This window comes from Desulfitibacter alkalitolerans DSM 16504, from assembly GCF_000620305.1.
GTDB classification, from domain to species: Bacteria; Bacillota; DSM-16504; order Desulfitibacterales; family Desulfitibacteraceae; genus Desulfitibacter; species Desulfitibacter alkalitolerans.
In genome coordinates this window covers 52,467-483,597 of the sequence record NZ_KK211100.1, presented here as the reverse complement: position 1 = coordinate 483,597, position 431,131 = coordinate 52,467, and the positions used below count along the sequence as shown (strand labels likewise).

Here is a 431,131-nt window from a genome sequence, read left to right as displayed (position 1 = left end):
CCCAGGCAAATTAGTGGTAACCTGCAAAGTCCCATTTGCCCGGGAGTACACCCTCCTTTACCAAAGGCAAAGGTTAGGTTTGATATTATTTTAAATCTTCCCCAGCCTGAAGTAAAGAAGAGATTACAGGTTAGGGGAGTGATGCTTATGAGGGTAAATATCTATTTAAGTTTTAAATTAGATATTTTGACATTAAATTAAATGAAAGGAGCATTAAAAATGAGAAGAATTAATTTTTTTTTAGTATATTTTGTTGCAGCTTTTATTGTTTCAACAAGTTTTATGGTAACTTTTGCTTCAGGAACAGAAGGACCCAAAAGATATTTTACTGTCTATAGTATAGACTACCATAACCAATCTTCTTTACGCCTTACTTGGAATAATGGTTTGCAAGCAAGAACAATTATAATGCACGTAGATAACGTCAACCTACCTTCTGGCTATATGGGAGTATTCCCACGATTATATAATGATAACGGAGTTGTTGTATCTGAGCCCTTAGCTTGGGTATATAATAACAGTCCTGCAGTTGGATTAGAGGCCCCGGCACCTACATATACACAAAAAGGTGCTTATTACAGTCATGGATTAACCAGGGCATACAACGGAAATGGGTACACTCAACATTCAACTTATAGAAGTCCAAGTTTAAACATTAACTAGAGGTGAAAAAATAATGAATAAAAGAATAAACATTGCGTTGATAGCTTTTGCTATTTTTTTAGGTACCATGTTAGGTTTTTTTAGCATTGGCTATGCTATGGAACATGATGTGTTTTTTCAAAAAAACTACGAAATAAACGAAAAAGGCCAGCTTATCTGTGCCAAATCTAAAGAGATAATAACTGAAGAAAACTTTGATCCTTCTAAAGTATACAAGGTTAATAAGTATGGACAGACTTATGGTTCCTCTCTTTTTGCAGTTTCTTTTGAAACTGAGCCAGACTTAATTCTTGCAAAAGGCGTTGATGGTACAATAGGTTATATTTATGCTACCGATTCATATGGAGAAGTACCCAAAAATCCTGAAGAGGCACTTGCCATGCAGAAAGCAAATGCTGGTAAAGATCATCGAGTAATTCCGCTATATGCTTCTGATGGCAAAACTATAATAGGAAAATTCATAAAGTATGCAATCGATATAGAAGAGATTAATTTAATTACAGCAGATGAAGTTAACTAAGTATGAGGTTTAAAAAATAGCGGTAATGTGAATTTCGCATCCAAAAAGTGGCTAAATAGACACGTAAAACGGCTAAATAGACATTACCCGTTGAAAAATATAAAATATAGTAACATAATCCAGTTAACCCAAATAGAGTAGCAAAAATAATTCCCAGGCAAATTAGTGGTAACCTGCAAAGTCCCATTTGCCCGGGAGTACACCCTCCTTTACCAAAGGCAAAGGTTAGGTTTGATAAAATCTTCCCCGGCCTGAAGTAAAGGAGAGATTAAAGGTTAGGGGAGTGGTGTTCATGAGTTTAGCATGAAATGGTTATTTTGAATTCCGTGTTGGATACTATATTTTTTTATAAGGGGGATATTTATAATGAAAAAAACAATATGCTTAACCATTATTATAGTATTATGCTTTACTGCTACTGTGCTTGGTGAATCTACAGATATTGACGAACTTCTTATCTATCACAAACAACTTCAAGAAGAATATCGTCTAGCTATAGAAAACAATGATATAGATGCACAAATTAAGTTGATTGAAGAAGGTGTCAATTTTCAAATTAAAGCAGCTTAAAATATCAGATTAATTCAGGAGTAATTACCAGAATTAGGGTGTCTTTTTCAAATTATCATAGGATAGACACCAACATATTATCAAATTGCATTAGGATTACGTTTAATTTGCTTACAAAATATGGTTTGTACAAGCAAATTACTTATGATAATCTTACCACAAAAGGTATAGAAAAAGAGCAGGAATACCTGCCCTTGTTACAAATCGTATGGTTTGAAAAGATGCTCAAACTTAGAATATGCTTCGTAGCCATAAAACACCTGATAAATGTTACTATGAAGTTCTGGATAAGGTTTGGGCTGATTATTGGGAGTTAAACGATTTACCCTGCAGCGTAGATTAACAACCTGTTTTTCCAGCCTTACGCAATACTTAATAAGGGCTGTAATTAACTCTTCAACCTGCTGTGTGTCAATTAACTCAAGGGTCCAATCATCATACATTGGTTCTTTATCAATAGGAATATTGTGCATTAATTATCCTCCTGGGTTTTCATCTAAAAGTTAAAACATAGAGGGCTGATAACCCTCAAGCATTAACTCCACAAGACCGCACCGTTTGCTGCCGATGCGGTTTTTGACTGTGGGATTTAAACTACCACTTGCATAAAATAGTTTCTTACCATGAAACTTAGCAAAATAGAGGATTAGCTCACGGTAGTGTTTTTCATCTAACTGTTTAGCAATATAGAGATCACTAGCAAGAATAAGTTCCTTGGCTAGTAATTTAACAGTAGTAGGGTTTTTAAGAATACCAATATCGTACTTATGAGCTTGTTTTTGTACCATTATTGATCCTCCTCCTACATATCAAAATCCTTTTGACCCTGATAAACAGTTTCCTCATCTATCTGGTGTGTTTTCTTAGAACATGCATACATCAGACTAGCAGTAGCAAGGTTATTCACTAAACGTGGTATGCCTTTAGAAATAGAATAAATAGCCTCAAGGGCTGAGGATGTAAAAATATTATCAGATAGCCCAGCAATCTTAAGTCTGCTTGTAAGATACTGTTCTAATTCCTCCTTCTTAAGACCCTGCATAATATGTTTAATGGTTATCCTTTGTTTAAGAGGAGCATTGACAGAAAGACTAAGCTTGCTTCTAATCTGCGGTTGTCCTGACAGTATCAGCATGAAAGGGTTCTGGGAGTCCATCTTAAAACTAAACAGGAGCCTAAGATCCTCAAGTATACTATTTGACACTAACTGTACTTCATCTAACATAATTACAGGAGTAATCTTTTGATCATAGTAGTAAGAACAAATAGCCTCTTGTATTTGATGAAACATTGTCACCTTCTTATGCGAAGGAGTTTCACCTAAAGCAATTAAAAGGCCTCTGTAAAAATCCATTACAGTAACAGTAGATAAAGTAAAATAACAGGGCTTGTACAACCCAGGATTAAGATTAGAAGTAAATCTTCTTAAAGCAGTAGACTTACCAGTACCAGGTTCTCCTATGAGCAAAAATATGCCCCTGGAAGATTGCATATATTTAAGCCTTGAGTTTAGTTCCAAAATATCGCTGCTTTCATAAGCATCATTAATATCAAGCTCCTTGCTAAAAGGATTATACTTTAAGCCAAAAAACTGGGTAAACATCACTCTACCTCCTTCATCATCCAGGCAAAAGAAATTGTCTGAGAAGGTTTTTCCTCAGAAGGCGAAAGTGTAATGTTAGCAGCTACATCATTAGAATTAGCAGGAGATCTGCCTCTGCGTCTCATATGAGCATTATCATGGAAATTAACCTGTAAGGCCTCACCAACCTTTTTGTCATCAATATATATGAGAATTGGCGTAAAAGGTATTGTAAGCCATGCTGGGTCGTATCGTACTTCAACAGTTAAGCCTGCAAATTTTGTTTTAGTCTCGTACAACAACCTATCTATACTAAAGGTTCCATCATGGCCAATTTTTCTTTTCTGTTTGACTAGAAACTTCTCCTCAATCTCTTTTGGGTTTAAATTTAGATTAAGCCTGTGGACTTGCCCCATAAAGTAATCTAGAGGTGCTATTCCATCTAAGGAAGCATGGGGCTTTTTCTGATAATCCTCATCTAGCCACTTAAAAAACATACTGTTAAACTCATCAATACTCTTAACAGCAGTAGGATCTATTGCTGATAGAAACCTTTTTCTTACTGTTAAAAAGAACCTCTCAATTTTGCCTCGACCATTTGGCTCATAAGGCTTTGAGTGGATGAGGGTACAACCAAGGCCTGCACAAATAAGTTCAAATTGCTGAGATCTATAGATCTTGCCGTTATCTGTGTATATGAGGTTGGGGATACCCCTTTTTAAGACGGCTTCCTTAAAAGAGTGCCTAAGCACATCAAAGTTTTGGGCAAAGTAGAACTGGGCATGACTAATGAGTCTAGATGCATCATCTAAGTATGCAAAAAGGTAGGTTTTATACTTTTTATTCCCATCCTTGATGTATGGGCCATACATAACATCTGTCTGCCATAATTCATTTATGTACTGATGAGAGAATCTTTTCATATCCTTTTCTTCTTCACCAGGTAGGAGTGCATTTTTAACCCGTGTTTTTTTCAGGTATCTGTATACTGTAGTAAGAGAAATACTAGCTGCATCTATTACACCTTCTTTAATGAGCATCTCATAAATAACAGTAACAGGGGCTTTCGGATACATCCTTTTCTTTTCAAGAACCATTTCTCCTAGTTGTTCATCAATTACACGGCTGCTGCCTTTATCTCCCCGAGGCTTTGGTTTTAATGCATCAAGCCCACCACGCATATACTCACAGTACCAGGTTTCTATGGTTTTAGGTGCATATTTTCTAAATCCATAGTAGGGCATTTCAATGGGCTTTTGGGTAATCTCACAATAATACGCTGTATTGTTTCTTACTTGTCCATTTAGTATTGGGCTAATTAATGAAAATCTTTTTAAAGCTATTGCATTTCTAGTGTTCTCATCAAACATATTCTTTTTGGCCTCCTTAAATTAGTCTTAGGAAGCCGTGACCGGTCAAGGCTTTTTCTTAAGATTAATAGTATCAGCTAGAAACTCTTAGGCATAGGAAAATGAAGTGTTGGAAGGTATTTTAATCTAACTATCTTAAATTTTTCTTTGTTTAATGCTATAATAATTTGCATAGAGTAAGGATTGTTTTATTGGTTTTCTCATGAAAATTTCGTGAGAATGAATGGAAGCCGCCAAGCTCATTCTTTATTAAACCCAATAACATCTTTACTCTTTTTATTTTAGGCAGCTTATACTCTGGCAAGGTAATACCTGAATTTATTTGCCTCAGCCCCATTTGTATTAGCTGTATGTTATCCATAAGTCTTTTCTTGTAATGATATATTAGCTGCCTTGAGATACTTAAGTCCCCTCTATCATTTAGCTTCTCTAGGCAAGCCTTAAGTGTTTCTTTGCTGCAGAGGGTTTTATACATATATGTAAAAATATCTTTTAGGGTATGGATAAATCTCGGAAGGCAAAAGTCTGGCAGGTAAGATATTGTATATCCACAAAGTGGACAGATACATCGTCTAATGCTGATCTTATCTTTGAAGAATGCTGTAATTAAATGCCTTTCATAAAACCCATGTTTCTTATACTGGACTATCTTACTACACTTATGGTTATGGCATCTTCTAAGGGGTGGCTCTGGAAAAGGATAGGCTCGCCCTTTTTCTATATATTCTTTGATACTTACTTTTACTGTAAAATATATCTGCATAGTTATCACACTCCCTATGCAAATTATTTTACAAATATTAATCCTACTGTAAAGTGAAAATATCTTTGCACATTCCAGTAGGATTATGATTCCTTGTCATCTATTCTAATGTGATAATTTTAGGCGGTTTCACCTTTATTAATTTGCTCATCTACAAGAAGGGGAACGCGTATTACAAAAGATTGTAGATACAGATATAAAATTTACTCGTTCAACGGGTGGCACTAGTTATTACGACTATTTCTCAAAATCATATTGGATAACAAGATCGGATGGCGTCTCTCTAAGTATTTACCCAGTAAATTTACCTTGGCCAAGAGGAGGAGTTGACATTGAATATGCATGGCAACATATACTAATTTGGCATGAATGTAATGATGAATGGGATAATACAAGTTCAATGAGAGGTCAGTTTTGGTGTCATGCTAATCTAGCTGGTTCAATAAAAACCCCATGGAATATTGAACCATGGAAAACAAGTTATAATCCTTTCACATGTAACTAACTAGTCAAAATATCTTTTAATAAAGATCCAAATATTTTTATAAAGTCTAATTATAGAATCTTTTTTTTAAAAAATTAACAGAGGTATGATGTCAAGTAGGTAATTGGAAATTTTTCAAAGAATTCGCTGCACAAAAGGGTGTTTGCCTAAAAAAAGCAACACTAAACAAGCTCAACTCTATTACGAGAATATTTATTACAAATATTACAATAAATGGGCGGAAGAGTTCAAAGCTTTGTTTTAATATAAATTAATTGTTGATATCCCCCCTTTTAAGTTGGTAGAGTTGGTTAGACTTCAGCAGAAAAAAGACTAACCGTACCAGTTTACGGGCAGTAAGAGCAAGGGCACGCTTATGAGCATACTGCTTAGGTTCCGCTTTTTTCATAGCATAATACTCGGCAAAAACAGGGTCGTGCACCCGAACACTGCTTGCCGCTACAATGATCCTCAATAGCCTTTTTCAAAGACTGCAATTGTTCCTGGATTGTTCTAATAACCCCCGAGTAAGCCTTTGTAGAATGGAACATTCCCTTGGTAGACACCTTTGGCTATATTTTCCCAAAGACGATATGCCGCTCATGTGGACTTGCGGACATATGCATAGCAGCTGTCCACAAGTCCACATGAGCTTGGCAATGCTAAAGCATTGCCCACATACCCACAAGCCCTGCTGCGACTAATAATTGTTGTTGTAGTTGTTAAAGAACAAAAACTAAAAAATGAGCAACTCTCAATTGGAAATTAACGTCCAAATCGGGTGCTGCTCATAGTATACAAGGATGAATTACTATGAAAAAAGCTAGTATAATTTTTCTTATTTTGTTATTAATTATATTATTATCTTTAGTTATTTATGGGTTTATAAAATATAATAAAATAATAGAAAATTTCAGCATAACAAATTATGGAAATGAAGAAGAAATAGATAAAGTTACCCTTTATGAGATCTATGTGCGAGATTTTGAAGTAGTTGATATCAACTCAATTTATACTAAAATGCGTAATAATGAAATTTTTTATTTATATGTGGGAAGAATTACATGCCCTTGGTGTGTAAAATTTGTACCAATTTTGCATGAATTTTCTGAAGCGAATGGTATAACAATACTTTATTTGGATAGTACTGACACAGAAACCAATTTGAAACTTAAGAATTTTAGAGAATGTTATAATATAGATACAGTTCCAGCTTTATTGATATATGATAAAAATCAAAAACTTAATAAAGTAAATTTAAATAGTTTAAATGAACATTTTAATGTCGAAACCTTAACTGAGATTATTAACTCAATAATTATAAACAAGGATTAAATTTAAACATTTTTGAATATTGAATTTAATCGATTATAAGGAGATTAAAAATGTATTCTTTATTAGATGGCGTATATGATTCTTTTTCAGAGTTAATGTATTACTTTTATTTTGAATATACTATATATTGTATACTACTTATAATTATGTTATTGCTCTGTATTAAAACGATTTCTAATTATTTAGCTATAAAGAATAATCCTTCTTTAAACATAACAGTTCATCCTTTAGACATAGTTATTAGTATACTTATTGGGATAGCATTCTTAAGTGCAATGATGTTTCAGGGCGTTTTATCTGATATATCAACAGAACAAAGTAAAATTTGGCTTCCTAGAGTTGTAGCATTATGTTTAATTTATATTATATTGTTCATATTGCAATGTATACTTCTAAATCGTATCATTAAATATAAGAATGAAGATAAAGATGAGTAAGGCTGTGATTAAGAAGAAAATTTGAATAGTGACTAGAAAAGGTACTTCAGGTCGGCAACGAGCATGTGGAAATGTCAAATGGACGTCAGACCATGTCCTAAAGCTTAACTCACAGAATATTACATGGAACTTTTTTTATTAACCGGGTATTTATTTTTCCTCGAAGGCTATCTTCGAGGAAATTTCTGTTATTAGCAATGAGATTTGGAACAAGACTCCTGCCCGCTTTGACGTATTCCAGAACGTGACAGGTAATCAAATCATGAAATGGTATTGTTATTATTGTAGCGTTGACTGACCAAAAACAGATGGTTTAAACTGTCCACAAACTGCATTAAAAGAATATGAAATAAGAAGGTGAGTGTTGTAGTGCGACAGGCTAATCTGCAGTGACTTCGACAAGCTAGCCTGCAGGAGAAAGCATAAACCATCATAGCTATATGTATGACAAAATAAACTGCAGGACAAGAAAAAGTGCAGTACAACAAGTAAAATAACAGGCCCAGCCAGTGGGCCCCAATATTAAATTCTAATCTGAAAACCTTCAAGCATGATATTAACAAGCTCAAGTCTCTTTTTGCCTATCCGGCTAGTAACTGTTGAATTAATCCCATTTGTACTAAAAAGCTTCTTCCCATGACAAGAAGCATAATGAACAATTAATTCTTTGAACTGCTTTTCAGGCAGTCTTTTTGCTATATACTCATCACAAGCTAATATTATCTGGGCAGCAAGCAGCTTAACCGTAGTAGGGTTTCTTAATATAGTCACAGCTTTCACCTCGTTTTCATACCTTTACTGTTGGAACTGTACTGTAGTTGTATCAGCATCAGCAAGTATAGCCTTATCAAAAATATGAGGAGCCTTACCACATAAAGTGGTTATGTCATCTGCAGTAATAATTGACTTTTTATCAATATATGCCTGAATTAAAGCCCTATAGCATAACTGGTTCATGCGCCTAGGTAGTCCTGAGCTTAACTGATGAATAACAGGATAGCACTTATCATCAAATATGGGGTTTCTCGCTTTTGCAGCATCTAACTGATACAATATATACTCCATGGACTCTGCCGGGGTCATAGGCAAAGGCTCAACCCACAGATTAATCCTTTGCTTCATGGGTTGATTTACAGAAAGGTTCATGGTTTTAGATAAAAGAGGCGGCAGTCCTACTAAAACAAGAGAGAAATTAGCACCCTCATCATAAAAGCTTCTAAGTTCATCAATCATGGGTATAGAAAGAGTATGTGTCTCATCAATTATGACGCAGTTAAACTTACCCTGCTCATTCTCTTCGTTAAAGAAGCTGATAATCTGCAGCTTAATATCATCACCATTAAAAGCAGGGGTAAGACCCATCTTCACGGCAATAGCCTTGTAAAGAGCCTTTTTGTTGGGATTTGACAGTTCCACATGACAAACTCTAAAAGAAGATGGATCTAATTGATTTAGCGCATAAAACAAAAGAGAGCTTTTACCTGAACCGGCCATACCAGTAACAACAACTAAATGCCTTGAGAAAAACGCTGCTGAAATAAGAGCCATGTTTTTTAAAAAACTATCACTTTCAAAAGGAGTCTTTGTTCTTTGTAAAAACGGCATAGACCCCAGGCTAAAATGTTCACACACTGACTTTAAAATATTGTTCATGAGTTTCTCCTTTCATTTGCAGCTAGTTTCTCAAGATAGTTAGAACGAATACTAGCAATGTAATACAAAAAATTCCTGTTAAAATCATTAGTCTTTTTCGATAAATCATCAAGTATAGAGATAAGTATCTCTTTATTAAACTCTTTAAAAGTATCCCAAAGCTCATTAAGTTTCCCCTTTTCAGCAAATGTAAGCTCAGTCATACCAATAGCATTTTTGACAACATCAATAAACTCATCTCTGTTAAGAGTGATTTTTACTTCCTTTTGGGGCCTTATAGGGTGAGCTTCGAGGCTGCCGGCGGCTTCTTTGTTTTCACCTACAACATCCTTATCAATATCAAACTCTAGCTGTTTTTCTAGATACCTTTGGTAATTGCTTTTAATGTTTTCAAAATACATCTTTGATATCTTGCTTTCATAGCCAGATTCTTCAGGTATTGTCCCAACGCTTTTATGCCTTTTGGTCTGTAAATCAATAATCTTAGCAGCACCAAAGTATTTATCCCTGTAATATACATGCAGATAATCAAGGTGGAAGGGGTTATACCTTACAAGCACCTCTTTACTGACAAGCTCAACTGGAGCTTCATAGGTATTACCTTCAAAGGAAATAACGCCATACTTGTTTACAACACGCTTAGATGCATGTAAAAAAATCTCTTCAAGCTCTACAGGTGAAAAGAACCTAAGCTTAGTGCCTGCACTTAATGACTCATCCCACCTTTTTTTAGGTGACATACCAATAGACGAGTGGAGCTTATCATCATACTCAACCTTCATCCAGGCAAAATACAGATCATTAAGCTCTGATAGAGACTTAACAGGCTGCTTTTTGACTTCTGGTATAAAACAATCTTGTACAGTTTTCCAGTATCTTTCAATTTTCCCACGACCAGCTGCGTGGTATGGGGTTCCAAACTTTAACTTAATGCCAAGCCTTGCACATATTAGCTTAAACTGTTCTGATATAAATATTTTTCCATTGTCCACATAAAGAGAATCACTAGAACCATACTTTGTCACTGCTTTTTTCAATGTGTCTTCAAGTCTTGGTAATTTGGAGTCTAAGTAAAACTCAGAGTGCATGATCCTTCTACTATGATCATCAATTATGCCAATAAGATAAGCGAGCTTTCTGCCATTGTTACCATCTGGTATATAAAATGCTGTCATGACATCTGACTGCCACATGGCGCAAATACATCTATCCTTTTCATGCTTTATGTATAACCTTTTGTCTTTAGTTAGACTGTCTCTGGTATACCCATACTGATTAAGAATCCTGTTTACTGTTCTTACATGTAGAGAGTTTTCTTCTAATTTACCTGCTAGGGTAAGCATGGTGATAATCTTTGCTGCAGATCTGCTGGGAAGCTCCTTTTTTAATTCAAGGATATCTGTGATTACTTTTTCATCAATCCCAGGGTGAGTACCCTTATCACTTCTAATCTTGGGCTTTAGGCCATCAAATCCATGCTTTTTGTAATTTGAGTAATACTTAAAAATCGTTCTTTCGCAAAAGGTAACTATGCGTTTGTTTAAAGCATCATGAAACTGCTGCTTTGCAAGTTTTTTAGCAGTGGCTTCTATAAATCCAGGCTTTGCATCTAGCATCTCAGATATTACCTGGTATCTAAAAAAGGCAACTGCATCTTCACGCTTAATTGGTAGTTCCCCCATTTGTAACACCTCCAGGTTTTGTTCTGAGTGTATGATATCTTACATCAATACAGGAGCGTGATACGTGAAATTCTTGCTGGGCTAAATAATTAAGAAAAAGTACTAAAACAGTGGGGAATTAATCTAGATAAGGGACAAAAAGAGCAAGTTTGGGATGGGTTTAGAACAGTCTTACAAGGAAAATATGAATGGTTTTGCAAACTAACCTACTATTACATTACATTATTGTTGTTAACTGGAAGTTAAGAAGCATTCTTTACCTCTGCTGGTATTACAGGACAATTACAGTATTTACAAGTTTAAGTAGCCCATGCTGTTTTCCGAAGAATTGCCTTGCTGTTGATACAAGGCTAAACAATGTACTAAATCTTCTTGTTTCTGTATACTCCTTATCTGATACCAAAAGTGGTCTGTTATAGACGGATACATATCTAGAGTTAAGTAATGCCGGGTAGTTATACTCTCTGCATTCTTTTTCTATCCGTCTTATTGACCTTACTATACGATCTTCGCAGTCAAGGATTTCTTCCGGGTCATCAATGTGCCTAAAAATATTCTCACCCTCGCCTACCTGGCAGCTAATGTACTCAAGTAAATTAAGGCTTGGCTGACAGTACTTCTTGATGAAACTAGGAAATATGCTGACATAGTGCCATTTGTCCGACTCGTTGTTAAACCATACCGCTGTCTGTACTACAAATCTAACCTTGTATATACAGTCATTTTCATCAAGAAGAAAAAGCCATCTTTCAAACCCACCATTAAACTTAAGCCTGACACTATCCGGAAGTCCCAAACTTTCACGAATAAACGTATGCGATATTGTACCTTGATAATGCTCCTGATAGATTCTATTAAAATCCTCAGCGGAACACTTGAAAGGCAGCTCAATGTCTAATACAATGGATGTGGTTGGTTTTTGTGTGTTGATAATGATATTAATATATCATAAAAAAGGGTACGGGTGGTTCCGTGCCCTTTCCAACCACCTAAACTTCTTACTGAATATGAAAGTGTCCTAATATTTAGATATTACTGTAGGGGAGATTGTCCCCTTACATGAGTGTCTGAAAATGCTTAAAACTACTTTGAGCATATAGTATGCATATTTTCTGTTTTGGGAATTGTTATTAGCGCAATTTTAATATATGAATATTATTGCTAGATTATCTTCTATAGCTGGTGCATTTCTGCTATTTGTAGCTCAAACAGGAGTTGGCACCAACAGCATGTGGTTTTTATATGAGCCAGAGGTTCCTAAAAGTTTGAGAAAATAGAGGGTGGATTTTAGTGATTAAAGTTTTATTGCTGGAAGATGAACCTTATACTAGAAGGTTTTTCAAAATGAACTTGGGGCAGATGAGTAAGTAAGAAGAATTAAAAGACAATTTTAAAGGCCCATAATGAAAATCTCATCCTAAAAGTGGCTAAATAGACACGTAAAACGGCTAAATAGACATTACCTATTGAAAAATATAAAATATAGTAATATTATCCAGTTAACTCAAATAGAGAGCAAAAATAATTCCCAGGCAAATTTGTGGTAACCTGCAAAGTCCCATTTGCCCGGGAGTACACCCTCCTTTACCAAAGGCAAAGGCTAGGTTTGATAAAATCTTCCCCAGCTTGAAGTAAAGGAGAGATTAAAGGGTGGAGAATATTTAATGATAGTTATTTGTATTATTAAGTAAAAAGTTAGCAATGGGCTGTTCAAAGCGGGCAGCCCTTTCTCAATACGATAAAGATATAAGTTTATTTACTATCAATTTCCAAAATATAAGTGTCAAATTTGAGATAGTATTATGTTATGTTCACTATGCCTAATGTTTCTTAATAATGTCGGCTACCAATGGCATTATATGAAAATAAGAGCATCGGTATTATGTCAGGTAGGCAACTGGAGACTTTTTAACGAATTCGCTACTAATAGGGGTGAAACAATTGGAGCTAATATATTTTCTTTTGTTTATAATGTATTTCTTTTTCTTAGGTTGGGTTTTAAACGATGCTGCCCAAAGGGGACTTAATGGAGCATTATGGATGATTATTTGTATTTTTCTCAATATTCCCGGTATTTTTCTTTATTTGGTGTTAAGAAAATATAAATTTAAAAGTTAATTTGACTCGTTAATAAAATTTAGGGCATGACATAAATCAATTCCATCAATTTTATTCGTTGCTCAGCTGAAACATCTGGCATGCGAATTATACTAAACTTTCTACCATTTGCAACATATATCTCACCGAAATCTTTATCTAAGGTGATAATAATGCGGTTGCCTTTTTCTGCCCTATGTTAATTTCTTCTAAAGTTTCATTTGCGACTAAATGCTTTGCATAAGCAATGCATGCTTTAATATCTTCCACTTCTAGATCAGGGTAATCAGTTAATATTTTTTCTATCGTTATCCCTTTCTCAAGCAAAGCAAGAATTGTCTCAACTTTAACTCAAACAGGAGTTGGCACCAACAGCATATGGTTTTTATATAAGCCAGAGGTTCCTAAAAGTTTGAGAAAATAGAGGGTGGATTTTAGTGATTATAGTTTTATTGCTGGAAGATGAACCTTATACTAGAAGATTTTTCAAAATTGAACTCGGGGCAGATGGTAAGTATGAAGAATTAAAAGACAATTTTAAAGGCCCATTGAAAATTTCATCCAAAAAGTGGCTAAATAGACATTACCCGTTGAAAAATATAAAATATAGTAATATAATCCATTTAACCCAAATAGAGTAGCAAAAATAATTCCCAGGCAAATTAGTGGTAACCTGCAAAGTCCCATTTGCCCGGGAGTACACCCTCCTTTACCAAAGGCAAAGGTTAGGTTTGATATTATTTTAAATCTTCCCCAGCCTGAAGTAAAGGAGAGATTACAGGCTGGGGGAGTGTAAAAATTGCAAGAAACATGAATTGTCCAATTAAATCTAACAGGATATTTATATAAATACAAATAGTTAATAAAATGCCATTGGGTATAACTTAAAAGAATATGAAAAAGAAGGTGAGTGTCTGAAAATGCTTAAAACTACTTTGAACATATTAGTATGCATATTTTCTGCTTTGGGAATTGTTATTAACGCAATTTTAATATATGCAAGTATATCTTCAGATATTATTTTGACAGGGATACGCCTTAACCTTATTTATTTGATTATTCCAGTAATACTTTTTTTTAGTACGATTTATTATTGGAAATTAAATAAAAAACGTATGTTTTATATTACTTTAATGGGATTAATAGTACATATTGGAAATTACTATTTTTTATTATTACTAGTAAAAGATTTATAGGAATAATTTAATGGGTTAATTTGTATATAATGATTTTTATAATGCAGTAAATTTTGATTTGGTGTGCAGACATTTAACATATTTATATATTAGATGATGTTGATTCCTTAAAACCCCTGCTGCCCAAAGGGGACTTAATGGAGCATTATGGATGATCCCAATGCTTTTTTTAAGGAAAATTCTGATATCCCATAAGAGATATTCTTGTCAATATCTTAGTGTTTTTGGTGATTTTGCCTGTTCCAAGGGCAACACAATCCTCTGGCTCTGGCGGGATTACTACCGCTAGCTTAACCTTGGATGATATATATTTGTCAAGGTTTTTTAAATTAGCCCCACCCCCTGTGAGGACAATCCCCTTTTCAATTATATCTGAAGCCAGCTGGGGAGGTGTATTTTCAAAAACCTTGCGAATTGCCAGTATTAAATCCCTTAAAGTATCCTGGATGACGCTATTAATTTCTCTTAAAGATACCTCCTTTGCAATAGGCAGGCCGGTTTTCAAGTCTATGCCGCGTATATGTGCAGTTTCTTCTGATGCATTATAGGCATCACCAAACTGAATTTTAAAGTTTTCTGCTGTTATCAAACCAATTTCAACCCTGTAGGTTTTCTTTAAATGGTTATAAATTGCCATGTCAAGGGCATCACCAGCTGCCTTGAGAGAAGCTGCTGTAACAATCCCACCAAGAGAAATAACAGCTATTTCACTAGTCCCTGCACCAATATTTACTATCATATGCCCTGATGGCTCTTCCACTGAAAGACCTGCACCAATTGCTGCAGCAAGGGGCTCTTCAATAAGCAGGGTCTTTTTTGCTCCTGACTGCTGGGCAGCTTCCATTACTGCCCTTCTTTCAATATCTGTGATTCCATACGGTATACTAATAATAACCCAGGGGCTTCTAATGGAAAAATTGTTAAGTACAGACCTGAGAAAATGCTTGATCATAATGCGTGTTATATCAAAGTCAGCTATTACACCATCACGTAGAGGCCTAATCACCTGAATATTTTTAGGGTTTTTCCCAATCATGGCTTTAGCTTCCTTGCCTACTGCTACTAGAGATCCGTCATTGGTATCAATGGAAACTACAGATGGCTCACGCAGTACTATGCCCTTATTCTGTACATATATGAGAGTATTGGCAGACCCTAGATCTATGCCAACAGTTTTAACTCCACCAGTAACCATATAATTCACCTCATAACTATTATTTCTTAATAGAAACTTTTAGATACTGGTAAGCTAGACCAAAAACAAATATAATAGTACACAAATACCGAGAAACATTTCATTTATAATCTAAAGAGGATTTTGATTTTACTCTAATTATCAAATTCCAATTATATGCTTTAAGTATAATTTTGAAAGGCGGCAAATGATGTGGCAGACTTAAACAATGCCTTAAAGGAGCTAAAAAGTGGAAATGTCCTGCCTGTATATCTTGTAATAGGTGACAACGATTTTCTAAAGGACAGCCTCATTGAAAACTTTAAAAAAATTTTGCTTCAAGGGGACAATGGTGATTTTAATTACCAAAAATATGACAAGGTTGAAGCTTTAAAGGAAATTATAGATGCAGCAAATTCCATGCCCTTTTTTTCTGAAAAAAAGCTGCTTGTTGTTAAGGATGAAGGTGTTTTTAAGCCTGGTGCCTTTAATGACAATGAATATAAGTATTTCATAGAATATCTAGCTGATCCCAATCCTGCGACTTGCCTGATGTTTGTAGCTGGAAATGAAGTGGACAAAAGAGGCAAGCTGTATAAAAGGCTTTCTGAAAGCGGGAAAATTCTTGACTGTGAAACTCCTAAAGGTGTCCAGCTTTTAAAATGGATAAACAGAGAGTTTGCATTTTATGATAAAAAACCTGATGCTGATCTAGTAAACCTTTTAGCATCAGCTGCCAAGGGGGATTTATACTTTCTTGTAAATGAAATAAAGAAAATTTGTTCGTATGCCGGCAGCAAGCAAAACTTAAAGCTGGAGGATGTTCAAGAGGTGCTGGCAAAAACCTTAGATGCGGGAATTTTTCAAATGATTGACCACCTGGCAGAGAAGAAGCTTAATAAAGCCCTCAAGGGATTAAATGACCTTTTAGAGCTTGGGGAATCCCCAATACTCATAAACTACATGCTGGCAAGGCATTACAGACAGCTGCTGCAGTATTTAACATATAGTAAAAGGGGGTTATCAGAAAAACAGCTAAGTCAAAAGCTGGGTGTCCCCTTTTTTGTGCTGGGAAAGCTAGGCAAGCAGGCCGGGAGTTTTAGTATTCAGAGCTTAACAGATATTTTGAATGGTTTATATGAGCTTGATTTAAGGTTTAAAACCTCTTCTTCAGACAGTAAAAGGATGCTGGAGCTGACTATAATTAAACTGGCTACTAAGCCCCGTAAGGATAAAAGTAAAGCCAATTAATTAAAAGACATCAAAAGACCTGCATTTAATGGGCAGGTCCTTTGTATTTTCTGCATTTACTTTTGTTGAGGTTGCATTTCCTTGGCTAGTTCATAATTATCCTGATTAGGATACTGTTTGGCGCGTTTTTTCGCTTTTTTGTTTTCTACCTTCTTAGGTGCCAAGTGTAATTTAACCTCCCTTCTAGGAACTTAAACATATCTTGTCCAAATTGGAAAAAATTATACAAACAAAAAGACCTCATTGAGGTCTTAATTAGCTAATTAGTGCTTTTAAATTTTTACTAAGTCTAGATTTTTTTCTTGCTGCGGTATTTTTATGCAAAAATCCTTTAGTAACTGCTTTGTCCAATGTTTTTACCATGTTTTTATATGCAGCCTGGGCTTGTTCGCTTTCTCTACCTGCTACAGCACTTTCAAATCTTTTAATTGCAGTTTTAATAGCGGATTTTGCAGCAGAGTTTCTTAGGTTATTGCGGCGAGAAACCTCAAGCCTCTTTTTTGCGGATTTGATGTTAGGCACTATGTACACCTCCTTATTAACCGATCCATATTGCTTATATAGCCTATACTACTATAACAAAAAATATTTTATCATGTATATAAATAAAATGCAAGAAAACAAACTCCATAGCAAGCAAATTTCCGAATAATTTTCCAGAAAAATTTATTGATGAAAACCATCAGGTATAAAACTCATTGTTTAAGGGAATTAATAGGAATAAATTCTTGAAGGGAGGTGAAATCATGCTTGGTTTTGTCATAAGGTTTATTGTTTCGGCCCTTGTGCTTATGCTTGTAAGCTGGCTGCTGCCTGGAATACAAGTTGCCGGGTTTATTGGCGCATTAGTTGCAGCACTGGTCATTGCAGGTTTAGGTTATTTAGTTGAAAATTTTATAGGCGGCAAGAAGATATCTCCTCAAAATAGGGGTATTATAGGATTTTTAACAGCTGCTGTTGTCATTTACCTGGCCAGCTTCATTATACCTGCTTATTTAAATGTTACAATAATTGGTGCATTATTAGCTGCTTTTGTAATTGGAATAATTGATGCTTTTGTTCCTACAGAATTGCGATAATTATAATACAATATTATGTAAAAGATTCTTAATAATTACCCAGGCATTTTTGTGATTAATGAGAATCTTTTTTTTGTAATATTTATGGATCCAGTCACATAGGTATTTATAGTCATTATTTATGGTTTTGGTATGGTAAATTGCATCTCGGCTGTAGAATGGAGGGGATTATTATAAGAGGGTATAGAAGAAGAGTGGGTTATAAATCATGGATTGCTGCAATTTTTTTGGTTGTAGTTTTTTTTGCACTAGGTGTTTTAATAGGAGCGGGGGGTGACAGCAAGCAAAATGAGCATGCTCACAATTTGTCCGGTTCAATCAATTTACTTGGCTTTTTTACAGATTCTCACAGAAGCATACTTAATCTGGCCATACCCATCCTTGGACTTACACCTGAATATCCCCAAGCCACCTATAGCTCTGGGGACAAGTTGGTCCAAAAAATTATTTCAAGTGTTACAAGTATAGACCTCACCAATCCTAAAAGCTTTTTGGGATCAGAAATTGCATTTATCAAGACCTCTGAAATGGAAGGTAAGGATGTCATTATCAGTGAATCGCCAGGTATAACAGAGGATGAGAAAAAATTTTTTGAGGAATTAGAAAGAAGAAGCAGGGAAGCTATTTTAAATAATTCTCAGGCAGGGGAGCTGGCCTTTGGAGATAAGCCTTTGGTTCTCATATACAATACTCACAACTCAGAAACCTATGAACCTACAGATGGTGTAAAAAAGATTGAAGGGGAAAATGCTGGGGTAGAAAAGGTTGCAGCTTTCCTGGAAGAAATTCTTTTGGAAAGGCATGGGATTAAATCTGTGCGTTCAACAAAAATCCATGATTATCCAAGTTGGGAAAGATCCTATGTTAATTCGGAGCAAACAGTAAAGAGTATGCTGAAAGACAATCCATCTGTGCAAATAGTCCTTGATATTCATCGTGATGCCGGTTTACCTGAAAAGGGCGTTATTGCCACCTCTACAGGTCATAACATGGCGAAAATTCTATTGATAGTAGGCAGCGACAGCCGACTGCCCCATCCCAACTGGCAGAAAAACTGGCAATTTGCCAAGATGGTAGGTTATAAAATGGATAAAATATACCCTGGGCTTCTTAAAGCTGTAAGGGTCCAAAGTGGAAGATACAATCAGCATTTACATGAAAGGTCCCTTTTAGTTGAGGTAGGATGCACTCAAAATACATTAGAGGAAGCTCTGCTATCTGCAGAGGCATTAGCAGACATCATAAAAGAAGTTTTAATTGATTTAAGACAAGAAAATACCTTTTAGATACCGGTTGGGAACCGGTATTTTTTTTTGAAGAAACGGCAATGGTATAGTTAAAATAAAATGAAACTTCTAAAGAGTGAGGTGTTGTTCCATGACCATGAAAACCAGGCATTATTTATTAGCAATATTTTTTGCTGCATTTCTATTAATTGGGGGATTAAATAAGGTGTCCTATGAACTGTATCAAGCATTGGAACTTCAAAAACCATTAGCTGTTGAAATTGGGCTTGGTGAGGGAAAAATTGAATTATATTTATTTGATCAAACAAAGGTAATTGACCTTAACTATATTGCAGAGACTTACCGTGAAAGGCTTCAAAGTATATTATCCTGGAATAATTAAAGGAGTTAAAGGATTAATGACTGAAATGTCAATAGATTATTAAAAAAGCGACAGGCATGTCAGGAGATATTGAGGTATTTTATGAAACAAGGAAATAAAGTTGCAAAAGCTGCAGGAATTATTATGATTTCCATGATGCTTTCCAGGGTTTTAGGCTATTTGCGGGATGTGGTTATTTATGCCCAGTTTGGGCAAAACAGGGTTACTGATGCCTACAATGCTGCTTTTTCAATACCAGACTTTTTATATATGATACTGGTAGGCGGAGCCTTAAGTGCTGCATTCATACCTGTTTTTTCCAGTTACCTGACCAATGACAAAGAGCAAGAAGCGTGGCAGGCAGCAAGTATTCTTTTTAATTCAATAATGCTTTTATTAGTTGTAGGGGTTACACTTGGATTGATCTATACTCCCTTTTTAATAAAAATCCTGGTTCCAGGTTTTGATAAGGAAACAACTGACCTGACAGTTATGCTTACTAGAATAATGTTTGCCCAAACATTTTTTATGGTCCTAAGTGGAATTTCAGTTGGAATTTTAAACTCCTATCAGCATTTCCTGGCTCCAGCCATTGGCTCTATCTTATATAACCTGTCAATAATTCTAGTTGGCTGGCTTTTATCATTAAAGTATGGCATTGCAGGATTTTCTGTTGGGGTGGTTGTTGGCGCCATGTTGAACTTTGCTATACAGCTGCCATTTATCTTAAAAAGGGGGTTTAAATATCACCTTAGCTTTAACTTAAAACATCCAGGTGTTCAAAAAATTATTATTTTAATCCTGCCTGTTTTTATAGGGCTGTCTGTTAACCAGATAAACCTTTTTGTAAATCAGTTCCTGGCATCTACTCTAGAAGGTGGACTGGTAGCAGCCCTGAGGACAGGCCAGAGGCTCATGCAAATGCCAATTGCTGTCTTTGCCATTGCCATAGCAGTGGCTGTTTTTCCAACCCTTACGAATTATGCAGCCAAAGGGGATATGATTAACTTCAAGAAGACTACATCCCTGGGGCTGCGCTCGGTATTTTTTATAACCCTTCCATCTGCCGCAGGACTCATGGCACTTAAGGTTCCCCTGGTAAGATTTTTGTTTGAGCAGGGCAAATTTACCCAGGAGGCTACCATGGCAACAGCAACGGCAGTTTTCTTTTATTCACTGGGTATTTTTGCCTATTCGGGCATTCAAATTTTAAATAGGACCTTCTATGCCATACAGGATACTAGAACACCTGTAAGCATAGGGATTTGTACCATATTAATGAATATTGGATTAAACATAGCATTAATAGGAACCATGGGACATGGGGGCCTTGCCCTTGCTTACTCAATAGCTGGAGCCTTTAACCTGCTGCTATTAATGGTTGTATTGAAGTATAAAATTTCCGGATATGGCGGCCGCAGTATTGCCTGTTCATTTCTAAAAAGTATGTTTGCAGCAGTAGTCATGGGCATAACGGTTTATATGATCATAAGCTATTTTGAAACCCTGGTGGATATTTCTACTAAAACAATGCAGGGGCTTCAGGTTTTAATAGGGGCACTTATAGGAACCCTGGTATACGGAATCATAACATACCTTTTAAAAATGGATGAGTTGAAGATGGTACTTGAAATACTCTTGAAAAAACTGCCGGCTCGCATCATGAGAAAAGGTATAAAAAACAACTAAACATTGCTAGCAGCCATAAATAAATGATATAATGTGTTTTAGTCAGTTTGCCAGCAGATTATTAATTATTAGCAGGCTTTTTCTTTGTAAACTAAAAAGACCTGCAGTTTTTCATATTATGAGGTGATGGTTTTGAATATCCCGCAAGAAAGAATTAGAAATTTTTGTATAATAGCCCATATTGACCACGGGAAATCTACCCTTGCAGACCGTATCCTACAATATACGGGTGCTGTAAGTGAAAGAGACATGTCTGAACAGCTGTTGGACCAGATGGATCTAGAACGAGAAAGGGGCATTACAATCAAGCTCCAGGCTGTTAGAATGGTCTACAAGGCCAAGGATGGTAACGAATACCTGCTTAACCTGATAGATACACCTGGGCATGTTGACTTTACCTATGAAGTTTCTAGAAGTCTGGCAGCCTGTGAGGGAGCGCTGCTTGTGGTTGATGCTGCTCAAGGCATAGAAGCGCAGACACTGGCCAATGTTTATCTGGCCCTAGAGCATGACCTGGAAATCATTCCAGTTATAAATAAGATTGACCTGCCAAGTGCAGAGCCTGAAAGGGTAAAGGAAGAAATTGAAGAGTTTATAGGTTTGGATACTTCAGAAGCCATACTTGCCTCAGCAAAAACAGGTCAGGGAACTGAAGAAGTTTTAGAGGCAATTGTTAAGAAGGTCCCACCACCCCAGGGTAGTATGGATAACCCCCTGCAGGCCTTGATTTTTGATTCTCTTTATGACTCTTACAAGGGTGCTATCCCCTTTATTAGAATCATGGAGGGCACTGTAAAAAAAGGCATGGAAATACAGATGATGTCTACAAATAAGAAGTTCGAGATAAATGAGGTTGGTGTTTTTACACCTGCCATGAGAATTATTGATAAACTGGGTCCAGGAGAGGTTGGTTTTGTTACAGCCAGCATTAAAAATGTTAAGGATACACAGGTGGGAGATACTATTACCAGTGTTGTAAAGCCGGCTGACAAGCCCCTGCCAGGCTACAGAAAGGTAACCAGTATGGTGTATTGCGGCTTGTATCCTGTGGACAGTGCTGATTATGAAGATTTAAAAGAAGCCCTGGAAAAGCTCCAGTTAAATGATGCTTCGTTAAAATTTGAGCCGGAGACCTCAGTTGCCCTGGGGTTTGGTTTTAGATGCGGTTTTTTAGGCCTGCTCCACATGGAAATAATCCAGGAAAGACTTGAAAGGGAATTTGATTTAAGCCTTATTACTACCGCACCAAGTGTAATTTATGAGGTTCATAAAACAGATAAGACAGTTGTAAAAATAGATAACCCGGCAAATTTGCCTCCCATTAATGACATTGATGAAATCAGAGAGCCCTTTGTCAAGGCTACAATAATGGTGCCAAATGACTATGTTGGTGCTGTGATGGAGTTATGTCAGGAAAAAAGGGGAGAATATCAGACAATGGAATATTTGTCTCCAAGCAGGGTTATTTTAACCTACCACCTTCCCCTGGCAGAGATTATTTATGACTTTTTTGACCAGCTTAAATCAAGGACCAGGGGCTATGCATCCCTGGATTACGAGATACATTCTTACCTGGCAACAGATCTGGTAAAAATGGATGTTTTAGTAAATGGACAGATTGTAGATGCCCTATCCTTTATAGTCCATAAAGATAAATCATATTACAGAGGTCAGAATATTACCAGAAGACTAAAAGACTTAATTCCCAGACAGATGTTTGAGGTTCCCATTCAAGCAGCCATTGGCAGCAAGGTTATAGCAAGAACAAATGTAAAGGCTCTAAGAAAAAATGTTATTGATAAATGCTATGGCGGGGACATTACAAGGAAAAGAAAGCTTCTTGAAAAACAAAAAGAAGGCAAAAAACGCATGAAGCAGATTGGAAATGTGGAGATCCCCCAGGAAGCTTTCATGGCGGTGTTAAGTCTGGATGATGATTAGAGCTCTATATATCCATATACCCTTTTGTTTAGCAAAATGCAAATACTGTGACTTTAATTCTTATCCGCTAGCCGTCTTTGAAAGGACCAGGAAAAGGCGGGCAGAAAATTATCTGGCAGCCTTGAGGCAGGAAATCCTCTTACTATTAAAGGACATATCTTTAGATGAAATTGAAACAATATACATGGGGGGCGGAACGCCTACAATCCTTGATACAGACCAGTTGGTTTCATTTATGGAATTTCTCAAATCCCAACTGAATTTTTCTCGGATACAAGAGGCTACAATAGAGGCCAATCCCGGTACAGTAAGCCTTGAAAAGCTTTTAGCCTTAAAAGGAGCAGGCTTTAACAGAATTTCTATTGGCATTCAATCCCTAGATAACTGGATGCTAGGGTTCATGGGCCGGACCCACAATGCAGAGGAAGCTGCAGCAGCAGTTTCTATGGCCAGGGAAACTGGCTGGGAGAATATAAATGTTGACCTGATCTATGGGCTGCCAAACCAATCAACTGGCATCTGGGAGGATACCCTTAGAAGGGTAATACAATTAGACCCTGAGCATGTATCCAGCTATGGGTTAAAGATTGAGAGCAACACGCCATGGGGCAGGGATTATTCTAATAACCAGCTTTCTCTGCCGGAAGATGAAGTGGTTTTTTATATGTATGAAACTCTTCAATCCACCCTAATCCAAAATGGCTATCTACATTATGAAATATCAAATTACTGTAAATCACAAAAAGAAAGCAAGCATAATAGTATTTATTGGCATAATGAATATTATCTAGGAATAGGCAGTGGAGCAGCTTCCTTTTATAATGGTAAAAGATTTTACAATATAAAAGATATAGATTTATACATGGATAGCCTGGCAAAAGGCTTTAGACCTCATGAGGAAGCAATTGACCTCACCTTGGAAGACCAGATGTCTGAAACAATGTTTATGAAGCTTCGACTTATATCAGCAGGTGTTAATATCCCGGATTTTAAAAAAAGGTTTGGAATATCTCCAATTGATAAATACTATAATGAAATTAAAAAATTAATAGATCTAGGACTAATCCATATCCAGGGTGATGCTATTAGGCTTACACAAAAGGGGATACCTCTAGCTAACTTAGTTTTTATGGAATTTGTATAAAATTTCTTAAGAATTTGTGGAGTTTGCTATTTGTGGTGAGCTAATACCTTGACAAGAACAGGCATTCAGTGGTATTTTTTAATTATAGCTTAGCACTCATCAAGTGAGAGTGCTAACAGAAGAGGTGGTAATAATGGTAATGGATGAAAGAAAAAAGAATATATTACATGCAATCATCCAGGACTATGTGGCTACAGCTGAGCCTGTTGGATCCCGTATCATTGCTCGAAAGTATAACTTGGGTGTTAGTTCTGCAACCATCAGAAATGAAATGGCTGACTTAGAAGAAATGGGGTTTATTGAACAGCCCCATACCTCAAGTGGAAGGGTACCCTCTGATAAGGGGTATAGATTCTATGTTGATTTCCTCATGAAAAAAATGGAAATCTCTCCTCCAGAGGAACAATTCATATATGGCCAGCTGAAGGAAAACATTCAGCATATGGAGGATCTCTTTAAAAAGACCAGTGACACCCTGTCCCAGCTTACCAATTATATAGCCCTGGCCATGGGTCCCCTGGTATCAGAAACCACGGTACAGCAAATACAATTGCTGCCCATGCAGAATAACAAGGTTTTATTGATGATCATATCAGATAAGGGAATTGTAGATAATGGAGTAATTAACTTCTCTGGCAATTATGACAAAGAGACCCTGGCAATTGTTTCTGAGATACTCAGCTGCAAATTAAAGGGATATAGACTAAGAGATATAAGTAAAACAGTTTTGCAGGAAATCTATTATGAACTTGCAGATTATAAAAAGCTTGTGTCATTAGTCCTTGAATTTATGGATGAAGCCTTAAAAGTATCAGATAAAGCCAAGGTGTACATTGGCGGAATGCTTAATATCCTTAATCAGCCCGAATTCAAAGATATAGAAACACTACGCAGCTTATTGTCGTTAATGGAAGAGCAAACAATTTTAAGACAGTTATTAAAGGAAACCAGCAGCGAATCAGGATTAACCATATCAATTGGAGGAGAGAATAAGTACAGGGGCATCCATAACTGCAGCATTATAACTGCGACCTATAAAATGGGGGGCAAGGTAATAGGAACTGTGGGGATACTGGGTCCCACCAGGATGGTATATCCTAAAGCTGCTACAACACTAGAATTTGTCTCGAAATGTCTTTCAGATATCCTGGAAGGACACAATAAATAACAATTTACTCCAAGGTACAGGAGGAGAAATATGAGTATTAAGCAGGTTAGTAAGGATACTGAGGTAGATGAGAGGTTGGCAGCCCTTTCTACCAATGCAAATGCCATTAGGGCAATTGCATCTGCAGTTGAGGGTACTTTAGGGCCAAAGGGCCTGGATACAATGCTGGTGGATAAGTTTGGTGATGTGGTAATAACCAATGATGGAGTAACTATTCTGGAGATGATGGAGGTTAACCATCCGGCAGCCAGAATGATGATAAATACAGCCAAGGCCCAGCAGGATGAAATAGGTGATGGTACTACCACAGCATCAATCATGGCTGGAACACTAGTAACAGAAGGTCTGGAACAAATCAAAAGGGGTGTTCCGGTAACACGGGTTATTGAAGGGATCAAGGCAGGAATAAAGATGGCTGTACAGTATTTTAAGGATAGTGCTGCAGCTATTGAAAAATTAGATGATCCTGTACTCAAGGAAGTATCCTGGGTAGCAGGCAGGGGAAACGATGATATTGCTGAGCTTGTTTTTGATGCAGCTAATATGATTGGAAGGGAAAAGCTTCTGGATACAAATTTTAAGTTATCTGATTGTATATTTGCCCAGCATGGTGCAGATAACCAGTTAATTAAAGGGTGCATTATTAATAAAGAAAGAGTATCATCTGATATGCCCAGGGAGCTAGGGGATTGCAATGTTTTATTTATAGATGATGCCTTGGAGCCAGAACAGCTTGATGAAGAAGCTTTAAGCAATGAGGCTGGTTTTAACAGGTTTATCAGGCTTCAGGAGGAATTCCAGGAAAACCTTAAAAAACTGTCCAAACTTGGTGTAGGGTTGGTGTTGGTTGACAGGGGTATTCATGATATTGCAGAAGAGTTTTTTATAGATGCAGGCATCATGGCAGTTCAAAGGGTTAGCCATAAGGAACTAAAAAAAGCAGCCGAGTTTACAGGGGCCAGAATGATTAAGAGAACTGGTTTAAAAAAATCTGTGGAAGAATTAAGAACATATCTTGGGCACATTGATAAGGTTTATGAGGATGAACACCTGGAGCAGATCAGGATTTTAGGTGGTGCAGGTAAACCAATGGCTACCATTTTAGTAGGTGCAGCTACTGAAGAGGTTGTAGGAGAAAGGGAGAGAATTGCCAGGGATGCCGCTGCAGCCCTGCAGGCTGCAATAAAGGGTGGGATTGTACCAGGCGGCGGCTCAATAGAACTAGCAGCAGCCTCCTTCCTGGAGAGTAATCGTGAACAGGTAAGGGGCATGGCTGTGTATGGTATTAACTGTGTAGTAGAAGCTTTGAAAAAGCCTTTTTCCCAGATTGTGTTTAATGCAGGATTTAACCCCCTTGAAAAACAAGGTGATGTACTGGCAATCCAAAAGCAGGAGAATAATATTGGATATGCTATTGATTGTGATACTGGTCAGGTCATTGACATGAGAAAGCTGGGAGTTGTGGACCCTGTTCTGGTAAAAATCTATGCCCTGCGTGCAGCAGGTGAAATTGCTGAAGCTATCTTAAGGATTGATACAATAATTAAAAAAAGACCTGATAAAACAGCTGACAATAGGGTAAAAGATGAATTCGAGTTTTGAAATGGGGTGAATATAAAATGAATAATGAGATGAATACAAAAAGGGACCATATGGACAATGCTGAAAACCAAAACCAGGAAACCCAAGAACAGGAAAAAAACAATGAAGAACTTAAAGAAATGACAAAAGAGGAGCTTTTTTTAGAATACGTTAAGCTCCAGGAGTATTTAAGGAACAGGGAAGAAAGTGAAAAACAGCTGCAGCAGCAGTTTTTAAGACTGCAGGCCGATTTTGAAAACTTTCGCAAAAGAACCTCAAGAGAAAAGGAAGAACTAAACAGGCAGGCAGCCAAAAGCATTATTAAAGACATGCTTCCTGTACTTGACAACTTGCATAGGGCCCTTGAGGCTGGAAAACAAAAGGGTGACCTGGATAAGTTCATTGAGGGAATTGATATGATTTATTCCCAATTCTGGGATGTGCTCCAGAGCAAGGGTGTAGAATGTATTGACTGCAAGGGCAAAGAGTTTGACCCAGAAATTCATCAAGCAGTAATTCAAAAAGAAGTAAAAGACGAAAAAGATAACATAGTTTTAGATGAAATTCAAAAGGGATACTTATTAAATGGAAAACTAATTAGACCATCTATGGTATCAGTATCAAAAAAAAGTTAGGAGGTATATTATGGGTAAAGTAATCGGTATTGACTTGGGAACTACAAACTCCTGCGTTGCAGTTATGGAAGGTGGGGAAGCTGTAGTTATACCAAATGCAGAAGGCAATAGAACTACTCCATCAGTCGTGGCTTTTACAAAGGATGGAGAGAGGTTAGTTGGAGAAGTTGCAAAACGACAGGCAATTACAAATCCTGATAGGACAGTATTGTCAATTAAAAGACATATGGGTACAGACTATAAAGTAACAATTGATGGTAAATCCTATACTCCCCAGGAAATATCTGCCATGATCCTGCAGAAACTTAAAACAGATGCAGAAAATTATCTTGGAGAAAAGGTAACCCAGGCAGTTATTACTGTTCCTGCGTATTTCTCAGACAGCCAGCGCCAGGCTACCAAGGATGCTGGTAAAATTGCCGGCCTGGAAGTTTTAAGGATTATCAATGAGCCGACAGCTGCTGCTCTTGCCTACGGCCTTGATAAAGGTGAAGATCATACAATCCTGGTCTATGACCTTGGTGGAGGTACCTTTGACGTTTCTATCCTTGAGTTGGGTGAGGGGGTTTTTGAAGTTAAAGCCACCAGTGGAAACAACCGCCTGGGTGGAGATGACTTTGATGATAAAGTAATTGAATACCTTGTTGCAGAGTTTAAAAAGCAATCAGGTATTGATTTAAGCAAGGATAAAATGGCAATGCAAAGATTAAAAGAGGCAGCAGAAAAGGCTAAAAAAGAGCTTTCAAGTGTGATGCAGAGCAATATTAATTTACCGTTTATTACAGCAACTGCTGAAGGGCCACAGCACCTGGATATTACACTGACCCGTGCAAAGTTCAATGAACTAACAGCTGACCTGGTTGAAAAAACCATGGGTCCAACCAAGCAGGCCCTATCTGATGCAGGATTATCAGCCAAGGATATTGACAAGGTGCTTTTAGTTGGTGGATCTACAAGAATCCCAGCAGTACAGGATGCTATTAAAAACCTTCTTGGTAAAGAACCCCACAAGGGGATTAACCCTGATGAATGTGTAGCCCTGGGTGCTGCAATTCAAGCTGGAGTATTAGCTGGAGAGGTTAAGGATGTTTTATTGCTGGATGTAACTCCCTTGTCCTTGGGCATAGAAACCCTGGGAGGGGTGTTTACCAAGCTAATTGAAAGAAACACAACCATTCCCACATCCAAGAGCCAGATTTTCTCCACTGCAGCAGATGGTCAGACAAGTGTTGATATTCATGTACTCCAGGGAGAAAGAGAAATGGCGGCATACAATAAGACCCTGGGCAGATTCCAGCTAACCGGTATTCCAGCAGCTCCAAGGGGTGTGCCCCAAATTGAAGTTAAATTTGACATAGATGCCAATGGTATAGTTCAGGTTTCTGCAAAGGATCTAGGTACAGGAAAACAGCAGGAAATTACAATTAAATCAAGCAGTGGTCTATCTGAAACTGATATTAATAAAATGGTAGAGGATGCAGAAAAATATGCTGAAGAGGATAAGAAGTTTAAGGAAAAGGTAGAAGCTAAAAACCAGGCTGATGCAGCAATCTATCAGGCAGAAAAGACAATAAAGGAATCAGAAGGAAAGATTGATCAGGAGGACCTTTACAGCATAGAAAAAGCTAAAAATGATTTACAAGAGGCAGTAAAATCGGATAATATAGAAGAGATGAAGAAAAAAACTGAAGCACTTTCACAAGCCATATATGCAGCCTCAACAAAAATGTATGAAAAAGCTTCCCAGGAAACCCAACAGCAGGAAGGCCCTGCTGAAGGGACACAAGGAGCAAAGGATGATGTAGTTGATGCAGATTATGAGGTCGTAGACGATAAGGATGAGAAGGATAAGTAATACTTGCAACAAAAATTCTAGGGGGCACAAGCTTATATGCCCCCTGGTCTTATTTTACACCATCAAAAGTGTAAGTTTTGTTTTATACTTAATTATGTTAATGTTGGTAGATTAGGGGGTTGGCTTTAAAAAGTGAGCAAAAGGGACTATTATGAGGTATTGGGGTTATCACGTAATGCTTCAGAAGAGGAAATAAAAAAGTCTTATAGAAGATTAGCAAGACAGTATCATCCAGATGTTAATCCAGGTAATAGTGAAGCTGAGGCTAAATTTAAAGAGATTTCCGAGGCCTATGAAGTATTAAGAGATCCTCAAACCAGGGCAAGGTATGATCAATTTGGTCATGCTGGTACCCAAAACGGGGGATTTGGTGGCGCTGGTTTTGGAGGAGCAGGCGGCTTTGAAGACATATTTGACATGTTTTTTGGTGGAGGATTTGGTGGCCAGGGCACTAGAAGAGGTCCTCAAAAGGGGGCCGATTTAAGACTTGATTTGGATATTACCTTAGAGGAAGCAGCCTTTGGAGTGGAGAAGGAAATTGAGCTTCCAAAGCTGCAAACATGCTCTGAATGTGAAGGTACTGGCTCTGCTCCCGGTACATTTCCCAGCAGCTGTAAGGTTTGTAAAGGTACTGGTCAGGTGAAAACAACTCAAAAGACTGTACTTGGTCATTTTCAAACCATTAAAACCTGTCATAATTGCCATGGAACAGGAAAGGTTGTTGAGACTCCATGTGATAGCTGTTATGGACAGGGAAGGGTTAAGCAAAAGAAAAAAATTGCAATTACAATACCGGCTGGAATTGACACGGGAGCAAGGCTTAGGGTCTCAGGTGAAGGTGAGCCTGGTGCAAATGGTGGACCTGAAGGGGATTTATATGTATATATTAACGTTAAACCCCACAAGATGTTTGAGCGTCATGGTGATGATATCTGGTGCAATTACTCTCTTTCAATTGTTCAAGCCATGCTTGGAGATGAGATAAAAGTACCAACTTTAGATGGTGATGTTAAACTGAAGATTCCAGAGGGAACCCAAAGTGGAACATCTTTTAGATTAAAAGGTAAGGGAGTACAAAAGCTCAGGGGCTATGGAAGAGGCGATCAACATGTTAGGGTAAAGGTAACTGTACCAACTAACCTAAATGAAAAACAGAAAGAATTAATTAGACAGTTTGCAAAGACGCTGACAAGTAAAAATGATGCTGGAAAAGAAAAGGGATTTTTTGAAAAGGTCAAGGATGCTTTCATGGGATAGGCTAAATCATTTGGAAAAGGGGTATGTTAATGCACTGGCAGGAAATCTCCGTTACTACCAATGAAATTATGGAGGAAGCGGTTACCAATTTATTTTATGAAATTGGGGCTGCCGGGGTTGTAATTGAAGATCCCAACTTAATCAACCGTTATGTGCAGGAAGACGTTTGGGATGCCTATGAGTTTCCCAAGGAAATAATGGATGCAGAGCATGTCATTGTAAAAGGTTACCTACCGGTAGATGATAAACTGCCCCTGATCCTGGAACAGTTTAACGGGGCATTGGCAGCTCTTAGCGGCTTTTTTAAAGATTCCTATGTCTCTGTTCAGCTTAGCAGGTTACAGGAAGAGGATTGGGCCAACTCATGGAAGGAGTATTATAAACCTAAAAAGGTAAGCGAAAGAATAGTAGTTGTTCCAGGGTGGGAAGAATATAATCCAGAAGAGGGCGAAATTATTGTTAAACTGGATCCTGGTATGGCTTTCGGGACTGGTAATCATCCAACTACCATGATATGTATAAAAGCTTTGGAGAAGTACATTGAACCTGGCTGGCGAATAGCTGATATTGGTACTGGTTCGGGAATAATAGCCATCTCTGCTGCAAAATTAGGTGCAGAAAGTGTCTGTGCTGTTGATTTAGATACCCTGGCAGTTCGTGTTGCACGGCTAAATGTAAAGAGAAATATGGTTGAAGAGCTGGTTGAGGTCCGTCAGGGCAACTTGCTTCAGGGTATTGACAAGACCTTTAATATAATAGTAGCAAATATAATAGCAGATGTAATAATTGAAATGTCCGAATATGCCTATGAGAGGCTGGAACCATCAGGAATATTTATTGCGTCAGGGATAATTGAAGACAGGCAGGATGAGGTAATAAACAAGCTCCAGGAAGAAGGTTTTAAACTGGTTGAAGTAATGACGGATAATGCCTGGAGAGGCATTGTGGTAACTAAAGGGTGATGATTACTTGTATCAATTTCGTATTCCTAAAGGGATTAAAATTACAAATGGGGATTTATGTGGAAGTAAACTGGAAATATTAGGAGAAGAAGCACACCATATTGCCAATGTTTTACGCCTTAAAGAGGGCTCTCTCGTAGGCCTCTTCGATGGTTTTGGTTATAAAGCAGCAGGAATCCTATTAGATGTAACAAATGAGAGAGTGCTGGTGGAATTAACTCATGACAAGGTGGCAAATACAGAACCTCCTGTAGAGATTACTTTATATCAGTCCCTGCCAAAAAAGGACAAGCTTGAATTAATAATTCAAAAGGCAACAGAGCTTGGTGTAAAGAACATTGTTCCCATAATAACCAAAAGAACCATAGTACATATTGATAATGAAAAGGCCAAAAAAAAGGTGGAGCGATGGAATAAAATTGCCCAGGAAGCATGCAAACAATCTGGCAGGGCATATGTTCCGCAAATTAGTGAGCCCATAAGTTTTAAAGCCATGCTTTCTGAAATAAAGGCTGAAATTAACATCATACCCTATGAAGCAGAAGATAAAAAAGGTTTAAAACAGGTATTGAGGTCATTTAAGGAATCAATGCCTAAAAGTATTGGCATATTCATTGGACCAGAGGGGGGCTGGGACAAGGATGAAGTGCAGATGGCTGTTAACCATGGTATTATTCCAGTAACCCTAGGGCCCAGGATTCTTAGAACAGAAACTGCCAGCCTTGCAGTTTTGACTATGATACTTTATGAGCTAGGTGATTTGGGAGGTTAAAAAAATAGTGAAAAAGGTAGCAGTACATGTTCTTGGATGCAAGGTTAACCAGTATGAAATTGAAGGCATTAAAGAGTTATTTAGAGAAAGACATTACAAAATAGTTGATTTTGATGAAAAAGCTGATGTATATGTTATACACACCTGTACGGTCACTCACCTGGGGGACAGGAAATCACGACAATACATTCGCAAGGCTGTCAAAAATAACCCCCATGCAATAGTTGCCGTTACAGGTTGTTATGCTCAGGTGTCCCCTCAGGAGGTCGAGAAAATAGAGGGTGTAGATATTGTTTTAGGTACCAGGGATAGAAAAGAGATAGTTGATGTGGTTGAAAAATGCCAAAAGGGCCGGCAGATCAAGCGCATATCAGATAGTATGCTTAATAAAGAATTTGAAGAGCTGCCTGTTTTTAAGCCATCTAGAGCCAGGGCTTTTTTGAAGATCCAGGAGGGCTGTGACAGGTTTTGTACATATTGCATTGTGCCCTATGCCAGGGGGCCGATAAAAAGCAGAGATTTCCATAATACTATTTTAGAGATTGAGAACCTTGTAAATAATGGCTTCCAGGAGATCGTTCTAACAGGTGTGCATTTGGGCACCTATGGCAAGGACCTGGGAAAGGGGATAAATTTATTTTATCTGCTTAGTGAGTTAGTAAAAATTAGCGGATTAAAGCGGCTTAGAATAAGCAGTCTAGATCCAGATGAGATTGATACTGATTTATTGGAGCTGATGACCGAAAATGAAAAAATATGCCCTCACTATCATATACCGCTGCAAAGTGGGGATGATTTAATACTGCAAAAAATGGGAAGAAAGTATACCCTGGATGATTACAGAAGGCTTGTAACAGATATAAGAAACAAAAGACCAGAGGCGGCTTTCACTACAGACGTTATAGTTGGCTTTCCTGGAGAAACAGAAGAGCTTTTTGCAAATACAAAAGAGTTCATTAAGGAAATAGGCTTTGCAGATCTTCATGTTTTCAAGTATTCACCCAGGAAGGGAACCCCTGCTGCGAAGTACCCCAATCAAGTATCAACAGAAGCCAAGACACAAAGGAGCAATGAATTAATAGAGTTGTCCAATGTGCTCTGGGCCAATTATGCCCAGGGGTTTTTAGGCAGAAAGGCTCAGGTCCTTGTTGAGACCAAAATAAATACATTATGTGAAGGTCATACTGGTAATTATCTAAAGGTAAGATTTGAAGCAAATCAAGAGGATTTGATAGGCAAAATCATTTCTGTCAAGTTAGAGAAAATAGGCCAGGCTAAGGAGCTGTTAGGAACAGTAATACTATAAGCTATGGGATGAAGAAAACCCCAATGATAAAAGTTTCACTTTATAACCATTGGCCCTTGAATTTTTGATTTGCGACTTTGGCTAAGGGAGGTGATAGTTGATGTCCAACTGTATTTTTTGTAAAATAATTAACAAGGAAATACCTAGCACAATAGTTTATGAAGATGATGAAGTTTTAGCTTTTAACGACATAAATCCTCAGGCGCCAATACATATTCTAATTATCCCTAAAAAACACATCTCTGATATGACCGAGGTTACAGAGGAAGACATTGGCTTAATTGGGAAAATACATCTGGCTGCAGTAAAAATTGCTAAACAAAAGGGCTTTGCAGAAAAGGGATTTAGATTGGTGAATAACTGCAAAGCGGATGGAGGACAAATAGTTTTTCATCTTCATTATCATTTAATGGCTGGTAAAAAGCTTCCTGTGTGTACCTAGGGTTGACGTTGGCAAAAATAGTATAGTATAATTGCTATGTTAGTCTGCTTTGTCATTCTCTTTTTATTACGTTAATGGTTAGTTGTGGAGGGAGGGATATGGAGATTGAGCGAAGTAAAAGTTGGTAAAAATGAAACTCTAGATAGTGCACTCCGCCGTTTTAAAAGAAACTGCCAGAAGGCAGGGGTTCTGTCAGAGGTGCGTAAAAGAGAGCACTACGAAAAGCCAAGTGTGAAGCGTAAGAAGAAATCCGAAGCTGCCAGAAAAAGAAAGTTCAGGTAGTAAATCTGTATGTTCTTCGACCCTCCTCGACATCTTAGCGACTCGTAACACACATATTAGATTGGTTACTCGCAAGTACGGGAAAGGGAATTTTTTTGAAGGCTTAAAATGAATCAAGCTAATCAGAGTTTTATGGTAAAGCAGAAAAATCTATTTCAGCAAAGTTAGGAATAGCCTGGTAATAATTATACCGGGCTATTTTTTCAAGAAGAGTGGAATAATAGTACCGGAGGGATATTGTATATGAAAAATGTATTCAGAGTTTTTTGGCTGCTTTGCTTAATTATTTTTGGTTTTTCAACTATGCCTGTACATACGCAAGAACCATCTCCGGTATATATTGTACCAGTAAAAGGGACAATAGATGGAGGAATGCAGACATTTATTAATAGAGCATATGCTGAAGCTGAAGAAAATAATGCTGCTGTAGTTTTGCTTGAAATAGATACACCAGGTGGTCTTGTATGGTCGGCGGTCCAAATAAGAAATACCATACACAGATCGGAAATTCCTACAATAGCCTTTGTTGAAGAAGGTGCGATTTCAGCTGGAGCCTTAATAGCATTAGTATCAGAAACCCTTGTAATGGCACCTGGAAGCACCATGGGTGCGGCAGAACCCCAACTGGGAGGACAGCTGGCTGATGCCAAGACCCTGTCCTATTGGGTTGGTCAGCTGGAGGCAGCGGCGGAGGAAAATGGAAGAGACCCTCTCATTGCCAGGGCCATGGCAGATGCTGCCCTGGAGATACCAGGGGTAGTCCAAGAAGGAGAACTTCTTACATTAACCCCTCAAAGGGCCCTTGAACTAGGAATGATAGACAGCATTCTGCCTGACCGCCAGGCGGTTTTAGAGGAGTATGGATTTGATGAAAATCCCAGAGTAGAGCTAGAACCTGAATTTGCCGAGTTTTTTGTTCGTTGGATTACTGATCCATATGTCAGCACCATTTTGCTCACTGTGGGTCTTGCAGGCCTTGTGCTGGAAATATTTACAGTTGGCTTTGGGATAGCAGGCACAATAGGATTAGCTTCATTAAGTCTATACTTTGCAGGTCACATTATTGCCGGTTTAACTGGATTTGAGGCAATTCTATTATTTATTCTTGGTGTTATTCTTCTAGCAGTGGAGACATTAGTTCTTCCCGGATTTGGTGTAGCTGGCATAGGAGGAGTTGCAGCACTTATTGCCGGTATTATCATGGCTTCCCCAACGGTAAATCATGGAGTGTCATCCCTTGTCATTGCCATTATAGGGACAGGAGTTTTACTTGCCATTAGCGTAAAGTTTTTGCCGACTAGAAAGGTGTGGAAAAGGTTAATACTAGGGGATAGACAGGTGAGTGAAGAAGGCTATAATGCTCCTTCCACTGAGCTTAGAGAGCTTGTAGGGCTAGAGGGTGTTTCTATAACCCCCTTACGACCATCAGGAGCTGTGAAAATAGGTGATAAAAGAGTGGATGTGGTCACCCAGGGTGGATTTATTTCTTCAGGATCAAAAGTTAAAGTAGTTAAGGTAGAAGGAACCAGAGTAGTAGTGGAAAGGCTGAATGATTAATTAAAGGTTTAGTATTGATATTAGGAGGTATTTTTTATGTTTGATTTGTTTGCATTAAGTAGTCTAATAATTTTTGTCTTGGTTTTTGTGTTTGTTGCTTTTATATTTACCTTTATTCCAGTTGGGCTGTGGATTTCAGCCCTGGCCGCTGGGGTAAGGGTAGGCATCATGACCCTGGTTGGTATGAGGCTGAGACGTGTTGTCCCCATTAGAATAGTAGGGCCCCTTATCAAGGCTGAAAAGGCCGGTATTCAGCCTGGTGTAAACAAGCTTGAGGCTCATTATCTGGCAGGTGGTAATGTTGATAGGGTAATTGATGCATTAATTGCAGCTGAAAGGGCCAATATTCCACTGCCCTTTGAGAGAGCAGCCGCCATTGACCTGGCAGGCAGAAATGTATTAGAAGCAGTACAAATGAGCGTTAACCCAAAGGTTATTGAGACTCCATCTATTGCAGCAGTAGCCAAGGATGGTATTGAAGTTAAGGTTAAAGCAAGGGTAACAGTTAGGGCTAACATAGAACGACTTGTTGGTGGTGCCGGTGAAGAAACCATTATAGCCCGTGTTGGTGAAGGTATTGTTACCACAGTTGGTTCAGCTGTCAGCCATAAAGCAGTTTTAGAAAACCCAGATTTAATATCCCATACAGTTTTAGAAAAGGGTCTTGATGCAGGGACTGCTTATGAAATATTGTCAATTGATATAGCTGATGTTGATGTAGGTAGAAACATTGGTGCTACCCTGCAGACAGATCAAGCTGAGGCTGATAAAGAAATTGCCCAGGCAAAAGCAGAAGAAAGAAGGGCAATGGCTGTGGCTAGAGAGCAAGAAATGAAGGCTGCTGTGCAGGAAATGAGGGCCAAGGTTGTTGAAGCAGAAGCCGAGGTTCCAAAGGCTCTTGCCCAGGCTTTAAGAGAAGGCAAATTAGGTGTAATGGATTATTTTAACATGAAGAATATTGTTGCAGATACTGAAATGAGAGAATCCATTTCCAAGGGCTCAAGTAATGACAAGACAAAGGATCTAACTAAAAAGTCCTAGGAGGTGACTCTTTTTGGATATATTGTGGATTATAATTTTTATTCTATACATGGCATACCGTGCTTTTTCAGAAACCCAGAAAAAACAGCAACAAGCACAAAGACGAAAAGTGGCTACAAGAGAGGATCCTGGTACAAGGCACTACCGATATGAAGATGTTGAGCCTAAGCAGGAGGTGCCCTGGGACTTTGACCCAGATGAGTATCAACAGCAAAGGAAAAGGTCATACCAGGCTAACGTGGAGGAAGCTCCCCAGGAGGAAAGTATTTATCAAAAGAAGCTCAAGACAATGGGAGATAAAAAAAGGGACAGAACTAAAAAGGTTGTTGAACCCTCAACAATAGCTGAACCAGGAGAACCTGTATCTACAGGATTCTCCATACAATTAGATAATAAATCCCTTGTCAATGCTGTTGTCATGTCAGAAATACTACAGCCACCAAGGGCTAAAAGACCTCTAAGATACTAAGATAAATTAAAACAAAAGCTGCCTTATAAAAAAGGCAGCTTTTTGTATTTACTCTCCTTGAAAGTGCATAGATTTATAAGAGGAGGGATGCTACTGTGGGGAAAAAAACAAGTATCAAGAAAACACGAAATAGAGTAGGGGAAACCTTGGCAGATGCCTTTGATTTACCAAAAGAACTCATTATTGACATACCGAAAATAACCATTATTGGAAACCAAGAGATGGCTGTAGAAAGTCATAAGGGCATAATTCAATATACAAGTGAAAGAATTCGGATAAGCATTGCTGGAGGAGAATTAATTATAGCTGGCAAAAAATTACTCATTAACTCCATTTTGCCAGAGGAAATTGTCATTTATGGGGAATTTTACCAGATATCCTTTGAATAAGATACAGGCAGGGAGTGCAAATGCATTAAAAGTAAAGGGGGACAGGAAATGAAGTTAAAAAAGCTGCTATTATTTATGTTAGGCTATGTAGTAGTCATGATAGAAGGTCCTGTTGAAAGATTTATTAATTTAAGTATCACTAGAGGAATAAATTTAAAAGACCTAAGAAGCCTATCTTCAACAAAAATTCAATTTAAAATACCGCTGCACGATTTTTGGACAATACGCTCTATTGTTAGGCAGACAGGCTGCAGGGTAAAGATACTTGATAAGAGAGGATTTCCCTTTTTTTGGAGTAAAGCAAAAAAAAGAAAACTACTAATTGTTGGGTTAATTACCTTTGTAGTATCCATGTACGTCTTATCAAGCTTTGTTTGGTTTATTGATGTGTATAGTCATGAAGATTTGGTATATTTAAAAAAACATGAGATTATTGAAATTGCTAAGAAATCAGGATTAGGAACTGGTGTTTATAAAAACAGTATCAATGTGGAAGAGATTGAACGTAAAATGGTATCTCAAATTCCTGAGATATCTTGGGTTGGGTTAAAATTTCAAGGAACCAGGGTAATAATTGAAGTTGTCGAAAGAAAATTACCTAGTGAAGAGCACATGGATAAAGAGCCCAAGCATTTAATTGCAGCTAAAGACGGTATAATTCACGAAATTCTTGTAATGATGGGTCAGCCCCTTGTACAAGTTGGAGATACTGTTGAAGCAGGACAAATACTTATTTCTGGAATTATAGTTCCCCCACTGCCTGATGAGGGGCTGCAGCAGGAGTTTATTCCTCAAGAACTTAAACGAGTGAGAGCAAGGGGAATAGTTAGGGCCAGGGTATGGTATGAAGGTCAAGGAACAGCTGAGTTAATGGAGACAGTAAAGCATAGAACAGGAGCAACACAAAGGGCGTACTACCTAAACTTGCCTGATAAAAAAATTGTTTTCAAGGGATCTCTGGATAGTAAATTTAAAAATTATGAAACTGAGATTAACATATCTAAACCTCCAAAATTACCCTATATTCAAATCCCAGGGGAGATAGTAAGGGTTACCTACCATGAAGTAAATGTAGAAACTAGAACCTATGAAAAGGAAGAGGCTCTTTCCCTGATAAGGAGTAAGCTCATTGAAGGCTTTAATCTTCCTGCAGAAGCTAAAATTGTCGATCAAGAAATCAAGCTTTTGGTGGAAACAGACCAAAGGGTTGTGATAAAATTAATAATTGAAACTATTGAAGATATTGCCCGATTATCCCCTGTAGAATAGGCAGAACAAAACTTAATGTTGAAGGTTAAAAATAAAGCGTATATAATATAATATGATATATAAGATTATATATATCATTGTATTGAAGCATTTATTTTTTTAGTAGGAGGAGTTAGATACTTGTCACAAACAACAGAAATTAGAATAACACTGCCTGGAAATGGTGAGGAAATAAATGTACTTGGAAGAAATGACGAAAATCTAAGGTTTATAGCAAAGCATTCTCCTGTAAAGATTGTTGCAAGGGGTAATGAATTAAGTGTCACAGGCCAGGAACAGGATGTTATTAACACAGAAAAACTATTTAACCAATTGATTAAGCTTGCTTCAAAGGGTAATCAAATCAATATTCCCACCATAAATTATGCCATGAAACAATTAGCTGTCTTGGCAAACAATGATAGAGAAATAAGTGATATTCTTTCTGAAGTAGTATCTATTACAGCAAGGGGAAAACAAATCAAAGCAAAAACCATTGGTCAATACGACTATATCAAGGTGATAAAGAATTACGATATAGTTTTTGGAATTGGACCAGCCGGTACAGGTAAGACCTATTTAGCAGTGGTCATGGCTGTAGAGGCTTTAAGAAATAAGCTGGTTCAAAGGATTATCCTTGTAAGACCTGCTGTGGAGGCAGGAGAAAAGCTGGGTTTTTTGCCCGGGGATCTGCAGGACAAGGTTAATCCATATTTGCGTCCCCTATATGATGGTTTATATGATATATTAGGTTTAGAAACTGCAGCTAAATATATGGAGAAGGAAATTATTGAGGTAGCTCCCCTTGCGTACATGAGGGGGAGGACATTAGAGGATTCATTTATTATATTGGATGAGGCGCAAAACACTACCCCTGATCAAATGAAAATGTTTTTAACAAGAATGGGGTTTGGATCTAAAGCAGTAATTACTGGAGATATAACTCAAGTGGACTTGCCCAAGGGCAATATATCAGGATTAATAAATGCACAACGCATATTGAAAAATGTTGATGGCATATGCTTTAAATACTTTACCGAGCAGGATGTGGTCAGGCATCCCCTTGTTCAAAAAATTATTTTAGCATATGAGAGGGAAAAGAAAGAAATGGATTAAGTGGGTGGACAAATGTTAAAAACAAAGGTTATTAAAGAATATATAAGGGACAGCTATAATAAATTATTAAAGGATATTTCCCATAAAAGAATCTTTTGGGGGATAGTCTTTTGTGTTGCTCTTATGTTTGTTGTAGGGCTGTCTGTTATGCCTGACCAGGTGAATGTTCAGCTAGGGCAGCCTAGTCCCAAGGATTTTGAAGCCCCAAGAAACATTACCTTTGAAAGTCAGGTTCTCACTTTCATAAAAAGACAAGAGGCGGCAGACAGAGTAGAGCCCGTTTATCGTACAGACGAAAACGTTATCTTACAGCTTCAGGAGAGCATAAATGGTCATTTTACTATAATAAGAAATGTTAGAAATGATGATGCTATTGATAAGGAAGATAAAGCAGAAGAGTTAAAAAACCGGCTTGACTTTGGTTTAGAGGATGAAATATATAACGAATTGCTTTCAATGAGTGATGCACAGCTTGAAAGAATTCACAACGAAGTGATCCAAATAGTAAGGCAATACATGCTTCCAGGGGTCCTGCCGGCAGATGTAGAGCTTACTAAACGGAATATTCTTGGTGCAATTACTCTTTTAAATCTTGATAATGGATCAAAGAGCTTTTTAAGGGCACTTATAGAAGAGATTGAATTTAGAGGTAACCGAATTTATGACCCTATTTCTACAAATGAGCTGAAGGAAAAGGCAATTGAGAGGGTAGAGCCTGTTATAGTCAAATTGACTAAAAATCAAAAAATAGTTGGCAAGGGTGAGATTATAACACAGGAGCATATAGAAGCCCTGGAAAAATTGGGAGTTTTGACCACAACCAACCCAGCAATACCTTTATTTGGTGTAGTGCTCCTTGTGTTAATTTTCCTAGGGGCTATAACCATGTATCTTTATCAATATCGTCCAGGTATATTAGAAAAAGAACCATTGCTCATTCTCCTTGGCCTGTTGATAATAAGCACACTTTTAGTATCAAATGCAGTAACATCTATTAATATTGGTCTTGGTGCCGAGTATTCCACATTGGTGGCTTATGCTGTACCTATAGCAGCTGGTTCCATGCTTATAGCTATTTTATTTGATGGAAAATTTTCCATGTTCATTACTACCCTTATTGCTATCCTTATTGGGATAATGAATAATGTGGAGCTTCAGTTTGCATTAGTAGCTTTTGTTGGAGGAGTGGCCGGAATTTATAGTGTATCCAAGTTAAGCCAGAGATCTGACCTGGTGAAGGCTAGTCTCTATATAGTAGGGGCAAATGTTGTTACAATATTAGCCCTGGGTTTGATATTAAACTATTCACTCCCAATGCTTTCCGTTGCCATGCTTCTTGGAATAATTAACGGAGTTCTTTCTTCAGTTCTGACTATTGGGACCCTTCCCTTTTGGGAAACTGCCTTTGGAGTTACAACTTCAGTTAAGCTGCTGGAGCTTTCTAATCCTAACCAGCCATTATTGAGAAGACTGCTCCTGGAAGCCCCTGGCACATACCATCATAGTGTGGTGGTGGGAAATATGGCTGAGGCAGCAGCAGATGCCGTGGGAGCTGACGCACTTTTAACAAGGGTAGGAGCCAATTACCACGATATTGGCAAGGTGAAAAGGCCATACTTTTTTATCGAGAATCAGTTTACAAGTGAAAACCCACATGATAAACTAGCTCCAACCTTGAGCACCTTGATAATAACATCTCATATCAAAGATGGAATGGAGCTTGCCAGGGAGCAGGGACTTCCTGATAGTATAATAGATATAATCTCCCAGCACCATGGCAATTCTCTAATATCCTTTTTCTACCACAAGGCCAAGGAAGGTAGTTTGGGTGATGTTTGCCAGGAGGACGATTTTAGATATGACAATCCAAAACCCAAGACAAAGGAAGCAGCTATTGTTATGCTTGCTGACGCCATTGAGGCCGGGGTAAGATCAATTCAAAAGCCTACTCCAAATAAGTTAGAAACCTTTGTGAGAAAAATCATCAAGGATAAGTTAGAAGATGGACAGCTGGAGGAATGTGATTTAACTTTTAAGGAATTGGATATTATTGCCCAATCCTTTGTTAAAATATTAACTGGTATTTTCCATTCCAGAATTGAATATCCGGAGAATGTCCTGAAGGAAATGGAAAGGGGAAAGATTAATGGAGGCGTATGTAAACAATCAACAGGATAAAAAATCCATAGACCCATCCTTAACGGCAGTTTTAGAGGATGCAATAAAATTTGTCCTTCATAAAGAAGGCATTAATAATTATGAAATAGGTGTCACATTGGTGGATGATGACTATATTTTAAAATTAAACAGTCAATACCGAGGAAAAGATGTGCCTACAGATGTTCTGTCGTTTCCCCTTTCAGATGAAGATGACGTAAATGGAGATACCTTTGTAGTTGGAGATGTGGTTATTTCTGTTGAGGCTGCTGAGAGGCAGGCTTACGAATATGGCCATTCCTTTGAAAGGGAAATGGTATATTTATTAGTGCATGGAATATACCATATTCTGGGTTATACTCATGATAATGATAAAAACAAGGAAGCAATGAGACAAAAAGAGGAAGAGATAATGAATAAATATAATCTAAGCAGGTAGAAAGATTAAAAATCACGTCAGTATTTGAGGTAGAATATGCATAAAAAACTTATAAAGAGTTTCTATTTTGCGGTATCAGGAATAGCATATGCTGTCAGGACTCAAAGAAACATGAAAATACACACTTTAGCCCTTATGCTGGTTCTAATTATTGGCTCTTGGCTGGAATTATCGGGGCTTGAATGGTCAATAGTATTAATAATGGCCGGAATTGTAATTATTTGTGAGATGCTAAATACTGCCATGGAGGCCCTGGTTGATCTGGAAACCCAGGACTATCATCCCCTGGCAAAGACAGCCAAGGATGTTGCAGCAGGTGCAGTTTTAATAGCAAGTGCCTTGTCTATAATAATTGGCCTGTTGATTTTTGGCCCCAAGGTATTAATTAAATTAAATATATTTTAGGAGTAAGTAGTTATGAGCAACTTTAAGAAGTATTTAATAACAGGTACGTTAACTTTACTGCCTGCTGCAGCATCGGCTTATGTGTTGTGGGCTGTTATTCAATTTCTAGATGGAATTTTTGCCGATCTTTTAGCTCTCTTATTGGGAAAAAGAATTCTAGGCCTGGGCATGATTCTCACACTTTTAGTTATTCTTTTATCAGGATTTTTGGCAAGTAATTTTATAGGAAAAAGCATTATAAAAATTAGTGACCAGATTATCTGTAAAATCCCCATAGCCAACAGCATTTATAAAACAGTAAAGCAGATAGTTGACGCTTTTTATTCAGGAGACAAGAAAAGCTTTAAACAGGTAGTACTCATTGAGTATCCTCGAAAAGGGCTTTATGTACTAGCCTTTTTGACAGGTGAATCCATGGGAGAGGTTCAGGTCAAAACAGATCAGGAAGTAATAAATGTATTTTTACCCACAACTCCTAATCCAACTTCAGGCTTCCTCCTTTTTGTGCCAAGAGAGGATGTAATCTTTTTAGATATGTCAGTTGAAGATGGCTTGAAAATGATAATTTCTGGTGGCGTGGTTGTTCCTCCATATCCGGCAGTAAAGGAGTTTACCAGGGAGGTGGAACAGGGTGAAACAGTCATTTAAACAAATTGGAATAACCCATATACTAGGTATAATAATATTATTAGTACTTTTATTTAACCCATTCATCCTTGCAAGAACTGTTGGATATGTTCAGCTGCCTGGTGAAATGTCAAGGATTGATATAGCCCGGGAAGCTGCCAGGATGGCAGTAGATTTAAATGAACAACTAGCTAGAGACATGGATGTTTTTGAAACAAGTGCTGTGCGTGATGTTATAGCCCAGTTTAAATATGAGGTTGACAGGGCAAATACAGCTGAAGATATTGTAACCTATATAACTGATTACAGCCTTAAGGTTCAGGAAGTAATAACCAGGGAACAGGAAAGCAAAAGGCGTGATACAGTATTATCTATTATAAACCAGGACCCCAGGCTTTCAGCTCATAAGGGTGAGGATATTATATCAGTTTGGAAGGGTGAAGATGGGATAAGAATAGTTGACCCCACTAACCTGCTCACTGATGAAACAAAGGCTAGACTCCATGAACATCCTATTTTGCAGGGGCCAAGCTGGTCTCTTATTGAGTTATCGGTAAAGAACGGACAGGTATCTTTAATGACATCCCGCAGCATGCTGGATAAGCTTAGAATGTTAGAAAATGATAAAGTTAACTTAGAAAGAAGACTTAAACAAATAAAAAGCCAGGCTGGGTATTCAGACATTAGTGGAACAGGAATAATAGTTGAAATGTATGATTCTGATATAGGATTTAGCTCCATAGACATTGTTCATGACAGGGATGTAAGAGATGTTGTAAATGAACTTTTTGCCGCAGGTGCCAGGGGCATTAGTGTTGGAGGACAGAGGTTAATTGCTACCTCCTCCATCCGTTGTGCCGGCCCAATAATACTGGTCAATCAAAAGCCTATTGCAGTTGACCCAATCGTTATTCATGCAGTTGGTGATGCTCAGATTTTAAAGAGCAGCCTGGAGCTTATTAAGGGAGAGCTAAGGGAATTCGGCATTCGCATTGAAGTAAGAGTTGAGGAAATTATTACCCTGCCAGCATATTCTGAGTGATTTCAAGAGAAATTCGAAAACAGAATACAGAATTCAGAATAAAGGACTAGCTCTTCAAGATATTATTCTGACGCCTGACTACTGTATTCTGCATTTTATAATTTTAGGTGGTGTATAAAGATGGATTTAAACCAATTGCTGGAAAGGGCTATAGAGGCCAGGAAAAACTCATATTCTCCCTATTCTAAATTTCCCGTTGGAGCTGCAGTGTTAACTAATGATGGGAAACTCTATACAGGCTGTAATGTGGAAAATGCGGCCTACGGAATAACCGTTTGTGCAGAGACAGTTGCAGTTGCAAAGGCTGTTTCAGAAGGCAGCCGGAATATTGCTGCTGTAGCAGTTGCAGCTGACACAGCAGGTGTCTGCAGGCCATGCGGCTCCTGCAGACAGTTTATATTAGAATTTGGGGATGAAATAGTTATTATTATGGGAAATCTAAAGGGTGACAGGGAGACAAGAAGCATAAAAGAACTTATACCCTTTAGCTTTAGCAGCAGAGACCTTGATTAAAGCAGGATTTGATATGGGATTGAGGAATTCTTTGAGCAAATTTTATTCTAAATTGTGAGGTATAGTAATGCACCATAAAAAAATGAAGTCGGGCTTTGTTGCCATTGTTGGCAGGCCAAATGTGGGAAAATCAACCCTGATGAATGCCCTTATCGGCAAAAAAGTAGCAATAATGTCGGACAAGCCCCAAACCACAAGAAATAAGATTACAGGTGTAATGACCAGGCCTGAGCTTCAGGTGATTTTTATCGATACCCCTGGAATACATAAGCCAAAAACTAAACTAGGTGAAGTCATGGTTGGGCTAACTGAAAGAAGTCTTAAGGAGGTTGACCTTATACTATATATTGTGGATGCTGGAGCAGAAATTGGCAGGGGAGATGACTTCATAAATCAAATCCTTATTAACTCTAAGCTGCCCATAATCATAGCATTAAATAAAATAGATAACCTCAAGGAAGAGGAAATTTTGGGGAAAATACTAAACTGGCAGTCTACAGGTGTAAGTGACCTAATAATACCCATTTCAGCACTAAAAAGCATCAATCTAGAGAGGCTTGTTGAGGTGCTGGGAAACCATTTGGAGGAAGGGCCTCAATACTACCCGGAGGACATGGTTACTGACCAGCCTGAGAACATGGTGGTGGCCGAAATTATAAGAGAAAAGGTTCTGCATTTAACCAGAGATGAAATACCCCATTCTACTGCAGTGGTTTTAGATGCAATGGAAGAACGGGATAATAATATGATATATATTGACGCCATAATTTATCTGGAAAGAGATTCTCAGAAGGGCATTGTCATTGGTAAAGGTGGCGCAATGCTTAAGCAAATAGGGCAAAGTGCCCGGGAAGAGATAGAAGGACTTCTAAATGCCAAGATATATCTAGACATTAGGGTCAAGGTGAAAAAAAACTGGCGAAAAGAGGCAAGTCATTTAAAGAATATGGGATATGATATAAGCTTACTGCAGAATAAAAGATAGAGGTTTTCCATGGCAACTCCTATTCAAACCAATGGCATTATAATTAAAGAATATAACTTTGATGAAGCAGATAAGATATTTGTAATCTTTACAGCTGATAAGGGCAAAATATCATGTCTTGCAAAGGGTGTCCGCAAAAGCAGAAGCAAAATGAGGGGTTTTCTGCAGCTTTTTACCTATTCCAAGCTCCATCTGCATAAGGGAAAGTCCATGTATACAATTATTGGTGGGGAGGCCATAAATAGCTTTCCCCAGGTTAAAAATGATCTGCTTCTATTTGGCTATGCAAACTATATAACAGAGGTTTTAGAAAACATTCTGCCCACAGAAGAAAAAAACAATGCTATTTTCTCAAACACAGTATCCCTGTTTCATCTTATGGGAAGCATACCAATAAGTCAGCTTTCATCCTATTACATGTTGAGGCTCATAAAATATGCAGGCTTCCTGCCAGAACTGTCCCGTTGTGTATTATGCGGGGAGAGAATAGATGCCAATGCTTTGTTTCATAATATTGAGGGTGGCTGCGTGTGTGTGCAGTGTGGAAAGGAATTTGATAATAAAGCATATATTCCTTTATACATTATAAGGATTATGGAACAGCTCCTGTCCATGGATATAAACATGCTGGGAAGATTAAAAGTAAAGGATAGGGATCAATTCTTTATTGAGGACCTGCTTTGTGAATATTTGAAGTCTGTTCTGGAGAGGCCTATAAATTCAATTAAATTTATAAGGGAAATTCGTGATGCATGATCTAAAGAAGATTGACAAACTATCTTAGATTTGCTAAATTTAACAATGATATCAATAGCAGGGCAGCAATGATGAAAAGTAGTAAGCTTAAATAAACCTTTTAAACCCATTTTTAAGGGCGTAAGAGAGCCGGACATGGTGGAAACCGGTAAAGGCCTTAAGCTGAAGGCATTTCTGAGCTGTGGGGATGCACTTAATCCCAAACTAATAAGGTGGAGTACCTATGGGTGCTCAAGCAGGGTGGAACCGCGGCTAATCCCGTCCCTGTAGTCTTTAAAGGACTGCAGTGGATGGGTTTTTTAATATCTTTTTTATAAAAGGGAGGATTATAACAGTTTATGAATTTTCAAGAGATTATAATGTCTTTAGACCAATTTTGGGCAAAAAAGGGATGTATCTTGATACAGCCCTATGACATGGAAAAGGGTGCAGGAACCATGCAGCCAGGAACATTTTTGAAGGCACTTGGGCCTGAGCCCTGGAATGCAGCTTATGTAGAACCATCCAGAAGACCAACAGATGGTCGCTATGGGGACAACCCCAACAGGCTGCAGCATTACTATCAATACCAGGTTCTTCTCAAGCCGTCTCCAGATGATGTCCAGGACTTGTATTTAGACAGTTTAAGGGCAATAGGTATTGAGATAGAAAAGCATGATATCAGATTTGTGGAGGACAACTGGGAATCCCCAACCCTGGGTGCCTGGGGTCTTGGTTGGGAGGTCTGGCTTGATGGCATGGAGGTAACACAGTTTACTTATTTTCAGCAGTGCGGCGGCATTGACTGTCACCCAGTGAGTGCCGAGCTTACCTATGGTATTGAACGTCTGGCAATGTTCATCCAAAAAAAGAACAGCGTATTTGATATAAAATGGATTGGTGATATATCCTATGGTGATATACATCATCAAACAGAAATGGACTACTCCTATTATAATTTTGAATATGCAGACACCAAGATGCTTTTTGACATGTTTAATCAATATGAAAGAGAATGCAGAAGAATCATAGCCCTGGGCCTGGTGCAGCCTGCTTATGATTATACTTTAAAATGTTCTCACACCTTTAACCTATTAGATGCCAGGGGGGCAATTAGTGTTACAGAAAGAACTGGCTATATCCATAGGGTTAGAGATCTAGCCAGGGAGGTAGCTCATGGCTATGTAAAACAAAGGGAAAGGTTAGGCTATCCATTAATTAAGGATCCAGTAGTCCGTGAGGAATTGGGTCTTGAACCCCTTAAGGAAAAGAGTTTTGCAGTAAAACCATTACCCCTTGCAGAAGAGGCAAATAAAATCCAGGAAAAGGAGGGGAAATAAATAATGGTTAAGGATTTTCTTTTTGAGATAGGAACTGAGGAAATACCCGCCCGATTTATGGCAGGAGCACTAAAAGAATTAAAAATTAAAACACAAAAGCTCCTGGAGAAAGAAAGGCTTGCATATAAAGAGATTAACACCTATGGAACACCTAGAAGGCTTACAGTATATATTAAAGACCTGGTAGAGGTTGGAGAAGGCCTTGTGGAGGAAAAGAAGGGTCCGTCTGTTAAAGCAGCCTTTGATAGCCAGGGAAATTACACCAAGGCAGCTCAAGGCTTTGCCAGAGGCCAGCAAATTGCCGTTGAAGACCTTATCATAAGGGACACACCTGGGGGGCAATACCTATACGCCATAGTTGAGAAAAAGGGAGAAAACATAAAAGACCTCTTCCCTAAGATCCTTCCAGAGCTTATTTTAAGTCTGGAATTTCCAAAGCCAATGCGCTGGGGATATCTTAATATACGCTTTGTAAGGCCTATCAGGTGGCTGGTTTGCCTTTATGGTAATGAAATTATTCCCATTGAGGTGGAGGGTGTTGTATCAGGCAGAGCAACACAGGGTCATCGTTTCCTCGGCAAGAAGCATATAGAGCTGCCAGATGCGTTCAGCTATTTTTCCAGGCTGGAGGAAAACTATGTAATAGTGGATCAAGATAAAAGACAGGACATTATCTGGAAGCAGATCCAAGACCTGGCACGAAAAGAAGGGGGTAGGGTAAAGCCTGATCCAGAGCTCTTAGAAGAAATAAACTTTTTACTGGAATATCCCACAGCCCTTTGCGGAAAGTTTGCCCAATCTTATTTGAAACTGCCAAAGGAAGGCTTAATAACAGTAATGAAGGAGCATCAGAAGTACTTTCCCGTGTGGGATGATAATGACAACCTCCTGAATAAGTTTATTACAGTTCGTAATGGAGATGACAAAAACCTTGATATTGTTGTTCAAGGAAATGAAAAGGTCTTAGAAGCCAGGCTAAATGACGGCAAGTTTTTCTATGAAGAAGATGTAAAAACTCCCTTGGATCAAGAAGTAGATAAACTAAAAGCCGTGGTTTTTCAGGAAAAGCTTGGAACTTTATACCAGAAAATCATTAGAAACCAGGATGTTGCCAATTATATTGCAGATGTGCTGTCCTTATCTCCTGCTGCCAGGGTCAATATATTACGGGCAAATTACCTTGCAAAGGCGGATCTGGTATCAAATATGGTTTATGAATTTCCAGAACTCCAGGGTATCATGGGATATTATTATGCTTTACATCATGGAGAAAAGAAAGAGGTAGCTGTAGCTATCAAAGAGCATTATAAACCAAGGTTTTCAGGTGATTCCCTTCCTGAAACAACAGTTGGTACCGTTATAGCCATGGCAGATAAAATTGACACAATTTGTGGTTGTTTTGCTGCAGGGCTAAGACCAACAGGGGCAGGAGATCCCTATGCATTAAGGCGCCAGGCCCAGGGCATCTGCTATATGATGTTTGAAGGCCGACTTGACCTTGATCTTTTCGCATTGATAGAGGCTTCTCTAGAAACTTATGAGAAGCAGGGCCTTAACATGGATAAAGAGGAAACCCTGGCGGCTCTAAAAGAATTCTTCAAACAAAGGGTAGCAAGTCTCCTTGAAGAGCATGGAGCGAGCTATGATGTAGTTAATTGTGTATTAGAAAGCAATTGGAATAATATCTTTGAAACAGTTAGCAAAGGTAGAGCCTTAATGGAGTTCAAGGATAATCCCCAGTATGACGAGCTTATTACTGCCTTTACAAGGGCTGGAAACCTGGCAAAAAATGCGGCAACCTTCAATGTTAATGAGGATTTTTTTAAGGACAGTTCTGAAGAGATGCTCTGGAATAAGTTCAAGGAAATGTCAAGAGATGCATTGCCATTATGGGAATTTCAGGAATATACAGAGATTCTGGAAAAGTTTTCTGCAATAAGGCCATATATAGATGAATTCTTTGAAAAGGTAATGGTAATGGACAAGGATGAGGATGTTAAAAACAACAGGCTAGCCTTACTTAAAACAATAGTGGATTATCTTAGTCCCTTAGGAGACCTCTCAAAGCTGTTGTAAAAAGAAAATTATTGATAATACAGATAGAAATAGAACGAAAGTATCTATATTAGGAATTGTTTTTACATATTCCCTTGAGTATTATTACATTAACTATGCTTAAAGGGAGTGTGTGCTGGTGAGAAAGGAATTGATCCAGGAATTTGAAAGTTTAAGAGAAATAAATCAGATTAACATGCAAAAGGCTTTGGATGATGGTAAAAAGGTAGTGGGAATGTACTGCACCTTTGCTCCACAGGAACTGGTTCTAGCTGCTGGTGCAATACCTGTGGGACTTTGTGGTACTAATGAAAAACCAATTCCTGCTGCAGAAAAAGACCTGCCAAGAAACCTATGTGCCTTGATTAAATCCTCCTATGGATTTGGAATTACTGATACATGCCCATACTTTAATTCAGCAAGCATGATTATTGGGGAAACCACCTGTGATGGTAAGAAAAAGATGTTTGAACTAATGAAAGAGCTCAAGCCAGTCCATGTAATGAGTTTACCTCCGGAAGCCAAGACCAGGGCAGCTTTAGAAATGTGGAAATCTGAAATGATCAGGGTAAAAGAAGCCATTGAAAAAGAGTTAGAGGTGGAGATAACTGAAGAAAAAGTCAGGGATGCAATAAAGCTTATTAATAAGGAAAAAAGAACAAGAAAGGCTCTATATGATATAAACCAAAACAAACCAGCTCTTTTAGCAGGTACTGATATGTTAAAAGCAGCCTGGCTGACTACCTTTGCTTCAGATAAAAATAGTGTTATAGAAATGCTTGACAATCTAAGGGTTAAGCTTGAAAAACTGGCAGAGCAGGGTGATTATTATGGTGATGAAAAAACCCCACGAATTCTCTTGACTGGTACACCTGTTGGCCTTGGAAGTGAGAAAGTAGTTAGATTAGTTGAAGAATGCGGCGGAAATGTTGTTTGCCTGGAAAACTGTACGGGGTATAAAGTGGTAGATGTTATAGTTCCTGAAGACCCTGACAGGGATGTTTATGAATTATTAGCGGAAACCTATATACAAATGCCTTGTTCAGTAATGTCAGACAATGATGGAAGAATTAATCTGCTTACCGAACTGGCCAGTAAGTTCCAGGTGGACGGCATTATCGACCTGTCGTGGCAGGCTTGTCATACCTACAATATTGAGGCCCATAGAATTGAAAAACTGGCCAAAGAAGAGCTTAGCCTTCCTTATCTGCACATTGAGACTGATTACTCGACTTCAGATGTAGAAAACCTCAAGGTAAGAATAGCAGCCTTCCTTGAAATGATGCAGTAGGATAGTTAAAAGCATGATTACAATTGGGATTGATATTGGCTCAACAGCTACCAAGGCAGTACTATTAAATGGCACAAAAGAATTATATGAAATAATGCCCACTGGTTGGAGTCCCAAAGAGACCGGCAAAGCTATAGTATCAAGGTTGCTGGAAAAGGGACATTTGAGAAGGGACCAGGTGTCTAAAATAGTTGCTACCGGCTATGGGAGGGATCTCATTAGCATAGCTCATAAGGCCGTTACAGAGATAACATGTCATGGAAGGGGTGCGGCATTTCTGGTAGAGGATGCAGATATGGTTATTGACATTGGCGGCCAGGACAGTAAAGTTATAAAAATTCACAGGTCAGGGAGAGTTGTTGATTTTATTATGAATGACAAATGTGCAGCAGGAACAGGCAGGTTCCTGGAGGTTACTGCAGTTTCCCTGGGACTCGACGTTAGTGAACTTGAAAAGTATCATGATAGTAGGAACATGGTGTCTATTAACAGTATGTGTACGGTCTTTGCAGAAACTGAGGTAATAAGTCTTTTGGCTGCCGGAATTGAAAAGGAAAAAATAGTAGCTGGGCTGCACAGCTCGGTAGCCGGCAGGGTCGCAAATATGGCAAAAAAACTGGGTGTAGGCTCCAAAATAGTTTTTACCGGGGGAGTATCTTTAAATGGAGCAATTAGAGAAATGTTAAAGCTGCACCTTGAGGCAAATGTGCTTACACCTGCATTATCACAATATGCTGGAGCCATGGGAGCAGCCTTAATAGCAAGAGATATGAATGGCTAAACAGTTTAAATTGAAAAGAGATTATCATGAGTTAAAAAAGACGGGGCTTATTCATATGGAAAAGCCCTGGTCTTTTTTTTACAATATTACTTGTAAGAATTCTTGTATAATAACAGCTTTTTCCAGTACTATTTTGTTTCAATACCTCTTAAATTAAAAAATAAGAAGGAAAAAAGATAAAACTATCGTATATAATATAACATGTTTAGGAAATAGTATAACACATTTATATTTTGCTAAAACAATGTCTAGTCCCAAAAGAGAGAGGAAGGTGATGTTTTATTCAATTAAGTGAGCGCCAGGAGAGCATCCTCTCCATAGTAAAAAGGTTTGAACCTATAACCAGTGATCAGATCGCAGCTTACCTGGGTCTTACAAGGGCCGCCTTGAGGCCTGATCTAGCAATTTTAACAATGTCAGGAATATTAGATGCCAAGCCTAGAGTAGGATATTTCTACAATGAAAAGGGTGGCAAAACATTGAGGATAGCCCAGTTTGAAAACCTCCTTGTGAAAGATGTAAAATCAGTCCCTGTGGTAGTCAAAGAAAATGATTCAATTTATGATGCTATAGTCTCCATGTTCATTAATAATGATGTAGGCACCTTAATAGTTGTAAGTGAAGGGGGGAAGTTGGAGGGAGTAGTTTCTCAAAAGGATTTGTTAAAAACTATTCTAGGAAAGCCTGATTTGGATAAGATACCTGTAAGTGTTGTTATGACTAGAGTGCCTAATATTATAACAGTTGAAGGTTCAGATACGGTTCTAACTGCCGCAAGAAAAATGTTAGAGCATGAAATTGATTGTATTCCAGTTGTAAAAATAATTGAAGAGCAGGGAAAAGAAAGGATTTTAGAAGTGATGGGTAGAATTACTAAATCAAACATTACCAGGGTATTTGTAGAAATGATTGAAGGAAAATAAGGAGGGAATGAGCATTTTAGATAAGAATAGACCAAAGGTATTTGTTGTATCAGATTCTCTTGGTGAAACTGCAGAAATAGTAGCAAAGGCTGTAGCAAGTCAGTTTAACTTAAGTGATATAGAAATCCGACGCTTTCCATATGTAAACAATAAAAAGCAGGTAAAGGAAATAATTTCTCAATCTGAAGGATATAATTGTCTGATAGCCTATACTTTAGTAATTCCTGAGTTAAAGGAATATCTTGAAGAGCTAGTTGTTGAGATGGGGCTAGAAGCAGTAGATATATTGAGTCCCATGCTAAGAGCCATGGAAAGACTTCTTGACAGACCTCCGAAATTAGAACCTGGATTATTAAGAAAACTGGATGAACAGTATTTCAAACGGGTAGAGGCAATAGAGTTTGCAGTAAGGTATGATGATGGAAAAGACCCCAAGGGACTAGTCAAGGCGGATATTGTCCTGGTTGGTATTTCAAGGACCTCTAAAACACCCTTGAGTATGTATCTAGCCCATAAACGAATTAAATGTGCCAATGTACCCTTAGTGCCTGAGGTATCTCCACCTGAAGAGCTCTATCAGGTGAAAAATAAGGTCGTGGGTTTAATAATTGATCCTAATCATCTGTATGAGATTAGAAAGGAAAGGCTCAAAAGTCTTGGCCTGACTTCAAATGCCAATTATGCAGCCGTAGAAAGAATTATTAAGGAGCTTGAATACTCAGATACTGTTATGAAAAAAATTGGCTGCCCTGTTATAAATGTCACTAATAAAGCAGTGGAAGAAACCGCTGGTACAATTATGGAAATATTTTATGGGGGTAAATTTAATGAGTAAAAAATACCTGTACAAATTTCATGAAGGTGACAAGGAAATGAAATCCCTGCTAGGGGGTAAAGGAGCAAACCTTGCGGAAATGACAAAAATAGGCCTGCCTGTTCCTCCAGGGGTCATTATCAGCACCCAGGCATGTAAGGACTATTATAGGGATGGTCAAAAACTTCCAGAGGGCCTAAAAGACCAGATACTAGAGCATATTGCTTATCTAGAGAGTGTAACCGGTAAAGGCTTTGGTGATAGCAAGAATCCACTCTTAGTTTCCGTTCGTTCTGGTGCAGCTGTATCAATGCCCGGTATGATGGATACCATACTTAATCTTGGTCTAAACGATGAGACAGTTAAAGGACTTGCAAGAATCACTAATGATGAGAGATTCGCCTTTGACTGCTATAGAAGATTTATTACCATGTATTCTGATGTGGTAATGGGTATAGAGCATGTTGCCTTTGAAAGCATTTTGAGGACGTACAAGAAAAAACTAGAAATTGAGCATGACCATGAACTAACCCCTGATGACCTTAAAATGATAATCCAAGAGTTTAAGTCAATGCTGCGTATCAAGCATGGCAGTGAATTTCCACAGGATCCAAAGGAACAATTAATTAATGCTGTGGAAGCAGTATTTAAGTCATGGCAAAACAGCAGGGCAATATTATATAGGAAGCTGCACAAAATACCTGACTCCCTGGGAACTGCTGTAAATATTCAATCAATGGTCTTTGGAAACATGGGTGTTAAAAGTGGTACTGGTGTTGCCTTTACTAGAAATCCATCTACAGGTGTAAAGGAACTATATGGAGAGTATCTAGTAAATGCCCAGGGGGAAGATGTTGTTGCAGGTATAAGAACACCTCAGCCCATTGAAAAGCTTAAAGAAGAAATGCCAGATGCATACAAGCAGTTCATAGATACATCCAAACTCCTGGAAAAGCATTATAAAGACATGCAGGATATAGAGTTTACTATAGAAAACAGCAAGCTGTATATCCTTCAAACCCGTAACGGCAAAAAGACTGCAGCAGCTGCAATTAGGATAGCAGTTGACCTGGTAAGAGAAGGTCTTATTACCAAGGAGGAGGCTGTTGGCAGAATTGATATTACCCAGCTGGATCAGCTGCTGCACCCAACAATAGATATTACTACTAACTATGAAGTCATAGCCAGGGGACTTCCTGCATCACCAGGAGCCGCTGTGGGTGAAATAGTGTTTGATGCCGATGAGGCTGAAAGTATGGGCAAGGAGGGAATAAATGTAATCCTGGTTAGAAATGAAACTACTCCTGACGACCTTAATGGAATAGTAGGAGCCCAGGGCATTCTAACCTCCAGGGGTGGGATGACCAGTCATGCCGCTGTTGTTGCCCGTGGTATGGGTAAGCCGTGTGTTTGCGGTTGTGATGAACTGGATATTGATATGGAAAGGGAGAAGCTAAGAATAGGCAATAAGATATTTTCCAGGGGTGACATTATTACAATTGATGGCTCTACAGGTAACGTAATAGAGGGGGAAGTACCCCTGCTTGTTCCAACCCTCAGCAAGGAATTTCAAACTATTCTTGAATGGGCAGATGAAATTCGAACACTGGGCGTTAGAGCCAATGCAGATAACCCTGAGGATGCAGCAAAGGCCAGGGAATTTGGTGCCAAGGGAATTGGACTTTGCAGGACTGAGCATATGTTTATGGGGCCAGAAAGGCTTCCAATTGTTCAAAAGATGATCTTATCCTCCAATGATGATGAAAGGAAAGCTGCTTTGGAAAAGCTGCTGCCTATTCAGCAGGAGGATTTCTATGGAATATTAAAGGCTATGCAGGGATATCCAGTAACCATCCGTTTATTGGATCCACCATTACATGAGTTTTTACCAAACAGGGAAGAATTGATTGAAGAAATTGTCAAATTGAGATGCCTTGGTGGTTCAGAAGAAGAACTCAGGGAAAAGGAAGCTTTATTTGCCAAGGTCAAGGCATTATCAGAGTCTAACCCCATGTTGGGCCATAGAGGCTGCAGGTTAGGAATTACCTTCCCAGAAATATATGCAACTCAGGTAGAGGCTGTATTTAGGGCAGCAGTACAGCTTGCAAAAGAGGGAGTAAAGACAGTACCTGAAATAGAAATACCCCTTGTCATGGATGTTAATGAACTTTCTACCTTGAAGGAAGTTGTGGATCAGGTGGCAGTTAGTGTATTTGCTGAGGAAGGGGTATCAGTTGAGTATACTGTAGGTACCATGATAGAAGTCCCCAGGGCATGCGCCACTGCTGGAGAAATAGCTCAAATTGCTGACTTCTTTTCCTTTGGAACAAATGACCTGACCCAGACATGCTTTGGTTTTAGCCGTGATGATGCTGAGGGTAAATTCCTGCACAGTTACCTGGAAAAGAAAATAATTAACGAAAATCCCTTTGTAGTTTTAGACAGGGCTGGTGTTGGACGCTTGATGGAAATGGCAGTTACCAAGGGGAGGGCCAGCAGGGAAGACTTATTAATTGGTATATGCGGTGAGCATGGGGGAGACCCAAGCTCTATAGAATATTGTTACCAGATTGGTCTTGACTTTGTCAGCTGCTCCCCTTACAGGGTGCCGGTAGCAAGGCTGGCAGCAGCCCAGGCAGCACTACGTCATTCAAACTAATTGACAAAGTCCTCCTATTTAATTGGAGACGTATGCACATGGACTTAGACGTATAACGAAAAACGATTGCTCTATAGCAGTGGTATAAGATAACAGGGTGTGTTGTAATTACGAAGGCGTTGAAGTAAAAATAAAAGGTACTGCTACTTGATTTCATTTTGATTTTGAGAGCAGTACCTCTTTTATTCAATATACTAAATCATTTTTTCAAGATTGGTGGAAACCGTTATTGATTCAAGTCTTGTACATAAACGCTGTAAATTAACATGTTAATTTACTTTGTTGTTTTTGGCGATTTAGCTTATAATATTTATAAGGAGTGATGAAAATGCCAAATATTAAACCAATATCAGATTTGAGAAATTATACAGAAGTATTAAAAGAGGTATCCTACAACAATCCGGTATACCTTACCAGAAATGGAAGAGGTGAATATGCAATTATTAAAGTTGAAGAACTTGATAAGCTCCGTGCAATGGTAAGGCTTATGGCACAGCTTGAGGAAGGGGAAAAATCAGCTAGGGAGAAAGGGTGGCTTTCTGCTGATGAAGTAGAAGCTTCATTAGGATTATAGTATGAGAAAAGTGGAATACTCACCGAAGGCTCTAGAGGATTTACAGAGAATCAAGGCATATATTATTGGGAATTTTGGGGTTGATCCTGCCCAAAAGGCTCTAGGTAAGATTACAACCAGCGTTAGGAGATTAGAGGAATATCCCGTATTAGGGGTGTCTTTGGGAAGAATGATTGATATTTCTACAGATTATATGTATTTCTTCATTGAAAAGAATTATGTATTTTATAGAATTGAAGGTGACATAGTGAAGATCATCAGAGTTCTAAATGAACGTCAGGATTTTATGAGGATACTTTTTGAAGTTCATACAAGTCTTGAAGAAGATGAAGTTTGCTGATACATGAAATGTTCCATAATAGTAAAAAATTGTGATTGGTCCATTATGATAGCGGCAGCCCAGGCAGTATTTAAGCAATTTGCTGTAACGCTACCGAGAGCACCGGTTTCTGTAAATGCCGATTTGATGACAACGGGCAAATGCAGTCAAATGAACTATTGAGTGCTTAGTCATATTATGATATGATATGACTATGAAAAGTGTTAGAAAGAAGGTGTATATATGGAATCTGAGATTAGACCATCCTCTGATTTAAGAAATCATTATAGCGAAATTTCAAAGCAATGCAGGGAGACACAGAGACCAATTATTATTACTGTAAATGGACGTGGAGATACAGTGGTAATGGGATTGCAAAAGTATTATCAGATGGAATCTGAACTTGAGTTGTTACGTACACTGGCAGAAGCTGAAGATGATGTAAAAAATGGAAGAGTTGCACCTATGCAGAATACGTTTGATGACATTCGGAAATCTTTAATGGAGAGGAAGAATGGATGAAATACAAAATTATGAGGACGGATAAAGCAGAGGAGCAGCTTCGTGAAATCATCTTTTATATTGCTGATGATTCGGGAAGTGTAGATATTGCGATAAATTATCTGGATAAAATAGAAACAGCAATAAATAGATTAAAGGATTTTCCAAGGTCGGGAAATACACCAAGATATTCAATTTTGAGAAAACAGGGATATCTAGTACTCATTGTGGAAAAACATCTTGTCTTTTATAAATTAGATGATGAAAAAAAGACTGTAACGATTTATGCTGTTGTAGATGGAAGACGGGAATACAGAAATTTGATTTAGTTGTAGGTTGTTAGGGTCAGGCCTTGATCTTATTGAATCTCTTGATGTAGAAAGAGGGTACTGCCACTTAATATTTTTAAGGAGCAGTACCTTGTTTTTTAGGAAATAGATATTTATCTGAAGCAGATTTCAATGACAGGCGGATTACCTTTTGCTGTAACGCTACCGAAAGCACCGGTTTCCGTAAATGCCGATTTGATGACAACGGATGAATACTCCTTCAACTTATTTCCATAATGTAGCAGGAAATGTATATTTTATGGAGAATTTGTCACCAATTGGTGTTTTGAAAATGGCAGAACAACTTTTAAAGATTAAAGCATTTTTGCAGTTTAATGAATACAATAGATAAGTCTTAAGAGAAGTGGTGTAACCATGAGCAGAAAAAAACAAAGAGTCAGATATGAACTTGACAGCGGTGGCATACGCTATCTAGCAGATGAAGAAATAAAAGCAATTCTTCGTGCCGCTGACGAAATTATTGCAACCGGGGGAAGGAGCATGCTTTCCAAGATCCTTAAAGGTTCAAAGGACAAAAAGGTTCTTAAACATGGCCTGGATCAATGCCCTGTCTACGGATACTACCGGGAGTTTACCCTGCAGGAAATAACCTGCCGGATAGATTGGATGATAAAGAAGGGATACCTTGAAATAGAATATAGAGATAGGCTTCCCATGCTTATTTTCTCAGAAATTGGCTGGGAGATAGAGCGGGAAACTTATGCGGAGGAACTGCTTCAAAAGCTTGAGAAGCTGTTGGAAGGAAAAGACTACAGTTTTGTTCAGGAGTTGAAGGATAGAAACCGGGGAATGATATTGCTATTAATTGAGAAAATCAAGCTGACCGGTAATGCACGGTTTATACCAATTCTGAAAGCCTGGAAGGAAATTGAGTATAAGAAGGTACAGACTGAAATTCAGAGGGTTATTGATTATCTTGTGAAAGAAGGAACAATATATTGATGAAACTTAATAACTTTGAAAGCTATATACTATAAGTACTTTATCCCTGAATTCAAGGAAGAAGTATATAAATAGCCGTTTCCAATTTATCAGTCTATTATTCAATAGAATATGATAAAATATATTTAAAGTATTTATGAAGGAGGTGATTGCGATGGCTAAACGTATTAGAGCAAATGTGAATCCTGGTATTCTAGTCTGGGCCAGACAAACTGCTGGTTACAGTTTGGAAGAAGCTGCTCATAAAATAGGAACGTCTATTGAGAGACTTCAGGCTTGGGAATCTGGAGATGCAAAGCCAACTTTAAGACAACTTAGAGAAGCAGGTCGAGTTTACCGAAGACCTTCTGCTTTATTTTACCGTCATACAACCCCTGAACAGCCTCAAACTTTGCCGGACTTTCGTTTGCTTTCCGATGCTAATGTTGAAATTAGACCGGATTTACGTTTTGAGATTCGGCGTGCTTTTGCAAGAAGAGCCATTGCATTAGAAATTAGTGAGCAGTTGGGTGAACAGCCTCCACAATTTCATTTTGAGACTGAAATGTCTGAACCTCCTGATAGTTTAGCAGGTAGAATTAGAGAATTACTTCAGATAACAATTGAGGAACAGCACTCTTGGTCTGATCATTATGAAGCCCTTAGGGCATGGACAACTGCCATAGAAAGGACTGGAGTATTAGTATTCCAAACTGGAAATGTTGATGTTAACCAGATGAGAGGATTTTCTATTAGCCGGAAGCCTTTCCCAGTAGTTGCTGTTAATGGCAAAGATTCTCCACGGGGTAGAATTTTTACACTTATTCATGAGTTTGTTCATATTGCATTAGACAAAAGTGGAATTTGCGATTTGCATGATAACGATCTTGATGTTGATCATACAGTAGAGACCTATTGTAATCGAGTAGCAGGAGAGGTCTTAGTTCCTAAAGAAGCACTATTAAGTGAAACCATTGTGAGACAAAACTATAACAATAATTGGGATGATTATCAAATTAGTCACCTATCTAATCGTTATATGGTTAGTAAAGAGGTGATCTTAAGAAGACTACTTATATTAGGTAAAACATCCGAAGCAGAGTATCGGAGAAAACGCTGTGAATTTATAGAAGCATATAAACAGCAACAGACTGGGAAAAGTGGTTATGTTCCTTATTTTAGAAAAGTACTCCGTAATAATGGAGCGGCTTATACTAACCTTGTTCTTTCTGCTTATTACAATGAAGCAATTAGCTCTCGTGATCTTTCTAATTTTCTTGGAGGAATCAAACTAGAGCATATTCCAGCTATTGAGCAAGCTTTATTGACAAGTGTAGAAAGGGGCGAAGAATTCTGATTTTTTGTATAGATACAAGTGCCCTACTACATGCGTGGAGAAGAGATTATCCTCCTGATATTTTTAATTCTTTGTGGACTCATTTGATTGACTTAGCTCAGAATGAGCGACTCTTTGCACCTGATGAAGTATTACTTGAGCTAGAAAGAGGAGGAGATGAGCTTTATCAATGGGCTTTAGAATTAGATTTTATGTTCCTAGAGCCTAGTGAGGAAATGCAGCAAGTAGTTTCAGAAATTGTTGAAACGTACCCTTCATTTATACCCGATGAGAGTAGTGATGGCATATGGGCTGACCCTTATGTGATAGCTTTAGCAAAGGTGAATAGTGCTGTTGTGGTTACTGGAGAAAAGGCAGTTGGACTTGGTGCTAAAAGGCCTAAGATTCCTAATATATGCCAATATCTGCAAATTGAGTGTATAGATTTTTTGCAACTTGTTCGTTTGGAAGGTTGGAAATTTTAATACAATCTGGATGTTTTGGCTAGTATAATTTTATTGTGCTAGCCTATTTTATAAGTTTGGAGGGGAAAAAATCTGGCAAAATGGAATATGGCCCCATACTCGTTGCCGTAGAAAACATAATTTTGCCTGAAGATAGCGGTCGGCTAAAACGCAGCGTCTTACTTCATAGCTGATATATAACGTCTAAGTTCGTTATTCACCAGACTAAGGCTTCCCTCTGCGTTCTAAAAGACTTGGCGCAAGCCAAGTTTTGTTTTATACTATCATAAAGAATAACTATTCAAAAGGTTACACTGCCAAGGGGGCAAATTCATGTCAGACACATCAATGACCTTAATAGACCATTTAGAAGAATTACGAAAAGTAATTATCAGAATTGTGATAGCAGTATTAGTTGGCACTGTGGTAAGCTTTGCCCTGTTCGAAGATGTTTTATTTATAATAATCAATGCTCCCATAGCTGGGAAAGATATTCAATTAGCACAGCTTGCCGTAACAGAGGTTTTTATTACAAGATTAAAAATAAGTCTCCTGTCTGGATTTATAATTACTATACCTTTTACTGCATGGCAGATATGGAGCTTTATTCTGCCAGCATTATATGCCCATGAAAGAAAATATGTTTATATGATAGCCCCCATGTCTGCCATATTATTTGCAGCAGGGGTTGTTTTTGGGTATTATGTAGTACTGCCCCTTGCACTACTTTTCTTTATTGGGCAGGGTGCTGACCTGTTACCCATGCTGTCATTTGCTAGATATGTTGCTTTTGTTTTAGGATTTCTGCTGCCATTTGGGTTAGTATTTCAGCTGCCCCTGGCAGTGGTGTTTCTAGTTAAAATTGGTGCTGCAGACTATAAGTTTTTTAAAGCCAAAAGAAAGTACGCTATATTTATTATATTTATAATTTCCGCAGTTTTAACCCCTGCAGATGTAGTTTCCCAGCTGCTTATGGCAGGTCCTGTAATACTGCTTTATGAAATTAGTATTTTGATTGCCTGGCTAATAAGAAAAAAAGTTAAAGAAGAGGATGAGGAGACAGATGTCATCTCTTAGAGAGCTTTTTGAAAAAAGAGAAGAGGATTGGCTTTCCCCTTATGCTGTTAAATCAAAATCTACACTGGGGAGAATAGTTCAGGAAAAACCATGTGATGTGCGTACAGCATTTCAAAGAGACAGGGATAGAGTTATTCACTCAAAGGCATTTAGAAGGCTTAAGCACAAAACACAGGTTTTCATATCACCGGAAGGAGATCATTTTCGCACAAGGCTAACCCATACTTTAGAGGTAAGTCAGATAGCAAGGACTGCAGCAAGGGCCTTAAGGCTTAATGAAGATTTAGCAGAAGCTATCTCTTTAAGCCATGATTTAGGCCACACTCCCTTTGGCCATGCAGGTGAAACGGCCCTTAACCAGGTGCACCCCGGGGGATTTAAGCATAACATCCAAAGCTTAAGAGTAGTTGATAAACTGGAGTTAGGTACTGGATTGAATTTAACCTGGGAAGTAAGAGACGGCATAGTAAATCATACTGGAGATGTAACCCCTAGTTCACTGGAGGGACAGATTGTAAAAATAGCTGACAGAATAGCATATATTAACCATGATATTGATGATGCCATTAGGGGAAGAGTGATGTCACTAGAAAGCCTGCCAAAGGAATGCCTTAAGGTTCTTGGTTTTAAGCATAGTGAAAGAATTAATAAAATGGTTAGAGATATGATTGATGCAAGCTGGGATAAACCTTATATAACAATGAGCAAGGAAGTATCTGCTGCAATGGATGAATTGCGACAATTTTTGTTTAGAAATGTTTATATAGGTTCTCTGGCCAAAACTGAAGAAAAAAAAGCCATGAGATTGGTGCAGGAGATTTACCATTACTATTGCAATCATCCACAGGAAATATCCAATGAATATAAAGCACATAATGATGCTGAAACAAATGAGGATATTCTGGTTATAGATTATATAGCTGGTATGACAGATAGATATGCTATAGCCATCTATCAAAAGCTTTTTGTGCCATCAGGTTTTTCTATTATTTAGTAATATTATAGATGTATATTCTAGATTAATTATGTTAATAATACTACCAAGAAGCAAGCATCCTGTTAGGTATCTAGTCAATGCCTAAATAGTCTGACCGACGAAGAGATGCTTGCTTCTTTTTATGTTCATTTTTCTATACAATATACAATACAAAAAAAGCCTCCCAAAGCCCTGGGAGGTTAATAAAAAACAAAAGGGAAAATAATAAGATATGAAGGGATATTACTCTCTTCAACTATTAGTATAGCATATGATATATACTCATACACTAGGAAAGTATTGGCTTGCATGATGGATTAACAGTCAGCATATAGGGATAATATTTTACAAATTTTTATTTTTTATCTAATTTTGCTACATATATTACTTTTATTGCTTTTAAATAGAAGGAAAACAGCTATATATATAGAATATGTATAACCATTGCTCAGCAAATCCTATAGGAGGACTTAATGGTTTTATGACGAAATAATATATAAACTCATTAATCAGGTGATTTAAGGTGAAAAATTTTATTCCTGAGGAAAAGGTTCAGGAAATTTTAGAAAGGGTTTCCATAGAGCAAATTGTATCCAGATATGTATCATTAAAGCAGCAAGGACAAAATTATATTGGTCTATGCCCCTTTCATAGTGAAAAAACACCATCCTTTTCAGTTAACCCTTCCAAAGGCCTTTTTTATTGCTTTGGCTGTGGTGCTGGAGGCAATGTCTTCACCTTTCTTATGAAAGCAGAGAATTATACTTTTGTTGAAGCTGCAGAATTTTTAGCATCACAAGCAGGAATTTTGCTAACAGATAACAAATTAATCAAGAAGGTAGATAAGGAAAAAAATTTTTTAATAGAAATAAACTCTCTAGCACAAAAATATTATCATTATATGCTTATGGAGAGCTCAAAAGGCAAAAAAGCCCTTGAATATTTAAAAAACCGTGGCATTTCATCTGACATCATTATGGAGTTTGGCATAGGCTACTCATTAGATGATTGGGATTCATTAATAAGTTTTATGAAAAAAAGGAATGTGCCACCATCTGAATTAGAGAAGGTAGGTTTGATAAGTCCAAGTACCGGGAATAATTCAGGATATTATGACCGTTTTAGAGGTAGGATTATTTTCCCTATATATAACCTCAATGGCTTGATTATAGGCTTTGGGGGTCGCATAATAGATGATACAATAAAGGCTCCAAAATATCTTAATAGTCCTGAGACAAAAATATTTCAAAAAAGCAAGCTTCTTTATGGCATGAACATTGCGAGAGATGAAGTAAGAAGAAAAGACCTGGTTATATTGGTAGAAGGATACATGGATGTTATTGCAGCCCATCAAAAGGGAATAAAAAATACAGTAGCATCATTAGGTACTGCATTTACAGCAGAACAAGCAAGAATGCTAAAAAGGTATACTGATAATGTAGTAATTGCCTATGATGCTGATGAAGCTGGCCAAGAGGCAGCTTTAAGAGGACTATCTGTCCTGCACGAAAATGGCTGCAAGGTTAAAATCCTTACTTTACCTGATAAAAGTGATCCAGATGATTATATAAGAAAACATGGCCCTGAAAGATTTGTTCATTGTATAAAAAACGATGCAGTCCATTTACTTGAATATAAGTTAAGAATTGCCGCACAAAAAAACAACCTAGACACTATAGAAGGTAAGAAAAAGGTACTTGATTTTATCATTAGAGATCTCACAGAGATTGACAGTCTTGTAGAAAGAGAATACTATATAAGGTTAATTTCCAGCAAACTAGGTGTTACTGAACAAGTAATAGCTGCAGAGATTGGAAAATACTCCAAAAGTCTGCAAAATATTGGTGCCAATAGGGATAAAAAGGCAACACTAAGGAATAATAGCAAAGAAAAGTATCTATTGGGGAACAGTATACAATACAGGGTGGAAAGATTTATTGTAAGGTATATAATGGAAAATCCCCAAAAGATAGATTGGTTTCAGGAAGTTGTGGGTTTACACTTATTTCAGATTTCCAAGTTTAGATTAATAATAAGAAGTTTGATAAAATATATTGAAACTAATAAGGTTAGTGATGGGTTTAATTTTAAAGCTTTTATACTTACACTACCTGAGGAATTGCAGAGTTTCTTACCAGAAATACTCAACACTAGTGAAGACACTTATTCAATAAATGATTGTGTTTATATAATAAAGAACAACTGGTATAAAACCCAAATAGAAAGCCTTAAAAAAGAGATTTCAGCAGCAGAGGAATGTGAGCAAAGGGAAGTTGTAGACTCATTGGTGTTAAATTTAATTGAGCTCCAACGAGAATGGAAAAAATAAAGTCATAAGCTCAAGCATGATGACCCTAATGGAAGGGGGGACAATGGTGAAAGAAGATGATAAGAAAACAGAAAATATAAAGCAGCTCATAGAAATAGGGAAAAAACGTGGAATATTAACCTACAAAGAAATAATGGATACTTTACAAGGTATAGAATTAAGCCCAGATCAAATAGATGAAATATATGAGCATTTAGCTAGTATGGGAATTGAGGTTATACCTGAAAGTGGTCAGTTAGAAGCGGAAGACGACAAGGAAGATCTTGAAATAGATATAGATTTGTCTATTCCAGAGGGAATAGGAATAGATGATCCTGTACGAATGTATTTAAAGGAAATAGGGAGAGTTCCTTTGCTGTCGGCAGATGAAGAAATAGAGCTAGCAATAAGAATAGAGCAGGGAGACATTGAAGCAAAACGCAAGTTGGCTGAAGCAAACCTTCGATTGGTTGTCAGTATAGCCAAACGTTATGTTGGAAGAGGCATGTTGTTCCTTGATTTAATACAGGAGGGAAATTTAGGATTAATTAAGGCTGTTGAGAAATTTGACTATCGCAAAGGATTCAAGTTTAGCACCTATGCTACGTGGTGGATTCGTCAGGCAATAACCAGGTCAATTGCTGATCAGGCCAGAACAATCAGAATTCCTGTGCATATGGTTGAAACCATTAATAAACTGATTAGGGTATCCAGGCAGCTGCTGCAAGAGTTAGGAAGAGAGCCAAGCCCAGAAGAGATAGCAGTAGAAATGGATATTCCAGAGGAAAGGGTTAGAGAGATAATAAAAATTGCTCAAGAACCAGTTTCTTTGGAAACTCCCATTGGTGAAGAAGAGGATAGTCATTTGGGTGATTTTATTGAGGATCAGGATGCACTGGCACCTGCAGAAGCAGCCTCTTTTACCCTGCTTAGAGAGCAATTAGAGGATGTATTAGACACATTAACACCTAGAGAAGAAAAGGTATTAAGGCTTCGCTTTGGCTTGGATGATGGCAGAACTAGAACATTAGAAGAGGTAGGGCAAGAATTTGGAGTTACTAGAGAAAGAATTAGGCAAATAGAAGCTAAAGCATTACGAAAGCTTCGCCATCCAAGTAGAAGTAAAAAGCTTAAGGATTATCTAGAGTAATATAGAGTAGTAATATAGAGTAGTAATATAGAGTAGTAACAAAAATTACTATTGACAACGTATTTGGAATGTTTTATACTATACTTTGTCAGTATTGAGGGGCGTTCCTCGGTAGCTCAATGGTAGAGCACTCGGCTGTTAACCGAGTGGTTGCTGGTTCGAGCCCAGCCCGGGGAGCCATTTTATTGGGCCCATAGCTCAGCGGTAGAGCCACCGGCTCATAACCGGTCGGTCCCTGGTTCGATCCCAGGTGGGCCCACCAATAATAGGTAAATAATGCAAATTAATTAATTCGGCCCGTTGGTCAAGGGGTCTAAGACACCGGCCTTTCACGCCGGTAACAGGGGTTCGAATCCCCTACGGGTCACCAATTTAAACATCTAAAAAAATGGGTGATTAGCTCAGTTGGGAGAGCGCCTGCCTTACAAGCAGGATGTCGGCGGTTCAAGCCCGTCATCGCCCACCATATTGAAATTAAACCTTGCAATGCAAGGTTTTTTGCTTTCTAATTAACCATTAATTGTATATTTTTTCATATAATTAGATATTATTAAAGAAGAGAATTGTTTTTGTAAAAAAACCAAGGAATTCTGAAAGTTTTGGTGAATTTAAATAGAATACCAATTTTGTATAAATGGGAGGCAAAATATGTTAAACAATAGGCTTGCCACAATTGCAAAATATATAACACCCAATTCTCATGTTGTAGACGTTGGAACAGACCATGCTTTACTGCCAATATTCTTGATTCAAAATAGTTTATCCTGGCAAGTAATAGGTGTTGAATTAAATCGTGGTCCATATCTAAAGGCCAAGAATAATGTTGCCACACTTGGGCTGGATAAGTACATAGATCTACGATTGGGTGATGGTTTAGAGCCTGTGTTAAATGATAAGGTTGATATTGTAGTCATAGCCGGTATGGGAGGCAAGACTATTATTGAAATCTTAAAAAGAGGAGCAAGCCTACTGAAAAATGTCAATAGAGTAATTTTGCAGCCCATGAATGGGTGTGAATTAGTAAGGAACTATTTACACTATACTAAAGGCTTAACAATAGCTGATGAGGACCTTGTTATGGAAAATGACAGGCTTTATGAAATTATTATTGCTGAGCCTGGTGTTTCTCAGGATTTTGATGATATACTCATTGAAATTGGCCCAATATTATATAGAAAAAAACATCCCCTATTTCCCATGCTTTTAGAAGGAAAAATTCAACGATATAGAGAAATAGCTAATAACCTTGATAAGAGTAATAAGATAACAGCCAAGGATAGAATGAAGTACTATAATGCAAAGGCAAAAATGTTAGAAAAGGTGTTGGTATCGTGTCTGTAAAGGTTGCCACTATTGTCCAGACAATTGAAAAGATAGCCCCAAAAAAACTAGCCTATGACTGGGATAACGTTGGTCTTTTAGTGGGGAATCCCAAAGGAGAAACAGATAAAATATTGGTTTCCCTTGATGTCAACGAACAGGTAGTGGATGAGGCTATTGAGCTTAGAGCAGGAATGATTATTTCCCATCACCCATTAATATTCAAACCTATAAAGAATATACTTTGGGACAATCCCATGGGGGCAGTTTTAAAGAAACTCATACAAAATGAGATCAGCGTCTATGCTGCCCACACCAATCTAGACTTGTGTAGGGGTGGAGTTAATCAAGCGCTCTTTGAAAAGCTGGGTTTAGGGCATGGAGAAATTTTAAAGGTAGAGAGTATTGAAAAGCTTTTTAAATTTGTAGTTTTTGTGCCAATGTCCCATGTGGAACAGGTTAAACTATCCATGGGCAATGCCGGTGCAGGGTGGATAGGGAATTATTCACATTGCTCCTTTGGAACAACTGGAATAGGATCTTTTAAGCCACTTGAGGGCAGCAGTCCATATGTAGGCAGGACTGGAGAAATAGAGGAAGTGGAGGAAATGCGCCTGGAGACTATTGTTCCTGAAAAACTGCTGAATAAAGTGCTAAAAGCAGTAATAAAGGCACATCCCTACGAAGAGGTAGCATATGATCTTTATCCACTTGCCAATTCTGGTGAGGAATACGGCCTGGGTTTAATTGGAATTTATACTAATCCTCTTTCAAAAAATGAATTTTTAAAGATGTTAAAGGAGTGCTTACAAGCCCCAGTATTAAAGATAGCCGGTTCACTTCCGGAAAAGATTGAAAAAGTTGGAGTATGTGGCGGTTCTGGTGGCACTATAATAAACAATGCTGCCATTAAAGGTGCTCAGGTATTTGTAACTGGAGATGTAAGCTATCATCAGGCACAGGAGGCGGAAAATCTGGGTGTTTGTGTTATTGATGCAGGTCATGGTATCACTGAAAGGTTGATAGTACCCATTTTTGCTTCCAATCTGGATAATGAGCTTCAGAACCAAAAAGCCAATGTGGAAGTTATTGTGTCAAAAGTAAATAATGAACCATGGACTTATATATAGGATAGGGGTTTTCCCTATCCTTTTAGTTATTTATTATCCTATGGAGGTGCTTTTAGTGAATATGAAAAAACTTTACGAATATCAAAACCTACGAGGTGAATATTTTAAACTAAAAGAAAAGGTTAACTCTACTGCCAAAAAAGAAGAACTGCTTGAGTGGAAAGGAAGGATCGAACAAATTAATAGAGAAAAAGAAGAACTGAAAGGTTTAATGGATGAAAAGAATAAGCTTGTAAAAAAAATAAATGCTTTAATAAAAGATATTGAAGCAAAGGAAAAGGACTTGGAAAAACAGCTTTATGAGGGAAATGTTCTAAATCCAAAGGAACTGTTATCAATGCAAAAAAAGCTGGATGAGCTAGGTGGTCATAAAAAACATACGGAAGAGACATATCTTAGGGAAAATGAAGAGTTTTCTTCAATACAAAGGGAATTAGAGGACAAAAAGCAAGAGCTGATGAAAGAATATAGACCTTATCAAGATGAGATCAATAAATACAAGCAAAGCAAGGAGATAGATAAGGTTAATCTTAATGAATTAGCTAAACAAATAAAGGAAATGGAAAAAGAAATAGATAATAGTCTGTTGGAAATCTATTTAAAACATGCAAAAAAGCTTGGCAACAATGTGCTGGCCCTTGTAAAAGGGGGTAAATGTGGGGGCTGCAACATTGATATCTCTAAGGTTGATTTGGGGGAAGTCAAGACTGGAAATAAGTTGGTGATTTGTGAAAACTGTGGTAGAATATTAGTTATTAATTTGTGATGTGTTGGGGTGGAATAATGGAAATAAAAATCTATACAGATGGTGCATCCAGGGGTAACCCTGGTAAAGCAGCAGTTGGTGTGATAATTTATGATTTAGATGGTCAAATTTTAAAGAAAGATAACGAATATATTGGTGTAACTACAAATAATGTTGCAGAGTATAAGGCTGTAATTAGGGGGTTGGAGTTAGCAGTAGGTCTAGGGGCTTCCGGGGTAAAGCTATATGCTGATAGTCAGCTCCTTGTAAAACAGCTTTCAGGAGAATATAGAGTAAAAAATGAAGGCTTAAAACCCCTATACGAGAATGTAAAAGCATTAACCAGGAACTTTAAAAATTTTGCAGCAATTCACATTCCCAGAGAACAGAACAAGGAAGCAGATAAACTAGCCAATATGGCACTTGACAGTCAGTAGTAGATTTCGGGAGTGAGGCTAATGATTGAGTCTGGAATAATAGATAAGATTCTCAAGGATGTTATTTCAAGGATAGAAACAGGCAAGAACCAGCTTTATGAAATAGCTGAAGAAGCTAGACAGGAGTGCGTTAGGGCAGAGGCGGCCATGCTCAAAATAAAAAATGACACCCTTGAAATTGTTGAACAAGTTGACTGGTGGGAAAAAAAAGAAAAAAAGGCCAGATTAAGGCTTGCCGAGGTTAGTAAGAACTTTCATAAGTTCGGAGAAAGTGATATAAGGTCTGCTTATGAAACAGCCAAGGACATACAGGTGCAGCTGGCCTTGCTAAGAGAAAAAGAAGAACATTTCAAACTAAAAAGATTCGAGCTTGAGCAGCAGTATAAAAGAATGAAGCAAACAGTTGAGAAGGCCGAGTCCCTTGTTTCCCAGGTTGGGGTGGCAATGAAGTTTCTAAGCTCCAACTTAAAATCCATCCAGGAGGAAATTGGTAAGATTCAAGACTGGCAGGAATTAGGACTTGCTGTTATTAAGGCTCAAGAGGAAGAAAGAAGACGGGTAGCAAGGGGAATCCATGATGGTCCCGCCCAGTCCCTGGCAAATATAGTGCTGCGGATAGAGTTTTGTGAAAAGATTTTGGAGAAGAGGCCGGAGGTTCTTCCAGAAGAACTGTCACAATTAAAAAGCTTTGCTCGAAAGACCCTTGAAGAAATTCGTAAAATACTCTTTGACTTAAGGCCCATGGATCTAGATGATCTTGGATTAATATCTGCACTAAAACGTTTCCTCATGGACTTCCAGGATAAGAATGGTATTCAAGTTGATTTTCAGTTTTCTGGAAATGAGCAGATTTATGCACCAGAAATAGAAGTGGCAATCTTTAGAATTATTCAGGAATGTATAAATAATGTTAAGAAACATTCAAAGGCATCCATGGTAAGAGTTAATATGGAAAGGGCTCCCCTTAAAATTAATGCAGTAATATCAGATGACGGTGTTGGTTTCAATGTTGAAGAAGGTCTGCAATCAAATAGATTTGGATTAAAGGGAATGAGAGAATGGGCTAGACTCCTTGGAGGGGATGTAAAAATAGTTTCCTCGCCAAATAGTGGAACTAGGATTTCAGCTGTTATTCCGTTGAAGGAGAGGTGATATTCATTGAAAACTATAAAGGTTTTGCTGGTTGATGATCATCCATTAATAACTGAAGGCTTGGAGAAAATTCTTTCCTTTGATGATGCAATACAGGTTGTAGGGAAGGCAAATGACGGAGACCAGGCTATTGAAATTGCTAAAGATGTTAAACCAGATGTGGTTGTAATGGATATTAACATGCCAGGAATAGATGGCATAGAGGCATGTATGAGGATTCGGGACATGCTTCCAGGCACAGAAGTAATAGCCCTTACTGTATGTGAGGAAGAGGATAGAATTTTACAAATCCTCAAAGCGGGTGCCAAGGGTTATTTTTTGAAGGATGTGGAAACTGAAAGATTAATAGATGCCATTAAAAATGTACAAAAGGGTCAATCCTTCATACATCCCCAGATAGCTGCCAAGGTCCTAAATAGCTACACAACCCTGGCAAGCAGGCAGAACAGAGATTTTAAAGGCAACGAATTAACTGATAGAGAACTAGAACTGGTCAAGCTTATGGCCAAAGGCTTGAGCAACAAGGAAATTGCATCAGCCCTGTATATTAGTGAAAAAACTGTCAAAAATCATATAACAAATATACTTCGAAAGCTTGATTTAAGAGACAGGGTCCAAGTGGCAATCTGGGCCATAAAGGAAAAGCTAATATAGGACTATAGTCTTTAATTTTAGGACTTACATTTACAGGAAAATGGGTACCTTGCCGGATACTCATTTTTTTGATTCCCATGTAGAATATGGTTAAGAAAATTTTAAGGAGGTATATATATAATGTTAAATCTAGTGAAGAAGTTCTGGAAGGAAGAAGATGGACAGGGTCTAACTGAGTATGGCTTGATTTTAGGGCTAATTGCAGTAGTGGTTGTAGGTCTTTTGGCTACCATGGGTACACAGATTAGAGATGTCTTCCAAGCAATAGTTGATCAATTACCTGCCGGAGGAAGCTAAATTAATAGTTAGCTATTCTAAAAAAGTATTTTTTTTAATTAAACCGACTATAATCCCCCACCCAACAAAACCCCCTACTAAAGTAGGGTTTCTTTTTAAGAAACTATTTTGGACACAAACGGCCCTAAGAAAGGAAGGTTATTATGGAAGCCCCATATATAACAAATATAACAAATGCAATACTTATAATTGTTCTTAGCCTTTGCCTGATAACAGACATAAGACAGAGGAAAATCTACAACTTAATAACCTTCCCGGCCCTGGTAATAGGGTTAGTCTTAAACAGCACCCTATACGGTGTAGAAGGGTTAGTGGACTCACTTAAGGGTATTGGCATAGTTCTGGCAGTACTGATACTGCCCTTTATCATGGGGGGGATAGGTGCAGGGGATGTTAAGCTTCTTATGACTGTAGGTGCTTTAATGGGATTTACCTTCGCCTTTGAGGCCCTGCTGGCAACCTTTTTAACAGGGGGTGTAATAGCTGTAGCCCTTATTATCAAAAGGGGCATGTGGAGAGAGGTCCTTGGCAGATTAACAGCCAACCTGTATTTGTTCATAGCAGAACCTGTTTTTAGGAGACAGGTGAATGAAAATAACACATTTCAAGGGCAGGAGAAATATGCATTTCCCTATGGGATTGCCATCTTTGTTGGAGCTATCCTTGTACTACTATTTCGGTAAAGTGTCAGGTGATGAAAGATGAAGTGGATCAGAAACAAAAGGGGACAGGCCCTGGTTGAATTAGCCTTAGTTCTGCCAGTTTTCCTGCTGCTCCTTGGGGGAGTGGTTGAAACCTCCAGGGTGTTCTTTACGTACCTTACTGTCAACCATGCAGCTAGAGAGGGAGCCAGGCTTGGTGCAGTTGGCAATGATGCTAACAGCATTATAGCCAGGGTAAAAGACTCTGCGGGTGTGTTGAGTGAGGAAAATATACAAATTGAAGTAAGCCCACTAAACCCTACCAGGGGCAGTCAGCTAACGGTAAAGGTATCTTACCCCGTACAGATTTACATGCCGGTAATATCACAAATATTTGGGAATCCTCAATGGGTATCTGGTGATGCCACCATGAGGGTTGAATAAAGGGGAAGGCAAATGATAAACAAAAAGCTGTTACTAATAACTCTTATAATCAGTATTATCACTGCAACAGTTGCTTATTTGTATCTGGAAAACATTAAAGCTGAGCTTGATACAACAGAATATACTGAAGTAGTGGTGGCCGCTGTAAATATACCACAGGATACGGTGTTAACTAAGGATCTTCTGGTAATGAAAAAGATTCCCGCAGAATATGCCCATCCCAATTCCACATTGCAGATGGATATGGCTGCAGGTAAAATTAACAAGGTGCCCCTGACCAAAGGTGAGGGAATCCTAAGCACCCATATCATGGATCAATTCTCTACTGAGGAAGGCCTGGCCTATGCCCTTGCCCCGGGCATGAGGGCACTGACCCTGGGTATTAATCAGGTCTCTGCGCTAAACTATTTAATCCTACCAGGGGACAGGGTTGACATTCTGGTTACAATAAATACTAATGAAACCACCCAGACCAGTTATGTTTTGGAAAATATTGAAGTTTTAGCACTTGGAACCCAGATGGTAAGAAATATTCAGGATCAGGGCAGGGAACAACAGACAATAACCCTACAGGTAAATCCTGCCCATGCTCCCAAGCTTGTGTTAGCCTCAGAGGCAGGTAACATTAGAATGCTCCTCAGATCACCTCGAGAAGAGGGAAGAGTTGGCGAGGGCCATATAAACCTGCAAGAATTACTTGGAAGGTAGGTATTAATATGACCATTAGAGTAATGATAGTTGATGATATCCAGGAAACCCGTGATAATGTTAAGCGATTACTGTCTCTTGACCATGAGATTACGGTAGTAGGTGAGGCTGCAAGTGGAAAGGAAGCCCTGAAAACAATAAAAAGCAGACAGCCAGATATAGTCCTTATGGATATAAACATGCCGGATATTAATGGTCTAGAGGCTACTGAACAGCTAACCATCCTTTATCCGGAAATATCGGTAATTATGATGACTGTACAGGCTGAAATGGAGTACATGAAAAAGGCCATGAGGGCAGGTGCCAAGGACTATATTACAAAGCCTTTTACTGAAGAGGAACTTGTACAGGCAATAAAAAAGGTATGGCGGATGGAACACCGCAAGAAGAATAAAACCCTCCTTGAGCAAACCTATACAAAAAATGACCCCAAGATTATCACAGTCTTTAGCACCAAGGGAGGAGTAGGCAAGACCACCCTTGCTGTAAATCTTGCCATTAGCCTGCAGACATTAACGTCTAAAAAGGTTGCCCTGCTGGATCTGGATGTACAGTTTGGTGATGTTTCGGCAATGCTTAATTTGATGCCCAAGAGGACCATTAGTCACCTGGTACAGGAAAAGGGTGAGTTTGACTTAGAACTGATTCAAAATTACATGATGAAACACCCGGGTTCAGAAGTGGATATATTGCCAGCCCCTGCAAGGCCTGAGTATTCAGAGCTAATTACAGGTGACCATATTGAAACCATTTTAAAAATCCTCAAGGAAGGTTATGATTTCATAATCATTGATACTGCTTCTTCCTTTAGCGATCTCAATCTTACAGTGATGGATTTTTCCCAGACAGTATATCTAATGCTCTCCCTGGATTTGCTTTCCATAAAAAATACCAGGTTGTCACTAGAGGTACTGGAATCCCTTCAGCATTTGGACAAGGTAAAGCTCGTTTTAAACAAGGCAAGCAGCGACTGGGGGCTTAATGTGCCGGACGTGGAAAGAACCTTAGATAAGCATATGGATTTTGAAATTCCCCATTCAGAAAAGCTAGTTGTAGATTCCATAAACAAGGGTATTCCCTTCATGATCAGTAACCCTGCATCAAAGATAGCCCAGTCAATAGAAGCTTTGAGCTGGTCAGTTTTGAAAAAGCCCAAAATGGTTCCTCAAAAGAAAGGGCTGTTAAATAGAATATTATCCATACAAGGGGTGTAACATATGTCCTTGATGCAAAGGCTGGAGAATAGTCCAACAGCAACTAAACGAAAAGACTTTGGCAGTATAATAAATACTGGGCCTTCAGAGAGAGAAGCCTACCAGGAATTAAAAAGGGAGCTCCATTTAAAAATTATTAAGGAGTTTGGAAAAGTAGAAACTGATAAGGAAAAAACAGATAAGGATATTCAAGAAAAAATAAGTGAGCTAATTGATGAGCAGAAGGTATATTTGCCCAGGGCAGAAAAGCAGCAGCTAATAAAGGACATGCTTGATGAAATAAATGGTCTAGGACCTATAACAAAACTCATGGAGGATGAAACCATTACAGAAATAATGGTTAATGGACCAGATAATGTTTATATTGAGCGAAGGGGCAAGCTTGAATTAACCAATGTGAGGTTTCGTGATAACGATCATGTGATGCATATAATAGAAAAAATTGTCTCACCAATTGGCAGAAGAATAGATGAAAGCATGCCCATGGTTGATGCAAGGCTGTCTGATGGCTCCAGGGTTAACTGTATTATTCCACCCCTTGCCCTTACTGGGCCCACAATTACCATTAGAAAGTTTTCCAAGGAGCCCTTTACAATTGTAGATTTAATCAGGTTTGGAACCTTAACCCCTGAGATGGCCAAGTTTATAGAGGCATGTGTCAGGGCAAGGCTTAACATTATAGTTTCAGGGGGTACTGGCTCAGGCAAGACTACACTCCTAAACTGCCTTTCGAGCTTTATTGGGAAGGATGAGAGAATAGTTACCATTGAGGATGCTGCGGAGCTGCAGCTTTCCCAGCCACATGTCATCTCTTTAGAAACCAGGCCTCCTAATATAGAGGGTACAGGAGCAATAACCATTCGTGACCTTGTAAGAAACTCATTACGTATGAGACCAAACAGAGTGGTTGTAGGTGAGGTTAGAAGCGGTGAGGCTCTGGATATGCTCCAGGCAATGAATACAGGCCATGACGGATCTCTAACTACAGCCCATGCCAACACTCCCAGGGATATGCTGGCAAGGCTTGAGACAATGGTGCTCATGGCCGGAATGGATTTGCCAATACGGGCCATTAGAGAGCAGATTGTCTCAGCTGTTGACCTGATAATACAGCAGTCCAGGATGAAGGATGGGAGCAGAAAAATCACACATATTACAGAAGTCCTTGGGTTAGAGGGTGATATACCTGTTTTACAGGATATTTTCATATACAAACAGGATGGTATGATGAGAGAAGGCAAGGTCATGGGCCAGCACAAAGCTACAGGTATCAGGCCCAAGTTTGCTGATAAGCTAAAGGGTACTGGTGTAAATCTGTCGGAAAGCATCTTTGAACCTTTTAGCGGCTTCAGGGATGGGGTGGAGTTATGATCCATGTGCCAGTTTTATTAGCTATAAATGCTGCCCTGGTAGTTTTCTTGATTCATCACTTTTTAACCAGGGAGCAGCGCTTCTTAAATAAGAGACTTAAAGAGGTGGCAGGCAGCCAACAGGAAAAGAAAAGGTTTTTGACCGGACTAAGTTTGATGGAACTGCTGAGGGCTTTAAGCAGATTTTGGGTTGCCAAAAACAGGGTCAAAAAGGTGGAAAAAAAGCTCTTGCAGGCTGGCATCCCCCTGAAGGGAGAAGAGTTCTTAACTGCTATTTCATTAACAATTATAGCAGCCATTATCTTAGGGCTTGTTCTGTTTCAAAATATAGGGCTGACCATTATCCTTGTACTAGTCTCCTCCATAATGCCCAAACTCATAGTAGAATCTGCCATCAAAAAACGTTTAAAGCTGTTTGACAAACAAATTGGAGATGCCCTTGTGATTATATCAAATTCCATGAGGGCCGGTTTCAGCTTCATTCAAGCCATGGACATGGTGAGCAAGGAGATGCCAAATCCTATTTCGGGAGAATTTAGCAGAACCTTAAGAGAGATATCCATGGGCACGCCTACACAAAATGCCCTTAATAATCTTTCTGAAAGGGTAGGCAGCGATGACTTGGATCTAGTTATTACAGCCATACTAATCCAAAGACAGGTTGGTGGCAATCTAGCAGAGGTTTTAGACAATATTTCCAGCACCATCAGGGAGCGAATTAGAATTGCTGGTGAGATAAGGACCCTTACAGCCCAGGGGAGAATTTCAGGAATGGTAATCGGTTCACTGCCCATAGGTTTAGCACTTATGATTTTTATGATAGATCAAAACTATATACTCACACTTTTTAGAGACCCATGGGGTTTAATAATGATAGGCCTGGGGATTGGGGCACAGATAATAGGCTTTTTGCTGATTAAGAAGGTTATTCAAATAGAAGTATAAAAGTACAAAGGGGAAATAACCATGTTATATGTACTACTTATCCTGGTGTTTTTAACTACAAGCTTGTTAATTGCTACAGCAGTAGAGCTGTTAACTAGAAAAAAACGACTTCTTAAATCACGCCTTGAAAAGGTGGCTGAAAACACCAGGGAAGATGAAATAAATGAACTTAATAAGCCGCTAAAGGATAGGATCTTAAAGCCTCTAATGGAAGTCACATCCTCCAAAATGAGCAGGCTATTACCTCAAAAGGGCATTGATAATATAGAAAAAAGACTTATCATTGCAGGCAGCCCAGAAGATTTGGGACCATATGAGTTCATCTCTATACAACTTGCATTATGTGTGATCTTTGCACTTGGTGGGGCATTTCTTGCCCATTTATTAGATTTTGGATATATAATGGCAGCCTTTTGGGGGGCACTGTTTGCCCTGTTAGGCTATAATCTGCCCAGGCTGTATTTAAAAAACAAGACTCAACAAAGGCAAAAAGACATTCAAAGAAACCTGCCTGATGTAATTGATTTGCTAACAGTAAGTGTGGAAGCAGGTCTGGGGTTTGATTCAGCCATAGCCAAGGTAACTACAAAGGTCAAGGGGGAAATTGCCAGGGAGTTTACCATAGTATTGAAAGAAATTAAAATGGGGAAAGCCAGGCGGGATGCTCTAAAGGATATGGTAAGCCGAACCCAGGTGGATGATCTATCTAACTTTATAGGTGCAGTTGTCCAGGCAGATCAGTTGGGAGTAAGCATGGGCAACATGTTGAGAATCCAATCTGGGCAGATGAGGGTTAATCGTCGGCAAAGGGCGGAAGAAAAGGCAATGAAAGCTCCTATTAAGATGCTTTTCCCAATGGTATTTTTTATATTTCCTTGCATCTTCATTGTTCTATTAGGTCCTGCTCTTATACAGCTTATCAAGATGTTCATGAGTATGTAAGAGGTAAACAGATTATATAGTGGGAGGGTTAAGATGTTCAAATATACTGATGGAAATCAAGAAATCAAAATCCAGGTTGCAAGTACCTTTTTCAGCAGGTTCAAGGGTCTAATGGGCAGAAGAGAATTACAGGATGATGAAGCTCTTTTGTTATGGCCTTGCAGCTCCATCCATACTTTTTTCATGAAATTTCACATAGATGTTGTTTTTTTATCAAAGGATAATTATATAGTTAATATAGTAAAAGATATTCCTCCCTGGAGTATATGGCCTCCTGTAAAGGGAAGCAGCAAGGTATTGGAATTTAAAGGAGGAACCCTGGATAGGCTGTCAATTAAGAAGGGAGAAAAATTAGAATTTATTCCTTGCACAAACCATAATATGGAGTAAAATAATAATAACGCATAATATTAGCAAGGGGAAATTTTTCAATGGACTTTTCAAAGAAGTGGATTATATATATTCTATTATTGCTGGCCACCATCTCATGGGGGGCTTCTTTTGTTGCTGGAAGATATGCAGTTGGGGAGCTTCATCCCCTGGTAGCGGCAAGCTCTAGATTTATACTGGCTTTTTTAGTACTGCTGCCTATTCTGATTCTTAAAGAAGGCAGGAACATCCTTGTCAGTTTAAGGGATTTGCCATTATTATTTGCTGCGGGGCTTACTGGCATTGTCATATATAACATATGTTTTTTTACAGGCTTGAAATATACTTATGCATTAAATGGCTCCTTGATTGTAGCTGCAGGACCTGTGTTTACTGCACTCCTTTCTTCATGGATATTAAAAGAGGAGGTTACCATAAGGCACTGGTTGGGTGTTCTGCTATCCATTGCCGGAGTGTTGTTTATTATTTCTTCAGGTTCCATAGAGGTTTTATTGAAGCTTAACTTTAATCCAGGGGACATTCTGATTACTTTTGCTATTTTCAACTGGTCCATATACACCATAGTAGGTAAGTTCACCGGTAAAAAATTTAGCTCCCTGTTAACCATAACCTATGCATGTGGTATAGGTGCAATAATCCTGACCCTATTAGCAATTCCACACTATAGGGTGCTGGAAGTTAATGAAATAAGTGGAGGTACTATTTTTTCCATTATATTTTTAGCTGTGGCTGCTAGTGCCATGGCGTTTGTTTTTTGGTATCATGGGGTAAAATACTTAAATGCCAGTAAAGTAGCAGTATTTCAAAATGTGGTTCCACTGGCGGCAGCTGTTTTCTCAATTCTGATCCTTGGAGAACAGTTAAAGTATTTTCACCTGGCAGGAGGGCTGTTAATTTTCCTGGGTGTGTATACTGCCAACAGGAAGAAGTCAGAAGTCCTTGACAAGCCAGCAAATGTAAGATTAAAGGAAAGTGGTTAATATGAGTATCTTCTTAATAGCTGTAACATCTATACTATTGCTGAATTTATCATGGTATCTGGTAAGTGATTATTGGCTGCGCAGCGATCTGGCACAATACCCTAGAGCTCGTAATGTGACTAGATTAGCTCTTTTGATATGGATATCTATTATATTTATACCAGTAATAGGGATGACCATTCCTTACTTTGACAATCCACTTGGCAGGGGACCCTGGGGATGGCTGGCTCTTTTCTATTTGTGGATGGGCTCCATTTTTTTCTGGATGATTGGAATGGGTATTCTAGGTGTGCCTATCTCTGTTTATAATTATTTTACCAAAAAGTCCAGGGCTAGTAAGCATGGTTTACAAACAAAAATAGATCAAAATAACTCTAGCTCTTTAAGTAGAAGAAAACTCTTGCGTTTAGCATTGGTAGCAGCGCCTCCCTTAATAGTCAGTGGAAGCACTATAGCTGCAGTAGCTACAAAGGATAGATTAAATATATACACAAAGGACCTGCCAGTAGCAGGCCTTCCGGATGACTTGGATAAGCTAACAATTACCCATTTGTCTGATTTACATATTGGCATGGTTACAGGAAGAGATAGAATAGAGAGGATAGTCGCTGAGGCTAATTCCTTAAAAAGTGACATTATAGCAGTAACAGGTGATATACTAGACCAGGATCTCCAATATATGCCTGATCTCCTTGAAACAGTTGGAGAATTAAAGGCTCCCATGGGGGTATATCTATGTCTGGGAAACCATGATAAAATCCAGGATCCCTATAGATGGATTAACAAGGTGCGTGGTGCGGAGTTGGACCTTTTACTAAATGAATCAGTCATAATAGATACCGGCAGGACACCTTTAAAAATTATGGGCATAGATTTTACCCATAGGGATAACAATAATTTCTCCTTCATACAAAAGGCTGAAGAAGACAGTAGTGCAGACAATGCTTTGAGAATACTATTGGCTCACCATCCCCATGCCTTTGATGCTGCTGCAGTCATGGGAATACCCCTTACCCTTGCAGGTCATACCCATGGTGGTCAGTTGGTATTGAAAGATTTAAGGGGCAATGAATTATTCAACCCCGGAAATAGATTATTTCGTTATGTAAAGGGAATTTATCACAGCCCTCAGGGCCATACCTTATTTGTTCATGTAGGATCTGGTGACTGGTTTCCACTAAGGATGGGAGTACCCTGTGAGATTGTTCAATTAAGGCTGGTCCCGGCCCAAATTATATAACACAATATAAGACACAGGGATTTCCTTGCGTCTTATTTGCTTAGTAGGAGGTATCTCTTTGACCATACCTTTTCCAATTAAACCAATGGAGCCAATAGTATTAAACAAACCCTTTGATTCCAAAGAGCATCTATTCCAGGTTAAATGGGATGGTGTTCGCTGTCTTGCTTATACCCTTGAAGCTGGAACACGTCTATTTAACAGAAGAATGAATGAAAGGACCAGGCAATATCCTGAAATAGTAGAATTTCTTGATAAACTTCCCAGGGGGATAATCCTGGACGGAGAAATTATTACCCTTAATCAGGATATGAAGCCTAATTTCAGGCGCGTGTTAAAGAGGGACCTGGCTAAGAATAGCATGAAAATATCTCAGTTAATAGAAATAATTCCTGTTTACTACATGGTTTTTGACATAGTCTACTATGCTAATAATTGCATTGCTCATAGGCCTTTGACTGGAAGACAGGAAATCCTAGAAAAAGTATTACCTGAAAATCCATTTATAAAAAGTGTGGATAGCATCTTGGATAAAGGGGTGGAACTCTTTAAAGCAGTAGAGGGTGAAAAACTTGAGGGTATAATAGCTAAAAGGTTGGACAGTCCATATATTTTTGGTGAAAGGACCAGTTACTGGCAAAAGATCAAGGTATGGCAGGAGCTAACTGCTGTAATCGGAGGATATTCAACAAAAATGGGAGAAATACGTTCTCTGTTAGTAGGTTTGTTTAACGAGAGTGACAATTTGCTGTACTACATAGGAAATGCCAGCTCTGGGGTAAGCCACAATCAGTGGTTAGTGCTGCAGCAATATTTTGAAGGATCTGCAGATAAACCTGTCAAAACACCCTTTGCAAATCCACCAAGAAAATCAAAGGGTGAGGAATACCACTGGGTAAAACCTGAACTCTGCATAAAGCTGGAGTATACTGAATGGACTGAAGACTTTAAACTGCGTAATCCCAAGGTAATAGCTTTTAACCAGGGGGACGGTTCTTCTGGCTGGTTTTTTAAAAATAAATAGGTGGGTAGAATTTTTAATATAACAATAGAGCTATAGTCTGTTAAGCATAATATAAATACAGTTATTGAACTGGTTAAAAAATGCTTCATCCCTTATAGAGGAAGTGCTGTTCTTGAATGTATTAACTATTGAAGGTAAAGAAATAAAACTGACAAATTTAGATAAAGTATTCTGGCCTGATTTAAACATAACTAAAGGTGATATGATAAATTATTATATTAAAGCAGCTCAATACCTGCTGCCCCATATCAAGAATAGACCTTTTTCAATGAAGCCTTATCCAGATGGCATTAATGGGAAAAGCTTTTATCAAAAACAATGCCCCAGGGAGGCTCCTGACTGGCTTACGACTACTCCTATATATTCGTCTAAGAAGGGCTATGTTCAATGGTGTTTAATAAATGACCTTCCAAGTTTGATATGGATAGCCAACAGGGCATGTATTGAGATGCATACATGGTTTTCCCGTGTTCCAAATTTGGATAAGCCCGATATTGCAGTATTGGATATAGATCCATCTGGAAATACAGGTTTTAAAGAGGCTCAAACTATAGCCAGGCTGTTTAAAGTCATAATTGATGAATTCAAACTGACTGCCGTACCTAAAACCTCTGGAGCAACAGGTGTTCATATCTATATTCCTATTGAGCCCAGATATAACTTTAGTCAGGTTCGGGATTTTCTACTAAAGCTTTGTCATTTTGTTGAGGAAGCTAATCCAGGGCTTGCCACAACTGAACGCAATGTAAAAAAACGAGGTAGCAAGGTCTACCTAGACGCAGTTCAAAATGCAAGGGGCAAGACAATCCCAGCAGTGTATAGTTTAAGGCCAACACCTGAGGCCACAGTCTCCACACCTTTATTGTGGGAGGAATTAGATGATGAAAGTCTTGTGCCAACCAGATTTACAATAAACAATACACTTTCCAGGATCAAGGATATGGGAGAGCTTTTTCAAGAGGTGTTGACCAAGAGACAAATGCTCCCCAAAATTTGATATTTGTAAAATATAATGCAAACACAATACTTGGATTTTAGACGGTTTTTCTTTTTTTTCTGGGCGTAGGTGCCTTTTTTGCTGCCTTGTCTTCTTTTTTTGTAGCCTCTACACTGGCCCGGAGCTTTTCCATGAGGTCTAAAACCTGGGGCCTGGGCTCTGGAGCTGCAACTTCTTTAATTTCCTCGCCGTCAATTTTTTGTCTAATCATCTTTAAAAGCTCTTCCCTATAATCATCAGTATACTTTTGGGGATTAAACTCAGTAGTAAGGTTTTCCACAAGCTTCACTGCCATTTCACTTTCTTCGTTACGGATTTGTATTTTGCCCTCAAGCTTATCAATGCCTAATTCCTCCACATTTCTAACTTCATGAGGAAAAAACATTGTTTCTACAGCCAGGGCATTACCAATAATTCTAACTAATGCCAGATGCTCTTTTTGCCTTATGGTTACCTTGGCCACAGCTACCCTGCCGGTTTCGCGCATTGCATTACGTAAAATGAGATATGGTTTTTCTCCTCCATCACCTGGACGCAGGTAATAGGTCTTGTCATAATATACCGGATCAACCTCTTCAAGCTTAATGAAATCAACTATTTCAATTGTTTTCGTAGTGGCAACTGGAATGGTTTCCAGGTCCTCATCGGAGATGATAACAAATTTGTTGTCTTCATATTCATAACCCCTTACCGTATCCTCATATTCTACTTCCTTATTACAATGTGGGCAAAACTTTTTCTGCATTAAAGGTGTATGGCACTCCTTATGAAGGGTGCGAAACCTGACATTCTCCCTTGCTGTTGCCACGCTCATTCTCACCGGTACATTTAATAAACCAAAGCTTATAGAGCCCTTCCAAACAGTCTGCATAATTATTCAACTCCCTCTTTAAATTACGACTCATTAGTATATTTTCCCCACTTAAAGTTTAAATAACAAAAAATCAAACCTCTGGTGTTTTTGGATTCTACCTACACTTGTTCCACAACTTGCATAAAGGTAATTAACTTAAATTCTAGAATAGTATTGCTTATCTAGACATATGCAAATTTGTCTATGTGTATTTAATATATGAAAGGGGGTAGAGCCTAATGAAAATGTTTTTAAGAGTACTACTTTTGGCCTTTATATTTGCATTAGTGTTTAATAGCACTTCAGTAGAGTCAGCACAGTCAGCACAGGTCCATCGAGTCCAGCCTGGTGAAACATTATACACCATTGCAAAGCAATATGGGATAACTGTAGATGAGCTAGAGGCTAATAACGGCTATCTACGCAATCCTAATGTACTTTTTGTAAAACAGGTGTTAATAGTTCCAGCTCCAAAGGTGAAGCAAAAGATTTCTGAACAAAACACCTACACAGTTATACCAGGTGATTCGCTATATAAGATTTCACAGAAGCTGGGTATTACAATGAGTTTACTAATAGCACAAAACCAATTAAATGAGAAAGATTTTTTAAGAGTTGGCCAGGTATTGATAGTGCCACCAAAAGCTCAAGCAAAAACTCAGGTTCAGCAAAATGCTGCTAATACCTATCAAGTAAAACCAGGGGACTCATTATATTTAATAGCCCAAAGACTAGGAGTTACTGTTGCTAAAATTGCAGAGGAGAACAAACTGCAAAACTGGGATTATCTTTATGTAGGGCAGATTCTTAAACTACCTGCACAGGAGGCTCCCAAGGAAGCAATGGCCAAGCAGCCGACCCAGCAGCCAGCTCCACAGCCATCATTTCAGTATACTATAGCCCAGCTTGCAAGAATGTTTAGCGATACCTTCTATTTAAGGGGGCCAGCTGGGGGTGCTAAAGTAGCCCTGACCTTTGATGATGGTCCTGATGCCCAATATACAGGACAGGTTCTAGATGTATTAAAAGAGCATGAAGCACAAGCAACCTTTTTCTTAATTGGTGAGAGTTCCCAAAAGTACTCCCATGTGGTTCAAAGAATTGATCATGAGGGACATGTTATTGGCAATCACTCCTGGTCACATCCAAATCTAGCTAAGGTGGAAAAGGAACGCCTGCATTCAGAAATTATACAGACTGAAATTATTCTAGAAAAGATAACTGGCAAAAATCCTGCCCTTATAAGACCTCCCTATGGTGCAGTCTCAAAGGAATCTATAGAGCATATGAGGGATTTGGGGTACAAAGTTGTGAACTGGTCTGTAGATTCTATTGATTGGAGAGATAGAGACATTGATCAAATATTGATCAACACCCTTCCAGGTGTAAAGGATGGAGGCATTATTCTGTTTCACACAGCTGGAGGAGGGCAGAGCTTTGCTGCAACTGTAAGTGCCCTATCTGAAATAATCTATACACTTAAAGCTCAGGGTTATGAATTTGTTACTGTTGACACATTGTTATCAGTTCCAGCCTATAAATAGCTTATAAAAGACTTAGTTTACTGATGCAGTTTTTAATTCTTGATTGCTTTAGTTTTGGGGCACTCCTGTTCCGGATGTGCCTCTTTTAATTATTTTAAAACTTTTTTAAGATAAAATTTTTTAGGATAAAGCTTTTAGAGATCCCCTTTGTCTTTTCTGTCAGACTTTGATATTTGGATAGCTATTGGAAGGAGGATTCCCTGACATTAGCAAGAAATATATACAGCTAAAAGAAGCAGCAGAAAATAATCTAAAGGGCAAGGTAGTTTTTATTGACTGGACCCACTAGAACATACTCTTTTTAACGTATTTAAAAGGTATGATAGTTGAAAAAACCATCTTAAACAATTGGAGGAAGCCATGAGAAGAATTTCAGTACTTGTTACTGTCTTAGTAGTTATGATGCTTTTTAGTTTCGGCAGTGCTGCCCAGGTGCCAGAATTTAAGCTTGGAAATGAAGTCCTGTTGGAAAAGCATCTAGATCTGTTAAAAGGTAAAAGAATAGGACTTATTACTAACCAAAGTGGGGTAAATAGTGAGGGTGTCAGCCTAATTGATGTTTTTTCCAAGCATCCTGGTATAAACTTAGTTGCACTATACAGTCCTGAACACGGAATAGATGGTATTGCAAAGGCCGGAGAATGGGTAGAATCTCAAATTCATCCTATTTTGAAGATCCCTGTATACAGTTTATATGGAAAAACTAGAATGCCTAGTGAAAGCATGCTGAAGAATGTGGATATCCTGGTTTTTGATATGCAGGATGTAGGATCAAGAACATATACTTACATGTCTACCTTAAACTATTGCATGGCAGCTGCCAAGAATTATGGCAAATCTATTTTGGTATTAGACAGACCAAACCCAGTAGGCGGGGTAATAGTTGACGGGCCCATGATGGAAAAACCTTATATATCCTTTGTAGGTGTGGATAATCTACCAATGGCCCATGGAATGACTGCAGGAGAATTGGCACTTTTTTTCAACCGTAAAATTAATGCTGATCTTTTGGTTGTTACCATGGAGGGCTGGACACGGAACATGCTATGGCAGGATACTGGCCTCAAATGGGTGCAGACATCTCCCAATATTCCAGACCTTGAGTCACTATTTGGATATATGGCCACAGGAATTGGTGAAGGTACAGGAGTTTTTCAGGCTGACAAATTTAAATGGATTGGTGGAAGGGGAATAAATGCTGAACAGTATGCTGCATTATTAAATAGTGCAGGTCTTACAGGGGTTACCTTTATTCCTGAAACCAGGGGTGAGGCAGGTGGCGTCAGGTTAAGAATTACCGACTATTACAGTTTTAATCCCGCTAAGACAGGATTTTATGCCCTTGGATATGCTTTTTCACTTGGGAATTTCAATGTTCCTAAAAGCACACCAAACAATGTTGTAATGTTTGATAAAATAATGGGCACCAATAAGATTGGGCAGTATCTAGAACAGAAGTTATCTCCCCAGGAGATAGAAAAGAGGTATCAGCCTGAGCTGAATACCTTTAAGGCAGAGAGGGAGAAATACCTAATTTATGACTATCAGTCCAGGAGGGGTTTCCTCTTAAATACAAGAGATATAGCAGTAATAGTTAGGGGAGTTCCAGTGATATTTGACACACCTCCCCATGTTGATAGCAACAACCGCCTTATGGTGCCTGTGAGAGCTATAACAGAGGCCATGGGAGCCAATGTCCATTGGAATCCTGTGGCTAGAGACATCATAATAAGCAGAAATAGTGATGTTATTAAATTGACCATTAATAGTAATAAAGTTTATGTTAACGGAGAAGAGAAGTTCATGGATACTAAACCGGTTATCAATAATCAACGCACCCTGGTGCCCGCACGCTATGTAGGTGAATATTTTGGAGCATTTGTACAATGGGATCCTATACAAAAGAAGGTTACCATTGACTAAAAAGCTATATCATACCATTTAAGTCAAAATATACTTACAAGAATAGGAATATAGGATTATCAAAATATAGAGGACAGTAACAGAAAAATAGAAAGCACATGCTTTTGCAGCATGTGCTTTCATCATTCAACCTTATTCAGCCTTTAAACCATTAGTTACCTTTAAAAAGATTTCCTCCAGGGGTTTAGCTATTAAACCTAAGGATGAAACTACAGCTAAAGCTATGAATCCAAGTATTAAGCTGTATTCAACCAACCCTTGTCCATTCTCATTTAAAAAAAGTTCTTTGGCAGGGGTCATAAGTAAATCCTCCCCCTTTATAAACTGTTACTATAATTTTATACCTCAAAGCAATTATGAAACATCCAACCCAATTCCTATTTTAATAATATATTAGTCCCACTTAACGGTCTAAAGTCCTGGGACAAAAAAAGGACCAACATTAAGTGGCCCTTTAATCATTTCGCTGCATTTGTTTTGCTAAAAAATTTGCTGCAGTATAGGCAAGGTTTTTTTCTGTTTCCCCAAGAACTTGCCCATCCTTCTTTGGTGCAAGGATAACGCTTCCTATTACCTCATTAGTTAGAATGGGAGATACAATTAAAGTAGAAAACTCTCTGCCGTTTTCTGTAATTGTACCGCTGGTTATTTGACTTTTACCATTTGTAAGTGCATCTCCTATTGAACCCAATTTTTGACCCATAAACTCTTTTTTAGGTCCACCTGCAACTGCAATTATACTTATGTCGTCACTAACTGCGGCAATTACTGACAAGGTGTCTGCCAGTACATCACAGTATTCCTGAGCATAAATACTCAGATCATTGATGGGCGCATATTTCTTAAGTATTACCTCGCCGTTTCTATCTGTGAAGATTTCTAGAGGCTCACCTTCTCTGATTTTCAAAGTTCTTCTAATTTCCTTTGGAATAACTACTCTTCCTAAATCATCAATTCTTCTCACTATTCCAGTTGCTTTCATATAGTCATCTCCTTTTATAAATAGTTTTACCTTTTTTTTAGCATCTATGTAAAAGTTATATAAAATATCATTAATGAATCTCATTATTCATTAATAGTGATTAATCATTAATAAATAGTTGACACTAGGAAATGTATAGAGTAAACTACTACAAGTAAATTCTTAAAAGCAGGGGTGATTTCACATGCCAATTAAAATTCCAGATGATCTACCAGCAAAGGAAATACTTACTAAAGAAAACATATTTGTGATGTGTGAAAAACGAGCATACCATCAGGATATACGTCCTCTTAGGATAGCTATTTTAAACCTGATGCCAAATAAAATCGTTACAGAGACGCAGATTTTACGATTGCTAGGTAACACACCCCTTCAGGTAGATATTGTGCTGCTCCATCCAAAGACTCACAAATCAAAAAATACTCCTGGGGAACATTTATTTAGGTTTTACAACACCTTTGATGAAGTCTGCCATGAAAAGTTTGATGGTTTAATTATCACAGGTGCACCGGTTGAACAGCTTGAATTTGAAGAGGTTACCTATTGGAACGAACTAAAGGATATTATGGATTGGTCCAAGACAAACGTTTTTTCAACGTTCCATATATGCTGGGGAGCACAGGCCGGATTATACCATCACTATGGAATACCCAAATATTCCCTCAAAGCTAAAGTGTTTGGCGTATTTCCACATAAAATTTGCAAGAAACATGTTAGATTATTATGGGGCTTTGATGATGAGTTTTATGTACCTCAATCAAGATACACAGAGGTTAGAAGGGAAGATATAGAAAAGGTATCAGAGCTTGATATACTTGCAGAATCGGATGAATCTGGTATATATATAGTAGCAAATAAAAGTGGCAGGCAAATATTTGTTACTGGACATTCAGAATATGATGCTGTTACCTTGAAAAATGAGTATGATAGAGATATGGGTAAAGGTCTTGATATACACATTCCCAAAAATTACTTTCCCAATGATGACCCTGAAGTTTTTCCTAGAGTTAAATGGAGAAGTCATGCTCACCTGCTCTTTGCCAATTGGTTAAACTACTACGTATATCAGGAAACACCTTATGTGTTAGAAGAGATCGGCAAAACAAAATAGGATGGAAAATGGACATTCCAGAAAGAGCACCAAACCAGTATACAGTAAGAGCACCCGTTTTAAAAAGGGTGCTTTTTTATAAAATCCAGGTTTATATAAACAGGATGGGTGAAAATGACTAGTTTGATTTTTACAGATATTGAAATTAAATATGAGATATCAATGTCCAATAAAGCAAAAAAACTAAGAATTACAGTGAAAAATGGTAATGTGACTGTTACTGTTCCAAGAGGGGTTTCCCATGAGCAGGCTAGACAGTTTGTAGAAACCAAAAGAGATTGGATAAAAAAGCATGTCCAAAGACACAGCACTCAAAGCCAAGCTCCTAAAAGAAAATATGCAGGTGGTGAGAAATTTCCATATATGGGAAGGCCCTTAGATTTAATAACAGAGAGTACACTAGCAAGAAAGGTTGAAATAAGCATTGATGGTGACACTATCAAAGTTTTAATTCCAACCTTCTTAGAGAAAGAAAAATGGTCGGAAATAGTAAAACAGTCACTAATACTCTGGTATAAAAATCAGGCTAGAGTAATCTTTAAAGAAAAGTTAGACTATTTTTCAAAGATCATGGGAGTGGAATACAAGGGATTTCGGGTTAAAGATCAAAAAACAAGATGGGGCAGCTGTTCATCTAGGAAAAATATTAATTTAAACTGGAAAGTTATATTGGCACCTGTCAAAGCAATAGATTATGTCATAGTACATGAACTTGCTCACCTAACGTATATGAACCATTCCAAAGAATTTTGGCAGCTAGTAGCCATGTATGTGCCAGATTATGAGCTTCAAAAACTGTGGCTTAAACAAAATGGGAAATTCCTAACCATTGAATAGTGATTAGGGATGAATAGAGTGCTTAGGAAGTCCCTCTTCTTATTACTGTAGTGGTTGGCAAGTATCTATCAGTTGATACTATCTCTCTATGGATTAACTGGCCAGCTTCATATGTTTCCTTGATTAATCTTGATGTATATCCTGGCTGCCCTTTAGTAATTATTACTTCCCTGTCAGCCTGGAGCGAGGCATCATATATATACCTTCTATTTGGCGGAATTGTGGAAAGCTTTTCAGATTTTAAAACTACAGTTTTACCATACTTTGAACCGTGCAGCTCAACTGCAAGCTTATTCTTTTCAATTGAACCATGTATATATATATAACTATCTGTAGTGTTTTTAAATTTAAAGTCAATTGACCCCCATGCTACTGTTGCATCCCGGCTTAGCTCTACGTATGGGACTGTAAGGCTGTGGTTTCTTCTTTCTATAATCTGAAGATCTGCTAATAAAACAGCATTGTATAAGGTGGATGAAACCTGACATATTCCTCCCCCTACTCCATCCAAGATGTTATCTCCAACATAAATTGGTGAAGGTCTATAACCCCTTTCAGTCGTTCTTGGCCCTACGGTTTCATTAAAAGAAAATACTTCTCCAGGAGCTACTATGGTGCCGTTTAAGGCTTCTGTAGCTATCCTCAAATTATTTGTTCTATCTGCAAGATTAGCATTAAATTCTGTTGAGTATTGAGCCATTAAAGCATTTATGCCCATTTGACTAAGCTTTTGGCTAGTGATTTCCGGGGTTATGTATTTCACAGGTACTTCCAGCATCACATGCTCATTATCAATGTCCTTAATCTGTATTAATTCAATTAATTTTTCTTTATCAAACCTTACACCATTAATCCCGTCAATGATTGTAACCTTTCCCTCTACATATTTAAAATGTGCATTAACTGGGTCAGGTAAAGATATGCTGTCAAGTTCATGGATTGAAGAAAAGAATAATTCTTCATTTATTTCATAGGCAAAATAGAACTCCAAGGGATTAAAATAAATGTCTTTAAAATTGTGGATGGCAGTTAAAAAATTATCATTATATAGAGAGAGTATCTTCTTTTCAAGCTGTTCCTTATTAGAATAAATTCCAACTTCATTAAGGTTGTATATAAAAATATGTTCTTCATGGACAAGAATTAGTTTTTTGCCACTTAACAGGGAGCCTTCAAGTTGAGTAAGGGTTTCCCTTAGATCCTCTATTTTAATTCCACTCAAGCTTTGGCCCTGAACAAATATGTTGTATGGCAAATAAGCACTTATTAGTATGCAAATCATAGAAAATATTGTGTAGACGAAAGTAATACAAATAATAAAAGCCTTTTGGCTTTTAGTTAAAATATGCATGGCAACAACCCTTATTCTTAAACAATATACTTTAAATATATTAGAAGGTTTATTATCTATGCATATTTTTTAAAAGAAGCAAAGTGTATTTTAAATGGATGGTTTGGATAAATTATTCTGTGCATGTGTTGAATTGAAGTCAAAAATGATTAGATGCATGCAATTTTTCTATAATACTTGCCTATAAAATTTCCAGGGCTTTAAACAGCACCATAGAAGAAGTATTTATCTTTGAGGAGCTAAAGGCATAAAAAAACGATGAATAGCGTATAAAAATTCATCGTAATTAATGCTTCGAGTAAGCCATAAGCCGAGTTCTGTCTAGGATGATCATCTATCTAGGCCTACTGTTGCCAGCAGGCTCAAGCGACCTTACCCGGGAACGGAACGGGCCGTTCCAATGTTCCCCTATTCGGTCTTGCTCCAAGTGGGGTTTACCGAGCCAACCGAGTCACCCCGGTTGCTGGTGAGCTCTTACCTCACCTTTCCACCCTTACCATAACAGATGTCGGAAGTCGGAAATCAGATGTCTGACCTATTCGGACTTCTGACCTCGGATCTCCGACATCTGAATATGGCGGTCTGTTTCTGTGGCACTTTCCTTAGAGTCGCCTCCACTGGGTATTACCCAGCACCCTGCCCTATGGAGCTCGGACTTTCCTCATGCTAATGCATGCGATCATCTAGCTTACTCAAAGCATATATATTGTTATCTTTACCGGATAATAATCTTAACATACTTCTGAGTGGTTTGTCAAAAGCATATAACTGGAATTTGTTATGCATATGAAAATTAAGACTATCAATCATAATTTCTTATGCGTAAGATTATTACTATAATTCAAAGATTTAAAAAATTATAAATCTTATTAAAAAATATCTTGTCATTTAGGAAATTAAAGGTTATTCTAATAGGTAACAATATAAATAAATAGAGAAATATAAAAGTGTGGAGTGAAGCCCCATGAAAAATTTTTCCAAATTTAGTGAGTTAGAGCAAGTGTTTAAAGCTTTAGCAGATGTTACAAGACTAAGAATTGTTCAAATGGTTTCAGAAAAGGAAATGTGTGTATATGACATTTTTCAAGAATTAAATATCAGTCAACCTGCCGTATCACATCACTTAAAAATCCTTAAGCAGGCCGGTTTGATAGTGGGGCGCAAAAAGGGCAAATGGGTACTATATTCCATTGATGATAACCGTAGAGATTTTTTAAAGCTAATAGACTGGTACTACGATAATCAAGAATTAAAAAACAAGAGTTCATAAATTAAAAAACTGAGCTTATTAACGGCTCAGTTTTTAAAATCTATTACCGCATTTATGACAAAATAGGGAGTCTGCACTGGCACTTGGAGTTTCACATACAGGGCACTGATCCAGGTGCAGAGGAACAATCTTATATTTATAATCCTCCATTGTTAACTCAGTGTGATCGCATATTGTTTTAAAAAATCTAAAAGGTAGAGGTTTATTGTTTTGCTTGATCTGTTCCCCTATGTCTTCGCTTAATCCATAAATGTCTCCCAATTCGTCAACCCTTACATTTAAAACCCTTAAGACATCGTCTAAAAACTTACTGGCTTCTTCTTTACTTTCAAATAGGATTCCCTTTGTACCTGAATGTGGCATTTCTTCCCTCCTGAATTTTAACAATATGAATGAGTTCCTGGTGAAGCTAAAAAGTGAATAAACCTTTTGGCGATTTTGCTTTTGGAATTTTGTTTTTTATAAATCATCTTACAGTAATATACCATTTTATCTTCCTTTAATTCCAGGGCAGTAAGCACACCTCTTCTCACCTCTTTTTCTACTGCTTTAAGAGGTATTACAGAAAGACCCAAACCTAATTCTACTGCAGTTTTTATGGCATCCATGCTGCCCATTTCAGTAGTGTTTTGAAAATCACTAAATTTTAAAGATAGTTTATCCAAAACGGCTTTAAAGTTATTCCTTACTCCAGAGCCAGTTTCTCGAATTATAAAGGGTAATTTAATTAATTCGCTTATTGATATTACATCCAAATCAACCCATGGTTCCTTAGCAGGTGCTATAATTACCATTTTATCTTCAATTATCTCTTTAACAAAAATATCTGATGGTGAACCCCTAATAGGACCGTCAATTAACCCTAGCTCAATATTATTTTCATATACATGTTCAAGTATTTCCTGGCTGTTGGCAACTATAAGCTTAATTTTAGAGTTAGCAAAGGTTTCATTAAACTTCCAAATGCTGCAGGGCATAAGATGATTTCCAACAGCAGAGCTTGCACCAACTGTGAGCATATGGTTTTCTACTTCTGCCATAATAGCAAGGTGGCGTTCCATGTCATCTTGTATTTTAAGGATCTTTTGAGCGTACTCATAGACGATCTTGCCAGCTTCTGTTAAGGTTACTCCCTGGTTGCTTCTATTAAATAATAGGATATTATAGTGATTTTCTAAATATTGAATATGACTGCTAATTGTTGGCTGAGATAAGTGCAGTAATTTTGCAGCTTTTGAAAAACTGTTCACCTTTGCAACGGCACAGAAAGTCTCTAGTTGAGTAAAATGCATTTTTTAACCAGGCCCTTCTGAAGAAAATGACTTTAACCATTTATATATAAATATTTTAAACTATTCATGGGAGTAATACAATAAAATTACGACCATATCACAAAAATTTCTGAAAATTAAGTAGCCTGGGCTCGTTATAATGGGTATAGGGAAATCTTCACTAGCTATTTAAAAAAGGAATAACAAACTTACAGGGTTTTTAAATAAAACAACTAAATTTAATTGTAATTTATTTTATTTTTGTGTATTGGTGGAGAAGAATTATGGCTTCTGATTGCAGCATTAGGCTTTGTATATATAATAAAACTTATAGCTGCCATTAGTAATTGCTATTACTGGATTGCAGGAGTTTTAAAGAAATTAATCAAATGATTTACTGATAAAAATAACTCGGATTGTGTCTGATAATAGCTGTGACAAATAGCACAAGATGCAATACTGAAACTATTATTTAATATATACAATTAAGGCCTAATGATATATACTATTATGTGCTATTATCTACTGTATACTGTGACAGGCTGCTGTTAATATAAAGCATATTACTCCAGGAAGGAATGGCTGCAATGATTAAGTTTTTATCTTCAATTAAACTGGCAGTGATTTTAATTGCAGCTTTGGTGGTTACATCTATAATTGCAACCTTAAATCCAAATGTGAACATTTACAAGTCTATCTGGTTTAGGGGCTTGATTCTGATTTTTACTTTCAATTTATTGATATGTTCTGTTCAAAGGATACCTGTAATGTTAGGCAAGCTTTTTAAAAAGCTTGACAGTCAAACCGAATTTAAGCAGTATGAACGGGAGATCTCAATCCAGGATGTAACAGTTAGTGAAATTCAATTAAGAAAATTACTTGGGGAAAAGGGGTATAGAGTAAAAGAGGAAAACACCACAGACAAGTTAATCCTCCTGGCTAATAAGGGTTTTTTGAATTTGCTTGCACCTCACTTACTTCACATCTCTCTAATTATAGTGTTATTAGGAGCATTCCTGGGTTCTTTTGGAGCTAATGACAGGGTAATGGCCTTTGTGGGAAACCAGGCAGATATTCCTTCTCACGTGGCCAAGGGAATGGCTATTCAGGTGAATAACTTTCAGACCCTATATGACAGCAATGGTGCCATTGATAATTGGGTGTCAGACATTACAATTTTTGTAAATGGCAAGGAGGTTGCTAATGGAACCACCAGAGTAAACAAACCCTTTAAATACAAGGGTGTGGTCTTTTATCAGAGCTCCTATGGTTATAACCACTTAATAGGGATAAGTGGGGAGGAAGAAGAGTATTATGCAATTCCAGATAAAAAGACCTTTAATGTTGGAGACACATTATTTAACATTCAATATTTGAGGGGTGGATCCCTAATCAAGCTTTATGAAGGGCGTAACGTTATAGACGCTAGATACCTTCAACAGGGAGATACAATTGAGTTTCCAGGTGGCGAGATTCTCGAATATGCAGATATAAACCCATATACAGTTCTGGCAGTAAAAGTTGATCCAGGGACTAATGTTGTTATGGTTGGTTTCATCCTCATGATCATATCATCGTCAATGTTTTGGAGCGGAAGATACAGAGAGATTCATGCTGTTTTAGATAAAAAAAGCAGCAAGGTATTTGTTAAAGTAGTTTGTAAGAACACAGATATAAAGAATCAGATTTATACTGAATTAGCCACAAAAGTTGGGGAGGGACAATAACTTGGAAAATCTTCAGACACCCATTATGACAGTCACCATTGCTGGTTATACCCTGGCTCTGCTGGCTTATGTTTTGTGCTTCATTACGTCAAAGGGTTATTTAAGGACTGCTGCAAGTTTCCTAACAATTGCAGCTTTTGCAATGAATACACTGTTGTTAGCAGTAAGGACCTTACTCATAGGCACACTTCCTTTAACGAACCTCTTTGAATTTGGACTGTTTTTCGTATGGGGTATAGCAGCAGTGTTTTTAATTATTGACTTTAAATTTGACATGTGGGCTGTAGGTATGTTTGTACTTCCCATAGCTATTGTATTGTTGTTGTGGTTATTTACTTTAGACACCTCCGTGCGCCCCATGATGCCTGCATTAAGAAGCAACTGGTTATTTGTTCATGTACTGACCGCTGTTGTATCTTATGGTGCCTTTGCAGTGTCCTTTGCTCTATCTCTAATGTATCTAGTAAAAGAATGGGTTTTGTCTAAAAACGCTAACAACACACTGGCTAATGCCCTTCCCAGTTTGGAGCTTTTGGATGACATATCTTATAAGGTAATTTTTATTGGCATGCCCTTTTTAACAATAATGCTTGTTACAGGAGCCATCTGGGCTGAGTTTTCCTGGGGGTCCTACTGGTCATGGGATCCAAAGGAAACCTGGGCTTTAATAACCTGGTTTATCTATGCTGCATATCTTCACGTTAGGTTTATGAGAAATTGGAAGGGAAGACGGGCAGCGATCTTGTCAATTATTGGATTTGGAGCAGTTTTATTTACCTTTATTGGAGTGAGCTATTTGCTTCCTGGATTACACAGTTATGTGTAAAGGTTAAAAATAGAGAAAAGGCTTTGTGGCAGGTTGTATATTGGAATTTAATGAGAGGGGGTGAAACTAGATGACGCAGGTTCCAGATGTTTTAAAAGGGCTGCTGGCAGATAAAAAGGCCATTATAGTTTCAAAGTGGTTTCATAATCTATGCCAGGAGTACCCAGATAAAACTGTGAAACACCTAAAAAGTGGCAAAAGTCAGTTTGCTAACCCGGTTGGTCATAATCTACGTCAGGGATTAGATGGTATTTTTGATCAAGTGCTAGAAGATGTGGACTCAGAAAATTTCCGCCTCAATCTAGATAGAATTCTTCGAATAAAAGCTGTGCAGGATTTTTCTCCATCTCAAGCCATTGCATTTATTTTTATATTAAAAAAGCTTATAAGGGAAGAACTTCAGGGCCAATTGGATGGAGAGGTATTGTATAAGGAATTAGCTGTCATTGAACAACGAATAGACAATATTGCCCTTGTAGCCTTTGAAATATATTTGCAGTGCAAGGAGACTATTTATCAATTAAGGATAGATGAAGTAAAAAGAAAGTGTGCTATATTAGAAAGGATAAATATGCTCAACCAAGGACCAGCAGCTATTGAGTATGAAGGCAGTACTCAATAAATAGGAATTCAGAAATAAAATCTAGTGAGAGGGTGATACAATGGCAAAAACTCCAAAGCCAGATCAGTTACTAAATATTGATTACAATCCTCCTAAAACGGGATGGATGGAGACACCAGTTGATTTTAGACCTGGCACCTGGTGTTACCCAGGTAAAGCAGAGAGTCTTACAACTGTTGGACTTCCTAACCCCAGAAAATGGTCCCCAGAGGATGAGGATTGGAAACTTCCAGAGAACTGGAAGCAAATTATCATGGATGGCCTTAGGGAAAGACTTGAAAGATTTCGCTCTTTAAAATTATTCATGGATATCTGTGTAAGGTGTGGTGCTTGCTCTGATAAATGTCACTTTTTTATCGGTTCAGGAGATCCCAAAAACATGCCGGTTTTAAGGGCTGAGCTGTTAAGATCTATATATAGAAAAGAGTATACTACTGCCGGAAAAATCATGGGTAAAATGGTAGGCGCTAGAGAACTTAATGAAGATGTAATCAAAGAGTGGTTCTATTATTTCTTCCAGTGTACAGAATGCAGACGTTGTTCTGTTTACTGTCCCTATGGTATTGATACTGCTGAGATTACAATGATAGCCAGGGAACTGCTCAATCTAATTGGATGTAATATAGACTGGGTAGTAACACCGGTAGCCAACTGTTATATGAAGGGCAACCACCTAGGAATTCAACCCCATGGCCTGGTTGACTCCATGGATTTCTTAATAGAAAACATTGAGGATATAACAGGAATTACAATTGAACCTACCTGGAACAGAAAGGGTGCAGAAATACTTTATATCCCTCCGTCAGGAGACCTTTTTGCTGACCCAGGAACCTTTGGTATCATGGGACAATTAATGGTTCTCCATGAAATAGGACTTGATTATACATTAAGTACCTATGCATCTGAAGGTGGTAACTTTGGCCTTTTCACATCCCATGAAATGGCTAAAAGATTAAATGCAAAGATGTATGCTGAGGCAAAAAGGCTGGGCGTTAAATGGATTCTAGGTGGAGAATGTGGTCATATGTGGAGGGTTGTTCACCAGTATATGGACACCATGAATGGACCTGCTGATTTTCTAGAGACCCCTACATCACCCATAACTGGAACAAAATTTGAGCATGCAAAATCCACAAGTATGATTCACATTACCGAATTTACATCTGATCTTATATATCATAACAAGCTTAAGCTGGATCCCAGCAGGAATGACAGTATAGTAGCTACATTCCATGACTCCTGCAACCCATCCAGGGCCATGGGTTTGCTGGAAGAACCACGATACATTCTTAAACATGTATGCAACAATTTTTATGAAATGCCTGATGACACAATTAGAGAACATACCTTCTGCTGTGGTGGAGGGTCAGGCCTTGGTTCAGATGAGAATATGGAAATGAGGATGCGTGGAGGTTTTCCAAGGGCAAATGCCGTCAAATATGTCCATAAAAAGCATGGAGTAAATATGCTTACATGTGTTTGTGCAATTGATAGAGCTACCCTGCCGCCACTAATGAGATACTGGCTGCCCCAGGTGGATGTATGTAGTGTACATGAATTAGTTGGTAATGCCCTTGTTATGGAGGGGGAAAAAGAAAGGACAGAAAACCTGCGTTTTGAACCTCTAGGAACGGAGGATGATGAATAATGAATAATTCTCGTAATATTATTATTGGAATTGCAGTTTTAATTATTTTGTTCACCTATCCCTTCTGGGGCAGTTTTGGAAAGTCAGCTGCAGCTCCTGAAGTAAGCCTTGACACGCCTGCAATTCAAGCTCTTGCAGACAAAAACTGTATCGAAGATGTAGAATTTATGAGGGCTAATCATATGCAGCTGTTAAGTGATTGGAAGGTGTCTGTTGTACGCGAGGGTAATAGGGTATATGTTTCGGAGAGCGGTAGGGAATATGCTATGAGCTTACAAAATACATGTTTGGAATGTCACTCCAACAAGGAGCAGTTCTGTGATGCATGTCATACTTTCGTTGACGTTATTCCTAATTGTTGGACTTGTCATGTTGAATAAAGGAGGAGAGGCTAATGGATATAAGTAGAAGAAGATTTATCAAGCTTGGCGGAGTCTGTGCCCTTGGTTTAGGAATAATGCCTCTTGTTAGTGTTGTAGCCGGAAATAATCCAAAATTTCTTTCAGATTCTAAAGCATTAGCTGCTAATAAGTGGGCCATGGCAATAGACATGAGTAAGTGTGATTACTGTAATGATTGTATTAATGCTTGTCATTATTCCCATAATGTACCCTCCATAAATAATGCCAAGGAGGAAGTAAAATGGTTGTGGACTGAACCGTATAAAAACGCCTTTCCCTACCAGAGTCATGAATATGCAGATGCCGCTACAAAAAACAGGAACTTCCTAATACTCTGTAACCATTGTGAAAACCCCTCCTGTGTTCGGGTTTGCCCAACACAGGCCACCTTTAAAAGAAAAGACGGCATAGTTATGATGGATTACCATAGATGCATAGGATGCCGTTATTGTATGGCTGCCTGTCCATATGGTGCAAGGAGTTTTAATTTTAGTGATCCTAGACCCCATATAGAAGAATTGAATAAAAAATACCCAACCAGGTCTAAGGGTGTAGTTGAAAAATGCAACTTCTGTGATGAAAGACTAGCAGTTGGATTGCTACCGGCTTGTGTGGAGGCTTGTAAGGAAGGGGTCCTTGTGTTTGGTGATTTGGAGGATCCAAATTCAGAGGTTCGTAAACTTTTAGCATCTAGCTACAATGTTACACGCAAAACAAAGCTTGGAACAAAGCCTAAGGTTTACTATATAGTGTAGGGAGGGGTTGGTGTACATGATAGAAAAAGCTTTTAAAGAAGCTTCAAAATGCTATTATGGATGGTTGTTGTTTTTGCTTGCCTTGATTGGCATAGGCTTTGGTTTTTATCTAGTTCAATTAAATCAAGGACTTACAGTTACAGGTATGAGCAGAGATGTTTCCTGGGGTCTTTATATTGCCCAGTTTACATTTTTTGTTGGGGTCGCTGCATCTGCAGTAATGGTTGTGTTGCCTTATTACCTGCATAATGTTAAAGAGTTTGGCAGAATAACCGTAATTGGAGAGTTTTTGGCAGTAGCTTCAGTTATAATGTGTCTCCTATTTATTATAGTTGATATGGGTATGCCAATGAGGTTATTTAACATGATACTATACCCAACACTAAACTCACCTATGTTCTGGGATATGGTTGTACTTAATGGTTATTTGCTTTTAAATATTGTAATAGGATGGAATGTTTTAGAGGCAGAACGTAAGGCAGTTTATCCCCCTAAATGGGTGAAAGGTTTGACGTATGTATCAATACCATGGGCTGTGAGTATCCATACTGTTACGGCATTTTTATACTCAGGCATACCAGGTAGAGATTACTGGTTAACAGCACTAATAGCTCCAAAATTTTTAGTAGGTGCCTTTGCCACCGGCCCAGCTTTACTAATCCTTATCTGCTTTGCATTAAAGAAGTTTGCCGGTTTTGATGCAGGAAGGGAAGCTATTAAGAAACTATCAATTATTGTAACTTATGCTTTTTCAATAACAATATTTTTACTTGCAGTAGAATTTTTCGTTGGCTTCTTCAGCCAGGTGCCTGGTCACATGTATAGTTTACAATACCTGTTTTTTGGCTTATACGGTCACAGTTCCCTTGTTCCATTTATGTGGGTTTTCTTAATTCTATCAGTATTAGCGTTGTATTTGTTGATTAACCCCAAAACAAGATCACAGGATACCACGTTGCTTATTGCCTGTGGTGCAGTATTTGTAGCCATGCTTATTGAAAAGGGTTTAGCCTTTGTACTTGCTGGTCTTGTAGTAAATCCCTTTGGAAGAGTTACTGAGTATGCACCAACTATACCTGAGATTTTTATTACCCTTGGAATATGGGCAGCTGGAATTTTCATAATTAGCATCTTTTACAGGATTGTGATTTCAGTTAAGGAGAATACGGGTATATAAGTAATAAAAATACATGAAATGAGGGATATGTTAATGGGTATACAAGTTTCTTTACTCATAGTTGCTGCACTCATTTTGGGTGTTTTCCTAGGAGTAGAGGTTATAGGGTTGCATTTCCTCTTTGGGGTACTTATACCCTATATAGCCTTTGCAGCATTCTTGTTTGGTTTAATCTACCGTATAGTTACATGGGCGCGCTCACCTGTTCCCTTTAGAATACCTACAACCTGTGGACAACAAAAATCACTGCCCTGGTTTAAACAAAATAAGATTGATAACCCTTCTACAAAAGCAGGGGTTATAGCAAGAATGCTTTTGGAAGTAGTATTTTTTAGATCTTTATTTAGAAACACAAAGGCCCAACTGGTTGATGAAGACAAGGGTAAAAAAGTTGTTTATCATTGGGAAAAGTGGCTTTGGCTTGCAGGATTGGTGTTTCACTGGTCATTATTTATAGTAGTAATAAGACATTTAAGATTTTTCACAGAACCAGTGCCTGGCTTCGTTCAGTTTCTTCATAGCATTGATGGAGCATTTGAAGTCAACCTGGAAGCTATTTATCTTACTGGTTTTGCACTACTTGTTGCTGTCACCTATTTGTTTGTTAGAAGGGTAGTTATCCCACAGGTTAAATATATATCGTTACCTGCAGACTACTTCCCTCTACTATTGATTTTTGGGATTGCTCTATCAGGCATTTTGATGAAATATTTTATTAGGGTTGATATTGCACATGTTAAGGAGTTAACATTAGGACTTGTGACTTTTAATCCTGGAGTACCAGGTGACATTGGAGTTATATTCTACATCCACCTGTTCCTGGTTAGTGTGCTGCTGATTTACTTTCCTTTCAGCAAGCTGACACATATGGCAGGGGTATTTATGAGTCCAACACGTAATATGGTTAACAATAGCCGTGCTGAAAGACATGTTAACCCATGGAACTACCCTGTTAAGGTTCATACCTATGAAGAATATGAAGATGAATACAGGGACAGGATGAAAGCAGCAGGCTTACCTGTTGATAAGGATGAGTAAATAAAGCAAATATATCATACATCTGGTTGTTATATAAAAAACCTATTATAGTAATCAGAAATAACAATAACAAACATGCAGGAGTTTTAGCTATAAAAGTCTAATATAAAGCATGTAGTGAGAAGAATGAGTTCATGTTATGAATGTGCCTGTGATAAATGGTACAAAGTAGCAGTAAACCCGTAAATACTCAACTCAATAACAAAAGGGCAAAGCAGTATTTAAGAATTATATATAATTATATATAAATATCTATCAAAATATTTAGCCCGATATTTAACCCGGAGGGTATACCCCAGAGGTACAAATAGAGAGATGGATCTAAAGAGATATGCCCATAGAAGGTCAGCTATTGAGTTGGTGTTAAAAAATAAAGTTAGTACCAAAAATTAAACCCAAAAAAGCAAAATAAAAATTTATATGGAGGTGGATTATCTGTGTCAGAAAACAAAAGGCCCATGCTAGATGAACTTAAAAAAGGTAAATGGCCCAGCTTTGTAACTGAAATGGAAAAAGAGGAAGAAAAAAATCCTGCAGCAAAGGACTTGCTTGGTCTTCTTGAAACATCATTTGAAGATAACACAGTTCACTGGAAACACGGCGGTATAGTAGGTGTAACTGGTTATGGTGGTGGGGTTATTGGTAGATATTCAGATTTAGGTCACAAGTATCCTAACGTTGCTGAGTTTCACACAATGAGGGTTAACCAACCTAGTGGATGGTTTTACTCAAGTGAAACTTTAAGAAAGCTGTGTGACATTTGGGAAAAACATGGTAGTGGCTTAACAAACTTCCATGGTGCTACAGGTGATGTTATTCTTCTTGGAACTACTACTCCTCATTTGCAGCCATGTTTCAACGAATTATCAAATAATGGCTTTGACTTGGGAGGTTCTGGCTCAAACTTAAGAACACCAAGTGCATGTGCTGGTATGGCTCGCTGCCAGAATGCTTGTATTGATACTTTACATCTTTGCCATGATTTAACTAATGAATTTCAAGATTATCTCCATAGACCAATGTGGCCATACAAAATGAAAATCAAGATTTCTGGATGTGCCAATGACTGTGTTGCCGCTGTAGCACGTGCTGACCTTTCCATTGTTGGAACCTGGAGAGATGCTATAAGAATAGACCAAGAAAAAGTAAACGAATATGGCAAGAGTGGCTATGATATATTAAACCTGGTTGTTAAAAAGTGTCCATCACACTGTATTAGTTTTAATCAAGAGACCTTTGAGTTCAAGGTTGATGATGAGAATTGTGTAAGATGCATGCACTGTATTAACAAAATGCCAAAAGCATTAAGAATTGGCAAGGACACAGGTATTACCCTTCTTATTGGTGGTAAAGCTACAATTGTTCAGTCAGCTTTCCTATCATGGGTCATTGTACCATTCATGAAGCTTAATAAGGAAGACGGCTATGCTGAATTAAAAGATTTATTTGAAAGAATTTGGGATTGGTGGGACGAAAACGCCAAGGTTAGAGAGAGAGTTGGCGAATTGATTTATAGAAAAGGCATGAGAACCTTCTTGAAAGAAGTTGGTTTAGAAGCTAAACCGCAAATGGTTAAACATCCAAGGGCCAACCCATATTTCTTCTGGTGGCCTGAAGAAATTGCTGAGATGAATAATGATACATTTAAAGAAGCAGCTACAGACAAGGAGGTGAAGTAACATGTCAGAAGTTTTAAAGCCAAAAACTGATATAGGTCCTCCACATTATGAGGATCAACTGCCACAGATTATTAAGGATAACTATGGAAAATGGAAATATCACGAGTATGTTAAACCAGGTGTTTTAAAGCACGTTTCTGAAACTGGTGATGCTTTATATACAGTAAGGATTGGCTCACCACGTTTGTTAGCCATAACTACAATAAGAGAATTTGCTGATTTAGCTGACAAGTACTGTGATGGTCACCTGCGCTTTACTAGTAGGCACAATGTTGAGTTTTTATTGTCAGATGAAAGCAAGGTAGAACCTTTAATTGAAGAGGTAGAAGGAATGGGCTGGCCAGTAGGTGGTACAGGCAACTGCTTGAATAATATTATTCATACTCAAGGTTGGATTCACTGCCATAGTGCTGCTACTGATGCTTCTGGTACTGTTAAGGCAGTTATGGATAGGCTATATGACTATTTTAAGTATGATAAACTACCAGCCAAATTGAAGATATCCATGGCATGCTGCTTGAACATGTGTGGTGCTGTACACTGTTCTGATATTGCTTTCGTGGGTATCCACAGAACAATTCCAAAAATCAATGATGAAGGTGTATCAAAAGGCTGCGAAATTCCAAATGTTATTGCCAGCTGCCCAACTGGAGCTATCAAGCCAAATCCAAAAGCTAAAAGTGTTTCCATTAATGAAGAAAAATGTATGTACTGTGGTAACTGTTATACAGTATGTCCTTCATTAACAATTATGGATCCAAAGAACGACGGTATAGCAATCTTTGTTGGTGGTAAAGTTGCCAATGCTAGAAGTGGCCCACAATTCTCACGTTTAGCTATTCCCTGGGTACCAAACACTCCACCAAGATGGAATGAATTAGTGGATGCAATTGTGAACTTAACTGAGATTTGGGTTAAGAATGCCAAGCCAGGTGAAAGATATGGCGAATGGATTGAAAGAATCGGCTGGGAAAAATTCTTTGAAATTGCCAACCTGCCATTTACAGACAAGCACATTGATGATTTCATTTTCTCAATACCAACATTTAGAACTAGCACTAACTTTAAATTTTAAATAAAGGTTTATGCTGTAGTAAGAGATGAGGACAATAACTGGGAAGGGGACGTCTATTAATAAAGATAGTCCCCTGCTCAGAATAAAGCTCCCCAGCTCAGGCAGAAATGTCCAAATTTAGAGAGGTGTAAAAAATGAGTGATAATTTAACTCCCGAGGAAATTCAGGAAAAAGTGTTGGCTTACCTCAAGACTGTTGATAAATCAAAGAACAAGGATATTGCCAAGGCTATAGGTGTTGACAAAAAACTAGTAGACAAACAGATTAATGAACTTGCAAAACAGGATATTTTAGAGTTTCTTTATCTAGGAACATCCTTTGTTAGAATTAAAGGCAAAGAATAGAAAAATAGCAGAGGCAATTCAGGATTTTAATTCATAGCCCGCACTTATAAGTAAAAGTTTTCCTTTGTTAATCCTCCATCTTATGGAATAATATAGTTAAAAAATATAATTTAAATATGTGGAGGATTTTTATGAAATTTCAAGAGATTATTCTAAAATGGGAAAAAGAAAACATGGAAATAATCGAGGAAATAAGGAATTATAAGTCTACAGAATACAAAACTGGATTTGCCGATGGGATGGAAATAGCTATTCAATCCTTGTTAGCGTATTTGGCAGACGAATGCGAAGATGAAGTAATATTTGACAATTAACTAACAAATTTTAAAGTTCCTTACTATTTGATAATCAATGTAGTTAAATATGAAAATAGCACAAGGGGGGCTGTGTAATGTATTTAATAACAATCAAAGAAGATAAATGCGATGGTTGTGGTGAGTGTGTAGAAGCTTGTCCAGTTAATATCATTGACATGGTTGATGGAAAAGCTGTGTGTGAGGATAGTAGTGAGTGTATTGGCTGCGAAAGCTGTGTAGCAGTATGTCCAACAGAAGCTGTGAAGTTTCAAGAGTTATAAAGGCTGTATTAATTAATAAAAAAATAGATTTTTTGCAAACAGAATATGTGCAAAAAGATGGAGGTGCTTTATGTCTACAATCAATGTAAACGGTGTAGAGATTGAACTAGATGAGGACGGCTTCATGGTTGATCCCGATCAGTGGAATGAGGAAATTGCAGTGGTTCTTGCTAAAGCTGAGGAAGTTGAAGAGCTAACTGAAAAACATTGGGAGCTTATCAGATATTTAAGAAACTATTATGCAGAATTCGGTATTGCCCCAATGGTTAGAAAGCTTACAAAAGAAACAGGTCTAAAGCTAAATCAGGTTTATGAACTTTTCCCAACTGGACCAGCTAAAGGTGCATGTAAGGTTGCAGGATTACCAAAACCAACAGGTTGTGTATAGAGTGAAGCTTGCCAATTTATTGGCTTAGTTGAACTAAACAGGAACTTACTCTCCGTTGCAGCAGGTAGACTACGGACGGTTAGTACGTGATAAAATAAGAAGAATTATTTAAACAGTACCGGGGGTTGTAAATCTGGTACTGTTTTATTATAGTAATAGCTATGGTAAACTATCATTAACTGTATAAACTATATATAAAATCACAACCAGTTAACTAAAGGTGGAATACTGCATGACAGAAAAATATCTTATACCTCGAATAGTAATAGCTGCTCCCCATGGACGTTCTGGCAAAACTACCATTACCCTTGGTCTGTTAAGGGCATATACAAAAAAGGGTATAAAGGTCCAATCCTTTAAGAAAGGTCCAGACTATATAGATCCAAGCTGGCATACAAAGGTAACTGGTACCCTTTGCCGCAACCTGGATTGTTACATGATGGATGATGAAACCCTAAAAAAATCCTTTATTAAAGGTACGCAAAAATCAACTCTTAGTATAATAGAGGGTGCCATGGGTCTACATGATGGATTTGACCTGGATGGAACAGGTAGTACTGCACAGGTTGCCAAAATAATTAAAGCGCCTGTTATCTTTGTTGTTGACACTCGAAGAATGACAAGAAGTGTTGCCCCTCTAGTCATGGGTTTCCAGCAGTTTGACAAGGATGTGGAAATTGCCGGTGTAATTTTAAATCAGGTTGCAAGGAGCAGACATGAAAAAATCCTAAGGGGATCAATTGAGAAATACTGTGGAATACCTGTAATTGGTGCCATTCCAAAGGATAGTAATATGACTATACCTGATAGGCATTTAGGCCTTATCCCTGCCCATGAAGATGAGAAACATCATCAGTCCATTGAATATATTGCCAATTCAATTCAACAAAATGTTGATCTGGATTTATTAATGAGAATAGCAAAAAACGCTAAACCTCTCGAGGTTTTAATTCCAGTAAACAATAATAACCTTTCAGATAAAAATATAAAAATTGGAGTTATCAGGGATAGAGCCTTCTCATTTTATTACCCTGAAAACCTAGAGGCATTAGAAGAATTTGGTGCAGAGCTAATATATATAGATTCACTAAATGATACTAACCTTCCAGATATAGATGGGCTATATATTGGGGGTGGGTTTCCAGAGGTGTTTGCTGAGGAACTTGAAAATAATGCTACCCTTAGAAAGCAGATTAAAGATAAAGCAGAAAGAGGCTTGCCCATTTATGCAGAATGTGGCGGTTTAATGTACCTTGGCCAGAAAATCATTACTGATAGAAACCATTATGATATGGTTGGTATATTCCCCTTTGTTGTTAGAATGGAGGATAAACCACAAGGTCATGGTTACACACGTTTAATTGTAAACAACCCAAATCCATTTTTTAAAGATTTAGGCCTAATTATTAGGGGACATGAATTCCATAACTCAAGAATACTAAATTTGGATTCTTCTGCTGCTTCCTTTGCCTTTAGAGTGGAGAGAGGCTCTGGTATAGATGGTTTAGCAGATGGAATTACTTACAAAAATGTATTAGCAACATACAATCATATCCATTCCTTATCCAGTCCCCAATGGGCACAAGGCTTTCTTGAGTTAGTTAAAGGTGTTAAGGTAAATGGCTAAAAGACTATACTTTATTGACTTTAAGAAATGTTTAAACTGCAGTATTTGCTTACCCAGGGAGAGTTGTGAATATAAATGCATAGTTCAAGAAGCTGTAGGTGACGCTCTATTCATTGATAATTCCTGTAGAGGCTGCGGCAAATGCTTACTCCTTTGCAGTCAGAATGCAATTAAACACCTGGAAATATAAAATAAAAAATAACCAGCACATGATGCTGGTTATAGCTTTGCTTCAAGAATACTTGTTAATTCATTGCTTTTTAACAATTTAATAAGTGTTTCAGTAGCCTGTGTTAGAAAATGATGCTTGTTATAAACAAGATAGAAATTCCTATTAAAGGTACAGTTTTCAATCCTGGTCATACCTAGATTGTTAAATTTCAAATCCTTTTTTATTGCCCATTTGGAGATAATTGAAACACCCAAGCCCACCTCTACTGCTTCTTTAATAGCCTGTGTGCTTCCAAGCTCCATGGCTATTTGTAAGTCTTCATAGTCAACACTGCATTCCATAAGCTTTTCTTCCATGATCTGTCTCGTTCCTGAACCAGCCTCTCTTAAGACAAAAGGCTGTGACAAAAGACTATCCATAGAAATAAAATCTTTTTTTGCCCATGGGTGGTCAAAGGGAACTATGACAACGAGTTCATCATCCATGAATTTTTCTAGGATGAGATCTGAGTGTTTAATTGGCCCTTCAACTAGGCCAATGTCTAGGGTGTTAGCTAACAAATGTCTTGTGATTTCTTCAGTATTTGCAATATTTATAGTAATATTTACCTCGGGATGATCCTTAACGAAATATCCTGCAATTTTTGGCAGCACATACTCTCCAATGGTTAAACTAGCACCAATCTTAATTTTGCCTTTAACAAGACCCGTTAGCTCGGCAATTTCCTTTTGTGCTTGATCATAAAGCTCTATGATTTGGGTAGCAAACTTGTAGAAAGTTTTGCCTGCTTGTGTTAAAACAACCCTTTTGTTGTTTCTGTCAAAGAGTCGGGCTCCCAGGTTTTCCTCTAAAGATTGGATCTGGAGACTTATTGCTGGCTGGCTAATGTGTAATGACTTAGCTGCCTGGGAAAAACTCCTTTTGTCTGCCACTGCCTTAAAAACCGCGAGATGAGGATCCATAGCCTTCACCTACTTTCATTTCAAAAATGTGAATATGTTATACATAAGTTTACTTTATTTTATTAGAAATTGCAATAACAGTGCTAAAAACACTAATACAAGCTGGTTGGTCATTTCTTATGTTTCAGCTTCCTTTAATTCAATAATCGTTAACAATAGTATTCCCAGTGGGATAAGATAGTACCAAATTTAATCATTTCTAATGATTTTTCTCATATTAAGAGGAAAAAGTCAGATTATGACGAAATCCTAAATATGGATAAGAGATAGGTGAAGGCGGTGAGAAACTATGACAGAATGTGAGGCGAATATGGAAATTAAAAGCGGAACAATCTCAATTGGAAATGGAAAGGTTTATGTAACAGACCCAATAAATAGTACTCAAGAGGCCTGCATAATTCCAGGAAAAAATGTTTCTGTTATGGTGGACAATAGCATTATAGAGGAAGCCACCTTTGTTAACAGTAAACAAAGGATAGTAATAATCCCCAACAAAGTCGAACCTGTCAGAGAACTTGAACTAACTGTATCATCTGATAAAATGACAGCCAATTTGCTGGTTAATTATAAGCCTGGGGAAGAGTACTATGTTCAAGATACACCTCAAAGCAATAGAATAATTGTAAACTGTCTTCATTCAAAACCAATTGAAAAACCTTTTACAGCTCAGGAAATATTAGAGTATCTAAACGGCCAGATGATAGTTTATGGTATTGATAGAGAAATGGTAGAAATGGCTATTGCAAAACCAGGGAAGGAACATACAGTAGCCAGGGGAAAACCATATGTTCCTGGTAAAAATGGTTGGGTTGAGGAGCTTATTCCAATTGAAGACAATTCTGATGCACCAAATGAGGGAGAAGGTATAATTAGGGATCGGATAATAAGAATAGTCAAGGAAAACCAGAGAATTGCCCGGCTGCACTTATCCAAAGAAGGCGAAAGTGGAGTAAATGTTAACGGAATAGAGGTCCCGCCTCCAAAGCCAAAGGAGGCCAGGTTAATAGCAGGCCCAGGAACCAAATATGAAAATTCAGGAACCATTCTTGCTGCAGCCGTTGAGGGCCGACTTGAGAAAAACAACAGCAAGTATTCTGTACTGCCCGTCTATGCAGTTGAGGGAGATGCAGATGCTAAAGAAGGATATATTAAATTTAAGGGCGATGTTTTAATCCGAGGCAATGTAATGGACGGTATGAAGGTTCAGGCTAAGGGTAAAATAGAAATTTTTGGCTTTGCAGCCAACTCCACCTTAATTGCAGGGAGAGAAATTATTGTTCATAACAATTTAGTAGGGTGTGTAGTAAAAGCAGGTGGAAATGAGTTGGTATTCCAAAAGGCCAAAGATGACTTAAATCTTATGGAAGACAACCTGAAAAAGTTTATAAAGGCAGCCAAGAGCCTGAAGCTCTCAATACAAAAAAACAAACAAAACACTACTGATGGTGCTATACTAAAGATTTTGCTTGAGCAGAAATTTTCAGGACTATATAACATGATGGCAGGGGTGTTGAAGACCCTTGCTGAGCTTGAAAAACTCATGGTGGCCGAAAAAATGGACAAATCAGGTCTTGAAAAAGTAATTAATCATGTAAAAACATGGCAGGGAAAAATAAGCGGCATGGGACCATTACAGGTTAAAAATTTAAATGAATTTGATTATTCTTTGGCTATTACCTTTACAGACATTAAAAAATTCATAGGGGAAATGGGTGAGGCTAGTTCCCATAAGGCACATGTAAAATGCCCTTATATACAAAACTGTGATATTCAAACTACTGGTGATGTGCTAGTGAAAGGAAAAGGGTGTTATAATACAAAAATTTTTGCTAAAGGCAATGTGGAAATCACAGGAAGCCCAGGTGTTTTTAAGGGAGGGTCCATTACTGCCAAGGGGTGGGTTAAAGCTGTAGAAATAGGAAGCAATGCTGAGATCCCGACCTTCATACAGGTGGATAAGGACAGCTTTATAAAGTCATCCATTGTCCATCCTGGTACAATTTTAAAATGCGGCTCAAGAATAGAGAAGGTCTCTGAACAGCAAAGCTCCCTTTATTTTGAGTCTTGAGAAAAACACCAAAAAATGACTGTCAAATCCTCTCGAATATAATGGTATAATTGTGCATGTAGAATTAATGGGGGAGGACATCAATGAGAAAACAGTATATGCTATTCACCATATTAACTATAATTCTAATTTTTGTTTTTAGTTCTAGTGCAATGGCTCAGCCAAACATTGCTGGTGAAGCAGCTATCCTAATGGATGCAGAAACTGGTGAAGTGTTGTGGGCAAAGAATGAAAGGGATCAGAGATCGCCTGCTAGTATTACAAAGCTTGTGACTGCTCTGGTAGCAATTGAAAAGGGCAACCTTCAGGATGAGGTCACCGTCAGTCAGGAGGCTGTGAGTACAAGGGGCAGTATTGTTTGGCTGCGTGCAGGTGAAACCCAAACCCTTGAGAATCTCTTATATGCAATCATGCTTAACTCGGGGAATGATGCTGCAATAGCTATTGCCGAACATATAGGAGGTACTGTAGAAGGTTTTGCAGAAATGATGAACCAAAAGGCAAGAGATTTAGGAGCATACTCTACCAATTTTGTTAATCCAAATGGACTGCCTGCCCAGGGCCACTATTCAACAGCGTATGATATAGCATTAATTATGAAAGCAGCTCTTGAAGACCCTGTATTAAAGGAAATAATAGGTACCAGAACTAGAGACTGGAATGGTATGGACTGGCAAAGCCAACTTGTCAACCTAAATCAGTTGCTCTGGCAGTATGAGGGCTCTCTGGGCGGAAAGACAGGTTATACTAGTGAGGCTGGAAGATGCCTTGTTACTGCTGCCAACAGAAATGGAATGGATTTAATAAGTGTTGTACTGGGAAGCAATTCCCAGAGAATCTGGAGTGATTCTACCAGATTACTTGATTATGGATACGACAATTTTCATAAGTTGAAGCTGGTGGATCAGGGGGATGAGATACTTCAAATTGATATGGCTGGAAAATCAGTGCCAGTTTTATCTGAACAGGTTGTGGAGTATTTAACAAATAAGAATTCAGATGTTACTCCAACCTGGAAGATAAAAATGCATAATTTAGACTTGCCACTAGAAAAGGGTGAGGTAATTGGAAGCCTGGAATTTGTACTAAATGATGAGATAATAGAAAGTGTTAGTTTGATTGCAGGCACAAATGTGAAAAAACCAATTACCTGGGTTGACATATATGTTAAAGCAACTCTAGTATTTTTTGGACTAGTGGTCCTTATTTTGCTCCTAAAAGCAATTAACATGCTTAGAAAGAGAAGAACTCTTTATATGAATAGAGTAGGCAAGCCCAAATATGGAAGCTCACGTATGTATTAGTCAAAAACCTGCATCTTACAAGGTGCAGTTTTTTTTATCCATATTAACCTGCAGCATAAGACAAAATATTTATTTTTTATCTTTACTTAGAGGAATTATGGCATTTTTATTGAAATTAACTAATTATACAAATAAAAGGTAATATTTAAGATCTCATATATTAAAAAACATTTACGAAGAAACATGATAGAAGGAGGAACGTTAATGAATGCAAACCAGAATGTCCGAAGAGAGGAAGAGCAGTTAGTTGTTTTTAACCTGTCAGGCGAAACCTATGGTGTGGATATTTCTGCAGTAAGAGAAATAATTCGTGTACAGGCCATTACCGAAGTTCCTAGAACGCCAGATTTTGTAGAAGGTGTTATTAATCTTAGAGGCAAGGTCATCCCTGTTATTGATCTTCATAAAAGATTTGACCTGCCATTCGTTGAAGAAACCTCCCATACTAGAATTATGGTAGTGGAGGTGGATAATGTTACAGTTGGGATGATAGTTGATGCAGTATCTGAAGTGCTGCGTATTCCAAAAGATAGTATTGATCCACCACCACCAGTAATTTCTGGTGTTGACTCAGCATACCTGCGAGGTGTTGGGAAATTAGAAGATAGGTTGATAATTTTACTTGACCTAAATCAGGTTTTACATAAAAAAGAAAAAAAGCATCTTGAAGATGTAGCTTTGGCTCAGGACGCATAGGGAGGTAAAACAATGACCTCTGATTTTGACATGTCCCAATACCTTAATATTTTTCTAGATGAAGCAGATGAGCAAATTCAGCTCATGGACGAAAACATCCTGCTTTTAGAAAAGAATAGAGATGATTTAGATATTTTAAACTTAATTTTTAGAGCAGCTCATACAATAAAGGGTTCCTCTGCCTCCATGGGCTTTGATAAAATGGCAGAGGTAACCCACTCTCTGGAAAATGTTCTTGACTTACTGCGTCAGGATAGACTTGAGGTTACAACGGAAATCATAGATCTGCTCCTAGAAGGCCTGGATATGATGAAAGAGTTAAAGGGAGATATTATTAGCGGCAAGGATTCAGAATTGGATGTTTCTGTGTTAATTGAAAAACTAAAAACAGTAATGGAGGGTAAAAGGATAGCTAAGGAAGTAAAAGAAGAAACAGCAGCTGCACAAACTGCAGTTTCCGATAACACCTCAACTGTATCTTTCAATAAATGGCAGACAGAAGGTGCTATTAAATTTGATGAAATAGAAGAAAATCTCATAAGAACTGCTGAAATAAAGGGTTTTAAGGTGTGGCAGGTATTTGTTGCCCTGGTTCCAGATTGCCTAATGAAGGCTGCCAGAGCTTATATAGTCTATAATAACTTAAAAGATCTAGGGGAGATTATTAAAACCCATCCAGCTACTGAGGATATTGAGGCAGAAAACTTTGACTTGGAATTCCAAATGGTTATTGTAACCAGGGAGGATAAAGATAGAATAGAAAACATTGTTAAAACCGTTAGTGAAATCGATAGGGTAAAGGTTAAAGAAGTGGAATTGAGCCATGAGTTAGATGCAAGGGATGAAGAACCTATTAAAATTGAAAAGGAAAACTCTAAAGCCCCAACTCTATTTGCTGAAAAGAAGGGTGAGGTAAAGCAGGAAGCTATTAAGACCAACCAAACAGTTAGGGTGGATGTTCAAAGACTTGAAAACCTTATGAATCTTGTTGGAGAATTGGTAATTGATAGAATTAGACTGGCTGATGTTGAGGAAAGTCTGCGAGCTAAATATGGTACAGAAGATTTATTAGAAATATTAGAAGAAATATCATTACATATAGGTAGAATATCTGGCGATCTTCAGGAGGAGATCATGAAAGCCCGAATGTTTCCCATTGAGCAGGTATTTAACCGTTTCCCAAGAATGGTTAGAGATCTTGCGCAAAAGGCAGAAAAGGAAATTGAGTTTATAGTTGAGGGCAGGGAAACTGAGCTTGACAGGACTGTAATTGAGGAAATTGGAGATCCTCTTATTCATCTTTTAAGAAATGCCATTGACCATGGAATAGAGCCACCAGAGGTCCGAAAAAGAGCTAACAAGCCCACAAAGGGTACTGTTAAATTAAAGGCATTTCACCAGGAAAATCAAATAATCATAACAGTTGAAGATGATGGTAAGGGAATAGACACTGATAAGCTTATTAAGAAGGCTTTGTCTAAAGGTTTGATTACTGAAGAAAAAGCAGGGCGTCTTACTCAGAAGGAAGCCTTAAACCTTATATTCATCCCAGGTTTTTCCACAGCAGAAAGTGTTAGCAGCGTTTCAGGCAGGGGAGTTGGTATGGATATAGTAAGAAACCATATTGAAAGAATAAATGGCATGGTGGAGATTAGTACTAACCCAGGCAAAGGTACAAAATTCACAATTAGACTCCCCTTGACCTTGGCAATCAATAGGTCCCTGCTGGTTAAGCTAGGTAACCAGGTCTATGCTTTTCCCCTTGCAAATGTGGTGGAGATTGTAGATATACCTTTAAGTGAAGTAAGAACTGTTGCAAAACAGGAGGTTGCCGTTGTTAGGGGTGATGTTCTTCCCCTTTATACACTACAAGGCCTATTAGATTTAAAAATTGAAAAACTGGATAATGAAAAGTATTCCGTTGTAGTTGTAGGTCTCTCTGAGAAGCGTATAGGTATTATTGTGGATGATCTCATTGGGGAACAAGAAATAGTAATTAAGACTTTAGGGGATTATATAGGTAAAATACCTGGTCTTGCTGGAGCAACTATAATGGGAGACGGAACAGTTGCCTTAATTCTTGATATAAGAGGAATGATGGACCATACAAGGATGGATGACTAATGACTGATAAACAAATCAATGTACTTATTGTTGATGACTCGGCCTTTATGCGCCGGGTCATTACTACAATGCTAGAAAGTGATTCTTCTCTGAAAGTGGTAAGCTATGCTAGAGATGGGGAAGATGCTCTTGTAAAAATTAAAAGATATAATCCTGACGTGGTAACCATGGATGTTGAGATGCCTGGTTTAGATGGCCTTTCTGCATTAAAGCTCATCATGTGTGAAAACCCTGTACCTGTGGTTATGCTTAGTTCCCTAACAACTGCAGGGGCAAGGCAGACCATTGAGGCACTATCTCTTGGTGCTGTTGATTTTGTTGCAAAACCAGCTAATAGGCAGGAGCTTCCTAAACTTGCCTCTGAGCTAATAAATACTGTTAAGACTGCTGCACAGGTTTCGGTGAAAAAGGTTTGCTCCATTAATGGTTCAATCTTAGCTAAATCATCTGGACCACAACCTGAAAGGCCGAGTCCATCTGTAATGGTGCCAAAGCCTGTATTCTTAAAACCTCCTAAGCTTGGAGCAACTACAACCATAAAGACGACCAGTTCTATTGAACTGGTAGCAGTAGGTACATCTACAGGGGGACCAACTGCACTTCAGGTGTTACTAACCAGGATACCTAAGAGCCTTCCCTGTGGTATTGTTGTAGTGCAACACATGCCAAAGGGATTTACCGGTCCGCTAGCAAAAAGATTAAATGACCTGTGCGAAATAGAGGTCAAAGAGGGTGAGGATGGAGACATGGTACTGCCTGGCAGGGCGATCATTGCACCGGCTGGCCACCAACTGACCTTTACCAGAAGGTCTGGTTATCTGCAAATCAGTCTAAGTGACCATTCCCCTATAAAGACTCTATTCAAACCATCAGTAGATGTAATGATGCTGTCAGCAGTTGAAACCTTGGGTTCAAAGGTTTTAGGTGTAATAATGACTGGCATGGGAAATGACGGCCTTCAGGGTTTAAAAAGCTTAAAGAAGCAAAAGGGTTTAATTCTAGCCCAGAATGAAGAAACCTGTATAGTCTATGGCATGCCTAAGGCAGTGGTAGATGCAGGGATAGCAGACAAGGTCCTGCCCCTTGATGAGTTGGGCAGTGAAATAGTGAGTATAGTTGCCAAGAATAAATACGATATTTAATTAATGCTAGCCTACATTAATTTTTCATAGCGCTAAAAACTTTGAGAGGCAATCCCTCTCTTTTTTGTTGTCTTTCCTGCTTTTTTCTTTAAAAACTAAAGTTTTTTGAAAACCTGCCGATAGTAGTAGTAACATTTCTTTTTTATAAAGATTGGGTGGTGAGCTTATGAAAATAAACAGACCTTCAAATATAACTCCAGGACAATTGTATCAGTCACAACAAAAGCAAGCTAAGGAAAGTAAGGCTGCTAAGGGTACCCAGGGTGACAAAATTGAGATTTCTACTGAAGCTAAAAGGATAAAGGAGCTTGTTAGGAAAACAATTTCTTTGCCAGATATTAGAAATAATGTGGTTGATGGCTTAAAGCAAAAGATTGACAAGGGCGAATACAAAGTAAGCTCTGAAGATATTGTAAAGGGTATGCTTGAAAATATATAGCCTGGGAGGGAAATTATGACAATAGATTTAAACAGCCGTATCCAAGAGATTATAGAATGTCTAAAAGAACAAAACAAATTAATCTTGGAGCTTGTAGAGATTGGTGAAAAACAGATTGAAGCCTTAAAGATAGATGATATACAAAGCATAAATAATATTAATGCCATACAGGAAAAGCTTGGCAGAAGTCTAGCACTCCAGGAAAAGAAGCGTCGGGAGCTAGTTTATGAGATAGGTTCAATCCTTGGTAAAGATGATATTAGGATGTTAGATATTATTTTTATAGTCCCAGGGGAGGATAAAAAAGAACTAAAGAAACTTTCTGATAATATTATGGAAAACCATCAAAAACTGGAGGAAACCCATGAGCTGTCAAGACTGCTTTTAAAACAATCACTAAAGTATGTACAGAAAATCATGGACTGTATAGAGCCACAAGGCCAAAAAACTTATGGATCGTCCGGACAGATTGAACGGTCACAGGTACCTAATTCATTAAATAAAAGCATTTAGGAGGCACAACATGGCTGGAGGAATATTTTTTGGAATTAATATAGGTGTTAAAGCATTAAGAGCCCAACAGACAGCAATATCTGTTACAGGTCACAATATAGCAAACGCCAATACCCCTGGGTATTCACGCCAGGTTGTCAATATGCACACAGGCTTTGCAATCCCAGTACCTTCAAATAACAGGTGGAAGGGTGCCGGTCAGCTTGGTACTGGTGTTGAGATTTCTGAAGTAAAAAGGATTAGAGATCAGTTTATTGACTGGCAGATAAGGGCTGAGTCTGGTGTTCTCAATGAATGGCAAACCAGACATGATACCCTAAGCCAGATAGAAACAGTATTTTTGGAACCATCTGATAGTGGACTTAGCACCTTGATGAGTGCATTTTGGAACAGTTGGCAGGAGCTCAGCAAATTTCCAGAGAGCTCGCCAGTAAGAACCACAGTGAAAGAGACTGGAATTGCTCTAGCAGAAGCCTTTCGTCACAGCTATTCAAGGCTTGAAACAATTGAAGAGGGTTTGGATAGACAAATGGAAATAGCTATAAATGATGCCAACTCTCTCTTGAGGCAGATAGCTAGTCTTAATGAGCAGATCAAATTTATTAAAACAGGTGGGGACAACCCTAATGATTTAATGGACAAAAGAGACATTCTCCTTGATAGACTCTCCGAACTGATGGATATAGAAGTAAAAGATGTAACAGCCTTGGTTGCAGGCAGAATAATTGCCACAGGTGAGGTAACAGTTACAGTTAGAACAACTGATTTAAATGGTGATCCAGCTCTTTTGAATGTAATTGACCCGAGTTTAGCATCAAGACATTTAGAATTTGAAAGAAATGGCTTAGAAGTTACATTAGTGGATAGCGGAAATGACACACATACCCTAGCTGTTAATACTGGAGAAATATATGGAATTCAGCGTGCAGGCAATGATACAAGTCCTGACAGTACCTCGGCAGCATACTACAAAAATAAACTTGATACCTTTGCAGAAGGCATTTCCAGGATACTAAATGAAATACATTCATCTGGCATAAACTTAAAAGACCCCCCAGACAATACTGGAATAGATTTATTCGTTTTTAAGGATGAGAATGGAAATGTTATAGATGTTAGTGATCCAGCAATGGAGGATTACTTATCTGCAAAATACCTTTTCTTAAATCCAGACATAGAAAAGGATGTTGGTCTTATTGCAGCCGGCAAGGTGGAAGGTGGAGACCCCTTTAACCCCGGCAATAGGGAAAATGCTCTGCTCATTGCCCAGTTAAGAAATGCAAGGTTTACATTAGATACTGACGGGAAACTACAAAGTAATGCTTCTGGAGATCTTAAGCTTGAAACCTTCTACCAGAATTTTGTTTCAGAGATCGGAGTAGCCACCAAGGAAGCGGAGAGAATGATCCAAAACCAGACAACACTAGTAAATCAGCTAACTAATAGAAAAGAACAGGTTTCAGGTGTTTCCATAGATGAGGAAACAGCAAATATGATTTCCTATCATAGAGCCTTTCAGGCGGCATCAAGATACATTAGAGTATTAGATGAACTTGCTGCAACAATTGTAAATGGCCTTAAAGCCTAACTTGGAGGTTTAAATATGAGAATAACAAATAAAATGCTTCATACCAACTTTGTGCAAAATCTAGATAGAAACAAGTTTTATTTGGAAAAACTTCATAATAGAATTGCTTCTGGGAAAATGGTTAATCGTCCATCTGATGATCCAGTTGTAGTTTCAAGGGTTATGACCATACGTACAACCCTGGATGAAATGGAACAATTTGACAAGAATATGCGTGATGCAATGAGCTGGCTGGAAATCTCTGAGAATTCATTGGCAAATTTAACTAATGTACTGCAGAGGGCTCGAGAGCTGGCTGTTTATGGAGCAGGTGGAACTTTAACTATCGAGGCAATGGCTGCATTGGCTGATGAGGTTGAACAGCTAATAGAAGAAACTACGCAGATAGCCAATAATACCCACGGAGATGCCTATATTTTTGGAGGTAATTACACAACCAAGCCTCCTTTTGAACTTAAAAAAAATAGCGGCACCCTGGAGATAGAGTATAAGGGTGACTTTGCAGAGATTCAATATGAAGTATCACCTGGGGTGCAGATGACCATAAATGCTTCACAAAATGCTTTTCAGCTATACGAAGAAGGTGGGGAGGTAAAATCTAAAGTCTATGAGACGTTAATTGAATTAGCACAGATGATGAGAAGTGGTGATGCCTCTGGAATTTCAAACCGATTAGGTGAAATGGATGTTAGAATTGACGGTGTTCTTTCTGAAAGAGCCAGCCTGGGTGCCAAAAGCAACAGGATGGAAACAGCACTGCAAAGAAGCTTAAACTCCCAATATGAATTTACTAAAATCCTCAGTGGACTGGAAGATACGGATTATGCCCGTGCCATGATTGACTTTTCAGTACAGGAAGCTGCTTACCATGCAGCCATCAAATCAGGTTCCCAAATACTGCAGCCCACATTATTGGATTTTCTAAAATAATATCCACATGTAATATAAATTTTAAATGAGGTGCTAATATGCTGGTAAAAACCAGGCAGTTTGGTGAAATAAGTATTGATGATAAAGAAATAATAACTTTTCCCGCAGGGATTCTAGCTTTTGAAGAAAATAGGCGCTTTATAATTATTCCAGTAGAAAACAATCCATTCTTTAGCTGGCTTCAATCCATTGACGAACCAAGTTTATCCTTTTTACTAATTGACCCATTTTCAATTCAACTTGGTTTCTATGTTGATATTGACGAAAGCTTAAAGGATGAACTTGAAATAAAAAAACAGGAGGATGTGTTAGTGCATACTATAGTTACTATACCCAAAGAAGGCTTTAAAAAGGCTACTACCAACCTCTTGGCACCAATTATCATAAACCTTGAAAAGAAAAAAGCAAAGCAAATTGTTCTAGATGGGATGCCAAGCTATATAAAATACCCTTTATTTCCACCAAAAGAAAAATTAAAGGCTAGCAGTGGATAATTATGCTGATAATCACAAGGAAGATAAATGAAGGTATTGTAATTGATGGAGATATTAAAATAGTTGTCTTGGGAATAGAAGGGAACAGGGTAAAGTTTGGGATTACAGCTCCCAGGAAAACAGGTGTATTCAGGGAAGAGCTTATAGAAGCAGTTAAGAAGGAAAATCAGTTGGCAGGAAATGCTTCTCAGGCAGACATAGATTTTACTATTTTTAAAAGTTCTAAATAGTAAGGGGTGTGTTGTGTTGAAAATATCTACATTTTCAGATCCAAATATAAGACCTGTAAAAGCCCTAAATCCAACAGTGACCAGTGTCCACAGAAACAAGGATACATCCAATAGTGATATGGTAAACAGAGCCTCCATTGATCAAGGAGGGCAAGGCAATACTGACAGGGAAAATGTTGAGCAGCAGGTCATTAAAGCTATTGAGCTTGCAAATAAGTCCTATGTAAGCAGATATACCAGACTAGAATTTTCAATCCACGAGAAAACCAAGGAAATCATGGTAAAGGTCTTTGATAGGGCAACAGATGAAATAATCAGAGAAATACCTCCTGAAAAGGTATTAGATTTAGTAGCCTATATGTGGGAAGCAGCAGGCATTATTGTTGATGATAAGGCATAAAAGAGGGGAGTGATAGATTATGCGAATTGGTGGACTTGCTTCAGGGATGGATATTGACCAGATGGTGAAGGACCTAATGCGTGCAGAAAGAATGCCCATGGAAAGGCTCTTACAGCAAAAGACCCTTCTTGAGTGGAAGCAGGAGGACTATAGAGCTTTAAATAGAAAGCTATTTAGTTTTCGAGATCAGATGTTTAATTTTAAACTTCAATCTACATTTAATGTCAAAAATGTTACATCATCAAACCCTGGTGCAGTGAATGTAAGTGTTGCAGGTGCAGCAAATGATGGTATCTATACCATGGAAGTGGCCCAACTGGCAAAAGGTGCTTACCAGACTAGTGGGGAAATCAATCCATATAATACAGAAGAAAAGTTTCTCACTCAACAGTTTAACCTCAATTCATCTGAGGATAAAAATCTTATTTCCTTTTCCATAGGTGATGGACAAAGGACAGAGACATTTACCTTTAATGTTAATCAGGCAACTATTCATGATGTTATTAATGAAATAAACAAAAGAAATTTTGGTGTCAGGGCAAATTATGATGCCAACCTTAACCGTGTTTTTCTAATGAGCAGACAAACTGGAGCAGCTCAGAAAATAGAGCTGCAGGATATATTGACAGGGGAAAACCTGGTAAAAGATGGAACAGGTAATCCCTTCGGATTTTTGGCTGGTGCTCTGCTCTTTAACACTAGCGAACCTGCCCAGGGGCAGGATGCAGCCTTTACATTTAATGGAACTCTCTTAGCCCAAGCATCCAATACCTTTACAATTACAGAAATTAACTTCAATCTCCTTGCCGAGGGAGCAGCTACTGTCAGAGTTTCAGGCAATATAGAAGGAGTTTTCAATCAAATTAAAGACTTTGTTGAAAGATTTAATGAAATTATTGAAGATGTAAACAAAAAATTGTCAGAAAGGACCTATAGGGCATTTCCACCACTTAGTGATGAGCAGAAAGAGCAGATGTCTGAGAAGGAAATCCAACTATGGGAAGAAAAAGCTCGTAGTGGTTTATTTAGAAATGACAATATTCTAATAAACTTTGTTTCCAATATTCGCAGGGCCCTGTCAGAGCCTGTGCAGGATTTAACCGGACAAAACAACTCCCTTGCAGCCATTGGTATTTCTACTCGATCTTGGCATGAAGGTGGCAAGCTTTATATAGATGAGACTAAACTTAAGAGAGCTTTGCAGGAGGATCTTGAGGGAGTAAAACAGCTTTTTACAAAAACAAGCACCAATTCAGCGGAAAATGGAATCGGGGATAGAATTTATAGAGTAGTAATTGATGCAACAAGGCAAATAACTGAAAGTGCTGGCAGGGAAACCGGTCTTAGGATGGTGGATGACAGTCAGCTTGGACAAAGGCTTAATAATTTAAACAAACAAATTGATTCATGGCAGAACAGGCTGAAGAATATTGAGGATAGATACTGGAGACAATTTACAACAATGGAAAAGGCTCTAAACCAGATGTATTCTCAGAGCATGTGGATGAACCAGCAATTTATGAGGAATTGGCAGTAGCTGCTATGAAAAACAAACTAAATTACCAGCAATACTTAACAAAGAAAAAAGAACTTTACGAGACATTTTTAAGCCTGTCCCAGAAAGAGCAGCACGCCATTGCAGCAAGGAACTATGATTTGCTTCTGCAGCTTTTAACTGAAAAGGATATGGTAATAGCCAAGGTAAACCAAATTGATGATTATCTTGGGACTTTTACCGAGCATGGAAATCAAGACGTGGACAATCTTAAAGCTGATATAATAAATTTACTAAATACGGCAAAAGAAATAGATGAACAAAATAAAAATGTCTTAAAAAAAGAATTAGATGTCATGGCAGAACTCCTGAAACAAACACATTACCTAAAAAAAACCCATTCCTTATACAAAGGTGATGAAATTCCAATTGAAGGCATCTTAATCGACAAGAAAAAATAGCCCTTTTAAGGGGTGATGTTAATGGTAAAGATTCAAGGCGTTGACCCAATCCTTATGGAACGTATTAGAGAAAGAAACCGGACCACAGTTTATGAATCTAATCAACCAAGGCAGGTAGATCGGAAACAGCCAAAAGAAAAGCATGAATCTGGGCAAAAGCAAGGTAAAAACAAGAAAAAATTAGAATTTGCAATTGAAAAATTAAATCAATTTTTAGAAGAATTTGCTGCACCTATTCGTTTTGTAATAGTTTTAAAAAGAGACAATGTGATGGTTCAGGTTTTAGATGTTACTGTGGATAAAGTGTTAAGTGAGGTGTATCCGGAAAAGGTTTATCAATTACTGTATAACATTGATGATCCTAAAGGTTTTGTTGTGGATGATTCAGTCTAATATAGGGAGGAGGGAAACGGTGAATTCACCTGTAAATACATATCTTCAGCAGCAGGTTAGCACAGTATCACAAGAAAAACTAGTATTAATGCTCTATGATGGTGAAATTAAATTTCTTAAAAAAGCTCTAGAATCTATAGCTGCTAAAAACATTCAGGAGGCTCATTATAACATCCTTAGAGCTCAAGACATTTTAATGGGACTAATGTCCGGGCTAAATATGTCAACTGGACAAATTGCTGAGAATTTATTTAATTTATATGAATATATGCACAGCAGACTTGTTGAAGCAAATATCTACAAGGATACTTCTATTATTGAAGAAGTTTTAACTATGATAATTGACTTAAGAAATACCTGGAACCAAATTCTTAAAACAACAAAGGTTGTCAACCAATAAATTTTAAAAAAATCATATTATAGCCTAAATCTATTAATAATTATTCCGATAACTATATTGTAAGGGTTTATATGTATAACCTTGGGGCCCCAATAGGTTAGCATATGGCATATATTGCAGCAGGGACGCTGCAATTCAAAAAAACAAGGAGGTTTATATAATGAGAATTAACAACAACTTAATGGCAATGAACACCCATAGACAGTTGGGAATTACCAACAGCTCTGGCGCAAAAGCAATGGAAAAGTTGTCCTCAGGCTTTAGAATCAACAGAGCTGGAGATGATGCGGCAGGTCTTGCAATCTCTGAAAAGATGAGAGGGCAAATCAGAGGTCTTAACCAAGCTTCAAGAAATGCTCAAGATGGTATTTCTTTAATTCAAACAGCTGAGGGTGCTTTAAATGAGACTCATGCTATTCTTCAAAGGATGAGAGAGCTAGCAGTACAATCAGCAACAGATACCAATACAGCTGATGACCGAACAAAGCTTCAAGCTGAAGTAGATCAGTTGGCTAAAGAGATTACAAGAATTTCTAATACAACTGAGTTTAACACGAAGAACCTTTTAGCTGGTGGTCTTAATAATACTTTCCATATTGGTGCTAACCAAGGTCAAAGTGTAGGCCTGACTATTGGTGCTATGGATGCTAAAACCCTTGGAGTTGCTGGTAATATTGTGAACACAACAGTTACATACGGTTCAGAATTAGGAACAAATTTTTCAGTAACAACCAACTCTGAAGGCTTAAATGGTTACTTTGTAAATATTGCAAAGGTTGCTGCTACACAAGCAGTTGCTGTAACTGGTGGCACAGCTAATACCACTGCAACTGCAGGAGGTTCATATACTGGTTCAAGTGACGTTACGTTAAATATACGAGTTACTGCTTCTGATGGTACAAAGGTCACAGCAGCTGAGTATTCAATTGATGGAGGAAATACTTGGACAAATGCTGGTGCAATGTTAGATAGTTCAGGTGCAAACTCTGTTTTCACATACCAAGGTGCAACAATTACTATGACTTCACATGCAGATGTAAGTACAAGTATACCTGGACTTCAATATAATGCAACACTCACATCTCAGTATTTTAATGTCCAGTTAGGTTCAACAGATACTGGTGGTACTGTGGGAACAGCTGCTAAAATGTATAATAATCAAAGTTCAGTAGTAGTTGGGGATGCTTCAACTGATAGGATAGCAACTGTCTCTTTAGGTGGAGCAACAACCTACGCAACAGCATTTGCAGCTGTTGGGGCAACCGGTACAACTTATACTGCTAATAGTAGCGCGGCTATTGCACAAACCCAGACTGCATCAACTTCAGCAATTATAGCAGCTGACGGTACTGTATCACAAGAAGCTGTTGCACATAAAGGATTAAATATTTCAACTCAAGGCTCTGCAAACCTAGCCATTACTACTATAAATAATGCACTTGAAACCGTTTCCGCAGAGAGATCCAAACTTGGAGCAGCTCAAAACAGATTAGACCATACAATCAAGAACTTAGATACATCTTCAGAAAACCTACAAGCTTCTGAATCAAGAATCAGAGACGTGGACATGGCCAAGGAAATGATGGAATTTACCAAGCAAAACATCCTTCAGCAAGCTGCTACAGCAATGCTTGCTCAAGCCAACCAGGCACCTCAAGCAGTACTTCAATTATTGAGATAATGAATTTAGTATTACAAAGAGGGTCAGGGGAATATTTCCCTGACTCTTTTTCAATTGATTTTTATAGCAGAGATAGGGATGAAGAAAACATTAATGTTATGAAAAATCAAGAAGAGATATTTTTTCTATACATGAGATAAGCATTTATTCACAAAAATGAGAATGATTTTAAAAACTACATCAGATATTTAAACAAATAATTAAATGCTTAAAGATTAATGAAAAATGGAATAGAGATTTAAAAACAAGAGATTGAAAATGTATTGGATGCTATAGAAGGCCAAAGGAAAGTGAAAATGGTGAATTTGAAGATTGGATAAATATTACTTGTTTAAGAAAAAGCCAACTGTTATAATATGGATATGAAGTGCTTGCGGGGTGAGTTAATTGGATAAAGATATGAAGAATATGTTTGATCTTATATTAAACAAATTAGGTACAATTGATGGAAGGCTAGATGCAATAGACCAAAGGCTGGATGCAATGGATCAAAGGCTGGATGCAATGGATCAAAGAATTTTCTCGTTGGAAAGAAGACAGGATGAAATTTTTGAAGTTGTTAAAGCTATTGAGCACAGCAACCAGGTCTTCAAAGCGGAGATGGACAGCGTAAATTTACGCATTTCACATGTAGAGGGGACCTTAAATGCAGTAGGAGAAACCATTAACAAACGGAAGATTGTATAGGTATGTGCGCCTAGTTATTAATACTAGGTTTTTATTTTCTATATTTTACAAAATTGCAGAAAAAAAGAGGAATTTTGCTGAAACTGTTAAATCTATGTATATAGGTTATGCGTACACGAATACATAGAATTGGAGAGTGTGCAAGTGAAAAGATCAACTTCTGGAGCTTCTATATTGATACTGTTGGTTCTCTTGGTCATTGGTTTGTTGTTAGGGGGAATTATTGGGGATATTTTAGGGAAGCTGGGTGTTCCATATATTTATGAAAGCCAGCAGATTCGCTGGAGCCCGTCAGGAGATTTCATGATTATTGTATGGGATATTGACTTGTTAATCAGGGTTAATCTTGCAAGTGTTATTGGCCTGATGCTGGCTTTTTGGATCTATAGGAAATTATAAATTATTGTCCTTCAATTTAATATAAAACACTGTTTAATCTTAAGCTCCTATTATTAGAACAGGAGCTTTTTCGCGTAAAAATATGGAAATATTTTTCCTAATAGGAAGGAATTTGTCGTCAAATATAGAATATATTCAAAATATAGGACCATGGTAGACCATGGTATTGGCATGTGGGACTATACTCTTAAGTTAATAAATATACAATAGGGCAAAGCCACCGAAAGGTGGTGACGCAAAGTCATGGGTCTAAAGCCAGTGGGTATGATTGCCAGACTGCAAAATACAGTTCTTACAGATTAAACTTAGTTTGCCCTATTTGTCTTGGCAGACTAGGTTTTTTATTTTTAACAATTAGTTTTAATAAATACGAATGGGGTGTCAGGGTGAAGGATTTTAATTTTAAAATTATGGTAATATTTATAGTATTTCTTTTGTGTTCTGGAGCAATATTAGCTACAGTATTGCTTCAAGGTAAACTGGCAAGATCAGCAGATGTGGATGAGTATTTTACTGATCCCATTGAGATAGTAACCCATCTAAAGTTTGATGATGTAAATAGAAAACTAATTCATATAAAGGCAGTTATTGTTGTTGAAGCAGGCGGAAGTGAGACATATCAAGTTTTAAGTCAAAATCCAGCAAAAATTAAAGAAATTTGTATAAATTTCTTTAATGACCTTACTGAAAAGCAGGTAAATGAATTGATGAAAGAGAACCTTTTAAAAGACATGCTGCAGATGAAAATCAATAATAGTTTGAATGTGAAAACTACAGGGGTTTATTTTCAGGAAATATTGATTAACTAAAGGGAGGGGTTCTTAGTAAAAGGAGGTATGTGCTAATATGGATGATTTTATAATAAATAATGACTTGCTTGAAGACTTAATAACCTTTTACAATAATGGAGATATCTTGAGTCCCCAGGAAAAAATCGCGTTAGAAAATGAAATTCAAGAAAACGGCATAATCAGCTATATGATATTAAATGGCGAAGGAGAGTATTTCATGGTTGGAGCGGAAAGAAATACTGAGTATATTAGCGTAAAGGATTTAATTCCTGGAATGGTTTTAGCTATGGATATTGTGTCGGCATATGGGACAGAACTCATTTCCAAGGGCAGTGTGTTAACTGATCATTTCATAGATGTGCTGCAGAAGCTAAATTTTGAGGAAGTATTAGTCTATAAAAATCAGGCTTCCAGTAATGAGCTTATAGAGACCGAAACCCTAATACATAGATATGTTGATAATGGGTATGTGGTTGATAAAAATAAAATTAAGAAGCTGATTCAAGAGGTAGGGTCTGGAAACCCCTTAGACGTGAAATATGTAGAGGAAATAACTGGGTCTATAGCTGAACAGGCCAACACCAATTTGCCCCTTGAAATACTTGAAAAAACCATCAGCAAAGATGATTATCTATATGCCCATTCCTTAAATGTTGCCTTGTTAGCCTCATTGCTGGGCAAATGGGTTGGGCTAGATGACAGGTCCGTTTCCCTGTTAGCCAAAACAGGTGTCCTACACGATATAGGAAAATCAAAAATAGATAAGCATCTGTTGGATAAACCGGGTTCATTAACATCACAAGAATACAGTCTGGTTAAAAAGCATAGTCAATACGGATATGAAATATTAAAGAATATAACTGATCTAGAAATAGAAGTTGTTCTTGGGGTATTAATGCATCATGAAAGATACGATGGTACAGGATATCCAATGGGCATAAATGGTGGGAAGATAAGTGTATTTGGAAAAATTGTGGCCATTGCTGATGTTTATTCTGCAATGGTTGCAGACCGCCCTTATGCGAAAAAAGAATGCCCTTTTACAATTTTGAATTATCTTGAAAATGATTGTATAGGACAGTTTGACATAACCTATCTGCGGCCATTTCTTTATAATGTAGCCAGCAGCTATATTGGAAATAACGTTATTCTAAGCAATGGTGAAAAGGCATCTGTAATTCTTGTAAGTAGTACAGAATTTATATCAAGACCCCTTGTTAAAACAGAAAATGTCTTTATTAATCTGGCCAAGGAAAGGAATTTACATATAATCGAGGTTCTCCCCCTGCTGCACAGCTAAGAAGCATATATTAAAAAGAATTGAACCTTTTTAGAAGAAAAAGATAGGTTTTTGTTACAGCAGATTGTATTAGTGGTGAGTATAAGGTGCAGTAATATCTATAATAGACTAAATAAAGGTGCCTCGGGCACCTTTAACTGTGTCAATCCTTGAGGAGTTTTTTATCCAGCTCACCTGCATCATTTAGCTGTCTTAATTCAGTATATCCTCCTATGAACTCCTCACCTATGAAGATCTGTGGAACTGTCAGCATCCCAGTTTGTTCCTTAATTCTAGCAAGCTCATCAGGGTCATTAGTCAAATCGATTTCCTTATAATCCAATCCCTTATTAATACATAGGTTCTTTGCTGCAACACAATAAGGGCAGTTCATGGTGCTGTAAATTGTAATGCTTTGCATAGCTTATCCTCCATATCCTTATATATTAGAAAGGTGTTTTCAATGAATTGTAGCACAAATTGCACCTTTGTTCCAGTAAAACCGCTAAAGTATTGGAATGTTCAGCCGATATATAGGGTGAAGGGGGTGTGCCCAATGAAAATCCAAGCATTCAGTCCGGCTGAGAACTATTTGTTAAAAAAGCAAAGGGACGAAAAAAAGGAAGTAAACAAAAAGCTAGAAAAAGGGGACGGTTACATTCCATCCAACAAAGAAAATATTACTTATGGAAAGCCTGCAAAGTATGATCAGGTGTCTATACAGAGGTTAAAAAATGAAAGTGAAAAGGCTTACGAAACCTTAAGACGGATAGTATCGGAGTTAATACGCGGCCAAGGAAGAGGAGATGGGCAGATAAAGGCTGCTGAAGAAGAAAGCCTAAGAAATGATGCTGCTAGGCTTATTGCTGACGATGGGCCATTAGGGGCAGAGGCTGTGAGCAATCGAATTGTTGAGTTTGCTGTTGCTATTAGCGGAGGGGATAAATCAAAGCTTGATGAATTAAAAGCTGCTATAAAAGAAGGCTTTAGACAAGTGGAGGAACTCTTGGGAGGTTTGCCAGAAGTTTCTCAAAAAACATATGGTTTAATCATGGAAAAGCTTGACAAGTGGGAACAGAATATATAATATGAATTTACGCTTTAATTGTGGGTTGAGGTGGAGTCTTATGCTGCACAATGAGGGGGTCAGCAGTTGTATGCTTAATAATGTTTTACATAAGTATTTACAGAGCTTATATATACAAAATGACCTTTTAAAGCAAATAAACCAGGCTTTAACTAAACAGCAGGAGCTTATACAGAAAGAAAAATGGAATGAGTTGAACCAGTTATTAAAAGAAATTAATGATTATATAGAATTGAGAGAGCAGCTGGGAAAGCAATCTGAAGAAATAAAAGAGAAGATTGTAAAACTGCTGGGAATAGAAAAGTTTGACAAACAGGTTGTTGATAAAATACCCAACAGCAGTCTATTTGGTATTTTAACTGAAATCAATAATTTGCGATTTAATCTGGAAAAAGGCAAACAGATTACCTATGACAATGTAGATCTGCTTAAAACCAAGATAGATGGCAACAAGGATAGGGTTGATAAAATACACGAGTCATTATAAAAGGAAGTGGCTGAATAAGCTGCTTTTATTTTTTTACAAAAAGTGGGAGGACTTAGCAGGAAAATTAGACTTAATATAGAATATTGTCTTATTATAGCAAAATATATGGGCAAAACCATTGAAAAATGGTGACGCAAAGCCATGGGTCTAAGGCTTCTTGATAGCTAGGACTGCCAGGTTGCAATTGGTTATTAAACCTAAGCTGCCTGCTGGAGTCATGGCTGATTAGGTTTATTATTTTTGTAGAACAGTTGTCAGTAATTAGCATTTTTTAAATGCCGATTTTTTACAAAAAACATGTCAAATTTTGCAGGATATTTGGTTATTCTGTTGAATCTATCTTATTGGGTATAAATGGTTTTTAGTGTTTAGATTAACACTTTGCAGTTTGCTAACTGCTTTATAGGAGGCCTTTATGAATGTGTTAAGAAGTGATGTTATGATTGCCTTGCAAAAAGCCCTGGATGGTTCTTCAGTCAGGCAGAGTGCCATAGCTAACAATATTGCCAATGTTAACACACCAGGTTATAAGAGGAAAGAGGTTAGCTTTGAAAATGAGTTAAGGGTTGCATTAAAAAAGTCTGGTAGTGTTGGTTTGACAAGGACCCATCCTGAACATATTCATAAATATCCTGCCCTTTTAGAAATTAAACCAAGAGTTCTTCAAAATGATTCCCAAAGCATGAGACCTGATAATAATAATGTTGACTTGGATCAGGAAATGACCAAAATGGCCGCAAATTCAATATATTATAATAGCCTTATATCCCAGTTGAATAAAAGAATAGGCATACTGAAGCATACAATTTCTGAAGGGAGAAGGTAAGCATGAAATTGTTTAATACCTTAAACACAAGTGCAAGTGGACTTACAGCCGAAAGACTCAGATTAGATGTTGTAGCCAACAATATTGCAAATGCAAGTACCACTAGAACTTCTGATGGTGGGCCATATCAAAAAAGAGCAGTAGTTTTTAAAGAAAAGTTAGTTAGAGAAATGACTAATAATGGCAGGAAATTTATAAATAAGGGTGTAGAAGCTGCGGCAATTGTTAGAGATCAGTCTCCGCCGCGAATGGTCTATAATCCCAGTCACCCAGATGCAAATGAAAAGGGATTTGTTGCAATGCCCAATGTTGATTTAGCAGTAGAGATGGCTGATATGATAACAGCAACTAGAGCATATGAGGCCAATGTTACGGTTTTAAATGCTACTAAAACTATGGCTTTAAAGGCCTTGGAAATAGGAAGGGGCTAAGGGATTAAATGAGAGTATCACTATTTCAGGTACAACCTCTAAATCTGCCTCGCATGGCAGAAAACATTAAATCTAAAGAATCGCAAGATAGCTTTTCAGCTTTTTTAAAAAACAGCCTTAATAAAGCAAATGAACTCCAAATAGAGGCTGATAACTTAACGAAAAAAATGATAGTAGGTGATGATGTGGAGCTGCATCAGGTTATGATAGCAACTGAAAAGGCAGAGATTGCAATGCAGCTTACCCTGCAGATTAGAAATAAACTTGTTGAGGCTTACCAAGAGTTAAGCAAAATGCAAATTTAGTAATTTTTATTTCATTGTATTATATTTATTCGTTAGTAATGTAGAATTGGTGGGGGTTGAGATGGCAAATGAATTTATCAGTTATTAGGGAAAAGTGGGAAGCCTTGACCAAGAATCAAAGGACCATCTTGATTGTTATGACCGTGGCAGTGCTTCTTTCTGCTGTTTTTTTTGTACAGTGGTTCACAAAGGTTGAGTATGCTGAGCTTTTTACGGGCATGGAACCTAATGCAGCAGGAGAAGTTGTTGCCAGGCTTCAAGAGATGGGTCTCCCATACAAACTAGCTAATCAAGGCACTGCTATCTTGGTTCCTGCAAATCAGGTTTATGATCTGCGACTGCAGCTTGCTGCCTCGGGTGTATTTGCTTCTGGAGGTACTGGCTTTGAATTATTTGACCAGAGTAAACTGGGAATTACTGATTTTGAAAGACAGCTTAATTATCAAAGAGCATTACAGGAAGAGCTTAGACGAACAATTATCCAGCTTGAAGCAGTTGAACAAGCCAGGGTCCATTTAGTTATTCCTGAGCAGAGTTTATTTATAAAGGAACAGGGGCAGGCTACTGCCTCTATAGTAGTTAAGCTTGCTCCAATGTCTAGCCTGCGTCCGGATCAGGTAATGGCAATTATAAACTTGGTTGCCGGAAGTGTGGATAAGCTGGACCCCAAAAATGTTCACGTTATTGATACCCAGGGTGTTATTTTAAGCGAGGGTCTTTTTGATGATGGGGGAGGTATAATAGTTTCCCAGGGTAAACAGTTTGAACAAAAAAGAAAGTTCGAAAAGGATTTAGAGCAGAGAGTTCAGGCTCTTTTACAACAAATGCTGGGCAGTGGTAAGTCAGTTACCATGGTCAATGCCGACCTGGATTATGATCATCGGGAGGTTACAAGAATTGAATTCGGACAATCCCACATTCGAAGTGAACAAACTATTGATGAGCAGCATGTCAATCGTACGCAAGGTGGGGTTGTAGGCCAGGATAATCTTCAGGATTTAGGCACCATATATCCTGAATTAGAGAGTGGGGATAGTGGTAGCAGTATTTCCGAAAGAATAACCAACTATGAACTAGATCAGCTTCAAGAGACAGTAGTCTATGCTCCGGGAAGGCTTGTTTCTCTATCAACTGCTGTAGCTATTGACGGTACACTAACAGATGAAATGGTTGAATCAATTCGACAAGTTGTAGCTGCAGCAATAGGGTTTAATCCAGAGAGGGGAGACCAGATTGCAGTAATGAGCATGGAGTTTGATAAAAGAGCATTGCAGGAATCCGAAGCTCAGATGGCTATGATGGCCTTACAAGAAAAGAAAGAGGAACAAATTAAAATATATATAAGCTGGGGTTTTAAGGCCTTAGCAATAATTTTGGGATTTATATTACTTTTAATAATTATTAGAAGCCTTGGAGAAGCCTTTAAAAGAGAGCCGGTTATGGAAAGGCCAATTCCTATAGCACAGATGGAAGAAGAGATTGAACCTCCTAAACCAAAGGATGAAGCAGTAAAAAAACAGGAAAAAGTACAAAAAGTGGCCAAGGAAAAACCAGAAGAAACAGCTGCATTATTGAAGCAGTGGCTTATGGAAGACTAAATTATACTGTGAGTTTAGGGTAGGTGTATTATGTGAGCAAGGAAAGTAGACTGACAGGAATAAAGAAGATTGCGATATTGCTTATTGCCCTTGGACCAGAAGTATCTGCCAAGGTACTTAAGAACTTTAGAGAAGAGGATATAGAGAGGATTAGTTCTGAGATTGCAAATATAACTACTGTTGATCCTGAATTAAAGAAAAAGATTTTTGAAGAATTTTTAGTTCTTCATGAGGCCCAGACCTACATAGCCTCTGGTGGCATAAAGTATGCTAGAGAAGTGCTAGAAAAAGCCCTTGGACCTCAGAAGGCTTCCGAATTGATAAAAAGGTTGACAGAGGCATCAAGGATAAAGCCTTTTAATCTTCTTAGAAAAACGGATCCCAAACAACTTGTTAATTTTATCAATAATGAACATCCCCAAACCATTTCACTAATACTTTCCTACCTACAGCCCGAACAGGCTGCAATAGTTTTGAGTTCGCTTCCAGAGGAAATGCAAACAGACATTACTAGAAGAATAGCTACAATGGAAAGAACCTCGCCAGAGATATTAAAGGAGGTAGAAAGTGTATTGGAGAAAAAGCTTTCCTCTGTGGTAAATCAAGACTTTACTGTCGCAGGTGGTATTGATACCTTAGTGGATATTCTTAACAGAGTTGATAGGGGTACTGAAAAAAGTATATTGGAAGAGCTTGAGAGAGAGGATCAGGAACTGGTTGAAGAGATCCGTAAAAGGATGTTCGTGTTTGAAGATATTATTACCCTTGATGATCAATCAATCCGTAGGGTTCTTAGAGAAATTGACTTTAAAGATTTGGCTTATGCTCTTAAGGGTTCGAGCTCAGAGGTTACTGACAGAATACTTAAGAACCTGTCAAAGAGAGCAGGAGAAATGCTTTCCGAGGATATAGAAATGCTAGGACCCGTAAGGTTAAGGGAAGTTGAAGAAGCACAGCAGAAAATTGTCCAGGTTATTAGAAGACTGGATGAAGCAGGAGAAATAATAATATCCCGCGGTGGAGAGGATGCTATCGTTGTCTAAACTACTTAAGACGCCCGATATAAATGATGAAATACTAATTTATTGCAGCTCGGAAAAAGAATCTGCCTATGAGCAACAGGCTTTAGCATCAGATTCATTAATTAAAGCTGCTGAAAAAAAGGCTGAAGAAATCTTGAATGAGGCAAAAAATAAAGCACAAGAGATAATTAACAGCGCAGACGAGCAGCTAAAGACTAAGCTGGATGAAGGATATAGGCTAGGTCATCAACATGGCTACAAGGAAGGAATTGCAGAGGCCAGGGTAGAGGCACTAGCAAGATATGAGGAAATAAAAAAGGTCCTTCAGGCAGTATATGAATTAAGAGAAAAAATCATATTGGATGTGGAAGAGGACCTGAAAAAGCTTTCTATATCAATAGCAGAAAGAATTGTTACAACGCAGCTTTCTATGGCCCCAGAAACAATTGTTCATATTGTGAAGGAGGCCTGTGGTCAGTTTAGACAAGCAGATCAGATTACTGTATTTGTTAACCCTGAGGATGGGTACATATTAAGACAACGAAAGATAGAACTGCAGGAAGTCTTAGGTGACTACTGCAGGGTATATATAATTGATGATGGTGGATTGTCCCAGGGCAGCTGCATCATTGAAAGTGAGAATGGTTTGTTAGATGCAGGACTAATGACCCAACTTGAAAACATGGGTATTGCCATATTAGGAGATGAATGATTTGACAAGTGCAGTTAATCTACAAAAGTACTTTGATAGAATTCCTGAAGTTGTTCTTTATCGATACATTGGTAAGGTTGCCAGGGTCGTTGGATTGACTATAGAGGTTAAAGGCATCAGGGCCTTTATTGGAGAGATTTGTAGAGTGAGGGTGCATGATGAGGATGTGCTAACAGAGGTGGTTGGTTTTAAGGACCAGTTTACCCTATTAATGTCGTTGGGTGACTTGAAGGGAATTTCCCCTGGATGCAGGGTGTATTCCTCTGGAAAAACCCATAGGATAGGAGTTGGAAGCGGCCTTTTAGGCAAGGTGCTGGATGGACTTGGAAATCCATTAGATAGCAGCTCGTTAAAGGGATTAAATGATTTTTATCCTGTTATTGCTAGGCCACCAAATCCATTAGACAGGAAACCTATTAAGGACATTCTAACAACAGGCATTAAAGCAATAGATGGTTTTCTAACCTTTGGTGAAGGCCAGAGGCTTGGCATTTTTTCAGGAAGTGGTGTAGGCAAGAGTACTCTCATGGGTATGATCGCCAAGAAGAGCTCTGCAGATATAAATGTTATTGGCTTAATAGGTGAAAGGGGAAGGGAGGTGCTGGAGTTTATAGAAAATGATCTTGGTGAGGAAGGCTTGCGCAGGTCTGTAGTTGTAGTAGTAACTTCAGATCAGCCTGCTTTGCTGAGAATTAAAGGTTCCTTTGTGGTCCATGCCATTGCAGAGTATTTTAGGGACCAGGGTAATAAAGTTATGCTCATGATGGATTCTGTTACTAGATTTGCCATGGCTCAGAGGGAGGTGGGATTAGCAGTTGGTGAACCACCAACAACCAAGGGTTATACCCCATCAGTATTTGCACTTTTGCCAAAGCTTCTGGAGAGGGCAGGCAATACAAAAAAAGGCTCCATAACTGCCCTTTATAATGTACTGGTAGATGGAGATGATTTTAATGAGCCTATAGCTGACGCTGTGAGAGGTATATTAGATGGTCATATTATACTTTCTAGAGAATTGGCAGCACGCAATCATTTTCCTGCCATTGATATTTTAAATAGTGTTAGTCGTCTCATGGTCAATATTACAAATGCTGCACAGCAAACAATTGCAAGTGAGATAAAAACTAACCTGGCAGTCTACAAACAGAATGAAGATCTTATCAGTATAGGTGCTTATGTTAAAGGAAGTAACCCCAAAATAGACAGAGCCATACTTCTTAATGACAATATTAATCAACTTCTTTGCCAGGGAATTAATGAGGTATACCCCTATAATGAGACAGTAAGTTTAATGACAGAGGTAATTAGTCAGTAAAAATCTAAATAAGGGGAGCAATTAGATGGGTTTTCAATTTCCATTACAAAGATTATTAACCTACAAAGAAAGCATAGAAGAAAAGAAAAAGGAAAGACTGGCTGATTTACAGGATAGGAGAAGGGTTTTAGAAGAGGAGCTGTCAGAAACACAAAGCCAATATAAGATCTGCAGCAGCAAAAATCCTAAAGCCAAAGTCAACATTTTGCAGTTTGGACATCAACTGGCATATATGGAGTATTTAGATCATGTAATTGATGAGCAGACTGTTGCAGTTGAAAAGGCCTCCTGCAATGTTGATAGATGCCGCAAGGAAGTTGTTGAGGCTATGAGGGATAGAAAGGTAATAGAAAAGCTAAAGTTTAAACAGGAAGCTACATATTACAATGAATTAGAACGCAAGGAATTAATTGAGCTAAATGAAATAGCCCTAAACAAGTACCTCAAAGAAAATAATCATAAATAGAAATTAGACATTGAAAGGAGGTGAGAAAATGCAGAACACGGCCTTTATTATCGACAATCTTTTTTCAGCACAACAAACCATCAATGTTTCTGGCACTATGAAAGCTGATAACTCCCATAAAGGTGATTTTGCCCAGGTGCTTTCGTCAAAGGTAAATGACCATGCAGAAAATGAGCATGTTTCAAAGGAGGACTTTGAAAAGGATCTTCAGGACAATACTGTAAAAGACCAGATTACTGCAAAAGACCAGATTACTGCAAAAGACCAGAATACAGCGGAAGAAGCAGATAATGGAACGGATGCTAGTGGACAAGAACCAGGCGAACCTAAAGGGGAAGGCGAAAATTATTTTCATGGTTTTCCAGTTCAAGTAGAACTAGCAAAGGGATTTCTAAATTTTGAAAGGCCCCATACCAGGCTTAATTTTATACAAGCAGCAGTTAATATTGAAAAATTTGAGTTAAAAAATGAGGAAAGATACAGCAAGCAGCACCTGAACTTGAAAACAGGCTTGGAGGTGTCTAGGAATAACGTGGACAAGGCTTCCAGTGGGAAAGCTGTAGAGGTTAATCCAGGGAAAATGCATCATGAGAAAGAAAACAAGGGTAAGAGCCCCCAATCAGTTGAACCTGAAAAGATGAGAGACATTCAAAAACCTTTAGACAATAAAGTCAAGGCGGTATCAGTAGAAACTTCTGGCAGGCAGATGTTTGAACACAAGTTGAACATGGGCAGTAATGAACCAAGTACCAAAAGAGAAGTGTGCAGCAAAATACCTGATAATAGCTTTTCAAGGATAGCCCAGGACATAAACCAGACTATTAACCAGAACATGACTGGAGATGTTAGCAGGGCTTCTACAGTTAATTCAACTGTCAGACCTGAGGTAAGTTCTCTTCATAACAGCTCATGGCAGGTTGTGCAGCAGATAGTTCAAAAAACCCAAACTTATGTGGACCAGGGAAAGACATACATGGAAATACAGCTTAAACCAGAGTTTCTAGGCAGGGTAAAGGTTAATCTTACTTACAGTGATGGTTTAGTCACAGCAAGCCTTACAGCAGACAAAAGCCATGCTGGCACCCTTCTTAACTCGGCAATGCAGCAAATCAGAAATGCCATGCAGGAGCAGGGCATAAAGGTGGAATATCTGGGGGTAAACCTTGGGGGGCAAGAAGGTGATACCTTTAATGAAAGGAAACAACATCAAGAAAACAGCAGGAGATATAACGGACTAGCCATTAAAAATATTAGTGACCATGCCATTGATGTAAGCCAAGGGGAAACTGCATATATTAACGGCCAAATAACTGGTGTAAACTATCTAGCATAGGGGGTGATTAAATGGACATTAGTAGAATCAATTTATATTCAAATCAACAAAATGAATTAAGCAGAACAGTAAAAAAAGAGTTAGGCAAGGATGAATTTTTACATTTGCTGGTAACACAGCTTCGAAATCAGAACCCATTGGAACCAATGGACGACAAAGAGTTTATAGCACAAATGGCTACCTTTTCCTCATTAGAGCAGCTGCAAAACATGAATGAATCTGTAACATTGATGAATGATGTTATGCTGGAGCTTTTGTATAACCAAAGAGAAATGGCTGCATCTGTTATCCTTTCTGAAGCAGTTTCCTTAATAGGAAAAGCTGTTCATGCAGTAGATCCTAAAACTGAGACAGCCTATGATGGAGTAGTTTCCAAGGTCAAATTAAGGGAAGGAATACCTCACCTGGTAATTGGAGAAGGTGAAATACCAGCAGCCTTTGTATTATGGGTAGCAGATAGGAGCAATGGAGGCCTTTCAAGGGAACCAGATACTGGGGATCAAGGTTTAGATGAAGGGACAGAAGGGGTTGATGAATAGTGACCCAAAAAATTAGTATTCATAAGCAGCCTATACTACCAGTTAGTCAGAGTATCAACAGGGCTCCTAAACAAGGTAAAACTGAAAAGATTCCCTTTCAGGACATACTCACTTCTCAACTGGATCAGGTTGACAATCAACTAAAGTTCAGCGCCCATGCCAAGCAAAGAATGGTACAAAGTGGTTTGCAGTTTGAATCGTCCCAATTGGAAAAAATAGCAAGAGCTGTAAAAGCAGCATCCCAAAAAGGGAGCAAAGAATCTCTGGTTCTAACTGATAATGCTGCACTAGTTGTAAGTGTGAAAAACAATACAGTTATTACGGTAGTTGAAAGTGAAAGAATGAGGGAAAATGTTTTTACTAACATTGATAGCGCTGTGATTGTCTAGAGCTTAGATTTAAGGGGCTGGACCTCCTTGAGGAAGCCTCAAACCTGTTGACTGATTGATACAGGTTTACAAAACCAAAATAACTCAAAAGTGAGGTCGATTTAAAGATGATGCGTTCGTTGTATTCTGGAGTAGCTGGTTTAAGAACACACCAGCTAAGGATGGATGTTATAGGTAATAACATTGCTAATGTTAATACAATAGGCTACAAAAAATCCAGGACAGTATTTCAAGATATGATGAGTCAGACACTAAGGGGTGCCTCCCAGCCTACAGCCAATGTTGGTGGTATGAACCCTGTGCAGGTAGGTCTAGGGGTTAGTCTTGGCACCATTGACGTGCTCCACACACAGGGTGCAGCAATGTCAACTGGTAACAACTTTGATTTGATGATTCAAGGTGATGGATATTTTGTGGTAGCAGATGCCAAAAGAGATGCAGCTGGTAATATAGACTGGAACGACTCCTACGATGAAGGTACAGTGGCATATACCAGAGCCGGAAATTTTGCTTTTGATGAACAAGGATTTTTAGTATGCACCTCTACAGGGAAATATATCTTAAGCTATGTTCCTGATGAAACTGATCCTACAGCTGAAGGTACTTTAAGCTTGGTGCAGGTTCCAATTAGTAACGTAAGGAACGTTTCAGTAGATGCCCAGGGGTATATAACATTCATTGATCCCCAGGGGAATATTGGCAGTTTTAGCCCGGATAACGATTATACAACAGATCCGATAGATTATGGAATAGCCTCTCCAATAGCAGTTGCAAAGTTTAATAACCCTATGGGATTAGAAAAAATAGGCATGAATATGTATAACAGAACAAACAACTCTGGAGTGCCTTTTTATGACGGTCCAAATGGCAGGCATGGACAAGGCTCATTGCTTCCAGGAAACCTGGAGATGTCTAATGTTGACCTGGCTGAAGAGTTTACTGACATGATAGTTACCCAAAGGGGTCATCAGGCAAATGCCAGAACCATTAGAACCTCTGATGAGATGCTTCAAGAATTAGCTCAAATCAAGAGATAAGGTTTAATAAAGAATTAAATAGTGGCTGATTGGATAGCAGTTGGAGCTATTCTCTCAGCCACATACATAAATGGGGTGTTTGAATTGATTAAGCTGACCACAATGGATAACAGGACAGTTGTAATAAACGTCAACCTCATAGAAAAGATAGAGAACATGCCGGAAACAGTAATTACCCTGACTAGTGGTAAAAAAGTAATTGTATTGGATAGTATGGATGAGGTAATAGAAAAAGCTACAGCTTATCAAGGTATGGTCTTAAAAGAAGCGGGAACATTCCAAAAGAGGTGGAGTAATGAATAGGTTTGATATGTTAAGCTTGATTGGCATAGTATCTGGATTGACCATGATTTTAATATCAATATTGATAGGAAGTAATATAGGGCTATTTATTAGTATTCCAGGACTACTTATTACTGTTGGCGGATCCTTTGCAGCCTTACTTGTTAACTTTAATTCTCAACAGGTTTATAATGTGCTTAAGACAAGCAGAAACATTTTCAAGAAAAACGGAGTTGATTTTCAAGAAATCATTGATATCTTCGCAGATCTGGCAAGAAAGGCAAGGAGAGAGGGTTTACTGGGATTAGAAGATGATGTGGAAAGATTAGAGGATCCTTTTTACCAAAAGGGTATAAGACTCATGGTAGATGCCCTTGACCCAGACTTAATTAAAGACATTCTTGAGACAGATATTGATTACACAAGACAGAGGCATGAACTTGGACAAAAGGTTTTTAAGGCCTGGGGTGTTTATGCGCCATCCTTTGGTATGATAGGTACTCTTATTGGACTTATTCAGATGCTCTCCAAGCTAAATGACCCCAGTGCATTAGGTCCTGCCATGGCCCTGGCTCTCTTAACCACCTTCTATGGTGCTCTTTTAGCCAACCTGGTATTTATACCCATGGCAGGCAAGTTAGAGCTCAAGAGTGAAGAAGAAATCCTGTCAAGGTACTTAATGCTTGAAGGCATCATTGGTATCCAGTCTGGAATGAATCCAAGAATTCTGGAAGAGAAGCTCAAATCCTTTGTAGGACCCCAGGCAGCTAAACAGGATGAAACTGCTAAAGAAAAAGAGGCGGTATTCTCATGAGACGTGTACCAAAGAAGAAGAAGGAAGAGGGGGGCGCACCATCATGGATGGTTACATATTCAGATTTGGTAACCCTGGTTTTGGTGTTTTTTGTGCTTCTCTATTCCTTTTCAATCATAGATATTATTAAGTTTCAACAATTTGTGGCATCCTTTCAGGGTGCTGGGATATTACATCTAGGGCCCCAGCCTTTAGAATCACCGCCTGAACCTGAAACACAAGATAATATCCTGCAGGACAAAACTGTCCAGGACATGCAGGAAAAACCTGAGCAGGATGGAAGAGTACACATGGGGGAATTACAAGACGTTATAGAAGAAAACCCCCTGGTTGAGGTGTATATTTCTGTAACTAACTATATAGCAGAAAATGACCTCCAAGAGGTAGTAGAAGTTAGATTTGAAAAAAGAGGCATAGCTTTAGAGATTAAAGACAGGATCCTCTTTGATTCAGCTAGAGCAGATTTGAAGCCAAATGCCAGGGAAGTGCTGAAAAAATTAGCACCTCTGTTGCAAGAACTGCCCTATATGACATCAGTTGAAGGTCATACTGATGATAGGCCTATTAATACCAGACAGTTTCCCAGCAACTGGGAGCTGTCGGTAGCAAGGGCATTAAGTGTTGTTAGATATTTTATTGACGATTTAAATATGGAGCCGAAAAGGTTTGCAATTGTAGGCCTGGGAGAGTATCATCCAATCGCAGCAAATGACAGCCCAGAAAATTTGCAGCTTAACAGGCGGGTAATTATTGTAATTAACGCCGAGGATCCATTTAAGAGTGAGGTGCTGAGTGATGGCAGAACAGAAACAGAATCAAACTGAAGAGGCAAAAGGTAAAAAAAAGTGGTTAAAGTGGGTGCTTATTCTTACAATACCTCTAATAATTATTTCAGGGGCTGTGGGGTTCTATTTCTCTACCATGATGAATGGTGCTGATGATGGAACAATCCCAATGAAAAATGTTCAAACCTTGACAATACAAAGCTTCACTATCAATCTTGCCGATGCTGGACATAGAAGATATTTAAGAACTCAGATAACCCTGGAATATGCGGATAGAAAGCTATTAAATGAACTGGAGTTGAAAGACCATAGACTTAAAGACACAGTGATAAATATTTTACGAAGCAAAAGAGTTGCTGACCTGGACAGCAATGAGAAGACTGAGGCATTACGGCAGGAGCTAATTGGAGCAATTAATGAGCTTCTTAATGATGGAGAGATTATAGGTTTATATTTTGAGGAGTTTATTATCCAGTAGAGGAGGCGACTGTCATTAACCTAAGTGAAGAGCAAATAAAAGAGATGCTGGCAAGTCTAAATGGCCCCACAGAAGTAAAAAAAGTAAAATTTACACCCTTTGAGAACAGGGGGCAGACATCTTCACAACTTGACTATGAAATACTAAAACATTTAAAAATTCATATGACAGTAGAGCTTGCTAATACTTCTATGACTTTAAAAGAGGTTCTTGGATTAAATGAAGGAAGTGTAATCAGCCTTGAAAAATTAGCAGGTGAACCTGTTGACATAAGGTTAGATGGTGAGGTTTTCGCCAAGGGTGAAGTAGTAATCATTAATGAAGTATTTGGTATTAGGGTTGGCAGCCTGGTTACTGACAAAAATGCATAGTTTGGAGGATTACAGTGTTAGAATTTGACTTTTGGAAAGCATTATTAAAAATATTAATCTTTCTTCCCCTGGTTTTAATCTTTGCCTTGTTTTTTATTAAATTTTTTTTATCACGTAAATCCTTCTCCTTTAACAGGGGTTATCTGCAAGTGATAGAACAGGTAGGAATAGGTAATAAAGCTTCCCTGGTAATTGTAAAGGTTGGGGCGGAGTATTTCCTGTATAGTGTAACCGAAAATCAGATTCAAATGATTAATAAGCTGCCAGACTATGTGCCGCCACAGGATGATATCCCTGGTTCTCAGACATTTGCACAGGTTCTTGCCAAGCTGAGACAACGGCGGGAGGCAGATAAATCATGAGCTTACATAGAATTGTACTTTTTACCGGTATTGCTTTAGTATTTTTGCTGGTAGTTCCAGATCAGGTAGTGGCACAGCCATTACCGGGAATTGATTTAAGAATAAATCCCACCAATGAACCTACAGAAGTGGTGGATTCTCTGAAGGTATTGTTCATATTAACGGTATTGGCATTAGTTCCAGCTTTTATGATTTTAATGACATCCTTTACAAGGATTATAGTGGTACTGTCTTTTGTGAGAACTGCAATGGCTACTCAACAAACACCACCCAATCAAGTTCTAATTGGGTTGGCCTTATTCTTAACCTTTTTTATAATGGCTCCGGTTTTTGAGCAGATAAGGGTGGATGCTCTCGAACCTTATCTAGCAAATGAAATTTCACAGGAGGCTGCCCTTACAAATGCAGAAACCCATTTAAAGGAGTTCATGCTAAAACATACAAGAGAAAAGGATCTGGCCTTGTTTGTGAACGCTTCAAAGATGGATAGACCAGAAAGTACAGAGGACATAGGTATAATGGTTTTAATTCCGGCTTTTGTAATAAGTGAGCTTAAAACAGCATTTCAAATGGGATTTTTGATATTTGTTCCCTTCCTCATTATAGATATGGTAATAGCAAGTACGTTAATGTCCATGGGTATGTTTATGGTACCTCCTATAATCATATCATTGCCTTTTAAAATACTGTTATTTGTTATGACTGATGGATGGTATCTAATTGTGCAATCTCTATTACAAAGCTATGGAATGTAAAGGTGGAGTATAAATGACACAAGAATTCGTTATCCATTTAGCAAGGGAAGCATTAAGCTTGGCAATCTTGCTGTCACTGCCGGCTCTAGGGACAGGTCTCATAGTGGGTCTTGCCATAAGCATACTCATGGCAACTACTCAAATTCAAGAGCAAACCCTAATCTTTGTGCCGAAAATTATTGCAGTATTCCTAGCTATATTTATAGCAAGCTCCTGGATGCTTGCAGCCATAACTAGCTTTGCCGGCAGCATTTTTGGTAACCTGGCTAATATGGTAAGGTAGTAAATTATGTTTGATTTTTTCATTATTCAAGGCTGGCTTTTAATATTTGCTAGAGCATCCTCCTTTGTGGCAGTAGCACCATTTTTTTCCATGCAGGGAGTTCCTGCATTGGTAAAAATAGGGTTCAGTTTTATCCTTTCAGTTGTTCTATTGCCCCTTGTACCCTTTTCGCCGCTGGAGGATATTTCATTACCAGCCTGGTGGTTTTTGGTGACAAAGGAGGTGGTAGTAGGATTAACCCTTGCCTTTCTAGCCAATATGGTCTTTGCAGCTATAAGAATGGCTGGTGAAATAATAGACATTCAGATGGGTTTTGCCATGGCTTCAGTGTTAGATCCCCAGACCCAAACTAGAACAACCCTTATGGGTCAATTTAAATATATGTTAGCTATACTCATTTTTCTTGCTGTTGATGGACATCATGTTTTGATATCAGCTCTGGCTCATAGCTACACCCTTGTTCCTGTTGCCAATGTTGTAATAGATCCAGTTATTTCACTATACATTTTAAAGACTTTTGTGGGAATGTTTGCCCTTGCTTTTAAAATTGCAGCACCAATAATTGCAGTATTAATAATTGCTGACATAGCCTTGGGACTTGTGGCCAGGACAGTACCGCAGCTAAATGTATTTATACTAGGCTTTCCCTTAAAGACTGGCCTGGGAATGTTTGCCGTTGCATTAGTTTTGCCACTGCTCGCAACAATTGTTGGTTACCTCCTTTCACAACTGGAAAGGGACCTAATAACAGTAATGGAGATTCTGGCACAATGAATTGTAATGAAAGAATAAAACTAATTAACCTACAGTTATTTGCTCAGGAAGAAAAAACAGAAGAGGCTACACCCCATAAACAACAAGAGACTAGAAAAAAAGGCCAGGTAGCCAAAAGTACTGACTTAAATGCAGCTTTAGGTATCTTTGTATTAGTTTTAACATTGTTCTGGATTAGGGGTTACTATGGCGAAAAGCTAAGTGGCTTTGTTGTACATATATATTCGCAAGAACTAGTTAAAGAGCTTTCCCATGGGCAACTAATCTATATTTTAAAGCTTTTCATGATTACTTTTTTTGAAATAGCTGCTCCAATATTCGTTATTTCTGTGATTATTGGTATATCCTCCAACATGCTCCAGGTGGGGTTTAAAATTACACCTGAAGCAATAAAACCCAAATTAAGTCACTTAAACCCAATTGAAGGCTTTAAAAGAATTTTCTCCAAAAAAGCCCTGGTGGAAATGGCTAAAGCAATTATCAAAGTAATAGTTGTGGGCATGGCTGTATTCTTAATAGTAAAGAGTGATTTTGATAAAATGCTTTTTATGGTTGATATGGGGATGGAGGGCATTAGCCATTTAGTTGCCAATGTAATGTTTAAGGTGGCTATAGTAGCAGCATCTGTATTTATCTTTGTGGCAATTCTCGATATTCTCTATCAGAAATGGGAATTTAAACAAAGGATTAAAATGACCAAGCATGAAGTAAAACAGGAATATAAGCAAACTGAAGGGGATCCCCTTATCAAGTCAAAGGTTCGAGAGAAACAAAGAAAGATGGCAATGAGCCGCATGATGACCCAGGTTCCGGAAGCAACAGTAGTTGTTACTAACCCTACCCACCTTGCTATTGCACTTAAGTATGAGGATGGGGTTACAGATGCACCTCTTGTGCTTGCCAAAGGAGCAGGATATGTAGCATTGAAAATAATTGATCTGGCCAAAGAAAATAGCGTACCCATCATTGAGAATAAACCTGCAGCCTGGAGTTTATATGAATCAGTGGAAATTGGACAGGTGATACCATTTGAACTATATCAGCTTGTTGCTGAAATTTTGGCTGCTGTGTACAGGTTAAAGAACAAGGGGAGAGTATTATAAATGCCGCAAAACCAATCAGCTTTTACTCAGAGATTAAGAAAGGTACTAGGGTATACAGATATCATTATAGCAGCACTCATCATATCCATTGTTTTGATTATTGTTATTCCTGTACATCCAAGCGTTTTAGATGTTTTACTAACCCTAAGCTTGGCTATTGGTGTGATTGTAATACTGACTACCATGTTTATTACAAGGCCCCTGCAGTTTTCTGTTTTTCCATCTCTTTTATTAGTAGTAACCCTATTTAGACTAGCTTTAAATATTTCCTCAACCCGCCTAATTCTAGGTGAAGGTAGTGCAGGTCAGGTTATTGCAGCTTTTGGAAATTTTGTGGTTGGAGGAAATTATGTAGTTGGATTTATTGTATTTGTTATTATTACTGTTATCCAGTTTGTTGTTATTACCAATGGTGCTAGTAGGGTTGCAGAAGTAGCTGCACGTTTTACATTAGACGCCATGCCAGGTAAGCAGATGAGTATTGACGCTGACTTAAACGCAGGTATAGTTACTGAGCAGGAAGCAAAGGAAAGACGAGAGACTATTCAAAAAGAGGCAGACTTCTTTGGCGCCATGGATGGTTCTAGCAAGTTTGTTAAAGGAGATGCCATTGCAGGTATAATAATTGTTATAGTAAATATTTTAGGTGGACTAATTATAGGGGTATGGCAAAGAGGTTTAGATGTTACCCAGGCCATGCAGGTATATACCCTCCTAACAGTTGGAGATGGACTTGTAACCCAGGTCCCAGCTCTATTAGTATCTACAGCTACCGGTATTTTGGTTACAAGGGCTGCTACTGGTCAGAGCCTAGGCAAGGATATAAGTCAGCAGTTGTTTGCATTTCCAAAAGTCATCGGCTTAGCTGCTGTAATATTAGCAATTCTGGGAATCCTACCAGGACTTCCACCTGTACCCTTTCTTATATTGGCAGCTGCAACAGGATTTACTGCTTACCTGCTCCATAATGACGAAAAAAGAAAACAGCTTGATATAGATGAGCAGGAGCTTCAGCGGAGTACAAGAGAAACAAAAGAGCCTGAAAATGTTTTATCATTAATGCAGGTTGACACATTAGAAATTGAGATAGGGTATAACTTAATACCCCTAACTGATGAAGGCCAGCAGGGTGATTTATTAGATAGACTCTCTGCTGTAAGGAGACAATGTGCAAGAGAATTAGGGATATATGTAAAGCCCATTAGAATCAGGGATAACCTACAGCTGGAAGCAAACAGCTATAGGTTTAAAATTAGGGGTAATGAGATTGCTAGCGGACAGATACTACCAGGGTATTACCTGGCAATGAGTCCAGGAGATGAATCCATGGAAGTCAATGGCATAGCCACTACTGAGCCAACCTTTGGGCTGCCCGCATGGTGGGTTAATGAAGAGGTAAAAGAGCAGGTAGAAATGCAGGGGTTTACTGTAGTAGATTCAGCAACTGTGCTTATTACTCACCTAACTGAATTTATCAAGTCTCATGCCCATGAATTGTTAGGCAGACAAGAAGTTAAAGAACTTATAGAATTGGTCCAGGAGACTAATCCAGCAGCTATAGAAGGATTGGTTCCCGATGCATTAAGCTTAGGAGAGGTACAAAAGGTTCTACAGAATCTCTTAGCAGAAAGAATTCCTATTAGAGATATGGTTACAATTTTTGAAACATTGGCTAATAGGAGTGCAGTGAGTAAGGACTTAGATTATCTTACCGAATCCATTAGAGCTGTATTAGCAAGAACAATTAGCAAAACCTATGCCCCAGAGGGCAAGCTCATAGTGGTAACAATAGAGCTAGCTTTAGAAGAGCGGGTGAAAAAGTCTATTCAACAGACTGCTGATGGAGTGTATCCCGCCCTTTCCCCAGAGGTCACAGAACACATATATCTACAACTGGAGAAGTATGTTGAGGATTTTGCCTTACTAGGACTACAACCGGTAGTATTGTGTTCCTCAAGAATAAGAATGGCTTTACGTAGGTTAACAGAAAGATTTATGCCGGGTCTAGTCGTACTATCTTTAAATGAGCTTATTCCTGAATTAGATGTGGAGGCCATTGGAATGGTGAAAGACTATGAAAATTAAAAAGTATCTAGCATATGATATGAAGGAAGCATGCCAGCTGATTAGGCAGGATTTAGGGCCTGACGCAGTTATTATTAATACCAAGCAGGTTAGGCAAAAGGGGATTCTTGGCTTCATAAAAGCCAGAATGGTTGAGGTAACTGCTGCGGTTGATGAAGTGTCTGTTGAAGCTCCATCTACCAAGGAGGTAAAAGAGACACTATCAGATGATGATAAGGTTAGCAGGGAAATGCAGGAAATGAAGGAATTACTCCAGCAAATAATTTTCAAGGAACAAAAAGCCACAGATGGTACCATACCTGTGAAGGTTAGCGACTATGAGGAGTTTGATGCCGCAGAGGAATTTAGAAGGATTTTAGAAGATTTGGACCTTTTGCCTGAAGTGGAAAAGAAAATCCAGGATGCTTTCCTTAAGAATGAACTGGATCAGTGTAAAAGCAGGAATGATATTAAAGATAAGTTGGCAGAGAAACTAGCTGATTTCTTCATACCAGTTACCCAGGCAAATCAAAAAAGTAATGTACTGGCTTTTATTGGTCCAACAGGAGTTGGTAAGACAACTACCATTGCAAAGCTTGCTGCAAATTTTGCTTTGTATCATGGTTTAAATATAGCACTCATTACTATTGATACTTATAGGATTGGAGCAGTTGCTCAGCTTAAAACCTATGGTGATATAATTGGAGTTACAGTTGAAGCTGTAATGACTCCCCTTGAACTTAAAGAAACAGTAAAAAACCATAAGCATTGTGATTTAATACTGGTTGATACTGCCGGAAGATCTTCAAAGAATTTTGAACAGATAACAGAATTAAAAACCTTTTTGGATGCCATAAGGCCGCTAGAAGTATATTTAGTTTTAGATGTAAATACAAAAAACAAGGATTTAATCTCTATTGTAGACAAATATAGTGTTTTAAAGTACTCCAAGCTTGTTTTTACTAAAGCTGATGAAACCTATAGCCTAGGTTCTATTTTAAACGTGGTGGATGCAACAGAACTGCCTGTAGCATATGTAACCAATGGACAAAATGTTCCAGATGATATTATACCTGGAGAACCAGCTGGTTTGGCAAAGTTAATTATAGAGGAAGTGGAATAATGCTGGATCAAGCCAGTAAACTGAGAGAGCTTGTGGCTAAAGACAAAATGCATAAAAAGGTAACCATTCCATCCTTTAGATCAATAGCAGTAGTTAGTGGCAAAGGAGGAGTGGGCAAGACAAACCTTACATTAAATTTAGCAATTGCCCTTGCCCAGCTGGAAAAAAAGGTAATGATTTTGGACGCTGATTTAGGCATGGCCAATGTGGATATCCTGTTAGGTTTAGTGACTCAATATAATTTGCTTAGTGTACTTAAGGGACATAAAAGCCTTGACGAAATAATTGTTGAAGGTCCTTCAGGTATAAAAATAATTCCTGGAGGTTCTGGCTTGGGAGAAATTGCTAGTATTGACAAGCAGCATCAGGAATTATTATGGGAACAGCTTAAAAACATCTGCAAGGATATTGAGTATCTTTTTATTGATTGTGGGGCCGGAATATCTAGAACCATCCTGGGTTTTATTTCAGCAGCCGATGATGTATTAGTTGTATTGACACCGGAACCTACCTCCATTACCGACGCTTATAGCGTTATTAAAGTTCTTTCCAGATTTGAAATTAACTCACAGGTGCTGTTGGCTGTAAACAAGGTTTCAGATTTAAAGGAAGCTAACATTACTGCCAATAAGATAGAGACAGTTTCAAATAGATTTTTAAATATCAAGATTAAGCGGCTGGGTTATGTTTCTAAGGATAACCATGTGGAAAAGGCTGTTTGTAGTCAGATTCCCTTTACTATTCTAAATCCCAAGTGTAAAGCATCTGATGATATAAAGCAGTTGGCTATAAACTTAATTGAAGGCAAAATGAAGCCGCCAAGGGGCATAGATAAGTTCATTGGAAGGTTATTTCGATTATTTGAATAGATAGGAGGGATAATTTGTCTGCCTCAAATTTTAAATTCCTTCAGGTAAACTCAAACATTGAAGTAATGAGGGAGGATGATAATACAGTATATAAAAGCTTGATACAGGAAATCAGAGAAGATGGCTTTCTGATACAGGAACCGGTTTATAAGCGGTTTATATTATCGTTAAAATACGGTGATAGAGTTGGACTGGGAGTTTTTACAGAAAGTGACAGGTACACCTTTGAAGCCAGTGTTTTAGGTGTAAAAGATGATGACAACCTAAAATTATATATTCTAAGTCAGCCTGAAAATGTTAAGAAGCACGAAAGAAGAAACTTTGTAAGGGTAGAAGCAGCTATTAATATCAATTATATAGTATTAGAGAGCCCATTAATAAGTTCAAAAGATATGGATAAATACCAACTAACTCAAAGGGCCCTGGCAATTGATTTGAGTGGTGGGGGTATGATGTTAAAGGTTGACAAGGCCCTTCCAGAGAAGGCTTATCTTATAATAGAATTTGAGCTGGTTATTAAAGGGAGCATTCAAAGGTTGAGGTTATTTGGCCAGGTAATGAGAAACTTAGTGGAAAATCGCGGCGGAGTAAAAAGATATCTCTCAGGAGTCTCCTTTTATAATTTAGATGAAAGAACACAAGACAAGATAATTGCTTACGTTTTTGATAAAATGATTGAAAATATTAGAAAAACTTAGGATGAGTGATAATGGGAATGGAACAGCTATGGAAGTCCTACCAAGCAAATAAGGATATGGTTACACGGGATAGAATAATTGAAAGCTACTTGCCGTTAGTAAAGAAGATTGTAGGTAGGATGTCATTAAAGCTGCCCCCCCATTGGGACAATGAGGATGTTATTAGTTATGGGATTATTGGATTAATAGAAGCAGTGGAACGTTTTATTCCTGCCAAGGGAGTGAAATTTGAAACCTTTGCCACATTAAGAATAAGAGGTGCAATCCTTGATGCGTTAAGAGACTCAACCTTGATTCCCAGGGCATTAAGTGAAAACCTTTCCAAGGTCTCCAGGATAATTGAAAGGTTAGAGCAGGAAAAGGGGATGGAAATCACCTCAGAAGAAATAGCTAGAGCACTTGACATGTCTGTAAAAGAAGTTGATGAAATAATTATAGCCTTTTCCCATTTAAGCTGTATATCTTTACAAGAAAGTCTAAAAACAGACGGCTTTGACAGTGAAGACTTGTCTTTGATAGATACACTGCCCGCCCCATCCCAATACAATCCAGAGGAGCAGGTTCAGTGGCTGGAAACCCAAGAAAAGCTGATAAAAGCTATAGATGAACTTACAGAAAAAGAAAGACTTATTTTAGCCATGTATTTTCATGAGCAGCTTACTTTAAAGGAAATTGCGTATATAATGGACATTACTGAATCCAGAGTGTCCCAGTTGAAAAGCAGGGTTTTGTTAAAAATACGATTATTTTTAGAGAAGGGAAAATAAAATATGGGCATTTTGTTATTGGTAGTTGGTGCTCTTTTGATGGCTGTTACTTATCCCACCCTAAAGAATAATTCCAATAAATTTCCACAGTCAAATAAAAAATCTTCAGAACAGGGTAAAAAAATTGAGGAATTAGAGGAAAAAATTGATATTTTGTCAAATAATGTAGAGGAAGTGTTAAATCTCTTAAATCAAACCCAAAATAACAAACAAGGAATTTCATCTTTTTCACAAAGTCTCCGTCAAAGGCAAGTAATAGATGAATATGATGAAATCATGGATGCTTATCAAAGGGGAGAAGATATAGTTGATATAGCTAAGCGTTTTAACAGGGGAAAGGGTGAAATACAATTAATTCTCAACTTGAAAAAATAAGAGTTTTTATATCTAGATATAATCAGATTTTGTTTGGAATAGGTATTGGACTAGTAATTGCTGGTTTGCTTATAACATTTGTTGCTCCAGAACCCTCCAAGTATCAGATTGAAAATTTGGCACGAGAACAGGGTATGGTATATCCACAAGAGGTATTACCATTTAACTCAGATATGAAGGGAGGAGAGGTAAATTAACAGGGGAATCTATATTTCATTAAATGGCTTATTATCACGACAGCTGCATCAGGAAATATTGGCTGACAATATTGCTAATATTAATACACCAAGCTATAAAAAGAGGGACGTAACCTTTGCCACACTTCATGATTCTCTAATACATTCCGTAAGCGGCCATAAGGTTGAGCCTATTGGGGTGCTCCCCCATGGATCCCAGGTCTTAGAAACCCGTATTGACTATAGTATGGGAGCATTATTTGAGACTAATTCGCCTTATGATTTTGCCATACTTGGCGAGGGTTTTTTCATTGTTGAGACTCCTGAGGGTGACATGTACACTAGAAAAGGAAGTTTTAGGATAGATAGTGAAGGATATCTAGTTACCCATGACGGATACAGAGCAATAGGATACTATGACGATTATATACATGTAGAAAATGAAGAGCTTGATCAAGCATTTGCTATTGCTAATCCTCCTGCTGAAAGCTTAATCAGGGTTGGAGAGGATCTATATAAAATCAATGACCCCAGGCTGGAAAATATACTGGAAGATCCACAGCTTAAAAAAGGCTATCTGGAAGGCTCTAATGTGGATTTAGGCCAATCCATGGCCGAATTAATAGAGGCTTTTAGACTTTTCCAGCTAAATCAAAGGATTCTTTTAACCCAAGACGAGCTATTGAAGAAAAGTGCAAATGAAATTGGTAGCTTAAGATAGGTAGGTTTTATCAAAATGGAGGATAAGTAATGATAAATGCCGGTTTTAAAGATGAAAACATTCAAGAGTTTAAAGTAGGTATAGCTGATTTAAAGGTAACAAGCAGTCCTCACCACGTAATTACGTTAGGATTAGGTTCATGTGTAGGAATTGTAATGTTTGATAAGTTTTCCCGGGTTGGGGGCATGGTACATATTATGCTGCCGGACAGTACTCAGTTTAAAAACTCTGACAACCCTGCCAAGTTTGCAGATACAGGTATTAACCTTCTGCTTAGGGAATTATTGAGAGCCGGCGGTAAACAGTCAAATTTAGTTGCAAAAATAGCAGGTGGTGCACAGATGTTTAAAGGGCATACATCCAACCTTTTAAATATTGGTGAAAGAAATATCAAAAAAACCAAAGATGTACTCCATGGCCTGAGAATACCTTTAGCCGCCGAGGATACAGGTGGAAATAAAGGAAGAACCATGATTTTGCAATTAGATTCAGGAAAGGTGCTGGTTAGAACTGTTGGATGTGTACCAAGGGAAATTTAGAGGGGGAGATTTATTGGACTTTACACAATTTAAAGATCAGATATCAAAAAAACTTGGTCTTAATCTAAATGGTTATAAAGAAAAACAGCTGAAAAGAAGAATTGAGCATTTAATGATTAGTCAGGGCTTTAATGGGTTTAGTGATTATTATAAAGCCCTGATTAATGACGAGATATTAACTAAAAAGTTTTTAGATAAAATTACAATCAATGTATCTGAGTTTTTTCGCAACAAGGAGATTTTTGATAAGCTAGAATCAGATATAATACCCCAATTGCTTAAAAAAAATAATAGACTGAAAATCTGGAGTGCAGGCTGCTCCATTGGATCAGAAGCATACAGCATTGCAATGATTTTAGATAAGCTTACCCCTAATATAACTCATGCTATTCATGCCTCTGATGTTGATGAAAGAATATTAAACGAAGCCAAAGAGGCAAAGTATCGCTATGATTTGCTGAAAAATGTTTCCCAGGAAAGACTTAATAAATACTTTATAAAGGACGAGGCCAAATACCAGCTAAGGGACATTATTAAAAACAGGGTTGTTTTTAAAAAACATGACTTGTTAAAGGACCATTATGAAAAGGATTATGATTTAATTGTCTGCCGAAATGTTACCATCTATTTTACAAAGGAAACCCAAAACACATTATATACAAATTTTAAAATGGCTTTAAAGCCGGGAGGTATTTTATTTATAGGAGCCACCGAAAGCATTTTAAACTATAGCCAGTTAGGCTTCGAAAAAACATCAGCGTGGTTTTATCAAAAACCCTCATGAGAAGGAGAGGTGCATTAAACTGTCAGAATGGAAAAAACTTCAAGCAGTACACTTCGATGTATTAAAAGAAATAGGCAATATTGGAGCAGGGCATGCCGCAACGTCTCTTGCCCAACTTTTGGATAGGAGAATAGACATGGATGTTCCAAATGCAGGGGTTGTAGACCTGCAGGAACTAATAGGCACCTTTGGTTCAGGTGAGGAATTAGCAGTATGTATCAATTTACTAGTAGAGGGTGATGCACCAAGTACTGTTTTATTTCTCTTGGATGAAAAGAGTTCCTTCTTGCTGGCAGACCTATTAATGGGTATGCAGCCTGGGACAAGAACGGAGTTGGATGATATGGCCCAGTCTGCGCTGCAGGAGGTTGGTAACATTTTAACAGGCTCCATGCTGGTAGCCTTATCAAGTATGACAAGGCTAACTCTAAACCCATCTGTTCCAGCATTAGCCCATGATATGCTAGCAGCTGTATTAAGTGCAGCCTTGCTAGAAAGAGGGATTTTCGATGAAAAAATTCTTTTAATTGAAACAAGATTTCATGATGACCATGTTTCTTTAATGGGATATTTTTTCCTTATTCCCGAGGAAGGGTCTTTAGAAATAATATTTAAATCTTTAGGTATTAATTTATAAAGTATAGGAGGTCAAAAATGGCGAAACGAGTTTTAATTGTAGATGATGCTGCTTTTATGAGAATGATGATAAAGGATATTCTTAGTAAAAATGGATATGAGATAGCTGGTGAAGCAGAAAACGGGCAAAAAGCAGTGGAGCTGTATAAAGAACTAAAACCAGATTTGGTTACCATGGACATTACCATGCCTGAAAAGGATGGAATTGCGGCTGTAAAGGAGATTAAGCAATTAGATTCTTCAGCACGTATTATTATGTGTAGTGCCATGGGCCAGCAAATGATGGTTATGGAAGCGATTCAAGCAGGAGCTAGAGATTTTATTGTTAAACCCTTTCAACAAGAGAGAGTCATCCAGGCAATGGAAAAGGCATCCAAGTAGCTAATTGTAGGGAAGGGTGGGGTTTTATTTGAAAGAAGTTTTGTCACAGTCTGAAATAGATATGCTTTTAAATGCACTTTCCACAGGTGAAATATCAGCTGAGGATGTAAAAGCAGAAAGCAAGTCTGATGTTATAAAAACATACGATTTTCGTCGTCCAAATAAATTCTCCAAAGACCAATTAAGAACCCTCTACATGATTCATGATAACTTTGGACGTTTGGTGTCGAACTTTTTATCAGGATATTTACGTACCAGCGTTACAGTAAAAATTGCATCTGTTGACCAGTTAACCTACGAGGACTTTCTGGTTTCTATTCCAAGCCCCACTTTAATGGCTGTTTTAAGCTTGCCGCCCCTTAAAGGGACAGCAGTATTTGAATGTAATCCGGCATTTACATTTCCAATTATTGATTTGTTATTCGGGGGACCTGGAGAAATGCCATCTTCATTGAGAGAAATGACAGATATTGAATTGAGCGTTTTAAAAAAACTAATTGGCAAGATGATGCAGAGCATGTCATATGCCTGGTCAGATGTATTTAGCTATGAGCCTGTTATTGAAAACATAGAAACTAATCCACAGTTCAACCAAATAATATCTCCTAATGAAACAGTTGCTATAGTTACCCTTGCCACGACAATAAACCAGTCACAGGGCATCATTAACCTGTGTCTGCCGTTTATTACCCTGGAACCTGTAATTTCTAAATTAACTGCCCATTACTGGTTTGCCAGCCAGGATATTTCTGGGGCGGACGAAGCAAAGGAGATTATTCGTAATAAACTTCTTAATGTACCGTTGGAATTAGTAGCTGTTGTAGGGCATACAGATTTAACAGTAAGAGAATTTCTTGGACTGGATGAAGGTGATGTTATTCCTTTGGATATGGAAGCAGGGGATGATTTTGAATTGTATGTTAATGATCATGTGAAGTTTAAAGTCCAACCTGGACTATTAAAAAGTAAGCTTGGTGTTAGAGTAACGGCTAAAGTGTCAGGGGGGAATAACCATGGATAATTTTTTGTCTCAAGAAGAAATTGATGCCCTTCTAAATCAAGGCCAGTCCGATGATTCAGCTATTGAGGCTTCAGATGGTGCTGCAGAAAAGAGTAAAAATATGATTACACAGGAGAGTAGTGACTTCCTAGCTGCTCTTACTGATATGGAGTTAGATGCTCTAGGCGAAATAGGTAATATTTCCATGGGTTCTGCATCTACTGCCTTATCGGAATTATTAAACCAAAAGGTTAAAATAACCACTCCTAAAGTTAAAATAACAAGTGCACAAACACTATATGAAGCATTTAGAATTCCATATCTATTAATTGACGTAAATTTTACAGATGGTTTAAATGGTTCTAATATACTAGTAATAAAAATTAAAGATGCAGCAATAATTGCTGATTTAATGATGGGTGGATCTGGAACAAATCCATCTGAAGAGTTAAGTGAGATACATGTTAGTGCTGTGGCAGAGGCAATGAATCAAATGATAGGCTCTGCTGCAACCTCCATGTCAACTATATTTGGTGAAAGTGTTAAGATAGCTCCACCAATAGTCAATATAGTAGATTTCCAGCAGGATGAGGTTTATTATCCATGGGATAGTGATGAGCCTGTAGCTGTTATATCCTTTGATCTTCAGATAGGTGATTTAATAGATAGCGAAATTATGCAGGTGGTGCCTGTGGATATAGCTAAAATGGAAGCTAATCTTTTATTAAATCCTGGACAACCAGTTCCCCAACCAACTGCACCTAAACCGCTTCCTGAAAATAAATTTAAGGAAAGTGAAAATACAGTTGAACTGCCTGTAGGGCGGTCGGAGGACCATACCCTGACTTTAAATCAATCAGAGGACTATCCAAAAAATCTAAATCTGATTCTTGATGTGCCATTAAAAGTTTCAGTTGTTTTAGGAAAAACAAAAAGGCCCATTAATGAAGTCTTAAACCTAATTCCAGGTTCAATAGTAGAGTTGGAAAGGTTAGCAAATGAACCTGTTGACGTACTGGTTAATGGAACACTAATAGCAAAAGGTGAGGTTGTAGTTATTAATGAAAACTACGGGGTGAGGGTAACAAGTATTGTAAGTCCAGAACAACGACTACAAAATCTTAAAAAGAACTAGGCAGCTAAAAAGCTGCCTTTGTTGATGGAAGGCTAGTAGCGGTTAGGTTGGTTTCCCATGGTCTGTTCAGCTTTCATAATTGCCATTTTTACCAGGTTTCCACATTCTCTTGAGGGCACACTCCCCCAACCTTCGTTCATTACAGTGTTATAGACACCTAGTTCCTTTGCAAGTTCATATTTGAGCTGTTCAGACATTATTTTTGCCAATTTTAATGACCTCCTTTTTAATAACCTTGCCATCAATATTATTTTTGTCTAAAACAAATCAAATACACCTGGTTTTTTGTGGTCTGATTATTTATTATTGTTTCAAGGTATCATAATTAAAGGAGGAAATATTTCCTTTTATTATAAAATGAAATAAAAGAAAGGTTAAATCATGAAAACTAAAATGACAATTTTTAAATATAATAGTGGGATTATTGAAGAAATGGATGATATTATAGCTGAAGAAAAACCCATTACCATTTATTTAAATGGAGAAGAAGTGGTAACCCTTCTCTGCACACCAGAGTATCTCCAGGACTTGGCCGTGGGGTTTTTAACTGCAGAAGGGCTTTTGTCAAGAGATTCAGATACAAAAACCAATTTAGATTTAAATAAGGGTATTGTCTGGGTTGAAGGGTCACAGACAAGCAAATTTGGAAAACTTAGTTTTGCCAAGAGATTGATAACTACTGGCTGTGGAAAGGGAACAAGTATGTATCATTATCACAGTCAGCGCAAACCTGTCACTTCACATCTCGAAATACCTGTAGATGTATTGTTTGCTGGATTAAAGGCCATGCACTCCCGCTCAGATTTGTACCAGACTACAGGAGGAGTTCACAGCTCAGCATTAATGAGTAAATCAGGTGACATAATTGTATTCAGGGAAGATGTGGGGAGACATAATGCAGCGGACAAAATATTGGGATTTTGTCTTAATAATAATATTGTCTTAGAAGACAAGGTTTTTTTAACTAGCGGCAGAATATCTTCGGAAATAGTAGGCAAGGTAGCTCAAATGGAAATACCTATCCTGGTTTCAAGAGCAGCCCCAACAACTCTTGCCATAGATTTAGCTAAAGAGTTTGGATTGACAGTGACAGGATTTGTTCGTGGAAGAAGAGCAAATATATACAGCAATCCACAAAGAATCAAAGTTTAACCCCACTTTTGTGAGTGGGGTTAAGAAAACTATTTGTCATGAACCTTTACTTCTGAAGCTCCATGGTTTTTTAAGATGTTTTCTGCCTCATCAATATTGTCTTCAGAAGAATTTACAGCGACTATTATTTTGTTTTGTTTGATTTCCTCTTCATATCTGCGACCTTCTTCCTCTGGAATTCCCCAGTCTACCAAACCTCCTGCCACTCCACCACCTGCGGCTCCAGACAGTAGACCTGCAATAGGTCCAGCTGCTATAAGGGGCCCAAGGCCAGGTATTACAAGGGCTCCTGCACCTACAGCTAACCCACCTAGTCCTCCAAGAACACCACCAGTTGCCACACCGTCTGCAACGGTTTCTCCACCAGCCATGTTTCCGCCACCATTTTCATCAGGTGTTCGGCTTATGTCTTTTTGATCTTTAGCTAATAAAGATATTTCTCGTTGGAAACCCGCTCTTCGCAAGTCCTCAATTGCTTCCTTTGCTACTCGTTCTGATTCAAAAATACCTATTACTGTTTTATTCAAAAAAATCCCTCCTTAATTATTCTCAGGATTAGTTTAACTCTATAACATAAAAATATTCTCTATACATTTTATTTGATGATATTATCCATTTTTTGTTATAAATAATTTTCAACTAGTTATTTAAGAATACTGAGGCAAGTAACTTTGGTTAGTAACGGATTTTACTATTTATATGATTTCAGCTATATGGTAATCTTAATATATATATACAATTTAAAATAACAATAGGTGGTGCTAGCTTTGGAAAAAATCAAAATACCATACGGTAAAGAAAATATTGAATGGACACCTCCCAACGGGTTTCAAGTAGAGGTTATTAACCCAAAGGCATATGAAGGAGCTTCTAATCAGGAAGAAGAAGTTGTTAAAGCCCTTGAAAGCCCAATAGGGTCAAAGACGATTGAAGAGTTTAAAGGTGTTAATAAGGTTGCAATAGCTATTAGTGATCTGACAAGACCTGTACCTAATAAGGTTATAATACCTCCCATTGTCGAGAAACTGGAAAAGATTGGTGTTAAATCCAAAAATATTTTTGTTATTGTTGGGACTGGATTACATAGGCCATCAGATAAGGAGGAGTTTATTCATCTCCTTGGTGAAGAAATAGTAGATAAGGTAACAGTTATCAGTCATGATGCAAATAATGAGGAGCTAATTGTTTCATGTGGTGTTACCAGTAAGGGTACACCAGTTGAGGTTAATAAGTATTATGCTGAAGCAGACTTGAAAATTGTTACAGGCATGATTGATCCTCATCAATTTATAGGTTTTACTGGTGGTGCAAAGGGTCTTGCTATAGGCCTGGGTTCAAAAAGGTTAATTCAAGCCAATCACTCAATGCTGACAAGTGAAAATGCCCAGCTTGGACTTTTAGAAGGAAACCCGCCGAGAGAAGACATTGATGAAGTTGGTAAAATAGTTGGCATTGATTTAATAGTAAATGTAATTCTTAATAACAATAAAGAAATAGTAAAGGCAGTAGCAGGTCACTTTATTAAGGCCCATAGAAGAGGCGTGGAGTTGGCTAAAGATATTTTTGAGGTACCAATAAGGGAAAAGGCTGAGATAGCCATAGTATCTCCTGGAGGTTTCCCAAAGGATTTAAACATGTATCAGGCCCAAAAGGGTTTAGCCCATGCATCAAGGGTGGTGAAGGATGGAGGATACATAATACTTACTGCTGATTGTTCTGAGGGTATTGGCGACGACAAGTTTTATAATACCATGAAAAGCTTCAAAACACCTGAAGAGGTCATTGAGCATTTCAAAAGTATAGAATTTGAAATTGGAGTACATAAAGCCTTTTTATGGTGCAGAACCTTATCCAAGATAAATGTCTATTTGATATCAAGGGGCATAAATGATAGGGATTCATGTGGTTTGATGGTAGAGAAAAGAGAGAGCATAGAGGCTGTAATAGAAGAAATAAAACATAAGCTGCCAGAAAAACCAAAGGTTATTGTCATGCCAAAAGCAAATTCAACAATCCCAGTAGTTAATAAATAATGGAATAAATGTCAACTACTCTCACATTGACATTTATATCATGAATAACGGATTTAAAGAAAAGGAAAGTCCTAAAAAAACTTTCCTTTTCTTTTTGGTATTACATTATATGTCCACGTGGTCAAATCTGCAAATTGCTTTGCAAAGGGTAAAACAATAAGAGAAGATAACAGATTATATATAGTCTGGGCATTTGCAATTTGACGTGGTAATGAAGAAGAAGTCATTTCAATAAACAAAGCAAAGCTAGAAATTATGGGCAGGAAGATTATTAAACCCCCTAGATTTAAAATAATATGCGCCAGGGCAACCTTGCGAGCAGCACTTGATGAATGTATAACTGCAAGCAATGCGGTAAAGCAGGTTCCCACATTTGAGCCCAAGATTACAGCAATAGCAGTAGTTAGTGTTAAATATCCATGGGGGGCTATGGCCAGTAAAATAGCTGTAACTCCGCTGCTTGATTGTAATACTGCTGTGCTTATTATGCCAATAGATATACTATAAAGTAAATTACTATCTATCTTTGACCATAGTAATGAAAAGAGTCTGCTGTTTTCCAATGGCAGTGTGGACCAGGTCATAATACTAAGTCCAACAAGTACCAAAGAAAAGCTTAATAATATTTTCCCGCCAATCCGTACCCTAGGTATAGGAATTATATATAGGACAAGTCCAGCAATTACCATTGGCATTAGAAAATTTTTCAGGTCAAAGGCCACTAGTTGGGCTGTAAAGGTTGTACCCACATTAGTACCCAAGACAATACCAACTGCCTGATAAAAGGTTAAAAGCCTTGCATTAACTAGACCAATTGTAAGCACTGTAATAACGCTGCTGCTTTGGAGCACCATTGTTGCTATGGTGCCGAGAAGAAATCCCTTCATGGGGGTTTCAGTAAAACGTTTAAGCAAATACTTTAGCCTGTACTCATGATAACTCTCTAGGGTTTTGCTAATAAAATAGATGCCTAATAGAAGGGCAGATAATCCTCCCAAAAAGCCTAATATAAAAACCAACTTAAATCCTCCCAGCAAGCAAACTTACTTATGTAATTAGTTATTCATGCCCTGGGCAAATATACCAATAAAATACTGACCTGAATTTTTTTGCATTCATCTTTAATACCCTAAAAAGGAGGATTTTACTCAAAAATATAGTAATTTATAATGATATGATATGATATAATAAAGAAGTTGTAAAAAAAATAGAATAAATAGAGTTTTCATGAGATGAATGTTTTCTTTTTTCTTAAATTTCACTCTATAAACAAGTTAATAAAGATTAACTTTGTTATAACAATTTAATATAATTTGCAAATATGGGAGAGGAGGAAGTATTTTGGAGGTATTTGACATTAGTAATCAAGTTAACAATAGTGCCCCCATTAAAGAACACGTAGAAGAGCTTAGTGGTGAAAAGGTAAAGAAGTGTTATCAGTGTGGCAAATGTACAGCCGGGTGTCCAGTGGCCTTTGCCATGGACAATCCTCCAAGGCAGATTCTCAGATTATTACAGGTAGGCCTTGCAAAAGAAGCATTAGAAAGTAATAGTGTTTGGATATGTGCTTCCTGTCAAACATGCTATGCACGCTGCCCAAGGGGAGTGAATATTCCACGAGTCATGGAGGCAGTGAGAATCATGGCCAAGAACAAGGGGATTATGCCTGAAAAGAACATTAAGCTTTTTGAAGAGCTGTTTCTAAAATCAGTGGAAAACAATGGAAGAGTTCATGAGATGGGCTTAATTGTCATGTATAACCTCATGTCAATGCAGCCATTTAAGGATGTAACCCTGGCACCCAAGCTTTTTCTAGATGGAAAGATTAGTCCCTTTCCTCACAAAGTCAAAAATCCTTCAGAAATCAAGAAGCTATTTGAAAGGGTTAGAGAAAAAGAGAAAGGGGGTCACGCCTAATGACATTAAAATATGCATATTACCCTGGTTGCTCACTAAATGCAACGGGAATAGAATACAATCAGTCTACAAAAGCAGTTGCAAAGCATCTAGGAGTTCAATTAGAGGAAATTGATGACTGGAACTGCTGTGGCGCTTCAGCTGCCCATAATACGAGTCATTTGCTTTCAATAGCACTGCCAGCAAGAACCCTTGCCTTGGCAGAAAAACAAGGACTTGATGTGGCTGTTCCATGTGCGGCATGCTTTAATAGAATGAAAGCTGCTCAAGTTGAGGTTAGGCAATCAAAAGAAATGAAAAAGACCATAAATGAAGTTATTGATATGGAATATACCGCCAGGCATGAGGTCAAAACACTTTTGGATGTACTTGTCAATGATGTGGGTCTTGATAAGATCAAAGAATCAGTTAACAGACCATTAACTGGCTTAAAAGTGGCCTCTTATTATGGATGCTTGTTAGTAAGGCCCCCAAAAATCATGTGTTTTGACGATGTGGAGGACCCCATGACCATGGATAGGCTGGTTGTGGCTTTAGGCGGAGAACCAGTGGAGTGGTCTTATAAAGTGGAATGCTGTGGTGCGGGACATTCAACTGCCAAACCTGCTGTTGGCATTCCGATGATTAGAGATATTCTAAAAAATGCAAAGCTTAACGGCGCTAATTGTATCTTAACAGCATGTCCTCTTTGCTTTTTAAATTTAGACATGAGACAAAAAGAGGCAGGACAATTAGATAATAATAGCTATCAATTGCCTGTTTTCTATTTCACACAGTTTATGGGACTTGCTTTTGGCTATTCAGCAAAGGAATTATGCTTAAATAAACATTTTGTGGATCCAGTAAAATTGTTAGATGAAAAGGATATTTTCAGGCATCCAGATACAAGGAGGGAAAAGGCTTGAAACGTATAGGAGTTTTTGTGTGTCATTGTGGGTCAAATATTGCTGCTGTAGTTGATGTAAAGAAAGTAGCAGAGGAAGCAAAAAGCATGCTAGGTGTGGTATATTCAACAGATTATCAGTATATGTGCTCCGAACCAGGGCAAGACGTTATTATTAAAGCTGTAAAGGAGCACAACTTGAATAGGGTAGTAGTTGCTGCATGTTCACCAAGACTTCATGAACCTACCTTTAGAAAGACACTGGAAAATGCAGGTCTAAATCCCTATTATGTTGAGATGGCCAACTTAAGGGAACACTGTTCATGGGTGCACCCAAATGACAAAGAAGGTGCTACACTAAAGTCAATTGACCTTGTTAGAAAAGCAGTAGCCAAGGTTAATAAGACTGTGGCTCTATTTCCTGGGGAAATTCCAGTTGAAAAAAGGTGTCTGGTTATAGGTGGTGGAATTGCAGGCATGCAGACTGCCATAGATGTGGCAGACATGGGCTATGAAGTGATTATTCTTGAGAGGGAAGCCACAATAGGCGGGAAAATGGCAATCCTTGATAAAACATTTCCTACAATGGATTGCTCTGCTTGTATTTGTACCCCCAAAATGGTTGATGCAGCTCAGCATCCAAATATAAAGCTTTATACCCTTTCTGAGCTTGAGTCAGTGGGGGGATATGTAGGAAACTTTGAGGTTACTATTCGTAAGAAAGCCAGATATGTGGATATGGTTAAATGTACAGGGTGTGGAATCTGCGAGGCAAAATGCCCTAAAAAAGTAGAGTCTGAATTTGATTATGGAATGGGCAAAAGGCCCTGTATTTACAAGCCATTTCCCCAGGCTGTGCCCAACAAACCCATGATAGACCCTGAAAATTGCAGAAAGTTAAAGGAAAACAAGTGTGGAGTTTGTGCCAAGGTTTGTCCTACTGATGCAGTAAATTTTGAGGATAAGGATGAATTGGTAACTGAAAGATTTGGTGCTATTGTAATGGCTACAGGTTATGAGTTGTATGATTGGAAGAAGGACTTTGGAGAGTATGGTTATGGCAAATATCCTGATGTAATAGATGGTTTACAATTTGAAAGACTTGTAAACGCCTCTGGCCCAACCATGGGTAAGATTAAGAGACCCTCGGATGGAGAAATACCCCAGGATATAGTTATAATCAAATGTGTTGGTTCAAGAAGTACTGAAAAGGGTAAGACCTATTGCTCAAAAATATGCTGTATGTATACGGCAAAGCATGCCACACAGATTTTGGAGAAAAACCCAAATGCCAATGTATATATCTTCTATATGGATGTAAGAACTCCAGGTAAAATGTATGATGAATTTTATATGAGGGCAAAGGAAGGCTACGGCGCTACTTATTTGCGCGGTCAGGTTTCTAAAATATATCAGGAAGGAAAGAAATTAATTGTCAAGGCAGAAGACACCCTTGTTGGCAAACCTGTGGAGGTTAAGGCAGATATGGTTATTCTAGCAACTGCTGCAGCAGCTGTTAAGGACTCTTCAGAAATTGCTCAAACTGTTGGTTTCTCTTATGACAAGGATGGTTTTTTTACAGAGGCCCATCCAAAGTTACGGCCCATTGAAACCAACACAGCTGGTGTCTTTTTGGCTGGAACCTGTCAAGGACCAAAGGATATTCCTGAAACAGTTTCCCAGGCAACAGCAGCAGCAGCCAAGGTAGGAGCCCTCTTCTCAAAAGACAAAATGGCTACAAGTCCAATGATCAGTTATGTTGATGAAGGATTATGCTCTGGATGCGGCTTATGTATTCCAGTTTGCCCTTATAAGGCAATTGAACTGATAACCATTAAGGAACGTGTTCATGGGGGAGAAGTGGAAAGACAAGTAGCAAATGTAAATGCTGGACTATGTCAGGGCTGTGGACCATGTACTGTAGCTTGTCGTTCCGGTGCTATTAATCTAAGAGGATTTACAAATCAACAGATTCTAGCGGAGGTGGATGCCGCATGTCAGTAGAACAAAATACCCTTGAAAGGGAAAAACAACAAGGTGAATGGACTCCGAAAATAGTAGGTTTTTGTTGTAATTGGTGCAGTTATGCAGGTGCAGACCTGGCTGGTACCAGCAGGTTCCAGTATCCCAGCAATTTAAGAATTATCAGGGTTCCATGCTCTGGTAGGGTTAACCCCCATATGGTTATCAGGGCCTTCCAAAAGGGAGCAGATGGTGTACTAGTTGCTGGTTGTCACCCAGGTGACTGCCACTATGCAACAGGCAATTATTATGCCAGAAGAAGGATGCTTGTCTTTAAAAGACTACTTGAATATGTGGGAATAGAGCCAGAGAGATTCCAGGCAAGGTGGATTTCTGGATCAGAAGGTCAAAAATTTGCTGAAAATGCCATTAAGCTTTCTGAGGAAATCAAGGCTCTAGGACCTAACAGGAAGTTGAGGGATGTCCGATGATGAATAAAATGACTGACAAGGCTAAAGAAGTGGCAAGAGAGTTGCTGGAAAAGCAGGAGGTTGATCTGGTAATCGGCTGGGAACGAGGAACCTTTGAAGATAAAACGGCACCACTTTTCATGAAAAAGCCGGAAGATGTAGAAAGGCTGGTTATTAATGAATATATAGTCAATAGCCTGGCAGCCTACATGCTTCATTACAAGACCCATGGCGGGAAAATTGCCATATTTGTAAAAGGCTGCGATTCCAGGGGAATAGTAAGGCTCATTCAGGATAAACAGTTTGCTAGAGAAAAGGTCTGCCTTATTGGAGTTCCATGCAGTGGAATGAAGGAAGTTAATGAAAATGATGAGATGGTTGACTCTCCCAAGTGTGATGGATGTACACACCCAAATCCAGTTATATATGATGTTATTATTGGTGAGGAAGTGCAGCCCAAAAATCCAGAAAATAGATTTAAGGTTTTAGAGGATGATCTAAACAAGGTAGTTGAAGAAAGATGGAGTTCCTGGGCCAGTGAATACAACAAGTGCATCAGGTGTTATGCATGTCAAAGAATCTGTCCTGCATGTAATTGCCGGGAATGTATTTTTGTTGATCAATCACAGGAATGGATAGAAAGAAGGGTTGACGAAACAGAAAATGGAACTTACTCACTAATCAGGGCATATCATATTTCTGGTCGATGTGTAGAGTGTGGAGAATGTGAAAGAGCCTGTCCTGTTGGGCTTCCTATTATGAAACTAAATAAAAGGATTGCAAAGGATATAGAAGACCTGTTTGGGCCATATGAAGCAGGGGTTGATTTAGAAAAGAATTCGCCCCTGGGAGACTTTAAATACGATGATCCAGAAGAATTTATGTAAAGGGGGTGTCTGGATATGAAATCAATCAATAAGCAAAAGCTAGCAGAAGTTTTAAAACAGTGGAGTAAAGGCCATGCTGTTATGGCTCCTATAGATGAGGGTAGTGCTGCTTCTTTCAAAAAATGGGAAGAGGGAAAGGAGATTCAACTGGATAAAAATACAACCATTCCTGCAAAGAGCGTCTTCTTTCCCCAGACTGAGGAGCTTTATGAATACAAGGTGGAAAAAGATAATTTAGAAATAGTGGAGTGTGCACCAATAGAGGAAGAGCTAGTGGTTTTTGGTATTAGACCCTGTGACTTAAAAAGTTTGGAAATGCTTGATGACCTATTTTTAACCCGTGGTTACATTGATCCCTATTACAAGGCAAAAAGGGATAATGCAGTAATAGTTTCATATCTTTGCGGCAAACCCTGCAGGACCTGTTTCTGTGAATCATTGGGTATTGACTACCAAAAGGCTGAAGGTGCTGATATTGCAATGTACTTTGATGGAGAAAGCTTTGGCTTTATTGCCCAAACAGAAAAAGGTGAAAATCTTCTTCAGGAGATTGCTTCATTGACTGAAGAAAGAGATGTTAAGCTTCCTGAGAAGCAGGAGCTCAAGCTAAAGGCTGATACTGAAGGCCTTGCAGAAAAGCTTGCTGCAATGTTTGAGCATCCTTACTGGGATAGTGCTTATGAAAAATGTATCGGTTGTGGAGCATGCACCTACCTGTGTCCTACCTGCCACTGCTTTGACATTAATAGTCACAACAGAGCCTGTGGAACAGGGTTTAAGACACGCTGCTGGGATTCATGTATGTTTCCTGACTATACATTAATGGCTGGTGGTCATAATCCAAGGCCTACCAGAAAAGAAAGATTTAGAAACAGATTCCTGCACAAGCTTCAGCAATTCCCCGAAAGATATGGGAAAACTGCTTGTGTTGGCTGCGGACGCTGCATCAGTAAATGCCCAGTAAATGTAGATATTGTAGCAATTATCTCCCAGTTGAAGGAGGTGGATATAAATGATCAACAAGGCATGGACAGAGTCGGTTAATCCCTTATATCCAAAAGTATGTGAGGTTATCAAGATAATTGATGAAACTCCTGATGTAAAGACATTTCATGTAACCTCAGCTAGCGGCAAGCCTTTTGCCCCAATGCCAGGACAGCTTGCCATGCTGTCCATGGTCAATGTTGGGGAAGGAATGTTTTCAGTTTCCTATCAGGGAGAAAATCATTTAGAATTTGCCATTAAAAGGGTGGGTATGCTTACAAATGCCCTGCATGAAATTGAAGTTGGGCAAAAGCTAGCTGTTAGGGGGCCCTATGGCAATGGTTTTCCAGTTGATATGATGAAGGGAAAGGATCTCCTGTTTATTGGGGGAGGTATAGGTCTAGCACCGCTGCGTTCACTTATTAATTACTGTGTTGACAATAGAGACGACTTTGGAAAGCTCCAGGTTATCTATGGAGCCAGGACACCTGCAGACTTATGCTTTAAAGATGATTTATTTGAATACTGGCCAAAACAAAGGGATTTTCAAGTAGATGTAACAGTTGATAAAGGTGATGATGATTGGAAGGGTAACGTGGGATTTGTTCCTGCATACCTGGAAAAACTAAATCCATCACCTGAAGGAAAAATTACAGTTACCTGCGGTCCTCCTATTATGATTAAATTTGTTCTTCAGTCTCTTGCAAAAATGGGCTACAATGATGAAGAAATTGTAACTACATTAGAAATGAGAATGAAGTGTGGAGTAGGCAAATGTGGGCGTTGTAATATTGGCAGCTGTTATGTATGTCTTGACGGACCTGTATTTACCCTGGCACAGATGAATAAAATGCCTAATGAATATTAAAAATTAAGTGGGAACACATAGAAGCAGGAAGCAGGAGCAGTGTATTCTTGCTTCTTGCTTTTTCGGTTCCTGTAACTATTTATGAGGAAGAGGTGGAGATGCTTGACAGTAGATTATCATGTACATTCCCTTGGTCACGGTGATAGAAAACATATAATCAGTGAGCTTAGACCCTTTTTGGATAAAGCTAAAACCATGGGTTTAAAGGATATTGGTTTTGCTGATCATGATAGGTATTTAGATAATATTAACTTTAAGAATTATGAAGAATTAAGCAGGGAGTATTCCCATATTAACATTCGGGTAGGCTTGGAATTTGAATATTTTCCTCATCTGGTGTACGAAATGAGCAGGGTAATTCAGAGGCATAACTTTGACTATACAATAGGTTCGGTACACTTTCTGGGGGACTGGAATTTTGATCATCCGGACCATATGAATCAGTATAAAAAATGGAATGTAGAGGACTTTTACACTAAATACTTTCAAACTGTCCTGGGTTGTATCGAAACCGGACTATTTAACATAGCTGGACATATTGATTTAGCCAAGGTGTTTAATTATAGAGTAGAGCAGACCAAGGTTTTAAAGCTCATAGAACCTGTTCTAGCAGAAATAAAGCTTCAGAGCATGGCCATGGAAATTAACACAGGTGGCCTTTATAAGCCAGTAAATGAAATCTACCCTTCTATGGATATTATAAAAATGGCTGTAAAAAGAGACATACCCTTGACCATATCCTCTGATGCTCATAGATTTGAGGATGTTGGGAGAAATAGCGGGATGGTTGTAGAAATTCTAAAGGAGTTGGGTGTTAAATGGGTTGCCGGTTTTAATAAGGGTCATATGGTTGAGATCCCCTTGGATTAAAAACACTTTAATATTTTCTCCATCTATGGCATAGAATGTAATGTTTTAATGCTAGGTCATTAGATAGATACAGGACTTAGCTTAATCATTACATGAGGTGGGGTATATGCTTCAGGATTTTGGAATTTTAATTTTTAGCCTTGCAATAATTCTATTGGGAGCGGAAGTATTTACAAATGGAATAGAATGGCTGGGGAAGAAGCTAAGGCTTGCTGAGGGTGCTGTGGGCAGTGTTCTAGCTGCTGTTGGAACAGCTCTACCAGAAACCATGATTCCCATTATTGCTATTTTTTTTGGTACAGAGGAGGTAGGAAAGGAAATAGGTATTGGGGCTATACTCGGTGCGCCATTTATGCTGGCTACATTGGCATTATTCATGACTGGAGCTGCAGGGTTGGTTTATAGAAGAAAGCGTTTAAGATTTCCCAGGATGAACATTAATCCTATTATCTTGGAAAGGGATTTAAGCTTTTTTATAGTCCTGTATACCCTGGCACTCCTAGCAGCTTTTTTGCCATTTCACATTGGAAAAATGGTTATAGCGGGAACATTAGTTTTTATGTATTTGATTTACGTATATATTACTATTAATAGTGGAGAGCCTGTGGGCAGTTCCCATAAGATTAATCCCTGCATATTTGACAGAAAATGTCCCAACAATCCCTCCTTAAGAAAGATTATATTACAGGTGATTATAGCACTAGGCTTAATCATTATTGGTGCCAAGTTTTTTGTTAATGAAATTGAAAAGCTTTCTCTTATTTTTGGAGTACCTGGATTTGTGCTTGCACTGATAATTGCACCAGTAGCAACTGAACTTCCTGAGAAATTTAACAGTATTATTTGGATTTCCCAGGGAAAGGATACCCTGGCCATGGGGAATATCACTGGAGCAATGGTGTTTCAAAGCTCACTAATACCTGCCCTGGGTATTGTTTTAACCCCCTGGAATCTAAGCACCAAGGCGGTAATAAGTGTAGTTTTAGCTCTAGTATCAGCTTCCCTATTGTTATTTTATCTCAAGCGAAAGGGACACATAACTGTATATATACTAATGTTTAACGGGGTTTTTTATCTAATGTTCATATACCTGGTTGTTAATAGGATATTTTTTTAGTAATTCAGCATATTTTTCCATCTATGAATGCATAATATTATGGATGATAAATTTGGAGGTATAACAAAAATGTTAGAAGAAAAAATTAAAAGCTTGGGACTTACAATTCCAGAACCGCCAGAACCTGTAGCAGCCTATGTTCCGGCAGTTAAAGCGGGCAGTATGATTTATACCTCAGGGCAAATACCTATAGTAGATGGAATATTAAAATATAAAGGAAAAATTGGTTTGAATTTAACTGAAGAAGAGGGGTATCAAGCTGCTAAGGTCTGCTGCATCAATTGTTTAAGCGTTATCAAGGGAGAAGTTGACAGTTTGGACGAAATTGAAAAGATTGTAAAGGTTACAGGTTATGTAAATAGTGCTCCTGGTTTTACCGGGCAATCAAAAGTAATAAATGGAGTATCAGATCTGCTTGGTGAAATATTTGCAGAGTCTGGAGAACATGCTAGAGCAGCCATAGGTGTATGTGAGCTTCCAATTGATGCAGCTGTTGAAGTGGAGATGTTGGTGAAGTTGAAGGATTAATTTTTACAGCTAATAACATGCAGAGAGTGAAAAAAGTAACTCTAAACTTTTGAGTTACTTTTTTTATTTATCTAGAGGATTTTTAGTGCCGCCGTATAATAATATAATACAGTTCTTAAATAAGGAGGTTTCGCGATTTAATGACAGCATATGATAAAGCCCATGAATTAGCCAAGCTGCTATCACAGTCAGATGAATACAAGCTTTTCAAAAAAGCAAAGCATTCCCTGGAGCAGGATCAGGAAAATGTTAAAATGCTTCAGGATTTTAGAAGAAAACAATTAGAGATACAAATGGCACAGATTTCTGGAGAAGAAATTGATGAGGAATATATCAAACAAACAGAAAGGCTTTATGAAGTGCTCAGTATGAACTCAAAGATTAACGAGTATTTAAATGCGGAATATAGGTTATCAAGAATGATGAGCGATATTCAAAAAATCATTGGCGATGCAGTCAACGAGTGGTTTTCACTTGAAACAACAAACAAGAATGTTAACTAATTGACATTTGTTTACCTGTCATGTACCATGATAGTAATTACTCTTAATAGTAGGTGATCTAGCATTAAAGCTGTAGGTAAGAGAATGACAAGACAAAAGAAAATAATTCTTGAGGTTGTACGCAGTACAAATACCCATCCTACTGCTGATTGGATTTATGAGCAGGCTAAAAAGGAGCTTCCTGATATAAGTTTAGGTACAGTTTACCGTAACTTGAAATTATTGAGGGATATGGGGGAGATATTGGAGTTGAATTGGGGTAGTACTTTTAGTAGATATGACGGGATTACAGAAAACCATTATCACTTTGTATGCAAAAGATGCGGTAAGATTATGGATTTACAATTAAGCTTTAATATATCTCATGAAGATGTAGAAAAAGCTGCCAATATTAATGTAGAAACCCATAGGTTAGAGTTTTATGGAACATGTAATTTTTGTGACTAAAATATAATAGCATATTATAAATATTCCTCGCTTAGGTAATGATATATATATAACCATTACCAGTTCACATTTTAAGCGAGGGTTGCAAATGGCAAAGATTACTGAAATATCCAGTTGTCAAAAATGTGGAAGAATATATAGAAAAAACAAACTAAGTACTGTTCAGGAGTTATGGATAACTAAATCGTTGTGCAGAGACTGTTATGCAAAATTTCAAAGATCACAATGGGGATATTGGTAAACAATTACAGGGGCGAGCCATCGCCTTTTTTTACTTTTCTAGACAAAGGCAATTAAGTTTTTAATCCATAACAATTAAACATAGATAGTAGTAAAGATTCCTATTTACGTTTTTTATGTTATAATGGATAGAAACAAAAAATTAGGAGGGCATTCATCATGGAATTAAACATGATTAATCTAAGAAGGGCAATGGAGGCAGAAGGTTACATAACTGATGGAAACCTGGTGCTATCTGTATTTATAGCCCTCAAACTTGAAAAACCTTTACTGGTTACTGGTGCTCCAGGGGTAGGGAAAACTGAGCTGGCAAAGGTATTAGCAAATGTTTTTGATACAGATTTAATTAGACTTCAATGCTATGAGGGTCTTGATGAGCAAAAAGCGCTATATGAATGGAATTATCAAAAGCAGCTTCTGCAAATTCAAATATCAAAGAATGATGCAGGTGAGTGTATATTAAATCAGGATTTATTTTCCAAAGATTTTCTATTAGAGAGGCCTCTTTTAAAGGCTATCACGAGCCCAGCCAAAAAGGTACTTTTAATTGATGAAATAGATAAAACTGACGAAGAATTTGAAGCATTTCTTTTTGAACTGCTATCTGATTTTCAAGTTTCAATACCTGAGCTTGGAACTATTAAGGCCCGGCATAAGCCCATAGTAATTCTTACCAGCAATGCTGAAAGGGAACTGTCAGATGGGTTAAAAAGAAGATGTGTTTTCCTGCACATAGACTTTCCATCAATTGAAAAGGAATATTCAATAATTAAAGCTAAAGTTCCCGGAATAAAGGATAAATTAGCAATGCAGGTTTCAAGTACAGTCTTTGCAATTAGAAAACAATTTGATGCTAAAAAACTTCCATCCATTTCTGAGACGCTGGATTGGGCCAATACCTTACAACTACTAAATAGTGAAGAAATTACAGAGGATACAATGGATAAAACCCTTAATATTTTATTTAAGGACAAGGAAGACATAGATAATTTTAAAGAAAAGGTTGGTTCCCAAAAAGTTCTGCACACGTCCAAACAACAAGGGTGATTTCATGTTTGCAAAAAATTTGTACAAGTTTTTACAACTGTTGCGGAAGATGGGTTTTAAAATTAGCTATTCAGAAATGGAGGATTTTTTTCAATCACTTGAGCATATAAATATTGGCGACAGAAATGAATTAATGTGGCTTATGCAGGCAACAGTGGTTAAAAGAGCACAGGATGTTCCAATTCTCACAATGGCATTTAAGAGCTTTTTTGCAAATATTGAAGAACTAGATGATCTATCGGATAGATGGCAGAACTTCAAGAACATACAAGAAGAGTCCAAACAAAAAGCTGATGAGGACTTGATTTTTAATGAAACTCCCATTAATCTATCTGAGGAGGATAAGGTTTTTTATGGCAACCTTGCTAAAAAGCAGCAGGAAAAAATTAAAAAATTTTTGGAAGAGAGCACCCATGGGAATCATATGAACCCGGAAAAGTTCAGACCAGTAATTGAGGATCTGGTTAAAAGCCATTTAAAGTATTGGAGAAAGCAAACACAATTTAATCCATTAGAGATTGATTTTACTGGGGAACCTGAGTTAGATCAATACTTATATGACACTCATATGCAGCTTATAGAGCAGGGCTACGTTCCTGGAAAAGATCTTAAGGATTTAAATGCCCAGGAATTAGAAGAGGCCAAGAGATTATTGAAGAAGCTGGCAAAGAGATTTGCAACTAAAATATCCAGACGATATTCCCTATCAAGAAAGGCTAAGCTTATTGACATTCGCAAGACAATTAGAAGCAGCATTGGCTTTGGCGGAGTACCATTATACTTAAGATACCGCAAAAGGCGAATTCAGAAGCCTTCCATATTGCTTATTGTGGATGTATCAGGTTCCATGATCAGGTATTCCACCTTTATTATTCAGTTTATGCACTATTTGGCAGAGGTCGTTAAGAAAATTGATACTTTTATTTTCTCAGAAAAAATTGAGAAGCTGTCAGTTAAGCAGATAAAAAACTCGGATTTGACAAAACTAGAAAAATTAATTCAAAAAAGTCCTATCTGGGGCGAGGGTACTGATATTCAATATGCACTAAAATCTATTCAATGTGATCATAACCACTTGCTGACACAAAAAACAGTAGTGATCATTGTAAGTGATACTAAAACCATTAAATTAACTGATACGGCAGCTGAATTAGTTAATATAAGCAATAAAGCCAGGAAGGTATTATGGCTAAACCCAATGCCGTTAAAGCAGTGGGATAGCCATGCTTCGGTAAAGCTGTTTCAACAATACGCACAGATGTTTCCATGTAATACTCTTAAACATTTGGAAAAGTTAATAAGTACGCAAATAATTTAGATTTAGGACCATTAATTTAATATTGACATGGGGCGGTCTGTGTAATAAGCTTAATTATGTAGTTTTCTTGGAGACTATAGGAGGCGATATATATGATGAGGAAGCTAAGGAAAGTAAAGAAAATGAGGGGACCAATGATTGTTCTGGTCATTATATTATCTATTGGTCTAGTTGGGTCTGTTACGTTAATGGGTTTGGGAGGACAGCAGCCTCCGACAGCAGTTGATCCAAATCTTTCAAGAGAAGAGCAAATATCCTTCTTTGAAGGTCTGCTTGAGGAGTATTCCGCCAAGCTAGAAAAAGATTCAAAAGACCAGGAAACCTTAGGTGCCTTAGCTGAAATACACTGGCATTTAGCAAATTTACATGAAGATGCTGAAAAACAGAAACAAGAAATGAATAATTCCCTAGGGTATTATCTTAAGCTCTTGGAGCTTAACCCAGAGGAGGTTGGTTTAATCACACAAGTTGCAGTGGTAGCATATACTGCAGGGCATGATGACTTGGCCCAAGAAAACTTCGAAAAGGCCCTTATATTAGATGAAGGAAATGTTAATACCCTTGCAAACTATGGTGTTTATTTAATGAATAGCAAGGGAGACTTTAAAGGTGCATTGACACAATTTGAAAAGGCACTTGAACAAGACATTAATGATGATGCAAAAGAGCAGTTGGAGGTATTTGCTGGTTTTGCAAAACAAATGATTGAAGCTCTTGAGGCTGAAAGCGAAAAAACATCAAATTAACGCACCTGCATGGTGCGTTTCTTGCGTTATAAAACACTTGCTTGTGGCTAAAAGGTTACCATTATTCTATTATATAAAGTATAATTTAAAATAAAAGCAGCGAGGAGGCCGTATTATGTTTAATGATGATGAGAGGCTTAGATACAGAAGACAATTAATTATGCCTGAAATAGGAGAAAAAGGCCAATTAAAACTCAAGGCAGCTAGAGTACTTGTTGTTGGTGCAGGTGGCCTTGGATCACCGGTTCTTTACTATTTAACAGCCATGGGTGTAGGAACCCTTGGCATTGTAGATTCAGACAATGTAGACTTGTCCAATCTGCAGAGACAGATACTCCATAATACAGATAGACTAGGCATAAACAAAGCTCACTCTGCCAAAGGGACTCTTGAAAAGCTTAATCCTCAGACCAGGCTAGTTGAATACCCCTTTAGAATGACAGAAAAAAACAGTAATCCTTTGATTTCAGAGTATGATATAATTGTAACTGCTTTGGATAATTTATCTTCCAGGTATCTTGTTAATGAAGCCTGTGTGGCATTAAAGAAGCCCCTGGTTGAGGCTGGTGTATCAGGATGGGAAGGTTTAGCTACTACCATTATACCTGGCAAATCTCCATGCTACAGATGTATTTTCCCCTCAATCCCTAATGAGAATAAGGGAGAAATAGGTTTAGTAGGCTGCCTGCCAGGAATTCTAGGTACCATTCAAGCAATGGAAGTCATAAAGCTTATTCTTGGATTGGGTAACACCCTTGCTAATAGACTTCTTGTATTTGATGGACTGGAACTTACCTTTAATGAGTTTAAAGTGGAGAGAAATATAAACTGCCCTGTATGTGGAAATCTATAGTGAAGGTATAAAAGCTTAGGTTTAATAAAGGTGAAATGAAATGGGACAAAAAATGCTGGATATATTAAAAGACTTACCCATAGAGGCCCAGGTAATGATTCTGTCAGCAGTACCAGTAACCGAACTTAGGGCTACAATACCCATAGCTATAGCTCTTGGAATGGAGCCTATGACTGCATTGTTTTATGCTCTTTTGGGCAACTTTATTCCTGTTATACCACTGCTTCTATGGCTGCCCCTTGTGATTAACACATTAAATAAATATGACCATTCAAAAAGATTGGTCCAGTGGGTGCTTTCAAGAACTCGGGCCAAGAGTGCCAAGCTGCAAAAGTACGAGGCTTTAGGATTAATGCTAATAGTTTCGGTACCATTGCCTCTAACTGGCATCTGGTCAGGCAGCATAGCAGCTTTTCTTTTTGGAATACCCTTTAAAATGGCCTTACCAGCTATTACCTTGGGTATGATTATTGCTGGTATACTGGTAACCCTTGCATCAATGGGATTTTATACAGTAGTGGAACTCATGGGTATTCCCATGGCTGTAGTGTTGATTGGCGCATTAGCCATAGTATATTTTATCTACAAAAAAAGATAAACTGAAAATAATTTACACCTCCAAATGAGATACTAAACTAGGAGGTGTTTTATTATGATTAGGAATAAAGCTTTAAAAAGATATAATCAATTTACACCTGTTGGAGGTATAGGAAGCAAATATATCCAAAGAAAGGGCATTGTCAATACAGACTTATTAAAATTTAACGCAGTAGATTTTTATTATGATACAGAAAGAAACTAAATTTTAAGCTCTTTAAAATATTTAAAAAGACTTGGCGCCCACAGGACTGGTATTTCTACGCATTAAAAATGCTAGAATTACTGGCGCAAGCCAAGTTTTGTTTTACACAATCAGAAAGTATAAGTTGAGGAGACCAAATTACTGGTTTCCTTTTTTTTTATCTGAGACCAAAGTCCTAATTTTGAAAAAAAGCAAATAATGAATTTATAAAAAGAAGGATTTTTAAGTATAAAGAGCGAATAGGTGGTTGAAAGTGGTAGTATGTGGGGCGATTTACCCACAAAGTGGGGTGAGCAAGCATGTTCATGGGAGAATATCAACATTCCCTTGACCCAAAGGGCAGGTTAATAGTTCCTTCTAAATTTCGTGATGGATTGGGCCAAAACTTTGTTATCACAAAGGGTTTGGATAATTGTCTGTTTGTTTATCCCATGGAGGAATGGCTTGTTATAGAAAAAAAGTTAAAAAATCTACCATTTACTAAGGCCGATGCAAGGGCCTTTGTCAGATTTTTCTTTTCTGGTGCTAATGAATGTGAGCTTGACAAGCAAGGCAGAATACTTCTGCCATCTAATTTGAGGGAATATGCAAAGCTCGATAAGGATGTTGTAATAATAGGTGTTTCTTCACGAATAGAGATTTGGTCCAAAGAAGTTTGGGAAAGCTACAGTCAGAATGAAGAAATGGATTATGAAGGAATTGCTGAAAAACTTCAAGATATTGATATAAATATTTAGGAGGAACAAAAATTGGAATTTTATCATCAGCCAGTTTTGTTAAATGAAGTTGTTGAAGGATTGGAAATTCAGGCTGGTTGGGACCTAGTTGATGGTACTGTAGGCGGCGGAGGACACAGTTATTACATGTTAAAAAAATCCTCACCAGAGGGAAGGCTAATGGGTATTGATAGAGATATGGAAGCACTTGCTGCAGCTGAGAAACGACTACAGGAATATGGGGATCGGGTCACTTTTGTCCATGACGACTTTAAAAATATCAAAAAGATTTTCTATATGAAGGGATGGACTAAAGTTCACGGGGCCTTAATTGACCTTGGGGTTTCCTCCTTCCAGATTGATAACAGATTGAGAGGATTTTCTTATATGCAGGATGGTCCTCTTGATATGCGAATGAATACACAGGATGTAACTACTGCCAGAGAACTTGTGAACAATGCAAGCAGGGAGGAACTGGCAAGGATAATTAAAGAGTATGGTGAAGAGCGTTGGGCTGCAAGGATCGCAGACTTTATTGCGAAGTATAGAGAGGAAAGAGAGATTGCAACTACACAGCAATTAGTATCCATTATTGAAAAGGCCATACCCAGAAAAGCTAGAGAGGTAAATTCACATTTGGCTAAAAGAACATTTCAAGCATTAAGAATTGCTACGAATAAGGAGTTAGAAGACCTTGAAGAAGCAATAAAGGACTTTGTGGATATATTGCATCCAGGGGGCAGATTAGCAATAATTTCCTTTCACTCCCTGGAGGACCGTATTGTTAAAAACACCTTCAAGGGTTTAGCATCAACATGTGTTTGTCCGCCAAAGCTGCCGGTATGCATTTGTAATAAGAAGCCAAAGGTTAAAATTGTCAATAAGAAGTCTATAACTGCTTCAGAAAAAGATCTGAGAGAGAACTCCAGGGCAAAAAGTGCCAGATTAAGAATAGCTGAAAAGCTGTAACCAGGCATAAAAACAGGGGAGGTTGAATAGTTTGATAGTAGCTCCGAAGATAAGGGAATATACTACCGTTGAGACTTTAGAGGTAAACAGAGAAAATAAAGAACACAAAAAAGCTAAACTCATTAAAAGTTCTACAAAAGTAAAACTTGTAATGTGTTCCTTAACGTTAATATCTTTTATCATGGGGCTTGCACTTACGTCTTTAGCCGCCCACGTTAGTGCCAAGGGTCAAGAATTAAATACAATTAAAAGGGAATTAAATTCTTTGCAAATAAATAACGAACGGTTACAATTAGAAAAGACAAGATTACTTGCCCTTGAAAATATTGAGACAATTGCAATAACAGAATTGGGAATGGAGAAACCGCAATTTGAGAATTTAAAAATGGTTACTGTTGAAGAAATTTCCACGGCAGATGCTCTATTGGCGTTACATAAACCTTCTGAAAATAGAGGCATGAATATGGAAGATAATAACTCTTCTGTTTCCCTGATGACTGCAATTGCAAATGTTTTTAGTGGCTGGGCTGTTACTGGTAAACACTAGTATACAACGAAAAGGGGAAAAGTTAATGACAGGAAATGTAGTTATGAAAAAAAGGATTGCAAAGGTATTTTTACTATTCTTTGCAGCTTTCTTTTTTTTAAGCTTAAGACTTGTCTGGATTCAATTTGTCAAGGGTGACGAGCTGCAGCTTCAAGCTCTGGATAATCGCATGCGGGAGGTTCCCGTGGAGCCTAAAAGGGGGACCATCTATGACAGAAACATGAGGGAACTGGCCATTAGTGTAAGTTCAGATTATATTTATGCTATTCCGCCTCAGGTTAACAGAAGTGGTATGGCTGAAGAAATTGCTGGGGAGCTTTCAAAAATCTTAGACATACCCTATGAAAGCATTTATAACCGCATCACTAAAAAAGGTTCGTGGTTTGAGTATATTGTTCGTAAAGTAGATTTTGACAAAGCTGCTGCTGTACGCGAGCTAGATCTGCCTGGTATTAATGTTGCAGAGGAGAGCCAAAGGTTTTACCCAAACGATCATTTGGCCGCCCATGTTTTGGGCTTTGCAGGTATAGATAATCAAGGTTTGGAAGGAATTGAAGTTGTATATGATGAGGAATTAAAGGGAAAAAGAGGTGCCATTGTTATTGAATTTGATGCAGCTGGCAGAGAGATTCCCCATGCCATGCATAATTATAAACCACCAGTAGATGGACATAACCTGGTTCTCACAATTGACGAGACTATACAATTTATTGCAGAAAGAGAATTAGACCTTTTAATGAATAGCCCTACAAATCCAAAGAGTGCCACCATAGTGGTAATGGACCCTCAATCCGGAGAAATTCTAGCGTTAGCAAGCAGACCCACCTATGATCCTAACTTTTTTAATAAATATCCCCAAGAAAATTGGAGAAATATTGCTGTCTCAAACAGTTATGAACCAGGTTCCACCTTTAAGGTTATTACCACTGCTGCGGTCTTAGAGGAGGGCCTAGTTGGCCAAAATGAAACATTTACATGTACCGGTTCGGTAAAGGTGGGTAGTGAAACAATAAAATGCTGGCGTTCCCACAACCCCCATGGAACTCAGACCTTCTCGGTAGGTGTACAAAACTCCTGCAACCCGGTTTTTATTAAGCTGGGTCTCAGGCTGGAGGATAAGCAAAAAGGTATTTTCTACAGCTATATTAGAGATTTTGGATTTGGAAGTGCAACTGGCCTTGATCTACCAGGTGAAGCAAGAGGTATAATGATACAAGAAAAGAACCTTAAACCTGTCAACATTGCCACAATATCTATTGGGCAGGGGATTGCAGTTACCCCTATTCAATTGGCATCTGCAATGTCTGCCATTGCAAATGATGGAGTCTTATTAAAACCTCATCTTGTTCGAGAAATAATTGATAAGGATGGAAGCCTTGTTAAAAAGGTTGAACCAGAGGCAATTAAGCAAATAATCTCTAAGAAAACAGCCCAGGAGACCCTGCATATACTGGAAGAGGTAGTTAGTGAAGGAACAGGTAGAAATGCTTATATAGAGGGCTACAGAGTAGGAGGAAAAACAGGTACTGCTCAAAAGGCTGGGGTTGGTGGTTATATGCAGGGAAGGTATGTTGCATCTTTTCTTGGTGTAGCCCCAGTGGATGATCCTAGATTAGTTGCACTAGTTATAGTTGATGAACCCCAGGGTTATCCTTATTATGGCGGTACTGTTGCAGCTCCAATTTTTAAAAGGGTAGTTGAGGACAGCTTGCATTATCTAGGTGTTGCACCACAATATAACCCCGATGAAAAAAAGCAGCGTGATTTACAGCCGGTATCTGTACCTGATTTAACTGGTTTGAGTATAGATAAAGCAGAACATGCTTTAAGAAGTCTTGGGTTAATTGTAGATTTTAGAGGAAGTGGAACAGTAGTAAAGGATCAAAACCCTACACCATTGGCCAAGGTGAAACCTGGTACTAAAGTTATTATCCATTTAGAGGAAGGAGAAACTGCCGACACAATTAAGGTTCCCGATTTGTCCGGATATAGAATTTATCAAGCAGCAAGTTTATTGGAAGCCATGGGTCTAAAGATTATACCAGAAGGTAGCGGCTGGGCAGTGGATCAGAATCCAAAACCAAATTCCGTGCTTGAGCCAGGCATGGAAGTAAAGGTTATTTTCAAAGAATGATGGGTTAAAATTTTTATATTTAGGTTAATTTAGTAATAAGATGTAGTAAGGAGTTGATTTGGTGAAATTGCAGGATATTTTAACACCTTTACACTCATATGAAGTATCTCGCCCTATAGACCAAATAGCTATAAAAGGTATAAAATATGATTCTAGATATGTAATGCCTGGAGACTTATTTATTTGTGTTCCTGGATTTAAAACCGATGGGCATTTATATGCTGCCAAAGCCATTGGGCAGGGAGCATCAGTTCTGTTAGTGGAAAGATATCTTGATGGGTTGGATGTACCTCAAATAAAGGTTAAGGATACAAGGGATGCCATGGCAGCACTGGCAGCCCACTTTTATGATTATCCATCAAAAAAATTAGGCTTAATTGGTGTTACAGGTACAAACGGCAAGACAACCACAACGTATTTAATCAAGTACATTCTTGAAAAGGAACACAAGGTGGGCTTAATTGGTACCATTGGTAATATGATTGGTGATAAAAGTCTTCCAGCTAATAGAACAACACCTGAGGCAGTGGACCTGCAGCAGATGTTTCATGAAATGCTAAAAGAAAATGTTTCATATGGAGTTATGGAGGTATCATCTCATGCTTTAGATCTAAAGAGGGTAAAGGAAAGCTCCTTTGATGTAGGGGTATATACAAATTTGTCACAGGATCATATGGATTTTCATAAAGATTTAAATGCTTATAAAGAAGCAAAGGGACAGCTTTTTGAAATGCTGGGAAGGGATAAAAAGGATAGACCCCAGTATGCAGTTATTAATAGGGACGACCAATACTACGAGTATTTTAAAAGCAGATCTCAAGTGCCTGTTTACACATATGGTACAGGTGGAGATTGTGACTTTACTGCAAAAAACATTGATGTTGGAGGCCAGGGTGTATCTTATAAGTTAGAGTACCCTGATGGATGTATTGAAATGAGTTTAAAAATAACAGGATTATTTAATGTTTATAATTCATTAGCGGCATTTGTGGTTGGTTACCAGGAGGGTGTTGCTCCAGAAGTTGTTAAAGAAAGGTTAGAGGCTGTAAATGGAGTCCCTGGGCGTTTTGAAAAGGTTGATCTTAACCAAAACTTTACAGTTATAGTAGATTATGCTCATACACCTGACAGTTTGGAAAATGTATTGACTTCAGCCAAAAAATTTGTAAAAGGTCGAGTAATAACAGTATTTGGGTGTGGTGGAGATAGGGATCGTACAAAAAGGCCATTGATGGGTGAAGCTGTAGCTAGATATAGTGATTATAGCATTGTTACCTCGGATAATCCAAGGAGTGAGGAACCAGAGGCAATTATTAGAGATATACTGCCAGGACTTGATAAGCTATCTGCTCCCTATGAGGTTGTAGTTGATAGAAGAGAAGCTATAGGCAGAGCAATTCAAATGGCTCGGAGGGAAGATCTTGTTCTCATTGCAGGCAAGGGACATGAAACCTACCAGGAGATCAAAGGCAAAACCTATCCCTTTGACGATAGAGAAATAGCTAGAGAATTCTTAAACAAGTTGGTGTAAATATGAAGGTGCAGGAAATAGCTAAGATTGTTTTTGGAGAGCTAATCAATGAAACTAAGGCGGCAATAGATATAAAAAAGGTTTCAACAGATACCAGAACCATTAGTGAAGGAGATTTATTTATTCCCCTTATTGGAGAAAGATTTAATGGACATGATTTTCTAGCTTCTGCACAGGAAAGAGGCGCTTGTGCAGTTTTTGCACAAAAAAGCTACTGGCAGGAATTTAAGCCAAATCTTACAATGCCAGTTATTCTTGTAGATGACACTTTAAAAGCCCTGCAGGACCTGGCACATTATCATAGAAGTAAATATAATATTCCAGTAATTGCTATAACAGGAAGCAATGGCAAGACTAGTACAAAGGATATAATAGCAGCTGTTCTCCATCAAAAACTAAATATTGTTAAAAGCCAGGGAAGTTTCAACAATGAAATAGGACTTCCTCTTACCCTTCTTGAAATAAATAGTGCTACCCAGGCGGTAGTTGTAGAAATGGGTATGAGGGGCCTTGGTCAAATAAATGAGCTGGCAGGTATTGCTAGACCAACAATTGGTGTGGTTACAAATGTGGCTCCTGTACATATTGAACTCTTAAAAACAATAGATAATATTGCATCTGCAAAGGGAGAACTCGTTAGAAATATAGGCAAATCAGGCAAGGTATTCCTAAATGGAGAGGACCCCTGGTGTATAAAGATGAAGGATTGGACAGAAGCAGAGGTTAATTTTTACGGGTTTAACAATAGCTGCAGGTATCAAGCTCAGGCTATTGAAATGAATTTTTATAAATCTAAGTTTAAGTTAATAATTAACGGTCAAACCAAGGACATGGAGCTTCAATTACCCGGAAAACACAATATATTAAATTCCCTGGCTGCTGTGGGTGTTGCCTATGAACTAGGATTTGATTTAGAGTCTATTTCACAAGGACTAAAAACCGCAGTTATTTCTGAAAAGAGGCTGGAGAAAATCACCCTTGATAATGGTGTTATCCTGGTAAATGATACATACAATGCAAATCCAATATCCATGAAAGCAAGTATTGATATTTTATCTGCAGCAAAAGGGGCCAGAAGGGTAGCTGTTTTAGGCGATATGTATGAACTAGGAGAATATGAGAAAGAGGGTCACTTAGCAGTAGGCAAGCATGTTTGTCATAATGGGGTTGACCTGCTAATTACAATAGGAAAGCTTGGAAAGTTCATTGCCCAAGGTGCCCTGGATAGCGGCATGACTGAGGACAGAATATATAGTTTTGCAGATAACCATGAAGCAGCAGAATTTCTTAAAAAAAGCATTGCCCAGGGAGATACTGTTTTGTTTAAGGGATCTAGAGCTGCAAAAATCGAGGAAATAGTTAAACAACTTATATAGGGGGAAGCATAAAGCATGGTCTATCTCGTAACTTTTGGTGTGGCTGCCATCAGTACAGTTATTTTAGGCCCACTAATCATACCTATTTTACGTAGTCTAAAAATTGGTCAAACAATTCGTTCTGATGGGCCGAAAAGGCATTTTGGAAAGGCTGGCACCCCAACCATGGGTGGTCTGATTTTTCTAATCCCTATAATTATTGCAAGTCTTTTCATTTCCCCTCCAAATCTTAGTACAGGTTTATTAATTCTTATGACCCTGGGCTTTGGAATAATAGGGTTTACAGATGATTATTTAAAAGTAGTCTTAAGAAGATCCTTAGGCCTAAAGGCAAGGTGGAAGCTGGCTGGGCAGATCCTATTAAGTCTAATTCTGGCCTTTATTGCCGTTGTATTTTTAGATAGAGGAACCAATGTTTGGATACCCTTTGTAGGAGAGTTATATTTAGGGTGGCTATACCTGCCCTTTGTAACCTTTGTAGTGGTGGGGACAACAAATGCAGTAAATCTTACAGATGGTTTGGATGGTCTTGCTGCGGGAACATCAGCAGTGGCAGCACTGGGCTTTTTAATGGTTAGTATAATACTAGATAATCACCATACCGCCATCTTTTCTGCTGCTTTAGCAGGTGGATGTATTGGGTTTTTAGTATTTAACGCTTATCCTGCCAGGGTTTTCATGGGTGATACTGGGTCTTTAGCTATTGGAGCTGCAATCGCTACTTTGGCAGTATTGACTAGAACGGAGATCCTGCTGGCAGTAATTGGAGGAATATTTGTAGTAGAGACCTTTACAGTAATACTACAAGTTATTTCCTTTAAAACTACTGGTAAAAGATTGTTTTTAATGAGTCCCTTACACCATCATTATGAGTTGAAGGGGTGGGGTGAAAGGAAAATAGTACTAATCTTTTACTTAATATCTATAGTATTTGCTTTTTTAGGTGTTGCACTACTCAAGTATTTATAAGGGGTAATGGGAATGGATTTAGGGAGTAAAAAAATACTAATAATTGGCATGGCTAGAAGTGGGATAGCTGCTGCTAAAGTTTTGGCAGAACAAGGAGCTTTAGTTACCATATATGATCAGAAATCCAGGGAAAATCTCTTGGAGGAATTAAAAACCCTTTCCGGTTTAAATATTGATTTTTACCTGGAAGGACGTGAACCTGAAATATCCAAGGATAGGTTCGACCTGGTTGTGACAAGTCCGGGTGTTCCCCTATCAGCTTCCCCACTTGTCAAAGCCTATAAGCATGGCTTGCCTGTATGGAGTGAGCTTGAATTGGCCTATACAATGACAAAGTCCCCTATTATAGCAGTTACAGGAACAAATGGCAAAACCACTACAACAGCACTCATTGGAGATATTTTAGAAAAAACCGGCAATAAGGTTAAGGTGGCAGGCAATATTGGCATTCCTTTAGTTAAAGAAGCAGTTACTGCAGATAGGAGTACATACTTGGTGGTGGAGGTTAGCAGTTTCCAATTGGAGACCATCCATAGCTTTCACCCTAAGGTTGCAGTACTTTTGAATATAACACCTGATCATTTGGATAGGCATAAAACAATGGAGAACTATATAGCTGCCAAGGGAAACATATTCAGCAACCAAACCAGCCATGATTATGCAGTACTAAACTATGATGATAGTATAAGCAGAGGGTTCTCATCAAAGATAAAAAGCAAGGTAATATTTTTTAGTAAAAAACATAAATTAGAACAAGGTGTTTTTTTAGAGGATGGTATTATAATTGCTAAATGGAAGGCCAGGACGGAAAAAATAATTGAGTGGGAGCAGGTTAGAATTAAAGGGTCCCATAACCTAGAAAACTCAATGGCTGCAGTTGGTGTTGCCTTGGCTTTAGGGTTGGATAGAAACGGTCTGTACAATAGTTTGAAAACTTTTCCAGGTGTTCCCCACAGGCTGGAGCCTGTAGGTGAGGTAAATGGCGTTTTATACATTAATGACTCCAAGGGTACAAATCCTGAGGCTACAATTAAGGCTTTAGAAGCATACATGGACAGGGATATAGTATTAATTGCTGGAGGAATGGATAAGGGAAGCTCATTTCAGGAACTTGCTCAGACTTTAACCAGGCTTAAGGTTAAGGTAGTTGTTTTTGGAGAAACTGCTGAAGCTATAAGAGACGCCGTGTTAAAAACTGGCATTAATGATTGCCATAAGGTAAAGGATTTGCAGGAGGCTGTGGAATTAAGTAAAAATATAGCCTCTAAGGGAGGAGTAGTGCTTTTATCTCCTGCCTGTGCCAGCTGGGATATGTATAAGAATTATGAAGAACGAGGAGACCACTTCCGAAACTTAGTCAAAAAGACAATGGGGTGAGAGATGGATGTTAGATAAAAACAGGCACGCCCCCGACTTTATCATTTTTTTTGTTACTCTTATTTTATTAAGTATAGGAATCATAATGGTTTTTAGCTCCAGCGCATACTCAACCTTACTAAGTCATGGGGACCAGTATTTTTATTTGAAAAGGCAGCTTATTAATGCATTCATTGGTTTTATTGCTCTTGTATTTGCCATGAATATTCACTATAGGGTTCTTTATAGATTTGCAGCTCCTATTTTACTGATTACTTTGGGATTGTTAGTGCTTACCCTTCTAATAGGAAAGGTAAGTGGTGGTGCTGGCAGATGGATTGGCTTTGGAGGCATAGTATTCCAGCCTTCAGAAATTGTAAAACTGGCCATGGTAATTTTTGTAGCTAAAAGCCTTAGTCTTAACCAAAAGTATTTGAAGTACTTTGGAAAGGGATTACTGCCCCAACTGGTTATATTGGGTATTGTATGTGCCCTGATTTTGGCCCAGCCTGATCTTGGTACAGCAGTTGCAGTAGCTGGAACAGTCTATTTGCTGCTGGCAGTTGCAGGGGCTAAAATACTGCACTTGGGACTGCTTGCTGTTGGTGGCCTTTTAGCTGTTGTGGCTGCAATTATTGCAGAACCATATAGACTGAGAAGAATCATGGCGTTCATTAATCCCTATGAAGACCCCATTGGTGCTGGCTTTCAGACTATCCAGTCCCTCTTGGCACTTGGATCAGGGGGACTTTTTGGAATGGGTCTGGGCAATGGCAGGCAAAAGCTTCTCTATATTCCTGAACGGCATACAGATTTTATATATGCAATTCTTGGCGAGGAGTTAGGTTTTATTGGTGCAGCGTTTATTCTAATACTATTTGTAATATTTGTCTGGAGAGGCTTTAAAATAGCAGTTACAGCACCAGATTACTTTACTAGTCTTGTGGCAGCTGGTGTTACAATAATGATATCCTTCCAGGCATTAATGAATATAGGTGTTGTAACTGGATCTTTGCCTGTTACTGGTATAACCCTGCCATTTATTAGCTATGGAGGTTCAAGTCTTGTATTTACCCTGGCAGGAGTTGGAGTACTGCTGGGTATATCCAGGTATACAAAAAGTACTTAGGTGGTGTCTTGCAATGAAAATAATTGTAACTGGTGGTGGGACAGGTGGTCATATATACCCTGCCCTTGCCATAGCAAAGGGACTGCAAGAGGTTTACAAAGACTGCCATATTTTATATGTGGGTACCAAAAAAGGTTTAGAGGCAAATATTGTTCCAAAAACAGAGTTTAATTATCAGTTTATTACAGTTGAAGGATTACCCCGAAGGTTAAATTTGCAATCTCTGAAAAGCGGCATCAAACTCATGAGAGGGCTGGGGCAATCCTTTAAGATTATATCGGCCTTTAAACCTAATGCAATAGTCTCAACTGGGGGATATGTAGCTGGACCAGTAGGATGGGTGGGCTCTCAAATGGGGGTGCCTCTTTTAATTCATGAACAAAACTCATATCCTGGTATTACAAACAAACTTCTAGCATCAAAAGCCAAAAGAATTTGTTTAACATTTGAGGATAGCAAAAAGTATTTTAAAGATAAATCCAAGCTTAGGGTAACTGGGCTGCCTATTCGTTCCGAAATTTTAAATGCCTGCAAACAGTCGTGTTACGAAAGGTTGGGACTTGACACAAAAAAGAAAACTGTTTTAATAACAGGAGGAAGTAGAGGTGCCCAGAGTATAAACAATGCAATAATCCAGGCTATACCTAAAATGATAAAAATGGCCGAGGCTCAGTTTATATTCATAACTGGGGAAATGGGATATGAGAATATCATAGAGATACTTAAAAAACAAGGAATAAACACTGATGTTATGGGTAATATTACCATTAAGCCATATATGTATAATATGGAAGATGCCCTAGGTGCGGCTGACCTGGTAATTGGCAGGGCAGGAGCCACTTTTATAGCTGAAATAACTGCCCTGGGTATACCGGCAATTCTTGTTCCATATCCATATGCTACTGAAAATCATCAGGAGCATAATGCCAGGTCACTTGTGAAAAATGGAGCTGCAGTTATTATTAAAGATACTGATTTAACTGGAGAAAAACTTTTTAGAGAGCTTTATACTCTCTTGGGGGATAGCAAGAAATTAGCGTCCATGAAAAAAGCCTCTAGAGACTTAGGCAAGCCTGATGCACTAAATCAAATAATTAATGCGTTTATGGAAGTGATAAAATAGATTTATATTTTTATTTTTAATAGACAAGCCTAGGATTTTTTTGTTTGTAACAAAAAGATTATTACTTGCATAGTATGAGGTGTGAGTTATGTTACTTTGCTTGGTGGGAAAAGGGAGTGATGATTTTGAATGGAATAAATAGTGTACATTTCATTGGCATTGGTGGAGCCGGTATGAGTGGCCTGGCAAAAATATTAATCCAAAAGGGAGTTAAGGTTAGTGGGTCTGATTTATCTGACTCGAAGTATGTGGAGCGCCTTATCCAAATGGGAGCTCAAGTAAAAATAGGCCACCATGAAGATAATGTGCCCGAATCTTGTGATTTAGTTGTGATTTCTTCAGCTATACCAGTATCCAATCCGGAAATCAGTAGGGCAAGGGCTATGGGTATAAGGATTATAAAAAGAGGTGCCCTTCTAGGGGAACTCATGAAGCTTCAAAAGGGCATTGCTGTAGCTGGAGCCCACGGAAAAACAACAACTAGTTCCATGATTGCCCTTATACTAGAAGATGCAGGGCATGATCCTACTATAGTAGTGGGTGGAGAATTGTGTAACCTTTGCTCCAATGCAAAGCTGGGAAAGGGAGAATATCTTGTAGCGGAAGCAGATGAGAGTGACGGCTCGTTTCTAGAACTTTTCCCCGAGATTGCAATGGTAACTAACATTGAGGATGATCATTTAGATTATTATGGTTCTATGGAGAGTATTATAAATGCTTTTCAACAATATATTAATCAGATACCGCCAGGAGGCACAGCTTTTATAGGTATTGATGATGAAATTGCGAGGAAGCTTAAAGCACCCCAAAATAGAAAGCTAAAATACTATGGCTTACAGGATAGTAGTGATTTTGTTGCCAAGAATTTATTATTTAATGCTGCTGGCAGCTCATCAGATATATATTATCAGAATAAGTTTCTTGGCAAATTGGAACTTACTATTACTGGTAAACATAATATAATAAACGCATTGGGAGCCCTAGGGGTGGCCATGGAGGCTGGTGTTGGCTTCCATGAAGCAATAACCGCTTTGAAAAAATTCAAAGGAGTTGAAAGACGTTTTCAGCTATTAGGCCATGAGAAGAATGTCAAAGTGGTAGACGATTATGCTCACCATCCTACTGAGATTAGAGCTACTTTAGAGGCAGCTCGGCAGGCACATAAGGGAAGGGTTGTAGCTGTATTTCAACCTCACCGTTATTCCAGGACAAAACAGCTTTATCATGAATTTGGCAATTCATTTTCTGATGCAGATTTTGTTGTCATAACTGATATATATGCGGCAGGAGAAAAGGCTATTCCAGGTATTAGTGGGGAATTAATCTTTCAGGAGGCAAAAAGGAGATTTCCTGATAAAAAAATAGTCTATAAAGGATATGATGACTTAATTGATTTTCTGCATAAGACTACCAAAGCTGGTGACTTAATTCTAACATTAGGTGCCGGGGATATATGGAAAAAGGGCAAGGAGCTTATTCACGTTTTGGGGGAGTAGCAGACATGAAACAAGATATAATTTCTCGACAGCTAAGGGAAATTCTTACAGATGATGAACTGCGTTTCAATGAGCCATTGAGTAGGTGGACTACATGGAGGGTTGGTGGCCCAGCTGAATATCTAGTATTTCCAAGTACAGTTGAAAAGGTTGCCTGGGTAATTAAAACTGCAAAGGCTCATAACATTCCAATTGTTGTATTGGGTAATGGCTCTAACGTATTGGTTAAGGATAAGGGCATAAAGGGAATAGTAATAAACACATCCAAGCTGGAAAAGGTAGAGGTTAAGGGAACATGTATTTTTGCTGAAGCTGGAGTTACCATGCCTTATCTGGCAAAGCATGCATTACAAAATAACCTTACGGGGCTAGAGTTTTCCGTTGGGATTCCTGCATCCCTTGGAGGTGCAATTTTAATGAATGCCGGGGCCTGGGGAAAATCTATTGGAGAGGTGATTAAAGAAGTAAAGGTAGTTGATATGGAAGGGGAAGTTAAAAACTTGTCTAAAGGAGATATGGTTTTTAAGTATCGTGAAAGCAGTTTCCAAAGAGGTGCTCAGGTGATAGTTGGCGGTAGTCTTGAACTGGCTAAAGGTGATCCGATTAAAATAAAAAACCTCATGAATCTTCATCAAAAGAGCAGACTTGAGAAGCAGCCATTAAGACTGCCAAATGCAGGGAGCGTGTTTAAGAATCCAGAGGGCTATGCAGCTGGATATTTAATTGAATCAGTTGGCTTAAAGGGATTTTCAATAGGAGGAGCACAAATTTCTGATAAACATGCAAACTTCATAGTAAATACTGGGAATGCAACAGCGGAGGATATACTTAATCTAATGGAGAGAACAATCCATTGCGTTGAAAGCTTTTACGGAATTCACCTGGAGCCGGAGGTCAGTATATTAGGATAGAGTGACAGGGGGTGGATTTATTGAAAACAGATAAATTTGTTGTAGTGGGAGGCAAAAAGCTATCTGGAAAGATAAGAGTTAGTGGTTCCAAAAACGCCGTTCTTCCAATAATGGCTGCAAGTATTCTGTCCAACAGGGAAGTAGTTATCCATGATGTGCCGTCTATATCAGATGTAATGGAAATGACTAAAATGCTGGAGATATTAGGTGCAAAAGTTAAGAAGGAGGGAAATGTTTATACAATAGATTCCTCTAATGTTCAACCACAAGAGTTTTCTGAAAGCATTGTGCGAAAAATCCGTGCATCAAGTCTATTTATGGGACCAATGTTGGGCAAGTTTGGTTCTATTAAGGTGGCATACCCTGGAGGATGCAATATTGGTTCTAGACCAATAGATTTGCATCTTAAAGGATTTGAAAAATTAAATGCAGTTGTTGTTGAAAGGCATGGTTATATAGAAGCTAATGGTGCTAATTTACAGGGCGGAATAATTTACCTGGATTTTCCAAGTGTTGGTGCCACTCAAAATCTGGTAATGGCTGCCTGCTTGATACCGGGTGATACAGTTATTAAAAATGCAGCAAGGGAGCCTGAAATAGTTGATTTGCAAAACTTTTTGAACTCTATGGGTGCCAGGATAAGAGGCTCGGGAACAGATACCATCAAGATTACCGGTGTTAAGAAGCTGGGCACAGTGGAGCACTATCTTATTCCTGATAGAATTGAAGCAGGTACCCATATGATTGCTGCAGCAGTTACAGGGGGAGACATTGTAGTGGAAAATGTTATAACTGATCACCTGGTTCCCCTTACCAGCAAGCTAAAGGACGCAGGCTGCCAAATTGACGAAGGAGACTACCAGGTTCGAGTACAGGGAACCACCCATATAAGACCCTTGGATATTAAGACCTTGCCATATCCAGGCTTTCCCACAGACTTACAGCCTCAGATGATGGTGCTGTTAACATTTGCTCAGGGGACCTCAGTAATTGTAGAAAATATTTTTGAAAATAGATTCAAACACGTTGACGAACTGAGAAGGCTTGGTGCAGAAATAAAGGTAGAAGGTAGAATTGCAATTGTTAAGGGAGTTAAAAAACTAACAGGAGCCTTCGTGGCAGCTACAGATTTAAGAGCTGCAAGTGCTCTAGTCCTAGCTGGTCTTGTATCAGAAGAAGCTACAGTTATAGAGAACATACATTATCTCGATAGGGGATATGAGGATTTTGAAAGAAAGTATAATAACCTGGGGGCCAAAATTATTAGAGTAAACAACTCTCTTAGCAGCTAAGCGGCTGCTTTTTTTAGTGCCATATTGGACTAGCCATAGTTGTCTGATATAATGGTAATAATATGGTTATGTCAATCTGCATTAAAGGAGGCAAAAAAATGCCCCCAAAAGCTTACAGGATAATACATACTAAAAAGTCGCGATTTATGCAAACTACAGTTATAGTGCTTTTGCTGGCCTTATTTTTATTCCTGTTTATACAATCAAGTTTTTTTAATTGTAAAGAAGCAATTATTGCAGGCAATGAATGGCTGGATAAGGAGTATATTCTGGAAAATGCTAATGTGCCAATAGGTAATAATCTATTTTATATAGACGAAAAGCATATAGAAGATAGATTAAGAGTTCTGCCCATGATACAAGAGGTTAAGGTAGAAAAGCGACTACCAGGTACCCTATATATTTACATAAAAGAGAGAGAGCCGGCCTCACTCGTTGTTGCGCAGGAAAAATTTATTTTAGTAGATATCAAAGGATTTTATATACAGGATGTGGAATCAATAAGGGAGTTTTCTAATCTCCCTTTAATAACTGGACTAGTCTTAGAAGAAAATCTACCGTATGGTCAAAAAATAGATAACAAGGCTTTAAAGGCAGCCCTTGAGCTTTCTGAGCAAATATGGGATGAAAACAGCATTTATTTTAATGAAATAAATGTTTCATCAGGAGAAAATGACATCTGGTTATATACCAATGAGGGTATTATGGTTAAAATTGGAGACTCAAAAAATATTCATGAAAAACTAGCAGTATTTGAAAAGCTATACTTAAAACAGAGGGAGGAAGGAAATCTTTCTTTGTTGGAGTATATTGATATAAGCTTTGCAGGTCTGCCAGTAATTAAATATAAGTAAAGGATGTTTACAATGTGGTTACCTTTAATTGGCCTGTTAATAGGAATAATATTAGGATTGCAGCTGCCCTTTGCTGTGCCTGTTGGGTTTGCAAAATATATGTCTGTCGCCCTGTTAGCTGCATTTGACTCGGTTATTGGAGGAATTAGAGCAAATTTAGAGGGCAAGTACGATAACGCAATTTTTGTATCGGGATTTATTGCTAATACTTTTTTTGCAGGGGTCCTGGCATATATTGGTGAACAGATTGGTGTTGAACTCTACTTAGCTGCAGTTTTTGCCTTTGGTGTTCGTCTCTTTGAAAACCTGGCTATAGTTCGACGGATAATTATAAAAAAATAAAAAAACATTTTTGAAAAAAAAGGTATTTATAATATGTTGTGGAAATTTTTTATTGGGATAGATGTTGGTCCATGGAGGTGCAAACAGGTTGCCCCAGAATAGAATTGTTGTAGGTTTAGATGTAGGCAGCACAAAAGTTGCAGCAATGGTAGGAGAAATAACAGAATTAGGCGAGGTTAAGATTACTGGGATAGGCGAATGTCCATCAAATGGGTTGCGAAAAGGTATTATTGTGGACATAGATGGGGTTGCACGCTCAATACTCCAGGCTGTTCAGTCGGCGGAAAGAATGAGCGGACAAAAGATTGTGTCAGCTTATGTAGGAGTAACTGGAGCCCACATTTATTCCGTTAACAACAAGGGTGTTGTAGCAGTGGGCAATAAGGATGGGGAAATATCTGTAGCAGATGTGGAAAGGGCTGTATCTGCAGCAAAGGTAATAAACCTACCCTTAGATAAAGAAGTTCTACATGTGATTCCAAGGCAGTACGTGGTAGATGGTTATGACGGTATATTAGATCCTGTAGGAATGGTTGGGTCAAGACTTGAAGTAGAGGTAAGTATTATCATTGGGGCTAGTGCATCCATTCAGAATTTGGGTAAAGCGGTGTCCAGGGCAGGATTGCATATTGAGGGTTTTGTACTAAATCCACTGGCATCATCTGAAGCAGTACTGCAGCCTGTAGAAAGGGATTTAGCCTCTGTGGTTGTTGATATTGGGGGTGGAACTACTGAAATCTCTCTCTTTGATGAGGATGGATTATGGTTTGCATCCATACTGCCAGTAGGCGCCTATCATGTAACAAGTGATTTGGCTGTGGGCTTAAGGATACCTTTAAGCCAGGCTGAAAGGATAAAAATTGAGCATGGATGTGTGCTTAGCAACCTGATGCCTGATGAAGAATATATTGTCATCTCCAATGTGGGTGGGCAAAGGAAAGTATCTAAAAAGGTTTTGGCAAGTATTATTGAGCCTCGAATGCAGGAAATACTACATATGATCAAGCAGGAAATAAAATCATCAGGTTTTAAAGGAGTTATCCCTGCAGGAGTCATCTTTACTGGTGGAGGCTGCTGCTTGGATGGACTAGCAGAATTAGCAGCAGAACATTTGGACATGCCTGTTAGGATAGGGTATCCTTGTAATGTGGGTGGAATGATAGATATGGTTAACAACCCTAGATATGCCACCGGCATAGGGTTAATAATATATGGGTCACGAAGAATGGCGTCTCAAGAAGCTGCCGCTGATAGTGATAATAATTTTAAGAGCTATATAAATAGTATTAAAAGCTGGTTTAAAGACTTATTTTAGAGGGAGGATGCTACATGTTAGAATTAGAACATCAAGAGTATAACCCATTTGCCAGGATAAAGGTTATTGGGGTAGGTGGAGGAGGCAATAATGCCGTTAATCGCATGATCTCGGCTAATTTACAGGGAGTCGATTTTATTTGTGTAAATACTGATGCCCAATGCTTAAGCCTTAGTCAAGCACAAACCAAGATTCAAATTGGCAACAAGCTTACAAAAGGTTTAGGCGCTGGCGCTAATCCAGATATTGGCAAAAAAGCAGCAGAAGAAACTCGAGATGAAATAGTCAAAAGCCTTCAGGGTGCAGATATGGTTTTTGTAACTGCTGGAATGGGTGGTGGAACAGGAACAGGTGCTGCCCCCATAGTTGCTGAGGTAGCTAAACAACAGGGTGCTTTAACAGTAGGTGTAGTAACAAGACCCTTCACCTTTGAGGGCAAGAAAAGGGCAAGTCAGGCAGAAATAGGCATACAAGAATTAAAGGATAAAGTAGATACTCTTATAGTAATACCTAATGATAGATTGTTGCAGGTAGCAGATAAAAATACCTCTATTTCAGATGCTTTTAAGATAGCAGATGATATTTTACGGCAAGGTGTCCAGGGCATTTCAGATTTAATTGCTGTTCCCGGTTTAATAAACTTAGATTTTGCTGATGTTAAAACAATCATGATGGATACGGGGTCGGCTTTAATGGGCATCGGACGTGCCAATGGTGATAAGCGTGCTGTTGAAGCAGCTAATATGGCAATATCCAGTCCATTATTAGAAACTTCAATTGAAGGTGCTAAAGGAGTATTATTAAATATTACTGGCGGCAGCAACCTTGGTTTATTCGAAGTTAATGAAGTAGCAGAAATTATTTCATCTGCTGCAGATCCAGAGGCTAATATAATCTTTGGAGCAGTAGTTGATGAAAAACTAGAAGATGAGCTGAGAGTAACAGTAATAGCTACTGGTTTTGATGAAAGGAAAAGGACTACAGAAGCCTTTACAAAGGAAATAGATGTAAAGCCATTTACTGAGGACGATCTGGATATTCCTGCTTTTTTAAGAAGACGCTAAAAGCTTATTAATAATTAATAAAAACATTTAAATGTGCTGTTCTAATATTTTAAACTGCAGTCCTTGAAGCGGGAAATGCAGTTTTTTATTTTTATACTAAAGAACTTTGGTAATTCGCAATAAATGACAAACTTTTTTAGATTGCTTCTGTATAATTGTTTTAGAAGTCATAGACTGGTTATGCCTTTAATATAATTATATGGAGTATTACCTTTGAGGTGGCCTTATTGCTGGATGATAACATTCTATACTTAGATGTTTTGTTCCTTGTGAATCTTGCCATGGATTTTGTACTAATCTGGGCAACTGCAAAGATTACAGGTTTTACCACGTCCTTTAGAAGAATTTTCACTGCTGCATGTACAGGTGCTTTATATTCAGTTACTGTGTATTTTCCCTCTTTACATACTTCTTTTTCATCGCTGCTGGTCAAGATTGCATTTTCAATATTGATGATATATATTGCCTTTTATCCTTTGAGTTTTAGAAAAATGATACAGGCATTAGCCTATTTTTATTTTATTGTCTTTGCTGTTGGTGGAGCCATGCTGGCAGCAATTTACTTAATGAAGACTGAAAATACTGTGCAGGCCGTTATCACCGGTAAATTTTCTATAATAGAGCCATTGGGGTACAATTGGTTATTAGCTGCCCTTGTCACTGCTGCGATTATTGGCAGATTCGGAACAAGGCTTATAATAAAAAACTTTATCAAAAGCATTTTATATGTCCCAGTGATTATTTGCCTGGGCGAGGAAAGGGTTGCCGTAAAAACCTTAGTTGATACAGGCAACCAGTTAACGGATCCCATTACTGGAAAGCCGGTAATGATAACGGAATTAGATGTTTTGCAAGGAATAATCCCTAAAAAGGCCTTTGAAGAACTGAAAAACAATGATGACTTTGATGTAAGTTCAGTTATTGCATGTTTATCACAAACGTATCTGGCATCAAGGCTCAGGGTAATACCCTTTAATTCTATAGGTGAGCAAAAAGGCATGCTAATAGGATTTAGGCCTGATGCAGTTATCATTGTACATAACCACAAAACAATAAAAATAAAGGACATAATTGTAGGAATTTATAAGTATAAGCTTTCTTCCAAAGGCATATACAAGGGACTCTTACATCCGGAATTGTTGCGCAATTTTGTCTCTGACAGCTAGATTTGGTAGTTAACTTTTACTCATTTTGGGGGGATCTTGTTAATGAAGAAACTGTTACAACTTCGCTGGCAGATAAAAATAAAACTGTTAAATATATTAATTAAGTTCAAACTGCATCCAGAAGTGCATTATGTAGGAAGCAGCGAGGCATTACCCCCACCCCTATCAAATGATGAGGAGAAGTTTTTAATAGATAAGCTTGAAGAGGGAGACAGGGCAGTAAAAAGTGTACTCATAGAACGAAATTTAAGGCTGGTAGTATATATAGCCAGAAAGTTTGAAAATACTGGTGTTGGTATAGAAGATCTGGTTTCAATAGGGACCATAGGTTTAATAAAGGCCGTAAATACCTTTGATCCAAAGAAAAAAATTAAGCTTGCCACCTATGCATCCAGATGTATAGAAAATGAGATTTTAATGCACCTAAGAAGGAATAACAAAACAAAAACAGAGGTCTCCTTTGATGAACCTCTTAATATTGATTGGGATGGAAATGAGCTGTTATTATCTGACGTTTTGGGAACGGAAAATGATATTATTTATAGATCTATTGAGGAGGAAGTTGATAAAAAGCTGCTCCATGCAGCTATGAAAAAACTAAATCCCAGAGAAAAGAAAATCATGGAATTTAGATTTGGTTTGATGGATGGCACAGAAAAGACACAAAAGGAAGTTGCAGATATTCTCGGCATTTCTCAATCATATATTTCAAGACTTGAAAAAAGAATTATTAAAAGGTTAAGAAAAGAATTTCGCAAATTAGAATAGCAGTAGAATTTAACAGTAGAATAAACAGATTAGCTTGAACCTGGCAAACTCTGACAGTCACTTTATGTGGCTGTTTTTTTGATTCTATATTTTATCTAATTCGGTATAAAAGTTAATGCCCATGGCAATAATCTTAAAGGAACGAGGCACTAAACACCACTAGCAACATTAAAAGGAGGTAAGTTTATTGATCGCAAATAAGGTAGAGATTTGTGGTGTAAATACTTCCAAATTACCTGTATTAACAAACAAAGTAATGAGAGAACTATTTGTAGAAATTCAAAATGGTAATGAAGAAGCTAGAGATAAGCTTGTTAATGGGAATTTACGATTGGTGCTAAGTGTTATCCAAAGGTTTACCAATAGAGGAGAATATGTGGACGACCTATTTCAAGTGGGATGTATTGGGCTGATGAAAGCAATAGATAATTTTGATTTAAATCAAAATGTTAAATTTTCTACTTATGCAGTACCAATGATAATTGGTGAAATCAGAAGATATCTTCGAGACAATAATCCAATTAGAGTTAGTCGCTCCCTGAGGGACATTGCATATAAGGCATTACAGGTAAGAGATGCTCTTGTTAGCAAAAACTCACGAGAGCCATCTATTAATGAAATTGCAGAAGCCCTTGATGTTCCAAGGGAACAGATTATTTTTGCTCTGGATGCTATACAGGAGCCCATTTCATTATTTGAACCTATCTATCATGATGGTGGAGATCCTATATTTGTGATGGATCAAATCGGGGACGAAAAAAATAATGACAACAGCTGGTTGGAAAGAATTGCTGTTAAAGAGGCTCTTAATAAACTAAATCAAAGAGAAAAACATATTTTAACCCTTAGGTTTTTTGATGGCAAAACTCAGATGGAGGTAGCTGACGAGGTAGGTATATCTCAGGCACAAGTGTCGAGACTTGAAAAGGCAGCCCTGCATCATATGCGCAAATATGTGCAGGTAAATAACAAGGAAGTTTAGAAAATTAAATGGGGTGCTTTATTTGAGGAGAGTAATATTTTTTGTGATAATTGCGTTTGCCCTGGGGGCATTATTTAACATTTCATGGAGCTTTAATAGTGATGGGCCCTCAAACAAAGAATATGAGAGCTTAATAAGGTTTCATGTAATTGCAAATAGTGATACTGATGAAGATCAGGAGTTAAAGATCAAGATTAGAAATATAGTATTACATAAAATTGAGGCGGATCTTGAAAAGGCTAAATCATTGGAAGAAGCTAGAGAGTATATCTTAAATAACCTGTCCTTACTTGAGGAGCTTGTCCAGGAAGAAATTAATAATTTGGGTTACAGTTATCCGGCTGCAGCTATCCTGAGTAAAACTGACTACCCAACAAGGGCTTATGGGGACATTATTATGCCGGCCGGAACATATGAATCCTTAAGGATTATTATTGGAGAAGGCAAGGGTTCTAACTGGTGGTGTGTCTTATTTCCTCCCTTGTGCTTTATAGATATTACACATAGTATTGCACAAAACAAGGCTATGCCTGTAATGGGAATGGATGAGGAGAAGGATATACATAAAAAACCAGTACAAATCAAATTTAAATTTATAGAAGTTTTAAAAGATAAGCTAAGATAGGAGGATTTCTCCTTCTTTTTTTTTATCCCTGTACATTTTCAAATTTTAAAAGCATATACATGATATAGAAAGTTTTTTTTGTTAATAAAGTGGACAAATAGTCAGCCAGTATGGGGGTGTAAGTATTGTTGAAAATTTCAGACCTGAGGATGCGGGAAGTAATCAATATAGTTGATGGAAGACGTCTGGGTGAGATTAAGGATATTGAGCTTGATCTGGAAAGAGGAAGAATCAAGTCCATAATATTACCTGGCACTGGTAGCTTTTTTAAGTTCTTTGGCAGAAATGAAGATATAGTAGTTCCATGGGATAGAATCAAAAAGCTTGGAATTGATGTAATACTTGTGGAAATGCATAACTTTACAGACCCTAAACATGAAGATAAAAATTGTTGATAAGTTATTTAATTACAACATGGTTAATTTGACGAAACTAGTGCCCTGCATATATAATTTCATTTATAAGCAACACCAAAGGAGGTGTGTCTCATATATCTTTTAGAAGAAAAAGCAGACCTTTTTTACTATACCTTTGAACCTTTAAACAAATTTCATGGAATAGTTCATGGTTTCTCCACCAGGAAAGGAGGTACAAGCCTAGTACCCTATGACACATTAAATTTGGGTCTCCACGTAAAGGATAAAAAAGCCTCTGTAATAGAAAATCGCAAGCGATTTGTCAATACTTTAGGGTACTCATTAGAGGATTCAGTAGCTCTAGATCAAGTTCATGGCAATAGGGTTATTGTTGTAAATGAAAGCGATAAAGGTAGAGGTATGTTTAATTATGATGACTTCCTAGCTTCTGCTGATGGGATGGTTACAAATAAGCCGGGGATTCTGCTGACCACCTATTATGCCGATTGTGTCCCCTTATATTTTTTTGACCCCCAGACCAATTCCATAGGCATAGCTCATGCTGGATGGAAGGGTACCATGTTAAAAATCGGAGCAAGGATTGTTAATGAATTGCATAAAAACTTTGGAGCCAATCCAAAGGACTGTATTGCTGTCATAGGTCCATCCATTGGGCCTTGCTGTTATGAGGTGGATGATAGGGTATTACAGCCCATGAAAAGGGCGTATCCAAATTTCTCCTCCATAATAAAAGGAGATGAGGAAAAAGCCTTTTTAAATTTATGGGAGGCAAATAGGATATCCCTGCAGGAATCTGGCCTGCTAGATATAAATATTTATATAAGTAAATTATGTACCCATTGCAGTCAAGAATACTTTTTCTCCCATCGGCGTGATAAGGGAGAAACAGGGAGAATGGCTGCAGTAATAGGGCTTAGTAGGTGATGTGTTGTCCACCAAAATAGCATATATACCCCAACCTCAAAAAAAGAAGTCAAGGATTAAAAAAGGCTGGATATACCTGGCTGTTTTATTGATATTACTATTTCTCATTAAAGGTATTTGGTCTATTTCAAGCAAAGCTGTAAAGACAGTAAACCTTGAACTAAAGGTAATTTCAACAGAGTTTCCTGCTGAGGTTATATTTATTCGTGATGAAATGTTAATTAGATCTCCCAATAAGGGTCATATATCCTTTGAAGATTTAAGTGAAGGAGAAAGGGTCAGGGTTAATCAACATGTAGCAACCTTAACAACTCAAACCTTTCAGGGGAATCTTAAGCATACCCCAATTACTACCAGTAATGCAGGAGTATTAAGCTTTTATACTGATGGTTTTGAAGAGGTGTTCAAGGGAAAGCAAATTGGCGAATTAGACCTTCTAGAGCTTAAAAAAAAGGATTTTGGTCAATATAGGGAGTATAAGAATGAGGGAGAACTTGTTGAAGAAGGAGCCCCAGTACTCAAGATTATTAACCCCTTTTCTGATGTAAACTTCATACTGTATTTTCCCCAGGAGTATGTAATAAAACATGGCTTTGAGCTTTTGGAATTAAAGGACATGCCCCTGATATTAAAAAATGATAGGAATGAATATAGAATCAGTACTACAAACATGGGGCTTTCAGGAAAAGATGTTTTTTGTTTTGGCAGAGTGTTAGATCGTAAGGAAGATTTTTATAATATTCGTAAGGAAAGGTTTACTCTTGTTTTAGACAGGCAAGAGGGCTACCTGGTTTCAAAACAAGCAATAGTATATATAGAAGATGAGCCAGGAGTATTCATTCAAACCCATGCTTCATATGATTGGGTGAGTGTGGATATCCTAAGAAACCTTTCAGACAAAGCTCTGATCATGCTTGAGGATCCCGGCTATCCGGTAGTAATTAATCCACAAGTGTTGTAAATAAGCAGGATTTTGGCAATTTTTGACGAAACTTTTAAGGTATTTCAAATTAATCCTTCAATAAATAATGGGAGAGGTTCTTTTTGAACAATTTACTGGAAAGAATTGAGCAGGTTAGAGAGAAAATAAAAAAAAGTGCAGCTAAAGGAGGAAATTCACCAGAGCAAATTAAATTAGTAGTAGTAACAAAGACTGTATCTGCAGATGTTATAAGCCAGGTAATTCAATATGGAATACAGGATATTGGCGAAAACCGGGTCCAGGATTTTTTGAAAAAGCATGCAAGCATTAATGAGAAAGTTAACTGGCACATTATTGGCCATTTACAATCAAATAAAGTCAAATATTTGACTAACAAGGTGTCACTAATCCATTCCCTGGACAGGGAAAGCCTGGCCAACGAACTAAATAAACAGGGCAAGCTTTTTAATTACAAGTTTAATTGCCTTATTCAAGTAAATGTTTCAGGAGAAATCAGTAAATTTGGCATGTCCCCCAAAAATGTTGAAGGCTTTTTGGTGAAGCTATCCAGGATGGAGCATATTAATGTTCTGGGATTAATGACAATGGCACCATTTGAAGATGATCCTGAAGATACTCGCCATGTCTTTGAAGGATTAAGGAATCTTAAATACAAGCTGGACACTCTTAATATACCAGGAATCGAATTAAAGTATCTTTCAATGGGTATGAGCAATGATTATCAAGTAGCCCTGGAAGAGGGGTCAAATATGGTACGTATTGGTTCTGAAATTTTTGGTCATATATAGGGGGTAAATATGAAAAAATACTGGTACAAGCTATTAAGTTGGATAGGTTTTGAAATTGAAGAAATACCTGAGGACAAGCCAGTTAAATCATCCACAGGAGACCCTATTATAGATAAGGCAGATAGTATTAAACATAACAATAATATTATAAGTATTCATCAAAATAAGCCTGTTAAAATAGTATATATTAGCCCAGAAAACTATGAGCAGGTGCAGAGTATAGCTGATCATTTAAGGAGCTTTAGACCTGTTATTGTTAATATGGAATCAATTGAAAAGGATCTAGCAAAAAGAATTCTAGACTTTTTAAGTGGAACTACATATGCAATTTCTGGATCCATGGAAAAAATAAATTCTAATATTGTCATAGTTCTGCCCCAGAGCTTTAGCGTGGTTAATCTTACAGAGGTAAAGGATGCCCCTGTAAAGGGCGAGTATCTTGCATGGAATAAAACTAGTGAAAGTTAGGAGTTGTTTGATAAATGCTGGTAGACTTTATAATCATAGCTTTTCGTGTCTTATATTTTCTAGTTATAGCTAGAGTAATCTTATCGTGGATACCAATAGGAAATCCCAACAACACCCTTGTAAACTTTATTTATGAAATAACTGAGCCAATTCTAGCTCCAATTAGAAGATTAATACCAAGAGGATCATTGCCCTTAGATTTTTCACCTATTATAGCCCTTATGTTAATTAAAATGATTGAAGTTTTTGTCATTGGGCTCCTTATTAGATAGAAAACGTATTTTATCCCATATTAGGGATAATGAACAGCTGGGGGCAATGCACCATATCTTAGACAAGGTGGAAGCCTGTAAAAAGAAATCACAACTTCAAGTAAGTGACTTCTTTGACCCCTTTACTATAAATACAGCTTCAAGCATTCTACAGGGAATACAAGAGATAAAGTTTCTTACATGGGGTGGTTACCAGGGTGCAGAAAGAAAAAAGCTATATATTTTTCCCGAATACCTTGAAATAGATAAAAGAGAGTTCCAAATTTCCCTTATTTGCTTTCAAGGCAGCTTTAAATTCTTTGAAAACAGCCACAGACATGTTTTAGGGGCACTACTGGCGTCTGGTATTAAAAGGGACAAGCTGGGAGATATTTTTGTTAATGAAAATCTGGTTCAAGTACTAGCAGATAGTAAAGTAACTGGGTATCTTATTTCTAACATGAGATCAATTGGCCCAGTGCCTGTGGTTGGTGAGGAAAAAAGAATTGAGTCTCTCATGCTGCCTCGAGAATCTCTCAAAGAAATCAGGGCCACTGTAACTTCAATGAGGTTAGACGCAGTATTAAGTGCTGGGTTCTTCTTGTCCAGATCCAAATCTGCTGAGCTGGTTAAAAAAGATAGGGTTAAGGTAAACTGGCAGCCCATGACGCGGGTTGATTATCAAATTAATGAAGGGGACATACTGTCAGTTCAGGGAAAGGGGCGGATTATAGTAATGGAGGTTCTGGGAACTACTAAAAAGGATAGAATAGCTTTAAAAATTGGTGCTTATGTCTGATGGGGGGATTATAAATGGCTATTACACCTTTGGATATTCAAAATGCTGAGTTTAGAGTTGTTTTTAGGGGCTACAGTCAGAGTGAAGTGGACAGCTTTTTGAACAAGATTCTTATGGATTATGAAAAAATCTATAAAGAAAATCAAGTAATCAAGGAAGAGCTTAAGAGGTTAGAGGATGATATTGGCAAATATAAAAATATTGAAAATAATTTGTCTGCTACCCTTGTAATAGCTCAAAAAACTGCCGATACTTTAAAAGAAACTGCCGGAAGAGAAGCAAAGCTCATAATTCAAGAAGCAGATTTAAAAGCCAAGAGAATGATTGAGGAAGCTCAGAAAAAGGTTCAGGAGAAGGAAGAAGAGCTTCAAGGTCTCATTAATCAGTTTAACAGCTATAAATTAAAGATTTTATCCCTCCTTGAAACACAATACCGCATGATAAAGGATGATGCATCTACGTCAATACCACAGGATGGGGATGCAGCAAGTGCCAGGGAAAACGCAGCTAAACAACAAACTAACGAACAAAAAGTTGACTAAAAATTAAGTTGTGGTATAATTTATTGCAAATATTAATCCTCATAGTTAAAACAGCATAGATGGTGTTATGTGATGATCAGGAGAGTAAATAGTAATATATTTTTTAACAGCGATTCTGGGAGGGTGAAAGCCAGAAAAAATACTATTGAAAATCACCTGTGAACACCCCTTTTGAAATCTAAGTAGGAAGGGGCGGTTAGTTTGCCGTTACTTAACTGCTAGAAAGAGGGTATTAGTATTTAGAGTTTTAATACCTAGTAAGGTGGTACCGCGGGAATCTCTCGTCCTTAATAATGATGAGGGATTTTATTTATTTGATGAAATAACTAAATATATAGAGGTGATTTGTAATAATGGCAAAATTTGATGAAACTTTAAATTTACCAAAAACAGATTTTCCCATGCGTGCTAACCTGCCCAAAAGGGAGGCTGAGTATCTGAAGTTTTGGGAGGAACAGAATATTTATGAGAAGGTCCAGGAAAAAAATAAAAACAAGCCTAAATTTATCCTTCATGATGGTCCTCCCTATGCTAATGGTGGCATACATTTAGGAACCACGTTAAACAAAATCCTTAAGGATTTTATCGTCAAATATTATTCAATGTCTGGATATGATGCGCCTTATGTGCCTGGCTGGGATACCCATGGTCTGCCCATTGAACAGCAGGCCATCAAGAACTTAGGCCTTGATAGGAGTAAGATTGGCGTTGTTGAATTCAGGAATCACTGTAGAGACTATGCATTAAAATATGTTGATGTTCAAAGAGAACAGTTTATGAGGTTGGGTGTGCGAGGGGACTGGTATAAGCCATATCTAACACTAGCTCCAGAATATGAGGCTGTCCAAATTAGAGTATTTGGTGAAATGGCAAAAAAGGGCTATATTTATAAAGGTTTAAAACCAGTTTACTGGTGTACTGACTGCCAAACTGCCCTGGCTGAAGCAGAAGTAGAGTATGGCGAAAAGAAATCTCCCTCCATTTTTGTAAATTTTCCTGTTAAGGATGGGAAGGGTATTGTTCCAGGGGATAACACATATGTAATGATCTGGACCACCACTCCCTGGACCCTACCTGCTAACGTTGCAATAGCTGTGCATCCAGAGTTCAAATATGTACTTGTAGATACTTCAAAGGGTAAGTTCCTTTTAGCCAAAGAGCTTGTTCAAGGTGTAATGGAAAAAGCAGAATTAGCATATAAGGTTCTGCAAGAATTCCATGGGAAAGAGTTAGAAGGCATCGTGTGTGCTAATCCATTACTGGAAAGAGATTCTATAGTCATATTAGGAGAACATGTGACTTTAGAACAGGGTACTGGCTGTGTTCATACTGCTCCTGGGCATGGTCTTGATGATTATGCAGTGGGCCAGAGGTATAGCCTGCCTGTAATTTCTCCATTAAATGATAAGGGAGTCTTTACAGAGGAGGCTGTACAGTTTGCAGGAATGTATTATGATAAGGCAAATAAAGAAATAACAAAAGAGCTGGAGGATAAGGGCTATCTATTCCACCTGGAGTTTACCAAGCATCAATATCCTCACTGCTGGAGATGTAAATTTCCTGTTATCTTTAGAGCTACTGAACAGTGGTTTGCCTCAATAGATGGTTTTAGAGATGCAGCCCTTAAAGCAATTAGAGAGGTTGAATGGATTCCAGCCTGGGGTGAGGAAAGAATATATAATATGGTGGCAGACAGAAGTGATTGGTGTATTTCAAGGCAGAGAACCTGGGGAGTGCCCATTCCAATCTTATTTTGCTCTGACTGCAAAAAAGAAATTATCAATGATGAGACCATTGCTCATATTGAAAAGCTTTTTAAAGAACATGGATCTAATGTATGGTTTGAAAGAAGTCCAGAGGAATTACTGCCGGAAGACTTTAAATGTCCCCATTGCAATGCTCAAGGGTTTGAGAAGGAAACTGATATTATGGATGTGTGGTTTGATTCTGGTTCTAGTCATGAAGCTGTATGTGCTGCTCACCCTGACCTTAGATGGCCGGCAGATATGTATCTGGAGGGCAGTGATCAGCACAGGGGATGGTTTAATTCTTCTCTTTCAACTGCTGTAGCAACCAGGGGGACTGCCCCCTATAGACAGGTGTTGACCCATGGCTATGTGGTAGATGAAAAGGGCAGGAAGATGTCCAAGTCCCTGGGTAATGGTGTGGACCCATTAGAGGTTATAGAGCAAATGGGAGCGGACATTTTAAGGCTGTGGGTATCATCTGCTGATTACAGGCGTGACGTTGCTGCTTCTCCCGGTATTATGAAGCAAATGACGGAGTCCTATAGAAAAATTAGGAACACCTTTCGTTTTCTTTTGAGCAACTTGTATGACTTTGAACCAGAAAGTCATATTGTCCCATACGAAAGTCTTTCAGAGATAGACAAGTGGGCACTGCTTAAGCTCCATAAGCTAATTGATAGGGTGACAAAGGCATACAAGAAATATGAGTTTCATGTTGTGTATCATAGTGTTCATAATTTCTGTGTTATTGATATGAGTGCCTTCTATTTGGATATTTGTAAGGATAGGTTGTATACAATGCCAGCAGATCACAGCTTGAGAAGGTCAAGTCAAACAGTTATTTATGAAATACTAACATCTCTTGTAAAGATTTTGATGCCTGTACTGGCCTTTACAACTGAAGAGGTGTGGAGCTACATGCCTAAAAAGAAGGATGATCCAATAAGTGTCCAATTGGCAGAATACCCAGAGGTAAATGAAAGCTATTTAGATGCTGATTTAGAAGCAAAATGGGATAAAATACTTAATCTGCGTGAAGAGGTTTCAAAGGCCCTGGAATTGGCAAGGCAAAAAAAGACCATTGGTCATTCACTTGACGCTAGTATTCATATTTACACAAATCAGGATTTCCTTCAGGTTCTTGATAATGTGTCAGAGCCTTTAGACCAGATATTTATTGTCTCTAGTGCTGAGGTTAGTCCCATGACAGACAATATGCCTGCTGATGCATACAAATCAGATGAGGTTGAAGCAGTTATTTTAGTAGACAAAGCAACAGGGGATAAATGTGAAAGGTGCTGGAAATATAGTGATAAATCCCAGACCAGGGAGGATGAACTATTGTGTCCAAGATGCCTTGATGTTATAGAAACAATTTAACCAAAATTTGACCCAACTTGGATGTTTCAGGTGGGTCAAATTATTTTATATCTCTGCTTGCAAATGGGAAAATTATATACTATTATTATTTGATAATAAAACTATGGGGGTATAGCAATGGAAAGCTCAAAAATTGTCATTACAGTTGTTGGAAAAGACAAAGTAGGAATAATTGCTGCAGTAACAGGGGTTTTGGCAGACACAAATGTTAATATACTTGATATTAGTCAAACCATCATGCAGAGCTTTTTTACCATGATTTTAGTGGCAGATGCCAAGGATGCCAGGATTGCTTATAGTGATTTATTATCCCGTCTGGAAGAAACAGGCACCAGCCTTGGTGTTAAAATTACAGTTCAAAGAGAAGATGTTTTCAACTATATGCACCGCATTTAGATAATGGAGGAATGAATATGCATTTGTATTTTAGCCGGGAGGAAATTTTAGAAACCATCCGCATGGTAGAAAATGAGCATTTAGATATAAGGACAGTTACAATGGGAATCAACCTCATGGATTGCCAGTCTGATACACCAGATAAAACTTCTCAAAACATTTATGACAAAATTGTAGAGAGAGCCAGAAATCTTGTAAAGGTTGGAGAAGAAATAGAAAAAGAATATGGCATACCTATTATCAATAAAAGAATTTCTGTAACTCCAATTTCTTTAGTGATGAAGGGTGAGAGTGAACAGGACTATGTTAAGGCTGCCAGGGCCTTGGATAAGGCAGCCAGTGAGGTGGGAGTAAACTTTATTGGTGGTTTTAGTGCTCTAGTACATAAGGGCTTTACCAAATCAGAAAAATTGCTGATTAATAGTATACCGGAAGCCTTGAGTGTAACTGAAAGGGTTTGTTCATCTGTAAATATTGGTTCCACCAAAGCTGGCATCAACATGGATGCTGTTAAGCTAATGGGTGAAATAATTAAAAAGACTGCTGAAGAGACTGCAGACAAGGGCGGCCTTGGCTGTGCAAAGCTGGTTATTTTTTGCAATGTTCCTGAGGACAATCCCTTTATGGCAGGTGCCTTTCATGGTGTTGGTGAACCGGAAACGGTAATAAACGTTGGGGTAAGCGGACCTGGAGTTGTTCTCAATGCTGTTAGAAAGCATCCCAATCTCGATCTGGGCAGTATTGCAGAGGTTATTAAAAAGACTGCCTTTAAAGTAACACGTATGGGTGAGTTGGTAGGCAGGACGGCATCAGCAAGACTTGGTGTGCCCTTTGGCATAGTTGACCTGTCACTGGCTCCCACTCCAGCTGTTGGTGATAGTGTTGCTGACATTTTAGAAAGTCTAGGAGTAGCACGCTGCGGTGCTCCGGGAACCACGGCTGCTTTGGCAATGCTTAATGATGCAGTCAAAAAGGGTGGTTCAATGGCATCATCTTATGTTGGAGGCCTAAGCGGTGCTTTTATACCTGTTAGTGAGGATGCTGGAATGATAAGGGCGGTAGAAGAAGGTGCTTTGACCCTTGAAAAGCTGGAAGCCATGACATGTGTATGCTCTGTTGGCCTTGACATGGTGGCAGTTCCAGGGAGTACTTCTGCTGCTACAATCTCGGCTGTTATTGCTGATGAAGCGGCAATTGGCATGATCAATAACAAAACTACAGCAGTTAGGATAATTCCCGTTCCGGGTAAAACTGTTGGAGACAAGGTTGAATTTGGAGGCTTATTGGGAACGGCTCCTGTAATGCCCATAAGCAAATGGTCTAGTGACTGTTTTGTAAACAGGGGCGGAAGAATTCCAGCGCCAATACAAGCACTGACAAATTAAGATGAAATTACTTACAGGTATTATTAAATAGCTGGACACATACACTTTCAACAAGCAGGAAACAAGAAGCAAGAGCAAGGTCTGCTTCCTTAATGATGTATCCTGAATTGCATCCTGACTCATGAATAGACCATTGCTATTTTTAGAATGAAACTGCATGACCAATATGTTATCTGGAGGTTTACAGGTTGGAAAAAAAGGATAATAAATCCCTGGAGGAAAAACTATCTAACCTGGCATATATGTTAGAGAAGGCGCAGATTCGCGAATACGTGAGCCTATTGGAGGATCCTAAGCGGCTCATATATATGAATTTTTTAGCAGGTGTTGCCAGAGGTCTTGGAATGGCAGTTGGTTTTACTTTACTAGGAGCCCTGGCATTATATTTATTGCAAAAAGTTGTCTTGTTAAACTTACCACTCATTAGTGATTTTATTGCTGATATTGTGCGCATGGTTAGGGAACAATCTTATTAGAAGCTTTTATTTTACAATGGAGGTGTGTTTGCCCTGCTTAAACAATCAGCATTAGAACGATACGGCAATAGGCTGCGAAAGATGAAGGATGAAGCAGCAAAACGGATTCAAAGTTTACAGGATACAGGATTACATGAATCCATGCAGGAATCTACTGGTGAATTATCCCTTTATGACAATCACCCTGGAGATGTTGCAAGTGAGGTTTATGAAAGATCCAAAGATCTAGCCCTGTTAGACAATGCTAGAATACAGCTTATAAAAATTGAGGATGCCCTGGATAAGCTCAACAAGGGAACCTATGGATACTGTGATGAATGCGGACATGCCATTGATAGTGACAGGTTGGAGGTTTTGCCTGAAACAACAAAGTGTATTCACTGCAGAGACAAGGCATATGAAACTGGTGATAATAACATCAGGCCTATAGAAGAAAAGGTGCTGCCAGCATATATGAGAGAAAGACAGGAAATGGACCAGGAGGATACCTGGCAGGATGTGGCGCGCTGGAATGAACATGCCCATGGAGCTGGTGCAGGATCATACTATGGTGGCACAGATTTTGATGAGGACAGGGGAATAGTACAAATGGTAGAAGGCATTCCCTATTTTAAAGGAAAAGATGGAATGTTTTATGAAGATGTATACGGACATGATGATGAGGGCCCACCCAAAGAAAAAATCGTGGGTGAAACTGAAGGAGAAAAGTTCAAGGACAAGAAGTAAGGCTGTGGATTTATCCACAGCTTTTTTATATAATCAGAAAGTATAACTTTTAAATGTAGATAGTATTCACAAAGACTAAGGCTTCCGCCGACGTCAAGGACTTGGCGCCCTAAAGGACTGGTATTTCTACGCATTAAAAATGCTAGAACTACTGGCGCAAGCCAAGTTTTGTTTTATCACCTCATTTTTGTGTTTATCTTTTTGTACTTACTTTACTTGCTAGAAAGGGTAAAGTAATGTTACAATTCTTTCGATGAGTTAAGTTCAACATATTTGTCTACTATTGATTAGAGGTGATATCTTGATATTTGCTGTAACGGCCATTGTCATTGTAATACTTGATCAGCTTACCAAGCACTTTATTATAATTTCCATGCACCCAAATGAAAGCATACCTGTGATAGAGAATATTTTTCACATTACCTTTGTAAGAAATCCAGGAGCTGCCTTTGGAATACTTCAAAACCAGATAGCTTTCTTTATAGTTGTGACGATAATAGTTATTTTTCTGCTGGTGGGGGTGTACTGGAAACTAGCACGTGAAAACACTATTCTAACAATTGGACTATCACTGCAGCTTGGAGGTGCAGTGGGTAACCTTATAGACAGAATCAGGTTTTCCTATGTAGTGGATTTTTTAGATTTTAGAGTATGGCCCGTCTTTAACGTAGCGGATATGGCAATTGTTACAGGAGTAATTCTATTGGCCTGGCAGTTATTGGTTTGGCCAGAAGAACAGGCTGGGTGATAATATGAGGAAGGTCTTTGTAATAGGACCAGAGGATTTGGAAAAGAGGATAGATATTTTTCTATCCAGGGTGCTTCCTAAAATGAGCAGGAGTCAAATTCAAAAATTAATTGGTGAGGGTTTGGTTGAGGTAAATAATGTTTCTACTAAAGCTAACTATAAGTTAAAGGAGCATGATGAAGTAGTTTTATCAATACCTGAGCCCAAGGAACTAGATGTTGAGCCAGAAAACCTGGACATAGAAATCTTATTTGAAGATACCTATATTGCAGTGGTAAATAAACCACAGGGAATGGTCGTTCACCCTGCTCCGGGAAATTACTCTGGAACACTAGTTAATGCCTTGCTGTATCATTGTAAGGATCTGTCAGGGATTAATGGGGTTCTACGTCCAGGAATAGTACATAGAATTGATAAAGATACCTCGGGAGTTCTAGTAATTGCCAAAAATGATCTGGCTCACACCAATCTGGCTGCCCAGATAAAGGAGCATAGTGTAAATAGGATATATAAGGCATTAGTTTGCGGCAGTATAAAAGAACCAGCTGGTATAATAAAAACAACTATAGGGCGCCATCCGGTGGATAGAAAGAAAATGGCTGTTGGAGTCAAAAATGCCAAGGTGGCAGAAACCCACTTTACAGTTCTTGAGAGCTTTAAAAACTATACATATGTGGAAGCAAGACTAAAGACTGGAAGAACTCATCAGATTAGAGTACATATGAGTTATATTAATCACCCTGTTGTTGGTGATCCTAAATACTCCAAGGGTAAGAATAACCTGGGCTTTACTGGTCAGGCACTCCACGCAGAGGTCTTAGGCTTTATCCATCCAGGAACTAATAAGTATATGGAGTTCAAGGCACCCCTGCCTGAATATTTTGAAAGGGCCTTGGCTGTATTGCGAAGGGGGTTAGGAGAATAATGATACAGGATAAGCTTGTTAGAGCAACTGCGGCACATGGAAATATTAGAATTGTTGCTGCAAATACCACCAGGTTGGTGGAAAAGGCACATATTATACATGGCACCCATCCAACAGCAACAGCAGCACTTGGGCGGGTTTTAACTTCAGCACTATTAATAGGAGCTGGTCTAAAGCATCAAGAAACAGTCACCATTAGGATTGAAGGAGATGGACCATTAGGGGTCATATTGGCTGTTGCCAATAATAGGGGAAAGGTTAAGGGATATGTAAGCAACCCTCAGGTTTATATAGAGCCTGATAAAACAGGCAAAATGGATGTTGGCAGGGCAGTAGGCCAGGGGATGCTCTATGTAATTAGGGATCTAAAGCTCAAGGGAGTATATACAGGCAGTTCACCCCTTATTAGTGGGGAAATAGGTGATGATTTATCACACTACTTTTATTCATCAGAGCAAATACCCACAGCTGTTGGCCTGGGTGTTTTGGTGGACAAGGACACCACTGTCAAAGGGGCTGGCGGATATTTGGTCCAGCTAATGCCTAATGCATCGGAGGAGATAGTCTCCCATATAGAACAAAAAGTCATGGGGTTAGGAGCTGTGAGCAGTTATATTGAAAAAGGCAAGGAAAGCATGGATATAGTGAAATACATATGTGAACCGTGGGATGTGGTGGTCCATGAGGAAAGGGAAGTTGATTTTGAATGTGGCTGCAGTAGAAGCAAGATTGAAAAAGTTGTCATTAGCTTGGGTGAGGAAGAGATAAAAGATATTATTAACTCAGATCAAAAGGCTGAGCTTGTGTGTCACTTTTGCAATGAAAACTATCAGTTAGAAAAGGAAGAGCTAATGGATTTATTGGAGAAGGCCAAGAAAAAGTAAAATTTGAGCTTTTCAATATGATAATTTGAGGTGTTTTAATGTACATAGGAGCCCATATTTCCATTGCCAGGGGTTTTGCCAAAGCAGTCCAATCTGCCCATGGCATTGGTGCAAATACAATGCAGTTTTTTACCAGAAACCCTAGAGGTGCAAAGGCAAAAACATTAGATGAAAGTGATGTAAAAGCATATTTACAGTTGATTGAAAAGCTTGAATTTGGGCCAGTTGTAGCCCACTCTCCCTATACTATTAACCTTGCTTCACCAGATGAGGATGCCTGGGGTTTTGCCATTGAAACTACAGTAGATGATTTACATAGACTCGGCAGACTTAAGGCACCCTACCTTTGTATTCATCCAGGAAGTCATGTGGGCAGCGGTATGGAGGTTGGAATTAGAAGGATTAGCGAAGCATTAAATCAGGTTTTTAACAAAGCAAATAAAGTCAATAATAATACAATGATTCTCCTTGAAACCATGGCTGGTACAGGAACTGAAATAGGCAGCACCTTTGAAGAGCTTCAGGCAATAATGGAACACTGTGACTATGAGGAACGGTTAGGAATATGCTTTGATACGTGTCATGCTTTTTGTGCAGGATATGACTTGAAAAACCATTTAGAATATGTGTTAAAGCACTTTGATAAGGTTATAGGCATTAATAAGCTAAAGGCATTTCATCTAAACGATTCTCTAAAGCCCATGGGCAGCAAAAGAGATAGACATGCCTCCCTGGGAGAAGGGGAGATAGGATTAAACATGTTTAAAAGGCTTGTTAGGATTGATAGCCTGAAAGATATGCCTTTTATTCTTGAAACCCCTGGAGGTATGGAGGTTTATCCAAGGGAGATAAATATGCTGCGTAATGGGGTGATTAACAACAGTGAACAATAGGGTTTTTACCTATAAATGCACAGGTTATGATGATACCAGGATAGGACCATATATACAGCAAATCATTGAGGATGCATTTCCTAACGAAGCTTTTAACAACAAAACCGTATTTGTAAAGCCCAATTTGTTGACGAGAAGGGTACCAGAACAAGCAGTGACCACTCACCCGGTTTTGGTTAAGGAGGTATGCAGTTCCTTTGCTAAAAAGGGAGCCAAAGTTATTATTGGAGACAGCCCTGGTGGCCCTAATTCTTTGTCCTGGTTGAAGTCTGTTTATAATTCCACTGGTATGTACTGGGCAGCCAAGGAATCTGGAGCTGAACTTAATTATGACCTTACTCCACACAATGAGAATGTTAGAATCAAGAATTCACACAAGGAACTGCAGGTTTTAAAGGCTGTTGTTGATAGTGATTATCTAATAAACCTGCCCAAATGCAAGACCCATGGATTGACAGTCTTTACAGGAGGCCCAAAAAACCTTTATGGGTGTATTCCAGGATTGATAAAAGCAAAATACCATTTGGAGCTTGCAGATTTAGATAATTTTTGTGAGCTTATAATAACATTAAACGAGCTTTTAAAGCCCAACCTGACAATAATGGATGCCATTATTGGCATGGAGGGTGAAGGACCCTCCAGTGGTACACCAAAGTATTTAGGGTACATAATTGGCAGCAGGAATCCTTATCTTGTTGATGCCATGGCGGTCCAGATGATAGGTTTGAACCCTTCAGACATACCAGTTCTTAAACTTGCCCATGAACTTGGGATTTTTTCTTTAACTGATGATAGTATCATCAATGTTGGTCATACTAAAAAAGAGGTTGTGCCCTTTAGAGTGCCTGTTGCAACCAGGTATGCTGACTTTTCAGATCGGTTTGCAAAAAGAATTCCTAAAAAACTGCTGGGTACAATTTATAAATGGTTGAAGCCTGCCCTGGTTTTTTCAGAAGAAAAATGCACATCGTGCAGAATATGCATAGAAAGCTGTCCCGCCGCGGCATTAAAGCTGCATAACAAAAGACCAAAGGTAAACGTTAAAGAATGTATCTACTGCTATTGCTGCCAGGAGCTTTGTCCAAAAAGTGCAGTAAGTGTTAAAAAACCAGCCCTGGCAAGATGGCTGTTTAAGCATTAGTATTGACGCTATGCAATTAATTAAGTTATACTTCATTTACCAGACAGGTCTTCCGTATTATTTTAAAATCTATTGGAGGGGTTTTCAAATGGATATGAACTTAAAAACCAAAACAGTCATAATGGATGAGAATAAAATTCGCAGAAGCTTAACAAGAATTGCCCATGAGATTATTGAAAAAAACAAGGGCACCCAAGATCTTGTGTTGATAGGCATTAGGAGCAGGGGTGTTCCCCTGGCTCATCGTCTAAATGAGATCATTGAGCAAATTGAAGGTCATAAGGTTCCTGAAGGCATTATTGATATCACTCTATATAGAGATGATTTAAGCAGCCTTGCAGAACAGCCTGTTTTAAATAAAACGGAGATTACCTTTGATTTAAAAGGCAAAAATGTAGTCCTGATTGATGATGTACTTTATACAGGCAGAACTGTACGAGCAGCCCTTGACGCAATGGCTGACCTGGGCAGGGCTAAAACAGTACAACTGGCAGTATTGATAGACAGGGGTCATAAGGAGCTTCCCATTAGGGCCGATTACATAGGCAAAAATGTTCCAACATCAAAGAATGAAGTGATAGCTGTACTACTAAAGGAAACTGATGGAATTGACGAGGTTCTTATTAAAGAAAAACCTTAGACCACCAGGTGTTAAAAGATTAGAAATTTTATAGGGAGGCAGCCAGGCTTCTATGGACTGTCTCCCTTTGCGTTAAATAGAGTAGTAATTATTTCCTTGTCTGGAGTAACATAAATTGTCTTATAATTTTCATAGGTAACCAGTCCCGGCTTTGCACCCTTAATTTTTTTTACATTCTTGACCTGGGTATAGTCTACTGGTAAATTTGCAGAGTGCTTTCCCTTACTATGAAATGCAGCTAAAAGAGCTGCCGTCTTTATTTCCTTATCAGAAATCTCTTTACCTTCCACTTTTAGAATAACATGTGATCCTGGAATGTCTTTAGCATGAAACCAGATATCACTTTCCCTTGCTGTTTTAAAGGTTAACCAGTCGTTCTGCTTATTATTTTTTCCAACAAGTATTTTAAAACCATTTTTGGTAATAAAGGTATTTGGTATCGGCCTGGCTTTGGCAACAGCATGAGGCTTGCCCCTGGGTTTTAGATATCCGCCATCAATTAACTCCTGTTCTATCTGGAAAAAATCCTCATATGTGTTAGTTTCATTAAGCCAAAAGCTTAATGATTCTAGATAGGCCAACTCTTCCTTTGATTGTTCAACCTGGATGGCAGCCTTTTGGGCTGCATTTTTTGCTTTATTGTATCTTTTAAAGTATCGCTGTGCATTATCAGCTGGAGTTAGCTCGGGCTGCAGCTTGATAGTAACAGGAGCATTGTTATTGTAATAGTCGGCTACCTGGATTTCTTCCATCCCCCTTCTTACCATATGCATGTTAGCAGTAAGCAGTTCACCAAGAATTTTATCCTGAATTGAGTTTTGGCTTGCTTGAACTGTTTCAAGCTGTATCCCCAGTTTTTTCTCACACCTTTTAATTTCCTTATTAATTGTGTTTTGCAGATTGCTTTTCACTGACATAAAAAGGTTGTTCTTTATTAACCAATCATAATATATATCAACTGCTTCGCTAAGGGATTTAAACTCTATTATATTTCCATTATGATATTCAGGTACATTTATTGGCGAAAATTCCTTGTATTGACCGTTGCTGTCAATAAATATTACTGGCTTGTAAGTATTGGACTGAACAATTTGTCTTAAATAATCTACAGATTGCCATATGAGATTTAACTCATATTCACCAAAAAACTCCAATGTTTGTCCATCTAGGTTAACCCTTGCCACCAGCTGTTTTGCCAGTAATGGGCTTAGTCCTATAATTGTGTTTAAAAGGGCTTTCTCAATGGTAAGTGTCATTTCCTGAGCCAGAAGTTTATCAGTGAATGCTTCCTGAGATAAATCTAAGATTTTAAGTTTATCTTGATGTGGAGGTAGGATATATTCAAAGCCTGGTAAGACCTGACGGTATTGACTGGTACTAAAGGATACCTTTTTAATACTGTCAATAATTTTATTTTCTTCTGGGTTTAAAAGAATAATATTACTGTGCTTACCCATAACTTCAATTACCAGAGTGGGATGTGCAATATCCCCCAATTCGGTACGGCTTTCAATATGTATTTCCAGTATCCTTTCAAAAGAAGGCTGGGTAATAGCTGTAATCTTTCCTCCTTCTAGATGTTTTCTAAGCACCATACAAAATAGAGGAGGACTTTTAGGATTTTCAAAGGTTTTATGGGTTACACAAACCCTTGAATATACAGGATGTGCAGATAAAAGCAGCTTAAGGCTTTCCCTATGCTTTCTTAAATGTAACAATACTTCAGTTGGGCTGGGTTGGTAAATTTTCTCAATGCGTGCATCCAAAACTTTTTCTTGAAGCTCCCAATTTACGCAATTCATTGTAATACCATCAAAAGCCATGATTCTCCTCCCTTTTTAAACGAAATACATTTCATATTAGAGCATTTGCTTTCCACTAAGTATAGCATTGGAATTTCACTTAAGCAATTTGCTCTCATTTTTTTTATAGGACATGAATAAAGATTTATATGTACATGTTTTATCAGTTGTGGGACATTTCCTAAAACAAGACAAGGGAACTTCTTCTGTCTTACTTTTTAAATCAAGATGGGGACATTCTTTCCAAAAAAGGCATCCACATGATATGTCCCAACAAATTTATGGTGTTTCACATTTTACATGGTTTCGGGTAGATTAAGGTAGAGGAGATGACTGTTAGTGAGGGAGTATAAATGGTATCAGCTAAGCTGTGAAAAGGTTCTAGAAGTATTACAGACAGATAAAGAACAAGGCCTGGATAGCAGTGTGGCAGAAAAAAGGCTGTCTTTATATGGATTAAATACATTAGAAGAAAAAGCCGGGATTAATCCCTGGAAAATTTTCATCAGTCAGTTTACTGATTTTATGGTGCTAGTTCTACTAGGGGCTACAATGATTTCGGGTATCTTAAAAGAATATGCAGATGCAATTACAATACTCTTAATAGTTTTCGTAAATGCCGTATTAGGCTTCTTTCAGGAATACAGGGCAGAAAAATCATTAGAAGCTTTAAAGGGTATGACTGCCCCTGAAGCATCTGTTTTAAGAAATGGCTTAAGGAAAAAAATCAAGGCTTCTGAGCTGGTTCCAGGGGATATTATATTTCTCGAATCAGGTGACAAGGTGCCCGCAGATGCTAGAATAATAGAGGCAACCAGCCTTGAAGTAGAGGAGGCAGCATTAACTGGAGAATCTCATCCTGTAAAAAAGAAGATTGACCCATTAGAAAAGAGTGACCTTGGTTTAGGTGACAGAAATAATATGGTACATATGGGCACAGTAATAACCAGAGGCAGGGCGGTGGCAGTCATTGTTGCCACGGGCATGAAAACAGAAATGGGGCAGATTGCCGGACTTATTCAATCTGTCAAGACAGAAGAAACTCCCTTGCAAAAAAGGCTTGATGGACTTGGTAAATGGTTAGTTGCCCTTTGCCTTATTATCTGTGCAGTTGTTGCAATTACCGGAATCATCAGGGGAGAGCCAGTCTATAAAATGTTCCTGGCTGGTGTGAGTCTTGCAGTAGCAGCTATTCCAGAAGGTTTGCCTGCCATAGTTACAGTTGCCCTGGCTATTGGTGTTCAGAAAATGATCAAGAGAAAAGCCATTATTAGAAAGCTGCCAGCTGTTGAAACACTGGGATGTGCTACTGTAATTTGCTCGGATAAAACAGGGACATTAACACAAAATCAGATGACTGCAAGAGAGATTGTTACAGCTGGTAATTGGTTTACTGTAACTGGAGAGGGATATGATCCAAAGGGGGATATTCTAGAACAGGGTGCTAAAGTAGATTACCAGAAGCATGAAGATCTGGTGCAGCTGCTAAAAATCAGTGTTCTTTGCAATAATTCAAGACTGCAAAAGGATGATATACATATTGATGGTTTAATGAGACGGGATAAGGAAAAGGGAAGCTGGGTAATTAACGGAGATCCTACTGAAGGTGCCTTAATTGTTTTAGGTGCTAAAGCAGGAATATGGAGAGAAACTGTCGAAAGAAGAGAAAAAAGAGTCCATGAAATTCCTTTTGATTCTGAAAGAAAGAAAATGTCCACCATTTATGAAAATTCCAACGGTAATAAGATAGCTTACGTAAAAGGTGCACCAGAGGTCATCCTGCAAAGCTGCTCCCATGTACTGATAAAGGGAAAAATCGAGCCCCTTACAGGAAATCTCAAAGAACACTTTCTCAATGAAAACATCAGGTTAGCAAGTAAAGCATTGCGTGTTCTTGGAATGGCTTACAAAGATTTATCTATGATGGTAGATTATAACGATGACAAGATAGAAGCTAATCTTGTGTTTGTTGGTCTTGCAGGGATGATTGATCCTCCAAGGGCTAGTGCAATAAAAGCAATTGCAGCATGTAAGCAGGCAGGCATCAAACCTGTTATGATTACAGGTGATTACAAGGCTACCGCAGAAGCCATTGCAAGGGAATTAAAAATCTCCAGCTCTGCTGAAACTGTAATAGATGGAAATCAATTGGACAGATTAAGTGACAAAGAACTGGAAAAACGAGTAGAAGGTATAAATGTCTATGCCAGGGTAAGTCCAAAGCATAAGCTGAGAATAGTTAGGGCTTTAAAAAATAATGGCCACATAGTAGCCATGACAGGTGATGGGGTAAATGATGCACCAGCTGTTAAGGAAGCAGATATTGGTGTAGCTATGGGTATAACAGGAACAGATGTAACAAAAGAAGCTTCTGCCATGGTGCTGGCTGATGACAACTTTGCCACAATAGTAGCAGCCATTGAAGAAGGCCGAGGAATTTATGATAACATTCGTAAATTCATTCGTTATCTGCTGTCTTGTAATGTGGGTGAGGTTATGGTCATGTTCCTTGCTGCTTTAATGGGAATGCCCTTGCCCCTTATCCCTATACAAATACTATGGGTAAACCTGGTTACAGATGGCCTTCCAGCTATGGCTCTGGGTGTTGACAATAATGACAAGGATCTAATGCTAAGAAAACCTAGACACCCCAAGGAAAGTGTATTCAGCAATGGATTAGGGAAAAAGATATTGGTGAGGGGTTTACAGATAGGTGCAGCCACATTGTTTGTATTCTGGCTGGCATTACAGCTTGGGGATGGAGATATAGTTTTAGCAAGAACCATGGCATTTAGCACTTTAGTGTTTTCACAGCTTTTTCATGTGTTTCATTGTAAATCTGAAAGATATTCTCCCTTTGAGGTTGGTATATTATCTAATCCCGCTTTAGTTGTGGCTGTAGCTTGCTCTACGCTAATGCAGTTAACGGTAATATATCTGCCTGCTTTACAGCCAATTTTTCAAACTACTAGCTTAAATTGGGTTCATTGGTCCGTAATCCTGCTTGTAGCCGCATGGAAAACCTATATTACAGCAATATACCATTATTTAATAAAGCCGGTAGGCAGGAAATTAGCATATCTTACTAGCTAATACACTTAATAAACTTAAATACACTTAAATTCAAAAATCATTTGGTGTAGTTAATATTGGGTGTTATAATAGGTGAAAGATGTTATCCATGGAGGAATTTTTGTGATAAAAAGTATGACAGGTTATGGTAGAGGGGAAACTAGTGGCGACGGTAGAAAATGGATAGTGGAATTAAAATCTGTAAACCATAGGTTTTTAGATATAGCAATTAAAATGCCTAGAAACATTACCCTGCTTGAAGAAAGAATTAGGGGAGAAATCAAAAAAAAAATATCTAGAGGTAGAATAGATGTTTATGTTAAGATACAAGACGAGGGGGAACAAAAAAGACAAGTTAAGCTTGACAAAGCCCTCTCTAAAGCTTATTATTCAGCTTTAGAGGAGATATCTGATATTTTACCTGTTGCTAAAGAAATCGGAATTATGGATATTGCTAATATGCCAGAGGTATTGGTTATTGAGGAACCCGAAGAGGATTTAGACCTGTACTGGTCTCTGCTGCAAAACTCCTTGAATGATGCCCTGGAGCAGATGATTAACATGCGTAAAAAAGAAGGACTTGAGCTTTATAAGGATCTTATTGAAAAAATTGGCTTTATTAATATTTCATGTCAACAATTAAAGGAAAAGGGACCAAGGGTAATAGAGGACTATCAAGAAAAGCTGTCAAAAAAATTAAAGGATGCCCTGGTTGGTTGGGAAGTAGACAATAATCGCGTATTGACTGAAGTAGCAATAATGACTGACAGGATGAGTATAGACGAAGAAATAGTTAGACTTGAAAGTCATCTCAAGCAGCTGGATAAGGAACTGTTATCATATGAAGCTGTTGGCAGAAAACTGGATTTCTTAATTCAGGAGTTAAATAGAGAAGTAAACACCATTGGTTCCAAAAGTAATAATTATGATATCAGCAACCTGGTTGTAGAGCTTAAAACAAATATAGAAAAGATGCGTGAACAGGTTCAAAACGTTGAGTAAAAAATTCTTGCTGGAGGGGAAATCAATGTCTATTAAATTAATTAATATTGGGTTTGGCAATATAGTATCTGCTAATAGAATTGTTGCTATTGTGAGTCCAGAGTCAGCACCCATTAAGAGGATTATTCAGGAATCAAGAGAAAAGGGAATGCTGGTAGATGCTACATATGGTAGAAGGACAAGGGCTGTAATTATAACAGATAGTGACCATGTTGTTTTGTCAGCAGTACAGCCGGAAACAGTAGCTCACAGGTTAAGTTCAAAGAGTACAAATAATTCTGGAGACGAAGGAGTAGAAGGCTAAAAGTGAATACACCAGGCTTATTAATCGTGATTTCAGGTCCCTCAGGTGCTGGCAAGGGGACCCTATGTAATTTAATAAAGAAGGAGTTTCCAAATATATATTATTCAATATCGGCCACCACAAGGAGTTCAAGGCAAGGGGAGAGGCATGGGGTCGATTACTTGTTTATGTCCAGAGAAGAGTTTTTGGAGTTAAGAGAAGCCAATGGTTTTCTAGAGTGGGCTGAAGTATATGGAAACTTCTACGGAACACCACGGAGTAAGGTGGAAGAAAATATTGCAGAAGGCAAGGATGTCATATTAGAGATTGACATACAGGGGGCATTACACGTTAAAAAGCAGTACCCTGAAGGAGTTTTTATTTTTATTGTTCCACCTTCCATCAGAGAATTAAAGAGAAGAATTGAGAGCCGAGGGCAGGACTCACCAGAGGATATATCTAAACGTTTAAAAAGTGCCCATACAGAACTAGCCTATGTTTCAGAATATGATTATGTTATTGTAAATGATAAGATAGAAACAGCCATAGCAAAGCTTAAATCAATAATAACAGCTGAAAAGTGCAGACCTCAAAGACGAAAAATTAACTTTGAATAAAAGGAGTTTTTGATATGAATCAGCCACCTTTAGATTTATTATTGCAAAAGGTAGACAATAAGTATTCTTTAGTAGTAAAGTCAGCCAAAAGGGCTCGCAGAATTACAGAAGGAGAAATCAAGGATGAAAATGGTATACCATTAAAAGGAAAACCTGTAACCCTGGCATTATATGAGATAGCAACTAGGGAGGCTTATTGCCCTGAAAATAATGGAAACCAGGAAAAAAAAAGAGGGTAAGCGCAAATGAAATTGAAGGATAAAAAAATACTAATTGGCGTTACAGGTGGAATAGCAGCCTACAAAGCATGTGACCTTGTAAGTCAATTGGTAAAAACCGGAGCAGATGTTAGAGTTATAATGACCGAATCCGCTCAAAAATTTATAGCACCCATAACCTTTTCAGCTTTAACTGGAAATCCCACATCCATAGATATGTTTGAAACTAAAGAAAGTATACCACATATTGAATTAGTTCAGAATGCTCATATGCTAGCAGTAGTTCCAGCAACTGCAAACATAATAGGTAAATTTGCCAATGGTATTGCAGATGATTTATTATCCTCTTTACTATTGGCAGCTGCATGTCCTATTTTTTTTGCCCCTGCAATGAACATAAACATGTATCAGAATGCCGCCGTTCAAAATAATATTACCTGGCTTAAAAAAATGGGTGTTTTCATTATGGAGCCTGATGTGGGTTATTTAGCCTGCGGCACTAGTGGAAAGGGAAGGCTGCCAGACCCAGCAAAAATATTTGAAGAAATATGCAATATCCTTGAACCCAAAAGGCCCCTAAGTGGCTGCAGTGTTATGGTGACTGCAGGAGGTACCAGAGAGCCCATTGACCCAGTTAGGTATATAGGCAACAGGAGCTCAGGAAAAATGGGGTATGCCCTTGCAGAAGCTGCAAAAAGGCTGGGGGCCAATGTCACAGTTATTTCCACAGTAGAAAAACCCGTTTGTGATGTGGACAGGTATATTGGTGTTGAAACAGCCCAGGAGATGTATGAAGAGGTTTTAAATAATTATGTTGAGCAGGATATTATAATAATGGCAGCAGCAGTTGCTGACTATATGCCCAGTAATATACAAGAAAGTAAAATCAAAAAAACATTGGATGAACTAATCATCAAGCTTAAAAGGACACCTGACATATTGTCAGCCCTTGGCTTGAATAAGGGTGACAGAATTTTAGTGGGTTTTGCGGCTGAAACAGAGGAATTAGAAAAGTTTGCAATGGATAAATTAGTAAAGAAGAATGCAGATTTAATAATTGCTAATGACGTTTCCAATCCTAGAATTGGGTTTTCATCTGAAAACAATCAGGTTGTCATATTTGACAGGACTGGATGTGCCACCAGAAGTGACCTATTACCAAAAACAGAAATTGCTAATATTATTATAAATAAGATTATGGATTTAGACTTATTTAAAAAAATAAAGGAACAAAGAATAAAGGAACAAAAAGGAGTGGACAACCATGGTTAAAAAACTATTTACCTCAGAATCGGTAACTGAGGGCCATCCAGATAAAATTGCAGATCAGGTTTCTGATAGTATATTAGATGCAATAATATCGGAAGATGAAAATGCGAGAGTTGCCTGTGAAACTACTGTTACCACAGGACTTGTTTTGGTTGCAGGTGAGATTACAACAGAGTGTTACGTTGATATTCCCAAGATTGTTAGAGAGACCATAAGAGATATTGGTTACACACGTGCCAAGTTCGGCTTTGACTGTGATACCTGTGCAGTCCTAACAGCAATTGATGAACAGTCTCCAGACATAGCTTTAGGAGTTAACAAGGCTTTAGAAGCCAAAAAAGGGGAAATGTCAGAAGTAGAAATTCAAGCAATTGGAGCAGGAGACCAGGGGATGATGTTTGGTTATGCCTGTGATGAAACCCCGGAACTAATGCCCCTGCCAATCTCTTTAGCACACAAGCTTACTAAAAGGTTATCAGAGGTAAGAAAGCAAAGGATTTTGCCATATCTTCGCCCTGATGGGAAGTCACAGGTCACAGTTGAATACGAGGATGATAAACCAATTCGCGTAGATACGGTAGTCATATCAACACAGCATAGACCTGATATCGAACAGGAGATTATCCATGAAGATGTTCTCAGGTGTGTCGTTAAAGAGGTTATTCCAGCAGAATTGTTAGATGACAAAACAAGGTACTTTATTAATCCAACAGGAAGATTTGTTGTAGGTGGACCTCAAGGAGATGCCGGTCTTACAGGAAGAAAGATAATTGTTGATACATATGGTGGAATGGCCAGACATGGAGGTGGGGCATTTTCAGGAAAGGACCCCACCAAGGTAGACAGATCGGCAGCCTATGCCGCTCGTTATGTTGCAAAAAACATAGTTGCAGCCGGCTTGGCCAATCGCTGCGAGATTCAGCTTGCATATGCCATTGGTGTAGCACAGCCTGTATCAATTATGATTGAAACCTTTGGAACAGGAAAAATTGCAGATGAAAAAATAGCCCAACTGGTGAAGGAAAATTTTGACCTAAGGCCTGCAGCCATTATCCGTGATTTAAAATTAAGAAAGCCAATCTACCGTAATCTAGCGGCCTATGGCCATATGGGAAGGGTAGACTTAAATGTAAAGTGGGAAGATACAGATAAAGCTGAAGCTTTAAAACAACAGGCTGGAATTTTAAAATAGCAAATAAAAAATAAGTGATATTCAGGAGCCGCATTTGCGGCTCCTGTTGAGTTTAAGCTTATTATATGTTTTTCTTATATTAGGCATAGGATATTCAAATAATCAACTAATAGGTTATTGGGCTTAATTGTAGAACTTATAGTAGATATCTTTTCTTGTGAAATTTATAATAAGTATGAAAGTAATTTTTCGCGGAGGTGTTGTCATCAAGATATTAAAGGCTGGATAGTTGTTTACAAAAATACTTCTAATTTGCTCAAGGAGGGGAAACTATGGAACAGTTCTTATTTGTGAAGCAAGAGTTTGGAACACTGGTCCTAATTAAAACATTGGCTTTAGTTTTTTTAATTCTAGTTTATTGTTTAAAGGCTTATTTATTAACTAGATATCGTGTAGTAAAGGAAATATCTGTCCCCAAAGGTGACACTACTAAAGGAATCATATCGTCTTTATCGGTAATTGTATGCCCTTCAGCCATGGAAAGCACTAGGGATATAACGAAGAACTGGTTGGAATTTTTTATCTTTCATGTTGGTATTTTGGTTGCTATAGTTGTGTCTTTTATGATACCTTATGCACCAAACCTATTACAGCCAGCTGTTACTACATTATTTATGATAATAATGGGCCTTGGCTTTATAGCTGGCTTTGTAAGAATTATAAAAAAGTTTACTAAACCAGATATAAAAGTAATTAGTTCTAAGGACGATTACTTTTCTATAATAATAATAACTATATTCCTTTTGCTGGGGGCTATTTCCATGACTGGAAATAGGGAAATTATTGTAGCGTTTCTGGCATTGACTGCATTTTTATTGGTTTATGTTCCACTTAGCAAAATTTCACATTACCTATACTGGCCCTTTGCACGCTATTACATGGGTAAGCACTTTGGCCGCAGAGGAATCTACATGAAAAGGAGATGATTTAGATGGCATATTCTGAAAAAGTAATGGAGCTTTTAGAAAAAAGGCTTACAAGGCAATTGGCAACATATCTACATGTTTGTGTCCACTGTGGAGTTTGTGCTGAATCCTGTCACTACTCTAAGTCAACAGGAGAATCAGATATGGTTCCGCCATATAAAACAGATTTTCTTAGAAAGATTTATAAGGGCAAATATGATTTGCTTGGCAGCAAATTCCCAGGCTGGTTTGGAGGCGTAAAGGAAGTAGACGAGGAAATGCTAAAAAAAATGGTGGATCATGCCTTTGGTGCATGTACCATGTGTCGTCGTTGTACTGTCAACTGTCCCATGGGTATAGATACGGGAATGATTATACGTACTACCAGGGGTATTCTAACAGAATTGGGTCTTACTCCAGCCGGATTACAGGCTACAATTGATGCCCATATGGAGACTGGCAACAACATGGCTGTTTCCAAAGAAGACTTCATTGATACATTAGAATGGATGGAAGAAGAATTACAGGAAGATGTAGATGACCCCAATGCCAAGATTCCTATTGATAAAAAAGGCGCAAGGCTGATTTATACATTTAATCCACGTGAGCCAAAATATCATCCATTAAGCATTAAAGCAGCAGCTAAAATTTTCTATGCTGCTGGGGAGGACTGGACAGTAAGTACAGACTCCTGGGATGTAACAAATTACGCTTTATTTTCTGGAGACGATAAGAAAGCAAGACATATTGCAGATAATCTAATATCAGCTGCACGTAAACTTGAGGTAAAAGAAATAGTGATGGCGGAATGTGGTCATGGCTATCGCGCTTTTAGATGGGAAGGCGAAAACTGGCTTGGAAAAACTTATGATATACCAGTAAGAGGTTTTGTTGAGGTCATGGCTGAGTATATTAGAGAAGGCAGAATTAAGCTTGATCCTGCAAAAAATCCTGATCCTGTAACGTACCACGACCCCTGTAATCAGGCCCGCAATGGCGGTATACTTGATGAACCAAGATATATTTTAAGTCAAGCTGTTATGGATTATAGGGAAATGACACCTAATGGACAGGACAACTTCTGTTGTGGTGGTGGAGGCGGAATGCTTTCCATGTCAGAATTTGCGAAAAGAAGATTAGCGGCCAGTAAGGTTAAGGCTGAACAAGTAAAGGCAACGGGAGCTTCCATTGTAGGAACATCATGCCATAACTGCCTGGACGGACTGGCTGAGGGATGCAAGCATCATGGTGTTAATGTAAAAATAACTAACCTTGTAGAACTTGTTGCTAATGCTATTGTATTACCAGAAAAAGAATAGACTGATACAATAAATAATAAATACTGAGAACCCTAATGCCTTAGATGGTTAAGGGTTCTTTTTTTAATAAATTATAGGCTATTAGCTTTATATAGATTTAGGTTATAATATATATAGGTTATAATATAAATATTAGAATAATTGATTGAGGAATGAATAGGTTATGAAGCATTATGACTGGAAAAAACACATGTATCTGGTGGCAATTCCTTCAGGGGAGTTGTTTGAGGAGGCTGTCAGAATACAAAAGCTCCTGTCTGATAGTTTGAAAATATATAAGGAATCACCTCCCACTATTCATATTACTATTAGTGCGGTAAAAATGCTGGAAAAAGAAGAATTGGGGATATTTGACAGATGCGTTAAACAGGTAGTAGCCAATTTTAATCCTATCAAAATTGAGTCTTACTGCTTTGATTGCTTTACTAAACCTCATAACAGTCTTATTTTAAAAATAGAAGATGATGAAAGGTTGAGGCAATTACAAAACTCCCTTGAACAAGCTTTAGATAATCAGGGTTTTTTAGTTCCGCCTTCAGTAGATAAATGGATATTCCACATAACTATATTAAGTGAAATATTTGCAAGTACTCCCCTTGAAAAAGATGAGTTCTTAAAGGTATGTCAAAGGGTATCGCTTAGGGAAACTCCAATTCGCGGGGTAATTAAAAGACTAGAACTCTGGAAACCTGAATTAGAAAAAGAAAAAAGGGTTGTAAGTAAATATATACTAGACCAAAAACCAGACTAATTTGACCACCTGCCAAGAGGTGGTTTTTGCTTTGCTTGAATAATAATGTGACCAATGCAGAAAATAAAATAACTATTGTTATAAAGGAGGGCTTTCATTGAAGGAAAAATACCACAATAGTGTTGTTTTATTTACAATAATTATTATTTTTACATTTATAGGAGTAACCGTTGGAAACCCTCGCCATGCAGAGGCCACTGCCCTTGGTGAGAGGGAGTTAAAGTGGGGCACTAAAGGGGAAGATGTTAAGGATTTGCAGGAAATGTTAAGTCAAAAGGGATTTAATCCTGGAATAATTAACGGTATTTATGGTCCAAGGACTGCCTCTGCAGTTAGACAGTTTCAACTAAGCAGAGGCTTAAGAGGTACTGGAGTAGCTGACACAGCCACAATTAATCGCCTGGAGACACCAACCATCAAGGTTGCAGCAGCAGTGGAAAATGTCCCTGCCTTATCTAGTGACGATATGTTATTGTTGGCCCGGGCAGTTTATGGTGAAGCACGAGGAGAACCGTATGTTGGTCAAGTGGCCATAGCTGCTGTTATCATGAACAGGGTTAACCATCCATCCTTTCCTAATTCCATTCCTGACGTAATATTTCAACCAGGAGCTTTTACATCAGTAAGTGACGGACAAATCTGGTTAGAACCTAACCCTACTGCTTTTAAAGCTGCTACAGATGCCCTTAGTGGATGGGATCCCAGCAATGGAGCTATCTATTACTGGAATCCGGCTGTTGCCACTTCCAGATGGATATGGACAAGACCCATACATACGAGAATAGGGAAGCATGTATTTGGTACTTGATGGCAACTTATATCTTTAAAAAGAGATAGGAGTTAGATGAAATTGAAAAATTGGTGGCACCCACTCACTGTAGTTTTATTAACAGCAGCCCTAATATCTACGGCATATTGGGGCAATATGCAGCAGAAAGAAAAACATAAACTTATAATTATGCAAGAGACCCATTATCAGAGAGCTTATTATGACCTGACTGGGAGCATGCAAATGGTTGAAAATGCATTGTCAAAGGCTCTAGCATCAGGGACCCGGGATTATGAGCAGTTACAATTAACCCTGGCATGGCAGCAGGCACATATGGCTCAAAGAGACCTGGCTCAGCTTCCCCTGGGCAGAAATGTCTTAATACAAACCCAAAAGTTTTTAAATCAGCTTGGAGATTATTGCTTTACATTAGCAAATGGCTATAGACAAGAAATAATGGAGGATAATGACAGGAAGCAAATTCAGAGGCTCCATGGACAAGCCCTGGATATTAGCCAACAGCTGCATAGGCTGCATATTGACATAAGCGGAGATAGATTTCCATGGAGCAGCATTGCCATGGCAAAGCACAGAGACTGGTCTCAGGCAACTCGATCTCTACCAGAGGAGTCCTTTGCAAATTTAGAAGAGCAAATACAGACCTTTCCCCAACTAATATATGATGGGCCTTTTTCAGAGCAGGTCATTGACAGAACAGTTGAGATACCTGGGAAATTTATCACCAGAGAAGATGCAAAAGCTATTGCAGGTAATTTTCTTGGTATTGAAGAGAAGAGGGTGAGCTATAGAGTTTCAGAAAGTGATGAAAAAGCTCCGGTTCAAGTCTTTTCAGTAAGGGTCATACCTGTCCAGGGAAGCATTGGTGACCAGATTGTACTTGATATAACCAAAGCAGGGGGACATGTTGCCTGGATGCTGAACAATCGCTCAGTAGGAGGAAGTGACCTTACTCTGGAAGATGCCCAGGAAAAGGCAGAGCAATTCTTAGAAGCCAGGGGTTATGTTTCATTTAAGGCAACAGGGGTGCTGCGAACCTTTAATCAAGCCGTGGTTTCCTTTGGGGAAGAAAGGGATGGAATTTTAATCTACCCTCACTTAATAAAAGTAAAGGTTGCATTAGATAGTGGCCAGGTTACAGGTTTTGAAGCAATAAACTATTTAATAGCCAAGCAGCAAGAAAGGTCATGGCCAGAAGAGGGCTTATCTGGAACGGAGGCACAGGCAAGGTTAAATCCTAACTTTCACGTTGAAAAACTACAGAAGGTTGTCATACCCTTACCCACAGGCCAGGAGGCGTACTGCTGGGAATTTAAAGGCAGCTTGGGCCATATGCCATTCTTGATCTATATTGATGCAAAAACTGGAAGGGAATTAAATATCTTAAGATATGTTGAATCAGATTTTGGGTTGATAACAATGTAAAGGGCATCTTCGATGCTCTTTTTTTCACCCAATATGTACAAGTTTGGTATAATGTATTTAGAGGGTGGGATGGAAAAATGAAAGAATTATACGCTAGTGTAATAATAAATAATAATCATAGATCTCTGGACAGACCCTTTCAATACTTAGTTCCTGTACATTTAATAAATGCTGTGACAGAAGGAAGCCTAGTGCTTGTACCCTTTGGAAATGCATTAAAATATGGATATGTGATTGAATTGTCCCATGGTAAACAACACGATAAGTTAAAAGAAATAGAAGATGTATTTAGCTCTGCCTTGAGTTTAGATGACGAAGAGATGCAGCTTGCAGAGTGGTTAAGCCATTATTATTTAACAACCAAAATTAAAGCACTAAAAATGTTCATACCTGTTGGTGCCTTTCCTAATATACTGAAAAGGTTTAAAGCTACTGCACCATGGGATAAAGGCAATTTATCTCCTAGTGCCAGGGAATTATTGGGCAAAATTGCTGGCGTGGACCAGTGGCTTGACTGTGAAGTGCTGCAAAATGAGCTTAAGCCTTATAAAAAAGCCTATAAAGAGCTATTAGACAAAGGATATATTGAAGAGCACCATGTGGTAAAGCACAAAGAAAGAAGAACAGATTGGAGCTCTTTAAAGGCCGTTCTTAAATTAGATGCACTGGACCATCCAGAGAAAGTTAATTATTTAAAAAAAAGGGCTCCCAAACAATGGGAGGTTGTAAAGGTATTGCAGGAAGGCTTTAATTCTTCTGTGCAGGAATTGAATGATATAAATAATATAGACACGAGTGTCATAAAACGATTAATGGAAAGGGATATCATATCAATTGAAAAATATGAACAAGAGGAAGCACATATTATAAAGCCCTTTTGTCTTAATAAAGATCAGCAAGAAGCTTTTGAGGTGATAGCAGGGGATATTGATAATAAAAAGTATACTCCCTATGTTTTATATGGAGTTACAGGTAGTGGCAAAACTGAAGTTTATATGGAAATTATGGAGCATTGCTTAAAAAAGAAGCTGCAGTGTATCCTTGTCCTTCCGGAAATCTTTCTTACATTACAAATTGTCAAAAGGCTTAGGGCCAGGTTTGCAGATGACTTGGTAATTTTACATAGCAAACTAACTCAAAAGGAAAGATATGAAGCATGGGAGGCAATTAAATTTGGACATAAAAAAATAATTGTTGGGGCTCGTTCCGCAGTTTTTGCTCCAGTAAAAAAATTAGGGGCTATCATAATAGATGAAGAGCATGATACCAGCTATAAACAGGATAACGACCCCAAATATAATGCAAAAGAGGTTGCATTAAAGAGAGCAATGTGGCATAATTGCCCTGCTCTTTTTGGAAGTGCCACCCCTTCCTTGGAGACATTTTTAGCCGCCCAAACAGGGAAAATGGGTCTACTATGCCTGTCAAAGAGGATAAATGATTACAAGCTTCCAACTGTCGAAGTAATAGACATGAAAAATGAATTGAGAGAGGGAAACCTGAGCATATTCAGCAGAAAATTACAACAAGAAATTGGGAAGACTCTTGCTGATAATAAACAAATCATATTGTACCTAAATAGAAGGGGATTTGCATCCTTTGTCCTTTGTCGTGATTGTGGTTTTATCTTAAATTGTATCAACTGTGATGTTTCGTTAACATATCACCATACCAGCCAAAAAATGCAGTGCCATTATTGTGGTTTCAATCAACTTATCCCAAAGAGCTGTCCCCAATGTGGTTCCCTCCACTGGAAACCATATGGTATTGGTACACAAAAGGTTGAACATGAATTTAAAAACCTGTATCCTGATGTTAATATTATGAGAATAGACGGTGATATTTCTGACAAAAAAGAGATTGTGAAGAGTTATTTGGATGATTTTTCTAAGGGAAAAACAAATGTCTTAATTGGTACCCAGATGGTGGCTAAGGGTCTTGATTTCCCTAATGTAACCCTTGTGGGAGTTATTGCAGCAGATACGACCTTAAACCTTCCAGATTTTCGCAGCAGGGAAAAGTCTTTTCAATTGTTAACCCAGGTAGCAGGAAGAGCTGGTAGGGGTGAGTGGGAAGGCAAAGTGATAATACAAACCTTCAACCCAGATGACGTAAGCATAATACATGCAAAAAATCAGGATTTTCTTGCTTTTTATAAGGATGAAATAGCTTTTAGGAAAGAATACAACTATCCACCCTTTAGCCAGATTATAAGAATTATTTTTACAGGTAAAACAGAGGAACATGTAAATAAAGGAGCAGATTTCTTTCACCGATTTTTGATGCAGAGTATATATTATAAAAAAAATTCAAGCTCTGTACAAATTCTTGGCCCAAATCCTTGCGGTTTGGTTAAAATTAAGGGAGAATATAGATATCAACTTCTTTTAAAGTACGAAAAGGGGCTTAATCTAAGACCCATAATTAAAAGTTGTCTTGATGAGTTTTATAAGGCAAACCCATTCAGCAATAAGGTAAATGTTAATATAGATATAAACCCCAACAGCTTTGGCTAAAATATGTAACATTAACAAGGGAGGGAATTTATAAATGGCCATATATCAAATCGTTAAAGTAGGAGATAATATACTTAGGGAAAAGGCCAAGCCTGTTCCAAATATTAACTCAAGTATTATAAAGCTGTTAGATAATATGCAGGAGACCATGAAGGATGCATTAGGAGTAGGGTTGGCAGCTCCACAGGTAGGTGTATCAAAACGTGTGATTATAGTTGATATAGGTGAAGGTCTTATAGAGCTTATCAACCCTGAAATAGTTAATTCAGAGGGTACTAAAATAGATGTGGAAGGCTGCTTAAGTATACCAGGAGTACGGGGTAACGTTCCAAGGGGCGAAAAAATTGTGGTGGCTGGTCTCAACCGACATGGTGAAAGGGTTGAGATAGAAGCAAAGGGCTTGTTAGCCAGGGCGTTCCAGCATGAAATAGACCACTTGGATGGAACCTTGTTCATTGATATAGCAGATAATATTGAAAAGATAGATTAGGTGATGGATATGAAGATTGTTTTTATGGGAACACCTGACTTTGCTGTTCCTACTCTGGAAAAAATATACAGTTCAAATTTTGAAATACCCCTTGTGATTACTCAGCCTGACAGGAAAAAGGGCAGAGGTAAGAATCTTCAAGCTCCTCCTATAAAAAAGGCTGCTGAGAAGCTTGGTTTGCAGGTAGCGCAGCCGCCGAGGATCAAAGACGTGATTGAAGTTCTCAAAAATATCTCTCCAGATGTAATTGTTGTGGTAGCTTATGGACAATTAATCCCAGAAGAAATTCTCAACCTGCCTAAATATGGCTGTTTAAATGTTCATGCCAGCCTGCTGCCAAAATATCGCGGTGCAGCACCAATTCACTGGGCAATTATCAACGGTGATGATAAAACAGGTGTTACCATAATGCAAATGGATCAAGGTCTGGATACAGGTGATATGCTAGGAAGATACACAGTTAAGATTGACATTAATGATACCCTGGGAGATATTCATGATAAGCTATCTGTACAAGGAGCAGAACTCATGCTTGAGGTATTAAAAAGGCTGCCTAACGGCATAGAAAAAATCCCACAGGATGATTCACTTGCAGTCTATGCTCCAAAAATTCAAAGAGAAATGGAAAAGATCAGCTGGAAAAAATCTGCCTTTGACGTTCATAATCTTGTAAGAGGCTTAAATCCCTGGCCCGGGGCATATACAAAATTAGGGAAAGAGAGCCTTAAGGTCTGGATGAGTACAATTATCAGCCTGGAAGATATACAAGGTGACCCAGGAACAATAATAAATGTTGATTATGATCAAGGTATTGATGTACAAGCTGGTCAGGGTATAATAAGGCTTGTTGAGCTGCAGCAGCCGGGCAGGAGAAGGATGGGGGCCGGTGACTTTTTAAAAGGTAAAGCTTTAAAAAAAGGATTATGCTTTAATGACTGAGGTGTATAAAAATGAAATCTAGAAAAAGGATATTTATAGGCTTAATAAGCTTTAGCCTGCTCTTATTATTTGGAGTGCTGGCATTTAGCTGGCACTTATTTTTTAAGAGTACAGATACTTATCAGCAAATAGTTGTTATAGCAATTATTGCTATCTTTTGCAGCATACTTTTAATTATGGGGTTCGGCATAGGTGGATTGGTATTTGCCCTTTTAAAGGAACGAAACATGCCTCCTATTTTGCAAAACATAATGCTTCTAGCAGTAAACACCTTGTTTCCAGTTGCATTATATATAGGTAGAATACTTGGAATTGATAAGCACACAATAAAGAGCTCCTTTATTGAAGTTAATAATCAGCTTGTGAAATGTAAAAGATTGGCCATTTCTCCTGAAAAAATTATGATCTTAGCTCCCCATTGTCTTCAAAATAGTGGTTGTCCACATAAAATTACCATAGAATCTACAAATTGCATTCGTTGTGGGCAATGCCCAATAGATGATTTGCACGGTATAGCTGAAAGGTATGGAGTCAAATTGGTGGTTGCTTCTGGCGGAACCCTGGCAAGAAAGTTTATAGAACAAACCAGACCTAAGGCAGTTATTGCAATCGCCTGTGAGCGGGATTTAACTAGTGGAATAAAGGACAGCAAACCCTTGCCTGTTTTGGGCATACTTAATATTAGGCCGGAGGGTCCCTGCTTTAATACACTGGTCAGCATGAGTGCCGTAGAGGACGCTATTGAGTTTTTTCTGCATAAGGGAACTAACAATATAGTTTCTTTTCCCTTAACCCAAAATCAAAAACCAGTAAACTGAACAAATTATGTCCATAATATGGAGATTTAAGGAAGACTAATGTTAATATTGACAAAAGTGGTATAATATAAATAAGGATAACATATGTATTTGTATTCACATTAAAATATGACAAAAGAGGTGATTTTAATGTTAATGGATCTTACTCTATTACTTTTAATACCCGCAATAGTACTGTCTATTTATGCGCAAGCCAAGGTGACAACAACCTTTAATAAGTATCTTAAGGTGGGTTCTGCAAGGGGAGCAAATGGAGCAATGGTAGCACAAAGGATTCTTGCAAATAATGGCATGTATGATGTTAAAGTTGAGATGACCCCTGGTAAACTGTCTGACCATTATGACCCAAAGTCCAAAACTGTTCGTTTATCACCAGAGGTATATTCAGGAACTTCTCTGGCTTCCCTGGGGGTGGCTGCCCATGAGGTAGGTCATGCAATTCAGCATAACAATGGATATTTTCCCCTAGAGCTTAGATCAACCTTTGTTCCTGTAGCTCAGATAGGTTCGACCCTTTCATTCCCAATAATAATACTAGGATTAATATTGGGAAGCTCTTCTTTTTTGAATATAGGAATTTACCTTTTTACTGCAGTAGTATTGTTTCAAATAGTAACCCTGCCTGTTGAATTTAATGCCAGCAGCAGGGCAATTGGCCAGCTGCAGGCCCATGGCTTTATTGCTCCCCAGGAAGTAACAGGAGTACAAAAGGTATTAAAAGCAGCAGCTTTAACCTATGTAGCTGCTGCAATAGCTGCCATATTAAACCTTGTTAGATTATTGATATTATCAAGAATTCTAGGTGAAGACTAAAATATATAGGAGTATGCTCTATGGACAAAGTAAGAGATGCAGCTTTAAAAGCAGTATTTGAAATTTTAGAAAAGGGTGCTTATACAAATATAGCCATAAACAATCTGCTCAAGGAGACTAATTTTAGTCCCCTTGAGCGTCGTTTTATTACTGAAATTGTCTATGGAACTGTAAAAAACAAGAACACCCTTGAGTGGATAAGGGACAGGTTCGTAAGCAAAAAGAAAATAGATCCATGGATTAATTATATTATTCTAACAGGAATATACCAGTTAATGTATTTAGACAGGGTTCCTGTGTCTGCAGCATGTAACGAATCTGTTAACCTGGCAAAAAAGCATGGAAACCCGGGGAGTGTCAAGTTTGTAAACGGCGTTCTTCGAAGTATTGCCAGAAACCTGAATGACATACCCTACCCAGATCTTCAGGATGATCCAGTATTGCATATATCCGTTGTCTATTCCCACCCCAAATGGTTGATAAAAAGATGGGTAGAGGAGTATGGTGTTGAAGAAACTATTGCATTGTGCAGGCATAACAACTCCAAGGCTCCCAATATAATAAGGGTCAATACCCTCAAAATTCAAGTGGAACAGCTAATAGATCTTTTAATAAGCAGAGATATTAATGTAAGAAAGACCCTTTATGCCCCTGAAGGCTTGGACATAGGAAATTTTGAACAATTAGATAAAATTGAAGCCTTTGCCCAGGGCATGTTTATCATGCAGGATGAGGCATCCATGCTGGTTGCCAGGTGTTTAAATCCGGCACCCCACTCCACCATTATTGATGGGTGTGCAGCTCCAGGGTCAAAGACTACTCATCTTGCACAATTAACAGGTGATAACAGTACAATTCTGGCCTTTGATATTCACAGTCATAAGCTAAAGCTAATTGAACAAAATGCTAGGAGATTAGGCATTAATTCTATTCAGACTCAAAAGCAGGAGGCTCAAAAAATTGGTAATCTGTTTGCAGGAAAAATTGATTACCTTTTGCTTGATGTTCCCTGTTCAGGAATAGGAGTTTTAAGAAGAAGAGCCGACCTGCGTTGGAGAAAAAACCAGCAGCAGATCAAGGAATTATCAAGGCTGCAGTTGGAAATCATTGAGGGTGCAGCAAAATGTTTAAAGCCTGGGGGTGTCTTGGTTTACAGTACATGTACAATAACTCATGAGGAAAACTATGATGTTGTGGAAAAATTTTTGAAAAATAATAGGGCTTTTAGTTTTAATAGTCTCTTACCCCATATTCCCCATGAATTGACTAAAGATCCTCATTTATTAAATACTGCTGAAATAGGCTATATGCAGATTCTACCACAAAGGCATAATATGGATGGATTTTTTATTGCGCGATTAGTAAGGGAGTCTTAGTTTAAAGGCTCCCTTAAATACTTTTTTACTGTTATGGTGAATACTAGTTTTATGAGGGAGTTGGGCACATGGAATATATATTAAACTATACAAGGGAAGAATTAAACAGTCTTCTGAAAGAAGGAGGCTTTCCTGCATACAGGGGCAAACAAATTTACCAATGGCTGTATACAAAGCATGTTGATGACATTAATGAAATGACCAACCTGCCTGTTAGGCTTAAACAATGGATAATGGATAATTATATCTGCAGCTTTCCAAAGGTGATAAGAGAACAGGTTTCTAAAATTGATGGAACTGCAAAATTTTTGCTTGAGCTGGTTGATGAACAGACAATTGAAACAGTTTTAATGTTTCATGGGGGGAAAGCCGTAAAACAAAGAAAGACCCTTTGCATATCCTCTCAGGTGGGCTGCCCAATAGGATGTGTATTTTGTGCCACCGGCAAAATGGGACTAAAACGAAACTTATCAGCTGGAGAAATTGTAGGCCAGATTCTAGCAGTAAGCAAGGCACATGGAAAAATAGATAACATTGTATATATGGGCATGGGAGAACCATTGCTAAATTATAAGAGTGTTTTAAAATCCATTAAAATCATAACAGATGAGGTGGGTTTAAATTTCAGTTCACGTAAAATAACAATCTCTACCTGCGGCTTAGTACCTGAGATTAAAAAGCTCTCAGAGGAGAAAATACCCTTAACCCTTGCAATTTCCTTACATGCCGCAAATAATGAGTTAAGAAATGTATTAGTGCCCATTAATAAAAAGTACCCACTGGAGGACTTATTACAAGCTGTTAAGTACTTTATAAATAAGACTAACAGGAAAGTCACCTTTGAGTATATACTGGTTAAGGATTTAAATGACAGTATCTCCCATGCAAAGGAATTAGCTGTACTGTTAAAAGGCCTGCTTTGCAATGTTAACATAATACCTGCTAATCAGGTAGCAGGAACAGCAATGAAGAGGCCAAATGGGAGGGTTATAGCTAATTTTGCTCAAATGCTTCAGTCCAAGGGAATAGAAACAGTTGTACGAAGTGAAAAGGGTGCAGATATTGATGCAGCATGTGGTCAATTAAAGGCTAGCACTAATGGAAATGATTAAAAAGAGGAAAATGGCACCTTTAGTCGAAAATATATACTTGGTACTGGAGTATGTATTAGCATAAGTATAACATTGGTGGTGTAAAAATGATTGAAGCAGCGGGATTATCAAAAAAAGGACTAAGACAGGAAAATCAAGACTCCTTATTAATCAACCATTACAAAAAATTATTTATTGTAGCTGATGGAATGGGAGGACATAATGCCGGACAGCTTGCAAGTACCATTGCTATTAAATCAGCGGAGAGGTTTTTTGAAAATAATTATAATAAGTATCCTGATAAGGCTCAGCTTGTAGTTCAATCAATGTCAGCGGCCAACAAAGCTGTCTTTGAACATACCAGTCTCTATCCTGAGACACTAGGTATGGGTACCACCATGACCTTTATGCATATGGATGATGACGGAGTTGCTTATATTGGACATGTTGGTGATAGTAGGGCCTATTTAATAAATGTAAACGGTATTTCCCAGCTAACTGATGATCACTCCTATGTTGGCGAGCTTCTGCGTAATGGTGGCATCACAGAAGAAGATGCCCTTAATCATCCCCAAAGAAATCTTTTAATGAGAGCTATTGGATGTGCTCCTCAAGTAGATATAGATGTGGTTACACATGAGGTTCATATGGGCGATATAATCCTTTTATGTACTGATGGCCTCTTTAATATGGTAAGTAATGATGAAATTAGTCACATAGTCCTGGAAAACCCAGTAAAAGATGCAGTAGACATATTGGTTGATTCTGCTTTAAAAAGCGGGGGCAGCGATAACGTTACTGTAGTTCTAGTCAAGAAATAAAAGTAAGGCACAGGGACTTCTTTTGTCTTATTTTATACACAGATTGAGGTGACCTAATATGGTTGATAGGGTGTTAGGAAATCGCTATAAACTATTAACTAAACTTGGTGGCGGAGGTATGGCCGAGGTCTACAAGGGTTTAGATACTCTTTTGGACAGGCAGGTTACAATTAAAATATTGCGTGAGCAATATGCTAGTGATGAAGAGTTTGTAAAAAAATTTAGAAGGGAAGCCCAGGCAGTGGCCCGTCTTTCCCATCCAAATATTGTTAGCATTTATGATGTGGGTATTGAAAAAGAGATCCAATATTTAGTGATGGAATATGTAGAAGGGATAAACCTCAAGGAATATATTTCTAAGCATGCTCCCTTAAGTCAGGATAAAATAGTTAACATTGGAATTCAGATTTGTGACGCATTAGACCATGCTCATAGCAATCAAATTGTCCACAGGGACATTAAGCCTCACAATATTTTAATTACCAATACAGGAAAAGTTAAGGTAACAGATTTTGGAATAGCAAGGGCGGTGACTGAAGCTACCGTTACCTATACTGGTGAGTTTATGGGGTCAGTCCATTATCTTTCACCTGAACAAGCAAAGGGAGATATAACAGATTATAAATCAGATTTATATTCAGCAGGTGTTGTGCTATATGAAATGGTAACAGGACATATACCCTATGAGGGTGAAAGCGCTATAACAATTGCCTTAAAGCATATACAGGATTCTCCAAAAAAACCAACTGAAATAGACCCTAGTATTAATCCGAATTTGGAATTTATAATTTTGAGAGCAATGGAAAGAGATAAAGATAGAAGGTTCTCAAGTGCTGGGGAAATGAAGTCTTATTTAGAAAAATTGAGTGACAATCATGTATTTACTGATATGGAAAGAAGGAAGCATCCATCTAATATTACAAAAAACAAAAAGCGATTGAAACCAGTTGGATGGATCCTAATAGGTCTGCTAGTTATAGGGCTGTTAGTGGGTGGATTTTTTGCAGTGCAGGAGCTAATAAAAGTAGATGAAATAAGGGTGCCGGACGTAATTGAAATGAGTTTAGAGGAAGCTGGCAGAATTCTTGAAAAAGAAGGACTAAAGGTAGAATTAGGTGGTGAAAGATTTCATTCCTCAATACCCAAGAACCATGTAATAGATCAGAATCCAAAACCAGATAGTATTGTAAGAAAGGGTAGATTGGTAAGACTGGAAATTAGTATGGGACCTAGACAAGTAGAGGTTCCTGATGTGATAGGTGATAATATTCGTACTGCCAGAATAAGGATTGAAAATGCTAATTTAACCGTTGATGAGCAAATTGAAGAGGTATTTAGTGAAGAACATCCTGTAGGAAGAGTGATTGGTCAGAGCCCTCTAGGTGGAGTTATGCAGGATATGGGAGCCGGGGTTTCTCTGGTAGTGAGCAAGGGCCCCAGGCTGGAAAATATACCAATGCCTGATCTTAGGGGACTAGCCCTGGCAGAGGCTGAAAATACCTTAAGAGAAAAAAGGCTAAATCTTGGCATAATATCATATCAGGATAGTGACCAGTACTTTACAGGACAGGTGGTTAGTCAGGACATTACTCCTGGTAATACTATCCTGCAAGGCAGTACTGTCAACCTGGTAGTCAGCAGGGGGCCAGGTCCTAGAGCACAAACAGCAACAGTAACCATGACTGTATCAAATGATGGTCAGGAGCATGTTATTAGGATAGTTGTTGAAGATTTAAAGGGAATTCGTGAAGAGTATTTAAGAAGACACCAGCCAGGTGATTATATAAAAACAGTGGTACAATTTTATGGGCATGGGGTAGTTAAAATATATCAGGATGATGTTCTAATCCACGAAAGACCAGTTCCGTCATAGGAGGAGATAAACTCTGGAAGGTATTGTTTTAAGCAGGTATAGCAGTTTTTATTATGTACAATCTGACAACAAAATATGGGAATGCAGACTCCGGGGAAAACACAGACTAAAAAAAGCAGATGTAATAGCTGGTGATAAGGTTGAGTTTACCAGGGTAAATGAAAACCAGGGTGTTATAGAAAATATTAAACCCAGAGTAACAGAGCTCTATAGGCCGGCTGTTGCTAATGTGACCCAATTATTAATTGTAATGTCTTTAAAGGCCCCCTATCCAAATTGGACACTTTTAGATAGGCTTTTGGTGCTGGGATCCTATTCCAACTTAAAGTCACTTATTGCCTTTAATAAAACAGATATAGCAGATGATAATAGTGTTTCCCTGGCGAATGAATATAAGAAAATTGGCTATACAATAGTATTTACAAGTGTGAAGGAGAAGAAGGGAATAGATGAGCTTCAATGCTTTCTAAATAATGAGATTACAGTCCTTGCAGGTCTGTCAGGGGTTGGAAAATCAAGCTTAATAAATGCTCTTGAACCAGAACTTTCATTGAAAATAGGTGCAGTTAGCTCAAAGGTGGAAATTGGCAAACATACTACCAGATATGTTCAACTACTTCCTTTAAGTGGTGGAGGCCTGGTTGCAGACACACCTGGATTTAGCAGACTGCATCTTCCAATGGAGCTAAAAAGAGAAGAACTAAGGTTTTTATTTCCTGAAATAGAAAGGGTTCAGCAGAACTGCAAATTTTCATCTTGTCTCCATAAGCAGGAACCGGGCTGCAGGGTAAGAGAAAACGTAGAGTCAGGTCTAATGCCAAAATGGCGATATGATAATTATCTAGAGTTTTTAGAAGAAATAATTGCACAGGAGAGGAAATTTTGATGGAAAATGTAAAAGTTGCTCCTTCCATTTTGTCAGCAGATTTCTCTATGTTGAGGGAACAGGTGGCATTAGTTGAAAAAGCGGGTGCTCATTGGCTTCATCTGGATGTGATGGATGGTCATTTTGTGCCAAATATTACTTTTGGTCCACCATTGATAGGCAGCATAAGAAAGCATTCATCCTTATTTTTCGACAGCCACTTAATGATAGAACAACCCGAAAAATATATTAAAGAGTTTGTGGATGCTGGCTCAGATCTAATAACAGTACATGTGGAAACAACTAAACATCTACATCGGCTAATCCAGAGCATCAAGGATTATGGCATTAAAGCTGGAGTAGCACTTAATCCGGCTACTCCTCTAGAGACAGTTCAATATGTTCTTGAGGAGGTTGATCTCATATTAGTTATGTCAGTCAATCCTGGCTTTGGTGGACAAAAGTTTATTAATAGTTCTCTTGAGAAAATCAGAACCCTTTTTGCCTGGAAGAAGATGGGCGGGTACTCATATAATATTCAGGTTGATGGTGGTATTTCTGATAAGAATGCACAAGCTGTGCTAAATGCAGGTGCTGATATATTGGTGGCAGGATCATATATCTTCAACTCTAATAATATTGAGGAAGCCATACAAAAATTAAAATACAATTGTGCCAAATAATTCTTTATGCTATACTTGTACGAGAGCAATATTTGAGTACTCCTTCGGGGCAGGGTGAGATTCCCTACCGGCGGTAAAGTCCGTGAGCCAATGTGATTGGTTGAACCGGTGAGATTCCGGTACCGACAGTAATAGTCTGGATGGGAGAGGGGGGCTTTATATGTATTTGTGATATATAAGCCTATCCTTATGGTAGGTTTTTTTATTTTCCATGCAGGGGTGATTCAATGGATATATATTATATGGAAAGAGCCTTAAACCTAGCTGTCAAGGGCAAGGGACTTGTTTCCCCAAATCCCATGGTAGGGGCTGTTCTTGTAAATAACGAGCAAATAGTTGGGGAGGGCTATCATAAAGAGGCTGGAGGCCCACATGCTGAGGTGTTCTGCTTGGAGGAAGCAGGGCATTTGGCAAAAAACGCAACTTTATATGTAAGTCTAGAACCCTGTTCACACCATGGCAGGACTCCTCCCTGTACAGAGGCTATAATACGTGCGGGAGTTTCCAGGGTTGTGGTTGCAATGGAGGATCCTAATCCTTTAGTTTCAGGCAGGGGAATAAAGCTTTTAAGAGACAAGGGAATAGAGGTTGTAACTGGGGTAATGGAGGAAGAGGCTAAAGCCTTAAACGAAATCTTCATTAAATATATTACCACTGGGAAGCCCTTTGCTGCTGTGAAGGTGGCATGTACCCTTGATGGAAAGATAGCCACAAGGACAGGAAATTCAAAGTGGATTACTGGTCCTCTAGCCAGAGAATATGTCCATCAACTAAGGCATGAATATGATTCTATTCTGGTGGGAATAAATACTGTTCTGGCAGACAATCCATCCCTGAACTGTCGGATAAACAGTCCATATATAAGGGATCCAATTAGAATTCTATTAGATTCAAAACTAAGGATACCATCAGATGCAAAAATAATTGATTCATCTCCTACAGCTCCTTTGATTGTTTTTACAGCTGCAAATAACCAGGAAAAAATTATGGAGCTTGCAGAAAAAGGCGTTGAAGTTATTGAGCAAAAGGGGCAAACTAGGGTAAGCATAGATTTTGTAATGACCACATTAGCACAAAGGCAGATAAGCAGTGTTTTGGTGGAAGGTGGAGCTGATATAATCTGGTCATTTTTTCAAGAAGATTTTGTAGATAAATACTATATGTTTATAGCTCCCAAAATAATTGGAGGCAGAAAGGGAGTACCTTTAATAGGTGGAGATGGAATTGAAGCCATGGATGATGCAATAAAAATGAAGTGGAAAGAAACCAGATTTCTTGGGAAGGACTTGCTGCTAACTTGCTATAGGGAGTTGTTTTAAATGTTTACAGGCTTGATTGAAGATTTAGGTGAAGTGAGAGAAATTGACAGGGGAGCTAAATCAGCAAGACTAACAATTAGCACAAAAATAAATTTAGAAGAGGTCAAGGTTGGGGATAGTATTGCTGTAAATGGAGTGTGCTTGACAGTTATAAAAAAAGAAACCCATGGATTTACTGTTGAGGTAATGTGGGAAACTATTCAAAAAACAAATTTTAAAAGCTTACTGCCAGGAACCAGGGTTAATCTTGAAAGAGCATTGCAGCTTGGTGGAAGGCTTGATGGGCATATGGTATCAGGTCACGTGGATGGTGTTGGCACTATAGTTAAAAAAGATGTATTTGAGATATCAGAGGTCATTGAAATTGAAACAAATAGGGAAATAATTAAATATCTTATAAGAAAAGGATCCGTCAGTATAGATGGGATTAGCCTGACAATAGTGGATGTACTAGATAAAAGCTTTAGTGTATCTTTAATACCCCATACAAGGGAAAAAACCACTCTAGGTGTAAAAAAGATTGGCGATACTGTCAATTTAGAAGTGGATATGCTGGCAAAATATATAGAAAGATTACTAAGTAGTCAACAAAATCAGGATAAAGGTGTAACTTACCAAAAGCTTATAGAAAATGGCTTTATATAGGGGGCAATAATATATGACCATTAACTTTAATACTATAGAAGAAGCAATTGCAGATATTAAAAGCGGCAAAATGATCATTGTAGTAGATGATGAGGACAGGGAAAATGAAGGTGATCTGGTTATGGCTGCAGAGTGTGTTACTCCAGAGGCAATTAACTTTATGGCATCAAAGGGAAAGGGTTTAATATGCATGCCTATTATTGGTTCAAGATTGGATGAGTTAGATATTCAGCCAATGGTACATCATAATACAGACACTCATGAAACAGCCTTTACAGTTTCTGTAGATGCCTGGGAGACAACGACAGGTATCTCTGCATATGAAAGAGCTTTGACTATTAAAAAGATCCTTGATGACAGCACGCAGCCCAAGGATTTGCGTAAACCTGGACATATTTTCCCTTTAAGGTATAAGGAAGGGGGTGTACTTAGGAGGGCTGGTCATACTGAAGCATCTGTAGACCTAGCCAGGCTTGCTGGGTTTTATCCTGCAGGCATAATATGTGAGATAATGGGTGATGATGGAACCATGGCCAGGGTACCCCAGCTTATGGAATTCGCAAAAGAATATGATTTAAAAATCATTACCATTGCTGATTTGATTAATTATAGAAGAAAGACTGAAATGCTTGTAAAAAAAGAAGTAACTACTAAACTGCCTACCAAATATGGTGAATTTCTGGTTTCAGTATATGAAGATATTTTTGAAAAGGGATCTCACCTATCCCTGGTAAAGGGAAATGTAAAGGGAGATGAACCCATACTAGTTAGAGTGCATTCCGAATGTCTGACAGGAGATGTATTTGGCTCAAGCAGGTGTGACTGTGGCGACCAATTAGATGCTGCAATGCAGATGATTGCAAGAGAAGGAAAAGGCGTACTTTTATATATGAGGCAGGAAGGCAGGGGTATAGGTTTAATAAACAAGCTTAGAGCCTATAAATTACAGGATGAAGGTAAGGATACAGTAGAAGCAAATGAGCTTCTTGGTTTCCCAGATGACTTAAGAGACTATGGTATAGGCGCCCAGATATTGGCAGATATTGGAGTTAAAAATATCCGGCTTCTTACCAATAACCCAAGAAAAATTGCCGGTTTAGAGGGATATGGGCTGCAGGTGGTTGAAAGAGTACCCCTGGAAATTTCACCCTGCCCCTCAAACTTAAAATACCTTACAACTAAAAAGCAAAAGTTAGGACATATTTTGCATGATATATCAAATAAATAGAGCAGGAGGCGATAATATGGGAAAGGTGTATGAAGGAAAGCTCTTAGCAGAAGATTTAAAGTTTGGGATAGTTATTTCTCGTTTCAATGAATTTATTACAAACAAGCTTTTATCTGGGGCCATGGATTGTCTTATAAGACATGGTGCTAGTAGTGACAGGATCGATGTTGCCTGGGTTCCAGGAGCATTTGAGATTCCGTTAGCTGCTCAGAAACTAGCACAAAAGGACTATGATGCCGTTATATGTTTGGGGGCTGTCATTAGAGGTGCCACACCACATTTTAACTATGTATCAAGCGAAGTCACCAAGGGAGTAGCATTAGTAAGCCTCAACTTAGATAAGCCCGTCATTTATGGAGTAATTACAGCTGATACCATCGAGCAGGCAATTGAAAGGGCAGGCACTAAAGCTGGCAACAAGGGTTGGGAAGCAGCCCTTGGTGCAATTGAGATGGCTAACCTTATGAAGAGCATGGGTTAATACAAGGGGGCTAATCTGTGAAAATAGGAATAATTAGTGATACCCATGGGGACCTGGAGGCGTGGCGTAAAATATGGGAATTGGACTTTTCTGTATGTGATTTAATTCTGCATGGAGGGGATGTTTTGTACCATGGGCCTCGAAATCCAATTAAGCCAGAGTATGATCCAGCTGTACTGGCTGCCGAGCTTAACAAATGTGAGGTGCCCATTATTATAGCCCAGGGTAATTGTGATGCCTATGTTGATCAAATGGTTTTAAAAGTCCCAATTCAACCTTCACCTCTTTTTACTCAAATACAAGGGCTAAGGTTTCTTGTTCACCATGGACATGATATTGATGATAACGGTGTGGATGACTTGATGGAAAAATTTAAAGCTCATATCTTTGTAACTGGCCATACCCATGTTCCCCTATTAAAGAGAATTGATAGGTATATTTATGTCAATCCAGGCAGCTGCAGCCTGCCAAAAAACCAACCCAGGGCTGCAACCTATTGTTTGTTGGAAAACGGGTCAGTTTATCTAAAAAATTTAGGTGGGCAAATAATTAATAAAATAGAAATTAAGTAGGCAAGCAAACAAAAAAAGGTTGAGATTAAATATTCTCAACCTTTTCTTTTTTTACATTAATTACCCTGCTATATGGCTCTTTGAACCCTGCCTGAACGCAAGCAACGAGTACATACATCAATTCTTTTTTTAGTTCCTCTAACAACAGCTTTAACCCTTTGAATGTTAGGTTTCCACTGCCTCTTTGTTTTAATGTTAGAGTGGCTAACCTTATGACCTGTAGAAACACCCTTTCCACAAACTGTACACTTGGCCACATTGAACACCTCCTTAAACTGAGTTGCCTTATTGTTTAGTACTTTATTTAAGTACAGATTCGTTTTTAAAAAACAATCTTCCAGCATTTTATCAAAAAATACTATAGTTTACAAGTTATTATCCACTTTAATTAAAATATTATTTAAAAAGCAGGGTAATAGTATTTATTGTTGAATTAATGTAAAATGAAAAATGAAACTGCCTTAATAAATTCTTATCATGGTGCAATAGGGGTAAGCTAGTAGTGAACATAATAATGCATAGCCAATATTTTGTCACTATAAAGAGTATCTATAAGGGGGTTTAAATTATGAGTTTTCAGTTAAAGAATGACAAGGGCAATATTGAGATATCTAAAGAAGTTATTACAAGTATTGCCAGTAAGGCTGCTCTAGAATGTTATGGCCTGGCTGGTATTCCATCAGCTGGTATTAGTGAAGGAATTTCAGACTTAATTAGGAAAGAAACCCGCAAGGGAGTTAAGGTGGAAGTAGTTGACGGGAACAGGTTAATTATCGAGGTGAGCATCATAGTAATGTATGGCACCAAAATATCAGAGGTAGCTCAAAATGTTATGGAAAAGGTGCACTATACCATTGAAGAAATGACAGGTGCCAATGTGGAAAGGGTAAACATAAAAGTACAGGGAGTTAAGGTAGTGGAATAGGGGGTAAAAATATTGCAAAATATATATTCAATTAATGGAGAAAAGCTAAAAGCTGCCATGAGAGCAGGTTTTGCAAATTTAGTAAAATATAAAGAGCAGATAAACTACTTGAATGTTTTTCCTGTACCTGACGGTGATACAGGGACAAATATGTACTTGACGGTCTCTAGTGCAGTAAAGGAGATGGAGATTGTAGAAGGAAATGAAGTAGGTCCATTGGTAAAAGCCCTTTCCAAGGGAGCTTTAATGGGTGCACGGGGGAACTCAGGTGTGATTTTATCCCAGCTTTTTCGCGGCTTTACCAGTGAGTTGGAGAATAATAAAGAAATAGATTACAAGGACTTTGTTCGAGCATCTGACAAAGCAGTAAAGATGGCCTACAAAGCAGTATTAAAGCCTGTAGAAGGAACTATTTTAACAGTTGCCAAGGCTGTAGCCCAGGGTATTAAGGATGCAAGCTATGATAGCAAGGATATTAATATGTTATTGAATAAGGGCATTATGGCAGGTGAAAGAGCATTGGATAAAACACCTGAATTATTACCAGTACTGGCCAAGGCAGGTGTTGTAGATGCAGGGGGCAAGGGCTTAATTGTGATTCTTCAAGGAATTGCAAATTTCCTTGAAGGCAAGGACATAGGGGATATTGAAATAGAGCCTATTAAAGAAACCCATTCATTTGTAAAAATTGAAGAGGTTGGAGAGTTTATTTATTGCACAGAATGTGTTATCAAGGGGCAAAATTTAAATGAAGAGGAAGTACTTGATGAAATAAGACCACTAGGTGACAGTACGCTAGTGGTGGGAGATAAAAGCCTTCTTAAAGTTCACATACATACCAATAATCCCGGGCATGTTTTGGAAATTGGACTAAAGTACGGAACCCTCCACGACATAAAAATAGAAAACATGACAGACCAGAGCAGACAGCCATATATTTCTAATGAAATACATGAGGAGGTTAAGGAAATTGGTGTGGTTGCTGTGGTTTCCGGGGATGGTTTAGGAAGAATTGTTGAGAGTATGGGTGTGGATAAGGTTATTGAAGGTGGACAGACCATGAACCCTAGTACTCAAGACATACTAGGCGCTATTAACGCAATTAAAGCAGATAAAGTTTTGGTTTTGCCAAATAACAGCAACATAATTATGGCTGCCCAGCAGGCAGCCAAGCTGACTGAAAAAAGGGTTATGGTTGTACCTACTAAAACCTTTCCCCAGGGAATGGCTGCAATGCTTGGCTATGATGCCAACCAGGATATTGAGGCTAATCATAAAAATATGCTGGAACATTATAAGAGTGTCTTAACAGGTGAAATAACATATGCTGTACGTGATACGGTTTATGGTGATGTTGACATAAATCAGGGAGATATTTTAGCCATACTAGAAGGAGAAATAATTCATACAGGAAAAGATTTGAATACTGTAACAATGGAGCTTCTTACTACAATTGTAGAAAAAGAAGGAGCAGAATTAATTACAGTTTTTTATGGCAAAGACATATGTGAGGATGATGCTAAAAACCTTCAAGGGGATTTTAGCAGCCGGTATCCGGACATTGAATTTGAGCTGTATCAAGGTGGACAGCCATTATACCACTATATTATTTCAGCAGAGTAGAATCTTATGTATGACTTATCTAATATTTCTATTGATGGTTTAAAAGGTGTAGGCAGGGTTAAAAAAAGGGCATTAAACAATTTGGGAATAAGTACTGTAGCAGATATACTTTACCACTTTCCAAGAAAGTATGAAGACAGGTCAAACTTAAAAAAAATTCATGAATTACTGCCTGGGTCAGTAGAGACTATCAAGGGTACAATTGTAACAAGTGAGATAACCAGACCAAAACCACGTTTTAATATATTAAAGGTGGTTATTTATGATGGTGGCTCATATTTAACAGTTAACTGGTTTAATCAGGGAGATTATCTAAAAAACATACTTACAAGGGACAAGGAAGTAATTGTTACAGGCAAGGTTCGTAGAAATTTTGGCAGGCTGGAAATGTCTGCTTACGACTATGAAATAATTGATGGCAGGGGAGAAAATTTAAATTGTGGAGGAATTATACCCTTTTATCCATCCACAGGGGGATTAAATCAGCGCTTTTTAAGAAGCCTCATTAAGTATTGCCTGGATAACTATTTAAATAGTTTGCCTGAGGTGCTGCCTAATGAATTAATTCAGCCCATGAATATTCCTCCACTGCAGTGGTGTGTTTTGAAGATGCATTTTCCAGATACAATGGAAGAACAAGAAAAAGCTAGAATGTATCTAGCTTACAGGGAATTTGCTTTTTATCAACTTGGAATACTAACTAGAAAAAAAAGCATTATGAAAAACGGTATTATTATAAATAATAACATGTTAGTACAAGAGTATATAAGATCACTTCCCTTTAAACTAACAGCAGCACAAATAAGGGTCTGGAAAGATATTAGTAAAGATTTAAAAAGTACTAAACCAATGACAAGGCTCTTACAGGGTGATGTTGGTAGTGGCAAAACGGTGATTGCCGTAATGTCTCTTATTGCATCCTGTGATAGTGGTTTTCAAGGGGTTTTAATGGCACCTACAGAAATCCTTGCCAGGCAGCATTATTTAGACCTGAAAGAGACTTTGGGAAGGTTAAATCTAAACATAGCTCTGCTAACTGGAAGCTTGGCACAATTGGAGAAGAAAAGAATCCTTGAACTCATATCTTCTGGCGAGATAGACATAGTTATTGGAACACATGCCATTATTCAAGATAATGTCATGTTTAAGAGACTGGGACTAATAGTGATAGACGAACAGCATAGGTTTGGAGTTAATCAAAGGCTTAGACTGCAGCAAAAAGCGGATAGTCCTAATGTTTTGGTAATGAGTGCAACTCCCATTCCACGAACCCTGGCCCTGACCTTATATGGCGATCTAGATATTTCATTACTAGATGAAAAACCGTTAGGCCGAGGAAATGTGATAACTAAATATGTATCTGAGCAAAACCGCAAAAAACTATATGATTTTGTAAAAAAACAAATTCAGCAGGGAAAACAGGCATATGTTATCTGCCCAATTATTGATGAAAGTGAAAAGCTTGACATTGAAAACGCTGTGAAAATGGAAAAAGTTTTAAAGGAAGTCTTTACCGGCTATTCAGTAAGCCTTGTTCATGGCAGAATGACACCTCAAGATAAAGAAGAAATTATGGGGCAGTTTAGAGCAGGCAATTTGAATATTTTAATAAGTACTACTGTTGTGGAAGTAGGGATAAATGTTCCAAATGCAAATGTCATGATAATAGAAGGTGTAGAAAGATTTGGCTTATCACAATTACATCAACTAAGAGGCCGTATCAGCAGAAGTAAAAATGAAGCTTATTGTTTTTTATTGGGGGATATTAAAGGCCAAGAAGCTAAATATCGTACGAAAGCTATGTGTGAAACCAATGATGGGTTTAAGATTGCAGAAATGGATTTAAAACTAAGAGGACCTGGTGAAATGTTTGGTACTCGTCAGCATGGTATTCCTGAATTTAAAGTAGCAGATTTAATTACAGATGGAAAAATATTAGAAGCTTCCATGAGGCATGTGAGGGCTTTTATTGAAGAAAAACAATATATAAAAGCAGAATTATTTGGAAGGCATACAAAATTTATGAACATTGATTTTTCTAAAATATATGGTTAACCCTTTGTTATCAAAAAAACAAAGGGTTTTTACATTTCATGCCATTAAAAACTATAACAATCGAGGCAAATACTTACAGATGGAACGCAGTATAAATCAATTATGTGGAGTTATACTAAGAATACTAAATCAAAGGAGGTGACAATAAATTGCCTAACAATAACAAACTTTTGGTGCCTCAGGCTAGAGCAGCTATGGAACAATTCAAGTATGAAACAGCTCAAGAACTAGGAATTCAAATTCCACAGGGTGGATATATGGGAGACCTTCCTTCAAGGGTTAATGGTTCTATAGGAGGATTAATGGTCAAGAAAATGATTCAGACTTACCAGCAGCAGCGTGCTGGTCAGTAATAAGTTTAAAAATACAGCCAAGTTTCTCTTTAGGAGGTGAAACTATGCCACAAGGTGGAGGAAATACAAATAATTTAGTAGTCCCACAAGCTAGAGCAGCAATGCAGCAATTAAAGTATGAAACTGCTCAAGAACTAGGAATTCAAATCCCACAAGGGGGATATATGGGAGACCTTCCTTCAAGAGTTAATGGTTCCATTGGAGGATTAATGGTCAAGAAAATGATACAGTCTTATGAGCAGCAGCGTGCTGGTAAGTAACAAGCATAAGTTGTTCAAAGTCTAAATTAGGATTGTATTATTTGTAATATGGAGCAGGGTTGCCCTGCTCCTTTTAAACTTATTTACAGCTTGTTAATTGTACAAAGCATGCTCTAGTGATAGTATATATTCCCCTCTTCAGGGCCGATAGCTGGGTGTAATCCTTGATTTAAGCCAGATGCTACAATTTTTGCTGTGGTTTCAATTAGATCGTCAATTTCTTTAGGCGTCACAGTAAAATTGCCATTAAATGGCTGCAGCACAGATTGAATAGCATCCTGCACAATACTATCATTCAAAAGAGTCTTTTGTATTGGTTGATTGCTTACAAGATAATGCAGACTGGCGGATACCACAACTGCTGCATGTACTACTGTTGGTATCCCAATAGCAATAACAGGAACTCCCAGTGCTTCCCTGGTTATAGCCATTCTTTGATTGCCAATACCTGAACCAGGGTTTATTCCCGTATCAGCTATTTGAATAGTTGAGGTAATACGACTTAAATCCATGGCTGCTAATGCATCTACTGCTATTACCAGGGAAGGTTGAACCTTTTCTACAACACCTTTAATGATTTCAGCTGTTTCAATGCCTGTAATGCCAAGTACACCAGGTGATAATGCACATACTGGTCTAAGACCACCTTGGACATTCTGGGGTGTATATTTGTGAAGATGCCGGGTGACAAGAACCTTGCCTGCTACCTTTGGGCCAAGGGCATCTGGTGTGGCATCCCAATTTCCCAGGCCTACAATTAAAACTGTATCATTTTCGGTAAGGCCAACAGATTGCAATAGTCCTTCAAGCTCTTTTCCCATAATATCTGCTATTTCCTGGTGGACCTCAGGGTTATTCTCTCTTAACCCTGATGATTCTATTGTAAGGTAGTTGCCAGGCTGTTTACCCATTTGTCTGGCACCATTCTCGTCCAATATTTGAATACTGGTAATTGTACCATTGCTGAACTGCTTTACATTTTCTCTAACTCCCTGGATTTCTTGATTGGCATCTCCTCTTAACAGGCTGTGTGCTTCTATGGCCAAGTCCAGGTTAATTCCAAGATTTTTTATTAAATCAAAGGTCAATGTCAAAGTATTACCTCCTAATAATTTGCTTTAAAAATATAATTCCCAAAGTTGAGTATTATATTACCTTTATGATATACTTTTATGTAATAAAGGGAGGTAAAAAAATGTTAGTAAAGTGTTCCCTTTGCGGCATCAAAGAGGAGATATCAAAAATCCATAAGGATTATCAGCGGCTAGCCAGTAATCCACAAGGAATTTATATTTGCTTTAAATGCAATAATCATGTGAAAATTAGTGCAAGTACCGCTATAAAAAAGGAAATCAGATCCTTGTAACATTGAAAAAGGAATGAGTAATATAAGAACGAGGGTCTCCTAAAGACCCTCGTTCTATGGGAGAGGAGAAACCGGAGGAAGAGCTTATGGGGGAGGGTTATTAAAAATAACCACTAAGCTCTTCAGTAAAATGCTTTACCAGTAAATATTATGGACCTTTAAGCAGCAAAATATACATTGATAACTGTTAAAAATAAGGAATTTAGATCAATGTAAAATTTACCATCTTTATCTAGGATATGTTATAATGGGGTGTATATGTGAGAATAATTTCAGGTTATGCCAAGGGAAGACGAATAATTGCCCCTAGGGGAACAAAAATTAGACCCACATCTGATAGGGTTAAGGAAGCCATCTTCAATACAATATCCCCTTTGGTTTATAAAAGTGATTTTTTGGACTTGTTTGCAGGGACCGGCAATATTGGCATAGAGGCATTAAGTAGGGGTGCTAACAGCTGTACCTTTGTTGATCAATCTCCCAAGGCCATTAAATGTATAAGAAATAATTTGGCAAATATAGGTTTTGAGGATAGGAGCACAATAATATTAGGTGATTCTAGAAAAATAATTAATAAACTCACTAAAATATATGATATTATTTTCTTGGATCCTCCCTATGGATATGATTTGGTAGTACCAATAGTAAAAAAATTAAAACTGTTGCTAAAAGAAGAAGGAATTATAGTAGTAGAAACAGAAAGTAAAATAGAGCTGCCGCCACAATGTGACACCTTTCGATTATTGAAAACATCTAAATATGGTGATACACAAGTGGGGTATTATAAATAGTTTACTAAATCTAATATAGAGTTGTAAGGGAGGACATTAATGTGGATATTTTCATGTTGCTTGACGAACTAGAGCAAGAAATAGAAACAGGCAAGAAGGTTCCTCTGTCCAGCAAAATAGTAACTGAAAAGGAAAAGCTGTTAGATTACATAGATAAAATTCGCAGTGAACTGCCAGAAGAAATGAGACAAGCAAGATGGGTGGTAAGAGAACGAGAAAGAGTGATAAATGAGGCTAAAATAGAAGCACAGGAATTACTAGAAAATGCAAGAAATAAGATAAAAAAGCTGGCACAGGAATCTGAGGTTGTTCGAGAAGCAAAGCATCAAAGTGAAGAGATAATTGCAGAAGCCCATAAGGTTGCCTATGAAATTAAAAGTGGGGCCAATCAATATGCAGATGATGTTCTGGCTTCAATAGAAGCCAGACTCCAAAAAACTCTTGCTATAGTAGGAGAAGGAAGAAATGAGCTTAAAGAAAGGCTACCCAAAAGAGAAGTTAATGAAATAGAAGATGTAGGATAGGTCTAATTCTTTTAATTAAAGATAATAATAGAGATAACGAAAGAAATAAAACTATAATTAATACAAATATACCACAACTGTAATATATGATACCCAACGTGCTATATTCCCAATATAACAGGCTATCATATTTAGATATGACCGAAACTGCGGGATTGTAGATCAACAGGGTAATTAAAGCTGCCATGATTCCATGGAAAAACCTTGCAATAACAAAGGGGTAAAATCTTATGTCTGTGGTGGCCAACATGCTAATGGCCTGAGCATGGATTGATAGTCCAGACCAGCCTAATATTAGACTGACTGCGGCAACCTTTATGTGTAATGGGGAAGGAGATTCAGCAATTAGTTTTGAGCCAATAGTCATTTCCACAAAGCCGCTGGCTATGCCTTTTGCTAACTGATGGTCCACCATTAATAGTGGATTTAATAAAAATGTTAAGCAAACAGATATTAGCCCAATCACATTGAATAGGTTCAATAATTCTATTATAACTGAAAAAAGAATGATAAAACCTCCTATTTGGGTCAGATTATTTACCGAGTTCCTTATAGCATCACCAAGGATTTTCCCTAGAGGTTTTTTATTGGGTATTTGACTATCAAGCAAGGCCTGTAAGGCCTTTTTAAATCCTAGCTTTTGTGAATTATAGTGCATACCATATTTTCTCGGAGCCCTAAATCTTAAGCAGACACCTAGAAGAATATTAGCCAGATAATGAGAAACTGCAATTATCACGCCAATTTCAGGACTATTAAACATACCAACGGCTACAGCGCCAAACATGAACAGAGGGCTTGCATTATTTGTAAAGCATATTATTCTTTCAGCTTCATTTCTTGTAAGCAAATGTTTTTTTCTTAAATCTGCTGTTACAATTGAGCTTATTGGGGCTCCAGAAGTATAGCCAACCGCTAGTACAAAGGCACCAGTTCCTGGTAGTCTAAATACAGGTCGCATTATGGGTTCCAGTAAAACTCCTAAAAACTGTACAATTCCAAGGGCAACAAGAATTTCTGACATTATAAAAAAAGGCAATAATGCTGGAAAGACAATAGTCCACCATGCATTTAGTCCGCGCAAAGAAGCTTCGAATACCTGCTTGGGAAAAATTATTAATGAGAAGAATATAACAAAAATCAACACTAGTTTTAAAAGAAAAATTAAACTAGATTTCCTTTGTTTTATCATAGTTTCTCCAGTTGAAATACTATTATTATATATATATACTTAATTGTGTCGCATAATAGACCAAGAAGGTGGGATGTCTATGCAACGCCCCATTGTGGGATTAGCACTTGGTGCCGGTGCCGCAAAAGGAATGGCACATCTTGGGGTACTAATGGCATTGGAGGAAGAAAATATACCAGTTGATATAATCGCAGGAACCAGCATAGGCAGTGTATTTGGAGCACTGTATGCTGATAATGCTGATTTAAACCTGGTCTTTAAAATTGCTGCTACTTTAAGACATGAGCAATTTGTTGATGTGATTTTGCCAAAAATGGGTTTGATAAAGGGTGAAAAAATTGAAGAATTGTTTAGGCTAATTACAAAAAATAAGACTTTTGACCAATTAGCAAAGCCATTTTTTGCAGTAGCTGCAGATATAGAAACGGGTGAAGAAATAATAATAAATACAGGCAAAGTTGCAGATGCTTTAAGGGCAAGTGTTTCTATCCCAGGAATCTTCAAACCAAAAAATCTTGGCACCCGGCTATTAGTAGATGGTGCAGTAAAAAACCATGTGCCCATTAACGTATTGAAGATGCATGGCGCAGACTACATAATAGCAGTAGATGTTAGATTTGGAGGTAGAATAGGCACCAGGCATAAGGTGCAAAATATCTTTGATGTTATTTTAATGTCATTGGAAGTTCCTCATTTTGATAGTATTAAGCAGTTATGTAATGAATGCAGTGTATTAATACAGCCAGATCTTTCCCATATCAGTCCCGCAAGATTTGATTTAGTCCAGGAGTGTATGGAAATAGGGATAGAGGAAACCAAAAAGCATATACCGGTCATAAAAAAAGATTTACATGCCATGGGAGTGATATGAAAGATAAGTTTAAAAGAGATTATAGTAAGGGGGATATTTATCAAAATGAAAGTGTTAGTTGTAAACTCAGGAAGCTCATCAATTAAGTATCAGATGTTTGATATGACAAATGAGGAGGTATTGGCCAAGGGTTTAGTTGAAAGAATCGGTCTTGACGGTGCTTTAATAGCTCATCAGCCAGCAGGTCAGGACAAGTATGTGCTAGAAACAGCGATTCCTAATCATGAAATAGGAATTAAGTTAGTAGTAGAAGCTTTATTAGATAAGGATCATGGAGTAATAAATGGCATGGAAGAGATTAACGCAGTGGGACATCGTGCGGTTCACGGCGGTGTAATTGCCGAATCAGTACTAATTACTGATACCATTAAAGAAGAATTTAAAAAGCTGTTTAATCTAGCACCACTGCATAATCCACCTGGTCTTATGGGTATGAATGCATGTGAGAAGTTAATGCCAGGCATACCTCAGGTAGCTGTTTTTGATACAGCCTTTCATCAAACCATGCCGCCTTCAGCATATACTTATGCTTTACCAAAAGAATTATGTAAAAAGCACAAAATTAGAAGATATGGCTTTCACGGCACTTCACACAAGTTTGTTGCTCAGCGTGCTGCAAAGGTAGCTGGTGTGGAACTTGACAATAGTAAAATTATTACCTGTCATTTGGGAAATGGGGCATCAATAACTGCAGTAAAGGATGGCAAATCAGTTGATACAAGCATGGGATTAACACCTTTAGAAGGATTAGTAATGGGCACTCGCTGTGGTATAATTGATCCTGCCATAGTACCTTTTTTAATGGATATGGAAAATCTAACCACTGACCAGGTAAGCACCCTAATGAATAAAAAGAGTGGTGTTTTAGGAATTTCTGGAGTAAGCAGTGACTTTAGAGATCTAGAAGCAGCTTCAGCCGAGGGGAATAGAGATGCACAATTAGCCATTGATGTATATGTACATTATGTAAAAAAACTTATAGGCTCCTATGCAGCAGTATTAAATGGTGTTGATGTTCTAGTATTTACTGCAGGGTTAGGTGAAAATTCATGGGATATAAGAGAAAAAGTATGTGAGAATATGGATTACCTGGGAGTTAAAATAGATAAGGAAGCTAATAAAATTCGTGGTCAAGAAAAAGTAGTCTCAGCTAGTGATTCTAAGGTTAAGGTAGTAGTCATACCTACTAATGAAGAACTTATGATTGCAAGAGATACAAAAGAGGTTGTTGAGGCAATTTCTTGACATTTAGTCCTTTAGTCCTGTATAATCTCCCTTAGAGTCATGAAAAGGATGGTTTGCTGTGTTTATTGATGTTGAGAAGATTAAACTTGACAAATTATTAACTCGACATTACGACTTTACAGTTAACTTGCCTCAAGTAATTGTGGGTCAAGAGAAAGTTACTTTTAATGGGCCGATTAAGGTGGTCGCAGATGTAACATTTACTCAAAAGGATATTCTTGTTAAGGGCAAAATTACTGCCGAAGCAAAGGTTATATGTCATTGCTGTTTGGAGCAGTTTACACTTGACATAGAAACTCCTTTAATGGAAAGGTTTGTAACAGCTGCTCAATATAACCTTCTGTCAGAAAAGGAACAGCAGGATGGGGATGTTAATTGGTACCAGAATGGTCAAATCAATTTGGAACCGTTAATAGAGCAGGCATTGTTTTTAGCTTTGCCCATGAAGGCAGTATGTAAAGAGAACTGTCAAGGATTGTGTCCAAGGTGTGGTTGTAACCTTAATCTGAAAAAATGTGAGTGTAAGAATGAGGAAATTGACCCCAGATTGGCAGTTTTGCAGCAGCTACTTAAAACTAATTAGAGCAAGGGAGGCTTATAGATGGGAGTACCAAAAAGAAGGCAGTCAAAAGCCAAAGTTCGTGCCAGACGTGCACAATGGAGAAAAATTGATTCGCTACCTTTAGTGGAATGTCCACAGTGTCGTCAATTAAAGGTGCCGCATAGAATGTGTGCAGAATGTGGTTTTTACAAAAAAAATGCAGCCGGCGCAGAAAAAGCATAAGGCTATTGGCATTGGACCTTAAAGAGAGTTGTTAACGTATATGTTGACAGCTCTTTTTTAGTACTATCAGGAAGTCTAAGTTTCACACTAAAACATTAAACTTTTTCTAAATCTCTTGCCAATTATAGAAAAAATAACTATAATATATTTAATATCAGGTACTAATAACAACTAATAGTTAGAGGTGTTAATATGGCTAAAGGTTTAAAAAAGCAAAGACAGGAAGAGTTAGTAAGCTATTTAGAAAATAATCCTTTCAGCACTGATGAAGAATTGGCTGAGCACTTTTCTGTTAGTATCCAGACAATACGCCTGGATAGAATAGCCCTTGGTATACCAGAATTAAGAGAAAGAGTTAAGAGTGTTGCCGAGGAAAAATATGCCAAGGTAAAATCACTTTCCGAAACTGAGATTATGGGAGAATTGATAGATATTGATCTTGACAAGGAAGCCTATTCCCTGCTAAAAATTGAAAAGGAGCATACTTTTGAAAGGACTGGCATTGCCCGTGGGCACCACCTTTTTGCTCAAGCTAATTCTTTAGCTATTGCAGTAGTAGATGCCAAGGTGGTACTGACTGGTAGTGCCAGGGTGCGTTATAAAAGACCTGTCCGTATTGGTGAAAGGGTAGTATGCAAAGCAGTCGTAAAGGTAAAAAGATCCAATACATATTTAGTATCCATATACTCCAAGGTTGAAGGTGAAATGGTTTTTAAAGGACAGTTTATTGTCCAGTCACAATCCACATAAGCTCAGGATATAACTCATTGCTTGAAGGATGAGTCATGAGGTAAGATGCACCGAAACAATAATAGAGAAGCCTGCATCATGTCACCTGCTTCGGTTCATCTTATAGCTGATGTATTCGTACACTAATAAAGGAGGAACCTTAAATGGTTAAGATAGCCCTGGATGCCATGGGAGGCGATTATGCCCCAAGTGAAATTATTAAAGGTGCTGTAGAAGCTGTAAAAAAAAATTATGCAGAAGTAGTTTTAGTTGGTATTGAGTCCCAAATTGAAAAGGAACTGGCCAAATATCCTACCATGGAAGGTATAAGTGTTATACATGCATCAGAAGTAATAGGCATGGACGAGGCACCCGCAGTTGCCACTAGAAAAAAGAGAGATAGCTCCATGATGGTAGCTGCCAGGTTGGTTAAGGAAAAACAAGTTCAAGGCATGGTATCAGCTGGCAGCACAGGAGCGCAGATGGCGGCAAGCGTTATGAACATAGGTAGAATTAAAGGAATAAGCAGGCCTGCCATAGCTACCTTAATGCCAACCTTAAGTGGGCCAAAATTACTTTTAGATGTAGGCTCAAATGTAGATTCTAAACCTGAGAACTTACTTCAATTTGCTCAGATGGGTAGTTTATATGTAGAAAAATTATTAGGATCTAATAACCCAAAAGTTGGACTCATTAACATAGGTTCAGAAAAAACTAAAGGAAATCAGCTAACAATAGCAGCATATGAGCTATTAGAACAAAGCGCATTAAATTTTGTTGGCAATGTAGAGCCAAGAGATATTCCTCATGGACCAGTTGATGTTATGGTATGTGATGGCTTTGTGGGCAACTGTCTATTAAAGTTTGCAGAAGGCCTTGCAGGTGGATTTGGTGTTCTATTAAAAAGAGAATTGACTAAGAATTTTGTACGTAAGCTGGGAGCTTTAGCGCTGGTTCCAGGATTAAGGAATATTAAAAAGCAATTTGACTATTCCGAGTATGGAGGAGCGCCTTTATTGGGTATAAATGGAGTAAGTATAATATGTCATGGCAGTTCAAATTCAATAGCCATATGCAATGCTATTAAGGTAGCAGCCCAAAGCTATGATAGTAAATTAGTAGAGGCTATTCAGGGAATTAATGACATCTAAAGGTGGGATCATGGATTAAATGGAAAATAAATGCCGTGCAAAAATTACTGGTATAGGTATGTATTTGCCTGAAAAAGTAATAACAAATAAACACTTGGAAGCATCTGTAGATACAAGTGATGAATGGATTAGGTCCAGAACTGGTATTGAAGAAAGGCGCGTAGTTGAAGAAGGAGTAACATGTTCTGATTTAGGCGCCAGGGCTGCTTTAATGGCCATGGAACATGCCATGGTCACTTCACAAGATATTGATTTAATTATTGTTGCCACGCTGACCCCTGATATGGTATGGCCATCTACTGCTTGCTTGATACAGGAAAAAATAGGTGCCAATAATGCCGCAGCCTATGACTTATCAGCTGGCTGCACGGGGTTTATCTATGCCCTTGCAACTGCTACCCAGTTTGTAGAAACAGGGTTTTATAAAAATGTGCTTGTTATTGGCGCAGAGGTTATGTCCAAAATCGTTAATTGGGAAGATCGAAATACCTGTATTTTGTTTGGTGATGGAGCTGGGGCAGTTGTTTTACAGCCATCACAAGATTCAACAGGTATTCTGGCCAACTATTTAGGAAGTGATGGAAGAGGAGCCCATTTATTAAAACAGCCAGCTGGGGGATCCAGTCTTCCTCCGACATATCAAACAATAGATGATAAATTGCATACTATTTACATGAATGGCAATGAAGTCTTTAAATTTGCCGTACGTGTAATGGGGGAGGCATCACTAAAAGTTCTTGAAATAGCAGGTGTGGATAAGGAGGAGGTTGATTTATTAATACCTCATCAGGCAAATATGCGTATTGTTGAGTCAGCTATTAAAAGATTAAATCTGTCACCAGAAAAGGTAGTTGTAAATCTTAATAAATATGGAAACATGTCAAGTGCATCAATACCAGTTGCTCTCTATGAAGCATATATGAACCAGAAAATTTGTGAAGGGCAAAAAATTCTCTTAGTGGGTTTTGGTGCCGGGTTAACATGGGGAGCTACTTTAATTCAATGGTAGGCTAGGGTGCAAATTTAGATTAGGAGGTGTATTAATATCAAAACGCGAATCACACAAATTCTTGGTATAAAATACCCTATTTTTCAAGGTGGTATGGCTTGGATAGCTACGGGTGAATTGGCGGGAGCTGTATCTAAATCCGGTGGTTTGGGGATAATAGGTGCCGGAAATGCTCCGCCTGAAATAGTAGAGAAGGAAATAGAAAAGGTTAGGAAAATTACAGACAAACCATTTGGTGTAAATGTATATTACCTATCGCCCTATGTTGAGGAAATTATTAAACTTGTAATTGACAAGAAAGTTCCAGTAATCACCACAGGGGCCGGAAATCCTGGCAAACACCTGGCAGCATTAAAAGAAGCCCAGGTAAAAGTCTTTCCAGTTGTGGCCTCTGTTGCCCTAGCAAAAAGACTGGAGAGGTCTGGAGTGGATGGGATAATTGCAGAGGGTATGGAATGTGGAGGCCATATTGGGGAAATTACCACCATGGCCTTAGTACCCCAGATAGTAGATGCTGTAGATATTCCTGTGATAGCTGCTGGAGGAATTGCCGATGGAAGAGGCATGCTGGCAGCAGTGGCCCTTGGAGCAGAAGGTGTCCAGATAGGAACCCGCTTTATTTGTTCTACTGAATGTATAGCTGATGACGCATACAAAAATGAAATTATTAAAGCCAAGGATAGGGATACTGTTGTCACAGGAGTTCATGGACATCATGTAAGGTGTATTAAAAATAAGCTTACCAAAGAGTTTATTAAAAGAGTTGAATCAGGTGTTTCAATTGAGGAGTTAGGCGAGCTGGGTGCTGGTAAATTAAAGGCTGCTGCTATAGATGGAGATATAGAGATGGGTTCCATTATGGCAGGCCAGGTCTGCGCAATGATAAATGATATTAAGCCCGTAGAAACCATTATCAATGAATTAATTGAAGGCTATAATAAAGAATTAAAGAGGGTGCAAAATATATAATAAATAGTGGAGGTTAGCATGCAGAAAATAGCATTTATGTTTCCTGGTCAGGGAGCACAATATGTAGGAATGGGCAAAGATTTATGTGACAAATATCCAGAGGCACAAGAACTATTGCAGCAAGCAGATGATGTGCTAGGCTATAAAATAAGTGAAATAATATTAGATGGACCTGAGGAAGATCTTAAATTAACAGTAAATACACAGCCAGCAATTCTCACTGTAAGTACAATTTGTTGGCAATTATTAAAAAATTCAGGTGTTACTCCTGATTATGCTGCAGGACACAGTTTAGGAGAGTATTCAGCATTAGTAGCGGCTAATTGTATTGATTATCCAGATGCTCTTCAATTGGTATCAAAAAGAGGAAAATTTATGGAGGAAGCCATACCTGCCGGCAAGGGTGCCATGGCTGCAATCCTTGGTTTAGCGAATGAAAAGGTTGAAGAAATATGCTCTCGGATTGAAGGGGTTGTGGAAACTGTCAACTATAACTGTCCAGGCCAGCTAGTTATTGCTGGGGAAAAAGACAAGGTTGAAGCTGCATCCAGGTTAGCTGCTGCTGAAGGGGCCAAAAGAGTAGTTCCTCTTAATGTTAGCGGGCCATTTCATTCAAGCTTAATGGAGCCGGCAGCTGAGAAGTTTGCTTATGAACTGAGCAAAGTGAGCTTTAAAACCCCGGAATTCCCAATAGTAGCTAACCTAAGTGCCGAGATTGCTCAATGCCCAAATGAAATTAAGTCTGGCCTTAAAGGTCAAATGCATAGCCCTGTATTGTGGGATATGTCCATGAGAAAGCTAATAGCATTAGGTGTTGATAGGTTTGTAGAGGTAGGCCCTTCCAAGGTTTTAAGCTGTTTAATTAAAAAAATTGATAAAAATGTTAAAGTCTATAATGTTGAGAATGTAGAAAGCCTTGAGGGTACTCTAAAAGCTCTAAAGGAGGAGTAAGAATGTTATCTGGTGAAGTTGCCCTGGTTACTGGTGGGTCTAGAGGAATTGGTAAAGCCATAGCTACTGCTTTGGCACTAGCTAATGCAGCAGTTGTTGTCAATTCCATTGATGAACAAGAAGCTGCTGATACAGCCCAAGAGTTAAATGCATTAGGAAAAAAGGCAGTTGGAATAAGGGGCGATGTTTCAAATAGCGAGGAAGTTGAAGCCCTTGTCAAGCAGGTTCAGGATATATATGGAAAGATAACTATACTTATTAATAATGCAGGTATAACAAAAGATGGTTTATTGATGAGAATGAAAGAAGAGGATTGGGATAAGGTCCTGGATATTAACCTCAAAGGTACTTTTAATTGTACCAAAGCATGCATTAAAGATATGGTAAAACAAAAAAAAGGCAGCATTGTTAATATTAGTTCTGTTGTAGGTATTTCTGGGAATGCCGGTCAGACAAACTATTCAGCGTCAAAGGCTGGAGTAATTGGTTTTACTAAAAGCCTGGCTAAAGAAGTAGGAAATAGGGGCATTAGAGTTAACGCTGTAGCTCCAGGCTTTATAGATACCGATATGACTGGCAAATTGCCTGAAGAACTGGTTGCAAGAATAAAAGAGCAGATTCCTTTAGGTTCTTTGGGTGCTCCAGAGGATGTGGCTGATTTAGTAATGTTTTTAGTTTCTCCAGCAGCCAAATACATCACAGGTGAAGTGATTAAGGTTGACGGTGGGTTAAACTTGTAAGAACTTGAAAAAATGAATATGCAGAAAACTTCTATTGGAAGGAGGTGAGAAGAAAATGTCTACAGTATTTGATAAGATAAAAAAAATAGTAGTTGAACAGTTAGACGTTGATGAGGCAAGCATTACATTAGAAACCTCTTTTGAGGATTTAGATGCTGATTCTCTTGACATTGTTGAACTTATCATGGCTCTTGAGGAAGAGTTTGGTATTGAAATTCCTGATGAAGATGGCGAAAAGCTTACTACAGTGGGTGCTGCAGTAGAGTATATTAATAACAAAGCTAGTTAATTTTAAAACAAGGTCCCGTAGGGCTGCTACGGGACTTTCACCAAAGCAATTATTTTAATTTTATTTTATTATTAGTGGTTTTTATATAGGGGGTATGGCCCATGACAATTCCGTCTCTATCTATAGGCAGTTTTACAGTTCCCTTACCTATAATCCAGGGTGGTATGGCAGTTAGAATATCAACGGCTTCTCTAGCAGCAGCAGTTGCAAGAGAAGGGGGAATAGGTGTAATAGCTGGAACAGGAATGTGCACTAAGGAGTTAAGGAATGAGATTTTAAAAGCAAAAGAGCTAGCTCAAGGTAAAGGTAAAATAGGAGTAAATGTATTATTTGCCGCTTCTAACTTTGCTGAACTGATAAAAGAGGCTATGGAGGCTGGAATTGATTTAGTTATTTATGGAGCCGGTTTTTCAAAAGATGTATTTAAGCTTGGCAAGGAATATAACTGCCCAGTTGTCCCCATAGTTTCAAGTGCCAGATTAGCTAAGACTGCAGAGAAGCTAGGGGCTGCAGCAGTTATAGTTGAGGGATGTGAAGCTGGAGGGCATCTCGGTACTGACAGATCACTAAGGGATTTAATTTCTGAGGTTAAGAAAGAAACCACCATTCCAATAATCGGAGCAGGGGGCATATCTTCAGGGGAAGACATGTACAATGTGATGAAGCTAGGTGCGGATGGTGTTCAAATAGCTACTAGATTCGCTGCAAGTGAGGAATCAAATGCATCAGAGGAATTTAAAAAAGTATACCTATCTTCTGTTGAAGGAGATTCAGTATTAATAGATAGCCCAGTTGGATTACCAGGCAGGGCTGTACGAACGTCTTTTTCCCAATCAATTATAAATGGAGAAAGGATACCTGTAGAAAAATGTACATGCTGTTTAAAAAGCTGTAGCAAATCCTTCTGCATAAAAAAGGCACTGGAAAATGCCCAAATGGGATATATTGAAAAGGGATTAGTATTTGCTGGTATAAATGTACACAAGGTTTATGAAATATTACCTGTGAAAACCATAATTAATGAACTAATACAGGAGTTTGAAGCTACTACTAAAAGATATGGGGGGTTGTGGAATGACTAAAAGGGTAGTAATTACAGGAATGGGTATTTTAAGTCCAGTTGGAATAGGCCTTGAGGATTTTTGGGCATCTTTAACAGAAGGAAAATCAGGAATTGGTCCAGTAACACACTTTGATGCAAGCAATCTTGCCACTACCATTGCTGGTGAAGTTAAAGACTTTGACCCACAAAAGTACATTGATAAAAAAGAAGCCAAGAGAATGGATAGATTTACCCAGTTTGCTGTTGCTGCGGCAGTAATGGCTATGGAGGATGCCGGATTATCTAATGCTAATGTAGATTGTGAAAGAGTTGGGGTTATACTAGGTACAGGTATTGGGGGAACTAATACCTTTGAAGACCAACATCGTGTACTTGGTACGAAAGGACCAGGAAGGGTAAGTCCCTTTTTTGTCCCTATGATGATTGCTAATATGGCGGCAGGTCATATTTCTATAGCAGTAGGGGCAAAGGGAATAAACTATACAGTTATTACAGCATGTGCTTCAGGAACTAATTCTGTTGGTGAAGCATTTAAAGCCTTGCAGAGAAACTCCGCAGATGTAATAATAACAGGAGGAACTGAGGCTGCTATTACCCCTATGGCAATGGCTGGCTTTGCTTCCATGAAAGCCATGTCAACTAGAAATCATGAGCCTCAAAAAGCCAGCAGACCCTTTGATGCTGAGCGGGATGGATTTGTTATGGGGGAAGGTTCTGGAATATTAGTGTTAGAAACCCTTGAGCATGCAAGGAAGAGGGATGCAAAAATCTACGCAGAGGTAGTTGGTTATGGCTGTTCTGCAGATGCATTTCATATTACTGCACCGGCTCCTGGTGGAGAAGGTGGAGTGAGGGCAATGCGGCTGGCTGTTGAAGATGCAGGAATGAGTCCAGAAGAAGTTGATTACATTAATGCCCATGGTACATCCACTGATTTAAATGACAAGTATGAAACCCTGGCTATAAAAACTGTTTTTGGAGATCATGCTTATAAAATGGCCGTAAGCTCTACCAAGTCAATGACTGGTCACTTACTAGGGGCAGCAGGCTCTGTGGAATTAATTGCAAGTGTCTTAACCATAAAAAATGGTGTTATCCCTCCCACCATTAATCTGGAAAATCCAGATCCAGAATGTGATTTGGATTATGTACCAAACAAGGCACGAGAACAACAGGTTAATGTAGCCTTATCTAATTCTCTAGGATTTGGTGGCCACAATGCTACCGTTATTGTAAAAAAATTTGAAGAATAGGGAAGGCTAATGGATAAAAGAAGAAAAAAGAGCTTAGAAAGCTTTACAAATAAAAATAATATTTTTTTCTCGAATTATGACTTGTTGGATACAGCTTTTACCCATCCTACCTTTGTTTTTGAAAACAAAGGTAGGAGCTTTGAAAGCAATCAGAGATTAGAATTTCTTGGAGATGCTGTACTAGGAATGGTTGTAGCCCAATACCTTTATGAAGCATTTAAGCAAGAGCCTGAGGGCACTTTAACAAAAATGAGGGCAGCAGTTGTATGTGAGTCAACCCTTGCTAAAATTGCCAGAAAGCTTGAAATAGGGCAATTTTTGTGTCTTGGAAAGGGTGAGGAGCTTACAGGAGGAAGAGATAGAAACTCTTCTCTTGCAGATGCCTTTGAAGCTTTAATTGGTGCATTATACCTGGACCAGGGAATACAAGTTGTAAAAAAATTTTTGGAAGATAAATTATTAAATGAGCTGGACAAATATGAACTAGGTAATTATGGTGATTACAAGACAATGGTTCAGGAAATTGCACAGAAAATTTGTGGAGAAAATGTTACCTATCATATTATTTCTGAGAGTGGTCCTGACCACAACAAGCAATTCCAAGCAGGTATTTCTTTGAAAAATGAGCTTCTTGCCGTGGGCCTTGGCAGCAGCAAGAAGGAAGCCGAACAGGCAGCAGCAAAAAAAGCTTATGATAGCTTGAATTCTAAAAATAAAAAATATAATGGTGATTAATTTGAAGCACTATATAATACCTATTTTTGTTCCCCATATGGGTTGCCCGTTTCAATGTGTCTTTTGTGATCAAAGAAAAATAAGTGGCACAAGGCATGCTGATCCAGTTGAAATAATTAACAGTTATTTAGAAACCATAAATAAAAAAAAATTTAAAAAAAAGGTGGAGGTAGCTTTTTATGGGGGCAGCTTTACTGCTATTGAAAAGAAAAGGCAGATAGAGCTATTGTCATTAGTTCAACCTTACATAATGTCAGGTCGTGTTGATAATATACGAATTTCAACTAGACCTGACTTTATTAGTATAGAAGTGCTGGACTATTTAAAAAAATATGGTGTGAGTGTAATTGAGCTTGGTGTTCAGTCATTAGATGACAAGGTCCTTGAGCTATCAGGAAGGGGACATGATTCCAGTTGTGTTTATGAGGGGGCCAAGTTAATAAAAGAGGCAGAAATTTCTTTAGGAATCCAGCTTATGCCTGGTTTGCCTGGGGATACTTTAGACACAATACTTGCAACAACGAAAAAAACTATTTATATCAAGCCAGATTTTGTAAGGATATATCCTACTGTTGTTATACAGAATACTTTTCTCCATGAACTATTAAAAAGAAAAAAATATTTTCCATTGAAGCTTTCAGATGCAGTAAACATTTGTGCTAAAATGTATAGAGAATTTATAAATAATCGTATTCAAGTTATCAGAATGGGGCTGCAGGCTACTGATTTGCTTGAGCAGGAATATGTTGTCCAGGGACCTTATCATCCTTCCTTTGGGGAAATGGTTTTAAATGAAGTGGCGTATGATTTAATGGCGAATCAATTAAGTATTGTAGATTGTTCTTGTGGGCATGTGCAATTCATAGTACCATATAGGCAATTATCAATATATCTTGGCCAAAAGAGTATTAATCTAAAAAGGCTTAGAGGCATGGTACCCATTGATGTAAATATTGTTGGGAGTCGTGACCTGCCTAAAAATCAGTTTCAAATATCCACAGAAAACCGACTAATAAAGTGTTTTCAAAAATATATTAGGTAACAGTATAGAGTTTTTGGGGGGAGCAATTTGTATCTTCAAAGGATAGAAATCCATGGTTTTAAGTCATTTGTAAATAAAGTTTCGATTAAATTGGACAAGGGAATTACAGTTATTGTGGGGCCAAATGGTAGTGGTAAAAGCAATGTTGTAGATTCCTTAAGATGGGTCCTTGGTGAAACAAGCGTGAAATCACTTCGTGGCAGCAAGCTGGAGGACGTAATATTTTCTGGTACTAAAAACAGGAGACCCATGGGAATGGCTGAGGTCACAATAGTATTAGATAATTCATCTGGATTATATCCAATGGACTACAATGAAATAACTGTTACGAGGAAGGTCTTTAGAGATGGGGAAAGTCAATTTCTAATTAATAAAAACCATTGCCGTTTAAAGGATGTACAGTCCCTGTTCATGGATACTGGTATAGGAAAAAATGCTTTTGCCATTATTGGTCAGGGTAAGGTTGAGCATATTATTAGCTCTAGTCCTGAAGAAAGAAGGCCCCTTTTCGAAGAGGTGGCTGGAATAACCAAATATAAACACAGAAAAAGGGAAGCAGAACAAAAGCTGTCTGCAACAGAACAAAGCCTTCTTAGAATAGATGATATTTGTTATGAAATTGAGGAGCAGCGGCCAACTTTAAGGATAGAAGCAAAAAATGCAGAAGAGTATCTGAGAAAGTTAAAAATGTTAGAAAATGTTGAGTACCAGTATTTAAGCTTTGAAAGAGAAAAGCTTCAAAAAAGATTGGATACCATTACAGGTCAATACTGCCAGAATAACAGCCATGTTATCAGCTACAGCGGTTTTTTGTCAGATTTAGACAGATATATATTCAATGAAAAATTTATCCTGGATAAGTCCCAGGATAAAATCTCAACTATAGCTAATATTGTTGGTGAAATGAATTCAGAGATGGAAAGATATATAGGTGAAGAAAAAGTGCTAAGGGAAAAAGTTAATGGACTGCTCAGAGAAATAGAAGTTATAAAAGCAGACAAGGGCACCCAAAGCTCTGAAATAAATAACTGGACAAAAAATGTTGAGGAACTGCATGGGGATATTGGCAGTGTTAACACGAAGCTTCTAAAACTGCAGGAAAAACTAGATGATATTAATACAAATATAACTAATATACAGGCTGATTTAGAGGTTAATGAAAAGCTCCACGTGGTAAAAAGCAACCTACTTGTAGACTATCAGGCAATGCTTGTGCAGTATAAAAATGATACTGCTAAATATGAGGCAAGAATTTCTCTTTTAAAGAAGCAAAGGGATAAGATAAGGGAACAGCTGACAGACAGGGAAGATAAATTAATTAGCTTAAATGAGGAAGAACAGAAGGCAGCTGTTGAAACCAAACAGCTGCAGCAGACTTATGATGAAGTACTTGAGTCCATACAAACCAATAAAGACAAAATTAATAGTGTTGAAGCTGATAAGCAGCAGGCTAAAAATCAAAGGGATGCAATTGAAAAGGACCTGTATAAGATAAGTTCCAGGCTTAACTTTTTAAAAGAAATGGAAAGGGACATGGAAGGGTATTTTCCTGGGGTTAAGTCTATTCTCCTGGCAAAAAAAAATAACCCTGAGGACTGGGCTGGAATTATAGGAAGTGTGGCTGATATAATTTATGTGCCTAATGAACTTGTTTTACCCATTGAGGTGGCAATAGGTTCCCAACTTCAAAACCTTATAACTGCATCAAATAAGGATGCAGAGAGAGCCATTGCTTATTTAAAAGCTAATAAATCGGGTAAGGTTACTTTTTTGCCTCTAAATACAATTCAGTATAAATGCTTTGACATTCCACAAAGACACAAGAATGCTCCTGGACTTATAGGTATGGGTTATGAATTAATTAAGAGCGATAACAAATATGCTGCAATTATTAAACATCTGTTAGGACGTGTTTTGATAGTTGAAAGCCTCAACAAAGGACTTGTCTTTGCAAAGGAATTTAATTACTCTCTAAAAATTGTTTCCCTAGATGGACAGGTGGTTATGCCGGGCGGTTCCATTACAGGTGGTTATATTAAAGCTTCACCTGGTAATCTTCTATCTAGAAAAGCAGAAATTGCCAGCCTTATAAAAGAGAAAGCTCCTCTAGAGAGAGAGCTAAAGATTAAGGATGAAGAACTTAATAGATTAACTACTATTGAAGCAGCTCTTACAGATAAAGAAAGGGAATTGCTGCAAAAATCTAATGAATTAAAGGAAAAAATCCAGCAAGGCAGCAATACCCTTCAAATAATTAAAGAAAAAATCTCCACTGTTAAGGATGAGATATGTGTTTATGAAAATGAACTTGAAGTGGTTAACCATGGTGAAGCAGAAAATGAAGCATTAGTAAGTGAAGCAGAGAAAAAAATCAAGGAGCTGGAAAACCAGATAAATGACCTAAACATAGAGATGGAAATGATAAAAGACCAAATTAAAAAAAATCATGAACAGATTAATGACCTGGTAAATGTTCAGCATCAAGTTCAGATAGAAAAAAGTGTTTGGGACCAAAAAAACAATCAACTAAAGGAAAAAGTGGAGGACTACTTGTCACGAATATCTGCTTACAAGGATAAGATGGAAATTAGTGACAATAAGCTTCAGAATAATAAAGCTGAAATACAAAATATAGAGAACACCATTGAGGACCTCAATATAAAAATAGCTAACCTTCTTAAGGAAAAAGAAATCATGATTAATATAAAGCAGCAGCTTGTTGAAAGTAAAGACTTCCTTTTAAACAGGCTGGTTAGACATGAAAAAATCCAGACAAGGGTCAATGGTTTACATCAGGAAATTTCAAAGAGACAGCATCAACTGGAGCTGGAAAGGGCTAGAATTGAAACAAACCTGGAAAGTATAACTGCTACCATTACAGAAAAATTTGCAGGAAATTTTATACCAGTGGAAGTTGAAATAAAGAATTACAAAGTAGAAGTGGAAAGGCTTAAAGGAGAAATAGCTGCCTTGGGTCAGGTAAATGTTGGAGCCATTGAACATTATCAAAAATTAACTGAAAGGATAAATTTTCTTCAGAATCAAAGGGAAGATTTATTAAAAGGCAAGGAAGCCCTGGAGAAGGTTATTAAGGAAATTGACAGTATCATAGAAGAAAGATTCAGCCAAACCTTTGCAAAGGTAAGTCAAGAGTTTTCATCTATTTTTAAGTATTTATTTGATGGTGGCTCTGCCAGTATCTATGTTACCAATGAGGAAGATTTATTAAATACTGGCGTAGATATTGAAGCCCAACCACCAGGTAAAAAACTGCAGAATATAACCTTATTATCTGGAGGAGAGAAGGCTTTAACAGCAATTGCACTACTTTTTGCATTCCTGAAGGTAAAGCCAAGTCCCTTTTGCGTATTGGATGAAATAGAAACCTCTCTAGATGAAGCAAACGAACAAAGGTTTTCCCAGTTCTTGCGTGAACTTTCAAATAGCACCCAATTTTTAATAGTATCTCATAGACAGAATACAATGCTGGCAGCAGATAATCTGTACGGAATAACTACAGAAGAACCAGGTGTTTCAAAGGTGGTTTCTGTAAAGCTGTCTGATAACCTGGCAGTAGTTTAAGATTTAAAGAATATACATTGATTTCCGAGGAAAACTAAAGTAAAAATGTTTTACTCAGGAGCTGATGATATGTATAAACGAATAACTGGAATTTCCCAGGAATTAGTAACTAAGTTAGTAGACAGAACTACTCAGCTTAGTCAGGGAAGAAATGCTGGCTGCTTTGCTTTTGTTAATGAGGATGGAATTATAGATGAGGCCACAGAAATAGTAAATGGGGGTTTAAGTGGATTGCCTTTAAGGTCACTCCTTAATAAAATAACCCCCATGAAAGAAAAGTCTCTAATTGAAGGTCTAAATTTTTTGCCGGAAAATACAGTTTTTGTTGTAACCAGACCTGGAAAGACTGGCTTAGCTACTGATGTGTCAGGTGTAGATTTTTTTAACTGTCCAATAGTATCAATAGGGGTAAAAAATGAAGGAACTGCTGGAATTAGTATTGTATATCCAAAACCAGAGTACTTTGATTTATCTACAAAATCTGAAGAAATGAATATAGCCACTCTGGCCACCAGCACTATGGATGAAGAAAAGGATGTTTTAAGAACCAACCATGATTTAAGCTTAAAATACCTTGAGGTTTCTGAGGAACTGCCCCAACTTAAATGTAATCTAAAGGATGCAAGTGGTGGAAAAAATGAAGAAGCGTGGAGTTTGCCAAGGTTAGATGTTAAGTCTATAGATAAAAATTTGGCTGCATCCCTGGTTGATGAATCAATTAAGATTGGACAGGGCAGGGAAGTGGCAGCCATTGGAGTAATTGATGAAAACAGTCATGTTACCGGCAAAGGTAAAATAATTGCAGGTGGAATTGGCTATGTGCCATCTAGACTACTAGCATCAAGCTTTACTGATATCTCAGGGAAATCACTAAGAGTAATCTATAGTAATGATATACCAGATAATGCAATTATAATTCACACCCATCCGGGAGGAACAGGTGTAATGCATATTGGAGATGCTAATGCCGGACCTGGAACATGGGGAAGACCTATAATTGCAATAGGTCATGACAAAGATGGCAATATCAGGGGAGCTACTGTAATAGAAAAGGCAAGCAGGATATTTGAACTTACAGATGAAGATGAAGTATTAAACAATAAATTTTTTGATGCTGAAACAACGGAAGAGGAGTCTCATATACGCAATAGAAAGTTTGCAATAGCCCAGGAATTTACTGATCTATGCAAACCTATTGAGCTTAATTAGGCTGACGTGATAGAATATGTTTGGGTTAAGGTTAAGCCTTAACCTTTGTTTTATTTACCATTCAACCATATGAAATAAATACCACATGGTTGGACTGTTTAGTAATTTTTTGACCAGGAGGAAGGATAACGTGGGATTGTTTGATAAGCTAAAAGGCAAATTGCAGAAAACAAAACAGGGATTTGTAGATAAGGTTACTGAGTTAGTGACAGGTTACAAGAGAGTAGATGATGAGTTTTTTGAAAGGCTTGAAGAGATTTTAATAGAAGCAGATGTGGGAGTTAATACAGCAATGGATTTAACAGAAAAGCTTAGGCACAGGATTTATACAGAGAAAATCTCTGACATGGACAGGGTCAATGAAGTGATACAAGAAGAATTGGCAGGCCTATTAGAATACGAAAATAACGCAATAAATCTAGCAGAGCATAAGCCAACTGTAATAATGGTGGTTGGAGTAAATGGTGTGGGCAAAACAACCACTATAGGCAAATTAGCATACAACTTTAAAGAACAAGGGAAAAAAGTAGTTCTTGCAGCTGGAGACACTTTCAGAGCTGCTGCCATTGAACAGCTTGGCATATGGGCAGATAGAGCAGATGCAGACCTCATAAAGCATCAGGAGGGTTCTGATGCTGCAGCAGTAGCTTATGATGCTGTTCAAGCAGCCATTTCAAGAAAAGCAGACATAGTTTTAATTGATACTGCAGGGAGATTACATAATAAGGTAAATTTGATGAATGAAATTGGCAAGGTAAAAAAGGTTATAAGCCGCAGCAAAGAGGATGCTCCTAATGAAGTGCTTCTCGTCCTTGATGCAACAACTGGTCAAAATGCCATTTCTCAAGCAAAGACATTTAAAGAGGTTGTAGATGTAACGGGTATTGTATTAACTAAGCTGGATGGTACTGCTAAGGGCGGGGTTATTTTTAGTATTAAAGAAGAATTGGCCCTTCCTGTCAAATATATTGGTGTTGGAGAAAAAATTGAAGACCTAAAACCGTTTAATCCAGGTGAATTTGTAAAAGCATTGTTTTATAATGAACAGTAGGAGATTGGAAGGGAGTGTTAGTGTGAACAAGGTGGATTTTGCCATTATTGGGGGCACTGGGGCATTTATTGGGGCCAGAACGGGAGAAAAACTAAATAACAGGGAAAAAGTTGAGATTTCCACCAAATATGGAAAGGTCATTCTGGAAATTATTGAAGTCGGAGGAACCAGGGTAGCCCTGTTAAAAAGACATGGCCTAAATCACTCAATACCTCCACATAGAATTAACTATCGAGCAAATATCATGGCCTTGAAAATGTTAGGTGTTAAGAGAATTCTAGCAACAGCAGCAGTTGGCTCTCTCAATCGTGAATTTAAACCAGGCGATCTGGTGCTCCTAAGTGACTTTATTGACTTTACATGGGGAAGGGACATAACCTTTTTTGATGAGCCAGGTCAAGAGGTTATTCATGTGGATATGACAAATCCTTATTGTCTTTTCCTGCGCAGCAAACTAATTGATGCAGCCCAGGATACAGGCATATCACTGGTGTCTAAAGGGGCTACATATGTGTGTACACAAGGGCCGCGCTTTGAAACTCCGGCTGAAATATTAATCTACAAGCATTTAGGTGCAGATCTAGTAGGAATGACCTCTGTTCCTGAGGTGGTTCTGGCAAGGGAGGCAGAAATATGCTATGCAACTGCAGCAATTGTAACAAACTATGCTGCTGGTATATCTGACAACCCACTGACCCATCAAGAAGTCCTGGAGAGAATGACTATGTCCTCGGCAAAGATTTACACCCTGTTCAGCAAAGCAATAAAGATTACAGACAATAATAAACTCTGTTCTTGCCAGACAGCTGTTTCAGGTCAGGAAAGCCTGGGAGGATAAGCATATGAAAAGTGTAATCTGGGAAAACTCAACACTTAAACTTTTGAATCAGACAAAACTGCCTTTAAGAATTGAGTATGTAAATTGTAAAACTCATAAAGAAGTTGCCGGGTGTATAAAAAATATGATTGTGAGAGGGGCTCCAGCCATTGGGGTGGCAGCTGCCTATGGAATGGTTCTGGCAGCAAAGGAATTTTTAGAAGCATCTAACAAAAACTTTATGGATAAGCTTTACAATGCTGGTGAGCTTCTCAAGTCAACAAGGCCTACTGCAGTAAATCTATTCTGGGCCGTTGATAAGATGTATAAGGCAGCAAAGGATAATGAAGAGGCTTCCACCATGGATATAGCCTTAATTTTAGAAAAGGCTGCCATAGATATTCATGAAGAGGACATAGCATTAAACAAAAGTATTGGAGCACATGGAGTAAAGGTAGTCCCAGTAGGAGCAGTTATTATGACCCACTGTAATGCTGGAGCTCTGGCTACAGCAGGCTATGGGACTGCCCTTGGGGTAATAAGGACTGCTTTTGAAAAGGGTATCCTTGAAAAAGTTTTCGCCTGTGAAACACGCCCCTTGCTTCAGGGTGCCAGATTGACAACCTGGGAGCTTCACCAGGACAAAATTCCTGTAACCCTAATTACAGATAGCATGGCAGGATATATAATGAGCCAGGGGCAAATTGACATGGTCATTGTTGGCGCAGATAGAATTGCAAAAAATGGAGATGCTGCAAATAAAATAGGCACATACTCTCTGGCTGTACTAGCCAATTACCATAATATTCCCTTCTTTGTTGCAGCCCCATATTCCACAATAGATATGGACATGGCATCAGGCGATGAAATAATTATAGAAGAAAGACACTGCAATGAGATCAGGCACATACAGGATGTTGAGGTTGTTCCTGAAGATATTCATACTTATAATCCGGCCTTTGACGTAACTCCTAACAAGCTTATAACTGGTATCATTACTGACAGGGGAATCTTAGCTGCACCTTATGAAAAAGAGATTGACAGACTGTTTAGTAAAAAATGAGGTGAATTTAATGAAAAGAACAGTAATAAAAAATGGCTATATTCTAACCATGGAAAGGGACATTAATAATCCCGGAGACAACTATTTTCAAGGTGATGTAATCTTAAATGGAGATAAAATAGAATCAGTACACATTGGCAGCCGGAAGTACGTCTCAGATGATTTTCACATTATTGATGCTGCCGGCATGGCAGTAATGCCTGGACTAATTAATTGTCATACCCATGCTGCCATGACTTTATTAAGAGGTTACGCAGATGACCTGCCATTAATGGAATGGTTGGAAAAGAAGATATGGCCCCTTGAAGCAAAGCTGCAGCCTGAGTACGTTTACTGGGGAACAAAGCTTGCAGTTTTAGAGATGATCAGGGGTGGAACAACCTGCTTTGCTGACATGTATTTTATGATGGACCAGGTAGCAGAGGCTGTTGAGGAAACAGGTATTAGAGCTTCTCTAAGCAGAGGTTTAATATCCTTTAATAATGGACAAAAGGCTTTAGAGGAAAGCATTGATTTTGTTAAAAAATACCACGAGACAGCTGAGGGCAGAATAACCACCATGTTGGCACCCCATGCACCCTATACTTGCGTTCCCGAATACCTGCAGGAGGTTTCTCACGAGGCAAAAAAACTAGGAGTAGGAATACATATTCATATAGCAGAAACCTTGGCTGAAGTTAGCCAGATAAAAGAAAAATACGGCAAATCCCCAGTTGAAATGGTTTATGATGCAGGAGTATTTGCTGTAAGCCCTGTTTTGGCTGCACACTGTGTACACATGTCAGATAATGATTTAAAAATATTAGCCCGGGAGAAGGTCAATGTGGCTCATAACCCTGAAAGTAATATGAAGCTTGCCAGCGGTATTGCTCCAGTTACCAAGATGATTGAAATGAATATTAATGTTGGAATAGGAACTGATGGTGCTGCCAGCAATAATAATTTGGATATGTTCCAGGAAATGAGAAGTGCTGCCCTGCTTCAAAAGGTCCATACCTATAATCCTACTGTTATTTCTTCCTATCAGGCCCTTGCCATGGCCACCTGCTGTGGAGCCAGGGCCCTTGGTTTGGACCAGGAGATTGGAAAAATACAAGCAGGTATGCAGGCAGATATAATTCTAGTTGACTTAAATAGCCCTCATCTTCAGCCCTTACACGATGTAAATGCCCACCTGGTTTATTCTGCAGGTGCAGCTGACGTGGACACAGTTATAATAAATGGCAGGGTTGTTATGAAGAATAAGGAGATAAAAACAATAGATGAAGAAAGGGTGACCTTTGAAATACGAGACATTATTAAAAAGCTTATTTAATTTTATCTAATTCTAGATTTTCGTATAATTCACATGAAATATATCTAGGACAACTATAAATCTGTTGTCATTCTGTACTTGACAAAAGACGCCAGTTATATTAATATTCCTCTGTGAAGTAAAAATACTTTACAGCAATGGATGTGACTGTATTTGAATACTATACCCAAAATAAATGAATCAGCTAGATTATTTGATTTTTATGGAACTCTGCTCACAGAAAAACAGCAGCTGATTTTTAAATTATACTATTATGATGATTTATCCTTAGGTGAGATTGCACAAGAGCTTAATATCAGCAGACAAGCAGTATATGACATTATAAAACGTACAGAAAACTTGTTGAAAAACTATGAAGATAATTTACAATTGTGGGCCAAATACCAAAAAACGGAAAAAAATATAAAAGATATAAAGCCAAGATTGTTAGCAAGTAATATTGATGGAAAAGAAAAACAACGACTTTTGGCATTATTAGATAGTTTGCTGGAAAACTAGGCAGCATTTAGAACAATTCTAATTTAAAAGAATTTCTAGCTTTAAATAAAGGAGGGGAACAAATGGCTCTATTTTCTAGCTTGAGTGAAAAGCTTCAGGATACCTTCAAAAGGCTTAAGGGAAAAGGCAAGCTTTCTGAAGCAGACATTGATGCAGCAATGCGTGAAGTTAGGATAGCTCTTTTAGAAGCAGATGTAAACTTTAAAGTTGTGAAAAAATTTATAGCTAGTGTTAAAGAAAGAGCCATTGGCAGCGAGGTTTTAGAAAGTCTAACTCCTGGACAGCAGGTTATCAAAATTGTAAATGATGAACTGGTTAATTTGATGGGAGAAAAAGAGGCCAATATTGTCTTCGCCTCCAAACCACCAACAGTAATAATGATGGTAGGCCTTCAGGGCTCTGGTAAAACCACCTCATCTGCAAAATTGGCAAAAACCTTCAAAAAGAAAGGTCGTAGTCCCTTGCTGGCAGCATGTGATATTTATCGTCCAGCTGCTATTAAACAGTTAGAGGTGTTAGCTGGACAGTTGGAGATACCAGTATTTTCAAAGGGGCAAGAAAATCCAGTTTTAATAGCTGAAGAAGCAGTAGCTTATGCCAGGAATAATGGCAGCGACGTTGTTATTATTGACACTGCTGGAAGGCTGCACATAGATGAAGATTTAATGGGAGAGTTAGAAAATATCAAGGCACAGGTAAATCCAACTGAAATTTTGCTGGTAGTTGATGCAATGACTGGTCAAGATGCAGTAAATGTTGCTGAAACCTTTGATCAAAAGTTTGGTATTACTGGAATTATCTTGACAAAATTAGATGGCGATACCCGTGGTGGGGCGGCCCTTTCCATTAGAGAAGTAACAGGAAAACCAATTAAATTTGTAGGTGTTGGAGAGAAGCTGGATGCTTTAGAAACATTCTATCCAGATAGAATGGCATCTAGAATTCTAGGTATGGGTGATGTGCTTACCCTCATTGAGAAAGCGCAGGAAACCTTTGATGCAAAAAAAGCAAAGGAAATGGAGGCCAAGCTTCGCACCCAGCAGTTTACCCTTGAAGATTTTCTCGATCAATTACAGCAAATGAAGAGCATGGGTCCCCTTGAGGACCTGCTTGGTATGATTCCTGGCATGGGTAAACAGCTTAAGAATATGCAGGTTGATGAAAAAGAGTTAGTTAAAACAGAAGCAATAATTCAATCCATGACACCCAAGGAAAGAGCAAAGCCTGAGATTATAAATGGAAGCAGGAAAAAAAGAATAGCCATGGGTAGTGGTACCAAGGTGCAGGATGTTAATAAATTACTTAAGCAATTCCTGGAGGCCAGGAAAATGATGAAACAGTTTTCTGGGGGTCAGAATTTTAAAAAAGTGAAGAAAAAATCCAAAGGCATGTTTAACCTGCCGATGTTTAAGTAATATATTTATTTATAGGTTAGTTTATGAAGGGGGTGAGATAATGGCAACTAGAATAAGGCTAAGAAGAATGGGCAGTAAAAAAGCACCTTTTTACAGATTGGTAGTAGCTGATTCACGTTCTCCGAGGGATGGTAGATTTATTGAAGAGGTTGGATACTATAATCCAATAAAGGAAGACTTAAATATTAATGAAGAAAGAGCTGTTAAGTGGCTTAAAGATGGCGCACAGCCTTCTGAAACAGTAAGAGCCCTTTTTAGAAAAGCTGGTGTTATTCAAAAAATTAATGAAAAATAGTACATCAGGTTATAATGGGAGGATATCTTACCATGAAAGAATTAGTAGAATTCATAGCAAAATCCTTGGTGGATAATCCTGATGATGTCTCTGTTACACAGGTTGATGGTGAAAGGTCAATACAATTAGAATTGCGAGTAGCACCTGAAGACATGGGCAAGGTCATTGGGAAGCAGGGTAGAATAGCCAAGGCATTAAGAACTGTACTAAAGGCAGCAGCAGCAAAGGAAGGAACTCGAGTTGTTGTTGAGATTGTTCAATGAAAAGGGTCTTTATGGCCCTTTTTGTCTAATACAAAAACATATGTCATCCAAAATGTCTATTAATTAGTGGTAGGTGAGGTTGTGGAAGAGATTAAAATTATTCAACCAGTTACAGTTAAAACAATTGTTACCGAAAGTTTAAAAGATAGCCTTTTAAGTGAGTTAGATGCCCTTTTAAAACAAATAGAGACTGAACTCCAATATTTAAGTTTCAAGATAAAGCGAACAGCATTAGAATTAGAGAAAAAACATAGCGAAGAACTATCCATAATTAAAAATGAGTTTGAAAATGAAAAAAACAAAAACTATGAAAAGATAAGAAAAATCAAAGAGAATATGGAAGCAATTAAGAACCTTTCTTTAGGTGAAGAAATTGTCAAGGGTTCTGTTGAGAGGATAGTAAATATTAAAATCGGGGATAATTGGAGTAAATTAGAGAATTGTGAAATCCTTTTAAAGGACAATGAAGTAATAGAAATTAGGAAGGTCGGATGCTAGCGTGGCTACTGAAAAGGTTCTAATAACAGTTGGTATAATATCCAAGCCTCATAATTTAAATGGTGCAGTAAAAGTTCTTCCTATTACTGATTTTCCTGAAAGGTTTTTAGACAGACAAGAAATATTGGTGGAGATAAGAGATAAAATAGAATTAATGAAAATATCTAATGTGTCCTTGCATACTGGTTTTCTAATTATGCAATTGGAAGGCGTTGATTCCATTGAAAAAGCTGAACAATTAAAGGGAGCATACTTAAAAATATCTCAGGCCCAATTAGCACCTTTGAACGATAATGAGTTTTACATATTTCAATTAATAGATATGGATGTTAAGGATACCCAAGGAAATTACATTGGTAAATTGATTGAAGTTCTCAAAACAGGTGCCAATGATGTCTATGTAGTTAAAGATCAGGCTAATGAAGAAATATTAATACCAGCACTAAAAAAGGTTGTAAAAAAAATAGATCCTGAGGCTAAAGAAATGACGGTAGAAATGCTGCCAGAATTTGATACCACCAGGTGATTGATATGAAAATCGATGTAATAACCATATTCCCACAGATGATTGATTTACCATTAAGTATGAGTATTATTGGAAAAGCTCGTGAGAAAGGAATTCTTGACTTATGCGTCCATAATCTTAGAGATTATTCCGGGAATAAGCATTACTCTGTTGATGACACCCCCTATGGAGGTGGGCCAGGAATGGTTATGAAGGTAGAACCCTTTTTTAATGCCATTAATAGTCTCCAATTGGACAAAGAGGCCAGCAGGATTATCCTCATGTCCCCACAGGGTGCAACCCTGACTCAGGATAAGGTTAAACAATTATCTAAACTCAAACGAATGGTAATACTATGTGGGCATTATGAAGGAATTGATGAAAGGGTCAATGAGCTTCTTGTAGATGAAGAAATATCCATTGGGGACTATGTATTGACAGGTGGAGAACTTGGTGCAATGGTTTTAATAGATGCTGTAACACGCCTATTACCCAATGTATTAGGACATGATGAATCTATTTTGGAGGAAAGCTTTTCTGAAGGACTTCTAGAATATCCTCATTATACAAAGCCAAGAGAATTTCAGGGTTTAAAGGTGCCGGAAGTGCTCCTTTCTGGAAATCATGCAATAATTGACCGCTGGAGAAGAGAACAAGCTATTATTCGGACCTTTCATAAAAGGCCGGATTTATTAAAAAATGCAAAGCTGAGTCAGGTCGATCAGGCTTTGATTGAGAAATTACGCATGGGTGAAATCTGAAATGAAAAAGCCATCTATCTATATTTGTTTAGTCCATTATCCTATTAAAAATCAGAACAACCAGATAATAACCACTTCCATTACTAATCTGGATGTCCACGATATTGCTCGTTTAAGTACCACCTATGGTCTAGCCGGATATTATATTGTACAACCCCTTAATAGGCAGCGGGAGCTGTTTCAGGAGTTGATAGATTACTGGAAAAAGGGTGTTGGTGCAAACTATAACTCGCATAGAGCCAGGGCCTTTCATAAGGTGAGAATGGTAGCCAGTATAGAAGAATGCTTGCAGGATATAGGCATTGATAAAGAACCAATAGTGGTTGCTACTGGAGCCAATATGCAGGGAAATATAGGATATTTACAGCTAAGGGAACTTGCAGAGACTAAAGATATATTAATATTATTTGGAACCGGATGGGGTCTTACTGATGATATTACTTATAAGGCCCATTATAAGCTTGATCCTATAGTAGGAGCTGATGATTATAATCACTTATCAGTACGAAGTGCGGCTTCAATAATTATTGACCGTTTATGCTGTAAAAAATGGTGGTGAATTCTTGTCAACCGATAAATACTTTGTTATAATCATAGTTGTGCAATTTTTAATTTGTTAAATTATCCGCCATAGAGGAAGGAGGTACATAAATATGGACGTATTAAAGGTAGTAGAATCCGAGCAGTTAAAAAAGGATCTGCCAGGTTTTAATGCTGGGGATACTGTAAGAGTTCATGTTAAGGTTGTTGAGGGAACCAGAGAAAGGATTCAGGTCTTCGAAGGAATTGTTTTAAAGAGACAGGGAACAGGCCTGCGTGAAACCTTTACAGTAAGAAGGGTCTCTTATGGAGTAGCCGTAGAAAGAACATTTCCATTGCATTCACCCAAGATAGAAAAAATTGAGGTCATTAGAAGAGGTAAGGTTCGCAGGGCTAAATTGTACTATTTAAGAGATAGAATTGGAAAGAGTGCTAAAATTAAAGAAAAAAGGTAAAGGACTGATTGTTCAGTCCTTTTTAACCTTCATTACCTTATTATTATAAACCAATCCCCCCATGGATATCATGCTGCAATAAACAGTATATTACCATAAATTAAAAGAGTCTTGAAAAAAGTGCTATAATCTATATATAAGCACTTTTGCTATTATTTTATCAAGAGCCAGCCGCAAATAAAGAAAAATTTATATTTATCTATTAATAAAATATGCCAATAATAGTTGCATAAGAAAAAACTATAAAAATTATTTTGAATAAAATTGAAATCATAGGAAAATCATTATAGGCTAATAATAATTACCAAACATAGGGAAGGGAGATTATTAAGTGGTAGTACAATGGTATCCAGGCCATATGGCAAAAGCCAAAAAGACTTTGAAAGAGAATATCAAGATGATAGATGTTGTAGTTGAATTGCTAGATGCCAGGATACCTGCTTCTAGTCAAAATCCTATTCTCAAGGAATTAACTGTCAATAAACATAGGATAGTTGTTTTAAACAAAGAAGATTTGGCCAATCCTCATATAACAAAAGCCTGGATAAATGCATTTCACAATAATGGTATCAAAGCCATAGCTGTAGATTCTATTAGCAAAAGAGGCATTAATGAAACTCTTCGCAGCATTGCCCAAACTCCCATTAGAGATAGTGCTGCTAGAAGACTTAATATTAAAAGACCTGTTCGGGCAATGGTGGTTGGAATACCTAATGTGGGCAAATCCATGTTTATCAACAGTCTTGTGGGGAGAAGTACAGCTAAAACAGGCAATAAACCAGGTGTTACTAAGGGTAATCAATGGATAAAGATAAAAGAAAACGTCCAATTACTGGATACTCCGGGTATTCTTTGGCCAAAGTTTGATAATGAAGAAACCGGCTTGCATTTAGCCTATGTAAACTCTATTGGTCCCAAAGCCTTTGACATTGAAGATATAGTTTATTCTTTAACAAAGTTTCTTGCTGTCAATTATCCAAATTCCTTAAAAGAAAGATACAACCTTTGTGAGTTGCTTGATGATACTAACACTATTATTAAGCTGGTAGGCAAATCCAGAGGTTTTTTGCTTAAAGGTGGTGATGTGGATCTCCGAAAAACTAGTGAAACTATTTTAAAAGACTTTAGAGATGGAAAATTAGGACGAATTAGTTTAGAAACGCCTGAGGAGAGGGAAGTTTTGAATGGTGGTAATTAATAATAAAGAAATTTTTAAATATGATAAAGAATATTATGTAAATAGGGGATTTTTTCTTGGTGGTATTGACGAAGCAGGCAGGGGACCCCTGGCTGGACCAGTAGTGGCAGCTTGTGTAATACTACCAGAGGGTTGGGAAATAGACGAACTAGATGACTCTAAAAAGCTTACACAAAAGCAGAGGGAAAGGCTTGAAACAGAGATAAAAAAGGCTGCCGTTGACTGGGCAGTAGCATATTGCCCTCCAAAACTGATTGACCAAATAAACATTTTGGAGGCGACAAAAATGGCAATGGTAATGGCTTACCAGATGCTCAGGGTCAAACCAGATTTACTTTTAATTGATGCAATTAAAATCAACTATTTTCCGGTCAGACATTTTGGTATTGTAAAGGGAGATTCAAAAAGTGCATCCATAGCTGCTGCAAGCATAATTGCCAAACAAGCCAGGGACAGGTATATGCTGGAGCTTCATGAGGAATATCCTTACTACGGATTTTCCAAAAACAAAGGGTATCCCACAAAGGATCATTATGAGCGTATAAAAACATATGGACCTTGTGAAGAACATCGTTTTTCTTTTCGAGGAATATCATAACTTTTTGCAGCAAACACTATTTTAAATTAGGTGAGGCTGTAGGATAAAGTTTAAATATTTAGAAGGAATCAACGTATTTTTATAGAATTAAAAAGATTGTGCTTGTTTTATACTATTTTTTTCGGGAGGAGGTTATGCATGAGTCACGAATTTCATTCACTTTTAGTATTCCTGATATTAGGTGGAGGCTTTGCAGTAGTAGTACTTGCAACTTCATGGCTGGTTAGGCCTAATAATCCTTCACCTGAAAAGCTATGTACCTACGAATGCGGTGTGGATACTCAAGGACCTACCTGGGTACAGTTTAAGGTTAGTTATTTTTTATACGCACTAGTATTTTTGGTATTTGATGTAGAAACTGTTTTTCTATATCCCTTTGCTGTAATGTATAAAGAATTTGGGGCTCCAGCCTTAATAGCAATGGGTATTTTTCTAGTTGTTTTAGTAATCGGGCTGTGGTACGAGTGGAAGGAAGGAGCATTGGAATGGAAATAAAGAAGAATAATCTGCATGAAGAGTCTCCTGAGGAAATGGTGAAAAAGAATATTATTCTAACTACTGTGGATAAGGTATTTGATTATGCCAGGGCACATTCCTTTTGGCCAGTTACCATGGGACTAGCTTGCTGCGCAATTGAAATGATGGCTGCCGGTGGAGCCAGGTACGATATTGCAAGATTTGGCTATGAGGTTTTTAGACCATCTCCAAGGCAGGCAGACCTGATGATAGTTGCAGGTACAATAACTAAAAAGATGGAACCATTAGTTAAAAGGATTTATGAACAGATGTCAGAGCCAAAATATGTTATTGCCATGGGAAGCTGTGCAATATCAGGCGGGCCCTTTGCAGGATCATATAATGTAGTTGATGGTGCAGATACTTTCCTGCCTGTAGATGTATATGTGCCGGGTTGCCCCCCAAGACCTGAGGCGCTTTTGCACGGACTTTTGGAACTTAGGAGAAAAGTAATAAATCCTGAAGTGGTAAAGGGGAAGTAATATGGATATTATAAAGAGTATTATTGATAAGTTTGGGGACAAGGTTCAATTAGTTGAGGGTTTAGATTACCCAACATTTATTTTAAATAGAGAGAGCTTTTTAGATATAGTCACAGCTTTGAAAGAAGATCAAGAGTTTAATTTTAGCTTTTTGCTTGATATTACTGCAGTGGATTATGAAGAAAGTATTCAAGGTGTTTATCATTTAATGAACTTAGAAGAAAAGATTATTATTCGCCTTAAAGTAGACCTTGACAAGGACAAGCCTGCAATATCGTCACTTGTAAGTTTATATAGGGGTGCGGACTTACAGGAACGTGAGACATTTGACCTGATGGGAGTTTACTATGAAGGCCATCCAAATCTAAAAAGAGTTTTGTGTCCTGATGATTTCCAGGGTCATCCCTTAAGAAAAGATTTTTCAATGAGGATTAGGGGTTCAAAATAAAGTGAGGTATCAATTATGTCAAGAGAACAATGTGATATAACCACACAAGAATTTCAACTTAATATGGGTCCACAGCATCCAAGTACCCATGGTGTATATAGAGCTATTCTCACGCTAGATGGTGAGACAGTTACTAACGTTGAAAACGTAATGGGATATTTACACAGGGGAATGGAGAAAATTGCAGAAAACAGGACTTATACCCAATTTATTCCATATACTGACAGGCTAGACTATATAGCCCCTGCATTAAACAATTGGGCCTATGTGGGAGTTGTGGAAAAGCTCATGGGTTTAGAAGTTCCTGAAAGAGCAGAATATATGCGTGTAATTCTTGGAGAGCTACAAAGGATTGCCAATCATCTTGTTTATGTAGCTAGTTTTGCCCTGGATTTAAATGGATTTTCTGCCTGGATGTATATGTTCAGAGACAGGGAAAAGATTTTAGACTTGTTTGAAATGGTTACAGGGTCGAGAATGACATTAAACTCCATGCGTGTAGGTGGAATGCCCAGCGAATTCCCACCAGAATTCATACCTGCACTAGAAAAACTTCTTGCAGAACTCCCAGAATGCTTCGAAGAGTACGATGGTATAGTTACTGGAAATGAAATTTTTCATGCCAGAACCAAAAATGTAGGCATAATGAATGCAGAAACAATCATTAACTATGGAATGGGTGGCGTAAATCTAAGAGCTTCCGGCCTAAAGTATGACCTGCGTAAAGAAATGCCATATAGCGTGTACGATCAGTTTGAATTCGATATACCCATTGGGGAAAAGGGAGATTGTTTTGATAGATATGTAGTCCGGATGGAGGAAATGAGAGAATCTATAAAGATTATTAAGCAGGCCATAGCTAAAATGCCTGATGGTCCTATAATGACAAAAGTTCCAAGAATAATAAAGCCTCCTAAAGGAGAAGCCTATTTCCATATGGAAGGGGCCAAGGGTTGGTTAGGGTTTTACCTTGTTAGTGATGGATCAACCAATCCTTATAGATTGCACATTCATGCGCCATCTTTTATTTCGCTAGGTGCTTTTCCTGAAATGTCAAGGGGAACTTATATACAGGATTTAGTTGCTATCCTTGCTTCTATAGATATTGTTCTAGGAGAGGTGGATAGATAAATCTTTAATGCAGGGGAGATTAAACATGGAAAATATTTTTGTAAATTTAGCAACAATAATTAGGGATTTTTTAGCTGGTCTGGGCTTGAGTCCAACAGCAGTTGATATAGTCATGGTCAGCATACAGGCCATAGCTATCTTGGTCTTTTTATTGTTAAATGTTTTATATCTGGTTTATCTGGAAAGAAAAATTAGTGCTTATATTCAGCAGAGACTTGGCCCAAATAGGGTGGGTCCAAGAGGATTTTTTCAAACAACCTTGGATGTTATCAAGCTTTTGGGAAAAGAAGACATAGTTCCAGACTGTGCTGATAAATGGCTCTTTCGTCTGGCACCAATAGCTATTTTTATACCAACCATGATGGTATTTGCTGTAGTGCCCTTTGGAGAAAACATGATAGCTGTAGATTTAAATATAGGGATTTTCTATTTTATAGCTATTGCTTCCACAACTGTCATGGCATTTATCATGGCAGGCTGGGGTTCCAATAATAAATATTCATTGCTTGGTGGAATGCGTACAGTTGCTCAAATGATAAGTTATGAGATACCCCTTGTATTCTCATTGCTAGGTGTTGTAATGATTACTGGATCATTGAAAATGTCAGAAATTGTAGCAGCACAACAGAATGCATGGTTCATAGTGATGCAGCCCCTGGCCTTTATAATATTTTTTATTGCTGCAACAGCAGAGCTTAACAGGGCACCCTTTGATTTGCCCGAGGGGGAGCAGGAGATTGTAGCAGGCCCATATACAGAATATAGTGGTATGCGTTTTGCTCTGTTTTTCCTGGCTGAATATGCTAATATGGTAGCCATGTCGGTAATAATTGTGACAGTATTTTTAGGTGGTTGGCATGGACCATTTTTGCCTTCGTGGTTATGGGTATTTATAAAAATGTATTTAGTAATAACTCTATTCATGTGGTTAAGATGGACCTTCCCCAGAATCAGGGTAGACCATTTAATGAGCTTTAACTGGAAGGTACTCTTACCATTGGCAATTATTAATATTGTAATTACTGGAGTAGTAATCAAAGTTATCCAATGGTTTTAGGAGGTGTTATAAATGTACGGTAAGGGTTTACTAAAAGGTCTTTCTATTACAATGAAGAATCTTTTTGGTAAGGCAATCACTCAGCAATATCCAGAGGTAAAGCCTAATTTGCCTCCTAGATCCCATGGATTTTTCAATTTTTCCATGGACAAATGTATTGCCTGTGGGCTTTGTGCAAAAGCCTGTCCTAATGAGGTAATTGAGCTCAATAGTGAAAAGGGAGAAGATAAGAAAAAAATTCTTACAGAATTTAAGATGGAACTAGGTTATTGCCTCTTTTGCGGTTTATGTATAGAGGTTTGTCCCACAGATGCTTTGAACTCCTCCACAGATTTCGAGTTGTCATGCTTTACCAGGGATGCAACAGTATATGACTTCTTAAATAAAAGTGGAGAAGGTCATTCTAAGGTGTAAGGGAGTGAAATAAATGTTGGAAGTATCACCGTTGGTTTTTTGGATTGTGTCTGCAGTTGTTGTTGGTTCAGCTTTGGCAGTTGTTCTTTCTAAAAACATTGTGCACAGTGCATTGTTTTTGGTAGTCAGCTTTGTTGCTGTAGCAGGTGTATATGCCATTTTAGGTGTTGATTATATTGCTGCTGTCCAAATCTTAGTCTATGCTGGAGCCATAGCTATTATTCTGGTTTTTGGCATCATGCTTACTAAAAGAGGCGACATGAAGGACAGCAACTTGTTTAGCCAGTATAAATATATAGGGTTTTTTGTGAGTGCTGCTTTTTTAGCAGTAACAGTCTACATGATTTCTTTAAGTGATCTGCCTGCAGTTGCCGGGGAGATGGGCAGTACTGTCAGATTGGTAGCAATAGACATGTTCGGAGATTTTGTTATTCCCTTTGAAGGGGCTGCAATCCTGTTACTGGTTGCAATGGTCGGAGCCGTTATGTTGGCGAGGGGGGGGGACAAAAAACAATGACAGCTATAGGTATGGAGCATTATTTGATTCTTGCTGCACTGTTATTTACCATAGGCTTTTATGGTGCAGTGGCAAAAAGAAATGCCATTGCTGTTTTAATGGGTGTTGAACTAATGTTAAATGCAGTTAATATAAATCTGGTTGTTTTTAATAGGTTTTTAAACCCTGATGCAGCCATGGGTTTTGTCTTTGCAATCTTTGTCATTGTTGTTGCTGCCGCAGAAGTAGCAGTTGGTCTGGCAATTATCATTAAGATATACCGCGAAAGACTTGTTACTAATGTGGATAATATTGATTGGTTAAAATGGTAGATGTTAACTGAAAAGGTAGGTGAGAAGATTGATAGAACTAGCGTGGCTTTTGCCAATTTTGCCATTATTGGCTTTTGTGCTCATAGCATTTCTTACAAAGAAATTTAAACTGTTTAGTGCCCTTTTATCTGTAATTACCATGGGAGTATGTCTAATCATATCCATAGGAATTGCAGTTGAAGTGTTGCGATATGGAGTAACCATGGAAGGTCCCGTGGAGTATTCAGTTAACTGGTTATCTTTACCGGGATTAACAATTGAAGCGGGAGTTTTAATAGACCCACTTACAGCTGTAATGCTGATAGTAGTTTGCTTCATAGCTTTAATGGTCAATATATATTCTCTTGCTTACATGGAAGGGGACCCAGGGTTCTCAAGATATTTCGGATACCTTTCCCTGTTTTCTGCATCAATGTTAGGCTTGGTAGTTGCGAATAACTACTTTCAGATGTTCTTTTTCTGGGAACTGGTTGGTTTAAGTTCCTATCTGCTAATTGGGTTTTATTTTGGAAAGCATTCAGCTGTTGAAGCCAATAAAAAAGCTTTTATTGCCAACAGGGTTGCCGACTTTGGCTTCCTATTAGGATTTTTCTACCTGTTTTTAATGTTTGGCACCTTCAATTTTGGAGAACTCGCTGATGCCATACCAGCTTTTGCCAATACCACAATGCTTGCTGTTGCAGCCATCCTTGTGTTTATCGGCCCAGTAGGAAAAAGTGCCCAGTTTCCATTACATGTTTGGTTGCCTGATGCAATGGAGGGTCCAACTCCAGTAAGTGCTTTAATACATGCTGCTACAATGGTTGCAGCTGGCGTTTATCTGATTTCCCGCCAATTTGTTTTATTTGCCCATTCTGATGTGGCCTTGTTAGTAATTGCCTATGTGGGTGGTTTTACTGCATTATTTGCAGCAACCATCGCCATAGTTAATTCAGATATTAAGCGAATACTTGCATTCTCAACCTTAAGCCAGCTAGGCTACATGGTAATGGTTTTAGGTGTGGGAAGTGTGACTGCAGGTATGTTCCACCTTACAACCCATGCATTCTTCAAAGCTTTATTGTTCCTGGGTGCTGGCAGTGCAATTCACGCAGTCCACAGTAATAATATCTGGAAAATGGGTGGGCTTAATAAGAAAATGCCCATAACTACCTGGACCTTTGTTATAGGGGCCCTGGCTTTAGCCGGAATTTTTCCGTTGGCAGGGTTTTGGAGTAAGGATGAAATACTCCTGGTAACCAGAGATGCTGGCTTTACTGGTCTCTATATACTAGCAACATTTGTAGCCTTTTTAACAGCATTTTATATGTTCAGACTAATATTTGTAGCCTTCTTTGGTGAATCTAGAGCTGAACATGAGCCCCATGAATCACCACCAGCAATGACAATACCATTAATTATTTTGGCGGTATTCTCAGTCATAGCAGGATTTATCGGTGCACCATTTTTGGAAAAGGCATTCTGGGCTTATGTTTACTATGGCTACCCTCATCACCCAGTACCGGATTTAATGATAATGGTTGTATCTACAGTTATTGCTCTTTCAGGAATACTGCTAGCATGGCTGATATACTATAAAAAGGTCATATCAGCAGAGAAAATCAAAGAAACATTCAAACCCATATATATACTCCTGGAAAATAAGTATTACATTGATGAAATCTATCAATGGTTCTTTGATAAGGTTGTATTAGTAATTTCAAGTGCCTTTAACTGGAGTGACAGGAATTTAGTAGATGGTACAGCTCATGGTATTTCTGATGGTATCAGAGGTGCCGGGGCGCGAATGAGATTCATTCAAACTGGCAACATGCAGAACTATGCCTTGGTCATCTTTATCGCCGTAATTCTACTGGTAATATGGATGGCAATACCAGTGCTAGGAGGGATATAAATGAATTTTCCAGTTTTATCTATCATAATGCTAGCACCGGTAGTAGGGGCTCTAGTAATTCTTTTAATACCTGAAAAAGAAGAAAAGCTTATTAAAATTACAGCAGCAATTTCTGCTTCAGTATCCCTGATTCTATCCATTGCAATTTTTGTTTTGTATGACAAAAGCATTGGTGGAATGCAATTTGTAGAAAGTATTCCCTGGGTGGATTATCTGGGAATAAACTATGCTGTTGGTGTAGACGGATTAAGTCTGCCAATGGTTCTTTTGACAAGTTTAGTTATATTCACAGGTGTCTTTGCCTCATGGGACATGCGCAACAGAATCAAGGAGTTCTTTGTCTTCCTGCTGATTCTAACTGCTGGTGTTTTTGGGGTGTTCATTGCCTTGGATTTGTTCTTCTTCTACCTCTTTTTTGAAGTAGCATTAATTCCAATGTACGTGCTTATTGGGCTTTGGGGTAGTACCAGAAAAGAATATGCGGCAATGAAGCTGACACTTTATCTGTTGATTGGTAGTGTGTTTGCATTAGTTGCAATAATAGCCACTTTCTTATATGCTGCAGCTCCAGAGCATTTAGGCTTTATCACACTGGATATAATGGCCCTTGGAACTGTAACATATGACATTGCTTTCCAGAAGTTTGCGTTTTTCTTAATGCTTGTTGGTTTTGGCTTTTTGGTTCCAATGTGGCCATTACACACCTGGTCACCAGACGGTCACGTTGCTGCACCAACAGCAGTAAGTATGCTGCACGCTGGTGTTATTATGAAGCTTGGTGGTTACGGTTTAATAAGACTTGGGCTTTTCTATTATCCTGAAGGGGCCAAATACTGGGCTCCGGTAATAGCCCTGTTGTGTATAGTAAACGTGGTCTACGGTGCTCTGGTGGCCATGGTTCAAAAGGATCTAAAATTTGTTATTGGATACTCTAGTGTTAGCCATATGGGTTATGTTTTATTAGGAATAGCTGCATTAAATACTTTAAGCTTGGATGGTGCTGTTGCACAAATGTTTGCCCATGGTATTATGACTGCTCTTTTCTTTGCTCTCGTTGGACATATTTACCATAGGGCACATACCAGGGAAATTGCACGTTTTGGTGGCCTGGCTCATCAAATGCCCAGGATTGCTGCAGGATTTGTCATAGCTGGTCTAGCATCATTAGGCCTGCCTGGACTAAATAACTTTGTAGCTGAATTCTTGATATTCCTTGGTGCTTTCTCAGTTGATCAGGTTATTTTTGGTTTTATCTCCTTCAGGTTCCTGGCCATACTAGGTATACTTGGTATTGTAATTACCGCTACCTATGTTTTAAGGGTTGTTCAGTTTACTTTCTTTGGGCCCAGGAAGGAAGAGTGGGATCATCTAGAGGATGCAAGGGGTGTGGGCATGATACCAATGGTTGTCCTAATTGGTACACTAATCCTATTTGGTGTATATCCTGCTCCCTTGATTGATCTGATTAATGTTGGAGTTGAACCCCTGGTAGAAAAAATTCAAGCCGCGGCTGCTATAAGGGGGATATTCTAATGGGAATGAATATATATCTTTTAGTACCTGAATTAATTGCAGGAGCTCTTGGATTATTAATCTTAGTTTTAGGACTTTTAGTGCCTAAAACTGAAACAAAGGGTTTTGGCTATATTACCCTGGCTGGCTTAATTATGGTACTTGTATCAACCATTATGTTTCAAGGGGTTAATGAAAGATTTCTAGAGGGCATGTATATTATTGATCCCTTTGCCAACTTCTTTAAACAATTAGTACTAATATCTGCTGTCCTTGTGGTATTAGTCTCCTTTGAGTATATAGGAAAGTTGGGCTATTACCAGTCAGAATATTATTCTTTGCTTGTATTCATTACTCTTGGCATGATGATGATGGTATCTGCCGGTGACCTTGTTACATTTTATGTAGGATTAGAATTGATGACAATTACCTTTATAGTGCTTACTGCCTTTTTAAGAAACAGACCAACAAGTACAGAGGCAGGATTAAAGTATTTGATACTAGGTGCCATGTCGTCTGGTATATTACTGTATGGTCTTAGTTTACTCTATGGTGCGACAGGAACCGTTATTATTGAGGACATGGTAGCAGCAGTTGCAGTTAACGGTGTACAACCACTACTAGTACTAGGAATGATATTTACACTGTCTGGATTAGCCTTTAAAGTTTCTGCAGTGCCCTTTCACATGTGGTCACCAGATATTTACGAGGGTGCCCCGACGCCAATTACAGCTTTCCTGGCTGTAGCATCCAAGGCAGCTGCCTTTGCAGTACTAGTTAGGATTTTTGTAATTGCACTTCCTGACCTGGCAAATCTTTGGATAGTGGTGGTTACAGCCTTAGCTGTTCTTACCATGATTTTTGGTAACCTGGTAGCAATACCCCAGACTAATATAAAGAGAATGCTTGCTTACTCAAGTATTGCACAAGCCGGTTATATTTTACTTGGCTTAATTGCCTTTAGTGAACTTGGTATAGCTGCATTATTGTTCTATTCAATGACCTATGTTTTTGCTAATATTGGAGCCTTTGCTGTGGTAGCAGCCTTTTACAACAGGACCGGATCCTTTGAGATTAAAGATTATGCTGGACTTGCCACCAGATCTCCCTTGTTAGCGGCAGCCATGTTCATAAGCCTTATATCCCTTGCAGGATTACCGCCTTTAGCAGGGTTTGTAGGAAAGCTGCTCCTCTTTACTGCTATTATAGACGCGGGATATGTATGGCTGGCTTTCATAGGAATTGTCATGAGTATGGTTTCTGTTTATTACTACCTGATTGTAGTAAAGGTTATGTATATAGGTAAGGCTGAGGAAAATGCAGAACCAGTCAGGGTATCGTCTGGATTAAAAACAGCCGTTGTAATATGTATGGTTGTCAGCTTATTCTTGGGAATCTACTTTACTCCATTAATTGACCTAACTGTTCAAGCTGCAAATTCCCTATTTATTCAGTAAAGAAAAATCCTTAAAACAAAAGTCCTGGTAGTGTTATAATGCTCCTAGGGCTTTTTCTTTTACATATTATCCGGGGAGTGGAGAGAATGGACAATCATGAAATAGGCAAAAGAGGTGAATTGCTGGCACAAAAACACTTAAAGGAAATAGGATATGAGATTATTACTGTTAATTATCGATGCAAATTAGGTGAAATAGATATTATTGCATATAAGGAGAATTACATAGTATTTATTGAGGTAAAAACCAGAAGAAACACCAACTATGGCTTACCTTACGAAAGTGTTTCAGCTGTGAAACAAAAGAAAATCCGAAAGGTTGCAGCATATTACTTAAAGGTTAACAATATATTCCAAAAGAACTGCCGCTTTGATGTTGTTTCCATTGAAAAAAAAGGAATGGATTATACCTGCGAAATTATTCAGGATGCCTTTTAGATAATACTTTAAATAATACGTGGATTTATTCACATAATATCATTAACAGCTTTTAACGTGGGGGTGGTATATGTGAATGGAGCTTTTCTTATAAAAATTGCAAAGTTCAGGCAGGTTGGAATAAGTGCAGCTGGTTTTATGTTGACTGGGGCAGGCATATATTGGTTAACCAGATATGGTATTAAGAGGACCATAAATAATTTTACAAAAACAATAATGACAGAACCCTATGAGAGAAATTTAATGGAACTGTATAGTGCAACTAAAAGGATAGGCTTCCAGAATGTAGTTGAAAACAACATGAGAGCAGAAAAGGGTACAGTCATCGAGAGACCCCTGGGAAGTCCAAGGAAATTTTTACACTTTGATGATTTAATGTTTAATATGGCCCAATTGGACAAACATGCTACTGAAGATAATGTGATCATAGACACCTCTGTAATAATTGGCCCAAAGGCCAAAAAACCCTTGAAGGTTAGCATTCCAATACTTGTGGGAGGAATGGCAAATGGAACTGCCTTAGACAGCAAAGTGAAGGTTGCCATAGCCAGGGCCGCATCAGCAGCAGGGACTGCTACAAATACCGGAGAAGCCGGCATGCATCCTGCAGAAAGAAAAGCTGCCAAGCTTTTAATACTGCAGCTGCCCAGGGCAAGCTGGGCAAGGGACAAAAAAACCCTTAGAAAGGCAGATATGATCGAAATTCAAATTGGGCAGGGTGCTTATGGTGGGGTAGGTCATATTACCAAAGAGAAAGAACTGGATAAAACTTCTCGCAGAATAATGGGGTTAAAGAAAAACCAGGATGCTGTAATAAATGCCATAATGCCAGAACTTAAAAATCAAGGATCCCTAAAAGAATTAGTTGGTGAATTAAAGGAGGTTACAGGTGGTGTGCCTGTAGGCTGCAAAATAGGTTGTGGTAAATATTTAGAAAGGGATCTGGATGTGGCTATAATGTCTGAAGTAGACTTCATAACCCTGGGTGGTGCTCAAGCTGGCGGCAGCGGCAGTCCACCTATTCTACAGGATGATTTTGGCCTGCCTACATTATATGCATTATGTAGGAGCGTTAAATACCTTGAAAGCAAAAACCTCAAAGGAAAAGTCAGCCTGATTGTTTCAGGGGGATTATTTAACCCAGGACATTTTTTAAAAGCCATTGCTCTGGGAGCAGATGCCGTATATATTGGTACAGCAGCATTATATGCAGTATCTCACAATCAGGTTTTTCAGGCTTTACCCTTTGAACCACCAACCCAGGTGGTTTGGTACAATGGCGTATTTAAAAAACAATTTAATATTTATGAGGGTGCTAAAAGCCTGGAAAAGTTTTTGAAATCCTGTACCCTGGAAATGGAGGATGGCATTAAGGCTTTAGGCAAAACATCAATCAGGGAAGTTAACAGGGATGATTTAATGGCACTTACAAAGGAGGTTTCTGAGATAACAGGTGTTGAACTTGCCTACTAAGAGCCTAATTATTCCTTGTATCTAATTAACATATTTTTTGAGGGGAAGTGAAATGGTGTATTATCTAGGCTTGGACCTGGGGGGAACAAAAATTGAAGCTGCACTTGTAGATAAGAGAGGAAATATATTGAGCTCCAATCGAGTTCTAACTATGGCTGAAGATGGTCCTGAAAAGGTCTTAAACAGAATGTGTGTACTTCTAGATGAAGTTGTTAATGCAGGTCAGCTATCTTTTCGTGATATTTCTGGAATAGGCATGGGAGTGCCTGGAGCAGTTGATCACACAAGGGGTCGTATTTATTTTCTTACTAATTTACCCGGTTGGAATGATTTTCCCATTAGGGACTTTTTTCAGTCTAAATATAATATTCCAGTTACATTAAACAATGATGCAAATGCTGCAGCTTTAGCTGAGCATATTTTTGGAAGTGGGACAGGAGCCAGGCATATGATTTATCTTACTGTAAGTACTGGTATTGGTGGCGGTTTAATCGTTAATGGAAGTCTTCTCAATGGGGCCTGGGGGGCTGCCGGAGAAATAGGGCATATGATTCTTGATATAAATGGAGATGAATGCAATTGCGGAAATAAAGGTTGTTGGGAAACCATAAGCTCAGGCAGTGCCATTGCCAGGGGAGTTATAGAAAGAATTAAGGCAGGACAAAAGAGTATGGTTACAAAACTGGCTGCTCTTAATGATATCAGGGCGGAACATGTCTTCAAGGCCAGAGAAATGGGTGATATGGTTTCTACTGAAGTTACAGATCGGGCTATTGATTTTTTAGGTATTGGCATTGCAAACCTTGTAAATGTTATTAACCCTGAAAAGGTAATTATAGGTGGAGGGGTAGCAAAGGTAGGGGATTTACTATTTGCAAGGGTACGTGAAAGGGTAGAAAAGCTGGCCTATGGTCCAGCCTCTAAAGTAGAAATACAGCCAGCACACCTGGGTGCCAAAACGGGAGTTGTTGGAGCTGCAGCCCTGGCCATGGTAGTATCCACTAATTAAATATTATTTATGCTTTCTGGCAGGAAAAATATAGAAACAGGCAGAATTAGAGTAATAGTGAGATATTTTTATTTTTTTCTTATGCCAAAGGAGTTTGTATTATGCTAGCAGTTGTAAACAGTTGTTCCATATTAGGCTTAGAAAGCTGTCCCATGCAAGTGGAGGTTGACGTTTCTTCTGGGTTACCAGCCTTTGATATAGTTGGTTTGCCGGATACATCTATTAGAGAATCAAAGGAGAGGGTTAGGGCTGCAGTTAAAAATTCTGGATTTGAATTTCCTCCCAAAAGGGTGACCATTAACCTGGCACCTGCCGATATAAGGAAGGAAGGTCCTATCTATGATCTAGCCATTGCCATAGGAGTATTAGCTGCTACAGGCCAGGTTAGCATGGCTAAATTGGGAGATTTCTTCCTCCTTGGTCAGCTGTCCTTGTCAGGTGAATTAAGGCGAGTACCAGGGGTATTAGTAATGGCTTCGGGATTAGCGGATAAAAAAATTTATAAAATAATAGTACCCCAGGATAATGGGCAGGAAGCTGCCTTGGCTGCCGGAATTAAGGCATATGGTTTAAATACACTAAAAGAAGTAGTGGATTTCCTAAATAGTAAAAGAGATCCAGTCCCTATAGATTATTCCCTGCCGCTAATTTCCCCCAGGGATACACAGATTGATTTTGATGATGTAGTTGGACAATCAAATGCTAAAAGGGCTTTAGAGATAGCGGCTGCCGGAGGGCACAATGTACTGCTGCTTGGGCCACCTGGTTCAGGAAAAACAATGTTAGCTAAAGCAATGGTCGGTATATTGCCCAAAATGTCATTGCAGGAGTCACTAGAGGTTACAAAAATTTACAGTGTAAGTGGACTTCTGCCTAGAGACAACCCATTAATTACTGAAAGGCCTTTTAGAGCCCCACATCACAACATAAGCCAGGCCAGCCTAATAGGAGGAGGAGTTATTCCCAAGCCTGGTGAAATAAGTTTGGCAGCCCATGGTGTTCTTTTTTTAGATGAATTGACAGAATATCACAAGAGGGTTTTAGAGGCTTTAAGACAGCCCTTAGAGGATAGGGAGGTATTAATAAGCAGAGTAGCTGCAGCAGTAAAATTTCCAGCCACCTTCACCCTTATAGGGGCTTTAAATCCTTGCCCATGCGGATACCTTGGTGATGATTTACAAGAGTGTATATGTACACCCATGCAAATAAAAAAATATTTATCTAAAATATCTGGGCCGTTATTAGATAGGTTTGATTTACAGGTTCAGGTGCCAAGGGTGAAAAAGAGTGAGCTAGCTGCTTATAAGAACAACAAAGAGCAAAGAAGTCAAGAGGTTAAACAAAGGGTGGAAATGGCAAAACAAAGGCAGAACGAAAGGTTGTCTAAATGCGGCATATCCTCCAATTCTGAAATGAATATAAAACAAATTAGAAGGTATTGTGAACTAAATAATGATGCAAAAAGATTATATGATATGATTTATGAAAAATATTCTTTTTCAATGCGGTCATATAATAATATACTTAAACTGTCAAGAACAATTGCTGATTTGGACAACTCAGATCAAATAGAAGCAAAACATTTAGCCGAGGCCATACAATATAGAGATTATGACAGATTAATGAAAGACTACCAGTTTTAGTAGAAACTTTGGAGGTAATTAAATGTCAGATATAAACACATCACAAGCAGCTATAGTAAAAACTATAGCAAAGGAACTAGTCCTTGATGTTAAGGCAGTAAATAATGTGGTCCAGCTGTTAACAGAAGGGAATACAATTCCCTTTATTGCACGTTATCGTAAGGAGCTCACTGGGAGCCTTGATGAGGTGACAATCCTAAAGGTCTGGGAAAAGTGGGAGTATATAAACTCTCTAAATACCAGAAAAGAAGAGGTAATTAGATTAATTAGCGAGCAGGGTAAGCTGACAGATGAATTATCTGAAAAAATACATCAAGCCCAAATATTACAAGAGGTTGAGGACCTATACAGGCCATTTAGACAGAAAAGAAGGACAAAGGCCATGGTGGCCAGAGAAAAGGGTTTAGAACCTTTTGCTTTGTGGATGCTTTCATTTCCCAAAGAAGCTAATGTTTTAAAGGAAGCAGAAAAATACATATCAGAGGAACATGATTTAAATACAGTTGAAGATGTTATTCAAGGTGCAAAAGACATTATTGCAGAAGTTATAGCTGACGATCCAGGTATTCGCGGGGCATTAAGAGATATTGCACTTAAGGAAGGAATTCTGCAGTCCACGGTCAAGGATAAATCTATTGATGAAAAGAACACATATGAAGTTTATTATGAATATGAGCAATTGGCATCAAAGATGCCATCACACCGGGTCCTCGCCATTAATAGGGGAGAAAAGGAAGAGGTATTGAGAGTTAAGCTTGTTTGTCCTGCAGAAAAGAGTATTGCTTACATACAATCACGAGTAATAAATTCAAATATTTCACCTGTGATGAGTAATATTGAGGAAGCCATAGAAGACAGTTATAAAAGGCTTATTGAACCTTCTATTGAACGAGAAATACGAAGAGAAATAACACAGAAGGCTGAGGAGCAGGCTATAAATGTTTTTGCCAAGAATCTTCGAAATCTTTTACTTCAGCCACCCTTGAAAAACAAGATTGTGTTAGGAATTGATCCAGCTTATAGGACTGGCTGCAAGCTGGCAGTTGTAGATGAAACAGGAAAGCTCCTTGCTGTCAATGTTATTTATCCAACACCTCCAAAAAAAGAAATTCAAAAATCCAAGGAAGTTGTAAAAAGCCTGGTTAATAAATACCTGGTAAATGTCATTGCCATTGGAAATGGAACTGCCTCCAGAGAGACTGAGCAGTTTATTGTTGAGACAATAAAAGAACTGAATAACCATGTCCCATACATCATTGTTAATGAGGCAGGAGCAAGTGTATATTCTGCTTCCAGTCAGGGAAGAGAAGAATTTCCTGACCTGCAGGTAGAAGAAAGAAGTGCCGTGTCAATTGCTAGAAGAATACAAGATCCCCTGGCGGAGTTGGTTAAAATTGATCCAAAGTCTGTAGGTGTTGGCCAGTATCAGCATGACGTAAGCCAGCAGAGTCTAAACTCTGCATTAAAGTTTGTGGTAGAAACAGCGGTCAACCAGGTAGGTGTCAATGTGAATACTGCATCTGTTTCTTTATTACAGTATGCTGCTGGCCTTAATAAAACTGTTGCTGCAAATATTGTTAATAAACGTGATGAAGATGGAAGGTTTGCCAATCGGGATCAGTTAAAGAATGTAAAAAAGCTTGGCAAGAAAACCTATGAACAGTGTATAGGGTTTTTAAGAATAATGGATGGAGACAATCCACTGGATAGAACAGGCATCCATCCAGAAACTTATAAAGAAACAAGGCTTCTATTAAAGCATGTAGGTCTTACTGAAGATAAGATTGGTTCAGTTGAGCTTAAGGAAGCATTGGGACAGATAAATATTGATGCTCTAAGTGCAAAACTAGAACTAGGCAAGCCTACCTTAACAGATATAATCAATAATTTAATAAGTCCGGAAAGAGATCCTCGAGACCAGGTGCCCAAACCCATTCTGCGTACAGATGTTCTGCAAATACAGGATTTAAAAAAGGGAATGGAGCTACAGGGGACAGTTAGAAATGTTGTGGATTTTGGAGCATTTGTAGATATAGGCGTGAAGGAGGATGGGCTGGTTCACATTTCTAAACTTTCAAGGAATTATGTAAAGCATCCCATGGAAGTAGTATCTGTTGGAGATGTAGTAACAGTATGGGTTGATAATCTAGATATGAATAAGGGGAGGATCTCCTTACGAATGGTTCAAGACTAATGAATTATTTTACCCAAATATTCTTGACAATTAATAAAAGTTATAATAGTATTCGCTATGAAGCTATTTCTGAAAAACACCGTTGTTTCGGTGTTGTTTTTCTTTACACTTTTAGAAATAAAGGTGTAGGAATTTAGATGAAGATAACTTTTAAGAGGTATGGGATATGGAAAATAGACTATATTACCTGGGATTTTCTAAAATAAGAGGTATTGGTCCCGCCAGGCTTGAAAGGCTGATCACATACTTTGGGGACCCGAAGAAGGCTTGGGAAGCAGATCCTGTTGAGTGGACAAAAGCTCTTGGTGGTTATGCTAAGGTCTCTGAGGAATTTTCCAAAACACGGGATAAATTAAATCTTAAGGAGTATCATGAATTCGTATTATCCAAAGGGATAGAATATATTACAATAGACGATGACCGTTACCCATCATTATTAAAACAAATACATGATCCTCCCTTTATTCTTTTTTATAAAGGGCTTTTGAAAGGGCATGCTTTAAACATTGCAATAGTTGGCTCCCGAAACTGCAGTAATTACGGGAAAGAGGTTACCAAGTATCTAGCTATCAAGTTGGCTCAAAAGGGTATTAATGTTATTAGCGGCATGGCCAGGGGTATTGATTCTCATGCTCATTTAGGAGCATTATCAACTGGAGGCTACACAACAGCTGTTTTGGGATCAGGCCTGGATGTGATATATCCACCAGAAAACAAAGGTATGTTCAATAAAATAATTCAAAATGGATTAGTCATAAGTGAATATCCTCCTGGTGTAGGCCCTGAAGCTGCTAACTTTCCCGCAAGAAACAGGTTAATTAGTGGTCTTTCACAAGGTGTTATTGTTGTAGAGGCAGCCGCCAAAAGTGGCTCACTAATTACCGTTGACTTTGCACTTGAGCAGGGACGGGATGTTTTTGCTGTGCCTGGAAACATAACAAGCAAGAATAGTAGAGGTACAAATAATTTACTAAAACAGGGTGCAAAAATAATTACTGACATTGATTCAGTTCTAGAAGAATACATTGGTTGCTGGAACACGGAAAGTGAATCCTCACTACATAATCATGGGCATAAAATACCCTTAAGCAAAGAAGAAGAGCTTGTATTAAACCTAATCAATGACAATCCAGTGGAAATAGAATTTTTATGTGCTAAAACTGGTCTAAAACCAGATGAATTAAATAGTTTATTAACATTATTAGAAGTTAAGGGTTTAATTAATCAGGTTTGTGGGAAAAAAATAATAAGAAGTTCCTTTAATGAAGGGATATAGAAGGATCGGGGTGAAAAAATGGCCGATGTTTTAGTTATAGTAGAATCTCCTGCTAAAGCAAAAACCCTAAGTAGATTTCTAGGAAGAAAATATATAGTAAAGTCATCCATGGGACATATCAGAGATTTGCCTAAAAGTCAACTGGGAGTTGAACCGGAGAATAATTATGAACCTAAATATATAACAATACGAGGTAAGGGTAAAATTCTTAAGGAATTACGGGAAAGTGCCAAAAAGTCCAAGAAGATTTTGCTTGCTGCTGACCCTGACAGAGAAGGAGAAGCCATTGCATGGCATTTGCAGCAGGTTTTAAATATCAAGTCAGATGAACCTTGCAGAATAGAATTTAATGAAATCACAAAGGGAGCTATAGCTGAAGCTGTTAAGAATCCCAGACCCATAGATATGAAGCGGGTGGATGCGCAGCAGGCTAGAAGGATCTTAGACAGGCTTGTGGGGTATAAATTAAGTCCCTTATTGTGGAAAAAGATTCGAAAAGGTCTCAGTGCAGGAAGGGTTCAATCAATTGCAGTTAAACTGGTATGTGATAGAGAAGATGAAATTGAAGACTTTGTTTCAGAAGAATATTGGACTATTACGGGACAATTTGGTGTAAGTAAAAAAGAAAAAAGATTCGAAGCAAAACTTTTTAAAATTAGTGGTAAAAATGTCGATATAAAGACTAGTGAAGAAGCAGGGTTAATAGTAGAGAAAGTCAAAGGCAAAGAGGCACACATCTCTAAAGTGACAAAAAGGGAAAGGCGCAAAAACCCTGCACCTCCCTTTGTCACCAGCAGCCTTCAGCAAGAGGCCTTTAGGAAGCTGAATTTTACTGCCAAAAAAACAATGAGAATTGCACAGCAATTGTACGAGGGTATTGACCTTGGGAAAAAACAGGGATTAACAGGCTTGATTACTTATATCAGAACTGATTCTACCAGAATATCTGAAGCAGCCCAGGCAGAGGCCAGGGAATATATTATTAATTCTTATGGGAAAGAATATTATCCCCAAAAATCGCGGCAATACTCAGTTAAAAAGCAGGCCCAGAATGCCCATGAGGCAATAAGACCTACATCTGTTTTTAGAGCTCCTGATGATATAAAGGCTAATCTGTCTAGAGACCAGCTTCGATTGTATAAGTTGATTTGGGAGAGATTTATTTCCAGCCAAATGGCATCAGCAGTTTTTGACACAATAACCATAGATTTAACAGTAGACGATTATATATTTAGAGCCAATGGTTCTATACTAAAATTTCATGGTTTCATGAAGGTATATATTGAGGGCAGTGATAACACAGAGGAGGAACTGGAGGAGGGTATTTTGCCTGAGGTAGCAGAGGGAGATAAGCTGCTGGCATTAGATATTATTCCTAAACAGCATTTTACTCAACCGCCTCCAAGGTTTACCGAAGCATCACTTGTAAAAACACTGGAGGAACTAGGCATAGGAAGGCCAAGTACATATGCCCCCATTATAGAAACTATCATTGCCAGGGGTTATGTACAAAGAATACAAAAGAATTTTCAGCCTACTGACCTTGGATATTTAGTTACAGAGCTGTTAGATGAGTACTTTTCTTCCATAATTAATGTGGAATTTACTGCAAAAATGGAAGAAGAGTTGGATAAAATTGAGGCGGGGACTGCCACATGGAAGGAAGTTATTGATAAGTTCTTCAGTCCCTTTGAGAAGCTCCTTGACAAGGCGGAAAATGAAATAGGCAAGATTGAGCTCGAAGATGAAGTCTCTGAGGAGCTATGCGAAAAATGTGGTAGAAATATGGTTATTAAAATGGGGAGATACGGCAAGTTTCTTGCATGTCCAGGCTTTCCCGAATGCAGAAACACCAAGCCTATCATTGAAAACATTGGAGTTAAGTGTCCACAGTGTAAGGCTGGAGATATTATAATACGTAAAAGTAAAAAGGGAAGAATATTCTATGGCTGCAGTAGCTATCCTGAATGTGATTTTGTCTCATGGGATAAACCAACAGGATTAGCTTGTCCAGAGTGTAAAGGGTTCTTGGTGGAAAAGAACTCAAAAAAAGAAAATAAAATTGTTTGTACTTCAAAGGAATGTGACTTTGTTGATGATAAAGCAGAGAAAGAAACGAAAGGTGATAAGGTAAATGCTCACTAACTCAGTAATGGTTGTTGGTGGAGGTCTGGCGGGCTCAGAAGCAGCATGGCAATTAGCAGAGCGTGGAGTTAAAGTTATATTAAAAGAAATGAGGCCTATAGCCATGACTCCTGCTCATAAGACAGATCAATTAGCAGAGCTGGTTTGCAGCAATTCTCTAAGGGCTGATTCCCTTGACAATGCTGTGGGAATATTAAAGGAAGAGCTGCGAATGCTCAAGTCTTTGATAATTAAATGTGCTGATGAAACCAGAGTGCCGGCAGGTGGGGCATTAGCCGTTGATAGAGACAGATTTTCAAGGATGGTCACAGAAAAGATTAGTAGTCATGAAAATATTGAAGTTAGTATTGAGGAAGTTAAGGAAATTCCTAATCACAGACCATTAGTCATAGCTTCAGGACCACTAACCAGTGACAGCCTGGCACAATCTATATTAGAATTTACTGGCTCCAGCTATTTACATTTTTATGATGCAGCGGCCCCCATTGTCACTAAGGATAGTATAGATATGGAAAAGGTCTATTGGGCCTCAAGGTATGATAAGGGGGAAGCAGCATATTTAAACTGTCCAATGACAGAGGAAGAATATAAGGCTTTTTATGATTATCTTGTGACAGCAGAAGTAAACAAACCCAAAGTATTTGAAAAAGAGGTTTATTTTGAAGGGTGCATGCCAGTTGAAGTTATGGCCAAAAGGGGTTTCAAAACCTTAATTTTTGGTCCGTTAAAGCCTGTTGGCCTTATAAATCCAAAGGATAATACTCAACCATATGCTGTTGTTCAGCTCCGCAAAGATAATATGGAAGGTACTCTTTTTAATCTTGTGGGCTTTCAAACCAGTCTAAAGTGGGGTCATCAGGAAAAGTTGATAAGACTGATTCCTGGTCTGGAAAAAGCAGAAATAGTGCGTTACGGGGTTATTCATAAAAATACTTTTATAAATAGTCCAGAACTACTAAAACCTTCCTTCCAATTAATTTCCCAAAATGACATTTTTTTTGCTGGTCAGATTACAGGTGTGGAAGGGTATGTTGAAAGTACAGCTAGCGGTCTGGTGGCTGGAATTAATTGTTACAACCTTTTAAAGGGCAAAGATCCTATTGTGCTTCCTACTACTACTGCCATTGGAGCGTTAAGCAATTACATTACCAGACCTGGAGCAGGAGCTTTTCAGCCCATGAATGTTAACTTTGGGCTGTTTAGCCCCTTGGGGAAAACCATCAAGGATAAGAAGCTCAAAAAAGCTTTAATGGCAAAGCGAGCCATGGAAGATTTACAAGAAATAATAGCAGGCTTAGAGAGTATATAAATATATTTTGAATATTACAAAAATATATTTTCATTATCTTGTCTAATATATTTTGATATGTTAACATTAAAGACAGGATTTTTAGTGCTTTTTAGTTTTTAAAAGTAAATAGTACTGTAGGTGGTGTACATGAATGTAGATGGATATATTATACCTTTTAATAACCATCTATTAATTGAGAAAAACCTATCTGAAAATACTGTAAAGGCTTATGGGGATGATGTTAAAGATTTCCTGACATATTGTAGAGATTTGAGTATATCTATAGAAGAAATTAAACTATTGACTATTAGAAAATATCTGGCCTTTTTATATTCTAAAAGCTTAAGCAGAAACTCCATATCAAGAAAAATGTCTGCCCTAAGGTGTTTCTTTACGCACCTGGTAAATAAGGGTATTCTTGAACAATCTCCTGTATTGAGGCTATCCCTGCCAAAAACCGAAAAAAGATTGCCTACATTTTTATATGGAGAAGAAGTCACGGCAGTTTTACAAATGCCAGATTTGCAAAGTATTTATGGCATTAGAGACAGGGCTATAATGGAGGTATTGTATGCAACAGGTGTTAGGGTTAGTGAGCTTGTGTCAATAGACATTGAAGATATTTCCTGGCCAAACAAGTGCATAAAGGTACTAGGTAAAAGAAATAAGGAAAGACTGGCCCTGCTGTCTGATATGACAATTCATTATCTCAAGGTCTACATAAGTGAAAGTAGAGTAAAGCTTCTAAATGAAAAAAAGAATACCCAAGCTCTTTTTTTAAATAACAGGGGAGATAGGTTGACTGACAGAAGCATTAGGAATATTGTTAAAAAGTATATTAAAACAGCAGCCATTAGCAAAAATGTCAGTCCACATACCTTTAGACATAGCTTTGCAACGCATATGTTGGATAATGGGGCTGATTTGCGATCTGTGCAAGAGCTGCTGGGCCACGTGGAACTGTCTACAACACAAATTTATACACATTTTACAAAAAGTCGAGTTAAACAGGTTTATGATAAGGCTCATCCAAGAGCATAAGCTAGGCAGAACAAAGAAAGGTGTGAGCAAATGTTTCATGCAACAACTATAGTTGCTGTAAAAAAAGGTAATAGGCTGGCAATTGGTGGGGATGGGCAGGTTACCTTTGGAGATAAAACAGTTATGAAGCAGAGGGCAAAAAAAGTTAGAAGACTATTTAATGGCAAAATACTGGCTGGATTTGCAGGGTCAGTAGCTGATGCATTTACCTTATTTGATAAATTTGAAAAAAAACTGGAACAGCATCAAGGTAATATTCAGCGGGCTGCGGTAGAATTGGCAAAAGAATGGCGTTCAGATAGAATACTTCAAAAACTTGAGGCATTGCTTGTAGTAGGAAATCATGAACAGTTGGTTATTATTTCTGGTAACGGAGAAATAATAGAGCCAGATGATAATATAGCAGCCATTGGTTCCGGTGGAGGTTATGCGTTAGCAGCGGCTAAAGCTTTAGCAAATCATACTAAATTATCTCCAGAAGAGATAGTTACTGAAGCTTTACATATTGCAGCATCAATATGTGTTTTTACAAATCACAATATTACTGTTGAAGTGTTATAATATGGAGGGGAAAAAATGGATTATTTGACTCCCAAGGAAATAGTTATGCATTTAGACAAATATATAGTTGGTCAAGGTGATGCAAAAAAAGCCGTAGCTATAGCATTAAGAAATAGATATAGACGTAAACAGTTAAGCCAGGAGCTTCAGGAAGAGATTTTCCCCAAGAATATTATTATGATTGGTCCAACAGGAGTTGGCAAAACAGAAATAGCAAGGAGACTTGCCAGGCTTGTTAATGCACCTTTTATAAAAATAGAAGCTACAAAGTTCACAGAAGTAGGCTATGTTGGAAGGGATGTTGAATCTATAATCAGGGATCTGGTAGAAACATCCATTAGGATGATAAAAACTACAAAAAGAGATAAAGTTCAAAAACAAGCAGAAAAGGGTGTTGAGGATAGAATAATTGACATCCTAATGCCCCTGCCAGCTAAATCAAAGAGCAATAAGAATCCATTAGAACTGTTGTTTGGAACAGATGCTAATGCTTCAGACACAGACGCCCAAGAACAGGATTTCCAGAACAGGATAGAGAGAGTAAAGGAACAAAGGGAGATTTTAAGAAGTAAACTCAATAGACTTGAGCTGGAGGAAGAATTAATAGAAATTGAAGTACAAGACAACACAGCGCCAACTTTAGAGATTTTTTCTGGTTCTGGTATGGAAGAAATGGGGATTAATTTTCAAGACATGTTAGGAGGAATTCTGCCAAAAAAAAGTAAGAAGAAAAGATTACCTATAAAAGAAGCAAAAAAAATACTTTTACAACAAGAAGCCGACAAATTGATAGATATGGATGAAGTTGTAACTGCTGCAATCAATGCTGCTGAACAAGAGGGAATAGTCTTTCTTGATGAGATTGATAAAATTGCTCTGCAAGAAAGTGGTCATGGGCCAGATGTCTCAAGAGGTGGTGTTCAAAGAGACATTCTTCCCATAGTAGAGGGCTCAACAGTAATGACCAAGCATGGTCCTGTAAAAACAGACCATGTATTATTTATTGCTGCAGGAGCTTTTCACACAAGTAAACCTTCCGATTTGATACCGGAACTGCAGGGTAGGTTTCCAATAAGAGTTGAGCTGCAGAGTCTTACAAAAGATGACTTTAAGCAGATACTAACAGAACCCAAAAATTCCCTGATTAAACAATATACAGCATTATTAGAAACAGAAGGAATAAAAATTGATTTTATGGAAGATGCTATAAATACAATAGCAGAGATTGGTTCAACGGTTAATGCACAAACAGAAAATATAGGTGCAAGAAGGTTACATACCATATTAGAAAAGCTTTTAGAAGATTTATTTTATGATGCCCCAGATATTGACCAGAAGAATATCATAATAGATAAAAAGTTTGTGGAAGATAAATTAAATAATATAGTTCAAGACCAAGATTTAAGTCGTTATATACTATAACATATATTAGTACTTAATTTGGTTTATTACAAGGAGGGAATATATTGAAATCTTTATTAGAAAAAACCAGAAACATTAACAGATTACTACAAAAAACGGCAGGAAACCCAGTAGATTTTGATGAAATTGCCCAGGTTCTTTGCCAGGAGATTGATGCTAATTGTTATATAGTCAGCAGGCACGGTAAAATACTAGGACATGCCTTTATTGAAGGTTTTGCATGTGAAATTATGGAAAACATAGTATACCGTTCTGAAAGATTTCCAGAAACATATAACGATGAATTGCTAAGAATTAGTGAAACCAAGGCTAATTTCAGCCAAAATGAAAACTCATGTGTATTTAATTCTGCAGGTCAAAGCTGTTTATTTAACAGTAAGTTATCTACTATAGTACCTATTATGGGCGGTGGCCAGCGTTTAGGTACTCTGGTGCTAGCCAAATTTAATGATGAGTTTACAAGTGAAGACTTGATACTGGCAGAATATGGTGCAACTGTGGTAGGCATGGAAATCTTGAGGTCAAAGGCTGAAAGAATTGAAGACGAAGCACGCAAAAGAGCAGCAGTGCACATTGCCCTGGGTACCTTGTCTTATTCTGAGCTAGAGGCAGTTGAGCATATTTTTGCTGAATTAGATGGCGATGAGGGAGTTTTAGTTGCCAGTAAGATAGCAGATAGAGCTGGCATTACAAGGTCAGTAATTGTTAATGCTTTAAGAAAATTTGAGAGTGCTGGTGTCATTGAGTCCAAGTCCCTTGGCATGAAGGGGACCTATATTAGAGTTTTAAATGAGAACTTACTTGAAGAATTAACCAAGTTAAGAGGATAATTATTGGGTTGAAAATTTCTTGAATTTACTATTAGAATTATTGTCAATAATATAAGTGTGTGATATACTTTTTTAGGTGAAAAATACACACGCTGCTGGAATTCCACATGGGTGGCTATTAATTAGTCTTTGGTGAATGATGACAGTAAGCGGAGGATATAACCTGAGAGGAGGTGTACGTAATGAGTGTTATCTCAATGAAACAATTGTTAGAAGCAGGTGTTCATTTTGGCCATCAGACTAGAAGATGGAATCCTAAAATGGCTCGTTACATTTTTACTGAAAGAAATGGTATTTACATTATCGACCTACAAAAAACAGTAAGAATGGTTGAGGATGCATATAACTTCATTAGGGATGTTGCAGCTAGCGGAAAGAAAATTTTATTCGTAGGGACTAAAAAACAAGCTCAAGAATCTGTAAAAGAAGAAGCTGAGCGTTCTGGACAGTTTTATGTAAATGAGCGTTGGCTTGGAGGAATGCTGACTAACTTTGGAACCATTCGCAAAAGAGTTGAAAGATTATACGAACTTGAGAAAATGGAAGTAGATGGAACATTTAATCTTTTGCCTAAAAAGGAAGTTGCACAGTTGATGCATGAGAGGGATAAGCTTCAAAGATTCCTTGGTGGTATTAAGGAAATGACTGAGCTGCCTGGAGCATTATTTGTTGTAGATCCTAGAAAAGAAAGAATTGCTATTGCTGAAGCTAAAAGACTACACATACCTATTGTTGCAATTGTTGATACAAATTGTGATCCTGACGAAGTAGATATAGTGATTCCTGGTAACGATGATGCTATTAGAGCTGTTAAACTATTAACAGCAAAAATGGCTGACGCTGTTATTGAAGGAGCACAGGCAGCTATAGGCGAGGCTGAATTAGAAGTTATTAATGAATAGCTAGTATTGGGGATTGATTTATTCAATCCCCTTAATAAAATTAAGTAAAAACCGGGGGTGTAGATAATGATCACCGCTTCAATGGTAAAAGAGCTTAGAGAAAAAACTGGTGCTGGTATGATGGATTGTAAAAAGGCACTCCAAAAATGTGAAGGAAATTTAGAAAAAGCAATTGACTACTTACGGGAAAAAGGTTTAGCTGATGCTGCGAAAAAATCAGGTAGGGTTGCAGCAGACGGAGCAGTTGCCTCTTACATACACGGAAATGGTCGTATTGGCGTTTTAGTAGAAGTTAATTGTGAAACTGATTTTGTTGCCAAGACAGACGATTTTAAAGAGTTGTGTCATGATATAGCCATGCAGATAGCTGCTTCTAAACCTCTATATGTATCACCTGAGGATGTACCCCAAGAGATTTTGGAAAAAGAAAAGACTATACTTAAAGCACAGGCATTAAATGAAGGAAAGCCTGAAAAAGTTGTAGAAAAAATGGTAACCGGCAGACTTGAAAAATATCTAAAAGAGATTTGCTTACTTGAGCAACCATTTATTAAAGATCCTGACAAGGCAGTTAAGGATTTAATTAAAGAAAAGATAGCAAAGATTGGGGAAAATATTTCTGTAAGAAGGTTTAGTCGTTTTGAACTTGGCGAAGGCATAGAAAAACAAAAGGCTGACTTTGCATCAGAAGTTCAATCTATGATGTGTCAAAATTAAAGAGAACACCTTTTGTGTTCTCTTTTTTTTGAATACTGAAAGGGTTTTGAAAGCGCACGTAGAATTTAATTTAGTTGATGGAGGGATTATCCATTGCATGAGCCTAAATTTAAAAGGGTAATATTAAAGGTAAGTGGTGAAGCATTAGCAGGTGACAATGATTATGGTATTGATCAAAAAACTATAAATTTAATAGCCATGCAGGTTAAGGATGTGGTCAAGTTAGGAGTAGAAATGGCTATTGTGGTAGGCGGAGGAAATATATGGAGAGGTGTATCAGGCAGCTCAAAGGGCATGGATAGAGCAACGGCAGATTATATGGGTATGCTGGCAACAGTCATTAATGCCCTTGCCCTACAGGATGCTTTAGAAGCTGTTTCAGTTGATACAAGGGTTCAAACAGCCATTGAAATGAGGCAAATTGCTGAACCATATATCAGGCGCAGAGCTATCAGGCATCTTGAAAAGGGTAGGACTGTAATTTTTGCAGGGGGAACTGGAAACCCTTACTTCTCTACTGATACTACTGCAGCTTTAAGGGCAGCTGAGATTGAAGCAGAAGTAATTTTAATGGCTAAAAAAGTGGATGGTGTATATGACTGTGATCCAGTGAAGAATCCTGCTGCAAAAAAGTTTTCAGATTTAGATTATATTGATGTGCTAAACAGGGGTCTGGGAGTAATGGACTCTACAGCTACATCACTTTGCATGGATAATAAAATACCTTTGATTGTATTTAATATAAATCAACACGGAAACATTTTAAAAGCAGTTTTAGGGGAAAAAATTGGAACATATGTAGGGAGGTAAGAGTATGTTAAACGAGATTTATAGTGAAGCGGAAGAAAGAATGAAGAAGACCATTGAAGTGTTAAAAAAGGAATTTGCATCTATTAGAGCAGGAAGAGCCAATCCCGCTATCCTGGACAAGATTAGGGTGGATTATTATGGTGTTCCAACTCCTATCAACCAGATGGCCAATATTTCAGTACCAGAGCCAAGATTGTTGATGATTCAACCCTGGGATAAAAGTGTCATTGGTAATATTGAAAAGGCCATATTAAAATCTGATTTAGGTCTCAACCCCAATAATGACGGTTCTGTTATCAGAATTTCCATTCCCCAATTGACTGAAGAAAGAAGAAAAGAACTTGTAAAAATGGTTAAAAAGAAGTCAGAGGATTTTCGTGTGGAGGTTAGAAACTCCCGGAGAGATGCCAACGATCAAATAAAAATGTTTGAAAAAGATGGCGAAATAAGTGAGGATGATGCAAGAAAAGGCATAGACAAAATTCAGGAGCTGACTGATAATTATATTGAAAAAATTAATCAATTATTAGAAAACAAAGAAATGGAAATAATGGAGGTATAGTTATTAAGAAGAATATTATTCCTAATGTTTTAGGCTTTGAATTATCAATGGGGCTTGAAATACTATACCAAGCAGGGATAGAAGTAAGTTATAATTATACTTATGCTGATAAGGGTCAGCAATTAGACTTGAATAAAGTAAGGATACTAAGGCAAGCTAATGATCACAAATCTGTATATTTAGTTATTGGGTATGAGGCTAAAGGCAATGATCTGCTTTTTGATGACCCCCTTTGAAAAGGGGGTTTACTTTTACTTATCAGGTTAGGAGTAAGGAAAAAATGGACTTCTTAAAATTTTTTAAAAATAAGCATTTCGCCCAAGATATGCCCCTGGGTAGGATTAATAGGGATAAGATACCCCAACATGTGGCAATAATTATGGATGGAAATGGAAGATGGGCCCAAAAAAGGGGCCTGCCAAGATATGCCGGACACAAGGCTGGTGTGGAAGCTTTGAAGGATATAGTCAAAGCTTGTATAGAGTTAAACATTAAAATACTTAGTGTATTTGCATTTTCTACGGAGAACTGGAAGAGGCCTAAAGAAGAAGTTAGTATCTTAATGGAATTATTAACTAAACATCTAGCTACAGAAAAAGATGACTTACATAAAAATGGAGTGAAAATTAATTGTATTGGCAGTTTAGACAAGCTCCCACCATCTGCACAGACTGAAATAGCTAAAGCTCATGCATTGACTAAAAAAAACCATAAGCTGATATTAAATATTGCTCTAAACTATGGGGGAAGATTAGAAATAGTAGAGGCTGCCAAAAAACTTGCAGCAAAAATATGTGAAGGCAATTTAAAAAATGATGAAGTTACCGAAGAGATATTTGCTAGCCTTTTATTTACTGGTGGACAAGCAGACCCTGACTTATTAATTAGACCCTCTGGGGAAATGAGACTATCAAATTTTTATCTCTGGCAAACAGCCTATACGGAAATATATGTTTCTAGTGTCCTCTGGCCTGATTTTCGAAAGGATAATCTAATAGAAGCTATAATTGATTATCAGAATAGGGATAGAAGGTTTGGAGGAATAAAGAAATAAGGAGGGGATATGGTGCTTAAACACAGATTAATTACTGCTGTATTTGGGATACCCCTATTGATATCTTTAATCTATTTTGGTTCCATTCCATTACTAATAGCAGTTTTAGCAGTATTCTTTTTAGGTCTTAAAGAGTTTATACATATGACAGAGAATGCAGGCTATTTTCCGTTAAAGATGTCCATGTATATTGGAGGCTTTTTGTTGATAGGAGAGTCTTATATATACAAAGGAGAACACGGTATTTTTGCCATTTTTATAGTATTCATGCTGTTAATTATTAATCTAGTATTACTTAATAAAATAAGTTTAGTTACAATGGCGGTAAGTCTTTTAGGAGTAATATATCTGAGCTTTTTAAAATATATCTTACTGTTAAGAGACTTGCCCAATGGATTTCTATTAATATTCATGGCCTTTCTATTAACCTGGATGGTTGATACAGGTGCATATTTCAGCGGAAGGTACTTTGGAAGCAGAAAGCTAGCTCCCAGCATAAGTCCTAATAAGACCCAAGAGGGGGCAATAGGCGGTATTATAGTAACCATGCTGACAGCTGTCATTTTACATTTTACATTAATCCCCATTGGAGTCCTAAATGCAATAATCCTTGGTTTATTAATATCCATATTGGGACAGATAGGAGATTTGTTTGAATCACTTTTAAAGCGCAGTGCAAATGTAAAAGATTCAGGAAACCTTTTGCCAGGACACGGTGGAGTCCTTGATAGATTTGACAGTATTTTATTTACAGTACCCATTACCTATTATTTCATATCCATTTTGAAGATTTTTTAACTGGGGTGAAGAGTTTAAATGAAAGACTTACCAGAAAAGGAAATTAGAAATTTATTAAAGGCAGCTACAATTGTATTAATATTTTTAGCAATTTTTCTTTTTTATTACTATCTTTTTCCTGCGGCCTGGAACATTCTTGGTAGAATTATTCCACTAATACTTCCCTTTGTAATTGCCCTGGTTTTTGTTGGGCTGCTGGAACCTATTGTAAGCCTATTTGAGAAAAAACTGAGATTATCCAGGACACCAGTAATTATACTAGTTATTGCTCTTTTTTTTGCAGCTATTATAGGTGTTCTCATCTGGCTAATTTCCATGTTGGTAATAGAATTAATGAAGTTTTCTAATGATTTCCCCAAACATGCCAGCAGTATTAATGCAAAAATACTTGAAATTGCTGATAATTTGCAGAACCTCTTTACTGCAATAAATATACCTCCCCAGTTAATGGACTTAATAGATGAAAACACTTCAGATGTGTTAGCTTCTGTAAGAGACATCAGTATAGGACTGCTCAATTTTCTCATTGAATTGGCTGCCTTGCTGCCAATGGGAATCATAGTTTTTGTATTTGCAGTCATAGCAATATTTTTTATTAGCAGAGATAAAGATATGATATTAAAATCATTTGAAAAGCATTTACCTTCTACCCTATATAAGAGGATAGTGCTTATTGGCTCAGAGACCGGCAGTGCACTTTTTGGCTATATAAGGGCCCAGGTAATTCTTATGCTGATAACTGCTGGTATTACCTTTTTAGGTTTACAGATACTTGGAGTGACTTATGCTTTTTTAGTAGCAGTATTAGTTGGCATTGCAGATATACTGCCAGTTGTAGGGCCAGGTGCAGTTTTTGTTCCCTGGATCATATGGGAGATGCTTAATGGCAATTATGGCTTTGCAGTTGTACTACTAATTTTATATACTATTGTTAGTGTAGTAAGACAAGTTTCACAGCCAAAGGTAGTAGGTGACAACATAGGGCTACATCCATTAGAGGCTCTAATCGCATTATTTGTGGGTTTACGACTCATGGGTGTATTGGGGTTGATATTGGGGCCAATAATCTGGGTTGTGATTAAAACTAGCTGGAAATCAGGTGTATTTAATCGTCATTATTAATGGGAGGACTTATGCAAAAAAAGATAGCATTGTTAGGGAGTACAGGTTCTATTGGACTACAAACCCTGCAGGTGGTTGATATGTTTCCGGAGCAGTTTAAGGTTGTATCCATTGCTTCAGGTGGAAATAGAATAGATCTTATAGAAAAACAAATAATTAAATATAATCCTCAGGTTATTTCAGTTACAAATGAGGAGTGTGCAAAAAAACTTGGGGTTAAGTATAAAAGCAGGCAAAGGAAGGTTCTTTCTGGTTTAGAAGGAGTTGTTGAAGCAGCAGTGATGGAGGATGTTGATCTTGTTGTTGCTGCTATAAGCGGGGCTGCAGGCTTGGTGCCTACCCTTGCAGCCATTAAAAGTGGCAAGGATATTGCCCTGGCTAACAAAGAAACACTAGTTGCTGCTGGTGCTCTGGTAATGGAGGAGGTTAATAAGAATGGTGTTAACTTATTGCCTGTGGATAGTGAACATTCAGCAGTATTTCAATGCATTGAACCAGATCAGGCTGAGGCCATTGCTTCTATAGTATTGACTGCATCAGGAGGGCCCTTTAGAGGTTATTCGCTAGACGCCTTAAGAAATGTCACACGACAAGAGGCATTAAAACACCCTAATTGGTCCATGGGAAGTAAGATAAGTATTGATTCAGCTACACTAATGAATAAAGGTTTAGAAGTAATTGAAGCCCATTGGCTGTTTGGCATAGACTATAGTAGAATTGAAGTTGTGGTTCATCCTCAAAGTATTATTCATTCCATGGTAAGATATGCTGATGGTTCTATACTGGCCCATCTAGGTTATCCTGATATGCGTATACCAATACAATTTGCTTTAACATATCCTAAAAGATGGGGGAATGCACTAAAACAACTAGACTTTACCCAGGTGGGTACATTATCCTTTGAGAAACCTGATTTGCAAAAGTTTCCATCATTGGAACTGGCATATGGGGCAGGTAAAGTGGGAGGTATTATGCCTACCATATTAAATGCAGCAAATGAAGCAGCGGTAGAGATGTTTTTAAATGACCAGATAAAATTTTTACAGATTCCCCAGCTGGTAGAAACAGCTCTAGCAAAAAGTCAACAAATTACCAATCCATCACTGGAGGATATACTTGAAGCTGACAAAGCAATAAGATTGGAAGTAAAGAATGTTTATTACAAGGGGTTGATTAATTAATGAATACAGCTGTATTAGCTATACTTATATTTGGAGTACTAATTCTTGTCCATGAATTAGGACACTTTATAGTGGCAAAGGCAACTGGTATTAGAGTAGAAGAGTTTGCCATTGGTATGGGACCCAAGATCTTGGGTGTTAAATATGGTGAAACGGATTACTCTTTAAGGGCACTTCCTATTGGCGGCTATAACAAGATGTCTGGGATGGAACCTGGGACAGAGGATGATGAGAAGGGGTTCAACAGCAAGACTGTATCACAACGAATGTTGGTAATTGTAGCAGGATCACTTATGAATTTTCTGTTAGCAATAGTACTATTTGTTCTAGTTTTTTCCTTTATAGGTGTTCCGGCTAATTCAAATGTCATTGGCGATACTATTGCAGGCTTCCCAGCAGAACAAGCAGGCTTGAAAAAGGGTGACCAGTTGACTGCTATCAATGGTGAACCAGTTAATAACTGGCTGGAACTTACTCAAATAATACAGAAAAATCCAGAAAAGAACTTGACTATTACTGTGCAGCGTGAAAATACCATACTGCAGATAGACGTTACCCCTAAGAAGGATCCTGAAACAGGTTTAGGGCTAATTGGAATAAGGGATAGTCTAAAAACCTATGATGTTTGGACTGGATTGAAACTTGGAACTGAACGCGCCATTGCAATTTTAGTTTTGATTGTCACCAGTTTAGTTCATATAGTTACAGGTCAAGCCCCTGCAGAAGTTGCTGGACCAGTTGGGATAGTTCAGATGATAGGTGAGGCAGCACAATATGGGGCTGGAATGATCTTTAATTTTGCTGCATTGCTGAGCCTAAATCTTGGATTGATTAATTTACTTCCAATCCCAGCCTTGGATGGAAGCAGGCTTGTATTTCTTGCAATAGAAGGAGTTAGGGGAAAACCGATCAATCCTGAAAGGGAGAACTTTGTGCATTTAATAGGGTTTGCTATGTTAATTCTTTTAATGATACTTATTACATATAAAGACATTCTTAGAATCTTTAATTGAAAGGGAATAAGCAATTGAGAAGAAAGAGTAAAGTAATCAGCGTAGGAAATGTGTGTATTGGCGGAAATAATCCTATAGTAGTACAGTCAATGACAAATACTGATACCAGAGATATAAGCTCTACTGTAAAGCAGATTAACAATCTAAGTGATTCTGGCTGTGAGCTAGTGAGAGTGGCTGTAATTAATCAGGAAGCAGCCCTTGCCATTAGAGAGATTAAAGCTAAAATTTCTATTCCTTTGATTGCAGATATTCATTTTGACTACAGGCTGGCTCTTCAATCCATAGAAAGTGGTGCAGATGGACTACGTTTAAATCCAGGAAATATAGGCAGTATTGATGCCATAAAAAGGGTTGTCTTTCAAGCCAGGGAAAGAAGTATTCCCATTAGAATTGGCGTTAATTCAGGATCTCTAGAAAAGGACATTTTAAAAAAATACGGAACTCCAACAGCAGATGCGCTGGTAGAAAGTGCTTTAAGGCATGTTAGAATTTTAGAAAACCTGGATTATGATCTAATTAAAATTTCGGTCAAATCTTCAGATGTTAAGTTAATGGTAGAGGGCTACAGGTTACTGGCAAAAGAAGTAGAGTACCCTCTACATCTAGGGGTTACGGAGGCTGGCACAGTATTAAGAGGAACAGTCAAATCTGCTGTTGGGCTTGGAATCCTTTTATCAGAAGGAATAGGTGATACTATTAGGGTCTCTCTCACAGGTCCTCCTGAAACCGAAGTGTTTATAGGATATGAGATTCTAAGTGCTTTGGGGCTGAGAAAAAGAGGATTAGAATTAATATCATGTCCAACATGTGGCAGGTGTCAGGTAAATCTTATTGCCATGGCTGAAGAAGTAGAAAGAAGACTAGCATGGGTAGACAAGCCTATTAAAGTTGCGGTCATGGGTTGCCCGGTAAATGGTCCTGGAGAGGCAAAGCATTGTGATGTTGGCATAGCTGGTGGAAATAAAAAGGGATTAGTTTTTCGAAAAGGCAAGATAATAGCAAATGCTCCACAGGAAAAGCTTGTGGACCTTTTAGAAGAAGAAATTAAAAGAATGCTAGGAGAAGGTGATTAAAATGAGGGTTTCCAATATGCTTGCAAATACTTTAAGAGAAGTGCCGGCTGAGGCAGAAATTGTTTCTCACAAGCTTTTATTAAGGGCTGGATTTATTAAAAAGGTCGCTTCAGGTGTTTATAGCTACCTGCCAATGGGCTGGCGCGTTATGCAAAAAATCATGGATATTATCAGAGATGAAATGAATAAGGCTGGAGGATTAGAGTTAGGGTTGCCTAGTATTCACCCTGCAGAATTATGGCTTGAAACTGGCAGGTGGAACGTATATGGTGACGAACTGTTTAGATTAAAGGATAGACACCAACGTGACTTTTGCTTGGGCCCTACTCATGAGGAGGTGCTCACTGATATAGTTAGAAAGGAAGTTAGCTCCTATAAACAGCTGCCATTACTTTTATATCAAATCCAAAATAAATATAGAGATGAACGCAGACCTCGATTTGGCTTAATGCGCGGCAGAGAATTTATTATGAAGGATCTTTATTCCTTTGACAAGGACGTCGAAGGAATGAGAGTTAGCTATAAAAAGATGTATGATGCCTATGTAAATATCTTTAGAAGGTGTGGTTTAGAATTCAGAGCCGTTGAAGCAGACTCAGGCGCCATTGGAGGTAAAACATCCCATGAATTTATGGTATTAGCTCAAAATGGTGAGGCTGAGATAGTGTACTGCCCAAATTGTGAATATGCAGCAAATGTGGAAAAGGCCGAAGCCCATCCAGAGGTGCTGCCAGGGGAAGAACTCAAGGCCATAGAGAAGGTACATACACCAGGTGCAAAAACAATGGATAAATTAGCTGAACATTTAGACGTTCCAAAGTCTAAGACAATAAAAACAATGCTCTACAAGGCTGATGAGGAGCTTGTTTGCGTTCTTGTTAGAGGTGACAGGTCGGTAAATGAAATTAAGGTAAAAAACCTACTAGACTGTGTAAATCTTGAAATAGCTAGTGAAGCTGTAATTCAAGAGGAAATAGGGATTCCAATGGGATATGTTGGCCCAGTTGATATGCCACAGAAGGTGAAAATTATTGCAGATGCTGAAATAAACTATTTATCAAATATAGTAGTTGGTGCAAATGAAAAGGACTACCATTTAATTAATGTAAACCCTGGAAGAGATTTTAGAATTGATATTGAGGCGGATGTTAGAATTGTGGAAGAAGGGGAAAAATGTCCATGTAGTACTGGAAGTTTAAAAAAAGCCAGGGGAATAGAGGTTGGTCAGGTTTTTCAACTAGGGACCAAGTATAGTGAGGCTTTAAAAGCAGTTTATGCCGACGAAAAGGGTAATAATAATTATATAGTAATGGGCTGTTATGGGATAGGTGTGGGTAGAACCATGGCAGCTGCCATAGAACAAAACCATGACCAGGATGGAATCATCTGGCCCATGACAATAGCACCCTTTCACGCTGCAGTTATTCCTGTTTCAAGTAGGGATGAGCAGCAGGTTCAGGTAGCTGAAGGTATATACCAAGATCTTAAGAATAGTGGTGTAGAAGTTATCATGGATGATAGGGATGAAAGGGCAGGTGTTAAATTTAAAGATGCTGATTTAATAGGGTATCCTCTGCAGATAATCATTGGTAAAAAGACTATTACTGAAGGCACAGTAGATTTAGTTATACGCAAAAACAAAGAAGCACAACAATCAGTAAGGGTAGAAAATGTGGTTGAAGCAATAAATAATCTTATTAAAGCTGATATAAGGAGTCTTTAGTGTAAAACTACAAGGGGGCCAAAAATGAAAGTTACCGTTGTAATTCCAGCCTACAATGAAGAAAACAATATAGGCAATGTTTTAAAAGTTCTAGTTGGCATTAAACTACTAGATGAGATTATAGTGGTGGATGATGGTTCTTCCGATAGGACGGCACAAGTAGCAGCTTCTTATGGAGTTAAGGTTATTAGACTAAAGGAGAACCTTGGTAAGGGTGGCGCCATGATGGAGGGTGCTAAACTAGCATTACACCCAAATATCCTCTTCTTAGATGCCGATCTAATAGGCTTAAAAGAAGAGCATATAAATAAGCTTATTCAGCCAGTCATTGAGGAAGGTTATGTGATGACTGTAGGGGTTTTTGAACATGGTCGGATAGCTACAGATTTGGCTCAGTTTCTGGCTCCCTTTTTGTCTGGACAAAGAGTAGTTGGAAAAGAACTTTTTTCACAAATATCTAATCTAGATGCAACTAGATTTGGTGTTGAAGTGGCGCTCACAAAGTACGCAAGGGACAATCATCTACCTGTCAAAGAAGTAATATTAGAGGACTTGACCCATGTCATGAAAGAGGAAAAACTGGGGTTAATCAAGGGTTTTCTAGCTCGCATGAAAATGTATTGGGAAATAGCTAAATTTGTTTCAACCAATATAAAAACTGGAACTAAGGATTGATTATGGAGGAATACAATGTCTACTTTACATCAATCTGATATGGACATAAGCAAGCTTAATAAAAAGCAGATTATTGGAGAACTTTTAAAGATGTGTAAGATTCGTACGGTGGAGGTCAGCAATAGGGAATGCTGTTGGACTATTCATGTTGAAATTACTCGCCTATTGGAGTATGCACACCTTGAAGCCCTGGCAAGTGCGTTGATGGATTGCAGCCATGCCTTAAAGAAAGTCAATATTGTTCCCTATTATAACCTATCTAAATATGATTTTAAAACCATGGGTAAGGAAGATTTAGATTTAATAAGGGAGAACTTATGCTGGTTTTTTCCAGACATCAAAATCTGGCTCATGAATGCAACCTTGAGACTTAAGGATGCAGTTCTATATATCCAACTCCCTGGTAAAATGGGAGTTAATATTTTGTCCAAGGGTGGTTATGAAGAATTAATTTGTCAATGCATGAAAGTCAATTTTTATTTTGATATAGATGTGAAAATTATCATAGAAGAAAAGCGGGAACAGCATGATGACAATCTTCTAGAAAAGTACATCCAAAAAATACATGATGCTAATAAAAAAATTACAAACCTGCCTCAAGAGAAGGTTATTGAGAAAAATAACAATGCAGTCAGTACTAACGTTATTTTTGGAAAGCCTTCAAAAAACTGCAGTCACCTTGCCATAGCACGTTTAGGAGCGGATCATCAAAAACGGGTAGCAATCTCAGGTGAAGTTTTTTCCATGGAATCAATTAAATTAAAAAATGGTAATATCATGTTTTCCTTTAATATTTCCGATAAAACAGATTCCATCACTGTTAAGGTATTTGAACGTGATGACATAAAGTTGAATTTTCCTATCAAGAGTGGAATGAGCGTGAAGGTGATTGGTGATTTACAATTTGACAGATATTCTGGTGAACAGATAATAATTGCAAAATATATTGAAAAATCTTCAAAACAAACAAGGATGGATTGCGCAAACAAAAAAAGAATTGAACTCCATTTACATACAAAATTCAGCTCAATGGACGGTCTGGTTGATGTAGAAGCATGTATTGAAAGAGCAGCCATGTGGGGCCATAAAGCTATAGCCATAACAGACCATGGTGTAGTGCAGGCTTTTCCAAATGCCTTTGCAGCCGGTAAAAAACATGGGGTAAAAATCATTTATGGTCTAGAAGGATATTTGATAAAAAATCAAGATGTTAAAAGCTCTTCAAGGTACCATATTATTGTTCTGGCCAAAAACAGGCAGGGTCTGGAAAATCTTTATCGGTTGGTTTCATTATCCCATTTAGAATACTTTTATCGACGGCCATTGATTCCCCAAAGTATTCTCCAAGAATATAGAGAGGGGCTGCTCTTAGGAACAGCATGTGAAGCAGGCGAGTTAATTCAGTCCTATATTAAAGGAACAAAAGTTGAAGAATTGATAGATATAGCTTCCTTTTATGACTTTTTAGAGATTCAACCCAGGGCAAATAACGCGTTTTTAATTGAAAATGGTACTATCAAGTCTGAAAATGATCTAGTAGATATGAATAAAACTATTCTCCAATTAGGTAAAAACTTAAATAAGCCGGTGGTGGCTACTGGTGATGTTCATTTTCTAGATAAACATGACGAAGTTTTTAGAAGAATTCTTATGGCTGGACAGGGCTATAAAGATGATAATCAAGCACCTCTATATTTTAGAACAACTCAAGAAATGCTGGATGAGTTTTCCTACCTTGGAGAGCAGGATGCTGAGGCTGTAGTTATAGATAATCCTCATATTATATCTGATATGGTAGAGGAATTGTCCCCCATACCTACAGGGTTTTTTCCGCCAAAGATTGCTGGAGCAGAAGAAGAGATCAGAGATATGACCTGGAGGAGGGCAAAAGAATTATATGGCGATCCATTACCAGGAATCGTTACTGAGCGCATAAATAAGGAATTGGATTCAATAATTTCAAATGGATACTCAGTACTATATTTAATTTCTCATAAGCTTGTAAAAAAATCTAATGACGATGGTTTTTTGGTAGGTTCAAGAGGTTCAGTAGGTTCATCTCTTGTAGCCACATTAACAGGCATTACTGAAGTAAATCCATTAGCTCCTCATTATATTTGTGATTACTGTAAATATAATGAGTTTATTACAGATGGCTCAGTAGGGTGTGGAGCAGACTTGTCAGAAAAAGCCTGCCCAAAATGCAATAACACCCTGAGAACAGATGGACATCAAATCCCCTTTGAAGTGTTTATGGGTTTTAAGGGGGATAAGGTTCCAGACATTGATTTAAATTTTTCAGGGGAGTATCAGCCCAATGCTCATAAATATACTGAGGAGCTTTTCGGTTCTGATAAAGTATTTAGGGCAGGCACCATTGCAACAGTTGCAGAAAAAACTTCCTTTGGTTTTGTAAAAAAATATATTGAGGAAAATGGTGTAAAATGCAGAGCAGCAGAACGGGATAGATTAATAAAAAACTGTACCGGTGTTAAAAGAACTACTGGGCAGCATCCTGGAGGTTTAATGATAGTACCCCATGATAAGGATATACATGCTTTTACGCCTATCCAGAGACCAGCTGATGATACTAAAACCAACACAATAACTACACACTTTGATTATCATTCCATTCATGATTGCCTGGTCAAGCTTGACATATTGGGTCATGATGATCCTACTGTGATTAAACTGTTGGAAGACTTTACAGGGGTTGATGCAAAAAAAATACCGTTAAATGATAAGGAGACCATGGGTATATTTTCCGGAGTAGGGCCATTAAACCTTAGAGATGAAAAATTGTTAAACACCTCAATTGGAACCATAGGTATACCAGAGTTTGGCACCAAATTTGTTAGAGGGATGCTTGAGGAAACCAAGCCAAGCACCTTTGCAGAGCTGGTTCGAATTAGTGGTCTGTCCCATGGAACTGATGTATGGTTAAATAATGCTCAGGAACTTATTAAAAAGAAGATTACTACTTTAAATGAAACTATTGCTTGCAGAGATGATATTATGGTTTATTTAATTGAAAAGGGTCTGCCATCACTTGAGGCTTTTAAAATAATGGAGGATGTACGCAAGGGAAAGGGATTAAAGCAGGAATACAAGGAACTGATGCTCGCAAATAAAGTGCCAGATTGGTACATAGATTCTTGTGAAAAAATAAAATATATGTTTCCCAAGGCACATGCTGTGGCATATGTAACAATGGCATTTAGAATTGCATACTTTAAGGTGAAATATCCTGAAGCCTTTTATGCCGCCTTTTTCTCCGTACGAGGGGATGATTTTGATGCAGAATTAATATGTCAAGGGGAGGATAAGGTGATATCTAAAATGCAGGAGATTGAATCCCTGGGAAACGATGCAACAGCAAAGGAAAAAGGGCAATACAACATACTAGAAGTGGCCCTTGAGATGTATTTAAGAGGGATCAAGCCAAAAATGATTAATTTATGGGATTCTGATTCCTTTAGATTTAAGATAGCAAATGGTCAGCTTTTGTGTCCCTTTATTTCTTTGCAAGGACTTGGAGAAATTGCTGCAAAAAAAATTGTGGAAACCAGGGAAAGTGGAGAAATAACTTCAGTTGAAGACCTGCAGAACAAGGCAAAGTTAACTAAAAATGTTGTTCAAGTATTAAAAGAAAATGGAATTTTAGAAGGATTACCAGAAAAAAACCAATTAACCTTGTTTTAGCTTGATTAGCGTGTTAGGATATGATATACTGCTATATGGAATGATTAATATTACAGAAGCTTAGCTAATGAGTGGGTCCTGGCCCACTCTCATTTTATTTAAAGTTGCACTGAGTATATGTTTATACATAATATGTTAAAATATTAAGGTAAAGTTAAAGGGGGTAGGTTATGTCACAAAATGTCTCAAACAAAATTGAAAATTTAATCACGCCTATAATCCAAGGAAATAACTTTGACTTGGTGGATGTCCAGTATGTAAAGGAAGGCAAGGAATGGTATTTGCGAGTATTCATTGACAGGCCAGAGGGAATTACTCTAGATGATTGTGAGTTAATCAGCAAAGAAGTTGGTCAGCTATTAGATGAAAGTGATCCTATTAAAACAAGCTATATATTAGAAGTTAGTTCACCAGGTATTGAAAGGCCGCTAAAGAAAGAAAAGGATTATTTAAGATTTTTGGGTAGTAAAATTATGGTTAAAACATTTGAAGATATAAATGGTCAAAAAACATTTATTGGACAGTTGAAAGAATTTAAGGAAGGCATTATTACTCTTACTGTAAATGGAACGGATATTAAGATTTCATTGGACAAAATAGCCTCCGCAAATTTAACAGTAGACTTTTAAAGGAGGGTTGAAATGAATATTGAATTTATAGAAGCCATACATGATATAGAAAAAGAAAAAGGTGTTTCATCAGATATTTTATTTGAAGCAATTGAACAAGCGTTATTATCAGCCTATAAAAAGAACTTTGGTTCATCCCAAAATGCAAGGGTACATATAGACAGAACATCGGGGGAATTTATAGTATTTTCACGCAAAGAAGTAGTTGAGGAAGTAACAGATGAAAATGCCCAACTTTCTTTGAAGGCAGCTCAAAAAATAAACCCAATTTACCAGATAGGTGACATAGTAGAATTTGAAGTTACTCCAAGAAACTTTGGAAGGATTGCAGCCCAGACAGCAAAACAGGTTGTGGTACAAAGAATAAGGGAAGCTGAACGTGGAATAATCTACGAAGAGTATTTAAACAAGGAAAATGATATAGTAACTGGTAAAATTCAAAGGATTGAAACAGGAAATATATTTATTGACCTGGGTAAGACTGAGGCTATCCTTGCTCCATCTGAGCAAATACCTAGTGAAAACTATGTTCAAAATGAAAGAATTAAAGCCTATGTTTTAGAGGTGAAAAACACACCAAAGGGACCCCAGATATTGCTGTCAAGAACCCATCCGGGCCTTCTGAAAAGACTATTTGAGCTTGAGGTTCCTGAAATTCACGATGGTATTGTGGAGATAAAGTCAATTGCAAGAGAAGCTGGTTCAAGATCAAAAATATCAGTTCACTCCAATGATGAAAATGTAGATCCAGTTGGTGCATGTGTTGGTCCCAAGGGTATGAGGGTTCAGGCTATTGTAAATGAACTCAATGGTGAAAAGATAGATATTGTAAGATTTAGTAACGATCCAATGAAATATGTAGCTAACTCCTTAAGTCCGGCAAAGGTTGTTAAAGTAGAGGTAAATGAGATGGATAAGGTGGCAAAGGTTGTAGTCCCAGATTATCAGCTTTCATTGGCCATTGGAAAGGAAGGGCAAAATGCCCGCCTGGCAGCAAAATTAACAAGTTGGAAGATTGATATTAAAAGTCAAGGTCTAGCTCCAAAGGATGAGGAAATAGTTGCGGAATATTTAGATGATGATTTGTTTAACAGTAATTCATAGCTAAGGGGAGGGCTGGGATGAAAAAGAGGCGAATACCCCAACGTATGTGTATTGGCTGCCGAGAAAGAATGGAAAAGAGAAATTTAACTAGAGTGGTAAGAACACCTGTTGAAGAGATTATTGTGGACCCTACAGGGAAAAAAGCTGGCCGGGGAGCTTACTTGTGTGGTAAAGTTGAGTGCCTGGAAAAAGCCATTAAAACTAAAGGCTTGGAAAAGGCATTGAATTGTACCATAACTCCAGAAGTTATAGAGAATTTAAGGAAACATGGCTTTAATGAATGAAAATCAAGTATATAATTATTTAGGAATTGCCCAAAGGGCTGGCAAAATTGTTTCTGGAGAAAACACTTTACTAAGCAAGGGTAATTTTCATAAGTATACCCTTTTGATTATTGCTCAAGATGCTTCCCAGGCAGTTAAGAAAAAATTTCTCAGTAAAGCTATTAATAACAATATTGACTACCTATTATTTGGCAATAAAGAAAACCTAGGAATAGCTATCGGTAAATCTCCTAGAACAGTTTTGGCGTTAACTGACAAAAACATATCGCAAAAAATTAAGGAACTGATAGGAGGCGAGGTATTATAGTTTAAAAGTAAAATTTTGGGGGTGAAGGTTATATGACAAAAATGAGAGTTTATGAAGTTGCTAAAGAATATAATTTATCCAGTAAAGAAATTATGTGGGCTTTAGATAAAATAGGTGTTGAAGTTAAATCTCATATGAGTATGGTTGAAAACGCAGACATTGAACAAATTCTTAAGTATTTTAATATAAATCAGCCTAAGGAAGAAACAAAGGTTAAAGAAAAAGATGAAACTGCAAAGCCTAAAGCCAATGTAAAAAAGGTTGTAACTGAGGGTAAGCCTGCTAATAAAAAGTTTACGCCCCAGCTTAAGACAAAACCGCCTAAAAATAAAAAAAATAAAAAAAGCAAAGCAAAGGGAGATAAGGTCATAATATCATCAGAGAGTAGACCTAAAGAATTGAAAATTAAGGATAAAATTGCTGTCCAGGAATTAGCTGACAACTTAGGTGTTTCAGGTACTGAACTTATTAAAAAATTAATTAGCCTGGGTTTAATGGCAACAATAAATCAAGAAATCGATTACGATACTGCTTCCATATTAGCATCAGAATATGGAGTTGATTTGCTTTTGGAAGTAGAAGAGGACTTGTTCATGCTAAAGGATGAACCAGAAGATGAAAGCAAGCAAGTAGAGAGACCCCCTGTGGTTACAGTTATGGGACATGTTGATCATGGAAAAACCTCTCTGCTGGACACTATTAGAAACGAAAATGTTGTATCTACAGAAGCTGGTGGAATAACCCAGCATATAGGTGCATATCAGGTAAAGGTTGGCGATAGAAAAATAACCTTTTTGGACACACCTGGACACGAAGCTTTTACAGCAATGAGAGCGCGTGGGGCTCAGGCTACTGACATTGCAATACTAGTTGTGGCTGCAGATGATGGGGTTAAGCCCCAGACAGTTGAAGCAATTAACCATGCAAAGGCGGCCAAGGTTCCAATTATTGTAGCAATTAATAAAATAGATAAGCCCAATGCCAATATAGAAAAGGTAAAGCAAGAGTTGACAGAGTACGGCCTTGTTGCCGAGGAGTGGGGCGGAGATACAATTATGGTGCCGGTTTCTGCTACTAAGAAGCAGGGTATAGACCATTTATTGGAAATGGTGCTGTTAGTTGCAGAAATGGAAGAACTCAAGGCTAATCCAAATAGAGAGGCTGTTGGTATTGTTATTGAAGCTCAACTAGATAAAGGCAGGGGGCCAGTAGCTACCATCTTAATTCAAAAGGGTACAATTACAGTTGGCGATAGTTTAATAGCTGGAGCTTCCTTTGGAAAAGTTCGAGCAATGATTAATGACCGGGGTGTACGAATTAAAAAAGCAGGTCCATCTACACCTGTAGAAATATTAGGCTTGTCTGATGTACCAGAAGCTGGTGAAATAGTCCGAGTAGTGGATGAAAAAATAATCAGGGATTTAGCGGGTAAAATAAAGGATCAAAAACGTGAAGAAGAACTTAAAAAGTCACGTCCTGTAAACCTGGATGATATTTTCAAGCAGATGGAAGCTGGTGAGGTTAAGGAACTTAATGTAATAGTAAAGGCAGATGTTCAAGGTTCTGTTGAGGCCATGCAGCAGTCACTACATCAACTTAGTACTGAAGAAGTTAAAATAGTCATTATTCATGGCGGAGTAGGTGCCATTACAGAGACTGATGTTATGCTTGCATCAGCATCTGGGGCCATTATTATTGGCTTTAATGTAAGGCCAGATGTAAATTCTAGAAAGGCAGCAGAAATTAAGCAGGTAGATATAAGAACTTACAGGATAATCTACGAGGCCCTGGATGATATTAAAAAAGCAATGTCAGGGCTGTTGGATCCTGAAATAAAAGAGGTTGTTCTTGGAAGAGCCGAAGTAAGGGCTACCTTTAAAGTACCCAAGGCAGGTGTCATAGCAGGATCCTATGTTACAGACGGAAAATTCATAAATTCTGCCCTTGTACGCATCATTAGAAATGGTGTAGTAATCCACGAAGGGAAAATTGATTCTCTAAAAAGGTTTAAAGATGATGTAAAAGAAGTGGCTCAAGGCTATGAATGTGGAATTGGGGTGGAAAACTTTAATGATATCAAAGAACAAGATATTATTGAAGCTTACAAATATGAAGAAATTAAGAGGGAATTATAGTACTGGGGGTGTAAAAATGGTATCAGTGAGAACTACCAGGGTTGCTGAACAAATGAAAAAAGAAATAGCGGCTATTATTGAACACCAGGTAAAGGATCCCCGAATTGGTTTTATAACTATCACCAATGTTGAGCTGTCTAATGACCTAAGACACGCAAAAATATTTTTCAGTTCTCTAGGCAATGAAGAACAACAAAAAAAATCATTAGAGGGACTAGAAAATGCAAAGGGTTTTATTAGAAAAGAAATAGCTCAACGCATCCAATTAAGGTATGCTCCAGAGATTCTTTTTAGAATTGATAATTCAATAGAGCATGGGGTAAAAATATCTCAAATCTTATCTAAGATTAAATCAACTGAAGAAGCTGAAAAGGAACAACAAAATGAGTCTTAATCTTATAAAAGAAGCTGTTATTGAATCAAATGAAATAGTAATTGTATCCCATGAATTTCCTGACGGTGATAGTGTTGGCTCTTCAATTGCATTAGCTAAGGCGTTATCACAAATGGGAAAGTCAATAAAAATTATTATTAATGGTGACATTCCCCTGGAATACAGGTTTTTAGCAGGAATAGATGATATAAGAAAACCAGATGAAGTTGTTATTAATAGTGAGAGTACCATGGTATTTCTAGATTGTGCAGACGAGAAAAGAGCTGGCACACAAATGGACTTTTATAGAAAAAACTGTCGTCTTTCAATCAACATAGATCATCATCCCGGTAATAGCAACTTTGCAGATATTAACCATGTTGATGTTTCAGCATCCTCTACGGGAGAAATTGTCTATGATCTAATAAAATTATTGGATATAACTATTGATAAAGATATTGCAAATGCTCTATATATAACAATAGTTACAGATACAGGCAGTTTTCGCTTTGACAATACTACGGCCAAGACTTTTATTATGGCAGGCTATTTAATTACAAGGGATTTAGATTTTTCCGCAATTCGAATTAATTTATGGGAAAATAAAAGCCCTAACAGTATTGGTTTGTTGGTAGATGTTCTATCTACAATGAAATTTGTATGCAATAATAAGGCTGCATATATTGTTGCTACCAGGGAAGTTATGGAAAAGTGGCAAGTAGGATATGGAGAATTAGAGAGCTTTGTTAACTATCCAAAATCCATAAAAGGTATAGAAGTAGCCATATTGTTTAAGGAAATAGGTATTAATGAAATCAAGGTTAGTTTTCGTGCAAAGGCTGATGTTGATGTACAGGCTATTGCTTCATATTTTGGTGGAGGAGGACACAAAAAGGCCTCGGGATGCACCCTAAGTACCCAGCTAAATGAAGGGATTAAAAATATAATAGAATATTTGCAAGAAAGATTAATATAGCAGGTGATCTCTATGGATGGGTTTATTAATATATTAAAGCCTCCTGGTATTAGTTCCAATCAGGTTGTAGTTAAAGCAAGAAAAATTCTGGGTCAAAAAAAAATAGGTCATTCTGGAACCTTGGACCCCGGAGCAGCCGGGGTTTTAGTTTTGGGTGTCAACAAGGGTACCAGGCTCCTGGAGTATCTTTTGGATTCAGATAAACAATATCGAGCAGAGCTTACCTTTGGAATAAAAACAACCACTGGAGATGCCTTTGGTGATATAGTTGAAAAAAAGAAAGGTTTTAATGTCGGTCAAAAAGAGTTGGAAAAAGTATTAGAGGGTTTTAAAGGTCAGCACCTGCAAACCCCTCCCATGACATCTGCAATAAAACACCAGGGAAAAAAATTATATGAACTGGCACGTGAAGGCAGGATTGTGGAAAGAAAGGCAAGGCTGATTGAAATAAGGGATATTAAGCTGGTTCAACACCATACTGTTAAAGGAACAAGTAAGGCCATATTTGATGTGGAATGTTCCAAAGGAACATATATTAGAACATTATGTGAGGATATTGCTAGTAAGCTTGATACTGTAGGATATATGTCCTTTTTGGTAAGGACACAGGCAGGCTTGTTTAATATTAATTCCTCACATACAATAGAGGAAATTGAAGATAAGTTCAACAAAAACAAGGATGATTTTATATGTCCATTGGAGTTAATAATTGATAATAAAAGCTTTATTAAGTATACTTTAAATGATAGTGAACTATCTAAAGTGCTTAATGGCAGCCCAATTCAAACTGAATCAGATTCCACAGATAAAGTTATTGCTCTATTCTCAGAAAAAAAACTGGTTGCATTGGGAAGAAACCATGACGGCATAATTAAATTAAACAAAGTATTTAAATGAGGTAACAATGCAGGTGTACAGAAGCCTTTCTAAGGAATTACTAAAATTAAATGGAAGCTATGTGTCCCTAGGCAATTTTGATGGGGTGCACTTGGGCCATAGGATGCTTATTCAAAAGTGTGTTAGCGAAGCAGTTAGCAATAAAAGACCAGCTGTAGTGTATACTTTTTCACCCCATCCTGAACAAATGCTTTTTCCAGATTCTTTTAATGGTTATATAACATCTCCAAGGGTTAAAGAACAGCTGCTTAAGGAATGTGGTGTTGAAGTTTTAATCAACCATCCCTTTACAGAGGAATTTTCCCAGAGGTCACCAGAGGAATTTGTGAAGGATTATCTAGTGTACTATCTTAATCCCCGGAAGATTTTTGTCGGATATAATTTTAGTTTTGGAAAAGGTGGCCGGGGCAATCCCCATGTTTTAGAAGAACTGGGAGAAAGGTATGGCTTTAAGGTTCATAGGGAACCTCCTGTCAGATATGATAATATACCAATAAGCAGCAGTAGAATAAGAAAACTTTTAGAAAAGGGAGATATTATCTCTGCAAAAAGCATGCTGGGTTATTGGCCAATTATTGAAGGTAAAGTAGTGGCTGGAGATAAAATCGGCAGGAAAATAGGGTTTCCTACAGCAAACCTGCTGGTGGAAGCTGATACTATACTGCCAATGAAAGGTGTATATGCTACATACACCAAGATAAATGGTCATGAATATAAATCTGTTACTAACATAGGCTGCAAACCTACATTTGACGGAAAGATTTTAAAGATTGAAACACACATTTTAGACTTTTCAGAGTGTATTTATGATAACATTCTTCAGCTGGCTTTTATTCAAAGAATTAGAGATGAAAAAAAGTTTAGTAGTATTGAGGAGCTTAAACAACAGCTGTCACTGGATGTTACTAAAGCCAAAACCATTTTGCTCCATGGAAACTAAATAGGTACCCTTAACATACCCCAAGAATATAATGGTTACATGAAAGATAAGAAATTTAATTATTTTTGGGGCGAGTCTGATGAGAATAGTAATTACCGAGCATGCAAAAAAGAGATTAAATGACTATCGACAAGCAAAAATTGAATTTGAAGATATTCAATTGGCGGCAAAAAGAATTCCTGGAAGAATCCAGACTGCCACAAGATTTAGAGGTTTTATGGCAAAATCAGGCAGGTTTTTTGATCTTGTTGTAAAGGATACACTTTCGGGAAGGATAGTCATTACCATAATTGGAAAATAATCATCATTTAGTTGATTAATTAAGGTAATTAGATTATAATGTTATTTGTTAGAATCCCTTGCTAGGATTATCGAAATCACCGACGTTTTCTTGGCTGGGGAGGTTATAGAAGGAGGTGAAAGGACATGTCAATTATTGATGAAAAGAAGCAGGAAATTATAGAAAAGTTTAAGGTTCATGGAACTGATACAGGTTCACCTGAGGTGCAAATTGCCATCTTGACTGCTAAAATCCAGCATTTAACTGAACACTTAAAGGTTCACAAGAAAGACCACCATTCTAGAAGAGGTCTTTTGAAGATGGTTGGTAAGCGTCGTGGTCTGTTGAATTATATTAAGGGCAAAGACTTCAACAGATATTCTCAAATCATTGAACAATTAGGATTACGACGATAAAAAGAGCGGATTTCGCTCTTTTTTCTTAGGAAATTTATTTTAAAAATGTTTGTAAAAAACATAGCAGGAAATAATATTAAAAGACCATAATATATACATACTCTGTTAACTAAAAATATGACATAACATAAAAATATTTACTAGCCAATAAAGGAGGTAGAAGTAATGGCGTTAGAAAATAAGTTCTTAGAAAAGTCATTAGATCTAGGCAGTGGTAAAATCCTAACCATGCAAACTGGAAAACTAGCTAAACAGGCTAGCGGATCGATTTTAGTCAAATATAATGATACTAGTGTACTTGCAGCTGTTACCGCATCAGATGAGCCAAGAGAAGGCATTGATTTTTTCCCATTAACTGTTGATTATGAGGAAAGATTATATGCAGTAGGCAAAATACCCGGCGGATTTATTAAAAGAGAAGGTAGACCAAGTGAAAAGGCCATCCTGAGCAGCAGGCTAATCGATAGACCTATTAGACCCTTGTTTCCTGAAGGGTACCGAAATGATGTGCAAATAGTTGCTACTGTACTTAGTGTAGATCAGGATTGCCCACCCGATATTGCTGCTATTAATGGTGCATCAGCAGCTCTAACTATATCGAAAATACCTTTTTTAGGTCCAATAGCTGCAGCTTCAGTTGGTTTGATTGAGGGACAAGTTGTAGTAAATCCAACATTGCAGGAAATGGAAAACAGCTTGCTGCACCTTGTTGTTGCGGGTACAAAAGATGGCATTATGATGGTTGAATCAGGAAGCAAGGAAGTCAGTGAAGAAATTATTTTAGAAGCCATGGAAAAAGCCCATGATTGTATTAGGAAAATAATTGAATTCATAGAGGACTTCCAAAGGGAAGCGCGGGAAATGGGCTTGGCAGTTGATAAACAGCTAGTTGAGGTTGAGGAGCCAGATGATAGTATCCAGGCTAAAGTAGAGGAAATAGCCCTTCCCATGATAAAGGAATTATTTGAAAGTGCTTCATCAACACCTTGGGATAAGGCAACTAGAGAAAAGAGATCAAAAGAAGTCAAGAATCAGATTATAGAACAGCTTCAGGAGGTTTATGCAGAGGAGTTAATAGAAAACCCAAATTTGATAAAAACAATCAAACAGTTAATTGGTAAAATCGAGAAAAAAGTTTTGAGAACAGCCATGATAAAAACAGGGGTTAGAATTGATGGCAGGAAAAAAGATGAAATTAGACATATTAACTGTGAAGTAGGTATATTGGCAAGGACCCATGGAACAGGACTTTTTAATAGGGGTGAAACACAGGTACTAACCGTTGCTACCCTTGGGGCGGTTGGAGATGAACAGGTCCTTGATGGGTTAGGTGTTGAAGAGTCCAAAAGATATATGCATCATTATAATTTTCCTCCATACAGTGTTGGAGAGGCCAGGTTTATGCGTGGCCCTGGTAGAAGGGAAATAGGTCACGGGGCATTAGCTGAAAGGGCACTTGAAGCTGTAATTCCAACAGAAGAGAGCTTTCCATATACCATTAGGGTAGTCTCGGAGGTAATTGGTTCTAATGGTTCCACATCCATGGGTAGTGTTTGTGGAAGTACCTTAAGCCTAATGGATGCTGGAGTGCCAATAAAGGCACCGGTGGCCGGAATAGCCATGGGATTAATTAAAGAAGGAGACAATGTAGAAGTACTATCTGATATTCAAGGTGTTGAGGACGCATTGGGTGACATGGATTTTAAGGTGGCAGGCACAAGTGAAGGCATCACAGCATTACAGATGGATATTAAAATTCCAGGTATTAATGTTGATATTTTAAAGGGTGCTTTAGAACAGGCCAGGGAAGGTCGTTTGCATATTCTAGGTAAAATGCTTGAAGTGTTACCTGAGCCAAGACCTGAATTATCCCCATATGCACCAAGAATCATGCGTATGCAAGTAGATCCTGACAGAATTCGAGATATAATAGGTCCAGGAGGCAAAATCATCAAGAAGATAGTTGAACAAACTGGTGCCAAGATTGACATTGAGGACGACGGAACAATATTTATTGCAGCAGTAGATGGTAATGCAGGTGATAATGCTTATAAATTGATTACTGCTTTAACTCAAGATGTTGAAATTGGAAAAATATATATGGGTAAAGTAACAAGGGTTACTGATTTTGGGGCATTTGTAGAGATAATTGAAGGAGTATTGGGTTTGCCTGGAAAAGAGGGTTTGGTACATATTTCTCAGCTAGATATTAATAGAGTAGAAAAAGTTGAGGATGTTGTTAAAGAGGGAGAACAAATCATGGTCAAGGCAACGGGTTTTGATCAACAGGGTAGGCTGAAGCTATCCCGCAAGGAAGCTCTTCCAGGCTATGAGGGTAATGGAAGTTCAGGTGAAAAAACCGAAAGACCAAAAAAAAGGCATTTCCAAAGAAATAACAATAGAAGCTAAGGATTAACCATAAGCCTGCATAGGGGTTTATGGTTTTCTTGCATTCTATGAGAATATATCCTCCCTGGAAGAATATATTTTTTTAAGAGAGCTATTAGTATTATTATAAATTACTTGGGGAGGGTTGTTAATGTTTATTGGTTTTATTAGTAGAAGGCAGTTGGGCAAGGGCGCCGTTCTTATCCTATGTTTATTAATTGCTTCTATTGGTTTATATGGATTTTACCAACAAAAGGAAATGCCCGTTAGCATAGAAACTTTACATAAACCTATATATCAAGGAGATACTAGCAAAAAAGCAATTGCATTAACCATAAATATTGACTGGGGTGAGGAGTATATTGAACCCATGTTAGACATTTTTGAAAAAGAGAATATTAAAGTTACCTTTTTTCCAACAGGCAACTGGGCAAGCAGGTTTCCTGAAATGATTAAACTCATACATGAAAAGGGACATGAAATTGGTAACCATGGGTATTCACATCCACATGTAGATCAATTAAGCAAGGAAGAAAACAAACAAGAAATTATTAAAACCCAAAAAATAATCAGAGATTTAACTGGTATAGAAACAGTGCTTTTTGCTAGCCCCTATGGGGAGAAAAAGCAGCATGTTATAGATGCAGCAGGAGAACTAGGGCATAAAACAATCTTTTGGACAATAGACACAATAGACTGGCAAAAACATAGGACGGCAGAAGCTATAGCCAATAGGGTTATAGAAAATGCTCAAAATGGTGCTATAGTGTTAATGCATCCTACAGAAAATACAACTAAAGCACTGCCAATAATGATCAAAGCTTTAAAGGAAAAGGGGTATGAGTTAACTACAGTATCAAACATCCTATAAACACACATAGTAATGACATGAAGGGAATAGAATGATGAATCTATATGGTCTGAAAATACTTTGCATAAGATGTCTTATAATAATTGCTTTAATCTTGTACATGCCAACAGCTTCCCTGGCAGATGAGCCTTTTATAACAGCCAGGGCTGCTATTCTTATAGAGTCCAGCACAGGAAAAATTCTATACGAAAAAAACCCATATGAACCTTTGTATCCTGCAAGTACAACTAAAGTAGTTACAGCAATCTTAGGTTTAGAGCTCGGTAATATAGAAGATATTGTTGCGATTTCCAAAGAAGCTTCTATGGTTGGAGAGGCCAGTATATATCTTAAGGAGAATCAACAGGTGTACCTTGGTGATTTAATTAAAGGTGCCCTGGTTAAGTCTGGAAATGACGCAGCATATGCCATTGGTGAGTATATTGCAGGAAATGAAGAACTATTTCTAATGCTTATGAATAAAAAGGCTGCCATTCTAGGGGCTGAGCATACATCTTTCCACAATACAAATGGGCTGCCAGATAAGGAACATCTTTCATCAGCATATGACCTTGGGTTAATAGGCAGATATGCAATGGACAATGCATTGTTTGCTGAATATGTTCAGGTTAAGGAGGATAAATTAAAATTTGTGTCTGGGGAAACCAGATATATAAAGAATACCAATAAACTATTATGGAATTATCCATATGCCACAGGTATTAAAACAGGCACCACCAGGGCTGCAGGTCAATGCTTAATAGCATCTGCACAAAGAGATGATAAAGAGCTAATAGCTGTGGTCCTTGACAGTAAGGCAAGGTATAATGATGCTATTAGCCTTTTTGAATATGGCTTTAGTAACTGGAATATTTATAATTTACCCAAAAACACATTTATGGGGTATATTGAAGTAAGAAATGGACAAAAAGATTCGTTAAGCTTACATCTATCTGACTGCATTACTGAAGTCTATCCAAAGGGCAGTAAAATTACAGTTAAAAAAAATATTAATAATCATGTCTATGCTCCTGCTTCTGAAGGTACAGAGTTTGGCCAGTTAGAAATATACATTGATGACCTGAAAACTCAATCAGTCCCCATTGTTGGGAGGGAAGCTGTTCAAAGAATGAATATATTTGAAAAAATTCATAGGCTTTTTTTAAAAAACTAGGCAATCCTAGTTTTTAAATTTTCATTAGAAAAAAAGGTTTTTTAAGTTTTTTATTGAAAAAGAATAAATGCCGAGAAAGGGAGGATTGTGTTGATAAAAGAATCACTATTAAAAAACGGAATTAGATTAGTATCAGAGGAAATGCCTTATGCTAATTCGGTTTCCATAGGATTTTGGATAAAAATTGGGTCTAGAAATGAAGAACAAAGCCTTCAAGGCATAACTCATTTTATTGAGCATTTACTATTTAAGGGTACAGAAAAGAGAACGGCCAAACAGATTGCTGAGGAATTGGAAATGGTGGGTGGGTCACTAAATGCTTTTACAAGCAGGGAGTATACCTGTATTTATGCCAGAGTCCTTAAAGATGATATTGACCTGGCTGTAGAACTATTATCTGACATGATGTTAAATTCATGCTTTGGGGAAGAAGACATAAAAAAAGAAAAAAATGTAGTTTGCGAAGAGATTATGATGTATGAGGACACCCCAGATGAAATTATTCATGATATTTTTACACAGCAGGTCTGGTATGGACATTCTCTGGGTAGAGCTATACTGGGAACTAAGGAAACAGTGTCGGGGTATACCAGGAAGGAAATCTTGAACTATTATAGAGAGTTTTTTGTTCCAAAAAACATTATCATAAGTGCCGCAGGAAATCTTAACCATGAGAGATTAAAGGAAAAACTAAGCATCCTGCTGGAGAAAGTTGGAGATGAAGAGATAAAAAAGGAGGCACAATCCAAGCCAGATTTTATTACAGTCAAGCACTCTAAAGACAAAGATATTGAGCAAATGCATATTTGCCTGGGAACAAGAGGTGTACATCAAAAAAGTGAAGACCTGTATTCTTTAATGGTGTTTAACAACCTTCTTGGAGGTGGTATTTCTTCCAAACTTTTTCAATCAGTCAGAGAGGATATGGGGCTGGCTTACTCTATTTACTCATATTTAACAGTATATAGTGATGCAGGTCTCTTTGTAATTTATGCTGGTACTGCTCCAAAGAATACTGAAAAAATTATTAATGAAATGCATAGGCAAATTCAAAGCTTAAATAAAAAAGAAATAAGCCTGGCTGAAATGGAGCGTTCTAAAAATCAACTTAAGGGTAATATTTTGCTTAATATGGAAGGTGTAAGTCATAGGATGAGCAGGTTAGGCAGGACTATGATTACTTATGATAGAATTATTACTGCCGAAGAGGTTATTAATAACATAACCAGGGTTACACTAGAAGATATATACAAGTTAGATGAGCAATTAGCAGATTTAGATAAATATTCTCTTATAACTGTAGGCCCTAAGGATATAAGTTGTTAATTTTAACTTTGGAGTGGTTATATGGATATTAAAGTATACGTAAAAACCATAGAATATCAAGGGATACCCTTACCTAAATACATGACCCCAGGGTCAGCGGGTTTAGATTTATATGCTTGTATAGCAGAAAGCATGAAGGTAGAGCCGGGTAGTACAGTATTGGTGCCTACAGGATTAGCACTTGAAATACCGCAGGGTTTTGAGGCACAGATAAGGCCTCGCAGTGGACTGGCATTAAAATGGGGTATTACACTACTAAATAGTCCAGGTACAATTGATAGTGACTATAGGGGTGAAATAAAAATAATTATGATAAACCATGGGCGAGAAACCTTTATAATTAATAGGGGAGATAGGATAGCCCAAATGGTATTCTGCCCTGTAGCAGCAGCTTCTATGGAAGTGGTAGATGAATTGACCCGGTCAAATAGAGGTAAAGGCGGGTTTGGACATACAGGATATTAAAAGTGCACATTTGCACTTTTTTTATTGGAATATAATAGCTTATCCAATCATAAAAACTTAATGAAAAGTAATTTTTTGGAGGGCTATAATATGAAGATTCTATTGTTGATACTAATAATTGTTTTGGTTGGTTTTGCAGTTCGTGAAAAGGTAAAGCAGAAAATGAAAACCTCATCAGTTTCCGGCATGCCAGAAGAGATAAAAGCCAGTCCAGTATCACAGGCACTTGCTGAATTAGTAGCAGTTGCAGGGGGTATATATCTTTCCCTGCTAATGCTGACCACCTTTTTAGGTCTAGAGTTACCTTCAACAATGAAAATAATCTCTGTTGAGATTGATACTATTGCGGGAATAGCACTTATCCTAACCCTAGCACAACCCTTTATAATAAGAATATCTAAAAAATTTACCAAGAGGTGATAGAATCATGAAATTAAGTGACTTGTTGGGTAAGGAAATAATCAATATATATGATGGAGCAAGACTTGGTACAATTGGAGATTCAGATCTAATGATAGATGGAGATAGTGGATATGTTGACAGTATTCTATTACCTAATCCTAATGGGTTTTTAAGGATTTTTGGGGAAAGAAGCACATTAGCTATTCCATGGGAAGCTATAAAAAAAATTGGCGATCAAGTAATAATCGTTGAGTTAGATAGGCCATATCAAAGAATGAAAGCATGATAAACAAGAGAAATTACCAATATTATATTGATTTTAGTGGCTGTACTAATTGACTTGTGGGTAATTTATATTTAAAATTTAATATTAAGACGGTTTAAGTATTTAGCTTAAATCGTCTTTTTTGACACCAACTGGAATTTAATGTTTTATAATACACGATAAATATGCTAAAAATAAGATTACAAAGCAAATTGAAGGAGAGGTTTTATTTGGAAAAACCAATAGGTGTACTGGTTGTAGGTGGATTTGGCAAAATGGGAAAAGAAGTAGTTAACATGGTACAAAACTCTGGTGACCTGGAGCTGGTGTCAATTGTGGATACCGCACATAATTGTGATTACAGCTTGCCCAGCAATATTTTTGTTGGACATGATCTTAAGGCTGCTATTAAGGAAAGCAAACCCCAGGTGGTGGTGGATTTTACCCATCCGGGAATTGTGCTGGATAATACCCTAATTGCATTGAAGGAAAGGGCAGCTGTAGTGGTGGGAACTACAGGATTGAAGCCTGAAGCTTTGGACCAGATACATGTATCAGCGGAAGAAAAGGGAATTGGAGTAGTGGTTGCTCCAAACTTTGCATTAGGTGCTGTATTAATGATGGAGATATCCAAGCAGATTGCAAAGCATTTTTCTGAAGTGGAAATAATAGAAATGCATAACCCCAAAAAGGCCGATTCTCCCTCTGGTACGGCACTAAAAACTGCCGAAGGTATCGCCAGGAATTTAAAGAGCACCCCGGTAATTTATGACAGCTCGCCTGCCAGGGGGGAGATAATTAATAATATTCCCATACATAGTGTCAGGCTAACCGGTTTAATTGCACATCAACAGGTCATTTTTGGAGCCCAGGGGCAGACCCTGACTATTAAGCATGACTCTTATGACAGGACAAGCTTTATGCCAGGAGTTGCTTTGGCCATAAAGAAAGTCATGAAATGTAAAGGGCTAATTTACGGCCTGGAAAATTTGCTGGAGCTATAAATTGTATTCACCTAAATACTCCCTAAATCATATATTGTTATTGACAATTAGTGATAGGGGGGAGAAAATTGAGTAAAAACTTAGATGGTCTTACAATAACTATTGTGTATGGAGATAGAAGAGATATTTATCTTGCCAAAAAATTAATTGAGTATAATGCAAGACTTTTGCTGGTGGGTTTTGACAAAGATGAGCTTCGATTTAGCTTTAAAGAAATGAATAAAGTGGAATTTCATAATGATTTGATTGGCCCTGCAAAAAAAACTGACGTAATGGTTTTACCAATACCGGGGGTGGATAGTCAGGGATTTGTTAAATCCACTTCAAAATCTAAACTTTATTTTAATGACGAAGTTGCCATGTCTTTTAAGCCAAAAATTCTTGTGTTAGTTGGTATGACTTCAACTTATCTTTTAAACTTGAAAGAGAAATATAATTTTAGTCTTATAGAGACTGCAGAATTAAATGATTTTGCCATTTTAAACTCTATTCCATCTGCAGAAGGTGCAATAGCAAAAGCAATGGAATTGACTTCAATAACAATTCATAACAGCAAGAGCATGGTAATAGGGTTTGGTAGAGTAGGAATTACTTTAGCAAGAATGCTTAAGGGTTTAGGTGCTAATACTTATGTAGCTGCTAGAAGCAGTGAACAGCTTGCAAGGGCGCTGGAAATGAACTGTCATTTAGTAGAGCTAGAGGACATGGACGAGAAACTACCAGAAATGGAGATAATTTTTAATACGGTTCCTTCCCTCATCTTACCAAGGCAGAAACTAAAGCTTTTAAATAGAGACTGTGTAATAATAGACTTAGCTTCAGCACCAGGGGGTCTAGATTATAATGCAGCTGAAGAACTAGGTATAACAGCATATTTAGCCCCTGGCTTACCGGGTCGGGTAGCACCTGTTACCGCTGGAAATATTCTGGGATCTGTGTACCCAGAATTAATAGTAAATCATATTTCCAAGGGTAGAGGAGGTGTCACCAATGTCTGTTAAAGGACTAACCATTGGCTTTGCTGTGACAGGTTCATACTGCACACTTAATGAGACAATGCCTTACATTAAATCACTTGTAGATGAGGGAGCTAATGTACTCCCTATTATGTCACATGCTGTCTTTCAGAAGGACACAAAGTTTGGCAAGGCGGAATTTTGGCGTAAGACTATGGAACAAATTACCTCAAATAAAATAATATCTACAATAGTGGATGCAGAACCAATAGGACCTCAAAAGCTTTTAGATATTCTAATAATTGCTCCCTGTACAGGAAATACTCTGGCTAAATTGGCCAACGGCATTACAGATACTGCTGTTTTAATGGCTGCAAAAGCACAGCTTAGAAATCAAAAGCCAGTTGTAATTGCCATTTCTACAAATGATGGATTAAGTATGAATGCAAAAAATCTAGGTATTCTTTTAAATACGAGAAATATTTATATTGTTCCCTTTGGTCAAGATAGTCCCCAGAAAAAGACTAGGTCCATAGTAGCTCATTTTCCTTTAATTAAAGAAACAATACTAGAAGCACTACAAGGAAGGCAGATTCAGCCAATCTTACTTCAATATAAACAATAAATATAAATAAAAGGGGGAATAAAGTTGGGTTATAATTTGGCATTGGTGGGTACTGGAGCAGTTGGAAATACCATACTAGAAGTTCTGGAGGAGCGAAATTTTCCGGTTAAATCTTTAAAGCTTTTAGCTACAAAACGCTCTGCCGGAAAAACAATGGATTTTAAAGGTGAAAAAGTAATGATCGAAGAAACTAAGGAGATATCCTTTAAAGGCGTTGATATTGCACTTTTTGCAGGGGGAGCTGCAAGCATAGAGTTTGCTAAATCTGCTGCTGCTATGGGTGCAGTAGTAATTGATAACGGCAGTGCTTTTAGACTGGAACCTGATGTCCCCCTGGTAGTTCCAGAGGTTAACCCTGAAGATGTGGATTGGCATAAGGGGTTGATTGCCAATCCAAACTGTTCCACAATACAAATGGTAGTTGCACTCAAGCCCATTTATGATAGGGCAGGGATTAAAAGGGTAATCGTCTCCACCTATCAAGCTGTATCTGGGGCTGGTCAAGAGGCCATGGATGAATTAATTATTCAGACCAAGCAGCTGCTGAACCAGGAGCCTATAGCTCCAGAAAATTTCCAGCACCAAATAGCTTTCAACTTAATTCCACATATTGACCGTTTTATGGAAAATGACTATACACGAGAAGAAATGAAAATGGTATATGAAACAAAGAAAATGCTCCATGATGAGGATATTAGAATAAGTGCAACTGCTGTAAGGGTTCCAGTATTACGCAGTCACAGTGAAGCTATTACTATTGAAACAAAACAACCAATTACCATAGAACAGGCAAAAGAGTGCTTCAGCAATGCACCTGGAGTTATTGTTGTGGATGATATTGCCCAGAACTCCTATCCAATGCCAATAGACTGTTCTTATAAAAACGAAGTATTTGTTGGAAGGATACGTAAAGACCTGGCCTTTGATAATGGTTTAAGCTTTTGGGTTGTTGCAGATCAGCTAAGAAAGGGAGCTGCAACCAATGCTATACAAATTGCTGAGCTGCTGGTATCTAAAAGCCTTGTATAAAAAGAGGTGTATATTTTGAAAATATTAGTACAAAAGTTTGGTGGCACATCAGTAGCAACATCAGAGAAAAGAGCAATGGTTGCTCAAAAAATAATACGTGCCAAAAAGTCTGGTTCATGCATAGTTGTTGTAGTGTCTGCCATGGGACGTAAAGGTGATCCATATGCTACTGACACCTTTATTGATATGGTTAAGGAATTAAGCCCTGAAGTAGACTTAAGAGAGCTGGACATGTTAATGTCATGTGGAGAAATAATTTCCGGAATTTTATTATCAAGCAGTTTGAAAAATATGGGATACCCTAGCTGCTTTTTAACTGGTTTGCAGGCCGGTATTATTACAGATACAGAACATGGTAATGCTTCCATTTTAAGAATTGATCCACAAAGGGTTATTGGCGAGCTGCAGGAAGATAAAATAGTTGTTGTAGCGGGTTTTCAAGGAGTTTCTGAAACTGGAGAGGTGACTACTTTAGGCAGGGGTGGAAGTGACACTACTGCAGCAGCCCTTGGAGTAGCACTAAATGCTGAGGCTGTAGAAATATATACAGATGTTGATGGAGTTAAAACAGCTGACCCTAGACTAGTGAATAATACCAAGACCCTAGAGCAAGTCACTTATTCAGAAGTATGTCAGCTTGCATATGAGGGGGCAAAGGTGGTTCATCCAAGAGCAGTGGAAATTGCAATGCAAAGGAATATACCATTAAAAATTAAATGTACATTTAATGATAATCCTGGTACATTAATTAGCTCCAATGGTGGTACAATTGAAAGAGGAGCAATTCGTGTTTCTGACAGGCTTATCACAGGTATAACCCATTCAACCAGCATTACTCAAATAAAAATTCCTGTTTCAGAAGAATTTTTAGCAAGGAGGGTATTTAACTCCCTGGCTCTTGCAGGAATAAGTGTGGATTTTATCAATATTTTACCAGAGCTTTTGTTGTTTACTGTAAAGACTGAAGTTGCAAAAAAAGCAGTTAAGATTCTGGAAAACTTAAATATACAGGTAGAGGTAAAAGATGGCTGTGCAAAAGTTGCTACAGTAGGGGCTGGAATGACAGGTATACCAGGAGTTGTTGCTAAGATTGTTGAAGCTCTCACTGAGGAAAACATAGAGATCCTTCAATCGGCTGATTCTTATACCTCCATCTGGTGCTTAATTGCTGAAGATGACCTGGAAAAGGCAGTTAATGCTTTGCATAAAAAGTTTATAATGACTGATTAACTTTTGTTGCTTATCGATAATAATTTGTTTTTTGCTCTTAATAATTTTAAAAGGCGGTGAAAAGATGTCAATTGATCTAGGAAAAGTTATTACTGCAATGATTACGCCCTTTAATGAAAAATTGGAAGTTGATTATGTTCAGGCAGTCAAGTTAGCTGAAAGGCTTGCATCTGAGGGGACAGACACTGTTTTACTTGCCGGTACAACAGGAGAGTCTCCTACTTTGACTACTGAGGAAAAGCTGCAGCTTTTTGAAAAGGTAACAACGGCACTAAAAGGCAAAATACCCATTATGGCAGGGACAGGTGGAAATAACACCAAAGCTTCCATTGAGCTCTCAAAAGAAGCAGAAAAGCTTGGTGTGGACTGCATCCTTCTTGTTGTTCCTTATTACAACAAGCCACCCCAGGATGCTCTTTATGCACATTACAAAGCCATTGCTAATGCAGTATCCTTACCTATAATATTGTATAATGTTCCATCCAGAACTGTAACAAACCTGGAACCATCAACAGTATCAAAATTATCCCAGATTGATAATATTATTGGGATTAAAGAAGCCTGTGGTAATATGGATCAAATAAGCAGCCTAAAAATGCTGGTTCCAGAAGATTTTAAAATCTATAGTGGTGACGATTCATTGACATTACCCATGTTATCCCTTGGCTGTCATGGGGTAGTCAGTGTAGCTTCTAATGTGATAGGCAGGGAAATACAGGAAATGGTTACATTGTTTATGGAAGGTAGATTTCAAGAAGCCAGAGAGCTGCATTACAAGCTCATGCCAGTATTTAAAGCAATGTTTATAACAACTAATCCTGCCCCTGTTAAAGCAGCAGTTAATATGACAGGTCTGAATGCTGGTTCTTTAAGATTACCCTTACTGGAAGTTGACCCAAAGCAAAAACAGTTAATTTATGATGAGTTAAAGGCGTTTAGGAAAGTAAATATATAATGTAAATTATTTAGTGCAGCCTAAATTATTAAACCAGGTGAGGTAGATATTTGTCTACCTCATTATTGTTCCACCATCAGAAAGTATAAGTTCCACAAGGTAGATAGTGGTCGTCTAAAACGCAGCGTCTAAGCTGCATGGCAGACATTAGAACGTCTAAGTTCGTCATTCACTAGATAAGGGCTACCGCCAGCGTCAAGGACTTGGCGCCCTAGAGGACTGGTATTTCTACGCATTAAAAATGCTAGAACTACTGGCGCAAGCCAAGTTTTGTTTTATTTTAAGCTGATTATAAATATATAACCATGGAAATACTATTTAATAATTGAAATTAGTAAAACTTGCTTAAATATATATATTTGAGTATAATCTTAAAAGGAGTTGTTGTGCGGCTTGTGCTATGCACTACTCTATTTGAAGTAGTGCTTTTTCATGTCATATTATGACCGGAACTAAAAATTCAGGAGGTGAAAAGATGGTAGATGAAGAAAAAAAATTGAATATAATACCCCTTGGTGGATTAGGTGAAGTTGGAAAGAACATGTTTGTAATACAGTATAATGGGCAGATAATGGTTATTGATGCAGGCCTGACTTTTCCAGAAGATGAAATGCTGGGAGTAGATGTTGTTATTCCAGATTTCACTTACTTAATAGAGAATAGGGAAAAAGTAAAAGGTATTATTCTCACTCATGGACATGAGGATCATATAGGGGCTTTACCATTTATACTTAAAGAACTAGATGTACCTGTCTATGGGACCAAGCTGACGTTAGGATTGGTAAAAACCAAGCTCAAAGAAAGTGGTATCAACAATGCCCAATTAAATATTATCAAACCAAGAGATAATATCCATATAGGGGCCTTTAAGATAGAGTTTTTTAGAGTAAGTCACAGTATTGCAGACTCTATAGGTTTAGCCGTACATACACCTGTTGGCACCATTTTGCATACTGGAGATTTTAAGGTGGATCACACTCCAGTTGACGGAGATGTTATGGACTTTGCAAGGCTATCCCAAATCGGAGAAAAAGGCGTACTAGTAATGCTATCTGATAGTACAAATGCCCAAAGACCAGGGTATACAATGTCTGAGAAAGCTGTTGGTGAAACCTTTGATGAAATATTCAGGAATTCCCAGGGGAGAATAATTGTAGCTTCCTTTGCATCTCATGTTCATCGTTTACAACAGGTTATTTCAACTGCATACAAGTATGATCGAAAAGTGGCTGTGGTAGGTAGAAGCATGGTAAATGTTGTAAATGTAGCTCATGAACTAGGCTATATGGATATACCTGACAATACTTTAATAGATATTGATGAGGTAATTAATTTGCCTTTAAATAAGGTTGTTATCATGACTACCGGCAGCCAGGGAGAACCGATGTCAGCCTTAACTAGAATTGCTATGAATGATCATAGACGTTTAGAAATTATTCCAGGAGATACTGTAATAATATCAGCAACTCCCATCCCTGGAAATGAAAAAACGGTAGCTAGAGTAATTGATCAGCTCCATAAAGCTGGTGCTGGAGTTATTCATGAGGCTATCTCAGGTATACATGTTTCTGGACATGCCAGTCAAGAGGATTTAAAACTGATGTTTAATCTTGTAAAGCCAAAATACTTTATTCCCGTACATGGGGAATATAGTATGCTGATCAAGCATGCTGAAATTGCAAAGACCATGGGAATTCCTGCCGAGAATATTTTTGTTGTAGAGAATGGACAAATAATAACATTAGATAAAAAAACCGGTTATGTTAAAGGCAGGGTTCAAGCTGGTAGAGTTTTGGTTGATGGCTTGGGTGTAGGAGATGTAGGAAACATAGTCTTGCGTGACAGAAAGCAGTTGTCCCAGGATGGAATACTAATAATGGTGGTTACCTTGGACAAACAAACAGGCAAGGTTCTTGTAGGGCCAGATATTGTATCCAGGGGATTTGTTTATGTACGAGAATCTGAAGAATTAATGGAAGAAGCCAAGGAAAAAGTTAAACAATGCTTGGAGAAATGTGGGCAAAAGAATATTACTGAGTGGTCATCTATTAAATCCAATGTTAAAGAAGTACTTAGTAAATTTTTATACGAAAAAACACGCAGGAAACCAATGATTTTACCAATACTTATGGAGGTATAAAAATACATGGATAAACCCATGTATTTTTTTCTTTTCATAAAAGTATACTACATATAGATGTAAAAAAAGTAGGGGGTAAATATGAACGATAAATTTACTATTAAAAATCCAACAGAAATCTTAACCTGTGACCCAAATACAAATCCTAATATTAATCCAAATAACCCCGATACCAATCCCAACTTTAAACCCAATGTAAATGTACCCATGCCTAACAGCAATCCCAAAAAACAAAAAAAGAAAGTAAAGGCAAATAAAAGCAACAATCTTAAGGAATTTGGACAAATTGAAATTCCTGATGCTCCAAACAATGTACATTGTATAACCATAGTTGGGCAAATTGAAGGGCATATGGTAATGCCTCCACAAAATAAAACTACCAAATATGAACATATTATTCCCCAGTTGGTGGCCCTTGAACAAAATCCCAACATAGAAGGGGTTCTAATTGTTTTGAACACAGTAGGGGGAGACGTTGAAGCTGGATTGGCTATAGCAGAAATGTTAACAAGCATGTCTAAAGCAACTGTATCACTGGTTTTAGGAGGAGGACACAGTATAGGGGTCCCAATTGCAGTTGCAAGTGACTACAGCTTTATTGCAGAGACTGCAACAATGACTATTCATCCTATTAGGCTCACGGGACTTGTAATTGGAGTACCACAAACATATGAATATCTGGATAAAATGCAGGAGAGGGTGGTTGGATTTGTATGCAAGCATTCAACAATTAGACCTGAAAGATTTAGAGAGTTAATGTTTAGAACAGGAGAGCTTGCCAGGGACATTGGTACTATTTTGGTTGGAAAGGATGCAGTTAATGAAGGCCTGATTAATGAAGTTGGAGGTATTGGGCAAGCCGTAATGAAAGTAAACGAGTTAATACAAAACCGAACCATGATGAACTCAATGGGGGGGCATTAAATGGTAATATATACACCCTTGCTTATGGAAGAGGTGCTAAGGGATTATGATAAAATTAAAGATTTAAAAGAGATAAATTACCAGGGAAGAAGATTACAGGTTGAAATGCTGGATAACGGTCAGTATAGGATAGCCCGTATCTTAAGCTCAAGTCCACAAGATTTTTTAGATCCTAAATTACAACCAGGTACAATATTACAAAATGGGGTACTAGAGTAGTTGTTAGATGTATATACAAACTATATTGATGGCATTTTTGCGTGATAGGGAACAATCTTGGGTTCCCTTTTTTTACTTATGTGGCGGCAAGGAACAGGAATTTTAATATGGTTAACTTTTAATACCTGTGATATAATTTATGAGGCTTTAAGTATACACTCATAGGGAGAGAAACACTCATGGAAATATTTTTTGGATTTGTCGGTGGATTAGCCATCTTTATTTATGCCATGCAGTCAATGGCTGATGGGTTACAAAAAACTGCTGGAGATAAAGCCCGAAGAGTTTTGGAAGTGCTAACAGGCGTCCCAGTTGTGGGGGTGATTATGGGTGCATTTGTTACTTCTTCCATACAAAGCAGTAGTGCTACTACGGTCATGGTTATTAGCTTTGTAAATGCTGGCCTGATGACCTTGAAACAGGCTGTTAGTGTACTTATGGGAGCAAATATTGGTACTACTATTACAGCTCAGCTTATTTCATTTAAGCTTACCAACTATATTTTTCCAATAATATTTATAGGGTTTCTGCTGCACTTTTTGGGCAGAAAGAAAAGGGCTAAATATGTGGGACAAGTTATCTTTAGTTTTGGGCTTTTATTACTAGGTCTGGGCTTAATGCAAACAGCCATGGCACCTTTAAAGGACTACCCCCAATTTGTTGGTGCAATTCAGCAGCTCAGCAAATATCCCCTTCTAGGAGTACTTGTTGGTATAGTTACAACCGCACTAGTACAATCAAGTAGTGCAACTATTGCCATTCTTATTGCCTTGGCTTCTCAAGGATTAATACCTATTGAAGCTGCTATTCCAGTCCTTCTAGGAGACAATATTGGAACATGTGTAACCGCACTATTGGCCTCCATAGGTGCTAATTTATCAGCCAAAAGAGCTGCTGCGGCCCATGTTATATTTAATGTTGTGGGTACCATTATTGTTCTTATTTTAATGCCATTATTTATGCAATTTGTTATGCTTGTTTCACCACCGGATCTGGTTGCTAGACAAATTGCTAATGCCCACACCTCCTTTAATGTTATTAATACATTAATCTTCTTGCCTTTGATCAATCTTTTTGTAAAGGTCATTATCCGAGTGGTTCCTGGGTCAGAAGAAGTTATTACCTCTACTGGACCTGTATACCTTGACGATAGAATGCTGAAGGCACCTACCCTGGCCTTGGCTTTAGCAACTAAAGAAATAATTAGAATGGCAAATCTTGCAAGGGATAATGTGAGCATGGCCATGGAAGGCTTTTTTAAAGGAGACAACGCCATCTTAGATGAAGTAATCAAAAATGAAGAGATTATAGACCAATTGGAAAAGGATATAACTTTTTATCTTTCTAAAATTTCCCAAAAGAGTTTAACAAGTGCTTCTTCAAGGAGGCATACAGGCTTATTGCATGCAATTAATGATATTGAAAGGGTAGGAGACCATGCGGAGAATATTTCCCAGCTAGCCCGAATAAAAATCAATGAAAGGCTTCCTATATCAGAATTTGCTTTAGAGGAACTAGAAAAGATGACTAAGCTGTCACTTGAAGCATATACAACTGCCATTCGTGCTTTAGAGGATGATAGCATGACCCTGGCAGGGAGAGCTGTAGAATTGGAAAGCGAAGTTGACACCATGGAAAGGGCTTTGCGAAAGAATCATATTAGGCGTCTAAATTCTGGAAAGTGCCATGCTGGGTCTGGGGTGGTGTTTTTAGATATTATCAGTAACCTGGAAAGAATAAGTGACCATTCCCACAATATTGCAGAGGTAGTTCTGGGGGAACTATAAGGGGGAAATCTTAGTGTCTTATATAGAAGCTATTCTTCTAGGCTTGATTCAAGGTTTAACTGAGTTTTTACCTGTGAGCAGTTCTGGACATCTGGTCATATTAAGCTCTGTTTTAGGTGTAGATACAGAGGGTTTGACCTTTGAAGTTCTGGTGCATTTTGGAACTTTGATTGCCGTATTAGTTGTTTTTAAAGATGATATTATTAGCTTAATTCGTAATCCCTTCCAAAAGCTAACACTATTAATAATAGTAGGAGCAATACCAACAGCTATAATGGGCCTGGCATTTGAGGATACCTTTGAAAGAATGTTTGGCTCACTTCATATAGTTGGATTTACTTTATTAATAACGGGGGCTTTATTGTGGATAGCTGAAACAATTAAGGGCAATAACAAAGGCTTCAAGCAGATGAAGTATAGGGATGCTGTAATAGTTGGTATTGCCCAGGGTGTGGCCATTACTCCTGGAATTTCAAGATCTGGTTCAACTATAGCCATGTCCTTAATATTAGGATTAGATAGAAGGACAGCTGCAAGATACTCTTTTCTATTAGCTATACCAGTAATACTTGGAGCAACTCTTCTAAAAACTAAAGAGCTAATAACTGAACCAGCCATTACAGCCTTTTATGGGCCATATCTAGCTGGAACCATTGCTGCTGCTTTATCAGGATATGCAGCAATAAGAATACTGTTAAGGTTCCTGCAAGAGGGTAAGTTGAAATACTTTTCAGTTTATTGCTGGCTAGTAGGAATAGTGTTAATACTATTAACTACCATAAATTAACAAAACAATTAGCCTCCTTTGATAGGAGGCTTAAATTGTGGTAATATTACTAAATACTAAAGGATTTGTAAAGGATATGTAGAAATATGATTTGAGGTGAGAATATGCAAATCTGGGAGAGAATCAAAGAAGAATCCCGTAATGAAGTAATGGCCATCTTGTGGCTGGCATTTGCAGCTTTAAGTGGTATTAGTATATATATTATGGATAAGGGAGTAGCTTTTACATCAAACTACCTCATTGGTTTTTTTGGTTTGTTTATATCCCGTATATTTACTGGTTTAGTGGGACAAGCCAAATATCTGGTGCCACTATTAATGGTCATATATGCAGTTATGCTTTTTAGAAACAAGAAGGTTTCAAGCATGTCAAATCAAGGTTTTGGAATAGTGTTAGCATTTATTACAATTACCACTGCCTTACATATAAATATAGCTCATAACTACGTTTCAATTAAGGATTTTTTTCTTGATTCCATGGGAGGAATAGGTGGCGGAGTTGTTGGTGCAACTTTTTCTATTTTAATAATGACTGTTTTTGGCATCTTTGGCAGCTATATAGTAATTTTTACATGCTTGGTCCTGTCCTTTATGCTTATTACTAATACTCACCTTCTGGGTCTGTTATCTACTATAATAGGATTATTTAAAAATTGTTTTATTAAGCTGGGCAATGGAGTTTCTCAATTCCTTTTTGACGAAGAAGACACCTCCAAGACAAATATACAATTAAAAAAGAATAATAAAAAGGTTAAACCTAAGATTGTACCAGTTGTTCATATGTATAATGAAAGTAAGGAAGAAATCAAACCTGAGAACTATGAAAATGACAAAACAGAACATGTTTCTCTAGAAGAAGATATAATTAATGCTAATTATGAAGATGTTTCTGATAGAATACCTGGGTTATACAACAATGCTGCAAGTGAGTTTACCCTGCCTCCCATTTCATTATTACAAAGAAATATTAAATTAAAGAATCCAAGGATGAATAAGGATATATCTGAGAAGGTTAAGCAATTAGAGGATACCCTGTCGAGCTTTGGAGTTAATGGAAAGGTTTCACAAGTAAGTTGCGGTCCTGCAATAACCAGATTTGAAATACAACCGGAAACTGGAACTAAGGTTAGCAAGATAGTAAACTTATCAGATGACATTGCATTAAATCTTGCAGCCTCCCAGGTGCGCATTGAAGCACCTATCCCAGGTAAGGCTGCAGTTGGAATTGAAGTTCCCAATAAGGAAGTTGCAGTAGTTGGCTTCAGGGATGTTTTAGAGAGTCCTGAGTTTTTAGAAAACCCCTCCAAGGTTACTGTTGGACTGGGTATGGATATAGCTGGCAAGGTAGTAGTTGCAGATTTATCTAAAATGCCTCACCTATTGGTAGCTGGTGCTACCGGTTCTGGTAAAAGTGTATGTATGAACTCAATTATATGCAGCTTATTATATAAAGCTCTACCTACTGAGCTGAAGCTGTTAATTATAGATCCCAAGATGGTGGAGCTCACAAATTTCAATGGAATTCCTCATCTCATAGCACCTGTTGTAACAGATTCAAAGAAAGCTGCTACGGCTTTACGTTGGATGGTTAATGAAATGGAAAATCGATACGAAATGTTTGCCGCTGCAGGTGTAAAGGATATAACCCGCTTTAATAATTTAAAAGCACAACAGGACCCTGATGGGCAGAGTCCTGCTCTTCCATATATTGTAATATTAATAGACGAGTTGGCGGATCTAATGATGGTAGCTCCAGCTGATGTGGAAGATGCAATATGTCGATTAGCACAAATGGCAAGAGCAGCAGGGATTCACCTGGTTGTAGCAACTCAAAGGCCTTCTGTTGATGTAATAACTGGCCTAATTAAGGCTAATATACCATCTAGAATTGCCTTTGCAGTATCCTCGCAAATTGATTCGAGAACCATATTAGATATGGGAGGTGCGGAAAAGCTACTAGGACAAGGTGATATGCTGTATTTTCCTATAGGAGCATCAAAGCCCATTAGGGTTCAAGGAGCATATGTTTCGGACAAAGAGGTTGAAAAGATTGTAAAGTTCTTAAAGGTTCAGGGAGCTCCTGAATATGAGAATGTTCTCGAAGAAAAGGGAACTCCCAAAAAGCAATTAGAATTAGATGATGAGCTGCTGCCTGAAGCAACTAGAATCCTCTTGGAAAGCAACCAAGCTTCCATTTCCTTATTACAAAGGAGACTACGAATAGGTTACACACGAGCAGCTAGATTAATCGACATAATGGAGGAAAAGGGAATTGTTGGGGGATATGAGGGGAGCAAACCAAGAGCAGTATTGATTGACTGGGAAGAATACAAGGACATGTTTAAAAAATTTTAATCCTTTATTAACCTGCAGGAGATTCTCTAGCAATGAAGAAAACCTATTATGTTGAATACTATAGAGATTTCACTTAATATGTAAAAAAGGGGGCTTTTAAGTGTCGGGTGTAGGTGAAAAGTTAAGGGAGCAAAGGATTAAATTAGGCCTAACCTTACAAGAAGTGGAAGAAAAAACCAAAATAAGAAGGTTTTACATTGAGGCCATGGAAAATGAAGATTATAAATCTTTACCAGGAAAAGTTTATATAATAGGCTTTTTGAGGAGTTATTGCAAGATTTTAAAGATTAATCCCAATGAAATAATAGATGAGTTTAATACATCTTGGCCTGACACAGATAATGTGACAAACTATGTAAAAGAAGCAGCTTTAAGAGAAAAAAAAGCTCCCAAGATAAATTTTAATTACAGCAAAATGTTGAGGTTTGGAATACTTATTCTGGCCGTTGTAGTTTTATTAGGTGTGAATAAATTATGGAATAAACCTATGCTTGTTCCACCACCCCAGGACCCTATAATAACCCAACCAAATGATAATAATGGAGAAGAAACACCTGGTGAAACAGGTGATGACCTTGCTGTTGAGCCAGAGCCTGTCTATACTGGTGTTAATATTGAAGTTATACCTGTAAGGGGAGACTGCTGGTTGGAAGTTACCATAGATAATGAAATTGTTTTTTCAGGTATACTGCGTCAGGGTGAAGATAAACTAGCTTTCCAGAGTGAAAATGAGATTCATATTAGATTTGGAAATGCAGGGGCAGTCGATATAGTGTACAATGGTAAGTTATTAGAACCAATAGGCAATATGGGTGATGTAGTTAGAAAAACCTTTGCAGTGGATGAGTAAATTTGAAGGAGCTGTGTTATGTCTTTAAAGGTAGCATTAATCACACTAGGATGTGCAAAAAATACAGTAGATTCGGAAGTAGTAAAGGGAATGCTCATAAGTGGTGGATTTGAGTGGCAGGAAAAAACAAGCAATGCGGATGTTGTTCTTATTAATACATGTGGATTTATTAGGGATGCCAAGGAACAATCCATTGAAACAATATTAGGTGTAGTTGCAGAGAAAAATACCTCTCAAAAAGTAGTTGTATTTGGCTGCCTTGCCCAAAGATACTCAAAAGAAATTGAAAAGGAAATTCCAGAGGTTGATGGTATCATTGGAAATGATCAATTAACCAGGATGCCCGATATTTTAAAAAGCCTTTTTTTACAAGAAAGGGTGTTAGAAGTTAAGAACTCCAATGAATTTGTCAGAGAGGGCTTTATTAATAGGGAAAGGGTAGAAGATGGTTTTTACAGTTATCTTAAAATAGCAGATGGGTGCGATAACCTATGTTCTTACTGTGTCATACCCCTGGTAAGGGGAAGGTACAGAAGTAAAATGCCTGATGATGTAATACAGGAAGCTAAATATCTGGTCAATAAAGGTGTTAAAGAAGTTATCCTAATTGCCCAGGATATTGGTGAATACGGTAAAGATATTGACCCTAAATATAACCTACCTCGTCTGTTAAAAGACTTAACAAGTATCAAAGATTTAGATTGGGTTAGGCTCTTATATTGTTATCCAAATCATTTAACTGATGATTTGCTTTATACCATTGCATCTGAAAAGAAAATTTGTAATTATCTAGATCTTCCTCTGCAGCACATAAGTGATAACGTATTGAAAAAAATGGGGAGAACCTTTTTAAGGGAGGACATATATGGTTTAGTTTCAAAAATAAAAAAAATCTTGCCTGATGTGGCCCTTCGTAGTACATTTATTGTAGGTTTTCCAGGGGAAACCAGCAGGGATATAGAAATTCTAAGCAACGGCTTAAAGGATTTAAAGCTTACATGGAGTAGTTTTTTCACCTATTCAAGAGAAGAAGGAACTCCTGCTGCAAAAATGGCCAACCAGCTGCCGGAGGGGGCTAAATTAGAAAGATTATCACTTGTTAAGGAAATACAGCATGGTGTAACAATTGAAGAGATAAAGAAGTATATTGGTAAGAGGCTGCCGGTATTAATTGAAGAAAAGATACCTAATGAAAAGGACTGGTACCTGGGGAGAAGCTATGTGCAGAGCCCAGAGATAGATGGGCAGATATATGTGAATATTAAAGAAAATATACAAAACAAGATTGGTGTAATAATACCTGTAGATATAATAGGTTCTACTAACATTGATTTGATAGGAGAGGTTACAGATGAATCTTGCCAATAGAGTTACCTTGGCTAGAATATTTTTGGTTCCAATCTTCATGTTTTTTATATTAATTAGAATTCCCCTTGGTGAATATATAGCGGCTGCAATTTTTGTACTGGCAGCCAGTACAGACGGATTAGATGGATATATAGCCCGGGCCAGGAAGGAAGTAACTAAATTTGGGAAATTGATGGATCCTCTTGCAGATAAACTATTGGTTTCAGCAGCTTTAATATCTCTGGTAGAAATAGATCTAGTACCAGCTTGGATAGCAGTAGTTATTATTGGAAGGGAATTTGCAGTGACGGGTCTAAGATCTATTGCGGCAAGTGAAGGTATTGTAATATCTGCAAGTAAATTAGGCAAGTTTAAGACTGTAACCCAGATAATAGCCATAGTTGCAATAATACTAAATGATTTTTTTGTTAATATTATAGGGATACCATTCAACATTGGGGAGATTTTTATTTATATTGCTGTTATTTTTACCTTGTGGTCTGGTGTTGATTATTTTGCAAAGGGTTGGCAGGTATTAAAGCTTAATAAATAAATTGTTTTTGTAGGGTATAATAGTACTAGTCATGTGGAAATAAATCCATGTGGCTTTTTTTGTTCCATCTATTTCATAAGGATATATATATCTAAATGCGTTATAATGGACAATGTACTAAATTACAGGATAGGGGGAGGAACATAAATGAGGATTAAAGGGTTTAGCCTGCCTGTAATAATAATAGCTTTTATTTTAACACTAGGTATACTAATATCAATCAACTGGGTTTATACCGAAATGGCAATTAAAAAACCTCTTGGTCAACAGCTATCTGAAGTTGATGGAGTAAAGGGTTATACAATTGAAAATGGTCCGGAAAAAATGGTGTTAACTGTAGAGCTGGGTCTTGTAGATAACATTGAGACCTCCTATATGTCTTTAAGTGAAATTGCCCAATCCCATTTTAAGAATAGCGAAGGATACGAATTTAGAATAATAGATAATCCAAATAAGCAGCTGATAACCCTATGGAATGAAATACAATACTATGCACACCAATCTTTAGTTCAGGGGGATTTTGTGACTTTGAAAGAAAGCTTGGAAAGTATAGCAAAAGACAATGAAGGTGTAAATTATCAAGTGCATATTAATGAAACTCACCTATTTATTCAGGTCCAATCCCATGACGAGTATATATATAGAATTTTAGAGAGAACTAAATAATCTATTAATGGGAGAGGTTTAGTATGGTAAAAGAAATTATTATTGGTATTACTCTAGCATTAATGATATTTTTAGCCATTGAGGGATACAATATTTTTCCAATTTTTATAATAGCTGCTTTTGGAGGAATGCTGTTTTTTATTCTTAAAAGAAACGGCGTATTAAATACTGCAGGAGGAAAAAGAGTTGTAAACTCGTCTGCAATTCAATTTGATGATATTGGCGGGCAAAAAAGTGCCAAGCAGGAATTAAGGGAGGCCTTAGATTTTATTGTCAAAGATAAGGATATATCCATGATGGGCATTCGACCATTAAAAGGACTATTGTTAACAGGCCCCCCAGGAACTGGAAAAACCCTTTTAGCAAAAGCAGCAGCAAATTATACAGAAGCAGTATTTATCTCTGCAAGTGGCAGCGAGTTTATAGAAATGTATGCTGGTGTCGGGGCTCAGAGGGTAAGAAATCTTTTTAAAAAAGCTGAAGAAACTGCACTTAAAGAGAACAAGAAACGAGCAGTAATCTTCATAGACGAGATAGAAGTCTTGGGAAGTAAGCGTGGACAAAACAGTAATCATATGGAATACGATCAAACATTAAATGAACTACTGGTTAAAATGGATGGACTTGACAGCAATAATCTGGAAGTTAAAATATTGATGGTTGGTGCTACTAATAGAATTGATATGCTTGATGAGGCTCTACTGCGACCTGGCAGATTCGATCGAGTAGTACGGGTAGATTTGCCCGATAAAGATGCCAGGATGCAGATATTACAGATTCATACAGGTAACAAGCCGCTAGGAGACGATGTGGATTTGAGTCAGATAGCCAAGGATACCTTTGGTTTTTCAGGAGCTCATTTAGAAAGTGTAGCCAATGAAGCTGCTATATTAGCTTTAAGAGAAAAGAGTAATATCATAAAACAAAAGCATTTTGAGGAAGCAGTTGACAAAGTAATGCTTGGAGAAAAAACTGATAGAAAACCTTCCAAACAAGAAAGATACCGTATAGCAGTACATGAAATAGGACATGCAATTATTAGTGAGTATGTAAGACCTGAATCTGTATCACATATAACCATTACCTCTAGAGATAGTGCCCTGGGTTATATGCGGCAAAAACCCGTAGAGGATATGTATTTATATACTAAGGATTATTTGGAGAGCCAAATTAAAATTCTTCTAGCTGGAGCTGCAGCGGAAATGATAATTCTAAAATCTAAAAGTACAGGGTCTGGAAATGACTATAATGAAGCTCTAAAAATGGTTAAAAGAATAATCTTTAACGGAATGTCTAGTCTTGGCATTGTCAGTCCGAAGGACATTAGTAAAAGTTTATTAGCCAAACATTGCCAGAAAATTTTAAAGGAACAGGAAGATGCTGTAAATCATATATTAGAGGCAAATCTTCAGCCCTTAACTAGGCTTAGTAAAAAGCTTATGGATGATGAATACCTTAATGGAGAAGAATTAAGAAAACATTTAAATAATACTGAAGCTAGTATCCATTAACCTATAACAAATGTTTGTTATAGGTTCTTTTTTATGCTATAAATTTATTAAATATACAAAAGATAAGGAGAAGGATAAGGTGAACACTTTACAATGCTTAATAAATCTTTTAAAAGAAAAGGGACTAAAAATTGCAGTGGCTGAGTCCTGTACTGGAGGCCTGCTTGGCGGGGCTTTAACAAGTATGCCAGGAAGCTCAGAATTCTTTGAGATGGGAATAATTGCATATAGCAATAAATCAAAGATTAAGTTACTTGGAATTAGGGATGCTACAATACATGAGTATGGTGCAGTTAGTGAAAACACAGCCAAGGAGATGGCTATTAATATAAAAAATACTGCCGGTACCCATATTGGAGTTAGTATAACTGGAATTGCTGGACCAGGTGGCGGCAGCAGGGATAAGCCAGTTGGTCTGGTGTATATTGGAATTTCCATGGAGGACAATACTTACATATACAAGCATTGCTTTGGAGGAGACAGGGCAAGTATAAGGAAACAGTCTGTTTTATCTGCTTTAGAACATATACTCTCGTTACTTGTGGAAGAAAGGTGAACACATGATCTCAAAGGAAACATGGTTGGTACTCATATTAATTGTTACAACAACATTTACCTTTGTTACCCTTTTTGGTGATATGAGCTTTAACATAAAGGGTTTTGAGTTTAGGTTGTCCTTGGAAATATTTGACCATGGACTAACGGAAATTAACATTCCACCAGTTGGAATTATTAGTGCTAAAACCCATCAAACACCAATAAAACTTGGGGTAACCCTGACCAATATTGATATAGACTTGTTGCAACAGCTTATTGATAATCCTATTGACCAGGCTGAGCTTGTAGAAATGGTTATTAGAGAGGTTAGGTGGAGTGTAGGTGTATTCATGGCAAGGATGCTTTTAGTTGCAGTTATTGGTGGAGCTTTTGCCATGCTTTTACTACATAGAAGGGATATGTTTGACTATTTGAAAGCTGCTTTAATGGGATTTGCTATTATGGCCATTCTTTTAACAGGTACTTTTTACACTTATAATATTAATGAGTTTTCCAATCCCCAATATAGGGGTATAATTAAAGCTGCTCCATGGATGATAGGATTTGCTCAAGATGCATTTGTTAAAGTGGATCAATTGGGTGAGCAGCTACGGATTACAGCTGACAATTTGTACGAGCTATTTGAAAAGGTTGATCTAGTTAGGCCAATAGGGGAATTTGCAGATACTATTAAGATACTTCATGTTTCTGATATTCATAATAATCCGGCTGCTTATGACTTTATACAACAGGTATCTGAAAGCTTTGAGGTAGACATGATTATTGATTCAGGGGATATATCTGATTTTGGGAGCCCATTGGAGACACTTTTACTTGAAAGATTAAATGACTTTACCTTACCATATCTTTTTGTAGCCGGAAATCATGACTCACCAGAAATTATATCTGCGATGGAGCTTATAGACAATGTTATTGTTATAAATGACGAAATTGTAAAAGTTAAAGGGTTTAATATTATGGGAATTCATGATCCTGCATCAGTTTCTACTATATTAGTCCCGCCAAATGAAGACATGGTATTTAATTATATACAAAAGGCTGAATTAATATTAAAAGAAGCTGATACTATTCCTGATATTTTTGTTGTCCACCATCCTCATATAGCAATGGCATTTGCTAATAAGATTCCAGTTATATTGCATGGGCATCGTCACAGGGTTACCATAATAACTGAGGAAGAAAGTGTTATAATTGATTCAGGAACCACAGGTGCTGCCGGTATTAGAGGGCTACAAAGCAAGACTGAGGTTCCCTATAGTGTTGTTTTATTACACTTTATAAAAAGTGATCATGAAGAAAAAAACGTATTAAGAGCAGCAGATGTGATTAAAATTTTTGACTTAGAAGGGGGATTTAATATACAAAGAACCATTTTTGATTAAATATGACTAGACAATACTAAAAAGATATTGAGCTAAATAATTTGTAAATTGTTGACAGTATGCGCCATTTAAAATATAATTTAGAAAGAACAATTGTTTGGTTATAATCCATGAGAGGGGAGACTATATTGATGTCTGATAAGGAACAAGCTTTAAAGGCTGCTTTAGGACAAATAGAAAAGCAGTTTGGCAAGGGATCCATTATGAAACTGGGTGAGGCTAGTGCAAAGATGAATATTGAGGCTATTTCATGCGGTGCTATTTCCCTTGATCTGGCTCTAGGGATAGGGGGCATCCCAAGGGGAAGAATCATAGAGATATTTGGACCTGAATCCTCTGGAAAGACAACAGTTGCATTACATGTCATTGCCGAAGCTCAGAAAAAGGGGGGCATAGCAGCTTTCATAGATGCTGAGCATGCATTAGACCCTACATATGCTAAAAATCTTGGTGTTGATATAGATAATTTACTAATCTCACAACCCGATACAGGTGAACAAGCATTAGAGATTGCTGAGGCCCTTGTAAGGAGTTCAGCAGTTGATGTGATTGTGGTGGATTCTGTAGCAGCATTAGTACCTAGGGCAGAGATTGAGGGGGAAATGGGAGATGCCCATGTGGGTTTGCAGGCAAGATTAATGTCACAGGCATTGAGAAAACTAGCTGGTTCAATAAATAAATCCAAGACTGCTGCGATATTTATTAACCAGCTCAGAGAAAAAGTTGGAATTATGTTTGGCAATCCCGAAACTACTCCTGGGGGCAGAGCCTTAAAGTTTTATTCTTCTGTTAGATTAGAAGTAAAAAGAATAGATACAATTAAAAATGGCACTGACATGGTTGGGAGCAGGACAAGGGTCAAGGTTGTAAAGAACAAGGTAGCTCCGCCCTTTAGACAAGCAGAGTTTGATATTATGTATGGCCAGGGCATATCAAAAGAGGGTGACATTATAGATGTTGCAACTGAAATGGATATAATTAATAAAAGCGGTTCTTGGTATTCATATGAGAAGGAGCGTTTAGGGCAGGGTCGTGAAAACGTAAAGGAATTTCTTATGAATAATAAAAATATACTAGAAGAAATTGAGAATAAAATTAAAGAAGAGTTTAAAAAAAGGGTCAGTCCTAATACAGTATCTTGATTCTTGACAAGTCAAAAAAAAACAAATACAATTGAGAGGTAAGAAGCTATGATTAGAAACACTACCAATCAATGGTTTTATATATAAACATTAAAATAATAGCTGAGGACTGTTTGTTATTGACTCTTATCTAAAATAAAAAAGTCTTCTATATTAAATATGTGTTGGTAGTAGTGTTTCTATACCGAGTTTTCTTTATGCTCGGTTTATTTTATGTTAGCAAAATAGAAGCAATAGGAGGTGAATGAATATTTCTTTAGATAGAATAATTATATTTATTGTAATAGTTGTTATATCTTTACTAATTGGCTATTTGATTAGAAAATATATAGCAGAGGCAAAGATTACTTCTGCAGAAGAAGCTGCAAAAAAGATAGTAGAAGATGCACAAAAAGATGCAGAAGCAAAAAAAAGAGAAGCAATTTTGGAAGCGAAGGAAGAAGTTCATAAGCTGAGAAATGAGCTTGAAAGAGAAAGCAAGGATCGAAGAAATGAACTCCAAAGACTAGAAAGAAGATTAGTTCAAAAAGAAGAGTCATTAGATAAGAAGATAGACTCAATTGAGAAAAAAGAAGATTTTTTACAAAAGAAAGAAAATGAAGTTGAGGATATTAGGAAAGAGCTTTTAGAAGCATCTGAAAAACAAAAAGAGGAACTAGAAAAAATTTCTGGTATGACTTCTGAAGAGGCTAAACAAATATTATTAGGTAATGTGGAAAAAGAAATTAAACACGAAATGGCTATATTGATTAAAGATTTAGAAAATCAGGCTAAGGAAGAAGCTGATAAGAAAGCAAAAGAGATAATATCTCTTTCAATTCAAAGATGTGCCGCAGACCACGTGGCTGAGACTACAGTGTCCGTGGTAGGACTTCCAAATGATGAAATGAAGGGACGTATTATCGGGCGAGAGGGTAGAAACATAAGAACTTTAGAAACCCTTACTGGTATCGATTTAATTATCGATGACACGCCAGAAGCTGTAATTTTATCAGGATTCGATCCTATTCGTCGTGAAGTAGCTAGAATAGCTTTGGAGAAATTAATACTTGATGGTAGGATTCACCCTGCTCGCATTGAAGAAATGGTGGAAAAAGGTAAAAGAGAAGTTGAGCAGAGAATTCGAGAAGAGGGAGAACAGGCTACCTTTGAGACAGGCATTCATGGTTTACATCCAGAGTTGGTTAAACTACTAGGGCGCTTACACTACCGTACAAGCTATGGTCAAAATGTGCTCAAGCATTCAATAGAAGTAGCTCATTTAGCCGGCACCATGGCTTCAGAATTGGGTGTGGATGTTCAGTTAGCAAAAAGGGCAGGACTCCTTCATGATATAGGCAAGGCTGTTGACCATGAGGTGGAGGGTCCACATGTCCAGCTCGGAGTGGATTTAGCTAAAAAATATAAGGAATCTCCTGCAGTTATTCATGCAATAGCTGCTCACCATGGGGATATTGAAGCTCATAGTATTGAGGCCGTTTTAGTGCAGGCAGCCGACACTATTTCAGCTGCAAGACCAGGTGCACGCAGGGAAACTTTAGAATCTTATATTAAAAGGCTGCAAAAGCTTGAGGAAATAGCAGATTCATTTGAAGGTGTTGAAAAGTCCTATGCTATACAGGCAGGACGCGAGGTTAGAATTATGGTTAAGCCTGATAAGATAGACGATTTGCAGGCAGTTACTTTAGCAAGAGACCTGGTTAAAAAGGTTGAAGAGGATTTAGAATATCCAGGCCAAATTAAGATTGTAGTTATTCGAGAAACAAGAGCGGTAGATTATGCAAAATAACGGTCCTACAGACCGTTATTTTCTCTTTCTGGAAGTTTTATCTTATATAAAATATTAACTGCCTTGCAGGAGTTTTTGGAGAGTGTGAAGAAAAGAATATAAGATTATTACAGGCTTAAAGTGAGAAGCAAAAGGGAGTGATGGTAAATTGTCTTTAAGGTATAAAAGTGGGCAGCAGGTATCTGATAGTGTAAGCTTATTAATATCTATGCTTGTTAGATATCCAGAGATTAGCAGCATATGCTGTGAGCCCAACACAAAGGAGATTAAATTCACGTTCTTATTAAATGACAATGAGAATAATATAAATGAGTTTTCCAAATTAATAAATAAATGTCTAAGTACACTTTTCTACTTAAAAAAGGGGGAAGTAATTAATCCCTTTAACATAAAATACAGCACTTGTGGAAAATTAACGGTACTAGATATATATCGAAAATTGGACAACCTTTCAGCTCAAGAGCTTAACTTAATAATTTCTTTAACACAGGACTATTTTAAGGATTCTCTGGTTGTTGAAGTAGAAGAATTAACCAAGGAGGATCAGCTGTTTCAAGAGGATTTAATTGGTGCAATGTTAGATAACCTTGGTCATGAACTGACCAATCAAAAACTCTTTGCATTTAGGGAAGAAGGAAGAGTAATGGTTTTTAATAAATAATTAGGATTCTCGGAGGGTTAGAAATTTGAGGTTTTTATTTATTGGTGATATTGTTGGGAGACCAGGCAGAAATATTGTCAAAAGCATGCTGCCGCAGCTTAAGGTAGAGTGCAGCCCTGATGTTGTTATAGTAAATGCAGAAAATGCTGCAGGAGGGAATGGGTTAACAGAGCAGGTGGCAAACGAGCTTTACAATGATGGTGTTGACTTTATAACCCTAGGAAATCATGTCTGGGATAAAAAGGATATCTTGGACTTTATTGATAGAGAAGAAAGAATTGTTAGACCTGCAAATTATCCCCCTGGAACTCCCGGTAAAGGCTACAAGGTTTTTACCAAAAATAACATTAAATTGTCTGTAATAAACCTTCAAGGGCGTGTATATATGCAGGCCTTGGAATGCCCATTCCGGACCATGGATAATATACTGGCACATATAGCTAATCAAACTAATATCATTATTGTAGATATTCATGCAGAAGCAACATCTGAGAAAATGGCATTAGGATATTATTTAGATGGTAAGGTTTCTGCTGTTTTAGGAACTCATACCCACATACAAACTGCTGATGATAAAATCTTGCCAAAAGGTACCGGATACATAACTGATGTTGGCATGACTGGTCCTTATGAATCTATATTAGGAATAAAAAAAGAAAATATTATTGCACGGTTTTTAACCCATATGCCTAATCGTTTTGAAGTTGCTACAGGCACATCACAATTAAATGCAGTTATTCTTGAAGTTGATAATGTGACAGGGAAAGCAGTCAGTATTGAAAGGCTTCAAAAATATTGTGACTAAATTTAAAATAAATCTTTCAAAAAAAGGATTTTTTTAAACTGAGAAGAATATATTGAATTTAGAAGGGTATCCAATATTCAACGAAACTCAACGAAACAATTAAGGGAGGTTTAGTTAATGGATGTATTGAAAGTTTCAGCCAAATCAAGTCCAAATTCTGTAGCAGGTGCCTTAGCAGGAGTTTTAAGGGAAAAGGGGGCTGCTGAAATGCAAGCCATTGGAGCAGGGGCGCTTAATCAGGCAGTTAAAGCAGTAGCAATAGCAAGGGGATTTGTAGCTCCTAGTGGAATCGATCTAATTTGTATACCCGCATTTACAGACATCTTAATAGATGGCGAAGAAAGGACCGCTATTAAGCTAATAGTTGAACCAAGATAAATTTATTTTAAAATGAACTCTTTATGCCTGTTTATTCCTTAAGGGATAGACAGGTTTTTAGTTTCATAACTTATTACAATTCAACTGATAAGGGGGCAATAGCAATGAATTTATTTAAAATTGTAGATAGCCATTGCGATACCTTATTAAAAATCAATTCAGGTGAAACAAACTTTTTTAAAAATGGCAGTTCTCATGTGGACCTGCCAAAGATGATTAATGGTGGTGTATTTATACAGTTTATGGCTGTATATGTACACCAACATTATAAACCTGGTCTAAGTCTAAGAAGATGCCTGGAACTGATAAATACCTTCTTAGAGATTGCCAGTGGTCCACAGCTCATACATATAAAAAATAAGGAGGACATAGGACGCCTATTGTCTAGTGAAAAGAAAATTGGATTATTACTTTCTTTAGAAGGAGCAGAACCTATTGAAAATATGGCAATACTGGACATTTTTTTTCACCTGGGTATAAGATGCATAGGAATAACCTGGAATAATAGAAATATGCTGGCTGATGGCTGCAATGAAACTGGCGGCTTGACTCTTTTTGGTAAAGAAGTCATTAGTAAAATGTCTGATTTAGGGATATTATGTGATGTTTCCCATTTGTCTCAGGCAAGCTTTTGGGACGTTATACAGATTACAAGGAAGCCTATTATTGCATCCCATTCTAACTGCCACGCTTTATGCCATCATCCAAGAAATCTGAATGATAGTCAAATTAAGGAACTTGCACAAACAGGTGGTGTCATCTGTATTACCTTTTATCCAGATTTTATAGGCCTAAACCATGATCTAGTTTCAATTATCAAACATATAGCTCATGTGTGTGAATTGGTTGGAGTAGAGCATGTTGGCATAGGCTCAGACTTTGATGGTGCAGAATTTTCAATTGCTAACCTAGAAGACTCTTCAAAATTAACAAATCTAGTAAAGGGACTTAAAAAAAGTGGCTTTCATAACCAGGAGATTGAAAAGATTATGGGAAACAATATAATTAATCTTTTAAAAAACACTCTTCCAGGAGGTAATTATGGGAGCTGACTTACATGTTCATACAACAGCATCAGATGGCACATTAAAGCCTGGCCAATGTATTAAAATGGCAGTTTCTCTTGGTCTAGAGGCAATTTCTATAACGGATCATGATACAGTTGGAGGCCTGGAGGAAGCTTTTCAAGAAGCTATAAAATACCCTGGTTTTACCTTTGTGCCGGGAATAGAAATAAGTACTGATTATTATAATACTGAGGTTCATGTCCTTGGGTATTATATAAATCATAACTGCAAAAGTCTTAATGATTTTTTACAAGAAATGAGGTTGGAAAGGGAGGAAAGGTGCAAAAAAATAATTAACAGATTAAAATCAATTGGAGTAAATGTATTTTATGAAGACTTAAAGAATTATACAAAAGAAGGTACAATTGGAAGACCTCACATTGCCCAATTAATAGTAAAATCAGGATATGGAGTGAACCTTCAGGATGCTTTTGATAAATATCTAGTGAAGGGTCGACCAGCTTATGTACCAAGAAAAAAAATAACACCTGCACAAGCAATAGAAATAGTTAATAAAGCCAGGGGGCTGCCTGTATTGGCTCATCCCATTTTTTTAGGAAATAGAAAACAAATAATCAATGTGTTAGAGCAGGGTTTCATTGGAGTAGAGGTTGAGTATCCAAACCAATCACTAGAATTTAAAACTTGGTTAACCTTAAAAGCTCATAAAATGGGTTTAGTCACTACTGGTGGATCAGATTTTCATGGGGATATTAAGGGAACACAATTAGGTGATTTTAAAGTTGGATTTTCAATAGTAAAACAGCTACAAAAACTAAAAAGGGAGAGAAACTAATGCAGTTTTCAAAAAGGATTGAAAGAATGGAAACATCCATTTTTTCTCATATGAATACATTAAAGAATCAAGTTGAGGCAAAAAAGGGTATAAAGGTAATCAACCTTGGAATTGGAAGCCCAGATAGACCTCCATTAAATGCAATAAGACAAGCTATTAGTGAGAGTGTCATGGGTGATGATGAATACAGATATCCATTAACTGACGGAACTGAAAGCCTTCGTATAGCTATAGCAAATTGGTATCTGGATAGATTTAATGTCAGGTTAGACCATGAAAAGGAAGTGTTGGTCTTAATGGGTTCCCAAGATGGATTGGCTCATGTATGTCAAGCCATATTAGACCCTGGTGATATTGCCCTGATTCCTGACCCTGGTTATCCAGTTTATACTGCAGGTGTTATTTTGGCAGATGCAATAAAATATCCATTGGCCTTAACCCAGGAAAACAATTTTTTCCCAAAATATGAGGACATTCCTGAGGAAATATGTAAAATGGCCAAGATGATGTTTTTAAATTACCCTGGCAATCCTATTCCTGCTCCTGGAACTCTAGAATTTTTTAAAGAAACGGTAAGATTTGCAGATGAAAACTCAATAATTGTCTGCCATGACAACGCCTATTCGGAGTTAGCTTACGATGGGTTTTTGCCCCCAAGCTTTCTGCAAGTAGAGGGTGCAAAGGATGTAGGGGTTGAATTTCATTCATTTTCAAAAACCTTCAATATGGCTGGTTGCAGGATTGGCTTTGTAGTTGGTAATAGTAAAGTAATTACTGCTTTAACAAATGTTAAGGCTAATATTGACTATGGGGTTTTTCTGCCTATTCAACATGCAGCAGAAGTTGCATTAAAAAACTATAAAGAATGGGTTGCCAATAACTGTGTATTATATCAAAGGAGAAGAGACATATTGATTAGTGGTTTAAAATCATTAGGCTGGAATGTGGATAAACCAAAAGCTTCTATGTTCCTATGGGCTCAATTGCCCCAGGGCCATAGTTCAAGCCAACATTTTGCTGAACAACTTTTAGAAGAAGCTGGGGTATTACTTATTCCTGGTACAGCATTTGGGAAACATGGTGAAGGATATGTAAGAATAGCTCTTGTACAGGAGGAGGATTTGTTATTAGAGGCAGTTCATAGAATAAAATCCTTTTTAAAATAAGCAATAATTCTGCTTCACCCGAATATACTTATACAAAATACTAAGATTTCTCATTAATAGGGGGACTGTAGTGGATTATCTTAAACAGGATTATTTAGTAAAGAAAATTGAAGAATTAGAAGAAAAAATCCACCAGTTAAGGGTAAGCAGAAGAATTTTAATGAACCTTATAGAAAACATTGAAAGAGAGAAAAATCTCACTATTAGCCAGTTAGCCAAAGAAAACAAAAAGTTAAAGCTGGCTAATGCAAGATATGCCAAGAGGCTGCTGGATTTAAGGAAAAACTCTGTTATTCATAAAGACGATAGATTTGGTTAAACTAGCTGTAAACATGAAAGGAGGTTTAGTGATTGCAGGATGATTTTGTGTCTAGAGCTCCATGGAGTTTACAGCCTAGTTTAAAGGAAATGACTGAGGAAGTTGGCATAGACTTTAATGCCTTTATTAAATGTCTAAAAGACAAGAAAAATGACTCTGAAATGGCACAAGAGCTTGGAGTCAGCACAAAAACAATAGGATATCTAAAAGAACACTTTGAGAAATATGGCGTTCACTCAATTGTTGGGCAGGATTAGATTTAATTTTCCTGTCCTATATTATAATGTCAGAAAATTTGTATTATTATTCATTAGTATTGAGGGGGCAATATACGGTATGGAGAGGAGAAATATATATTACAAGGTCTTAGAGTATCCTGTAGTACAATATATTACTTTGAGAAGAAGAATACTATATGAAGAAATCTTAAATGAGAGGATATATAATAACCGTATTGATGTAAGAATGATTCAGACCCAGTCAGAGTTGAATAGCTATACTAAATATTATAATATTGATTACTATAACAAGGACATTGATTATAATAATAATGTGGTAGTAATTTCCATTAATTATTCCATTGATGACACTAAATATAGAACTAATAGGATATATACTTTTGGCGATGTAATAAATGGTAAAATACAGATATCCAGCATTTCAAAAGATCTTTTTTACCGAAAGCACTTATACTTTCTATGTTACAATTGGAAAGGAGAAAAAATACCTCTTCAGAGGCAAGTATATATTCTCAAATAAGCTGTTGCCTCCATTTAAGGAGGCTATTTATTATTGGTCATTTAGTTGTCTTAATTGAGATTAAATGATAAAATATACTTTAAAATATATGGGAAGTGCTAATAAATGTTTTCAAAATTACTGTTGATCTTTATAGGAATACCGCTTTTAGAGCTCGTATTGCTCCTGCAAATTGGACAACTCATTGGGGTAGGGTATACAGTATTAATGATAGTAATAACTGGCTTTCTTGGAGTTCTCCTAGCCAAGCACCAGGGATTTTTGGTTATTAGGGAACTGCGAAACACTCTAGCCTATGGTCAGATGCCTGGAGAAGCTATTCTAGATGGTATTTTCGTATTAGTTGGTGGAGTGGTGTTACTTACGCCAGGTTTTATAACGGATATATTTGGATTTTTATGCTTGCTGCCAGGTTCAAGGAAGGTATTTAAAACATACATTAAAAAGCTTCTTAGATACTATTTAGCTACAGGCCAGGTGAGAATAATAATAAAATAACTAGATTTTAGGAGGGCGATTTACTAAATGGATAATATAGTAAAGGAAGGGCTTGCTTTTGACGATGTTTTATTAATTCCACAGGCCTCTGAAGTTTTGCCTGGGGACGTGGATATTACTACTTATTTTACCAGGGAAATTAAATTAAATATACCCATTGTTAGTGCTGGTATGGATACTGTTACTGAAGCCAGGTTGGCAATTGCAATGGCAAGGGAAGGCGGTATAGGTGTCATACATAAAAATCTATCCATTGCCCAGCAAAGCGAAGAAGTGGACAAGGTTAAGCGCTCGGAGCATGGTGTTATAACTGATCCTATTTTTTTATATCCATTTAACACCATCCACGAGGCTGTTTTTCTTATGGAAAAATACCATATATCTGGGGTACCCATTGTTAATGATAAGGGAGTATTATTGGGGATAATAACCAATAGAGACATTAGATTTGAACAGGACTTTCAAAAACCAATTCAAGAGGCCATGACAAAGGATAATTTAATTACAGCCCCAGAAGGTACAGATTTGCTGCAGGCAAAAGCAATTCTTCAAAAATATAAAGTTGAGAAATTACCAATTGTTGATAGAGATTTTAAATTAAAGGGTCTAATTACAATAAAAGATATTGAAAAGGCAAAGAAATATCCCAATTCAGCCAAGGATGACAATGGCCGTTTAAGGGTTGCAGCAGCTGTTGGAGTGGGAGGGGACACCAATGAGCGAGTACAGGAGTTGGTAGTACATAAGGTTGATGCAATAGTTATAGATACTGCCCATGGCCACTCTAGGGGAGTAGTTGAAACAGTTCGTCTAATAAAAATAAAGTATCCGGAGCTTCAGGTGGTGGCAGGTAATGTTGCCACTGCAGAAGCCACTGAGGACCTTGCCAGGGCAGGAGCAGATGCTATCAAAGTGGGAGTTGGACCAGGTTCAATTTGCACAACAAGGGTCATAGCAGGCATAGGCGTTCCACAGGTGACAGCAATTTATGACTGCTATATGGCAGCAAAAAAATATGATTTACCAGTAATAGCAGATGGTGGCATAAGGTATTCTGGTGATGTGGTGAAAGCTCTGGCAGCTGGAGCAAATACTGTAATGATAGGAAGCTTATTTGCTGGAACTGAAGAAAGCCCTGGAGACATAGAAATATATCAAGGCAGAAGCTTTAAAGTGTACCGTGGCATGGGTTCATTAGGTGCTATGAAGGCAGGCAGCAGGGATAGATACTTTCAACATGGCCAGGAAAAACTGGTCCCAGAAGGAATTGAAGGTAGAGTTCCCTTTAAAGGTCAACTCTCTGAAACTGTCTTTCAATTAGTTGGTGGGCTAAGGGCTGGCATGGGATATTGCGGGGCTCCTAACCTGGAAGAGTTAAGAAATAAAGCAAAGTTCATCAGAATAACCCAGGCGGGTTTAAATGAAAGTCACCCACATGATGTTACCATTACTAAAGAGGCACCAAATTATAGAATTTAATTAGTTTAAAAGGAGACTGCTATGAAATATGTGCTATTTGATTTAGACGGAACATTATTACCTTTGGATACAGAAAGCTTTATAAATCATTACTTAAAAGTCCTCAGCAAGAAGATGGCTAGTTGTATTGAACCAGATGCTTTCGTTCCCAAACTATTAAAAGCAACAGAAGCAATGATATTAAATCTAGAAGAAAAAACAAATGAAGAAGTATTTACTGAACATTTTTTTATAGACTGCTCTGAAAGCAAAACAAGTATGTTAAAACAATTTGAAGATTTCTATTTAAATGAATTCAAAAGCTTACAAATTCATTCCAAACCCAATCCCCATGCCATGGAAGTTCTGGACTACTTAAATTCCAAGGGTGTAGGGACTGTTATAGCAACTAATCCTGTCTTTCCCTTGATTGCAATTAAAGAGAGGATACGTTGGGCAGGTGTTGATGAATATGAATATAAATTAATAACCAGCTATGAGAATATGAAGTATTGTAAACCCCATTTACATTACTATGAACAGATTTTAGAGGAAATCAATGCAAAACCGGAAGAGTGCTTGATGGTTGGTAATGATATGCAGGAAGATATGGTAGCTTCCAGATTAGGGATGAAAACTTTTTTAGTTGAAGACTATTTAATTGACAATAATACATTCAGCATAGAACCTACATATAGGGGCACCTTTGCAGATTTTCGGGATTGTATAATGGAGTTGATATAAAGGGAGAAACTAATGTTTTAATGACAGTCATATGGTTTTTGAATGCAGAAATATGGAACAGTTAGAAAAGGTTGTAAAAAAACTGTTCTAATCTGCATAGAAGATTAATTTTAGGTTAAAATAATATTAAAATTTGGCAGGACTTATTTCACACATCTCGAATATAATAAGCAAACAATATTTGGGGGTGGGTCAATGATTTTTAGACATTGTGCCGGTGGTGTGGTATTTTGGGAAAATAAGGTTTTACTCCTAAAGAACGATAAGGGGGAATGGAGCCTTCCCAAGGGAGTCATCCGGCACGGTAATACCGCCGATGAAGTTGCATTAGCTAGAGTTCAAGAAGAAGCAGGTGTTGCAGCACAAATAATTGGTTCGGCTGGTGAAACTAGTTATGAATTTTTCTCCTATTCGCGTCAAAGACCCGTTTGCAATGTTATTACATGGTTTATTATGGAAGCTCAAACAGATGCTTTAAGTATATCCAAGGATCAAGGTTTCTCCGATGGTGGCTTTTTTACCATGGATGATGCATTAAAACTAATAACTCATAACCAAGAAAAGTCATTAGTTAGAATATCCCATGAAAAGGTAAAAGAACTATATAAAATTGGTGCATAGCTTTAACCATATTGAGGAATTAACCCTTGACTTTAAATGTCTCAAGGGTTTTTTCTTGCACTATCTTCAAGGAGAAATTCTTCATACTAAAAATCTGATAAAGAGGAAATATAAACGAAAAGGGGATGAGGAAATGGCCATCAATCCAAAGCACTATGGGGGAATTGGTGCAGCTTTTGGTGCACTTGTGGTTTTTGGTGCTACCTTTGATACAAATCAAGTTTATCTAACTATAGTTGGTGGATTAATCGGGGGTTTAATTGGACAAGCAGCAGAAAGATTCCATATTAAACAACTTGAAAATAAAAAAAATGCACCACGTAATCGCGGTAAAAAGAAAAGAGAAAAACGTGAATGAGGTGTTATAGATGACAGAACACATTAATCAGTCTTTATCCGGAAAAAAATATTTAATTTTAACCTATGGTTGTCAAATGAATGAAAGAGATTCTGAAGTGCTGGAAGGGTACCTTGAAAACCTGGGTTATTGTCCCGCTTCAGCAGAAAAGGATGCAGATATAATAATTTTAAACACCTGCTGTGTCAGAGAAAAGGCAGAATTAAAGGTATTTGGGAAACTAGGAGAGTTAAGCAAACTAAAGAAGGAAAAACCAGAATTAATTATTGGCATCTGTGGATGCATGACCCAACAGGATGAAGTGTATGAAAGAATCAGGGACAAAGCCCCTTATGTAAATTTAGTATTTGGTACGTATAATGTTCATCAGTTACCCAACCTGTTGTTAAAAATACAAAACACAGATGAGCCAGCCTATGAAATATGGGAAAAGGAAGGAGATATTGTTGAAAATAATGTTTCCCGACGGATTGATAGAATAAAGGCTTATGTAAATATTAGTTATGGCTGTGATAATTTTTGTACATACTGCATAGTTCCACATGTAAGAGGCAGGGAAAGAAGCAGAACACCAGATAAGATAGTTGAAGAAATAAGTGGTCTTGTAAAGGAAGGCTATAAAGAAATAATGCTTCTAGGACAGAATGTAAATTCTTATGGCAAAGATCTAAATAGCAATCTAGATTTTGCAGATTTATTAGTTGAAGTAAATAAGATAGATGGCCTTGAAAGAATACGCTACATGACATCACACCCAAGAGACTTCACGGATAAGCTGGTTGAAACTATTGCCAGGTGCAAAAAGGTATGTGAGCATTATCATCTTCCGGTGCAGGCAGGAAGCAACAAGATTTTAAAGGCCATGAATAGAGGATACACACGGGAAGAATACCTGGACCTGGTAGAAAAGATTCAAAGTATTTCCCCTAATTACTCTATAACTAGTGACATTATTGTGGGATTTCCAGGGGAAGGGGAGGAGGATTTTAAGGACACATTAGATATTGTGGAAAGAGTCAGGTTTGACGCTGCTTATACCTTTGCTTATTCTCCTAGGAGGGGAACACCGGCTGCAGCTATGGAGTGTCAGATAAAAGATGAAGAAAAAAAAGAAAGATTGCATAGGCTAATGGAAGTTCAAAACAAAATCAGCTTAGAAAAAAACATGAAGCTTGTTGGCACTAACATGGAGGTTCTAGTTGAAAGTCCTAGCAAGACAGATAGTAGTCGGTTAACTGGCAGAACCAGGACAAATAAAATTGTTAACTTTTCTGGGGAGCAATCACTCATTGGAACAATTATAAATGTTAAAATAACCAAGGCCCAGACATGGAACTTAATAGGAGAACTATGACAATAAAAGTCGCTAATTAGCGGCTTTTGTACTTAACAGTCCATTTCTATGCTATAATTACACATAAGGGAGGGAAGTTTCTTGAGTGATTTGACACCCATGATGAAGCAATATCTAAGTATAAAGGCAGAATACATGGATAGTATTCTTTTTTATAGATTAGGCGATTTTTATGAAATGTTTTATGATGATGCAATACTGGCCTCAAAGGTGTTAGGAATTGCATTAACAGCTCGTCAATCAGGAACTAAAGAAAAAGCCCCCATGTGTGGAATTCCCTATCATGCTGTTGATACATATCTGCCAAAGCTTTTACAGCAGGGCTACAAGGTAGCAGTATGTGAGCAGGTGGGGGATCCTAAACTCTCAAAGGGACCAGTAGAACGTAAGGTGGTTAGAGTTATTTCACCAGGAACCATCTTGGATGAAAAATACCTGTCCGCTGATCAAAACAACTATATTGTAAGCATTTACTCAAAGCAGGATAACTATGGCCTGGCATACTGTGATTTATCTACTGGGGATTTCAAAGTGGCTCTAATCAAAGGAGAAGACAGTTTAATTGATGAGGTGGCAAAGCTAAATCCTGTTGAGTGTATAGTTCCAGATAGCTTTGAGCAGAAAACAATTTTAAAAAAGATGGGACAAAAAACAAATATCTATACAATATCAAATAGTATTTATAATTATGAAAAGATGCTTGACTTATTAAAGGACAGCTTTTCTGCCAATCATGTTTTCAGCATAGGTTTACATAATAATAGGGTTTCCCTGTTAGCTGCCGGTGTGTTATATAAATATCTTCAGACAAATTTAAAAACTGAATTGGATCATTTGTCCAATATAGAGGTCTATATTCCTGAAACTTATATGGTTTTAGATTACGCCACCCGTAGAAATCTTGAATTGACAACAAATATTAATGGAAACAAAGAAAATACCGTTTTGTCTGCAATAGATAATACAACTACTGCTGCTGGAGCCAGGGTGCTCAGGCAGTGGATCGAACAACCACTAAAGGATATTAAAGAAATTGAATCAAGGCTTGACATGGTGGCTTTCTTTAATGAAAATGTCTTAATTCGAGAAGAGCTTAGAAATTATTTAAAAAACCTTTATGATATGGAAAGGCTAATTACCAAAATTTTATATGGAAGTGCAGACGCAAGGGATTTGGTTGCATTAAGGAGTTCATTATGCTTGTTGCCTAGAATAAGGGACTTATTTGCAGGCCAATCTTTAAAACCCTTGAAAACAATCATAGATGGTTTAAATTCTTTAGATGAATTAGTAAGCTTGTTAAAAGTTAGTATAGATGACAGCCCGGCATCTGGACTTAAAGATGGAAACATAATTAAACCTGGATATAATACTGATGTTGATAGGCTAAGAGAAGCTAAAAGCAGTGGGAAAACATGGATAGCTAGTCTTGAAATGGAGGAGAGGGAAAGGTTAGGTATAAAGTCACTTAAGGTCGGTTATAACAAGGTATTTGGTTACTACATAGAAGTTACAAATGCAAATCTTAGTCAAGTGCCAGAGCATTACATGCGCAAACAAACCCTGGCAAATTGTGAACGTTATATAACACCAAAGTTAAAGGAACTGGAAAACCTTATTTTAGATGCTGAAGAGAAACTGTATGAACTGGAATATAGACTATTTCAGGATGTCCGTGAAAAGGTAAACCTCCATGTTCAGGAAATAAAAAATAATGCAAATCTGCTAGCTAGATTAGACGTGTTTGCCAGCCTATCTGTTACAGCAGAGAAAAATAATTATATTAGACCTAAAATACTGGAAAGCAATAACCTTAAAATAATAAATGGAAGACATCCAGTAGTGGAAAAGTCACTGGGACATCTTTTTGTTCCTAATGATATTGATATGAATGATGCAAACAGGCTTATGGTAATTACTGGACCAAATATGGCTGGCAAAAGCACATATTTAAGACAAAATGCCGTTCTTGTTTTAATGGCCCAAATGGGGAGCTTTATTCCTGCTGACGAGGCTGAAATTGGAGTTGTAGATAGAATATTTACCAGAATAGGATCAAGTGACAATCTAGCACAAGGGCAAAGCACATTTATGGTGGAGATGCAGGAGGTAGCAAATATCCTCAAATATGCTACCAAGGATAGCTTAATTATATTGGATGAAGTTGGAAGAGGGACAAGCACCTATGATGGAGTCAGCCTTGCCTGGGCAATCTCTGAATTTATTCATACAAATATCCGTGCCAAGACCCTATTTGCCACACATTATCATGAGCTTACAAGGCTCCAGGAAGACCATGAGGGCATTAAAAACTATAATGTTGGAGTAGTTGAAAAGGGTGATGAAATAACCTTTTTGCATAAGGTTTATGAGGGCAGTACAGATAAAAGCTATGGTATCCAAGTTGCACGACTTGCAGGCCTGCCAGCAGATTTATTAGCAAAGGCTAGAAAAATACTGCACAGCCTTGAAAAGGATTCTACATTTTTGTCAGCAAGTTTCATTGGAAAAGCAGAGCTAGGTAAAGTGGAAGTAGATTATGATAAGGACAAGGTGAGGTCAAGTGTCATTGAGGAGGAAATTGATGGGTTAGACCTGTGGAATATGACTCCCATGGAAGCTCTCAATAAACTGGCACAATTCCAAAATGAAATACGATTAAAAAGGGGGGATAAATAAATCGTATGTCTCTTTGCCAAATAAGAATACTTGATGCAGCCACCGCAAATAAAATTGCAGCTGGAGAGGTAATAGAAAGGCCTGCATCTGTTGTTAAAGAATTAATAGAAAACGCTATAGATGCAGGGGCAAAAAATATTAGTGTTGAAATTTTCCAGGGAGGAATAAATGAAATTATTGTTACTGATGATGGACAGGGTATTCCTGGAGACCAGATTAAAGTGGCATTTAAAAGACATGCCACTAGTAAAATAAGGATGGCTGATGATCTTTTTAGTATAAAGACCTATGGATTTAGAGGGGAGGCCCTGCCAAGTATTGCTTCTGTATCTAGAGTTACAGTTGTAACCAGGACAGCTGAGGATCACCTTGGAAGCAGATATATTATTGAAGGGGGGCTGGATGTACTCTTTGAAGAGACGGCCTGCAATACAGGAACCTGCATAGCTGTTAAAGATTTATTTTTTAATGTTTCCCCACGTAAAAAACAATTAAAATCTATTACAAAAGAAGCTGGGTATGTAGCCCATGTGGTGGCAGCAATGGCCTTGGGAAACCCCCATATCAGCTTTAAATATTCCCATAATAAAAAGCTCATATTTCAGTCGGCAGGAAAGGGAGTATTAGAAAATAATATTGTTAATGTATTAGGTATTGACTTGTTTAAAAATCTTATTCCTGTTAAACATGGCAACTTTGATAATGATGAGGGTTTAAATATAGGGGGATATATCTCCAAACCTCAATACACCAGGTCTGGTAATCATAATCAGTATCTTTTTGTTAACAAAAGATGGGTTTATTCAACTATAATTAACAGGGCTGTAACCAAGGCCTATACTACCCTGATACCTTCTGAAAGATACCCTATATACATATTGAGCTTAAACATTCCTTACCATATTGTAGATGTTAATGTACATCCAACAAAAAAACAAATAAAATTTGATAATGATGAGCTTGTTGAAGATTTTGTGTTGAGAGCACTAAGATCTGCATTAATGAGTCTGGATTCCATATTTGTTCAGAAGCCAAAAATACAAAGAAATACCTTTAAAGAAATTGGCAGGCAGGTTGAATTTAATTGGGAAACAATTGGAATAAAAGCTGATGAAAAGAACTATAAGGAAAAAAATTCAACTGAATTGGACTTTAATAAGATAAGAGAAACTAAAATTGCATATAATGAATATAGAAATAACGAGATTAATGAAATTAATGAAGAAACTCCCCCTTGTACTAAAAATCTAGTTGAAAATAGCAATGAGAGTAATGATATTACCTTAAAAGTTAGTTATCCGAAGTTAAAGCCTTTAGAACAGATTGATGGAAGCTATATAATTGCTGTTGATGGTCAGCAAAAGGGCTTTTATCTTATTGATCAGCATGCTGCTCACGAAAGAATTCATTATGACAGTTTAAAACATGCCAGGGATAAAGATAGTATTAAAAGCCAACTGCTGTTGCATTCTCAAGTCATTGATTTAACTCCAGCTGAAAAGGATTTTTTACTTGAAAATATGTTATTATTGCAAAATGCAGGCTTTACATTGGAATACTTTGGAGATAATACCTTTTTGCTTAGAGGGGTGCCCGTGGGCTTGGAGTCAGGAGCAGGTGTAAGTGTAATTAAAGATATGTTGGATAATTACTTGAAGCAAAATGAGAAGCCTTCATGGGCCAGACTTATCAAAATGGTAGCTTGTAAGGCAGCTATTACTGCAAAAAAAATTCTTTCAAAGGATGAAATGGAATCTCTTTTAGAAAAGTTGTCAAAAACAGATGTTCCATATACTTGTCCACATGGAAGACCAACTACAGTTCACATAACTGATGAGGAACTAATCAAGCGGTTTCATAGATAGGACTGGTGTTTGTAATGGGTAATAAATTAATAGTTATTGTAGGGCCAACTGCAGTAGGAAAATCAAAAATTGGTGTAGAATTGGCATCACAGATTAAGGGAGAAATTGTATCTGGAGATTCCATGCAGGTATACAAGGGGATGGATATTGGTACTGCTAAGATTAAAGAACATGAAATGTTTGGAACTAACAACATAAAAGTAAAGCACCATATGATTGACATAATACCCCCACAAAAAGATTACTCTGTTGCTGATTTTCAAGAAGATGCACGAAACTGCATTAATGAAATTAACAAATCAGATAAAATACCTATACTTTTAGGTGGAACAGGTCTATATGTAAGGGCTGTAATAGATGAGTATGATTTTCAAGTAAATGTCAACCATGTAACACGGCTTGCTTTGCTGCAGATTGCCCAGGAAAATGGCACCTTTAAATTATATAAAGAATTAAAAGAAATAGATGCAGACAGCGCAGAAAGAATACACCCAAATGATACAAAAAGAATAGTTAGGGCTCTAGAATATTTTAAAACCACTGGAAAACCAATCTCTAGCAGCATGGTAGCTGGTTACAAATACAGTCTATTTAGTCCACTAGTTATGATTGGCTTAAATATCCCAAGGACCATTCTTTATGAAAGAATTAATCAAAGGGTAGATACCATGATTCAAGAAGGTCTTATAGAAGAAGTAGAAAATCTATTAAAAGCAGGTGTAAAGCCCACAAATACAAGCATGCAGGCCATTGGCTACAAACAGGTTGTAGAATATCTCTCTAAAAAGCGTTCACTTAAAGAAACCATAGAAATTATAAAAAGGGATACTAGAAGATTTGCAAAAAGACAGCTTACCTGGTTTAGGAGAGATGATAGGATTAAATGGTTTGAGGTTGACATAAATAATCCACTAAATATTATTAATGAAATAAAGGCAGAGATTGGCAGGAATATTAATATATAGTGTTGAATAAGGAAATAATTAATATAAAAAGATATCGGAGGGAACGAAATGTCAAAAGTTCAAATTAATCTGCAGGATGGATTTTTAAATCAAGTTAGAAAGGATAATATTCCATTAACCATATTTTTAGTTAATGGATTTCAAATAAAGGGATTGGTGAAGGGTTTTGATAATTTTACAGTATTATTAGATGTGGATGGTAAACAACAAATGATTTACAAGCATGCAATATCAACCCTTGTACCCAGCAAGGCAGTAAATTTATCTGCCGAGGCAAAGGAAACCCGTTAATTTCATAATTCATGCACTCTCTTATAGAGAGTGTTTTTTGCATAATCACCTAAAATATACCATTAACACTTTCTGTAGGGAAACATATAATACTATGTGCATTATGACCCACATTTTTGTTCAACTGCAGGGGGTGAAATCAATGGAGGTTAAATTTAACTTTAACAAGCAAGGAGCCAAATATCAATATGAAACACCTGCCATAAATAAAAATGCTAGCACAAGCTCCACAAAAAACAATTCAGCTAATTCTATTTCCTACAGCAATAAAACCAGAAACACAGCAGCTTTTGCTGAAGGCTATAATGCTCTAAAGGAACTAGAAGCATTAATTGGTCTAAATGAAGTTAAGCAGCTTATAAAAGAGTTAAGGGCGTATGTATTGGTTCAAAGGGCAAGGGCTAAAGAAAAACTTACCAACGACCCAATGGTTCTCCATATGGTTTTTAAAGGTAACCCTGGTACAGGTAAAACTACTGTTGCTCGTATATTAGGTAATTTCTTTAAGGAAATTGGCATACTCAGCAAAGGACACCTGGTTGAGGTGGAAAGAGCAGACCTGGTAGGAGAATATATTGGTCACACAGCAATGCGGGCTAGAGAAAGCATCAAAAAGGCTCTTGGAGGCATTCTTTTTGTAGATGAGGCTTATTCCCTGGCCAGGGGGGGAGAGAAGGATTTTGGAAGAGAGGCCATAGACTGTTTAGTTAAGGGAATGGAAGATAATAAAGATAATTTAATACTTATATTAGCTGGGTACAAGGATGAGATGGAAAAATTAATACGTACCAATCCAGGTCTGCGCTCAAGATTTCCCATTCATATTGATTTTCCTGATTATTCATTAGAGGAGCTTGTTGAAATAGCTGAAAAAATGCTCATTCATAGGGACTATTATTTTTCCATTGATGCAAGGATGAAGCTAGAATCCATTTTAAAGAGATATATAGCAACTGGCCATGCACAGGTAGGTAATGCACGAATGGTAAGGAATATTGTTGAAAAATCAATTAGAAAACAGGCCTATAGACTAGTAGAAAAAAATACTTTATCACGGGATGATCTATTAATAATAAATGCAAAGGACATTTGTGAAGACATAGATTATACTTTAGGTATAGAAAACTACTTAAAAAAAGTAAAATAAACATAAATACATACGGAGGACCTAAAGTTAATGTTATTAGATGAAAAGCTTCAGGAAATCAAAGCAGAAATTGAAAGAAATACTAATGATGTAACAGCAAATTTTAAAAGTCTAATGTCCTATAACCAGGAAAAGGTATTGGAGGCTTTTTTAAGTAACAACATAAGCGATTTTCATTTTAACCCATCTACTGGTTATGGATATGGTGATACTGGAAGGGATGCTCTAGAAAGGGTATTTGCTCATATATTTAAAACTGAAGATGCCCTTGTTAGACCAAATATAATCTCAGGAACCCATGCAATATACCTGTCATTAAAGAGTGCTCTAGATAAAGGTGATTGTTTGCTAACCATTGGCAAGCCTTATGATACCTTGCAAAAGGTAATAGGTTTTAGTGGTAAGGATCCATTATCTTTGATAAATCAAGGTATTGAATGTCACCAAATACCCTTTGAGGTTAATAATGACTTAAAACTTCTTGATAAGTATATAAAAAAACACCACCCCAGGGCTATTTTTATTCAGAGGTCACGGGGATACGCTTTAAGGGATGCCTTGACAATAAAAAAGATTAAAATGCTCGTAGATTACATCAAGGAAATGTCAGAGGACACATATATTGTTGTGGATAATTGTTATGGAGAGTTTGTTGAGAGAATGGAACCTAGTGAGGTTGGTGCTGATATTGCAGCTGGTTCTTTGATCAAAAATCCAGGGGGAGGCTTAGCACCTTCAGGAGGCTATTTAGTAGGCAAAAAGGAGTTAATAGATCGGGCTGTTTCCTATTTAACTGCTCCGGGACTTGGAAAAGAAATAGGTTCCAGTTCGTTGGACAAACGTCTTTTATTTCAAGGGGTTTTTATGGCTCCAATGATTGTTGTCCAAGCATTAGAAACGGCAGTATTTGCAGCGAAGTTGTTTTCAGATTTGGGCTATAAGGTTTCGCCAACCTGTCAGGAAACAAGGGGTGACATAATACAGGCTATAGTACTAGATAATGAAAAAAAACTTTTGCAGTTTTGCAAGGCCATTCAAAAATACTCCCCTGTAGATTCAATTGTTACTCCGCAACCAGGGAATTTGCCAGGCTATGAAAGTAAGGTAATTATGGCAGCAGGAACCTTTGTACAAGGGGCATCAATAGAGTTGTCCGCAGATGCACCCTTAAAGGAACCCTATGTAGTATATTTACAGGGTAGTTTAGTAGCGGAACATGGAAAAATTGTATTATTGAAGGCAGCTGAGGAATTAGGATTATAATAATCAGTTCTTAAAGCATTTGGGGGTAAGACTATTGGATGCAATAATAATTGCAATAAGTTATCTGTTAATGATAGTAGGTGTAATAGGCACCATTTTGCCTGCTTTACCAGGATTGATACTGGTGCTAATGGGAATCATCATCTATGGCTGGCACATTGGATTTGATGTGCTGGGCTATAGCTTCCTAACAACAATGGTCTTGTTAACTATTATTGGAACATTTGTTGATATATTAGGAAGCATGGTAGGTGCAAAAAAATATGGTGCAAGTAAACTAAGCATACTGTCCATGGTAGTAGGGCTGGTGTTTGGCTTTTTCACTTTAGGCCTGCCTGGACTTATTATTGGTCCCGCTGTAGCTGTCATTTTTACTGAAATGTTCAAAGGGAAAAGCCTCAATGAAGCACTAAAAGTAACCCTTGGCATCGTCCTGGGTTTTCTAAGTGGAATAGCTTTTAGATTTGTTATAGGCATAGCAATGACAATTTCTTTTACAATAAAAATAATCTTAATATATTTTTCTGTATAAACCAACAAGCTTTCCAATAATTACTACGTCTGAAGCTATTATTGGATCCATAGAACTATTTTCCGGCTGGAGTCTAATCCAGTCCTTTTCTTTATAGAACCTTTTTATTGTGGCTTCGTCTTCAAGGAGAGCAGCAACAATATCCCCATTCTGGCAGTGGTTTTGTTTTCTAATAATAACATAGTCTCCGTCATTTATGCCTGCTTCAATCATACTGTCTCCTGACACAGTAAGTATAAAAAACTCACCATTTCCTAAGAAATCAACTGGAATTGGAAAGGTATCCTGGATATTTTCCACAGCTAAAATAGGTTCACCTGCAGTGATTTTACCAATAACAGGTATATTAGCTATTTCTTTTTTTGGAAAATCGCTGTTGTAGCCATCAAGTATTTCTATTGCTCTAGGTTTTGTAGGGTCTCTACGGATGTAGCCCTTGGATTCAAGATGTGCTAAGTGAGCATGAACAGTAGAGCTGCTGCTGAGGCCAACTGCCTTGCCAATCTCTCTAACAGATGGGGGATAACCCTTGCTGAGCAGCTCAGATTTAATAAAATTTAATATTTGTATCTGACGTGAGCTTAAATCTTCAAACATATTCATCACCTTTAAATAGTTTTATATTGGTAATTATATCATATTTTTGTTATATGTAAAACATTTGTTCGAAAAATTTCGAATCAGGCATTGCAAACAGAACCTATGTTCTGATATAATAAATACAGAACAGGCGTTTGATTTGGAGGGAGATTATGTTGAAGATAAAAAAGGCTAGGCTGATATTTGTTTTATTCACTACAATCATAATATTAGGGCTTTTTATTACATCATTTCAAACAGTTAGTGCTGCTAATCAGGATGACTTCATAACTATTATTGTTAAAGATGGAGACACCTTATGGAATATAGCACAAAAACACACTACTGGAAAAGACATTCGCAAAGCAATTTATGAAATTGAAAAACTAAATAATATAAAGAAATCCATGATATATACCGGACAACAGCTAAAAATACCACTTAACTAAATATACCAATTATGAGAGGAACCATTTGATACATGGTTCTTTTCGTATTTTAAATGTAATACTTCAAATAATTATAATTACTTCCGATAATAGATATTATGTAAACTAAAAAAGAAATTTTAGGGGGAGCTTGTTTTTTTAAATTCTGAGATTAGAATTTTAAGCTCCCCTCTTTTTAATTAATATAGACTTAATAAAAATTAACCTACCAGCAAGCTTATTTTTTTAATCATCTCTCAAGAAGTCTAAAAAGGGCTTTTCTATATCAACAAGGGCATTTACCACGAGCTCAACCAGTCCACCATAGTGAACATTAAACTTTTCTGTTACTTTGTAGAATTTCAAGATATCCCTAATTGCACCCTTACAATTAGAACATGGAGCACATACATATTTAGGAATTGTCGGATCCTCTATGGTATCCTGGAAGGCATCGAGAATTTGTTTAAACTTCATACGTGTACTGACCTTCTCCCTGAATTCTGAAAAATTCATGGATTTCATTATAGCAAATCCACTACCGCCACCACAGCAATAGTTGTGAACACCATGAGGAGTCATTTCCCTGAATTGAGGAGAAACTGCCTTGATAATATCTCTTTGAGGCTGGACAATTCCCATCATCCGAACAACATTACAAGGGTCATGCATGGTAACTGGAAAGTTATTTTTACTTGGGTCAAGCTTAAGCTTGTTATTCTTTATTAAATCCCAAAGCAAAGGCAAAAAGCTTTCCTTAGGTATATAGTCCTCCCCTGTAAAAAGTCTATCTGCACTAACAGCCGCAGCTTTGTGAGCATGGCCGCATTCACCTAGAACAATTCTTTTTACACCTAAATCTCTAGCAACCTTAAACTGCTGCAAAGCAATCTTTTTCGCCTGGGAATCATCATACCAAATACCATAATTTACATTATCATAACCCAGCAGGTCACTGCTTAAAGTCCAGTCCAAACCTGCATCTTCAAAGAGAATTGCAAAGGCAGCGGGGTTTTCCGGCCAGGCCATAAACTCCCCAGCGTTGTGGGTTAAAAGTATATCAGCACCTTTTTTGTCAATTGGTATTTTTATTTTTTTTCCTGTTTTCTCTTCAATATCCTCTTCAATAAACTCTATATTATCCAAAAGGGCCGGCTTGGTTATACCTGTAGAAGAACCGGTTTTCAGTTGAAGCACAGTTCCTTTTTCATGCAAAGGCCTGGGTGCTATACCCATTTCCTGGCTGAATATTTTTCTAATCTCTCTAGCTAATAATGCATTATCCAAGCCTAAAGGACAGGTTTGTGCGCATCTTCTGCAGAGATTGCACCTGTATGCCAATTCGCCAAGCCTTGCAATTGTCTCCCAGTTAATATCTATATCGGCGCCAATAAATTTCTCAACAATACCACTACCTTTTTTGAAATGTTTCCTGGCAATTCTTCTTAAAACCTCCGAACGGAAAATTGGCCTGTATAATTCATTTTGACCGCTAGCCTGGAAAACATGACATGCTTCTGAACAGGTATTACATTTAGCGCAGTATTCAAAAGAAAGCAACAGTGGCTGGATAAAATTTCTGTTGGTTTCATCAGAAAATATTTTTTCCAGGCCGCTTAAAAACATTTCAACCTGCTCTTCCTCTTCCTCTTTTGTTGTAGGCCTTGTCAAAGTATCTATACCAATATACCCATCCAGGGATGCACAAAACTTTTCTTTCCAGGCATCTTTAGGTTCGGTAAGTGAAGGTTCCATTCCAGGTTTATCATATGGTGCTGGTAAGTCCATGAGCTTTTCAAGTTTTGTTAACTGCTCATGAGGTTTCCCCATATCCTGTGGTTTCAAATCTTTTCCCTTTATCATTAGCTCTCCTCCATCCCAATAAATTATTGTTTATTGATCCTTTGACACTGGTCCACCAGCTTGAAAATGAGGAGCTGCCCAGGTTTTTCCAGATTTAATGCCTGCAGCTTCCTTGATCTTTTGATCAATTTCACTTCCCGGTAAATTGGGTTCATTTTCCCAGAGAACCTTGTGGAAAGTAAAGTACTTTGCAACATAGTGGCTCATCTTGCTTTTGGGGATATAAATAAGAAGCAAGCCTAATAGAATAATGTGCAGGGTCAAAGGACCATCTGCTGAAATTGGGCTGAAGGTTAGCAGTCCCTTCATTATTTCTCTTCCATAACTAAAAGTGGGTTCAGAAGCCCAGACTACTAGTCCGGTTACTAAAACAATAATAATAAAAAGTAAATTAAAATAGTCCTGGCCAGTTGTATACTTCTTCATGGACTCCATGGTAACCCTTCTAAGCAATAAGCCTCCCGAACCTAATGCAGTTAATACAGCTCCCATGGCCCCTGCAAATAAAGTCACATAATAAACCAAGCCAGCCCACCAATGGGAAGTTACACCCTCATCTGAAATTATTGTCATACCTGCAACTTCTGTTACAGCACCTACCAATAACATAACAGTCCACAACCCAAGTAAATAAATTCCTAGATGAAGGGCATAAGATAACCACCATAACTGTCTTTGATTAACAAAAAGGTTTTTGATGAAAAGCATTTCTTTAAGCATTTCCTTTAATTCTCCAAATAGTGAAATCTCTCTGGGTTTTTCATACCATTTTAATTCCTCGTAATATGATCCACCATATTCACTCCTGCCTTTTTCTTTTGGGACAGGATAAAGTTCCCACCTACTGTGCATTGGCATTTTAGAAAACCTTATGGCAACAGATAAAGAAGTCAAGATAAAAGCCAATATGGAAATGTAAATAAAAATTAATAGCAACAACTTGCATGACCCCCTTCAGATGAATTGTACTTGGCAATAACTTTTATATTTCTGTGTTCCATAATGGAAGATCTAACACTGTACAGACTATAAAATCAATGTTAAATAATGTATGCGGCCAGTCTGGAAACAACTCAAGAAATTGCTTCATAGAAAAACCAGTTAGTGTACAGATTTCAAAAATAGAAGGTGCACGGCCTTTCTCTAAGTAGTACTTTCTAACATGCCCCATAACAATATAATGCTCGTCAGTTACTCTTTTAACCTTCTCTAAATGAGTTAGGACCTCGTGTACAAGCTGCTCCCAGATTTGTTCGTCTTTGACACAGGCTGGACCCTTGATCATGAACTTCCTCTTTGCCAAACTAGATGAAAAAAAATTTAGACCTCCTCTCATACTCCAAACCCCCTCACATTAAAATTAATAAAATTTTTTGTAGTACGTGGCAGTCCTGCAATCCTGCATGCACTTCTAATAGTATCCTTTGAAAATAGGCTGCATATTTCCATTGTTGTTAGACCTGTAGCTGAACAGATTTTAAATACGGGCGGTACACTTTGAAAATCGTTGTAATAGTCTCGAATGTAAAAAATCACTTTCCAGTGTTGATCAGTTAAAAAATTAATACCATCGTATTCAGCTAACTTTTTTGCAATATCCTTGTTCCAGTCTGCGGGATTTAAAAGAAAGCCATCCTTAATTAAAGTTGTCATACTGTCCCTCCTCCTAGAAAAAACTCGTGGTCACGGGGCAGAAAGCCCCGAAACTACGGTATTATATCGTCGACTACATGTAGTCAACGTACTTTTTTATTCATATAGCAACCCTCGAAGATGTTCCAGTTCTATGCGAAGCTTCCGATTTTCTTCTTCCAGTTTTGCTATGCGCTTATCTTTTGTTTCAATAATCACGTCCTTTGAACGCGATGTTTTGTCATATTTAGCACGTTTGTTCATTTCGTTATTCACATCACATGCCCGTTGTTCTTCAATTCTTTTTCGTATATCCACATCTTCATATAAAAAGCTTTTTGAAATACCACTATACCTATAGACACTATTAAAATTCACTTTCTTCCCAGATACAACCAACTGGTTGATTGCAACCAGTGCCTTTGCTTTTGCTTCTTGTGTTCTTTTTCTATCGCTTTCGAGTAATCCTTTCATTTTATCAGCCATCACACTCCTCCCGATGAATGCCATTTTTATGGATCAGCCCTTCCTTCTGGATTCGTGAGAGCATCTTTTCAAGGATTTCAAGATAATTCCGGTTCTTTTCTTCCCATTCGCTTCTCCCAAGTGTTTTGCTGATTTTTAGATGCTCTTTCACTTTTTCAATCTCTTTCTCATACTCTGCAATATTGTCACGGCTAGTACAGAAGTTAGCACAGTCAAGGCATTGGTTTATCTGTTGGCGGCATGGCAGTTTTGCTGGTTTAAAGCACAATCCGAATGGGACTCTCACAGCATCCAGATTCTTGCGGATAAATTCATATCGGATTTCTTCTTTTAGCTTTTCCTTATGCCCATTAGGCGGCGTACTTTCAAGATGCAGAAGGTTTAGTTTCTCTGTCTCTTTCCATTTCCTATACAGCATGTTTTCAGTGACCTTCGAATAGTGCAACGTCATTTGAAGGCTGCAATGTCCTAGAATCTGCTGAATGATTCCTATGGGCATTCCCTGCTCTGTATATTCTAATGCCCTCGTATGTCTTAGGGCATGAGCCTTGAAATGGTATGGCTTTTCATCCCCGTCAAGGATTCCTTTCTTGTCTATCAATTGCTGTACGGCTGCTGAGAATGCTGGTTTGCTTAATGGAAGCCCTTTACAGCGCCCTTCATAGGTATTGAACAGGTATTTATCTGGATTATTGTCATCTGTGCTGCGCTTCACTGCATCATCCACAATCTTTTTTACCATATCTGCTACTTCTTTACGGATTGGAATCTTTAAAAGTGGTATCCCTGTCTTTGTGATCTCTGCACACAGATAAGGAATGTATTCTTTGTCATGGCTATTCCACAGATGCTCTAGACAACTGTCATATCTGAGGTTCAGAACATCTGTCCCACGCCATCCTGTCTCCCGGAGCAGGACATATACTGGCATCATTTCTACAGGTTCTATCTCGCCAATGCAGACATCTAGTTGCCATCTGATTGGTTCTGGCACATATTTTACTTTTCCCATGGTATCTGCTGACCGCTCACGCTTTGGTATATCATCTTCAAATATCAGTCGGTTTACATCCTTCTTCGGTGCTTGTGGGTACTCAGCAAGCTGTATATAGTCAATAAACTGCCGGATAAACGAGACTGCCTTGCTGCGAAATGTAGCGTTTTTACCTTCATAGTCACCGGCAACCCAGCCTAAGTATTTTTCAATGTCCTGCCTTGCAAGTCTCTCAAGGAAGCCATCTGTATATCTATGGGCATAAAAAGTCCTAAAAAAGTATCGGATATACATCATCATTTCTGTGCAATAGGACCAGCTTCGTTTGATGACAAGGCGGCTCATAAAGCGCTTTGTCATTTCACGGTAATAGGTTGGTATATTCTCGAAGCTTATGCTGACCTTCTCGCGTTTTCCTGCCGCTGATACTTTTGTGCCTGGAATACGGGCGGCACGCCAGACATCCTTTTCTAGCTCATCACGGTCACCATAGTAATCCGTGATGAACTTGGCAGCTCCATGCTTTAATTGCAGATATCTGTAGCTTTCTGTGTCATTCAGTCCTGCATTTTCTAATTCCCTGTCATAAGTGTTCAGCCCATTAAAGCTTGTTACATTCCTTATTGATGACAGCAGTTTTCCTATGTTTGCTATCGCCTGCCGGTAGTTCTTATAGACACTGATAGCTTCGATAATCCCATCCTTCATAGAGTAGAGTAGGAAGTATTTCATTTCTACTTTTAATCGCTCATTTTTGTATGAACTGAAGTCACAAAGAAGCCAGTGACCTGACTTTATCACGGGTATTAAAGCCTCCTTGAAACTTTCGGCATCCATGTACCATCTATCATTATCTTTCCAGTAATCTCCTTCTGATGACAGATATTGAATCATCCGATAGTATCTTTCATCAAATAACTCATATTGGGTACGAGTTGCTGTTTTCATTACTGACCAGCCTCCCTTCCCATGGAGGGGATTTTGAGGCTCTCTGTTACTTTCCTAAACGCTTCTGCCACTTCCTCTTCTGAAGGATGGACATAGGTATCTAATGTTGTGTAAATGTTTTTATGTCCTGCACGGTGCTTGAGCATTTCCGGTTCCCATCCCGCCGAATAAAGCAGGCTAAGCGATGTGTGGCGAAACATATGAGGCGTCACTCTGATGCTGGTCTTTTTGCGCAGACTTCGAAAGAGATTATCCACATCTGTGTAATCCATTGCGCTTCCTTTCATGGCTCCCTTAAGTTTGAGGAATACATGATTGGTATGGATTTCAGCGGTATGGTGCTCACAGATATACTCTGTGAATAAATCCATCAATTCCTGTGTACAATCTAGCCTTCGTGGGCTTGATACTGTCTTGATCTCTGCCTGGTTCTCCAGTTCTCCCCTATCATGCAGAGTAATGGTCAGTCCTGCCATATCGAAATCTTCAAGCCATAGGGAAAGGGCTTCACCAATCCGCATTCCTGTCTCAAACAGTAGATACAGCAGGAGGTAGTCTCTTAAGTTTGTGCAGGAATTGAGAAGTACTGTGGCATTTTCCTTGCTAATGGTTCGGAGCTGCATCCTTGGTACCGGCAGCTTTAGGATATGGCTTTTTATCCTCCTGTTCTCCGCTATTCCATGTAGGAAACTCCTGTAATTTCTGCCTGGATCCCTAACAAACTTCGCTAGTTTTTCTGATAGCTGGTTTTCCATGCCTTCATGTCGGAGAAGATAGTCGTAAAACATAACAATCGTGTCTACCATTGCATTGATTGTCTGTGGCTGATGCTCTGGCTCAAATCGAATAGGGACTACTTTCTTTAGGATATCGGGGTTTTTAAGCCATGCCAGAAATCCCGCAAGGTCATCAATATTTACCTGCTCATAATCCTTTCCGGCTTCTCCAAGATAAGTGAAAAAGTGTTTCAAGTGGATGCAGTGCATCCTGAGCGTGTTTCTTGCATATCCAGTATTGTCTTTGAACTTCAGATATTTCAGCACTGGCGACACCGGTGCTCCTGTGTCATAAGCCAGATAGTATCTGATCCTTCCATCCACTGTCTTTAGTTTTACTATTTTCATTGTTCATGCTCCTTTCTTTAGTTGCATGAACAACAATAGCATTTTTTCTTAACGTCGGCTACGTTAACTACCTTGACTATACATCACGAGTTTTGAGTGTAGTCCACGTTAAATATACCTACGTTGACTACGTTAACTACTATGATTTATGACCACGAGTTATCTTCCAATGAATTTACTAATACTAAATAGCAAAATACTTGCCAAAAAAAAAGTATCACTTCAAGCCTTGCTGCACAAAGCTTTGAAGTGATACTATAAATATTTTCGAGCTTACTGACGAGTAAAAATTACCCGAAAACGTTGTAATATTTACTCATTTTCAACCATTACAGATTATACTTTTTTATCTTATTATAAAGGGTCTTGCGTGTTATACCTAACAGATTGGCAGCATCATGCTTGTTTCCGCCGGTCTGATTAAGTATTCTTTGGATATGATACTTTTCTATGTCTTCTAATTTAGAAAAAGGATTACTTTCTTTATCTGGCCATATCATATCAGGGGGTAAATCTTCAAACATGATAAAATCACCCTTGCCCTTAATAAAGGCATATTCTACTGCATTTTCTAATTCTCGTACATTTCCAGGGAAACTGTAGTGCAGCAAAAACTTCATGGCATCTCGTGAAACACCCTTTTTGGATTTCTTGAAATAGGAATTAAATTTTTGTATAAAGTGTTCTATTAACAATGGTATATCTTCTGTTCTTTCATTTAATGAAGGCAGTTTAATCGGAAATACATTTAATCTGTAATAAAGGTCCTGCCTGAATCTGCCCTCATTAACTTCATGAAGAAGGTCTTTATTGGTGGCAGCTATAACCCGGATATCATGTTTTAGGGTTTTTTTGCCCCCTACTCTTTCAAATTCCCCTTCCTGTAATACTCTTAGCAGCTTTGCCTGTAAGGATAATGGAATTTCTGCTATTTCATCTAAAAAAATAGTTCCATTTTCTGCTAATTCAAAACGACCTTGATGCGTGAAAGCTGCTCCAGTAAAAGCACCTTTTTCGTGACCAAAGAATTCAGATTCTAAAAGTGTAGGAGACAAGGCAGCACAGTTAACCTTTATAAAAGGCTTGTATCTGCGGTCACTTAAAAAGTGAATAGCACGAGCCACTAATTCTTTCCCTGTGCCACTTTCACCGATAATAAGCACACTGGAGCGATAAGGGGCTACTGCTTGAATCATTTCATAGATTTCCTGCATCTTTTTATTTTTTCCTATAATGTTTTGAAAACTATAGCTTTTTGTTAGCTGTTGGTATAAACCTAGAATTTTGCTTTGATCAGAAAATATCTGTACTCCACCTATTACGTTTCCCTTGTCACAAAACAGAGGCATGACAGATATATCTATAGGTATTAGCTTCCCCCTACAATTGATTACTACATCTGTAGAATACCCTTTCTCCCCTTTACATACAGCCATATGCAGCAGGCAGCTTTCTGAATTACAGTGGGAACTCTTAAAAATATCATAACACTTTTTTCCAAGTGCTTCATCTCTTTTAAATCCTGTAATATTCTCAGCAGCATAGTTAAAGGTAGTGACGTTAAACTCATGGTCTACAGTGAATACACCTTCAGATATACTATTTATTACAAACTCAAAATCAATTTTTTTGTTATTTGACATTCTAAACACCCTCTAGTCTATATTTGAAGCTTGTTTAATATTTAGTAGATTTTTAAAGTATTCTAAAAGATATATGGTAACTTCTCTAAAATAAGCATATTTCCTGCATTATTATTAATCTTTGTATATTGTTCCTGCTCAATACTAATGCTTTAATTCTTTATAGATATTTTATCCTTTATTTACCGGAAATTTTTAATAAACTAATTTTCTTGGTATTAAATTAGCGAATTGTTAGCAAATAAAAAAAGTCAGGTTATTAACCTGACAAAGTGAGTATTAACAATGTGCTTTTAGCTGCACATTTTTAGCTGCACAAGGATTGAAAATCGTCCTTTTTGCGCGTATTGTCTCATGTTTTTAATAATATACTCAATACGCTTGGCTTGAATGGATATTCTCTCTAGGTTTTCCATTATTTTGCTTTCGTGAGGGGGATTACCTCTTTTATAAAAGAAGAGCATCCCATCTACTGTCACCTTTAGAGAGTTTAAAGGTAATAATATTGATATTGTTCTGCATTTTTAGTAGTATTTCCTGTTGTTATCTTAAGATTTTCAACATATTATGTTGGTCACATCACTCTTCCTCAAAAAATCGCAGTTGATTATCAATAGCCAGATCAGGAGTATCCACAAAGACTAAACTCTTAATAGTACCTATTTGCTGCAGCTTTTTTTTTGCGTCCTTCATATTTTTTGCTTTCACAGTTTTTCTTACTGTTCTTTGTGCATTATTTTTATCAAAATAATTAATAATTGCAGTATAATGGTACAAAGCAAGACCCCCCTGCCCGGTTTTTAATACTACAAGCACTACAAGTATATTATAACAAAAAAAGGTGTAATGAACTTGAAAAATCTAAGACTATCCCTTACTAATAAGTGAAAAGGGATAGTCTATATCTAAAGACTTTACTATTTTAATATTTTTATTTTAGTACTTTCCTAAATAGCTTTTGATTTCCCAGTCATGAATCTGCTCTGCATAATCAGACCATTCCTTATACTTGGCTTCTAGGAAACGATTGTAGGTGTGTTCACTAATAGTTTCTTTTATTAGGGGATCCTCTTCCATTGCTTTCAAAGCAGCATATAGATCCCTTGGTAAATGATCTAAGTCCAGCTGGGCCCTTTTTTTGGGGGATAGATTATATACGTCTTCTTCGATAGATTCTGGTGGTGTTATTTTGTTTTTAATGCCATGGAGGCCTGCTTTTACCATTACGGCAAATATTAAGTATGGATTTGCAGTTGGATCAGGGCTTCTTAATTCAACTCTAGTTGCTGATCCACGGCTAGCAGGAACTCTAATTAAGGTACTTCTATTGGATTTTGACCAGCCTATTTGTACTGGAGCCTCATATCCTGGTTTTAGACGTTTGTAACTGTTTACAATGGGGTTGCCAATAGCGGTTATTCCTTTGGCATGCTTTAATAATCCACCAATATAATAGTGGGCTACCTGACTTAGGCCGCACTCTGTACTAGAGTCATAAAAAATATTTTCTCCATTTTTAAATAGTGATTGATTGCAATGCATAGCTGATCCGTTTTCCCTGTAAAATGGTTTAGGCATAAATGTGGCATATAGATTGTGTTGTTTAGCTATGTTTTTTACAACATCCTTGAAGGTAACCCATTTATCAGCGGTTTTTAACGCTTCATCGTATTTAAAATCAATTTCGTGCTGGCCGGGTGCAACCTCATGATGAGATGCTTCAATCCTAAAGCCCATTTTCTTCATTGTAAGAACTATATCTCGTCGTGCATTTTCACCTCTGTCAACAGGTGCTAAATCAAAGTATCCTGCATGGTCATGGATATGAAACACAGGGCATCCCTTTTCATCAATATGGAAAAGGAAGAATTCACCCTCAGGTCCTACGTTTAATTCTAACCCTGTTTCTCGAACCTCCTTCAGAGCCCTCTTTAAGGTATTTCTGGGACAACCCTCAAAGGGCTTGCCGTCTGGTGTATAGACATCACAGATCATGCGTGCTACACCCTTTTCTTTGGGTCTCCAAGGCATTACCTGAAATGTGTCAGGATCTGGTTTAAGACATTGATCCGATTCATTTATCCTAGCAAAACCATCTATGGATGAACCATCAAACATTAAGTTGCCGTCAAATGCATTGTCTAGTTCATCAGTTGTTATATTAACACTCTTTAATACTCCAAAAATGTCAACAAACTGCAGCCTAATAAACTCTACACCATTTTCCTCAATTTCGTTAATTACTTTTTGCTTCTGTAAATCTGTGGAATTAATAGTAATCCTCCTTTAAAAATTGCGATATAATAAAGACTCCTATTCTTAACAAATAGGTAAGCTTTAACCAATAAATATACTACCACTCTTTATATTTAAAGTCTAATAGACTGAGGCATAGATATATTCACTAATTAACCATGTTACTCCGATAAGAAAACATATCTGCTTTAGCTTTAGATTACTACCTGATAATATCCATATGCTCTTAAATACTTTCAAAAATATCAGAAGGAATCTATAAAGAAATGGGGAAAGAAATATTTAAATACTATTTTTGCTATTGATTTTTGTTACTTAATCCTGTATAGTTTGATTGTTTGGGTATTTGCATAAATGCACGTAGGAGGTAATACTATGGAAAAATATGATGTTATAGTGGTTGGTGCCGGACCTGCTGGAATTTTTACATGTTATGAGCTGGTGGAAAGACAACCAGAATTAAGAGTTCTTTTAATTGATAAGGGCCATGATATATATAAACGTAGTTGTCCTATCTTACAAAAAAAGATTTCCAAATGCCCACCATCTAATAAAAATAAAGCTACTACAGGGTGTCTTCCTGCTTGTTCTATTACTAATGGTTTTGGTGGTGCAGGAGCATACTCAGATGGAAAGTTTAATATTACAACTGAGTTTGGCGGTTGGATGACAGAATATATGTTATCTTCTGAGGTATTAAAACTTATAAAATATGTAGATAGTATAAACATTAAACATGGTGCCACCTCAATAGCAACTGATCCAACAACACAAGCTGTAAAAAATATAGAAAAAAGAGGGTTGGCCAGCGGATTGAAGCTGTTAAGGGCTGAAGTCAGGCATCTTGGAACAGAACAAAATCTGCAGATTCTCAAAAGTATTTATGAGTTCTTAAAAACTAAAATAGACATGGTATTTGAGACTGAGGTTACTGATTTCCTTATTAATAAAGACTCAGGTTCAATGAGGGTTGAGGGAATCCGCACTCTAAAAAATGAAGAAATAAAGGGTAGTAGTGTTGTTGTGGTTCCAGGGCGGGATGGTTCGGAATGGCTAACTAGAGTATTACAATCGTATGACCTTGAAATGACCAGCAACCAGGTGGATGTAGGTGTACGAGTAGAGACGCTAGATACTATTATGGAAGAGATTAATGAAAACCTTTATGAGGGCAAATTCATTTTTAGAACCTCAGTTGGCACAACTGTAAGAAGCTTTTGCAGTAACCCATCAGGTCATGTTGTTATTGAAAACCATAGTGGGATTATGTTGGCCAATGGGCATGCTTATAAAGCTAAAAACCTGGGCAGTAATAACACTAATTTTGCCCTGCTGGTATCCCATAAGTTCTCTTACCCCTTTAATAAACCAACAGAATATGCAAAATCAATATCCAAGCTTGCCAATGATTTATCTGGCGGTAGTGTTTTACTCCAAAGCTTTGGTGATGTATTAAAAGGGAGACGATCTACTGATAAAAGAATCAAGGAGGGCTTTGTAGAACCCACGTTAAAAGAAGCTGCTCCAGGCAACCTGAGTCTTGTGCTTCCATACAATACAATGAAAAGCATCATTGAGATGATTCAAGCTCTGGACAATGTTACGCCGGGAATTGCCTCAGAGCATACACTGCTTTATGGAGTTGAAGCAAAGTTTTATTCTTCTCGTCCTAGACTCACCAATAGCTTTGAAACGGAAATTGCAGGTCTCTATGCAGGTGGAGATGGTGCAGGAGTAACCAGAGGACTGGCACAAGCCGGTGCCTGTGGAGTAGCAATAGCCAGGGATATAGTAAAAAAATATCATTAGGGTAAGGACCTATATAGAAAAAACCTCATGTGAGGTTTTTTCTATATAAACTACCTGAGTTTAGGATCAAAGGATCGAGATTCCCTGGTAGTGTAATTTAATGATTAACTCCTAATAAATTTAAACTATTATATCTTTTGTCTATTAAAAGCTTCTGGGTTTAGACAATTAGGCGGCAGCTTGTTTTCCATTGCTGCCAGTATGTTTTTAACTGCAACCAAGCCCATATCTGTTCGAGCTTCAATAGTGGCACTAGCAATATGGGGTAAAATTACGACATTGTCCAAGTCAGCAAGACCTGGTGCAAGTTCAGGTTCATTTTCAAAAACATCCAGACCTGCTCCCCAAATCTCTTTATCCAGTAAAGCTTTAACAAGTGCACCTTCATCAATTACAGGGCCACGGGATGTGTTGATAAGGACAGCAGTATTTTTCATAAGCTTAAGCTCTCTAGGGCCTATTAAATGTTGAGTTTTGGGGGTTAGAGGTACATGCAGGGATATATAGTCACATCTGGTCAGCAGCTCATCAAGATTTACATATTTGGCTGATGTTTCTCTTTCAAATTCCAGGTTGGGTTGAATGTCATAATATAAGATATCCATCTTAAAGCCCTCTGCCATTCTAGCAAACTCCTGACCTATTCTTCCAGTTCCTATGATGCCTAAGGTTTTACCTTTTACACTATGACCTAGCAGCAACTGGGGACCCCAGCCCTTGAATTTTCCTGCTCTTAAATAATTATCTGCCTCTACTACTCTTCTAGCGGTGGCAAGTAATAGGGCCCAGGCCAACTCGGCAGTAGCATCAGTTAAAACATCAGGTGTATTGGTAATGCAAATGCCTCTTTCAGTTGCAGCTTCAATGTCTATGTTATTAAAACCTACTGCATAATTAGCAATTATCTTTATCCCTTTGGCAGAATCCATTAATTTACTATCTATTGTGTCAGTCAACAAGGATATAATTGCGTCACGTCCTTTAACCTGTCTTAGAAGCTCCTGTCTAGTCAATACCCTATCCTCCTGGTTAACTTCCACATTGCAATGCTTCATCAAGAGGTCCATGGCAGGTTTAGGAAGCAATCTAGTTACATATACATTCCATTTTGACATGTCTTGTGTCCCCTTTCTTTATATGTTTTCAATATTAAGGCCTGTCCTATATAGCACATTTATGTTTATTATGTTATTATATATTTATAAAAAACTATTTGTTTTGGGTGATTTTATGTCTTTAGATGGATTAATAGGGATTATTGAAGGGGCCCATTGGGTAACCCTTTTTATTTGGCTTATGTTAGGTGTAGTTTTTGCTCCTATTAATAGAGAATCTATTATACTTTTTATGGGAGTTCTGGCATCAGCAGATTCAATACCTCCAGCTTATGCTTTTTTTATTAGTGTTATGGCCACATATGTTGGTTATTCGTTAGGCTTTTTCTTAGCCAAATTGATTAAAAGGCTTTTCTTTGAAAACCCCTCAAAGCGTGTACAAAAAAGAATTGAAACCTGCAACAATCTTTTAGAGTGCTATGGTGTCCATGCAATTATAATAAGCTATTTTATTCCCGGTGCCCGCCATTTCCTTCCAGTAATACTGGGGTTGGGAGTAATGAGTCTGGCGAAATTTTTATCAATATCCTTTATTGGTGCAAACCTTTGGACCGCAGTATTTTTCTTTCCAGCATACCTCTTAGGAGAGAACTGGAGTCTTGTTGTAAAGCATGTTTTTGAGCACAGTGGTTTTACAATTTTAGTCATAGTGTCAGTAACTCTATTATGCATAGGTTTTCTCTTAAATTATAAAAATAGGAAAAAGAAGAAGCTGCCTGAAAACTCTATCTGAATTAGTAAATTAAACCCTTCTTTTTAAATATAGCAGAAAGACAAATAATAGAAGGGCACCTAATCCCACTGCAAATAAAACTAACCCGTATTCAGCAAACAACCAGATTATAAACCAATCCATTTTTTGCACCTCTTTTGGCTTGTTTTTAATTAGTCTGTGCATAGTGCAAATAATGAATTCTTTAAATCCTGAAAACACCTGGGTAACCCCAGGTGTTTTAATGTTTTAATTTACCCGCATTTGCTAAAGCCACAATTGCATTTCAAGCACCCTTCTGCAAAGGTAAGCTTTTCCTTGCAATCTGGGCAGACACCTAATAATATGAGTTCATCCTCTGTTAGGGTTTCATAGATGGAGGCCAGCTTTTCAGATGCAGCACTTAATTCTGAGACAGTACTATTAACTATTGTTTTAACATCCTTATTATCCTTTACAAACTCTGATTCCTGGGTCAAAATCCTTCCAATAATATCTGGGCAGGACTTGCCTATGAGACTGTTGTTGTTGGCTTTTCTTCTAAGGAATGTAGGGCAGCTTACTGATGTTAGCTGATCTATTATGGCTTCTGGAGAAATATTAGCCCTTAAAGCCAGGGATATGAGCCTGCTTACACCTTCTGTAAATCCACTACAACCTCCGGAGGATCCTGTGGTGATAAATGTTTCTATAAGCCCTTCCTGATCATAATTAACAGTAATATACATTCTGCCACAGCCCGTACTAACCTGCTCTGTTACACCAACAGTTCTTTTGGGCCTTGGTCGCGGATACAGCTTTTCAATTTTTACAGCTGGTTCACATCTCCCCTTATTGCCCTTAATTAGGACTTCCTCTTCTCTGCTGCCTGTTCGATATACAGTAACACCTTTACATCCCAGTTTATAGGCCAGCATATAAACCGTCTTAACATCTTCTTTTGTTGCTTCATTTGGGAAATTAACGGTTTTTGATACAGCATTATCGCAATACTTTTGGAAGGCTCCCTGCATTTTAATGTGCCATTCAGGCTCAATTTCTAACGCTGTGACAAAGACTTTTCTAATGCTTTCAGGCAGCTCAGCAATATCCTCCACGCTGCCAGCCTTGGCAGCCTTTTCAATAATGACTTTACTCTCTTCAGGGGAATAATTTGCTTTCACATAAGCTTCAAATACAGGATTAACCTCTACTAGATTGGCCCCATCTAATACATTTTTTGTATAAGCTATTGAAAAAGCTGGCTCGATACCAGAGGAGGTCCCTGCAATCATACTGATGGTTCCAGTTGGAGCAATTGTAGTGCTGGTAGCATTTCTCATCAAGCTGCCCTTGTAAATACTTTGGTTTATATTTGGAAAGCTTCCTCTTTCCTCGGCTAGTGAGGCTGATGCTGCATGGGCTTTAGTGTTTATAAAACCCATAACTTTTTCAGCCAAGTCAATGGCTTCCTGTGAATTATAGGGAATCTGCAGCTTAAATAGCAGGTTTGCCCATCCCATTACTCCCAAACCAACTTTTCTATTTCCCTGAACCATTTCTTGAATCTTTTCTAAAGGAAACTTATTTGCTTCAATTACATTGTCTAAGAATCTCATTGACCATACAACAATGTCTTCAAGCTTGTCCCAGTTTATTGTACCATTGTCATGAATATTTTCTAAATTAATAGAGCCTAAATTACATGCCTCATATCCCAGTAAAGGCTGTTCACCACAGGGATTAGTTGCTTCTATTTCACCAAGCTCTGGGGTAGGATTATCAGCATTTAATCTGTCCAAGAAGACAATTCCAGGTTCACCATTGGACCATGCTTTCTCAACAATCAAGTCAAATACATTTTTAGCCTTATATCTATCGTATACGGTACCATTAAATTTAAGGTCGTAGTAGTCATCATTTTCTATTGCTTCCATGAACTCTTTGGTTATACCAACTGAAATGTTGAAATTTGTCAGGTCGTTATTGTTTTGTTTGCATGATATGAATTCAAGAATATCTGGGTGGTCAACACTGAGTATGCCCATATTAGCGCCTCTGCGGGTTCCACCCTGCTTGATGGCTTCTGTAGCAGAATTAAACACCTTCATGAAGGAGACAGGACCTGAAGCTACACCACCAGTAGATTTAACAGGGTTATTTTTGGGCCTGATTCTTGAAAAAGAGAAGCCTGTTCCACCGCCACTTTTATGAATTAAAGCTGCATCCTTTACAGCTGTAAAAATTCCTTCCATACTATCCTCTATGGGTAGTACAAAGCATGCTGATAGCTGACCCAGGTCCCTTCCTGCATTCATCAGGGTTGGGCTGTTGGGCATAAAGTCAAACTCAGTCATTAAAGAGAAAAACTTATCTTCAATTTTTTTTAATTTAGATTTTGAGAGCTTTGGATCAAAGGAAGTTTCAATGTCTGCTACAAACTTGGCAACCCTTCGAAACATGTCTTCCGGTTTTTCTATGGGTATTCCTTCTTTTTTTACTAAATACCTTTTTTCTAAAATTTTACGTGCATTTTCAGTTAGATTCATGGATTTATTCCTCCTACTCCTGGGTATCATTTTCATTTATGTTGGATAGTATATTTAGAACATTTTCAAGCTCTTTTATTGCATTGCCGTAGCCAGCCCAATCGCCATTTTTTTGCCTTTCCATTGCCTCATTAAACAGTCTATTGGCTCTTGTTATTAACTGACTAGTGGTTTCACCATTAATTATTTGTTCATCAAAATCTTCATCTTCAATAACAATAGGAGTCTGGCGTTCTCCGAAGATGGCTTGAAGAGATAACTGTAATGTTTCCTCCATTACAATTTGATCTCCATAAGCCACTATAACCCTTCGCAGCTCTGGCATCTTACTCTGTTCTGCTTGAAGAAATATAGGCTCTACATAGAGGATGGAGTTCTCTATGGGAATTACCAGCAGATTGCCTCTTATAACCTGTGATCCTCTTTGATCCCATAGTGTTAACTGCTGTGATATTTCAGAATCCTGATCTATTCTGGCTTCAATTTGCATTGGACCAAAAAGATGGCCCTCTTTAGGAAACTGATATAATATGAGATTGCCGTAATGATCACCATCGCTCCTAGCAGCTAACCATGATACCATATTAGCTCTGTTTAAAGGAGTAAATGGGAGCATTAATACAAACTCTGGAGTAGTATGTCCTGGAAGCTGCATGATCATATAATAAGGCTCCATGAGCTGACTATCACCCTGAAAGATTTCTTGAGGAATAGTCCAGGCATCTTCTCTGTTATAGAAAACCTGGGGATTCTGCATATGGTATAGTGACAGCAGCCTGGCCTGCACTCCAAAGTAATAGACAGGATAACGAATGTGCTGCCTTAATCCGTCTGGCATATCTTCCATTGGTTTAAATAGTTCAGGGAAAATATCACTGTAGGTTTTAATAATTGGATCAGTAGGGTCACTAATATAAAAATGGGTAGTCCCGTTATAAGCATCTATAACTACTTTAACTGAATTTCGAATATAATTAAATCCTCCATAGGTTTGAGAATAGGGATACATATTTGTAACGGTATACGCATCTCTGATCCAGTAAAGGTTTCCAGCACTAATTACTATATAAGGATCAGTATCGTAGACTAGAAAGGGAGCTATTTTATTTACTATAGAAGTCAGATCCCTGTTATAAAGTATTTTGCTGTCTTTTGTTATTTCACTGGTAAGAATTAATCTAAAATCACCATGATAGATAGCAAAAAATAATCTTTTAAAAAATGAATCAATGGGTACGCCACCAGTGCCCTTGTAAGTAGTTTCAATATTATCATTGCCTGACGGATAATGAAACTCCTTTGTATTAGTATTTACAATTACCTGATTAGTAGTTAATTCTCCAAAATATATTGATGGCTGATTAATTACCAGATCAGATGATATTGATTGTGGTGGAAAATTTTTAACAAAAAGATGTGGAAGTCCCTCACTTGTTGTTTCATTAACTGCAGACATTACCACACCATATCCATGGGTGTAGCGAAGTCTTTGATTTATCCAGGTTTGTGCCTGGGGCTGGAGTTGTCTTTGGTCCATTTCCCTTGCCGCCAGCATTACTTGGCGGTATTCACCATCAATCCAGTAACGGTCAATATCTACATCCTTAAACTCATAGTACAGCCTAAGGGTTTGCAGCTGTTCAAAGGTCTGTCTTAAAGGGCGTGGATCCCATAATCTAATATTATCAATAGTACTCCTGTTGTTTTCAATATCTTCCCATGTCAACTCCTGATTTACAGGAAATTGTTGGGTTTCAATTCTTTCAAGGTTAAAAGCCTTCCTGGTGAAAGCTATGCTATGCTCTAAATAAGGAGCTTCTCTAACAAATTCATTTGGTTCTACTCTAAACCTTTGTACTGCCGAAGGGAATACTGACCCCAGCAGAATTGATGATGCTACAAATACTATTATGGATCCCATAATTATTTTGTAAGTTTTCAGGAAGAGGCTAATAATAATTAATGCAGCCAAAACCAGTGATAATATGGCCATAATATTAAATGCCGGCATTTGAGCCACTACATCAGTATAGCCAGCTCCAAAGACAACACCTCTTTGGGAATTAAGTAATTCAAAGGCATTAAGCTTGTAGCTCCAAGCCTTTAACACAAAAAACAAGGCAACAATAAAGGATATGTGTAGTTGCGGAAACTTGAAGTTTTTAAGCTTGAGATTAAACTGATTCTTTGGAGTAAATAAAAAGTAAGCTAAACTTACTAGTATACCGCTTCCAACAACTGCGGAAACAAGCAAAGCATATAAAAGCCTATAAAAGGGTAGTGTAAACACATAAAAACTAATATCTTTATTAAAAATTGGATCTGCTATTCTAAACTCATTAGCATTAAAAAAGGCTTGTACCGTTAACCATTGATTAGCTGTTATACCGCTGAACAAAAATGCAAAAAACAAGCTTATTAATACATAGATTAAAAACAACTTCTTGCGATTAAAAAACTTTTGGAGAAAGTACTCTTTAATAGGGATAACATCCTGGTTGTTATATTCAATAAAAACCTTTTCAAATTTAATAAATTTCATTGTTATTAAAAGGTTTAAAATAAATATCAGAAACAACAAGACAAAAGAAATTAATCTTACACCTATATTGGATAACACAATGGTGTATAAAACTGAAACGTACTCCATTGCTGTAAACCATAACATGTCTGCATAAAAGTTAATTGCAAAATTAAAGACATACACTATTGCGATTACTACTGCAAATAATACTACTAATCCCTGACGTAATAAAAACTGCATCTTTCAACCTCCCTCAAATAATACCTAACTTTACATATTCTACTTATATGGGTATTTTCCTTTTAGCAGTGTTAACTTAATTTAATTCTAGAATAGTTAAAACCGGGGTTATCCGGTTTTAATGTACTATTATTTATTTAAATTTGCAACCAAGGCTGGACCTTCTTCAGTATCGGGGGTCAGTCTATACTCAATATTTTTTATTCCATTAGTCTTAATATGAATGTATCTTTTACAGTGTCTACACTTGATAATAATAGTATCGCCCTCTATTTGGCAGATAATCTTTTTACACTGACAACGGAAAAACTCCATCTAAGGTTCCCCTCCCTTCAACTTCCAATAGCCCCTATAGGTTTTAATAAAATTTGCATATCTTATGGTTATTATAAAAGATATATATTCTAATTTCAATCTTAAATAAAGCTTCCATTATACTTTTTGAGTAGGGAATATTACTCTACAGCGTATTGGATAAATCTATTAATCAACTCGTCAAAGGAGATGCCCGCACTGAGTGCAGCATCAGGAAATAAGCTGGTTTCAGTCATGCCTGGTATTGTATTTATTTCTAAAACATAGGGGTTTAGATCATTTTCTACAATAAAATCAACCCTGGCAAATCCCCTACACCCTAAAGACCGATAGCTCTTTTCAGCTAATATATTTATCATCTTGCTGACACTTTCATTAAGACGTGCCGGTATAATATGGTCACTCATTCCCTTGGTATATTTAGCTTCATAATCATAGACCCCAGTATGGGATACAATTTCTATAATGGGAAGAGTTTGAAGCTCTTCATTTCCCATTATTGCTACTGTAACTTCTCGCCCATGGACAAACTCTTCAATAAGTATCTCTTTTTCAAACTTAAATGCTTCTAATATCATTGTATTAAGATCGCTTCTTTGCTTAGCAAAATAAATGCCAATAGTTGACCCCTGATTAGGTGCTTTTATTACCAGTGGTAGATTTAAATCTTTTAACAGCAAATCCTCTGTTTGTATTGTATTCATAAGATAATCCTTTTCTCTAATAACAGAGAACCTTGGTGTTGGAATTTCGGCTTCTTTTAAAATCTTTTTTGTATAGATCTTGTTCATGGCAAGAGAGCTGGTAAGCACACCACAACCTGTATAAGGATAACCTAATATTTCTAATAACCCCTGCATTGCACCATCTTCCCCTAAAGGGCCATGTAAAGCAATAAAAACAAGATCAGGGTGAAATGCTTTGAGATCATCAATAAAATCACCCTTGGTGTCAATAGATTTAACATTATGCCCAAGGTTAACTAAAGCATTGGCAACTGCCTTACCAGTCTTTAAAGATATTTCCCTTTCGGCAGACCTGCCTCCTAATAGAACAGCTATTTTTTTCAAAATATAAACCTCCCTGGTTCAATATCTTTTGCTCAATATATGCATGGCGGTTAATAAGTGTACCAGTTTTATTATGCCAATTCTAATGATTAATCCAACCTAAAATTGAAAGGTTGTTTTCTTTAAAAAGGAGTCTTGGACTTATTGTCCAAGACTCCTTTTGAATTACTCGTCAGCTGTCTTTCGTGCTGCTATGATTTTTTCAGCTAGGTGTTCAGGTATGGGTTCATAACTATTAAATTCCATTGTAAAGGTTCCTCTACCCTGAGTAATTGATTTTAAGTCTATGGCATAACGATACATTTCTGATAATGGTGCCAGGGCCTTTATCACCTGGTTTCTGCCCTTGGCTTCCATTCCTAATATCCTACCCCTTTTGCTGTTCATATCTCCCATTATATCGCCCATAAACTGCTCTGGAACGGTAACCTCAACCTTCATTACTGGTTCAAGAAGAATAGGATTTGCTTTTTCCATGGCCTTTTTAAAGGCTAAGCTGCCGGCAATTTTAAATGCCATTTCTGAGGAATCAACAGGGTGATAAGAACCGTCTGTAAGGGTTACCTTAATATTTGTAACTGGATATTTAGCCAGGACACCCTGTTCCATGGCTTCTCTAACACCTTTTTCAACTGCAGGAATATAGTTTCTTGGCACAGATCCTCCAAAGATTGTTTCTTCAAATAAGAAATCTCCTTCTGAATAAGGGGCCATGTCAATAAATACGTGACCAAACTGACCTGCTCCACCAGATTGTTTTTTATGCTTACCTTCTATTCTAGTTACTGAAGAACGGATGGTTTCTCTATATGGAACAGAGGGTGTAGCTTTTTCAACTCCAACGCCATATTTTTTCTGCAGCCTTTCTAGTACTATATCTAGATGCTGATCACCCATTCCACTTAAAATGGTCTCTTTAGTTTCAATATTCTTTTCTATTTTTAAGGTTTTATCTTCCTCTAATAACTTGGAAATTGCATTACCTAATTTGTCTTCGTCACCTTTACTCTTTGGACTAATGGCATATGACAAAGTTGGGTTTGGAAACTCAATACCAGTTAGAGGTTCGTTTATTCCTTTAACTGAGAGGGTATCTCCAGTTTCTGTTTTAGCGAGCTTTGTTAAAGCCCCAATATCACCAGGAAACATTTTTTCAACCTGTTCCTGCTGCTTGCCTCTCATGACAAATACACTATTTACTTTTTCTTCAGTTTCCTTGTTTATATTGTAATAGGAATGACCAGGAGTGAATATGCCGCTGTATATCCTGAAGAAACTAACCTTTCCTACGTAAGGGTCAGCAATTGTTTTAAATATCAGTGCTTTGAAAGGTTCCTTTGATAATTCTTCTTCTGACTTTCCTAGGGCTTCTTCTGCTGATGGCATGCAGTCAACAATAAGATCCAAAAGATTTGCTATGCCTATATTATTTAACGCAGAACCGCATGCAACCGGAATAAAGTTAGCATTCTTGACACCTGAATTAAGTCCAGATAAGAATTCCTCAGGAGTGAGCTCTTCACCCTCCAAATACTTCATTAAAAGTTCATCATCACTTTCTGCAACAGCTTCTACTAATTCTTCTCTATAGGTCTCAGTCTGGTCTTTTAGGTCTTCAGGAATGTCAATTTCTATGGGTTTTCCGTTATCAAACTTATATGCCTTCATTGCAACTAAATCTATTATTCCATTAAAGCTTTCTGCGCTTCCAATAGGAATTTGTATAGGAACTATCCTGTTTTCAAAACTATCCTTTAGTTCATCTAATACCCTATAAAAATCTGCATTTTCTCTGTCCATTTTATTTATGAAGCAAATTCTAGGCATGTTTTTTTCATTTGCAAATTCCCAAACGGCCTCTGTTCTTACCTCTACACCAGCCACAGCACATACTGTAACAACCATACTATCTATTACTCTTAATGCACTATTAACATCACCTACAAAGTCTATAAAGCCTGGTGTATCAATAACATTGACCTTGTTGTCCTTCCATTCGCATGGAGCCAATGCCAGAGTAATAGTTACTTTTCTATCAATTTCCTCAGGCAGATAATCGGTAGTAGTATTACCCTCATCTACCTTGCCTAATCTCTTCAAAGCTCCGGAGTTGTATAACATGGCTTCTGTTAGTGAAGTCTTTCCAGCACCACCATGGGCCATTATCCCTATATTTCTAATTTTTTTTGCAGAGTATACTTTCATTTGCCTCCTCCTTTAACTTGTACTTTGACTATTAAAATCGAAAATTGGACATTAGTAAATATATTTTCGATTAATTAAAAAAATCCTTTATATTTTTAAAAAAAATCTGAGAAAAAGTTTTTTGTTTATAAATTTTTCCATCTTCAATAAGTTTTTCCCAAAATACAGCAATTATGCTAATTAAAAACATACTTTAATAGAATCATAAATACTATTAAATTAAAACATCTAAGTCCAGGAGGCCTGAATTTGAAAAAACAATATACTTCATTAGCCTTTGGAGCAGTTATACTTACCATATCGGGTTTTATAAATAGAATGTTAGGTTTTCTTTATCGTGTCTGGACAGTACGCTTGATAGGCTCTGAAGGTATAGGTTTGTTTCAAATGGTTCTTCCTCCCTTTACATTTTTGTTAGTTCTGACAACAGCTGGAATTCCTTTAACCTTATCCAAGCTAATATCTGGCCGGGTAGCCTTAAATCAACATGCTGAAGCAAAAAAAATATTTACTGTTGCATTGAGGGTATTATTAATAACTTCTACAGTAATATCAGTTATTAGTTGGCTGGCTGCTCCCTACTTTATTAAACTATTTTTTTCAGATGGGAGAGTTTATTGGGCATATATGAGTCTTATCCCTGCCTTGATTATTGTAGCTTTTAGCTCAGCTTACAGAGGATACTTTTTGGGCTTGAAAATGATGTTTCCCTCAGCACTTTCAACGGTAGTGGAACAAATAATAAGGTTTATATTTGGGCTTGGAACTATCATGCTTTTACTGCCCTACGGATTAGAATATGCTATTATTGGTCTTTCAATAGGAATAGTAATGGGTGAAATGGCAGGCCTAATTATTCTGATAATTTTTTATAAAAAAAACCAGCAGGTTTTTACTTCATCAGGAAATAAAAGCACCACATGGGAAATAATGAAAAATATTTACAGCATGTCCCTTCCCCTCACACTTAATAGAGCAGTAATTGGACTCCTTTTTACTGCTCAAGCAATAATTATACCCAATCGGCTGCAGGCAGCAGGCTTTTCTGTCAGAGAGGCTACTGACCTATTTGGACAATTTACAGGAATTGCTATGACCTTGTTAGGTTTGCCAACTATAATCACAGTATCCCTGGCAATAACAATGGTCCCAGCAATTTCTGAAGCCATGGCTGCCAACAATTTAAAGCTTGTTAAAAAAAGAGCCATGACTGCTATCAATATAACAATATTAGCAGGTATACCATGGGTGATAATTTTTTATACAATTCCAGGAAAGCTTTGTGGGACAATTTTTAACACACCTGATGCAGGTATACCTTTGAAATATCTGGCACTGGGTGCACTTTTTATTTATCTTCAGCAGACTTCAACTGGTATTATACAAGGGATGGGTAAAATGTATATTATGCTTTTGCATTCAGTTGGGGGCGCATTGATAAATATTACTGGTGTCTATCTGCTTACAGGAACTGCTTTAGGTATAAAAGGCACAGCAATAGCTTTTAACTTGAGTGCTCTGGTAGTTGCAGGTCTAAATCTCTTGTATTTGTTTAATTTTATCAAACTAGGTATTAATATTAAAAAACTAGCATTGTTAACAATGGCTGTTTTGTTAATGCTCCTCACTATGGTTTCTACCAGTCACTATTTTGCTGCGTGGGGTTCTAGCCTAGGGATGACAATGCTCCATTTGTTAGTTGGTATTGGAGTATATACAGTGTGTTTATTTTTGCTTGGTCTAATTACCTATAATGATTTGAGACAGTTTAGGAAAATTTAGCCAGCCAATTAAAGATCCCAGGTTAAAAGATCATCAATTATTCTATAGTTGGTAAGATCTAGATGAATAGGTGTTATGGAAATTTTGTTTTGGGCAATGGCACTAATGTCAGTACAAATCTGTTTGTTCCTATTGCATTCAACATCAGTTACTTGGCCGGCAATCCAATAATATTCGTAGCCTCTAGGGTCTATTCTTTTCTCTATAGAATCTTTATACTTGCGAATACCTAATCTGGTTATTTCAAAACTTGTGCTTTCAATAATTTCAGTATCTGGAACATTTATATTAAGTATTGTTTCTTCAGGAAGTCCCTTTTTAATAACTTTTTTGACTATCTTGCAGGTAACTTCTGCTGCTAAGTCATAGTTTCTTTTTTTCTTAAGGGCCAGGGAAACTGCTATTGAAGGAACACCTGCAATTATGCCCTCAATTGCTGCCGAAACAGTACCAGAGTATAATACATCTGTACCTAAATTGGCTCCAGAATTGATACCAGAAACAATTATGTCAGGGGGTTCATCCATTAACTCCTGCAAAGCAAGTTTGACACAGTCTGCAGGTGTACCTGTAACTGCATAGGCAGTACAATTTTCAAAGTCCATCTTATAAACCCGTAAAGGTTTATGAATGGTAATACCATGACCTGTTGCACTTCTTTCCCTGTCAGGGGCTACCACTGTTAGTTTCCCAAGTGAACTAAGGGCTTCTCTAAGCTTGTTTATCCCTAAAGCCTCTATTCCGTCATCATTCGTTAGCAGAATATGCATCGTTTCCTCCTGAATCATGCTTATATATTAATACTGTTCCATCGGCTGAGCAGTTGTGAATGGATTTACAGTGGGGACATCTTAATACCACGCATTGATTATAAACTACTAATATTTGCCATTCGTCATTGTTTAAATCCTTATGACATATAAAGCAGCATTCTAAAAATTTCACACAAACCTCCCCCCAAAAAAATCAAGACATGTTTTTGCTTGATTTATCATATGAAAGAAAGGTTGTATTAGTGTGTTATTACACATCATAAATATACAGGGTCATCTTTGGTTCATTCTTAACCTTCTTTAAGCCGAACAATAATCCTCTTTCTTTTAATGTCCTATTTAAAAAATCAACAATCTTATAAAAGTCTTCACTTTCTTGAATTGTAATTGAAGCAATAATTGTTAGTTTATCATTAGATTCCACTATTTTGGACGGTACCTCCCATTTTAATTTCTGCTGCCTCTGATTAATGAGAAACCTTCAGCCCTGGTAGCTTCATTAGTTTTAAAAATTCCCCTTACAGCACTTGTAAGTGTCATGGAACCTGCCTTTTTAATTCCGCGCATTGTCATGCACATATGTTCTGCTTCTATTACCACCATTACGCCACGCGGTGTAAGCTTGTCCATAAGTGTATCGGCAACTTGACTTGTTAATCTTTCTTGAAGCTGGGGTCTTTTAGCAAATGTCTCCACTACCCTGGCCAGCTTACTTAATCCCGTTATTTTACCACTTCTTGGAATATATGCAACATGGGCAAATCCATAAAAGGGTAAGAGATGATGTTCACACATGGAATAAATGGGTATATCTTTTACTAAAATCATTTCTTCGTGGTTTTCAGCAAAGGTAACGCTCAGGTGATCTGCTGCATTTTGTTTTAGTCCGCAGAATATTTCTTCATACATTCTTGCAACCCTATCAGGGGTGTCAAATAGACCTTCCCTTTGGGGGTCTTCTCCTATTGCTTCTAAAATTAATTTTACGCCTTTGGCAATTTTTTCTCTGTCCATTTTTCATCCTCCATAAAGTCGTAAGCCACATTTGATACCTGCTTAATTATACCCAAATACATCTGCAAATTCAAATATACAGAAAAAATTGCTTTCCTATTCATTTGCATTTTGAACAATAGCCATAGAATTTAAGTTTGTGGTCTAATACTTCAAAATCCTTTTTTTCAGAAATTGTCTTTTCTAAAACATCCAGCAAATCATCATTAAATTCTATGACCTTACCACATTTTAAGCAGATTAAATGGTGATGATGGTGTTCATCATGACTGGAAAATTCATAACGGGCTTTGCCATCATCAAAGTTCATTTTTTGCAAAATGTCAATATCTGCTAATAATTCTAGAGTTCTGTAAACAGTTGCTAGTCCTATTTCAGGATAATGATGCTTGACAATCTGATAAATATCCTCTGCACTTAAGTGTTTTTCTTCGTTATCCAATAAAACTTTTAAAATTGTTTTTCTTTGTGGGGTAAGTTTATATTCCTTTTCTTGTAGTTTTTGACAAATATCTTCTAAAGAATTTTTCACTTTTAGTTTACTCCTTTATATTTATTTAATGGTAATAACAAACACAAGCACCTCTTAAATAACCATGGTTTCCCATTTGCCGCATCTGCTTCCCCATCTTGCAATTATCTGCTCATTATTTTTGATGTTTATAACTTCACATAAGTTAGAACACCCGGTGCATTCAAAACTAGAAGCATCATACTCTAATTCGCTGACCTGAAACCCTTTAAATTTGGTGTTAGTATTATTTACTTTGACATGCTGTTTAGCAAGAAGAGCGGCACCAATGGCACCCATAACAGCAAAGTTTGGTGGTATTACAATATCCTTTTTAAGCTGTTCTTCGAAAGCCTTATGGATTCCCTTATTTGCTGCAACTCCTCCCTGGAATACAATGGTTGGTTGTATCTCCTTGCCTTTACCAACATTATTGAGGTAATTTCTTACAAGGGCATCGCATAAACCCTTAATAATGTCTTCTTTTTTGTGACCCATTTGTTGTTTATGGATCATATCGGATTCAGCAAAAACTGTACATCTACCAGCTATTCTAACCGGTACTGTGGACTTTAATGCCATTTCTCCAAAACTTTCTATAGGTATTCCCAGGCGCGAGGCCTGTTGGTCCAAGAAGGAACCTGTTCCTGCAGCACATACTGTGTTCATGGCAAAGTCAACCACTATACCATCTCTTAAAATAATAATTTTGGAATCCTGACCTCCAATTTCTATTACAGTTTGTGCATCTGGAACCTCCCTGGAAGCAGCAACAGCATGGGCAGTAATTTCGTTTTTGATTATGTCGGCTCCAATTATAACACCTGCCAGGATTCTTCCACTTCCTGTAGTACCCACACCCATAACTTCAACGTTATTTGGTAATTTTTCTTCAATATGCTTCAGGCCCCTGGTAATTGCATTGATAGGGTTACCTTGAGTTCGTAAATAAAGTGACTCAGCAACATTTAAAACTTCGTCTAACACAACAATATTTGTACTGACAGAACCCACGTCAACTCCCAAGAAGCATTTCACGTGATTTTCCTCCCTTTACAGAACGTTGGTGAAGCATTAAGTCAATAAAGGCTTCAAGTCTTGTTTGAACACCTGCTTTTGCAGTTTGTTCATCAATTGTTAGAGAAAGAACAGGTATTCCATAATCCTTTGTAATCTGCGGAATTATGCTTTTTGCTACTATTTCTGGAATACATGTAAAAGGAGCTAATTGTATCACTCCATCATAACCACTTTTTGCATAAAATACTGTTTCTCCTATTGAAATTATTCCATGCCCTCCAACTTTTTGGTTGAGATAAGGAGGGGCACATGCTATTACGTCTAATTCACCTTTTCCATTAGCAGCATTGTCCTTTGTCCACTGGGTTAAATAGATGGAACGATGTGTTTCAACACCCATTTCACCAAGTAATACCTGAATGTCAAAGTTCATGAAGGGTTCAATGACAACATAAATTTCGCCTATTATTCCTACCTTTAAAGGTGTTCTAGACCTATCCTGCTCTACCTCATCGAGAATATTAATTCCTTGATGCCTGGCTTCTTCCAATTCGTCAGGGGTTTGGGCCTGTGCTATTAGTGTTAATACTTTATTAAAGTTTCTGGTTGTTTGACCTTTAATTACCTCATAGGGTCTGATTTTGTGTGAGTAAGCCTCTACCATGTCCAGGACTTTCAGTTTAGACCAGCCAAATTTAAATTCTTGGATAAATCTATACCAGCTAATTTTATTGGGTTTAATAATCCTATTTATATTGTTAATAAATTCCATGGGCTTTTTTAAAGGAGCATCTAAAATAACCATTTCAAAATCATAACCTGCATCCTTTAAAATTTTTTCGTGAAGCATTCCGTAGAGACCTGCTCTACATGGACCGTGTCCCCCAGAAGATATGATCATTTCAGCACCTTTTTCCAGAACCTCCACGTATGTTCCCATAAGGACTTTAAAGGGTATACATGCAAACTCCGGTGAATACTGAACTCCGTAGCTTAAGGTTTTTTTGCTGGGGGTAGGGGGAATTATAGGTTCATGACCTAATCTTTCTACGAATTGCTTAAAAGCGATATGTGAAGTTCCCATATGAGGAAATGAAACTTTCAATTAAAACCCCTCCGTATTTTTAACATGTCTACAAATGCCTCTAATCGTGTTAATATGCCTGCCTCACCTGTATGTTCATCAATTGTGATACTAATGTATGGTACATTATGGCTTTTACATTCTAGTTCCATTAATTTGTCCAGCATGGCGTCAGGGCCGCAGCCAAAAGCAGTAACATGTATAATACCATCCATCCTCTTATCTTTTAAATAATAATATGTGGATCTCATAACAATATTGCTATAGTACCAGAATAACTCTTTTGGCAGGACATTTCTATATTTTTTTTGCTTGCTGTGGGGTACCATTTCACAAGTCCATATATTAACACCCATTTTTTCAAGGTTTTCCAGCATGTTCACAGTAATATAGGAATCATAAACCTGATAGGGATAACCCAATATTGCCAGGTTAATTCCCCATGCTTTTTCCTTTACCTCAGCGGTTTTATTTTCTGCAATAATATCAATTGCCTCTTTAGGGAGGACACCAGATACCAGCAGCTTTTCATATTTAAATTGGGTCTTCATGGCTTTAAATATTGCCTTATAAACCTCTTTTTTTGTTGCGCCTAATTGTTGGCCCAATGACTTTAATACCTTATATATTTGCCAAAAGCCATGCTTAAGCTCTATCTGTGGGGAAAGAATTTTTGGTACATTTTCAATTGAGTACTGTACCATTTCAGGCAGACCTAAAAACTTGGGGCAAAAGGTTTCATCCTTAACAATACTAACCATTCTGGGAATGAAAACAAGATCAACTTTTCCTATTAAAGCACTTACATGACCATGTAAGATTTTTATGGGAATACATGCATCGGTAACAGTATCTTTAACACCGCTTTCAAGTATATTTTTTGATGTCTTTGGGGAGATAATCACCTCATGACCAAGAGAATTAAAGAAGCTTTTCCATAATAGAAAATGTGTATAATACGTAAGGGTGGCTGGATATCCAATTTTCATTAATGCTTCCTCCATGTCTATAATAAAAGGCTGTATACTAGTAAATTACCTGTTTTTAATTCGACATCCATTTATAAAAACCTTTCAGTTAGCCAGTGATTTTAAGATATAAAAAGCATAATTGTGGTTTTGCGGCATACAATCTAACAAAATATGTTTTGGGGAGGTTTTAATATGCCATCTCTTAGAAATATACCAAGATTAACTAGTTTTAAGTTCCATCCTATTTTAAATGGATTACTAAATAGTGTCATTCTTGCAATAGCACTTTCGGTAATTCTTGGGATAATCTTTTTCTTCACACCAATGCAGGAAACCATGCTTTCTGCATTATCGGCTGTGATTATTGTTGTAAGCGTTTTTTGGGGAGGACGAATTACAGCCAAGAGTGTTGGGTCAAAAGGTCTTTTATTTGGTGCTAGTGTTGGGTTAACTTTTTTTGTTTTAACAGGCATCATAGCTATTTTTGATGGCACAACCATAACCTTTTCAGCCATTGTAAAGCAATTAGGGTTGTGTTTAGTGGCAGGTGCCCTTGGAGGCATCTTTGGAGTATCAGAAAAATAATAGTATATACAAAAAGAGGGCGGTTAAGGAACTGCCCTCTTTTAGTTTTTATCACTTCTTTATTGCTTTAGAATTTTTCTCAAAATATTCTTTAGAAAACCTGGAACCGGAATAAAATAGACTTTCATGTCCTTCCCCTCCTTGACTGAAGTTCTCTATTATCTTATTCAAGTTAAGAGGAAAGGTGAAAAAATCTCTTATTTAATATTTGGTAAAAGGAACCTTTATAATGATATACTACAATACATGAAAATACTGCAACCAGAAACAGCTCAATTAATGTATAACTCTTACTGTATATAACAATAGGAACTGCTGCAGCTCCTGTCAGGAAGCTGGCTGCACTTTGATATCGACTTAAAAGTAACAATGACATATATATTAGAAAGATAATTTTAAAAATTTCCATGTTGACAACTAAAAAAATACCTAGGAAAATGCTCATACCTCTTCCATAAAATAAATCACTCAAGGGATTTGCAAGCCATAAGGCAATTAGAATGATGATTAATAAGGTATTTCCATGAAGATCCAGCAGGTTCAAATAGTAATATAGTGCTGGTGCTTTTAAAAAATCTAGCAAAGGTAGAAAATATGATACATGACCCCATACACCATAACACTTTTTAAGATCATAATAATCCATGAATAAATCTCTATGGGAAAAGAAAACCCTTGTAAATATCTTTTTTATGGGAATAATGCCAATGGCCAAGGTTATTAAAATAGAAATTATTAAATCCATAAAAAACTCCCTGTAGACAAGCTTTAATATATGTCTATGCAGGGAGTTTTTATATAAGTACAAGTATTTAGAATCTAATCATCTTAGGAATTGCTTAAGAACTGTTCTCTTCCTTCTATATATAAATCTCCTCCATGGCAGTCGTTTACAACTACAGCAGGAAAATCTTTTACAACCAGCTCTCGTATAGCCTCGGGGCCTAAATCTTCAAAGGCAATTAATTTGGCAGATATTATTGACTTTGATATGACCGCTGCTGCTCCCCCTACACCGGCAAAATAAACTCCCTTGTACTTGGAAATGGCATCCTTTACATTCTGGGATCGCAAGCCTTTTCCTATCATTCCCTTTAATCCTAATTTTAATAATTCTGGTGCATAGGCGTCCATTCTTGTACTAGTGGTTGGTCCGGCTGAACCAATTACCCTGCCAGGTTTTGGGGGAGTTGGCCCTACATAGTAGATTACCTGTCCTTTTATATCAAAGGGAAGCTCTTCTCCCTTTTTTAGCATGTCAATCATTCTTTTGTGAGCTGCATCTCTGGCTGTATAAATTGGTCCAGAAATTAATACTTTGTCACCTGTTTTTAGCTTACAAACAGTTTCAGTGTCCAGGGGTGTACTAATTCTAATCTCTTCCATAGTATAAACTCCTCCCTATAATACAACTTTTCCATGTCTTGCTGCATGGCAGTTTAAGTTTACAGCAACTGGAAAACTGGCTATATGGCATGGCATTACATCAATGTGTACTCCAATGACTGTGGTTGTGCCGCCAAAACCCGATGGGCCAATGCCAGTTTTGTTTAATTCAGATAATAATTCTTTTTCTAGTCTTGCAGCAGTTTCATCTTTACTAGGTTCACCTAGCTTTCTCATTAAGGCTTTTTTTGCTAAAATTGCACAGGTTTCAAAGTTCCCGCCTACTCCAATGCCTACTACTAGTGGTGGGCATGGGTTAGGGCCTGCTTTATCCACAGTTTCAATTACAAACTTTTTTATACCTTCTATTCCCTCTGATGGAGTAAGCATGGCAAGACGACTCATGTTTTCACTGCCTCCACCCTTGGCTGCAATTGAAACTGCAAGCCTATCACCAGGTACTATCTGGGTGTGAATGATTGGAGGGCAATTATCGCCAGTATTAGCCCTTGTAAAGGGATTGCACATTGATTTCCGTAGGTAGCCTTCTAAATAGCCCTTTCGTACCCCTTCTTCAACAGCTTCTGTTAGGTTTCCGCCCTTTATTATTACATCTTGGCCTAGCTCTATAAAGACAACAGCTGTACCAGTATCTTGACACATGGGAACCTGCTCATCCTTGGCTATTTTTGCATTTTTAATTAATAATTCTAAAACTTCTCTTCCCACAGGAGATTTCTCAGCAGCAAGCGATTTGGTAAAGCTATCTATAACGTCCTCGTCTAATTCATAATTGATTTTTATACATAGTTCAGCAATAGCATTTACAATTTCTTTGAATTCTATTTTTCTCATTAGCTTCTCCTCCAATACTATTCTCTTTCACAAAGCTCAATTAAGACACCATTGGTATCCTTTGGATGTAAGAAAGCGATTTTTGCTCCTCCTGCCCCATATCTTGGCTTTTCATCGATTACACGAATTCCCTTGAATTTAACCTCTTCAAGGGCTTCTTTTATGTTAGTTACTCTTAAAGCCATGTGCTGAATACCCTCACCCCTTTTTGCCAAATACTTTGCGACGGGTCCTTCTGGATCTGTACTTTCTAGTAATTCAATCTTGCTGTTGCCAGTTGGTATAAAGGCTACCTTAACCTTTTGCTCTTCAACCACTTCTATACCTGAAACCTCTAACCCAAAAACCTCTTCATAAAGCTTTTTGGCTTCATCAATATTGGATACAGCTATACCAATGTGATCTATTTTGCTTATCATAAAAAATCTCCTTACCAATTATATTTGAACATTATTCTTAATAAACTCAACCACCTTGGAGGTGGGCGTCCCTGGTGTAAAAATTTCTTTAACCCCAACTTTTTTAAGGTCAGGAATATCTTCTGCCGGTATTACTCCACCAAGTAATACCATTATATCAGAAGCTTCACTTTCCTTAAGCTTTTCAACAATGGGGGGCATCAAGTGCATATGTGCTCCTGAAAGGCAGCTTATTCCTATTACCTGTACATCCTCCTGTAAAGCTGTCATAACTATTTGTTCTGGTGTTTGTCTAAGGCCTGTATATATCACTTCCATACCAGCATCTCTTAAGGCCTGGGCAATTATCTTTGCACCTCTATCGTGTCCATCTAATCCAGCCTTGGCTACTAGAACTCTAATATGTTTATCCATAATCCAGTGGAACCTCCCCTATTAAAAATTGATCCTTTGTTCATATTCTCCATAAACATCTCTAAGAACTCCGCACATTTCACCCAAAGTAGCATAATTCTTTACAGCCTCTAAAATATAAGGTATTAGGTTATCTGTGGTGCTGGCAGCTTCTTTTAACCTTTCTAAACAAGCAGATACCTTTTGAGAATCCCTGTTTGATTTAACACCCTGCAGCTTTTGTAATTGTCTTTGGGCAATTTCTGGATCTAATTTTTGTAAGTCAGTTGGAGGTTTTTCATCAATTACGTACTTGTTAACTCCAATTACTACCTTTTCATTACTTTCAACAGATCTTTGATATTTATAGGCATTATCCTGTATTTCCCTTTGAATAAAGCCTTCTTCAATTGCTTTAGGAGACCCACCTAACTCATCAATTCTCTTAATGTATTCCACAGCCTGTTTTTCAATTTCATTTGTAAGTTTTTCAATAAAATAAGAACCGGCAAGGGGATCAACACTGTCTGCAACCCCTATTTCTTCTGCAATAACCTGTTGTGTTCTAAGGGCTATTAAAACGGAATGTTCATTAGGAAGAGCAAGGGCTTCATCCTTGGAATTGGTGTGCAGGGACTGTGTTCCTCCAAGAACCGCACTTAAAGCTTGATACGCAACCCTCATAATATTTACATCCGGCTGTTGAGCAGTTAAGGTGCTGCCCCCTGTCTGGGTATGAAAGCGCAGCATCATAGATTTAGGGTCCTTGGCTCCAAACCTTTCCTTCATAATTCTAGCCCAAAGTCTTCTGGCGGCTCTATATTTGCAGACCTCTTCAAAGAAGTTTGTATGTGCATTGAAAAAGAAGGACAAGCGAGGGGCAAAATCATCCACATCTAATCCGGCTTTAACAGCAGCTTCTACGTAAGCTATGCCGTTTGCCAGGGTAAATGCTATTTCCTGAACTGCATTTGCTCCTGCTTCCCGTATATGATAACCGCTAATGCTGATTGTATTCCAGTTTGGCACATTTTTTGAACAGTAAGCAAAGATATCTGTGATTAGCTTCATAGATTCTTTTGGAGGGAATATATAGGTTCCCCTGGCTACATATTCCTTTAATATATCATTTTGGATTGTCCCAGATATTTTATCAGTAGAAACCCCCTGTTTTTCGGCCACGACAATATACATGGCAAGCAATATAGCTGCTGGAGCATTAATAGTCATGGAGCAGCTCACCTTATCCAGGGGAATCCCATCAAAAAGAATTTCCATATCAGCCAGGGAGTCTATTGCAACACCGACCTTGCCAATTTCTCCCATGGCAAGATAATGGTCAGAATCATACCCTATTTGTGTGGGCAAGTCAAAAGCAACACTCAGGCCAGTTTGCCCTTGTTTCAACAAGTATTTAAACCTAGTATTTGTTTCCTCCGCAGTTCCAAAACCTGCATATTGGCGCATTGTCCAATATCTACCCCTGTACATTGTAGGCTGGACTCCTCTTGTATAGGGATATTCGCCAGGCATTCCAAGGCTATCTAGATAGTCGAAGCCATCTAAATCAAGGGGGGTATATGTTCTTTGAATAGGAATGTTTGATTCTGTAAAAAAGTTTTCCCTTCTTTCAGGCCTTTTGGACACAAAATTATTTGTTTTTTCATGCCAATTATGGAACTGCTCAGCCAAGTCTTGTTTTCTTTCTTCTCCCATGATTACAGTCCTCCTAGTGGAACATTATTTCTAATTATTAATGGTACCTGGGAAGGCTCGGAAGCAACAAAAACTCCTGCATTTTCTAATGCCTTGACTTTAGCTTCAAAGGTACCCATTCCCTTTTCTATGATGGCTCCCGCATGGCCCATTCTTTTGCCGGGGGGTGCACTTTTACCAGCTAGATATGCTACAACTGGCTTGGTAATGTGCCTTTTGATATATTCAGCGGCATCCTCCTCTGCTGTACCACCAATTTCTCCAATTAACACAATCGCTTTAGTATCCTCATCCTTTTGGAATTTTTCTAAAATCTCAGGGAATGTCAGGCCTGTTATTCTATCTCCTCCTAGTCCAACTACTGTTGAGGTACCTAATCCATTCTTGTATAGGTTCCCCACTATCTCATAGCTAAGAGTTCCACTTCTGCTGACAACCCCTACTGGCCCAGGTTGAAAGTACTGACTGGGCATAATTCCAACCTTGGATAATCCAGAGCTTACAATACCGTAGGTGTTAGGGCCTAATATAGTAGCTCCCTTTTTTTGTGCAGCATTCATGACAATAACTGCATCCTTCAGTGGAATATGCTCAGTTATTAATACAATCATTGAAACCTGGTTATAAATGGCTTCAAGGGCAGCATCCCTGGCGTAAGCTGCCGGGACAAACAGGATGCTTACATCAATGCTTCCTTGATGCTGCCTAACCATGGAAACACTATCATAAACAGGTACGTCATGGATTTTAGTGCCACCCTTGCCAGGAGATACTCCACCTATAATGTTTGTTCCATAGTCTAACATCTGTTTGCAGTGAAATGACCCCTGGTGACCAGTAATACCTTGGATAATAACTCTAGATTCTTTATTTAGCAGTATTGCCATGCTAAGCCCCCCTTACCTTTTGAACAATTGTTTTTGCTGCCAGTTCCATATCAGAATAGGCTTCAATTCCAGCATTTCTAAGTAAATCCAGGGCTTTGTCCTGATTTGTACCTATTAATCTTATAACTACAGGTACTTTAATATCTAGCTCCTCTCTGACTTTAAGAAAAGCTCTAGCAACATCATCTGTTCTGGTTATCCCACCAAATATGTTGATAAAAATGCCTTTCGGGTTAGTGGAAAGTAACAATTCCAGTGCTCTTTTTGTTTGCTCCTCATTGGCCCCGCCACCTGCATCTAAAAAGTTGTTAGGGCTACCTCCATATTCCTGTATTAAATCTAAAGTTGCCATGGTTATTCCGGCACCATTAGCCATAATGGCAATGTCACCATCTAACTGTACATATGAGAGGCCAATTTCATGGCATTTTCTTTCTATTTCGTTTTTTTCATCATTCAAGGGCAGGGTATTCTGTCTAAAAAGTGCATCATCATCTATGACAATTTTTGCATCCGCAGCTATAAATTTTTCCTTTGAAAGAACTAATGGGTTAACCTCCACAAGCTCTGCGTCTTTATCTATGAAAATATCTACCAGATTAACCAGCATTGATGAAAATGTATTAATTTGCTTACCCTTAATACCCGCTTGGATAGCTATTTCTCTTCCTTGATACGGCTCAAGCCTGGTGTTTGGCTCAAGGTAGGTTTTTATGATAAGCTCTTCAGCAACTTCTTCAATATCCATTCCACCCTGAGAAGATACTAGTATTACTGGTCTTTTCATTTTATAGTCATAGGTTATTGCAGCATAATACTCCTTTTCTATGGACAACTTTTCTTCAACAAGTAAGTAATCAACACTAAATCCAAGATAGTTCTTGGAAAACAAATCCTTAGCAATATTTTTTGCTTCCTCGGGGCTAGATGCAAACTGAATGCCGCCGGCCTTACCTCTTTTGCCAGATAAAATTTGTATCTTTAAAACCGATTCCCCAATTTCTCCAGCAATATCAAAAGCTGCATCTGGGCTGCTTGCAACATTTCCCCGGGGTACTTCTATGCCTGCTCTTTTAAATATTTCCTTTCCCTGGTACTCAAAAAGCTTCATGGCTACACCTCCCTTAAATATTTGCTATAATCTTATACAATCTTAACAAAAATATATGTTTAAAAAGGAGTTCCGGGGAACTCCTTATAATATTTTTATACATGCCAGGAATCTAAATAACGAATTTGTTCATTAGTTAAACAATCTATATTGATACCTAGAGTGCTAAGACCTAGATTGGCAACCCTTTTATCAATATCTTCCGGTACAGGGTAAACACCTGGTTCAAGCTCATCCTTCTTTTGCATTACATATTGTAAGCACAGAGCTTGCAAAGCAAAGGTCAAGTCCATAATTTCAGCTGGATGGCCATCTCCAGCTGCAAGGTTAACAAGCCTACCTTCGGCTAATAAATATACGCTTTTACCGTTATTTAGAATATATTGTTCAACATTTGGTCTAACATCCCTTTTTTCAGAAGATACTTCTAATAAATCCCCCTTTGATATCTCAATATCAAAATGTCCAGCATTAGCTAAGATAGCACCATCATTCATCTCCAAAAAGTGCTCTTTGCGAATTACATTGCAGTTACCAGTTACAGTAATGAAAAAATTTCCAATACTAGCTGCTTCTTGCATTGGCATTACCCTGAAACCATCCATATGTGCCTCTATTGCCTTTATTGGGTCTACTTCTGTTACAATCACTTTGGCCCCTAGGCCTTTAGCTCGCATTGCAACACCCTTACCGCACCAACCATATCCCACAACAACAACGTTCTTACCAGCAACTACTAGATTTGTGGTACGGTTAATCCCATCCCATACTGATTGACCTGTTCCATATCTATTATCAAATAAATACTTACAGTAAGCATCATTAACCGCCATCATGGGAAATTTGAGCTGATTCTCCCTGCTCATTACCTTTAATCTTAAAATACCAGTAGTAGTTTCTTCACAGCCACCAATTATTTCTTTGAGCTGATCTAAACGTTCTTTATGTAGTAGCGCCACAAGGTCTCCACCATCGTCGATTATTAAATCAGGCTTAAAATCAAGGGCAGCATTTAGATGCATGTAGTATTCTTGGTCAGCTGCACCATGCCATGCATATGCCCTTATGCCGTCCTGTACAAGAGCTGCTACCACATCATCCTGGGTTGAAAGGGGATTACTTGCAACCACAGTTACTTCCGCACCGCCGGCTTTTATTACCTGGGCCAAATAGCCTGTTTTGGCCTCAAGGTGTAAGCAAATTACTACCCTACGGCCTTTAAAGTACTGTTTAACCCGAAATTCACTTTCAAGCTGGTTTAAAATGGGCATATGCTTTCTTACCCACTGCAGTTTTTTAACACCTTGTGGAGCTAGTTTTAAGTCTCGTATCATGGATTCTTTCATCAAGTTCACCTCGTCTTTTTTATAACATCTTTGCCATTTCATAGACTGTAAAGCTTGCAGCAAAAGCAAAATCCTCAGTATGAAGGTATTCATTTGCGGTTTCATCAAACAAGACTGTTGCATTTGGGGGGAATTCATCATCCCCTTTCCATAAAACATAAGTAATTGGTATACATGGGAATATGTTAATAGTTACACTGTAGTCTCCCTTATCACTTTCTATCCCACCTAATCTCTTGCCTGCTTCTATTAGTTTGTGCGGATTTTTACCAAATATTTTTATTAAGGGTAGGATTGTTCGTTTTTTAAAGGGTTCAAAATAAATATCTCCTCCTGATAAATCCTTGTATGAAATATTATTTCCAGTTAAAGGATTACCAGAGGCTCTAGCCAAATAATGGAGCATTAAAATTTTCCAAATAATAGGGACATCATCAGGACTATTGACAAAGTGTATTTCTCCACTAGGATGAACTACAGTAAACTCCCTTCCCATGAAAGGGACCAAAAAACTTTTGCTTTCAGTGTTAAAGCTGCACCTGCTTTTCCATGCCATTTCTACTGGGCTTTTACACTGAAAGTTTTCCATAGCTATTTTTAAAGTTGTTTCTAGATTATGATTTTGATTTGGTATCTTGGTCATAATGTCTCCTTTATGGTAATAATACTTTTTTGATAATATTACATCATAAAAAACCATAGGGCAATATTTTGAGAGTATAATGTATCGGTATACATATATGTTTTATGTATGGGGACATACCTCTTTTAATGTCTAGCTTTCAGGCTGGGGAATGCCCCCAACTTATGTTAGTTGAAGATCCAGGTGCTTAGTGACTTAGCTATCGGATAAAGTTGACTAAACTATAACTACTAATATATAATGATTAAGCATAGTTAAGTGCCCGTAGCTCAGTAGGATAGAGTAATGGAATCCGAGTCCAGGGGTCGCAGGTTCGAATCCTGTCGGGCACGCCATAGTTTCAAATAAATAAACGACAAACCTTAGACAGTTTGTCGTTGTGTTGTGTTAGCCTGTTTTTATGCAATAGATCTCCTGGTTAGCAGCATTTTTTAATCACTGTAACCATATCATTATTATTAACAAGACATGCATTAGCTTCATCAGTATCTATATGGAATTCCAAAACGAAGCTAGGCTTAACCCTTACTAAAACATTATGGAAAGTTAATGCTCTAATGCCATCCACATGCACGCTTACTCTATCACCATCTTTTACATCAAAAACCTCAGCATCCTTAGGGGACATATGAATATGGTGATCAGCAACTATAACTCCTTCTTTTAGTTCAACCTCTCCCTGGGGACCAACAAGAATACACCCAGGAGTTCCCTCTACCTGCCCTGATTGTCTAACAGGAGCATTTATTCCTAATTTGAAGCCATCAGTTCTAGATATCTCAACCTGACTTGCTGGCCTAACTGGGCCAAGAATACGTACTTTTTCTATGCTTCCCTTTGGACCTTTAACAGTTACTGTTTCATCAGCTGCAAATTCTCCAGTTTGAACAAGATCCTTAATGTTTGTCAATTCGTAGCCTTCACCAAATAGTTTCTCTAAATCTTCTTTGCTTAAATGTATGTGCCTGTTAGAAATGCCTATAGGTACTTGTAGTTGATTCATTTATATCCTCCTCCAAGAGTTTTACGGTTATCCTATAATAACTTCCATTAGTCGTAAAAATACTTCCATACTTTGTAATTATACCTTGATGCATATTGTATTTTCAACCTTTTTAAGATATTAGCATATAGTAAATTAGTGAAAGTTTTCACACCTGCTGAAGTTTTTCTTTGATTTCCTTTAGTTTGCTTGTTATTTCACAATTTAAAATAACTTTAGCATGAGGATCCCATTGGGTTTCTGTTCTGTTTATAATGGCAAGGTGTTTCACCTTATCAGGCAGGTAAGCAGCTGGATAGACCTGAAGGCTTGACCCAATAATTATCATTAGATCACAGCCTGTTAAAACTTGTTGTGCTTTATAGTACTCATCATCCATGGCATCTTCAAAGAGTACAATATTGGGTCTCAGGCTAAAACCACATGATGAACATCTGGGAGGAATAATACTTTTATCTACCTGCTCAATTAACTCATTCATAGGTTTTTTTTCAGAACAATTTTCGCATCTGCAAAAGTTTACACTCCCATGTATTTCAATGACGTGTTTTGAGCCTGCCTTTTGGTGAAGTCCATCAATATTTTGTGTAATAACCCCATTAATGTATTTTTGTTCCTCCATCCAAGCCAAGGCTTTGTGCCCGTCATTAGGCTCAGCGGATAAAATGCTTTTATATCTGGGAATATTACTCTGATAAAAAAGACTGGGATTATTATATAGGACTGTTGCTGTACTTGTTTTCATGGGGTCAACCCTGTCCCAAAACCCGCCTGGACTTCGAAAATCTGGAATACCGCTATCTGTGCTTATACCAGCTCCAGTAAATACATATACTTTTTTACTGTCTTTTATTAAGGATACAAGTTTCGTAATTGGATCCTCAGTATGTTTTTTCCTTTTCATTAGGATCCCACCTAGCTATAATAATTTATTTTTAGGAGTTAGAAGGTATAAAATAAGTTTATAATAAAGTACCATTTTTTGCAAATGAAAGACTCTGCCAGCTACCCTCCATTTCTAGGCCTAATTCTTGAATTTCTTTTAGAAATCCCTTTGATATCCAGATATCTTCTAAATCCAGAGTATTTTTTATTCTTACTACCTTAGGATTATTATGACTGATGCCTTGAATACTTTCAAGTGCAGTAAAAATTGCCTCTTTGTCAGTATTCATAATAATTGGTATCATGGCCCTTTGAAGAAAGCCAGTAGTAAGGCAGTTTAAATAGGTTGAATAAAAATCAATCTTATCTACTAGCTTTTTAGTAACAAAATCTGCGAGACCAACTCCATTAGCATTTCCTTGGGATGCCTCTGCTAAATCTAATACGAGAATCCTCTTTATAAAGGGTTTATTGTTATAATTTCCGTTGTTAGTTCGCATTCTTCCAATTATATTTGTATCCATACCTGTTCCAGAATAGCATTTTCCCATTTCATTACATATTAATAAATCTATGTTTTCAAATGGCAGTCTGGGCATGTTTTCCTGTGCTACCTTGAGTAAGATTTTTTCTCTTTCAAAAATATTTTCGGGTGGAATTACTTCTATCTTATAAGCTTCTTTATAAGGATTTTCCACTATGGCGACTCCAAATATAATGGGAATTGTTTTTATAATATAAAGTCCAACATCCTTAATGAGAGAAGACATGTTTCCTTCACTGTTTTGATGAATATATTTTGCACCTATAGGTCCTCCTAAACCAATGGTTAGCATTTTTAATAAACCACTTTCTATTTCACCTCTGAAGGACGTATGGGGCTTAACCCTATTGAGTACGATTATTTTATCCATTTTTAGGGCATGACTCAGGCAGTTTACGGGTATGGCGTTGTTAATAAAGCCAATTATTGTAGTGTCTTCACAACCTAATATAGGGATATCATAGTTTTGTTCATTTATTGTAAGGGGACAATCTCCCCTACAGTAAAATCAAACTATTAGGACAATTTCACCTTCAGTAAGAAGTTTAGGTGGTTGGAAAGGGCACAGAACCACCCGTACCCTTTTTTATGATATATTAATATCATTATCAACACACAAAAACCAACCACAACCATTGTATTAGACATTGAGCTGCCTTTCAAGTGTTCCGCTGAGGATTTTAATAGAATCTATCAGGAACATTATCAAGGTACAATATCGCATACGTTTATTCGTGAAAGTTTGGGTCTTCCGGATAATATCAGGCTTAAGTTTAATGGTGGGTTTGAAAGATGGCTATTTCTTCTCGATGAAAATGATTGTATATACAAGGTTAGATTTGTAGTACAGACAGCGGTATGGTTTAACAACGAGTCGGACAAATGGCACTATATCAGCATATTTCCTAGTTTCATCAAGAAGTACTGCCAGCCAAGCCTTAATTTACTTGAGTACATTAGCTGCCAGGTAGGAGAGGGTGAGAATATATTTAGTCACATTGATGACCCGGAAGAAATCCTCGACAGCGAAGATCGTATAGTAAGGTCAATAAAACGGATAGAAAAAGATTGCAGAGAGTTTAACTACTTGGCATTACTTAACTCTAGATATGTATCCGTCTATAACAGACCACTTTTGGTATCAGATAAGCAGTATACAGAAACAAGAAGATTTAGTACACTGTTTAGCCTTGTATCAACAGCAAGGCAATTCTTCGGAAAACAGTATGGACTACTTAAACTTGTAAATACTGTAATCGTTGTATAATACCAACAGAGGCAAAGAATGCTTCTTAACTTCCAGTTAACAACAATAATGTAATACAATAGTATATTAGCTTAAAAAACCATTCATACTTTCCTTGTAAGACTGTTCTAAACCCATCCCAAACTTGCTCTTTTTGTCCCTTATCTAGATTAATTCCCCACTGTTTTAGTACTTTTTCTTAATTATTTAGTCCAGCAAGAATTTTACGTATCACGCTCCTGTATTGATGTAAGATATCATACACTCAGAACAAAACCTGGAGGTGTTACAAATGGGGGAACTCCCAATTAAGCGTGAAGATGCAGTTGCCTTTTTTAGATACCAGGTAATATCTGAGATGCTAGATGCAAAGCCTGGATTTATAGAAGCCACTGCTAAAAAACTTGCAAAGCAACAGTTTCATGATGCTCTAAACAAACGCATAGTTACCTTTTGCGAAAGAACGATTTTTAAGTACTACTCAAATTACAAAAAGCATGGATTTGATGGCCTAAAGCCCAAGATTAGAAGTGATAAGGGTACTCACCCTGGGATTGATGAAAAAGTAATCACAGATATCCTTGAATTAAAAAAGGAGCTTCCCAGTCGATCTGCAGCAAAGATTATCACCATGCTTACCCTAGCAGGTAAATTAGAAGAAAACTCTCTACATGTAAGAACCGTAAACAGGATCCTTAATCAGTATGGGTATACCAGAGATAGTCTAACTAAAGATAAAAGGCTATACATAAAACATGAAAAGGATAGAATCTGCGCCATGTGGCAGTCAGATGTCATGACAGCATTTTATATACCAGATGGTAACAATGGCAGAAAGCTCGCTTACCTTATTGGCATAATTGATGATCATAGTAGAAGGATTATGCACTCTGAGTTTTACTTAGACTCCAAATTACCAAGACTTGAAGATACATTGAAAAAAGCAGTGACAAAGTATGGTTCTAGTGATTCTCTTTATGTGGACAATGGAAAAATTTTTATATCAGAGCAGTTTAAGCTAATATGTGCAAGGCTTGGCATTAAGTTAAAGTTTGGAACCCCATACCACGCAGCTGGTCGTGGGAAAATTGAGAGGTACTGGAAAACTGTACAAGATTGTTTTATACCCGAGGTCAAAAAGCAGCCTGTTAAGTCTCTATCAGAGCTTAATGATCTGTATTTTGCCTGGATGAAGGTTGAGTATGATGATAAGCTCCACTCGTCTATTGGTATGTCACCTAAAAAAAGGTGGGATGAGTCATTAAATGCTGGCAATAA

452 protein-coding genes, 5 tRNA genes, 1 other RNA gene, 2 pseudogenes, 3 riboswitches and 1 other annotated feature are annotated in these 431,131 nt (G+C 37.7%); of the genes and pseudogenes, 393 read left to right on the top strand and 67 right to left on the bottom strand.

Features of this window, described 5'->3' with window-relative positions:
* The 4 genes from K364_RS27070 to K364_RS0108160 all read left to right on the top strand — a co-directional run.
* Window positions 1–201 (top strand): hypothetical protein (locus K364_RS27070; RefSeq protein WP_028307634.1); only part of this gene is annotated, 201 nt, incomplete at its 5' end.
* Between the two features lie 18 nt (window positions 202–219).
* Complete coding sequence (locus tag K364_RS25500; protein WP_028307633.1) at window positions 220–663, top strand: hypothetical protein; 444 nt, start codon at window positions 220–222, stop codon at window positions 661–663.
* Between the two features lie 13 nt (window positions 664–676).
* A complete protein-coding gene (locus tag K364_RS23245) occupies window positions 677–1,183 on the top strand; it encodes a hypothetical protein (protein WP_051533880.1) in 507 nt (168 codons plus the stop codon).
* 366 nt (window positions 1,184–1,549) lie between these two features.
* A complete protein-coding gene (locus K364_RS0108160) occupies window positions 1,550–1,753 on the top strand; it encodes a hypothetical protein (RefSeq protein ID WP_028307632.1) in 204 nt (67 codons plus the stop codon).
* A 197-nt stretch (window positions 1,754–1,950) separates the two neighbouring features.
* On the opposite strand, the gene K364_RS0108155 is transcribed toward K364_RS0108160, so the two are convergent.
* The 5 genes from K364_RS0108155 to K364_RS27065 all read right to left on the bottom strand — a co-directional run bounded on the left by K364_RS0108155 (window position 1,951) and on the right by K364_RS27065 (window position 5,468).
* Window positions 1,951–2,226: a hypothetical protein gene (locus K364_RS0108155; protein WP_028307631.1), complete on the bottom strand. Its 276-nt coding sequence runs from the start codon at window positions 2,224–2,226 to the stop codon at window positions 1,951–1,953.
* A 30-nt stretch (window positions 2,227–2,256) separates the two neighbouring features.
* Window positions 2,257–2,541, bottom strand: coding sequence for a TIGR04540 family protein (locus K364_RS0108150; protein WP_028307630.1), 285 nt, complete (start codon window positions 2,539–2,541; stop codon window positions 2,257–2,259).
* Between the two features lie 14 nt (window positions 2,542–2,555).
* Window positions 2,556–3,356: an ExeA family protein gene (locus tag K364_RS0108145; RefSeq protein ID WP_028307629.1), complete on the bottom strand. Its 801-nt coding sequence runs from the start codon at window positions 3,354–3,356 to the stop codon at window positions 2,556–2,558.
* Window positions 3,356–4,705 carry an IS481 family transposase gene (locus tag K364_RS0108140; RefSeq protein ID WP_028307628.1) on the bottom strand — a complete coding sequence of 450 codons (1,350 nt, stop codon included), beginning with the start codon at window positions 4,703–4,705 and terminating at the stop codon, window positions 3,356–3,358. The genes K364_RS0108145 and K364_RS0108140 overlap by 1 nt, the downstream gene beginning before the upstream one ends.
* Before the next feature lie 157 nt (window positions 4,706–4,862).
* Window positions 4,863–5,468 carry a hypothetical protein gene (locus K364_RS27065; RefSeq protein ID WP_051533879.1) on the bottom strand — a complete coding sequence of 202 codons (606 nt, stop codon included), beginning with the start codon at window positions 5,466–5,468 and terminating at the stop codon, window positions 4,863–4,865.
* 181 nt (window positions 5,469–5,649) lie between these two features.
* Between K364_RS27065 and K364_RS27870 the strand changes: the two genes are divergently transcribed.
* Entirely contained in the window at window positions 5,650–5,973 is a 324-nt protein-coding gene (locus K364_RS27870; protein ID WP_084295609.1) for a DUF2599 domain-containing protein, read from the top strand.
* A gap of 250 nt (window positions 5,974–6,223) precedes the next feature.
* Here the strand turns inward: K364_RS27870 and K364_RS27865 are convergent.
* Window positions 6,224–6,418 (bottom strand): annotated as a pseudogene (locus K364_RS27865) (IS110 family transposase); the annotation flags it as partial.
* Between the two features lie 347 nt (window positions 6,419–6,765).
* Here K364_RS27865 and K364_RS25495 point away from each other — a divergent pair.
* A complete protein-coding gene (locus K364_RS25495; protein ID WP_051533878.1) occupies window positions 6,766–7,287 on the top strand; it encodes a thioredoxin family protein in 522 nt (173 codons plus the stop codon).
* 959 nt (window positions 7,288–8,246) lie between these two features.
* Here K364_RS25495 and K364_RS0108115 read toward each other — a convergent pair.
* The 4 genes from K364_RS0108115 to K364_RS0108100 all read right to left on the bottom strand — a co-directional run bounded on the left by K364_RS0108115 (window position 8,247) and on the right by K364_RS0108100 (window position 11,855).
* Window positions 8,247–8,495, bottom strand: a complete 249-nt coding sequence (locus K364_RS0108115; protein ID WP_028307626.1) for a TIGR04540 family protein — start codon at window positions 8,493–8,495, stop codon at window positions 8,247–8,249.
* 24 nt (window positions 8,496–8,519) lie between these two features.
* Window positions 8,520–9,377, bottom strand: coding sequence for an ExeA family protein (locus K364_RS0108110; protein WP_028307625.1), 858 nt, complete (start codon window positions 9,375–9,377; stop codon window positions 8,520–8,522).
* Window positions 9,374–11,059, bottom strand: a complete 1,686-nt coding sequence (locus tag K364_RS0108105) for a DDE-type integrase/transposase/recombinase (protein ID WP_028307624.1) — start codon at window positions 11,057–11,059, stop codon at window positions 9,374–9,376. The genes K364_RS0108110 and K364_RS0108105 overlap by 4 nt, the downstream gene beginning before the upstream one ends.
* 271 nt (window positions 11,060–11,330) lie before the next feature.
* Window positions 11,331–11,855 carry a hypothetical protein gene (locus K364_RS0108100; RefSeq protein ID WP_028307623.1) on the bottom strand — a complete coding sequence of 175 codons (525 nt, stop codon included), beginning with the start codon at window positions 11,853–11,855 and terminating at the stop codon, window positions 11,331–11,333.
* Window positions 11,856–12,207: 352 nt separating this feature from the next.
* Between K364_RS0108100 and K364_RS27860 the strand changes: the two genes are divergently transcribed.
* A complete protein-coding gene (locus K364_RS27860) occupies window positions 12,208–12,336 on the top strand; it encodes a cyclic lactone autoinducer peptide (protein WP_084295605.1) in 129 nt (42 codons plus the stop codon).
* A gap of 860 nt (window positions 12,337–13,196) precedes the next feature.
* On the opposite strand, the gene K364_RS27855 is transcribed toward K364_RS27860, so the two are convergent.
* Together K364_RS27855 and K364_RS26140 are read right to left on the bottom strand one after the other, a co-directional pair.
* Window positions 13,197–13,325 (bottom strand): hypothetical protein, encoded by a 129-nt coding sequence (locus tag K364_RS27855; RefSeq protein WP_422857213.1) that lies wholly within the window; start codon window positions 13,323–13,325, stop codon window positions 13,197–13,199.
* Window positions 13,316–13,495: pseudogene (locus K364_RS26140) on the bottom strand (DUF433 domain-containing protein); the annotation flags it as partial. The pseudogene K364_RS26140 and the gene K364_RS27855, both read right to left, overlap by 10 nt.
* On the opposite strand from K364_RS26140, the gene K364_RS27850 reads away from it, so the two are divergent.
* Together K364_RS27850 and K364_RS0108085 are read left to right on the top strand one after the other, a co-directional pair.
* Window positions 13,452–13,580 carry a cyclic lactone autoinducer peptide gene (locus tag K364_RS27850; RefSeq protein WP_084295774.1) on the top strand — a complete coding sequence of 43 codons (129 nt, stop codon included), beginning with the start codon at window positions 13,452–13,454 and terminating at the stop codon, window positions 13,578–13,580. The pseudogene K364_RS26140 and the gene K364_RS27850 sit on opposite strands and share 44 nt — an antisense overlap.
* 13 nt (window positions 13,581–13,593) lie before the next feature.
* Window positions 13,594–13,797, top strand: coding sequence for a hypothetical protein (locus K364_RS0108085; protein ID WP_028307622.1), 204 nt, complete (start codon window positions 13,594–13,596; stop codon window positions 13,795–13,797).
* A gap of 724 nt (window positions 13,798–14,521) precedes the next feature.
* Here K364_RS0108085 and mreB read toward each other — a convergent pair.
* Entirely contained in the window at window positions 14,522–15,547 is a 1,026-nt protein-coding gene (mreB, locus tag K364_RS0108075) for a rod shape-determining protein (protein ID WP_035268399.1), read from the bottom strand.
* Between the two features lie 192 nt (window positions 15,548–15,739).
* On the opposite strand from mreB, the gene holA reads away from it, so the two are divergent.
* Window positions 15,740–16,777, top strand: coding sequence for a DNA polymerase III subunit delta (holA, locus tag K364_RS0108070; RefSeq protein WP_028307619.1), 1,038 nt, complete (start codon window positions 15,740–15,742; stop codon window positions 16,775–16,777).
* Window positions 16,778–17,032: 255 nt separating this feature from the next.
* Here holA and rpsT read toward each other — a convergent pair whose 3' ends face one another.
* Entirely contained in the window at window positions 17,033–17,299 is a 267-nt protein-coding gene (gene rpsT, locus K364_RS0108060; RefSeq protein WP_028307618.1) for a 30S ribosomal protein S20, read from the bottom strand.
* Window positions 17,300–17,523: 224 nt separating this feature from the next.
* On the opposite strand from rpsT, the gene K364_RS0108055 reads away from it, so the two are divergent.
* The 71 genes from K364_RS0108055 (at window position 17,524) to ligD (ending at window position 83,690) form a co-directional block, all read left to right on the top strand.
* Complete coding sequence (locus K364_RS0108055; RefSeq protein WP_028307617.1) at window positions 17,524–17,856, top strand: phage holin family protein; 333 nt, start codon at window positions 17,524–17,526, stop codon at window positions 17,854–17,856.
* Between the two features lie 194 nt (window positions 17,857–18,050).
* Window positions 18,051–19,142 (top strand): stage II sporulation protein P, encoded by a 1,092-nt coding sequence (gene spoIIP, locus K364_RS25490; protein ID WP_051533877.1) that lies wholly within the window; start codon window positions 18,051–18,053, stop codon window positions 19,140–19,142.
* A 97-nt stretch (window positions 19,143–19,239) separates the two neighbouring features.
* Window positions 19,240–19,485: a hypothetical protein gene (locus K364_RS0108045; protein ID WP_156946424.1), complete on the top strand. Its 246-nt coding sequence runs from the start codon at window positions 19,240–19,242 to the stop codon at window positions 19,483–19,485.
* An 81-nt stretch (window positions 19,486–19,566) separates the two neighbouring features.
* Window positions 19,567–21,153, top strand: coding sequence for a murein biosynthesis integral membrane protein MurJ (murJ, locus tag K364_RS0108040; RefSeq protein ID WP_028307615.1), 1,587 nt, complete (start codon window positions 19,567–19,569; stop codon window positions 21,151–21,153).
* A 126-nt stretch (window positions 21,154–21,279) separates the two neighbouring features.
* Window positions 21,280–23,094, top strand: coding sequence for a translation elongation factor 4 (gene lepA, locus K364_RS0108035; protein ID WP_156946423.1), 1,815 nt, complete (start codon window positions 21,280–21,282; stop codon window positions 23,092–23,094).
* Window positions 23,084–24,238 (top strand): radical SAM family heme chaperone HemW, encoded by a 1,155-nt coding sequence (hemW, locus tag K364_RS0108030; protein ID WP_051533876.1) that lies wholly within the window; start codon window positions 23,084–23,086, stop codon window positions 24,236–24,238. The genes lepA and hemW overlap by 11 nt, the downstream gene beginning before the upstream one ends.
* Before the next feature lie 139 nt (window positions 24,239–24,377).
* Window positions 24,378–25,406: a heat-inducible transcriptional repressor HrcA gene (gene hrcA / locus K364_RS0108025; RefSeq protein WP_169734745.1), complete on the top strand. Its 1,029-nt coding sequence runs from the start codon at window positions 24,378–24,380 to the stop codon at window positions 25,404–25,406.
* 30 nt (window positions 25,407–25,436) lie between these two features.
* The gene (locus K364_RS0108020) at window positions 25,437–27,008 is read left to right on the top strand and encodes a TCP-1/cpn60 chaperonin family protein (protein WP_028307611.1); all 1,572 of its coding nucleotides are present in this window, start codon (window positions 25,437–25,439) and stop codon (window positions 27,006–27,008) included.
* Between the two features lie 17 nt (window positions 27,009–27,025).
* On the top strand, window positions 27,026–27,622 hold the full coding sequence (grpE, locus tag K364_RS0108015) for a nucleotide exchange factor GrpE (protein WP_051533875.1): 597 nt from the start codon (window positions 27,026–27,028) through the stop codon (window positions 27,620–27,622).
* A 10-nt stretch (window positions 27,623–27,632) separates the two neighbouring features.
* On the top strand, window positions 27,633–29,477 hold the full coding sequence (gene dnaK / locus K364_RS0108010) for a molecular chaperone DnaK (RefSeq protein ID WP_028307609.1): 1,845 nt from the start codon (window positions 27,633–27,635) through the stop codon (window positions 29,475–29,477).
* Between the two features lie 132 nt (window positions 29,478–29,609).
* Window positions 29,610–30,734 carry a molecular chaperone DnaJ gene (gene dnaJ / locus K364_RS0108005; protein ID WP_028307608.1) on the top strand — a complete coding sequence of 375 codons (1,125 nt, stop codon included), beginning with the start codon at window positions 29,610–29,612 and terminating at the stop codon, window positions 30,732–30,734.
* Between the two features lie 29 nt (window positions 30,735–30,763).
* Window positions 30,764–31,696 carry a 50S ribosomal protein L11 methyltransferase gene (gene prmA, locus K364_RS0108000; RefSeq protein WP_028307607.1) on the top strand — a complete coding sequence of 311 codons (933 nt, stop codon included), beginning with the start codon at window positions 30,764–30,766 and terminating at the stop codon, window positions 31,694–31,696.
* Window positions 31,697–31,703: 7 nt separating this feature from the next.
* Entirely contained in the window at window positions 31,704–32,468 is a 765-nt protein-coding gene (locus tag K364_RS0107995; RefSeq protein ID WP_051533874.1) for a 16S rRNA (uracil(1498)-N(3))-methyltransferase, read from the top strand.
* 7 nt (window positions 32,469–32,475) lie between these two features.
* Window positions 32,476–33,774 carry a tRNA (N(6)-L-threonylcarbamoyladenosine(37)-C(2))-methylthiotransferase MtaB gene (gene mtaB, locus K364_RS0107990; RefSeq protein WP_277995558.1) on the top strand — a complete coding sequence of 433 codons (1,299 nt, stop codon included), beginning with the start codon at window positions 32,476–32,478 and terminating at the stop codon, window positions 33,772–33,774.
* Window positions 33,775–33,874: 100 nt separating this feature from the next.
* Window positions 33,875–34,216: a histidine triad nucleotide-binding protein gene (locus K364_RS0107985; protein ID WP_028307604.1), complete on the top strand. Its 342-nt coding sequence runs from the start codon at window positions 33,875–33,877 to the stop codon at window positions 34,214–34,216.
* Between the two features lie 105 nt (window positions 34,217–34,321).
* Window positions 34,322–34,498 (top strand): 30S ribosomal protein S21, encoded by a 177-nt coding sequence (gene rpsU / locus K364_RS0107980; protein WP_028307603.1) that lies wholly within the window; start codon window positions 34,322–34,324, stop codon window positions 34,496–34,498.
* A gap of 243 nt (window positions 34,499–34,741) precedes the next feature.
* On the top strand, window positions 34,742–36,055 hold the full coding sequence (locus K364_RS0107975; RefSeq protein ID WP_028307602.1) for an NfeD family protein: 1,314 nt from the start codon (window positions 34,742–34,744) through the stop codon (window positions 36,053–36,055).
* Window positions 36,056–36,091: 36 nt separating this feature from the next.
* Window positions 36,092–37,096 (top strand): flotillin-like protein FloA, encoded by a 1,005-nt coding sequence (floA, locus tag K364_RS0107970; RefSeq protein ID WP_028307601.1) that lies wholly within the window; start codon window positions 36,092–36,094, stop codon window positions 37,094–37,096.
* A 13-nt stretch (window positions 37,097–37,109) separates the two neighbouring features.
* Entirely contained in the window at window positions 37,110–37,565 is a 456-nt protein-coding gene (locus K364_RS0107965) for a hypothetical protein (protein WP_028307600.1), read from the top strand.
* 95 nt (window positions 37,566–37,660) lie between these two features.
* On the top strand, window positions 37,661–37,954 hold the full coding sequence (gene yqfC / locus K364_RS0107960) for a sporulation protein YqfC (RefSeq protein WP_242841670.1): 294 nt from the start codon (window positions 37,661–37,663) through the stop codon (window positions 37,952–37,954).
* A gap of 48 nt (window positions 37,955–38,002) precedes the next feature.
* Complete coding sequence (gene yqfD / locus K364_RS0107955; RefSeq protein WP_028307598.1) at window positions 38,003–39,223, top strand: sporulation protein YqfD; 1,221 nt, start codon at window positions 38,003–38,005, stop codon at window positions 39,221–39,223.
* A 120-nt stretch (window positions 39,224–39,343) separates the two neighbouring features.
* The gene (locus tag K364_RS0107950; RefSeq protein ID WP_028307597.1) at window positions 39,344–40,318 is read left to right on the top strand and encodes a PhoH family protein; all 975 of its coding nucleotides are present in this window, start codon (window positions 39,344–39,346) and stop codon (window positions 40,316–40,318) included.
* A 12-nt stretch (window positions 40,319–40,330) separates the two neighbouring features.
* Window positions 40,331–42,496, top strand: coding sequence for an HD family phosphohydrolase (locus tag K364_RS23215; RefSeq protein ID WP_035268394.1), 2,166 nt, complete (start codon window positions 40,331–40,333; stop codon window positions 42,494–42,496).
* Complete coding sequence (gene ybeY, locus K364_RS0107940; RefSeq protein ID WP_028307596.1) at window positions 42,465–42,914, top strand: rRNA maturation RNase YbeY; 450 nt, start codon at window positions 42,465–42,467, stop codon at window positions 42,912–42,914. Before K364_RS23215 ends, ybeY begins: the two co-directional genes overlap by 32 nt.
* Before the next feature lie 36 nt (window positions 42,915–42,950).
* On the top strand, window positions 42,951–43,319 hold the full coding sequence (locus K364_RS0107935) for a diacylglycerol kinase family protein (protein ID WP_028307595.1): 369 nt from the start codon (window positions 42,951–42,953) through the stop codon (window positions 43,317–43,319).
* A gap of 12 nt (window positions 43,320–43,331) precedes the next feature.
* Window positions 43,332–43,967: a DUF502 domain-containing protein gene (locus K364_RS0107930; RefSeq protein ID WP_028307594.1), complete on the top strand. Its 636-nt coding sequence runs from the start codon at window positions 43,332–43,334 to the stop codon at window positions 43,965–43,967.
* Window positions 43,951–44,988 (top strand): DUF881 domain-containing protein, encoded by a 1,038-nt coding sequence (locus K364_RS25485; protein ID WP_051533873.1) that lies wholly within the window; start codon window positions 43,951–43,953, stop codon window positions 44,986–44,988. The genes K364_RS0107930 and K364_RS25485 overlap by 17 nt, the downstream gene beginning before the upstream one ends.
* 120 nt (window positions 44,989–45,108) lie before the next feature.
* On the top strand, window positions 45,109–45,501 hold the full coding sequence (locus K364_RS0107920; protein ID WP_028307593.1) for a cytidine deaminase: 393 nt from the start codon (window positions 45,109–45,111) through the stop codon (window positions 45,499–45,501).
* 67 nt (window positions 45,502–45,568) lie between these two features.
* Window positions 45,569–46,486, top strand: a complete 918-nt coding sequence (era, locus tag K364_RS0107915) for a GTPase Era (RefSeq protein WP_028307592.1) — start codon at window positions 45,569–45,571, stop codon at window positions 46,484–46,486.
* A gap of 9 nt (window positions 46,487–46,495) precedes the next feature.
* Window positions 46,496–47,242: a DNA repair protein RecO gene (recO, locus tag K364_RS0107910; RefSeq protein WP_028307591.1), complete on the top strand. Its 747-nt coding sequence runs from the start codon at window positions 46,496–46,498 to the stop codon at window positions 47,240–47,242.
* A gap of 338 nt (window positions 47,243–47,580) precedes the next feature.
* A complete protein-coding gene (gene glyQ / locus K364_RS23205; RefSeq protein WP_084295599.1) occupies window positions 47,581–48,561 on the top strand; it encodes a glycine--tRNA ligase subunit alpha in 981 nt (326 codons plus the stop codon).
* A gap of 3 nt (window positions 48,562–48,564) precedes the next feature.
* A complete protein-coding gene (gene glyS / locus K364_RS0107895) occupies window positions 48,565–50,637 on the top strand; it encodes a glycine--tRNA ligase subunit beta (RefSeq protein WP_028307590.1) in 2,073 nt (690 codons plus the stop codon).
* Window positions 50,638–50,755: 118 nt separating this feature from the next.
* Window positions 50,756–51,907: a double-cubane-cluster-containing anaerobic reductase gene (locus K364_RS0107890; protein ID WP_028307589.1), complete on the top strand. Its 1,152-nt coding sequence runs from the start codon at window positions 50,756–50,758 to the stop codon at window positions 51,905–51,907.
* Window positions 51,908–51,920: 13 nt separating this feature from the next.
* Window positions 51,921–52,688 (top strand): acyl-CoA dehydratase activase, encoded by a 768-nt coding sequence (locus tag K364_RS0107885; protein ID WP_028307588.1) that lies wholly within the window; start codon window positions 51,921–51,923, stop codon window positions 52,686–52,688.
* A 281-nt stretch (window positions 52,689–52,969) separates the two neighbouring features.
* Window positions 52,970–53,611: a transcriptional regulator CcpN gene (ccpN, locus tag K364_RS0107880; RefSeq protein ID WP_028307587.1), complete on the top strand. Its 642-nt coding sequence runs from the start codon at window positions 52,970–52,972 to the stop codon at window positions 53,609–53,611.
* A 7-nt stretch (window positions 53,612–53,618) separates the two neighbouring features.
* Window positions 53,619–54,446 (top strand): pyruvate, water dikinase regulatory protein, encoded by an 828-nt coding sequence (locus tag K364_RS0107875; RefSeq protein ID WP_028307586.1) that lies wholly within the window; start codon window positions 53,619–53,621, stop codon window positions 54,444–54,446.
* Complete coding sequence (gene ppdK, locus K364_RS0107870; protein ID WP_028307585.1) at window positions 54,439–57,084, top strand: pyruvate, phosphate dikinase; 2,646 nt, start codon at window positions 54,439–54,441, stop codon at window positions 57,082–57,084. The genes K364_RS0107875 and ppdK overlap by 8 nt, the downstream gene beginning before the upstream one ends.
* Before the next feature lie 328 nt (window positions 57,085–57,412).
* Complete coding sequence (locus K364_RS0107865; RefSeq protein WP_028307584.1) at window positions 57,413–57,658, top strand: type II toxin-antitoxin system prevent-host-death family antitoxin; 246 nt, start codon at window positions 57,413–57,415, stop codon at window positions 57,656–57,658.
* Window position 57,659: 1 nt separating this feature from the next.
* Window positions 57,660–57,998, top strand: a complete 339-nt coding sequence (locus K364_RS0107860; protein WP_028307583.1) for a type II toxin-antitoxin system RelE/ParE family toxin — start codon at window positions 57,660–57,662, stop codon at window positions 57,996–57,998.
* A gap of 222 nt (window positions 57,999–58,220) precedes the next feature.
* Window positions 58,221–58,499 (top strand): type II toxin-antitoxin system Phd/YefM family antitoxin, encoded by a 279-nt coding sequence (locus tag K364_RS0107855; RefSeq protein WP_028307582.1) that lies wholly within the window; start codon window positions 58,221–58,223, stop codon window positions 58,497–58,499.
* Window positions 58,496–58,807: a type II toxin-antitoxin system RelE/ParE family toxin gene (locus tag K364_RS0107850; RefSeq protein WP_028307581.1), complete on the top strand. Its 312-nt coding sequence runs from the start codon at window positions 58,496–58,498 to the stop codon at window positions 58,805–58,807. Before K364_RS0107855 ends, K364_RS0107850 begins: the two co-directional genes overlap by 4 nt.
* 375 nt (window positions 58,808–59,182) lie before the next feature.
* Entirely contained in the window at window positions 59,183–59,770 is a 588-nt protein-coding gene (locus K364_RS0107845; RefSeq protein ID WP_028307580.1) for an RQC domain-containing protein, read from the top strand.
* 154 nt (window positions 59,771–59,924) lie between these two features.
* A complete protein-coding gene (locus K364_RS0107840; RefSeq protein WP_028307579.1) occupies window positions 59,925–61,106 on the top strand; it encodes an XRE family transcriptional regulator in 1,182 nt (393 codons plus the stop codon).
* Entirely contained in the window at window positions 61,073–61,570 is a 498-nt protein-coding gene (locus tag K364_RS0107835) for a DUF4411 family protein (protein ID WP_340622506.1), read from the top strand. The genes K364_RS0107840 and K364_RS0107835 overlap by 34 nt, the downstream gene beginning before the upstream one ends.
* A gap of 312 nt (window positions 61,571–61,882) precedes the next feature.
* The gene (gene tatC / locus K364_RS0107830; RefSeq protein WP_028307577.1) at window positions 61,883–62,626 is read left to right on the top strand and encodes a twin-arginine translocase subunit TatC; all 744 of its coding nucleotides are present in this window, start codon (window positions 61,883–61,885) and stop codon (window positions 62,624–62,626) included.
* Complete coding sequence (locus K364_RS0107825) at window positions 62,613–63,620, top strand: deoxyguanosinetriphosphate triphosphohydrolase (RefSeq protein ID WP_028307576.1); 1,008 nt, start codon at window positions 62,613–62,615, stop codon at window positions 63,618–63,620. Before tatC ends, K364_RS0107825 begins: the two co-directional genes overlap by 14 nt.
* 505 nt (window positions 63,621–64,125) lie before the next feature.
* The gene (dnaG, locus tag K364_RS23200) at window positions 64,126–65,931 is read left to right on the top strand and encodes a DNA primase (RefSeq protein ID WP_051533872.1); all 1,806 of its coding nucleotides are present in this window, start codon (window positions 64,126–64,128) and stop codon (window positions 65,929–65,931) included.
* 43 nt (window positions 65,932–65,974) lie between these two features.
* Complete coding sequence (gene rpoD, locus K364_RS0107815; RefSeq protein WP_242841669.1) at window positions 65,975–67,060, top strand: RNA polymerase sigma factor RpoD; 1,086 nt, start codon at window positions 65,975–65,977, stop codon at window positions 67,058–67,060.
* 105 nt (window positions 67,061–67,165) lie between these two features.
* Window positions 67,166–67,240 (top strand) — tRNA-Asn (locus tag K364_RS0107810).
* A gap of 7 nt (window positions 67,241–67,247) precedes the next feature.
* Window positions 67,248–67,322 (top strand) — tRNA-Ile (locus K364_RS0107805).
* Window positions 67,323–67,354: 32 nt separating this feature from the next.
* Window positions 67,355–67,430: transfer RNA gene (locus K364_RS0107800), tRNA-Glu, on the top strand.
* A gap of 20 nt (window positions 67,431–67,450) precedes the next feature.
* Window positions 67,451–67,526 (top strand) — tRNA-Val (locus K364_RS0107795).
* Between the two features lie 182 nt (window positions 67,527–67,708).
* Complete coding sequence (locus K364_RS0107790; protein ID WP_035268387.1) at window positions 67,709–68,401, top strand: tRNA (adenine(22)-N(1))-methyltransferase; 693 nt, start codon at window positions 67,709–67,711, stop codon at window positions 68,399–68,401.
* Window positions 68,392–69,510, top strand: a complete 1,119-nt coding sequence (locus K364_RS0107785) for a Nif3-like dinuclear metal center hexameric protein (protein ID WP_028307573.1) — start codon at window positions 68,392–68,394, stop codon at window positions 69,508–69,510. The genes K364_RS0107790 and K364_RS0107785 overlap by 10 nt, the downstream gene beginning before the upstream one ends.
* 61 nt (window positions 69,511–69,571) lie before the next feature.
* Window positions 69,572–70,276, top strand: a complete 705-nt coding sequence (locus K364_RS0107780) for a zinc ribbon domain-containing protein (RefSeq protein ID WP_277995574.1) — start codon at window positions 69,572–69,574, stop codon at window positions 70,274–70,276.
* Window positions 70,277–70,293: 17 nt separating this feature from the next.
* The gene (locus K364_RS0107775; protein WP_028307571.1) at window positions 70,294–70,692 is read left to right on the top strand and encodes a ribonuclease HI family protein; all 399 of its coding nucleotides are present in this window, start codon (window positions 70,294–70,296) and stop codon (window positions 70,690–70,692) included.
* Window positions 70,693–70,713: 21 nt separating this feature from the next.
* Window positions 70,714–71,844 carry a sensor histidine kinase gene (locus K364_RS0107770; RefSeq protein ID WP_028307570.1) on the top strand — a complete coding sequence of 377 codons (1,131 nt, stop codon included), beginning with the start codon at window positions 70,714–70,716 and terminating at the stop codon, window positions 71,842–71,844.
* A gap of 6 nt (window positions 71,845–71,850) precedes the next feature.
* On the top strand, window positions 71,851–72,498 hold the full coding sequence (locus K364_RS0107765; protein WP_028307569.1) for a response regulator: 648 nt from the start codon (window positions 71,851–71,853) through the stop codon (window positions 72,496–72,498).
* Between the two features lie 120 nt (window positions 72,499–72,618).
* Window positions 72,619–72,795, top strand: coding sequence for a Flp family type IVb pilin (locus K364_RS23195; RefSeq protein WP_035268383.1), 177 nt, complete (start codon window positions 72,619–72,621; stop codon window positions 72,793–72,795).
* Between the two features lie 143 nt (window positions 72,796–72,938).
* Window positions 72,939–73,478: an A24 family peptidase gene (locus K364_RS0107755; protein WP_051533871.1), complete on the top strand. Its 540-nt coding sequence runs from the start codon at window positions 72,939–72,941 to the stop codon at window positions 73,476–73,478.
* A gap of 18 nt (window positions 73,479–73,496) precedes the next feature.
* Window positions 73,497–73,880, top strand: coding sequence for a TadE/TadG family type IV pilus assembly protein (locus tag K364_RS0107750; RefSeq protein WP_028307567.1), 384 nt, complete (start codon window positions 73,497–73,499; stop codon window positions 73,878–73,880).
* A 12-nt stretch (window positions 73,881–73,892) separates the two neighbouring features.
* Window positions 73,893–74,588 (top strand): Flp pilus assembly protein CpaB, encoded by a 696-nt coding sequence (gene cpaB / locus K364_RS0107745; RefSeq protein WP_028307566.1) that lies wholly within the window; start codon window positions 73,893–73,895, stop codon window positions 74,586–74,588.
* 8 nt (window positions 74,589–74,596) lie between these two features.
* Window positions 74,597–75,802, top strand: coding sequence for a CpaE/TadZ family protein (locus K364_RS0107740; protein ID WP_028307565.1), 1,206 nt, complete (start codon window positions 74,597–74,599; stop codon window positions 75,800–75,802).
* 3 nt (window positions 75,803–75,805) lie between these two features.
* The gene (locus K364_RS0107735) at window positions 75,806–77,173 is read left to right on the top strand and encodes a TadA family conjugal transfer-associated ATPase (RefSeq protein WP_028307564.1); all 1,368 of its coding nucleotides are present in this window, start codon (window positions 75,806–75,808) and stop codon (window positions 77,171–77,173) included.
* Window positions 77,170–78,117 (top strand): type II secretion system F family protein, encoded by a 948-nt coding sequence (locus K364_RS0107730; protein ID WP_028307563.1) that lies wholly within the window; start codon window positions 77,170–77,172, stop codon window positions 78,115–78,117. Before K364_RS0107735 ends, K364_RS0107730 begins: the two co-directional genes overlap by 4 nt.
* A 21-nt stretch (window positions 78,118–78,138) precedes the next feature.
* Window positions 78,139–79,059 (top strand): type II secretion system F family protein, encoded by a 921-nt coding sequence (locus tag K364_RS0107725; protein ID WP_028307562.1) that lies wholly within the window; start codon window positions 78,139–78,141, stop codon window positions 79,057–79,059.
* A gap of 33 nt (window positions 79,060–79,092) precedes the next feature.
* Window positions 79,093–79,449, top strand: coding sequence for a DUF192 domain-containing protein (locus K364_RS0107720; RefSeq protein WP_028307561.1), 357 nt, complete (start codon window positions 79,093–79,095; stop codon window positions 79,447–79,449).
* 41 nt (window positions 79,450–79,490) lie between these two features.
* The gene (locus tag K364_RS0107715) at window positions 79,491–80,429 is read left to right on the top strand and encodes a DMT family transporter (RefSeq protein ID WP_028307560.1); all 939 of its coding nucleotides are present in this window, start codon (window positions 79,491–79,493) and stop codon (window positions 80,427–80,429) included.
* A 1-nt stretch (window position 80,430) separates the two neighbouring features.
* Window positions 80,431–81,669, top strand: coding sequence for a metallophosphoesterase (locus K364_RS0107710; protein WP_028307559.1), 1,239 nt, complete (start codon window positions 80,431–80,433; stop codon window positions 81,667–81,669).
* 58 nt (window positions 81,670–81,727) lie between these two features.
* On the top strand, window positions 81,728–82,693 hold the full coding sequence (locus K364_RS0107705) for an ATP-dependent DNA ligase (RefSeq protein ID WP_028307558.1): 966 nt from the start codon (window positions 81,728–81,730) through the stop codon (window positions 82,691–82,693).
* Between the two features lie 112 nt (window positions 82,694–82,805).
* Entirely contained in the window at window positions 82,806–83,690 is an 885-nt protein-coding gene (ligD, locus tag K364_RS0107700) for a non-homologous end-joining DNA ligase (protein ID WP_051533870.1), read from the top strand.
* 37 nt (window positions 83,691–83,727) lie between these two features.
* Here ligD and ku read toward each other — a convergent pair whose 3' ends face one another.
* A complete protein-coding gene (gene ku, locus K364_RS0107695; RefSeq protein WP_035268379.1) occupies window positions 83,728–84,561 on the bottom strand; it encodes a non-homologous end joining protein Ku in 834 nt (277 codons plus the stop codon).
* Window positions 84,562–84,782: 221 nt separating this feature from the next.
* On the opposite strand from ku, the gene K364_RS25480 reads away from it, so the two are divergent.
* A complete protein-coding gene (locus tag K364_RS25480; RefSeq protein WP_051533869.1) occupies window positions 84,783–86,087 on the top strand; it encodes a LysM peptidoglycan-binding domain-containing protein in 1,305 nt (434 codons plus the stop codon).
* A 360-nt stretch (window positions 86,088–86,447) separates the two neighbouring features.
* A complete protein-coding gene (locus K364_RS0107680) occupies window positions 86,448–88,010 on the top strand; it encodes an exo-beta-N-acetylmuramidase NamZ domain-containing protein (protein WP_028307555.1) in 1,563 nt (520 codons plus the stop codon).
* 132 nt (window positions 88,011–88,142) lie between these two features.
* Here the strand turns inward: K364_RS0107680 and K364_RS26615 are convergent, their stop codons facing one another.
* Complete coding sequence (locus tag K364_RS26615) at window positions 88,143–88,310, bottom strand: Flp family type IVb pilin (RefSeq protein WP_156946421.1); 168 nt, start codon at window positions 88,308–88,310, stop codon at window positions 88,143–88,145.
* 154 nt (window positions 88,311–88,464) lie between these two features.
* Window positions 88,465–88,992, bottom strand: coding sequence for a stage V sporulation T C-terminal domain-containing protein (locus tag K364_RS0107670; protein WP_028307554.1), 528 nt, complete (start codon window positions 88,990–88,992; stop codon window positions 88,465–88,467).
* A 184-nt stretch (window positions 88,993–89,176) separates the two neighbouring features.
* On the opposite strand from K364_RS0107670, the gene metA reads away from it, so the two are divergent.
* The gene (metA, locus tag K364_RS0107665) at window positions 89,177–90,103 is read left to right on the top strand and encodes a homoserine O-acetyltransferase MetA (protein ID WP_028307553.1); all 927 of its coding nucleotides are present in this window, start codon (window positions 89,177–89,179) and stop codon (window positions 90,101–90,103) included.
* Between the two features lie 114 nt (window positions 90,104–90,217).
* Window positions 90,218–90,940: a M48 family metallopeptidase gene (locus K364_RS0107655; RefSeq protein WP_028307552.1), complete on the top strand. Its 723-nt coding sequence runs from the start codon at window positions 90,218–90,220 to the stop codon at window positions 90,938–90,940.
* 22 nt (window positions 90,941–90,962) lie between these two features.
* On the opposite strand, the gene K364_RS23180 is transcribed toward K364_RS0107655, so the two are convergent.
* Both K364_RS23180 and rnpB read right to left on the bottom strand, forming a co-directional pair.
* Window positions 90,963–92,162 (bottom strand): VanW family protein, encoded by a 1,200-nt coding sequence (locus K364_RS23180; protein WP_169734744.1) that lies wholly within the window; start codon window positions 92,160–92,162, stop codon window positions 90,963–90,965.
* Window positions 92,163–92,582: 420 nt separating this feature from the next.
* Window positions 92,583–92,986, bottom strand: an RNA gene (gene rnpB, locus K364_RS25660) — RNase P RNA component class A.
* A gap of 269 nt (window positions 92,987–93,255) precedes the next feature.
* Between rnpB and K364_RS0107645 the strand changes: the two genes are divergently transcribed.
* Window positions 93,256–93,561 (top strand): ArsR/SmtB family transcription factor, encoded by a 306-nt coding sequence (locus K364_RS0107645; protein WP_028307551.1) that lies wholly within the window; start codon window positions 93,256–93,258, stop codon window positions 93,559–93,561.
* A gap of 33 nt (window positions 93,562–93,594) precedes the next feature.
* Here K364_RS0107645 and K364_RS0107640 read toward each other — a convergent pair whose 3' ends face one another.
* A complete protein-coding gene (locus K364_RS0107640; RefSeq protein WP_028307550.1) occupies window positions 93,595–93,924 on the bottom strand; it encodes a hypothetical protein in 330 nt (109 codons plus the stop codon).
* Window positions 93,925–93,941: 17 nt separating this feature from the next.
* Window positions 93,942–94,853 (bottom strand): LysR family transcriptional regulator, encoded by a 912-nt coding sequence (locus tag K364_RS0107635; RefSeq protein WP_028307549.1) that lies wholly within the window; start codon window positions 94,851–94,853, stop codon window positions 93,942–93,944.
* 566 nt (window positions 94,854–95,419) lie between these two features.
* On the opposite strand from K364_RS0107635, the gene K364_RS0107630 reads away from it, so the two are divergent.
* The 16 genes from K364_RS0107630 to K364_RS0107555 all read left to right on the top strand — a co-directional run bounded on the left by K364_RS0107630 (window position 95,420) and on the right by K364_RS0107555 (window position 108,906).
* The gene (locus tag K364_RS0107630; RefSeq protein ID WP_028307548.1) at window positions 95,420–96,559 is read left to right on the top strand and encodes a cytochrome c biogenesis ResB family protein; all 1,140 of its coding nucleotides are present in this window, start codon (window positions 95,420–95,422) and stop codon (window positions 96,557–96,559) included.
* A gap of 1 nt (window position 96,560) precedes the next feature.
* Window positions 96,561–97,385, top strand: a complete 825-nt coding sequence (ccsB, locus tag K364_RS0107625; RefSeq protein WP_028307547.1) for a c-type cytochrome biogenesis protein CcsB — start codon at window positions 96,561–96,563, stop codon at window positions 97,383–97,385.
* A 70-nt stretch (window positions 97,386–97,455) separates the two neighbouring features.
* The gene (locus tag K364_RS0107620) at window positions 97,456–98,007 is read left to right on the top strand and encodes an RsbRD N-terminal domain-containing protein (RefSeq protein WP_035268376.1); all 552 of its coding nucleotides are present in this window, start codon (window positions 97,456–97,458) and stop codon (window positions 98,005–98,007) included.
* A 40-nt stretch (window positions 98,008–98,047) separates the two neighbouring features.
* Window positions 98,048–99,655 (top strand): sulfate reduction electron transfer complex DsrMKJOP subunit DsrK, encoded by a 1,608-nt coding sequence (gene dsrK, locus K364_RS0107615; RefSeq protein WP_028307545.1) that lies wholly within the window; start codon window positions 98,048–98,050, stop codon window positions 99,653–99,655.
* On the top strand, window positions 99,655–100,035 hold the full coding sequence (gene dsrJ, locus K364_RS0107610; RefSeq protein WP_028307544.1) for a sulfate reduction electron transfer complex DsrMKJOP subunit DsrJ: 381 nt from the start codon (window positions 99,655–99,657) through the stop codon (window positions 100,033–100,035). The genes dsrK and dsrJ overlap by 1 nt, the downstream gene beginning before the upstream one ends.
* A 14-nt stretch (window positions 100,036–100,049) precedes the next feature.
* A complete protein-coding gene (gene dsrO, locus K364_RS0107605) occupies window positions 100,050–100,811 on the top strand; it encodes a sulfate reduction electron transfer complex DsrMKJOP subunit DsrO (protein ID WP_028307543.1) in 762 nt (253 codons plus the stop codon).
* Between the two features lie 16 nt (window positions 100,812–100,827).
* Window positions 100,828–101,988: a sulfate reduction electron transfer complex DsrMKJOP subunit DsrP gene (dsrP, locus tag K364_RS0107600; protein ID WP_028307542.1), complete on the top strand. Its 1,161-nt coding sequence runs from the start codon at window positions 100,828–100,830 to the stop codon at window positions 101,986–101,988.
* A 33-nt stretch (window positions 101,989–102,021) separates the two neighbouring features.
* Complete coding sequence (dsrM, locus tag K364_RS0107595) at window positions 102,022–103,026, top strand: sulfate reduction electron transfer complex DsrMKJOP subunit DsrM (RefSeq protein WP_028307541.1); 1,005 nt, start codon at window positions 102,022–102,024, stop codon at window positions 103,024–103,026.
* 458 nt (window positions 103,027–103,484) lie between these two features.
* Entirely contained in the window at window positions 103,485–104,705 is a 1,221-nt protein-coding gene (dsrA, locus tag K364_RS23175; protein ID WP_084295770.1) for a dissimilatory-type sulfite reductase subunit alpha, read from the top strand.
* Window position 104,706: 1 nt separating this feature from the next.
* Entirely contained in the window at window positions 104,707–105,780 is a 1,074-nt protein-coding gene (dsrB, locus tag K364_RS0107585; protein ID WP_028307540.1) for a dissimilatory-type sulfite reductase subunit beta, read from the top strand.
* Window positions 105,781–105,914: 134 nt separating this feature from the next.
* Entirely contained in the window at window positions 105,915–106,124 is a 210-nt protein-coding gene (locus K364_RS0107580; RefSeq protein WP_028307539.1) for a hypothetical protein, read from the top strand.
* Window positions 106,125–106,255: 131 nt separating this feature from the next.
* Window positions 106,256–106,438, top strand: a complete 183-nt coding sequence (locus tag K364_RS23170; RefSeq protein ID WP_035268373.1) for a hypothetical protein — start codon at window positions 106,256–106,258, stop codon at window positions 106,436–106,438.
* Window positions 106,439–106,515: 77 nt separating this feature from the next.
* Window positions 106,516–106,701 (top strand): ATP-binding protein, encoded by a 186-nt coding sequence (locus K364_RS0107570; RefSeq protein ID WP_028307538.1) that lies wholly within the window; start codon window positions 106,516–106,518, stop codon window positions 106,699–106,701.
* A gap of 70 nt (window positions 106,702–106,771) precedes the next feature.
* Window positions 106,772–107,089 (top strand): TusE/DsrC/DsvC family sulfur relay protein, encoded by a 318-nt coding sequence (locus K364_RS0107565; RefSeq protein WP_028307537.1) that lies wholly within the window; start codon window positions 106,772–106,774, stop codon window positions 107,087–107,089.
* A 232-nt stretch (window positions 107,090–107,321) separates the two neighbouring features.
* Complete coding sequence (locus K364_RS0107560) at window positions 107,322–108,716, top strand: cobyrinic acid a,c-diamide synthase CobB (protein ID WP_028307536.1); 1,395 nt, start codon at window positions 107,322–107,324, stop codon at window positions 108,714–108,716.
* Entirely contained in the window at window positions 108,709–108,906 is a 198-nt protein-coding gene (locus tag K364_RS0107555) for a hypothetical protein (protein ID WP_028307535.1), read from the top strand. The genes K364_RS0107560 and K364_RS0107555 overlap by 8 nt, the downstream gene beginning before the upstream one ends.
* Window positions 108,907–108,935: 29 nt before the next feature.
* Here the strand turns inward: K364_RS0107555 and K364_RS0107550 are convergent, their stop codons facing one another.
* On the bottom strand, window positions 108,936–109,850 hold the full coding sequence (locus K364_RS0107550) for a selenium metabolism-associated LysR family transcriptional regulator (RefSeq protein WP_028307534.1): 915 nt from the start codon (window positions 109,848–109,850) through the stop codon (window positions 108,936–108,938).
* 289 nt (window positions 109,851–110,139) lie between these two features.
* Here K364_RS0107550 and K364_RS0107545 point away from each other — a divergent pair, with 289 nt between their 5' ends.
* The 21 genes from K364_RS0107545 to K364_RS0107445 all read left to right on the top strand — a co-directional run bounded on the left by K364_RS0107545 (window position 110,140) and on the right by K364_RS0107445 (window position 129,385).
* The gene (locus K364_RS0107545; protein ID WP_028307533.1) at window positions 110,140–111,918 is read left to right on the top strand and encodes a flagellar assembly protein A; all 1,779 of its coding nucleotides are present in this window, start codon (window positions 110,140–110,142) and stop codon (window positions 111,916–111,918) included.
* Between the two features lie 83 nt (window positions 111,919–112,001).
* On the top strand, window positions 112,002–113,222 hold the full coding sequence (locus K364_RS0107540) for a D-alanyl-D-alanine carboxypeptidase family protein (protein ID WP_028307532.1): 1,221 nt from the start codon (window positions 112,002–112,004) through the stop codon (window positions 113,220–113,222).
* Between the two features lie 204 nt (window positions 113,223–113,426).
* Window positions 113,427–113,918: a chemotaxis protein CheW gene (locus K364_RS0107535; RefSeq protein WP_028307531.1), complete on the top strand. Its 492-nt coding sequence runs from the start codon at window positions 113,427–113,429 to the stop codon at window positions 113,916–113,918.
* 12 nt (window positions 113,919–113,930) lie between these two features.
* Window positions 113,931–116,042, top strand: a complete 2,112-nt coding sequence (locus K364_RS0107530) for a chemotaxis protein CheA (RefSeq protein ID WP_028307530.1) — start codon at window positions 113,931–113,933, stop codon at window positions 116,040–116,042.
* Window positions 116,042–117,184, top strand: a complete 1,143-nt coding sequence (locus tag K364_RS0107525; RefSeq protein WP_028307529.1) for a protein-glutamate methylesterase/protein-glutamine glutaminase — start codon at window positions 116,042–116,044, stop codon at window positions 117,182–117,184. The genes K364_RS0107530 and K364_RS0107525 overlap by 1 nt, the downstream gene beginning before the upstream one ends.
* A 166-nt stretch (window positions 117,185–117,350) precedes the next feature.
* Window positions 117,351–117,623, top strand: coding sequence for a flagellar biosynthesis anti-sigma factor FlgM (flgM, locus tag K364_RS0107520; protein ID WP_028307528.1), 273 nt, complete (start codon window positions 117,351–117,353; stop codon window positions 117,621–117,623).
* 15 nt (window positions 117,624–117,638) lie between these two features.
* Entirely contained in the window at window positions 117,639–118,136 is a 498-nt protein-coding gene (locus K364_RS0107515; protein ID WP_028307527.1) for a flagellar protein FlgN, read from the top strand.
* 10 nt (window positions 118,137–118,146) lie between these two features.
* Entirely contained in the window at window positions 118,147–119,724 is a 1,578-nt protein-coding gene (gene flgK, locus K364_RS0107510) for a flagellar hook-associated protein FlgK (protein WP_028307526.1), read from the top strand.
* A 15-nt stretch (window positions 119,725–119,739) separates the two neighbouring features.
* The gene (gene flgL, locus K364_RS0107505; RefSeq protein WP_028307525.1) at window positions 119,740–120,654 is read left to right on the top strand and encodes a flagellar hook-associated protein FlgL; all 915 of its coding nucleotides are present in this window, start codon (window positions 119,740–119,742) and stop codon (window positions 120,652–120,654) included.
* A gap of 38 nt (window positions 120,655–120,692) precedes the next feature.
* Window positions 120,693–121,148: a flagellar assembly protein FliW gene (fliW, locus tag K364_RS0107500; protein WP_028307524.1), complete on the top strand. Its 456-nt coding sequence runs from the start codon at window positions 120,693–120,695 to the stop codon at window positions 121,146–121,148.
* 2 nt (window positions 121,149–121,150) lie between these two features.
* Window positions 121,151–121,378 (top strand): carbon storage regulator CsrA, encoded by a 228-nt coding sequence (csrA, locus tag K364_RS0107495; protein WP_028307523.1) that lies wholly within the window; start codon window positions 121,151–121,153, stop codon window positions 121,376–121,378.
* A gap of 16 nt (window positions 121,379–121,394) precedes the next feature.
* Complete coding sequence (locus tag K364_RS0107490; RefSeq protein WP_051533866.1) at window positions 121,395–121,778, top strand: flagellar protein FlaG; 384 nt, start codon at window positions 121,395–121,397, stop codon at window positions 121,776–121,778.
* Window positions 121,779–121,797: 19 nt separating this feature from the next.
* A complete protein-coding gene (gene fliD, locus K364_RS0107485) occupies window positions 121,798–123,315 on the top strand; it encodes a flagellar filament capping protein FliD (protein WP_028307521.1) in 1,518 nt (505 codons plus the stop codon).
* 5 nt (window positions 123,316–123,320) lie between these two features.
* The gene (gene flgN / locus K364_RS0107480) at window positions 123,321–123,734 is read left to right on the top strand and encodes a flagellar export chaperone FlgN (protein ID WP_156946420.1); all 414 of its coding nucleotides are present in this window, start codon (window positions 123,321–123,323) and stop codon (window positions 123,732–123,734) included.
* Window positions 123,735–123,755: 21 nt separating this feature from the next.
* Entirely contained in the window at window positions 123,756–124,127 is a 372-nt protein-coding gene (locus K364_RS0107475; protein WP_028307519.1) for a flagellar protein FlaG, read from the top strand.
* 19 nt (window positions 124,128–124,146) lie between these two features.
* Complete coding sequence (gene fliS / locus K364_RS0107470; protein WP_028307518.1) at window positions 124,147–124,527, top strand: flagellar export chaperone FliS; 381 nt, start codon at window positions 124,147–124,149, stop codon at window positions 124,525–124,527.
* Window positions 124,528–124,687: 160 nt separating this feature from the next.
* Window positions 124,688–126,208, top strand: a complete 1,521-nt coding sequence (locus tag K364_RS27555) for a flagellin N-terminal helical domain-containing protein (RefSeq protein WP_028307517.1) — start codon at window positions 124,688–124,690, stop codon at window positions 126,206–126,208.
* A gap of 387 nt (window positions 126,209–126,595) precedes the next feature.
* Complete coding sequence (locus K364_RS0107460; protein ID WP_028307516.1) at window positions 126,596–126,895, top strand: hypothetical protein; 300 nt, start codon at window positions 126,596–126,598, stop codon at window positions 126,893–126,895.
* Between the two features lie 144 nt (window positions 126,896–127,039).
* Entirely contained in the window at window positions 127,040–127,294 is a 255-nt protein-coding gene (locus K364_RS0107455) for a DUF4321 domain-containing protein (protein ID WP_051533865.1), read from the top strand.
* 200 nt (window positions 127,295–127,494) lie between these two features.
* Window positions 127,495–127,578: riboswitch (cyclic di-GMP riboswitch) on the top strand.
* Window positions 127,579–127,680: 102 nt separating this feature from the next.
* Window positions 127,681–128,103, top strand: coding sequence for a flagellar basal body-associated FliL family protein (locus K364_RS26610; protein WP_028307514.1), 423 nt, complete (start codon window positions 127,681–127,683; stop codon window positions 128,101–128,103).
* A 37-nt stretch (window positions 128,104–128,140) separates the two neighbouring features.
* Complete coding sequence (locus K364_RS0107445) at window positions 128,141–129,385, top strand: HD-GYP domain-containing protein (protein ID WP_028307513.1); 1,245 nt, start codon at window positions 128,141–128,143, stop codon at window positions 129,383–129,385.
* A gap of 142 nt (window positions 129,386–129,527) precedes the next feature.
* Here the strand turns inward: K364_RS0107445 and K364_RS0107440 are convergent, their stop codons facing one another.
* Window positions 129,528–129,785 (bottom strand): glutaredoxin domain-containing protein, encoded by a 258-nt coding sequence (locus K364_RS0107440; RefSeq protein ID WP_028307512.1) that lies wholly within the window; start codon window positions 129,783–129,785, stop codon window positions 129,528–129,530.
* A 135-nt stretch (window positions 129,786–129,920) separates the two neighbouring features.
* Between K364_RS0107440 and K364_RS0107435 the strand changes: the two genes are divergently transcribed.
* The 37 genes from K364_RS0107435 to fliY all read left to right on the top strand — a co-directional run bounded on the left by K364_RS0107435 (window position 129,921) and on the right by fliY (window position 158,186).
* Window positions 129,921–130,451, top strand: a complete 531-nt coding sequence (locus K364_RS0107435; protein WP_028307511.1) for a hypothetical protein — start codon at window positions 129,921–129,923, stop codon at window positions 130,449–130,451.
* 70 nt (window positions 130,452–130,521) lie between these two features.
* The gene (locus K364_RS0107430) at window positions 130,522–130,938 is read left to right on the top strand and encodes a hypothetical protein (RefSeq protein WP_156946418.1); all 417 of its coding nucleotides are present in this window, start codon (window positions 130,522–130,524) and stop codon (window positions 130,936–130,938) included.
* 98 nt (window positions 130,939–131,036) lie between these two features.
* Window positions 131,037–131,124, top strand: a riboswitch (cyclic di-GMP riboswitch).
* A gap of 229 nt (window positions 131,125–131,353) precedes the next feature.
* Window positions 131,354–131,764, top strand: a complete 411-nt coding sequence (gene flgB, locus K364_RS0107425) for a flagellar basal body rod protein FlgB (protein WP_028307509.1) — start codon at window positions 131,354–131,356, stop codon at window positions 131,762–131,764.
* 2 nt (window positions 131,765–131,766) lie between these two features.
* On the top strand, window positions 131,767–132,195 hold the full coding sequence (flgC, locus tag K364_RS0107420) for a flagellar basal body rod protein FlgC (RefSeq protein WP_028307508.1): 429 nt from the start codon (window positions 131,767–131,769) through the stop codon (window positions 132,193–132,195).
* Between the two features lie 8 nt (window positions 132,196–132,203).
* On the top strand, window positions 132,204–132,500 hold the full coding sequence (gene fliE / locus K364_RS0107415) for a flagellar hook-basal body complex protein FliE (protein ID WP_051533864.1): 297 nt from the start codon (window positions 132,204–132,206) through the stop codon (window positions 132,498–132,500).
* A gap of 68 nt (window positions 132,501–132,568) precedes the next feature.
* Window positions 132,569–134,098 carry a flagellar basal-body MS-ring/collar protein FliF gene (fliF, locus tag K364_RS23165; protein WP_028307506.1) on the top strand — a complete coding sequence of 510 codons (1,530 nt, stop codon included), beginning with the start codon at window positions 132,569–132,571 and terminating at the stop codon, window positions 134,096–134,098.
* Window positions 134,099–134,130: 32 nt separating this feature from the next.
* Complete coding sequence (gene fliG / locus K364_RS0107405; RefSeq protein WP_028307505.1) at window positions 134,131–135,141, top strand: flagellar motor switch protein FliG; 1,011 nt, start codon at window positions 134,131–134,133, stop codon at window positions 135,139–135,141.
* Window positions 135,134–135,832, top strand: coding sequence for a FliH/SctL family protein (locus K364_RS0107400; RefSeq protein WP_028307504.1), 699 nt, complete (start codon window positions 135,134–135,136; stop codon window positions 135,830–135,832). Before fliG ends, K364_RS0107400 begins: the two co-directional genes overlap by 8 nt.
* Window positions 135,825–137,147, top strand: coding sequence for a flagellar protein export ATPase FliI (fliI, locus tag K364_RS0107395; protein WP_028307503.1), 1,323 nt, complete (start codon window positions 135,825–135,827; stop codon window positions 137,145–137,147). Before K364_RS0107400 ends, fliI begins: the two co-directional genes overlap by 8 nt.
* A gap of 25 nt (window positions 137,148–137,172) precedes the next feature.
* On the top strand, window positions 137,173–137,613 hold the full coding sequence (gene fliJ, locus K364_RS0107390) for a flagellar export protein FliJ (RefSeq protein ID WP_028307502.1): 441 nt from the start codon (window positions 137,173–137,175) through the stop codon (window positions 137,611–137,613).
* 28 nt (window positions 137,614–137,641) lie between these two features.
* Complete coding sequence (locus K364_RS0107385) at window positions 137,642–138,946, top strand: flagellar hook-length control protein FliK (RefSeq protein ID WP_028307501.1); 1,305 nt, start codon at window positions 137,642–137,644, stop codon at window positions 138,944–138,946.
* 11 nt (window positions 138,947–138,957) lie between these two features.
* Window positions 138,958–139,485: a flagellar hook capping FlgD N-terminal domain-containing protein gene (locus K364_RS23160; RefSeq protein WP_051533863.1), complete on the top strand. Its 528-nt coding sequence runs from the start codon at window positions 138,958–138,960 to the stop codon at window positions 139,483–139,485.
* Window positions 139,485–139,874, top strand: a complete 390-nt coding sequence (locus K364_RS0107375; protein WP_028307500.1) for a TIGR02530 family flagellar biosynthesis protein — start codon at window positions 139,485–139,487, stop codon at window positions 139,872–139,874. The genes K364_RS23160 and K364_RS0107375 overlap by 1 nt, the downstream gene beginning before the upstream one ends.
* A 107-nt stretch (window positions 139,875–139,981) precedes the next feature.
* Complete coding sequence (locus tag K364_RS0107370; RefSeq protein ID WP_028307499.1) at window positions 139,982–140,911, top strand: flagellar hook-basal body complex protein; 930 nt, start codon at window positions 139,982–139,984, stop codon at window positions 140,909–140,911.
* Between the two features lie 84 nt (window positions 140,912–140,995).
* Window positions 140,996–141,214 (top strand): flagellar FlbD family protein, encoded by a 219-nt coding sequence (locus K364_RS0107365; protein ID WP_028307498.1) that lies wholly within the window; start codon window positions 140,996–140,998, stop codon window positions 141,212–141,214.
* Window positions 141,207–142,007: a motility protein A gene (locus tag K364_RS0107360; RefSeq protein ID WP_028307497.1), complete on the top strand. Its 801-nt coding sequence runs from the start codon at window positions 141,207–141,209 to the stop codon at window positions 142,005–142,007. Before K364_RS0107365 ends, K364_RS0107360 begins: the two co-directional genes overlap by 8 nt.
* Window positions 142,004–142,831 (top strand): flagellar motor protein MotB, encoded by an 828-nt coding sequence (locus K364_RS0107355; RefSeq protein WP_028307496.1) that lies wholly within the window; start codon window positions 142,004–142,006, stop codon window positions 142,829–142,831. Before K364_RS0107360 ends, K364_RS0107355 begins: the two co-directional genes overlap by 4 nt.
* A complete protein-coding gene (locus K364_RS25475; RefSeq protein ID WP_051533861.1) occupies window positions 142,803–143,270 on the top strand; it encodes a flagellar basal body-associated FliL family protein in 468 nt (155 codons plus the stop codon). Before K364_RS0107355 ends, K364_RS25475 begins: the two co-directional genes overlap by 29 nt.
* 44 nt (window positions 143,271–143,314) lie before the next feature.
* Window positions 143,315–143,641, top strand: coding sequence for a FliM/FliN family flagellar motor switch protein (locus K364_RS23150; protein ID WP_051533860.1), 327 nt, complete (start codon window positions 143,315–143,317; stop codon window positions 143,639–143,641).
* A 14-nt stretch (window positions 143,642–143,655) separates the two neighbouring features.
* Window positions 143,656–144,003, top strand: a complete 348-nt coding sequence (locus K364_RS0107340; protein WP_028307495.1) for a FliO/MopB family protein — start codon at window positions 143,656–143,658, stop codon at window positions 144,001–144,003.
* Window positions 144,000–144,758 (top strand): flagellar type III secretion system pore protein FliP, encoded by a 759-nt coding sequence (gene fliP, locus K364_RS0107335; protein ID WP_035268362.1) that lies wholly within the window; start codon window positions 144,000–144,002, stop codon window positions 144,756–144,758. The genes K364_RS0107340 and fliP overlap by 4 nt, the downstream gene beginning before the upstream one ends.
* A gap of 13 nt (window positions 144,759–144,771) precedes the next feature.
* Window positions 144,772–145,041, top strand: coding sequence for a flagellar biosynthesis protein FliQ (gene fliQ / locus K364_RS0107330; RefSeq protein ID WP_028307493.1), 270 nt, complete (start codon window positions 144,772–144,774; stop codon window positions 145,039–145,041).
* Between the two features lie 6 nt (window positions 145,042–145,047).
* Window positions 145,048–145,815, top strand: coding sequence for a flagellar biosynthetic protein FliR (gene fliR / locus K364_RS0107325; RefSeq protein ID WP_035268358.1), 768 nt, complete (start codon window positions 145,048–145,050; stop codon window positions 145,813–145,815).
* Entirely contained in the window at window positions 145,812–146,918 is a 1,107-nt protein-coding gene (gene flhB, locus K364_RS0107320) for a flagellar biosynthesis protein FlhB (RefSeq protein ID WP_051533859.1), read from the top strand. The genes fliR and flhB overlap by 4 nt, the downstream gene beginning before the upstream one ends.
* Entirely contained in the window at window positions 146,919–149,003 is a 2,085-nt protein-coding gene (gene flhA / locus K364_RS23145; RefSeq protein ID WP_035268356.1) for a flagellar biosynthesis protein FlhA, read from the top strand.
* Window positions 148,993–150,105: a flagellar biosynthesis GTPase FlhF gene (gene flhF / locus K364_RS0107310; protein ID WP_028307490.1), complete on the top strand. Its 1,113-nt coding sequence runs from the start codon at window positions 148,993–148,995 to the stop codon at window positions 150,103–150,105. Before flhA ends, flhF begins: the two co-directional genes overlap by 11 nt.
* Entirely contained in the window at window positions 150,105–150,974 is an 870-nt protein-coding gene (locus K364_RS0107305; protein ID WP_028307489.1) for a MinD/ParA family protein, read from the top strand. The genes flhF and K364_RS0107305 overlap by 1 nt, the downstream gene beginning before the upstream one ends.
* A 14-nt stretch (window positions 150,975–150,988) precedes the next feature.
* Window positions 150,989–151,672 (top strand): flagellar brake protein, encoded by a 684-nt coding sequence (locus K364_RS0107300; RefSeq protein WP_028307488.1) that lies wholly within the window; start codon window positions 150,989–150,991, stop codon window positions 151,670–151,672.
* Window positions 151,673–151,683: 11 nt separating this feature from the next.
* Entirely contained in the window at window positions 151,684–152,439 is a 756-nt protein-coding gene (locus K364_RS0107295) for a sigma-70 family RNA polymerase sigma factor (protein WP_084295580.1), read from the top strand.
* Between the two features lie 3 nt (window positions 152,440–152,442).
* Entirely contained in the window at window positions 152,443–152,814 is a 372-nt protein-coding gene (locus K364_RS0107290) for a DUF6115 domain-containing protein (protein WP_028307486.1), read from the top strand.
* A 192-nt stretch (window positions 152,815–153,006) separates the two neighbouring features.
* Window positions 153,007–153,711 carry a flagellar hook-basal body protein gene (locus K364_RS0107280; RefSeq protein ID WP_340622505.1) on the top strand — a complete coding sequence of 235 codons (705 nt, stop codon included), beginning with the start codon at window positions 153,007–153,009 and terminating at the stop codon, window positions 153,709–153,711.
* Window positions 153,712–153,740: 29 nt separating this feature from the next.
* A complete protein-coding gene (locus K364_RS0107275) occupies window positions 153,741–154,250 on the top strand; it encodes a chemotaxis protein CheD (RefSeq protein ID WP_035268352.1) in 510 nt (169 codons plus the stop codon).
* Window positions 154,251–154,263: 13 nt separating this feature from the next.
* Complete coding sequence (locus K364_RS0107270; protein WP_028307483.1) at window positions 154,264–155,034, top strand: CheR family methyltransferase; 771 nt, start codon at window positions 154,264–154,266, stop codon at window positions 155,032–155,034.
* Window positions 155,018–155,671 (top strand): chemotaxis protein CheC, encoded by a 654-nt coding sequence (locus tag K364_RS0107265; RefSeq protein WP_340622504.1) that lies wholly within the window; start codon window positions 155,018–155,020, stop codon window positions 155,669–155,671. The genes K364_RS0107270 and K364_RS0107265 overlap by 17 nt, the downstream gene beginning before the upstream one ends.
* A gap of 17 nt (window positions 155,672–155,688) precedes the next feature.
* Window positions 155,689–156,051 carry a response regulator gene (locus K364_RS0107260; protein ID WP_028307481.1) on the top strand — a complete coding sequence of 121 codons (363 nt, stop codon included), beginning with the start codon at window positions 155,689–155,691 and terminating at the stop codon, window positions 156,049–156,051.
* A gap of 28 nt (window positions 156,052–156,079) precedes the next feature.
* On the top strand, window positions 156,080–157,072 hold the full coding sequence (gene fliM, locus K364_RS0107255) for a flagellar motor switch protein FliM (RefSeq protein ID WP_028307480.1): 993 nt from the start codon (window positions 156,080–156,082) through the stop codon (window positions 157,070–157,072).
* Complete coding sequence (fliY, locus tag K364_RS0107250) at window positions 157,065–158,186, top strand: flagellar motor switch phosphatase FliY (RefSeq protein ID WP_028307479.1); 1,122 nt, start codon at window positions 157,065–157,067, stop codon at window positions 158,184–158,186. Before fliM ends, fliY begins: the two co-directional genes overlap by 8 nt.
* A gap of 32 nt (window positions 158,187–158,218) precedes the next feature.
* On the opposite strand, the gene K364_RS0107245 is transcribed toward fliY, so the two are convergent.
* Window positions 158,219–158,383 carry a small, acid-soluble spore protein, alpha/beta type gene (locus K364_RS0107245; protein WP_156946459.1) on the bottom strand — a complete coding sequence of 55 codons (165 nt, stop codon included), beginning with the start codon at window positions 158,381–158,383 and terminating at the stop codon, window positions 158,219–158,221.
* 184 nt (window positions 158,384–158,567) lie between these two features.
* Here K364_RS0107245 and fdhD point away from each other — a divergent pair, with 184 nt between their 5' ends.
* Complete coding sequence (fdhD, locus tag K364_RS0107240; protein ID WP_028307477.1) at window positions 158,568–159,338, top strand: formate dehydrogenase accessory sulfurtransferase FdhD; 771 nt, start codon at window positions 158,568–158,570, stop codon at window positions 159,336–159,338.
* A 29-nt stretch (window positions 159,339–159,367) separates the two neighbouring features.
* Here fdhD and K364_RS0107235 read toward each other — a convergent pair whose 3' ends face one another.
* Window positions 159,368–159,865, bottom strand: coding sequence for a hypothetical protein (locus K364_RS0107235; protein WP_028307476.1), 498 nt, complete (start codon window positions 159,863–159,865; stop codon window positions 159,368–159,370).
* A gap of 231 nt (window positions 159,866–160,096) precedes the next feature.
* On the opposite strand from K364_RS0107235, the gene larAH5 reads away from it, so the two are divergent.
* Window positions 160,097–161,371 (top strand): nickel-dependent malate racemase, LarAH5 family, encoded by a 1,275-nt coding sequence (larAH5, locus tag K364_RS0107230; RefSeq protein ID WP_422857212.1) that lies wholly within the window; start codon window positions 160,097–160,099, stop codon window positions 161,369–161,371.
* 71 nt (window positions 161,372–161,442) lie between these two features.
* On the opposite strand, the gene K364_RS23140 is transcribed toward larAH5, so the two are convergent.
* Window positions 161,443–162,390, bottom strand: coding sequence for a Na/Pi cotransporter family protein (locus tag K364_RS23140; RefSeq protein WP_051533858.1), 948 nt, complete (start codon window positions 162,388–162,390; stop codon window positions 161,443–161,445).
* A 322-nt stretch (window positions 162,391–162,712) separates the two neighbouring features.
* Here K364_RS23140 and K364_RS0107220 point away from each other — a divergent pair, with 322 nt between their 5' ends.
* The 58 genes from K364_RS0107220 to pyrR all read left to right on the top strand — a co-directional run bounded on the left by K364_RS0107220 (window position 162,713) and on the right by pyrR (window position 216,912).
* Window positions 162,713–163,288 carry a 4Fe-4S dicluster domain-containing protein gene (locus K364_RS0107220; RefSeq protein ID WP_028307474.1) on the top strand — a complete coding sequence of 192 codons (576 nt, stop codon included), beginning with the start codon at window positions 162,713–162,715 and terminating at the stop codon, window positions 163,286–163,288.
* Window positions 163,288–164,193 (top strand): CoB--CoM heterodisulfide reductase iron-sulfur subunit B family protein, encoded by a 906-nt coding sequence (locus K364_RS0107215; protein WP_028307473.1) that lies wholly within the window; start codon window positions 163,288–163,290, stop codon window positions 164,191–164,193. Before K364_RS0107220 ends, K364_RS0107215 begins: the two co-directional genes overlap by 1 nt.
* The gene (locus K364_RS0107210; RefSeq protein WP_028307472.1) at window positions 164,190–166,175 is read left to right on the top strand and encodes a CoB--CoM heterodisulfide reductase iron-sulfur subunit A family protein; all 1,986 of its coding nucleotides are present in this window, start codon (window positions 164,190–164,192) and stop codon (window positions 166,173–166,175) included. Before K364_RS0107215 ends, K364_RS0107210 begins: the two co-directional genes overlap by 4 nt.
* On the top strand, window positions 166,166–166,624 hold the full coding sequence (locus K364_RS0107205) for a hydrogenase iron-sulfur subunit (protein WP_028307471.1): 459 nt from the start codon (window positions 166,166–166,168) through the stop codon (window positions 166,622–166,624). Before K364_RS0107210 ends, K364_RS0107205 begins: the two co-directional genes overlap by 10 nt.
* Entirely contained in the window at window positions 166,621–167,490 is an 870-nt protein-coding gene (locus K364_RS0107200; protein WP_242841668.1) for a 4Fe-4S dicluster domain-containing protein, read from the top strand. The genes K364_RS0107205 and K364_RS0107200 overlap by 4 nt, the downstream gene beginning before the upstream one ends.
* Before the next feature lie 15 nt (window positions 167,491–167,505).
* Complete coding sequence (locus K364_RS0107195; RefSeq protein WP_028307469.1) at window positions 167,506–168,534, top strand: 4Fe-4S dicluster domain-containing protein; 1,029 nt, start codon at window positions 167,506–167,508, stop codon at window positions 168,532–168,534.
* Complete coding sequence (locus K364_RS0107190; protein ID WP_028307468.1) at window positions 168,503–169,342, top strand: FAD/NAD(P)-binding protein; 840 nt, start codon at window positions 168,503–168,505, stop codon at window positions 169,340–169,342. The genes K364_RS0107195 and K364_RS0107190 overlap by 32 nt, the downstream gene beginning before the upstream one ends.
* A gap of 102 nt (window positions 169,343–169,444) precedes the next feature.
* Window positions 169,445–170,212 carry a histidinol-phosphatase gene (locus K364_RS0107185; protein WP_028307467.1) on the top strand — a complete coding sequence of 256 codons (768 nt, stop codon included), beginning with the start codon at window positions 169,445–169,447 and terminating at the stop codon, window positions 170,210–170,212.
* Window positions 170,213–170,318: 106 nt separating this feature from the next.
* Window positions 170,319–171,329, top strand: coding sequence for a sodium:calcium antiporter (locus K364_RS0107180; protein WP_028307466.1), 1,011 nt, complete (start codon window positions 170,319–170,321; stop codon window positions 171,327–171,329).
* A 69-nt stretch (window positions 171,330–171,398) separates the two neighbouring features.
* Window positions 171,399–171,857 carry a RidA family protein gene (locus tag K364_RS0107175; protein WP_028307465.1) on the top strand — a complete coding sequence of 153 codons (459 nt, stop codon included), beginning with the start codon at window positions 171,399–171,401 and terminating at the stop codon, window positions 171,855–171,857.
* Between the two features lie 140 nt (window positions 171,858–171,997).
* Window positions 171,998–172,360: a YlbF/YmcA family competence regulator gene (locus K364_RS0107170; protein ID WP_028307464.1), complete on the top strand. Its 363-nt coding sequence runs from the start codon at window positions 171,998–172,000 to the stop codon at window positions 172,358–172,360.
* An 84-nt stretch (window positions 172,361–172,444) separates the two neighbouring features.
* The gene (locus K364_RS0107165; protein WP_035268340.1) at window positions 172,445–172,807 is read left to right on the top strand and encodes a Fur family transcriptional regulator; all 363 of its coding nucleotides are present in this window, start codon (window positions 172,445–172,447) and stop codon (window positions 172,805–172,807) included.
* Window positions 172,808–173,206: 399 nt separating this feature from the next.
* Window positions 173,207–174,094, top strand: a complete 888-nt coding sequence (locus K364_RS0107160) for an AAA family ATPase (protein WP_028307462.1) — start codon at window positions 173,207–173,209, stop codon at window positions 174,092–174,094.
* Window positions 174,095–174,098: 4 nt separating this feature from the next.
* Complete coding sequence (locus K364_RS0107155; RefSeq protein ID WP_028307461.1) at window positions 174,099–175,412, top strand: VWA domain-containing protein; 1,314 nt, start codon at window positions 174,099–174,101, stop codon at window positions 175,410–175,412.
* A gap of 92 nt (window positions 175,413–175,504) precedes the next feature.
* Window positions 175,505–176,158, top strand: coding sequence for a tetratricopeptide repeat protein (locus K364_RS0107150; protein ID WP_028307460.1), 654 nt, complete (start codon window positions 175,505–175,507; stop codon window positions 176,156–176,158).
* 115 nt (window positions 176,159–176,273) lie between these two features.
* Complete coding sequence (locus K364_RS23135) at window positions 176,274–177,011, top strand: HesA/MoeB/ThiF family protein (protein WP_051533857.1); 738 nt, start codon at window positions 176,274–176,276, stop codon at window positions 177,009–177,011.
* Between the two features lie 40 nt (window positions 177,012–177,051).
* Window positions 177,052–177,609, top strand: a complete 558-nt coding sequence (locus K364_RS23130) for a COG2426 family protein (RefSeq protein ID WP_051533856.1) — start codon at window positions 177,052–177,054, stop codon at window positions 177,607–177,609.
* A 54-nt stretch (window positions 177,610–177,663) separates the two neighbouring features.
* Window positions 177,664–177,813 (top strand): hypothetical protein, encoded by a 150-nt coding sequence (locus K364_RS26605; RefSeq protein ID WP_156946417.1) that lies wholly within the window; start codon window positions 177,664–177,666, stop codon window positions 177,811–177,813.
* Window positions 177,814–178,112: 299 nt separating this feature from the next.
* Window positions 178,113–178,550, top strand: a complete 438-nt coding sequence (gene mraZ, locus K364_RS0107130) for a division/cell wall cluster transcriptional repressor MraZ (protein WP_028307459.1) — start codon at window positions 178,113–178,115, stop codon at window positions 178,548–178,550.
* 12 nt (window positions 178,551–178,562) lie between these two features.
* Window positions 178,563–179,498, top strand: coding sequence for a 16S rRNA (cytosine(1402)-N(4))-methyltransferase RsmH (rsmH, locus tag K364_RS0107125; protein WP_028307458.1), 936 nt, complete (start codon window positions 178,563–178,565; stop codon window positions 179,496–179,498).
* A 31-nt stretch (window positions 179,499–179,529) separates the two neighbouring features.
* Window positions 179,530–180,045 carry an FtsB/FtsL family cell division protein gene (locus K364_RS0107120; RefSeq protein WP_028307457.1) on the top strand — a complete coding sequence of 172 codons (516 nt, stop codon included), beginning with the start codon at window positions 179,530–179,532 and terminating at the stop codon, window positions 180,043–180,045.
* 25 nt (window positions 180,046–180,070) lie between these two features.
* Window positions 180,071–182,179 carry a stage V sporulation protein D gene (locus K364_RS0107115; protein WP_028307456.1) on the top strand — a complete coding sequence of 703 codons (2,109 nt, stop codon included), beginning with the start codon at window positions 180,071–180,073 and terminating at the stop codon, window positions 182,177–182,179.
* A gap of 61 nt (window positions 182,180–182,240) precedes the next feature.
* A complete protein-coding gene (locus K364_RS0107110; protein ID WP_084295576.1) occupies window positions 182,241–183,710 on the top strand; it encodes a UDP-N-acetylmuramoyl-L-alanyl-D-glutamate--2,6-diaminopimelate ligase in 1,470 nt (489 codons plus the stop codon).
* Between the two features lie 2 nt (window positions 183,711–183,712).
* On the top strand, window positions 183,713–185,086 hold the full coding sequence (locus tag K364_RS0107105) for a UDP-N-acetylmuramoyl-tripeptide--D-alanyl-D-alanine ligase (RefSeq protein WP_028307454.1): 1,374 nt from the start codon (window positions 183,713–183,715) through the stop codon (window positions 185,084–185,086).
* Between the two features lie 15 nt (window positions 185,087–185,101).
* On the top strand, window positions 185,102–186,055 hold the full coding sequence (mraY, locus tag K364_RS0107100) for a phospho-N-acetylmuramoyl-pentapeptide-transferase (RefSeq protein WP_028307453.1): 954 nt from the start codon (window positions 185,102–185,104) through the stop codon (window positions 186,053–186,055).
* A 12-nt stretch (window positions 186,056–186,067) separates the two neighbouring features.
* Window positions 186,068–187,432 (top strand): UDP-N-acetylmuramoyl-L-alanine--D-glutamate ligase, encoded by a 1,365-nt coding sequence (gene murD, locus K364_RS0107095; RefSeq protein ID WP_028307452.1) that lies wholly within the window; start codon window positions 186,068–186,070, stop codon window positions 187,430–187,432.
* 7 nt (window positions 187,433–187,439) lie between these two features.
* Complete coding sequence (gene ftsW / locus K364_RS0107090) at window positions 187,440–188,540, top strand: putative lipid II flippase FtsW (RefSeq protein WP_028307451.1); 1,101 nt, start codon at window positions 187,440–187,442, stop codon at window positions 188,538–188,540.
* Window positions 188,541–188,553: 13 nt separating this feature from the next.
* The gene (murG, locus tag K364_RS0107085) at window positions 188,554–189,663 is read left to right on the top strand and encodes an undecaprenyldiphospho-muramoylpentapeptide beta-N-acetylglucosaminyltransferase (protein WP_028307450.1); all 1,110 of its coding nucleotides are present in this window, start codon (window positions 188,554–188,556) and stop codon (window positions 189,661–189,663) included.
* A gap of 125 nt (window positions 189,664–189,788) precedes the next feature.
* Entirely contained in the window at window positions 189,789–191,159 is a 1,371-nt protein-coding gene (gene murC / locus K364_RS0107080; RefSeq protein WP_277995556.1) for a UDP-N-acetylmuramate--L-alanine ligase, read from the top strand.
* A gap of 5 nt (window positions 191,160–191,164) precedes the next feature.
* Window positions 191,165–192,070, top strand: a complete 906-nt coding sequence (gene murB, locus K364_RS0107075; RefSeq protein ID WP_028307448.1) for a UDP-N-acetylmuramate dehydrogenase — start codon at window positions 191,165–191,167, stop codon at window positions 192,068–192,070.
* Window positions 192,071–192,090: 20 nt separating this feature from the next.
* Window positions 192,091–193,362: a UDP-N-acetylglucosamine 1-carboxyvinyltransferase gene (murA, locus tag K364_RS0107070; protein WP_035268335.1), complete on the top strand. Its 1,272-nt coding sequence runs from the start codon at window positions 192,091–192,093 to the stop codon at window positions 193,360–193,362.
* A 98-nt stretch (window positions 193,363–193,460) separates the two neighbouring features.
* The gene (locus K364_RS0107065) at window positions 193,461–194,216 is read left to right on the top strand and encodes a cell division protein FtsQ/DivIB (protein WP_028307446.1); all 756 of its coding nucleotides are present in this window, start codon (window positions 193,461–193,463) and stop codon (window positions 194,214–194,216) included.
* A 12-nt stretch (window positions 194,217–194,228) separates the two neighbouring features.
* Complete coding sequence (locus K364_RS0107060; RefSeq protein ID WP_028307445.1) at window positions 194,229–194,558, top strand: small basic family protein; 330 nt, start codon at window positions 194,229–194,231, stop codon at window positions 194,556–194,558.
* An 88-nt stretch (window positions 194,559–194,646) separates the two neighbouring features.
* The gene (ftsA, locus tag K364_RS0107055) at window positions 194,647–195,873 is read left to right on the top strand and encodes a cell division protein FtsA (RefSeq protein ID WP_028307444.1); all 1,227 of its coding nucleotides are present in this window, start codon (window positions 194,647–194,649) and stop codon (window positions 195,871–195,873) included.
* Between the two features lie 14 nt (window positions 195,874–195,887).
* A complete protein-coding gene (gene ftsZ, locus K364_RS0107050; protein WP_028307443.1) occupies window positions 195,888–196,937 on the top strand; it encodes a cell division protein FtsZ in 1,050 nt (349 codons plus the stop codon).
* Window positions 196,938–197,164: 227 nt separating this feature from the next.
* Entirely contained in the window at window positions 197,165–198,103 is a 939-nt protein-coding gene (gene spoIIGA / locus K364_RS0107045; RefSeq protein ID WP_028307442.1) for a sigma-E processing peptidase SpoIIGA, read from the top strand.
* Window positions 198,104–198,145: 42 nt separating this feature from the next.
* Window positions 198,146–198,871 (top strand): RNA polymerase sporulation sigma factor SigE, encoded by a 726-nt coding sequence (sigE, locus tag K364_RS0107040; protein ID WP_028307441.1) that lies wholly within the window; start codon window positions 198,146–198,148, stop codon window positions 198,869–198,871.
* Between the two features lie 187 nt (window positions 198,872–199,058).
* Window positions 199,059–199,853, top strand: coding sequence for an RNA polymerase sporulation sigma factor SigG (gene sigG, locus K364_RS0107035; protein ID WP_028307440.1), 795 nt, complete (start codon window positions 199,059–199,061; stop codon window positions 199,851–199,853).
* 43 nt (window positions 199,854–199,896) lie between these two features.
* Window positions 199,897–200,478 carry a stage II sporulation protein R gene (spoIIR, locus tag K364_RS23125; RefSeq protein WP_051533855.1) on the top strand — a complete coding sequence of 194 codons (582 nt, stop codon included), beginning with the start codon at window positions 199,897–199,899 and terminating at the stop codon, window positions 200,476–200,478.
* 125 nt (window positions 200,479–200,603) lie between these two features.
* Window positions 200,604–200,873 (top strand): YlmC/YmxH family sporulation protein, encoded by a 270-nt coding sequence (locus tag K364_RS0107025; RefSeq protein WP_028307439.1) that lies wholly within the window; start codon window positions 200,604–200,606, stop codon window positions 200,871–200,873.
* Between the two features lie 84 nt (window positions 200,874–200,957).
* Window positions 200,958–201,779, top strand: a complete 822-nt coding sequence (gene pgeF, locus K364_RS0107020) for a peptidoglycan editing factor PgeF (RefSeq protein WP_028307438.1) — start codon at window positions 200,958–200,960, stop codon at window positions 201,777–201,779.
* Between the two features lie 4 nt (window positions 201,780–201,783).
* A complete protein-coding gene (locus K364_RS0107015; RefSeq protein WP_028307437.1) occupies window positions 201,784–202,740 on the top strand; it encodes a biotin/lipoyl attachment domain-containing protein in 957 nt (318 codons plus the stop codon).
* An 83-nt stretch (window positions 202,741–202,823) separates the two neighbouring features.
* Window positions 202,824–203,510 carry a YggS family pyridoxal phosphate-dependent enzyme gene (locus K364_RS0107010; RefSeq protein WP_028307436.1) on the top strand — a complete coding sequence of 229 codons (687 nt, stop codon included), beginning with the start codon at window positions 202,824–202,826 and terminating at the stop codon, window positions 203,508–203,510.
* 9 nt (window positions 203,511–203,519) lie between these two features.
* Window positions 203,520–203,978, top strand: a complete 459-nt coding sequence (locus K364_RS23120; protein WP_051533854.1) for a cell division protein SepF — start codon at window positions 203,520–203,522, stop codon at window positions 203,976–203,978.
* A gap of 14 nt (window positions 203,979–203,992) precedes the next feature.
* Entirely contained in the window at window positions 203,993–204,250 is a 258-nt protein-coding gene (locus tag K364_RS0107000; RefSeq protein ID WP_028307435.1) for a YggT family protein, read from the top strand.
* Window positions 204,251–204,296: 46 nt separating this feature from the next.
* Entirely contained in the window at window positions 204,297–205,028 is a 732-nt protein-coding gene (locus K364_RS0106995) for a YlmH family RNA-binding protein (protein WP_156946416.1), read from the top strand.
* A 14-nt stretch (window positions 205,029–205,042) separates the two neighbouring features.
* Window positions 205,043–205,570, top strand: a complete 528-nt coding sequence (locus tag K364_RS23115; RefSeq protein ID WP_051533853.1) for a DivIVA domain-containing protein — start codon at window positions 205,043–205,045, stop codon at window positions 205,568–205,570.
* A gap of 63 nt (window positions 205,571–205,633) precedes the next feature.
* Window positions 205,634–205,862: a binding site (T-box leader), on the top strand.
* Between the two features lie 61 nt (window positions 205,863–205,923).
* Window positions 205,924–208,698 carry an isoleucine--tRNA ligase gene (ileS, locus tag K364_RS0106985; RefSeq protein WP_028307433.1) on the top strand — a complete coding sequence of 925 codons (2,775 nt, stop codon included), beginning with the start codon at window positions 205,924–205,926 and terminating at the stop codon, window positions 208,696–208,698.
* 117 nt (window positions 208,699–208,815) lie between these two features.
* Window positions 208,816–209,094 (top strand): ACT domain-containing protein, encoded by a 279-nt coding sequence (locus K364_RS0106980; protein WP_028307432.1) that lies wholly within the window; start codon window positions 208,816–208,818, stop codon window positions 209,092–209,094.
* A gap of 17 nt (window positions 209,095–209,111) precedes the next feature.
* The gene (locus K364_RS0106975) at window positions 209,112–210,479 is read left to right on the top strand and encodes a PFL family protein (RefSeq protein ID WP_028307431.1); all 1,368 of its coding nucleotides are present in this window, start codon (window positions 209,112–209,114) and stop codon (window positions 210,477–210,479) included.
* A gap of 188 nt (window positions 210,480–210,667) precedes the next feature.
* Complete coding sequence (locus K364_RS0106970; RefSeq protein WP_028307430.1) at window positions 210,668–210,955, top strand: DUF5665 domain-containing protein; 288 nt, start codon at window positions 210,668–210,670, stop codon at window positions 210,953–210,955.
* 24 nt (window positions 210,956–210,979) lie between these two features.
* A complete protein-coding gene (locus K364_RS23110) occupies window positions 210,980–211,681 on the top strand; it encodes a TraR/DksA C4-type zinc finger protein (RefSeq protein ID WP_051533852.1) in 702 nt (233 codons plus the stop codon).
* A gap of 301 nt (window positions 211,682–211,982) precedes the next feature.
* Window positions 211,983–212,429 carry a signal peptidase II gene (lspA, locus tag K364_RS0106960; protein ID WP_028307429.1) on the top strand — a complete coding sequence of 149 codons (447 nt, stop codon included), beginning with the start codon at window positions 211,983–211,985 and terminating at the stop codon, window positions 212,427–212,429.
* Window positions 212,430–212,433: 4 nt separating this feature from the next.
* Entirely contained in the window at window positions 212,434–213,354 is a 921-nt protein-coding gene (locus tag K364_RS0106955) for an RluA family pseudouridine synthase (protein WP_028307428.1), read from the top strand.
* Window positions 213,354–214,238 carry an Hsp33 family molecular chaperone HslO gene (gene hslO / locus K364_RS0106950; protein ID WP_242841667.1) on the top strand — a complete coding sequence of 295 codons (885 nt, stop codon included), beginning with the start codon at window positions 213,354–213,356 and terminating at the stop codon, window positions 214,236–214,238. The genes K364_RS0106955 and hslO overlap by 1 nt, the downstream gene beginning before the upstream one ends.
* 38 nt (window positions 214,239–214,276) lie before the next feature.
* On the top strand, window positions 214,277–215,131 hold the full coding sequence (locus K364_RS0106945; RefSeq protein WP_028307426.1) for a deoxyribonuclease IV: 855 nt from the start codon (window positions 214,277–214,279) through the stop codon (window positions 215,129–215,131).
* Window positions 215,121–216,272 (top strand): DUF362 domain-containing protein, encoded by a 1,152-nt coding sequence (locus tag K364_RS23105; RefSeq protein ID WP_051533851.1) that lies wholly within the window; start codon window positions 215,121–215,123, stop codon window positions 216,270–216,272. Before K364_RS0106945 ends, K364_RS23105 begins: the two co-directional genes overlap by 11 nt.
* A 94-nt stretch (window positions 216,273–216,366) precedes the next feature.
* On the top strand, window positions 216,367–216,912 hold the full coding sequence (pyrR, locus tag K364_RS0106935; RefSeq protein ID WP_207640851.1) for a bifunctional pyr operon transcriptional regulator/uracil phosphoribosyltransferase PyrR: 546 nt from the start codon (window positions 216,367–216,369) through the stop codon (window positions 216,910–216,912).
* Between the two features lie 50 nt (window positions 216,913–216,962).
* On the opposite strand, the gene K364_RS0106930 is transcribed toward pyrR, so the two are convergent.
* Entirely contained in the window at window positions 216,963–218,735 is a 1,773-nt protein-coding gene (locus K364_RS0106930) for an Rqc2 family fibronectin-binding protein (protein WP_028307424.1), read from the bottom strand.
* Between the two features lie 318 nt (window positions 218,736–219,053).
* On the opposite strand from K364_RS0106930, the gene K364_RS0106925 reads away from it, so the two are divergent.
* The 28 genes from K364_RS0106925 (at window position 219,054) to yfcE (ending at window position 248,084) form a co-directional block, all read left to right on the top strand.
* Window positions 219,054–221,807, top strand: a complete 2,754-nt coding sequence (locus K364_RS0106925; protein WP_028307423.1) for a calcium-transporting P-type ATPase, PMR1-type — start codon at window positions 219,054–219,056, stop codon at window positions 221,805–221,807.
* A 102-nt stretch (window positions 221,808–221,909) separates the two neighbouring features.
* Window positions 221,910–222,788 carry a YicC/YloC family endoribonuclease gene (locus K364_RS0106920; protein WP_028307422.1) on the top strand — a complete coding sequence of 293 codons (879 nt, stop codon included), beginning with the start codon at window positions 221,910–221,912 and terminating at the stop codon, window positions 222,786–222,788.
* 25 nt (window positions 222,789–222,813) lie between these two features.
* Window positions 222,814–223,092 carry an extracellular matrix/biofilm regulator RemA gene (gene remA, locus K364_RS0106915; protein WP_028307421.1) on the top strand — a complete coding sequence of 93 codons (279 nt, stop codon included), beginning with the start codon at window positions 222,814–222,816 and terminating at the stop codon, window positions 223,090–223,092.
* 2 nt (window positions 223,093–223,094) lie between these two features.
* Window positions 223,095–223,688 (top strand): guanylate kinase, encoded by a 594-nt coding sequence (gmk, locus tag K364_RS0106910; protein WP_028307420.1) that lies wholly within the window; start codon window positions 223,095–223,097, stop codon window positions 223,686–223,688.
* Between the two features lie 14 nt (window positions 223,689–223,702).
* Complete coding sequence (gene rpoZ, locus K364_RS23100; RefSeq protein WP_051533849.1) at window positions 223,703–223,927, top strand: DNA-directed RNA polymerase subunit omega; 225 nt, start codon at window positions 223,703–223,705, stop codon at window positions 223,925–223,927.
* A gap of 6 nt (window positions 223,928–223,933) precedes the next feature.
* The gene (gene coaBC / locus K364_RS23095) at window positions 223,934–225,178 is read left to right on the top strand and encodes a bifunctional phosphopantothenoylcysteine decarboxylase/phosphopantothenate--cysteine ligase CoaBC (RefSeq protein ID WP_051533848.1); all 1,245 of its coding nucleotides are present in this window, start codon (window positions 223,934–223,936) and stop codon (window positions 225,176–225,178) included.
* A complete protein-coding gene (metK, locus tag K364_RS0106895) occupies window positions 225,171–226,367 on the top strand; it encodes a methionine adenosyltransferase (protein WP_028307419.1) in 1,197 nt (398 codons plus the stop codon). Before coaBC ends, metK begins: the two co-directional genes overlap by 8 nt.
* A 272-nt stretch (window positions 226,368–226,639) precedes the next feature.
* Complete coding sequence (locus K364_RS0106890) at window positions 226,640–227,293, top strand: hypothetical protein (protein ID WP_028307418.1); 654 nt, start codon at window positions 226,640–226,642, stop codon at window positions 227,291–227,293.
* Between the two features lie 5 nt (window positions 227,294–227,298).
* On the top strand, window positions 227,299–228,591 hold the full coding sequence (locus K364_RS0106885) for a (Fe-S)-binding protein (RefSeq protein ID WP_028307417.1): 1,293 nt from the start codon (window positions 227,299–227,301) through the stop codon (window positions 228,589–228,591).
* A gap of 163 nt (window positions 228,592–228,754) precedes the next feature.
* The gene (locus K364_RS0106880; RefSeq protein WP_028307416.1) at window positions 228,755–229,342 is read left to right on the top strand and encodes a 2'-5' RNA ligase family protein; all 588 of its coding nucleotides are present in this window, start codon (window positions 228,755–228,757) and stop codon (window positions 229,340–229,342) included.
* 97 nt (window positions 229,343–229,439) lie between these two features.
* Window positions 229,440–230,150, top strand: a complete 711-nt coding sequence (sleB, locus tag K364_RS0106875; protein ID WP_028307415.1) for a spore cortex-lytic enzyme — start codon at window positions 229,440–229,442, stop codon at window positions 230,148–230,150.
* A 42-nt stretch (window positions 230,151–230,192) separates the two neighbouring features.
* A complete protein-coding gene (gene ypeB / locus K364_RS0106870; protein WP_028307414.1) occupies window positions 230,193–231,554 on the top strand; it encodes a germination protein YpeB in 1,362 nt (453 codons plus the stop codon).
* 77 nt (window positions 231,555–231,631) lie between these two features.
* Window positions 231,632–234,070 (top strand): primosomal protein N', encoded by a 2,439-nt coding sequence (priA, locus tag K364_RS0106865; RefSeq protein ID WP_028307413.1) that lies wholly within the window; start codon window positions 231,632–231,634, stop codon window positions 234,068–234,070.
* A gap of 34 nt (window positions 234,071–234,104) precedes the next feature.
* Window positions 234,105–234,560, top strand: coding sequence for a peptide deformylase (def, locus tag K364_RS0106860; protein ID WP_028307412.1), 456 nt, complete (start codon window positions 234,105–234,107; stop codon window positions 234,558–234,560).
* A gap of 9 nt (window positions 234,561–234,569) precedes the next feature.
* Window positions 234,570–235,499 (top strand): methionyl-tRNA formyltransferase, encoded by a 930-nt coding sequence (gene fmt, locus K364_RS0106855; protein ID WP_028307411.1) that lies wholly within the window; start codon window positions 234,570–234,572, stop codon window positions 235,497–235,499.
* A gap of 11 nt (window positions 235,500–235,510) precedes the next feature.
* Window positions 235,511–236,317 carry a DUF116 domain-containing protein gene (locus tag K364_RS0106850; protein ID WP_028307410.1) on the top strand — a complete coding sequence of 269 codons (807 nt, stop codon included), beginning with the start codon at window positions 235,511–235,513 and terminating at the stop codon, window positions 236,315–236,317.
* A 129-nt stretch (window positions 236,318–236,446) separates the two neighbouring features.
* Window positions 236,447–237,130, top strand: coding sequence for a zinc metallopeptidase (locus K364_RS0106845; RefSeq protein WP_028307409.1), 684 nt, complete (start codon window positions 236,447–236,449; stop codon window positions 237,128–237,130).
* Window positions 237,131–237,150: 20 nt separating this feature from the next.
* Entirely contained in the window at window positions 237,151–238,506 is a 1,356-nt protein-coding gene (gene rsmB, locus K364_RS0106840) for a 16S rRNA (cytosine(967)-C(5))-methyltransferase RsmB (protein ID WP_028307408.1), read from the top strand.
* 68 nt (window positions 238,507–238,574) lie between these two features.
* Entirely contained in the window at window positions 238,575–239,618 is a 1,044-nt protein-coding gene (gene rlmN / locus K364_RS0106835) for a dual-specificity RNA methyltransferase RlmN (RefSeq protein ID WP_028307407.1), read from the top strand.
* Between the two features lie 86 nt (window positions 239,619–239,704).
* Window positions 239,705–240,418 (top strand): Stp1/IreP family PP2C-type Ser/Thr phosphatase, encoded by a 714-nt coding sequence (locus tag K364_RS0106830; RefSeq protein WP_028307406.1) that lies wholly within the window; start codon window positions 239,705–239,707, stop codon window positions 240,416–240,418.
* Between the two features lie 58 nt (window positions 240,419–240,476).
* Window positions 240,477–242,291, top strand: coding sequence for a Stk1 family PASTA domain-containing Ser/Thr kinase (gene pknB, locus K364_RS0106825; RefSeq protein ID WP_028307405.1), 1,815 nt, complete (start codon window positions 240,477–240,479; stop codon window positions 242,289–242,291).
* A gap of 13 nt (window positions 242,292–242,304) precedes the next feature.
* Window positions 242,305–243,177 carry a ribosome small subunit-dependent GTPase A gene (gene rsgA / locus K364_RS0106820; RefSeq protein ID WP_028307404.1) on the top strand — a complete coding sequence of 291 codons (873 nt, stop codon included), beginning with the start codon at window positions 242,305–242,307 and terminating at the stop codon, window positions 243,175–243,177.
* Window positions 243,177–243,839, top strand: coding sequence for a ribulose-phosphate 3-epimerase (gene rpe, locus K364_RS0106815; protein WP_028307403.1), 663 nt, complete (start codon window positions 243,177–243,179; stop codon window positions 243,837–243,839). The genes rsgA and rpe overlap by 1 nt, the downstream gene beginning before the upstream one ends.
* A 36-nt stretch (window positions 243,840–243,875) precedes the next feature.
* Window positions 243,876–243,995, top strand: a riboswitch (FMN riboswitch).
* 71 nt (window positions 243,996–244,066) lie between these two features.
* Window positions 244,067–245,158 (top strand): bifunctional diaminohydroxyphosphoribosylaminopyrimidine deaminase/5-amino-6-(5-phosphoribosylamino)uracil reductase RibD, encoded by a 1,092-nt coding sequence (gene ribD / locus K364_RS0106810; protein ID WP_028307402.1) that lies wholly within the window; start codon window positions 244,067–244,069, stop codon window positions 245,156–245,158.
* On the top strand, window positions 245,159–245,803 hold the full coding sequence (locus K364_RS0106805; protein ID WP_028307401.1) for a riboflavin synthase: 645 nt from the start codon (window positions 245,159–245,161) through the stop codon (window positions 245,801–245,803). It abuts the gene before it with no gap.
* Window positions 245,804–245,816: 13 nt separating this feature from the next.
* Complete coding sequence (locus K364_RS0106800) at window positions 245,817–247,031, top strand: bifunctional 3,4-dihydroxy-2-butanone-4-phosphate synthase/GTP cyclohydrolase II (protein ID WP_028307400.1); 1,215 nt, start codon at window positions 245,817–245,819, stop codon at window positions 247,029–247,031.
* 16 nt (window positions 247,032–247,047) lie between these two features.
* On the top strand, window positions 247,048–247,512 hold the full coding sequence (gene ribH / locus K364_RS0106795) for a 6,7-dimethyl-8-ribityllumazine synthase (protein WP_028307399.1): 465 nt from the start codon (window positions 247,048–247,050) through the stop codon (window positions 247,510–247,512).
* 17 nt (window positions 247,513–247,529) lie between these two features.
* A complete protein-coding gene (yfcE, locus tag K364_RS0106790; RefSeq protein WP_028307398.1) occupies window positions 247,530–248,084 on the top strand; it encodes a phosphodiesterase in 555 nt (184 codons plus the stop codon).
* A 68-nt stretch (window positions 248,085–248,152) separates the two neighbouring features.
* Here the strand turns inward: yfcE and rpmB are convergent, their stop codons facing one another.
* On the bottom strand, window positions 248,153–248,341 hold the full coding sequence (rpmB, locus tag K364_RS0106785; protein ID WP_084295566.1) for a 50S ribosomal protein L28: 189 nt from the start codon (window positions 248,339–248,341) through the stop codon (window positions 248,153–248,155).
* Window positions 248,342–248,652: 311 nt separating this feature from the next.
* On the opposite strand from rpmB, the gene K364_RS0106780 reads away from it, so the two are divergent.
* The 5 genes from K364_RS0106780 to K364_RS0106760 all read left to right on the top strand — a co-directional run bounded on the left by K364_RS0106780 (window position 248,653) and on the right by K364_RS0106760 (window position 253,300).
* Complete coding sequence (locus K364_RS0106780) at window positions 248,653–249,009, top strand: Asp23/Gls24 family envelope stress response protein (RefSeq protein WP_028307396.1); 357 nt, start codon at window positions 248,653–248,655, stop codon at window positions 249,007–249,009.
* A gap of 12 nt (window positions 249,010–249,021) precedes the next feature.
* Window positions 249,022–250,632 carry a DAK2 domain-containing protein gene (locus K364_RS0106775; RefSeq protein WP_028307395.1) on the top strand — a complete coding sequence of 537 codons (1,611 nt, stop codon included), beginning with the start codon at window positions 249,022–249,024 and terminating at the stop codon, window positions 250,630–250,632.
* Between the two features lie 6 nt (window positions 250,633–250,638).
* A complete protein-coding gene (recG, locus tag K364_RS0106770) occupies window positions 250,639–252,687 on the top strand; it encodes an ATP-dependent DNA helicase RecG (protein ID WP_028307394.1) in 2,049 nt (682 codons plus the stop codon).
* 149 nt (window positions 252,688–252,836) lie between these two features.
* Window positions 252,837–253,040: an alpha/beta-type small acid-soluble spore protein gene (locus tag K364_RS0106765; protein ID WP_084295564.1), complete on the top strand. Its 204-nt coding sequence runs from the start codon at window positions 252,837–252,839 to the stop codon at window positions 253,038–253,040.
* A 44-nt stretch (window positions 253,041–253,084) separates the two neighbouring features.
* The gene (locus K364_RS0106760) at window positions 253,085–253,300 is read left to right on the top strand and encodes an alpha/beta-type small acid-soluble spore protein (RefSeq protein WP_028307392.1); all 216 of its coding nucleotides are present in this window, start codon (window positions 253,085–253,087) and stop codon (window positions 253,298–253,300) included.
* Between the two features lie 113 nt (window positions 253,301–253,413).
* Here K364_RS0106760 and gpr read toward each other — a convergent pair whose 3' ends face one another.
* Complete coding sequence (gene gpr, locus K364_RS0106755; RefSeq protein ID WP_277995554.1) at window positions 253,414–254,394, bottom strand: GPR endopeptidase; 981 nt, start codon at window positions 254,392–254,394, stop codon at window positions 253,414–253,416.
* A gap of 101 nt (window positions 254,395–254,495) precedes the next feature.
* On the opposite strand from gpr, the gene K364_RS26925 reads away from it, so the two are divergent.
* The 3 genes from K364_RS26925 (at window position 254,496) to K364_RS0106740 (ending at window position 255,981) form a co-directional block, all read left to right on the top strand.
* Window positions 254,496–254,666, top strand: a complete 171-nt coding sequence (locus K364_RS26925) for a DUF2197 domain-containing protein (protein ID WP_169734743.1) — start codon at window positions 254,496–254,498, stop codon at window positions 254,664–254,666.
* Between the two features lie 260 nt (window positions 254,667–254,926).
* On the top strand, window positions 254,927–255,457 hold the full coding sequence (gene rsmD / locus K364_RS0106745; protein WP_028307390.1) for a 16S rRNA (guanine(966)-N(2))-methyltransferase RsmD: 531 nt from the start codon (window positions 254,927–254,929) through the stop codon (window positions 255,455–255,457).
* Between the two features lie 41 nt (window positions 255,458–255,498).
* On the top strand, window positions 255,499–255,981 hold the full coding sequence (locus tag K364_RS0106740) for a hypothetical protein (protein ID WP_028307389.1): 483 nt from the start codon (window positions 255,499–255,501) through the stop codon (window positions 255,979–255,981).
* On the opposite strand, the gene ylbJ is transcribed toward K364_RS0106740, so the two are convergent.
* Entirely contained in the window at window positions 255,956–257,173 is a 1,218-nt protein-coding gene (gene ylbJ, locus K364_RS0106735) for a sporulation integral membrane protein YlbJ (protein ID WP_051533847.1), read from the bottom strand. The two genes, K364_RS0106740 and ylbJ, sit on opposite strands and share 26 nt — an antisense overlap.
* 79 nt (window positions 257,174–257,252) lie before the next feature.
* Here ylbJ and K364_RS0106730 point away from each other — a divergent pair, with 79 nt between their 5' ends.
* The 129 genes from K364_RS0106730 to K364_RS0106085 all read left to right on the top strand — a co-directional run bounded on the left by K364_RS0106730 (window position 257,253) and on the right by K364_RS0106085 (window position 385,208).
* Window positions 257,253–258,044 (top strand): patatin-like phospholipase family protein, encoded by a 792-nt coding sequence (locus tag K364_RS0106730; protein ID WP_035268327.1) that lies wholly within the window; start codon window positions 257,253–257,255, stop codon window positions 258,042–258,044.
* A gap of 45 nt (window positions 258,045–258,089) precedes the next feature.
* A complete protein-coding gene (locus tag K364_RS0106725) occupies window positions 258,090–259,289 on the top strand; it encodes an acetate/propionate family kinase (protein WP_028307386.1) in 1,200 nt (399 codons plus the stop codon).
* Window positions 259,290–259,347: 58 nt separating this feature from the next.
* A complete protein-coding gene (locus K364_RS23090; RefSeq protein WP_051533846.1) occupies window positions 259,348–259,872 on the top strand; it encodes a YceD family protein in 525 nt (174 codons plus the stop codon).
* Between the two features lie 18 nt (window positions 259,873–259,890).
* On the top strand, window positions 259,891–260,073 hold the full coding sequence (gene rpmF / locus K364_RS0106715) for a 50S ribosomal protein L32 (protein ID WP_028307385.1): 183 nt from the start codon (window positions 259,891–259,893) through the stop codon (window positions 260,071–260,073).
* Window positions 260,074–260,265: 192 nt separating this feature from the next.
* The gene (fapR, locus tag K364_RS0106710; RefSeq protein ID WP_028307384.1) at window positions 260,266–260,823 is read left to right on the top strand and encodes a transcription factor FapR; all 558 of its coding nucleotides are present in this window, start codon (window positions 260,266–260,268) and stop codon (window positions 260,821–260,823) included.
* A 143-nt stretch (window positions 260,824–260,966) separates the two neighbouring features.
* Window positions 260,967–261,953, top strand: a complete 987-nt coding sequence (gene plsX / locus K364_RS0106705; RefSeq protein WP_028307383.1) for a phosphate acyltransferase PlsX — start codon at window positions 260,967–260,969, stop codon at window positions 261,951–261,953.
* 19 nt (window positions 261,954–261,972) lie between these two features.
* Entirely contained in the window at window positions 261,973–262,962 is a 990-nt protein-coding gene (locus K364_RS0106700) for a beta-ketoacyl-ACP synthase III (protein WP_028307382.1), read from the top strand.
* A gap of 30 nt (window positions 262,963–262,992) precedes the next feature.
* Window positions 262,993–263,931, top strand: a complete 939-nt coding sequence (gene fabK / locus K364_RS0106695; protein ID WP_028307381.1) for an enoyl-[acyl-carrier-protein] reductase FabK — start codon at window positions 262,993–262,995, stop codon at window positions 263,929–263,931.
* A gap of 18 nt (window positions 263,932–263,949) precedes the next feature.
* Window positions 263,950–264,882 carry an ACP S-malonyltransferase gene (gene fabD, locus K364_RS0106690; RefSeq protein ID WP_028307380.1) on the top strand — a complete coding sequence of 311 codons (933 nt, stop codon included), beginning with the start codon at window positions 263,950–263,952 and terminating at the stop codon, window positions 264,880–264,882.
* Window positions 264,883–264,884: 2 nt separating this feature from the next.
* On the top strand, window positions 264,885–265,622 hold the full coding sequence (gene fabG / locus K364_RS0106685) for a 3-oxoacyl-[acyl-carrier-protein] reductase (RefSeq protein ID WP_028307379.1): 738 nt from the start codon (window positions 264,885–264,887) through the stop codon (window positions 265,620–265,622).
* 55 nt (window positions 265,623–265,677) lie between these two features.
* Window positions 265,678–265,911 carry an acyl carrier protein gene (gene acpP, locus K364_RS0106680; protein WP_028307378.1) on the top strand — a complete coding sequence of 78 codons (234 nt, stop codon included), beginning with the start codon at window positions 265,678–265,680 and terminating at the stop codon, window positions 265,909–265,911.
* Window positions 265,912–266,012: 101 nt separating this feature from the next.
* Window positions 266,013–266,993, top strand: a complete 981-nt coding sequence (locus tag K364_RS23085) for an NAD(P)H-dependent flavin oxidoreductase (RefSeq protein WP_051533844.1) — start codon at window positions 266,013–266,015, stop codon at window positions 266,991–266,993.
* Window positions 266,986–268,227: a beta-ketoacyl-ACP synthase II gene (gene fabF, locus K364_RS0106670; protein ID WP_028307377.1), complete on the top strand. Its 1,242-nt coding sequence runs from the start codon at window positions 266,986–266,988 to the stop codon at window positions 268,225–268,227. Before K364_RS23085 ends, fabF begins: the two co-directional genes overlap by 8 nt.
* 9 nt (window positions 268,228–268,236) lie before the next feature.
* Window positions 268,237–268,962, top strand: coding sequence for a ribonuclease III (gene rnc / locus K364_RS23080; protein ID WP_035268322.1), 726 nt, complete (start codon window positions 268,237–268,239; stop codon window positions 268,960–268,962).
* 1 nt (window position 268,963) lies between these two features.
* Window positions 268,964–270,004, top strand: coding sequence for an elongator complex protein 3 (locus K364_RS23075; protein ID WP_028307376.1), 1,041 nt, complete (start codon window positions 268,964–268,966; stop codon window positions 270,002–270,004).
* A gap of 27 nt (window positions 270,005–270,031) precedes the next feature.
* Window positions 270,032–273,586 (top strand): chromosome segregation protein SMC, encoded by a 3,555-nt coding sequence (smc, locus tag K364_RS0106655; protein WP_028307375.1) that lies wholly within the window; start codon window positions 270,032–270,034, stop codon window positions 273,584–273,586.
* 69 nt (window positions 273,587–273,655) lie between these two features.
* Window positions 273,656–274,795 (top strand): hypothetical protein, encoded by a 1,140-nt coding sequence (locus K364_RS0106650; protein WP_035268319.1) that lies wholly within the window; start codon window positions 273,656–273,658, stop codon window positions 274,793–274,795.
* A gap of 130 nt (window positions 274,796–274,925) precedes the next feature.
* Entirely contained in the window at window positions 274,926–275,846 is a 921-nt protein-coding gene (gene ftsY / locus K364_RS0106645; RefSeq protein ID WP_028307373.1) for a signal recognition particle-docking protein FtsY, read from the top strand.
* The gene (gene mtnP / locus K364_RS0106640) at window positions 275,836–276,684 is read left to right on the top strand and encodes an S-methyl-5'-thioadenosine phosphorylase (RefSeq protein WP_051533843.1); all 849 of its coding nucleotides are present in this window, start codon (window positions 275,836–275,838) and stop codon (window positions 276,682–276,684) included. The genes ftsY and mtnP overlap by 11 nt, the downstream gene beginning before the upstream one ends.
* A gap of 4 nt (window positions 276,685–276,688) precedes the next feature.
* Entirely contained in the window at window positions 276,689–277,726 is a 1,038-nt protein-coding gene (gene mtnA / locus K364_RS0106635) for an S-methyl-5-thioribose-1-phosphate isomerase (RefSeq protein WP_028307371.1), read from the top strand.
* Between the two features lie 10 nt (window positions 277,727–277,736).
* On the top strand, window positions 277,737–279,041 hold the full coding sequence (locus tag K364_RS0106630; protein WP_028307370.1) for an amidohydrolase: 1,305 nt from the start codon (window positions 277,737–277,739) through the stop codon (window positions 279,039–279,041).
* 153 nt (window positions 279,042–279,194) lie between these two features.
* Window positions 279,195–279,539 (top strand): YlxM family DNA-binding protein, encoded by a 345-nt coding sequence (ylxM, locus tag K364_RS0106625; protein WP_242841666.1) that lies wholly within the window; start codon window positions 279,195–279,197, stop codon window positions 279,537–279,539.
* A gap of 62 nt (window positions 279,540–279,601) precedes the next feature.
* Window positions 279,602–280,954: a signal recognition particle protein gene (gene ffh / locus K364_RS0106620; RefSeq protein ID WP_028307368.1), complete on the top strand. Its 1,353-nt coding sequence runs from the start codon at window positions 279,602–279,604 to the stop codon at window positions 280,952–280,954.
* A gap of 40 nt (window positions 280,955–280,994) precedes the next feature.
* A complete protein-coding gene (rpsP, locus tag K364_RS0106615; RefSeq protein WP_028307367.1) occupies window positions 280,995–281,249 on the top strand; it encodes a 30S ribosomal protein S16 in 255 nt (84 codons plus the stop codon).
* A 32-nt stretch (window positions 281,250–281,281) separates the two neighbouring features.
* Window positions 281,282–281,512 (top strand): KH domain-containing protein, encoded by a 231-nt coding sequence (locus K364_RS0106610; RefSeq protein WP_028307366.1) that lies wholly within the window; start codon window positions 281,282–281,284, stop codon window positions 281,510–281,512.
* Between the two features lie 81 nt (window positions 281,513–281,593).
* The gene (locus tag K364_RS0106605) at window positions 281,594–282,010 is read left to right on the top strand and encodes a YlqD family protein (RefSeq protein ID WP_028307365.1); all 417 of its coding nucleotides are present in this window, start codon (window positions 281,594–281,596) and stop codon (window positions 282,008–282,010) included.
* Window position 282,011: 1 nt separating this feature from the next.
* The gene (rimM, locus tag K364_RS0106600; RefSeq protein ID WP_051533842.1) at window positions 282,012–282,536 is read left to right on the top strand and encodes a ribosome maturation factor RimM; all 525 of its coding nucleotides are present in this window, start codon (window positions 282,012–282,014) and stop codon (window positions 282,534–282,536) included.
* Between the two features lie 5 nt (window positions 282,537–282,541).
* Window positions 282,542–283,276 carry a tRNA (guanosine(37)-N1)-methyltransferase TrmD gene (gene trmD, locus K364_RS0106595; RefSeq protein WP_028307363.1) on the top strand — a complete coding sequence of 245 codons (735 nt, stop codon included), beginning with the start codon at window positions 282,542–282,544 and terminating at the stop codon, window positions 283,274–283,276.
* Between the two features lies 1 nt (window position 283,277).
* A complete protein-coding gene (locus tag K364_RS0106590) occupies window positions 283,278–283,835 on the top strand; it encodes an RNA methyltransferase (protein ID WP_028307362.1) in 558 nt (185 codons plus the stop codon).
* Window positions 283,836–283,929: 94 nt separating this feature from the next.
* Window positions 283,930–284,271, top strand: coding sequence for a 50S ribosomal protein L19 (gene rplS / locus K364_RS0106585; RefSeq protein ID WP_028307361.1), 342 nt, complete (start codon window positions 283,930–283,932; stop codon window positions 284,269–284,271).
* A 331-nt stretch (window positions 284,272–284,602) separates the two neighbouring features.
* Window positions 284,603–285,469, top strand: a complete 867-nt coding sequence (gene ylqF / locus K364_RS0106580) for a ribosome biogenesis GTPase YlqF (protein ID WP_028307360.1) — start codon at window positions 284,603–284,605, stop codon at window positions 285,467–285,469.
* Window positions 285,456–286,067 (top strand): ribonuclease HII, encoded by a 612-nt coding sequence (rnhB, locus tag K364_RS23070; RefSeq protein WP_051533841.1) that lies wholly within the window; start codon window positions 285,456–285,458, stop codon window positions 286,065–286,067. The genes ylqF and rnhB overlap by 14 nt, the downstream gene beginning before the upstream one ends.
* 138 nt (window positions 286,068–286,205) lie before the next feature.
* A complete protein-coding gene (locus K364_RS0106570) occupies window positions 286,206–286,562 on the top strand; it encodes an NADH-quinone oxidoreductase subunit A (protein ID WP_028307359.1) in 357 nt (118 codons plus the stop codon).
* Window positions 286,553–287,065, top strand: a complete 513-nt coding sequence (locus K364_RS0106565) for an NADH-quinone oxidoreductase subunit B (protein WP_028307358.1) — start codon at window positions 286,553–286,555, stop codon at window positions 287,063–287,065. Before K364_RS0106570 ends, K364_RS0106565 begins: the two co-directional genes overlap by 10 nt.
* A gap of 1 nt (window position 287,066) precedes the next feature.
* Complete coding sequence (locus K364_RS0106560; RefSeq protein ID WP_028307357.1) at window positions 287,067–287,513, top strand: NADH-quinone oxidoreductase subunit C; 447 nt, start codon at window positions 287,067–287,069, stop codon at window positions 287,511–287,513.
* A gap of 15 nt (window positions 287,514–287,528) precedes the next feature.
* On the top strand, window positions 287,529–288,644 hold the full coding sequence (locus tag K364_RS0106555; RefSeq protein ID WP_028307356.1) for an NADH-quinone oxidoreductase subunit D: 1,116 nt from the start codon (window positions 287,529–287,531) through the stop codon (window positions 288,642–288,644).
* 25 nt (window positions 288,645–288,669) lie between these two features.
* Entirely contained in the window at window positions 288,670–289,701 is a 1,032-nt protein-coding gene (nuoH, locus tag K364_RS0106550; RefSeq protein WP_028307355.1) for an NADH-quinone oxidoreductase subunit NuoH, read from the top strand.
* Window positions 289,702–289,713: 12 nt separating this feature from the next.
* Window positions 289,714–290,115, top strand: coding sequence for a NuoI/complex I 23 kDa subunit family protein (locus tag K364_RS0106545; protein WP_028307354.1), 402 nt, complete (start codon window positions 289,714–289,716; stop codon window positions 290,113–290,115).
* Window positions 290,116–290,128: 13 nt separating this feature from the next.
* Window positions 290,129–290,632: an NADH-quinone oxidoreductase subunit J family protein gene (locus K364_RS0106540; protein WP_028307353.1), complete on the top strand. Its 504-nt coding sequence runs from the start codon at window positions 290,129–290,131 to the stop codon at window positions 290,630–290,632.
* Window positions 290,629–290,943 (top strand): NADH-quinone oxidoreductase subunit NuoK, encoded by a 315-nt coding sequence (gene nuoK, locus K364_RS0106535; RefSeq protein WP_028307352.1) that lies wholly within the window; start codon window positions 290,629–290,631, stop codon window positions 290,941–290,943. The genes K364_RS0106540 and nuoK overlap by 4 nt, the downstream gene beginning before the upstream one ends.
* A gap of 28 nt (window positions 290,944–290,971) precedes the next feature.
* Entirely contained in the window at window positions 290,972–292,837 is a 1,866-nt protein-coding gene (gene nuoL / locus K364_RS0106530; protein ID WP_028307351.1) for an NADH-quinone oxidoreductase subunit L, read from the top strand.
* Entirely contained in the window at window positions 292,838–294,370 is a 1,533-nt protein-coding gene (locus K364_RS0106525) for a complex I subunit 4 family protein (protein WP_028307350.1), read from the top strand.
* Window positions 294,370–295,806: an NADH-quinone oxidoreductase subunit N gene (locus K364_RS0106520; protein ID WP_028307349.1), complete on the top strand. Its 1,437-nt coding sequence runs from the start codon at window positions 294,370–294,372 to the stop codon at window positions 295,804–295,806. The genes K364_RS0106525 and K364_RS0106520 overlap by 1 nt, the downstream gene beginning before the upstream one ends.
* Window positions 295,807–295,892: 86 nt before the next feature.
* Window positions 295,893–296,243, top strand: a complete 351-nt coding sequence (locus tag K364_RS0106515; RefSeq protein WP_028307348.1) for a YraN family protein — start codon at window positions 295,893–295,895, stop codon at window positions 296,241–296,243.
* Between the two features lie 72 nt (window positions 296,244–296,315).
* A complete protein-coding gene (locus K364_RS23065; protein ID WP_084295556.1) occupies window positions 296,316–297,716 on the top strand; it encodes an FMN-binding glutamate synthase family protein in 1,401 nt (466 codons plus the stop codon).
* A 52-nt stretch (window positions 297,717–297,768) separates the two neighbouring features.
* The gene (locus tag K364_RS0106505) at window positions 297,769–298,725 is read left to right on the top strand and encodes an ROK family protein (protein WP_028307347.1); all 957 of its coding nucleotides are present in this window, start codon (window positions 297,769–297,771) and stop codon (window positions 298,723–298,725) included.
* A 101-nt stretch (window positions 298,726–298,826) separates the two neighbouring features.
* The gene (locus K364_RS0106500) at window positions 298,827–300,368 is read left to right on the top strand and encodes a YifB family Mg chelatase-like AAA ATPase (RefSeq protein WP_028307346.1); all 1,542 of its coding nucleotides are present in this window, start codon (window positions 298,827–298,829) and stop codon (window positions 300,366–300,368) included.
* 22 nt (window positions 300,369–300,390) lie between these two features.
* A complete protein-coding gene (locus tag K364_RS0106495) occupies window positions 300,391–302,562 on the top strand; it encodes a Tex family protein (RefSeq protein ID WP_028307345.1) in 2,172 nt (723 codons plus the stop codon).
* Between the two features lie 166 nt (window positions 302,563–302,728).
* Window positions 302,729–303,838 carry a DNA-processing protein DprA gene (dprA, locus tag K364_RS0106490; protein WP_028307344.1) on the top strand — a complete coding sequence of 370 codons (1,110 nt, stop codon included), beginning with the start codon at window positions 302,729–302,731 and terminating at the stop codon, window positions 303,836–303,838.
* An 18-nt stretch (window positions 303,839–303,856) separates the two neighbouring features.
* A complete protein-coding gene (gene topA / locus K364_RS23060; RefSeq protein WP_035268307.1) occupies window positions 303,857–305,983 on the top strand; it encodes a type I DNA topoisomerase in 2,127 nt (708 codons plus the stop codon).
* Entirely contained in the window at window positions 305,973–307,292 is a 1,320-nt protein-coding gene (trmFO, locus tag K364_RS0106480; protein WP_028307343.1) for a methylenetetrahydrofolate--tRNA-(uracil(54)-C(5))-methyltransferase (FADH(2)-oxidizing) TrmFO, read from the top strand. Before topA ends, trmFO begins: the two co-directional genes overlap by 11 nt.
* 129 nt (window positions 307,293–307,421) lie before the next feature.
* Window positions 307,422–308,315, top strand: a complete 894-nt coding sequence (gene xerD, locus K364_RS0106475; protein WP_035268304.1) for a site-specific tyrosine recombinase XerD — start codon at window positions 307,422–307,424, stop codon at window positions 308,313–308,315.
* A gap of 30 nt (window positions 308,316–308,345) precedes the next feature.
* Window positions 308,346–308,876, top strand: coding sequence for an ATP-dependent protease subunit HslV (gene hslV / locus K364_RS0106470; protein ID WP_028307341.1), 531 nt, complete (start codon window positions 308,346–308,348; stop codon window positions 308,874–308,876).
* A gap of 15 nt (window positions 308,877–308,891) precedes the next feature.
* Window positions 308,892–310,298, top strand: coding sequence for an ATP-dependent protease ATPase subunit HslU (hslU, locus tag K364_RS0106465; protein WP_028307340.1), 1,407 nt, complete (start codon window positions 308,892–308,894; stop codon window positions 310,296–310,298).
* A gap of 44 nt (window positions 310,299–310,342) precedes the next feature.
* The gene (codY, locus tag K364_RS0106460; RefSeq protein ID WP_028307339.1) at window positions 310,343–311,128 is read left to right on the top strand and encodes a GTP-sensing pleiotropic transcriptional regulator CodY; all 786 of its coding nucleotides are present in this window, start codon (window positions 310,343–310,345) and stop codon (window positions 311,126–311,128) included.
* 182 nt (window positions 311,129–311,310) lie between these two features.
* Window positions 311,311–312,030 (top strand): 30S ribosomal protein S2, encoded by a 720-nt coding sequence (rpsB, locus tag K364_RS0106455; RefSeq protein ID WP_028307338.1) that lies wholly within the window; start codon window positions 311,311–311,313, stop codon window positions 312,028–312,030.
* A gap of 66 nt (window positions 312,031–312,096) precedes the next feature.
* Complete coding sequence (gene tsf, locus K364_RS0106450) at window positions 312,097–312,747, top strand: translation elongation factor Ts (RefSeq protein WP_028307337.1); 651 nt, start codon at window positions 312,097–312,099, stop codon at window positions 312,745–312,747.
* 93 nt (window positions 312,748–312,840) lie between these two features.
* A complete protein-coding gene (gene pyrH / locus K364_RS0106445; protein ID WP_028307336.1) occupies window positions 312,841–313,557 on the top strand; it encodes a UMP kinase in 717 nt (238 codons plus the stop codon).
* A gap of 4 nt (window positions 313,558–313,561) precedes the next feature.
* Entirely contained in the window at window positions 313,562–314,119 is a 558-nt protein-coding gene (gene frr / locus K364_RS0106440) for a ribosome recycling factor (protein ID WP_028307335.1), read from the top strand.
* A gap of 280 nt (window positions 314,120–314,399) precedes the next feature.
* Complete coding sequence (gene uppS / locus K364_RS0106430; protein WP_028307333.1) at window positions 314,400–315,173, top strand: undecaprenyl pyrophosphate synthase; 774 nt, start codon at window positions 314,400–314,402, stop codon at window positions 315,171–315,173.
* Between the two features lie 9 nt (window positions 315,174–315,182).
* Window positions 315,183–315,971 carry a phosphatidate cytidylyltransferase gene (locus tag K364_RS0106425; protein WP_051533840.1) on the top strand — a complete coding sequence of 263 codons (789 nt, stop codon included), beginning with the start codon at window positions 315,183–315,185 and terminating at the stop codon, window positions 315,969–315,971.
* 18 nt (window positions 315,972–315,989) lie between these two features.
* Entirely contained in the window at window positions 315,990–317,093 is a 1,104-nt protein-coding gene (gene ytvI, locus K364_RS0106420; RefSeq protein ID WP_028307331.1) for a sporulation integral membrane protein YtvI, read from the top strand.
* An 11-nt stretch (window positions 317,094–317,104) separates the two neighbouring features.
* The gene (locus K364_RS0106415; RefSeq protein ID WP_028307330.1) at window positions 317,105–318,274 is read left to right on the top strand and encodes a 1-deoxy-D-xylulose-5-phosphate reductoisomerase; all 1,170 of its coding nucleotides are present in this window, start codon (window positions 317,105–317,107) and stop codon (window positions 318,272–318,274) included.
* Window positions 318,274–319,287, top strand: coding sequence for an RIP metalloprotease RseP (gene rseP / locus K364_RS0106410; RefSeq protein ID WP_028307329.1), 1,014 nt, complete (start codon window positions 318,274–318,276; stop codon window positions 319,285–319,287). Before K364_RS0106415 ends, rseP begins: the two co-directional genes overlap by 1 nt.
* A gap of 14 nt (window positions 319,288–319,301) precedes the next feature.
* Entirely contained in the window at window positions 319,302–320,363 is a 1,062-nt protein-coding gene (gene ispG / locus K364_RS0106405; RefSeq protein ID WP_028307328.1) for a flavodoxin-dependent (E)-4-hydroxy-3-methylbut-2-enyl-diphosphate synthase, read from the top strand.
* 1 nt (window position 320,364) lies between these two features.
* On the top strand, window positions 320,365–322,086 hold the full coding sequence (locus K364_RS0106400) for a proline--tRNA ligase (protein WP_028307327.1): 1,722 nt from the start codon (window positions 320,365–320,367) through the stop codon (window positions 322,084–322,086).
* Between the two features lie 24 nt (window positions 322,087–322,110).
* Entirely contained in the window at window positions 322,111–322,761 is a 651-nt protein-coding gene (locus K364_RS0106395) for a glycosyltransferase family 2 protein (RefSeq protein WP_028307326.1), read from the top strand.
* 15 nt (window positions 322,762–322,776) lie between these two features.
* Window positions 322,777–326,463 carry a PolC-type DNA polymerase III gene (locus K364_RS0106390; protein ID WP_028307325.1) on the top strand — a complete coding sequence of 1,229 codons (3,687 nt, stop codon included), beginning with the start codon at window positions 322,777–322,779 and terminating at the stop codon, window positions 326,461–326,463.
* A gap of 170 nt (window positions 326,464–326,633) precedes the next feature.
* Window positions 326,634–327,092, top strand: coding sequence for a ribosome maturation factor RimP (gene rimP / locus K364_RS0106385; RefSeq protein ID WP_028307324.1), 459 nt, complete (start codon window positions 326,634–326,636; stop codon window positions 327,090–327,092).
* Between the two features lie 12 nt (window positions 327,093–327,104).
* Window positions 327,105–328,196: a transcription termination factor NusA gene (gene nusA, locus K364_RS23055; protein WP_051533839.1), complete on the top strand. Its 1,092-nt coding sequence runs from the start codon at window positions 327,105–327,107 to the stop codon at window positions 328,194–328,196.
* Window positions 328,197–328,213: 17 nt separating this feature from the next.
* Window positions 328,214–328,480: an RNase P modulator RnpM gene (rnpM, locus tag K364_RS0106375; protein WP_028307323.1), complete on the top strand. Its 267-nt coding sequence runs from the start codon at window positions 328,214–328,216 to the stop codon at window positions 328,478–328,480.
* A complete protein-coding gene (locus K364_RS0106370; protein ID WP_028307322.1) occupies window positions 328,473–328,787 on the top strand; it encodes a L7Ae/L30e/S12e/Gadd45 family ribosomal protein in 315 nt (104 codons plus the stop codon). Before rnpM ends, K364_RS0106370 begins: the two co-directional genes overlap by 8 nt.
* A gap of 32 nt (window positions 328,788–328,819) precedes the next feature.
* Window positions 328,820–330,922, top strand: a complete 2,103-nt coding sequence (gene infB / locus K364_RS0106365; RefSeq protein WP_028307321.1) for a translation initiation factor IF-2 — start codon at window positions 328,820–328,822, stop codon at window positions 330,920–330,922.
* A gap of 16 nt (window positions 330,923–330,938) precedes the next feature.
* Entirely contained in the window at window positions 330,939–331,316 is a 378-nt protein-coding gene (gene rbfA, locus K364_RS0106360) for a 30S ribosome-binding factor RbfA (RefSeq protein ID WP_028307320.1), read from the top strand.
* Window positions 331,306–332,271 carry a DHH family phosphoesterase gene (locus K364_RS23050; RefSeq protein ID WP_051533838.1) on the top strand — a complete coding sequence of 322 codons (966 nt, stop codon included), beginning with the start codon at window positions 331,306–331,308 and terminating at the stop codon, window positions 332,269–332,271. The genes rbfA and K364_RS23050 overlap by 11 nt, the downstream gene beginning before the upstream one ends.
* A 12-nt stretch (window positions 332,272–332,283) precedes the next feature.
* Window positions 332,284–333,168: a tRNA pseudouridine(55) synthase TruB gene (gene truB, locus K364_RS0106350; protein ID WP_028307319.1), complete on the top strand. Its 885-nt coding sequence runs from the start codon at window positions 332,284–332,286 to the stop codon at window positions 333,166–333,168.
* Between the two features lie 7 nt (window positions 333,169–333,175).
* On the top strand, window positions 333,176–334,108 hold the full coding sequence (locus K364_RS0106345) for a bifunctional riboflavin kinase/FAD synthetase (protein WP_028307318.1): 933 nt from the start codon (window positions 333,176–333,178) through the stop codon (window positions 334,106–334,108).
* A 79-nt stretch (window positions 334,109–334,187) separates the two neighbouring features.
* Complete coding sequence (locus tag K364_RS0106340; protein WP_028307317.1) at window positions 334,188–334,409, top strand: hypothetical protein; 222 nt, start codon at window positions 334,188–334,190, stop codon at window positions 334,407–334,409.
* A 125-nt stretch (window positions 334,410–334,534) separates the two neighbouring features.
* A complete protein-coding gene (gene rpsO / locus K364_RS0106335) occupies window positions 334,535–334,804 on the top strand; it encodes a 30S ribosomal protein S15 (RefSeq protein ID WP_028307316.1) in 270 nt (89 codons plus the stop codon).
* Window positions 334,805–334,969: 165 nt separating this feature from the next.
* Entirely contained in the window at window positions 334,970–337,213 is a 2,244-nt protein-coding gene (gene pnp / locus K364_RS0106330) for a polyribonucleotide nucleotidyltransferase (RefSeq protein ID WP_028307315.1), read from the top strand.
* Window positions 337,214–337,343: 130 nt separating this feature from the next.
* A complete protein-coding gene (locus K364_RS0106325) occupies window positions 337,344–338,063 on the top strand; it encodes a polysaccharide deacetylase family protein (protein ID WP_028307314.1) in 720 nt (239 codons plus the stop codon).
* 31 nt (window positions 338,064–338,094) lie between these two features.
* The gene (locus K364_RS25470; RefSeq protein ID WP_051533837.1) at window positions 338,095–339,216 is read left to right on the top strand and encodes a D-alanyl-D-alanine carboxypeptidase family protein; all 1,122 of its coding nucleotides are present in this window, start codon (window positions 338,095–338,097) and stop codon (window positions 339,214–339,216) included.
* 90 nt (window positions 339,217–339,306) lie between these two features.
* On the top strand, window positions 339,307–340,542 hold the full coding sequence (locus tag K364_RS0106315; protein ID WP_028307313.1) for a M16 family metallopeptidase: 1,236 nt from the start codon (window positions 339,307–339,309) through the stop codon (window positions 340,540–340,542).
* A gap of 21 nt (window positions 340,543–340,563) precedes the next feature.
* Entirely contained in the window at window positions 340,564–341,007 is a 444-nt protein-coding gene (dut, locus tag K364_RS0106310; protein WP_051533836.1) for a dUTP diphosphatase, read from the top strand.
* A 90-nt stretch (window positions 341,008–341,097) separates the two neighbouring features.
* Window positions 341,098–341,427, top strand: a complete 330-nt coding sequence (locus K364_RS0106305; protein WP_035268296.1) for a hypothetical protein — start codon at window positions 341,098–341,100, stop codon at window positions 341,425–341,427.
* A gap of 7 nt (window positions 341,428–341,434) precedes the next feature.
* A complete protein-coding gene (locus K364_RS0106300) occupies window positions 341,435–341,695 on the top strand; it encodes a YlmC/YmxH family sporulation protein (RefSeq protein WP_028307310.1) in 261 nt (86 codons plus the stop codon).
* A gap of 209 nt (window positions 341,696–341,904) precedes the next feature.
* Window positions 341,905–342,678, top strand: coding sequence for a 4-hydroxy-tetrahydrodipicolinate reductase (gene dapB, locus K364_RS0106295; RefSeq protein WP_028307309.1), 774 nt, complete (start codon window positions 341,905–341,907; stop codon window positions 342,676–342,678).
* Between the two features lie 68 nt (window positions 342,679–342,746).
* On the top strand, window positions 342,747–343,679 hold the full coding sequence (gene dpsA / locus K364_RS0106290; RefSeq protein WP_028307308.1) for a dipicolinate synthase subunit DpsA: 933 nt from the start codon (window positions 342,747–342,749) through the stop codon (window positions 343,677–343,679).
* The gene (locus K364_RS0106285) at window positions 343,669–344,259 is read left to right on the top strand and encodes a dipicolinate synthase subunit B (protein WP_028307307.1); all 591 of its coding nucleotides are present in this window, start codon (window positions 343,669–343,671) and stop codon (window positions 344,257–344,259) included. Before dpsA ends, K364_RS0106285 begins: the two co-directional genes overlap by 11 nt.
* 24 nt (window positions 344,260–344,283) lie before the next feature.
* Window positions 344,284–345,288, top strand: coding sequence for an aspartate-semialdehyde dehydrogenase (locus K364_RS0106280; protein ID WP_028307306.1), 1,005 nt, complete (start codon window positions 344,284–344,286; stop codon window positions 345,286–345,288).
* Between the two features lie 15 nt (window positions 345,289–345,303).
* Entirely contained in the window at window positions 345,304–346,518 is a 1,215-nt protein-coding gene (dapG, locus tag K364_RS0106275; protein ID WP_028307305.1) for an aspartate kinase, read from the top strand.
* Window positions 346,519–346,582: 64 nt separating this feature from the next.
* Window positions 346,583–347,473, top strand: coding sequence for a 4-hydroxy-tetrahydrodipicolinate synthase (dapA, locus tag K364_RS0106270; protein WP_028307304.1), 891 nt, complete (start codon window positions 346,583–346,585; stop codon window positions 347,471–347,473).
* Window positions 347,474–347,948: 475 nt separating this feature from the next.
* Window positions 347,949–349,613 carry a ribonuclease J gene (locus K364_RS0106265; RefSeq protein ID WP_028307303.1) on the top strand — a complete coding sequence of 555 codons (1,665 nt, stop codon included), beginning with the start codon at window positions 347,949–347,951 and terminating at the stop codon, window positions 349,611–349,613.
* A gap of 207 nt (window positions 349,614–349,820) precedes the next feature.
* A complete protein-coding gene (locus K364_RS0106260; RefSeq protein ID WP_156946457.1) occupies window positions 349,821–350,537 on the top strand; it encodes a ClpP family protease in 717 nt (238 codons plus the stop codon).
* A complete protein-coding gene (locus K364_RS0106255; RefSeq protein ID WP_028307301.1) occupies window positions 350,538–350,756 on the top strand; it encodes a YlzJ-like family protein in 219 nt (72 codons plus the stop codon). It begins immediately after the preceding gene.
* A 179-nt stretch (window positions 350,757–350,935) separates the two neighbouring features.
* Window positions 350,936–352,543, top strand: coding sequence for a Na/Pi cotransporter family protein (locus tag K364_RS0106250; protein ID WP_028307300.1), 1,608 nt, complete (start codon window positions 350,936–350,938; stop codon window positions 352,541–352,543).
* Between the two features lie 13 nt (window positions 352,544–352,556).
* Window positions 352,557–353,330 (top strand): undecaprenyl-diphosphate phosphatase, encoded by a 774-nt coding sequence (locus K364_RS0106245; RefSeq protein WP_028307299.1) that lies wholly within the window; start codon window positions 352,557–352,559, stop codon window positions 353,328–353,330.
* 104 nt (window positions 353,331–353,434) lie between these two features.
* Window positions 353,435–355,684, top strand: coding sequence for an FtsK/SpoIIIE family DNA translocase (locus tag K364_RS0106240; RefSeq protein ID WP_028307298.1), 2,250 nt, complete (start codon window positions 353,435–353,437; stop codon window positions 355,682–355,684).
* 100 nt (window positions 355,685–355,784) lie between these two features.
* On the top strand, window positions 355,785–356,534 hold the full coding sequence (locus K364_RS0106235; RefSeq protein WP_028307297.1) for a helix-turn-helix domain-containing protein: 750 nt from the start codon (window positions 355,785–355,787) through the stop codon (window positions 356,532–356,534).
* A gap of 18 nt (window positions 356,535–356,552) precedes the next feature.
* Window positions 356,553–357,902, top strand: a complete 1,350-nt coding sequence (gene rimO / locus K364_RS0106230; RefSeq protein ID WP_028307296.1) for a 30S ribosomal protein S12 methylthiotransferase RimO — start codon at window positions 356,553–356,555, stop codon at window positions 357,900–357,902.
* Entirely contained in the window at window positions 357,886–358,434 is a 549-nt protein-coding gene (pgsA, locus tag K364_RS0106225; protein WP_028307295.1) for a CDP-diacylglycerol--glycerol-3-phosphate 3-phosphatidyltransferase, read from the top strand. Before rimO ends, pgsA begins: the two co-directional genes overlap by 17 nt.
* Window positions 358,435–358,581: 147 nt before the next feature.
* On the top strand, window positions 358,582–359,100 hold the full coding sequence (locus K364_RS0106220) for a hypothetical protein (protein WP_028307294.1): 519 nt from the start codon (window positions 358,582–358,584) through the stop codon (window positions 359,098–359,100).
* Window positions 359,101–359,123: 23 nt separating this feature from the next.
* Window positions 359,124–360,611 carry an AAA family ATPase gene (locus K364_RS0106215; protein ID WP_028307293.1) on the top strand — a complete coding sequence of 496 codons (1,488 nt, stop codon included), beginning with the start codon at window positions 359,124–359,126 and terminating at the stop codon, window positions 360,609–360,611.
* A gap of 79 nt (window positions 360,612–360,690) precedes the next feature.
* Window positions 360,691–361,167, top strand: a complete 477-nt coding sequence (locus K364_RS0106210; RefSeq protein WP_028307292.1) for a CinA family protein — start codon at window positions 360,691–360,693, stop codon at window positions 361,165–361,167.
* Window positions 361,168–361,171: 4 nt separating this feature from the next.
* Complete coding sequence (locus K364_RS0106205; protein WP_035268288.1) at window positions 361,172–362,551, top strand: metallophosphoesterase family protein; 1,380 nt, start codon at window positions 361,172–361,174, stop codon at window positions 362,549–362,551.
* 131 nt (window positions 362,552–362,682) lie between these two features.
* Complete coding sequence (recA, locus tag K364_RS23040) at window positions 362,683–363,693, top strand: recombinase RecA (RefSeq protein WP_035268283.1); 1,011 nt, start codon at window positions 362,683–362,685, stop codon at window positions 363,691–363,693.
* A 244-nt stretch (window positions 363,694–363,937) separates the two neighbouring features.
* Window positions 363,938–365,482, top strand: coding sequence for a ribonuclease Y (gene rny / locus K364_RS0106195; protein ID WP_028307290.1), 1,545 nt, complete (start codon window positions 363,938–363,940; stop codon window positions 365,480–365,482).
* Window positions 365,483–365,630: 148 nt separating this feature from the next.
* Window positions 365,631–366,143 (top strand): hypothetical protein, encoded by a 513-nt coding sequence (locus K364_RS0106190; protein ID WP_028307289.1) that lies wholly within the window; start codon window positions 365,631–365,633, stop codon window positions 366,141–366,143.
* 25 nt (window positions 366,144–366,168) lie between these two features.
* A complete protein-coding gene (locus K364_RS0106185) occupies window positions 366,169–366,948 on the top strand; it encodes a TIGR00282 family metallophosphoesterase (RefSeq protein ID WP_028307288.1) in 780 nt (259 codons plus the stop codon).
* 117 nt (window positions 366,949–367,065) lie between these two features.
* Window positions 367,066–367,326 (top strand): stage V sporulation protein S, encoded by a 261-nt coding sequence (locus tag K364_RS0106180; RefSeq protein WP_028307287.1) that lies wholly within the window; start codon window positions 367,066–367,068, stop codon window positions 367,324–367,326.
* A 104-nt stretch (window positions 367,327–367,430) separates the two neighbouring features.
* Window positions 367,431–368,378 carry a dipeptidase gene (locus K364_RS23035; protein ID WP_035268279.1) on the top strand — a complete coding sequence of 316 codons (948 nt, stop codon included), beginning with the start codon at window positions 367,431–367,433 and terminating at the stop codon, window positions 368,376–368,378.
* Window positions 368,368–369,189 (top strand): PHP domain-containing protein, encoded by an 822-nt coding sequence (locus K364_RS0106170; protein ID WP_028307286.1) that lies wholly within the window; start codon window positions 368,368–368,370, stop codon window positions 369,187–369,189. The genes K364_RS23035 and K364_RS0106170 overlap by 11 nt, the downstream gene beginning before the upstream one ends.
* Window positions 369,189–370,355: an aminotransferase class I/II-fold pyridoxal phosphate-dependent enzyme gene (locus K364_RS0106165; RefSeq protein WP_028307285.1), complete on the top strand. Its 1,167-nt coding sequence runs from the start codon at window positions 369,189–369,191 to the stop codon at window positions 370,353–370,355. The genes K364_RS0106170 and K364_RS0106165 overlap by 1 nt, the downstream gene beginning before the upstream one ends.
* Window positions 370,356–370,425: 70 nt before the next feature.
* Window positions 370,426–370,674, top strand: coding sequence for a hypothetical protein (locus K364_RS23030; protein ID WP_035268276.1), 249 nt, complete (start codon window positions 370,426–370,428; stop codon window positions 370,672–370,674).
* Window positions 370,675–370,706: 32 nt separating this feature from the next.
* The gene (locus K364_RS0106155; RefSeq protein WP_028307284.1) at window positions 370,707–370,931 is read left to right on the top strand and encodes a histidine kinase; all 225 of its coding nucleotides are present in this window, start codon (window positions 370,707–370,709) and stop codon (window positions 370,929–370,931) included.
* A 79-nt stretch (window positions 370,932–371,010) separates the two neighbouring features.
* Window positions 371,011–371,433: a hypothetical protein gene (locus K364_RS0106150; protein WP_028307283.1), complete on the top strand. Its 423-nt coding sequence runs from the start codon at window positions 371,011–371,013 to the stop codon at window positions 371,431–371,433.
* A 105-nt stretch (window positions 371,434–371,538) separates the two neighbouring features.
* On the top strand, window positions 371,539–371,931 hold the full coding sequence (locus K364_RS0106145; RefSeq protein ID WP_028307282.1) for an FxsA family protein: 393 nt from the start codon (window positions 371,539–371,541) through the stop codon (window positions 371,929–371,931).
* Between the two features lie 27 nt (window positions 371,932–371,958).
* Window positions 371,959–373,410 (top strand): IMP dehydrogenase, encoded by a 1,452-nt coding sequence (gene guaB / locus K364_RS0106140; RefSeq protein ID WP_028307281.1) that lies wholly within the window; start codon window positions 371,959–371,961, stop codon window positions 373,408–373,410.
* Between the two features lie 21 nt (window positions 373,411–373,431).
* Window positions 373,432–374,133 (top strand): HAD family hydrolase, encoded by a 702-nt coding sequence (locus K364_RS0106135; protein ID WP_028307280.1) that lies wholly within the window; start codon window positions 373,432–373,434, stop codon window positions 374,131–374,133.
* Window positions 374,134–374,328: 195 nt separating this feature from the next.
* Window positions 374,329–374,754, top strand: a complete 426-nt coding sequence (locus tag K364_RS0106130; protein WP_028307279.1) for an NUDIX hydrolase — start codon at window positions 374,329–374,331, stop codon at window positions 374,752–374,754.
* A 133-nt stretch (window positions 374,755–374,887) separates the two neighbouring features.
* Complete coding sequence (locus K364_RS23025; RefSeq protein ID WP_035268272.1) at window positions 374,888–375,112, top strand: hypothetical protein; 225 nt, start codon at window positions 374,888–374,890, stop codon at window positions 375,110–375,112.
* 10 nt (window positions 375,113–375,122) lie between these two features.
* Window positions 375,123–376,466, top strand: coding sequence for a tRNA (N6-isopentenyl adenosine(37)-C2)-methylthiotransferase MiaB (gene miaB, locus K364_RS0106120; RefSeq protein WP_035268270.1), 1,344 nt, complete (start codon window positions 375,123–375,125; stop codon window positions 376,464–376,466).
* Window positions 376,467–376,547: 81 nt separating this feature from the next.
* Window positions 376,548–379,145, top strand: coding sequence for a DNA mismatch repair protein MutS (gene mutS, locus K364_RS0106115; RefSeq protein ID WP_028307276.1), 2,598 nt, complete (start codon window positions 376,548–376,550; stop codon window positions 379,143–379,145).
* A gap of 5 nt (window positions 379,146–379,150) precedes the next feature.
* Window positions 379,151–381,010: a DNA mismatch repair endonuclease MutL gene (gene mutL / locus K364_RS0106110; RefSeq protein ID WP_035268267.1), complete on the top strand. Its 1,860-nt coding sequence runs from the start codon at window positions 379,151–379,153 to the stop codon at window positions 381,008–381,010.
* Window positions 381,011–381,024: 14 nt separating this feature from the next.
* Entirely contained in the window at window positions 381,025–381,975 is a 951-nt protein-coding gene (miaA, locus tag K364_RS0106105; protein ID WP_028307274.1) for a tRNA (adenosine(37)-N6)-dimethylallyltransferase MiaA, read from the top strand.
* A gap of 48 nt (window positions 381,976–382,023) precedes the next feature.
* Window positions 382,024–382,266, top strand: a complete 243-nt coding sequence (gene hfq, locus K364_RS0106100) for an RNA chaperone Hfq (protein WP_028307273.1) — start codon at window positions 382,024–382,026, stop codon at window positions 382,264–382,266.
* Between the two features lie 142 nt (window positions 382,267–382,408).
* Window positions 382,409–383,413 carry an AAA family ATPase gene (locus K364_RS23020; protein ID WP_051533835.1) on the top strand — a complete coding sequence of 335 codons (1,005 nt, stop codon included), beginning with the start codon at window positions 382,409–382,411 and terminating at the stop codon, window positions 383,411–383,413.
* A gap of 30 nt (window positions 383,414–383,443) precedes the next feature.
* Window positions 383,444–384,676 carry a methionine gamma-lyase family protein gene (locus K364_RS0106090; protein WP_035268264.1) on the top strand — a complete coding sequence of 411 codons (1,233 nt, stop codon included), beginning with the start codon at window positions 383,444–383,446 and terminating at the stop codon, window positions 384,674–384,676.
* A 34-nt stretch (window positions 384,677–384,710) separates the two neighbouring features.
* Window positions 384,711–385,208 carry a DUF456 domain-containing protein gene (locus K364_RS0106085; RefSeq protein WP_028307271.1) on the top strand — a complete coding sequence of 166 codons (498 nt, stop codon included), beginning with the start codon at window positions 384,711–384,713 and terminating at the stop codon, window positions 385,206–385,208.
* Here the strand turns inward: K364_RS0106085 and lexA are convergent.
* Window positions 385,188–385,805, bottom strand: a complete 618-nt coding sequence (lexA, locus tag K364_RS0106080) for a transcriptional repressor LexA (RefSeq protein ID WP_028307270.1) — start codon at window positions 385,803–385,805, stop codon at window positions 385,188–385,190. The genes K364_RS0106085 and lexA overlap by 21 nt on opposite strands.
* A gap of 155 nt (window positions 385,806–385,960) precedes the next feature.
* On the opposite strand from lexA, the gene yneA reads away from it, so the two are divergent.
* A complete protein-coding gene (gene yneA, locus K364_RS0106075; RefSeq protein ID WP_028307269.1) occupies window positions 385,961–386,236 on the top strand; it encodes a cell division suppressor protein YneA in 276 nt (91 codons plus the stop codon).
* Window positions 386,237–386,461: 225 nt separating this feature from the next.
* Here the strand turns inward: yneA and K364_RS0106070 are convergent, their stop codons facing one another.
* The 10 genes from K364_RS0106070 to glnA form a co-directional block, all read right to left on the bottom strand.
* Complete coding sequence (locus tag K364_RS0106070) at window positions 386,462–388,078, bottom strand: (Fe-S)-binding protein (protein WP_028307268.1); 1,617 nt, start codon at window positions 388,076–388,078, stop codon at window positions 386,462–386,464.
* Between the two features lie 30 nt (window positions 388,079–388,108).
* Complete coding sequence (locus K364_RS0106065) at window positions 388,109–389,017, bottom strand: respiratory nitrate reductase subunit gamma (protein ID WP_028307267.1); 909 nt, start codon at window positions 389,015–389,017, stop codon at window positions 388,109–388,111.
* 43 nt (window positions 389,018–389,060) lie between these two features.
* Complete coding sequence (locus K364_RS25465) at window positions 389,061–389,414, bottom strand: TusE/DsrC/DsvC family sulfur relay protein (protein WP_028307266.1); 354 nt, start codon at window positions 389,412–389,414, stop codon at window positions 389,061–389,063.
* Window positions 389,411–389,731: a TusE/DsrC/DsvC family sulfur relay protein gene (locus K364_RS23010; protein WP_051533834.1), complete on the bottom strand. Its 321-nt coding sequence runs from the start codon at window positions 389,729–389,731 to the stop codon at window positions 389,411–389,413. The genes K364_RS25465 and K364_RS23010 overlap by 4 nt, the downstream gene beginning before the upstream one ends.
* A gap of 96 nt (window positions 389,732–389,827) precedes the next feature.
* A complete protein-coding gene (locus tag K364_RS0106050) occupies window positions 389,828–390,196 on the bottom strand; it encodes a DUF6262 family protein (RefSeq protein ID WP_028306982.1) in 369 nt (122 codons plus the stop codon).
* Window positions 390,189–392,138, bottom strand: coding sequence for a tyrosine-type recombinase/integrase (locus K364_RS0106045; protein WP_028306983.1), 1,950 nt, complete (start codon window positions 392,136–392,138; stop codon window positions 390,189–390,191). The genes K364_RS0106050 and K364_RS0106045 overlap by 8 nt, the downstream gene beginning before the upstream one ends.
* Window positions 392,138–393,262 carry a tyrosine-type recombinase/integrase gene (locus tag K364_RS0106040; RefSeq protein WP_028306984.1) on the bottom strand — a complete coding sequence of 375 codons (1,125 nt, stop codon included), beginning with the start codon at window positions 393,260–393,262 and terminating at the stop codon, window positions 392,138–392,140. Before K364_RS0106040 ends, K364_RS0106045 begins: the two co-directional genes overlap by 1 nt.
* A gap of 329 nt (window positions 393,263–393,591) precedes the next feature.
* Window positions 393,592–394,905, bottom strand: coding sequence for a sigma-54 interaction domain-containing protein (locus K364_RS0106035; protein ID WP_028307265.1), 1,314 nt, complete (start codon window positions 394,903–394,905; stop codon window positions 393,592–393,594).
* 579 nt (window positions 394,906–395,484) lie between these two features.
* A complete protein-coding gene (locus tag K364_RS0106025) occupies window positions 395,485–395,682 on the bottom strand; it encodes a hypothetical protein (protein WP_028307264.1) in 198 nt (65 codons plus the stop codon).
* A 159-nt stretch (window positions 395,683–395,841) separates the two neighbouring features.
* Complete coding sequence (gene glnA / locus K364_RS0106020; RefSeq protein ID WP_422857211.1) at window positions 395,842–397,179, bottom strand: type I glutamate--ammonia ligase; 1,338 nt, start codon at window positions 397,177–397,179, stop codon at window positions 395,842–395,844.
* A gap of 357 nt (window positions 397,180–397,536) precedes the next feature.
* Here glnA and K364_RS0106015 point away from each other — a divergent pair, with 357 nt between their 5' ends.
* Window positions 397,537–398,970 carry an NAD(P)/FAD-dependent oxidoreductase gene (locus K364_RS0106015; protein ID WP_028307262.1) on the top strand — a complete coding sequence of 478 codons (1,434 nt, stop codon included), beginning with the start codon at window positions 397,537–397,539 and terminating at the stop codon, window positions 398,968–398,970.
* 128 nt (window positions 398,971–399,098) lie between these two features.
* Here the strand turns inward: K364_RS0106015 and K364_RS0106010 are convergent, their stop codons facing one another.
* On the bottom strand, window positions 399,099–400,085 hold the full coding sequence (locus K364_RS0106010; RefSeq protein ID WP_028307261.1) for a 2-hydroxyacid dehydrogenase: 987 nt from the start codon (window positions 400,083–400,085) through the stop codon (window positions 399,099–399,101).
* A 115-nt stretch (window positions 400,086–400,200) separates the two neighbouring features.
* Here K364_RS0106010 and K364_RS0106005 point away from each other — a divergent pair, with 115 nt between their 5' ends.
* Window positions 400,201–400,818: a DedA family protein gene (locus K364_RS0106005; protein ID WP_169734742.1), complete on the top strand. Its 618-nt coding sequence runs from the start codon at window positions 400,201–400,203 to the stop codon at window positions 400,816–400,818.
* Between the two features lie 233 nt (window positions 400,819–401,051).
* On the opposite strand, the gene K364_RS0105995 is transcribed toward K364_RS0106005, so the two are convergent.
* The 5 genes from K364_RS0105995 to fusA form a co-directional block, all read right to left on the bottom strand.
* The gene (locus K364_RS0105995) at window positions 401,052–403,325 is read right to left on the bottom strand and encodes a vitamin B12-dependent ribonucleotide reductase (RefSeq protein ID WP_028307258.1); all 2,274 of its coding nucleotides are present in this window, start codon (window positions 403,323–403,325) and stop codon (window positions 401,052–401,054) included.
* Window positions 403,326–403,338: 13 nt separating this feature from the next.
* Window positions 403,339–406,089 carry a UPF0182 family membrane protein gene (locus K364_RS0105990; RefSeq protein WP_028307257.1) on the bottom strand — a complete coding sequence of 917 codons (2,751 nt, stop codon included), beginning with the start codon at window positions 406,087–406,089 and terminating at the stop codon, window positions 403,339–403,341.
* 129 nt (window positions 406,090–406,218) lie between these two features.
* Entirely contained in the window at window positions 406,219–406,404 is a 186-nt protein-coding gene (locus K364_RS0105985; protein WP_028307256.1) for a hypothetical protein, read from the bottom strand.
* Between the two features lie 140 nt (window positions 406,405–406,544).
* The gene (locus tag K364_RS0105980; RefSeq protein WP_277995551.1) at window positions 406,545–407,474 is read right to left on the bottom strand and encodes a D-alanine--D-alanine ligase; all 930 of its coding nucleotides are present in this window, start codon (window positions 407,472–407,474) and stop codon (window positions 406,545–406,547) included.
* Between the two features lie 165 nt (window positions 407,475–407,639).
* Window positions 407,640–409,679: an elongation factor G gene (fusA, locus tag K364_RS0105975; RefSeq protein ID WP_028307254.1), complete on the bottom strand. Its 2,040-nt coding sequence runs from the start codon at window positions 409,677–409,679 to the stop codon at window positions 407,640–407,642.
* 249 nt (window positions 409,680–409,928) lie between these two features.
* On the opposite strand from fusA, the gene K364_RS23005 reads away from it, so the two are divergent.
* Window positions 409,929–411,461: a putative polysaccharide biosynthesis protein gene (locus K364_RS23005; protein WP_051533832.1), complete on the top strand. Its 1,533-nt coding sequence runs from the start codon at window positions 409,929–409,931 to the stop codon at window positions 411,459–411,461.
* An 8-nt stretch (window positions 411,462–411,469) separates the two neighbouring features.
* On the opposite strand, the gene surE is transcribed toward K364_RS23005, so the two are convergent.
* The 7 genes from surE to K364_RS0105925 form a co-directional block, all read right to left on the bottom strand.
* Window positions 411,470–412,231: a 5'/3'-nucleotidase SurE gene (gene surE / locus K364_RS0105960; protein WP_028307253.1), complete on the bottom strand. Its 762-nt coding sequence runs from the start codon at window positions 412,229–412,231 to the stop codon at window positions 411,470–411,472.
* A gap of 253 nt (window positions 412,232–412,484) precedes the next feature.
* A complete protein-coding gene (locus K364_RS26120; RefSeq protein ID WP_156946414.1) occupies window positions 412,485–412,658 on the bottom strand; it encodes a YpmA family protein in 174 nt (57 codons plus the stop codon).
* A 23-nt stretch (window positions 412,659–412,681) separates the two neighbouring features.
* Window positions 412,682–413,248: a GTP cyclohydrolase I FolE gene (folE, locus tag K364_RS0105945; protein ID WP_028307251.1), complete on the bottom strand. Its 567-nt coding sequence runs from the start codon at window positions 413,246–413,248 to the stop codon at window positions 412,682–412,684.
* A 100-nt stretch (window positions 413,249–413,348) separates the two neighbouring features.
* Complete coding sequence (locus tag K364_RS0105940; RefSeq protein ID WP_028307250.1) at window positions 413,349–413,780, bottom strand: Fur family transcriptional regulator; 432 nt, start codon at window positions 413,778–413,780, stop codon at window positions 413,349–413,351.
* A 54-nt stretch (window positions 413,781–413,834) separates the two neighbouring features.
* The gene (locus tag K364_RS0105935; RefSeq protein ID WP_028307249.1) at window positions 413,835–414,797 is read right to left on the bottom strand and encodes an acyl-CoA dehydratase activase; all 963 of its coding nucleotides are present in this window, start codon (window positions 414,795–414,797) and stop codon (window positions 413,835–413,837) included.
* A complete protein-coding gene (locus K364_RS0105930; RefSeq protein ID WP_028307248.1) occupies window positions 414,775–415,884 on the bottom strand; it encodes a CoA protein activase in 1,110 nt (369 codons plus the stop codon). Before K364_RS0105930 ends, K364_RS0105935 begins: the two co-directional genes overlap by 23 nt.
* Window positions 415,881–416,852: an acyl-CoA dehydratase activase-related protein gene (locus tag K364_RS0105925; protein ID WP_028307247.1), complete on the bottom strand. Its 972-nt coding sequence runs from the start codon at window positions 416,850–416,852 to the stop codon at window positions 415,881–415,883. Before K364_RS0105925 ends, K364_RS0105930 begins: the two co-directional genes overlap by 4 nt.
* 174 nt (window positions 416,853–417,026) lie before the next feature.
* On the opposite strand from K364_RS0105925, the gene K364_RS0105920 reads away from it, so the two are divergent.
* Window positions 417,027–417,419 (top strand): TIGR04086 family membrane protein, encoded by a 393-nt coding sequence (locus K364_RS0105920; protein ID WP_028307246.1) that lies wholly within the window; start codon window positions 417,027–417,029, stop codon window positions 417,417–417,419.
* Between the two features lie 172 nt (window positions 417,420–417,591).
* On the opposite strand, the gene K364_RS0105910 is transcribed toward K364_RS0105920, so the two are convergent.
* The 10 genes from K364_RS0105910 to K364_RS0105865 all read right to left on the bottom strand — a co-directional run bounded on the left by K364_RS0105910 (window position 417,592) and on the right by K364_RS0105865 (window position 426,175).
* Window positions 417,592–418,164: a glycerol-3-phosphate acyltransferase gene (locus K364_RS0105910; RefSeq protein ID WP_028307245.1), complete on the bottom strand. Its 573-nt coding sequence runs from the start codon at window positions 418,162–418,164 to the stop codon at window positions 417,592–417,594.
* 83 nt (window positions 418,165–418,247) lie between these two features.
* Window positions 418,248–418,805, bottom strand: a complete 558-nt coding sequence (locus K364_RS0105905) for a Fe-S-containing hydro-lyase (RefSeq protein WP_028307244.1) — start codon at window positions 418,803–418,805, stop codon at window positions 418,248–418,250.
* Window positions 418,806–418,820: 15 nt separating this feature from the next.
* The gene (locus tag K364_RS0105900) at window positions 418,821–419,660 is read right to left on the bottom strand and encodes a fumarate hydratase (protein ID WP_028307243.1); all 840 of its coding nucleotides are present in this window, start codon (window positions 419,658–419,660) and stop codon (window positions 418,821–418,823) included.
* 17 nt (window positions 419,661–419,677) lie between these two features.
* Entirely contained in the window at window positions 419,678–420,079 is a 402-nt protein-coding gene (gene mce / locus K364_RS0105895; RefSeq protein ID WP_028307242.1) for a methylmalonyl-CoA epimerase, read from the bottom strand.
* Window positions 420,080–420,097: 18 nt separating this feature from the next.
* Entirely contained in the window at window positions 420,098–420,493 is a 396-nt protein-coding gene (locus K364_RS0105890; protein WP_035268261.1) for a cobalamin B12-binding domain-containing protein, read from the bottom strand.
* Between the two features lie 21 nt (window positions 420,494–420,514).
* A complete protein-coding gene (locus tag K364_RS0105885) occupies window positions 420,515–422,188 on the bottom strand; it encodes an acyl-CoA mutase large subunit family protein (RefSeq protein ID WP_035268252.1) in 1,674 nt (557 codons plus the stop codon).
* Window positions 422,189–422,190: 2 nt separating this feature from the next.
* Window positions 422,191–423,075, bottom strand: a complete 885-nt coding sequence (gene sucD / locus K364_RS0105880; RefSeq protein WP_028307239.1) for a succinate--CoA ligase subunit alpha — start codon at window positions 423,073–423,075, stop codon at window positions 422,191–422,193.
* A gap of 1 nt (window position 423,076) precedes the next feature.
* Window positions 423,077–424,186, bottom strand: coding sequence for an ADP-forming succinate--CoA ligase subunit beta (gene sucC / locus K364_RS0105875; protein WP_028307238.1), 1,110 nt, complete (start codon window positions 424,184–424,186; stop codon window positions 423,077–423,079).
* 95 nt (window positions 424,187–424,281) lie between these two features.
* Window positions 424,282–425,532: an adenosylhomocysteinase gene (locus tag K364_RS0105870; protein WP_035268250.1), complete on the bottom strand. Its 1,251-nt coding sequence runs from the start codon at window positions 425,530–425,532 to the stop codon at window positions 424,282–424,284.
* Window positions 425,533–425,551: 19 nt separating this feature from the next.
* Entirely contained in the window at window positions 425,552–426,175 is a 624-nt protein-coding gene (locus K364_RS0105865; RefSeq protein ID WP_051533830.1) for a DUF3786 domain-containing protein, read from the bottom strand.
* Between the two features lie 258 nt (window positions 426,176–426,433).
* Here K364_RS0105865 and K364_RS0105860 point away from each other — a divergent pair.
* A tRNA-Arg gene (locus K364_RS0105860) sits at window positions 426,434–426,510 on the top strand.
* A gap of 83 nt (window positions 426,511–426,593) precedes the next feature.
* On the opposite strand, the gene K364_RS0105855 is transcribed toward K364_RS0105860, so the two are convergent.
* The 3 genes from K364_RS0105855 to K364_RS23000 form a co-directional block, all read right to left on the bottom strand.
* Window positions 426,594–427,178: a phosphate propanoyltransferase gene (locus K364_RS0105855; RefSeq protein WP_028307235.1), complete on the bottom strand. Its 585-nt coding sequence runs from the start codon at window positions 427,176–427,178 to the stop codon at window positions 426,594–426,596.
* Between the two features lie 148 nt (window positions 427,179–427,326).
* The gene (locus K364_RS0105850; protein WP_051533829.1) at window positions 427,327–428,082 is read right to left on the bottom strand and encodes an SIR2 family NAD-dependent protein deacylase; all 756 of its coding nucleotides are present in this window, start codon (window positions 428,080–428,082) and stop codon (window positions 427,327–427,329) included.
* 58 nt (window positions 428,083–428,140) lie between these two features.
* The gene (locus K364_RS23000; protein WP_035268247.1) at window positions 428,141–428,977 is read right to left on the bottom strand and encodes a hypothetical protein; all 837 of its coding nucleotides are present in this window, start codon (window positions 428,975–428,977) and stop codon (window positions 428,141–428,143) included.
* A 372-nt stretch (window positions 428,978–429,349) separates the two neighbouring features.
* Between K364_RS23000 and K364_RS0105840 the strand changes: the two genes are divergently transcribed.
* On the top strand, window positions 429,350–429,874 hold the full coding sequence (locus K364_RS0105840) for a hypothetical protein (protein WP_028307233.1): 525 nt from the start codon (window positions 429,350–429,352) through the stop codon (window positions 429,872–429,874).
* A 271-nt stretch (window positions 429,875–430,145) separates the two neighbouring features.
* Window positions 430,146–431,131, top strand: a 986-nt coding sequence (locus tag K364_RS22995; RefSeq protein WP_035268246.1) for a DDE-type integrase/transposase/recombinase, incomplete at its 3' end; no start/stop codon positions are given.

What these genes read in the sequence shown, in the direction of transcription:
- K364_RS25500 (WP_028307633.1), top strand. Translation starts at nt 220, where the DNA reads ATGAGAAGAATTAATTTTTTTTTAGTATATTTTGTTGCAGCTTTTATT.
- K364_RS23245 (WP_051533880.1), top strand. Translation starts at nt 677, where the DNA reads ATGAATAAAAGAATAAACATTGCGTTGATAGCTTTTGCTATTTTTTTA.
- K364_RS0108160 (WP_028307632.1), top strand. Translation starts at nt 1,550, where the DNA reads ATGAAAAAAACAATATGCTTAACCATTATTATAGTATTATGCTTTACT.
- K364_RS0108155 (WP_028307631.1), bottom strand. Translation starts at nt 2,226, where the DNA reads ATGCACAATATTCCTATTGATAAAGAACCAATGTATGATGATTGGACC.
- K364_RS0108150 (WP_028307630.1), bottom strand. Translation starts at nt 2,541, where the DNA reads ATGGTACAAAAACAAGCTCATAAGTACGATATTGGTATTCTTAAAAAC.
- K364_RS0108145 (WP_028307629.1), bottom strand. Translation starts at nt 3,356, where the DNA reads ATGTTTACCCAGTTTTTTGGCTTAAAGTATAATCCTTTTAGCAAGGAG.
- K364_RS0108140 (WP_028307628.1), bottom strand. Translation starts at nt 4,705, where the DNA reads ATGTTTGATGAGAACACTAGAAATGCAATAGCTTTAAAAAGATTTTCA.
- K364_RS27065 (WP_051533879.1), bottom strand. Translation starts at nt 5,468, where the DNA reads ATGCAGATATATTTTACAGTAAAAGTAAGTATCAAAGAATATATAGAA.
- K364_RS25495 (WP_051533878.1), top strand. Translation starts at nt 6,766, where the DNA reads ATGAAAAAAGCTAGTATAATTTTTCTTATTTTGTTATTAATTATATTA.
- K364_RS0108110 (WP_028307625.1), bottom strand. Translation starts at nt 9,377, where the DNA reads ATGAACAATATTTTAAAGTCAGTGTGTGAACATTTTAGCCTGGGGTCT.
- K364_RS0108105 (WP_028307624.1), bottom strand. Translation starts at nt 11,059, where the DNA reads ATGGGGGAACTACCAATTAAGCGTGAAGATGCAGTTGCCTTTTTTAGA.
- K364_RS27860 (WP_084295605.1), top strand. Translation starts at nt 12,208, where the DNA reads ATGAATATTATTGCTAGATTATCTTCTATAGCTGGTGCATTTCTGCTA.
- mreB (WP_035268399.1), bottom strand. Translation starts at nt 15,547, where the DNA reads ATGGTTACTGGTGGAGTTAAAACTGTTGGCATAGATCTAGGGTCTGCC.
- K364_RS0108055 (WP_028307617.1), top strand. Translation starts at nt 17,524, where the DNA reads ATGCTTGGTTTTGTCATAAGGTTTATTGTTTCGGCCCTTGTGCTTATG.
- K364_RS0108045 (WP_156946424.1), top strand. Translation starts at nt 19,240, where the DNA reads ATGAAAACCAGGCATTATTTATTAGCAATATTTTTTGCTGCATTTCTA.
- murJ (WP_028307615.1), top strand. Translation starts at nt 19,567, where the DNA reads ATGAAACAAGGAAATAAAGTTGCAAAAGCTGCAGGAATTATTATGATT.
- lepA (WP_156946423.1), top strand. Translation starts at nt 21,280, where the DNA reads ATGGTTTTGAATATCCCGCAAGAAAGAATTAGAAATTTTTGTATAATA.
- hemW (WP_051533876.1), top strand. Translation starts at nt 23,084, where the DNA reads ATGATGATTAGAGCTCTATATATCCATATACCCTTTTGTTTAGCAAAA.
- hrcA (WP_169734745.1), top strand. Translation starts at nt 24,378, where the DNA reads ATGGATGAAAGAAAAAAGAATATATTACATGCAATCATCCAGGACTAT.
- K364_RS0108020 (WP_028307611.1), top strand. Translation starts at nt 25,437, where the DNA reads ATGAGTATTAAGCAGGTTAGTAAGGATACTGAGGTAGATGAGAGGTTG.
- grpE (WP_051533875.1), top strand. Translation starts at nt 27,026, where the DNA reads ATGAATAATGAGATGAATACAAAAAGGGACCATATGGACAATGCTGAA.
- dnaK (WP_028307609.1), top strand. Translation starts at nt 27,633, where the DNA reads ATGGGTAAAGTAATCGGTATTGACTTGGGAACTACAAACTCCTGCGTT.
- prmA (WP_028307607.1), top strand. Translation starts at nt 30,764, where the DNA reads ATGCACTGGCAGGAAATCTCCGTTACTACCAATGAAATTATGGAGGAA.
- K364_RS0107985 (WP_028307604.1), top strand. Translation starts at nt 33,875, where the DNA reads ATGTCCAACTGTATTTTTTGTAAAATAATTAACAAGGAAATACCTAGC.
- K364_RS0107975 (WP_028307602.1), top strand. Translation starts at nt 34,742, where the DNA reads ATGAAAAATGTATTCAGAGTTTTTTGGCTGCTTTGCTTAATTATTTTT.
- floA (WP_028307601.1), top strand. Translation starts at nt 36,092, where the DNA reads ATGTTTGATTTGTTTGCATTAAGTAGTCTAATAATTTTTGTCTTGGTT.
- yqfD (WP_028307598.1), top strand. Translation starts at nt 38,003, where the DNA reads ATGAAGTTAAAAAAGCTGCTATTATTTATGTTAGGCTATGTAGTAGTC.
- K364_RS23215 (WP_035268394.1), top strand. Translation starts at nt 40,331, where the DNA reads ATGTTAAAAACAAAGGTTATTAAAGAATATATAAGGGACAGCTATAAT.
- ybeY (WP_028307596.1), top strand. Translation starts at nt 42,465, where the DNA reads ATGGAGGCGTATGTAAACAATCAACAGGATAAAAAATCCATAGACCCA.
- K364_RS0107935 (WP_028307595.1), top strand. Translation starts at nt 42,951, where the DNA reads ATGCATAAAAAACTTATAAAGAGTTTCTATTTTGCGGTATCAGGAATA.
- K364_RS0107930 (WP_028307594.1), top strand. Translation starts at nt 43,332, where the DNA reads ATGAGCAACTTTAAGAAGTATTTAATAACAGGTACGTTAACTTTACTG.
- K364_RS0107920 (WP_028307593.1), top strand. Translation starts at nt 45,109, where the DNA reads ATGGATTTAAACCAATTGCTGGAAAGGGCTATAGAGGCCAGGAAAAAC.
- era (WP_028307592.1), top strand. Translation starts at nt 45,569, where the DNA reads ATGCACCATAAAAAAATGAAGTCGGGCTTTGTTGCCATTGTTGGCAGG.
- recO (WP_028307591.1), top strand. Translation starts at nt 46,496, where the DNA reads ATGGCAACTCCTATTCAAACCAATGGCATTATAATTAAAGAATATAAC.
- glyQ (WP_084295599.1), top strand. Translation starts at nt 47,581, where the DNA reads ATGAATTTTCAAGAGATTATAATGTCTTTAGACCAATTTTGGGCAAAA.
- glyS (WP_028307590.1), top strand. Translation starts at nt 48,565, where the DNA reads ATGGTTAAGGATTTTCTTTTTGAGATAGGAACTGAGGAAATACCCGCC.
- K364_RS0107885 (WP_028307588.1), top strand. Translation starts at nt 51,921, where the DNA reads ATGATTACAATTGGGATTGATATTGGCTCAACAGCTACCAAGGCAGTA.
- K364_RS0107875 (WP_028307586.1), top strand. Translation starts at nt 53,619, where the DNA reads ATGAGCATTTTAGATAAGAATAGACCAAAGGTATTTGTTGTATCAGAT.
- ppdK (WP_028307585.1), top strand. Translation starts at nt 54,439, where the DNA reads ATGAGTAAAAAATACCTGTACAAATTTCATGAAGGTGACAAGGAAATG.
- K364_RS0107865 (WP_028307584.1), top strand. Translation starts at nt 57,413, where the DNA reads ATGCCAAATATTAAACCAATATCAGATTTGAGAAATTATACAGAAGTA.
- K364_RS0107860 (WP_028307583.1), top strand. Translation starts at nt 57,660, where the DNA reads ATGAGAAAAGTGGAATACTCACCGAAGGCTCTAGAGGATTTACAGAGA.
- K364_RS0107855 (WP_028307582.1), top strand. Translation starts at nt 58,221, where the DNA reads ATGGAATCTGAGATTAGACCATCCTCTGATTTAAGAAATCATTATAGC.
- K364_RS0107850 (WP_028307581.1), top strand. Translation starts at nt 58,496, where the DNA reads ATGAAATACAAAATTATGAGGACGGATAAAGCAGAGGAGCAGCTTCGT.
- K364_RS0107845 (WP_028307580.1), top strand. Translation starts at nt 59,183, where the DNA reads ATGAGCAGAAAAAAACAAAGAGTCAGATATGAACTTGACAGCGGTGGC.
- K364_RS0107840 (WP_028307579.1), top strand. Translation starts at nt 59,925, where the DNA reads ATGGCTAAACGTATTAGAGCAAATGTGAATCCTGGTATTCTAGTCTGG.
- tatC (WP_028307577.1), top strand. Translation starts at nt 61,883, where the DNA reads ATGTCAGACACATCAATGACCTTAATAGACCATTTAGAAGAATTACGA.
- K364_RS0107825 (WP_028307576.1), top strand. Translation starts at nt 62,613, where the DNA reads ATGTCATCTCTTAGAGAGCTTTTTGAAAAAAGAGAAGAGGATTGGCTT.
- rpoD (WP_242841669.1), top strand. Translation starts at nt 65,975, where the DNA reads ATGGTGAAAGAAGATGATAAGAAAACAGAAAATATAAAGCAGCTCATA.
- K364_RS0107790 (WP_035268387.1), top strand. Translation starts at nt 67,709, where the DNA reads ATGTTAAACAATAGGCTTGCCACAATTGCAAAATATATAACACCCAAT.
- K364_RS0107780 (WP_277995574.1), top strand. Translation starts at nt 69,572, where the DNA reads ATGAAAAAACTTTACGAATATCAAAACCTACGAGGTGAATATTTTAAA.
- K364_RS0107775 (WP_028307571.1), top strand. Translation starts at nt 70,294, where the DNA reads ATGGAAATAAAAATCTATACAGATGGTGCATCCAGGGGTAACCCTGGT.
- K364_RS0107770 (WP_028307570.1), top strand. Translation starts at nt 70,714, where the DNA reads ATGATTGAGTCTGGAATAATAGATAAGATTCTCAAGGATGTTATTTCA.
- K364_RS23195 (WP_035268383.1), top strand. Translation starts at nt 72,619, where the DNA reads ATGTTAAATCTAGTGAAGAAGTTCTGGAAGGAAGAAGATGGACAGGGT.
- K364_RS0107755 (WP_051533871.1), top strand. Translation starts at nt 72,939, where the DNA reads ATGGAAGCCCCATATATAACAAATATAACAAATGCAATACTTATAATT.
- K364_RS0107750 (WP_028307567.1), top strand. Translation starts at nt 73,497, where the DNA reads ATGAAGTGGATCAGAAACAAAAGGGGACAGGCCCTGGTTGAATTAGCC.
- cpaB (WP_028307566.1), top strand. Translation starts at nt 73,893, where the DNA reads ATGATAAACAAAAAGCTGTTACTAATAACTCTTATAATCAGTATTATC.
- K364_RS0107740 (WP_028307565.1), top strand. Translation starts at nt 74,597, where the DNA reads ATGACCATTAGAGTAATGATAGTTGATGATATCCAGGAAACCCGTGAT.
- K364_RS0107735 (WP_028307564.1), top strand. Translation starts at nt 75,806, where the DNA reads ATGTCCTTGATGCAAAGGCTGGAGAATAGTCCAACAGCAACTAAACGA.
- K364_RS0107730 (WP_028307563.1), top strand. Translation starts at nt 77,170, where the DNA reads ATGATCCATGTGCCAGTTTTATTAGCTATAAATGCTGCCCTGGTAGTT.
- K364_RS0107725 (WP_028307562.1), top strand. Translation starts at nt 78,139, where the DNA reads ATGTTATATGTACTACTTATCCTGGTGTTTTTAACTACAAGCTTGTTA.
- K364_RS0107720 (WP_028307561.1), top strand. Translation starts at nt 79,093, where the DNA reads ATGTTCAAATATACTGATGGAAATCAAGAAATCAAAATCCAGGTTGCA.
- K364_RS0107715 (WP_028307560.1), top strand. Translation starts at nt 79,491, where the DNA reads ATGGACTTTTCAAAGAAGTGGATTATATATATTCTATTATTGCTGGCC.
- K364_RS0107710 (WP_028307559.1), top strand. Translation starts at nt 80,431, where the DNA reads ATGAGTATCTTCTTAATAGCTGTAACATCTATACTATTGCTGAATTTA.
- ku (WP_035268379.1), bottom strand. Translation starts at nt 84,561, where the DNA reads ATGCAGACTGTTTGGAAGGGCTCTATAAGCTTTGGTTTATTAAATGTA.
- K364_RS25480 (WP_051533869.1), top strand. Translation starts at nt 84,783, where the DNA reads ATGAAAATGTTTTTAAGAGTACTACTTTTGGCCTTTATATTTGCATTA.
- K364_RS0107680 (WP_028307555.1), top strand. Translation starts at nt 86,448, where the DNA reads ATGAGAAGAATTTCAGTACTTGTTACTGTCTTAGTAGTTATGATGCTT.
- K364_RS26615 (WP_156946421.1), bottom strand. Translation starts at nt 88,310, where the DNA reads ATGACCCCTGCCAAAGAACTTTTTTTAAATGAGAATGGACAAGGGTTG.
- K364_RS0107670 (WP_028307554.1), bottom strand. Translation starts at nt 88,992, where the DNA reads ATGAAAGCAACTGGAATAGTGAGAAGAATTGATGATTTAGGAAGAGTA.
- metA (WP_028307553.1), top strand. Translation starts at nt 89,177, where the DNA reads ATGCCAATTAAAATTCCAGATGATCTACCAGCAAAGGAAATACTTACT.
- K364_RS0107655 (WP_028307552.1), top strand. Translation starts at nt 90,218, where the DNA reads ATGACTAGTTTGATTTTTACAGATATTGAAATTAAATATGAGATATCA.
- K364_RS0107645 (WP_028307551.1), top strand. Translation starts at nt 93,256, where the DNA reads ATGAAAAATTTTTCCAAATTTAGTGAGTTAGAGCAAGTGTTTAAAGCT.
- K364_RS0107640 (WP_028307550.1), bottom strand. Translation starts at nt 93,924, where the DNA reads ATGCCACATTCAGGTACAAAGGGAATCCTATTTGAAAGTAAAGAAGAA.
- K364_RS0107635 (WP_028307549.1), bottom strand. Translation starts at nt 94,853, where the DNA reads ATGCATTTTACTCAACTAGAGACTTTCTGTGCCGTTGCAAAGGTGAAC.
- K364_RS0107630 (WP_028307548.1), top strand. Translation starts at nt 95,420, where the DNA reads ATGATTAAGTTTTTATCTTCAATTAAACTGGCAGTGATTTTAATTGCA.
- K364_RS0107620 (WP_035268376.1), top strand. Translation starts at nt 97,456, where the DNA reads ATGACGCAGGTTCCAGATGTTTTAAAAGGGCTGCTGGCAGATAAAAAG.
- dsrK (WP_028307545.1), top strand. Translation starts at nt 98,048, where the DNA reads ATGGCAAAAACTCCAAAGCCAGATCAGTTACTAAATATTGATTACAAT.
- dsrJ (WP_028307544.1), top strand. Translation starts at nt 99,655, where the DNA reads ATGAATAATTCTCGTAATATTATTATTGGAATTGCAGTTTTAATTATT.
- dsrO (WP_028307543.1), top strand. Translation starts at nt 100,050, where the DNA reads ATGGATATAAGTAGAAGAAGATTTATCAAGCTTGGCGGAGTCTGTGCC.
- dsrP (WP_028307542.1), top strand. Translation starts at nt 100,828, where the DNA reads ATGATAGAAAAAGCTTTTAAAGAAGCTTCAAAATGCTATTATGGATGG.
- dsrM (WP_028307541.1), top strand. Translation starts at nt 102,022, where the DNA reads ATGGGTATACAAGTTTCTTTACTCATAGTTGCTGCACTCATTTTGGGT.
- dsrA (WP_084295770.1), top strand. Translation starts at nt 103,485, where the DNA reads ATGCTAGATGAACTTAAAAAAGGTAAATGGCCCAGCTTTGTAACTGAA.
- dsrB (WP_028307540.1), top strand. Translation starts at nt 104,707, where the DNA reads ATGTCAGAAGTTTTAAAGCCAAAAACTGATATAGGTCCTCCACATTAT.
- K364_RS0107580 (WP_028307539.1), top strand. Translation starts at nt 105,915, where the DNA reads ATGAGTGATAATTTAACTCCCGAGGAAATTCAGGAAAAAGTGTTGGCT.
- K364_RS23170 (WP_035268373.1), top strand. Translation starts at nt 106,256, where the DNA reads ATGAAATTTCAAGAGATTATTCTAAAATGGGAAAAAGAAAACATGGAA.
- K364_RS0107570 (WP_028307538.1), top strand. Translation starts at nt 106,516, where the DNA reads ATGTATTTAATAACAATCAAAGAAGATAAATGCGATGGTTGTGGTGAG.
- K364_RS0107565 (WP_028307537.1), top strand. Translation starts at nt 106,772, where the DNA reads ATGTCTACAATCAATGTAAACGGTGTAGAGATTGAACTAGATGAGGAC.
- K364_RS0107560 (WP_028307536.1), top strand. Translation starts at nt 107,322, where the DNA reads ATGACAGAAAAATATCTTATACCTCGAATAGTAATAGCTGCTCCCCAT.
- K364_RS0107555 (WP_028307535.1), top strand. Translation starts at nt 108,709, where the DNA reads ATGGCTAAAAGACTATACTTTATTGACTTTAAGAAATGTTTAAACTGC.
- K364_RS0107550 (WP_028307534.1), bottom strand. Translation starts at nt 109,850, where the DNA reads ATGGATCCTCATCTCGCGGTTTTTAAGGCAGTGGCAGACAAAAGGAGT.
- K364_RS0107545 (WP_028307533.1), top strand. Translation starts at nt 110,140, where the DNA reads ATGACAGAATGTGAGGCGAATATGGAAATTAAAAGCGGAACAATCTCA.
- K364_RS0107540 (WP_028307532.1), top strand. Translation starts at nt 112,002, where the DNA reads ATGAGAAAACAGTATATGCTATTCACCATATTAACTATAATTCTAATT.
- K364_RS0107535 (WP_028307531.1), top strand. Translation starts at nt 113,427, where the DNA reads ATGAATGCAAACCAGAATGTCCGAAGAGAGGAAGAGCAGTTAGTTGTT.
- K364_RS0107530 (WP_028307530.1), top strand. Translation starts at nt 113,931, where the DNA reads ATGACCTCTGATTTTGACATGTCCCAATACCTTAATATTTTTCTAGAT.
- K364_RS0107525 (WP_028307529.1), top strand. Translation starts at nt 116,042, where the DNA reads ATGACTGATAAACAAATCAATGTACTTATTGTTGATGACTCGGCCTTT.
- flgM (WP_028307528.1), top strand. Translation starts at nt 117,351, where the DNA reads ATGAAAATAAACAGACCTTCAAATATAACTCCAGGACAATTGTATCAG.
- K364_RS0107515 (WP_028307527.1), top strand. Translation starts at nt 117,639, where the DNA reads ATGACAATAGATTTAAACAGCCGTATCCAAGAGATTATAGAATGTCTA.
- flgK (WP_028307526.1), top strand. Translation starts at nt 118,147, where the DNA reads ATGGCTGGAGGAATATTTTTTGGAATTAATATAGGTGTTAAAGCATTA.
- flgL (WP_028307525.1), top strand. Translation starts at nt 119,740, where the DNA reads ATGAGAATAACAAATAAAATGCTTCATACCAACTTTGTGCAAAATCTA.
- fliW (WP_028307524.1), top strand. Translation starts at nt 120,693, where the DNA reads ATGCTGGTAAAAACCAGGCAGTTTGGTGAAATAAGTATTGATGATAAA.
- csrA (WP_028307523.1), top strand. Translation starts at nt 121,151, where the DNA reads ATGCTGATAATCACAAGGAAGATAAATGAAGGTATTGTAATTGATGGA.
- fliD (WP_028307521.1), top strand. Translation starts at nt 121,798, where the DNA reads ATGCGAATTGGTGGACTTGCTTCAGGGATGGATATTGACCAGATGGTG.
- flgN (WP_156946420.1), top strand. Translation starts at nt 123,321, where the DNA reads ATGAAAAACAAACTAAATTACCAGCAATACTTAACAAAGAAAAAAGAA.
- K364_RS0107475 (WP_028307519.1), top strand. Translation starts at nt 123,756, where the DNA reads ATGGTAAAGATTCAAGGCGTTGACCCAATCCTTATGGAACGTATTAGA.
- K364_RS27555 (WP_028307517.1), top strand. Translation starts at nt 124,688, where the DNA reads ATGAGAATTAACAACAACTTAATGGCAATGAACACCCATAGACAGTTG.
- K364_RS0107445 (WP_028307513.1), top strand. Translation starts at nt 128,141, where the DNA reads ATGGATGATTTTATAATAAATAATGACTTGCTTGAAGACTTAATAACC.
- K364_RS0107440 (WP_028307512.1), bottom strand. Translation starts at nt 129,785, where the DNA reads ATGCAAAGCATTACAATTTACAGCACCATGAACTGCCCTTATTGTGTT.
- K364_RS0107435 (WP_028307511.1), top strand. Translation starts at nt 129,921, where the DNA reads ATGAAAATCCAAGCATTCAGTCCGGCTGAGAACTATTTGTTAAAAAAG.
- K364_RS0107430 (WP_156946418.1), top strand. Translation starts at nt 130,522, where the DNA reads ATGCTTAATAATGTTTTACATAAGTATTTACAGAGCTTATATATACAA.
- flgB (WP_028307509.1), top strand. Translation starts at nt 131,354, where the DNA reads ATGAATGTGTTAAGAAGTGATGTTATGATTGCCTTGCAAAAAGCCCTG.
- flgC (WP_028307508.1), top strand. Translation starts at nt 131,767, where the DNA reads ATGAAATTGTTTAATACCTTAAACACAAGTGCAAGTGGACTTACAGCC.
- fliE (WP_051533864.1), top strand. Translation starts at nt 132,204, where the DNA reads ATGAGAGTATCACTATTTCAGGTACAACCTCTAAATCTGCCTCGCATG.
- fliF (WP_028307506.1), top strand. Translation starts at nt 132,569, where the DNA reads ATGAATTTATCAGTTATTAGGGAAAAGTGGGAAGCCTTGACCAAGAAT.
- fliI (WP_028307503.1), top strand. Translation starts at nt 135,825, where the DNA reads ATGAATGATTTGACAAGTGCAGTTAATCTACAAAAGTACTTTGATAGA.
- fliJ (WP_028307502.1), top strand. Translation starts at nt 137,173, where the DNA reads ATGGGTTTTCAATTTCCATTACAAAGATTATTAACCTACAAAGAAAGC.
- K364_RS0107385 (WP_028307501.1), top strand. Translation starts at nt 137,642, where the DNA reads ATGCAGAACACGGCCTTTATTATCGACAATCTTTTTTCAGCACAACAA.
- K364_RS23160 (WP_051533863.1), top strand. Translation starts at nt 138,958, where the DNA reads ATGGACATTAGTAGAATCAATTTATATTCAAATCAACAAAATGAATTA.
- K364_RS0107370 (WP_028307499.1), top strand. Translation starts at nt 139,982, where the DNA reads ATGATGCGTTCGTTGTATTCTGGAGTAGCTGGTTTAAGAACACACCAG.
- K364_RS0107360 (WP_028307497.1), top strand. Translation starts at nt 141,207, where the DNA reads ATGAATAGGTTTGATATGTTAAGCTTGATTGGCATAGTATCTGGATTG.
- K364_RS0107355 (WP_028307496.1), top strand. Translation starts at nt 142,004, where the DNA reads ATGAGACGTGTACCAAAGAAGAAGAAGGAAGAGGGGGGCGCACCATCA.
- K364_RS25475 (WP_051533861.1), top strand. Translation starts at nt 142,803, where the DNA reads ATGGCAGAACAGAAACAGAATCAAACTGAAGAGGCAAAAGGTAAAAAA.
- K364_RS23150 (WP_051533860.1), top strand. Translation starts at nt 143,315, where the DNA reads ATGCTGGCAAGTCTAAATGGCCCCACAGAAGTAAAAAAAGTAAAATTT.
- fliP (WP_035268362.1), top strand. Translation starts at nt 144,000, where the DNA reads ATGAGCTTACATAGAATTGTACTTTTTACCGGTATTGCTTTAGTATTT.
- fliQ (WP_028307493.1), top strand. Translation starts at nt 144,772, where the DNA reads ATGACACAAGAATTCGTTATCCATTTAGCAAGGGAAGCATTAAGCTTG.
- fliR (WP_035268358.1), top strand. Translation starts at nt 145,048, where the DNA reads ATGTTTGATTTTTTCATTATTCAAGGCTGGCTTTTAATATTTGCTAGA.
- flhB (WP_051533859.1), top strand. Translation starts at nt 145,812, where the DNA reads ATGAATTGTAATGAAAGAATAAAACTAATTAACCTACAGTTATTTGCT.
- flhA (WP_035268356.1), top strand. Translation starts at nt 146,919, where the DNA reads ATGCCGCAAAACCAATCAGCTTTTACTCAGAGATTAAGAAAGGTACTA.
- flhF (WP_028307490.1), top strand. Translation starts at nt 148,993, where the DNA reads ATGAAAATTAAAAAGTATCTAGCATATGATATGAAGGAAGCATGCCAG.
- K364_RS0107305 (WP_028307489.1), top strand. Translation starts at nt 150,105, where the DNA reads ATGCTGGATCAAGCCAGTAAACTGAGAGAGCTTGTGGCTAAAGACAAA.
- K364_RS0107295 (WP_084295580.1), top strand. Translation starts at nt 151,684, where the DNA reads ATGGGAATGGAACAGCTATGGAAGTCCTACCAAGCAAATAAGGATATG.
- K364_RS0107290 (WP_028307486.1), top strand. Translation starts at nt 152,443, where the DNA reads ATGGGCATTTTGTTATTGGTAGTTGGTGCTCTTTTGATGGCTGTTACT.
- K364_RS0107275 (WP_035268352.1), top strand. Translation starts at nt 153,741, where the DNA reads ATGATAAATGCCGGTTTTAAAGATGAAAACATTCAAGAGTTTAAAGTA.
- K364_RS0107260 (WP_028307481.1), top strand. Translation starts at nt 155,689, where the DNA reads ATGGCGAAACGAGTTTTAATTGTAGATGATGCTGCTTTTATGAGAATG.
- fliY (WP_028307479.1), top strand. Translation starts at nt 157,065, where the DNA reads ATGGATAATTTTTTGTCTCAAGAAGAAATTGATGCCCTTCTAAATCAA.
- K364_RS0107245 (WP_156946459.1), bottom strand. Translation starts at nt 158,383, where the DNA reads ATGTCTGAACAGCTCAAATATGAACTTGCAAAGGAACTAGGTGTCTAT.
- fdhD (WP_028307477.1), top strand. Translation starts at nt 158,568, where the DNA reads ATGAAAACTAAAATGACAATTTTTAAATATAATAGTGGGATTATTGAA.
- K364_RS0107215 (WP_028307473.1), top strand. Translation starts at nt 163,288, where the DNA reads ATGACATTAAAATATGCATATTACCCTGGTTGCTCACTAAATGCAACG.
- K364_RS0107205 (WP_028307471.1), top strand. Translation starts at nt 166,166, where the DNA reads ATGTCAGTAGAACAAAATACCCTTGAAAGGGAAAAACAACAAGGTGAA.
- K364_RS0107200 (WP_242841668.1), top strand. Translation starts at nt 166,621, where the DNA reads ATGATGAATAAAATGACTGACAAGGCTAAAGAAGTGGCAAGAGAGTTG.
- K364_RS0107195 (WP_028307469.1), top strand. Translation starts at nt 167,506, where the DNA reads ATGAAATCAATCAATAAGCAAAAGCTAGCAGAAGTTTTAAAACAGTGG.
- K364_RS0107190 (WP_028307468.1), top strand. Translation starts at nt 168,503, where the DNA reads ATGATCAACAAGGCATGGACAGAGTCGGTTAATCCCTTATATCCAAAA.
- K364_RS0107180 (WP_028307466.1), top strand. Translation starts at nt 170,319, where the DNA reads ATGCTTCAGGATTTTGGAATTTTAATTTTTAGCCTTGCAATAATTCTA.
- K364_RS0107175 (WP_028307465.1), top strand. Translation starts at nt 171,399, where the DNA reads ATGTTAGAAGAAAAAATTAAAAGCTTGGGACTTACAATTCCAGAACCG.
- K364_RS0107170 (WP_028307464.1), top strand. Translation starts at nt 171,998, where the DNA reads ATGACAGCATATGATAAAGCCCATGAATTAGCCAAGCTGCTATCACAG.
- K364_RS0107165 (WP_035268340.1), top strand. Translation starts at nt 172,445, where the DNA reads ATGACAAGACAAAAGAAAATAATTCTTGAGGTTGTACGCAGTACAAAT.
- K364_RS0107160 (WP_028307462.1), top strand. Translation starts at nt 173,207, where the DNA reads ATGGAATTAAACATGATTAATCTAAGAAGGGCAATGGAGGCAGAAGGT.
- K364_RS0107155 (WP_028307461.1), top strand. Translation starts at nt 174,099, where the DNA reads ATGTTTGCAAAAAATTTGTACAAGTTTTTACAACTGTTGCGGAAGATG.
- K364_RS0107150 (WP_028307460.1), top strand. Translation starts at nt 175,505, where the DNA reads ATGATGAGGAAGCTAAGGAAAGTAAAGAAAATGAGGGGACCAATGATT.
- K364_RS23135 (WP_051533857.1), top strand. Translation starts at nt 176,274, where the DNA reads ATGTTTAATGATGATGAGAGGCTTAGATACAGAAGACAATTAATTATG.
- K364_RS23130 (WP_051533856.1), top strand. Translation starts at nt 177,052, where the DNA reads ATGGGACAAAAAATGCTGGATATATTAAAAGACTTACCCATAGAGGCC.
- K364_RS26605 (WP_156946417.1), top strand. Translation starts at nt 177,664, where the DNA reads ATGATTAGGAATAAAGCTTTAAAAAGATATAATCAATTTACACCTGTT.
- mraZ (WP_028307459.1), top strand. Translation starts at nt 178,113, where the DNA reads ATGTTCATGGGAGAATATCAACATTCCCTTGACCCAAAGGGCAGGTTA.
- K364_RS0107115 (WP_028307456.1), top strand. Translation starts at nt 180,071, where the DNA reads ATGACAGGAAATGTAGTTATGAAAAAAAGGATTGCAAAGGTATTTTTA.
- K364_RS0107105 (WP_028307454.1), top strand. Translation starts at nt 183,713, where the DNA reads ATGAAGGTGCAGGAAATAGCTAAGATTGTTTTTGGAGAGCTAATCAAT.
- mraY (WP_028307453.1), top strand. Translation starts at nt 185,102, where the DNA reads ATGGTCTATCTCGTAACTTTTGGTGTGGCTGCCATCAGTACAGTTATT.
- murD (WP_028307452.1), top strand. Translation starts at nt 186,068, where the DNA reads ATGGATTTAGGGAGTAAAAAAATACTAATAATTGGCATGGCTAGAAGT.
- ftsW (WP_028307451.1), top strand. Translation starts at nt 187,440, where the DNA reads ATGTTAGATAAAAACAGGCACGCCCCCGACTTTATCATTTTTTTTGTT.
- murG (WP_028307450.1), top strand. Translation starts at nt 188,554, where the DNA reads ATGAAAATAATTGTAACTGGTGGTGGGACAGGTGGTCATATATACCCT.
- murB (WP_028307448.1), top strand. Translation starts at nt 191,165, where the DNA reads ATGAAACAAGATATAATTTCTCGACAGCTAAGGGAAATTCTTACAGAT.
- K364_RS0107065 (WP_028307446.1), top strand. Translation starts at nt 193,461, where the DNA reads ATGCCCCCAAAAGCTTACAGGATAATACATACTAAAAAGTCGCGATTT.
- K364_RS0107060 (WP_028307445.1), top strand. Translation starts at nt 194,229, where the DNA reads ATGTGGTTACCTTTAATTGGCCTGTTAATAGGAATAATATTAGGATTG.
- ftsZ (WP_028307443.1), top strand. Translation starts at nt 195,888, where the DNA reads ATGTTAGAATTAGAACATCAAGAGTATAACCCATTTGCCAGGATAAAG.
- sigE (WP_028307441.1), top strand. Translation starts at nt 198,146, where the DNA reads ATGAAGAAACTGTTACAACTTCGCTGGCAGATAAAAATAAAACTGTTA.
- K364_RS23120 (WP_051533854.1), top strand. Translation starts at nt 203,520, where the DNA reads ATGAAAAAATACTGGTACAAGCTATTAAGTTGGATAGGTTTTGAAATT.
- K364_RS0107000 (WP_028307435.1), top strand. Translation starts at nt 203,993, where the DNA reads ATGCTGGTAGACTTTATAATCATAGCTTTTCGTGTCTTATATTTTCTA.
- K364_RS0106995 (WP_156946416.1), top strand. Translation starts at nt 204,297, where the DNA reads ATGCACCATATCTTAGACAAGGTGGAAGCCTGTAAAAAGAAATCACAA.
- K364_RS23115 (WP_051533853.1), top strand. Translation starts at nt 205,043, where the DNA reads ATGGCTATTACACCTTTGGATATTCAAAATGCTGAGTTTAGAGTTGTT.
- ileS (WP_028307433.1), top strand. Translation starts at nt 205,924, where the DNA reads ATGGCAAAATTTGATGAAACTTTAAATTTACCAAAAACAGATTTTCCC.
- K364_RS0106980 (WP_028307432.1), top strand. Translation starts at nt 208,816, where the DNA reads ATGGAAAGCTCAAAAATTGTCATTACAGTTGTTGGAAAAGACAAAGTA.
- K364_RS0106975 (WP_028307431.1), top strand. Translation starts at nt 209,112, where the DNA reads ATGCATTTGTATTTTAGCCGGGAGGAAATTTTAGAAACCATCCGCATG.
- K364_RS0106955 (WP_028307428.1), top strand. Translation starts at nt 212,434, where the DNA reads ATGAGGAAGGTCTTTGTAATAGGACCAGAGGATTTGGAAAAGAGGATA.
- hslO (WP_242841667.1), top strand. Translation starts at nt 213,354, where the DNA reads ATGATACAGGATAAGCTTGTTAGAGCAACTGCGGCACATGGAAATATT.
- K364_RS0106945 (WP_028307426.1), top strand. Translation starts at nt 214,277, where the DNA reads ATGTACATAGGAGCCCATATTTCCATTGCCAGGGGTTTTGCCAAAGCA.
- pyrR (WP_207640851.1), top strand. Translation starts at nt 216,367, where the DNA reads ATGAACTTAAAAACCAAAACAGTCATAATGGATGAGAATAAAATTCGC.
- K364_RS0106930 (WP_028307424.1), bottom strand. Translation starts at nt 218,735, where the DNA reads ATGGCTTTTGATGGTATTACAATGAATTGCGTAAATTGGGAGCTTCAA.
- remA (WP_028307421.1), top strand. Translation starts at nt 222,814, where the DNA reads ATGTCTATTAAATTAATTAATATTGGGTTTGGCAATATAGTATCTGCT.
- rpoZ (WP_051533849.1), top strand. Translation starts at nt 223,703, where the DNA reads ATGAATCAGCCACCTTTAGATTTATTATTGCAAAAGGTAGACAATAAG.
- coaBC (WP_051533848.1), top strand. Translation starts at nt 223,934, where the DNA reads ATGAAATTGAAGGATAAAAAAATACTAATTGGCGTTACAGGTGGAATA.
- metK (WP_028307419.1), top strand. Translation starts at nt 225,171, where the DNA reads ATGGTTAAAAAACTATTTACCTCAGAATCGGTAACTGAGGGCCATCCA.
- K364_RS0106890 (WP_028307418.1), top strand. Translation starts at nt 226,640, where the DNA reads ATGGAACAGTTCTTATTTGTGAAGCAAGAGTTTGGAACACTGGTCCTA.
- K364_RS0106885 (WP_028307417.1), top strand. Translation starts at nt 227,299, where the DNA reads ATGGCATATTCTGAAAAAGTAATGGAGCTTTTAGAAAAAAGGCTTACA.
- K364_RS0106880 (WP_028307416.1), top strand. Translation starts at nt 228,755, where the DNA reads ATGAAGCATTATGACTGGAAAAAACACATGTATCTGGTGGCAATTCCT.
- priA (WP_028307413.1), top strand. Translation starts at nt 231,632, where the DNA reads ATGAAAGAATTATACGCTAGTGTAATAATAAATAATAATCATAGATCT.
- def (WP_028307412.1), top strand. Translation starts at nt 234,105, where the DNA reads ATGGCCATATATCAAATCGTTAAAGTAGGAGATAATATACTTAGGGAA.
- fmt (WP_028307411.1), top strand. Translation starts at nt 234,570, where the DNA reads ATGAAGATTGTTTTTATGGGAACACCTGACTTTGCTGTTCCTACTCTG.
- K364_RS0106850 (WP_028307410.1), top strand. Translation starts at nt 235,511, where the DNA reads ATGAAATCTAGAAAAAGGATATTTATAGGCTTAATAAGCTTTAGCCTG.
- K364_RS0106845 (WP_028307409.1), top strand. Translation starts at nt 236,447, where the DNA reads ATGTTAATGGATCTTACTCTATTACTTTTAATACCCGCAATAGTACTG.
- rsmB (WP_028307408.1), top strand. Translation starts at nt 237,151, where the DNA reads ATGGACAAAGTAAGAGATGCAGCTTTAAAAGCAGTATTTGAAATTTTA.
- rlmN (WP_028307407.1), top strand. Translation starts at nt 238,575, where the DNA reads ATGGAATATATATTAAACTATACAAGGGAAGAATTAAACAGTCTTCTG.
- K364_RS0106830 (WP_028307406.1), top strand. Translation starts at nt 239,705, where the DNA reads ATGATTGAAGCAGCGGGATTATCAAAAAAAGGACTAAGACAGGAAAAT.
- pknB (WP_028307405.1), top strand. Translation starts at nt 240,477, where the DNA reads ATGGTTGATAGGGTGTTAGGAAATCGCTATAAACTATTAACTAAACTT.
- rpe (WP_028307403.1), top strand. Translation starts at nt 243,177, where the DNA reads ATGGAAAATGTAAAAGTTGCTCCTTCCATTTTGTCAGCAGATTTCTCT.
- ribD (WP_028307402.1), top strand. Translation starts at nt 244,067, where the DNA reads ATGGATATATATTATATGGAAAGAGCCTTAAACCTAGCTGTCAAGGGC.
- K364_RS0106805 (WP_028307401.1), top strand. Translation starts at nt 245,159, where the DNA reads ATGTTTACAGGCTTGATTGAAGATTTAGGTGAAGTGAGAGAAATTGAC.
- K364_RS0106800 (WP_028307400.1), top strand. Translation starts at nt 245,817, where the DNA reads ATGACCATTAACTTTAATACTATAGAAGAAGCAATTGCAGATATTAAA.
- ribH (WP_028307399.1), top strand. Translation starts at nt 247,048, where the DNA reads ATGGGAAAGGTGTATGAAGGAAAGCTCTTAGCAGAAGATTTAAAGTTT.
- K364_RS0106780 (WP_028307396.1), top strand. Translation starts at nt 248,653, where the DNA reads ATGAGTTTTCAGTTAAAGAATGACAAGGGCAATATTGAGATATCTAAA.
- recG (WP_028307394.1), top strand. Translation starts at nt 250,639, where the DNA reads ATGTATGACTTATCTAATATTTCTATTGATGGTTTAAAAGGTGTAGGC.
- K364_RS0106760 (WP_028307392.1), top strand. Translation starts at nt 253,085, where the DNA reads ATGCCACAAGGTGGAGGAAATACAAATAATTTAGTAGTCCCACAAGCT.
- K364_RS26925 (WP_169734743.1), top strand. Translation starts at nt 254,496, where the DNA reads ATGTTAGTAAAGTGTTCCCTTTGCGGCATCAAAGAGGAGATATCAAAA.
- ylbJ (WP_051533847.1), bottom strand. Translation starts at nt 257,173, where the DNA reads ATGATAAAACAAAGGAAATCTAGTTTAATTTTTCTTTTAAAACTAGTG.
- K364_RS0106730 (WP_035268327.1), top strand. Translation starts at nt 257,253, where the DNA reads ATGCAACGCCCCATTGTGGGATTAGCACTTGGTGCCGGTGCCGCAAAA.
- K364_RS0106725 (WP_028307386.1), top strand. Translation starts at nt 258,090, where the DNA reads ATGAAAGTGTTAGTTGTAAACTCAGGAAGCTCATCAATTAAGTATCAG.
- rpmF (WP_028307385.1), top strand. Translation starts at nt 259,891, where the DNA reads ATGGGAGTACCAAAAAGAAGGCAGTCAAAAGCCAAAGTTCGTGCCAGA.
- fapR (WP_028307384.1), top strand. Translation starts at nt 260,266, where the DNA reads ATGGCTAAAGGTTTAAAAAAGCAAAGACAGGAAGAGTTAGTAAGCTAT.
- plsX (WP_028307383.1), top strand. Translation starts at nt 260,967, where the DNA reads ATGGTTAAGATAGCCCTGGATGCCATGGGAGGCGATTATGCCCCAAGT.
- K364_RS0106700 (WP_028307382.1), top strand. Translation starts at nt 261,973, where the DNA reads ATGGAAAATAAATGCCGTGCAAAAATTACTGGTATAGGTATGTATTTG.
- fabD (WP_028307380.1), top strand. Translation starts at nt 263,950, where the DNA reads ATGCAGAAAATAGCATTTATGTTTCCTGGTCAGGGAGCACAATATGTA.
- fabG (WP_028307379.1), top strand. Translation starts at nt 264,885, where the DNA reads ATGTTATCTGGTGAAGTTGCCCTGGTTACTGGTGGGTCTAGAGGAATT.
- acpP (WP_028307378.1), top strand. Translation starts at nt 265,678, where the DNA reads ATGTCTACAGTATTTGATAAGATAAAAAAAATAGTAGTTGAACAGTTA.
- K364_RS23085 (WP_051533844.1), top strand. Translation starts at nt 266,013, where the DNA reads ATGACAATTCCGTCTCTATCTATAGGCAGTTTTACAGTTCCCTTACCT.
- fabF (WP_028307377.1), top strand. Translation starts at nt 266,986, where the DNA reads ATGACTAAAAGGGTAGTAATTACAGGAATGGGTATTTTAAGTCCAGTT.
- rnc (WP_035268322.1), top strand. Translation starts at nt 268,237, where the DNA reads ATGGATAAAAGAAGAAAAAAGAGCTTAGAAAGCTTTACAAATAAAAAT.
- K364_RS0106650 (WP_035268319.1), top strand. Translation starts at nt 273,656, where the DNA reads ATGTATAAACGAATAACTGGAATTTCCCAGGAATTAGTAACTAAGTTA.
- mtnP (WP_051533843.1), top strand. Translation starts at nt 275,836, where the DNA reads ATGAACAGTAGGAGATTGGAAGGGAGTGTTAGTGTGAACAAGGTGGAT.
- mtnA (WP_028307371.1), top strand. Translation starts at nt 276,689, where the DNA reads ATGAAAAGTGTAATCTGGGAAAACTCAACACTTAAACTTTTGAATCAG.
- K364_RS0106630 (WP_028307370.1), top strand. Translation starts at nt 277,737, where the DNA reads ATGAAAAGAACAGTAATAAAAAATGGCTATATTCTAACCATGGAAAGG.
- ffh (WP_028307368.1), top strand. Translation starts at nt 279,602, where the DNA reads ATGGCTCTATTTTCTAGCTTGAGTGAAAAGCTTCAGGATACCTTCAAA.
- rpsP (WP_028307367.1), top strand. Translation starts at nt 280,995, where the DNA reads ATGGCAACTAGAATAAGGCTAAGAAGAATGGGCAGTAAAAAAGCACCT.
- K364_RS0106610 (WP_028307366.1), top strand. Translation starts at nt 281,282, where the DNA reads ATGAAAGAATTAGTAGAATTCATAGCAAAATCCTTGGTGGATAATCCT.
- trmD (WP_028307363.1), top strand. Translation starts at nt 282,542, where the DNA reads ATGAAAATCGATGTAATAACCATATTCCCACAGATGATTGATTTACCA.
- K364_RS0106590 (WP_028307362.1), top strand. Translation starts at nt 283,278, where the DNA reads ATGAAAAAGCCATCTATCTATATTTGTTTAGTCCATTATCCTATTAAA.
- rplS (WP_028307361.1), top strand. Translation starts at nt 283,930, where the DNA reads ATGGACGTATTAAAGGTAGTAGAATCCGAGCAGTTAAAAAAGGATCTG.
- rnhB (WP_051533841.1), top strand. Translation starts at nt 285,456, where the DNA reads ATGGTGGTAATTAATAATAAAGAAATTTTTAAATATGATAAAGAATAT.
- K364_RS0106570 (WP_028307359.1), top strand. Translation starts at nt 286,206, where the DNA reads ATGAGTCACGAATTTCATTCACTTTTAGTATTCCTGATATTAGGTGGA.
- K364_RS0106565 (WP_028307358.1), top strand. Translation starts at nt 286,553, where the DNA reads ATGGAAATAAAGAAGAATAATCTGCATGAAGAGTCTCCTGAGGAAATG.
- K364_RS0106560 (WP_028307357.1), top strand. Translation starts at nt 287,067, where the DNA reads ATGGATATTATAAAGAGTATTATTGATAAGTTTGGGGACAAGGTTCAA.
- K364_RS0106555 (WP_028307356.1), top strand. Translation starts at nt 287,529, where the DNA reads ATGTCAAGAGAACAATGTGATATAACCACACAAGAATTTCAACTTAAT.
- nuoH (WP_028307355.1), top strand. Translation starts at nt 288,670, where the DNA reads ATGGAAAATATTTTTGTAAATTTAGCAACAATAATTAGGGATTTTTTA.
- K364_RS0106545 (WP_028307354.1), top strand. Translation starts at nt 289,714, where the DNA reads ATGTACGGTAAGGGTTTACTAAAAGGTCTTTCTATTACAATGAAGAAT.
- K364_RS0106540 (WP_028307353.1), top strand. Translation starts at nt 290,129, where the DNA reads ATGTTGGAAGTATCACCGTTGGTTTTTTGGATTGTGTCTGCAGTTGTT.
- nuoK (WP_028307352.1), top strand. Translation starts at nt 290,629, where the DNA reads ATGACAGCTATAGGTATGGAGCATTATTTGATTCTTGCTGCACTGTTA.
- K364_RS0106525 (WP_028307350.1), top strand. Translation starts at nt 292,838, where the DNA reads ATGAATTTTCCAGTTTTATCTATCATAATGCTAGCACCGGTAGTAGGG.
- K364_RS0106520 (WP_028307349.1), top strand. Translation starts at nt 294,370, where the DNA reads ATGGGAATGAATATATATCTTTTAGTACCTGAATTAATTGCAGGAGCT.
- K364_RS0106515 (WP_028307348.1), top strand. Translation starts at nt 295,893, where the DNA reads ATGGACAATCATGAAATAGGCAAAAGAGGTGAATTGCTGGCACAAAAA.
- K364_RS0106505 (WP_028307347.1), top strand. Translation starts at nt 297,769, where the DNA reads ATGGTGTATTATCTAGGCTTGGACCTGGGGGGAACAAAAATTGAAGCT.
- K364_RS0106500 (WP_028307346.1), top strand. Translation starts at nt 298,827, where the DNA reads ATGCTAGCAGTTGTAAACAGTTGTTCCATATTAGGCTTAGAAAGCTGT.
- K364_RS0106495 (WP_028307345.1), top strand. Translation starts at nt 300,391, where the DNA reads ATGTCAGATATAAACACATCACAAGCAGCTATAGTAAAAACTATAGCA.
- dprA (WP_028307344.1), top strand. Translation starts at nt 302,729, where the DNA reads ATGGAAAATAGACTATATTACCTGGGATTTTCTAAAATAAGAGGTATT.
- topA (WP_035268307.1), top strand. Translation starts at nt 303,857, where the DNA reads ATGGCCGATGTTTTAGTTATAGTAGAATCTCCTGCTAAAGCAAAAACC.
- trmFO (WP_028307343.1), top strand. Translation starts at nt 305,973, where the DNA reads ATGCTCACTAACTCAGTAATGGTTGTTGGTGGAGGTCTGGCGGGCTCA.
- xerD (WP_035268304.1), top strand. Translation starts at nt 307,422, where the DNA reads ATGAATGTAGATGGATATATTATACCTTTTAATAACCATCTATTAATT.
- hslV (WP_028307341.1), top strand. Translation starts at nt 308,346, where the DNA reads ATGTTTCATGCAACAACTATAGTTGCTGTAAAAAAAGGTAATAGGCTG.
- hslU (WP_028307340.1), top strand. Translation starts at nt 308,892, where the DNA reads ATGGATTATTTGACTCCCAAGGAAATAGTTATGCATTTAGACAAATAT.
- rpsB (WP_028307338.1), top strand. Translation starts at nt 311,311, where the DNA reads ATGAGTGTTATCTCAATGAAACAATTGTTAGAAGCAGGTGTTCATTTT.
- tsf (WP_028307337.1), top strand. Translation starts at nt 312,097, where the DNA reads ATGATCACCGCTTCAATGGTAAAAGAGCTTAGAGAAAAAACTGGTGCT.
- frr (WP_028307335.1), top strand. Translation starts at nt 313,562, where the DNA reads ATGTTAAACGAGATTTATAGTGAAGCGGAAGAAAGAATGAAGAAGACC.
- uppS (WP_028307333.1), top strand. Translation starts at nt 314,400, where the DNA reads ATGGACTTCTTAAAATTTTTTAAAAATAAGCATTTCGCCCAAGATATG.
- K364_RS0106425 (WP_051533840.1), top strand. Translation starts at nt 315,183, where the DNA reads ATGGTGCTTAAACACAGATTAATTACTGCTGTATTTGGGATACCCCTA.
- ytvI (WP_028307331.1), top strand. Translation starts at nt 315,990, where the DNA reads ATGAAAGACTTACCAGAAAAGGAAATTAGAAATTTATTAAAGGCAGCT.
- K364_RS0106415 (WP_028307330.1), top strand. Translation starts at nt 317,105, where the DNA reads ATGCAAAAAAAGATAGCATTGTTAGGGAGTACAGGTTCTATTGGACTA.
- rseP (WP_028307329.1), top strand. Translation starts at nt 318,274, where the DNA reads ATGAATACAGCTGTATTAGCTATACTTATATTTGGAGTACTAATTCTT.
- K364_RS0106400 (WP_028307327.1), top strand. Translation starts at nt 320,365, where the DNA reads ATGAGGGTTTCCAATATGCTTGCAAATACTTTAAGAGAAGTGCCGGCT.
- K364_RS0106395 (WP_028307326.1), top strand. Translation starts at nt 322,111, where the DNA reads ATGAAAGTTACCGTTGTAATTCCAGCCTACAATGAAGAAAACAATATA.
- K364_RS0106390 (WP_028307325.1), top strand. Translation starts at nt 322,777, where the DNA reads ATGTCTACTTTACATCAATCTGATATGGACATAAGCAAGCTTAATAAA.
- rimP (WP_028307324.1), top strand. Translation starts at nt 326,634, where the DNA reads ATGTCACAAAATGTCTCAAACAAAATTGAAAATTTAATCACGCCTATA.
- nusA (WP_051533839.1), top strand. Translation starts at nt 327,105, where the DNA reads ATGAATATTGAATTTATAGAAGCCATACATGATATAGAAAAAGAAAAA.
- rnpM (WP_028307323.1), top strand. Translation starts at nt 328,214, where the DNA reads ATGAAAAAGAGGCGAATACCCCAACGTATGTGTATTGGCTGCCGAGAA.
- K364_RS0106370 (WP_028307322.1), top strand. Translation starts at nt 328,473, where the DNA reads ATGAATGAAAATCAAGTATATAATTATTTAGGAATTGCCCAAAGGGCT.
- infB (WP_028307321.1), top strand. Translation starts at nt 328,820, where the DNA reads ATGACAAAAATGAGAGTTTATGAAGTTGCTAAAGAATATAATTTATCC.
- rbfA (WP_028307320.1), top strand. Translation starts at nt 330,939, where the DNA reads ATGGTATCAGTGAGAACTACCAGGGTTGCTGAACAAATGAAAAAAGAA.
- K364_RS23050 (WP_051533838.1), top strand. Translation starts at nt 331,306, where the DNA reads ATGAGTCTTAATCTTATAAAAGAAGCTGTTATTGAATCAAATGAAATA.
- truB (WP_028307319.1), top strand. Translation starts at nt 332,284, where the DNA reads ATGGATGGGTTTATTAATATATTAAAGCCTCCTGGTATTAGTTCCAAT.
- K364_RS0106345 (WP_028307318.1), top strand. Translation starts at nt 333,176, where the DNA reads ATGCAGGTGTACAGAAGCCTTTCTAAGGAATTACTAAAATTAAATGGA.
- K364_RS0106340 (WP_028307317.1), top strand. Translation starts at nt 334,188, where the DNA reads ATGAGAATAGTAATTACCGAGCATGCAAAAAAGAGATTAAATGACTAT.
- rpsO (WP_028307316.1), top strand. Translation starts at nt 334,535, where the DNA reads ATGTCAATTATTGATGAAAAGAAGCAGGAAATTATAGAAAAGTTTAAG.
- pnp (WP_028307315.1), top strand. Translation starts at nt 334,970, where the DNA reads ATGGCGTTAGAAAATAAGTTCTTAGAAAAGTCATTAGATCTAGGCAGT.
- K364_RS0106325 (WP_028307314.1), top strand. Translation starts at nt 337,344, where the DNA reads ATGTTTATTGGTTTTATTAGTAGAAGGCAGTTGGGCAAGGGCGCCGTT.
- K364_RS25470 (WP_051533837.1), top strand. Translation starts at nt 338,095, where the DNA reads ATGATGAATCTATATGGTCTGAAAATACTTTGCATAAGATGTCTTATA.
- dut (WP_051533836.1), top strand. Translation starts at nt 340,564, where the DNA reads ATGGATATTAAAGTATACGTAAAAACCATAGAATATCAAGGGATACCC.
- K364_RS0106305 (WP_035268296.1), top strand. Translation starts at nt 341,098, where the DNA reads ATGAAGATTCTATTGTTGATACTAATAATTGTTTTGGTTGGTTTTGCA.
- K364_RS0106300 (WP_028307310.1), top strand. Translation starts at nt 341,435, where the DNA reads ATGAAATTAAGTGACTTGTTGGGTAAGGAAATAATCAATATATATGAT.
- K364_RS0106285 (WP_028307307.1), top strand. Translation starts at nt 343,669, where the DNA reads ATGTCTGTTAAAGGACTAACCATTGGCTTTGCTGTGACAGGTTCATAC.
- dapA (WP_028307304.1), top strand. Translation starts at nt 346,583, where the DNA reads ATGTCAATTGATCTAGGAAAAGTTATTACTGCAATGATTACGCCCTTT.
- K364_RS0106265 (WP_028307303.1), top strand. Translation starts at nt 347,949, where the DNA reads ATGGTAGATGAAGAAAAAAAATTGAATATAATACCCCTTGGTGGATTA.
- K364_RS0106260 (WP_156946457.1), top strand. Translation starts at nt 349,821, where the DNA reads ATGCCTAACAGCAATCCCAAAAAACAAAAAAAGAAAGTAAAGGCAAAT.
- K364_RS0106255 (WP_028307301.1), top strand. Translation starts at nt 350,538, where the DNA reads ATGGTAATATATACACCCTTGCTTATGGAAGAGGTGCTAAGGGATTAT.
- K364_RS0106250 (WP_028307300.1), top strand. Translation starts at nt 350,936, where the DNA reads ATGGAAATATTTTTTGGATTTGTCGGTGGATTAGCCATCTTTATTTAT.
- K364_RS0106240 (WP_028307298.1), top strand. Translation starts at nt 353,435, where the DNA reads ATGCAAATCTGGGAGAGAATCAAAGAAGAATCCCGTAATGAAGTAATG.
- rimO (WP_028307296.1), top strand. Translation starts at nt 356,553, where the DNA reads ATGTCTTTAAAGGTAGCATTAATCACACTAGGATGTGCAAAAAATACA.
- pgsA (WP_028307295.1), top strand. Translation starts at nt 357,886, where the DNA reads ATGAATCTTGCCAATAGAGTTACCTTGGCTAGAATATTTTTGGTTCCA.
- K364_RS0106220 (WP_028307294.1), top strand. Translation starts at nt 358,582, where the DNA reads ATGAGGATTAAAGGGTTTAGCCTGCCTGTAATAATAATAGCTTTTATT.
- K364_RS0106215 (WP_028307293.1), top strand. Translation starts at nt 359,124, where the DNA reads ATGGTAAAAGAAATTATTATTGGTATTACTCTAGCATTAATGATATTT.
- K364_RS0106205 (WP_035268288.1), top strand. Translation starts at nt 361,172, where the DNA reads ATGATCTCAAAGGAAACATGGTTGGTACTCATATTAATTGTTACAACA.
- recA (WP_035268283.1), top strand. Translation starts at nt 362,683, where the DNA reads ATGTCTGATAAGGAACAAGCTTTAAAGGCTGCTTTAGGACAAATAGAA.
- rny (WP_028307290.1), top strand. Translation starts at nt 363,938, where the DNA reads ATGAATATTTCTTTAGATAGAATAATTATATTTATTGTAATAGTTGTT.
- K364_RS0106180 (WP_028307287.1), top strand. Translation starts at nt 367,066, where the DNA reads ATGGATGTATTGAAAGTTTCAGCCAAATCAAGTCCAAATTCTGTAGCA.
- K364_RS23035 (WP_035268279.1), top strand. Translation starts at nt 367,431, where the DNA reads ATGAATTTATTTAAAATTGTAGATAGCCATTGCGATACCTTATTAAAA.
- K364_RS0106170 (WP_028307286.1), top strand. Translation starts at nt 368,368, where the DNA reads ATGGGAGCTGACTTACATGTTCATACAACAGCATCAGATGGCACATTA.
- K364_RS0106165 (WP_028307285.1), top strand. Translation starts at nt 369,189, where the DNA reads ATGCAGTTTTCAAAAAGGATTGAAAGAATGGAAACATCCATTTTTTCT.
- K364_RS0106150 (WP_028307283.1), top strand. Translation starts at nt 371,011, where the DNA reads ATGGAGAGGAGAAATATATATTACAAGGTCTTAGAGTATCCTGTAGTA.
- K364_RS0106145 (WP_028307282.1), top strand. Translation starts at nt 371,539, where the DNA reads ATGTTTTCAAAATTACTGTTGATCTTTATAGGAATACCGCTTTTAGAG.
- guaB (WP_028307281.1), top strand. Translation starts at nt 371,959, where the DNA reads ATGGATAATATAGTAAAGGAAGGGCTTGCTTTTGACGATGTTTTATTA.
- K364_RS0106135 (WP_028307280.1), top strand. Translation starts at nt 373,432, where the DNA reads ATGAAATATGTGCTATTTGATTTAGACGGAACATTATTACCTTTGGAT.
- K364_RS0106130 (WP_028307279.1), top strand. Translation starts at nt 374,329, where the DNA reads ATGATTTTTAGACATTGTGCCGGTGGTGTGGTATTTTGGGAAAATAAG.
- K364_RS23025 (WP_035268272.1), top strand. Translation starts at nt 374,888, where the DNA reads ATGGCCATCAATCCAAAGCACTATGGGGGAATTGGTGCAGCTTTTGGT.
- miaB (WP_035268270.1), top strand. Translation starts at nt 375,123, where the DNA reads ATGACAGAACACATTAATCAGTCTTTATCCGGAAAAAAATATTTAATT.
- mutL (WP_035268267.1), top strand. Translation starts at nt 379,151, where the DNA reads ATGTCTCTTTGCCAAATAAGAATACTTGATGCAGCCACCGCAAATAAA.
- miaA (WP_028307274.1), top strand. Translation starts at nt 381,025, where the DNA reads ATGGGTAATAAATTAATAGTTATTGTAGGGCCAACTGCAGTAGGAAAA.
- hfq (WP_028307273.1), top strand. Translation starts at nt 382,024, where the DNA reads ATGTCAAAAGTTCAAATTAATCTGCAGGATGGATTTTTAAATCAAGTT.
- K364_RS23020 (WP_051533835.1), top strand. Translation starts at nt 382,409, where the DNA reads ATGGAGGTTAAATTTAACTTTAACAAGCAAGGAGCCAAATATCAATAT.
- K364_RS0106090 (WP_035268264.1), top strand. Translation starts at nt 383,444, where the DNA reads ATGTTATTAGATGAAAAGCTTCAGGAAATCAAAGCAGAAATTGAAAGA.
- lexA (WP_028307270.1), bottom strand. Translation starts at nt 385,805, where the DNA reads ATGTTTGAAGATTTAAGCTCACGTCAGATACAAATATTAAATTTTATT.
- yneA (WP_028307269.1), top strand. Translation starts at nt 385,961, where the DNA reads ATGTTGAAGATAAAAAAGGCTAGGCTGATATTTGTTTTATTCACTACA.
- K364_RS0106070 (WP_028307268.1), bottom strand. Translation starts at nt 388,078, where the DNA reads ATGATAAAGGGAAAAGATTTGAAACCACAGGATATGGGGAAACCTCAT.
- K364_RS25465 (WP_028307266.1), bottom strand. Translation starts at nt 389,414, where the DNA reads ATGAGAGGAGGTCTAAATTTTTTTTCATCTAGTTTGGCAAAGAGGAAG.
- K364_RS23010 (WP_051533834.1), bottom strand. Translation starts at nt 389,731, where the DNA reads ATGACAACTTTAATTAAGGATGGCTTTCTTTTAAATCCCGCAGACTGG.
- K364_RS0106050 (WP_028306982.1), bottom strand. Translation starts at nt 390,196, where the DNA reads ATGGCTGATAAAATGAAAGGATTACTCGAAAGCGATAGAAAAAGAACA.
- K364_RS0106045 (WP_028306983.1), bottom strand. Translation starts at nt 392,138, where the DNA reads ATGAAAACAGCAACTCGTACCCAATATGAGTTATTTGATGAAAGATAC.
- K364_RS0106040 (WP_028306984.1), bottom strand. Translation starts at nt 393,262, where the DNA reads ATGAAAATAGTAAAACTAAAGACAGTGGATGGAAGGATCAGATACTAT.
- K364_RS0106035 (WP_028307265.1), bottom strand. Translation starts at nt 394,905, where the DNA reads ATGTCAAATAACAAAAAAATTGATTTTGAGTTTGTAATAAATAGTATA.
- K364_RS0106015 (WP_028307262.1), top strand. Translation starts at nt 397,537, where the DNA reads ATGGAAAAATATGATGTTATAGTGGTTGGTGCCGGACCTGCTGGAATT.
- K364_RS0106010 (WP_028307261.1), bottom strand. Translation starts at nt 400,085, where the DNA reads ATGTCAAAATGGAATGTATATGTAACTAGATTGCTTCCTAAACCTGCC.
- K364_RS0106005 (WP_169734742.1), top strand. Translation starts at nt 400,201, where the DNA reads ATGTCTTTAGATGGATTAATAGGGATTATTGAAGGGGCCCATTGGGTA.
- K364_RS0105995 (WP_028307258.1), bottom strand. Translation starts at nt 403,325, where the DNA reads ATGAATCTAACTGAAAATGCACGTAAAATTTTAGAAAAAAGGTATTTA.
- K364_RS0105990 (WP_028307257.1), bottom strand. Translation starts at nt 406,089, where the DNA reads ATGCAGTTTTTATTACGTCAGGGATTAGTAGTATTATTTGCAGTAGTA.
- K364_RS0105985 (WP_028307256.1), bottom strand. Translation starts at nt 406,404, where the DNA reads ATGGAGTTTTTCCGTTGTCAGTGTAAAAAGATTATCTGCCAAATAGAG.
- fusA (WP_028307254.1), bottom strand. Translation starts at nt 409,679, where the DNA reads ATGAAAGTATACTCTGCAAAAAAAATTAGAAATATAGGGATAATGGCC.
- surE (WP_028307253.1), bottom strand. Translation starts at nt 412,231, where the DNA reads ATGCATATTCTGCTAACGAATGATGACGGAATAGAGGCTTTAGGGATA.
- folE (WP_028307251.1), bottom strand. Translation starts at nt 413,248, where the DNA reads ATGGACAGAGAAAAAATTGCCAAAGGCGTAAAATTAATTTTAGAAGCA.
- K364_RS0105925 (WP_028307247.1), bottom strand. Translation starts at nt 416,852, where the DNA reads ATGAAAATTGGATATCCAGCCACCCTTACGTATTATACACATTTTCTA.
- K364_RS0105920 (WP_028307246.1), top strand. Translation starts at nt 417,027, where the DNA reads ATGCCATCTCTTAGAAATATACCAAGATTAACTAGTTTTAAGTTCCAT.
- K364_RS0105910 (WP_028307245.1), bottom strand. Translation starts at nt 418,164, where the DNA reads ATGGATTTAATAATTTCTATTTTAATAACCTTGGCCATTGGCATTATT.
- K364_RS0105905 (WP_028307244.1), bottom strand. Translation starts at nt 418,805, where the DNA reads ATGGAAGAGATTAGAATTAGTACACCCCTGGACACTGAAACTGTTTGT.
- K364_RS0105900 (WP_028307243.1), bottom strand. Translation starts at nt 419,660, where the DNA reads ATGAGAAAAATAGAATTCAAAGAAATTGTAAATGCTATTGCTGAACTA.
- mce (WP_028307242.1), bottom strand. Translation starts at nt 420,079, where the DNA reads ATGATAAGCAAAATAGATCACATTGGTATAGCTGTATCCAATATTGAT.
- K364_RS0105890 (WP_035268261.1), bottom strand. Translation starts at nt 420,493, where the DNA reads ATGGATAAACATATTAGAGTTCTAGTAGCCAAGGCTGGATTAGATGGA.
- K364_RS0105885 (WP_035268252.1), bottom strand. Translation starts at nt 422,188, where the DNA reads ATGGGAGAAGAAAGAAAACAAGACTTGGCTGAGCAGTTCCATAATTGG.
- sucD (WP_028307239.1), bottom strand. Translation starts at nt 423,075, where the DNA reads ATGGCAATACTGCTAAATAAAGAATCTAGAGTTATTATCCAAGGTATT.
- sucC (WP_028307238.1), bottom strand. Translation starts at nt 424,186, where the DNA reads ATGAAGCTTTTTGAGTACCAGGGAAAGGAAATATTTAAAAGAGCAGGC.
- K364_RS0105870 (WP_035268250.1), bottom strand. Translation starts at nt 425,532, where the DNA reads ATGAAAGAATCCATGATACGAGACTTAAAACTAGCTCCACAAGGTGTT.
- K364_RS0105865 (WP_051533830.1), bottom strand. Translation starts at nt 426,175, where the DNA reads ATGACCAAGATACCAAATCAAAATCATAATCTAGAAACAACTTTAAAA.
- K364_RS0105855 (WP_028307235.1), bottom strand. Translation starts at nt 427,178, where the DNA reads ATGAATCAACTACAAGTACCTATAGGCATTTCTAACAGGCACATACAT.
- K364_RS0105850 (WP_051533829.1), bottom strand. Translation starts at nt 428,082, where the DNA reads ATGAAAAGGAAAAAACATACTGAGGATCCAATTACGAAACTTGTATCC.
- K364_RS23000 (WP_035268247.1), bottom strand. Translation starts at nt 428,977, where the DNA reads ATGGATAAAATAATCGTACTCAATAGGGTTAAGCCCCATACGTCCTTC.